Genomic DNA, 452,836 nt, shown 5'->3' with positions numbered 1-452,836 from the left:
CTCGAGAAGGACATCGGCGGCATCCAGGACATGAACGCGCTGCCCGACGCCCTGTTCGTGATCGACGTCGGCTTCCACAAGATCGCGGTGGCCGAGGCGCAGAAGCTCGGCATCCCGGTGATCGGCGTCGTCGACACCAACCATTCACCCGACGGCGTGGACTACGTCATCCCCGGCAACGATGACTCGGCCAAGGCCGTCGCGCTGTACGCCCGTGCCGTGGCGGATGCCGTGCTCGAAGGCCGGGCCAACGCAGCCACCGAGCTCGTCCAGGCCGTGGCGGCCGACGGCGACGAGTTCGTCGAAGTCAGCGACAACGCCTGACCCTGATCTCGGCGCGCCTGCAGCGCCTGCCGAACGAGGGGCTGTCACAGCCCCTTTTTCATACCTTTTGGCACCGGGCGAGACCCGGTGCTGCAGCAACGGAGAGATGAAGATGCCTGCAATTTCCGCCAGCATGGTTGCCGAACTGCGCGCCAAGACCGACGCGCCGATGATGGAGTGCAAGAAGGCGCTGACCGAGGCCGACGGCGACATGAGCCGCGCCGAAGAGATCCTGCGCGTCAAGCTGGGCAGCAAGGCCGGCAAGGCCGCCTCGCGCGTCACCGCCGAAGGCGTCGTTTCCGCGGCCGTCAACGGCAATACCGGCGCCCTGCTGGAGGTCAACTGCGAGACCGACTTCGTGTCCAAGAACGACTCGTTCCTGGCCTTCACCAAGTCTTGCGCCCAGCTGGTGGCCGAGAACAATCCGGCCGACGTCGCCGCGCTGTCTGCGCTGTCGCTGTCGCAGGACGGCTTCGGGCCGACGGTCGAGGACGTGCGCAAGGGCCTGATCGGCAAGATCGGCGAAAACCTGTCGATCCGCCGCTTCAAGCGCTATTCCGGCGGCGGCAAGCTCGCCAGCTACCTGCACGGCACCCGCATCGGCGTGATCGTCGAGTTCGACGGCGACGATGTGGCGGCCAAGGACGTGGCGATGCACGTGGCGGCGATGAAGCCCGCGGCGCTGTCGTCTGCGGAAGTGCCGGCCGAGCTCGTCGAGAAGGAGCGCAGGATCGCCACGGAGAAGGCCGCCGAGTCCGGCAAGCCGGCCGAGATCGTCGCCAAGATGGTCGAAGGCTCGGTCCAGAAGTACCTCAAGGAGGTCTCGCTGCTCGACCAGGTCTTCGTCAAGGCCACCGACGGCAAGCAGACCGTCGCCCAGATGCTGAAGGAGAAGGCCACCACGGTGAAGGCCTTCACTCTGTACGTGGTCGGCGAAGGCATCGAGAAGAAGACGGACGACTTCGCCGCCGAGGTGGCGGCCCAGGTCGCCGCGGCCAAGGGCCAGTAAGTCGCCCCTCGACGCCCCTGGCGGCGGCCCGGCCTCACCGGGTCGCCGCGTACACTTCAAAGCGGATTCACCAGCCCGCGAAACGACACTTGACCTATCTGGCGCCCAAGGAGAGCCCTGCATGCCGGCGTATCGACGCATCCTGCTGAAATTGTCCGGTGAGGCCCTGATGGGCGACGATGCCTACGGCATCAATCGGGCCACCATCGTGCGCATGGTGCGCGAGGTGCAGGAGATCACCCAGCTCGGCTGCGAGGTGGCGGTCGTGATCGGCGGCGGCAACATCTTCCGCGGCGTGGCCGGCGGTTCGGTCGGCATGGATCGGGCCACTGCCGACTACATGGGCATGCTGGCCACGGTGATGAACGCCCTGGCGCTGGCCGACACCATGCGCCAGGAGGGCATGACCGCCCGCGTCATGTCCGCCATCAGCATCGAGCAGGTCGTCGAGCCCTACGTGCGGCCGAAGGCCTTGCAATACCTCGAAGAGGGCAAGGTCGTCGTCTTTGCAGCGGGCACCGGCAATCCCTTCTTCACCACCGACACGGCCGCAGCATTGCGCGGCGCCGAGATCGGCGCCGAGCTGGTGCTCAAGGCCACCAAGGTGGACGGCGTGTACACGGCCGACCCCAAGAAGGACCCCGAGGCAACGCGCTACGCGAACATCAGCTTCGACGAGGCGATCGCCCGAAACCTGCAGGTGATGGACGCCACGGCGTTCGCGTTGTGTCGCGACCAGAAGCTGCCGATCAAGGTGTTCTCGATCTTCAAGCCAGGGGCGCTCAAGCGCGTCGTGCAGGGCGAGGACGAGGGCACGCTGGTGCATGTCTGAATCGGTTCAAGGAGCACCATCCATCATGACAATTGCCGACATCAAGAAGAACGCCGAGACCAAGATGGCCAAGTCGGTCGAGGCATTGAAGAGCGACCTGCACAAGGTGCGTACCGGCCGCGCCCACCCGGGCATCCTCGACCAGGTGCACGTGGACTATTACGGCTCCATGGTGCCCATCAGCCAGGTCGCCAACGTCAGTCTGCTGGACGCTCGCACCATCAGCGTGCAGCCCTGGGAAAAGGGCATGGGCCCGAAGATCGAGAAGGCGATCCGCGAGTCGGATCTCGGCCTGAACCCTTCCGCCCAGGGGGACCTGCTTCGTGTGCCGATGCCGGCGCTGACCGAAGAGCGCCGCAAGGAACTGACCAAGGTCGTGCGCCACGAGGGCGAGAACACCAAGGTCGCCGTGCGTAACCTGCGCCGGGACGCCAACGAGCATCTGAAGAAGCTGCTCAAGGACAAGGAAATCTCGGAAGACGACGAGCGTCGTGCGCAGGACGAGGTGCAGAAACTCACCGATCGCACCGTCGCGGAGATCGACAAGCTGGTGCAGGCCAAGGAAGCCGAAGTCCTCGCGGTCTGATGGCTGCGTCGACCGCTCCGACGACTCCGGCAGCCCGCGGCCCGGGCGTGCCCCGCCACGTGGCCATCGTGATGGACGGCAATGGCCGCTGGGCCAGGCGGCGCTTCATGCCCCGCGTGTTCGGCCACAAGTTCGGCATGGAGACGGTTGTTCGCGTGATCGACGACTGCGCGAGACGTGGCATCGAGTACCTCACCGTCTACGCCTTCTCGAGCGAGAACTGGAAGCGCCCCGATGAAGAAGTCTCGGGGCTGATGAACCTGGTCCTGGTCGGTGTCTCGAAGTACCTCACCCGGCTGGCCAAGGACGGCGTGCGCATCAAGGTGATGGGCGATCGGTCCGCCGTCTCGGAGAAGGTCCGCCAGGCGTGGAACGAAGCCGAGGAGCTGACGAAGAACAATCCCGGCCTGACCCTGACCGTCGCATTCAACTACGGCGGCCGGTGGGACATCGTGCAAGCCTGCAAGCGGGCGCTGGCCGAAGGGGTGCTAGCAGAAGAGCTGAGCGAGGAGGTGCTGAGCCGCCACATGGCGCTGGCGCACGCGCCGGATCCGGATCTCTTCATCCGCACGGGCGGAGAGGTCCGGGTCAGCAACTTCCTGCTCTGGCAACTGGCCTATTCCGAGATGTACTTCACCGAATGCCTCTGGCCGGACTTCGACGCGGCCGAACTCGACAAGGCGATCGCGGCCTATTCGGGTCGCGAGCGGCGCTTCGGTGCCGTCCTGGACAAGGCCGCCGACAAGGCGCCAGCCTGAACGATCGATGCTGCTGCAACGCGTGATCACTGCGTTGGTCCTGGTGGCGCTGCTTCTGCCTGCGCTGCTGGTCGACAACCTGCTGCCCTTTGCCGCCTTGACGCTCGTCATGCTCGGAGCCGCCGGGTGGGAGTGGGGCCGTCTGAACGGGCTGGCGGGTCCTGGCGCCTGGGCCATGGGCGCAGCCGTCGCGCTGACCTGCGCAGCCGCCTGGTGGGCCGGTTGGGCGACCACGGCGCCGTCCGTGGTCTGGTGGCTGGCGGTGACTTGCTGGATCGTCGGTGGCGGGTGGGCACTGCGCAACGGCCCGGCGGCGTGGCCGCAGTTGCCGCGTGCCGTGCGCCTCGTCCTGGGTTGGCTCATCCTGTCCATCGGTTGGCTGGCGCTCGCGGCCGCCAAGCAGCGGGGCCTGGGCTTCATCCTTTCAGCTCTTTGCATCGTCTGGGCTGCAGACATTTCCGCCTACTTCGGCGGGCGCACCTTCGGCCGGCGCAAGCTGGCGCCATCCATCAGCCCCGGCAAGAGCTGGGAGGGCGTCTGGTCGGGTATGGTGGGCGCGGCGTTGCTGGCCTGGGGCTGGACAGCGCTGCAATCGGCCTGGCCCGCGATCGCGCCGAGCGTTTTCTCGGTGGTGGCGGACCGTCATGGTTGGATCGTGTTGCTCATGGGGCTCGCCGCGGTATGCGGGTTGAGCGTCATGGGCGACCTGCTCGAATCGCTCGCCAAGCGTGCGGTCGGCGCCAAGGATTCGAGTGGATTGCTGCCCGGGCACGGCGGCGTCCTGGACCGGATTGATGCGTTGCTGCCTGCGCTGCCCGCCGTCATGGCTCTCGCGGGCAGCTGAAGTGCCCGCATCAAACGAAGTAGTGATCCCGATGCGACAGCGCCTGTGCGTACTCGGCTCCACCGGCTCGGTGGGCAGCAACACGCTGGACGTCGTTTCCCGCCACCCCGACCGATTCGAGGTGGTCGCCCTGACAGGCCACCAGCGGGTCGACGAGCTGGTGAAGCAGTGCCTGCAGTGGAAGCCCCGATTCGCAGCCATGTCGGGCTCCGGCGCGGCGCGGACCTTGCGCGAGACCTTGCGACAAGCGGGTTCGCGCACCGAGGTGATCGACGGGGATGATGCCCTGGTGCAACTGGCTGCACACCCCGAGGTCGACACGGTGATGGCAGCCATCGTCGGTGCTGCGGGCCTGTTGCCCTGCATGGCCGCCGCCAGGGCAGGCAAGCGGCTCCTGCTGGCCAACAAGGAGGCGCTCGTCGTCGGCGGAGCGCAGTTCATGGCAGCCGTGGTGGACGGAGGTGCGACGCTGCTGCCGATCGACAGCGAGCATTCCGCGATCTTCCAGTGCCTGCCCGAGGACCGGCGCCAATGGAAGCAGCGCATCTCGCACATCGTGCTCACCGCCTCGGGGGGGCCTTTCCGGCAGCGGGATCCGGCAACCCTTTCCTCGGTCACGCCGGAACAGGCCTGCGCCCATCCCAACTGGGTGATGGGTCGCAAGATCTCCGTCGACTCCGCGACGATGATGAACAAGGCGCTCGAAGTCATCGAGGCGCGTTGGCTGTTCGACCTCGATCCCGCACAGGTGAGGGTGGTCATCCATCCGCAGAGCATCATTCACTCGATGGTCGTGTGCAGGGATCAATCGGTGATGGCCCAGCTGGGTACGCCGGACATGCGTGTACCCATCGCCTACGGGCTGTCGTTTCCCGAGCGGATCGAGTCGGGTGCCGAGCCGCTCGATTTCCTGAGCCTGGGCGCTCTCACGTTCGAGCCGCCGGAGCGCGAGCGCTTTCCAGGGCTGTTCCTGGCATGGGAGGCCCTGCAGGGGCCTCACGGAAGTACGGCGGTGCTCAACGCGGCGAACGAAGAGGCGGTCGCTGCCTTCCTGGACCGGCGGATCGGGTTCGATTCGATCCATCGCGTCACTGCGGAAACGCTGGAAGCGCTGCCGCCACGCCTGGCCCTGGACGCGCCGGTCGAGGCCTTGCTCGACTTGGACCGCCAGGCGCGATCCCGTGCGCTGGAGCGCGTTCGCGCGCTGCAGCACTGAAGGAGCCCGCATGAGCATGCTCCTCGGCTTCGTGCTTACCCTGGGCGTGCTGATCGTGGTGCATGAGTACGGTCACTATCGCGTGGCCCTGTGGTGCGGCGTGAAGGTGCTGCGCTTCTCGATCGGCTTCGGGCCGGTGGTCTGGCGCCGCCAGGCCACGCCCGAGAGCACCGAGTTCGTCCTGTCGGCGATTCCCTTCGGGGGCTACGTCCGCTGGCTCGATTCGCGCATCGACCATGTGCCTCCCAACCGCTGGCACGAGACCTTCGACCGGAAGCCGCTGTTCCAGCGCGCCGCGACGGTCGCCGCCGGTCCCCTGGTGAACCTGTTGCTGGCCGTGCTGCTGTACGCGGCCGCGCACTGGGTGGGTACCGACGAGGCGGTGGCCATCCTGTCGACCCCGCCGGCTCACACGCTGGCGATGGAGTCCGGCCTGGCCGCCGGAGACTGGGTGCAGGCAGCGGCGCCCGCCGACGGCGAATGGGAAGACATCGCCTCGATGAACGAGCTGCACTGGCAGTTGACCCGCTCGGTCCTGCGGGGGGAGGACCTGCAGCTTCAGGTGAGCGATTCCAACGGCAACCACCGTCGCACGCTCACCTTGCGCCTGTCCGAGCTGGCAGGCCAGGACATGGATTCGGCCGCTGCACAGCGCATCGGCATTGGTGCGCCTTTCCGGGCTGCCGTCATGGGTCGGCCCAGTCCGGGCGGTCCGGCCGAGCGCGCAGGCTTGCGCGCCGGCGACCAGGTGTTGTCGATCGATGGTGTGCCCGTTCCCGACGCGCAGGCGCTGGTCGACCGGATCCGTTCCTACTCCGGCCCTGGCCTGCCGCCGCTGCGATGGTTGATCGAACGGAACGGCGAGCGCGTCGAGCTCGAGGTGTCGCCACGCCAGGTCACCGAAGGCGACAAGGTCCTGGGCCGGGTCGATGCGCCTGTCGGCGGACCCGCGCGCATGGTGACCATCAGGCTCGGCCTGTGGGACGGCGTGGCGCGCGGGGCGCAACGAACCTGGGACATGGCGGGCCTGAGCCTGAAGATGCTGGGTCGAATGGTGCTCGGCCAGGCATCGCTTCGAAACCTGAGCGGGCCCTTGACGATCGCCGACTATGCCGGCCAGTCCCTGCAACTGGGATTGAGCTACTACCTCGCCTTCCTCGCCACGGTCAGCGTGAGCCTGGGGGTGCTGAACCTGTTGCCGCTGCCAATGCTCGATGGAGGGCACCTGATGTATTATCTTTTCGAGGGCGTGACCGGTCGGCCGGTCTCGGATCTGTGGCACAAGTGGCTGCAGCGCAGTGGGGCTTTCGTTCTCCTGCTGATGATGACCATCGCTCTCTCCAACGACGTGGCCCGCCTGCTGGGCCTGCAGTGACACCTCCCCGATGCCATTCCCCTTTGCCTTGACATCGCTGCGTCCGGTCCCCGCGTACGTGGCCCTGGTGGCTGCGGCCACGTTCGGGACATCCGCCCGGGCCGTCGAACCGTTCACGATCAGCGACATCCGCGTGGAGGGCTTGCAGCGCGGCGATCCTGGCAGCGTCTTCGGCGCCTTGCCGTTTCGCATCGGTGACCAGTACAACGACGACAAGGGCGCCGCGGCGCTGCGCGCGCTGTTCGCCACCGGCCTGTTCAAGGACGTGCGCATCGACATCGAGGGCCAGGTCGTGGTCGTCGTCGTCGAGGAGCGCGCGGTCATCGCCTCGGTGAACTTCATCGGCCTGAAGGAGTTCGACAAGGACACCCTGGCCAAGGCGCTGAAGGACAACGGCATCTCCGAAGGCCAGCCCTACGACAAGGCCGTGGTCGACCGTGCCGAGCAGGAGATCAAGCGCCAGTACCTGACCCGCAGCCTGTATGGCGCCGAGGTGGTGACCACCGCCACGCCCATCGAGCGAAACCGGGTCAACGTGACCTTCACGGTGGTCGAGGGAGACGTGGCCAAGATCAAGGAGATCCGCATCGAAGGCGCCAAGGCCTTCAGCGAATCGACCCTGCTGGACCTGATGGACCTGACCACCGGCGGCTGGCTCAGCTGGTACACCAAGTCCGACCGCTATTCGCGCGCCAAGCTCAACGCCGATCTCGAGAAGATCCGGGCCTTCTACCTGAACAAGGGCTACCTCGAGTTCGACGTCAAGTCGACCCAGGTGACGATCTCGCCTGACAAGCAGGAGATCCTCATCACCATCGGCATCGAGGAGGGCCAGCCCTTCACGGTGGCCGGCGTCAAGCTGGAAGGCGAGTACCTGGGCCGCGAGGAAGACTTCAAGCAGCGCGTGCTGATCAAGCCGGGCGAGCCCTACCGCGGCGACGACGTCACGGCCACCACCCGGGCGTTCTCCGACCTGTACGGCACCTATGGCTACGCCTTCGCCCGCATCGAGCCGCGGTCGGACATCGACCGCAAGACGGGCCAGGTGGTGGTGGTGCTGCAGGGCAGCCCGGGCGTACGTGTCAACGTGCGGCGCATCAATGTCGCCGGCAATACGGTCACCCGTGACGAGGTCATCCGGCGCGAGTTCCGCCAGTTCGAGTCCGCCTGGTACGACAGCGCCAAGATCAAGCTTTCCCGTGACCGGATCGAGCGCCTGGGCTACTTCGAGGAGGTCACCGTCGACACGCAGGAGGTTCCGGGATCGCCCGACCAGGTCGACCTGATCCTCAACGTGAAGGAGAGGCAGACCGGCAGCCTGCAGCTGGCGGCCGGCTATTCGACCGCGGGCCTGTCGTTCTCGGGCGCGATCCGCAAGGAGAACGTCTTCGGGACGGGCAACTACCTCGGCCTGGAAGTCAACACCAGCCGCCTGGCCCGCAACCTGGTGGTCAGCACGGTGGATCCGTACTTCACCGACGACGGCGTCTCGCGGGCCATCGACGTCTACTACCGCACCTCCAAGCCTCTGAACAGCCAGGGCGATGCCTACCAGCTGGCCACGCCGGGTGCGTCGATTCGTTTCGGGGTCCCCTTCAGCGAGTACGACACGGTGTTCTTCGGGGTCGGCCTCGAAGAGACCATCATCGGCACGTCCGCCGGCGTGCCGAACAGTTACTTCACCTTCGTCGAGAACTTCGGCAATCACGCATTGAGCGTGCCGCTCACGGTGGGCTGGGCGCGGGAAGAGCGGGACAACCCGCTGATTCCGACCAAGGGCCGCTACCAGCGTATCAATCTCGATTTCAGCCTGGCCGGGGACGTGCACTACGCCCGCCTGAACGCCCAGTACCAGCAGTATTTCTCCCTGACCAACAAGCTCACGCTGGGGGTCAACGGCGAGGTCGGCCTGGGTTACGGCCTCGACGGGAAGCCGTATCCGCTGTTCAAGAACTTCTACGGGGGCGGCCTGGGCTCGGTGCGGGTCTTCGAATCGGGCTCCTTTGGCGGTGTCGACATCACCGGCGCCTACGACGGTGGCTCGAAGAAGCTGAACCTGAACTCCGAGCTGTACCTGCCGGTGCCCGGATCCGGAAACGACAAGTCTCTGCGCATCTTCCTGTTCGCCGACGCCGGCAACGTCTGGCGCGACCACACGGGCGCCATCACCGAAGGCGACCGCGAGCGGGGGCAGTCCGGCACGCTGGACGACCTGCGCGTGTCGGCCGGCCTGGGTCTGAGCTGGATCTCGCCCGTCGGCCCGCTGAAGCTCAGCTACGGCACTCCGTTGCGCTCTTTCAGGGGCGATAAAATCCAACGTTTCCAGTTTCAAGTCGGAACGGCCTTTTGAAGATCATGTCGCTTAGCAAACACCTCGTCGCCGCGGCGGCCCTCTCGGCCCTTTCGCTCGGTCTGTCTCTGGCGGCGCCCAGCGCAAGCGCCGAAGAGCTGAAGATCGGCTACGTCAACAGCGAGCGCGTGATGCGCGAGGCAGCGCCCGCCAAGGCAGCGCAGGCCAAGCTCGAGGCTGAATTCAGCAAGCGCGAGGGCGAAGTCAACGACATGGGCAACAAGCTGCGCACCGCAGCCGCCAAGCTGGAAAAGGAAGGCCCCACGCTTTCCGAGGCCGAGCGCAGCCGGCGCCAGCGTGACCTGGTCGAGCAGGACCGCGATTTCAAGCGCAAGCAGCGCGAGTTGCAGGAAGACCTGAACCAGCGCAAGAACGAAGAGCTGGCGGCCGTGGTGGAACGAGCCAACAAGGTCATCCGGCAGATCTTCGAGCAGGAGAAGTACGACCTGATCCTGCAGGAGGTGATCTTCGCCGGTCCTCGCGTGGATATCACCAAGAAGGTGATCGACGCGATGAACGCTGCCAAGTGAATGACGGGCTGACCATGCCCCCCGGGCCAGGCACGACGGGCTTCGTCCGCCTGGCCGACATTGCCGCCGCTGTGGACGGCGTGCTCCGAGGCGATGGCGAACGCCTCATCCAGCGGATTGGCTCCCTCGAATCGGCGGATCAGTCCACCATCGGCTTCCTGTCGCAGCCTCGGCTGAAGCACCTGCTGGGGAGCACCGGCGCCGGCGCAGTCATCGTCCGCGCCGAGGATGCCGAAGCGCTGGAGGCCCGAGGGACTGCAGCTGTTCTCGTCGCCGACCCCTACCTGGCCTTCGCGCGACTGACGCGCTGGTGGGTTGTCCGTACGCGCGCGGCCCCCCAAGCGGGTGTGCACCCAAGTGCCTACGTCGCCCCTGGCGTTCAACTGGCAGCGACGGCGCACGTCGGGCCGATGGCGGTGATCGAAGGCCATGCGGTGATCGGGGAGGGCGTCGTGATCGGTGCCCATGCCTTCGTGGGCGAGGGCGCCGAGCTGGGCGGTGGAACGCGCCTTCATCCTCGGGCGACCGTAGGGTTCGGCTGCCGGGTCGGACGCAACGGCATCCTCCACAGCGGGTGCGTGATCGGCGCGGATGGCTTCGGCTTCGCGCCGTTCGAGGATCGGTGGGAGAAGATCGAACAGCTCGGCGGTGTGCGACTAGGCGATGACGTGGAGATAGGCGCCAACACTTGCGTCGATCGCGGGGCGCTGGACGACACCGTGGTCGAGGACGGCGTCAAGCTCGACAACCTGATCCAGATCGCCCACAACGTTCACATCGGTGCGCACACGGCGATGGCAGGTTGCGTGGGCGTCGCCGGCAGCGCCAGGATAGGCCGGCATTGCACCTTTGGCGGCGCGGCCATGATCCTCGGCCATCTGGAGATCGGCGATCACGTGCACATCTCGGCGGCCAGCGTGGTGATGAGTTCCATCACCAAGCCGGGCCGGTACAGCGGCGTGTTCCCGATCGATGAGAATGGCAACTGGGAAAAGAACGCGGCCACGCTGCGCCAATTGCACACCCTGCGCGCGCGCCTGCGCGCGCTCGAGAAGAAGAGCCCGACATGACGACCGTGATGGACATCCACCAGATTCTCAAGCGCCTGCCGCATCGCTATCCGTTGCTGCTGGTGGATCGCGTGGTGGAGCTGGAGAAGAACGTCCGCATCCTCGCGTTGAAGAACGTCACCATCAACGAGCCGTTCTTCACCGGACACTTTCCCCATCGGCCGGTGATGCCCGGCGTGCTGATCCTCGAGGCCATGGCCCAGTCTGCCGCGCTGCTGTCCTTCGCCTCGATGGAGGTCGATCCCGGCGACGACATGGTGGTCTATTTCGCCGGCATCGATGCGGCTCGCTTCAAGCGGCCGGTGGAGCCGGGCGACCAGCTCATGATGGAGGCCTCGATCGACCGCGTGCGAGGCGGGATCTACAAGTACAAGGCCAAGGCCACGGTGGCGGGCGAAATGGCCGCTGAAGCCGAGCTGATGTGCACGATGCGCAAGGTCGGCTGACTGGCGGAAGGTACGCGATGGCCAGCATCCATCCCTCCGCGATCGTCGATCCCGCGGCGGATCTCGACGCGTCGGTCAGCATCGGGCCGTATGCCGTGATCGGCCCGCACGTGCGCATAGGTGCAGGCACGACGGTCGGCCCCCACACTGTGATCGAGGGCCGCACGACGATCGGCCGCGACAACCGGATCTTCCAGTTCGCCTCGATCGGCGCGATCTCGCAGGACATGAGCTATGGCGGGGAGCCTACGCGGCTGGAGATCGGCGACCGCAACACCATCCGTGAGTTCTGCACCCTCAACCTCGGGACCATGAAGGAGGAGGGCGTCACCCGCATCGGGTCGGACAACTGGATCATGGCCTACGTGCACGTGGCCCATGACTGCCGCGTCGGCAACCACATCGTGATGGCCAACAACGCCACCCTCGCGGGCCATGTCCATGTCGGCGATTGGGCGGTGATCGGGGGCTTGTCGGGGGTGCACCAGTTCGTGCACATCGGCGCGCACGCCATGATCGGTTTCCAGGCCCATGTGGCGCAGGATGTGCCGCCCTTCATGACCGCGGATGGCAACCCCCTGGCCCTGCGAGCCGTCAATCTCACGGGCATCAAGCGTCGTGGGTTCGGCAACGAGCGCGTCGCCGCTATACGGCAGATGCACAAGCTGCTGTATCGCGATTCGCTGACGCTCGATCAGGCGATCGCCGCGATCGGTGCTCTTGGCGGCGGCGCGCCGGAGGTCGAGGCCGACATCGAGACCATGCTCTCGTTCCTCGCCGGCGCTACCCGCGGCATCGTCCGCTGAGTGCCGGAGGCAGCGATGCAGGCAACGGGCGCGCCGCGCTTCGGATTGGTCGCGGGCGAGGCGTCGGGGGACTTGCTGGCCAGCCTGCTGCTGCAGGGTCTGCGCGAGCGCTGGCCAGGCGTCGAGGCGGCGGGCATAGGGGGGCCGCGCATGACCGCGCAGGGCTTCGAGGCCTGGTGGCCGAGCGAGAAGCTCTCGGTCTTCGGCTATGTCGACGCGCTGCGCCACTATCGCGAGCTGCTGGGCATTCGAAATGCCTTGCGGGACCGCCTGCTTGCCGAGCGTCCCGATGTCTTCATCGGGGTGGATGCGCCCGACTTCAACTTCGGCCTCGAGTCGGCCCTCAAGAGCGCGGGCATCCGCACCGTGCATTTCGTCTGCCCGTCCATCTGGGCGTGGCGCGGCGAACGGGTCAGGAAGCTGGCCGCCGCTGCAGACCACGTGCTGTGCCTGTTTCCGTTCGAACCTGATCTGCTGGCGCGGCACGGGGTGGCGGCGAGTTTTGTCGGCCATCCGCTGGCAGACACAATCCCTCTGCAGCCGCCCCGCGACTCCGCGCGTGCCGCGTTGGGCCTGGCGGCCGACGATACCGTCGTGGCATTGCTGCCCGGGAGCCGTCGCAGCGAGATCCGCTACATCGCGCCGGCGCTGCTGCGTGCCGCCGCGCTGATGGCGGGGCGACGCGCCGGCCTGCGCTTCGTGTTGCCGGTCTCTCCCGGACTGCGGGCCATCGTGGAACCCCTGTTGACCGAGCACGCCGCCGGCACGACGATCGAGTTGCTGGATGGGCGATCCCACGAGGCGCTGGCCGCCTGCGACGTGACGCTCATCGCCAGTGGCACCGCGACGCTGGAGGCGGCCCTGTTCAAGAGACCCATGGTCATCACCTACCGCATGCACTGGCTGAACTGGCAGTACATGAAGCGCCGCGCCTACCAGCCCTGGTTCGGGCTGCCGAACGTCCTGTCCGGCGAATTCATAGTGCCCGAACTGCTGCAGGATGCCGCCACCCCGCAGGCCCTGGCGCGCGAGGCCGAAGCCTGGCTGGACGATGCGCCGCGCCGCGAGGCGCTGGCTCGGCGCCTGAACGATCTTCACCTTAGCTTGCGCCAGGATACGGCGCGTCGAGCCGGCGATGCGATTGCGAAAGTCCTCCAGCAAGCCTGAACAGATTGCCCTCGTGTTCGAAGCCGCGGGCCTGATCGCCGGTGTCGACGAGGCCGGCCGTGGGCCCTTGGCCGGGCCGGTGGTGGCGGCCGCCGTCATCCTGGACGAACTCAAGCCGATCAAGGGCCTGAAGGACTCCAAGGTCCTGACGCAGAAGCGACGCGAGGTGCTTTTCGACGAGATCCGTGCCAAGGCCTTGTGCTGCAGCATCGCCGAAGCCAGCGTGGAGGAGATCGACCAGCTCAACATCCTTCACGCCACGATGCTGGCGATGCGCAGGGCGGTCGAGAACTTGCGCCTGACACCCGGCAAGGTGCTCGTCGACGGCAACCGCTTGCCGGTATTGCGCGTGCCGGCGGAGGCCGTGGTCGGTGGCGATGCCACGGTCCAGTCCATCTCGGCCGCCTCCATCCTGGCGAAGGTTCATCGCGACCGGCTGTGCGTGTCCCTGGACGCCGAACACCCGAAGTACGGGTTCGCCGCGCACAAGGGCTATTCGACGCCGGAGCATCTGCAGGCGCTGCGCGAGCATGGCGCGTCGCCCGTGCACCGCCGCAGCTTCGCGCCCGTGCGCGAGGCCCTCGGCCAGGAGGCCAGCTAGGCGATGGACGAGCCCTTGCTCGTCACGGCCCGAGACAATCCACTGCTGCAGCGCGTGCGCAAGCTCGCGGCGGATCCGGGGGCCTACCGCAAGCTGGGCCAGGTCTGGCTCGAAGGCGACCATCTTGTCGATGCAGCACTGCGGCGAGACTTCAGGCTGGAGGCCATCATCTACGCGGAAAGCGCATGGCACGAGCGGCCGGACTGGCGTGGCTTTTCATTGCGGGCGGCCAGGGCGGCGCGTGTTCCCGATGCGCTTTTCAAGGGCTTCAGTGCCCTGGAATCGCCGGCTCGCGTCGGGGCGCTGATGTCCGTCCCGCCGGCCCCGACCATCGAGCCCGAAGCCGCCAGCGTGGTGCTGGACCGGCTGCAGGATGCCGGCAACGTCGGCAGCATCCTGCGCAGCGCTGCCGCCTTCGGCGTCCGCCAGGTCCTGGCGATCAAGGGCACGGCGGCTCTTTGGTCGGGCAAGGTGCTGCGTGCCGGCATGGGGGCGCACTTCGGCCTGCGGCTGGTGGAAGGTCTCCAGGCGTCTGACCTGGAGGCCTTGCGGGTGCCTCTGCTGGCGACCAGTTCCCATGGCGGCTTGCTATTGGGCCAGGCCCGGCTGCCGCGACCGTGCGCCTGGGTGCTGGGGCACGAGGGCCAGGGCGTGGACGAGGCGCTGATGGCTCGCTGCGCGCAGACCGTGCGCATCCCGCAGCCCGGCGGCGAGGAGTCGCTGAACGTCGCGGCCGCCGCGGCGGTGTGCCTGTTCGCCGGGACCCTGCCGGGTCAGTAGACCAGCCGGTCCGGCCGGATGTCGCGCAGGATGGTGGTCGCGATCTCCTCGATCGACTTGTGGGTCGACGAAAGCCACGAGATGTCGCTGCGCTTCATCATCTGCTCGGCCTCGTGCACTTCGTAGCGGCAGTTCTCCAGGGCAGCGTACTTGCTGCCGGGGCGCCGCTCGTTGCGGATCTGCGCCAGCCGCTCCGGATCGATCGTCAGGCCGAAGCACTTGCGCTTGTGCTGGGCGAGCGAGGAGGGCAGGTGTCCGCGTTCGAAATCCTCGGGGATGAGCGGATAGTTGGCGGCCTTGATGCCGTGCTGCATGGCCAGGTACAGCGATGTCGGCGTCTTGCCGCTGCGGCTGACGCCCACCAGGATCACGTCGGCCTCCGCCAGGTTCTTGGCCGATTGGCCGTCGTCGTGGGCGAGCGAAAAGTTGATCGCCTCGATCCGGTCGTTGTATTCCTCGCTCTTGGCGGCGTCGGAAAAGCGTCCGACACGGTGGTTGGACTTGATGCCGAATTCGATCTCCAGCGGCTCGACGAAGGCCGCGAACATGTCCATCACCATGCCCTTGCACAGCGGCCCGGTCAGGATGGAGCGCACCGATTCGTTGGCCAGGGTGATGAAGACGATGGGCCGCTTGCCCTCGGCCGCTGCCGTCGCATTGATCTCGGTCACCACCTTCGCGGCCTTCTCCTCGGTATCGATGAAGGGCCGCCGGACGTGGCGCGGCTTGGCCGAGAACTGGGCCAGGATGGAGTTGCCGAAGGTTTCGGCCGTGATGCCGGTACCGTCGGAGACGAAGAAGACGCTACGGTTCGGCATGAATGCTCGGCTCTGTTTCAGGGGGGGTTCAGCGATCATAGGCAATCCGTTCGTAGAATTGGTCCATTGACGTGCTCCTTGGTTCGCGCGGCCCGTGCCGCCCGACACACGCCCCGGATGAGCCCCTGCAGCCTCGAACGAAATCCAACACGCGCTGCAGCGTGGGCCGCCGGCGTGGCAGCAGGGGTGGCATGGCGCCAGGTTTTTTGTCATCAAGGAGCTTCCCCATGTCATCCACCCACCTGGCGACCGCCCTGGTCGCGCCTTTCGAACAACTGAGAATGACCGACGTCGAGGCGGTCGGCGGCAAGAACGCCAGCCTCGGCGAAATGATCAGCCAGCTCGCCGCCTCGGGCGTGCGGGTGCCCGGCGGCTTCGCGACCACTGCCCACGCCTTTCGGGAGTTCCTCACCCACGGCGGCCTGACGGAGCGGATCAACAAGCGGCTGGCATCGCTGAACGTCGATGACGTGCGGGCGCTGGCCGAAGCCGGCGCCGAAATCCGGCAATGGGTGGTGGATGCGCCCTTCCCGGGCGCCCTGGAAGACGCCGTGCGCTCCGAGTACGCCCGCGTGGCCGGCGACTCGCCCGACGCGACCTGGGCGGTGCGCTCGTCGGCCACCGCCGAGGACCTGCCCGATGCGTCGTTCGCCGGACAACAGGAGACCTTCCTGAACGTGCATGGCATCGATGACGTGCTGCACAAGATGAAGGAGGTCTTTGCCTCGCTCTACAACGACCGGGCCATCAGCTACCGCGTGCACAAGGGCTTTGCCCACTCGGACGTCGCCCTCTCGGCGGGTGTCCAGCGCATGGTGCGCTCGGACATCGGCTCGGCCGGCGTCGTCTTCACCATAGACACCGAGTCCGGCTTCAAGGACGTGGTGTTCATCACCGCCAGCTATGGCCTGGGCGAGACGGTCGTGCAGGGCGCCGTCAACCCGGATGAGTTCTACGTCCACAAGCCGGCGCTCAACGCCGGCAAGCTGGCGATCATCCGCCGCGGCCTGGGTTCCAAGCTGATCCGCATGGAGTTCGCCTCCCCGGAGGAAAAGGCCAGGACAGGCAAGCTGGTCAAGACCGTCGACACGCCGCCCGAGATGCGCAATCGCTACTCGCTGACCGACGACGAAGTGACCGAGCTGGCCCGGTACGCGCTGATCATCGAGAAGCACTACGGCCGTCCGATGGACATCGAATGGGGCAAGGACGGGGTCGACGGCAAGCTCTACATCCTCCAGGCCAGGCCGGAGACCGTGCGCAGCCAGTCTGAGGGCCAGGTCGAGCACCGATACAAGCTCATGGGCCACTCGACCGTGCTGGCCGAGGGCCGCGCCATCGGGCAGAAGATCGGCACGGGGCCGGTTCGGCTGGTGCACTCCGTGGCCGAGATGGACAAGGTCCAGCCGGGTGACGTCCTGGTGGCCGACATGACCGATCCCAACTGGGAGCCGGTGATGAAGCGTGCCAGCGCCATCGTGACGAACCGGGGTGGCCGCACCTGCCACGCGGCGATCATCGCCCGCGAGCTGGGCATTCCCGCCGTGGTGGGCTGCGGCGACGCGACGGAGACACTGCACGACGGCGCCCTGGTGACGGTGGCCTGCTCGGAGGGGGACACCGGCCATGTCTACGACGGGCTGCTCGAGACCGAGGTCACCGAGGTGGTACGCGGGGAGATGCCGTACTGCCCGATCAAGATCATGATGAACGTGGGCAACCCGACGCTCGCGTTCAACTTCGCCCAGGTGCCGAACTCGGGCGTGGGCCTGGCGCGTCTCGAGTTCATCATCAACAACAACATCGGGGTGCACCCGAAGGCGATCCTCGACTATCCGAACGTCGATCCCGACCTGAAGAAGGCCGTGGAGTCGGTGGCTCGCGGACACGCTTCTCCGCGTGCCTTCTACGTCGACAAGCTGGCCGAGGGCGTGGCCACCATCGCCGCGGCCTTCTGGCCCAAGCCGGTCATCGTGCGCCTGTCGGACTTCAAGTCCAACGAGTACAAGAAGCTGATTGGCGGCTCGCGCTACGAGCCGGACGAAGAGAACCCCATGCTCGGCTTCCGCGGGGCCTCGCGCTACATCAACAGCGAGTTCACCGACGCCTTCGGCATGGAGTGCGAGGCGCTCAAGCGCGTGCGCAACGACATGGGTCTGACCAACGTCGAGATCATGGTGCCCTTCGTCCGCACCGTGCGGCAAGCCGAGCGGGTCACCGGCCTGCTGGCCGAGCGCGGGCTCAAGCGTGGCCAGAACGGCCTTCGCCTGATCATGATGTGCGAGGTGCCCAGCAACGCCATCCTGGCCGAGCAGTTCCTCGAGCACTTCGACGGCATGTCGATCGGCTCGAACGACCTCACGCAGCTCACGCTGGGCCTGGACCGTGATTCCGGGCTGGTGCAGCTGGCCGAGGACTTCGACGAGCGGGACCCGGCGGTCAAGGCCATGATCTCGCGCGCCATCGCCGCCTGTCGCGCCACCGGCAAGTACGTGGGCATCTGTGGCCAGGGCCCGAGCGACCATCCGGATTTCGCCGACTGGCTGGCGGCCGAAGGCATTGCCTCCATGTCGCTGAATCCGGATTCGGTCATCGAGACCTGGACGCGTCTGGCGGGCGCCGCCTGAACTCGCCCTGGCCAGCCGGCTGAACAGGGCCCGGGGATTCCCGGGCCCTTGTGCTATGATCGTCGGCTTTCCTGCCCTTGCTGCACCGGTCATTCAGACGCGCCGGGCGGCTTTCCATCCACGGAAATCCTCAAGGAGTATTCATGCGTCACTATGAGATCATTCTGCTGATCCATCCGGACCAGAGTGAACAGGTTCCAGCCATGCTGGAGCGCTACAAGAACCTCGTCACCAACGGTGGCGGCAAGGTTCATCGGGTCGAAGACTGGGGCCGCCGTCAGCTGGCCTACATGATCCAGAAGCTCGCCAAGGCGCACTACCTGTGCCTGAATATCGAGTGCTCGAAGGAAGTCCTGACCGAGCTGGAGACGGGCTTCCGTTTCAACGACGCCGTCCTGCGCCACCTGACCGTCAAGGTCGAGAAGGCCGAGACGAGCCCGTCGGTGATGATGAAGTCGGTCGAGAAGGAAGAGGCCCGCAAGGCCGCCCAGGAGTCCACCGCCTGAAGCCTGACGGTTCGTCGCCCGGCGTCGAGGTGAGGTCGTGAACCGGCTTATCCTGGCTGCCGAGGTGGTCGAGCGAGGCGCGACGCGTTACACCCCCGCCGGCCTTCCGGCCCTGGACCTGATGCTCAAGCATCAATCCCAGGTGACCGAAGACGGCCAGCCCCGCCAGATAGCGATGCAGCTCAAGGCGGTGGCGATCGGGGAGATCACGCGGCCTGTCGCGGCCCTGGCGCTCGGGACACCGGCTCAATTCGCCGGCTTCCTGACCGCCTCTCGCAACGGCAAGGGCCTCGTGTTCCACGTGACCGAGCTCGACACCTGACCCGACTGACCTGACGCCCCTGTTCAAACACCGGATAGACATTTACAGAGGTCATCATGCCCCCGCCCAAGTCACGTTTTTCCAAGGATCGCCGGCCGAAGCGCAACCAGCAGTCGCTGCTTTTCCGCCGCAAGAAGTTCTGCCGCTTCACGGTCACCGGCGTCGAGTCGATCGACTACAAGGATGTCGACCTGCTGCGCGATTTCATCGGTGAGAACGGCAAGATCACGCCCGCTCGCCTGACCGGCACCCGCGCCTTCTTCCAACGCCAGCTGACCAACGCCATCAAGCGCTCGCGCTACCTGGCGATGCTGCCGTACAGCGATCAACACAAGGTCTGAGGAGTCCACGCATGCAAGTCATTCTGCTGGACAAGGTGGCCAACCTGGGCAACCTCGGCGACATCGTCAAGGTCAAGGACGGCTTCGCCCGCAACTTCCTGATCCCGACCAAGCGCGCCCGCCGCGCCACCGAGGCCGCGATCCAGGAATTCCAGGCGCGCCGCGCCGAACTGGAGAAGGTCGCCGCCGAGAAGCTGGCCGCCGCGCAAGCCGCCGGCGAGAAGCTGGCTGGCCTCACCGTCACCATCAGCCAGAAGGCTGGCGTCGATGGCCGCCTGTTCGGTTCCGTGACCAACCATGACATCGCCGAGGCGCTCGGCAAGTCGGGCTTCCAGGTCGCGAAGGCCCAGGTTCGCCTGCCCAACGGCCCGCTGAAGGCCGTCGGCGAGTTCCCGGTCAACGTCGCCGCCCACACCGATGTCGTGGTCGAGATCACCGTGAAGGTCGTCGGCGAAGCCGACTGATCCACAGCTTCTCCACCAAGAGGCCGGCACCCGCCGGCTTCTTTCATTTGGGCGGCACGTTATCCACTGGTTTGCGCCGCCTGCCCACAGGGATGTGCACAGGTTTGCGCACAGCGTGCCAGGAAGAGCGCGCGGGCCTCGGCAGTTCTCCCCCTTGCGGCCGTTCCACCGCTTCATAGGATCGATTGATGTCCTCGATCTTCGACGCCCACGACCCCCGCGCCGCGCCGCGCGATGACGAAGTCGCCAAGCTGCGCGTGCCTCCGCATTCGATAGAGGCGGAGCAAAGCGTGCTGGGCGGCCTGCTGCTTGACAACGGTGCCTGGGACCGGGCGGCCGATGTCCTCAGCGAGACGGATTTCTACCGTTACGAGCATCGGCTGATCTTCGGCGCCATCGGCGGCTTGATCAGCGCGACCAAGCCGGCCGACGTGATCACCGTCTTCGAGCAATTGCAGTCGCTCGGCAAGGCAGAGGAATGCGGCGGCCTGGCCTACCTGAACGCCCTGGCCCAGAGCGTGCCCAGCGCGGCCAACCTTCGCCGCTATGCCGAGATCGTTCGCGAGCGGGCGATCCTGCGCAAACTGATAGCCGCCAGTGACGAGATCGCCACCGCGGCCTTCAACCCGCAAGGGCGCCAGGTGTCGCAGATCCTCGACGAGGCCGAAGGCAAGATCTTCAAGATCGGCGAGGAGGGCCAGCGTACCAAGCAGGGCTTCCAGAGCATGGACCAGCTGGTGGTGCAACTGATCGACCGCGTCACCGAGCTGGCCGAGAACGGCGCAGAAGAGGTCACCGGCGTACGGACCGGCTTCTTCGACATGGACCGCATGACCGCGGGCCTGCAGGGCGGCGACCTGATCATCCTGGCCGCCCGGCCGTCGATGGGAAAGACCGCCTTCGCGCTGAACATCGCCGAGGCGGTCGCGGTGAACGAAGGCCTGCCGGTGGTGGTGTTCTCCATGGAAATGGGAGCCGCGCAGCTGGCCTTGCGGATGGTCGGCTCGCTGGGCCGGATAGACCAGTCCGGATTGCGCACCGGCCGCCTGCGCGACGACGACTGGGGGCGCTTGACGGAAGCGGTCGACAAGCTGTCCAAGGCGTCCATCTTCATCGACGAGACCCCTGCGCTGAACTCGGCGGAGCTGCGCGCGCGTTCACGTCGCCAGGCACGCCAGTGCGGCAAGCTCGGCCTGATCGTGATCGACTACCTGCAGTTGATGAGCGGCACCAGCACCTCCAGCGGCGAGAACCGCGCCACCGAGATCAGCGAGATCTCGCGGGGCCTGAAGGCCTTGGCCAAGGAGCTGAATTGCCCGGTGATCGCGCTGTCGCAGCTCAATCGCTCGGTCGAGACGCGCACCGACAAGCGACCGATGATGAGCGATCTGCGCGAGTCCGGCGCCATCGAACAAGATGCGGACGTCATCATGTTCATCTATCGGGACGAGTACTACAACAAGGACTCCAAGGAAGTCGGCGTGGCCGAGATCATCATCGGCAAACAGCGAAATGGCCCGGTCGGCACGGTGAAGCTCGCCTTCCTGAAGCAGAACACCAAGTTCGACAACCTCGCGCCGGACGCCTACTCGCAGGAGTACTGAGGCGCGCCGCCGTCCCTGTCCCCAGCAGGGCGCTTGGCGGAGGCTGGCATACTGTATATATTCACAGTATGCCAAGTCATCAGTCGCAACGGCCGTCGCCGCCTGCCTCGGAGCAGGCCATGCTTGTCGTCCCTCCCAAGGGCCGTGGCACGGGCTGGGCCATAGAGCATCGCTTCACCATCGAGCGTCACGAGAGCTTCGACGATGGCTGGGGGACGTTCGAGCAGGCGGTCAGCGAAGAGGCGCTCCCGCCGACCACGCAGATCTTCGAGCAGCGGGTCAAGTCCATCCTGAACGGCAACGATTCGCCGGATGTCAACTTCGATCTCTCGATCAACCCCTACCGGGGCTGCGAGCACGGCTGCATCTACTGCTTCGCGCGCCCGACGCACAGCTACTTCAACCTCTCGCCCGGGCTGGATTTCGAGACGCGCATCTTTGCCAAGGTCAACGCCGCGGAGCGTCTGCGTGCCACGCTGCAAAGTCCGAGCTACACGCCGTTGATGCTCAACATTGGCTCCGCGACGGACGCCTATCAGCCGGCCGAGCGCAAGTTGAACATCACCCGCTCGGTGATCCAGGTGCTGAGCGAATTCAGGCACGCCTTCTCGGTCATCACCAAATCCTCCGGCATAGAGCGCGACATCGACCTCCTGGCGCCGATGGCTGCGCAGCGAATGGCAGCGGCCTATGTGTCCATCACGACACTGGATCCGGAGCTGGCGCGCATCCTCGAGCCACGGGCTGCGCACCCCGAACGGCGCCTGAAGACGATCGAGAGGCTGACCGCCGCTGGCGTGCCGGTGGGCGTCAGCGTGTCGCCGGTCATCCCCTTCATCAACGAGCCGGAGATCGAGCGTGTGCTCGAAGCAGCGGCCCAGGCCGGGGCCAGGCACGCCTTCAGCATCGTGCTGCGCCTGCCCTGGGAGGTGAATCCGTTGTTCCAGCAATGGCTGGAGGTGCATTTCCCGGCCCGCGCCAAGCGCGTGATGGCGCGCCTGCGCGAGATGCGCGGCGGCAAGGACTATGATGCCCGGTTCGGCAAGCGCATGAGCGGCGAGGGCATCTGGGCCCAGCTCATCCGGCAGCGTTTCGACAAGGCCGTCGCGAGGCTGGGCTTGAACGAGGAAAGGATCGCCCTGGACCTGACTCGCTTCGAGAGACCAGCGGGGCCCGACAAGGGCAAACCGGTCGGCGCGCCCGTCCAGCAGAGTCTGTTCTAGTTCACGGCCGCAGCAGCCGGATCGTTCTGCGCAGGCGAAGTCGGAGGCGTAGAGGCCGGTGGGGATCCCGTGGTTTCCGGTGTGGATCGCAAGGCGACGCCACCTGCCTGGCGGCTGCCTCCGGCCAGGCCAGGAAGGGCGGCGTTGGCGAGACGGGCATGCAACTCGTCGGCCATGGAGTGCAGTTCGGTCGCGTCGCTGATCTTGTCGGCATGCCGCTGCAGCACCATGCGGGCCATGTCGACCAGCTTGGTGTTCTGCGTCTGGGCGCCGTGGGCGAGCAGGGCTTTGGCGGCGGCGCGCGGCTCCCCGTTCAGGCTGTGGTTCATCGCGGATTCGGCGAGTGCCGTGACCTTGGCGTGGGCGGCGCGAACCTGCTCCGCATAGGGCGCATGCGCGCCGGCGGCCTTGGCCAGCAGCTCCGAAAGGCTGCGGGAAACGCAAAAGCGCAGCGCGATGCTGTCGATCCAGCGGCTGGCTTCTTCCAGCTGAAGCTCGGCCGCCGCCAGCTCGGACAGCAGGCTCACCATGTTCAGGGCGGCTTCGATGTCGAAATCGGTTTCGCGAAACTCCTGCGCCAGGTCGCGCAGCTCGCCGAGCACGCGGGCGATCTGGCGGCCCATCATCAGGACGAGCACGTCGATCAGCCGGCCGAATCGGCGCACGCGCTTGCTCGAGGCATGACGTTCCAGGACGTGGCGCACGTTGTCCGCGCAGCGTTGCAGGCCCTTGCCGTCCTTGTCGCGGAAGCGGGCGAAGGCCAGCAGCACCATGGATTGCAGGTCGAACAACTTGGAGGTGATGCCGATGCTCGCGGCACGCTCCAGCGCCTTTCGCGCTTCGGCATGCTCGCCGCAGTAGAAGGCCAGCATGCCCTGCCGCTGCAGGCGTTCTATCGAGCCGGGCGTCAGCTGGGTCGCCATGCGATAGGTTTCCAGCGCCTCGGCAAGCGAGCCTTGCTCGACGTGGACCCGACCCATCACGTCATACGCATCGGCGTGGCTCGGATCGTCGGATATGAGCACTTCCAGCGTCCGGCGGGCCTGGTGGACTTTGCCGCCTTCCAGCTGTGAGCGGGCAATGCCGAGCCTCGCCCAAGGCAGCGCCTGCGCGTCAATGACGGCCTGGAAAAGCGTCTGTGCCGCCTCATGCTGACCCAACCGCAGCAGCAGCTCGGCCCCGATACGGGCGGCATACAGCCAGTAGGGAGCCCGGGCCTGGAAGCGCACCAGACACAGCCTGGCGGCCTGGTCGAAGTCGCCCGCTTCCACCGCCGTGAAGATGTCGCTCAGCACCCGCTTTCGCTTGCGGGCCTGCAGCAGGCGCTCGGCCAGCGAGGTGGCCGCAAAGGGCTTGAGCAGATAGCTGTCCAGCGCCGATTCGGCGGCCTCGGCGACGGCGGTATAGCTCGCCTCGCCCGTCACCATCACGAAGACGGTGGAAAACGGCAGCAGTTGGGCCCGGCGCAGGTCGTCCAGCAAGGACTGGCCCGAGGCGTTGCCCTCGTGGAAGTGCTGTTCGCACAGCACGACGTCGAATTCGCGCCCTTCGAGGTGCCGGCGTGCGTCGGCAATCCGGCTGCACTGCACCACGGTGCCCACGCCCAGGTCGCGCAGTTGCGCGGCCAGGATGCTGCGCGAGGTGGGGTGACCGTCGATGATCAGCGCCCTGGACTGGCTGAAATCGTGGTCGGCGCGGCTCACGGCTGCGCCCCCCGGCGTTCCGGCCCGACAGGCTCAACAGGGCGTGACGATTGGCAGTACTGCATGCGCCGACGACAGCCAACAGGCGTGGCCCCGGCGCGAGCCGGGGGACTTCCTCGGCTTTATCGGCAGGCGCGTCGCCCTACTTGAACAAGTCCTTGACCCGGTCCGTCCAGCTCTTGGCGTTGGGCGAGTGGCGGTCTCCGCCCTTCTTGAGCGACTCGTCCAGCTCCTTGAACAGCTTCTTCTGGTGCTCGGTGAGCTTGACGGGTGTTTCCACCGTGACGTGGCAGTACAGGTCGCCGGGGTAGCTGGAGCGGATGCCCTTGATGCCCTTGCCGCGCAGGCGGAAGGTCTTGCCGTGCTGGGTGCCTTCGGGGATCTCTATCTCGACCTTGCTCGACAGCGTGGGCACCTCGACGCTGCCGCCCAGGGCGGCTGTCACCAGGCCCACCGGCACCGTGCAGTGCAGGTCGTCGCCGTCGCGCTCGAAGATCTCGTGCTGCTTGATGCGGATCTCGATGTACAGGTCGCCTGCCGGACCGCCGTTGGTGCCGGGCTCGCCGTTGCCGGCCGAGCGGATGCGCATTCCCTCGTTGATGCCTGCGGGGATCTTGACCTCGAGCGTCTTCTGCTTCTTGATGCGACCCGCGCCGTCGCAAGTGGGGCAGGGCTCCGGAATGATCTTGCCGGTGCCGTGGCAGTGCGGGCAGGTCTGCTGGATCGAGAAGAAGCCCTGGCGCATGTGCACCGTGCCGGCGCCGTTGCAGGTCGTGCAGGTCTTGGCCTTGGTGCCGGGCTTGGCGCCCGAACCGGCGCAGGTCTCGCAGTTCTCCCAGCTGGGGATGCGGATCTGGCTTTCCTTGCCGAGCGCCGCTTCCTCCAGCGTGATCTCCATCGCGTAGGACAGGTCGTTGCCGCGATAAACCTTCTGGCCGCCGCCGCCACCACGCCGGGCACCGGCGCCGCCGCCCGCCCCGCCGAAGATGTCGCCAAAGATGTCGCCGAAGGCCTCGGCGAAGCCGCCGAATCCCTCGGGGCCCGGCCCGCCCCGGAAGCCGCCTGCATTGGGGTCGACACCCGCATGGCCGAACTGGTCGTAGGCCGCGCGCTTCTGCGCGTCCGACAACATCTCATAGGCCTCCTTGGCCTCCTTGAACTTCTCTTCCGCAACCTTCGCACCGTCACCCTGATTGCGGTCAGGGTGGTGCTTCATGGCCAGCTTGCGGTAGGCCTTCTTGATGTCGTCCTCGGAGGCGTTCTTCGCCACGCCGAGCACTTCGTAATAGTCACGCTTTGCCATGAGTAAAAAGCTCGAGGGTCCTCAAACGCAGCCGCCGCGTTGAGCGGCAGGCGCTGGCCTGCCGTTCGAACGCGGCGAGACAGGACGTCAGGCGGTACGCCTGACGTCTGATCACTTCTTGACTTCCTTGAACTCCGCGTCGACCACGTTGTCGTCAGCCGGCTGGGCCTGTTGCGCCTGCTGCGAGGCATGTTCGGCCCCGGCCTCCGCGCCTGCGCCGGCCTGCGCCGCCTGGGCATCGGCGTACATCTTCTCGCCGAGCTTCTGGCTGGCGGTCATCAGCGCCTCGGTCTTGGCGTCGATGGTCGCCTTGTCCTCGCTCTTGAGCGCTTCCTCGGCGTCCTTCAGCGCCGTCTCGATCTTCTCCTTCTCGGCGGCGTCCAGCTTCTCGCCATGCTCGGCGAGGCTCTTCTTGACCGAGTGGATCATCGCGTCGGCCTGGTTGCGGGCCTGCACCAGCTCGAGCTTCTTCTTGTCCTCGGAGGCGTTCAGCTCGGCGTCCTTCACCATCTTCTGGATCTCTTCCTCGGACAGGCCCGAGTTCGCCTTGATGGTGATCTTGTTTTCCTTGCCCGTGCCCTTGTCCTTGGCGTTGACGTGAAGGATGCCGTTGGCATCGATGTCGAAGGTCACCTCGATCTGCGGCATGCCGCGCGGTGCCGGCGGAATGCCCTCGAGGTTGAACTCGCCCAGGCTCTTGTTGCCCGAGGCCAGTTCGCGCTCGCCCTGGTAGACCTTGATGGTCACCGCCGGCTGGTTGTCGTCGGCGGTCGAGAACACCTGGCTGAACTTGGTCGGGATGGTGGTGTTCTTCTGGATCATCTTGGTCATCACGCCGCCCAGCGTCTCGATGCCGAGGCTCAACGGGGTGACGTCCAGCAGCAGCACGTCCTTGCGCTCGCCGCCCAGCACCTGGCCCTGGATGGCGGCGCCCACGGCGACGGCCTCGTCCGGGTTGACGTCCTTGCGCGGCTCCTTGCCGAAGAACTCCTTGACCTTGTCCTGCACCTTGGGCATGCGGGTCATGCCGCCGACCAGGATCACGTCGTCGATGTCGCTGAGCTTGACGCCGGCATCCTTGATCGCGATGCGGCAGGGCTCGATCGTGCGCTCGATGAGTTCGTCGACCAGCGCCTCCAGCTTGGCGCGGGTCAGCTTGATGTTCAGGTGCTTCGGGCCCGACGCGTCGGCGGTGATGTAAGGCAGGTTGACGTCGGTCTGCGTCTGGTTCGACAGCTCGATCTTGGCCTTCTCGGCCGCTTCCTTCAGGCGCTGCAGGGCCAGCACGTCCTTCGTCAGATCGACGCCTTGCTCCTTCTTGAACTCGGTGACGATGTAATCGATGATGCGCTGGTCGAAGTCTTCGCCGCCCAGGAAAGTGTCGCCGTTGGTGGACAGCACTTCGAACTGCTTCTCGCCGTCGACATCGGCGATCTCGATGATCGAGATGTCGAAGGTGCCGCCGCCCAGGTCGAACACGGCGATCTTGCGGTCACCCTTGCCGTGCTTGTCCAGGCCGAAGGCGAGGGCGGCAGCGGTGGGCTCGTTGATGATGCGCTTGACGTCCAGGCCCGCGATGCGGCCGGCGTCCTTGGTGGCCTGGCGCTGGCTGTCGTTGAAGTAGGCCGGCACCGTGATCACGGCCTCGGTCACTTCCTCGCCGAGGTAGTCCTCGGCCGTCTTCTTCATCTTGCGCAGCACTTCGGCGCTGATCTGGGGCGGCGCGAGCTTCTTGCCGCGCTCCTCGACCCAGGCGTCGCCGTTGTCGGCGGCGACGATCTTGTAGGGCATCAGGTTGATGTCCTTCTGCACTTCCTTCTCGGTGAACTTGCGGCCGATCAGTCGCTTGATGGCGTAGAAGGTGTGCCGCGGGTTCGTCACCGCCTGGCGCTTGGCCGAGGCGCCGACGAGGATCTCGCCGTCTTCCTGGTAGGCGATGATGGACGGCGTGGTGCGCGCGCCTTCCGAGTTCTCGATGACGCGGGTGTTGTTGCCTTCCATCACGGCCACGCACGAGTTGGTCGTGCCGAGGTCAATGCCGATGATCTTTCCCATGTCGTTCTCCTGATGATTCGTTGGGGTGTCTGGTGTCGATGTGTGGTTCGCCGCGGGGTCTTCAAGGGCCTTTGAGGCTCACTTGGGCGCCGCGACGGTGACCAGGGCCGGGCGCAGCACCCGGTCGGCGATGAGGTAGCCCTTTTGCAGCACCGCGACGACGGTGTTGGCCTCTTGCTGGGCGGGCACCATGCTGATCGCCTGGTGCTGGTGCGGATCGAATTTGGTGCCGGCGGGCGGATTGATCTCGAGGACCTTGTTGCGCTCCAGCGCCTGGGCGAGCTGGCGCAGCGTGGCGTGCACGCCTTCGAGCACCTTCTCGACCGGCGCATCCGGCATGGCAATGGCGGCCTCCATGCTGTCCTTGACCGGCAGCAGGCTTTCGGCGAAGGATTCGACGGCGTACTTGCGGGCCTTGCTGATCTCCTCCTCGGCCCGGCGGCGCACGTTCTCGGCCTCCGCCTTGGCTCGCAGGAAGGCGTCCTGTGCTTCCTTCAGCTGATCCTGGGCTTGCGCCAGCTGCGCTTCGGGCGTGGCGCCAGCCTCGGTCGGCGCGGCTGAGGCGGCGTCGGGCTGTGGGATGGATTCGGGGGCAGGTGAGGCTTGATTCGCGTCGTTGTTGCTCATCGTCGTGGGTCGTTCGAAGGGCTTCGATGGGGGTTGCCAAGGCAATTGGGGCTGGTTCCCCCCGGTTCAAGAGGGATTTTTCAGCCCCGGCGCAAGAAATCGGCTGATCTGTGCTGCGGGACCGGAATTCAGTCGTCGGTGGAGGCGCTCCAGCGGTTCCAGTCGGCGAGTTGGCGGCGGTCGCGCTTGGTGGGCCGGCCGTGCTCTATGGCCTGGGCAGGCTCGGTGCCCTGGCGGCGCGCCTCGCGGGCAGCCTCCTTCGCCGCCAGACTGGCTGCCGTCTCGGCGTACAGCGCCTGCGCCACCGGGGCGGGGCCCCGGATCTCGCTCAAGCCGAGCACCTCGACAGTGCGCGGCGGCATGCCGGGCTCGCGCAAGGTGAGCTCGTCGCCCACCCTCAGGTCACGCGAGGGCTTGACCGGCTGGCCATTGACTTCGACACGGTTCTTTCCAATGGCCTCGACAGCCAGGGCGCGGGTCTTGAAAAAGCGCGCCGCCCACAGCCACTTGTCCAGGCGGACGGGCTCGGCGCTCAGCTTGGGTTCTTTCACAGGCGAATTTTCGCTCAACGGGCAGGGGCCAACGGCAATCGGACGGTGGCATCCACGCCTTCGACAGTTCCATGCGAGACGCGGTTGTCGAGCTCGATCTGGCCGCCGAGGCTGGCCACGATCTCGTGGCAGATGGCCAGGCCCAGGCCCGAGCCGCTGCGCACGCTGGCCTGGCCGAGTCCGGCGGAAAAGGGCTGGAACAGGCGGCTGCGCTGATCGGCGGTGAGACCCGAGCCGCTGTCGGACACCGTCAGCGCCGCATGCCTCGAATCGGCCAGCAGGCGGATGGCCAGGCGGCCGCCGTCGCGCCCGTGCTTGATGGCGTTGTGGATGAGGTTGCGGGAGAGCTCGCGCAGTGCCCACTCGTGCGCACGCACAGGCGCCGGCTGCGTCTCGATGTCGAAGTCGAGGTGGTGCTCGACGATCAGGGCCGACAGGTCCAGCGCGACGGCGCGCACGATATCCGCCCAGTCGACTGCGGGTGCATCGCTGTGCTGGCGAATCTGCTCGACCTTCGCCAGGGCCAGCATCTGGTTGGCCAGCAGGGTCGCACGCTCGACCGTGTCGCCGATCTCGAGCAGCGCCTGCGCCGGATCCACATCGCCGCGCTGTGCCGATTGCACCTGGACCTTGAGCACGGCCAGCGGGGTTCGCAGCTGATGCGAGGCGTCGCGCACGAACCGCTTCTGGTGATCCAGCAGGTGCTTGAGCCGGCCCATCAGGTGGTTGGTGGCGGCGACCAGCGGCTGCAGCTCGCGTGGCACGGGGCTGCCATCCAGCGGCGCGAGATCACCTTCGGCCCGGGAGCGCAGCGAGCGGCTCAATTCGCCGACCGGCCGGGTGGCGCGCTGCACGACGAAGATGACCAGCCCCGCAATGATCAGCAGCAGCGCCGCCTGGCGCCAGGCCGTGGCCACGAGCAGCTGCCGCGCCAGGGTCTCGCGCAGTTCCAGCGTCTCGGCCACCTGGATCGTCGCCATGCCCTGGCCCGTGGCCCAGGTGACCGGCTGCAGCAGCACGGCCACGCGCACGGGTGTGCCGTGGTACTGATCGTCATAGAAGTCGACCAGCGCCGCGTACGGCCCCTTCAGCGGCAGCTTGCCGCGCCAGGGCGCCAGGCCCTCGAAGCCGGACACCGTCTCGCCGTCGAAGCCGGTGACGCGGTAGTACAGGCGGCTGCGGTTGTCCGCTTCGAACGCCTCGAGCGCCGAGTACAGCACCGTGGACTTCAGGTGCGGCCGATCGCCCTCGGTGGTCACCTCCAGCAGGTCGCCGATCGATTTGGCCGTGGCCAGCAGGGTGCGGTCGTAGGCAGTGTCTGCGGCCTTCAGCGCCTCGCGGTAAAGCACCGACGTGTTGACGAGCGAGAACAGCAGCACCGGCACGAGGATGCCGAACATCAGCCGGTCGCGCAGCGAACGCCTGGCCCACCACGCGCCGATCACGCCGGCGCTTTCAGGAGGTAGCCCAGGCCGCGCAGGGTGACCAGCTGGACGCCGGTGGGCGCCAGCCGCTTGCGCAGCCGGTACGCCACCACTTCGATGGCTTCCAGCTGCACTTCGGACTGCCCCGGGAAGACGGCTTCGAACAGGCGCTCCTTGGCGACCGCGTGGCCTGGGCGCTGCAGCAATGCGCGCAACAGCGTGGCCTCTCGAGGTGGTAGCTCGAGTGGCTCGCCGCGGAAGTACACGGCGCCACTTTCGGCGTCGCAACGAAGCCCGGCGAACTCGGGCGACAGGGTCATGGCGCCGTCGAGCCCGCCGCTGCGGGCGTGCCGCCGAGCCAGTGCGCGGATGCGAGCTTCCAGTTCGTCGAGGTCGAAAGGCTTGGGCAGATAGTCGTCGGCTCCGGTGTTCAGGCCGATGATCCGGTCGCCTATGGTGCCTCGGGCCGTGAGCACGATCACCGGGGTGGCCAGGCCCTCGCTGCGCGCCCGCTCGAGCACCTTCAGGCCGTCCAACCCGGGCAGCGTCAGGTCCAGCAGCACGACGTCCGGAATCGTCGCTTGCCAACGCTCGACCGCCCGCGCACCATCGCTGCAGGTCGATACGCGCATGCCTCTGCGCTCCAGCGTTCGCTGCAGCGTGGCCAGCAGGCCGGGATCGTCCTCGATCAGCAGGAGTTTCACGGGGGGCGACCTTAGCACCGGCGACCTCGGAAGCCGGGCTCGCATACGTGCTTTCCCTAGGCAAAACGACAGCCGGATGACAGCCCCGATCGTCAGCATTCAGGCTCACCCATTTGCCGACAACTCCAAGGAGACAGCGATGCGCCGCGATACCTTCCTGAAGTCCCTGGCCGCTCTGGCCGCGAGTTCCAGCCTCCCGCTGGAGGCACTCGCCGCGGGGGCCAACCTCAAGATGATGATTCCGGCGAACCCGGGCGGCGGCTGGGACACCACCGGCCGCGCCCTGGGCAAGGCGCTGCAGGATGCCGGTGTGGCCGCCACGGTGAGCTACGACAACAAGGGCGGCGCTGCGGGCGCCCTGGGCCTGGCCCAGTTCGTCAATGCCAGCAAGGGCGATCCGAACGCCATCATGGTGATGGGCGCGGTGATGCTGGGCGGCATCATCACCGGCAAGCCGCCGGTGAGCCTTTCGCAGGCCACGCCGCTGGCTCGGCTGACGAGCGAATACAACGTCTTCGTGCTGCCGACGGATTCACCCTTCAAGACCATGAAGGACGTCGTCGAGCAGATGAAGAAGGACCCGGGCAGCGTCAAGTGGGGTGGCGGCTCGCGCGGCTCCACTGAGCATGTCGCGGCGGCCATGATCGCGCGTGAAGTCGGTGTCGACGCCGCGAAGATCAACTACGTGCCCTTCCGAGGGGGCGGCGAGGCAACGGCGGCCATCCTGGGCGGCAATGTCACCATCGGCGGCAGCGGCTACAGCGAATTCCAGAGCTACATCGAGGCGGGCAAGATGCGCGCGATCGGCGTCACGTCCGATGCGCGCCTGAAGGGCATCAACGTGCCCACGCTGAAGGAGCAGGGCATCAACGTGGTGATCGGCAACTGGCGCGGCGTGTACGGCGCGGCCGGCATCACGCCCGAGCAGAAGAAGGCGCTGGTCGACATGATCGTCAAGGCGACCAAGAGCAAGGCCTGGGCGGAGGCGCTGGAGAAGAACGGCTGGACGCCCGCCCTGATGACCAGCCCGGAATTCGACAAGTTCGTCGACGACGAGTTCGCCGGCCTGCGAGCCATCATGGTCAAGGCCGGGATGATCTGACATGGTCGCTCGGCATGGGCTCCTGGGCGCGGCGGTGCTGGCCGCCGGCGCCCTGTACCTGATCGGGGGCTTCCAGCTCAGCGCCGAAGCCGGCTATTCCGGCGTCGGGCCGAACTTCCTGCCGCTGCTGGTGGGCGTGATGCTCGCCTTGTGCGGTGTCTGGCTGGTCTGGGAGGCCGCCAGCGGCGGCTTCCGCAACATGGAGGAGCCCTCCGGTGCCGAAAGCGGCGACTGGGCCGGCTTTGCGTGGGTCAGCGTCGGCATCCTGGCCAATGCGGCCTTGATCACGACGATCGGCTTCATCCTTTCGTGCACGCTTTGCTTCGTCCTGGCCGCGCGCGGCTTCAAGTGGGCGGAAGGTGTGCGCGGCATCGGCGTGCGCGCGGTCGCGATGGACGCCTTGATCGGGTTCGCGATCTCCGCGCCGGTCTACTGGATGTTCACGCAATTGCTGTCGATCGGCCTGCCCGGCCTCACCTCGACCGGATGGTTGTGACGATGGATACCCTCAATCAACTCCTGCAAGGCTTCATGACGGCGGGCACGCCGGTGAACCTGCTCTGGGCCCTGCTGGGCTGCATCATCGGCACGGCCGTGGGCGTGCTGCCGGGCATAGGGCCGGCCACGGCGGTGGCCATGCTGCTGCCCATCACGCTGAAGGTCGAACCCACCGCGTCGATGATCTTCTTCGCCGGCATCTACTACGGTGCGATGTACGGCGGCTCGACCACTTCGATCCTGTTGAACACGCCGGGCGAGTCGGGCTCGATGGTCACCGCGATGGAGGGCAACAAGATGGCCAAGAGCGGCCGGGCCGGCGCCGCGCTGGCCACCGCGGCCATAGGCTCCTTCGTCGCCGGGACCATCGCCACGGTGATCGTCACCTTCTGCTCGCCGATCGTCGCCAACTACGCCGTCAAGCTCGGGCCGCCCGAGTACTTCATGCTGATGCTGCTTGCCTTCACGACGGTCTCCGCGGTGCTTGGGCAGAGCACGCTGCGCGGCCTGACTGCCCTGGCGATCGGCCTGGCGATGGGCGTGGTGGGCATCGACCAGATCTCGGGCATGGCGCGCTTCACCGGCGGTGTGCCCGAGCTGATGGATGGCATAGAGGTGGTGCTGATCGCGGTCGGCCTGTTCGCGGTCGGCGAGGCTCTGTACAACGTGCTGTACGAAGGCAAGACCGTCGGCACGCAGAACAAGTTGAGCCGCGTGCACATGAGCCGCAGCGACTGGAAGCGCTCCTGGCCGGCGTGGATACGCGCCACCTTCATCGGGGTGCCTTTCGGCACCATCCCGGCGGGCGGCAGCGAGATCCCGACCTTCCTGAGCTATGCCGCCGAGAAGAAGCTGTCCAGCCACAAGGAGGAGTTCGGGACGACGGGCGCGATCGAGGGCGTGGCTGGGCCCGAAGCGGCCAACAATGCGGCGATCACCGCCACGCTGATGCCCCTGCTGACGCTCGGCATCCCGACCTCCAACACCACGGCCATCCTGCTGGGTGCGTTCCAGAACTACGGCATCCAGCCCGGTCCGCAGCTGTTCGATACCAACGGCCCGCTGGTCTGGGCGCTGATCGCTTCGCTGTACATCGGCAACGTGATGCTGCTGGTGCTGAATCTGCCATTGGTGGGCCTGTGGGTGAAGCTGCTGAAGGTGCCGAAGGCGCCGCTCTACGCGGGCATCCTCATCTTCGCCACGGTGGGCGTCTACGGCATGCGGCAGTCGGCCTTCGACCTGGTGCTGCTGTACGCGATCGGCCTGTTGGGCGTGGCCATGCGCCGCTTCGACTTCCCGACCGCACCGGTGGTGGTCGGCATGATCCTCGGGCCGCTGGCCGAAGCGCAGATGCGCAACGCCCTGTCGATCGGCGAGGGGCACTGGACGATCTTCCTGCAGCGGCCGGTGTCGCTGTTCCTGCTGATCGTCGTGGTGGCCGTGCTGGTGTTGCCCCGCCTCGTGCGCTGGCTCAAGCCGCAGCACGAGCCCGACGCCGTGGTGCGCGTCTGACGCGCACCGCCTACTGCTCCAGGCCGCCTCCGGGCGGCCTTTTCTTTTTGTCAGTCCGGGGCGCCCATCTCGAGCGCGCGTTGCCGTGTCGCGGCTTGCTGCTGCTCTCCTGGCGGGGCTGAATCGATCCAGCCGGCGAGGTGGCGCCTGGCCAGATCGGCGAGGGCCGCCATGCCGGCAGGGTCGTCGTTCAGGCACGGGACGTAGCTGAACGACTCGCCCCCTGCGTGCAGGAAAGTTTCCCGGCCTTCCTGTGCGATCTCCTCCAGCGTCTCCAGGCAATCCGCCGCAAAGCCGGGGCAGATGACGTCGACCCGCCGGGTGCCGGCCGCCGCCAGCTCCCGCAGCGTCACGTCGGTGGCAGGCCCCAGCCACTTGGCGCGGCCGAAGCGGCTCTGGAAGCTGATCCGCCACTGTGACGGCGCCAGGCCTAGGGCCCCGGCCAGCAGGCGGGCGGTCTTCTGGCACTGGCAGTGGTAGGGGTCGCCCAGCTTCAGGGTGCGCTCCGGCATGCCGTGGAAGCTCATCAGCAGCACTTCGCCCCGCGAACCTTCGGTTTGCCAGTGGCGGCGCACGCTGGCCTCCAGGGCCGCGATGTGGGAGGCATCGTCGTGGTACTGGTGGATGAAGCGAAGCTCCGGCACCCAGCGGGTGCGGCGCGCCCAGGCGGCGACGGCGTCGAAGGTGCTGGCCGTGGTCGCGCCCGAATACTGCGGGTAGGCGGGCAGCACCAGGACGCGATGCACGCCTTCGGCTGCGAAGGCTTCCATGGCAGACGCGATCGAGGGTTGCCCGTAGCGCATGGCTGGCTTGACGCGCACAGAGCAGCCGCGCTGGCCCAGATAGCCCTGCAGCAGCTTGGCCTGGCGCTGCGTCCACACCGCCAGTGGCGAGCCCTCGGGCAGCCAGACGCTGGCGTACTTCTTCGCTGACTTCGCCGGCCGCGTGCGCAGGATGATGCCGTGCAGGATCGGCCACCACACGAGTCGCGGGATCTCGACCACGCGCGGGTCGCTCAGGAACTCGGCCAGGTAGCGGCGCAGCGCGGCGGGTGTCGGGGCGTCCGGCGTGCCGAGATTGGCGAGGAGCACTCCCACCGGGGAGGGCTGGCCGTGACGGTGGGGCGGGCCTGCGCTTGCGGCCATCACGCCCTGCCCGGGGGCGGATTGAGCCGCATGGGCACGGTGTCGTCGAGGCTGGCCATGACGCTGAACTGGAGCACCGGCACGCCGACCTCGTTCGGCGAGCCTCCCAGGCCGATCTCGCCGCTGCCGTGCAAGGTGCAGGCGCCCCGGCGCAGGCTGAGGACCTCGTCGTCGCCGGCGAAGCGCACATAGGTGCCGTTGATGCTGAGGTCGACCACCTGCAGGCCGCCGCCCATCCAGTCGATGCGGGCATGGGTGCGCGAGACGCGGGCTTCGTCGATCTGCAGGCCGCAGGCGGAGCCACGGCCTATCAGGACCGGCAGGTCTGCGCGGGTGAAGCGGTAGACGCTTTCGCGCCAGAGCACCTGCAGGCCTTCGGGTTCCGCCAGGTCGAAGCGCGTCTCCATCAGCGTGGCGGTGGCATCCACGCTGCGGGGCGGCAGCATGTGCACGTCGACCGGCTCTGCGCGGCCGCGAAGGTGCATGCGGTCCAGCGACCGGTAGTTGCCACGGGTGTCCAGCGGCAGCTCGTCGTAGAGCTCGCCGGTGATGAGGGTCTCGTTGTCGCCTGCATGGTCCAACAGGCGGGCGGCGACGTTGACGGCATCGCCGAAGCAATCGCCGTTCATCTCGACCACTTCGCCGAGTGCCAGCGCAATCTGCAGCTTGAGCCGGGCGACCGCGGGGGCCGCATGCGGCGCAGCGATGGTGGACTCCAGCAGATCCTGCATCTGCAGGGCGCTGGCCACGGCCATGGCCGGGACGGAGAAGACGGCCATCAGGCCGTCGCCCAGGGTCTTGATGACCTGGCCGCCCATCACCGGCACACGCTGCGCCAGCGCATTGATCGTCTGGGTGACGACCGCAGTGGCCTGGGCGTTGCCGAGCGACTCATACAGCGCAGTGCTGCCGCGAAGATCCGCGAACAGAACGGTTCGACGCTTGATGGTAGGCATGCGTCAGGCAGTTTAGCCTGCCGGCCTCGCTTGGGCCGGCAGTCCAGGCGCGGCGGTTGGTATCAGATCGTGCCGAGGATCGCCGGCGCCCGGATGCCTTCCATGCAGGCCCGCAGCCCGGCCCGCCCCATCCGAGCGCATGCGATCAAATGTTGTCCAGGTAGGTGCGGAGCTTGTCCGAGCGGCTCGGGTGCTTGAGCTTGCGGATGGCCTTGGCTTCGATCTGCCGGATGCGCTCGCGGGTGACGTCGAACTGCTTGCCGACTTCCTCCAGCGTGTGGTCGGTCGACATCTCGATGCCGAATCGCATGCGCAGGACCTTGGCTTCGCGGGGCGTGAGCGAGTCCAGGATGTCCTTCACCACGTCGCGCAGGCCGGCCTGCATGGCCGCCTCGATCGGCGCGGTGTTGTTGGTGTCCTCGATGAAGTCGCCCAGGTGCGAATCGTCGTCGTCGCCGATCGGCGTTTCCATGGAGATCGGCTCCTTGGCGATCTTCATGATCTTGCGGATCTTGTCCTCGGGCATCTCCATCTTCTCGGCCAGCGTCGGGGCGTCCGGCTCGAAGCCGAACTCCTGCAGGTGCTGACGCGACAGGCGATTCATCTTGTTGATCGTCTCGATCATGTGCACCGGGATGCGGATGGTGCGCGCCTGGTCGGCGATCGAGCGGGTGATGGCCTGCCGGATCCACCACGTGGCGTAGGTCGAGAACTTGTAGCCGCGACGGTATTCGAACTTGTCCACCGCCTTCATCAGGCCGATGTTGCCTTCCTGGATCAGGTCGAGGAATTGCAGGCCGCGGTTGGTGTACTTCTTCGCGATCGAGATCACCAGCCGCAGGTTGGCCTCGATCATCTCCTTCTTCGCGTCGCGCGAGGCCTTCTCGCCCTCGTTCATGCGGCGGTTGATCTCCTTCAGGTCGAGGATGGGCACGACGGCGCGTGCCTGCAGGTCGACCAGCTTCTGCTGCAGCTCCTGGATGGCCGGGAGGTTGCGCAGCATGATCGTGCTGTAGGGCTTGCCGGCAGCGGTTTCCTTCTCGCTCCACTTCAGGTTCAAGGCGTTGGGCGGGAAGGTCTTGATGAAGTGGTCCTGCGGCATGCCGCACTTGTCGACCACGATCTTGCGGATCTCGCGTTCGTAGCGGCGCACGTCGTCGACCTGCGAGCGCAGGATGTCGCACAGCTTCTCGATCGTCTTGACCGTGAAGCGGATGGTCATCAGGTCTTCGCTGATCGAATGCTGGGCCTTGCTGTAGGAGGGCGACTGGTAGCCCTCCTTCTCGAAGGCGCGGCGCATCTTGTCGAAGTGGGTGCGCAGGTCGGTGAACTTGGTCAGCGCCTGGCTCTTGAGCTCCTCGAGCTTCTTGGTCAGGGCCTTGGAGCCGCCGTTGCCGTCGTCGTCGTCTTCCTCGTCGAACTCGTCGAAGTCTTCCTCGGCCACGTAGTCGTCGGCCTCGTCTTCGGCGACGAACCCGTCGACCACCTCGGAGATCTGCATTTCGCCGGCCGCGATCCGGTCGGCCATCGCGAGGATCTCGGCGATGGTCGTCGGCGAGGCGGAGATGGCCAGCATCATGGCCTGCAGCCCGCCTTCGATCCGCTTGGCGATCTCGATCTCGCCCTCACGAGTGAGCAGCTCGACCGAGCCCATCTCGCGCATGTACATGCGGACCGGGTCGGTGGTGCGGCCGAATTCCGAGTCGACGGTCGACAGGGCGGCTTCGGCGGCTTCTTCCGCTTCCTCTTCGGTGGCGGTGGAGGTCGCGCCACCGGCGATGAGCAGCGTGGCGGCGTCGGGCGCCTGCTCGTACACCGCGATGCCCATGTCGTTGAGCATCGAGATGATGGCCTCGAGGATCTCCTCGTTGACCAGCTTCTCGGGCAGGTGGTCGTTGATCTCCTGGTGCGTGAGGTAGCCACGCGTCTTGCCCATCTTGATGAGCGTCTTCAGCTCCTGGCGGCGCTTGGCGACCTCTTCCTCGGTCAGCGCCGTTTCGTCCAGGCCGAATTCGCGCATCAGCGCGCGCTCCTTGGCGCGCGAGACCTTCATCCGCAGCGGCTTGGCCTTGGGCTTGTCCTCGCCGGAATCCTCGACCTCGGCAACTTCCGACTCGACTTCGGCTTCGCCTTCCAGCTCGGACTCGATGTCGGCCAGGTCGTCTTCCGGTTCCTCGGTCTTCTTTTCCGGCTCCTTGCCGGCAGCCTTCTTGCCGCGCTTGGCCTTGTCTTCGTCAGCGGCCTTGACCGGCACAGCCTTGCCCTTGGCAGCGGCGGCTGCCTTCTTCGGGTCCTCGACCGTCACGCTCGCCTTGGTCGCCGCCTTGGCGGCGGGTTTGGCCGGGGTGGCCATGGGCGCGGGCGTGGTGGTGGTCTTGGCAGCGGCTGCAGGCTTCTTCGCGGTCATTAAGATGTCTCGAGGTGAGGTGATCCTTCCAGGGCCCTTCGGTTCCGTATCGATCTCGTGCACACGCCGCCACGCGGGTCAAAGCCCGGCGGCGGACGGCCGAAATCGAAACAAAACACCCACCGGCCGTCGAGGATGAGTGCGACGGCCGGGATTCGGGCAGGCAAGCTGGCGTGAACGTTTGAAAGTGCAGCCGAAGCGAGGAGGTGGCCTGTGGTATTCCCCGTGTCGCGGGGGGCCTGGGTCGCCTGGCGGCTGCTGTCACTCTTGCCGCTGAAACACGGATTATACCCGGAAACCCCCGATAGGGATGTGGGGATCAGGGGCATCCGGCCTATTCCGTCACTGTCGGCGCCCTCAGGCGATTCTTGACCTCGTTCCAGTGGCGGAAGGTTTCGACGAACTGCTTGCGCGCGACCGGGTCGGTTTCGGCGGCCACTTCCAGCCGCTTGCATTGGGCCTTGAGATCCGCTTCGAGCAGTTGGTCGATGGCCCTGAGCAGCGTGTCCAGCGTGGCATCGGGGTCGGCATCGCCATCGGCCAGCCGGCGCAGCTCGGCCCCGAGGCTCTCGTCCTCGCCCACGGCCTCGCGAACCACGGCCCAGGGCCGGGCGCCGTGCTCCGCCAGTTCGCGCTCCAGCCAGGCCACCAGCGTGCCATGGGGCGCGGGCAGGCGGTGAAGAAGATCATGGGCCTCGGCCGAGATCTCGTGCCACCAGGCCGGCTGGCCGAACAGCATCTGGACGACGTGATCCTCCGGCCGCTTGGGCGGGGGGCGGCGGCCCTGGGGCCGGGGCAGGCCGTCGCCGTCGTCCTTGCGGTACCAGCGGCGGCGGCGCTCGCCGCGTGCCTCTTCGCTGGGCCGGTCGGCCTCCGGCTCCGGTCGCTGCCGCGGGCCACCGAGCTGCCACAGCCGCGCGAGCTCCTCGGCCGGCAGGCCGCCGCGGATGGCGAGCTCGCCCAGAAGCTGGGCCCGAAGCGCCCCTTCGGGCAACTCCTGCCACAGCGGCCGGGCCTGGGCCAGCATGCGGGCGCGGCCTTCGGCCGAAGTGAGGTCGCAGTCCGCGGCCGCATGATCCAGCAGCTGGCGCGAGAGAGGGATGGCCTTGCGCACGAAGGCTTCGAAGGCCTCCGCTCCGAACTCGCGCACATAGCTGTCGGGGTCGTGCTCCGGCGGCAGGAACAGGAAGCGGAAGCTGCGCGTGTCGGTGGCGTGCGGCAAGGCGGCCTCCAGCGCCCGGCCTGCCGCGCGGCGGCCGGCAGCGTCGCCGTCGAAGCTGAAGACGACCTGCTCGGTGAAACGCAGCAGCTTGACCACGTGGTCGGCCGTGCAGGCAGTGCCCAGCGTCGCGACGGCGTTCGGGAAGCCCAGCTGTGCCAGGGCCACGACGTCCATGTAGCCCTCGGTCACGAGGGCGTAGCCCTTGGTTCGCAGACCGGCACGGCACTCGTAGAGGCCGTAGAGCTCCCGCCCCTTGACGAAGACCGGCGTCTCGGGCGAATTCAGGTACTTGGGCTCGCCCTGGCCCAGCACGCGACCGCCGAAGGCGATGGTCTCGCCCTTGACATTGCGGATCGGGAACATGATGCGGTCCCGGAAGCGGTCGTAGCGCTTCTGGTCTTCCGGGTCGTCGCCCTGCACGATGACCATCCCGGATTCGGCCAGCACGGGGTCGTCGTAGTGCGGGAAGACGCCGGCCAGGGTCCGCCAGCCTTCGGGGGCGTAGCCCAGGCCGAAACGGGCGGCGATCTCACCCGTCAGGCCGCGACTCTTGAGATAGGCGACGGCGTGCGGGCTGGCCTTGAGTTGCTTGCGATAGTGGTCGCCGGCCCTTTGCAGCACGTCGATCAGGCCCAGTTGCTGCTCGCGTCGCTCGGCGGCGAGGGCCTGCTCGGCCGGGCTGGTCTCGTCCTCCGGGACGGGCAGGCCGACCTCCTGGGCCAGGTCCTTCACCGCCTCGACGAAGCTCATGCCATGGTGCTCGGTGAGGAAGCGAAGGGCGTCGCCGTGCGCGCCACAGCCGAAACAATGGTAGGTCTGGCGGGATGGGCTGACGATGAAGCTCGGCGTCTTCTCGCCATGAAAAGGGCACAGGCCCTTGTAGTTGATGCCAGCCTTCTTGAGCTCGACGTGCCGGCTCACCACGGCCACCACATCGGCGCGGGCGAGCAGGTCCTGGATGAAGCCGGAAGGGATCACGATGCGAAGTTCGGAAATGACATCGGGGCAGCCAAGGCTGCCCCGACACGGGAATCTTCATCTTCGCACAAGGCCAGCGTCTGCCGGCCCCGCCGCAGCGGTCAGATCGCGAAGTCTTCCAGCGACTTGCCGGTGGTCAGGGCCGCCTGCAGCCACTTGGGCTTGAGGCCTCGGCCGGTCCAGGACTGGCCCGTGGCGGGGTCGCGGTACTTGGCGGCCACCTTCTTGGTGCCATCCGCCTTGGGTGCCCCAGGGGCCTTGCCAGCCAGATCCGCGGCGGTCAGGCCATATTCGGCCATCAGGGCCTTGACCTTGGCGATCGCATCGGCCTTCGCCGTCCGTTGCGCTTCGGCAATCTTCTTCTCGAGGGCAGCTTTCTGCGCCAGCAGATCTTGAATGGATTCCATGCAAATACTCCTGAAATACCCGGCGGGCGCGCGGATCATATCGCAGGAACACATGGCATCAAGCCGGCGCAACACACCATTACCGATATCCCCTGATGCCTATCCTGGGCAGCCGCTGGAGGTGATTCATTCTCGCCGCCGGGGGCAGGGATCGAAAGCGCCAGGAAGAGTCAAAGCTGCGGCCGCCGGCCGCCGGCGATTACATGCCGGGAACGGCAGCATTTCGAGGTCGCCGGCGGAGAATCGCCCCGCCAGGCGCCACGTGAGGTATTCACGGATACGCCTGCGGGTTTTCGCGCGATTCCAGGCAGCCGCGCGGGACGACCCAGGTTATGGAAGGCTTGCGTCGGGCGCCCGAGCCTTCATGTGCCGGGTGAAGTTCAGGTAGAGCGCCTGCGCCCGACCGTGGCGGCAGTACGACCAAATACGATTTGGCGTTCCGTGCCAGGCCGGCACGTCCGTATCAGGAAAGTGCTCAGTTGCTGGGCGGCACATAGCCCGTTGGCTGGTCTGCCCCGGACCCGAAAAGGAACTGCTCCATCTGCCGGGCCAGGTACTGGCGCGCGCGGGCATCGGCCAGATTGAGCCGGTTTTCGTTCACCAGCATGGTCTGGTGGCGCTTCCACAGTTCGAAGGCTTCCTTGCTGATGTTGTCGTAGATGCGCTTGCCCAGCTCGCCGGGATAAGGCGGGAAGTCGAGGCCCTCGGCTTCCTTCTTGAGGTACGTGCATTGAACGGTGCGGGCCATGGGGGTCTCCGGGGAAAGGGGATTATTCAGAGCTTCTTGACGAGGACCTGCGAACGGCGGTCCCAGTTGTATTTGCGCTTGCGGGCTTCAGGCAGCCAGTCCGGGTCGACCTGGGCGAAACCGCGCTTGATGAACCAATGCATCGTGCGCGTGGTGAGCACGAAGATCGATTCCAGGCCCATGGTGCGCGCGCGCTGCTCGACCCGCTTGAGCATGCGGTCGCCGTCGCCCTGGCCCTGGACCTGGGGCGAGACGGTGAGGGCGGCCATTTCGCCGGTCCGCGCCTCGGGGTAGGGGTAGAGCGCCGCACAACCGAAGATCACGCCGTCGTGCTCGATCACGGTGTAGTTGGCGAGGTCGCGTTCGATCTCGGTGCGGTCGCGCTTGACCAGCGTGCCGTCGCGCTCGAAGGGTTCGATCAGCTGCAGGATGCCGCCCACGTCGTCGGCGGTGGCCTCGCGCAGGCTCTCGAGTTTCTCGTCGACGACCATGGTGCCGATGCCGTCGTGGGTGAAGACCTCGAGCAGCAGGGCGCCGTCGGTGGCGAAAGGCAGGATGTGCGAGCGTTCGACACCGCCGTGGCAAGCCTTGACGCAGTGCTTGAGATAGAAGCCGACGTCGGTGGGCTGCATGGGCGGCGGCATGCCGGCGAGCAGGCGCTCGGCATCGGCCAGCGCCAGCTCGGTGTCTACGGGCGACTCGAGATCGTTCGGGTCTTCGTGGATGCCGGCCACCTCGGTCAGGAACAGCAGCTTGTCGGCCTGCAGGGCGATGGCCGTCTGCGTGGCGACGTCTTCCATCGACAGGTTGAAGGCCTCGCCGGTGGGCGAGAAGCCGAACGGAGACAGCAACACCAGCGCGCCGATGTCGATCGCCTTGCGGATGGCGGCCGAATCGACCTTGCGCACGAAACCGCTGTGCCCGAAGTCGATGCCGTCGACGATGCCGACCGGCCGGGCCGTGAGGAAGTTGCCGGAGACCACCCGGACGGTGGAATTGGCCATCGGCGTGTTCGGCAGGCCTTGCGAAAAGGCCGCCTCGATCTCGAAGCGCAGCTGGCCGGCGGCCTCCTGGGCGCAGTCGAGCGCCACGCCATCGGTGATGCGCATGCCGTGCGAGAAGCGGGCGCTGTGGCCCTTGGCCGCGAGCTGCTCGTTCACCTGCGGCCTGAAGCCGTGCACGAGGACGAGATGCACGCCCATCGCGTGCAGGATCCCGAGGTCCTGAACGAAGGCGTTCAGTCGGCCGGCCGCGACGAGCTCACCGGTCATGCCGACGACGAAGGTCTTGCCCCGGTAGGCGTGGATGTGAGGCGCCACCGATCGAAACCAGGGCACGAAGGTGTGGGGGAAGACCAGGTCCATGTGGGCGCCCATTTTGCCTGCCCGCGGCGTGCCGGACGCGTGCCGCGCGGATAATCCGCGCCCTGCAGATCCTGACCACCCCCGTAGCGCCTTCGGCGCTCCCCCTTCGGAGGGGGCGCCGCCAGCGGACCGGCGAAACCGGATCCGCGGCGGCTGCTTGGTTCCGCCAAGGTACTGCCGCGCGGATCGTCCAAGGATCCGCCGAGAAGAACGATGAGACCTGCTCGCCCCGCCAACCCCGTCCCGCCCATCCACTATCCCGAATCGCTGCCGGTTTCCGCCCGGCGCGAGGAGATTGCCCGGGCGCTGGCCGAGCATCCGGTGATCATCGTCAGCGGCGAGACGGGCTCGGGCAAGACCACCCAGCTGCCGAAGATCGCGCTGGAGCTGGGCCGCGGCCTGGGTGCCGGCGGCAAAGGCTTGATCGGCCACACGCAGCCGCGGCGGATCGCCGCCAGCTCGGTGGCCAAGCGCATCGCCGAGGAGTTGAACTCGCCGCTGGGCGAGGTGGTGGGCTACAAGGTCCGGTTCCAGGATCGCCTGCAGCCGGGGGCCTCGGTCAAGCTGATGACCGACGGCATCCTGCTGGCCGAGACGCAGACCGACCCTCTGCTCAAGGCCTACGACACGCTGATCATCGACGAGGCGCACGAGCGCTCGCTGAACATCGACTTCCTGCTGGGCTACCTGAAGGAGGTGCTGCCGAGGCGGCCCGACCTGAAGGTGGTGGTGACCTCGGCGACGATCGATGCCGAGCGGTTCGCCAATCACTTCGCCTCGGCTCGGGGGCCTGCGCCGGTGATCCACGTCAGCGGCCGCACCTTCCCGGTGGAGCAGCGTTGGCGGCCATTTGAAGAGAGCAGGGAACACGACCTGAACGATGCCATCGCCGACGGCGTCGACGAACTCTGGCGCGAAGGCTCGGGCGACATCCTCGTCTTCCTGCCCGGCGAGCGCGAGATCCGCGAGGCGGCGGATCACTTGCGCAAGCACCTGTCGCACCAGCCGCTGCACCGCCACGCCGACATCCTGCCGCTGTTCGCGCGGCTGTCGCAGGCCGAGCAGGACCGTGTCTTCGAGTCCGGCGGCGGCAAGCGCATCGTGCTGGCCACCAACGTGGCCGAGACCTCGCTGACGGTGCCCGGCATCCGCTACGTCATCGACAGCGGCCAGGCCCGAGTCAAGCGCTACAGCTACCGCAACAAGGTCGAGCAGTTGCAGGTCGAGCCCATCGCCCAGGCGGCGGCCAACCAGCGCGCCGGCCGCTGCGGCCGGGTGGCCAACGGCATCTGCATCCGGCTGTACGACGAGAAGGATTTCGCCGGGCGGCCGCGCTTCACCGACCCGGAGATCCTGCGCTCGTCGCTCGCCGGCGTGATCCTGCGGATGAAGGCGCTGCACCTGGGCCTGGTCGAGGACTTCCCCTTCCTCGAGCCACCGCCGCGCAAGGCCATCGCCGATGGCTACGCGTTGCTCGCCGAGCTCGGTGCGGTGGACGAGGAGAACGAGCTCACGCCCATCGGCCGCGAGCTCGCGAAGTTGCCGCTGGACCCTCGCGTGGGCCGCATGATCCTCGAGGCGCGGCAGCGCCAGTCGCTGACCGAAGTGCTGGTCATCGCCAGCGCCTTGAGCGTGCAGGACGTGCGCGACCGCCCCCTGGAAGCCCAGCAGGCGGCGGACGAGAAACACAGGAAGTTCGACGACGAGAAGTCGGAGTTCATGGGCTACCTCAAGCTGTGGAAGTGGATCGAGGAGGGCCGCGGCGTGCACGGGCATGCCGGCGAGAAGTCCGACGTCCACAAGCTCAGCAATCGCCAGCAGGAGCAGCGCCTGCGCGAAAGCTTCGTCAGCCCGCGGCGGGTGCGCGAGTGGCGCGACATCCATTCGCAGCTGCAGACCGTGGTGGCCGAGCATGGCTGGCGCCTGAACACCACGCCGGCGACCTATGAGCAGGTCCACTTGGCCATGCTGGCGGGGCTGCTCGGCAACGTCGGCTGCAAGGCCGATGACGAGGACTGGTATCTCGGCGCGCGGGGCATCAAGTTCTGGCGCCATCCCGGCGCGCACCTGAGCAAGAAGCCGGGGCGCTGGTTGATCGCGGCCGAGCTGGTCGACACGACACGCCTGTTCGGGCGTGGGCTGGCGGCCATCGAGCCGCAGTGGATCCCGCCCATCGCCGGCCACCTGCTCAAGACCCAGTTGCTGGAGCCGCACTGGGAAAAGAAGGCCGGCGAGGTGATCGCGCTGGAGCGCGCGACGCTGTACGGGATCGTGGTCTACAACAACCGCCGAGTGAACTTCGGCCAGGTGGATCCGGCCGCGGCGCGGGAGATCTTCATCCGCGAGGCGCTGGTGCAGGGCGAGTGGGAGACGAAGCTGGCGTTCCTGGCCCACAACCGCAAGATGATCGCCCAGGTCGAGGAGCTGGAGCACAAGGCCCGGCGGCAGGACGTGCTGGTCGACGACGAGCTGATCTACGCCTACTACGACCAGCAGCTGCCGGCCCATGTGGTCAGCGGCGCCAGCTTCGAGGCCTGGTATCGGGAAGAGTCCAGGAAGCAGCCCAGGCTGCTGATGCTCAACCGCGAGGAGCTGATGCGCCACGAGGCCGCAGGCATCACCACCTCGGCCTTTCCCAAGACCATCCGGCTGGGGGGTGTCGATTGCACCGCCGCCTATCTGCATGAACCCGGTGACGCCAAGGACGGCGTCACCGTCACCGTCCCCATCTACGCGCTGAACCAGGTCAGCGAAGAGCGTTGCGAGTGGCTGGTGCCCGGCATGCTCGAGGCCAAGGTGCTGGCGCTGGTGAAAAGCCTGCACCAGCGGCCCCGCTCGCGCCTCGTCCCGCTGCCCGAGTTCGCGGCCGAGTTCTGCGCCACGACGCCATTCGCGCAGGGCGCGTTCATGGAGGTGCTGCTGAAGGCCGTGCGCGAACGCACCCAGCTCGCGGTCCAGCGCAACGACTTCAAGCTCGAGCAGTTGCCGCCCCACCTGTTCATGAACTTCCGCGTGGTGGACGAGCACGGGCGCCAGTTGGGCATGGGGCGCCAACTGGCCAGTCTCAAGGCCGAGTGGGGTGGCCAGGCCCGCAGCGCGTTCCAGGCCTTGGCGGCGCTGAAGCGAGAGCCGTCACCGGCGCCGGCCGCCCCCGCGGGGGCACCTGCGCCAGCGCCTTCGCGCGGTGTGGTAGCAATGGTGAAGGCGCCTTCGCCGCCGCCGGCTGACACTCCACCGGCTCGCTACACCGCCTGGACTTTCGGCGAGCTGCCGGAGCTGATGGAGATCCGACAGAAGGGCCAGACGCTGATCGGCTTCCCCGCCCTGATCGACAAGGGCGCGCATGTCGAGGTCGAGGTCTTCGACGAGCCCGACGTCGCCGCCCATTTGCACCGAGCCGGCCTGCGGCGCCTGGTGGCGCTGCAGATCAAGGAGCCGCTGAAGTACCTGGAGAAGAACATCCCCGATTTGCAGAAGATGGCCGTGGCCTACATGCCGCTCGGCACGCAGGAAGAGCTGCGCGACCAGATCGTCGCGGTGGCGCTCGACCGGGCCTTCCTGCAGGATCCGCTGCCGCAGGACGCGGTGGCGTTCGGCAAGCGCATCGAAGAGGGCCGCACCCGGCTCAACCTGATCGCGCAGGAGGTGGCGCGCCTGGCCGGCACGGTCCTCGTCGAGTACGCCGCGGCGGCTCGCAAGCTCAAGGATGCGAAGCCGCCGAAAGAGGTGGCTGACGACGTCGCGGCGCAGCTGCAGCGCCTGGTGCCCAAGCGCTTCCTGGCGCAGACGCCATGGGCGGCGCTGCAGCAGTTTCCGCGCTACCTCAAGGGCGTCGTGATGCGCCTGGACAAGCTGCGCGCCGATCCGGTTCGCGACAGCCAGCGCCTGGCTGAATTGCGACCGCTGGAGCAACGCTGGCAGCGTCGCCTGGCCGAGCTGAAAGGCCAGGCCGATGCGCGCCTGGACGAGTTCCGCTGGATGCTGGAGGAGCTGCGCATCAGCCTGTTCGCCCAGGAGCTGCGCACGCCGCAGCCGGTGTCGGTGAAGAGGCTGGAGAAGGTGTGGTCCCAGCTGACGGGCTGAGCGGATGCCTTCCGGCATGGCTCGGCAGACAGGCCGGTCCCGCCAGTCTCACATCGCCGGTTGCACGTGCTGGTCGAAGTAGTCCGCCATTCCGATCCAGGCATCGGCGTCGCTCACGTTCTCGACCGGCGAGCACTGGGCGGACAGGCCCTGGACACCGTAGCGCTTGCACAGCTGCCATCCGAAGTCCGGGTAGTGCACGTCGACCTCGCTCGCCGGCACCAGGACCTTGTGGAAGGCGCGTTCGTAGCGGGTGACGACTGGCGGCGACGACGGTGACACGGACTGCAGCGACGAGCCGGCACCGTCGACCTGGACGCATTGCGAAAGGAAGGCGTCGCGGTCGCTCTGGATGACGTAGGTCTTGGCCATCTCGTTGCAGTTGAAGCTGGTCTGGGCCTGGTAGGTCCAGATGCCTTGCACCTTGGTGCTGCCGGTGAAGGCGCCGGTCAGCGCGGTGAGCAGGCCCAGGCCGGCGCCGCGCGACTGGCCGGCGATGAACGAGTTGGCCGGATCGGCCACCAGGGTCGAGGCGTAGTTGTTGGTGAAGAAGTTGATGGCCTTCTGGATGTCGTAGCGCGGGACGGGATTGCCGGCGACGTAGTTCACCACCGGGTGGCGGAACTCGTACGACACGACGATGTAGCCGCGATCGGTCAGCGGCTTGACCAGGCGGCTCCACAGCGAGCCCGGGGCCGTGTCCATGGCGATGTAGTTGCCCACGCCGTTCGGATGGCCGTAGTAGACGATGGGGGCTCCCTCGGCCCGCGTGATGTTGGCCGGCATCCAGATGTCCATCACCTGCTTGGCGTACTTGCGGGTGGTGGGTTCGTACCACGTCGTCGTGCCGTAGGCCACGTTGCGATAGCAGTTGCAGTTCGCGTTGTAGCCCGGCGGAGTGGCGTCGGCGGTGACGGCGTGGGCGGGGGTGGCCAGCGGTGCGAGGCTGGCGGCGAACAAGGCAGCGGCGATGGGCTTGAGGCGGGCAGAGCGGAGGGCGTTCATGTCGTTTCCAAAGGCGCCATGGCCGGGCCCGGCGGGCCGCAAAGCGCTGTGGCGCTTCGCCCGGCTCTGTCCGGTGCACCTGGGGAAACGAGGCGGGCGAGTGCTGCCTTGATCGACCCGCTGACGAGTCGCGTAAGACGCTGATCGCCCGAGATGGGCCGCAAACGACGGCCATCTTTCAGGCCGTTGCAGTGTGCTTACATCTGCTTGAACAGATGTGCGTAGCTCTCGGCTACCAGCAATGTTTCGCTGCGTTCCTTGAGCTTGAGCTGCAGGCGGCCGCGGAAGTCGCGGCTGGCGCCGGCGATGGCGCTGGCGTTGACCAGCGTCGAGCGGTGGATCTGCCAGAACTGCTGCGGATCCAGTTCTTCCACCAGTTCCTTCAGCGGCTTGCGGATCAGCGCCTCGCTGTCGAGGGTCGCGACACGCGTGTACTTGTTGTCGGCCGCGAAATACAGCACCTCGTCGACGGTGATGAGACGCAGGCTCTGGCCGACCGAGGCGTTGATCCAGCGCAGGTGTTGCCGTGGGGCGCCCGTGCCTGGGAGGGCGGCGAGGCGATCCAGCACCGAGCTCAGCTCGTTGGGCGCGCTGCCCAGGCGATGCTTGACCCGGCCGATGGCGGTGAACAGGCGCGCCGGCTGCAAGGGCTTGAGCAGGTAGTCGACGGCGCCGTGGTCGAAGGCCGCCACGGCGTGTTCGTCGTAGGCCGTGACAAACACCACATGGCTGCGGCCGCTGGCCTGGCGCGCCACGTCCAGCCCGGTCGCTCCGGGCATCTGGATGTCGAGGAACAGCACGTCCGGGCGCAGTTCGTCCAGCAGGCGCAGGGCTTGCACGCCGTCGCTGGCCTCGCCCAGGATCGTCAGCTCAGGCCACAGCCGGCTGATTTGCTCGATCAGCTCGGCGCGCAGCGTCGATTCGTCTTCGGCGACCAGCGCGGTCGGGTTTCTGGTGTTCATGCAAGCTCCAGGGCGCCAGCGGAGTTCATGAAGGAAGCTCCAGGGTGAAGCGTGTCGAATGTTCGTCGGCCTCGCAACGCAGGCAAGCCTGGTCTCCAGCGAGCACCTGCAGGCGCTCGCGCTGGGCCGCCAGGTCGGCGTCGTCGCCGCACAGGCCGGGCGTGCTGACGGTCAGGCGAATGCCCAGCGCGCTGACGTTTCGCCAGGCGGTCAAGGCGATCCGCTCCGGCAGGGCCCCCGGGCACAGCCGCAGGGCCCGCTGCAGCAGTGGCAGCAACAGCATCGCCGGCAGGATGGCGGACCGCAGGGTGGGCGGCAGCGCATCGTCGAACTGCACCGGCCGCCGCTCCAGGCTGCTGCGCAGGCCGAGGTAGCTGCCCAGCAGGGCCGCCTCGGCATCCAGCGTGGTCACGTTCTGCTCACGCAGGCGCGGCAAGGCCACCCGCAAGTGGTGGATCAGGCGCTCCAGCTGGTCCGCAGCCGCTTCACCCTGGCCCAGGGCGTAGTGCTGTTGCACGTCGACGAGCACGTCGAAGAGGAAGTGAGGCTCGACCTGGGCCTGCATCGCGGCCAGCCGCGCGGCCATGGCTTGCCGGCTCAGCGCGGCCTGTTCGCCCAGAAGGCTCTGCAACATGGCCTCGCTTCGCCACCGCCGGCGCAGCATCTCGATCAGCGCGATCGACAAGGCACTGGGCAGCAGCATCGAGAGGAAGTCGGCCGAGAAGCGCTGCAGCAGCGTCAGCTTGATCTTGCACTTGGGCTCTTGGCACAGGTCCTGCCAGGTCGGCCAGTGGGCCAGTTCGGTCACGCCCCACAGCAACGGGACGGCGATCACGCTGCCGAGCACCGCGGCGATGAGCAGGCGCTGGTTGCGCTGGGGATGGCCGGGGTCGCTGCGGTCGGCGGGCAGCCAGGCCAGCAGCAGCACCAGGGTGCAGATGGGGGGCGACAGCAACAGGCGCCAGAACAGCAGCCAGGGCTGCTCCAGGTGCTTCACGTCCGCCAGTCCGGACAGGTCCACGGCGCCGTACAGCAGCCCCAGTGCCGTGAACCCCGCCAGCTCGTACCAGCGGACCGAGCGCCAGGACGTCAGCACATGCGCGAGCGGTGCCCACCACGGCTGTGCAGACGCCAGCGTAGCGCTGCCGGGCAGGACGCTGCTCATGATGTCAACGCCTCCTCGGTCGACTCGGCCTGTCGCCAGGACGGCGGATCCATGCCGGACACCCTTCGCAAGGGCAGGCATACCCGGGCCAGCACGCCTCGCGGCGCGGCCGCCTCCAGCGCGAGGTAGGCCTGCTGCCCGTACAGCGCCAGCAGCCGGGCGCGGGTATTGGCCAGCCCGACCCCGCTGCCGCCCGCGCCGACGAAGCCCTGGCCATCGTCCCGGACGTCCACCAGCAGCTTGTTGCCGGCCGTTTCCATCGCGGTCACCCAGAGGCGCCCCCCCTCGGGCAGCGGCGACAGGCCGTGCTTGATGGCGTTCTCGACCAGCGTGGCCACCACCATCGGCGGCATCTCGGCGTCGCGCAGCGCGGGCGCGGCCGTGATGTCGAAGCGCAGCCGTTCGCCCATGCGCATCTGCAGGATGGCGAGGTAGTGCTGCACCCGGTCCAACTCGTCGCCGAGGCAGGCGTGCTGCCGCCGCATGCCCGGGAGGGCGGTTTGCAGATAGGCGATGAGGCTGGCCAGCATGTCTCGGCCGCGCCCGGGCGCCACGTCGTACAGCCGCTTGACGTTGGCCAGCGTGTTGAACAGGAAATGCGGCTCGATCTGGGCCTGCAGTGCCGAGAGTTCGGCCTCCATCTGCTGGGCGGCCAGCACCTCGCGGGCCTGGCGCGCGAGGGCCAGGCGCTCGCGGGTGGCCCGCTCGACCTGCGACAGGTGCAGCAGGCCGTAGCCGCTGCAGCCCAGGAGCCACCACAGGCTGGTCGTGTACGCCGCCCAGGACCACTCCAGCGGCTCCTTGAAGTCCGGCGCATAGACGACGGTGTAGCGCAGTGCGGCGCCCACGACCGTGCCCACGGCCACGGCGCCGCCGCGCACGCCCCAGGCGGTACGCGGCCTCAGCGCCCGTCCGGCCAGCCAGGCTTCCGCCAGGCCGGCGCAGGCCAGGATGGACAGGCCGCTGATCATGGATTGGCGCGTGTACCGCGCCAGCTCGAAGGTCCACTGCGAGACGTCGCTCGTGGCGGCCTGCCACGCAATGATGCGGGACAGCGCGAAGACGAACGCGAAATAGAACACGGCCGCGACGTGCGGCAGGTTGACCACGCGCCGAAACACGGCCCAACGCGAAACAGCAGCGGCGGGCGGGTCCTGGTACGTCATGGACAGGATTGTCCGCCTGGGGGCTTGCCGGCGGGCCGGCCGGCGACGAACCGGCCCGAGGCCCTGACGAAGCCGGGCGGGCGGGCCTCGAAGACCCTCAGCGCAGGACTTCCAGCGCCCGTTCCATCCCGCCCCGTTCGATGGACAGCATGGATTTCTCCCGCACGGCCGGCTTGGCGTGGAAGGCGATCGACAGGCCGGCGGCCGCCATCATGGGCAGGTCGTTGGCGCCGTCGCCCACGGCGATGGACTGTGCCGGCTCTATGCCCATCAGCTCGCAGACTTCGAGCAGGACCCGCCGTTTCTCGGCCCCATCGACGATGTCGCCCCAGGGCCGGTCCAGCAGGCGGCCGGTGAGCCGGCCGTCGACCACCTCCAGCACGTTGGCGCGGGCGAAGTCGAGCTGCAGGCGCTGGCGGACGTGTTCGCTGAAGTAGGTGAACCCGCCCGACACCAGGAGCGTCTTCAGGCCGGCCGCTCGGCAGGCGGCGACGAACGGCTCTACCCCCGGGTTCAGGCACAGGCGCTCGCGCACCTGCTGCAGCGCGCTTTCGGGCACGCCCGCCAGCAGGCAGACGCGACGCCGCAGGCTGTCCTTGAAATCCGAGATCTCACCGCGCATGGCTGCTTCGGTGATGGCGGCCACCTCGGCCTTGAGGCCGGCCGCCGCCGCGATCTCGTCCACGCATTCGATGTCGATCAGCGTGGAATCCATGTCGAACGCGACGAGCCGGAAGTCGGCCAGCCGCAGCGGCGGCGTGAAGCCACGGGTGAACAGGCCAGGGGCGAACTCGTGAGCGGACATCGGGGCATCACCCGGGGAAGGGATCCCCGGTCAGGACGGGCAGGCGGGGCGGGTGCAAGCCGGCAAGTATCGCAGGCGTCGCCAGATGCTCGGGTCATCCCGGGCATCCGGGTGCTCTCGGCAGGCGTAGAACCGCCCAAGCTCGTCCCCCCAACTGCCGCAGGAGGTCCCATGTCTGCCGTCCTGGAACGCACCACCGACCGAACCACCGCTGCCGATGCAGCCGCCTCGCCCCTGAGCCGCTTGCGTGGTTTCGACTCGGGCGCCCGCGAATTCGACGACACGGCGTGTGAAGTCCAGGGCGCGTTGCCGCCGTGGCTTCGCGGTTCGCTGCTGCTCAACGGCCCGGCGTTGTGGGAGTTGCCCAAGGGCCGCTACGCCCACTGGTTCGACGGCCTGGCGATGCTGCATCGTCTGCATTTCGACGGCGGGCGCGCGCCCGTCTACCGCAGCCGCTTCGCGCGCAGCCAGTCGTTCGACCTGGCGCAGGCGGCCGGCCGGCCGGTGGTGGGCGAGTTCGCCACGCCGGACACCGAGCCGTGGCTATCGCGGATCACGCACTTCTTCCATCCGCGCAGCAGCGACAACCCGGCGGTGGTGATGTCGCGCATCGGCGAACGGTGGGTCGCCTGCACCGAATCGCCCCATTTCATCGAATTCGATCCCACCACGCTGACCACGCTCGGCGAGCTCAGGCACGACGATGAGCTGGACCTGGCGCTGATGGCCGCTCACGGCATGACCGACCGCCGTGGAGACTACTGGAACGTCGGGGTCGAGTTCGGCCCCAAGTCCTTCTATCGCCTGTTCCGCATCCGTGCCGGCAGTACCCGGCGCGAGCCGGTGGGCGCCATACCGGTCCGCAAGGCAGGCTATCTGCACGCCTTCGCCCGCAGCGCGGGTCACATGCTCGTCTGGGAGACGGCGCTGCGCGCACAACCGCTGGGCTTCCTGTTCACCCACCGGCCGTACCAGCGCAACTTCCGGTGGGAGCCGGCCAGCGGCTCGACGATCCACGCGATCTCGCTGGCCGACGGCTCGTCGCGCCGCTGGGAGATCCCACCCATGATGTGCTTCCACGCGGTCCAGGCGTTCGAGGATGGGGACGACCTGGTGCTGGACCTGTGCGACTACCCCGATGCCACTGTCTTCGAGGACCTGGCCCTGGTGGCCTTGCGCGGCGGCTTGCGCCAGCGCACCGCCGCCCGCCTGACTCGCTACCGCTTGCGCCCGGGCACATCAGAGGCGCGCATCGAGCCGCTGGGAAGCGGCTTCGAGCTGCCCCAGGTCCACCCCGATCGGCCGGAGACGGGCGCGGCGCGCTGGGCCTGGGGTGCCGGCTACGACCCGCAGGACAGGGCGCACTTTCTCGACCGCACGGTCCGCATCGACCTGGCCAGCGGCGAACGCCGGGAATGGCAGCGTGCGAACGCCGTCCAACTCGAGCCGCTGTTCGTGCCGCGGCCCGGCGGCACCGAGGAGGATGACGGCGTGCTGCTGGTGTCCACCCTGGCCGATGGCGACGTGTCGACGCGGCTGGCCGTGCTCGATCCGCGCCGCATGGAATGCCTGGCCATGGTCGAGATGCCGCAGGTGCTGCCCTTCGGATTCCACGGGGCGTTCCGGCCCGCGTGACGTGCGCAACGCCCGCCGCCTGCGGCGGCACTCACCGCCAGGGACTTTCGAACCGGAGCGCAGACATGAGCAAGGCCTTGGCAGCGTTGGCAACGATGGTGTTCGCCTGCGGGCTCGTGGCGCAGGCGGCCCGAGCCGCGGACGGCGACCTGGACCCGAGCTTCGGCCGCGGCGGCCTGAAGATGACCGACTTCCACGGCGGGGCCGACCTGGCCCACGCCGTGGCGGTGCAGCCGGACGGCAAGATCGTCGTCGCGGGGACCACCTACCAGAACAACGACTATTCGCACGAGGATTTCGCCATCGCCCGCTACACCGCCGATGGCCGGCTGGACGACAGCTTCGGCACCAAGGGCCGGGTGACGACAGACTTCCCGGGCCTTGCGGCCACGCCCTCGTCCGTCGTCGTTCAGCCCGACGGCAAGATCCTGGTGGCCGGCGGCGCCTACCCGCTGTTCGTCTTCGCCGGCAACTTCGAGATCGCACGCTACAACGCCGATGGCACCCTGGACGCCGGCTTCGGCAACGGCGGCATCGTGACCACGAACTTCGGCCATGGCAGCTACGCCTTCGGCCTGGCCCTGCAACCAGACGGCAAGATCGTCGCGGCCGGCACGGTGTTCGTCGATTTCTCCACCGACGACTCGTCCAACACCGACTTCGGCTTGGCGCGCTACAACGCCGACGGCTCACCGGACAGCAGCTTCGGCAACGGCGGTCAGGTGCTGACCGACTTCGACGGCTTCAACGACGACGCGTTGGCCGTGCTCATCCAGCCCGACGGAAAGATCGTGGCCGCCGGCTCGGCCAAGAACCCGACCCGCTACTACGACTTCGCCCTGGCGCGCTACCTGCCCGACGGCTCGCTCGACAGCAGCTTCGGCCAGGGCGGCAAGGTGCGGACGGACTTCGGTGTGCAGAACTTCGACCAGGCCCGCGCGGCCGTGCTGCAGCCGGACGGCAGGATCGTCGCCGCCGGCTTCGCCAGCCTGGCGTTCGGCGACACGCGCTACGCCGCAGCGCGCTACAACGCCGACGGCACGCTCGACAAGTCCTTCGGCAGCAAGGGCAAGACCAGGCTGCACTTCGGCAGCTGCTGCGAGCGGGCCAACAGCGTGCTGCTGCAGCCGGACGGCAAGGTCGTCCTGGTTGGCTTCCCCGATTCCGAATCGTCGGATTCCGACTTCGTGTTGGCGAGGCTGGACACCAGTGGCGCGCTAGACGCGAGCTTCGGGAAGAACGGCCGCGTGCGCACCTCCTTCGGCCAACTCAACGGCGGGGCGAACGGCGCCGCGATGCAGCCGGACGGCAAGATCGTCGCAGTGGGCTTCCAGGCGACGAGCAGCGACAAGACGGTCGAGTTCGCCATCGCGCGCTACGTGGCGGCCGGCGCCGACTGAGCGGCGGCGGCGTCCCATGGGATCGAGCCGCCGCGCCTTCACTTCATCTCACTGCGCCGCAGTGAAGGTGATGGTCGTCGTGTGGGTGCTGGTGGTGACCTGGTAGTTGCAGGCCGGCACGCCGCCGGCCACCCAGTGGTTCCAGTCCGCCGGCGTCGTCTCGACCCCGGCGGTGTCGTAGAAGTGGACCTTCTTGAAGCTGATGCTGCCGTTGGCGGGGTACTGGCTGCACTGCGTGACGAAGTAGACCTCCTTGACGCCGCCGAAGTACCAGTCGAAGGCCTGGCCGTAGGACTCGGTGTTGAAGCTGGTCTTCTGGCCGGTGGTCTTGTCGGTGCTCGAGATCATCCAGTTGGCGCAGACCCCACCGGTGCAGTTGCTGCCCTTCATCGTGCCCTTGATCTTGTCGCCGGTGTTCACCGGGATGGTGGCGCCGTGCCAGGTCTTGCCGCTCTTGCAGCAGTTCCAGTTGGTCATGGTCCAGCGGGCGTCGTTGAAACCGTTCCAGGCCAGCACCGGCTGCAGGATGGTCTGCACTGCCCCGCCGTCCTCCAGGCCCGGGAAGTAGTACAGCACCTGGCCGTTCTTGGTGGTTGGAGCGCTCGGCACGTTGAAGATCGCGTCCGAGCTGCCGGCCGGCGGGGTGATGTTGGCGTTCGAGTCGCTTCGCGCGACCCACCCGCTGTAGTCGGGTTGCATTCCGGGTTCGACCCTTTCGACCGCGTCCCCATGCACCACGAAACGCGGATATGCACAGGCACCGGCCGGCTCGGCGATGCTGCCGTCGGCGCGCAGCACCGCGCCGCTGGCCGACAGGCGCTGACCTTCCTCGACCTTCACGACGCACGACGGGTGAAACAGGCCGTTCGGCGTGACGACGTACTCGGGCGGCACGCCAGCAGGGCGGCGAGCCTCCGGCACGCTGCCGACCGTGGTCAACGATGAAGCTCCGGCCGCCGGCGCGGCGAGGGACGTTGCGGCCAGCACAGCGGCGCAGAGGTGACGGCTCCAATTCATGAACCTTCTCCTTGAGGGGGTGGGAAACACGAGTGAGCGACCTGCCGCGCAGGGCGGCCGGCCGGCCGCTGCAGCTTAGGACCCGCCTCGGGGTGCAACCACCCCTCAAGGTGGGTGGGCCTACTGCTTGTCGATCTGCGCGCGGAGCTTTTCTTCCTGTTCGCGCAGCTCGGGCGTGAAGGCTTCGCCGAAGTCCTCGGCCTCGAAGATCTGCCGGATCTCGATCTCGGACTCGGTCGGCATCGGGTTGGGGCAGCGCTTGACCCATTCGATGGCCTCCTGCAGCGAGGCGCACTTCCAGAGCCAGAAGCCGGCGACCAGCTCCTTGGTCTCGGCGAACGGGCCGTCGACGACGGTGCGCGCCTGGCCCGAGAAGCGCACGCGGGCGCCCCTGGAGCTGGGATGCAGGCCTTCACCCGCCTGCATGATGCCGGCCTTGACCAGCTCCTCGTTGAACTGGCCCATGGCGGCCAGGAGCTCCTGGCTGGGCATCACGCCGGCTTCGCTGTCTGCAGTGGCCTTGACCATCACCATGAATCGCATGTCGTATCTCCTTGAGTGGGCGTTCATTCTCACGACGAACGGGACGGGGCCGATTCGACAACATGGCGGCGACTCGTCGGCCACAGGCGGACGAGCAGGGCGGCCAGGGCGCTCGTGGTCGACAGCCCGATGACGGCCGGCCAACCCCATTGCGCGAACAGCAGGCTGCCCCCGGCGGACCCGAGGGCCATGCCCGCGAACATCAGCACGAAGAGCACCGCGTTGAGCCGGCTGCGCGCCGGCGGCTCCAGGCCGTAGACGATGGTCTGGTGCGCGATGAGCGTCGCCTGGAACCCCAGGTCGAAGCCTATGGCTGCCACGGCCAGCAGGCCCAGCTGAGCGCTTGCGGGCAGCACGGTCCCGACTGCCATGAGAGCGAACGACGCCACCACGAGGCCGGTCGCCAGCCGGGTGACCCATTCGGCGCCGCGCTTGTCGGCCAGGCGCCCCGCGAGCGGTGCTGCCAGCGCGCCCGCGGCACCGGCCAGTCCGAAGGCGCCGGCCACCGAGCTGCCCAGGTGGAAGGGGGCGCCATGCAGCATGACGGCCAGCGTCGACCAGAAGGCGCTGAAGCCCACCGCCAGGAGGGCCTGGGCCAGGGCCGCGCGGCGCAGGCCGCCGTGCCGTTGCCACAACGGCACCAGCGAGCCGAGCAGCTCGCCGTAGCGCAGATGCGTCGTCGGCTGGAAACGAGGCAGACCACGCCAGGCCGCCGTCCCGAAAGCGGCGATGCTGACCGCGGCGGCGACGAACATCGTGCGCCAGCCGAAGTGCTCGGCCACGAAGCCGCTGACCACGCGAGACAGCAGGATCCCCAGCAGCAGGCCGGTCATGACGGTGCCGACCACCTTGCCACGATGCTGCTCGGGAGCGAGCGTTGCGGCGGCGGGCACGATGTCCTGGGCCAGGGTGGCCGCCAGTCCGATCGCCAGGCTGGCCGCCAGCAGGACGCCGACGGTAGGGGCGGCGCCGGCAAGCAGGAGCGCGACGCACAGCACGGCCGCCTTGGCCAGGATGATCCTGCGGCGGTCCAGCCTGTCACCGAGGGGTGCCAGCAGGAGGATCCCGAGTGCGTAGCCCAGCTGCGTGGAAGTCGGGACGAGCCCGACCGCGCGCACCGAGGCTGCGGTCTCTTCCGCCAGGACGCCGAGCATCGGCTGCGCGTAATACAGACAGGCGACCGACAGGCCGGCGCCGCTGGCGAGAAGAAGAATCATGGGCCCGGAAAGCAGTGCGGGCGTCGGCTTCTCATGCGTTCGTTGAATGGAGCTCACGCGGATATTCCGGGAAAGGTTGAGGACGCCCGGAGTGTCAGGGGTGCGCACCCCAGGCGGTAGCCCTCTGGAGGGCAGAACTGATATACGCTGGATGCATGGCCAAGACGCCCACAGACGCGCCCATCGACCGCGTTCTGCTGATGCAGACGTTCGTACGCATCGTCGAGGCCGGCAGCCTCTCGGGCGCCGCGGCGCAGCTGGGCGCCACCCAGCCGACGGTCAGCCGCCGGTTGCAGGCGCTGGAGCAGTGGTTCGGTGTTCGCCTGCTGCAGCGTTCGACCCATTCGATGAAGCTCACGGAGGACGGGCAGCGTTGCTATGACCGCGCGAAGGAGCTCCTCATGGGCTGGGAGGCCTTCGAGGCGGACTTGCGAGGCGTGGGCGACGAGCCCGAAGGGACGCTGCGGGTGGTGGCGCCGCACGCCTTCGGACAGCAGCAGTTGATCGAGCCGCTGGTGCGCTACCTGCAGCAGTATCCCGGCGTCACCGTCGAATGGCTGTTGCAGGACGACCCGGAGCATGGTGGCCGAAGGCGTGGACTGCGCCATCCAGGTGGGCGAGGTGAGCGATCCCTCGGCGGTGGCCATCAAGCTCTCCGAGGTGAAGCGGATCGTCGTGGCCGCGCCGGCCCTGCTTGGCCGGCGGCCGCCTCCGGCCGATCCCGCTGCTCTGGAGGGCTTGCCTTGGCTCGCCCTGCGGACCTACTACCGCAACGAAGTGACCCTGCTGCACTCGAGCACCGGCCAGGCATGGCGGGTCGCCATCAAGCCGCGCATGAGCACGGACAGTCTCTATGCCCTGCGCAGCGCCGCCTTGCTCGGTCTGGGGCTCGCGGTGGTCTCCGCCTGGGTGGTTGCCGATGAGGTGGCGAGGGGGCAACTGGTGCAGGTGGTGCCGGAGTGGTCCGCGCCGCCGCTGCCCGTCTTCCTGGCCTATCGGCATGCCACCTTCTATCCGGCCCGCTTGAGGCGTTTTGTCGAGGCCATGAAGCACGCGATGCCCAGAGTGGTCGGGGCCGCGGCACCTCACGGCGACGGCCTTGCCAAGCGTCTGGATTGAGATGGATGGGGTCTCTGTCCGATCGGCAGGAAATCCTTGCAGCCGTTTCGTGCGTTCGACTCCGGCCCACCGAAGAGCTGAAGGCGCGATGCTCAACCGGCCACCGGCTGCCCCAGCGCCCGCAGCGTGTCCCGCACGAACTGCGCCCGCTCGCGCGGCTCGGCGATCTCGCGGTCGATGCGCAGCTTGTCGTTTCCTGCCAGCTTGATGTGGCGGTTCTTCTGCACCAGTTCGATGATGCGCATCGAATCGATGGGCGGGTTGGGACGGAAGGTGATGTTCATCAGCCGCGGGCCGGCGTCTATTTTCTGCACGCCGTAGGGCTTGGCCTGGATGCGCAGGCGATGCGTATCGAACAGCGTCTGGCCCTGGGTCGGCAGCTTGCCGAAGCGGTCGGTGACCTCTTCCAGCAGGGTGTCGAGGTGCTCCATGCGCTCGGCACTGGCCAGGCGCTTGTAGAGAGACAGGCGCATGTGCACGTCGCCGCAGTAGGCGTCCGGCAGCAGGGCAGGGGCGTGGAGATTGATCTCGGTCGTGCTGCCGAAGATGCCGGAGGTGGGCGAGAGCAGGTCGGGCTCCTCGCCGTTCTTCAGGGCGCGCACGGCCTCCGACAGCATGTCGTTGTAGAGCTGGAACCCGACCTCCATCATGTTGCCGCTCTGGCTGTCGCCCAGCACCTCGCCGGCGCCGCGGATCTCCAGGTCGTGCATGGCGAGGTAGAAGCCGGAGCCCAGTTCCTCCATCTCCTGGATGGCCTCCAGCCGCTGCGCCGCCTGCTTGGTCAGGCCCTCGACATCCGGCACCAGCAGGTAGGCATAGGCCTGGTGGTGGCTGCGGCCGACGCGCCCGCGGAGCTGGTGCAGCTGCGCCAGGCCGAACTTGTCGGCCCGGCTGATCACGATGGTGTTGGCGCTCGGCACGTCGATGCCGGTCTCGATGATGGTCGAGCACAGCAGCAGGTTGTGGCGCTGGGCGACGAAGTCGCGCATCACGCGCTCGAGCTCGCGCTCGGGCATCTGGCCGTGGGCCACGCCGATACGGGCTTCGGGCAGCAGCTCCTGCAGTTTCTGGCGCCGGTTCTCGATGGTCTCGACCTCGTTGTGCAGGAAGTAGACCTGGCCGCCCCGCTTCAACTCGCGCAGCACGGCTTCGCGGATGGTGCCGGTGCCCTCGTTGCGGACGAAGGTCTTGATGGCCAGCCGGCGCTGCGGGGCGGTGGCGATGACGGACAGATCCCGCAGGCCCTCGAGCGCCATGCCCAGCGTGCGGGGGATGGGCGTCGCGGTGAGGGTCAGCACGTCCACCTCGGCACGCATGGCCTTGATGGCCTCCTTGTGGCGCACGCCGAAGCGATGCTCCTCGTCGATGATCAGCAGGCCGAGGCGCTTGAACTTGACGTCCTTGCTCAGCAGCTTGTGCGTGCCGACGACGATGTCCACCGTGCCGGCCTCGATGCCTTCCAGCGCGGCCTGCACCTCCTTCGCGGTGCGGAAGCGCGAGAGCTCGGCCACCTTCACCGGCCACTTGCCGAAGCGATCCGCGATGGTCTGGTAATGCTGCTCGGCGAGCAGGGTCGTGGGCGCGAGCAAGGCGACCTGCTTGCCGCCGTGCACGGCCACGAAGGCCGCGCGCAGCGCGACCTCCGTCTTGCCGAAACCCACGTCGCCGCAGACCAGCCGGTCCATGGGCTTCGGGCTGATCATGTCCTGGATCACCGCGTGGATGGCGGCGCGCTGGTCGGGCGTCTCCTCGAAGCCGAAGCTGGCGGCGAAGGCCTCGTAGTCGTGGGGCGAGAAGCGATGCGCCAGGCCCTCGCGTGCGGCTCGCAATGCGTACAGGTTCAGCAGCTCGGCGGCGGTATCGCGTACCTGCTCGGCGGCCTTCCGACGCGCCTTCTCCCACTGGTTGCTGCCCAGCTTGTGCAGCGGCGCCTCCTCGGCGCTGACGCCGGTGTAGCGGCTGATGAGGTGCAGTTGCGCCACCGGCACGTACAGCGTGGCGTTGTCGGCGTAGGTCAGGTGCAGGAACTCCGACGGGCCGTCGCCGAGGTCGATGTGCAGCAGGCCCTGGTAGCGGCCGATGCCGTGGCTCGCGTGGACGACCGGATCGCCGATCTTCAGCTCGGACAGGTCCTTGATCAGGGCGTCGACGCTGCTGGTCTGCTCCTGCTTCCTTCGGCGGCGGGTGCTGGGCGCGCTGGCGAACAGCTCGGTCTCGGTGACGAACTGGATCTCGCGGCCCGACTCCGCGTCATGCCAGTGGAAGCCGGCGGCAAGGGGGGCCGCGGTGATCGCCACCTTCTCGCTGCCCGCCTCGAATTCGGCCAGCGTGCCGACGCTGGGCACCTCGATCTGGTGGTCGCGCAGCAGCTCGAGCAGGCTCTCTCGCCGGCCTTCGCTCTCGGCCACCAGCAGTACCCGATGGGGCGTGGTGTCGAGGTGCTTTTCGAGCGTGGCGAGCGGCTCGGTGGCGCCTCGATCGGCCGAAACGTCTGGCAGCGGGCGGGCCCAATCGACCGGTTCGTGGCCGCGCAGGCTCAAGGCGGCGTGGTGGCCGACGCGGGCGAAGAAGTCCTCCACCCGCAGGAAGATGCTCTCCGGCGGCAGCACCGGCCGGTCGGGGTCGTGCTGAAGGAAGCGGTGACGCTCGCGCGTGTCCGCCCAGAAGCGCTGCAACGCTTCGTCCACCTCGCCGTGCAGGACGAGCATGGTGGAACCAGGCCCCTGGGCGCCGGCCGACCGGCCGCCGTCACCCGACGGGAGCGCGGAGCCTGGGGGCGGCCCGGCGGTTGCGCTGTCGAAGTAGTCGAAGATGGTCGCCGGCTCGTCGAAGAACAGAGGCAGGTAGTACTCGATGCCGGCGGTGGCGATGCCCTGCGCGATGTCCTTGTAGATGCGCGACTTGGTCGGATCGCCCTCGAGGTGCTCGCGCCAGCGCTTGCGAAAGCTCGTGCGCGCCGCGTCGTCCATGGGGAATTCGCGGCCTGGCAGCAGGCGAACTTCGGGCACCGGGTAGAGGCTGCGCTGCGAATCCGGGTCGAAGGTGCGGATCGAGTCGATCTCGTTGTCGAACAGGTCCACGCGATAGGGCACCTGAGAGCCCATGGGAAACAGGTCGATCAACCCGCCTCGCACCGCGTACTCGCCCGGGGAGACGACCTGGCTCACGTGGCTGTAGCCAGCGAGGGTGAGCTGGCTCTTGAACGCCGCCTCGTCGAGCCTGGCCTTCTGCCTGAACTGGAACGTGGTGCCTGCCAGGAAGGAGGGCGGGGCGATGTGCGTCAGCGCCGTGGTGGCCGGCAGCAGCACCACGTCCACGTCCTTCTGGTGGATGCGCCACAGCGTGGCCAGGCGCTCGGAGATCAGGTCCTGGTGCGGGCTGAAGGTGTCGTAGGGCAGGGTTTCCCAGTCGGGGAAGACGGCCACCCGCAGGCCGGGCACGAAGAAGGGCAGCTCGTCGGCCAGGCGCTGGGCGTCGCCCGGCTCGGCGGTGACGATGGCGAGCATTCGGCCTTCCGCGGCACGTGCCTGGGCGACACGGGCCAGGAGCAGGGCGTCAGCAGATCCGATGGGGCGGGGCAGCGTGAAGCGCTTGCCCGGGGCGATGGACGGCAGTTGCATGAAGGGGGAGGGTGCAATGCAATGCGCCCCGCGACGACTCGGTCGGCGTGGGGCGAAAGCCGGATTCTAGAATTCGGCCGATGATCATCGAACCGCCAGGCACCATGCCCCGCTGTTACGCACTGGTACCTTGCGCGGGCGTGGGCCAGCGAGCGGGCACGTCAGGGCCCAAGCAGTACGAGCCGCTCGCGGGGCGCCCGATGGTCGCGCACACGCTGCAGGCGCTGGCCGCGGTGACGCGAATTGCCGCGACGCTGGTCGTGTTGTCGCCCGACGACGACTGCTTTGAGAAGCTGCTGACGTGGCATGCCGGCGAACGGGCGTGGGTGGCGCGCTGCGGCGGATCGACGCGAGCCGAGACCGTGGCCCACGGCCTGGCCGCCCTTCGCGAGCGAGGCGCGCAGCCGCAGGATTGGGTGCTGGTTCACGACGCCGCCCGCTGCCTCATTCGCCCCGAGTGGGTGGACCGGCTGATCGACGAGTGCCTGCAGGACGAGGTGGGCGGGCTGCTGGCACTGCCACTGGCCGACACGCTCAAGGCCGAGGGCCGTGCGCAGCGAGTGGCCTCCACCGTGGACAGGGCCGGCAAGTGGGCAGCGCAGACACCGCAGATGTTCCGCCTCGGCCTGCTGGCGCCAGCCCTGGCTCACGCCGGCGCCGGCGTCACCGATGAATCCAGTGCCGTCGAAGCCCTCGGTCACGAGCCGAAGCTGGTCAGAGGCGAATGGGAGAACTTCAAACTGACGTGGCCGGGCGACTTCGCGCTGGCCGAGCGGCTGATGGCCAGCAGGGAATGAGATGAGCAATGCCCCGATGACACTGCCCCCGCTGCGCGTCGGCGAAGGCTGGGACACCCACGCGCTGGTGGTCGGCCGCCCGCTCGTGCTGGGCGGCGTGACCATCCCGCACAGCCACGGCTTGCTGGGCCACTCCGATGCCGATGCCCTGCTGCATGCCATCACCGATGCGGTGCTCGGCGCCGCGGGGCTGGGCGACATCGGCCGGCACTTTCCCGACACGGCGGCCGAGTTCAAGGGGGCCGACTCGGCCGTGCTGCTGGCCGAGGCCATGCGTCGCGTGCGCGAGGCAGGCTGGCAACTGGTCAACGTCGACACCACCATCGTCGCCCAGGCGCCCAAGATGTCCCCTCACATCCCGTCCATGCGCCAGCGCATCGCCCAGGCGCTGGGCGTGCAGCCCGACCAGGTCAATGTCAAGGCCAAGACGGCCGAGAGGATGGGGCCGGTGGGGGAGGGGCGCGCCATAGAGACCAGGGCGGTGTGCCTGCTGGTGCGGGGCTGAAGCAGATCCTGCAGCGATCAGCCCGGCAGGACTTCGGGCGCCTGGAGGAATGCACGCGGGCGTGTCGCAGCCGCTCCTCGTTTTCCCGCAGTGAGTCCGTTCAGTTTCGATGCCATGTCCTGGCACGGCTTACCATCGCCGCCCAAGACGATTGCAACGAGGGAGCCTAGGAATGAACCACGGACGCCGTAGCGCCTCAGTGGCGGTGATGGCCACACTGCTCACCAGTGCCGGCGTGCGGGCCGCCAGCGTGAACCGATTCGACGGCACGGTGCAGGTCTCCGGCAGTTCCCTGGTGCTCAACGGCAGCGGCACCCGCTACCGCGTGATGTTCAAGGTCTACGACATGGCGTTGTACTTGCCCACCAAGGCGGGCAGCGCCGCCGCGGTCATCGACATGCAGGGCCCCAAGCGCCTGGCCTTCATCGCCCTGCGCGACCTGCCGGGCACCGACCTCGGCCTGGCCTTCATCAAGGGCCTGCAGGCGAACAACAGCGCCGATGCCGTCCAGCGGCACACGCTGTCGTCGACACGGCTGATCGAGATCTTCTCGGGCAAGTCCAAGCTCGCCACCGGCGACACCTTCGCCATGGACTACCTGCCCGGCAAGGGAACGCAGTTCTACATCCAGGGCCAGGCGCAGGGCGCGCCCGTGGGCGATGCCGAGTTCTTCGGCATGGTGCTGCGCATCTGGCTGGGGCCGCAACCGGTGGACGCGGCCTTGCGCGACGGCTTGCTGGGCATCGAGGCGCGTAGCTCCTACTGAACGTCCCAACGGCCGGGCTGGGCCCAGCCCACCGGGGTCAACGCGAGCAGTGGCTGGCGAGGTCGGCGCCGACCTGCTGCTGGAGGTCCGCCAGTGCGCGTTCGAACGCCTCCTGGATCTCGGCCTCGCTGCTGTTCCAGTTCGTGCTGCCATTGACGCCGCGGAACGTGGCCTGGCGCTGTCCGGCCGGGTCGACCGTCGTGACGCGGACCACCAGGTTGGCCGACTTCAGGTAGCCGATGGACTGGATGTAGGCCTTCAGCACCTCGACCTGAAGCGTCGTCGGTGCGGCGCCGCTGGTGTGGCCGGGGATGGCCGCCAGGCCGTCCCCCAACCAGGTCGCGAAGCCTTCACCGTCGACCTTCGTGCGGACGACCTTGCCGAGACTCTTGTCCTCGCGCCTGTCGTCGACCGACCGGATGGCGAAGGCGCACGCCGCCCCGGTGGTGGCCGAAGCGGCGGGCATCGGCCGCGCAGCCGACGCCCTCAGGCCGGCCACGCGGTCTGCTGCACAGGCGCTCAGCGCCAGGGCGAGCGTCGCGAAGCCACCGCGAAGCAGCAGGTGCTTCACTGGGCGGTGGCGCCACCGGTGGCAGCGGCCGCAGTCGTCGCGTTGGCGGGCATCGATGCCGTCACCTGGAAGTGCATCGAACCGTCGGGATAGCGGAACAGCTTGCCGCCGTCGCGCTCGGCGACCACGTCGGCCGTGATGCCGGGCGCCGCTTCCGACTTGCCCAGCGAAGCGGGGGTCGTGCCCGGCAGACGCTGGATGTCCTCGGCCAGCAGGCGAGCCACCTGGGTGGTCCCGTCCGCCAGGCCCGTGCGCAGCAGCTTGGCGTTGTCGGCCTTCCAGGCGGCGATGAAGTCCGCCGGCTCCGTGGCCTTGACGGGCAACGTCAGGTGGAAGAAGACATTTGCGCGGTAGGCCGTGTGTTGCAGGCCCAGGGCACCCTGGCCCTCGGCGGGGACGGCGGCCGGCAGACCGGCCGCGGTGCGGGCGCTTTCGCTGCGGGGGTACAGCAGCCCGCGTGCCGAGATCTCCAGCGTGGAGAAGTCCTTGCTGATGTGGTAGTCGACGTTCACGAACATGACGCCATTCGACTTCGAGGCCTGGAAGGCCGCGTCATACGCCTTCGGATCGACGTTCTTGGTCATCACCACGCTCGCCACGGACATGCCCGGCACGTTCTTCAAGGCGTCGGCCACGGCGTCGTTCATCGCCTTGTCGAATTGCACGTCGACGATCTCGTCCTTGAGGGGGCGGATCGTCTCGTCCGCGGCCTTGGCCCGCGAGGCATTGACCGAGGCGTCGATGGCACCGGCAGCGCCGCCGCACGCGGCCGCCAGCAGGATGCCGATGCCCGGGATCGCCCCGCAGCCGGCCGCTGCTGCCTGTCCGGCATTCGAGATCTCGTAGGCCGCGTAGAGCTCGGGCTGCTTGATGCCGACGTTCACGTCGACCGGCTGGACCGCCGCGGCCACGTTGCGGGGCATGTTCTGAGTGGGTTGCAGGCCGGCGCAGCCGGCAAGCGCGAATGAAACCAGTGCCGCGAGCGCGGCACGAGGATAGGCGTGCATGGGGGACTCCCTCGGATTGGCGATCCGGGCGCGCGCTTCTTGGATCGAACGGCTTCCCGGGCCCATCTGATCGCGATGGGCGGGCGCAATTGTGTCTGGATGTGAATCGAATTCGCGAGCCGGCCGCCGCGATCACCACGATTTCTTCACGCCAGACGCCTCGGCACGCCACGCGGCCCTGGCCTCGGTAGCACGTCAGGCGCGCTTGAGCCGGATGTGGGCGACCAGGCCGCCGTCCTTCGCGTTGGCCAGCTCGAGATTGCCATCCATCCTCTGCAGGGATTTCTTGACGATCGCCAGGCCCAGGCCGGCGCCGGTCGCCGCCGTGCGGGCGGCGTCGCCGCGAAAGAACGGCGTGGTCAGGTGCTCGAGCTTTTCGGGCGCCACGCCCGGGCCGTAGTCGCGCACCGTGATGATCACGGACTCGCTGGTCTGTACATGCGTCACCTTGACCTTGGTGATGCCGGTCTCGATGCCGCGGCCATAGCGCCGGGCGTTCTCGAACAGGTTGGCAAAGACCCGGCCGAGTTCGGTGTCGTCGCCCTTGACCACCAGGCCCGGCGTGAGCTTGAGCGAGATGCGGATCTGCGAGGCGTCGCGAAAGGCCGCGGCCTCGCGCACGATGACCTGCGTCAGGTCGACCGGACCGGTGCGGGTCTCGTCGGGCCGGGCGTAGTCCATGAACTTGTCGATGATGGCGTCGAGCTGGTCGATGTCGGCCGCCATGTTGCGACGCGCTTCGTCATCGGCCACGCTGATCTCGGCCTCCAGGCGCAGGCGCGCCAGCGGAGTGCGCAGGTCATGGCTGATACCGGCCAGCATCACCGCGCGCTGCTCCTCGATCTTCGCAAGCTCGCGCGCCATGCGGTTGAAGCCGATGTTGACGGCGCGGATCTCGCTCGTCAGCGTCGACTCGTCGAGCCTGGAGTCGAACTCGCCTTCGCGGATGCGGCTGGCCGCAAAGCTCAGGTCCTGCAGCGGCCGGTTGATGGCGCGGGCGATGGCCACCGAGCCGATGACCGTGGCGGACAGGGCGATCGCCACCCAGACGAACCAGGTGCCGGGCGTGAGGGGCTGCAGGCGTGTCGCATCGGTCTGGATCCAGTACGGGTCCCGCTCGATGTTGAACCCGACCCAGAGCGCCGGCACGCCGTTGACCGTTCGCGCGACCAGCGTGCCTTCGCCGAGGCGGTTGCGCAGCTCGTTGCCGACCAGCCGAGTGAATCGGTCCGTCTCGAACGGCTCCCAACGGTCACCCGGTTCGCGCGGGGTGAGCTTGAGGGCTTCCTGGTCGCTCATGGTCTTGACCACGGCGATGCGGTTGATGCCGTCCGAGAAGCGCAGTGCCGCTCGGGACAGGTTCACCAGGCTCGCGACCTGCTGGGCGGCGAGCACGGCGCGCGGCTCGAACTCCAGCTGGCGCAAGGTCTGCACCCAGGCGAACACGCCTCCGACCAGCAGGATGCCGAGCAGGAAGAACGTGCGCCAGAAGAGGTTCAGCGCGAAGGGCGGGCGCGAGAAGGCCATCGAGGCGATGGCCTAGCTTATGGAGCGTCGCCAGGCACGAAGACGTAGCCCACACCCCACACGGTCTGGATGTAGCGCGGATTGGAAGGATCGGGCTCCAGCATCTTGCGCAGGCGCGAGATCTGCACGTCCAGGCTGCGGTCGAAGGGCTCGAACTCGCGACCCCGGGCCAGTTGGGCCAGCTTGTCTCGCGACAGCGGCTGGCGCGGGTGACGCACCAGAGCCTTCAGCATCGAGAACTCGCCGGTGGTGAGCGTGATCTGCTCGCCGTCCTTGGTCAGGCGGCGCAGCGACAGGTCGAACTCGAAGGGGCCGAAGGTGACGACCTGGGGATCCTTGGCCGGCGCGCCAGGGGCCTCCTGGGCCGGGCGGCGCCGCAGCACCGCATGGATGCGAGCCAGCAGCTCGCGCGGGTTGAAGGGCTTGGGCAGGTAGTCGTCGGCACCCACCTCCAGGCCGACGATGCGGTCCACGTCCTCCACCTTGGCCGTGAGCATGATGATCGGCGTGGCGTCGTTGGCGGCCCGCAGTCGGCGGCAGATCGACAGGCCGTCTTCGCCCGGCAGCATCAGGTCCAGCACGATCAGGTCGATGGTCTCTCGCGTCTGCAGCCGGTTCAGCGCCTTGGCGTCTTCGGCCAGCAATACCTCGAACCCTTCCTGGGTGAGGTAGCGCCGCAGCAGGTCTCGGATGCGGGCATCGTCGTCGACGACGACGATGCGGTCCGGGCGGGCGTTGGCGTTGGTGCTCATCTGGTTCTCCTTTGAGCCGCCAGGACGCCCTGCGCGTCGGCCCCTTAGAGGGCTTCGTCGACTGGGGACGCCCGGCGGCGGGCTGTTGGCGCTGCGGGCAGCGGCCAAATTTGTAACAGCGGCATTGTGCAGGCCGAAAAAGGTCGATCCCGTAGGACTGACCCTCTGTTACAAATGTTGCGCCACCTCCCATCCAGTCGCCAAAAGGGACCACAGAGGCCCTTCCGCGAAGTCGCCGATGGCCCTGGAGAACCGGGTTCGGCAGGCTACTGCGCGACCCACCCGCCGTCGACGTTGATGGCCGCACCGCGCAGGTTGGAGGCCGCGGGCGAGCACAGGAAGATCGTCAGGCCGGCCAGTTCTTCGGGGGTGGTGAACTGCAGCGAGGGCTGCTTCTCGGCCAGGAGCTGGCGCTTGGCTTCCTCGTTGCTGATGCCGCCCTGGGCTGCCCGGGCATCGACCTGCTTCTGCACCAGCGGCGTCAGCACCCAACCCGGGCAGATGGCATTGACGGTGATCGGCGTGGTGGCCGTCTCGAGTGCCACCGTCTTGGTCAGGCCGATGATGCCGTGCTTGGCGGCGACGTAGGCCGACTTCTGGGCGGAGGCCACCAGCCCGTGCACCGAGGCCACGTTGATGATGCGACCGTAGCCACGCGCCTTCATGCCCGGCAGGGCGACACGGATCGCGTGGAACGCCGAGCTCAGGTTGATCGCGATGATCGCGTCCCAGCGTTCGACTGGGAATTCCTCGACCGGCGCGACATGCTGGATGCCGGCGTTGTTGACCAGGATGTCGAGGGCCCCGAACTGTTCTTCACAGGCCTTCACCATGGCTTCGATCTCGGCCGGCTTGCTCATGTCGGCCCCGTGATAGCCGACCTTGGCGCCGCCGGTGGCCGCCTTGGCGACCTCGGCCTTCGCGGCCTCCACGTCACCGAAGCCGTTGAGCATGACGTTCGCGCCCTGGGCCGCCAGCGCCTGCGCGATGCCTAGGCCGATGCCGCTGGTGGATCCGGTGACGAGCGCGGTCTTTGCGTTGAGCATGTCGATTCTCCGAAGGGGTTGCTACAGTCGATTATCTGGATGGAGACCTTGCTGAAAGATGAATGCCACGCCTTTTCCTCGCTTGGGCAGCGTTCAATGCCTGGACTCGCGTGGCCTGCACCGCATGTCGTATGCCGAATGGGGCGACGAAGCGAACCCGAAGGTCCTCCTGTGTGCCCATGGCCTGGCGCGACAGGGACGTGACTTCGACACGCTGGCGCGCGAGCTGGCCGCAGAGTACCGCGTGGTCTGCCCCGACGTGGTGGGCCGTGGCCGGTCGGATTGGCTGGCCGATCCCATGGGCTACGGCATCCCGCAGTACGTGGGCGACATGGTCACGCTGCTCGCTCGCCTGCAGGCGAACGAGGTGCACTGGGTAGGCACTTCGATGGGAGGCCTGATCGGGCTCACGCTGGCGGGCATGAAGGATTCGCCGATCAGCCGGCTGGTGCTCAACGATGTGGGGCCGAAGATCGAGTATGAATCGCTGGTGCGCATCGGCCAGTACCTCGGCGCGCCAGCGCATTGGGCGACGCTTGAAGAGGCGGCCGACGCGCTGTGGGTTATTTCGCAAAGCTTCGGTCCCCACACGCGGGAGCAATGGCTGGCCTTGTCCGAGCCCCAGCTCAAGCGAGACGGCGACGGCTTCAAGCCCCATTACGACCCGTCCATCGCCGTTCCTTTCCGTGCCGTGACGCCCCAGGTGGCGGCCGCCGGCGAGTCGATAGCCTGGCAGACCTACGACCGGATCCGCTGCCCGACGCTGCTGCTGCGCGGCGCGCAATCGGATCTGCTGAGTCGCGAGACCGCGGATCAAATGGCCGCGCGCGGTCCCAGGGCCCTCGTGCATGAGTTCGCCGGCGTCGGCCACGCGCCCACGCTGGTGCAGCCGGATCAGGTGCAGGTCGTGCGGCAGTTCCTGCTCGGCCCATGAAGAGCCAACAAGCCACCCTTGACGAACCCTCAGCGCCCATCGTCGTCCTGGCGGACGACCTGAGTGCCACGCCGCTGCCGACGGTGGCCAGGCCGGCCACGCCGGCAGAGGGAAGCACCAATGCGCTGGAGCGTGCACGCGCCTTCGCCGAGCCGCTTTTGCGCGGTCGTGTGCTGGATACCGGGGAGGACGCTTTCGACCACGCGGAAGGTGTCGCGCACGTGCTGAAGGCCATCGGTGGAGCGCCGGCGCTGCAGGCGGCGGCCTACCTTGTCTATGCAGGCGACTTCCTCCAGCGGCCCGAGGAGGTGGTGGCCAAGGCCTTCGGCGAGTCCTATGCGAGTCTGGTGTCGCTCACGCGCAAGCTGGTGCAGATCCAGCGGGCAGCTCGCGAGGCCCAGGTGGAGCTGGAGTTCCAGGCGCGCCAGACGGAGCGCGTTCGCAAGATGCTGCTGGCCTTTTCGCGCGACCTGCGGGTCGTGCTCCTGCGGCTGGCTTCGCGGCTGCAGACCCTGCGCTGGTATGCGGCGGCCAAGCGGGCGTGCCCGGCGGCCCTGGCTGCTGAAACCCAGCAGGTGTTCGCGCCGCTGGCCAACCGGCTCGGCATCTGGCAGATCAAGTGGGAGCTGGAGGACCTGGCCTTCCGCTTCCTGCAACCGGAGGAATACCGCCGCATCGCCAACCTGCTGCATGAGAAGCGCGTCGAGCGCGAGGCCAGCATCGAGGCAGTGCGCCAGCAGATGGCCGAGGACTTGAACATGCATGGCGTGGCGGCACTGGTCTATGGAAGGCCCAAGCACCTCTACAGCATCTGGAAGAAGATGCAGGGCAAGCGGCTCGACTTCGACCGCGTGCTCGACGTGCGTGCCCTGCGCGTCATCGTCGCCGACATCCCTGCCTGCTATGCGGCCCTGAGCCGCGTTCACGAGCGCTACTCACCCGTCAGCGGCGAGTTCGACGACTACATCGCCAAACCCAAGCCGAATGGCTACCGATCGCTGCACACGGTGGTGCTGGGGGACGACGGCCGGCCGGTGGAAGTGCAGATCCGCACCCAGGCCATGCACGAGCATGCGGAGTACGGCGTCGCGGCGCACTGGGCCTACAAGGAGGCCGGCACCAAGGGCTATTCGGGTGTCAGTGCAGCTGGCGAGTTCGAGGAACGCATCGCCGAGGCGCGCAAGGCGGTGCTGCGTCAGCTGCTGGCGTGGGAGCGCGATTTCTCTGCCCAGGGCGCCGGCGCGGCCGCCGCCGAGGGCGTGGCCTTCGACGACCGCATCTACGTCTTCACGCCACAAGCCACGGTGATAGAGCTGACGGCCGGTGCCACGCCCATCGATTTCGCCTATGCCGTGCACACCGACCTCGGCCACCGCTGCCGAGGCGCCAAGGTCGATGGCGTGATGGTGCCGCTCCATACCCGCCTGGCCAACGGCCAGACGGTGGAGGTGATCGCGACCAAGGAGGGCGGACCTTCGCTCGATTGGTTGAACGCCGAGCTGGGCTACCTGCACAGCCCGCGCTCACGGGCCAAGGTGCGAGCCTGGTTCAACGCGCTCGCACAGCACGAGACCATCGCCCGCGGGCGGGAGTCGGTGGAAAGACTCCTGCAGCGCGAAGGCAAGACCGCCCTCAAGCTAGACGACCTGGCCGACAAGCTCGGCTTTCGCGACGCGCAGGCCCTGTTCGAGGTGGTGGGCAAGGACGAGTATTCGCTGCGCAACATCGAGACGCTGCTGCGCCCGCCGGAGGCGGCGCCCGAAAGCGACGAGATGCCCGCGCTGCGTCGCTCGAGGGCCGATACCACGGGCGCCAAGGGCGGGGTGCTGGTCGTGGGTGTCGAGTCGCTGCTGACCAATCTCGCGCGTTGCTGCCGCCCGGCGCCGCCCGATCCGATAGGCGGCTTCGTCACCCGAGGCAAGGGGGTGGCCATCCATCGCCGCGACTGCAGCAACTTCCGCCACATGGCCGAGCGGATGCCCGAACGCGTCATCGCGGTGGAGTGGGGCGCGACGCCGCAGGGCCGGGACGCAGCCTATCCGGTGGACGTGCAGATTGAGGCCAGCGATCGCCAGGGCCTGCTGCGCGACATCTCCGAAGTCTTCGCCAAGGAAAAGATGAACGTCACCGGCGTGCACACCCAATCCGTGCGCGACGCCGAAGGCAAGACTGCCTGGATGACCTTCACCGTCGAGGTCGCCGACGCATCGCGCCTGAAGCAGGTGATGACCCAGGTCGCACGCGTGGCGGGCGTCCGGCACGTACGACGGAAGTGACGCTTCAACTGAGGGTGCTCGAAATCCTGCTATAGTTCAAGGCTTCGCAGGCGCGTAGCTCAGTTGGTTAGAGCACCACCTTGACATGGTGGGGGTCGTTGGTTCGAATCCAATCGCGCCTACCAAAATACCCAACGCCGACAAGCACTTGACTTGTCGGCGTTGTCGTTTCAATCGGCCTGCCGGGCTCCGTTCGTGTCCCGCATGCAGTTCACGTCCCGACGGCTTTTCTGGCGATCTCCGTATCCCGGGTTCTGTCGCGAGCGCCTTGATGAGGTGCTCATGGAACGCTCGACCTCATAGCAGCCGCTTTAGATGGGCTGGCTGTGGCCGAACGGAGCCAATCTGGCAGCGAAGGTCAGTGCACGGCGGGCCCCAGCCAGCGCGCACTCAAAGCGCAGCAGGCGGTCGCTGCTAGCCCTGTCGACGAGGTGAGGGAGAAGCCCACCTCCTGAGGTCAAAGCAGTCGATCGATCTTGCACTTCAGGGCGGGGTGGCCTTGCACCCATCTGTCGAGACGCCCGGTGCTGCCGCAACTCCACGGGCCGCGGCACCTGGCGCCGCCCGGCCGACTTCGCGAGCCCGGATCGCGTCCGGGTCGTCACTGGTCAGCCAAACAGCTTGTTGGCAGTCTCCGCAACCAAGCGGCCTTGATGGCGGGCACCTTCCAGTTCAATGGCGCTGGGTTGGCGTTGGCCTTGTCCACCCGAAATCGTCGTCGCGCCGTACGGACTGCCGCCGACTACCTCATCCAGTGTCATCTGGCCTTGGTGGCTGTACGGCAGCCCTACGATGGTCATGCCGAAGTGCATCAGGTTGGTGATGATCGAGAACAGTGTCACCTCTTGGCCGCCGTGTTGGGTGGCGGTCGAGGTGAACGCTGCGCCAACCTTGCCATTGAGCGCCCCGCGGGCCCACAGGCCACCGGCCTGATCCAGGAAGGAGGCCATTTGCGCCGGCATGCGACCGAATCTCGTGGGTGCGCCAACGATGATGGCATCGTAGTTCGGCAGGTCGTCGATCGTGGCGACGGGAGCGGCCTGGTCGAGCTTGAAGTGGGCGGCCTTGGCGACTTCAGACGGCGCGGTCTCCGGCACGCGCTTGATGTCGACGCTGGCGCCCGCGCTTCGAGCGCCCTCGGCAATGGCGGTGGCCATGGTCTCGATGTGACCGTAGGACGAGTAGTAGAGGACGAGGACTTTGGACATGGCTGTGGCCTGGCGTTGGGGGAATTGATCGGATTGCGGTATCAGGACGTGGCGCGGCGTGCGTCCACGCTCCAGGCGCCGGCACCCCAGGCAGCCAGGGTCAGCAGGCCGCCGACCACGGCGATGTTCTTGTAGAAGAGAAGCTGCTGGACAAACTGCTGGTCGGCGGGGGCGCTCCAGTACGCGTGGAAGAAGACGGACGCGACCAAGGTGAAGAAGGCCAGCGCGAGCGCAGCGATGCGCGTGCCAGCCCCGGCAAGCAAGGCAATCCCGCCGGCGATCTCGAGCACGAGGGCCAGCGCCGCAGCGATGGTCGGCAACGGCAGGCCAACCGATGTGATGTAGCCCACGGCGCCTTGGAAGCCGGTGAGCTTGCTGATGCCGGCGGGCAGGAAAAGGGCCGCCAGCAGAAGGCGACCGGCAAGGGCGGCGGTGTTTTGGCCGTTTGACGGCAGAGAGGATGTGTTCACAAGAGGCTCCTACGGGTTGGTTGTCGGGGAGAATCTTCGGACACGTGCGGCCATACCATGTCTCATGGTTCCGCACCTGGCGTTCGATTTCGTCGAACCTCGTGAGATCACTGTTTGGAGTGCCATGCGCCGCCTCACGCTTGAAGGGATCGAACTCCTCGATGCGATCGCCCGTGCGGGCTCGTTCTCCGGCGCGGGTCTGCTGCTCAACAAGGTAACTTCGACCGTTTCCTACTCGGTGGCCAAGCTTGAGAGCGATCTGGAGGTCACTCTCTTCTTCCGACATGGGCCCAAAGTCGAGCTGACCCCTGCAGGCCGGGAACTGCTAGAGGAAGGTCGAGTACTGCTCCAGGCCGCGGATGACCTGGAGTGCCGCGTCAAGCGCGTGGCTGATGGTTGGGAGAACGAGATTCGAATTGCGGTCGATGCCCTGATCCCGCCGCTGATGTTCGGGTCGCTCTTCGAGCGATTCTGCGTGGACGCCCCGGCTACGCGGGTCAAGCTCATGAGCGAGGTCATGACCGGACCTTGGGAGGCTCTGCTCGACGGCAGGGCGGACGTCATCGTGGCGGTGGGGCAAGGGCCGTCAGGCGGAGGTTTTCGCTCGAAGAAGCTCACTGAACTCCAGTTCTGCTTCTGCGTGGCACCCAAGCATCCTCTGGCCGAATGGAAGGGGACATTGCCCAGCGAAGTGGTTCGCAAGCACCGCACGATCGTCGTCTCCGACACGGCCCGTCGCCTGCCGACGCGGACAGTCGGCCTGCTGAGAGGGCAGCAGGTTCTGGCCGTGCCCGACATGCGCACCAAGTACGCGCTGCAGGTTGCCGGCCTGGGGGTGGGCTTTCTGCCACGCTTGTTCGTGCGCTCCGCCTTGAAGAAGGGCCTGCTGGTCGAGAAGCAGGTCGAGGAGCCGAAGCCCGATGATCAGGTGCTGCTCGCCTGGCGAACTTCCGAGCAGGGCAAGGCTTTGAAGTGGTGGCGCGACACGCTTGGCGACACCGATCTTGTGCTTCAGTTCCTCAGCCGTGCTTCGCAGGCGTGGGTGGCAGAGTACTGACGATCAGCTGAGAGCAGGGGCCTGCTGCAGCCCATCTGCGAGGCGCTATGGGATGTTCGAACAATTCGATCATTCCGGGCGAAGACTTGAGAACCGAAGGGGAATCGGCAGGCGAAGAATCACTCCTGTAGCGGGGGTTTCGCGAGTGAGAAACCCGCTCAATACGGGAATCCTCCCGCGTTCGAAAACCTCGCATATCGGAGTGAATGATGACCTCGATCTTTCGCAAGTTCGCAACGGCCCTTTTTGCAGTGGGTGTGCTGTCCGCCGCTCATGCGCAGCAGGCTCCTGGTGACGCCAAGAAGCTGCTGTCGCCGCAGAACTCGGCCGTGATCATGATCGATCACCAGTCGCAGATGGGCTTCGCGGTGCAGAGCATCGACCGTACGCTGCTGACCAACAACTCGGTGGCGCTGGCCAAGACTGCCAAGGCCTTCAACGTGCCCACCATCCTGACCACGGTGGCGGAGAAGAGCTTCTCAGGCCCGCTGTTCGCCGGCGTCAAGGCGGTGTTCCCGGACGCGAAGGTCATCGATCGCACGACGATGAACTCGTGGGAAGACAAGAACTTCCGCGAAGCGGTCATGAAGACCGGCAAGAAGAAGCTGGTGATGGCGGCGCTGTGGACCGAGGTCTGCCTGACGATGCCCGCACTCGCGGCGCTGGAAGAGGGCTACGAGGTCTACATCGTCACGGATGCCTCGGGCGGCGTGACCAAGGAAGCCCACGACATGGCCGTCACCCGCATGGTTCAAGCCGGCGCCGTGCCGATCACCTGGATGCAGTTGCTGCTCGAGTACCAGCGTGACTGGGCCCGCCAGAGCACCTACGACGCCACGGTGAAGATCGCGCTCGAGCACGGTGGTGCCTACGGCGTGGGCCTCGAATACGCCAAGGCCATGCTGGGCGCCGATGCCGGCGAAGGCAAGGGCGCCAAGAAGTAATCCGCTGACCGGAGCGGCGACTCGCCGTGCTCACGCACGATGGGTCGCCGCCCAGATCCGGCGGCTCAATCCATTTCCGATTCACTTGAAGGAACCGACCATGCTGACACTGAGACGATCAGAAGACCGCGGCCACGCCGACCACGGCTGGCTGCAGTCGGCACACAGCTTCTCCTTTGCCGAGTACTTCGATCCGGCCCATCAGGGCTGGGGCAACCTGCTCGTGATCAACGAGGACCGTGTAGCGCCTGGCGGCGGGTTCGGGACCCACGGCCACCGCGACATGGAGATCATCAGCTACGTGCTCGATGGGGAACTGGCCCACCGGGACAGCATGGGCAATGTCAAAGGCATTCCGCCGGGCGATGTGCAGCGGATGTCCGCCGGCACCGGTGTGCGCCACAGCGAGTTCAACCATGCTCCTGATCGCACGACGCACTTCCTCCAGATCTGGATCCATCCCAGCCAGCGCGGCATCGCTCCGAGCTACGAGCAGAAGACCGTTCCGACCGAATCGAAGCGCGGGCGCCTGTCGCTGATTGCGTCACCGGCCGGCGGCGGCCATGCCGTCAAGATCCACGCGGATGCTTCGCTGTATGCCGGCTTGTTCGATGGCGAGGAGGCGGCGAAGATCCCGCTGAACCCTGAACGGAAGGCCTATGTCCACCTGGTGCGGGGCAAGCTGTCCGTGAATGGTCAAGCGCTGGGAGCGGGCGACGCGCTGAAGATCGAGGGCGAATCGCAACTGAACCTGCAGGGCGGCCACGACGCCGAAGTGCTGGTTTTTGACCTCGCCCCTTGACCGGACAGGCATCACCTGAGGAGAGCAACGATGGACGCCGTTCGTACCCCTGATCCCGCCGAACTGCAGCAACTGATCAATGAGTCGGTGAGTCCGATCCTTCTGCAGTTCTCGGCGGCGTGGTGCGGCCCATGCAGGAGCATGGCCCCACACCTGGAGGCCTTCGCGCAAAGCAGGAGTGGCCAACTGCCAGTCGTGAAGATGGACATCGACGACCACCCCGAAGTCGCCGCCAGGTTCATGGTGCGTGCCGTTCCGACCAGCATCCTGCTGAGCAACGGTCGCGTGCTGGGTGTGCACAGCGGTGCCTTGTCGGGGGGGCAGTTGGCTCGATTCATCGACGGCGCGGTCGCGGCGCAGGGGCAATGAACGTGGCGAACGACGACGTGCCGTCGGGCAACACCTGGACCCGACAGATCGACCCGGACGGCGCGTTCGCGCGCCAGCCGACGGGCTTTCATGCGGAGATCGGTCATGAGCCTGACGCAGCGCACCCTGCAGAGCCAGGGCGTTACCACCTCTACGTGTCCCTTGCGTGCCCGTGGGCCCATCGAACCTTGATCGTGCGTGCCCTCAAGGGCCTGGAGCAAGTGGTCAGCGTCGACGTTGTACATCCCCACCTGACGGCTCATGGCTGGTCCTTCGATGCCGACTTCCGAGGCGCCACCGGCGACACAGTGGGCAAGAGGGCGCTGCTGCGAGAGGCTTATGTCGCCGCCGACCCATTGTTCAACGGCGTCGTCACAGTGCCGGTGCTGTGGGACAAGCGGCTCGGGACCATCGTGAACAACGAGTCAGCCGAGATCGTCCGCATGCTCAATGGCCGCTTTCAGCCTTGGGCACGCCACCCCGAGGTGGACCTGTACCCAGCCCGACTGCGCTCGGCCATCGACGAAGTCAATGCGTGGGTCTATGCGGACATCAACAATGGCGTCTACCGCAGCGGGTTCGCGCGCAGTCAAAAGGCGCACGACTCCGCTATCGAGAGACTCTTTGCCGCCCTTGATCGCGTTGAATCAATCCTCGCCCGCCAGGAGTTCCTCTGCGGTGACGTGCTGACCGAGGCAGACGTGCGGCTGTTCGTCACCTTGATCCGCTTCGACACCGTCTATCACACGCACTTCAAGTGCAATCGCAGGACAGTTCTCCAGTCGCCGGTACTGGTGAGGTACATGGCTGGCATCTATCGGCTGCCGGGTGTAGCGGCCACTGTGGATCTCGATCACGTGCGGCATCACTACTACGGCTCGCACAAGCACATCAATCCGTCCGGGTTGATTCCCCAAGGCCCGGACGTCTTGGCCGCCTTGACCGCGGCGCCTGGGCCACAGCCCATCCCGTGACGGAAAGACGATCCATGACCATCGAAGCTCGACTCAATCGCGCACAAGGCGCTCTCACCACGCTCAGCAATGGGCCAGGTGTCGATCAGCACCCAGCTGAGCAGAAGTTGAGACCGCCCTGAACGAACCGCTTCGCCTGCATGGCCGGATCGCCGACCTCGCGGCAGGCCTCCGCGTCCGGCGTGTGCTGCTCGCCCTCGAACTCAGAGCCGTCGGAGCCTTCGTGTTCTTCGACGAATTGGGCCCCGCGACGATCGCGCCTGAGGGGGCGGCGGTTTCCGGCGATTCCCGGCGAAACCGACCGAGTGGAGGGGCCGGCCTGGCGCGACTGAGCGACGGTGCGCGAACTGCCATGCGCAACACCTGTATCAGCCCCATTGGAACGAGCAAAGTGAACCCCAAAGTCCTGAGCCTGGCGTTCAGCGTGTTCTCCCTGTTCGCCGGCCCATCGAGCGCCCAGTCCGTGGATCGCGTGCCGCCTCCGTCTGCGCAGCTTTGCGTGAATTGCCACACCCAGACCTCCGAGCAGCAGGCAACCGCAGACGCGCAAATCATCCCGCTGCTGGGTGCCCAGCAGCCCAGGTATCTGGAGAACGCCATCCTGGCCTACGCGCGCCGCCAACGGGATCACTTCTTCATGCGGGGGGTGGCCGCTGGTCTCAGCGCCGACGAGCGCGCCGAGGTGGTGCGCTACTTCGCGTCGGCGCCTCCGGCCACGCCGCGAACCAATGCCACTGTTTCCATGCCGTCGTCGGCCGCTCAATGTGTCGCGTGTCATGGCGACTCGTCGAGACCGCCTGCGGCGGAGGACATCCCTCGCCTGGCTGGGCAGCACCACCCGTACCTCAAGGCAGCATTCCTCGGCTACGCCAGCGGCACACGCCGGCACGCGGTGATGCAGTCGGTCGCGGCGAAAGCTCAAGGCGAGCCGACGATTGCAGCGGACGATCTGGAGGCCGTTGTGCGCTGGTTCTCCAGCCTGCCTTCCGGCGTGTCCGGTCACTAGTGGCCTGTAACGTTGAAATGGCAGTGGAGGGTTTGCGGTGCTGCCGAGGGCGGCTGGCGACGCCCACATTCCAATGCTCGGTGAAAGCTGTCGGCGAAAGTCCGAAGCGCGATGCGCCTGCCGCAGAATTCGGGTACCTATGGACCGCTTTACCGTCATTGAGGCGTTCGTGCGCGTGGCCGAGACACGCAGTTTCGCCGAGGCTGCCCGGCAGATGCGCATCAGCCGCTCGGCCGTCACCGAGCGGGTGCAGCAACTGGAAGCATTTGTCGGGGCGCCACTCTTCGTTCGCAACACTCGAAGCGTGCGCCTGTCCGAACTCGGTCAGACGTTTCTCCACGAATGTTCCGAACTTGTCGGCCGTACCGATGAAGTTGTGAACCAGATGCGTGAGGTGACCACCTCGCCTGCGGGGCGGCTGCGTGTTCACGCCCTTCCAGGCTTCGTGCTCGGGCATCTCGCCACTCTGCTGCAGGAGTTCCAGGCGCGGTATCCGCAGATCGTGCTCGATATCGTCGTCAACGACGCCGCGGTGGATCCCGTGAAGGAGGGATTCGACTGCGCACTGCAGATCTTCCCGCCGCGATCCGAGGAACTCGTCTCGCGCAAGCTCTTCCCTGTGCGACGGGTGTTCTGCGCGTCCCCCACGTACCTTCGCCGGCACGGAGTTCCTCGCGCACCAGACGACCTGCTGCGACACCGGCTGGGTTGGTACTCGGGCTACCCGACGCGAGAGCGTGTGGTCTTCCATCCGCCTGAGGGCGCTCCGGTCTCACTGGACCTCAAGCCGACACTGCTGACCAACAGCGTGCACCTGCTGCGCGAGTACGCGCTCGAGCACGCGGGCATCGTCTGTCTTCCCACGTTGGTGGCGTCATCAGCGGTCGCCGCCGGCGATCTGGTGCTGGTGTTGCCGAAACATCAGCTGAGCTCGTTCTGGCTCAGCGTGTTCTATCCCCAGGCTGCTCGCAGTTCACTGAAGCTCAAGCTTTTCCTGGAAAGCCTGGTGCGAAGCTTCGCCGGTACACCGCCCTGGGATGCTGCGCTATTGAGCACCGGCCTGCTCCCCGAAAAGGTCGTGGAATAGAGGGGAAACCCTCGCAATTGTTCGGTGATTCCGAACAATCAGGTCCCGGCTGTGGATCTACCGCCTACACGAGTGCGTGCCTAGACTCCTTTCATTCGCCAAGTCCGGCGAACGATGCCCGCCCAAGGAGACACGCATGAGCACGGTTGCCTACGAGACCAAGTTCGGGTCGCTGGACCGCTTCGAGAAAGGCCAGGTCCAGGCCATCGACGACAACGTCCGCCACTACGCTTTCAGCAACTGCTTCGAGATCGCCTCGAAGTCCAAGCCGTACGAGCGCGTCGTGTTCGGGCAGAACCAGATCTATGTCCTGGAGTGCGCGCGAGCCGAGGGCACGTCGCCTTGGTACACCTGTGCCCACGACGAATTCGCCCTCGTGATGGACGGCGAAGTCGAGATCCACCTCGTGCAACTGGCCGGCGAGCAGATCGTTCCGGATGTGGAGCACGACGGTGCGGTGCTGGTGAAGGGTGAGCCCAAGGGCAAGAAGATGGGCTGGATGAACCTGCGCCGTGGGCACCAGGGCATGTTGCCGAAGAACTCGGCCTACCAGTTCCGCAGCGCCAAGCCCGGTGTCGTGGTCATCCAGACCTGCAAGGGCGACGTGTCCGTCGAGCGCTGGGCAGAGATCTGCCAGACCGCCTGAGCCATCCCATCCTCCTGACTTCGAGAGCTTCCACCATGAACGCACCCGCCGACCTCGCCAAGGTGATCGCATCTCAGCCCGATGCGACGCTGGGCTACAAGACCTTCACGCTGGGCAGTTTCAAGTTCCGCCGCGACGAATACTTCGCCCATATCGAGTGGACGACCCGCGACGACCGCCCGCTCAGCCACACGATGGACGCCGGCAACTACCTGCGCGCGCTGATGCGCGACGTGGCCTGGGGCTTCTTCTACGGCTGGGTCAACTTCGACCACGTCATCGGCACCGTGAACCACTACAAGACGGTCGATTTCTTCGCCGGCAGCTACAACGCGACGATGAAGGAAGCCGGTGTCGACCGCCTCGAGAACTTCCCGACCGAGCAGATCGGCGAGACCTTCAAGGCCATGCTCGACGACTGGACCAACGAAGGCTTCGACCCCTTCGCCGCGCCCCAGGAAACCGGGTCGCCCTACGGCCGCAAGCGTGGCAACAACGTCGCCGCGATCACGCGGGCGCGCGAACTGGCGACGCGCTGCGTCGGCCTGAAGGGCGACCTCGACCTGCGCACCGACGCACGCGGCGCGCCGATCAACCGCGCCTTCGCCGACGTGCCGCAGGACCAGCCCGAACTGCATCCCGAGCCCGGCTTCGAGAACGAGGTGCACGCGTTCAACCTGTTCGCCTTCCTCAGCCGCAGCCAGGTCACCTGGAACCCGAGCTTCACCAGTGTCGTCAAGCACAGCTACATGTGCCCGACGACCGAGGAGCACATCCTGCCGATCGTGCACGGCAACGACCGCGTCGAATGGTTCTTCCAGATGTGCGACGAGATCCACTGGGACTGCGCGCACAAGGAAAGCGGCAAGCCGCTCGCCCGCGTGATCATGAAGGCGGGTGACATGGCCGCCATGCCGGCCTACTGCCGCCACCAGGGCTACAGCCCGAAGCGCAGCATGCTGCTGGTCTGGGAGAACGGCAGCCCGAACCTGGTCTACGAGATCCAGAAGGGTGAGGCGCCCGAGGTTCCCGTCCAGTTCTGAATCCCCGCGGCGGCGCTTGCCGCCGCTGTTCCCTTGCGCTGCACGCGTGCACCGGCACCCCGGTCGCATGCCGGGCAGCGCTCACCCTGACGTTTTGGAGCAATCCATGAATCTCGCGGACATTCAGGCAGCGGCGGGGCTGCGTACGCCCATCCGCCACCAGCTCTTCATCGACGGCCAGTTCGTCGACGCCCTTTCCGGCGAGACCCTCCCGACGCTGAACCCGCACGACAACACGCCCATTGCCAACGTCGCGATGGCGGGCCACGCCGATGTCGATCTCGCGGTACAGGCGGCTCAGCGTGCCTTCCCCGCCTGGAGTCGCACGGCAGCGGCGGACCGTGGCCGCATCCTGCTGAAGCTGGCCGATCTGATTGAAGCGAATGCCGAAGAGCTGGCCCGCCTGGAGTCCCTCGATACCGGTCACCCCATCAAGGACAGCCGCGCGCTCGACGTGCCCCGAACGGCCGCGTGCTACCGCTACTTCGGCGGCATGGCCGACAAGTTCCAGGGCGAAACCATTCCCGTCGAAGCCGGCTTCCTGAACTACACGCTGCGGGAACCGCTGGGCGTGGTGGGCCAGGTGGTGCCGTGGAACTTCCCGCTGATGTTCACGAGCTGGAAGATGGCGCCCGCGCTCGCCGCCGGCAACACCATCGTCATGAAGCCGGCCGAGATCACGCCGCTCACCAGCCTGAAGATCGCCGAACTCATGGCCGAGGCCGGCATGCCCAAGGGCGTCGTGAACATCCTGCCGGGTCTCGGCCACGTGGCGGGGCAGTACATCGCCGAGCATCCCGGCATCGCCAAGGTGGCCTTCACCGGCAGTACCGCCACCGGCAAGCGCATCGTGCAGGCCAGCGCCGGCAACTTGAAGAAGGTGCAACTGGAACTCGGCGGCAAGGGCCCGAACATCGTCTTCGACGATGCGAATCTCGTGGCTGCCGTCAACGGCAGCGCGTGGGCGATCTTCCACAACCAGGGTCAGGCCTGCATCGCCGGCAGCCGCCTGATGCTGCATGAACGCATCTCCGACGAGTTCCTCGAGAAGTTCACGACACTGGCGCGCAGCATCCGTCTGGGAAATCCGCTCGACGCGGCGACCGAGATGGGCCCGCTGACGAGCGCACAGCATCGCGACCGAGTGCTGGCCTATGCCGGCGTGGCGCGCGAGGAAGGCGGCGAGATCCTCTCCGGCGGCAAGGCGCCGAGCGATGCCGCTCTGGCCCGCGGCTGCTACGTCGAACCCACGATCGTCCAGGCGAAGACCTGGCGAGATCGGGTGGCGCAGGAGGAGGTCTTCGGCCCCTTCGTGACGGTGCTCACTTTCAAGGACGATGCCCAGGCCCTCGAGATCGCCAACGGTACCGACTACGGACTCGGGTCCGGTCTGTGGACGAGCAACCTGCAGCGAGCCCACAAGCTCGCGCGTGACATGCACGCCGGCATGGTGTGGATCAACTCGTACAAGCGCGTGAACCCCGGCTCGCCGTTCGGCGGCGTGGGCCAAAGCGGCTACGGGCGCGAGATGGGATTCGACGCCATGCGCGAGTACACGCAGGTCAAGAGCGTGTGGGTGAACGTCGATGCGCAGATCCCGCCTTGGTACCCGCGCTGAGGGTGGGACTACGAAGTGGCGACGCCTCGTCACCGAACGAGAACTCTCGCTGGAGTGATGTGATGGCACCGTTCGTCTACCAAGCAACGCCTTCACGAGTGGTGTTCGGTCCGGGCTCCCTGGAGCAACTGGGCGAAGAGATCGAGCGTCTCGGCGCGCGCCGGGCGCTGGTCTTGTCGACACCGGAACAAGCCGAATCCGCGGAGCGGGTGGCGAGCCTTCTCGGAGGGCGTGCCGCCGGCATCTTCGCCAAGGCGGTCATGCATGTGCCGATCGAAACCGCGCGCGCAGCGCGTGAAGAGGCAGCGCGCCTGGGCGCCGATTGCGCGGTGGCCATCGGTGGTGGCTCGACCACCGGTCTTGGCAAGGCCATCGCACTTGAGAGCGCTTTGCCCATTCTTGCCATTCCGACCACCTACGCAGGCAGCGAGATGACGCCCGTCTGGGGCATCACCGAGGCGGGTGTCAAGAAGACGGGGCGTGACGCCCGGGTGCTGCCAAGAACGGTGATCTACGACCCGCAACTCACGCTCACGCTGCCGTACGCGATGACCGTCACGAGTGCGCTGAACGCCATTGCCCACGCCGCGGAGGGCATCTATGCCCACGACGGCAATCCCGTCGTCGCGCTGATGGCCGAGGAGGGCATTCGCGCCAGTGCGGCAGCCCTGCGGCCCCTCAATGCAGATCCGCGCGACCTGTCTGCGCGCAGCGATGCCTTGTATGGCGCCTGGCTGTGCGGGACGGTCCTGGGCAGCGTGGCCATGGGGCTGCACCACAAGCTGTGTCACACGCTGGGTGGCAGCTTCAACCTGCCGCATGCCGAGGTCCACACGGTCATCCTGCCGCATGCGCTCGCCTACAACGCCAGTGCCGCGTCGGAGGCCATGGCCCGGGTGGCCCGGGCGCTTGGCGGCGTCAACGCCGCCCGCGCGGTGTTCGATCTGGCCAAGTCGCACGGTGCACCCACTTCTCTCCAGTCGATCGGAATGCCCGCCGACGGGCTTGATCGCGCAGCGGATCTTGCCGCCAGCACACCGTACCCCAATCCGCGCCCATTGGAGCGGGGCGCGCTCCGCGCGCTGCTTCAGCGTGCCTACGACGGCGTACCCCCCGACGCCTGAACCGCGTTACTGCCCACAACGACCAAGGAGACTTTCATGAGCTTGAGCCGTCGCACGTTCGTACAGAGCACCGCCGCCATTGCAGCGACTGCTGCCATCCCGCGTGCTTTCGCCGCCGACACTCTGAAGATTGGCTACGTGTCGCCTCAGACCGGCCCGCTGGCGCCTTTCGGCGAGGCCGACAAGTGGGTGATCGACCAGATGAAGGCGGCCTTCAAGGACGGCCTCACCGTGGGCGGCAAGAAGTACGACGTGCAGATCCTCTTGAAGGACAGCCAGTCGAACCCCAATCGCGCAGGCGAGGTGGCCAACGACCTGATCCTGAAGGACAAGGTCGCCCTGGTGCTGACGGCAGGCACCCCGGAAACGGCCAACCCCGTGAGCGACGCCTGCGAGCTCAACGAAGTGCCGTGCATCAGCTCCGTCGTCCCCTGGCAGCCGTGGTTCTTCGGCCGCAAGGGCGATCCGGCCAAGGGCTTTGCGTACACCTACCACCTGTTCTGGGGCCTGGAAGACGTCATCGGCAACTTCACGAACGGGTGGAAGAGCGTTTCGACGAACAAGAAGGTGGGCGGCCTGTTCCCCAACGATGGTGACGGTAATGCCTGGGGTGACAAGGAACTCGGCTTCCCGAAGCCGCTGGCCGGCATGGGCTACTCGCTGACGGACCCTGGCCGCTTCCAGAACGGGACGCAGGACTTCAGCGCGCAGATCGCGGCCTTCAAGCGCGACGGCGTCGAGATCGTCACCGGTGTCGTCATCCCGCCAGACGCGAAGACCTTCCTGACCCAGGCGCGCCAGCAGGGCTTCAAGCCCAAGGTGGTCACGCTGGGCAAGGCGCTCCTGTTCCCGGGGGCCATCGAGGCGCTGGGCGACCTCGGCCACGGCCTGACGACCGAAGTGTGGTGGAGCCCGTCCCACCCGTTCACCTCGTCGTTGACCAAGCAGAGTGCCAAGGCCCTGGCGGAGGCCTACGAGACCGGTGCCAAGAAGCAGTGGACGCAGCCGATCGGCTTCGCCCATGCCCTGTTCGAAGTCGCCGCCGACGCGCTCAAGCGCGCGAAATCGCTGAAGGCGGGTGATGTGCGAGATGCCGTGGCCGCCACCACCATCAGCACCGTGGTCGGCCCCGTGAAGTGGGGCGGCGCCGGCCCGATGAAGAACGTCAGCAAGACGCCGCTGGTGCTGGGTCAGTGGGTCAAGGGCACGAAGAACAAGGTGGACCTCGTGATCGTCAACAACGAGGCTGCGCCGAACATCCCCACCGGCGGCACCCTCAAGCTGATCTGAGCAACCGGAAGACCGTCATGCCACTGCTCGTGCTGCACGACGTCAGCAAGTCATACGGCGCCTTGAAGGTGACCGACAAGATCTCGCTGGCGGTCAACGAGGGTGAAACGCTGGGCATTCTGGGACCCAACGGCGCCGGAAAGACAACGCTGTTCAACCTGATTTCCGGGGACGTTCGGGCCGACCAGGGGCGGGTTGAGTATGGGGGCCGCGATGTCACCACGCTCAAACCTCACCAGCGATGTCACTCGGGCATCGGGCGCAGCTACCAGGTGCCGCAGCCGTTCGGCAACATGACGGTGTTCGAGAACCTCGTGACTGCTGCCTGCTTTGGCGCGCAGGAGTCCGAGCGCGAGGCCTGGGCAACCGCCCACGAGGTGCTGCAGCAGACCGGCTTGCTTGCCCAGGCCAATCGTCCGGCCGGAGGCCTGACCCTGCTCAACCGCAAACGGCTCGAACTGGCTCGCGCGCTGGCAACCCGCCCGAAGCTGCTGCTGCTTGACGAGATCGCGGGCGGGCTGACCGAGCACGAGGCCAATGAACTGGTCGATGAACTACGGCGCATCAAGGCCCGAGGGGTGACGATGATCTGGATCGAGCACGTGGTTCACGCGCTCTTTTCGATCGCCGACCGCCTGTTCGTCATCAACTTCGGCCAACAGCTGGCCGAAGGCGAGCCACGCGCAGTGATGAACGACCCGCAGGTGCGTCGCGTCTACATGGGGATGGAGGCATGAGCATCGTCACGACTCACGGCCTCCAGGCCTTCTATGGCGATGCGCAGGCCCTCTTCGGCATCGACTTCCGGCTGGATGAAGGCGAACTGGTCGCGGTGATCGGCGCCAACGGCGCCGGCAAGAGCACCTTCCTGAAAAGCCTGACGGGTCTGGTGAAAGTCCCGGGCGACGCAGTTCGCTTCGACGGCCGTCCGATCGGAGGAATGCCGCCTGGCCAGATCGTCAAGCTGGGGTTGGCCATGGTCCCGGAGGGCAGGCGTCTCTTTCCTTCGCTGAGCGTGGAAGAAAACCTGCTCATGGGCGCATTTGCCGGTCGCAAGGGGCCCTGGACGCTCGAACGCCTCTACAGGATGTTTCCGATCCTGGAGCAGAAGAAGCGCAATCCGGGGACGGCGTTGTCGGGCGGCCAACAGCAGATGGTCGCCATCGGCCGTGCACTGATGGGCAACCCGCGCGTCCTCCTGTGCGACGAACTGAGCCTGGGCCTGGCGCCGATCGTGATCAAGGAGATCTACGACGCGATGCCGACCATCACGGGTGAGGGCATGAGCGTGATCATCGTCGAGCAGGATGTGATGGTGGCGCAGCGTGTGTCCCGGCGCATCTACTGCTTCCAGGAAGGACGGGTGTCGCTCGAAGGGGCGAGCAACGCCCTGTCGCGCGAACAGATCTCGCAGGCCTACTTCGGGCTGGAAGCGCCTGCGGCCGAAGGGGCACACGCATGATCGAGATCATTGTGCAAGGTCTGCTCCTCGGCGGGCTCTACTGTCTCTTTGCACTGGGCTTGTCGCTGATGTTCGGCGTGATGCGCCTGACCAACACGGCGCAGGGCGACTTCATCATCCTGACGGCCTTCGGCGCCATCGCTGCGACGTCGGCACTTGCCTGGTCGCCGTTCAGCGTGACCCTGCTGATGCTGCCGCTGTCCTTCGCGTTTGGCTACGCCGTGCAGCGTTGGGTGCTGAATGGCACGCTGGGCAAGGACCCTCTGCCGTCGCTCGTGGTGACCTTCGGCCTCTCGATCGTCATCCAGAACGCACTGCTGGAGATGTTCTCTGCCGATCCTCGATCGCTGGATTCCGGCGGGCTCAACCTGCAGAGCCTGCAACTCGGCGAGAGCCTGTCCATCGGCACGCTGCCCTTGTTGATCTTTGCCGTGGCCGTTGCGTCCACGCTGGGACTTCAGCAGTTGTTCCAGCGAACCTCTCTGGGTCGCGCTTTCCGGGCTGTGTCCGATGATCGGGAGATCGCCGAGCTGATGGGCCTCGACTCGCGCAAGGTCTACGCGCTGGCGACGGGCATTGCCTTCCTTGTCATCGCGATGGCCGGTCTGTTCCAGGCGCTGAGAACCACGGTGTCGCCGGCCGACGGCCCCTTGCTTCTGCTGTTTGCCTTCGAGGCCGTGATCATCGGTGGGATGGGCTCGTTCTGGGGCACCTTCGTCGGTGCCATGGTGCTGGGCCTGACTCAGCAGATCGGCTTCCGCATCGACCCCGGCTGGGGCATCTGGTTCGGTCACCTGATGTTCCTCGCGGTCCTGCTGGTCCGTCCGCAGGGTTTGTTTCCGAAGACGCGAGGTTGAGATGCAGACCAAGAGCATGAGCCCTGACGTGGTTCGTTCGACCGCGACGAGCCACGCGGCGCTGGTGGTGAGCGGTGCACTGGTGGTGGTCGCTGCCAGCATGCCGTTCTGGGCGGAATCGAGCTGGATGCGTGAGTTCGTCGAGATCGCCTGCTACTTCATCTTCGCGATGATGTGGAACCTGCTGGCCGGTTATGGCGGCATGGTCAGCATCGGACAGCAGGCCTTCTTCGGCTTCGGCGGCTATGTGATGCTCATCCTGGGCAATTTCGTCGGCCTGAACCCGTTCCTTGCCATACCGCTGGCCGCACTCGCCACGGGCTTGGTGGCCGTGCCGGTCTCTCGAGTGGCCTTCCGCTTGCAGGGTGGCTACTTTGCGATCGGGACCTGGGTCATCTCCGAGGTCTTCCGCCTCAGCTTTGCCAATGCCACGTTCGTGGGCGGTGGATCAGGCACCAGCCTCACCGCACTTCGGGGCATCGACAAGGCCACTCGTGAAAGCGTGACCTTCTGGACGGCGCTGGTGTGTGTCGTCGCGTCCGTCGCACTGGTGTACCTGTTCCTTCGCAGCAAGCAGGGGCTTGCGCTCCTCGCCATCCGCGACAACGAGGTGGCGGCCGAAACCCAAGGCATCCCGGTGCAGCGCATGAAGCTCGCGGTCTACGTCGTGGCGGCGCTGGGCGCGGGTCTCGCGGGAGCGCTGTACTTCGTCGGCAACCTGCGCATCAGTCCGGATGCCGCCTTCAGTGTCAACTGGACGGCGTTTGCGATCTTCATGGTCGTGATCGGTGGCATCGGCCGCATCGAGGGCCCGATCGTCGGCGCGCTGATCTTCTGGGCCTTGAACAAGCTGTTCAGCGACTACGGCACCTGGTACCTGCTGGGTCTGGGGCTGCTCGCCATCGTGGTGACGATCTTCTTCAAGCAAGGACTCTGGGGCTGGGCTCAGCAGCGGTGGGGCTGGACGCTGTTTCCCACGTCGCGGCACCTCAAGGTAACCCCGTGATGGAAATTGTCCATGTCGTCAGCTGGCGCCTCAACGGCACGTCGGCCACGGAGCGACGTCGGCAGGCCGACACCATCGTTGCCGCCGTCGAGGTGACCCGAGGGCTGGTGCCCGGCCTGGCGTCCCTCGACGTCGGACGCAATGTCATCGATGCCAGCGATGCCTGGGACGTCGGAGCCGTGATGGTCTTCCAAAGCCGTGCGGCTCTGGATGCCTATCAGACGCATCCTGCGCATCTGGCTCTCAAGGCCGTCGTCGCGCCGCTTCGCAGTGCCCGCAGCCAGTTGGATTTCGAACGCGCCAGTCCGGTGATCGGCACCCAGGCGCCAGGAGGTGAAACATGAGTGCAGCCGGTTCAGACACGCTGGTCCAACAGGTCGTCGAACGCTTCGGAGACACCCCTGACCCGCGCCTGCGCGAGATCCTGGGGTCGCTGGTGCGCCACCTGCATGGCTTCATCCGCGAGACTCGCTTGACCGAGCAGGAGTGGATCAAGGGCATCGCGTTCCTGACGGCCGTGGGCCAGAAGTGCGACGACCGGCGGCAGGAGTTCATTCTGCTCAGCGATGTGCTCGGCGCCTCGATGCAAGTGGTGGCGGTGCAGAGCGAACGGCCGACGGGATGCACCGAGTCCACGGTGTTCGGCCCCTTCCACGTCGAAGGTGCACCGCAGGTGCCGAACGGCGGTGACGTTGCCAGTGGGGCGCACGGCACCCCGTGCCTCGTGCGCGGCACGGTTTGCGCGGCAAACGGTCAGGAAGTGGCTGGCGCCACCGTCGATGTTTGGCAGTCGGACGACGACGGGCTGTATGACGTCCAGCGGCCGGAGTTGCAGCGTGCGCAGGGCCGCGGCGTGCTGACGACCGACGCGCATGGCGCCTTCTGGTTCCGCTCCGTGGTGCCGGTGCCCTATCCGATTCCGACGGACGGGCCGGTCGGTGATTTGCTGCGAACGACCCGCCGTTCACCCTGGCGCCCGGCGCACCTGCACTTCCGCATTCAGGCACCGGGCTACGAGACCCTGATCACGCACGTCTTCCGCACCGGCGATCCGCACCTGGCCTCCGATCCCGTCTTCGGCGTTCGTCCATCGCTGGTGGCGGACTGGCCGGCGACCGGCGAAGGTCAGCACGAACTGCAGTTCGACTTCGTGCTCCATCGCACCTCCTGAAAATCATTCCACCTGCACCACCATGATCGACAAGATTGCTTCTTCCGTGGCCGATGCCCTGGCTGGAACGGCTGACGGGGCCACCATCCTGATCGGGGGGTTCGGCACGGCCGGGATCCCGAACGAGCTGATCGATGGGCTCATCGATCAGGGCGCTCGCGAACTCACCGTCGTGAACAACAACGCCGGAAACGGCGATGCGGGCCTTGCTCGCCTGTTGAAGACGGGCCGGGTGCGCAAGATCGTCTGCAGCTTCCCGCGGCAGGCCGACTCGCATGTGTTCGACGGCCTCTTCCGCGCCGGGAGCATCGAGCTTGAACTCGTGCCGCAGGGCAACCTCGCGGAGCGCCTTCGCGCGGCGGGTGCCGGCATTGGTGCCTTCTTCACGCCCACCGGCTTCGGGACCGAGTTGGCTGCCGGCAAGGAAACGAGACAGATCAATGGCCGATCCTACGTACTCGAAATGCCGATCCACGGCGATCTGGCGTTGATCAAGGCCGAGACGGGTGACCGATGGGGCAATCTCGTCTACCGGAAGGCGGCGCGCAACTTCGGGCCCGTGATGGCCACGGCGGCGCGGCGGACCGTGGCCACAGTGCATGAGATTGTCGAGTTGGGTGCGCTGGATCCGGAGGCGATCGTGACGCCGGGCATCCATGTGACTCATGTGGTCCGCGTTGACCGCGTTGCAACGCAAGCCGGCGGCTTCAAGCAGGCCGCCTGAAAGGAACCGACATGAGCAGCAACTACACACGCCGCAGCAAGGATGCACTTGCACGCCGCGTCGCCCAGGACATCCACGACGGCGCCTACGTCAATCTCGGCATCGGCATGCCCACGCTGGTCGCCAACCACATCCCCGTGGGCATGGAGGTCGTGCTCCACAGCGAGAACGGCATCCTTGGCATGGGGCCGGCTCCGGCGCAAGGCGATGAAGACTATGACCTCATCAATGCCGGCAAGCAACCCGTGACGCTGCTTGCAGGTGGAGCGTACTTCCACCACGCCGACAGCTTCGCCATGATGCGCGGAGGCCACCTCGACATCTGTGTGCTGGGCGCATTTCAGGTTTCTGCCACCGGTGACTTGGCCAACTGGAGCACTGGCGAAGCCGGGGCCATTCCTGCCGTCGGTGGAGCCATGGACCTGGCCATCGGCGCGAAGCAGACCTGGGTGATGATGGATCTGCTGACCAAGCAGGGCCAGAGCAAGATCGTCGAACGCTGCAGCTACCCGCTGACCGGCATCGGCTGCGTCAAGCGCATCTATTCCGATCTGTGCACGCTGGCATGCACCTCGCAAGGCCTGGTTCTCATCGATCTCGTTGAAGGCCTTTCGATGACCGAACTCGAGTCGCTGATCGGCCTGCCCATCGCCAAACCCACCCACGCGTGATCCGATGACTCAAGCCTTCATCTGTGATGCCGTCCGGACGCCGTTCGGGCGGTACGGTGGTGCGTTGTCCTCGGTTCGGGCGGACGATCTGGGGGCGGTGCCGCTCAGGGCGCTCGTGGCGCGGAACGCCAAGGTCGATTGGCATGCTGTGGCCGACGTGATCTTCGGTTGTGCCAATCAGGCCGGTGAAGACAACCGCAATGTGGCCCGCATGTCTGCACTGCTGGCCGGGCTGCCGATCGAGGTACCCGGGTCGACAGTCAATCGTCTCTGCGGCTCCGGGATGGACGCCGTCGGCACGGCTGCACGGGCCATTCGGTCCGGTGAGGCGGATGTGATGATTGCCGGTGGCGTCGAGAGCATGAGCCGGGCGCCCTTCGTGATGCCGAAGGCCGAATCGGCCTTCAGCCGCAGCAATGCGGTCTATGACACGACGATCGGTTGGCGCTTCGTCAACCGGGCGATGAAGGAAATGTATGGCGTCGACTCGATGCCGGAAACGGCAGAGAACGTGGCCGCTGATTTCCGTATCGAACGCGACGCTCAGGATCGGATGGCCTTGGCCAGTCAACTCAAGGCAGTCGCCGCACAGAAGGCGGGCTTCTTCGATGCCGAGATCACGCCCGTTTCGATTGCTCAGAAGAAGGGCGAACCGATTGTTGTCGCCAAGGATGAGCATCCGCGCGAAACCAGCCTGGATGCGCTGGCGAGGCTCAAGGGGGTGGTGCGCCCCGACGGAACCGTGACCGCCGGGAACGCCTCAGGGGTCAACGATGGCGCCTGCGCGCTCTTGCTTGCCAGCGAGTCGGCCGCTGCAAGGCATGGCCTGACGCCACGCGCGCGCGTGGTCGGAATGGCGACGGCGGGTGTTCCGCCCCGAATCATGGGTTTCGGTCCCGCGCCAGCAACCCGCAAGGTCCTGCAACTGACCGGCTTGACGCTCGATCAGATCGACGTCATCGAGCTGAACGAGGCCTTCGCTTCGCAGGGGCTCGCCGTTCTGAGGGATCTTGGATTGCAAGACGACGATCCTCGAGTGAACCCGAACGGTGGTGCCATCGCGCTCGGCCACCCGTTGGGCGCCAGCGGTGCGCGGTTGGTCACGACGGCGGTCAATCAACTGCACCGCTCGGGGGGGCGCTTTGCGCTTTGCACGATGTGCATCGGAGTTGGGCAGGGAATTGCCGTCGTGTTGGAGCGTGCCTAGAGCCAGAGGAGTGCATGGGCAAATGAGCAAGCAGCTTCAGGTCCTGTACGACGAGCATCGCTCCCTGCAGTTGCCGGTAGCGCTGCAGGTCGGCCTGGATCGTGATCAAGCGCCACATCGCCTCGATCTGCGCACGTAAGCTGGCTTCGGCGATGGCCGCGACGACCAGGTTCGAGCTCAAGGTCAGGTGGGTCGCCTCAACGTTCCGGCGTTGGCTGTCTTCCTGTGCCGGCAGCGATTCGACTTGGCCCCGGTTCAGGCCGAACAGAGCCGCCAAGGTCTGCGACGCGGCGAGCCCGCGGGCGCGCCGCAAGTAGAAGGGGCCCGCGCAGCCGGCTCTGCCAAACGACAAGTTTTTCGCAGTTCCGAGGGACCTTACAGACGGTTGCCCTGGCACTGCCCAGGCCACCGCCCGGTTGCGACCTATGCTGTCCAGCAGCCGGCTTCCTCCCTCGAATCTCGCGCGTTAGACGCGAACGCATTGAGAGATGGAGTTGCCGGTTGGCGCGGGATCGGACGGCCACGTCGAACGAGGTGGCAAGTGGCACGCCACGTCCATCCAGAACGCATGTTCAGCCGGGTTCAGACGGCTGGAGCCATGCGCTCCCGAATTTGAACGATTGGCACAACGAACAAGGATCGCCTCATCATGAAGTTCAGCCTGAAGCTTGCCCCACAGGTCCTTCTCCTGGAACCGTCAGACGTGGGTGGCCCGCGACAAGGCCTGACTTCGCGCCGTCACTTCATCCTGGGCTTGGGTTCGATAGGCCTCGCGGGGTGCGGCGGCCCGAGCAGTGGCACGGGCGCCGGCGACGGCGGCCCGGGTTCTCCGGGGGGCTCCACGCCGCCCGAAGGATTCGTCCATCCCGGCTTGCTGCACACCGAGGCCGACTTCGATCGCATGAAGGCGAAGGTGGCGGCCAAGGAGGCGCCGTGGATCGACGGCTGGGAGGTACTGCAGGCGAGCGCCTATGCCAACCCGGACTGGAAGCCCGAGCCCCGGCCGATCATCTACGCCCATCAGCCGGGCTTCAGCGACAACGCCCAATACCTGCAATGGGACGTCACGGCGGCCTACCAGAACGCATTGGTCTGGAAGATCACCGGCGACACCGCCGCGGCCGACTGCGCAGTGCGCATCATGAATGCCTGGTCATCCACGCTCACCGAAATCGCCGTCCAGAACGGCGCCTACGACGGGTACCTCGTCGCGGGCCTTCAAGGCTACCAGTTCGCCAACGTGGGGGAACTGATGCGCGGCTACGCCGGCCTGAGCGCCACGGACTTCACTGCCTTCCAGGCCATGATGCTCAACGTGTTCCAGCCCATGAACGGCGGTGGGGTCGGCGATACGCCCTGGGCGATCAACGACTCGGTGTCCGTTTTCTCCAATTGGGGCCTGTGCGCCATGGCGGCATCGCTGGCAACCGGGGTTCTTTGCGACAACCAGAAGATCGTCGATGCCGTGATCGACTATTTCAAGTCCGGCTTGGGCAATGGCGCCATCAACATGATGACCTACTACCTGCATCCCGGCTTCATGGGCCAGACGCAGGAGTCCGGACGCGACCAGGGCCACAACTCGCTCAGCGTGGCCCTGGCGAGCCTGCTGTGCGAAATGGCCTGGAACCAGGGCATCGACCTCTACGGGTATGACAACAACCGCGTGCTGTCGGCGTGCGAATACGTGGCCAAGGGCAATCTCATCGAGAGCGGATCCAACTTCTACGAGGTACCGTTCGTCACTTATCAAAACACCACCGGGTTCGCCACCGGCGGCCAGGGAGCGGCCCGCGCTGCATGGGCGCAGATCTACAACCACTACGTGAACAGGCGAGGGCTTGCCGCGCCGTTTTCCGAGATGTTCGCGAAGAAGGTCGCTCCCGAACCCGGGCCCGCCTTCCGGGCAGGCGGGGGCGCCCAGGATCAGCCGGGTCTCGGCACGTTGACCTTCAGCCGCGACCCGATCGCCGCCGGCTCGCCACCCAGCGGGCTGGTCGCGCTGACCAGCGGCAGCGACATCGTGCTGTCCTGGTGGGGTACCGCCTATGCCAGCAGCTACACGGTCAAGCGGGCGACCCAAGCGGGCGGCCCGTACACCGTCGTGGCAACCGGCATCTCGGAACTGCGCACCTGGACGGACGCCAGCCCCGCCCCGGGCATTTACTACTACGTGGTGACCGCGCAGACGCCCTCCGGCGAGTCGGCCCGCTCGAACGAGGCCATGGGCATGGCGGGCACGTACCTGCAGGCTCGTTGGCCCTTCGACGAAGGCCAGGGTACGTCGGCACGCGACGGCAACAGCAACGGCAACAGGGTCCAGCTGATCGGCGGCGCCGGATGGGGAACGGGTCGCTCGGGAGGGAGCGCATTGCAGCTGGCTGGAGGTGGCGCCTGTGCCGCGCTGCCGGCCGATATCCTGTCCGACGTGGCCGACTTCAGCATCACGGCCTGGGTCAATTGGACTGGCGGCCAGACGTGGGAGCGCATCTTCGACCTCGGTGCCGACCGCAACCACTACATGTTTCTCACGCCTCGCGGAGGCAATGGTGTCGTCCGCTTCGAGTGCACGCTGACCCAAAACGGCCCGTTCTTTCGCATCGATGGCCGTCAGGAGCTTCCCCGCGGCCAATGGACGCATGTCGCCGTCACGCTGTCCGGGACGACGCTCACGCTCTTCGTCAACGGAGTCGCGGTGGGCAGCAACGGCGATGTGTTCATCAACCCATTCCAGCTGCGCCACACGACGCAGAACTGGATCGGGAAGTCGCAGTGGCCGAACGATCCCACGTTCAACGGGCTCGTCCAGGACTTCAGGATCTATCGCGGCGCGCTGACGGCGTCGCAGGTGGCCGCCATGGCGGCGTCCTGACCGCCGCGAACCGGGACGGAGCACCGCCCCGGGGCATTGCCCCACAGGGTGCGGCATGGCACTGGTGGCCGCACCGGTCTGGTCATCGAGCTGCGCCAGTCGAGGTACGTCGACAACCTGGTCGAGCAGGACCACCGAGCAATCAAGCGGCGAACGCGGCCGATGATGGGGCGCACCGCGCAGTCGCGAGCGTTGGTCGCCGCTGTGGCGAACATTCGAGAAGGCGCTGGACGGCGCTTCGCAGCGCTACGCCCTGACCGTCCTGAAGATCCACCGGCCTGCGCCTGCGCTTGGCGCACGCAGCTGCCGATAAAGGGCATCGATCCGTCGCACCAAGGCACCCACGTGCGCTGCGACAAGCCGAGGCGCTGAGTGACAGCTTGTCAGAGTGATCGTCCTGCAGCGCGGCTAGCGTCCTTCGAAGGCCAAGACTGGCCTCTGCTTGCCGGCCTTCAGCGCCTCCACCGCAGAATGCAGGCCACGCTCGACGTCGCGTGTCTCGAACAGGGGCATCGCGATGTCGAGCATCGCCTGGTCGGCCGAGGCCGCGCCGCCCAGCGCCCAGGCGCGCAGGCGCGCAGCAGCGCCTTGTGGGCAGCGTACGCACGGGTTGGGCCTTGCGCCACTTGCAGAACCGGCAGCGAAGCTCGCGCACGTCGGCGCCCGGCCACGCCATGATGTCTCCCCCCAGGCAGAAGTCTTCCCCTTCGGCGTGCACCAGGACGGCGCGTGTCTGACCGCGCTCGATCGCGGTGACAGCCGCGTCCAGCTCTTCGATCATCTGGTCGTCCAGGCGATTCTGTGGCGGCCGGTCGAGGGTGATGGTGGCGACGTGGCTGTCGATCGAGACGGTGAGGTGGGACATGGGAGATTTCCTTGATCTGGCGGCCGGTCAGGCCAGCTGCTGCTCGAACCACTCGATCGCGGCCGTGCTCGCCGCGTCGAACTTGGACAGGTACGGTGCAAAGTGGCCGCCCTCGATCGTCACCAGCCGCTTCGGCTGCAGCGCTTTCTCGTAGGCGGCGAGTTCGAGGTCGGTCAGGGTGATCGTGTCGTGCGTTGCCACGACCATGAGCAGAGGCGTGGGTGCAGCGGCCTGCCAGGCGGCCGCACCGTCCAGGAAGCCATGAATGAAGACAAGGGCAGGGCCTTGCGGCCGATGGACCGCCGCCATGGAGATCTCCGGGTCAGAGGGAAGAAGCGGTCAGCGCGTCGCGCCCGAGGTGGACCATTCCGTGGAATCGACTTCCGACGGGAACTCGAAGGCGGAGCGGTTCAGCGCATGCGCCTGCGGCAGCGTGGCCATGTTGACGACGAACTCGCCGGTGTCGCGGATGTTGACGAAGGTGTCTTTCAACGTCGTGCCGTCCGAGCGGGGCTGCAGCGACAGCGACACCATCGGCGGCTTGCGTCCGACCGCCGTGAAGAACGAGATCGGCGCGAGGTTGGCGACGCCCCCCGTCGACTGGGTGCTCACCCAGGCGATCGCGCGAGGCAGGATCGAGCCGATGAGCAGCTTGTAGGCGGAAGCGGGGTTCAGCGTGGCGGAGTCGATGATCATGGCGGTGGCCTGGGTCAGCTGGTTCGGCGCGCGACCATGAGCCGGGCGGTGAGGGTCTGCACGACGTCGCCGCGCTGGTTGAAGGTGTTCGATCGCATCACGACCAAGCCCCGATCGGGCCGCGACCGCGAAGGCACCAGCTCCAGCACTTCGCTGTCCACTCGAAGCTGGTCGCCCGGGCGGGTGGGTGCCTTCCATTCGATGTGTCCGCCGGCTCCTATGATCCCGTTGGCCAAGCTCGGCCCGCTGGTGACCAACAGGCGCATCGTGATGGCGGCGGTGTGCCACCCGCTGGCGGCCAGGCCACCGAACGGCGTGCCGCGCGCCGCCGCATCGTCGAGGTGGAAGGGCTGCGGGTCGTACTCCGACGCGAAGCGCTGGATCTCGCAATCCGTCACCGTGTAGGTGCCGGTCGCGAAGGTGTCGCCGACACGCAGGTCGTCGAAGAAGAGAAGCTGCTGACCCATTCGCTTGTCCTTTGCGGTTGAGGGTTGCTGGCACGGTCGAGATCCGTGCGATGAACTCTAGGGACGACGAGTGCGACGAGTAAGCAGCGTCGCCTCAAAGCGCCTTTTCGCCTTCGACAAAAGTCCGCCGCCCCGCCGCGCGGATCGTTTCAGTCCCCGCAATTGCCATTTGGCGTGCAGCTGCTTTTTCCCGGGCGGCGCCGCTCCTAGATTGGCGGCAAAGCAAACCCCCAACCGGAGACGACCATGACGCACCTGAACAGCCCGTCGCAGAACGCCCAGTTCCACATTCGGTTCCGGTCGCTCTTCAACGAAGGACGCGCCCTGGCCTTTCCCTGCAACGCACAGGGCCAGGTCGATATCGACGGCCTGAGCGAACGCGGGCGGCACAACTACCTCTTCGCCCGGGCCATGGTCGGCCGCGAATTCGCGACGCCGAACGTCCGGCTGTCGTGATCCGGCACACGACCCCTCGACATCCCTCCTGCAGCAAAGGAAATTCCATGGACAAGCGTCTCCTCGTATTGGCCAGCGGCATGTTCGCGATTGGCACGGACAGCTTCGTCGTCGCGGGCGTTCTGGGCCAGGTCGCATCCTCGCTCGGCGTCAGCGTGGCCTTGGCCGGACAGATGGTCACGGTCTATGCGCTCGGCTATGCGCTGTTGTCGCCCGTCATCGCCGCGGCGGCCGCCCATTGGCCGCGCAAGCGCCTGCTGCTGGCTGGCCTGGTGATCTTCGTGATCGGCAATGTGATCACCGCCGTGGCCCCCAGCATCGGGCTGGTGCTTGCAAGCAGGTTGCTGGCCGCCCTGGGTGCTGCCATGTTCAGCCCGACCGCCACCGCGGCCGGCGCGTCGTTGGTGCCTCCGGAGCAGCGTGGTCGCGCGTTGGCCATCGTCGTCGCCGGCTTGTCCAGTGCCACCGCGCTTGGCGCGCCGCTGGGCACCTTCATCGGCGGCTGGCTCGACTGGCGCGCGACGATGTGGTTCGTGTCGGCCATCGGTGCGCTGGCCGCGGTGGGCGTGGCCTGGCGCCTGCCGCTGATCCCGACCCCGCCGGCCGTCAGCCTCGCCAAGCGCCTCGCGCCGCTGACCGACGCCCGGGTGCTGCTGACGCTGGCCACGACCTGGCTGGTGTACGCGGGCCTCTTCACTGTCTATACCTACATCGGTTCCAGCTTCGACCGCGCGACCGGCGGAGACGGACGGGTGCTGGCCGGACTGCTGCTGCTGTGGGGTGCGGCTGCCACGGTCGGCAACCTGGCCGCAGGCAAGCTGACCGACCGTTTCGGCAGCCGCTTCATCATCAACGCGTCAATCGCCGTCGCGGCGCTGGACTTTGCGTTGCTGCCCTGGAGCTCCGCGTCGCTCATCACCGCCGTGCCCGCGCTCATCGTCTGGGGCCTGTGCGGCTGGGGCCTGGTCGTGCCGCAGCAGCACCGCCTGATCAGCATCGCGCCGTCCGCGGCCCCGCTGCTGCTGGGGCTGAACTCGGCAGCGCTGTATGTCGGTGTCTCGATGTCGGGCGTCATCGGTGGGGCGGCCATCGCCCTGGTCGATCGCCATTCGCTGGGGCTGATCGGCGCCATCTTCATCGTCGTGGCGCTGTTCGTGGCCGAGCAAGCCCAGCGCCGCATCGTCCGGCCGCAACAGCTTGCGGGCAGCGCAAGCGCAGGCGCGGCTTGATCCGCTCTTCTCTCATCCCTCAACCCACAGGAAGGATCCCGATGACTCAACGATTCGACTACATGCAGGTCGCGCCTGCCGGCCTGAAGGGCTTCGGCAGTGTCCACGGCTACGTGGCGCAAAGCGGGCTGTCTCCGGCGCTGATCGAGCTCGTCTACTTGCGCGTGTCCCAGATCAACAACTGCGCCTACTGCCTCGGCTCGCACACGCGCGAGCTGCTGAAGCACGGGGAAGAGATCGAGAAACTGGCCCTGCTGCAAGCATGGGCGGAGGCAGGTGACCTCTTCGACGAACGCGAGCGCGCAGCGCTGGCCTGGGCCGAGACCGTCACGCGGGTGGCGCAGACCGGCGTGCCCGACGGAGACTACCAGGCGGCTCGCGATGCGTTCAACGAGCGCGAGTTGACGGATCTCACGATCGCGATCAGCCTCATGAATGCCTACAACCGCATGGCGATCAGCTTTCGCAAGACGCCGCAGGCCGGTGCCTGAGTCAACGGATGGAATGGGCCGGGGCCGGTGGATCGCCGGCCCCGGCCCTAGACCAGGTTGATCTCGGCCTCGATGTTGCCGCGCGTGGCTTTGGAATAGGGGCAGGTCTGGTGCGCGGTGTCGACCAGCTGGCGCGCGAGGCCGGCCTCGACTCCGGGCATCGAGACGTTCAGGCGGGCCTGCAGGTGGTAGCCGGTCGCTCTCTGGACGAGGTCGACCTCGGTATCTACTGCCAGGTCCTTCGGCAGCGGCACCTTCAGATCCTGCGCGGCCTTGCCGATCGCGCCGATGAAACAGGCAGACCATCCCGCCGCGAACAGCTGCTCGGGGTTGGTGCCTTGCCCGGGCGCGCCGGGGAACGTCAGTCGCACGTCGAGCCGGCCATCGGTGCTGCGCGGCGAGCCGTTGCGGCCCCCGATGGTGCGGGTCTTGCCCGTGTAGATGACTTGCTGGGACTGAGACATGTGAACTCTCCGAACGGTTGATTGAGTGAACAAAAGGCTCGCCGCGGTGAAGGCAGTGCCGTCGATCAATGTAGGTATCGGTCTCCGCCCGAAAAAGAGCGGTCCGCCGCAAATGCTTGTTGCGGGGAATGGAAAGCCGCCTGGCGGCCGGGAGCAGCCTCGGCCGAAGGTGAAGCCGTAGGCTTGCACGCCGGCGCCGAGGCTCGAGGAACTCGATCTCGAACAGCGCCGCGTCTCGGGGCACTCGACGACGCACGAGCTGAACTGGCGCTACGCATCCATGCCCTTGGCCTTGCGCGCTGTTTGGGGGCGAAGGGCCGGATCCACCTTTGCGGGGCCTTCTTTTTCCGAGCGGGCATGCCCTCCAGAGACACCGGCTGCGCGATCGGCCCCATCTCCGGTGGTTGCTTCACGGCCATCGTCGCGCCGGATGGGCGCCGATCGGCGAGCCGTTGCGCATCGGTGAGGACGAGGTGATCGCGGACCTCGATTTCGCGCTCATCGACCGACGCAAGCAGATGATGGATTCGCGCGGCCACTACAGCCGGCCCGAGCTGCTGAGCCTTCTGATCGACCGCACGCCGGCGATCCACCTCCACGACGTCCCCTCTCGATCCATCTCGCTCATGCGCTCGGCGCACAAAGCCTAGTCATGCACACCTCCATCCCCTCGTTCAGCAAACGCCTCGTGGCGTGGGCCAGCGCCGCGGTGCTCGGCGCCGCACTCGCCGCCACGAACGCCAACGCAGCCGAGAGCAACGCGGCGGCTGCGAGAACCGAACTGACTGCACCTGCAGCGCTCGAGCATGGAGACATCGTCGTCAACGGCGTTCGGCTGCACCACATCGCCGAAGGCCAGGGCGAGCCGGTGCTGTTGCTGCACGGCTGGCCGCAGAGTGCCTTCGCATGGCGCCATGTGCGACCGCTTCTGGTGAAGTCGGGCCGGCGTGTCTATGCCGTCGAGTACCGCGTCCCTGGCCCCGTCGGTCAGGCGTGCTGCCGGTCCGCCAGCAGCACGGCGCGTCGCAGGCGATCGATGCCGCGGTCGCGCACCCCCAGCCGCTCTAGGGCGAGCAGCGTCGCATCGAAATACTCCCTGGAGCTTCCCAACTGACCGCGCCCGGTGCGGATGAGGTCCACGACCGTGGGCATCGGCTGCTGGCCGATGTAGCGGTCGATGCCGCGGTTGGCCACGAAGGTGAGCGCGGCTAAGCTGGCCCCTCCCGCACGCACGCGCACCCAGCGCGCGTTGTAGGAGCCGGCCAGCATCTCCCGGCGCCAGAGCAGGCGGGACTCCACCTCGACCTTGTCCGCAGCGATGCGAAAGAGCACCCCTTGGCAGGCTCCGCCGCGGTCCAGCGCCAGCATCACGCCCGGCGCCTCGGCGCATCCACGGCCGATGAGCAGCCGAAGGCAGAAGCGCCGGTGCCAGCCGTGGAGGCAGCCCCGTCGCACGTCCGCGGCGTCCATCGCCGGATTCCACATCAGCGATCCGTATCCGAAGACGTGAAGGTCATCGCCCGGTGCGTGATGGCGCAGGGCTTCCGCGCGGGTGCTTTCCAGCTCACCGTCGCTGCGCAGGCGCACGCCCGGAGGCGGGTTGGCGCGCCAGGCTTCCAGCAGGCTCCCCTCGGCCAGGCGGCGCCGTGTTCCTTCGTAGTCGCCGGCGGTCATCGGCAGATCCAGGCAAGGCGTGGCCATGGTCAGTGGGCTCCGCCGGCATCCACCGGTGCCGCACTGCGCGAGGGCCGCGTGCACCAGACCACGGCGATCAGCGCCGCGAAGAGCACCGCGGAGCCGAGGAACATGTCCTCGGCCGCGCGGGTGAACGCCTGCTGGTCGATGAACCGGTTCAGCAGCGCCGCCGCGTGCCGGGGGTCGAGGCCGAGCGCCCCCAGCGCGGCGAGGCCCTGCGTTGCATCGGGGCTGGCGCGGGTGAGGAACTCCGCGGCACCCTGGATGAAGGTGGTCATGGCGATGGCTCCGAGGCGGTGGGCTTGAATGGCAGGGTCAGGCGGAGGCATGGCCGCCGCCGAGGGCGTGGCCCAGCAGGGCTTGCGAGTCGAGCGCGCGCCTTCAGGTCGCAGTCGGGAGAGGACGTTCGATTCGGCCATCGCGATGGCGAGGATCAGGGTGACATGGGTGATGAACCGACCGGACCTTTTCATGGGTGCTGCACCTTGAATGCGAGTGCAGCCACTCTAGGAATCGGCCGCAGTGCGAAAAAGAGCCTGCAGGCCAATACGTCTTTGGCGCGCCGACAAAGATCGCCACCATCGTTGGCGGGTGAACTGCAAAAAGTCATTTGCGCTCGGTCCGCTTTCTCGTTCGACACCCGGTCCATAGAGTTCGCTCCATCAGTGGGACGGCGATCCCAAGGCCACCGTCGCGCTCACCGGTGGTCGCCCTGTTGCTGTTTAATTCCCCAACTCGCCCGAAGACGGAGCTCCCACATGGACCGCATTGCCGCGATGAACGCCTTTGTCCGGGTCGTCGAAGCAGGCTCGTTCACCAAGGCGGCCGACACGCTGGACCTGCCGAACGCGACGGTCACGCGCCTGATCCAGGGCCTCGAGCAGGACCTGAAGGTGCGTCTGCTGCACAGGACGACTCGCTCGGTCACCGTCACGCCGGAGGGCGCGACGTACTACGAGCGCGTCGTGCGCTTGCTCGCCGACCTGGCGGACATCGAATCCACCACCACGCTGACCCAGGGCAAACCGTCAGGGCGGGTGCGAGTCGAAGCGCCGGCGGCGATCGGGACGAGTGTCATCGTCCCGGCGCTGGGCGAGTTCTACCGCAACTATCCCGATGTCCAGGTCGACCTGGGCATCGGCAACCGGCGATCGGACCTGGTGGCCGAAGGGGTCGACTGCGCGATACGCGCCGGCGAGATCAACGAGCAGCTCATCGTCGCGCGTCGGATCGGGGCGTTCCGCTTCACGACCTGCGCCGCGCCGGCGTTGCTCGATGCCCAAGGGGCGCCGCAGACGCCTGCGGACCTCGACCGATGGCCGACAATCGGGTTGATTTCGGCTCGCACGGGCCGCCCGCTACCGTTTCGCTATGTCGAAGGGGAAAGCACCTCCACCTCCGACCTGTCGCTCGGCCACAAGCTCATCCTGAGCGATACCAACTCCTACGTTGCCGCCGGCTTGGCGGGCCTTGGAATCATCCAGGCGCCGTCCTACGCCGTGCACGAGGCCATCCAGCAGGGGCGGCTCGTGGCCCTGCTGAAGGACTGGAGGGCGCCGACCATCCCGGTGAATGTGCTGTATGCCCCGAATCGCTATCTGAGCGCCAAGGTCAGGGTCTTCATCGATTGGGCGGTGGAGCTCTTCGCGAGCAACCCGTGCCTGCGCAGCGGTTGAGGGCCATTGGCGTGACCCTCGAGCGTGACCGTGGGCGGCCGGTGGCGGGCTCGGTCGGCGGGCGCGACCATCGCACACGCCATTGGACGCGCCATCGGTCCTCCGGTGCGCCCGATGCCCGGCTGGGCGTTTGCGGCGTGGAGGATCGGGATGGCCACTACGAAGGCGATGGCCGCTGCGGTTCGCAAGGCTTGCATGGTGCGTTCCTTCGTCGGCTCTCAGCGAACCACGGGCTGCGAAGCCGGCTGAGCGACCGACATCGCCTCGCCGCGCTCGTGGTCGATCTGCTGCACGCGTCGGGCGAACTCCGCAGAGGCGCGCATGGCGTCGTAGCGGGCGACGGCGGCGTTGGACCGGGCGCTGAAGGCCCCGGGCTCGTCGCGGTTGTCCAGCTCGGCCAGGGCGGAGCGAGGCCAGACCTCGAGCTTCGCGATCACCTCGGCGCGGCTGCGTGACGTGACGCTGTAGGCGTTGGCGCCATCAAACTGGCCCCGGGAGTCATTGCCGTGGTCCTTGGCGATGGCGAGGGAGGTGCCCGCGAAGAGCAGGGCGGCGATGGCGATCAGCTTGATCTTCATGACTCGTTGCTTTGCGGTGAAGTTGCAGGGGAGAGCGGGATGGGGGCCGCTTCAGGGAGCACCCCGTGCCGCGACGCACCGCTGCGTCACATTGTCAGCACGGCGCGGACCTCTTCGGCTGTCTGCTTGGGCCGCTGCAGGTGGGGGTAGTGGCCCAGGCCCGGCAGGACCCTGAACGCCGCCTGCGACTTCCGGGCGAACTCGGCGCCCATCTCCGGCTTGATGTAGAGGTCCTTCTCTCCCCAGACGACGCGGATGGGCGTCCTGAGCCGGCTGATGTTCGCTTCGAGCTCGTTCTGGTCGCGGGTGAACTGGGAGTAGTAGTGGTAGAAGGCGTCGGCCGAAGTCATGCTGCCCTGGTTCCAGCCCTTGAACATGTCGGCCTCGAGCTCGGCCGGGATGTCGAACTGCTCTTCCTTGGCGAGGCCGCGCCGGTAGGCGTTCTTCAGGATCTCTTCGCTCGTCTTGTTCATGTAGGCGCGCGTGGCTTCCGCCGACGCCTTCACCTTCAGGCTCTGCAGGCTGGGGTACATGTACTGGGGCCGGTCGAGCGGCGCGAAGTCGCCGACGACGATGGACTTGGCGATGCCCGGGTCGTCGAGCGCTGCGAGGAGGGCCGGCAGCGCGCCGATGTCGGTGGCGTAGATGACGAGCTTCGAGCGGTCGATGCCCGCGGCGCGGATGTACTGACTGAGAACCGAGGCGTAGTCCTTCGGCGCGTAGCCGAACTGCTCGGCCGGTGGCCGCGACGACAGACCGTAGCCCGGCCAGTCGAAAGCGTGGACCTCGTAGTCCTTGCCCAGGTCGAGCGAGATCTCCTTCCACGCGTAGGCCGTCTCGGGAAACCCGTGCAGGAACAGGACGACGCCCTTGGGGTGCGCCGGCCTCACCACCAGGTGGCGCAGCTGCATGCCCGAGCCGATGTCCACGAAGCCCGCCTTGGCCCCGGGGGGCACCGGGTCGCTGGGAAGCGAAGCGCAGCCTGGCAGCGCCAGCAGGCCCAGTGACACCGAGGCCGCGAGCAGCGCCCGCTTCGAGGCGTCGTGCAGGCAGGCAGAGACCGGATCGCGAACGAGAGGCGTCTTCATGAGGGCTCCTGGTGGATGGCGCGACATTGCGTTGGCGGCAATTTAGGCGTCGTCCATCGCAGGAGTAAGCGGTCCGGCCTCAAATGGTCTTTGCCGGTCTCGCAAAGATGGGCCTGACCGCCGATTGTGCTGAGCCTGTCCACGAGCGTGCTCGACCTGACTCGCTTGGCCACCGACAGCAACTCGCGAAAAGACAGCTCCTTGTCGACGAGAGCGCCGCTTGCCCTGACATGGATGGCTAAGCGAAGGTGTCGGCCATCAAAGCGCGGAACCAGGTCTGCATCTGGTCGAAGTTGTCGCGGCTCCAGCCGACGGAGGCACCTGTAGCATTTGCCACCGGCACCATCACCCTCGTGGACGGGTCGTACTGGAACACGGCCTCCAGCCAGGAGGCCTCCTTCATCGTGATGGTCGAGAAGCAGGCCGAGTTCGTCACCGGCGCGGGGTCGGCCGCGTAGCCACCGAATGAACGCACGATGGCATCGGCGCACACCTTGGCCTCCTGGTTGGCGATGTGGCCGGCCTTGGGTTGGGTGGTGGCGCTGGAGTCGCCGATGACGTGGATGCCCGCTGCCGCCGTGCTCTCGTAGCTCAGCACGTCCACCGCGGCAAATCTTCCCTCGGTGGCGTTGGCCAGCCCGGTCTCGCTGACGATGGGCGCGCAGCGCTGGCGCGGTATCAGGTTGATCACGTCGCCGTGAACGTTGCCCGTGGTGGTCTGCAGCGTCATCGTGGCGGCATCGGCCGACAGCACCTCCGTCTGGGTCCGGTACTCGATGACATCGGCGTGCAGGCCGAAGAAGGCCTGGCTGAAGTTGTCCTTCTCGGTCACGAAATCCGGGTTCGCGTCCAGCACCAGGAGCTTGGCCTGGGGCTTGTTCACCTTGAGCCAGTCGGCCAGCAGGCAGGCCCGCTCGTAGGGCCCGGGCGGGCATCGGTACGGAACCTTCGGTATGGTCAGCACCGCCACTGCGTTCGACGCCATGGACTGCAGTTGCTGCCTCAGCAACGTGGTCTGCGGGCCGGCCTTCCAGGCGTGCGGCATGGCGTTGGGGTCCGTGAGGCCCGGAACGGGGTCGAAGGCGATGCCGGGAGCCAGGACGATGCGATCGGCGCCCAGGACGGTGCCGCTGGCCAGTCGCACGCTGAGCGTGGCGGGGTCCACCGCGAGCACGTCGTCGATCACCACATTGACGCCATAGACCTGCTTCAACCGGGAATAGCTGTAGCGCAGGTCGGCGATCTGTCGCTGGCCGGTCAGCACCAGGCTGCTCATGATGCAGCTCGTGTAGCGTGGGACGCGCTCGATCAGTGTCACCGCGATACGGTCGCCCCAGAGGCGAAGGTACTTGGCCAGCGTCGCGCCGGCCATGCCGCCACCGATGACGATGACGTGCTTGCGCGGCCTGGCAGCGTTCGCGCCGGGCCAGGCGGCCATGCCGAGGGTGCCGGCTGCTGCCAGCAGCAACTCCCGGCGCTTGATGGACGTGTTGGTCATGGTGGGTCTTCCTCAGCGTGAGGTCTGCGGGCTCGACGGGCCGGCAACAGGGGTCTGTCGAACCTGGCCCTGCAGGGACAGCCACTGCGCCAGAAGCTGCAGTTGCTCGTCGGTGTAGCCGCGCGAGTGCTTGCTCATGATGTCCTCGCCTTCCTGGCCTGCCTGCATCTCCTTCATGTCCTCGTAGATCGAGCGAGCCGACTTCCCGGCCAGGGTGTCGAAGCCCGGCCCTGCACCATTGGTGCCGTGGCACTGGAAGCAGTTGGATGCGAGCAGGCGCCCGGGCGGTGGCGGTGCGGCCGCCGTAGCGATCGCGGTGGCCAGCATGGCGGCGAAGGCCAGGCTGTTCTTGAACGTTGCATGCACGGTGACTCTCCAACGCGGGCAACTTGCCCACGCATCAGCATCGCCGATGCCGATTAGCGGGGCCTTAAGGGCCGCCGACCGCGTCGCCAGAGATCAGCTTCGAACGCTAGCCCCGTTGCCGCCGGCTTCCATCGCCGGCTCTGCATGCGTCTCGAGAGCGACCGATGGCAACAGGCAGGCGCCGTTCAGATCGAACACACGCACATCCACCGTGATGCCGGCACGAACGCTCTGCGTCACGATGCAGAAGTCCTCGAACTGCTCCAGCACCCGCTCCAACGACTTCATCCCGCTGGCCACGCCGGCGAGGTGAAGGTCCACGCCGATGCGACCGATCCGAAGCCGGTTCTGTTCATTGCGCACCACCTAGACCTTGGCGAACGCGCGCAAGGGCTCGACATGGTTCTTGAACTTCCGCAGCGAGAACAGCAGGCTCGCGGCAAGGCAGTTGGCCACGGCCGTGCCCAGCAGCCGTGCCGGGTTGGGGCCGGCGTCGCGACCCAAGGGCGCGGGCTCGTCCGTGACCAGCGCCGGCAGCGCGGGGTTGTCGAAGCGGGCCTCGAAGCGATAGTCCGCCTGCTGCACGAGCTGGATGGTGAACCCGGCCTCGGTCATGGGTTCAGCGCCCGGATGCCGGGCACGTGCTCAGGCCGAGCAGGCTGTATGCAGGACAGAAGTGGAACAGTCCCGTGACCAGTGGAAGCACGCCCATGTAACCCCATGCTCCTACGGCATTCGTGGCCGCCAGGCCAATCAGGACCGCGCCGGCTGCTATGCGCAGCACGCGACCCACCGAACCCACGTTGTCAGCAGCCCGCCCGAACGCCGAGCTTGCGCAGGATGATCTCCAGCGGGCACCAGCGGGTGAGGGCGCTTTGCAGCAGGTTGGCGCCCACGAAGGCGGTGAGTGCCAGCCACCAGGCGTTGACGTACAGCGGGCTGCCCGGCACGCCGAGGGCGAGCGAGACGAGGATGAAGGTGCCTGCGAACAGGCGAACGATTTGCCACGAGGTCATGCGGGGGCTCCTTCAGGGTTTGAAATGGCGGGGGCGACCACTGGCGCGTGCCGGTAGGCCACGAAGTACAGCAGCGGGATCACCACCAGCGTCAGCACGGTGCTGACCAGGATCCCGAAGATCAGTGAGACGGCCAGGCCGTTGAAGATCGGGTCGTCGAGGATGAAGAAGGCGCCCAGCATCGCGGCCAGGCCGGTCAGAAGGATGGGTTGGGCCCGAGTGGCGGCCGAGTGAACCACCGCCTCCTTCAGCGCGACGCCTTGCGCGACCTGCAGCCTGATGAAGTCGACCAGCAGGATGGAGTTGCGCACGATGATGCCGGCCAGCGCGATCATGCCGATCATGCTCGTGGCGGTGAACTGTGCACCGAGCAGCGCGTGACCCGGCATCACGCCGACGATCGTCAGCGGGATCGGCGCCATGATGATCATCGGCGTGAGGTAGGAGCCGAACTGCGCCACCACCAGCAGGTAGATCAGGATCAGCCCCACCGCATAGGCGAGGCCCATGTCGCGGAAGGTCTCGTAGGTGATCTGCCATTCGCCGTCCCACTTGATGGCGTAGCCGCGCCAGGCGTCGTCGGGCTGGCGGATGAAGTATTCGCCGAGCGCGCCGCCATCCGGTGTCTTGAGGCCGCGCAGCTCGCCGCGCATGCCGAACAGGCCGTACAGCGGGCTGTCCAACGCGCCCGCCATGTCGGCGACGACGAAGTTCACCGGCAGCAGGTCCTTGTGATAGAGCGGCTGCTCGCGCAGGGTGTCGCTCACCGTCACCAGCTCGCGGATCGGGACCAGCTGCCCGGCAGCGCCGCGCACGGCCAGCTGCAGCAGCGTGTCAAGGTCGCCCTGGGCCGAGGCCGGCAACTGCAGCGTGGCGGCGGCCGGGTACTTGCTCGCGTCGTGCAGGTAGGCCGCGGCCTCACCCGCCAGGCCGGCGCGCAGCGTGCCCACGATCGCGCTCTGGGGCACGCCGAGCATCGCCGCCTTGCGCCTGTCCACCAGCAGCAGCTTCCTCGGCGCGGCCGAGATGCTGCTGTCGTCAGCATCGACGATGCCCGGCGTCTTCTCGAACACCGCGCGCACCGCCTTGGCGACCTGGCGGCGCCCCTCCGCTTCCGGCCCGTAGACCTCGGCGACGATCGGCGACAGCACCGGCGGGCCCGGCGGCACCTCCACCACCTTGACGTTGGCGCCGTAGCGCAGCCCGATCTTCTGCAAGGCGGGGCGCAGCCGCGTCGCGATCGCGTGGCTTTGCTCGCTGCGATCATGCTTGCCGACCAGGTTCACCTGCAGGTCGCCGACCTCGCCGCCCGAACGCAGGTAGTACTGCCGCACCAGGCCGTTGAAATTGATGGGGGCGGAGGTGCCCGCATAAGCCTGGTAGTCGGTTACTTCAGGTTGTCGCGCGAGGTAGGCGCCCAGCTCGCGCAGCACCGCGGCCGTCTGCTCGACGGGGGTGCCGGCCGGCATGTCGACGACCACCTGGAACTCGGACTTGTTGTCGAAGGGCAGCATCTTCAGCACCACCAGCCCGAAGACCGGAAGTGCCAGCGACAAAGCGATCAGGGCGGCGACGCCGCCGCCGAGCAGGGCACGGTTTCGAGCGCCGCGGCGCTCGTCGAGCAGCGGTCGAAAGGCGCGTTCGAACAACGGGCCGACCTTGGCCGCCAGACCCTTGGGCGTGGTGCCGTGATGGGCGTCCGGTGCGTGCTTCATCCACAGGCGCGCCAGCCAGGGCGTCACGACGAAAGCGATCGCCAGCGACAGCAGCATGCCCATGCTGGCGTTGATCGGGATCGGGCTCATGTAGGGCCCCATCAGCCCGGAGACGAAGGCCATCGGCAGCAGCGCGGCGATGACCGTCAGGGTGGCCAGGATCGTCGGGCCGCCGACCTCGTCGACGGCGCCGGGAATCAGCTGGGCCAGCGTCTTGTCCGGATGCAGGGCCTGGTGCCGGTGGATGTTCTCCACCACCACGATCGCATCGTCGACCAGGATGCCGATCGAGAAGATCAGCGCGAACAGCGATACGCGGTTGAGCGTGAAGCCCCAGGCCCAGGAGGCGAACAGCGTCACGGTCAGCGTGAGGATCACCGCGGCACCGACGATCGCCGCCTCGCGCCGGCCCAGCGCGACGAACACCAACGCCACCACCGAAGCGGTGGCGAACAGCAGCTTCTGGATGAGCTTCTGCGCCTTGTCGTTCGCCGAGGCGCCGTAGTTGCGCGACTCGGCGACCTCCACGCCCTGCGGGATCAAGGTGTTGCGCAGGCCGTCGACCCGGCGCATCACCGCGTTGGCGACGTCGATGGCGTTCTCGCCTGGCTTCTTCGTCACCGCGATCGTGACGGCGGGGAACTCGCCGCCCTGCGCGCCCGCGATGCCGTGCCACACATAGCGCTGCGCCGGTAGCGCGCCGTCACGCACGGTCGCCACGTCCTGCAGGAACACCGGCCGGCCGGCTTGCACACCCACCACCAGCTCACCGACCTCGCGCGCATCGCGCAGGAACGGACCGGCCTCCAGGGCCACCGAGCGGTTGCCGCCGAGCAGCTCGCCCACCGGCATGCCGAGGTTGGCCGATTGCAGTGCATTGCGCAGGTCGGCCACCGTCGTCCCGGCGCCCGCCATCCGGGCCGGGTCGATCTCGATCAGCACGGCGCGGCCCGGGCCCCCGACGGTGACGATCTCGCGCGTGCCCGGCACCCGCTTCAGTTCGGCTTCCACGCTGTGCGCGACGCGCTCAAGGTCGAACGCGCCGCCTGCCTCGTTCTTCGCGAACAAGGTCAGCGTCACGATCGGCACGTCGTCGATGCCCTTGGGCTTGATCAGCGGCTCGCCGACCCCCAGGCCGGGTGGCAGCCAGTCCGCGTTGGCATTGACCGTGTCGTACAGCCGCACCAGGGCTTCGGTGCGCGGCACCCCGACCTTGAACTGGACGGTGATCACCGCCAGCCCCGGGCGGGAGACCGACATCACGTGCTCGATGCCGGCGATCTGCGACAGCACCTGCTCGGCTGGAATGGCCACCATCTGCTCCACATCGCGCACGGACGCGCCGGGAAACGGGATCAGCACATTGGCCATCGTCACGTTGATCTGCGGCTCTTCCTCGCGCGGCGTGACCATCACGGCGAAGGCGCCCAGCAGCAGCGCCACCAGCGCCAGCAGCGGGGTGATCTGGGCCGACTGGAAGAAGGCGGCGATCCGGCCGGAGATACCGAGTCGGGTGCTCATGGGCGTTCCTCAGTTCAGGCGGGATGCCGCCTGCGGGTCGAGGGCCACTCGGTCGCCGGCCGACACGCCGGCCAGGACCTCCACCGTGTCGCCTTCCACGCGGCCGAGCCGCACCTGGCGCAGCAGGGCGCGCCCCTCGCCGCCGATCACGTACACGGCCGTGAGTTCGGCGCGCCGCACCACGGCCCGCGCCGGCACATACAGGCGCGTGTCGGCGCTGCCGCCGACCGGCAGCCAGGCCCGGGCGAACATGCCGGGCGTCGCGCCGGACAGGTTGGCGGGAAGGTCCAGCCTCAGCTCCAGCGTGTGGGTGGCGGGGTCGACCGTGGGCAGCAGCTGGGTCTTCACCGGCGTCACGCGCCCCGCCGCTGCGCCAGGCAATTCCACCTGCAGCGGCTGCCCCGGGGTGAGGCGGGCCGCCACCGTCTGCGGCACCGCGACGCTGACGCGCAGGCTGCGCGGGTCGTACACGGTGAGCAGCAGGCGGCCCGGCATCGCCATGTCGCCCAGCACGACCGCAACGTCCGAAACGATCCCGTCGTACGGCGCCTTCACGACGTAGAAGCCCGACTGCGTGCGCGCCGCGCCCGCGGCGGCCAGCTGCGACTGGGCTTCGGCCTGCGTCGCCTTGTACTGCGCCTCGGCACGGTCGAGTGCCGCCTGGCTGATGTAGTTCTCCCGGAACAGCTGCTTCTGGCGCTCGAAATCCTTGGTGGCGGCGTCCAGGGTCGCACGCGCGGCCTGCACCTGCGCCGCGCCGGCCGCCGCGGTCTGCTCGGCGGCGCGGGCGTCGAGCCGCAACAGGACCTGGCCGGCCTTGACCGCGTCGCCTGCCTTCACTTCCAGCGCGACCACGGCACCGGGGACTTGTGCCGCCACGGCTGTCTGGCGCACCGCCTCCACGACACCGTCGAAGCCGGCGAGGCTGGAGGTGCCGCCCGATGTGACGGCCGCAGTGGTCAGTGCCTGCGGCGCCGTGGCCGCGGCAGGGGACACGTTGCCGGCGAGTGCCCCCAGGGCCGCGCCCAGCAGAGCGCAGCAGGCGACGGTTCGGGTTGCGTTGAGTGCCATGGTGTCTTCTGTCGGGGTTGTCTTCAATCGGGTCAGTGTGTATTATTAACTACATAGCTAAATAGTCAATAGAGGATCTGCTCAGGATCATCGGCGCCCTGGGCGTCAACGAGGCAACATGGCGATCCAGCAATCCCCCGCCTGCACGAGCATGGAAGGCCTGCCCCCGCAGGCCCTCGCCCACGTGGCCGCGTATTTCCAGGCGCTGTCGGAGCCGACGCGCCTGCAGATCCTCAACTTGCTGCGCAGCGGTGAACGCAGCGTCGGCGAGATCGCCCAGCTGTGCGGCTACACCTCGGCGAACGTCTCGCGCCACCTCGCCTTTCTCACCCGGCAGGGGCTGGTGGAGCGCGAGAGCCGAGGCACCAGCGGCTACTGCCGCATCGCGGATGAGTCCGTGTACGCGCTGTGCGACCTGGTGTGCGGCCACGTAGGCCGCCAGGCGTTCGCACGCAGTGCGCGGTCCACGGCCAGGACACCCCCGCGCAAGACGTGAAGGCGACAGGGGTCGTCAGTCGCTGCGATACCTTCAGGCCGTCACCGTGGGTGATCGAGGCCTTCAAGTCCGGATTGAACGGGTTCTTCGAGTCTTGACGCAACGCAAGCAGACCGACCCTCCACTTTCATTTCAGTGGAGATCAGCACCGGTGAAATGTCCCTTCACGAAGGTGACGTGGTAGCAGTTGATGATCTCGCGCGCGGCCTCGAAGGTCTCGGCAGCGCCGCCGAGATAGAACAGCCAGGTCCTGCGGAACTTCTCGCTCAAGCGTTGCGGATCGATCTCTCGAATGCGCTCCCAGTGGGCTTCCAGGTTCTTCAGCCACTGCTCGACGGTGCGGTGGTAGTGGTGAGAGGTCGTGACGTCGGGGTCGCCCAGGCGAGTCGTGTCGTGGGTGGTGTTGTCGCAGAAGACCACCCTGAGGTGATACTTCTGCCCGGCGGCGACGCCGTCGACGATTTTGCGGATCAGCGTTCGAACGCCGACAGGCGTTGCTGCATCGCCGGCTCGCGAATCGATGGCGGTCATTCGTGGGTCCTCCTGCTCGCGATGGCTGGCACGGCCCCTGCAATCACCTCGCCAGGACCACGCCCATGAGATCCTTGCGCCGCCACACCGAACGTCATCGCACCGAACGCATCGGCTGGCTGCGCGCCGCCGTGCTGGGCGCCAACGACGGCCTCGTCTCCACGGCCAGCCTGGTGGTGGGTGTGGCGGCGGCGGGCGCCACCCACGCGAACATCCTGGTGACCGGGGTCGCCGGCCTGGTGGCAGGGGCCATGTCGATGGCCGCCGGCGAGTACGTGTCGGTCCATTCCCAGGCGGACACGGAGAAAGCCGACCTGTCCCGGGAGCGGGCAGAACTCGAAAAGGATCCCCTGTCCGAGCAGCATGAACTGGCGGCCATCTACGTCGGCCGGGGGCTCGAGCCCGACCTGGCGCGGCAAGTGGCCGTGCAGTTGATGGCCCACGATGCCGTGGGTGCCCATGCGCGAGACGAACTGGGCATCTCCGCGGTGCATGCCGCCCGCCCGGTTCAGGCGGCGCTGGCTTCGGCCGCCAGTTTCGCGGTCGGCGCACTGCTGCCGTTGGCCGTGACGGCAGTGACGCCCGGGCCGCGGCTGATTCCCTGGGTGGCGGGCACGTCGCTCGGATTCCTCGCGCTGCTCGGCGGCATCGCGGCCCGGGTCGGCGGCGCCGGCATCCTGGCGGGTGCCTGGCGGGTGGGCTTCTGGGGCGCGCTGGCGATGGGGATCACCGCAGGCGTGGGGGCCATGTTCGGCGCAGTCGTCTGATCGGCCGGTGCAGCCGCAGGCAGCCACAGCTCCGGCATCGGCGCCGTCTCGGGAAGCAGCCGGCCGTACTCGTTCTTGATCACCGCGTAGCACTCGCAGGCCTGTTGCGCCAGACCCTGGCGGTCCAGCGCGAGGATGCGCCCTCGCGCCTGGTGGATCAGGCCGAGCAATTGCAGGCGCAGGGCGCCTTCCGTGACGCCTTCGCGTCGAACGCCGAGCAGGCTCGCGATCTGTTCCTGCGTACGACGCCACCATCACCACCCAGATCAAGAGCAGCTTCGTCGAGAACAAGGAAGTCGATGCCGCCAGCATCCGCGTCGAAACGCTCAACGGCACCGTGATGCTGTCGGGCTTTGCGAAGAGCGCCACCGAGAAGGCCGCGGCCGAGGCCCTCGCGCGCAAGGTCAACGGCGTGAAGTCGGTCAAGAACGAGATTGCCGTCCGGCCTTGAAGCCCAGCGGCTCTCTATGTACGCGCCGACCGATTCCTGGCCGCGAGTGACGGCGCAGCCGGACGCGGCGACCAGGAGCAGGGCGGAGAGGCCGGCGACGAAGGCGTGACGGGTGTTCATGGTGGCTCCAGTGTTTGTGGCTTGTCCTGGGTCGATCAGCGGTGCTGCGGTCTTCGGACGACCCCAATTTGCGTGAACCCTGGTGGGCGCTCTGTGCGCAACCGCACAGAACACCGGCCCTCCTTTGATCCGCATCAATCGACGGAACCAATTCGTTGACGGCCGGGCGCGGGGGCCTCGCCTGACTTCGCGAACCTCTTGTCCAGGACGAGGAGCAGAAGCATTCATGCCCCCTGACCCCTCAGGAGGGCGGCCGCAGGAAGGCGGCGAGCATGTCGTCGTCGGCTTCCTGCAAGGTGCGCTGCGCCAGCGTGCGCAGGGTGTCGATCGCCTGCGGTGTCGCCACGTCGATCCCCAGGCCCTTGCCGGGCGGCCAGTCGGCATCCAGGCGCAGCAGGCGGTCACCGAGCCGGTCTTCGACCATGGCCTGCACGTGCTGCTGCTGGGACGAGATCATGGTGAGCACCAGGCGCCCCTCCGACAGCCAGCTCACCGCGCCCGCATCCTCGCGGATCTCCTCGGCGGGCCGGTAGCCGCGCGTGGCGGTGCCGATCGAGAGCATCCTCACCCTCGAGGCATCGACGCCCATGAAGTGCTCGGTCTCGTGCAGGGCGACTTGGTCCGGCGCCACCGCGAACAGGCCGCCGTCCGCGTACAGGCGTTCGCCGATGCGAACGGCCGGGAAGTACGCCGGCGCGGCACAGGCGGCCATGGCCACGTCCACCGCGCGCAGTTCGCGGTCGCCGGCCGAGGCCGCGGCATGCGGCGTCTTGAACACCTTGGTGCGGCACGTCAGGACATCCACCGCGGGCACGACGCAGGCGTGCGCCGCGGCACCCAGGATGCGGTGGCCCAGCTGCAATTGCAGCGCCTCGCGCAGGGCCCTGCCGGAGTACTTCGGGCCCGCCACCGAGCGCGAAAGGTCGATCAGGCGGCTCACCGTGCCGGAGGGCAGCGCGCGATCGGAGAACACGGCCGGGCCCTGTTCGACGAACAGGTCGACCAGGCGCGACATCGGCAGCTCGAAGGCCAGCGCGAGCGCGAGCAGGCCGCCGATGGAGGTGCCGGCCATCAGGTCGAAGCGGCGCCCCAGCGGGACGCCGGCACGCCGCTCCAGCCCCTGCAGGACGATGGCGCTGTACAGGCCGAGGAAGCCGCCGCCGGACAACGAGAGGATGCGAAAGGGACGCGGTTCCGCGCTCACGGCGAGGTGGCTCGATCGGCGGGCGGCGCCGGCGCCAGGATCTCCTGCCTGAGCTGGCGCCGCAGCACCTTGCCCAGGGGGGTCATCGGCAGCGCGTCCCGCAACGCGATGTGCTTCGGCCGCTTGTAGGCGGTCAGGTGCTGCTCGCAGTGGGCCCGTACCGCGTCCACGGTCAGGCTGGGGTCGGACGGCACGACGAACAGGGCCACGGCCTCGCCCGTGCGCTCGTCCGGGACGCCCACCACGCCCGCATCCTTGACGCCGGGGTGCAGCCGCGCCACGTCTTCGATCTCGGCGGGGAAGGCCTTGAAGCCCGAGACCACGATGATGTCCTTCTTGCGATCGACGAACTCGACGTAGCCGCGTTCGTCGATGCGGCCGAGGTCGCCGGTGCGCAGCCAGCCGTCGGGAGTGATCACCTTCGCGGTCTCCTCCGGCTTGTTCCAGTAGCCCTTCATCAGCTGGGGCCCGCGCCCGCAGATTTCGCCGACCTCGCCTTGCGGCACCTCGTGCCCATCGTCGTCGAGCATGGCGATCTCGGTGGACGGCACCGGCAGTCCCAGCTTGCCGGTGTATTCGGGCAGGTCGACCCGGTTGGCGCACAGGATGGGGGAGGCCTCGGTCAAGCCATAGCCCTCCACCAGCGGCACGCCCATGGCCGCCTGCCAGCGTTCGGCGACCCTGCGCTGCAAGGCCATGCCGCCGGCGACCACCACCTTCAGCGCTGCTCGCCTGGCCGCGGCCACCTCGTCGAAGCCTTCGGCGTCGAGCAGGGCGCTGAACAGCGTGTTCACGCCCGTCATGGCAGTGAAGGGCGTGTGCTGCAGCGTCTTGATGAAGCTGGCCATGTCGCGCGGATCGGTCACCAGCACGTTCTCGGCCCCGAGCCGCGTGAAGACGAGCAGGTTGGCGGTGAGCGCGAACACGTGATAGAGGGGCAGGGCGGTGATCACCACCTCCTCGCCCGGCAGCAGCGTGCGGCCTATCCAGGCGATCGTCTGCTCGACGTTGGCCACCATGCTGCCGTGTGTCAGCTCGGCCCCTTTGGGCCGGCCGGTGGTGCCGCCGGTGTATTGCACGAAGGCGGTGTCGCTGGCATGCAGCGGGGGCTCTTCCAGCGCGTGCAGGCTGCCCCGGTGCAGCGCGTCGTGCAGGGTCACGGCCTGTGGCAGCGTCCACGCCGGCACCGGCTTCTTGAAATGGCGCACGATGAAGTTGACGGCGCTGCGCTTGATGGCGGGAAAGAGGTCGCCGATCTGCGTGACGATCACGTGCTTCACGCCGGTCTCCGGCAGGGCCTGCTCCACCGTGTGGGCGAAGTTCTCCAGCACGAGGATGGCGCTGGCGCCGGCATCGCGCAGCTGGAAGGACAGCTCGCTGGCGGTGTACATGGGGTTGACATTGACCACCGACAGCCCCGCTCGCAGCGCGCCGAACACGGCCACCGGGTACTGCAGGCTGTTGGGCAGCATGACCGCGATGCGCTCGCCGCGGGCCAGGCCCAGGACCTTCTGCAGGTAGGCCCCGAAGTCGCGGCTCAGCGCGGCGGTCTCGCTGAAGCTCAGCGTGTCACCGAGGTGGGTGAAGGCCGGTCGGTCGGCGAAGCGGTCGCAGCTGGCGCGGAACATCGATGCCAGCGAGGAGAACCTCCGGATGTCCGCCTCGGCGGGAACACCGGGTGGATAAGAAGCGAGCCAGGGCTTGTCCACAGTCTTGTCCATAGTCTTCTGCTCTCCAGGGTCAGGAATGGGTGGCCGGCATGAGGGCGGCGAGCAGGGCGTCGTCCACGGTTGCTGCGGTCGGTGAACAGCGAGGCCAGGGACACGACGATCGCCACGCCGGCGCTCGGACCGTCCTTCGGAATGGTGCCGTCCGGCACGGCATCACATAGGAAAGGAGCACGACGTTGCACATCGGCACGATGGGAAGCACGTCGTCTGGCAGGGTCACGGCTGGCGTTTCGCTCATCGCTGGGCCTCCATCGATGGACAGACTCTAGGCAGGCCGCGGGGCGCGGCCTTGCGCCAGCGCAAGCCCGTGGCAGGGGGCCGGCGTCTTGAGCAAGCGCAAGCCGGCGGCGCAGGGCTGTCCTAGAGTGGAAACATCGAGTGCTGCAAGGAGCGGCCTGGTGCCGTACGAGCCATGGACCCTGACAAGAGACTGCACAAGCCGCAGGCCGACCCGGCCGAGGACCCGGCCATGCAGGACGAGCGCCTGTTGCGGATCCACCCGCGGCCCGACGGCTACCACTGGACCGACGCCGGCCAGCGCCAGGAGTTCGGGCCCTACGAATCGATGGAGGACGCCCTGGCTGCGATGGACGACTCCGAGCAGGCGGTCGACCAGGCGATCGAGCAGGCCGAGCTGACCGATGAGGCGGAGCAGGGCCTGGAGATCGAATCCCAGGTCGACCGCGGCCAGGAAGACGAAGCCGAGGGCGCGACTTGACCGCTTCCGGGCTGAAGGCGTGGCGCCGTTTCTGGCCCTCCGGCTGCCTCGGCAACGCCACCGGGCGCGATCCTTCCTCGATCCGCTCGTGCCTTCTGGTGCTGGTGGCGATTTGCCTGGTGCCGCCCACCCTGGCTGCCGCCCTGGTGATCGTCCAGGCCTACCGCGACGGGCGGGCTGCGCTGGTCGGCCGGGCCGAGGGGACCGCCCGATCGCTCATGGCCGAGGTCGACGACCGGATCCGCGGCGCGATGTCGGCCCTCCAGGTGCTGGCGACTTCGCCGTCGCTCGCCTCGGGTGACCTGCAAGCCTTCCGGGAACAGGCCGAGCGGGTGGTGCCTTACCAGGCCGGCAACAACGTCGTGCTCAGCGATCTGCAGGGGCGGCAGCTCGTCAACACGCTGGTGGGCGGCGGCGAGCCCCTGCCGGCCCATGGCAATCCGGCGCTGCAAAGCGCCGTCATCGCGACGGCGCGTCCCGCGGTGTCCGACCTGTTCATCGGAGGGGTGACGCGCCGGCCGCTCGTGGCGGTGGAGGTGCCGGTGTTGATCGATGGACGGGTGGCGTACACGCTCGCCATGGGCTTCTTCCCCGACCGGTTCGGCCAGCTGCTGGCCAACCTGCAGCCCGAGGCGGACTGGATCATCGCGGTGTTCGACCGTACCGGGACGACCGTGGCACGCACCCACCTCGCCGAGCGCTTCATCGGGCAAAAGGGCGTGCCGGGCCTGATGGCCGCCATCGCGCGCAGCGACCACGGCGTGTTGGAGCTCGACACGCTGGAAGGCACGCCGGTGTTCTCGGTTTTCCAGCGCTCGGCCGTCAGCGGCTGGACGGTGGCCATCGGCGTGCCGAAGCAGACGCTGCTGGCCAGGCTGCGGCTGTGGGTCACCGTCCTCGCCATGGCGTCGGCGCTGCTGCTGGCGCTGGCCATCGGGATCGCCGGGCGGGTGAGCCGGCGCATTGCCGGCGCGATCGAGTCGCTGGTGCCGCCCGCCCAGGCCCTGGGGCGCGGCGACGAGGTGGACGTGCCCCGGCTGCCGCTGGAGGAGGCCGATGCGCTGGGCCGCGCCATGGTCAGCGCCTCGCAGCTGCTGCGCGAGCGGACCCACCAGCTCGGCGAGGCGACCCAGGAGACCCAGGCAGCCCGGGTGCAGGCGCGCCGGCTGGAACACGAGGCTTCGCACGACCCCCTGACCGACCTGCCGAACCGCGCCCGCTTCATGCAGCTGGTGGCCGGTCACCTGGAGCGGTATCGCGGCGAGGGTGTCTCCTTTGCGGTCTGCTTCGTCGACCTGGACGACTTCAAGCCGGTGAACGACCGGCATGGCCACCAGGTCGGCGACAAGCTCCTGCACGGCTTTGCCGCCCGGCTCGCGGGCGGGGTCCGCGGCAGCGACCACGTCGGCCGCCTCGGCGGCGACGAGTTCGCGGTGCTGCTGGACGACGTGTCGCCGGAACAGGCGCGGGCGGTCGCCGGCATCCTGACCCAGCGCCTTTCCAGCCCCTACGTCGTCGACGGCCTGGAGCTGCGTGTCTCGGCCTGCATCGGCGTGGCCTGCTGCCCGTGGGACGGCACCACCGCCGAGGCCCTGCTCGCCGCGGCGGACGCCGCCATGTACCGGGCCAAGGCGGCGGGCAAGGGCCGGTACGAGATGTCGGGCTTCGGAGCGCTCTGAGGAGATCCCGGAAACGACCGCGTCCTTTCCGCCCCCGGGAGATCAGGCGATGGGGTGAAGCCCCATCGGCTCGAGGGGCCGGCGCGCGTCAGGGCTCGAAGACGCGCCGCCAGGTGGCGGCCACGTCCGGCGGCACCACCACCGGCGGCTCTCCGGCCTGTCCGGCGTCGCCGGCGCCACGATCAACCTCCTGCTCGAGGCCGCGCTCCAGCGCCTGGCTGAGGTCGTCCAGCTGGTCGGCATAGGAGGCGATCAGGTCGTCCAGCGTGACGATGCCGGCCAGGCGGTCCTCGCTGTCGACGAGCAGGAGGCGGCGCACGCCGGCGTCGCGCATGGCCTGCGCCGCCTCGGCGGTGCTGGCCGACACGGGGATGGACACCGGGTTCGCCCCGAGGGCATCACCGACCTGCGTGTGCACCGAGCGCCCTTTCGCCACGACCAGCAGGGCCAGGTCGCGGTCGGTGATCACGCCGACCAGGCGTGTGGCGACGCCATCTGCCTGCGTGACGACGACGGCGCCGACATGGCGGTCCTCCATCAGGCGTGCCACTTCCCGCAGGCTGGCGTGGACGTCGATGGTGACCACCCGGCGTTGTGCGATCGAGGCGATGCCCATGGCCGGTTCACCCGATGGTGAGTTCGTCGATGACCTTCGCCACGCCCGGAGCCGACCAGGCGGCGCCCCAGGCGGCATCGCGCTCGTGCCAGGAGTGGACCTGGCCTCGCAAGGTGACCGTGTCGCCCGAGACGTCGATGTCCAGGTGCCTGGCCTCTCGCTCGCTCTGGCGCGTCAGCGCTTCGCGGATGCGCCGGCTGATGTCGCCGGGGACGGGCCGATAGTGCAGGCCGATCTCGTCGCTGATGCCGATCACGCCGGTCAGGTGGCGCAGGGATTTCTCGATGCTCTTGCGCTGGTAGTCCCAGTCGAGCTCGCCCCGCAGCGTGATCCATCCCTTGTCGACGGTGAGCCGCACCGAATCGGGCGGGATGGCGCTGTTCCACTTCAGTGCCGACTCGGCCGCCAGCGCGATGTCGGTGTCGCTGCGCTGGTGGTCGGGCGACAGCCGGACATCGAGCTCCAGGGCCAGCGCCTTGACGCCGCGCACGCGGCGCAACGCCCGTTCGGCTGCCCATTTTTCGGGGTAGGTGTCGATGTGGCCGCTCAAGGTCACGACCCCGTCCTTGACCGCGACGCCGATCGCGTTGGCATTGACCGCGGGATCCCAGGCCAGCTCGGCCTCGACCTCGCGCTTGAGATCTGCATCAGTCTTCATGCGGTTGCCCCTTCGCGTGGATCCGGTCACGAGATCGGTCAATTTAGGACCGGCCCGCCACCGGGCCTTGCGCCAGATCAGACGCGGGAGTTGAATCCAGTGCCTGCACCGTTCATTGACCCAACGCAAGGGCCAGGTCTGGTGCAGCCGACATCGTGTCGCCGCGATCCAGAAGGAGACGCCGGTGAACGTACCTTTGCGGCGTCAAGCCCAGCAGTTCTTGTCGCAGCGCGCGGGCCGACTGGCTCCGGCGGTTCGCTCGGTGCTCTTCGGACTGGACCGCTTCCACCAGCATGGCGTGAGCCTGGCGCAGGCCCAGCCCGTGGAGCGCAGGCGGGCCTGGCGGCGGCGCGTGCGCACGCCGCACTTCTTCCCGCGGCTCGAGGCCAACGTCAAGGTGCTCGAGCGGGCGAGGGCCTACCTCGAGGCGCTGGACCGGGAGGGCGAGTCGCTCAGCCCGGCGGCCGAATGGCTGCTGGACAACTTCCACCTGATCGAGGCCCAGCTGCCCGAGGTGCGCAGCGGCATGCCGCGCAGCTACTACGCCGAGCTGCCCAAGTTGCGCCAGGCGCCATTGGTGGGCCTGCCGCGGGTCTACGGGATCGCCTGGGCCTTCGTCGCGCACACCGATTCGAGCTTCGATGCCGGCCTGCTCGCGCGCTTCCTGCAGGGCTACCAGGAAGTCGACGTGCTCACGCTGGGCGAGCTGTGGGCGCTGCCCGCGACGCTGCGCGTGGTGCTGATGGAGAACCTCTCGCGCCTGGCCGAATCGGTGGCCACCACGAAGGCGGCGCTGGAGGCCGCGACCTGGTGCTGCGACCGGGACGCGCGGCTGACGATCCAGCGGCTGGAGCGGCTGTACGCCTGCGCCGAGCAGCGCGGCGTGGGCACGGTCTTCCTGGCCCAGATGGTCCAGCGCCGGCGCCTCGCCTCGCCGGACGAATCTCCGCCCTGGCTCGAATGGCTCGATGCGAAGGTGCCCGATGCCGAGGGCCTGCTGGCCGAGGCCCAGGCGGCCCAGGCGGCCGACAACGTCAGCGTGAGCAATGCCGTCACCGCGTTGCGCAGGATCAGCCATTTCGAATGGATGGACCTGGTGCGCACCGAGAGCCCGGTGCTGCGCTGCCTGGCCGACGTGCCGGCCTTCCTGCTCGACAGCGAGTTCACCCGCGATGCGACGACCCACGAGATCGAGCAGCTCGCCCGGCGGCTGCGCAAGACCGAGCTCGACGTCGCGCGCCAGGTCGCTGCCTTGTGCACCGCCCCCGGCACCCCGCCGGATGCGGGCCCGGCGCACTGGACGATAGGCGAGGGCCGTCCGGCCTTGCTTGCGCGGCTGGGCCCTGGCGCCGCGGCAGAGCGGCGCACGCCGGGGGCGTTCTGGCGGCGCTGGCGCACCAGCCTCTATGCCGGGGCCCTGGGTCTCGGCGCAGCGGGACTGCTCGCCTGGCTGGCGACCGCTCGCGGGGCCTCGGGCTGGATGGCCGGGGTCGCGCTGCTGCTGATGGCCTTCCCGGCACTCGAATGCGTGGTCGCGCTGGTGCACCGCATGCTCGCCGAGGCGGTGCGCATCCAGCGCCTGCCGCGCCTGGCGCTGGAGGAGGGCCTGCAGCCGGAGCTCGCCACGCTGGTGGCCGTGCCATGCCTGTTGACCTCGCGGGCCGGCGTCGCCTCGCTCGTCCGCCGGCTCGAGTTGCACCACCTCGCCAACCCCGAGGCGCACACCTGCTTCGCCCTCGTCAGCGACTGGGGCGATGCCACGTCCGCCACCCGTGACGACGACGACGATCTGCTCGCGGCGGCGCGCGAAGGCATCGAGCGCCTGAACGGCGACCACGCCGGGCCCGGCCGGCCGCCGCGCTTCCTGCTGCTGCACCGGCAGCGCGTGTGGTGCGAGGGCGAGGGTCTCTGGATGGGCTGGGAACGCAAGCGCGGCAAGCTCGAGCAGTTGCTGCAGCTGCTCGCGGAAGGCTCGCCGTCGCCCTTCGTGGACCTGGGCGAGATCAGCCGGCCACCCCAGGGCGTGCGCTACGCGGTGGTGCTGGACAGCGACACCGAGCTGCCGCCCGGCACCCTGCGAGAGATGGTGGCGATCGCCGCGCACCCGCTGAACCAGCCGCGCATCGACGAGACGACGCGCCGCGTGGTGGCCGGCTACGGCATCTTCCAGCCGCGCGTCGCCTCGCCGTACCCGGCCCCGGGCGAGGCGACTGCCTTCGGCTGGATCTTCGGCGGCCCGTGGGGGACCGACGCCTACAACGGCGGCTGCTCGGAGATCTACCAGGACGTCTTCGGCGAGGGCAGCTTCTACGGCAAGGGATTGTTCGACGTGAGCGCCGTGCACGAGGTGCTGCGCGGACGCGTGGCGCCGGGTCGGCTGCTCAGCCACGACCTCTTCGAGGGCCTGTGGGCGCGCTGTGCCTACCTCAGCGACGTGGTGGTGCTCGAGTCGCCGCCCATGCACCCCGACGTCGCGGCCTCCCGCACCCATCGCTGGACGCGCGGCGACTGGCAGCTGCTGGCCTTCATGGGGGCGGTGCTCAGAGGCGGGGTGGGCGGGCTCAACGTCTGGAAGGTGCTCGACAACCTGCGCCGCAGCCTGCTGGCGCCGGCCTGCGTGGCGCTGCTGTGGTGGAGCTTCGTCACCGGGGCGATCGCGCCGGCGGTGGCCGCTTCGCTGGTGCTGGCCGCCTACGCACTGGGGCCGCTTATCGGGGCGATGGCCGGTTTCACGCCCGGCCGCCTCCACGTGGCCTGGCGCCACCTTCTGCGCGAGGCCGGGCGCGACCTGGCCAGGGCGCTTGCCGGCGCCCTGTGGCACATGGCGACGCTGATGCACTCGGCGCTGCTGCACCTGGATGCCATCGCCCGCGCGCTCTGGCGCATGGCGGTGACCCGCCAGGGCCTGCTGGAATGGACCACCGCCGCGCAGGCCCAGGCTGCCGCGCGGCACGACTGGACGGGCTTCTGGCGGCGACATGCCCGCACGAGCGCCTCGGCCGTCGCCTGGGCCCTGGCCGGCTGGGCCGTGCCGGGGGCCTCGGCCGGCGGGCTGCTCGGTTTCGGCCTGCTGTGGCTGCTCAGCCCGGCCTGGCTCTGGGCGAGCGCCCGGCCGCTGCCCCGGCCGCGCGAGCACGTGCCCGACGAGCAGGAGCAACGCTACCTGGCCGGGCTGGCGCGCGACACCTGGCGCTACTTCGAGTTCCACGTCACCGAGGAGGACCACCACCTCCCGCCCGACAACCTGCAGGTGGAACCCCGGCCCATGCTGGCCCGCCGCACCTCGCCCACCAACATCGGCCTGTACCTGCTCGGTGCGCTGTGCGCGCAGCGGCTGGGCTTCATCGACACCGCGGATCTCGGCCGTCGGATGGACGCGACCTTCGGGACGCTGGACCGGCTCGACCGGCACCGCGGCCATTTCTTCAACTGGACCGATACCGCGACGCTCGCCGCCTTGCCGCCGCACTACGTGTCCACGGTCGACAGCGGCAATCTCGCCGCCTGCCTGTGGGCGGTGGCGCAGGCCTGCCGCGAGATCGCGGCCGCCGGCGTCGGTGTCGAGGAGTGGCTGGCGCGTGCGCGCCGGGCCGACGCCTACGTCCACGCCATGGAGTTCGGCTTCCTGTACGACCGGCGCCGGCGCCTGTTCCACATCGGCTACCGGCTGGAGGATGCGGCGCTGGACCCGGCCTACTACGACCTGCTCGCCTCGGAGGCGCGCCTGACCAGCTTCGTGGCCATCGCCAAGGGTGACGTCCCGCGCCGCCACTGGGAGGCGCTGGGCCGACCCTTCCTGGCCTTCGACGGCGTGCCGGCCCTGCGCTCCTGGTCCGGTTCGATGTTCGAGTACCTGATGCCGGCGCTGCTGATGGACGAGCCGCGCGGCGCGCTGCTGCGCAGGGTGGCAGCGGCGGCCGTGCGCGCGCAGCGGCGCTTCGGCCAGGAGCACGACATCCCCTGGGGGGTGTCCGAATGCGCCTACTTCGCGCAGGACCACACCCTGGCCTTCCAGTACTCGCCCTTCGGCGTGCCCAGCCTGGCGCTGCGTCGCACGCCGGTGGAGGACCGGGTCATCGCGCCTTATGCGACGGTGCTGGCGGCGCTGGTGGACGTGCCGGAGGCGGTGCGCAACCTGCGCCGCCTGGAGGCGCTCGGCGGCCGAGGCGAGCTCGGCTTCATCGAGGCGCTGGACTTCACCGGGCCGCGCGGAGGCACCTCGGCCGAGCCGCAACGGGTGGCCGCCTTCATGGCCCACCACCAGGGCATGAGCCTCGCGGCGCTGACCGACGTCCTGTGCGCCGGCGCGCCCAGGGGCTGGTTCGGCCGGGCAGGTCCGGTCGCCGCGCATGCATCCCTGCTGCACGAACGCATGCCGCGGGAGATCGTGCTGCAGGAGCCGACGCTGCCCAGGACCCCGCATGCGAGCGCGGAGGGCGACGCCTTCGTCGCGGTGCGCGACTTCGACCTCGCCGCGTCCCAGGGCTGGATGCCGACGCAGTGGCTCAGCAACGGCCGCTATGGCGTGAGCCTGCGGCCGAACGGCGCCGGCACCAGTGGCTGGCGCGGCCGAGCGATCAGCCGCAGCCGTGACGACGCGCTGCGCGACGCTTACGGCACCTGGTTGATGGTCCGCCTGGCGTCGGACGCGGCCTTCCATTCGCTGACCGACGCCCCGCACCCACGGCCGCGCACCCACTACCGGGCCCGGTTCTTGAACGACCACGTCGAGTTCCTGGCCGAGTGCGACGACTTCGACGCCCACGTGAGCGTGTGGGTCAGCGCGGACGACGACATCGAGTTCCGCCGCGTGACGCTGCACAACCGCCGCGACGAGCCGCTGACCCTGGAGCTGATGAGCTACTTCGAGGTGGTGCTGGCACCGCAGGCGGCCGACGAGGCCCACCCGGCCTTCTCCAACCTCTTCGTCAAGGCTCATGCCGACGATCCCCGTGGCCTGCTGCTGGAGCGAAGGCCGAGGCTGGAGGGCGAGCCGGTGGTCTGGGCGGCGCACTTCCTCGCCGCCTGCGAGATCGAGCCCGAGGAGGTGCGCCTGGGGTGCAACCGGGAACAGCTGCTGCCCCGGGGCGGCGGCTGGCCGCTGCTGCGCCCGGCACGTTCCGCGCCGGTGCCCGGCGGCCTGCTCGACACCGGGCTGGACCCGGCCGCATCGATCGGCCTGACGCTGACGCTGCCCGCTCGCGCGCGCGCGTCGACGACCTTCGCGACCGCGGCGGCGAATGACAGCGACACGCTGATGGCGCTGATGGACGAGTACCGTCAGGAGATCCACCTGCAGAGCGCCCGGACCATGGCGGCCGCGCTCGCCCGCATCCGCCATCGCGAGCTCGGGATGGATGCAGCCGACCTGCATGCGGCGCAGGACCTCGGCAGCCTGATGGTGATGAGCCGCAGCCGCCGGCGTATCGCGCCGGCCCTGGCGCTCGATCGACGCGCGTTGTGGCGCTTCGGCGTGTCCGGCGAGCGGCCGCTCGTGCTGGTCCACGTCGCCGCCCTGCAGGGCGTCGGCGCGATCCGGGCCCTGATGGCGGGGCAGCGGCTGTGGGAGATGGCCGGTCTGGCCACCGACCTGGTGATCCTCGACAGCGAACCGGCCTCCTACCTGATGCCGCTGCACGGGCAGCTGGTGAACTTGTGCAACAGCCTGGCCGTGGGACGGCACGAGCAGCCGGAGCGGGGCGGGGTGCAGCTGTTGCGTGAATCGGAGGTCTCGGCGGCCGAGTTGGCCGCGCTGCAGGCCTGCGCGCGCGTGGAACTCGTGGCGGATGGCCGCTCGCTGTCACGCCTGCTGAAAGCGCTGCCGCAGGCCACTGCGGCGCCCCGTTTGGCGTCGCGCGCAGCGGCCGTCCACCGGGCCGTCATGCCGGACGCCTGGGCGCCGAGCCATTTCGACGGCGACGGCCGGGGCTTCACGATCGACCTGGACGAAACCCATGTGACGCCCCGACCCTGGGCCAACGTGCTCGCCAATCCGCAGTTCGGATGCCTGGTGACCGAATCGGGCGGCGGCTTCACCTGGGCGCTCAACAGCCGGATGAACCAGCTCACGCCCTGGAGCAACGATGCCCTGCTGGACCCGCCCGGCGAGCACTACCTCGTGCGCGACGCCGACGACGGCAGCGTGTTCGACGTGCTGCCCGGCGCCGGCCGCAATGGCATGCGCGGCTGGCGAGTGCGGCACACCCAGGGCACCAGCGAGTTCATGCACGAGCGGGGCGATCTCCAGGTGACCGCCACCGTCGCCGTCGACCCCAACGAGGCGGTGAAGTGCGTCAAGCTGCGGCTGCACCACCGCTCGCCGCGCCCGCGGCGCCTGGAGCTGATCGCCTGCGTCGAATGGGTGATGGGGGCCCACCGGCGCGAGCGGATGACTCTGGCGAGCGAGTACATGGGCGACCTGCAGGCGGTGCTCGCGATCCAGCGCGAACACCAGGGCGGATTCGGCGAAGGCACGGCCTTCCTCGCGCTGACCGGCGCGAAGCTGTCGCACTGGACCTGTGCCCGCAGCGAGTTCTTCGATGCCCTGGGCCACTTTCGTCCGCCCGAGGTTCAGGCCGGCGTGGCCGGCTTCGGCCTCGACCCTTGCGGCGCCCTGCAGGCCTTCATCGAGCTGCCGGCCGGCCAGGCCTTTGAAGCCTGCTGGCTGATCGGCTATGCACCGGGCCGCGAGGCTGCGCTGTCGCTGCTGCGGCGTGTGCAGGCACCCGGCATGGCCGCGTCCATCGCCGAGCGCGCGCTCGCCGCCTGGGACGAAAGACTGGGCAAGGTGGTCGTGCACAGCCCCGATCCGCTCTTCGACGCGATGGTCAACCGGTGGTGGCCCTACCAGGCGGTGGCCTGCCGGCTCTGGGCCCGCGCGGCGTTCTACCAGGCCGGCGGCGCGTTCGGGTACCGCGACCAGCTGCAGGATGCGATGGCCCTCGCCTGGACGGACCCGGCCCAGCTGCGCTCGCAGATCCTGCTGCACGCGACCCGGCAGTTCCCGGAGGGCGACGTCCAGCACTGGTGGCACGCACCGACCGGCGCCGGGGTGCGCACCCGATTCAGCGACGACCTGCTGTGGCTGCCCTATGCGCTGCAGCACTACCTGGACTGCACGGGCGACGAGGCGGCGCTCGACGAGGAGCTGCCGTTCATCGAGGGCCAGGAGGTGCCCGACGGGGCCGAAGACGCCTACTACGTGCCCTCGGTGGGCGGAGCCACCGCGACGCTGTACGAGCACGCCGCCCGTGCGATCGACCGCGGGCTGCGCCTTGGTGCCCATCGCCTGCCGCTGATGGGGACCGGCGACTGGAACGATGGCATGAACCGCGTGGGCCATGAGGGCCGCGGCGAGTCCGTCTGGCTCGGCTGGTTCCTGCTGGCCATCCTGCCGGCCTGGGAAGCCATCGCCGACCGGCGCGGGGACGCCCCGCGCGCCCTGCGCTGGGCCGGGGAACGCGAGGCGCTCGACCAGGCCCTGGGCGAGCACGCCTGGGACGGCCGCTGGTACCGGCGCGCCTTCTTCGACAACGGCCACCCGCTCGGCTCCAAGGTCAATGCCGAATGCAGCATCGATCTCATCGCCCAGGCCTGGAGCGTGCTGGCCGGCAGCGGCGAGCCGGTCCGCGCACGCCTGGCCATGGCGAGCGCCGACGAGCGCCTGGTGGACCGCACCCACCGCCTGATCCGCCTGCTGGATCCGCCGTTGCAGAAATCGCCGGACAACCCCGGTTACGTGCAGGCCTATCCGCCCGGCGTGCGCGAGAACGGCGGCCAGTACGCGCATGCCGGCGCCTGGGCTCTGCTGGCGCAGACGAGGCTGGGCGACGCGGCGCGCTCATGGGAGTACTTCTGCATGCTCAGCCCGGCGCACCGCGCCCGCACCGAGGCGCAGCAGAGGCGCTATCGCCTGGAGCCGTACGTGATGCCCGGCGACGTGTACTCGGCGCCGCCGTACGAGGGCGTGGGCGGCTGGAGCTGGTACACCGGCTCGGCGGCCTGGATGTGGCGCGCCGCGCTCGAAGGGCTCGTCGGCCTCTCGCTTCGCCCGGGCGCCATCCGACTGACACCCTGCCTGCCGCCGCACTGGCCGCAGGTCCGCCTGACGCTGCGCGTGCAGGGCCGCGAGTTGCATCTGCTGCTGCAGCGCGCCGAGTTGTCCGTGCCGTGGAACGCAGTCCCGGCGGCGGTCGGCCAGTGGATCTCGACGGCGGAGGTGCCGGCGGGCAGCGTGCTGTGCGTGGTGCTGGCGCCGACCGCTCCTGACCCGAGGCCGGCCGAGGTCGGTGCGGCGCAGGGGCGGGAATCCTGAAGCCGTCGGCCCCGGCGTCGCCGGGGTCGGGCTCAGAAGCCGAGGGCCACCGCGGCGCTGAGCAGCGCGAGCACCACCACCAGGCTGACCAGGTGCCGGCGCAGCAGGCGCAGCAGGGCATCCATCGTCGAGGCCAGGTGCAAGCGCGAGGGCTCGCCCCGGCTGCATCGCCGCAGCTGGTCTTCCAGCGAGTGCATGTCGGTCTCGACGCTCGAGCGGCGAGACGGGGGTGCCGGCAGAAGCGACGGCGGCGGGGTCATGAACTCAGGCACGGCGGACTCCCTTGGCGGCCACTGGGGCCAGGTGGTCGGTGAACCATTGGGCGGCAAGGTCCGTCACCCGCTGCAAGGCACCTGCTTCCTCGAACAGGTGCGTCGCACGCGGGACCAGGCGCAGGCTGGCCGGGCCGTGCAGCAACTTCAATGCGGCGCGGTTCAGCTCCAGCACCTCGGTGTCGGCGCCGCCGACGATCAGCAGCGTGGGCGCCTTGACCTTCGGCAGGGCGCCGGCGGCCAGGTCGGGCCGTCCGCCGCGCGAGACGATGGCGGCCACCCGGTCCGGGCGCTCGGCCGCGGCGACGAACGCGGCCGCCGCGCCGGTGCTCGCACCGAACAGCCCCAGCGGCAACGAGGCGAGGGCCGGCCGGCGGTCCAGCCATTCGATCGTCTCCAGCAGGCGCCGCCCGAGAAGCTCGATGTCGAACACGAGCGAACGCTCCGTGGCCTCGTCGGGCGTGAGCAGGTCGAAAAGCAAGGTGCCGAGCGACAGCTCCTGCAGTGCATGCGCCACTTCACGGTTGCGCGGGCTGCGCCGTGTGCTGCCGCTGCCATGCGCGAACACCACCAGCCCGCGCGCCTGGGGCGGCAGCGTGAGGTCGCCCTCGAGCGCCTCGAGTCCCACGAGCACCCGCTTGGGTTGTGTCAACAGCTCTTCCATGGTCCTTTCCTCGTGACCTGACGGCGGCCAGCGGTAAGGATGCAGTTATGCGCGGCCGAGCGCCTGTCCACCTTGAGATTGCGCAACCTGTGACCCCGGGGATCTCAGCCGACGCGAACGTTGCTGAATTGCCAGGGATCGCTCGCGTCGATGTCTTCGGGGAAGAGGCGGTTGCGGTCCTGCAGGGGCGTCCAGTCGGTGTAGCAGCCCACCACGTCGCCCAGGTAGGGGCGGCACCACCCGAGGATCTGGTCGTGGGGGAGGTCGTCCGGCTCGACGACCCCGCGCGCCGGGTTCTTCATCGCCCAGATCACGCCGGCCATGACGGCGGCCGTCACCTGCAGGCCGGTCGCGCTGTTCAGGGGCGCGGCCTGGCGGGCCTGTTCGATCGACAGCTGCGAGCCGAGCCAATACGCCCCGCGGGCATGGCCCATGAGCAGCACGCCCAGTTCGTCCACCCCTTCGGTGATCTCGTCCCGCAGCACGGCGGCGCGCAGGGACATCCGCCATTCGCGGCCGGCCAGCTCGTGCAGCGACAGCACCGCGTCGTCGCAGGGGTGGTAGGCGTAGTGGACGGTGGGCCGGTACAGGGGGCGATCGCGCGGTCCCAGGGTCAGGTGGTCGGCGATGGAGATCGACTCGGCATGGGTGACCAGGAAACCGTGGAAGGCCCCCGACCTCGGGGTCCAGGTGCGCACGCGGGTGCTGGCGCCGGGCCGCCGGAGGTAGATCGCCGCCAGGCAGCCCTGCTCGTGGCGGGCGCCGTCGGGCGGGAAGTGCCGCTCGTGCGTGCCCCAGCCCAGCTCGGCCGGCTGGCAGCAGGCTTCGTCGACGAAGCCCTCGACCGACCAGGTGTTGAAGAAGCTGCCGGCCGGCTTGCGCGACCGGCCGACCTGGGTGTCGCGCTCGGCGACGTGGATGCTGCGCACCCCCAGCTGCATGGCCAGCGTGGCCCAGCCCTCGCCGGAGGCGGGTGCCGCGGCGACAGCGGCGCCGGTGTCCCTGGCGACGTCGAACAGCGCCTGCTTCAGGAAGTGCGACACCAGCCCGGGATTGGCCCCGTGGGCCAGGACGGCTGTGGGGCCAGCGCCCTTCGCCCGGCCGCAGGCCAGGGCCTCCTCGCGCAAGGCATAGTTGGTTCGCGCGGCCAGGCTCAGGCGCGGGTCGGTGTAGCCGCCGTCCCAGGGCTCTATGCAGGTGTCGAGGTACAGCGCTCCGAGCTCGCCGCACAGGCGGATGAGTGCGGCACTGCTGACGTTGACCGACAGGTTGAGCAGGAAGTCGCCCGGGCCCAGCAGGGGTTTCAGCACCTCGCGGTGATTGCCCGGGTGCAGGGCGGTCGCCTCCAGCCGCACACCGTAGGCCGCGGCGAGGCTGCGGTCCCGGTCGCTGCGGGTGATCACCAGCACCTGCTCCGGCCGCATGTCGATGTGCCGAAGGAGCAGCGGCAGCACGCCCTGCCCGATGCAGCCGAAGCCGACCATCACCAGTCGGCCCGGGAAGTGGTGGTGCACGGGTTGCAGGGCGTCGCTCACGGGCGGGCCTGGTGCGCGGCCAGGTAGGCGACCAGGCCGTCCAGGGAATCCACCTGGCGGTAGTCGCTCTCCGGCACCTCGACGCCCACGCGTGCCTGCAGGGCGATCAGCAGGTTGAGGAAGTCGAAGGAGTCGAGCTCGAGCTGCTCGCGCAGCGAACGACCGCCGTCGACACGGCCGAAGTCGGCCTCCGGCGCGATCTCGAGCGCGCTTTCGATCACGGCGTGGCGGATGCTTTCGGTGTCCATCAGACCAGTCCCTCCGGTTGGGCGAGCCGGGCCCGCAAGGCGGCCAGGAACCGGGCGCCGACCAGCCCGTCGCTCACCCGGTGGTCGGCCGCCAGCGTCACCTGCACCGTGCGGGCGACCGCGAGCTGGCCATCGCGCACCACCGGGCGCTGCGCAATCCGGCCCAGTCCGACCAGCGCGACCTGCGGCGGGTAGATGACGCCGTAGACCGTGTCCGTGCCCAGGTCGCCGAGGTTGGTGACGGTCGCCGTCGAGTCGGCCAGGTCGGAGCTGCGCAGCTGGCCCTGGCGCGCGCGGCCGAGCGCCTCGCGCAACTGCCGCATCACGGCGCCCAGGTCCTGGCGGTCGGCATCGTGGACCGTGGGAACGACGAGCCCGCCTTCGCGCAGCGAGGTGACCACGCCGAGGTGGACCGCGGGCGAGGGCTCGAAACGGCCGTTGACGAAGCGGCCGTTGAGCTCGGGCGATTCGCGCAGCGCCAGGCCGATGGCGCGCAGCGCGAGGGCGGCCCAGAGCACGCGCTCGGGCAGCGGGCGCCCGGCGTTGAAGCCTTCGAGCCAGGCCAGCGCGGCCTCGACCTCGATCTCGCAGCCGAGGTAGTAGTGCGGGATCTCGCGCTTGGAGCGCGCCATGGCGGCGGCGATCGCGGCGCGCATGCCTTCGGCGACGGTGGTGGCGGCGGCGGAGGCGGCGGCCTCCTCGACGTCGGCGATCGTCACCGGCCGGTTGCCGACCCGGCCGGCCAGCGCCTGCAGGTTCACGCCGAGCTGCTCGGCGCGCCGCCGCGCGGCGGGGGAGATGCGGGGCGGCTCGGGGGCGGGCGGAACAGGTGAGGGCGGCGCGGCGGCCGGGGCCGAGGAGGCGGCGACGGTCTGCCAGTCCTCTGCGGGCTCGGCCAGCACCGCCAGCAGTTGCCCCACCGGCAGCCGTTGACCCGGCTCGGCCGCCAGCCGCGCCACCGTGCCGTCCTGCCACACCTCGACGTCGATCGCGCCCTTCTGGGTCTCGACGACGCAGGCGATGTCGCCCTTTTTCACCGGCTGGCCGGGTTGCACGTTCCACTGGACGAACACGGCCTCGTCCATGTCCGCCCCGAATGAAGGCAGGTTCAGCTCGATCATCTTCCCAGCACCTCCCGGGCCGCGTGGACGATGCGCTGCACGTTGGGCAACGCCGCGTCCTCCAGATGCTTCGCGTAGGGGATGGGCACCTCCTCGCTGCAGACGCGGGAGGGTGGCGCATCCAGCTCGTAGAACGCGGTCTCGATCACCGTGGCCATCACCTCGGCCGCCAGGCTGCCGGTCCGCCAGCCTTCGTCGACGACGAGCAGCCGCCGCGTGCGTCGCACGGTGGAGGCGATGGCCTCGCGGTCCAGCGGGCGCAGGACCCGCAGGTCCAGCACCTCCGCCTCGATGCCGAGCGCCGCCAGCTCCTGCGCGGCGGCGAGACAGCGCGGCAGCGAGCCGCCGTAGGTGACCAGGCTCAGGTCGCGCCCCTCGCGGCGGACCGCGGCATGCGCGATGTCCACCGGCTCGGGCGCGCCCGGCAGCTCGCCTTCGACGTTCAGCAGCAGCGCATGCTCGAACAGGATCACCGGATCCGGCAGGCGCAGCGCGGCGAGCAGCATCCCGCGCGCATCCTCCAGCGTCGCGGGCGCGAGCACGCGCAGCCCCGGCACGTGGGCATACCAGCCCTCCAGGCTGTGCGAGTGCTGGGCGGCGAGCTGCCGGCCGGCGCCGGTGGTCATGCGGATCACCAGCGGCACGCCGACCTGTCCGCCGGACATGTGGCGCAGGGTCGCGGCGTTGTTGACGATCTGGTCGAGCGCGAGGAGGCTGAAGTTCACCGTCATGACCTCGACGATCGGCCTCAGCCCGTTGATCGCGGCGCCTATGCCGCAGCCCACGAAGGCCGACTCCGACAGCGGCGTGTCGCGGATGCGGTCCTCGCCGAACTCCTCCAGCAGGCCCTTGCTGACCGCGTAGCTGCCGCCGTAGCGGCCGACATCCTCGCCCATCAGGAACACCCGTTCGTCGGCCAGCAACGCGGCCCGAAGGCCCTGGCGCAGCGCATCGCGGTAGGTGGTGGTTGCCATGGCGCTCAGTCCTGTGCGACCACGTCGAGGGCCAGGTCCTCGACCGGCTCGAGCGTGCCCGCCTCGGCGAAGGCGGTGGCCGAGGCCACCTCGGCCGCCACCTCGCGCTCGATCGCCTCCACGTCCACCGCCAGCCCGAGCGCGGCGACGTGGCGCTGGAAGGCGGCGATCGGGCAGCGCTCCTTCCAGCGCTCGACCTCGGCCTTGTCGCGGTACAGATCCGGGTCGAACATCGAGTGGGCCCGGAAGCGGTAGGTGCGGAACTCGACGAACATCGGCCCCTCGCCGCTGCGCACGTGGGCGACGGCATGGCGCATGGCATCGCGCACGGCACCCACGTTCATGCCGTCCACCGACGCCGCGCTCATCCGGTAGCTGCGGGCCTTGGCACACAGGTCGGTGTCGGATTCCGATCGGGCCAGGGCGGTGCCCATCGCGTAGCCGTTGTTCTCGCACAGCAACAGCAGCGGCAGGCGCCACAGCACGGCGAGGTTGGCGGTCTCGTGGAACTCGCCTTCGGCCATCGCGCCCTCGCCGAAGAAACAGGCCGCGATGCGGTCGGTGCGCCTGAGCCTTTCGGCCAGCGCGAAGCCGAGCGCCATCGGCAGCGCGCCGGCCACGATGGCGTTGCCGCCGAAGAAGCGCCGACTGGCGTCGAACAGGTGCATGGAGCCGCCGCGGCCGCGGCAGCATCCTTCGCGCTTGCCGAACATCTCGGCCATCACCGTGTCCATCGGCACGCCACGGGCCAGCGCATGGCCGTGCTCCCGGTAGGTGGCCAGCACGCTGTCGTCGTCGCGCAGGCACGGCATGGCGCCGGCGGCGATGGCCTCCTCGCCGATGTACAGGTGCAGGAAGCCGCGGATCCGGCCCGCGCCGTAGTGCTGGGCACACGCTTCCTCGAAGCGCCGGATGCGGATCATCTGGTGCAGCAGCACGCGGGCCTCCTCGGCCGATGCGATTCGGGTCATGTGCCGCCCTCCAGCGTGGAGGTGTCGCCCTCGGGCAGGCCCAGTTCGCGCGCGCGCAGCAGGCGCCGCATGATCTTGCCGCTGCGGGTCTTGGGCAGGGTGTCGGCGAAGGCGATCTCCTTGGGCGCCACCGCCGGGCCGAGCCGGCTGCGGCCGAAGCCCAGCAGCTCGCGCCGCAGCGCCTCGCTGGCCTGGAGGCCGGGCTTGAGCGCGACGAAGGCCTTGACGACCTCGCCGACCACCGGATCCGGCTTGCCTATCACGCCGGCCTCGTGCACGGAGGGATGCTCCATCAGGGCGGACTCCACCTCGAAAGGCCCGATGAGGTGGCCGGAGGACTTGATCATGTCGTCGGCGCGGCCGACGAACCAGAAGTAGCCGTCCTCGTCGCGCCGGGCCAGGTCGCCGCTGAGGTACCACTCGCCGGCGAAGCACTTGCGGTAGCGCTCCTCCTCGTGCAGGTAGGTGCGGAACATCGAGGGCCAGCCGCGGCGCAGCGCCAGCTCCCCCTCGGCGCCGGGCGTGTCGAGCGCAGTCACGCTGCCGTCGGCCTCGCGCCTGACGATCGCCGCCTCGATGCCCGGCAGCGGCCGGCCCATGGAGCCGGGCCGGATGTCCATCGACAGCAGGTTGGCGATCATGATCCCGCCGGTCTCGGTCTGCCACCAGTTGTCGTGGATCGGCAGCCCGAAGGCCTCGACGCCCCAGTGCACCGCCTGCGGGTTGAGCGGCTCGCCCACGCTGGCGATGAAGCGCAGGGCAGGGCAGGGGTGGGCGCGGGCCGTGCCGGCGCCGCTGCGCATCATCATGCGCACGGCCGTCGGGGCCGTGTACCAGACCTGGACCCCTTCGCGCTGGAGGATGCCGTACCAGCGCTCGGCGTCGAAGTCGGCTTCGTCGACCACCAGCGTGACGCCGGTGGCCAGCGGGGCGAGGATGCCGTAGGAGGTGCCGGTGACCCAGCCGGGGTCGGCAGTGCACCAGTAGACGTCGCGCGGCCGCAGGTCCAGCGCGAGGCGGGCGGTGGCCAGGTGGGCGACGATCGCCTCGTGAACGTGCAGCGCGCCCTTGGGCTGGCCGGTGGTGCCGCTGGTGAAGTGCAGCAGGGCCGGGGTCTCGGGGGGCGTCGGGCCGATCACGTAGCGCGCCGGGGCGGCGTCGAGCGCTGCCTGCAGGTCGAGGGTGCCCTCCGGCAGCGGGCCGTCGTCGTCGCGCTGCAGCAGCACGTGGCGCAGCGCGGGCAGGCGGGCCCGCACCGGCTCGACCTTGCGGCGGTACAGGCTGCTCGTCGTCACCAGCAGCGTGGCGGAGCCCAGCGTCATGCGGGTGGCGATGGGCTCCGGGCCGAAGGCCGAGAACAGCGGGGTCACCCGGCAGCGGTGCTTGAGAGCGCCGAGCATGGCGATGTAGAGGGCCGGCACGCGCCCCAGCAGCAGGAAGACCGGATCGCCCATGGCCAGGCCGAGGGCGGCGATGGCGTTGGCGAAGCGATCGCTGGACGCGTCGAGTTCGGCGTAGCTGATGTCGCGGCGCGAGCCGTCCTTGGCGATCCAGCGCAGCGCCGTCATCGTTGCCTTGGGGCCGGCCGCATGGCGGGAGACCGCCAGCTGCGCCATGTTCAGGCTGCCGTCGGGCGCGAGCAGCGAGGCCCTCTCGTCGGACCAGCGGAAGCCGCGGCAGGCGGCCTCGTAGTCCGGCAGGTTGGCGTCGGCATCCTGCGCCGACTTGCGGATCAGGTCGGTCATGGGCGGCTCCTCGCGGCGCGACGGTGGTTCAGTCCTGGTGCCGCACCAGCAGCACCGGCACCGGCGACTCGCGCAGCACCAGCTCGGCATCGCTGCCCATGGCCAGGCGGTTGAAGCCTCGCCGGCCGTGCGTGCCCATCACGATCAGTCCGCATTGGCGCCGGGTGGCTTCCTCGACGATGGCGTCGGCGGCGCGGCGGGAGGTCACCTCGCGCAGGACGGTCTCGCTCGCTGCGCCGCCCTCGGTCGCATGCCGGCTGGCCTGGGCGAGGATCTCGTTGCCCATCTTCAGCAGGCGGCTGCGCGTCTCGTCGAAGCTGGCGGCGGACGCCAGCTCGACCATGAAGGGGAAGTCGTCGACCACGTGCAGCAGGACGAGGGTGGCCTTCAGCCGCGCGGCCAGGGCGATGGCCTCTTGCAGGCCGTGCTCGCAGGTGGCGCTGCCGTCGACGGGAACCAGGATGCGGTCGTACATGGCGGATCCTCGCGGCCGGACCGAGCGGTGAGGGCCCACGACCGCCGGCCGTGATCGTGGGCGTGCCGCCATTCTTCGGCGCCCCACGCGAGCGGGGCTTGAGATTTCGCAGGTCGAGGCGGTGCGCAGCGGGCATCGTGGCGATGCACAGGAGACCGAACGCATGGAACAGTCATTCGAGGATCGGGCCGATGCGGGCCGGCAGCTCGGAGCGCGGCTCGCGGGCATGGAGCTGGAGGATCCGGTGGTGCTGGCGCTGCCTCGCGGCGGGGTGCCGGTCGCCGCCGAGGTGGCGCGCGCGCTGAAGGCGCCCCTGGACCTGGTGCTGGTGCGCAAGATCGGCGCGCCCGGCCAGCCCGAGCTCGCGGTGGCGGCCATCGCCGACGGCGGCGAGCCCGCGCTGGAGGTCGACGAGAGCACGCTGGCGGCGAGCGGGGCCACTCTCGAGTACGTGCACGCGCAGTTGCATGACCAGCTGCAGGAGATCGAGCGCCGCCGCAATCTCTACCTGCGCGGACGCGCACCGCTGGACCTGAAAGGCCGCACGGCCGTGCTCGTCGACGACGGCATCGCCACCGGCACGACCGTGCGCGCGGCCCTGCAGGCCCTGCGCCTGCGCGGGCCCCGGCGCATCGTGCTGGCCGTGCCGGTGGCGCCCCCGCAGGAACTGCCCGCGCTGCGCGCCCTGGTCGACGACCTGGTATGCCTGTCCGCGCCGCCATGGTTCCACGCCGTCGGCGCCCACTACTGCGATTTCCGGCAGACCGAGGACGCCGAGGTCACCGCCCTCATGGCCGGCCTGCGCGCCTCTCCAGGAGCGCCAGACTAGGCGTCGGGAGGCGCCGGTCGCCGTCTATTCCGATCGTGCAACACGCTGGAGAGCAACGGCCGGGGCCGTCGCGCCGCAGCCCTGCTTGCGCAGGGCCACCAGCACCCCCAGGTCGCGATCACGGTGCGTCACACCGTGATTCAAGGCCCGTTCGGGAACGGTCCGGTTTCGCGACCCAAGCACGCGGCGGCGGCGAACGCTGCAGCACGACGGCTGGATTCCGCCTTGAGCCTGCGGCCGGACGTGGTGCTCGTCGATGCGGCGCTTCCGGGCCTGTACCCGGATGGGCTGCTGGCCGCGCTGCGACAGCGGCCCGAACTCGCCGAAGTGCCGGTGATCGCGCTCGTCGCGCCGGGGCAGGCGCGCGCGATTGCATCGCCAAGCCCTGGGACCCCGAGGAGCTTTGCGCGCGTGTCGACAGGCTGGTGGCCGAGCGAAGGGCCATGCGGGCCCTGCTGGAGGTCAGGCAGGTGGTGTCCACGGCCTGCCGCCTGATCGACGACGCCCAGCGGGCCACCCGGTCGCTGGCCGCGCAGCTGTCGCCCCCCGTGCTGGACCGGCTGGGGCTGGTGCCCGCGCTGGAGTGGCTGGCGGAGGAGATCGGTGCGTCCTTCGGCCTGGCGATCACCGTCGACGACGACGGCATGCCCAAGCCGCTGTCGCAGCAGGCGCGGACCATCGTCTACCGTGCCGTGCGCGAGCTGCTGATCAATGTGGCCAGGCACGCCAAGGTGGACCATGCGCACGTGGAGGTGGTCTCTGTCCACGGGACCATGACGGTACGCGTCAGCGACGCAGGCGTCGGCTTCCAGCCGGAAACGCTGCAGACCGCCCATCCGGCGCGCGGGCTGGGGTTGCTCAGCGTGCGGGAGCGCCTGTCCTATATCGGCGGCCGATTCGAGCTGCGGGCCGCGCCGGGCGAGGGGACCGAGGCGGTGCTGACGCTGCCGCTCGCTCCGGCCCCGCCGGACACGGCCTGGTGATGCCCTTCGGGGTGATTCTCGTCGACGTGCCCGGACGGGCCCTCATCGGCCCGAGGGCGCGGACGGCAGCGGGCCGGGGCGCTCCGGCAGGACGTCGGCGTCGACGGTGAAGTAAAAGAAGACCTGGTGATGATCGCCGCGGTGGATGGTGGTGGTGTTGCGCTGCGACTCGCCGTTGCGGCGCGCCTGCACTTCGTAGCGCCCGAGCGGCAGATCGATCATCAGCCAGGGCCCGGCCAGGGCCTTGTCGAAGACCACCTGCTGCCGCTCGTCCTCGATGCGCACCTGCACGTCCGCGAGCCAGGCGCCCGACCCCTTCGCCGCCGTGACGATCCACAGACTGTAGTCGCCGCGCTTCGAGTTCAGCGTGGCCTGCTCTTCGTTGGAGATGCCGCCGATGGCATAGCGGCGGCCCGAGGCCGTGATGCCTTCCTCGGCGGCCAGGGCGCTGCCCGTGGTGGCAGCGGCCAGCCAGAGCGCGATGGCGGGGGCGAAGGCCGGCCGGAGGAGGCCTGCGAACGGGGAGCGCATGGTGGGACTCCTGCTGTCGGTCGCGGTCAGGTCGCGGATCTCCGGTGCGCCGCGCGAACCTCCTTCAGGCCCTCGGCGGTCCCGCGCATCAGCTGGCGCGCGGCCTCGCTGGCCATGTGGCCGAAATCCTGCACCGTGGCCGCACCGTCGCGTGCCGTCGTGCGGCCGGTCTCGGCGGCGCGCAGGCCGGACTGCAGCACGCTCTGCGACACCTCCCGCGTCGCTTCGAAGGCACTGCCCACCACCTGCCGGACGATGGCCCCCACTTCGGCAGCGACGTCGCCGGTGGCCTGCAGCGCTTCGCACAGGGAGCGCTCCAGCAGCGCGCCCACTTCGGTCTCCAGGGTCTGCAGCTTGGTCATGACCTCGTCCAACTCGGCACGGGTGTCGGCGCGGACGGAGCGGGCGTGGGAGGGGGCGTGAGAGGCAGCGTGCTTGGGGGCGGCGCTGGCGGACTTCGTAGGGGACATGTCTTCGGCTCCTGGTCGGTTTGGGACTTCCTGGGCGGGCCGCACGTGGCGGATGCGTCGAAGGATGGACCCCCGATGCAGCAGCGGCATTGACCATGCGCAAGGCGGCGGCCGCGATGGCGCCCGCGCCCACGGGCTGGCCGTGGATTGCGCAAGCGCAATGCGCCTCGCTGCCGCCGACTCCATCGTGTGTGTCCAGCCCTGGGCTGAATCACCGGAGAACCCGATGTCCACTGTCCCTCTCGCCCTGGCGATCGACATGGTCCCGTTGCCCGCCGTGCGGCTGCCCTCGGGCATGTCGCTCGAAGCGGCCCTGCAGCAGCGCCGCAGCATCCGCGCGTTCCTGCCCGACGCGCTGCCGCTGGACCTGGTGTCGTCGCTGCTGTGGTGCGCTTTCGGCGTCAACCGCGCGCCTCGAACGGAGTGGCCATGAGACTACTGGTTCGGCCCCGCACCACTCGAATGACGCAGCGTCCGGCGCGCCTGCCCCTCGAAGGCGTCGACGCAGGCGTCGGAACGATCACCTGGGCGCGCCATCGCGCGCTTGCGCCAGCGCAAGGCCCGCGGCGGCGCGCTTCCTAGCATGGGCACTCCAACGAGCGAGAGAAGGCCATGGCCCAGCATGCGATGAGTCCCGTGGATGCCGCCTGGTACCACATCGACGGTCCGGCGAATCCGGCGGTGGTCAATGCGCTCGTCACGACGCGCAAGCCGCTGGATTTCGAACGGGTGAAGGCAGTGTTCGACCGGCGCCTCGCGCGTTTCGGGCGCTTCCGCCAGCGCGTGGTGGAGCCCGCGCTGGGGATGCCGCGGTGGGAGGACGTGGACGACTTCGAGATCGGGCACCACATGCACCATCTCGCGCTGCCGGCCCCGGGCGACGAGGCCGCGCTGCGCGCGCTGGCGGCCGACCTGGCCAGCGCCCCGCTGCCGGGCGGCCGGCCGCTGTGGCAGGCCTACGTGATCGATGGGGTGGGCGAGGGTGGGGCGCTGGTGATGCGCTACCACCACTGCATAGGTGACGGCCAGGCGATGATGACGGTGGCGGCCAGCCTGTTCGACACGTCGCCCGGGCGCCGCAGCCTGCCGCTGACGGACACCGATCCACCGCCGGCGCCGCCGCCTGGCCTGCTGGCCACGGCGTTCGATCTCGTCACCCATCCGCAGCGTGTGGCCCAGGCCGCCGCCCAGCTCGTCGATGGCGGGCGCGTGCTGGTGCAGGACCTGCTCAAGCCGCGCGATCCCGATTCGCCCTTCAAGGGCGAGTTCGGCACGCCGCAGCGCGTCGCCTGGTCGAAGCCGGTGGCGGTTGACGAGCTGAAGGCCATAGGCTGGCCCTTCGGCGCCAAGGTCAACGACGTGCTGGTGTCGGCCCTGGCCGGCGCGCTGCGCAGCTACCTGGCGCATCGCGGCGTGGCGGTGGCGCACACCACCTTGCGTGCGATGGTGCCGGTGAACCTGCGGCCGCCGGAGCGCGCCCAGGCGCTCGGCAACGAGTTCGGCCTGGTCATCCTCGACCTGCCGCTGGGCGAGCGCGACGCGGTCCGCCGGGTGGCGCTCGCCAAGGCGCGCATGGACGCGCTCAAGCGCTCGACCGAGCCGCTGGCGATGGAGTGGCTGTTCGACCTGTTCGGCCGTGGCCCCAAGGCGGTCGAGGACCTGGCGCAGACGATGTTCGGCAGCAAGGCCAGCCTGGTGCTCACCAATGTGGCGGGGCCGCGCCAGCCCCTGTACCTGGCCGGCGCGGCCATCGAGCGCATGGTGTTCTGGGTGCCGCACCCGGGCGACGAGATGGGCCTGGGCGTGAGCTTCATGAGCTACCGCGGCCAGGTGCAGCTGGGCGTCATCGCCGACGCGCGCCTGGTGCCCGACCCCGAGGCCATCGCCGCGGCCTTCGATGCGGAGGTGGCCACCCTGGCAAGGCGTTACGCGCGGGCGGCGGAGCAGCGCGAAGCGCTCAGGCAACGCAGCCTGCCAAAGCCCGTCGCGGCAGCACGGACCGCAGCAGCGTCTCGGCATCGGCGTGCGACATGACGCGCGGCACCGGGTAGTTCGGCCTCGGCGCAGGCGGCCTCGGCCAGGGCGGGGATGTCCTGCGCACGCAGGGCGACGACGTCGGGGGGCGCTTGTCATCGACCGTTCACACGCTGTTTCGCAGCGTTGGCGCATTGTTCGCGACCGTTTGCCGGGTGTTGCCATGGCGCTCCTAAGGTGACCCCATCGGCATCCATCACGGGAGCGCACGATGGGCACCATCCAACTGCTGAACGGCCGCCACGACACGCACCTGCTGCGGTTCCGCTCGTTGTTCGACGACGGTCGCGGCCTGGCCTTCCCCTGCGACGACCACGGCGAGGTCGACATGAACACGCTGAGCGAGCGGGCACGCGGCAACTACCTCTATGCGAGGACGGTCGTCGGCCGCGAGTTCCACTCGCCGCGCGTCGAGCGATCCGGAGCCTGAGGTCGATCCGAGCGACGTCACGCGCGTCGCGGCGCCTTGACGCCGCGCAAGCCGGTGCCGCGTCGAGCGCCTAGAGTGACCTTCAGCTCGTGCGGCGTGGCAGGACCCTCCATCCCGCGTGCCGAGGCAGGCGCAGCCCGCCTGAACCCCTGCGAGGAGTGCCCCGATGTACACGAAGATCCTGGTGCCCGTGGACGGCAGTGCCACCTCCGGCCGCGGCCTCGATGAGGCGATCAAGCTGGCGCGCCTGACGGGGGCCACGATAGAGCTGCTGCACGTGATCGACCTGATGCCGCTCGCGACGACGTACGAAGCCGGCGCAGCGCTGACCCCCCAGGTGATGCAGTTGCTGACCGAGGGCGGCCAGCAGATCCTGGCCGAGGCCGAGGCGCGCGCGAAGGCCGCAGGCGTGGTGGTCGAAACCCAGCTCATCGAGAGCCCGGCCACTCGGGTGTGCGACCAGGTGGTCGACGAGGCCAGGCGCTGGGGCGCCGAGCTGATCGTCATCGGCACCCACGGCCGGCGTGGGGCGGGCCGCCTGGTGATGGGCAGCGACGCCGAGCAGATCGCCCGGCGCGCACCGGTGCCCGTGCTGCTGGTGCGTGCGCCTGAGAGCGCCTCGGAATGAGTGCAGGCCGCTTCCGGGTCCTTCGCTTGCGCCAGCGCAAGTCCATCGCTCGAGCCTGATCCAGACTGTCCCGCAGGGCTGCAGGTGCGCCGGAAACCGCGGCGCCTAATACCCAGGAGACCACGATGAGCACTCCCTTTGTCACCCTCCTCGCCGCCGGGCTGATCCTGGCGTGCACCGGCGCGAGCGCCCAGCCCGGGCCTGCTTCCGGCGCTTCGGCCGGCGTCAACTGCGGCCCCAGAGGCGGTGCCAGTGCCGCAGCCGGCGATTGCCCCGGCGGCATGCGCCACGGCATGGGTGCCCGCTGGGGCCGGGACTACACGCCGGGGTGGTCGATGATGACCCCGGCCGAGCGTCAGCAACACCAGGAGAAGCTGGGCGCGCTCAACACCTACGAAGAGTGCCGCAGCTACATGGACCAGCACCACGAGCAGATGGCTGCACGCGCCAAGGACAAGGGCCTGACCCTGCCGGCCAAGCCTCGCCACGATGCCTGTGCCACGCTGCCCAGGTCGAAGAAGTAGAGCCACGTGTGGGATCCGCCATGCGTAGCGCTATCGACACGCCGCCTCGCTTCATCCGCCGGTTCGCCGAGATCGGCGCAGCCGACGTGGGCCTGGTGGGCGGCAAGAACGCGTCGCTGGGCGAGATGGTGCGTGAACTGGCGCCTCGGGGCGTGCGCGTGCCCAACGGCTTCGCGATCACCGCCGAGGCCTATCGGCATGTGCTCGACCGGGCCGGTGCCTGGCCGCGCCTGCGCGAAGCGCTGCAAGGGATGGACTCGCGTGACGTGGACGACCTGGCGCTGCGCGCCGAGCGCGCACGCGAGATCGTCTACGGGGCACCGCTGCCGGCCGACCTGACGGCCGAGATCCTGTCGGCCTACGCACTGCTGCTGGCCGAGTACGGCGAGCAGGCCACCGTCGCCGTGCGCAGCTCGGCAACGGCGGAGGACCTGCCCACCGCTAGCTTCGCCGGCCAGCACGAGACCTTCCTGAACGTCGCCGGCCAGGCCCGGCTGCTCGACAGCGTTCGCCGCTGCTTCGCCAGCCTGTTCAAGGACCGCGCGATCAGCTACCGCGTCGACAACGGCTTTGACCATTTCAAGGTCTTCCAATCCGTCGGCGTGATGAAGATGGTGCGATCCGACCGCGCCTCGAGCGGGGTGATCTTCACGCTCGACACCGAATCCGGCTTTCGCGATGCGGTGTTCATCACCGGCGCCTACGGCCTGGGCGAGAACGTGGTCCAGGGCACGGTGGACCCGGACGAGTTCTACGTCTTCAAGCCGACCTTCCGTGCCGGCCGCCGCGCGGTGCTGCGGCGCAAGCTGGGCGGCAAGGAGATCCGCATGGTCTACGCCAAAGGCGCCGGCCGCGAGACCACCCGCAACATGCCGACCTCGCGCGAGGACCAGCAGCGCTTCTGCATCAGCGACGACGAGGTGCTGGCACTGGCCGACGCCGCGATCACGATCGAGGATCACTACAGCCGGCGCGCCGGCCGACCGACGCCGATGGACATCGAGTGGGCGCGCGACGGCCTCGACGGCCAGCTCTACATCGTCCAGGCTCGCCCCGAGACGGTGGCCTCGCAGCGTGCGGTCGGACTGGTGGACGAGTACCGCTTCACCGCCAAGGCACCGGTGCTCGTCAGCGGCCGCGCCGTCGGCAGCCGCGTGGCGGCCGGCAAGGTGCGCGTGGTCCGTGATGCCTCGGAGCTGGGCGAGTTCCAGCCCGGCGACGTGCTGGTGGCCGATACCACGATGCCCGACTGGGGCACGGTGATGAAGACCGCCGGCGCGGTGGTCACCAACCGCGGCGGGCGCACCTGCCACGCCGCCATCGTCGCGCGCGAGCTGGGCATCCCGGCGGTCGTGGGCTGCGGCAACGCGACCACCACGCTGCGCACCGGCGACGAGGTCACCGTCTCCTGCGCCGAAGGGGCGGTGGGTCGCGTCTATGCCGGCACGCTGCCGTTCACGCTGACCCGCACCGAGCTCGGAACGATGCCGCGGCCGCAGACCCACGTGATGGTCAACATGGCCAATCCCGATACCGCGTTCCAGACCGCGATGCTGCCCACCGACGGGGTGGGCCTGGTGCGCCTGGAGTTCATCGTCGCCGAGCACATCAGGGCCCACCCGATGGCGCTGGTGCACCCCGAGCGCATCGACGACCCCGCCGTGCGGGAGGAGATCGCCAGCCTGACCCGCGGGCATCGCCAGCCGTCCGAGTTCTTCGTGCGCGAGCTGGCCGAAGGCGTGGGCACGATCGCCGCGGCCTTCTACCCCAAGCCGGTCATCGTGCGGCTGTCCGATTTCAAGACCAACGAGTACGCCAGCCTGCTCGGCGGCCGCTGGTTCGAGCCGAAGGAAGAGAACCCGATGATCGGCTTCCGGGGCGCGTCGCGCTACGCCCATCCGGCCTACGCCGAAGGCTTCGCCCTCGAATGCGCCGCGATGAGGCGGGTGCGAGAGGCCATGGGCCTGAGCAACGTCAAGCTGATGATCCCGTTCTGCCGTCGCGTGGACGAGGCCGAGCGCGTGTTGGCGGCGATGGCCACGCATGGCCTGCGCCGCGGCGAGAACGGCCTGGAGATCTACGTCATGTGCGAGATCCCGAACAACGTGATCCAGGTGGATGCGTTCGCCCGGCTGTTCGACGGCTTCTCGATAGGCTCGAACGACCTGACGCAGCTGGTGCTGGGCGTGGACCGCGATTCGGAGATGGTGGCCTTCGACTTCGACGAACGCGACGAGGGCGTCAAGACCATGATCCGGCAGGCCGTAGAAGGGGCGCACCGCAACGGGCGCCACATCGGCCTGTGCGGCCAGGCGCCGTCGGACGACCCCGAGATGGCCGCCTTCCTGGTCGAGCTGGGCATCGACTCGATCAGCGTCACGCCTGACACGCTGCTCGCGGTCACGCGCGGCGTGCTGGCGGTCGAGGAGCGGCTGGATCGCCAACCACGAGGCGCGTTGGCCCGGTGAGCACGGGCCGCATCCGCCAGCCTTCGCCCGACGAGATCCGCGCGACCGTGCTCGCCACGATCGGCTCGCTCGCGCCGGACCAGGACCTGGCGGCCATCCGGGCCGGCCGGCCGCTGCGCGACGAGCTGGCCCTGGACTCGATGGACTGGCTCAACTTTCTCGCTGCGCTGCAGGAGCGGCTGGGCGTGGAGGTTCCTGCGGAGCTCGCGCCCCGGCAGACGCTGGATGCCCTGGTCGATCAACTCTCGGTCCGGGCACGGCGCAAGGAAGCGGCCGGGCCCACCACCGCGGGCGCACTGCCCCACACCCAGTACTTCGTGAAGGGCACGTGGGTGACGCTGAGGCCGATGGGGCCCGGCGACGTCGAGCTGGAAGCCGCGTTCGTGAAGCGTCTTTCCGTCCAGACGCGCTACATGCGCTTCATGGTGACGATGAACGAGCTGCCGCCCCGCAAGCTGCATGACCTGACGCATGTCGACCAGGACCACCATGTCGCGCTGGCGGCGCTGGCCGAGCGCGAGGGCCGGCCCGAGCTGCTGGGCGTGGCCCGCTACATCGCCGATGCGGGTGGCACCAGCTGCGAGTTCGCGGTGGCCGTCGACGATGCCTGGCACGGCTGCGGGCTGGCGGGCATCCTGATGCAGGCGCTGATCGACGTTGCCCGCTCGCGCGGGCTGCGGACGATGGAGGGCATGGTGTTGCGCACCAACACGCCCATGCTGAAGCTGGCCCGGCAGCTCGGATTCCAGACACGACGTGAACCGGACGACCCCTGCACGCTGCGGGTGGTGCTCCCGTTGCAGAGGTAGACGGACTTGCCCCGCCTCGACACCTTCGATGCCTACTCGCCGCGCGAGATCGCCGGCCGGGTCAGGGAGTTCTGCGTCCTCAAGGCGCAGCTGCCGCTGCTGCCGCTGGCGATGCTGGGCGTCCTGGCGGGCGCGTTCATCGGCCTGGGCGCGCTGATGTTCAACCTCGTCACCAGCGACGCGAGCCTGTCCTTCGCGGCATCGCGGCTGCTGGGCGGCGTCGCGTTCTCGCTCGGCCTCATCCTCGTGACCGTCGCCGGCGCGGAGCTGTTCACCGGCAACAATCTGCTGGCCATGGCCTGGGCGGACGGCTGCGTCAGCACGCGCCAGGTCCTGCGCAACTGGGGCGTGGTGTGCGTGGCCAATTTCGTGGGAGCCGCCGGCCTCGCCGGGCTGGTCTGGCTTTCGGGGCACACGGAGATGAACGGCGGCGACGTGGGCCGCGCGGTCGTGCGCCTGGCCATGGCCAAGGCCAGGCTGCCCATCTCGGAGGCCTTCTTTCGGGGCGTACTCTGCAACGTGCTGGTGTGCATGGCGGTGTGGATGGCCTTCAGCGGGCGCAGCGTGAGCGACAAGGTCGTGGCCATCGTGTTCCCCATCACCGGATTCGTTGCGGCCGGCTTCGAACACTCCATCGCCAACATGTACCTCCTGCCGCTGGCCATGCTGCTGGGGGCGCCCATAGGGGTCGCCGACCTCCTGCGCAACCTGGTGCCGGTGATGGCCGGCAACCTCGTGGGCGGGAGCGTGCTGGTCGCCCTGGTGTACTACGTCATCTACATCCGCGCCGGGCGCAGCGAACCTGGGCAACTGAAGCCCCCACCGGCCCGTGCCGTGAGGGCCACCGACTCCGAATAGCGGCGGACGGGTCTCTCGGCCCCCACGCCCAACCACACCTGCCACACCTCAGGCGGCCGAGGGACTGCGCCCTGGCCGCCGGGGCCGGCCGGGCGTCAGACGCTGTGGCCCCGAAGGGCGGCCGTGACCCGTTGTTCGAGCTCGCGCCCGCTCGTCTCGGTCAGGTCCACGGCCTGGCTGGTGAGCATGCAGTGGCGGCTGGCCTCGCCAAGCTGCGCCCGCAGGTCGCCGAGGAAGGGATCGGAGGCGATCAATGCAAGGCGATCGTAGCGATGCGCCAAGGCGGACTCCTCGAGGTAGGCGGCCAGCTCGCGGGCGAACTGGACGCGGTGCTTCTCGCGGCTGTCGGTGTGCGGTTCGAACCGCGTGCTGGCGCCACCCTTCAGGACGTGCCCGGGACGGTCGTCGCCGAGCTGGCTGGGCCTGATGCGGCTTTGCTCGTGAACGAAGTCCGCCAGTTCGCGTAGATGGCTGGTCTGCGGGTCGCGTTCGAAGCAACGGGCGCGGGCGGCATTGGCCACCAGCACCCATTCCGGGGCGGCGGGGTGCCGGTTGGCGTGGCTGGGAGTCGTCATGGAATCTCCTTGCATCCGGACCTTCGCGGTCCTGAACGGTGATGCTGCCGCTGGCGGCGCGCCGGGCCTTGCGCGATCTCAACGCAGTGGCCGGCGGCGGGAAGAATCCCGGGTGAGCCGCGCCGGCGCCTGGCCCAACGCCTTGATGCCAGTCAATCCCTGCAGGGTCGCGGGCCGCTACCTTTGAGCCGAGCCGTCGCGCCCATGGGGCGCGCCGGACGCGACAGATGCCATTGCCCGCCTCATGGACCGCTGCCTGGAAAGAGCACCGCGCGCTGGTGCTCATCGGCCTGGCCGCGGTGCTCGCCGGGACGGCCTTGCTGATCACGTCGTGGCGCGGGCCGGCGGTGCCCGCCTACACCGTCGCGCGGGGCGACGTGCTGCAGACGGTGGTCGCCAGCGGCCGGGTCGTCAACCCACGGCGGGTGGATCTGGGCAGCCAGATCACCGCTTCGGTGGCTCGCGTCCCGGTGCAGGAAGGCCAGCACGTGCGGGCCGGCGACATCCTGATCGAGCTCGAAGGAGACGAGCTGCGCGCCCAGGTGGCGCAATCGCGTGCGGCGCTTACGCAAGCGCAAGGCCGCCTGCGGCAGTTGGGCGCGACCACGCTGCCGACGGCCGAGCAGTCGCTGCGCCAGGCTGAGGCGAACCTCGTGAACGTGCAGCACCAGTACGACCGCACGCGCGAACTGCACGGCACCGGATTCGTCGGGCCGGCCCAGCTGGACGATGCCCGGCGCAACCTCGAGGTGGCGCGCAGCCAGCTGCGCGCGGCGCAGCTCCAGGTCGAGGACAACCGCCCCCAGGGCAACGCTGAACGACTGGCGCACCTGGCCGTCGACCAGGCGAGCGCGGCACTCCAGATGGCCTAGGCCAACCTCGATCACACCGTGATCCGCGCGCCGCAGGACGGCTTGCTCATTGCGCGCGACGTCGAGCGCGGCGATGTCGTTTCGCCGTCCAAGGTGCTGATGGTCCTCTCACCCGCCGGGCAGACGGAGCTTGTCGTGCAGCTGGACGAGAAGAGCCTCGCTCTGATCGCGCTGGGGCAGTCCGCCCTCGCGTCGGCCGACGCCTACCCCGACCGCACGTTCGGCGCCGAGGTGGCCTACATCAACCCGGGGGTGGACCCGCAGCGGGGCTCGGTCGAGGTCCGGCTGAAGGTGCCTTCGCCGCCGGACTACCTGCGCCAGGACATGACGGTGTCGGTGGATGTCGCCGTGGCCCGCCACGCCGATGCGGTGGCGGTGCCCAGCGATGCAGTGCACGACGTGGGCAGGCCGCATCCCTGGGTATGGCGCGTGGCGGGGGGGCGGGCGCATCGGCAGCCGGTGCGCACCGGCATGCGCGGTGACACCAACCTGGAGGTCGTCGAAGGGCTCCAGCCGGGTGACGTCGTGCTGGCAGGCTCCGCGGCGACGGTGCGCGAAGGCAGCCGGGTCAGTCCGCAGTCGCGGTCCTCGTCGGGACTGGCTCTGGCCACCAACCCATGAACAGGCTCCTGCCGATCGAGTGGCTGGCGGCGCTGCGCTTTCTCAACGAGGGCCGCCTGCAGACGCTGTTCATCGTCGGAGGGGTGGCCGTCGGCGTGGGGGTGATCGTGTTCATGTCGGCCCTGCTCGATGGCATGCAGGCCAACATCTTCCGCCGCGTTCTGAGCTCGCAGCCCCACATCGTCATCAGCCGCCCGAAGGACGTGGCGCGGCCGCTGCGCGTCTCGCACGACGGCCAGATCATCGTGGCGAACGTGCAGAAACGCTCGCAGATCGTCGCCTCGCTCGACCAGTGGCGCAAGGTGCGCGAGCAGATGCGGCGGCGGGGCGACATCGTCGCGGTCAGCCCGACGGCTGGTGGCTCCGGCTTCGCCATCCGGGGCGATGCCAGCCAGTCCATCAGCCTGGTCGGCATCGACCCGCAGGAGTACGCGAAGATCGTTCCCTTGCCCGACAAGCTGGTGGCCGGCACCTTCCGGCTGACGACCACCGACATGATCGTGGGCACCCAGCTCGCCGATGATCTCGGCGTGCGCGTCGGCGACAAGCTGCGCGTCGCCACCGCCAGCGGCGCGAGCGCGACGCTGTCCATCGCCGCCATCTTCGACCTCGGTTCCAAGGGCGTGAACCAGCGCAACGTCTACGTGGAGCTCGCCACCGCGCAGAACCTGCTGAACCTGGTGGGCGGCGTCTCGAACATCGACCTGACCGTGGCCGACCCGTTCCGCGCCGAGGAGATTGCCCAGCAGATCGGCGGCCAGACCGGCTTGCTCGCCGAGAGCTGGATCAAGACCAACAACCAGTTCTTCCTGGGCCTGAATGCGCAGAAGTTCTCGAGCTATCTGATCCGGGTGTTCGTCGGCCTGTCGGTGGCCGCGGGCATCGCCAGCGTGCTGGTGGTCTCGGTGGTGCAGCGCTCCAAGGAGATCGGCATCCTGCGCGCCATGGGCGGCTCGCGCGGCCAGGTGCTCCGCGTGTTCCTGATCCAGGGCGCGGTGGTGGGCCTGGCCGGGTCGCTGGTCGGCTCGGCGCTGGGGACCTTGCTGCTCGAGGTCTGGCGCCTGGCCGCGCGCAACCCGGACGGCACGCCGATGTTTGCCGTCAGCGTGGACTACGGGCTGTACTTGTGGGCCGCGGTGCTGGCCACCCTGACCGGCCTGGTGGCCGCCGTCACGCCGGCGGTGCGCGCGGCCAGGCTGGATCCGGTGGCGGCCATCCGGGGGTGAGATGGCGGCTGGCCACGTCCTGGAGCTGGAAGGGGTGCGGAAGTCGTATGCGGTCGGAACGCCCGCGCAGACGGAGGTGCTGCACGGCGTCGACCTCGCGCTGCGGCGCGGCGAGTTCTGCGCGCTGATGGGCCCGAGCGGTTCGGGCAAGAGCACCTTGCTCAACATCATCGGCCTGCTGGACCGGCCGGATGCCGGGCGCATCCGGATCGACGGCCAGGACACGGCCGGCCTGAGCGAGGCGCAGCTGACCCATCTGCGCGGCCACGCCATCGGCTTCGTCTTCCAGTACCACTACCTGATCTCGGCCTTCACCGCGCTGGAGAACGTGATGATGCCCATGCTGCTCGAGCGGGGCCGTGCGGACGCCGCCATCGTCGAGCGGGCCCGCGGCCTGCTCGACCGGGTGGGCCTGCTGCCGTGGCAGGACCACCGGGCGGGGAACATGTCCGGTGGGCAGCAGCAGCGCGTGGCCATCGCGCGTGCGCTGGCGCTGCAGCCCCCACTGATCCTGGCCGACGAGCCGACCGGCAACCTCGACACGAAGTCGGCCGACGGCGTGTTCGCGCTGATGCGGGACGTCAATGCCAGCCAGGGCACCGCCGTCCTGATGGTGACCCACAACCACGCGCTCGCCGAGCGCTGCGACCGGATCATCCAACTCGTCGATGGGCGCATCGTCGCGCCGGCGACGTCTCCGGGTTGAGATCCCGAGAGTCTTTTGCCGTGCGCCAGGGCGAATCGCGCCGCGCGTCAGCCCGCGTGTCAGACGTCCGGCACGAAATCGATGAAGCCGCGCTCCACGTCGGTGGCCACCAGCTTGACGCGCAGAAGCTGGCCCACTTCCAGGCCGGCCACGCCGGCCACGAGCTTGCCTTCGACGGGCGGCGTGAGCACGCGCACCCAGGTTTCGCGCTCCGTGCAGCCGGTCACGATCGCCTCGTAACGCTGTCCGACGTGCGACTCGAGAAGCAGCGCCGCCTCGGACTTGCGCATGCGTCGCTCGACCTTCTGCGCGGCGTCTTCCTGTCGCGTGCAGTGCTCGGCGAGCTCCCGCAACTCGGTCTGCGTGTAGGGCGCGGGCCGCTCGCTGAGCACCGCCTTGAGCATGCGCGAGGTGATGAGGTCCGGGAAGCGCCGGTTCGGGGCGGTGGAGTGCGTGTAGTCGCGCACCGCGAGCCCGAAGTGTCCGAGCGGTGACCCACCGGGCTGCTCCACCACGTACTCGCCCCTTCCCATCAGCTTGATCACGATCAGCGAGAGATCCGGGAATCGCAACGGATCCGCCCGGTGGCGTCGGGCGAGGAACGCCTCCAGTGCGTGGGCATCGGGCTCGTTGGGCAGCGCCTCGCCGAAGGTCCTCGCCAGCGCGACGATCCTCGCCCATCGCTCGGGCGAGCGGACCACGCGGCGCAAGGAGGCGCCGCTTTGCTCGGCGAGGAATCGGGCCGTGCAGCCGTTGGTCGCGATCATCAGCTCCTCGATGAGCTGGCGCGCGCGATTCTGGACCTGCTGTTTCACGGCGACCACGCGCTCGCCCTCGAACACCGCGCGCGGCTGGAAGGTCTCCAGCTCCAGCGAACCCTGCTCGTGCCGCCTCGCGCGCAGGCTTTGGGCGACCGCGTCCTGGGTCCTCAGTTGAAGCTCCATCCCCGGTGCGGCAGCCGCGGCCTCGGGCAATGCGCCCTGGCCGTCGATCCATGCGGCGACAGCGTCATAGGCCAGCTTCGCCTTGTTGCGCACGCGCGCGCGATGCACGACGGCCTGCGTGACGGTGCCGTCCGCGGTGATGGTCATCTCGGTCACGAGGGCGAGCCTGTCCTGGCCCGCGTTGAGCGAGGTCAGGTCGTTCGACAGGCGCTCGGGCAGCATCGGAAAGATCCTCGCCGAGGTGTAGACCGACGTGGTGTTGATGCGGGCATGCGCGTCGATGGCCGATCCCTTGGCCACCAGGGCATCGACGTCGGCCACGGCCACGCGCACCTTGACGGCGCCGTCGGCGAGGGGCTCGCACGACGACAGCTGGTCGAGATCGAGCGAGTCGTCGTTGTCGATGGAACACCAGGGCAGGGCGGTGAGGTCCCGGATGCGCGGGTCGTCGTCGGTGCCGGGGCCGGCGATGGACGCCAACTGCCGTTGCACGGCGCCTGGAAACTCCGGTTCCAGTCCACGCTCGGTCATCGCCTCGGTGGCGATGCGGGCGAGGTCGGACCGGTTGGGGCGATGTCTCGTGTTCACGTGCCAGCCCTCCGAAGATGCAGGTCGGTAGCGTACACACATCGCTGTTGCCGTGGCAGGACTTGCGCCAGCGCATGGCCTCTGCGCGGGGCGGCTCGGATACTGCGGCCATGAGCTACGTATTCAAGTCGAAAGCCACCGCCGATCTGCTGATGTTGCAGGCCCACGGCGATCAACTGTTGCGCCTCATCGGCAAGGAGCCGGCCGCCCGGGGCATCATCGAGCCGGCCGCGATGCCGGCGGCGATCCGCGCCCTCGAAGAGGCGGTGGTGCAGGACGAGGCGTCTCGTGCGCAAGCCGTGGCGCCGACCCCTGACGAAGACGGCTCCGCGACGGGAGGCGATGCCGTGACCTTGCGGCAGCGCGCCTGGCCGTTGCTGGAGATGCTGAAGGGCGCTCATGCCGCGGCGCGCGAGATCGTCTGGGGCGTGTGAAGCGCTTCGAGCGGCCCCGGAAAGTGTTCGGTAGCGAACAGAGCGGAGTCTGCGCAGTGGCGAGAATTCCTGTCCGTGCCCTTGAAGGAACCATGAAGCGCCAGGAGTCGGCTCCTGCCTGCAAGAGCCAGTGAAGTGCGCCCGTTCGCTCCTGGCGTCCACCGGAGAAGAGAAATGCGTCTGGCCATCGCCCTGCTGGGGATCCTCCTGTCCGTGACGCCGGCCATGGCTCAGGTGAGCGTGGGAATCTCGCTGCCCGCCGTGAGCATCGGCATCAGCGTGCCGGCCTATCCTCAACTCGTCCGAGTACCGGGTTACCCGGTCTACTACGCGCCCCGACTGAGGTCGAACTTCTTCTTCTACGAGGGGTTGTACTGGGTCTATCAGGACGACGACTGGTACGCGAGCTCCTGGTACAACGGACCGTGGGGGCGGGTCTCGCGGGAAGCCGTGCCCGTGTTCATCCTGCGCGTTCCAATTCGCTACTACCGCAACCCCCCTTCGTACTTCCGCGTCTGGCGGCGGAATGCGCCTCCGCGCTGGGGCGAGCACTGGGGGCATGAATGGGAGCAGCATCGGAGCGGGTGGGACCGGTGGGACCGCAGGTCGGTGCCGGCGCCCGCGCCCCTGCCCCTCTACCAGCGGAGCTACCCCGGCCACCGCTATCCCTCCGCCGAGCAGCAGGCGGAGCTTCATGCGCGCCACTATCGCTACCAGCCTCACGACCCCGTCGTGAAGCAACACTATCAGGAGCAGGCCGGCCACCCTGGGGCGGCGCCGGCCCAACAGCCGCAGCAGGAAGCTCCGCCCGAGCGGGGCCAGGGGCGAAAGGATGGGGACAAGGGCGAGGAGCGGGGGCAGGAGCGCAAGTAGAGCCGCGGGATCCCGCCGAACGGGCGGCTCCCGCTAGCGCACGCCCAGGATCACCTGGTCACCCCACGCCTGTATCGGCCCGAGCGGATTCTTCACGACCTCGTACTCGCTGATGGTCGGCTGGCCTCCCACCAGCTGATATACCAGCTGGTCGTCGACGAAGACCAGCAGCGCGTCGACGCTCCAGCCGGTGGTGACGGTCTCGCGCTTGAAGTTCAGCGAGTCGAGCCAGAAGCTGCCGACGCGGTCCCGATCGATCTTCTTCACCGCAATCGCATAGCCGCTGCATCTCTTGCCGGCCTGCAGGCAATCACGGATCCCGCGGTCCACGTCGTCGGGCCGGATGAGCGCGGCCGCCGCGAAGCGCTGCAGCACGTCGCCGAAGTGCATCACCGTGACGGCCGGGTTGGCCCGCGGATCCAGCCCCTGCTGGTGCACGTCCGCACGCGTGGCCTTGTACGGCTCGATGAGCGAGAGCGAGGCGGTCGCATCGTCGTAGCTGGTCCAGACGGAAACGACCTCCTTCTTGGCCGTCGGCAGCAGGGTCGAGCATCCGCCCAGCGCGAAGCACGCGAGCGCGAGGCCGATCCACTGGCAGCCGCGGCGGCGGCAAGTCTTCACGCCCATCGGCCGGTCAACCCTTGCGCCCGCCGAGGACCAGCATCAAGCCGCCGATCACGATGGCGCCCACGCTGGCCCATACCGGCACGTTGACGGTCTCGCGCTCCTTCACCGACAGCTCGATCGGTCCGATCTTCGTCGTGTGGGTGTCCTTGACGTAGCTGAAGCCGCCATAGACGAGCGCCAGGGCGCCGGCGACGATCGGCGCGATGGCTGTATACCTGGTTCGATTCATGTGTGCGTCCCCGTGGGAGAGCGTCCCGAGCTCTCGCATCGCTCGCAGATTGCAGACAGCCGCAACCCGTGCCGTTGATGCGCATCAATCGCGCGGTGTCGGTGGCGACCAAGCCTTCCCGCTGCCGGGCCCCTCGGATCGCGTCGGAGGGCAGGCTGTTCAACGCCCAGCATCCGCCATGAGGTCCGCAGCGTTCGGGTTGTAGGCATGCGGCATGGCCCAGCCGGCCACGGCGTTTGCGCCACCAGCTGCCACGGGCACCACGCCGGACCAGTACCCCGTGCCCAGGGTGCTGGCGCGCCAGGTGCCGCCCGTGGTGGTGCTCACGCGCACGGAGTTGGTGGCATTGTCTGTCCAGCTCACCACGGACAAGCCACCGGCGCGCGCGGACGCTGCGGTAGGCCATGCCGTGTCTTCCGCCGCCGTGGACAAGCGCGTGGCCGCGGTCCAGCTGCCCCCGGCCATCGCACGGCGGGACCAGATCGAGCCGACGTTGCCCGCATCCAGCGCTTGCCAAGCGGCCACCAGGTTCCCGGCGGCATCCATCGCGAGTGCGGGGTAGTACGCCGACTGGCTGCCCGAGAGCGCCTCGGGGGCTTGCCAACCGCCCTGGGCTGGCTTGCGCGCCACCACCATGGTGTTGCCGTCGAGCCATCCCACGGCCGCATCCCCCGCGGCGCTCAGGCCGGACTTGGCATTCCAGGTGCTGTGGCCGTTGGCAGGCGACACGCGCGCTGCCACGGCCCAGTGGCCGCCCGCCGGCCGTTGCGCCACATAGATGGCCACCGGCCGGTATCCCGCGCCCTCCTGCCACGCGACCATGACGTCGCCCGCTTCGTTGCTCCCCAGGTCGGGCAACGAAGCCGGGACACCGGGCGTGGACAGCACCGCGATGTCCCAGATGCCGAGGCCTGCCTCCAGATGGGCCGCCTTGACCGCGCCCCCTTCGCTCCAGGCGAGCGTGACACTGCCGTCCGGTGCCGCCACGGCGTGCAGGTCCCAGGCCAGGTGGGCGGTGGTCACGGCCACCGGCGGGGAGAATGCCCCGCCCGCCAGGCGCGTGCACACCATCAGTTTCGATGGCGTGTAGCGTGTGGCGACCGTGAAGTAGGCGATGACGGCGAAGTCGTTGTCGGCCAGGGCGGCCGCGATGGGGCCGGAACTTTTCTTGCCCCCGGGCACGGTCTTGGCGCTGCCCCAGTTCCTGCCCGCCGCCTTGTCGGCGTATCGCGCGCCCGAGGCGGCGCTCCAGGCGGCCAGCGCATGCCCCAGGCCGTTCTCAACGACCAGCGGCGCGTCGGGCGGCGATGACACCGCGTACGGGCCTTCGAGTAGCCGCGGCGTGCGCCAGGATCCCGCGCTCGCGGCCGACGCGAAACCAAGCACCAGCACCCATGCCGTCAGGGTTACGGCTGCCGTTCGGCGGGTCAATGCGAAAACCATGGCCAGGCTCCCGGGCACGAAGGTGATGCGTCCCATGCTAGGAGCCGCAAAGTCGGAGCCATTGACATGGCGCAACACCCGGGTCGAGGCGAGACCCGTCTGAGCAGTCACTTTCGCGCTCGTCGCCAAGCCAATGAGCCCGCGTCGCCGAACCTGAACAGCGGCAGCCCGTCCCCTCCTGCCTTCAAAAGTCAGCGGCATGTGTGCGGCGGCTCCGGCCGGTGATCGTCGGCCGCCTGACGACGATGACCTTCACCTTGCAATTGGTCCCGGCCAGGCGCCGTTCGTGAACTGGTTCACGAGCCGCGAAACCCTAGGGATACCGGCCATGGGGCGACGAGGCCGATCCTTTCGCGCCGAACCTGCCGACGTCGAAGCAGGTGCCCGGCATCAACATCCATTCACGGAGGAATGAAAATGCGAATCCGAACTGCTCTGGCCCATCTGGCCTTCAAGGTGGCGTTCTCGACGCTGCTGCCCGCCGCGGCGATGGCCGCGGCGCCGGTCTACACCATTCAGGGGTTTGCGCCAGGCACGGCCCTGAAGACCTTCGAGGGGGTCAATGCCTCGGGCGTGGTCGTGGGGGATTCCGACCATGGCGGAAAAGGCACTCTCGCCGATGGCGTGGTGACCGACCTGCGTCACAGCGGCGGCGGGTCCAGCGGCATGACCTTCATCAACGACCTGGGGGACGTGGCCATGACGCAGCGCGATCTCAGCGCGCCGCACGGCAGCATCGCGTCGCTGTTCATCGATGGCCAGCGAACCCGCTTGACGAAGATGGGCACCGCCGCCGGCATCAACTCGAAGCGTCAGGTCGTGGGTCTCGACAGCGGCTTCTCCCGCCCCGTCATCTACGACAACGGCGCTTATCGGCGCCTGCGCCTGCTGAAGAAGGACCAGGGCTCGATACCCAGCGGCATCAACGACGACGGGGTGGTGGTAGGGGTGGCTCTGGAAGGCAACAAGTCGCGGCCGGCGCTGTGGGATGCGTCCGGCGAGCCGCACTACCTCGGCTCGGTCTCCAAGGTCGGCTATGGCACCGCCCGCGCCATCAACAACCTGGGACAGGTGGTGGGGTGTACCGACGTGATCGGTTGCTACGTTTTCGAGGCCGGTCACTTCGAGCACCTGCCGCCAGCCGGCGCGCTCGGCTGGATCGATGTACGCGGCATCAGCAGCAGCGGAATCGTGCTGGGCGTCGCGTCCGCGTCAGACGATGTCGTCTACTGCCAGGGCGAGTCTCATGTGCTGGAAGACCTCATCGCCGGCGACGAGCACGGCCACTGGGAGCTCTGGGCCTGGGCCATCGGGCCCGCCGGCCACATCGTGGGCTCGGGCCGGCGCGACGGCGTGCCGATGTGGTTCCTTGCCACGCTGGCGAGCGATTGCGGAGCCCATTGAGAGCCCGCGCGCCCGCAGGACGTTTGAATCGGCCTGCCGGCGGGGCCGACTTTCGTTCGGCCCTCCACTGGTGACCCGGGGCCGGCGACGATGGGGCGACGGCCTCAGGGCGCCAGCAGCACGTTGTCGAACTCGGCGGCGATGCCGGCTTTGGTGCGCGGGCCGCTGGCGCAGTTGGCGGCCTCCACCCGAAGGCCCAGGGCCTGCAGGGGCTGCGAAGGCGGCACGGTGTCGATCTCGGTGTACGGAGTCTCTATCGCGAGGGTCTTGTCGCGAGTGAAGCGGAACAGCTTCGCGGCCGGCTCCCAATCGATGCGGCCCATGACCTTGGTGCCCGCGGACACCGTGCCGAGGTCGGCCAGGTACAGGGTGGAGGCGCTCATGCAGTCGGCCGTCAGGCACTGGGCCACGATGCCGTTCACGCGCAGGATTCCCGGCGCATCGGCGGTGTTCGAGGTGCGGGCCAGCTGGATCAGGCCCAGCACGTCGCCAGTCCGGTCACCCGGCACCGGGCCGCCCGGTCGCACGTTGAAATAGGCCACCGCCAGACGCGCCCGGGGCCGGCTCGGCATCGGGTTGAATGCGCAGCCTTCATTGGTCGCGATGTCGGTGACGGTGATGCTGGCGGCGATGGAGCGAGGTGCGGAGCCGGTGGTCGTGCTCAGGATGAACGACTCCATGGTCGTTCCCGTGTCGGTGGCGGAGCTGCCGTAGATCCAGCGGCCGAGGCGCGCCTTGCCCTTGTCGACGCTTCGCCAGGCTTCGGTCTCCTGCCACTTGGTGCGGTCGAGTTCATGGCCGGAGAAGTCGTCGAACAGGGGCAACCTGGCTTGTGCGCTGACCATGGCGCAAGCGGCCAGACAAGCGGCGGACGCGAGATGAACGATGTGCATGGGCACCTCCAAGGGGTTGTTGTGGGATCGCCCGGGCGGACTCCGCCCGGCTCGCCGAGAAGGCACTCTAGGGAGCGCACGCCGTCCCGCATTGAGGTCGCTCAACTCACTCGATCGACTCGATCAGGTAGTTCGGGCCGCGGTACGCATAGCCGCCGTTCATCAGCAGGATCTTGCTGCCGTCCACCGTATCGGCCAGGTGGCCGCAGCCCCCGTAGTCCTGGGCCAGGGTCAGCTTGGTCCAGCTGGGGCCGGGGTGGCCCTTGAAGACCACGTCAGGGGCGGCGTCGTGGTAGGAGTCCTTGCAGTCGCGCTTCTGCAGCACGACGTAGACGTCCTTGAAACCGTCGCGGTTGAAATCGCCGACGGTGATCTTCACCGCCTGCACGACCAGCTTGGTGGAGAAGTTGGCCGTCTCGTAGAACGGCGAGTGGTGCGTGTTCAGCCAGACCTGCACGGTGTTCTGGTTGTTGAGCACCACGAGATCGTCCCAGCCGTCGCCGTCCATGTCGACCAGCTTGGCGTCGCGCCACGTGACATCCAGCGAGGGGGTGGCCGTCAGGCGCTTGAAGTCGCCGCCACGGTTGTTGATGTACAGGTGGCTGCGGCCCTCGGTGTTGCAGACCACCAGGTCGTCCCAGCCGTCGTGGTTGATGTCGCCCTTGACGGCACACGCGAAGCCGCGCGCACCGGTGGCCAGACTGGGCGCTTCGGCGAAGCCGGCGCCCGCCTGGTTGATGAAGAGGTGATTGATGTTCGGCTGCCCGTCGGTGCGGTCGGTGGCCTCGTTGGTCACGTAGACGTCGGGATAGCCGTCGTGGTTGACGTCGAGGAACACGGGCAGGCGCCCGCGGCCGTAGGGGTCTTCCGCGCCGTGGTCGAGCATCTTGTAGAACGTGCCGCCCTCGGCCTGGATCCACAGCTCGTTGTAGCCCTTGCCCGTGCCCTGGTTGGCGCCGACGGCGCAGTAGATGTCGAGCAGGCCGTCGCGGTCGAAATCCGCGGCATCGCAGTCGTGGCGGTCCGACGGCGGGAAGACGAAGGCCGAAGGGACATAACCGGTCGGTGTCCAGTACCAGATGCGATCGTTTTCGTCGTGGCCGGTGATGTAGAGGTCGTCATGGCCGTCGCCGTCGAAGTCGGCGACGACGCTGCCCCAGTCCTGGGTCGTCTCCAGGTACTGGGCCTGGTATTGCGCCTGGGCGCCCGCGGCCGTCGTCATCAGCAAGGCCGCCATCCAGTTCTTGAGCATGTTCGATCCTCCAGTGGGTTGAGCCGGCCATCGCTTGGCGGCGCCGCCGATTCAACCGAGGCCCGCGCAGGCCGACCTTGTGTGAGCGCAAGGCAGGCATGTGGTCATGAGGTCGGCCACGCTCTTCTCCACGTCGTTTGCGCGCGATCAAGCCGTCCTGGCGGGCTGACGGCGGCCGGTCATCGACCGTTCACACGCCGTTTCGCAGGGTTGACGCTTTGTTCGCCGCCGTTTGCGGGACGTTGCCAAGGCGCTCCTAAGGTGACCTCCATCGGCATCCATCACGGGAGCGCACGATGGGCACCATCCAACTGCTGAACGGCCGCCACGACACGCACCTGCTGCGGTTCCGCTCGTTGTTCGACGACGGTCGCGGCCTGGCCTTCCCCTGCGACGGCCACGGCGAGGTCGACATGAACACGCTGAGCGAGCGGGCACGCGGCAACTACCTCTACGCCAGGACGGTCGTCGGCCGCGAGTTCCACTCGCCGCGCGTCGAGCGAGCCGGAGCCTGAGGCCGGCTTGCGCCGCGTCAAGCGGCCGGGCCGCTTGCGATGCCGTAATGCCGGCATCGCACACCACCCAGGACGGACGACCATGAGCTTCAACCTCAAGGGCCGCAGCCTGCTGACGCTGCAGGACCTGCGGGCGCGCGGCGTGAACCACCTGCTCGAGATGGCGCACGAGCTGAAGCGGGCCAAGATGGCCGGCACCGAGCAGCAGCACCTGCGCGGCCGCAACATCGCGCTGCTGTTCGAGAAGACCTCGACGCGCACCCGCTGTGCCTTCGAGGTCGCGGCCTTCGACCAGGGCGCCAACGTCTCGTTCATCGGCCCGCACGACTCGCAGCTGGGCGAGAAGGAGAGCGTGAAGGACACGGCCCGCGTGCTGGGCCGGCTGTACGACGCGATCGAGTACCGCGGCTTCGAGCAGCAGGTGGTGCAGGACCTGGCCACGTGGTCGGGCGTGCCGGTCTACAACGGCCTGACGAACCAGTACCACCCGACGCAGGTGCTGGCCGACTTCATGACCATGCAGGAGTCGAGCCGCAAGCCGCTGTCCGAGATCAGCCTGGCCTACGTCGGCGACGCGCGGTTCAACACGGCGGATTCCCTGCTCGAAGGCGCGGCGATGATGGGGCTGGACTTCCGCGTCGGGGCGCCGCGTTCGCTGTGGCCGGCGCAGGCGCTGATCGACCAGGCCAATGCCGTCGCGGGTCCGAGCGGCGCGCGGCTGCGCTTCTGCGAATCCGCACGCCATGCGGTGGAGGGTGCCGACTTCGTCTACACCGACGTCTGGGTGTCGATGGGCGAGCCGCCCGAGGTGTGGGCGGATCGCATCCGCCAGCTCAGGCCCTTCCAGGTCAATGCGGACCTGATGGCGGCCACCTGCCGCCTCGACTCGAAGTTCATGCACTGCCTGCCGGCACTGCACAACCGCGACACCCGGCTGGGCGAGCAGGTCTGGCGCGACCACGGGATGGACGCGCTGGAGGTGACGGAGGAGGTCTTCGAGTCGCCCGCCTCCATCGTCTGGGACCAGGCCGAGAATCGCTTGCACACCATCAAGGCGCTCCTCGTGGCGACGCTGGCATGAAGGGGGCATCGATGAACGCTGCACCGATGCAGGGCGTCCACTCCGAGGCGGGCCGGCTGCGCAGCGTGCTGGTCTGCCGCCCGGGCCTGGCGCAACAGCGGCTCACCCCGGCCAACTGTCGGGAGCTGCTGTTCGACGACGTGATGTGGGTCGCACAGGCCCGCACGGATCATTACGCCTTCACCAGCCTGATGCAGGAGCGCGGCATCGAGGTGCTGGAGCTGCACCAGCTGCTGGCCGAGGCTATGGAGCTGCCCGAGGCGCGCGCCTGGCTGCTGGAGCGCAAGCTCGCGCCCGTTCAGGTGGGCGTGGCGCTCGCCCGCGAGCTGCACGCGTGGCTGCTGGGGCTGCCCTCGCGAGAGCTGGCCGAGCGCCTGGTGGGCGGCATCGTGCGCGCCGAGTTGCCCTTCGAGCTGGCGGCAGGCCTGGCGAACTTCCTCGACCCGGCCGACTTCGTCGTGCCGCCGTTGCCCAACGCCATGTTCACCCGCGACACCAGTTGCTGGGTCTACGGCGGCGTGACCCTGAACGCCATGCACTGGCCGGCGCGCCGCGCCGAGACGCTGCTGATGAAGGCCCTGTACCGCTTCCACCCGCGCTTCGCCGGTGCTCGCGTGTGGTGGGGCGACCCGGAGGCGGACCACGGCGCGGCCACGCTGGAAGGCGGCGACGTGATGCCCGTCGGCCGCGGCATCGTGCTCGTCGGCATGGGTGAACGCACGACGCCGCAGGCGGTGTCGCTGCTCGCCCGGGCGCTCTTCGCCGCTGGCGTGGCCGAGCGCGTCGTGGCGGCCAAGCTGCCGCGCAGCCGCGGTGCCATGCACCTGGACACGGTGATGACCTTCTGCGACGCGGACCTGGTGACGGTGTTCCCGGAGATCGTCGACGGCATCCGCTGCACGACCATCGCACCTGGCCCTCGCGAAGGCGAGCTGGAATACACCGCCGAGTCGCAAGCGCTGCTTCCGCTGCTCGCCTCGCTGCTCGGTGTGCCCCGGCTGCGGACCGTGGCCACCGGAGGCGACAGCTACGAGGCCGAGCGGGAGCAGTGGGACGACGGCAACAACGTGCTGGCCCTCGCGCCCGGCGTGGTGGTGGCCTACAACCGCAACACCTACACCAACACCTTGCTGCGCAAGGCCGGCGTCGAGGTCATCACCATCCCCAGCGCCGAGCTGGGACGCGGGCGCGGCGGCGGGCACTGCATGTCGTGCCCGATCGAGCGCGACCCGGTCTAAGGCGACGCTGAATAAGTCCCCGCGAGTGCGCGCGCCCCGCCTCGGGATGGGCTGCAAGGCGCAAACCACAGCCATAGCGCGGGCTATGGCGAGGATTTGCAACGCGGCAGACCGCCCGAGGCGGGGATGCGCGCGCCGCGTGGGACTTGTTCAGCGTTGCCCTAATGCCCCTCAGGCGAATTCCAGGCCGCTGCACCCGGTGCTGACCCAGGTGCCGGCCTGGCCGCAGAGCAGGCGCTCGATGTCGTCGAGCGAGCCGATCACCGCCGGGTTTCCCGTGGCGCGGGCGAAGTCGCAGGCCGCTTCCACCTTGGGCGCGATGGAGCCGGCGGCGAGCGGCAGCGCCTGCAATGCCTCCGGCGAGGCACGGCGGATGGCGCGTGCGTGCGCCGTGCCCCAGTCCATGAAGACGGCCGTCACGTCGGTCGCGATCACCAGCATCGCGGCGTCGAGCTGGCGCGCCAGCAGGGCCGCGGCGAGGTCCTTGTCGATCACCGCCTCGACGCCCTCGTAGTCGCCTGCCGGCCCGGTCCGCGCGACGGGGACGCCGCCTCCGCCGGCACAGATGACCACCATCCCCCGGTCCAGCAGCGCCTTCGTCGCATGCAGGGCCAACACCTCCTGCGGCCTCGGCGAAGGCACGGCCCGGCGCAGGCCCGTGCCATCGGGGACGAGCGTCCAGCCCCGGTCGCGGGCCAGGGACTCGGCACGCTCCCGGTCGAACATCGGCCCGATGGGCTTGGTGGGATGCTGAAAGGCCGGATCCTGCCGGTCCACCGCGACACGGGTCAGCAGCGTTGCGACGTGCCGGCCGGCGGGCAGCCGGTTCGCGATCTCCTGCTCCAGCAGGTAGCCCACCATGCCTTCGGTCTCGGCGCCCAGCACGTCCAGCGGGTAGGGCGGCACCTCGGGGTAGGCCTCGCCCTGCAGCGCCAGCAGGCCGACCTGGGGCCCGTTGCCATGGGTGACGACCAGGCGGTGGCTGTGCGCCAGCCGCGCGATCTGCGCCGCGGCATGGCGCACGTTGACCAGTTGCGTGGGCGCATCCTGGGGCTCGCCGCGGCGCAGCAAGGCATTGCCGCCCAGCGCCACCGCGACCAGTGTGTCGTCGGCGAGCGGGCTCACAGCGCCAGGCTCCCGTTGGCCAGCATCCAGCCCGCTACGGCCGCCGCGCCGATCAGCACGGCGGCCACCACGAACTCGACGCCCTGCAGGGCGGCCTGGCCGCGCTCGCGGCGGGCCCAGGCGAAGACGGCCAGGCCAGGCGCATACAGCAGCGCGCTCAGCAGCAGGTACTTCGGGCCGGCGGCGTAGAGCAGCCAGACACAGTAGACGGTGGCGAAGCCGGCCAGCAGGATGTCGCGCGTGCGGCTTTCGGCCGCGGCATAGCCGGTGCCCTTCATCGCCGAGCGCAGCGCATGGACGCCCGTGAAGAGGTAGGGCACCAGGATCATCGAGGTCGCCAGCATGATCAGCGCCTGGTAGGTGGCGCTGGCCCACAGCGTCAGCAGTAGCATGCCCTGCGTGAGTCCGTTGGTGACCCACAGCGCCGTGGACGGCGAGGCCTTGGCGTTCTCGCGCGCCAGCACGTCCGGCATCAGGCCTTCACGGGCCGGCGTGAACAGCGTCTCCGCGGCGAGCAGGATCCAGGCGAGCAGGGCGCCGCCCACCGAGACGACCAGGCCGATGCTGACCAGCTTCGCGCCCCAGGGGCCCGTGACCCGCTCCAGCACGCCGGCCATGGACGGGTTCTTCAACGCGGCCAGCTCTTCCTGGCGGAGGATGCCCAGCGACAGCAGCGACACCGCCATCAGCAGTGCCAGCACGACGAAAAAGCCCAGCAGCGTCGCCCGGCCGACGTCGGCGCGCCGCTCGGCGCGGGCCGAGTAGACGCTGGCGCCCTCGATGCCGATGAAGACCCAGACCGTGATGAGCATCGTGCTCTTCACCTGGTCGAGCACGCTGCCGAGCGCCGGCGCGCCCCAGAAGCCGGTGGCGAAGGTGTCGGTGTTGAAGGCGACGGCCACGAGCGCCACGAACAGCAGCAGCGGCACCAGCTTGGCCACCGTGGTCAGCAGGTTCGCGAAGGCGGCGCTGCGCACGCCGGCCAGGGTCAGGCCATGCATGGCCCACAGCAGCACCGAGGCGGCCGCGATGGCGGCGGCGTTGTTTCCCTCCCCGAACTGCGGGAAGAAGGTCGCCAGCGCGGCGAAGAAGATCACCAGGTAGCTCGCGTTGCCTATCCACGCGCTCATCCAGTAGCCCCAGGCAGAAGAGAAGCCGACCAGGTCGCCGCCGCTCGCCCGGGCATAGGCGTAGACGCCGTTGTCGAGCGCGGGTTGTCGCGTGGCCAGCGACTGGTAAACGAAGGCCAGCGCCAGCATGCCGGCGCCGGTGATCAGCCAACCGAGCAGGACCGCGCCGGCGCCGGCTCCGCTGGCCATGTTCTGCGGCAGGCTGAAAATGCCGCTGCCGATCATCGAGCCGATGACCAGGGCGCCGAGGGCAGGCAGGCGCAGCGCCCGCGTGGCGGGTGCCGCGGCCGTGGCAGGCGGTGCCGAGGGGGTGCTCGCCTGAAGGCCGAGCTGGGACTGGGATGCGGGTCGCGCCAGGCTCATGCTTGTCTCCTGTTGGATTGCGCAAGCCGGCGGGTGCCACCGGCGGCGCGTCCCAATCTAGACACCCGTGTTTTTGGCGCTTTGCGCTGGATCAGCGCAGGCTATCGAGCCGGGTCGGAGGAGGCGGCCGCTTGCGCCGGCGCAGTGGCGTCGTACAGAAGGACAGCCTGGCGGCGCCTCGTGAAGTCGCGCCAGGCGGCCTCCCAGCGTGCGCGGGCCTCGCCGGGCGACAGGCCTTCGCGCAGGCGCTGCAACGTGTCCGGCGAACCCACCATGCCAAGCGTGCGCTCCGCATGGAAGTGGTTGGGGTTCTGGCGGTCCAGCGCCTGCAGCAGGGCGGCGCCGAGCAGCGTGGCATCGAAGGTGGCGGGGGCCGTGATGCGGATCGCCACGCCGCGGCAGCCGGGGCCCGCAAACTCACTGAATGGCGATCTGGTGGCTGGACGCGTCGCTGCGCTTGGGCAGCGTGAGCTTGAGCACGCCATCCTCGAGCTTGGCGACGACCTGCTTCTCATCGATCTCGTGGGCCAGCGAAAAGCCGCGCGACGATCTGCCGACGTAGGTTTCCTTGACCAGCACCCGGCCGCCGTCGGACTTCTCTTCCTTCTCCTTCTTCACCTCGGCGCTGATGGAGACGTAGTTGCCTTCCAAGCTGACGCGGATGTCGTCCTTCTTCGCGCCGGGGATCTCGGCGCGAACCCGGTAGTCCTTGTCGGTCTCGGTGACATCGATCTTGATGTCGCCGGGCACCTGCTCGGTGAAGGCGCTGGGTTGGCCGAACCGGCGGAAGAAATCCGGCAGCAGGTCTTCGAAGCGCTCGCGGCGGGTCAGTGCAGTCATGGTCTTGCTCCTTCTGGCGATGGAGTGAACGCGGGGCCGGCACCCGTACCCGACGCCGCCATCCTGGGAAGCCCGCGCCGGTGCGTTGCGCTCGATCAATCGACGAGGCTGGTCCGCCATGCCCGCGCACGGCGTGTTCGCGCCTTGAGCGACCTCAAGGCCGGGCGGCCGCGGCCGCACCACCATCGCCGCCGTCAACGGACTTTTCGGGGGTTTCGAGATGGTGGCAAAGCAACTGGTGTTCGACGACGATGCCCGCCAACGCATCCTGGCCGGCGTGCAGAAGCTGGCGCGGGCCGTCAGGGTGACGCTGGGCCCGCGAGGGCGCACCGTGATCCTGCAACGTGACTACGGCCCGCCGCAGATCGTCAACTCGGGCGTGCTGGTGGCCAAGGCGCTGGAGCTGGAGGACCCCTTCGAGAACATGGGGGCGAGCCTGCTGCGCGAAGTGGCGGCGCGCACCAGCGAGATGGCGGGCGACGGCACCACGACCGCCACCGTGCTGGCCAGCACCATGGTGCAAGAGGGCATGCGCTACCTCGCCGCCGGCCTGAATCCGATGGACCTCAAGCGCGGCATCGAGCAGGCCGTGCAGGCGGTGGTGGAAGAGCTGGGCCGCATGGCACGCCCTTGCGCCGGCTCGGCCGAGATCGCCCACGTGGCCGCCATCTCGGCCAACAACGACCAGTCGATCGGCGAGCTGCTGGCGCGGGCCATCGACAAGGTGGGGCGCGACGGCGCGATCACCATCCAGGACGGCTCGGGCCTGGCCAGCGAGCTGGAGGTGGTGGAGGGCCTGCAGTTCGACCGCGGCTACCTGTCGCCCTACTTCATCAACAACGCCGAGCGCCAGTCGGTGGTGTTCGAGGACGCGGCCATCCTGCTGTGCGACAAGCGCCTGTCGTCCCTGACCGACGTGCTGCCCTTGCTGGAGGAGGTGGTCAAGGAGGGGCGCCCGCTGCTGATGATCGCCGAAGAGGTCGAGAGCGAAGCGCTCGCGACGCTGGTGGTCAACAGCGTGCGCGGCACGCTCAAGACCTGTGCGGTCAAGGCGCCCGGCTTCGGCGACCGGCGCCGTGCGATGCTGCAGGACATCGCGGTGCTGACCGGCGGGCGCGTCGTCGGCGACGAGCTCGGGCTGGCCTTGTCCAAGACGACGCTGGCCGACCTCGGCCGGGCGCGGCGCGTCGAGGTCGGCAAGGACGAGACCACGCTGATCGGCGGCCACGGCGAAGAGCAGGCGATCCGGGACCGCATCGCCAGCCTCAAGCGCGAGCGTGACGAGACCACGAGCGACTACGACCGCGAGAAGCTGGACGAGCGCATCGCCAAGCTCTCGGGCGGCGTCGCGCTCATCAAGGTCGGCGCGGCCACCGAGACGGAGCTGAAGGAACGCAAGATCCGCGTCGAGGATGCCCTGCACGCGACGCGGGCGGCGGTGGCCGAGGGCGTGGTGCCCGGCGGCGGCATCGCCTTGCTCAGGGCGCGGCGCGTGCTGGCCGCGATGAAGGGGCCGACCCTGGACCACGACGCGGGTCTGCGGCTGGTGCAGCGCACTCTGGAGGAGCCGCTGCGGCGCATCGTGGAGAACGCCGGCGACGAGCCCTCGGTGGTGGTCAACCGGGTCGACGAGGGGCAGGACACGCCCTTCGGCTACAACGCCGCCGCGCGGGAGTACGGCGATCTGCTGGCGATGGGCGTGATGGACCCGGCCAAGGTGACGCGGCTGGCCTTGCAAAACGCCAGCTCGATCGCCGGCCTGATCCTCACGACGGCCTGCGTCATCGCCAACGTGCCGCAGCCCAAGGGTGCGGCGGCGGGGATGGCGGGCTTGCCCGACGCTTCCCCCGAGTTCTGAGGACGAAGCCGTGCCGATGGACAAGAAGCAGACCTTCTCGCTGTGGTACCTGCCGCTCGCGCTGGTCGCGCTGATGTTCGTGCAGGACCTGCTGTCCGCCCGGCACATGCAGACGCTGGCCTACAGCGAGTTCAAGCAGGCGCTGGTGGCCGGCAAGCTGAGCGACGTGGTGATCGCCGATGGCCTGGCCACCGGCCGCCTGGACGTTCGAGGCCTCGAGCAGATCCTGCCGAAGGACCAGGCCGAAGCGCTGACGCGCGAGAGCGGGGAACACACCTTCGCGACCGTGTTGATCGACGACCCCGGCCTGGTCGCGGCCCTGGACGCCGCCGGGGTCCGCTACGGCAGCGTGCGAGAGAGCAAGTGGCTGGGCACGCTGATCTCCTGGGTGGCCCCGGCGCTCATCTTCTTCGGCATCTGGTGGCTGCTGATGAAGCGCCTGGGCGGCGCCGGGCAGGGCGGCCTGCTCGCGATCGGCAAGAGCAAGGCGCGGGTCTACATGCAGCAGCAGACGGGGGTCAGCTTCAAGGACGTGGCGGGCATCGACGAGGCCCGCGACGAGCTGATGGAGATCGTGGAGTTCCTGAAGAACCCCGAGAAGTACCGCCGCCTGGGCGGGCGCATCCCCAAGGGCGTGCTCATCGTGGGCGCCCCGGGCACCGGCAAGACGCTGCTGGCCAAGGCGGTGGCGGGCGAGGCGGGGGTGCCGTTCCTGTCTCTGTCGGGCTCGGAGTTCGTGGAGATGTTCGTCGGCGTGGGCGCCGCGCGCGTGCGCGACCTGTTCGAGCAGGCCGCCGCCATGGCGCCGTGCATCGTCTTCATCGACGAGATCGACGCGCTCGGCCGGGCGCGCGGCCTGGGCCTGGCCGGTGGCCACGAGGAGCATGAGCAGACGCTGGACCAGCTGCTGGCCGAGATGGACGGCTTCGACACCAACCGCGGCGTGATCATCATGGCGGCGACCAACCGCCCCGAGATCCTCGATCCGGCACTGCTGCGGCCCGGCCGTTTCGACCGCCACGTGGCCATCGACCGGCCCGACCTGAACGGCCGCCGCCAGATCCTCGAAGTGCACGCGAAGCAGGTCAAGCTCGCCCCGGACGTGGACCTTGCCGCGCTCGCGGCCCGCACGCCCGGCTTTGCCGGCGCCGACCTGGCCAACCTGGTGAACGAGGCGACGCTGCATGCCGCCAAGCGCGACAAGCCGGCGGTCGGCATGCACGACTTCGACGAGGCGCTGGACCGCATCGTCGCGGGCCTGGAGAAGAAGAACCGGGTGATGAACGCGACCGAGCGGCGCTTCGTCGCCTACCACGAGGCGGGTCACGCGCTGGTGGCCGAATCGCGGCCAGCCGCCGACCGCGTGACCAAGGTGTCCATCATCCCGCGCGGCATCGCGGCCCTGGGCTACACCCAGCAATCACCGACCGAGGACCGCTACCTGCTGCGCAGGAGCGAGTTGCTGGACCGCATCGACGTGCTGCTGGGCGGCCGCGTCGCCGAGGAGCTCGTCTTCGGCGACTCCTCGAGCGGTGCCGAGAACGACCTGCAGCGCGCGACCGACATGGCCCGCCACATGGTCACGCACTACGGGATGAGCGAGGCGCTGGGCCTGGCCACTTACGACCAGCGGCCATCACCCCTGTATCCGGGGGGCCCCACGCTGCCCGAGCAGCGCAACTGCAGCGACCGCACCGCCGAGACCATAGACGCCGAGGTGCGAAGGCTGCTGGAGGAATCCCGCCAGCGCGTCCTGGCGACCCTGGTCGATCGTCGCGCTGCGCTGGAGTCGCTGGCCGGTCTGCTGCTGGAGCGCGAGACGGTCGACCGGGCCCAGCTCGACCAGATCCTCGGCGTGGCGACAGGGGCGCCCGCCGCCGGCCCGCCGGCTCGCGCCCCGGTGGCACAGCTCCCGCCATCACGCGGCCTGATCGACGAAACCGGGTCGGTGACCGGATCCCGTCGGGTGACCTGAGCGCGTTGGCGCTCCCAGGCCCAACATCCTGCGCCACTCGCGTGATGCTTTGATGATGGGAACGAAGTCAACGCGTTGCGCTGCGATCGATCCAATGCGCTACGCGGCGCCACACGAGATCGTCTGCGCGGCGAGCATCGAGCAAGTCGGCGTGCGCGAAGTCCAGCCTCGCACGCCCTTCGGGCTGACGCCGGACGCGGTGTATGTCCACCTTCGTGCTGCCAAGCAAGCTCAGCGTGAAGATGACGTAGGTTCCGAAGCCTCCTGCCCCTCCGACGTAGAGCACCGGTACCGTGATGTCACCCAGGCGGTCATCGAATCCGTCAGGCGCTACCTTGACCGCAAGCCCCGGCGTTATGGGGCTGCGCGCATGAACGCAGCCTGAACGGGACTGCCGCCGCTTCTGTGTTGATGACAATCAACGGAGCATGGCTGCCTGCTGACCAGAATCGCTGGCGTGACCGGTGCCGCGCACGGGTCGTCCGTGCCACACCGATCGATGACTGCGCCTCTTCTGCTCGGCTGGATCTCGGCAGCGCTGCTACTGCAATTGGCAGCCGGCGTTGCGTGGACGTTGTGGCGGCGCTCGACCGCGCCGACGGTTGTGCAGAGCATGTCGGCGCCGACGATGCGCGCCGATGCCGCGTGGAGCGGATGGCGCGAGTTTCGCGTGGTCCGACGCGAGTATGAAGATCCGGCGAAGGCCCAATGCTCCTTCTACCTTCAGCCAGCGGATGGACGGCCGCTGCCGGATTTCAAGCCCGGCCAGTTCCTGACCTTCTCGTTGGATCTGCCTGAGGCCGAACCAGATGCCGCCGGCAGACTCGCGATCACTCGCTGCTACTCCCTCTCCGACGCCCCCGATCCGGCGCACTACCGGGTGACGATCAAGCGCGTTCCGCCGCCGGCGGATCACCCCAACTGCGCGCCGGGCCGGTCGTCGACCTACTTCCACGACCGAGTGCAGGTCGGGGACCTGCTGCGGGTGAAGGCGCCTTCGGGGCACTTCTTCATCGAACCGGACGCATCGCTGCCCGCCGTGCTGATCGGCGGTGGCATCGGCATCACGCCGATGATGAGCATGCTTCGGTGGTGCCTGGCGCGGCAGCCCCAGCGCACCTTCCACTTCTACTATGGCGTGAGCAACAGCCGCCAGCACGCGTTCAAGGCTGAGCTCGAGGCGCTTGCGGCAGCCCATGCCGCACTGAGGTTGAACGTGGTCTACAGCCGCCCCGAAGCTGCAGATGCGATCGGCCGCGACTTCCAGCATCAAGGGCATGTGGATGTCGAACTCCTTCGGCGCACGCTGCCGCATGGCCGGCATCAGTTCTACGTCTGCGGGCCGCCAGCCATGATGCAGGCGCTCGTGCCCGCGCTCGCGGAGTGGGGCGTGCCGGCGGCCCACATCCACTGCGAGGCGTTCGGGCCTGCCTCCGTCAGGTTGCGAGGCGCCTCGCCCTCCGCGAGACAGGACGTGGCCGACGTCGAGGTGCGGTTCCAGCGATCCGGCCGCACCCTGACCTGGGATGGACAGGACGCCTCGTTGCTCGATTTCGCGGAGCGCCACGGCATCTCGGTCGAGTCCGGCTGCCGCTCTGGCGGTTGCGGCAGTTGCGAGACGCGGCTGCTCGAAGGCACGGTGCAGTACGAGCACGCGCCGGACCACGACGTCGCCGCAGGCCACTGCCTGCCCTGCGTCGGCCGGCCCGCCACGCCGCTGGTGCTGGAGGCCTGATGCCGCTCAAGGCCAGACTCTTCCGGCGCGAGGTGCTGCCGTTCGTGGGGGCTTTTGCACTGCTGGCCCTCGTCGCGCTGGCGCTGGACGGCGTGCTGCACTTGCTGAACCTGCTGTGGATCGGCCGCTGGCTGGGCATCCCGGGCACGCTGCTCATCATCGGCTCCAGCGCCTACTCGCTGCGCAAGCGCAAGCTGATCCAGAGCGGCCATCCGGCCACGCTGCTGCGGTGGCACGAATTGCTGGCCTGGTTGGGCTCGCTACTGGTGCTGGTGCACGCCGGCGTGCACTTCAACGCCATCCTGGGATGGCTGGCGGTAGGCGCCATGCTGATCAACGTGGGCAGCGGGCTGACCGGCAAGTTCCTGCTGGACCGCTCGCGCCGCCGACTGGAGCAAGCGCGGCAGCGCATGCGCGGCCGGGGTCTGCCTGAATCCGAACTGGAGGATCAGCTGTACTGGGACAGCCTGACCTTCGACGCCGTCAAGAAGTGGCGCGCGGTGCACCTGCCGATCACGCTGGCGTTCGCCGTGCTGGCCACGGCGCACATCGCGGCGATCTTCCTGTTCTGGGGCTGGAAGTGAAGAAGCGTCCGGTCCTGCTGATCGTGATCGCGCTCAATCTGGCGGTGCTGGTCGCGCTGGCGTTCGTCTACCCGCATCTGATGGTGAGCCCCGGGCCGCTGGTGAGGGGGCACGAGGAACTGGCGACCGACTGCTTCGCCTGCCACGTGGCCTGGCGCGGCGCATCGTCCCAGCGCTGCTCCGAATGCCACGCCGTGGCCGACGTGGGATTGAAGACGACCAAGGGCGTGCCGATTCCGGCGCGCAACATCAAGGTCTCGTTCCACCAGGAACTGATTGAGCAGGACTGCATGGCCTGCCACAGCGATCACCAGGGCCCCAGGCTCACCAAGCGAAGCCGCAAGCCGTTCTCGCACGAGCTGCTGAAGGCAGGGGTTCGCGATCAGTGCTCGTCGTGCCATGCGGCTCCCAAGGACACGGTGCACCGCGATCTCAAGGTCGAGTGCAGCCAATGCCACGAAAGCACCGCCTGGAAGCCCGCGCACTTCGACCACCAGCTCTTGGCGCCGGCGATGCTCGACCGGTGCGAGAGCTGTCACAACGCGCCGGCAGACCGCCTTCACCGCCAGATGCGGGGCAGCTGCAAGGCCTGCCACAAGACCGAGGCGTGGAAGCCGGCGACCTTCGACCACGACAAGAGTTTCGTGCTGGATCGAGATCACCAGGCGTCCTGCGAGACCTGCCACAAGAACAACGACTACAGCCGGTACACCTGCTACGGTTGCCATGAGCACTCGGAGGCAAGAGTCCGTGCGGAACACCTCGAGGAAGGTATCCGCAACTTCCAGAACTGCGTGGAGTGCCACCGCGATCCGGGCGTAGAGCCAGACGAAGGACGCGGCCGCGGCGGACGCGATGATGACTAGGGCCTGTTACTAACAGGCCTTAGCGCGTCATGGTGCGGAGTGAATGCCCAATCGAAAGATGCACCGCTTCGGTGGCGGTCGGCCCGCGCTGTGCGTCAAGTTTCGAGGCAGAGCGGCAAAGGCAGTTCCGGTCTCCAGTAGGCCGGCGCGGCAGAGGTTGCCATCGCCACGTCCACCGCGCGCAGATCGCGGTCGCCGGCCGAGGCCGCGGCATGCGGCGCATGGGCCGGACGGAGTGGCTCCGGACCGACAGGCGCAAAGACACCGGTTTCAAGGCGTGCCGCAGCAGCCCCGTCATGTCCCATGCCTGCGTCGCCCAACACTCAGCCTTCAGCCAACGCCTTGGCGATCTGGCCAATGGTCTTCAGCGCCACCTCGACACGTTCGTTGTCAGGGTGGCCGAAGTTGACCCGGATGTGGTGCGTGTAGCGATGGTCCGCGGAGAACAGGTGCCCCGGCGCCAAGCTGATGTCGTGCGAGAGCGCGAGCCGGTGCAACTCGAGGGCGTCGACCGTCGCCGGCAACTCGACCCAGAGAAAGTAGCCGCCCTCCGGCTGGGTCACCCTGGTGCCCATGGGGAAGTGCTTGGCGATGAGCCGGGACACCGCATGCCGCTGGCGGGACAGCAGCTCGCGCAGCTGGCGCAGGTGCCGGTCGTAGCCGCCATGGCCGAGGTACTCGCTCAGGCCTTCCTGCGAGGGCACGGGGGCCGCCAGCGAGCTCATCAACTTGCGTCGGCTCAGCTCCTCGGTGAAGCGGCCGGCTGCGGCCCAGCCGATCCGATAGCCCGGCGCCAAGGTCTTCGAAAACGAGCTGCAGTGCATCACCAGACCCGACTTGTCCCAGGCCTTGGCCGGCCTCGGCTTCTGGGCGCCGAAGTACAGCTCGCCATAGACATCGTCCTCGATGAGAGGGACCTGGTGCCGCGCCAGCAACTCGACAAGCGCCAGCTTCGCGCCATCGGGCATGAGGCTGCCGAGCGGGTTCTGGAAATTGGGCATCAGCCAGCAGGCTCTGACGGGATGCTTGTCGAGGATCGCTGCCAGCGCGCCAACATCCACACCGGTGCGTGGATGCGTGGCCACCTCGACGGCGCGCAGGCCGCGCCGCTCCAAGGCTTGCAGAGCCGCATAGAAGGTGGGCGACTCCACCGCCACCAGATCGCCAGGACGCGTGACGGCTTCCAGGCACAGGTTGAGTGCCTCCATGGCGCCGTTGGTGATGACGAGCTCATCGGTGTCAACGCGGCAGCCCATGGCCAGGTAGCGAAGCCCGATCTGCCTGCGCAGGGCCGGGCTGCCAGGCGAAAGATCCTCGACGGTGCGCCATGGATCCAGCCGCCGAACCGCCTTGCCGAGCGCAAGCGCCAGCTTGGGCAGCGGAAACAAGGCCGGGCTGGGGAACGCGGAGCCCAGCGGCACCAGGGAACGGTCTTTCGCGTGACCCAACACCTGGAACACCAGGCTCGAGACCTCGACCTGCCGCCCTTCCTCCGCGGGATGAGAGCTCGCCGGCTCTGCTTGCTTGCCGAGGGTGTGGCTGACGAAATATCCCGAGCGCGCCCTGGCTTCGATGAGCCCTCGGGCCTCCAGGAGGTAATAGGCCTCGAACACGGTGGACGGGCTGACGCCGCGGCTCCTGCTCGTTTCCCTCACGGAACCCAGTCGATCGCCCGGGCGCAATTGACCGGATGCGATGGACTGAGCCACGTCGTGCGCCAGGACTTCGTATCGCTTCATGGCTTGTCGGGTGATCTGTTCCGGAGGATCTGATATGCAGGATGCTCCAAGGATCGATCACTGTACCGAATCGAGGCATTCCCTTGGGAGCACCCCTGAACCCAAGCATCTGATCCGGTCAAATTTTGACCATCTGAAGCTTGGATCATGGGCGCTGATCCGGCACAGTTTCGAGCACGAAAGCGAGGTGTGACATGGGTGCTGCGAACTACCTGCGCATGGTGCTGTGGAGCTTCTTCGGCATTCGCCGACGCGCCGCGGCCGGCGACGAACTGGCCCAGGCGAAACCGGTGGCCTTGGTCGCGGTGGCCGTCAGCCTGACGGCGCTGTTCGGCGTGACCTTGTGGGGCCTGGCCCATCTCGCCGTCGGCATGCTGGGGCGGTAGGCACATGAGGCCAGTCGTTGCCGCCGCGTTCATCCTGGCCGGCCTGCATCTGGCGACGAACGCTTGCGCGCAGGCCGAAGGCGCCAGGCCGAACCCGACCGCGAAAGTGACGGACAGCATGGCGCAACGCATGCAGGCCTGTGTCGTCTGCCATGGCAAGGAAGGGCGCGCGACGAGCGCGGGCTACTACCCCCGCATCGCCGGCAAGCCGCAGGGCTACCTCTTCAACCAACTGAAGAACTTTCAGGAAGGCCGGCGTCACAACGAGGCCATGAGCCACCTTCTGCAGCACATGTCCGACGACTACCTGCGCGCCATCGCCAGCTACTTCTCGGAGCTGGATCTTCCGTACCCGCCCGCGCGGGCGCCCGGCCTGAGCGCTGAGCAGCAACAGCTCGCCAAGACGCTGGTGCTCAAGGGGGCGCCGGATCGCCAGGTACCGGCTTGCGTCGCATGCCATGGCGACGGCATGGCGGGGCGCCTGCCGGCCATGCCGGGGCTGCTGACCCTGCCTTCGGACTACCTCACCGCCCAACTCGGCGCGTGGCGCACAGGCCAGCGCAAGGCCCGCGAGCCCGACTGCATGGGCGAGATCGCACGGCGACTGTCGCCCGAGGAGGTGGGCGCCGTGGCGCGCTGGCTGTCGGCGCAGACGCTTCCCCTCGGCACCAAGCCGGCTGCCGCCGCGTTGGAGCCGCTGCCCATGCGTTGCGGGAGCAGCGAACCATGAGGGCGACGCGATATCGCCAATGGTGGCTGAAGGGAGCGCTGGCGACGATCATGGTCGCCGCCGCGCTCGCGGCGGCAGTCGTCTGGCTCAACGTGGCTGGCGAGGCCGTCGCTGAGACTGGCGTTGGCGCTGCTCCGGCTTCTGCCGAGGCGATCGCTCGCGGTGCCTACCTGGCGCGGGCCGGCAATTGCATGGGCTGCCACACCGGCGCCGCCGGACAGGCGTTCGCAGGCGGCCGTGGCATCGAGACGCCTTTCGGCGTCGTGTATGCGCCGAACATCACCTCCGATGCCCGGACAGGCATCGGCGCGTGGTCGTCAGGAGAGTTCTGGCGCGCCATGCACCATGGGCGCTCGAAGAGCGGCCGCCTGCTGTACCCAGCGTTCCCGTACCCGAGCTTCACCAACGTCACCCGCGAAGATTCCGACGCCCTTTACGCCTACCTGCGATCGACCAAGCCGATCGAGCGGCCCAACCGCGAGCATGAGCTGCGCCTTCCCTACAACACGCAAGCGGCCCTGGCCGTCTGGCGGGCCCTGTACTTCCGGCCGGGTCAGACGGCCGCCGTGCCGGAGCGAAGCGCTGGCTGGAACCGCGGCAGGTATCTGGTGGAGGGGCTCGGCCACTGCGTGGCATGCCACTCCGGGCGCAACTTCCTGGGCGGCACCAGCCTGAAGAGCGAGTTCGCGGGCGGCCTCATGCCCGATGCCACGTGGTATGCGCCGTCGCTGGCCACGCCGCATGAAGCGGGTGTGCAGGGCTGGCCGAGGGCCGAAGTGGTCAGGCTGCTCAAGACGGGCGTGTCCGAGCACGCTTCGGTCACAGGGCCCATGGCCGAAGTCGTCTTCAGCAGCACCCAGTACCTCACCGACCAGGATCTCGACGCGATGGCGCAGTTCCTCGCCTCGCTGCCTGTCAAGCCGCCCGAACCAGCCACCAGAAGGCGCACGGATGCCGATGCGATGGCTCGCGGCAAGAAGGTCTATGTAGCGGACTGCGCCGCCTGCCACGGCGACCACGGCGAAGGCGTCGCGAACATCTATCCCGCCCTGGCGGGAAACCGGGCGGTCACCCTGGGCTCCCATGTCAACCTGCTGCAGGTCATTCGACACGGTGGCTTTGCGCCCACCACCGCCGGCAACCCAGAGCCCTTTGGCATGCCACCGTTCGGCCAGGACCTCAGCAACGAAGAGCTGGCGGACGTCCTGACCTACATCCGCGGTTCGTGGGGCAATGCCGCGCCGCCGGTGTCGCGCGTACAAGTCTCCAGTGGCGAATAGCCGTGCACTGCCGGCCCGAGTCGAATCACGTCTCGTCAACCTGCCTGCGGTCCTCGTCGGTCGCGCTCGCCCGAATCGTTCTTCGTCGAACCAGGCGCCGAGATCAGCGTCGCGTCAACCGCGCTCGAAACGCCTTCGTTCCCTGCAGCTGCGCTCGCACGTCATCTACACCAGTTCGCTATTCAAGCCAGCGGTGGCCGCCGATCATCCATATCTTTGGGGATTCCAGAGGTAAGCGTCAGACGTACCGTTCTCCGGAAGCTGCCGCCAGGTGAACGGCGCCGGACAACCAGTCAACGGGTTGCGCAAGCATCGGCGGCAATTGGCACGCTTCAACATTTGACTGGACCTGCAAGTTGCTGCCGCTTGACAGGGCCTACTGATCCCATGGCAGTCATCCGTGGAATCAAGGAGGACTCCTATGTGCCCGCATGCTCATCGGCATTCGATATTCTGTCTCGTTCCCCCCTACGTGCTCGACAAGATCGCGCAGAACGGTACGCCGAAGCAGCGGGCGGCAGCGCTGCGCACGAAGTCCCTCGACAACACCTTCCGCGCGCTACGTTTGGCGACTCAAGCCGCTCGCTTTGCGCCCGCACGCAGCGCCGTAGCTACCGCGGTAGGGATGCTCGGGAAGCGTCGCACCATCTACAACGCCAGCAACACGCAAAATCTGCCCGGTACTCCCGTTCGGGCTGAAGGCCAGGGAGCAACCGGCGACGTAGCGGTTGACGAAGCATATGAAGGACTCGGCGCTACTTTCGACTTCTTTGCCGAGGTCTTCGATCGCAACTCCATCGATGACTCCGGTATGGCACTCGACGCCACCGTGCACTTTGGAGACGGCTACAACAACGCATTCTGGAACTCGGTCCAGATGGTTTTCGGAGATGGTGACGGCGAGATCTTCAAGCGCTTCACCATCGCGCTTGATGTCATCGGCCATGAGCTCTCACACGGCGTCACTGAAGACGAGTCGCAGCTCCAGTACTTCAATCAGTCGGGTGCGCTCAACGAGTCGCTGTCCGACGTGTTCGGATCGCTGATCAAGCAGTTCGTCCGCAAGGAGACCGCGGAACAGGCCGACTGGCTGATCGGTGCCGGCCTGCTTGCTGATGGCATCAGGGGCGTCGCACTCCGCTCCATGAAGGCGCCAGGCACCGCATTTGACGACGAACTTCTTGGCAAGGATCCGCAGCCGAGCCACATGAAGAACTTTGTCCATACGTTCGAGGACAACGGCGGCGTGCACATCAACTCGGGCATTCCTAACCACGCCTTCTATCAGGTCGCGACTCGGATCGGCGGCCATGCATGGGAGAAGGCCGGCCGTATCTGGTACGACGCCTTGCGCGACCCGCGCGTTCGGCCAAACACGGGATTCCGACGGTATGCGCGGATCACCGATGATGTGGCAGGACGGCTGTATGGCGTCAACAGCACCGAAAGGCAAGCTGTACGGGATGGCTGGAAAGCGGTTGGAATTGACCTCTGAAGAGGCCGGTGAGTGTGCAGTGAAGATCGAGTTCTCTCAAAGCGGCGGCTTCGGCTATATCCCCGGCTTGCAGAAGCCGGTGGTGGTCGATGTCGACCGCTTGGGTCCCGCAGACCAGGATGAACTCAAGAAGCTCATCAGCGCTGCGGACTTCTTCGCGCAGCCAAAGACAGTGGGAACACCAGCAAAGGGTGCGGCGGACTACCAGCACAACATCGTGACCGTCGAAGACAGCGGACGCCGTCACACCGTCAAGATTCTTGTCCCCAGCGAGGACGCTGCGCTTCGGGCTTTGGTGCACGCCATCCAGCGACATGCCACTGCCGTGCGAGCAGCGCTCCGAGGTGGTGGCGGTCCTTCGGCAGGAGAGTCCGGGCAGTAGCGACGGCCGAGGTCAGACGGATGCCCAACCGCTTTCGGCGCAAATCGCGCTCAGGTGAAATCTGCGACGGCCCGACGCAGGCCAGGGAGAGGTCAATGAGGCGCTACCCAATGCCGACGCTGCGGAAAACCGCGTTACTTCTGCTGGTGGGACTTGTGCCTGCGACCGGGCCTGTGATCGCTGCTACCGCTGTGGATTGCACGTGCGTCGGAACCGCTGAGTACGCGATCCGGTGGAATCCGAAGAAGGGCGGCCCGAAGTCCGCCGAGGAGGTGCTTGCCCAGTTCCAGCTCGGCCACCCCGAGGAGGACAAGTACGAGATTCAATACTTCGATGTTGCGAGTCCGGTCGACGCGCCGCCTGGATTCGCTCCCATCGCGCGCAAACGCTCGAAGGGAGAGAAGACAGAGCTCACCTACAAACTGAGGGGCCCGACAGTGCTTCCCATGTCTCCCTCGCTTGCCGAGTGGCCGTGCCCGCTTCCCTCTGCCGCTGAGCGGAAAGAGGAGGCGGACATTTCGTTCATCTCTCGCCACCAGTCGAAGGCGGTGTATTCGCGCAGTTGCACCGCGAAGTCCAGCATCGACGGGAGCACCTTCCCAGTGCCGATGAGCGCCACACCAAAGGGGTGCTCCAGCACGATGCGACGGCTCAAGGCGGAAGGCGTGAAGATTGAAGAGTGGCACCTATCGAACGGCGCGAAGCTCATCGAGATCTCGCAAAGCGGAAGGGACACGCATGCTGATCGGGAGGCCTTCCGTGACCGATTCGTTGACCCTCTGCTGGCCAAGGGAATCACGCCACTCGATCAAAGCAAGTCGGAGATGGGAAGCACTTGCGATTGAGGTCGCCGCGCCCGATACGGACGGCCTTGGGTCCAGCAGAGGACGACGGAGTCGCCGCGTTCGTTCACGCTGGAGGCAAAGCAGAATGAAGAGGATCCAGAAATTCTTGGCGTCGGTAACCGTGGCAGTCTTGGTTTGCGGCTGCGCGGCATTGCCGTCGCAGGTCAGAGCTCCGACTGCGGCAGACAAGAATTAACCAGCGCCGGTACTCGCAAAAGCAAGGAACGATGTGTCGATTCCAACCGTCACTGATGGCCTTAAAGCTGCGCAGCTGGCGGGTGTCTTCGCGCAGACCTGGCGGGAGGCGAACCGTGAGCTTCTTCTCGAACGCGACCTGCTCAACAACGGCCAGTTCGGCTTTGCTCTGGGCGCCGCATACAACACGGTGAAGCAGAACCTCACCGCTGCAAAGTGGGCCTTCGCAGGAGCGGGCGGACCTGGGCTCGTGCTCGACCGCTATCAGATTTAAGCCCAAGCCGAGTCGTACAAGCAAGGGGCAGTGGCGATGGAGTGTATGCAAGGAGCCATCGAGACGGTGCCCAGCACGGTCTGGAATCACTACGGTAAGGAAGACGGGCTCTTTGACATGGCGATCGCCGAGGTGCCCGCAGCGGGTGAGGAAAGTGCATTGGTTGCCTATGAGAAGCTATCCGGCCTTCTCAAAGCAGTCCAGGCCAATCTCAGGGACTTGGCCAACAAGATCTTCGACAACGTCAGCTCAAAGACTCTGAAGGTACCAAAGCCTTCCGAAATTGCCCAGGCCGTGAAGGATCAGCAAGCGGCATCTGAAGACGCCGACAAAGAATCTAGAGCGTTCGCGAAGGCCACCATACCTGCCAAGGTTTCGGATGCGGGCGCGGCGAAGATACAGGAGCTGGACGGCAAGGCGGCCGCTGCTAACGCTCGGCTGGCGGTCGTTGCGTCGGAGATCGCATCGGCTCCGCCGAAAGCCGCCGCGGCTGCGGCAGAACAGGTCAAACTGGAAGGGAGTGGAAAGAGTACTCCCGCACTCCGCACCAACCTCGCCGGCAAGGTTCAGGATTTCTTGCGCTGCAGGCAGAGCAGCAAGAAATTCAGCAGAAACTCAGAGAAATTTCTGCTGAAAGAAGCTCAATCGTTCAGCGTGGCCCGCTTTTATCGCGGACAGCAAGAAATCGAGCTCCAGTTCCGTCTACGAACGCTGTGAAGCTCGCGCTACAGCTTCCTGCGGACCTCACGAAATGCTCCGCTCAGGTGCCCTGAAGAACATTGGCTCACAGCGCAGAGACGACCGCTTGGTGCGAGTCAACGTGAGTACGCCGACGGCCGCCACTGACGGGAATTGCTGCGTTGCTTGCCTTGGTGGCGCGTCGGGTGCCGCGGGCGGAGATCATCCTCGCGATCAACCCCGCTCGAAGATCGCAGCAATGCCTTGGCCACCGCCGATGCACATCGTCACGAGCGCGTAGCGACCGCCGATGCGATGGAGCTCATGGATTGCCTTTGTCGTGATGATGGCGCCGGTAGCGCCCACCGGGTGGCCGAGAGAAATGCCGGATCCGTTCGGGTTCACCTTGGCCGGGTCGAGCTCCAGCGCGCGCGTGACGGCACAGGCCTGCGCCGCGAACGCTTCGTTCGACTCAATCACGTCGAGGTCTTTCATGGCCAGGCCGGCGCGCTTGAGTGCCAGGCGCGTGGCCGGCACCGGCCCGAGCCCCATCAGCTTCGGATCCACGCCCGCATGGGCATAGGTGACCAGTCGTGCCAGTGGCTTCAGGCCGAAGTCCTTCACCGCGCTCGCGGTCGCGAGCAGGACGGCGCTTGCGCCGTCGTTCAGGCCTGAGGCGTTGCCCGCGGTCACCGTGCCGCCCTCCTTGAAAGCGGGCTTCATGCGGGCCAACTGCTCGATCGTGGTTTCGCCTCGCACGTGTTCGTCGGTGTCAAAGACCACCGTGCCCTTGCGAGTGGCTATCTCGACCGGAACGATCTGCGACTTGAAGCGACCTTCGGCGATCGCACGGGCCGCCCGCTGCTGGCTTTCGACGGCCAGTGCATCCTGCATCTCCCGCGTGATGCCGTCGCGATGGGCAACGTTCTCCGCGGTGATGCCCATGTGGATCTTGTGGAACGGGTCGTGCAGGATGCCGAGCATGTAGTCGGTCGCCTGGACGTCACCCATGCGGGCTCCCCAGCGCGCAGCCGGCATGACGTAGGGGCCTCGGCTCATCGACTCGGCGCCACCGCCGATCGCCAGCTCGGCCTCGCCAAGCAGAAGCGTCTGTGCGGCCGAGATGATGGCCTGAAGGCCGGATCCGCACAGGCGGTTGACGTTGAATGCCGGCGCTTCCTGGGGGATGCCCGCGTCGATGGCGGCGACTCGGGCCAGGTAGGCGTCGCGAGCGTCCGTGGGGATCACGTTGCCCATGACCACGTGGCCGATGTGCGCAGCATCCACGCCGCTTCGCCTGACCACCTCGCGCACCGCGGTGGTGGCCAGCTGCGACAGCGGCACGTCCTTCATCGCGCCGCCGAAGGTTCCGATGGCGGTACGCGCCGCGCTGACGATGTAGATCTCACGGGTGGTCATGCAGTCTCCTTGGTGAAGAGAGGAACCGGCTGCATGATAATTTAAACCGACCGGGCGGTCGAGCTTGACAACCGACCGGGCGGTCGAATACATTGTGCTCACGTTGATGTCGGGTGCGACATCAAGTCCCTGCCACTCGGCACAAGGCCGCCAAGGATCCTGAGCATGAGCTTCGAGCAGTCGCAGAAGTCGAAAGAGTGGATGGGGCGGGTTCGCGCCTTCATGGATGAGCACATCCATCCGGCCATTCCCACCTTCCACCGTCAACGCGCCGAGATCGACCGCTGGAAGCAGACCCCGCCCGTGTTCGAGCAGCTCAAGGCCAAGGCGCGGGCTGCCGGGCTCTGGAACATCTTCATGCCGCCTTCCGAGCACGACGACGAGTTCTTCACCAGCGTGGGGCTGAGCAACGTCGAGTACGCACCGATCGCCGAGCTGATGGGCCGGGTGTCGTTCGCTTCCGAGGTGTTCAACTGCATGGCGCCCGACACCGGAAACTTCGAGGTGCTGCACCGGTACGGCACGCCCGAGCAGAAGCGCCGCTTCATGCTGCCCCTGGCCAACGGCGAGACCCGCTCCGCCTTCCTGATGACCGAGCCGGCCGTGGCGTCCTCGGATGCGCGAAACATCCGCACGGAGATCCGGCGTGATGGCCAGGACTATGTCATCAATGGCCACAAGTGGTGGAGCTCGGGTGCAGGTCACCCGCACTGCGCCTTCTTCATCGTGATGGGCAAGACGGACCCGAAGGCAGACCCCTACCGTCAGCAGTCGATGATCCTGGTCCCGGCCGGGACGCCGGGGGTGAAGCTCATGCGGCACCTCGACGTGTTCGGCTTCGACCATGCCCCGCACGGCCACTTCGAAGTGATCCTGGAAGATGTGCGCGTCCCCGCGGAGAACCTGATCCTCGGCGAGGGGAGGGGCTTCGAGATCGCCCAGGGCCGGCTTGGACCGGGGCGCATCCATCACGCCATGCGCACCATCGCCTCGGCCGAAGTGGCCCTGGAGAAGATGGTCGTGCGCCTGATGTCGCGGGAGGCCTTCGGCAAGCGCATCCACGAGCACTCCGTCTGGGAGGAGCGCATCGCCGAAGCACGCATCGATATCGAGATGGTCCGGCTGCTGTGCATGAAGGCCGCCCACATGATGGACACGGTGGGCAACAAGGCGGCCCGCGGCGAGATCGCCATGATCAAGGTCGCCGCCCCGCGGGTGGCCCAGCGGGTGATCGATCTCGCCATCCAGGCGCACGGTGGTGGCGGCGTTGCCCAGGACTTCGGCCTGGCCGAGCTCTATGCCAACACCCGGATCGTGCGTCTGACCGATGGCCCCGACGAGGTGCATTGCCGAACCATCGCGCACCTCGAGTGCCGCAAGCACGAGGGACGCGAGTACGCAAGCATCAAGGCTTACTCGAAGTAGGAAGTTTTCGCAGAACAGACCAAGGAGACAGTGCGATGAATCGGGCAATGATCGAAGACAGGCTGAGGCAGGAAACGCTGGTCCATCGGGGAACCGGCGGGACCAGCGCCGAGAACCGATCCCTGGGATTCAAGCCGGCGTTCATGGACCAGGAGACGAGTGCCGTCTATGCATCCTGTTTCGCTGATGGCCGGCCGGCGCCGTTTCACCTGATCGACGGATTGCCCGACGACCTGGTGGTGGCCAGGGACGCCGTTGGAAGAGTGGCCGCGCTCAAGGATTCCGTCATTGCCGGATTCGTGCGCGGCGGCCGCTTCTACTCCCGCGAAGACGCCGGTCGCGTGGCCAGCCGCGAGTCGGCGCAAGCCTGCGCCTGAAGCGGCCTGTCGGCCCCGTCGAGCCCACGCTCGCCGGCTCGATTACGACCCCAGCGATGCAAGCAATGCACGCCAGCCGTGGGGTATTTCCTTGGAGGAGACGATGATGACGCATGGTGAGAGCCGGGCCATCCGGCATTGCTTGCGGCCCGTGGTGGCTGCCCTGGCGGCAGCGGGCTGCTGGAGCGGCGACGCAGCTGCATTCCAGATCGAGACATCTGACCCGGACATGGAGATCCGTTGGGACAACCAGGTCCGCTACAACGTCGGCTGGCGAGTGGACGAACGCAACCGAACGCTGGGCGACACATGGTCGCTGCAGGCCGGTGACTACAAGTTCGACCAGGGCGACATGGTGACGAACCGGTTCGACTTGTTGTCCGAGTTCGACTTCGTCTACAAGAAGAACTATGGGTTTCGAGTGTCCGGCTCGGCCTGGAACGACTTCGCGTACGGCGATGACGTGGCAGGCAATCCGGCCTACCAGGCCGCAGGGATGGGAACGGCCTACCCGGACAACCGGTTCACGAGCAAGGTTCGCCGCTACTACGCCCACTCCGCGGAGTTCCTCGACGCGTTCGTCTTCGGCCGCATCGACCTCGGCAGTTCGCCGCTGGACGTGAGGGTCGGCCGGCACAACATCTATTGGGGCGAATCCTTGTTCACGCCGATCCACGGCGTGTCGTATTCGCAAGGTGCGGTCAATTTCGTCAAGTCGCTGGCCACCCCGGGCTCGGAGGCGAAGGAACTCTTCCTGCCCCGCAACCAGATCTCGGCCCTGCTGCGACTGAACGAAACCTATTCGATCGCGGCGCAGTACGCGCTGGAGTGGAAGCCCTTCCGCCTGCCCGAGGGAGGCACGTACCTCGCCGCCACCGACTTCCTGTTCGCTGGCGGAACGAGGGTCAGCCCCATCACCAATGCCCCGTTCCAGGGCGACCTCAAGGAAGGACCCTTCGCGAGGCCGAAGAACCGCGGTGACTGGGGCATCAACGCCAGGGCAGTGACAGGGTTCGGAACCATAGGCCTGTACTACCGCGAGTTCGACGACAAGGTCCCGCAGTTCCTGCTCGGCACCAACCCCACGCAATTCTTCAGTGCCTATGCCAAGGACGTGAAGCTCTGGGGCGTGAGCCTGTCGGCACTGGTCCCCGGGGGCGTGTCGATCGGCTCCGAGATCGTGCACCGGGAGAACAGCGTGCTGAACACGGTCTTCGGGTCCACCGATCTTGCGCGCGGCGACACCTGGCACGGGCTCGTCAATGCGATCGCCGTCATCGGCAAGACGCCGCTGTTCGACCTCGCGAGCCTGTCGGGTGAGTTGACCTACAGCAGAGTGGACAAGGTCAAGTCCAATCCCACCGGCTTCAGGAATGTCGACTACACCTGTCCCGGCGTCGGCGGTGACCCGAAGGGCAGCTGGCGCGACGGCTGCTCGACGAAAGACGCCTGGGGCCTGCAGATCTCGTTCTCGCCGACCTGGTATCAGGTCCTTCCGGCCGTGGACCTCTCGATGCCCATCGCATACTCGCGGGGTCTCAAGGGCAACTCACCGGTGCCTTTCGGCGGCAACCAGGACGCCGGCAGCTGGAGCATGGGCCTGACCGCCGACTACCAGGCCAAATACACCCTGGCCATCGCTTACACCGACTATTACGGCCTGACGAGGGCCGTGCCGACACCTGCTGCGTTCGCAGTCCCCGGCATCGGCCCGACCGTCCTGGGTTCATCCAACGGCAACGGCAACCTGCGTGATCGCGGCTGGCTGTCGGTGACGTTCAAGACGACCTTCTAGCGCAGCACAGGAGACATCCAAAATGGCACGGAACATCGAAGTCATCGCCGCCGCTATCAGTGCAGCGCTCGCCGGCGCAGCGGTTGCCGCCGCGACGCCCGAAGAGGTCAAGACGCTGGGCTCGACGCGCATGCCCTGGGGCGCCGAAAAGGCCGGCAACAAGGAGGGCACCATCCCCGAGTGGACCGGCGCCATCGCGCCTCCGGCGACCTTCGACCCCAAGACGCCGACGCGCCGCCCGGATCCCTTCGCGAGCGAGAAGCCGCAGTTCTCGATCGATGCGAAGAACATGGACAAGTACGCGGACAAGCTGAGCGAGGGAACGAAGGCGATGCTGACGAAGTATCCGACCTACCGCCTCGACGTCTACCCCAGTCACCGCACCGCGAACTACCCCAAGTACTACCTCGACAACACGGTGAAGAACGCTTCGCAGTGCAAGACCGTCAGTGACGGGCTGAAGCTCGAAGGCTGCTGGCCGGGCCTGCCGTTCCCGTTCCCCAAGACGGGCAACGAGGTCATCTGGAACCGTCTGCTCAAGTTCGATGCGCCGGCCTTCACGAGCGCCAACATGTCTTCTCGCGTGGTGGATGCGACTGGCAAGAGCACGCTGGTGGCGGCTTCGACTGTGTGGATCCAGTACCCGATCTTCGACCCGAAGCGCACCACGCCGATTTCCGGCAACGAGCCCTACGAGGTCTTGCGTCTGGACTACTCGGCGCCCGCCCGCAAGGCCGGGGAGAAGGTGTTGGTGCGCGACTCGGTCGACATGGTCGACACCGGCCGCCGCGCCTGGTCCTACCTGCCTGGCCAGCGGCGGGTCAAGCTTTCGCCCGATCTGGCCTACGACACGCCGAGCTCGACAGGTGGTGGCACGGGTGTCCTGGACGACACGGCCGTCTTCTTCGGCGCGATGGACAGGTACGACTTCAAGCTGATCGGCAAGAAGGAGATGTACATCCCGTACCACGCCTACAAGGTTCGCGACCCGGCCGTGTGCCCGGATCCCGTGCGGCACGTCAAGAATCACCTGAATCCCGATTGCATGCGCTGGGAGCTTCACCGGGTCTGGGTAGTGGAGGCCACCCTCAAGCCGGGCAAGCGGCACGTCTACCCGAAGCGGGTGTTCCACTTCGACGAGGACTTTCCCGGCGTCGGGATCGCCGACAACTACGATTCGACCGGGCAGATCTACCGCGTGGTGCACAACTTGCCGATCTCCCTGTACGAGACGCCTGGGTACCACACGACGGACGAGTACGTCACGTACGACCTGGCGACCGGCTTGTACGCGCACCAGACGGACCCGACCGACAAGGGGGGATGGACGGTCACGGAGATGAAGCCGGACTCGTTCTTCAGTGCCGAGGCACTCGCGGCCGAAGGGGTGCGCTAGGCCGGATTCGAGGAGCAGGTCTTGGCATCCTTGACGAAGAAATCTTCCGGCCGGTGGCTCCGCGGCTTCGGCGCTCGGGTCCTGGCGAGCTCGGTGTTCGCGCTGGGCTTGGCAACGTCGCTCACAGCGGCTGCCGATCCATTCAAGGGGCCTCTCGATCAGCCGGCACGATCGAGCAGCCTCGCGGCCCGCGGCCCGCTGCTGGCCGTCGCGGCCGCCGGAAGCCGCTTCGTCGCGGTGGGCCAGCGGGGCCACATCGTCTACTCCGATGACGCCGGCCAGACGTGGAAGCAGGCGAGCGTCCCGGTCAGCACCGATCTGGTGGCCGTCGCGTTCGCGGGCGCTGCCAAGGGATGGGCCGTGGGCCACGGCGGGGTCGTCCTGCACACCGACGACGCCGGCGCGCACTGGACCAGGCAGCTCGACGGGAGGCAAAGCGCCGACATCGCGATTCGCTACCTGGAGGCGAGGGCGGGCAACGATCCCGGCATCCGCAAGCTGATCGAGCGCGAGAAGCGGCTCGCCGGCGACGGGGGCACCCAGCCACTGATGGCCGTGCACTTCGACAGCGAGACCACCGGATGCGTGGCCGGGGCCTTCAACCGCCTCTTCTGTACCGAAGACGGCGGCCAGACCTGGACCCCTTGGATGGATCGCATCGACAATCCCGACGAACTGCACTTCTACGCCATCGCGGGATGCACCAAAGGCATCTGCCTCGCCGGCGAGCAAGGCATGGTGTGGCGCTTCGACGCACAGAAGGGCCGCTTCGTCACCCGGGCGCTGCCATACCAGGGCAGCGTGTTCGGGCTGCTGGCTGCCGACGGGGCGGACTGGCTGCTCGCGTTCGGCTTGCGCGGGAGCCTGTTTCGCAGCGTCGACGAGGGAAAGTCCTGGGAGAAGGTGCCGATCGGCAGCCAGGCGGGGATCACCAGCGGGGCCGTGCTGCCCGGCGGCGCCATTCTTCTCGCGACGCAGGCCGGTGAACTCGTCCGCAGCCTGGACGCCGGAAAGACATTCGCCAGGCTGAAGTCCGCAAGGCCGATGGCTTACTACGGGGTCACTGGTGCACCGGGCGGCAAAGCCGTGGTGGTCGGCTCGGAAGGTGCGCGGGTCGAGGCCGCGAGTGACTAGGAACATCCACATGAGCACAGCCATCGACAGCAACCCGTCCATGGTGATCGTTGCCGATCCCCGCAACTTCGACAATGCCTCCGGCAACTGGCTCGAGCGGCTGATCTTCAACAACCGGCCGCTCATCATCGCCGTCTGTGCCCTCCTGACAGCGTTCTTCGCCTTCCAGCTGCGGGGGCTGCAGGTCGGCGCGAGCTTCGACAAGATGCTTCCGCAGGGCCACCCGTACATCAAGAACTACATGGACAACCGCCATGAGTTGCGGGGGCTGGGCGACTCGGTGCGCGTGGTGATCGAGAACCCGCGAGGCGACATCTTCGATCGCGAGTACCTGGCGACCTTGGCCAAGATCAACGACGAGATCTTCACCTTGCCGGGGGTCGACCGGGCGTGGATGAGAGGCATCTTCACACCGGTGGTGCGATGGGTCGAGGTGACCGAGGAAGGCTTCCGGGGCGGGCCGGTCCTGCCCAACGACTACAACGGCAGCCCGAAGTCGATCGAGGACCTGAAGATCAACATCGCCCGGGCCAAGTTGGTAGGAGGCCTCGTGGCGAACGACTACCGGTCGACCATGATCGTGATCCCGCTGCTGGCCCAGGACGGGAAGGGCAACGCACTCGATTACCAGAAGCTGTCGGCGTCGCTGGAGAAGATTCGCCAGCGCTACGCGAGCGCCGACGCAGGCTCGCCGCCACAGGTCCGCATGTACGTCATCGGCTTCGCCAAGCTGGCGGGCGACCTGATCGAGGGTCTGCAGAAGGTGATGACCTTCTTCCTGATCGCAGCGGCCGTGGCGGCGCTGGTCATCTTCCTGTACATGCGCTGCCTGCGCAGCACGGCCATGGTGCTGACCTGCTCGCTGATCGCCGTGATCTGGCAGCTCGGCCTGGTCGTCAGCCTCGGGTTCGGGCTAGATCCCTTCTCGATCCTCGTGCCCTTCCTGGTGTTCGCGATCGGTGTCTCCCACGGCGCGCAAAAGCTGAACGGCATCATGCAGGACGTGGGGCGCGGCACGCACAAGTGGGTCGCTGCCCGCTACACCTTCCGCAGGCTGTTCCTCGCCGGTCTCACGGCCCTGCTGGCCGACGCGGTCGGCTTCGGCGTGCTGATGGTGATCGACATCCCGGTGATCCGCGAACTCGCGTTGACGGCGAGCCTGGGGGTGGCCGTGCTGATCATGACCAACCTGATCCTCTTGCCGGTGTTCCTCTCCTACGTGGGCGTCAGCCCCGCCGCCGCAAAGCGCAGCCTGGCCGAGGAGGACGAGGAAACGCGCGGTCGTGGCTTCGGCAGGCTCTGGAGCTTCCTCGACCGCTTCACCGAGCGGCGTTGGGCCACCGGCGCGCTCGCGGTCGCGGCGGTGCTCGGTGCCGTGGGCTATGTCGGCGCCATGAACCTGAAGATCGGCGATCTCGACGCTGGCGCGCCCGAGCTGCGGCCCGACTCGCGCTACAACCGCGACAACGCCTTCATCACCGCGAACTACGGCATATCGAGCGACGTCTTCGCCATCATGGTCAAGACGGCCGATGACGGCTGCCGCTCCTACGAGACACTGACCGAGATCGACCGCCTGGCCTGGGAACTGCAGCAGCAACCCGGCGTGCAGCGCACCACGTCGTTGGCCGACACGGTTCGCTCCTACACCTCCGGTGCGTTCGAGGGCAACCCGAAGTGGCTGACGATTGCCGATTCGCAGTCGATCATCGATGCACAGATCAACAACGCCGTGTCGTGGAACGCGGAGCTCCTCAATGCGCGCTGCTCGATGACCCCGCTGCTCGCCTTCCTGTCGGACCACAAGGCCGAAACCCTGGACAGGATGGTGAAGGCCGCGAGCGAGTTCGCCGCGAAGCACGACGCGCCCGACCGCAGCTTCCTGTTGGCGGCTGGCAGCGCGGGCATCGATGCCACCACCAACATCGTCGTGCGGGACGCCAACCGGATGATGCTGGCCTACGTCTACGGCTCGGTGATCCTGCTCTGTGCCATCACGTTCCGGAGCTGGCGCGCCGTGGTCGTCGCCGTGCTTCCGCTGGTGCTGACGTCCCTGCTGGCCGAGGCCTTGATGGTCCAGCTCGGCATCGGCGTGAAAGTGGCGACGCTACCGGTCGTCGCTCTGGGGGTCGGCATTGGCGTCGACTACGCGCTGTACCTGCTCTCGGTGCAACTCGCCCAACAACGGCTCGGGCTCTCGCTCGCTCAGTCCTACCAGCGGGCGGTGGCCTTCACCGGCAAGGTGGTTGCGCTGGTCGGCGTCACCCTGGCGGCCGGGGTCGTCACGTGGGCCTGGTCGCCCATCAAGTTCCAGGCCGACATGGGCATCCTGCTGACCTTCATGTTCGTCTGGAACATGCTCGGTGCACTGATCCTGATCCCGGCGCTTTCGCACTTCCTGCTGCAAGGTGAGACTCGCAGGCACGAGCAGGCCGAACCGGACCCCGTCGCGCGTGGAGCCTCGCAACGCGCGGCGTTGTCATGACGTTGAACAAGAGGACATGACCATGGATTTCGTCGTCAGCGAAGCGAATGCGCTGCTGGACTCGCCTCTGCTGAGGCGGATCGCCCCCTTGACACTCAGCGGCTACGCCAGGTTCAGGGCGATCATCGACCAGGATGGTGCCCTTCCTGCGCGGGTGAAGGCGCTGTTCGTCGCGACAGCCGCCACGACCAAGGGCTACCGCGCCATGGCGTTGCGTGAGCTGGAGCGGGCGCGGCAGCTGGGTCTCGGGCTAGAGGAAGCAACGGCGGCGGCCATCGTGCTGAGCAGCGTGCGCGGGGAGGGGGCCGCGCTGTCCTTCATCGAGGCCTTGGAGGCGGTGTATCCGGGGAGCAGCGGCGGGGAGGCACCGCTGCGCATCAAGGAGGTGGAGCCCGGGGAGGCAGAGAAAAACTTCCTCGCCTACTTCGGCAGCATGCCGCCGTCCCTCGGCAAGCTCGCCAGCCTGCTGCCGCTCGGCGCCGACGCCTACTACCTGATGCGCGAGGGCACCATCAATGGCACGCCGCTCGGTCCGAAGTACTCCGAGCTGCTGCTGGTGGCGGTGCTGGCGGCGGACTACAGCCCGCTGACGTCGGTGCACATCAAGGGCGCTCGCACGGCAGGCGCCAGCGAACAAGAGATCGCCGAGGCCATCGTCTGCACCGTCGCGACGAGCGGGCTCTCAGCCTGGGTCAGCGGCGCAGCGGCGATGGACGCTGCCTGAAAGCGTGCGAGTCAAGCCTGTTTGAGAAGACCACCGAGGAAGATGTCGCAAAGGCTTTTCGCCATCTTCTCGGGCGGGTTCTGCGCCGCCATGCGCGGATACCACTTGTAGGCCCACGTGCACATGCCCAGGAAGGCGAGGGTGGCGAGGTCCGCGTCCACGTCGCGAAACCTGCCCGCTTCGATGCCGCTCTTGACGATGTTCGTGATGCAGGCGAGGTACTCGCTCCGGCGCTTGCGCATCTCGGTCCGCTGCTTGCCCTCCAGCTCCCTGTAGTGGTCCATGAAGGCGGCCACGTAGCCAGGGTGCTCGGCGATCTGCCGCAGCGTCAGGAAAGCCGCCCTCTCCAGGGACTGGGCCGGGTCCGCGCTGGCCACGTCGTCCGCCGCCAGTCCTTCGATGAGGGCATCGATGTGCATCTGATGCATCTCGTAGAGGATGTCGGTCTTGCTGCGAAAGTAGTGGTACAGGCTCGGCTTGCCGAGCCCCACGTCGTCCGCCAGCATCTGCATCGAGGTCCCGTGGTAGCCCACCTTGTCGAACAGCGCGGCGCAGTGCTCGATGATGTCGATCCGTCTGTCGTCGTGCGCCGCGGTCGTTGCGCGGGGCTTCTTTCGTTTCGCGGGCGCGGCTGCCTTGGCTGTTGCACTGTTCATCAGGGCTCTCTCTTCGGATCGTTTCGATGGATGGCGTTGCCGGTTGCCACGGCCGACGGTTCATTCGACCGTCCCGCCGGTCGAGAGTCTAATGCACGCGTCCCAAGGGGCCTTTCGCCTCTCGCGGTTCGGGATGCACTTGCGACACGGCGATCCCGCGCAGGCGCTTCTTGTCGATCTTGCCCGTGGCGGTGACAGGCAACTCGGCCATCACCAGCAGGTGCTCCGGCCACTTCTTCTTCGACAGCCCGATCTCGGACAAGTGGCTCTTGATGTCCTCGAGGGTGGGGGTCGCCTGGCCATCACGTACACAACACACTGCGCAGGCTTGCTCCCCCAGCCGCTTCTCCGGCACCGACACGACCGCCACCTGCGCGATGGCGGGATGGCGCATCAGCGCCGCTTCGACCTCCGCGGGGTCGATGTTGAAGCCGCCCCGGATGATCTGGTCCTTGAGGCGGCCCACCACCTTCACGTAGCCGGCGTCGTCGCAGATGATCTCGTCGCCGGTGAGATAGAAGCCGCCCTCGGTCAGCCGATGGCCCTGGTCGCCCAGGCCAAGGCAATAGCCGAGGAAGAGCGAGGGGCCGCGCACGCCCGCCTGCCCGCGCTGGCCCCTGGGCAGCATGCGCAGCTGTGGGTCGAAGGCCTCGTCCTGGGTCCCCGGGAAGGAGCGGCCGTCGGAGTGCCCGAGCCGCTGCGGGGGATCGTCCAGCAGCGTGGACGCGTGCCCCATGCATTCCGACATTCCGAACATCCGCAGCGCCCGGATGCCGAGCAGCGCGTGTGCGTCGGCCACCAGCTCCGGCGTCATCGAGCTGCCGCCCACGCCCAAGGCCTTCAACGGACTCGTTCGCGACCAGTGCTCGCCTCGCGCCACCTCGATCAGCGAAGCCAGGTGGGTGGGCACGCAGATGCCCCAGCGAACCTGGTGTGCCTCGATGAGCCTGAGCGTTTCCCGCGCATCCCAGGGATCGATCACGACCAGCGGATGGCCGAGTGCCAGGCTGAAGTGGGCCGTGAAAGTGAAGCCCGGGGCACTGCCCAGCGGAACCACGCCGAGGATGGCGTCCCCCGGGGCGAGCCCTGCGATCCGCTGGCACGCCCGCACCGTGTAGTTCATCGCCGCGGCTGAATGCATGACCCCCTTCGGCACACCGGTCGTGCCGGACGTGAAGCCGATCATCGCGGCCAGCGCGTCGCGCGCGTCGGGCTCGCCGAGGGCAGCGCGGTGGCGCAGCGACAGGCGCAGCCCGGGGACGCCCGGAATCGGCGCACCTTCCGAGTCACTGACGACAGCGATATGTCCCAGTCGTTGGTCGAGGACTTCTCGCTCGGCGGCTCCGAGGTCCGGCGTGTAAGGGCAGACGATGGCGCGGGCGGCGGAAACCCCCAGCGCGCAGGCCAGCGTCTGCGGTGTCTTGCGCCCCTGCAGCATCACGCGGTCATGCGGCTGGACGCCGGCGGCGAGCAGCGCGTGATAGGCGGCCACGGCCATGCTGCGCATCTCGCCACGCGTCCAGGAGCGGCCGTCGGCGGCGACGATGGCCAGCGCCTGCGGATCGGCGTCAGCCAGTGCGTGGAACTGTTCCCACAGCGGTGCGTCGGTCCACGTCAGGCCTTCAATGGAATGGGTGGCCGGGTTCGGTTCAGGCAAGGCATTGCCCTCCATCGACGATGTAAGTCTGGCCGGTGATGAAACTCCCGGCGGCCGAGGCCAGCAGCGCCACGGTGGCGACGATCTCGGACGGTCTGCCGAATCGGTGGAGGAGGATCCCGTCCAGCAGCTTCTGCTGGGTGTTCGCGTCGAGCGTCTGCGTCATCCCGGTTTCCACCGAGCCCGGCGCCACGGCATTCACGCGGATGCCATGCCGCGCCCACTGGGCGGCGAGGTCGCTCGTGAGGTGGACCATCGCCGCCTTGGTGGTCGTGTATGGAACGACCTGACCCGCATCCGGCGTGTAGGACAGGAAGGCGCCGACCGATGCGATGTTGACGATCGAGCCGCCGGCCCCGCTGGCGATCATGTGCCTAGCGGCATGGCGGCATGCCAGGAACGTGCCGGTGAGATTGGTGTCGACCACCTTGCGCCAGCCGGACAGCGGAATCTCCTCCGGCAAGCCCCACCAGGATGCGCCGGCGTTGTTGACCAGGATGTCGAGCTTGCCGAACCGCTCCACCGTCGCCCCCACGGCCGCCTCGACCTCTTCCTCGTCGGAGATATCGCAGCGCAGGCCGATCGCTTGGCGTCCGAAGCGGGCGGCGATGCCCGCCGCTGTTTCCGCGCAGTCGTTCTCGTGCCGGCTGGCCAGGGCGATGTCGCAGCCGAGATCGGCCAGCGCCGCCGCAATGGCCTCGGCCAGGGCCCCGCGCCCGCCTGTGATGAGCGCGGCCTGGCCGTCGAGGCGGAACTGCCGGGCGACGAAGCCGGGGTCGAATGGCGTGGTCATGTCGCCGCTTCCCCTGCCGGCTGACCCGCCGTGCGCAGGAGCAGGTCGGCTTCCTCGGTGACGAGCACGATCCGCTTGCCCTTCATCCTGCCGACATGGGCCACCGCCGCCGCCCACTGCGGCGACTTCAGTGCCGCGTCGAGGTGATCCCTGGAAGGGAAGGTCAGGACCGCATGACCGTCCCACTCGGGAGCCTCCGGATGGTCGTAGTCGAACACGACTTCGCCATGGCGGTAGGCCTGCAATCCGGGCAGCTTCTTGGCCTGCTCGGCGTGTTCGCCGCGCCACCAGAGCGTGAATTGCTCGCGCGTCCACTCAGGGGGACGGGTCGCGAGAACGACCATGCTGGTTGACATATCGACGCGCCTTCGCAGTTCAGTTGCCGGTCCACTCGGGCTTGCGCTTCTCGAGGAATGCACGCACGCCTTCCTTTGCATCAGCCGAATGGTGCACGACGTTGCAGGTCATGGTTTCCAGGGTGATCAGCGAGTTGGTGTCGGCGTCCAGCCCGCGGTTCACGGCCATCTTCGTCATCCACATGCAGAACGGACTCTTGTCGATCAGCGGTGCGCAGAAGTCCTGGATCAGCTGGTCGAACTCGGCCTGGGGCGCGCACGCGTTGATCAGGCCCCAGTCGGCGCACTGCTCGCCGGTCAGCAGCTTGCCGGTGAGCATCAGCTCCTTGGAGCGACGCATTCCGATCATGCGCGGCAGGCGGTAGATCGGGCCGGCGCCGCCGAACAGCGCCCGGCGAATGTGGAAGTCGCCGATCTTGGCCTCGGAGGCGGCGAGGGCGAAGTCGCAGGAGATCATGAGCTCGAAGCCACCGGCGACGGCATAGCCCTCGACCGCCGCGATGGTGGGCTTCTTCATGTTGAAGATCTTGTCGTAGGTGCGGGCGGAATCGATCGCGAGCTGCAGCGAAGTGGTGGTCTCGTGCAGCACCGGGCTGACCAGCAGATCCAGGTCGGCACCCGAGCAGAAGGTGTTGGCGCGGCCACGGAACACGACCGCCAGTGCCTCCTTGTCCTCGGCCGCGTGATCCACCGCCGCCTCCAGCTCCTTCAGCAGCTGCGGGCTGACGCAGTTGCGCTTGTGGGGCCGGTTGAGCCAGATCGTCGCGACGCCATTCGACGCGACTTCGTATTGAATGACGTCCTTTTCCTTCTCCATGCTCTCGCTCCTGCAAATGCTGATGATCAGCGTTTCAGTACACACCCGACCGGTCGGTCGAACGCAAAAGATAGCACAAGCACCCTGCTTGTCAATATCGGGTCTCAAGCAAATGTGGCTTTGCCACTTTGCTTGAACTCCCACGGGGGGCGGGCCGGGCGAGCCCGGCCCTGGGGGGAGTTCTCAAGCAAATGTGGCTTTGCCACTTTGCTTGAACCCCACGGGGGGCGGGCCGGGCAAGCCCGGCCCTGGGGGCACTCAGAAGATCTCGAACAGGCCGGCCGCGCCCATGCCGCCGCCGACGCACATGGTGACCACGCCGTACCTGGCCTTGCGCCGGCGACCCTCGATCAGCACGTGGCCGGTCATGCGGGCGCCGGACATGCCGTAGGGATGGCCGATGGCAATCGCACCGCCCGAGACGTTGATCCGTTCGTCGGGGATGCCGAGTCGATCGGCGCAGTACAGCACTTGCGAGGCGAACGCCTCGTTGAGTTCCCAGAGTCCGATGTCATCGACGCGCAACCCGGCCTGCGCCAGCAGCTTGGGCACGGCCAGCACCGGCCCGATGCCCATTTCCTCCGGCCCGCACCCTGCCACCGCCATGCCGACATAACGCCCCAGCGGCTCCAGGCTCCGGCGTGAAGCCTCCGCCGCTTCCATCAGCACCAGCGCGGCGGCGCCATCCGACAGTTGCGAGGCATTGCCCGCGGTGACGTACCGCCCTTGCGCGAGTCGCTGGCCTTGCTTGAGCACCGGCTTCAGCGCGGCCAGCTCGGCGAGCGTGGTCTGTGGCCGGTTGCCTTCGTCGCGGGAGATGGTGATGGTCTCGAAGCTGGTCGCACCGGTGGCCTTGTCGATTCGCGCCATCACCGCATCCATCGGCACGATCTCTTCGTCGAACCGGCCCCGAGCCTGCGCCTCGGCGGTCCTGAGCTGGGAGCGAAGGGCGAACTCGTCCTGGCGCTCGCGGGAGATCCCGTAGCGGTCGGCAACGATCTCGGCGGTCTCGAGCATCGCCATGTAGAGCTGCGGGATCCGCTCGTCGAGGACGGGGTCCTGCACGCGGAACGAGTTGGCCTTGTCGTTCTGAACCAGCGAGACCGACTCGACACCGCCCGCCACCGCAACCTTCATTCCGTCGACCAAGATCTGTTTCGCGGCGGTCGCCACGGCCATCAGGCCCGAGGCGCACTGGCGGTCGACAGTCATGCCGGGCACGCTGACCGGCAGGCCGGCCCGCAAGGCGGCCTGCCGTGCCACGTTGAAACCCGTGCATCCCTGCTGCAATGCGCAGCCCAGGACGACGTCGTCGACGGCGTCGGGCTCCACGCCGGTGCGTTCCAGCGCAGCCTTGATGGCATGCGCCGCCAGGGCTTGCCCCTGGGTGTTGTTGAAGGCACCGCGATAGGCCTTGCCGATGGGCGTACGGGCGACGGAAACGATGACCGCATCACGCATGAGTGAGCTCCGTGGATGGAAGAAGCGACAGGCCGACTTCCCGCGCCCACCACATGGGCCCGCCGCGGTAGCGCGGAAAGCCGTAGCCGTTGGCATAGACGACGTCGATGTCGCCGGCCCGCTGCGCAACGCCTTCCTCCAGAAGGCGCGCGCCCTCCCTGGCCATGGCGCGCAGCAGCCGGTGAAGGATGTCCTCGTCGGCGATCGGCTCGCGCTCGAATCCGAGCTCCGCCGACACGCCCGCGATGAGGGACTCGACTTCCGGATCTGGAGTGGCCTCGCGGCCGCGGTAGACGTAGTACCCGCTCCCGGTCTTCTGCCCAAGGCGGCCCCTCTCGTAGAGGCGGTCGGCAATGGGGGAGTAGCGCGCGGGCCTGGGGCGGGTCGCGTTCTGCTGCTGGCGGATGCGCCAGAACACATCCAGCCCCGCCATGTCGCGCATGGCGAACAGGCCCATCGGAAAGCCGAACTCGACCAGCACGCGGTCGATCTGCCAGGGCGTGGCGCCTTCCTCGAGAAGGAAGTCCGCTTCCGTCCCGTAGGCGTCGAGGATGCGATTGCCGATGAATCCCTCGGCATTGCCCGCGACCACCGCGGTCTTGCGCAGGGTCCGGGCCAGGCCGAGGGCGGCACCGAGGGTGGCAGGGCTGGAGCGCGCGCCGCGCACGATCTCCAGCAGGCGCATGACGTTGGCGGGGCTGAAGAAGTGCAGGCCGACGACGCTCTCCGGGCGAGAGGTGGCTGCGGCGATCGCATCGACGTCCAGGGTCGACGTGTTCGTGGCCAGGATCGCGCCGGGCTTGGCCACGGCGTCCAGGCGCCGGAAGACTTCCTTCTTCAACGCCAGGTCCTCGAACACCGCCTCGACGACGACGTCGGCATGGGCCAGATCGGCATCGCTCTCGGTCGTGTGGATGCAGCCCAGGGCACGGTCGGCGTTCAGCCGCGTCATGCTGCCCCGTGCCACCGAGGTGGCGTAGTTGGCGCGGATGGTCGCGAGCCCCCGGCTCAAGGCGTCCGGCGACGTGTCGAGCAGCGTGACCGGGATGCCCGCATTGGCGAAGCACATGGCGATGCCGCCGCCCATGGTCCCGGCGCCGACGACCGCGGCGGACCGGATCGGCGCAGCCGGCGAGGAGTTCACGTCCTTCACCTTGCCCGCGGCGCGCTCCGCAAAGAAGAGGTGGATCAGCGCGCGGCTCTGGAAACTGCGCTCGCACTCCTGGAAGGCCTGCCGCTCCAGCTTCGATCCTTCCTCGAAGTCGAGCCTGCAGGCGGCTTCGATGCAGTCGACGATCTTCCACGGCGCCACCAGGCCGTTCCACTTGCGCTGGTGCTTGCTGCGGAAGTCCGCGAACAGCGCTGGATCGGCGCCGCGGATCTTGTCGGAGGATTCGCGAAGCCTGCGGGGCAACGCACCACTGGCAACCTCTGCGGCGAAGCGCAAGGCGCCGTCCAGCTGATCGCCCTCGACGATGCGGTCGATGACGCTCCACTCGAAGGCCTGTTCGGCGCTTACCGGATCACCGCTGGTGCAGACCTGCAGCGCCACCTCCGGGCCCGCCAGCCGGGTCCACCACTGCGTGCCGCCGCCACCAGGGATCAGGCCCAGTTTCACCTCCGGCTGGCCGACCTGGGCGCCGCGGGCAGCGACCCGCCAGTGGCAGGAGAGCGCGAGTTCGAAGCCGCCGCCGAAGGCCGTGCCGTGGATGGCCGCGATGACCGGCTTGGGGCAGGACAGCAACGCGTCCATGATGTCGTAGAGCGTCGGCTCGTCGTAGGGCTTGCCGAAGTCGTTGATGTCCGCGCCCGCGATGAACGTGTCACCGCCGCCAATGATGACCAGCGCCTCGGCCTGCGGATCGGCCACACAGCGCGCGATGGCGTCCATCAGGCCGCTTCGCACGTCATGGCTCAGCGCGTTGACAGGGGGATTCTCGACGGTGGCGACGGCGACGCGGCCGTGAAGGGCATAGCTGACTCGACTCATCAAAGGGACGCTCCTATTGCGCGATGTCCACCACCAGCCGCCCCGCATGGGCGCCGGTGAACAGGCAGTTGAATGCTTCGGGAACCTGCTCGAAGCCGTGGCGGATGTCGATGTCGTAGCGCAGGCTGCCGCCGCGGATCCAGGCATCGATCTCGCGCAGCATCTCGTCCATGCGCGCGGGCTGGCTGAAGAGGTCGCTGACCAGGAAACCCTGCATCCGGGCGGACTTCACGACCAGGTTCCACAGGTTCGCGGGGCCCGGCGCCTTCTCGGTGGCGCTGTAGCGGGAGACCATGCCGCAGAGCGCGACGCGGCCATGCTTGTTGACCCGGTCGATGGCTGCTTCGAGCACAGCGCCACCCACGCCCTCGAACACCACGTCGACGCCGTCCGGCAGCGCATCGCCGATGGCATCGCGCCAGCGCGCCGAGTCCTGGTGGTCGATGCAGACGTCGTAGCCGTAGCGTTCGGTGGCACGCCGGCACTTCTCGGCGCCGCCGGCAATCCCGACGACCCTCGATGCGCCGCCGATCCGGGCCATCTGGCCGACCAACGAGCCGACCGCTCCCGCAGCGGCACTGACCAGCACCGTCTCGCCGGGGCGCAGGCCGGCCACGTCGAACAGCCCGCGATGGGCTGTCAGTCCGATGGTCCCGAGGGCGTGCGCATAGACGGCCGGGGCATGGCCCAGATGAACGGGAACCGGATGGAACCGGGCGCCGGCGCCGACGACGTACTCGCTCCAGGATCCGAAGCCCCACACCAGTTGGCCTTCTGCACGCGCGGGATCACGGGACTCGACGATCCTGCCCAGCACCATTCCTCTGACGGGCTCGCCGAGGCCGATGGGAATGCCGTAGCCGGGATCGGCATTCATGAAGTTGCGAATGGTCGGATCCATGCACAGCAGCAAGACCCGGATCAGGACCTGCCCGTCTTCGATCGTGGGGACGCCAGCACTGTGCAGCGCGAGGTCTGCGGCCGTGACGAGGCCCTGGGGTCGCCGGCGCAGCAGCCACTGCCGGTTCGGGGCGGGACTCATTCGACCCCCTTGGCGCTGTGCGCCGTCCCCCCAAGGGGGAATTCGCCCTTGGGGCGGCCCTGCGGGCTCATTCCGCTTCGATGAGCACGCCGGCCGCCATCCAGGCGGCGATGCCGGCAGAAGGAACGGCGCAGAGCACCGCCTCGGCCATCTCCTCGTTGCTTGCCCCCACCGCCCGTGCCGCCTTGATGTGCGTGGCCGCCTGCGGGCTGTAGTCGGAGGCCAGGACGGCGATCAGCATCAACTCCGCCGACTTCCGATCGAGCTGATTGCACTCGATCGTTCCCTTGCGCATGAGGAAGTAGCCGTCGGCCCCTTTCGGCACCAGGCGCAGCAGGCTCGCCAGGGCAGGCGGCACCGTTCCCCAGTAGCTCCTGAAGTTCGCCTCGGCCTCCCCGGGTTCGGCGCGCACCAGGGAGGTCGGTCGTGGCTCCGAGGCCGGAGGGCCATAGACGGTGGCCAGCAGGGCGTCGAACGCGAGCGCTGCGCCTTCGCCCCTCAGGCTGCTCAGCAGGATGAGACCGCTCGCCGCTTCGTTCAGCGTCATTCCCAGGCCTGCTGCGCGCTCGAGCTCGCCTCGCGCCAGCTCGAGGTACCGCTTGTTCGCGGCGGCGACCGCGGCGAACAGGCATTTGAGCTTGGCGGGCAACGCACCGTCGGTGTCGATGACCTCCCGGAACAGGGCGTAGCCGGAGAGCGTGAAGGGAGCGAGCTGCTTCAGCAGGGCCGACTGCAGCAAAGCGTTCGAATCCGTCACCTCGATGCTCCTCAAAGGCTGATGATCCATATCGTACCGACCGGTCGGTCGAGCGTCAACATCCATCGAAGATGCCTCCGGCACGTTGACAGCCGACCGGTCGGTCGATAGCATTCGTCCGACTGGTCGATTGGTGGGTGGGTGGGAAAAGGAGGAGCGGATGCGCTGCGAAATGTTGCTTCATCGGAACGAACGTGCGCCGTGGTCGATGTCGCCGTCAGGGCAAGCGAGCAAGTCGCGATGAACGCCGAGGCGGGGGTGGGCATGTCGCCCAAGTCCTACATCGGCGATGTCGGTGAAGTGCGGCAGTTCGCGCGCATCGATGCGCGGCGGCTGGAAGACTTCCTGCATGCCCACGTGCCTCGATACGACGGTCCCCTTAGCGTCAAGCAGTTCCAGGGCGGCCAGTCGAACCTGACCTACCTGCTCGAAACGCCCAAGGCGAAGTACGTGCTGCGAAAGCAGCCACCGGGGCCCTTGCTGAAGTCGGCGCACGCCGTCGATCGCGAATTCAAGGTCATGCGCGTCCTGGCCGAGCTGCCGGGCGGGTTCCCCGTGCCGCAGCCGCTGGCCTTGTGCGAGGACCCGAGCCTGCTGGGCGGCATGTTCTACGTGATGAGCCACGTGCCGGGCCGGATCTTCTGGAATTGCCTGATGCCCGACCTCGCTCCCGCGGAGCGCGCAGCGGTGTTCGACTCGGCCAACGAAACCCTGGCGCGCCTTCACACCGTCGACTACGCGGCACTCGGGCTGGCCGACTTCGGCAAGCCGGGCAACTATTTCGAGAGGCAGATCGCCCGCTGGTCGCGCCAGTACGAGCTGTCCAAGACACAAGACATTCCGGACATGGAGCGCCTCATGAATTGGCTGCCCGCGGCAGTGCCCGCTGACGACGGGCGCTCCTCGATCATCCACGGGGACTATTCCTTCCACAACATCCTGATCCACCCGACGCAGCCGAGGGTGGTGGGCGTCGTGGACTGGGAGCTGTCGACCCTGGGCCATCCGCTCGGCGACCTGATGTACCACGCGATGGAGTGGTACAGGCCGCAGGGCGTGGATGCGCGCGGCACCTTGCGCGGGCAGGACCTGGCGGCACTCGGCATCCCCACGCTGGACGACTACATCCAGCGGTATGGCGAGCGCACCGGCATCGCCTTTCGCGCGAACCTGCCGTTCTACCGCGCGTTCAACCTGTTCCGCACGGCGGCCATCCTGCAGGGCATTGCGCACCGGCTGATAGAAGGCAACGCCGCCTCGGCGAACGCCGCGGAGATCACGGCCAACATCAGGCCGCTCGCGGCCGCGGCCTGGCAGTTTGCCAACGGCGACTGAAGGGGCATCACTCATGAAGAGATTCGAAGGCAAGACGGTGCTGGTCACCGGCGGCGCCCAAGGCATCGGTGCGGCAATGGCCAAGGCTTTCGCCGCCGCCGGGGCCGGCGTGGTGATCGGCGACATCGGCGATGCGGCGGGGCAGGCCGTGCAGGCGGAGATCGCTGCGCTCGGGGGCGAATCGCTCTACCTGCATCTCGACGTGTCGAGCGAGGCCGATTGGCAAGCCGCCATCGGGCTGACGCTCGAGCACCGCGGCCGGCTCGACGTGCTGGTGAACAACGCAGGGCTGGGGCCGGCCCCGGCACCGATCGAGCAGTGCACCGTGCAGGCGTGGGACCGCATCATGGCGGTGAATGCCCGCGGCGTTTTCCTGGGGACCAGGCACGCCATCGCGCCCATGCGCGCAGGCGGGGGCGGCTCGATCGTCAACGTCTCGTCGATCGCGGCCCTCGGCCTCGGCGCGCTGATGGAGGTGGCCTATGCCGCGAGCAAGGGGGCGGTGCGAACCCTCACCAAGGTCATCGCGGCGCAGTACGCGCGCGAGGGCATACGCTGCAACTCCGTGCACCCCGGCCCCATCGACGGCGGGATGCTGCATGGCGTGTGGTCGGACCCGACGAAGTTGGAGCGCCGGCTCTCGCGCATTCCCATGGGCCGCCTCGGGCGCATGGACGAGGTCGTTGCGGCGGTGATGTTCCTGGCTTCCGACGAGTCGTCCTACACGACCGGCACCGAACTGACCATCGACGGGGGCGCGGCGGTGCAATAGCACCCGCGGAACAGTCATGACCGACGCAATGCACGAAGCCCGGGACGCGGCCGAGCGGCTGCGGCAAGAGATCCGCAACTTCTACGGCCGCGTCATGCCGGACGACCTGCGGGCCAAGTCACGGCGCCACCAGGTGCTGGACAAGTCCGACTACGTCCACTGGATGCGCCTGCTGCATGAGCAGGGCTGGGCGATCGGCCATTGGCCGAAGGAGTGGGGCGGCCAGGCGTGGACGCTCCTGGAACGCTTCGCCTTCGAGGACCAGCTGGCCCGCCTCGGCTGCCCCTGGATCATCCCTTTCGGCGTCAAGTATGTGGGGCCTGTCATCTACACCTTCGGCTCGCCAGCACAGAAAGCGCGCTTCCTGCCTCCCATCGCCACCACCGCCGAGTTCTGGGCCCAGGGCTACTCGGAGCCCGGCGCCGGATCCGACCTGGCGGCGCTGCGCACCGAGGCCATCCGCCACGGCGACCACTACGTCGTCAACGGCCAGAAGGTGTGGACCACCTATGCCCAGTGGGCCGACTGGCTGTTCTGCCTGGTCAAGACCACGCGGGACGAACCTGCGCAGAGATCGATCTCCTTCCTCCTCATCGACATGCGCAGCCCCGGCGTGACCGTGAAGCCGATCGCCACGATGGACGGCTTCCACCATCTCAACGAGGTGTGGCTCGAGGACGTCAGGGTGCCTGCGGAGAACCTGGTCGGCGAGGAAGGCGCGGGCTGGGGCTATGCCAAGTTCCTCTTGAAGAACGAGCGCACCGCCGGCGCCATCGTCGGCATGGCCTGGCATGCACTGGAGCGGCTGAAGGACCTGGCGAGGGAATCGGGCAGGGCATCGGTGCGCCTCGACGCTCGCCTGGGCGAGCTCGAGCTGTGCCTCATGGCCCTGGAGGAAGCCGCCTACCAGGCGGTGGAGTCCATGATGCTCGGCACCGACCACGGCGCGGAGGCGTCGCTGATCAAGCTGCGCGGAACCGAGCTCTACCAGCACATCGCCGAGGCGACGATCGATACGCTGGGGGTCGCCGGCGTCGCCTACGACACGGCGGCCCTGCACGCAGGCGGGCTGCCGCCGCTGGGGCCCGACGATGCCGGCGGCATCCTCAAGGACCACCTCTACAACCGGGCGTCGACCATCTTCGGCGGCGCTTCGGAGGTTCAACGCAACATCGTCGCCAAGACGGTCCTGGGGCTGTGAGCATGGACATGGAAGCGGCCGTCATGCTGCGCGAAAGCGCGCACCGATATGCGACGGACAACTACGGTTTCGTGCAGCGTCGCACGCTGGTCTGCGACTCGGCAGGCTGGAGCGGGAAGGCCTGGCGGGCCTACAGCGAACTCGGCTGGCTGGCCTTGCGCCTGCCGGAAGAGCAGGGCGGCCTGAATGCCGATGCCCTGGCCATCGGGGCCCTGATGGAAGTGGTCGGTGCCCGCCTGATCATGGAGCCGATACTGGCCAGCGCCATCGTCGGCACCGGGCTGGTGCTGAGCCAGGGCAGCGGCGCGCAGCAGGAGCGCCTCCTGCCCGGCTTGGCCGATGGCTCGCTCAAGCTCGCGTTCGCGCACGTAGAGGCAGGCGCTGCGGCCGATGGCACCGGCGCTTGCCTGGTCCGTGATGGCAAGCTCTTCGGAGCCAAGGTCGCGGTCCTGCATGGCGACATCGCCGACCTCCTCATCGTTTCCGCGTCCGAAGCGAAAACGGGCGGCGGCATGATGCTCTACCAAGTGGACCCGCGCGCCGCCGGCGTCGAGCTGACACGCTACCGGCTGGTGGACGGCCGCGGCGCGGCCAACCTGAGCTTCGCCGGGGCCGCCGCCGAACGGCTCGCTCCGGACCACGGCCGATCCGCACAAGCCGCGATCGAAGAGACCCTCGACCACGCGTCCGCGGCTCAGTGCGCAGAGGCCCTGGGCATCGTGCGCGCGCTGGTCGCCAGCACTTGCGAGCACCTGAAGACGCGCAAGCAGTTCGGCCGGGCGCTCGGCACCAACCAGGCCTTGCAGCACCGGGCCGTGGACATGTTCCTGCTGCAGGAAGAGATCGCCGCACTGACGCTGGCGTGCCAGCGAGCGTTGGCGAAGCCGGCCGCCGAGCGTGCCCGCATCGTCAGCGCTGCCAGGGCCTACGTCTGCAGCGCCGCGCGCCATGTCGCCAACGAGGCCGTGCAGATGCACGGCGCCGTCGGTGTCACCGAGGAGCTGGACGTCAGCCACTACTTCCGCCGGCTGATGGTGAATGCCACGCTGTTCGGGAGTCGCGACGAGCACTTCACCCGCTTTCTTGCGTCCACCCGGGTTGTCGAATGACTCGAAAGCTGAACCTGGACAGGGACGGCGCCGTGGCGCGCATCGTCCTCAACCAGCCGGAGGCCATGAACGCCATCGGCCCCGAGATGGCGAGGGAACTCGCCACTGCCCTCGCCGAGCTCGCTCGCGACGACGCCGTGCGCTGCGTCATCGTGACGGGTGCCGGGCGGCACTTCATGGCGGGCGGGGACGTCCGCTACTTTGCGGAGTTGCTGCGACTGCCGGCGGCGGAACGCGATGCCAGGCTCGGCCAGCTGATCGCCGACGTGGGCGACGCGGTGGCGACCTTGCGGGCCATGCGCAAGCCGGTGATCGCAGCGGTCCGCGGGGCGGTGGCCGGGTTCGGCCTGTCCTTGATGTGCGCTTGCGACCTGGCCGTCGCGGGCGAGGGCTGTAGCTTCAAGATGGCCTATTGCCAGCTCGGCGCTTCACCCGATGGCGGCGGCAGCCACAGCCTGCCACGGCTGCTGGGTGTGCGTCGGGCGCTGGAGCTGGCCTTGCTCGACGAGCGCATCGATGCTCGCCGCGCCCTGGAGTTCGGACTGGTCACGCGCGTCGTTCCCGACGAGTCGCTGGACAGCGCCGCGATGGAGTTGGCGCAGGGGCTGGCGCGCCAGGCGACGGCGGCGCTCGGCCGCACCAAGCAACTCATCCATGCCGCGTTCGACAACGACCTGGCCGGCCAACTGGATGCCGAGCGACGGGCCTTCGTGGCCTGCGCCGCCTCGGAGGATTTCGCGGAAGCGGTCGCAGCTTTCGCCGCGAAGCGCAGGCCGAACTTTGGCGGGCGATGACCGTCCGGTGGGCGGCTCGCAGCGTTTGGCTCAGCTCCGATCGGACGTCGTCTTGAAGAAGCGTGCGGCATGGATGAACATCACCGCGCCGATGAGGCCGGGCACCAGCGACAGCGACAGGGCATAGCGCAGCGCGTCGGCGCCGATCGACGGGTCACGTGCCAGCAGGTCGCTGCACAGGCCGGTGAACCACGGCCCCAGGCCGAGGCCGAAGAGGTTGAAGCACAGCGACAGGACCGAGTTGCTGAAAGCACGCATGTTCGGCGGCACCACCGACTGCGTGACCGCCAGGATCGGCCCGAAGTACGCCACCATGAGGACGGCGGCCATCGCGGCCGCCGCGACCGACAGACCCGTCGAAGGCGCCAGGTACTGGATCAAGGCGAACGGGCCCGTGGCGCCCACGGCGATCGCCATCACCCACAGCCGCCAGCGCGCGTCGCGGATCGCCAGCCGGTCGGCGAGGAAGCCGCCCAGGTACATCCCGATCGCCCCGCCCGCACCGGCCAGCAGCGCCATCAGCAGCGACACCTCGGAGAGCGTGAAGCCGTGCAGCCGCACGAAGAACGGCGCATTCCACGTCATCATCGAATACTGCGAGAAGCCGTGCAGCATGGTGGCCAGCACGGCATACCGGAAGGGCTTGATGCGCCAAAGCAGGCGCATCGAAGGCAGCATCCCCAGCCGGACCTCGCCCGCCGGAGCCGGCGGGTCGTAGCGTCCGCGCGGCGCGTCGCGCAGCATCATGAGCGCCAGAGGCGCCAGCGCCACGCCAACGCCGCCGATGATGGCAAAGGTGTAGCGCCAGCCCACCGTCTGCGCCAGCCAGCCGGTCGCGCTGTAGCCCAGCATCAGCCCCAGCGGCAGCCCCAGCCCGTAGGTCGACATGGCGGTGGCGCGCTGCTTCGGCGCAAAGTAGTCGGCGAGCAGGGAGACGCTGGCGGGGCCGCTCCCGGCCTCGCCGATCGCCACGCCGATGCGGAAGAAGACCAACGATGCGAACCCGATCGCGAGCCCGCTCAGTGCCGTCATCAGGCTCCACAGCGCCAGTGAAGCGACCACGATCCAGCGCCGGCTGAAACGGTCCGCCAGGCGCGCGATGGGCAGCGCCAGCGTGGTGTAGAAAAGAGCGAAGGACAGGCCGGTCAACGCGCCGATCTGCCCGTCGGACAAACCGAGCTCCGCCTTGATCGGGATCTGCAGGATCGAAAGAATGGTGCGGTCGATGTAGTTGAACATCGCGATGAGGAACAGCGAGAGCAGGGCCAGACGGCGCGTCCGGGCCTCGCCGGCCAGCGCATGCGCCGCCGCCGTGCCGCCCGCAGCCGAGGACGGGGGCCGCGGCTCGTCCAGGGTCTCGCTCATCGTCACGCCCATGGCTTTGTTCGTCATCTCGTTCACTGTCTCCTGCCCGCGGGTTCTCGAACCGTCTTGCTCATCGCCAGCCCGCGCTGCGCGCGGCGGTGATCCCGAAGGTCATCGCCATCGCGAGCCCGCCCGCATAGCCGATGCCGTAGGCGCCGCCTGCATCGGCGCCGGCGGCCAGCAGCCCCGGCACGACGCTGCCATCAGCGCGCAGCACGCGAGCGCCGGTGTCGATGCTCAGGCCGCCGAAGGTGAAGGTGATCGCCGGATGCACGATCAGCGCGTAGAAGGGCGGCTTGTCCAGCGGCTCGCAAGCCTCGGCGCGGGGCGGATCGAGCCGCTCCCAGCCATGGCGCGCGGCCTCGTTGAATTCGCGGATGGAGCGCAGCGCCTGCGCGCCGTCGAAGCCGTGCTCTGTGGCGAAGGCTGCCACCGCTTCGAGCGTCTCGGCGACGACCCCCTTGCCGTCGTGGTCCAGCGCGACAGCCATCCTGTCTTCGGGCACGGCGCTGGCCACGATGGGCTGCGTGGCGTACAGCCCATGCACTCGCGCGTCCCAGAAGCAGAGCGCGCGGGCGCCCGGCTGAGGCACGGTGAAGCAGGTGTTGGTGTGGTCTCCGAGCGTCTCATCGCAGAACCGCCGGCCTTGTTCGTTGAGCAGGAGCGTCCGGTCGCTGTGGTACTGGCTGAGCATCGTGTAGAGCCGCTCCTGCCCCCAGTCCGGCGACTCGCTCACGAGGTGGCCGTAGAAGCCGCGGTTGCTGCCCGCGACTTCGCCGCCAGCCGCCGCACCCAGGCGCAGCCCGTGGCCGTCGCTCACCGGCTGCGACCGCAAGAGGATGCCCTCGGCGTGGGGATGGATGTAGCGCGCGCGCATCTCGGCAGAGCCCTGGAAGCCGCCGGTGGCGAGGATCGTCGATCGCGCGCGCACCGACACCTTGCCATCGGGATGCGAGGTGCGCGCGCCGATCACCGAGCCTTCCTCGTCGCGCACCAGCTCCAAGGTATCGGTCCCCAGCACCACGTGGCCGCCCGCCTGTTCAACCAGCGCCTCGCAGCCCCGCAGGTGCTCGACGATGTCGATCTGGTAGCCGTAGCCGTGCAGCACGTTCATCTTCGGCGACACGGCGATCTCGCGTTGGCGCAGCCACGCCATCGCATCCGGGAACGTGGCGCAGATGACTGCCCCCAGTTCCGGATCTCCGCCGCCATACAGGGCCATCCTCTGCCGCGATGACGCGGTCCACAGCACCCCGCCGGACAGCGCGGCCGAGCCGCCCGTCGCTGCCGCCTTCTCGACCACGATCACCCTGGCCCCGTGCTCGGCCGCCCAGCCGGCGGCCGACAGGCCCGCCATGCCCGCGCCTATGACCAGCAGGTCGCATTCGATGATCTGCTCGTTGATCATGTCCGAGGGGCCTAACGCTGAAGGATGGTGACGCCGCTCACCCCCGGCGCGCCGTACACATGCGTGTAGCCCAGCCTCGCACGGCCTGGGACCTGGCGCGACGCCGCTTCGCCGCGCAACTGCGTGCAGACCTCGATCACCTGGCGCAAGCCGGAGGCGCCGATCGGCTCGCCGTTGGCCAGGCATCCACCGTCGGTGTTGACGGGCAGACGGCCGCCGATCTCGGTCTCGCCGTCGCGCAGCAGCCGCGCCTGCTCGCCGTGTTCGCAGAAGCCGTTCTCCGCCAGGTGGATGATTTCGCTGCCGGAGTCGGTGTCCTGGATCTGGATGACGTCGATGTCCCGGGGCCCCACACCGGCCTGCTCGAATGCCGCACGGGACGCGGTCACCGTGGGCGCGGGCGCCTGCTGTGCCGCCAGCGCAGGACTGAACACCTCGAACGACCCATGGTGGCGAGTTCGCACCACGGCTGCCTTCACCGTCACCGGCTTCTCGCACAAGCGCTTCGCCGCCGATGCACGGCACAGCACCAGCGCCGCGCCGCCTTCGGCCGGGCTGCAGAACATGTACTGCCGCAGGGGCAGGTTGACCGGCGCCGAATCGGCAATCTCCTCGTGCGACATCGCGCGCCGCCGCCAGGCCTTCGGGTTGAGCGCGCCATTGCGGTAGGCCCGCTCGGCCACATGCACCAGCGCGTCCTCGCCGATGCCGTGCTCGTGCAGGTAGCGACGGGTCTTGAGCGCGAAGAACTGGGTGGTCAGCATGAGGCCCGTCTCGCCGTACCAGTCGGGCAGGCCCCAATCGCGCGGGAGGGGATTGAAGGCGCCTCGCGGATGCTTGTCGAAGCCGACGGCAACGGCGATCTCCGCCATCCCCGCGCGGATGGCCGCGACCGCGCTCGCAATCGCGCTGCCGCCCGTGGCGCAGCCGTTCGCGACATTGATGAAGGGCAGCCCCGTGAGGCCCAGGTCATTGCACAGCGCGTCGGCGTTGCCGGCGTCGTGGCTGCCGCCGTACGCGACGTCGACCTGGTTCCACGAGACGCCGGCATCCTGCAAGGCGGCGCGCAAGGCACGAGCGCCCTGGGCGCGGCCCGACAGTTCGTCGTGGCGCCCGAAGGGGTGCAGGCCGATGCCGATGATGGCGACATCCTCAGACATGCTCGCGCTCCTTCACATGCTCACCCGAGGGCTCGAAGGCGAACGTGCTCACCCGTTCTCCGTTCTCGCAGAGCTTGTAGGGGACGATGGTCAGCGCCATGGGCATCCCGATGCGCAGCAAGGCCGGATCGGCCGACGTGAGCCGCGATTCCACCTTGATGCCGCTCGCCATCTCGACGTAGCCGACGCCGTAGGGCTGGAAGTTGTCGACGGTCTCGCCGCTGTCGTAGGGTGGCTTGGGGCAAAAGCCCTGGATGGTCCACGACCACAGCACCCCGCTGCTGCCGAGATCATGCGGCTGCAGCCGAGTGCCCAGGCAGCGGGTGCAGCTCGCGGCCGAGGGGAAATAGACCTCGCCGCAGTCGGCGCAGCGGCTGCCGATCAGGCTGGGGCGACCACCCTCCAGGCGGAGCAGGCTGGCACAGGCGAGAACGGGTCGATGCATGATCGTGTGGGCTCGTGGCTTGTGGCTCGTTACTGCGCGGTGACGCCGCCGTCGACGACGACCTCGCTGCCGGTCATGTAGCTCGCCTCGTCGCTGGCGAGGAAGAGGACAACGTCGGCGATCTCGCGCGGCTGGCCGAAGCGCGCCAGCGGGGTGTGCGACAGGAACTCCTTGGCGACTTCCGGCTTGGCATAGGCCGCTGCGGTGAGCGGCGTCTCCACGTGCCCCGGATGCACGGAATTGGCCCGCACGCCGTTGCGGGCGGCGGCGCATTCCAGCGCCGTCACCTTGGTGAAGTAACGCACGCCGGCCTTGGCGGCGGTGTACGCCCCGGAGGTGGGCCCGGCGACCATGCCCCGCATCGACGACATGTTGACGATGGCGCCACGCCCGCTCTCGGCGAGCAGGGGCAGCGCGTGCTTGGTGCCCAGGAACACGCTGTCGAGGTTGACGGCGAGGGTCGCGCGCCATTCGTCGAGCGTGGTCTCGGCGATCGATCGGAAGCGGCCGAAGCCTGCGTTGTTGACGAGGATGTCCAGGCGGCCGTACCGGCTGCGGACTTGCTCGATCGCGGCGACCCATTCGGATTCGCCGGTGACGTCGAAGGCCATCGCCAGATGCCGATCGCCGCTGGCCTGCAACTCGGACAGTGCCGCCGTGAGTCCCGCCGCGTTGCGGTCGGCGAGGATGACCGTCGCACCCTCTTGCGCGAAGCGCCGGGCGGTCTCCAGCCCGATGCCGGAGGCTGCACCGGTGATCAACGCCACCTTGTCGGACAGGCGGCCGCTCATTGGTGCACCCTCCCGCTGCGCGGGGTCCCTCCGAGAGGGACGTCGCGCCACCCTCGGAGCGGCCGTGCGGTGGCGCTCATCACAGTGGCCTTCCGGTGCGCAGGTCGGACTTCGACAGCTCGACCAGGTTGCGGAAATGCGGATTGCGGCGCGCGAGGATGGCCTCCGTCCGCTCTCGGATCGGCTCGTCGAACTTGTCGGTGGTCAGGAGGTAGAACTGCTGGTCCAGGACGGCGCGGCGGACCATCTCGGCCACCTCGTCGGGCGAGATGGCGTTGCCGTACAGCTGGTCGGCGATGGCCTGCAGCTCGGGTGTCTCCTCGGCCGCGCCGGCGGCAGGGCGCAGGTCGCTAGGGCGGTTGCGTTCCGATCGGTAGATGCCGGTGTTCACCAGCCCAGGGCAAAGCAGCGTCACGCCGATGGGCGCGCCGCGTTCCTGCAACGCTGCGTAGAGTGATTCCGTCGCACGAATGGCTGCCTGCTTCGCGAGACCGTAGGGCACCGAGCCGGAGCTGCCCACGAGACCGGCCACCGAGGCCGTGGTCACCACGTGTCCCTCGTCGCCCTGCGCCAGCATGCGGGGCACGAAGCTGCGGATGCCGTGGACCACGCCCATCAGGTTCACGCCCAGGGACCACGCCCAATCTTCGAGCGGATACTCCCAGATCGTTCGCTGGCGGCCCGACGGAACGATGCCCGCGTTGTTGCACAACAGGTGCACCGCACCGAACTGCTCGTAGGCGGTCTCGGCCAAGGCGTCGACCTCGGGCTGGTTGGCTACATCGGTGCGCACGGCGATCGCGGCATGGCCGGCCTCGCAGAGGTGTGCGCGGGTCGCTTCCGCGGCCGCCGCGTCGATGTCCGAGACGACGATCTTCATGCCCGAGCGGGCGAAACACCGCGCCATGGCGGCTCCGATGCCGCTGCCGGCACCGGTGATGACGGCCACGCGGCCGGCGAGGTTCTGCATGGAAAGGTCCTCGGTTCTGCCTGGTCACGGTGATGACGGGCCCCTGGAGCGCTTGCCCGATCGCCGGGCCCATGCAGAGCATCGTACCGACCGGTCGGTCGGGCGTCAAGCGGATGCGTTGCCTGCGGTAGCGCTGAGCGCAGACCAGCCGATCTCGACCAGCGGGCTGGCTGAGCACCACGGGCAGCTTCTGGGGCAAGCGAACCGAGCGCATCCCGAGCGCCAGATCGGGACGGCGGACCGTGACCTCGAAGAAGAACTTCGGGCTGGTGACGGTCGAGTTCAGCGTGGTCGCCGACGCAGGGGCGGAGCCCTACCGCGAGAGCGGTTCAGTCCTCAGCCTGCACTGAGTCACTCGCATTCGACGACCTGAACGACAGCGCAGGCCATCGCCGGCGTCGGAGGGGAAAAGCCTTCGAGATGGTCGAGACGGCGAGGTGGACAGGGGCGGTTGGACTGGCGCATGAACCAAGGCTGTAGCTCGAGCCGGTTCTGATGCGTGGCGGAGCACCAAGCGACGAGTCGCGCCGCGCCAGAAATCCACATGTCGTCTCTTAGTCGCCGAGAACGGCGAACGCTGGCAGCACGTCGTAGAGCGGCTCCCATTTGCTTGAATCGAGCTTGCGCAGGAAGTCTCCGTAGAGGTTCAGGGAGTTCCAGAACCAGGCAGATTGCGCGACACCCAGCGCCCGAGTGGAAATCCAGTATTTCTTGCCGGCAATCAGGGGGATGCCCTTCTCCAAAGTCACGGTCTGGATAAGAAGGCGGCCGCTACCGTCCCACCACGGGGACGGTACGCTGAATCGCTTCATCACCGCGCCCGGCATTCCGTCTTCATCCTTTCGAAGACTGACCTCCACTTCATGCTTGACCCACATGCTGAACAGAGGCAGCCGGATTTTCCTGAGCGTCGCGTTCTCTAACGGAGTGAACGGCGCGGCCACCGAATAGCGTTGGTGAAAGTCGGATTCAGGTGACGATATGAGATAACCCGCGAGGGCGTAGCGGTCGTGCGAGTCATCTTTGAAGTTGCTGTAGATAACCCTTAAAGCGAGGGACTCTTCCGGCCGAGCGGCCCAGACATCCACCCTGTCGGCCGGCAAAGGCGAGGAATCCAGGCTGGCGGCGGGTGTCGCGGCTTCCGCGGTCTGTGAACCTGCAATGCCCAGTGCGAGCAATGCAGCCAATGCGCTCACGGCCTTCATCCTGATCTCCTCCTCGTCATTGTTGGCGAAGGGCAGTGTAAACCTCGGAGTTCTCGTGAGCTGCGCGGCGAGCCCCAAGGGCATAGGCGCCGCCAACGGGTGCAGCGACCGCGGATGCTTGGCGAGACCAGCGCGAGACGACCCAAAGGCGCCTTCCTCGTTTCAGGGTCGTCGGGGCATGCGGGTAGGGAGAGAATCACTGTCTGACTGCCCCTGGTCGGCTGGACAGCCCGACCCCATCTACGGCTCGTGCCGTCAGACCGCTCATGACCGACGCTCAATACACCACCTTGCCGCAGTGGCCCAACGCCTATCCAGCCAGCGGCGCCAGCGCCACCCTGAAACTCTTCAATGAGGATTTCATCGTGACGGAGCTGCCGCTGCAGTTGCCCTCCGGTGAGGGCGAACACGTCTGGCTGGACATCGAAAAGAACGGCGCCAACACCGCCTTCGTCGCCCAGCAGCTGGCCGAGGCCGCTGGCGTGCAGGAAAAGGACGTGGGTTATGCCGGCCTCAAGGATCGCTACGCCATCACCCGTCAGTGGTTCAGCATCTATCTGCCGAAGGGCGAAACGCCCGACCTGACCCAGCTTCAGCACCCGGAGTTCAAGGTACTGAGTCAGAGCCGCCACGTGAAGAAGCTGCGCCCCGGTGATCTGCAGGGCAACAGATTCCGCATCGTGCTGCGTGACGTGACCGGCGACCGCAACGCCATTGAGGCCAATCTCAAGGCCGTTGCGTCGCATGGCGTGCCCAACTACTTCGGCGCTCAGCGGTTCGGCCACGACGGCGGCAACGTGGAGCAGGGCCGGTCCATGCTGGCGCGAGAAATCCGCGTGCGCAACCCGAAGAAGAAGGGCATCTACCTGTCGGCGGTGCGCTCCTTCGTCTTCAATGAAGTGCTGGCGCTGCGAATTCAGCAGGGACTTTGGGGCAAGACCCTGCCCGGTGACGTGATGGACGAGGCTGGCCGGCCCACCGGACCGCTCTGGGGACGGGGCCGCGTGATCGCCACCGATCAAGCGCAGGCCCTGGAGAACGGAGTGGCTGAACGTCACGCCACCTTGTGCGACGGCATGGAGCACGCCGGTCTGGATCAGGAGCGTCGCGCCCTGGTGGCGAGCCCGTTGGAAATGTCATGGGAATGGCCGCAAGCCCATCAACTGGTGCTCATGTTTTCTTTGCGCGCCGGGAACTACGCCACTTCCGTTCTGACCGAAATCCTCCGCACCACGGAGCCTGACCGGTACGCAGAGAACGAGTCTGCGGCTGTCGAATGACGGTATCCGCACCTCGGGTTGAAGGGGGCGGACCTTGTTCCTTGCGTGGCGTTTACTGTCTGCCCGCCTGCCAGGGGCCACCCCCCAGACCGGTGACGCATGCCGCCCCGCCCAGCCGCTTCGCTCAGCGGGCGCTCGTGATTTGCATCTCGATGCGGTCGACCCTGCCGTCGAAGTCGCGCAACAGCCTGATGCTGCGCCGGCCGTCCGGGCTCACCAGAAGATTGGAGTCTCGGGCCGTCCAGTACTCTGGAGCCGAGCTTTCCACCAGCACGCGCTGACCAACAACGTCGATGAGGACGGTACTGCCATCCTGCATGTCGTAGGCCCCCGACACTTCGCGTGCCAGCAATCGCGGACTCGACGCATGAGCTGCACTGGCGCCGAGCACCGAGGCGAGGAGAGACAACGTGAGAGCGGCGAAGCTCAGGGTCGAGCGAGAGATCGAGGAAGACATGTCGAGTTCCTTTCGGGTTGAGGGGTCCGCTCGTGGCGGGCAGTCAACCTAAGTGCAAACCCTATGCCAGGGAAAACCCTTGGTTACTCCCGGTTTCGGGACGTCCCCCGCACCATGTGTGTGATTCAGCGGCGCCGGTCGCACCAGTTCGCCGGCACCGCCCTGGAACTCGCACTGGCGAACAAGCGGCCGTGCGGCTGGATCCACTGCCCGTTGAGCGCCAACGTTTCACTGCGACGAAGTCGCGGGTGCGGTGGCCGTCCGTGAAGCAGACGACAGACTGCAAGATCGACTGCGCGCGAGGACGGTCCGGCGAGACCGTCTCGCGCTGCTCCGGTTCAGCCGAAGCTGAGAGACGGCTTCCGGACTAGAACTGCGGGACGGCCCGACCGGCCCGCATCGCGTCCCAGTTCGGGACGCGCGCCCGCATGCTGCGCTCGAAGGCGCGCCAGGTCGCAGCACGCCAGGCTGGCGAAACCTGGGTCACTGCGCGACCTTGCGCCGTGTACGAAGGCAGCCGGGCTTCGGCCGCCGCCACCTCAGCGGCTGCCGGCGCCGAAAGCGCACCGCCCGGCATCAGGCCCCTCCATGACCACTGCGCGTAGATGTCGTTGCGGTTGTCCTCGTCGGCCTTGGACTTGGCGAAGAACGGGATGAACAGCGGCCCGATGCTCGTCAAGCCCTGGTAGTCGCCCAGGAAGTAGCCGCCGGCGAATGGCGCCTCCGACAGGTCGAAGGGCCGCGCGACGCGGGCTTCGTGCCAGGTGTTGCCGAAGCGCGTGCGGGTCAGCCAGGCGTCGGTCCACAGCGTGTCCGGGTCGGGGGTGTTGCTGCGCAGATCGTAGTAACTCACACCCACCGTGCCGTCGTCGCGCACGTGCGGTGTGGGCGTGAAGGCCTGCACGGCGTGATTCCTGTTGATCTGCACCGGCTCGCTCCAGCTGAGGCCACCGTCGGTCGACCGGCTGAGCGCGATGCCGTCCATCGCCCCGTCCGAGAAGCGCGCGTCCTGCCAGGTCACGTAGATCGCGCCCTGGCGCGAGATGGTGAGCTGGGCGAGGATTGCGCCGTCGCGTATCGGCGTGCCCGTCTCCGGATCAAAGGCGCCGATGGCCAGCAGATCCGCGACCATGATCGGCGCAGACCAGGAGTCGCCCTTGTCCATCGAGCGGATCACCTGCAGCGTCGCCGCGCCCGTGACGAAGTCGATCTGGGTGAACAGATTGACCAGCACGCCGTTCGGAAGCACCTCGATGCGATTGCCGATCGTCTGCGCTTGCGTGCCAGGGTCGTAGATGATGCGGGCCGGTTCCCAGGTCTTGCCGTTGTCCACGCTGCGCGCGAGCAGCGTCGGACCAGCGCCCTCGTTCGGGATGCTGCTCAGCCGATCCCACACCGCGTAGACATAGCGCGAGTCCGTCGGATCGGCCGTGAGCGAATTCTTGTCGTTGAAGCGCTCCGCGGTGTCGGCCTGGAGCGTCGCGGGCAGGCTCCAGGTCAGACCGCCATCGAGCGAACGGCTGGCGAGCAAGGCCGTCACCGGCTCGTCGGCGGCCGCGTTGAAGCTCAGGCCGAGCACGCCCTGGTGCACCACGCCGTTGGGCGAGATGCTCACCCAGGGGTCTGAGCCGCGCTCGTAGTCGCCGCCGTTGGATGCATTGCCGCCGGCGCAGCGCGTGTAGGGCTGGAACACGCGGTGCCAGTGCACGCCGCCGTCCACAGAGAAGGCGGTGCCCAGCCCCTGCGCTCCGCCGTTGGACCAGCGATCCTGCTGCCACACACCGACCAGGTTCAATCGGTTGCGCGGGTTCACGGCCACGAAGGGCTCGACTTCGGCGTTGGTGTACAGGGTGCCGGTTTGGACCACTCCATTGCAATCCGGCAGGTAGGGAGAAGGGCCGGACGCGCGAAAAGTACCGGTGTCAGCATTGGCGGGACCGGTGCTGAATCCGATCATGGCCAGGGTCGCAGCCATGAGAGTTCGCTCAAGCATGAGAGGCTCCTTGACGTTGCATGGCGGGTTCGCCGGCGAGAGACGCTAGGCCTGTTACAGGCCCTATTGAAGACGCCGATTCTCAAAATTGTGTCCGTCAGTATCACCAGGGCCGCACTGGGTTTCGCTAAAGCTGAGCCCCGAAGAGAGACGCTGCGTGCTCCAGCGCCTTCTCCTGCCAGGGCCTGCCTCGCCAGGCCTCGAGCGTCATCAACCTGGACCGTCGGAAATCCTCTTCGAAGATCTCGACCTGCTGCCGCGCGAATGCTTCGCTCACGATGTTCAAGTTCGCTTCGTCGTTCAGCCGGAAGGAGCGATTGTCGAAATTGGTGGAGCCAACCGACACCAGCAGCCCATCGATGACCATCACCTTGCAGTGAAACATCGTGGGCTGGTATTCGGCGATCTGCACTCCGGCTTCGAGAAGTTCGCCCCAGCGAGCACGCGAAGCGCGGCGAACAACTTCGGTATCGATGTCCGGCCCGGGTGTGACGACCCTCACCTTCACGCCGCGCCTGGCTGCCGCCGCGAGTGCCTGCACCACGAGCTCATCCGGCACGAAGTACGAGTTGGCCAGGTGGATGCTGCGACTGGCGGCGGTGATCGCCAAGAGGTACATGAGATGCATGCTCTCGCTGCCGCCTGTCGGCGAACTGCTGAACATTTGCGCGGCTTGATCGCCGCGGCTCGCCAGCGCCGGAAAGTATTCCTCGCCATGCAGGACGCGCCCCGTGGCCTTGATCCAGTTGTCCATGAAGACGGACTGCATCTGCGCCACCACGGGACCTTCCACCCTGAAGTGGGTGTCGCGCCAATGGTCCTTGTCCTGGGCGTTCCCGCGCCACTTGTCCGCAATGCCGACGCCACCGGTGAACCCGATCTCGCCGTCGACCACCAGCACTTTGCGGTGCGTGCGATTGTTCATGCGCTGCAGGTTCGACCAGTGAGGTTCGTGGTATCTCTCGACCTCGATGCCGGCAGCTTTCATCTCCTCCAGATAACGCGCCTCCATCTTGGCGCTGCCCACCCAGTCGAGCAGCACATGGACCTTCACGCCTGAGCGAGCGCGATCAATGAGCGCGTCGGCGAATTCCCGCCCGATGGTCTCGGACCAATAGATGTAGGTCTCGAATGTGACGGAGCGTCGCGCCTGCTTGATCGCCCCCAGCATGGCGGCAAAGATCATGTCGCCATTGACAAGCACTTCGGTCTTGTTGCCTTGGAGGATCGGCGGACCCAGCAAGTTGCCCATGGCGCGCAGAAACTGCGGCTCATCCGTCGCGTACAGCCGCTCCAGGCGCTGCTCGACCTTCTTCTCGCCGGTAGCGAGATTGAGAACGACGAACACCGCGCACAAGGTCAGCAGGCTGCTTGCGACGGCGATCCACACCGGGCGCATCTTCATCGCCGCGGCGCCTGGCGGCCGTGTTCGGTCGAGGCGCGGCCCGCGGCGTTGCAGGGCAAGACGAACGCGCGGCCCGCATTGAACAGAGAGCCGAAGCGCAGTTCAGGGCGCAGACTGTCGAAATGTGTCTGGATGGCGTCCATGGCGGCTTTCCGTTCGGCTGCAACTCTTCGGCGCGCGCGGCGAGGCCGTAACGCCGCGGTCTGAGGCAAGGCAGGTTGCCCAGCAGGGAAGATGAGCAATCGGCAGGCCCGCCACTTTCGGCCGCGAAGCATGATGGCCCATCGGCCCTCGCCCCATCCCCCGCGTCTCTCGCAAGGTCCAGAACTGCCGGCGGTGTCCTCCGATCCGAATGGTCAGAATGAGACTTCCGCGATTCGTGCCATTCCAGTTGCTTGGAATGGCCCTCAACCCCCGGTTGCCAATCATGACCACTGTCGAATCCACAAAGGCCTCGTCCCAACACGTCTGGCTCGTCGGTCTGCTGCTGGTCGTCTCGATCGCGTTCTTCGTCGTCATCGCACCGTTCTACGGCGCCATGATGTGGGGCGCGATCCTTGCGTTGCTGTTTGCCCCGCTGCAGCGCCGGCTGTTGCGCATGCTGCGCGGGCGGTCCGGGTGGGCCGCGCTCGGGACGCTCACCGTGGTGACCCTGATCGTCATCCTGCCGCTGACCGCGATCAGCGTGTCGCTTGCACGGGAGGCGGCCCACTTCGCCGGGGGCGTTCAGTCGGGGCGTATCGATGTCACCGCGTATCTGAAGCACATGCTGGACGTGCTGCCGGCTCCCGCGATGCAGGTGCTCGACCACTTTGGCGTCGCCGACGCCGAGTCCATCCAGCGTCGCGTCTCGGAAGGCGTGGGCCGCGCGGGTCAGTTCGTCGGCAGCCAGGTTCTCAACATCGGGCAGAACACCCTGGACGTGGTGGTGGGCGTGTTCGTGGCCCTGTACATAGCCTTCTTCATGCTGCGCGACGGCCGCACGCTTTGGCGCCAGGTGTGGGCCGTGATCCCGCTGCAGGAGCACGACAAGCGCCAGCTTGCCGACACCTTCAGGACTGTCGTGCGAGCGACCGTCAAAGGCAACTTGCTCGTGGCCCTGGTGCAGGGCGTCCTGGGGGGGCTTGCCTTGTGGGTGATCGGCATTCCGGGTGCGCTTCTGTGGGGCGCCGTGATGTCCGCGCTGTCGCTGCTGCCCGCGGTGGGCGCGGCGCTCGTGTGGCTGCCGATTGCGCTGTACCTGCTCGCCACCGGATCGGTCTGGCAGGGAGCAGGTCTGACGCTGTTCGGCGTTTTCGTGATCGGACTTGTCGACAACCTGCTGCGCCCTGTGCTCGTGGGCCGAGACACCAAGTTGCCCGATTGGCTGGTACTGGTGTCGACGATCGGTGGCATCGCGCTGATGGGCCTCAACGGCTTCGTCGTGGGCCCGGTCGTCGCGGCGATGTTTGTCGCCGCGTGGAGCATCTTCGGCCGCCAGCACGAGGATTCGCAAGGGCCTTCCACGACGTCCCCTGCGCCGCGTCGCTCATACAGTGACGAGAAGGTTCCGCAACGCGACAGCTGATCGAGCTTGCCGCGGCGCAACCATGACCGAACACCGTTCAGGCCTTCACCTCGACCAGCTGTTCGAAGCCGCCAAAGATCATGCGCTTGCCGTCAAAGGGCATGGGGGGATTGCCGGGTGTGGAGGGGTCCATGCGTGGGTCTTGCACCATCTTCTTCATGGCGGCGTCGCGCGTGGCCTTGTCGGGCCATTCGACCCACGCGAAAGCCACCGTTTCTTCGGCCGTGGCCTGGACCGCGCGACGGAAATCGGTGACTTTGCCGTCGGGGACATCGTCGCCCCAACCCTCGATCACACGGATGGCGCCCAGCTCGATGAACAGTGGGTCGAAATGACGCGCGTGCTCGATGAACTTCTGCTTGTTGGCGGTGGGAACCGCGATCACGAAACCGTCGATGTAGGACATGCCTTGACTCCTGCGGGGTGGAACGGACGACGCACCCGCCTGAGGGCACGTCGTAGTCAACGACGAACGGAAGCAAGCCGATTCGACATTGTCTGCCCGAAGCGGGGGCGCGCGTTCTGCAGCGGCGCTGGCGCGGGCGGTCGCCTTGGCCCACCGATTCGCCAGGTCGCTGGCGTTGCCTATCCACGCGCTCATCCAGCAGCCCCGGGCCGAAGAGAAGCCGACCAGGTCGCCGCCGCTCGCCCGCGCATAGGCGTAGACGCCGTTGTCGAGCGCGGGTTGCCGCGTGGCCAGCGACTGGTACACGAAGACCGGCGCCAGCATGCCGGCGCTGGCGATCAGCCAGCTGACCAAGACGGCGCCGGAGCCGACGCCGCTGGGCCATGTTCTGCTTGCGCCGGCGCAGTCGCGCCGTACAGCAAGGCGGCCTGGCGACGCTGCAGGAAGTCGCCCCAGGCCGCCTGCCAGCGGGCGCGCGCCTGACGCGGCGGCAGGCCTTCGCGCAGCTGCTGCAGCGTGTCCGCCGAGCCCACCATGCCGAGCGTGCGCTCCGCATGGAAGATGTCCGGGCGCTGGCGATCCAGGGCCTGCAGCAGGGCGGCGCCGAGCAGCGTGGCATCGAAGGTGGCGGGGTCCGTGATGCGGATCGCCACGCCGTGGCAGCGGTCGCTGCCGTACGGCGTTCCGGGCAGGGGGACGAAGTCGATCGCGCTGAAGGCCACGCCCGGCAGGGCCTCGGCCTGCAGCGCTTGCGCCAGGCGCGGCCCATCCAACCAGGGCGCGCCCACCCACTCGAACGGGTGCTCCGTGCCGCGCCCCACGCTCACGGCGGCGCCCTCCACCCACGCGACGCCGGGGTACAGCAGCGCCGTGAGGGGCCGGCGCAGGTTGGGCGAAGGCGGTACCCAGTCCAACCCGGTCTGCGCGAAAGTCATCGAGCGTCGATAGCCCCGCATCGCTACGACTTCGAGGTCGACGCCGAGGCCTTCCTCGGCCTGCAGCTCGGCCGCCAGGTAGCGGGCCAGCTCACCGAGCGTCATGCCATGCTGGACGGGCAGGGTGGTGTAGGCGGTGAAGCTGCGTCGGGCGGGATCCAGCATCGGCCCGGCCACGCGGTCGGCTCCCGCGGGGTCGGGGCGGTCCAGCACCAGGACCTTCAGGTGTGCCTTGGCGGCGGCGCGCAGGCTTTCGCCCAGCGTGGCGAGGTAGGTGTAGAAGCGTGCGCCGGCGTCCTGCAGGTCGATCACCAGCACGTCCAGGCCGGCCAGCGCCTCGGGCGCCGGCCGCGTGGAGGCGCCGTAAAGGCTCACCACCGGCAGGCCGCTGAAGCCCTCCTGCCCGGAGGCCACCCGGCCCTCGGTGTCGGCGTTCAGCCCATGCTCGGGCGTGAAGACGCGCACCAGCTGCACGCCCGGCGCGTGGCGCAGGCGGTCCAGTGTGCGCCAGCCGTGGCGGTCGATGGCGGCGGCGTGCGTCACCAGCCCGACCTTCTTGCCGCGAAGCGCGGCGTAGCCTTGCTGGCGCAGCACGTCGATGCCCGTCCAGACCGTCGCCGTCCCGTCATCGGGGCCCGGTACGGGCCGGCCGGGCGGGGCGGCAGGGGCGTCGTCCACGGGATGCAGGCTCGCCACCAGGGCCAGCACCTGGCGCCGCAGGGGCCGCGCGTCGCCCCGGCCGTCGGGGTGCAGGCGGCTCGTCAGCAGCACGACGAAGCGGCGGTGCGTGAAGTCGATCCACAGCCCGGTGCCGGTGTAGCCGGTGTGGCCCACCGCGCCCAGCGGCACGAGCGACTCGCGCTCGGCCTGCAGCGGCGGCTGCAGCTGCCAGCCCAGGCCGTGCCAGGTGGTGGCGGAGCTCGCCCCTTGGGGCCGCTGGAGCTCGGCCAACGTGCCGCGGAACAACGGCGTCATGCCTCCATGCTGCAGGAGCGCCTGGGCGAAGCGGGCAAGGTCGTCCGCCGTGCCGAAGAGGCCGGCGTTCCCGGCCACGCCGCCGGCGGCGCGGGCGGTCGGATCGTGCACCGTGCCGCGCAGCCAGCCGCTGCCCGACGGCTCGGTCGGGGCGATGCGTGGCCGCAGCGATGCCGGCGGGCGGAATCCCGTGTCCCGCATGCCGAGCGGCCGGAACACCCGCGCCTCGCATTGCCGGTCGAGCGGCCGCCCGGCGATTCGTTGCACCAGCAGGCCGAGCGCCAGGAAGTTGAGATCGCTGTAGATCAGCCGGCTGCCCGGAGCCGCGGTCGGCCGCTCGGCGAGCAGCCGGGCCTGGACCTGGCCGGGGCCGTCTGCGGCTTGCAGCGACAGGCCGGGCCGCAGGCCCGAGCTGTGCGAGAGGAGTTGGCGCGCCGTGATCGCCGCCTTGCCGTCGGCGGCGAACGCGGGCCAGTAGCGGGCGACGGGCGCATCCAGGTCGAGCTGGTCTCGCTCGGCCAGTTGCAGCACGGCGGTGGTGGTGCAGACGACCTTGGTCAGCGAAGCGAGGTCGAACACCGTGTCGACGGTCATCGGTTCGGGCGACGGACCGGCACTGCGCAGGCCCCAGGCCTGTCGGAGCCAGACGTGGTCGGCGTCGCCGATGACGGCCACGGCGCCCGGCACCATGCCGGCAGCGATCTGGCCCCGGACGGCGGCATCCAGCGGCGCCCAGTCGAGCGGCTGCGCACAGGCCGCGCTCGACAGCGCAAGGCACAGGACAGCGCGAGTGCACTTCATGCCGCAGCAGGCGACCGGTGCATCAGAGGCCGGCTTCGCGCAGGCGCCGCAGCCAGCGCTCGGGCGCGTCCTCCGGTGGCGGTCCCCGGCGCGACTTACCGCGGCCGAGCAAGGCCCGGCGCGTCCATCGAATCCACAGCCTGCCCATGGGGTGTCTCCTCTTCTCTGCGTTCGACTGCGACATGCTCCCGCCGCCTGGTGAACCGGCGTGCAACGCTCTGCATCGCCGTGACGACGACATGTGAACCGCCTGTATCAGCGATGGCCGCGCCCCGGTCGTTGATCGTGGTCAACGCCTTCGCGTGGAGACGGCCTAAGGTGGCCGAGTCGTCTGACGAGCAGACCGCGATGAAGCCTTCGAGCGCAGCGATGACCTCGTCCCGCCACCGACCCACCCAGCTACCCAGGAGCCTGCCATGCACATCGCCGACATCTGCCAGCGCCACATCGTCACGGTCTCCGCCGTGGCCACGCTGCGCGAGGCGGCCAACCGGATGCGCGAGCACCACGTGGGCTCGCTCGTCGTCACCGTCGAGTCCGAAGGCCAGAGCCAGGTGGTGGGTGTGCTGACCGACCGCGACCTGGCCATCGAGGCCCTGGCGCGCGGCCTCGACGGGGGCGACCTGCGGGTAGGCCAGATCGCCAGCCGCCAACTCGTGGCGGTGCCTGAAACGGCGGGCATAGAGGAGGCCGTCGGCACCATGAAGCAAGCCGGCGTGCGACGCCTTCTCGTCACGGCCGCCAATGGCGAGCTTTCCGGCATCGTGGCGGCGGACGACCTGCTGGCCGCCCTGGCCGACCAGATGAGCGGACTCGCCGAGGCCCTGCGCAGCGGAGCGTCGCGAGAAGCCGCCGAGCGCCCGGCCATCTCGCCGGCTCGCCCGCGGCCGACCTTCCTGCCGCACGGCACGCCGGGCATGCAGCAACCGGTGGGCCTGGCCTGACCGCGCACGGCGGGCGTCTCACGGATCGGTGAGAGCCAGGCCGGAGCCGTTCAGGCCGCCGCCTGCGAAATCCCCGTCACGGGGCGAGCACGTAGGCGCCGGGCGCCGGGCCGAGGGCCGGATAGCCCCGCGCCGCAGCGCCCAGCGCTGGAGGCGCCACCGGCTTGCCGGAGCGTCGGGCCAGCCAGTCCGCCCAGGCGGGCCACCAGGAGCCCGGATGCTGCTCGGCCTGTGCGAGGTAGAGCTCCGGATCTAGATACTTGCCCTGGGATGGCCGGGTGAGTTGCCGATAGTGGCGCCCGGGGTGGCCCGGAGGGCTCACGACGCCGACGTTGTGGCCACCGCTGGTCAGGACGAAGGTGAGTTCGCATTCGGTCAGCAGCTGCAGCTTGTAGACCGAGCGCCATGGCGCGACGTGGTCGGTCTCGGTGCCGAGGCAGAAGATGGGCAGGTCCAGGTCGGCCAGGGCCACCGGCCGCCCGCCGACGCGAAAGCGCGCCCGGGCCAGGTCGTTGCGCAGGAACAGGCCGCGCAGGTACTCGGAATGCATGCGGTAGGGCATGCGGGTCGCGTCGGCGTTCCAGGCCATCAGGTCGGTGAAGGGCATGCGCTCGCCCATCAGGTAGTCGCGCACCGCCCTCGACCACACCAGGTCGTTGGAGCGCAGCAGCTGGAAGGCGCCGGCCATCTGGCCGCGGCTGAGGTAGCCACGGTCCAGCATCACGTCCTCCAGGAAGCTGACTTCGCTGTCGTCGACGAACAGGCCGATCTCGCCCGGCTCGCTGAAATCCGTCTGCGCCGCCAGCAACGACAGCGTGGCCAGCCGCGGGTCGTTGTCGCGTGCCATGGCGGCCGCGCCAATGGCCAGCAGGGTGCCGCCCAGGCAGTAGCCCACGGCATGCACCGGGCGCTTGGGGCAGATGGCACCGATCGCGTCCAGCGCGTCGAACACGCCCAGGCGAAGGTAGTCCTCGATGCCGTGGTCGCGGTCGGATTCGACCGGGTTCTTCCACGACAGGCAGAACACCGTGTGGCCCTGGTCCACCAGATACTTGACGAGCGAATCCTGCGCCTGCAGGTCCAGCACGTAGTACTTCATGATCCAGGCCGGCACGATGAGGATGGGCTCGGGCGCGACCTTGGGCGTGGCGGGCGCGTACTGGATCAGCTCGGCCAGCGAGTTGCGCATCACCACCTGGCCCGGCGTCATCGCGAGGTTCTCGCCGACCCGGAAGGCCTCGCTGCCGGCGGGAGGGCGGCCCGCCTGCTGGCGCTCGAAGTCATGCCACCAGTGCAATGCGCCCTGCACCAGGTTCGCGCCCAGCGTGGCGGTCGTGCGCCGGGCCACGACGGGGTTGGTGGCCACGAAGTTGGCGGGCGAGATCATGTCCAGCAGCTGGCGCGCGATGAACGTGACCACCTCTTCGTGGTGGCGCGACACCCCGCGCACGCCAGTGGTCGCGTTGTGCCACCACTGCTGCTGCAGCAGGAAGGTCTGCGAGATCACGTTGTAGGGCCAGGTGCGCCAGGCGGGGTCCGCGAAACGCCTGTCCTGCGGCAGGGGCTCGATGCAGCGGGGCGCGTCCGGCTCGTGGGCGTGCGCCAGGTACAGCGCGAGCCGTTGCGCCTTGCGCCAGGCCTTGTGGACCAGCTCCGCCTGCTTGGCCGGCGAAAGGGCCAGGTGCGAGAGCCAGTCCACGGCGGCCAGTTGCAGCGCGGCGGGCGAGACCCCGGCGGTCAGGTGGCCCAGCTGCGCATGCAGCCAGCGGTCGAAGCCTTCGCTGGCTTCGCCGGCCGGGCTGTCGGGGGGCAGGGCGGCGAGGTCCGACGGCAACGCGGCGACGGTGAGTTCTTGGGTCATGGCGATGGGGCGGGGCTTTTCAGGCCTGCCGCGGTGTAGCGGTTGTGGGCGTTCCACAGCATCCAGCCGTTGGTGCCGAGCGATTCGGATGCGTTGATCTGGGCGCGGATCTCGTCCGCATCGAACTCGCGATGGTCGAAGGCGTAGTCCCTGAAAGCCTGCAGCCAGGGGCGCAGCCGGGACGCCGGCACCCCCGTGCGCTGCAGGGCGCGCTGCAGCGAGCGGTGCACGATCTCGTAAGGGGCCGCGACCGGGTTGGCGAAGCCGGGGATGCCGAAGCTGAAGCCCGAGGGGTACAGCATCGGCGAGAGCACGTCCACATGGCCGATGATGGATTCGAGGTCCTGGCCGATGTGGGTGTCGTTCTCGTTCCAGCAGATGTAGCCGAAGACGTCGGCCGCAACCAGGACGTTGTAGGGCGCCAGCCGCCGGCCGGCCACGTCGAGGAAGGCAGCGATGGTGGCGACACGGGCGGCTTGCGTGTCCGGCTGCGAGAAGCGCAGGCCGGTGGCGTCGGGAAAGCGCAGGTAATCGAACTGCACCTCGTCGAAACCCAGGGCCGCGGCCTCCTGCGCCACGCCCAGCGCGAACTCCCAGGACTCGGCGCGGAAGGGGTCGATCCAGGCCAGCTCCTCGCGATCGTGCCAGACGGCGCCGGCCGCGTTGCGCACGGCCCATTCGGGATGAGCATCGGCCAGGCGATCGTCCTTGAATACCACGACTCGGGCGATGAGGTAGAGGCCGCGCTCGTGCAGGCGCTCGACCAGGGCGGCCATGTCCCGCACGGTGATGGGCGATTGGTCGCCGATCCCGGCGGCCGCGTAAGCCTCGCTCGGAAAGGGAACGATGCTGCGGTCGCCCTTCACGTCGATCACCAGGGCGTTGATCTCGGTGGACTCCGCCAGGGCCAGCGCACCGTTGCGCAGGCCGGCGTCGCCGATGCCGTAGGGCGACAGGTAGACGGCCTTGGGTTGGAAGGGCACGAGCGCCATCCTCAGCGGGCCGCCCTCCGCCGGCGCGGGCGCACTTTGCCGCCGGTAGCCTGCCGCGTTGGCAGACACCACGGCGTCGGCGCCGGGCAAGTGGAAGACGCCCTGGGCATCGGTGCGTGCCTGCGACAGGCCGGACACCACCTTGGCCTGCGCTATGGGCCGCCCGGTCGTTGCGTCCACCACGACGCCATCGAGGGCCCACGCGCCGCAGCAGGCGAAGACGCAGGCCAGGCTGGCACACGCCCGTTTGGCATGACGGAAGAGGCGGACGAGGAACTGGATCATCGGAGGGTTCAGGAAGCGAAGGCGTCGTCGAGCAGTCTGGCCAGGCGTGGCCCATCCATGGCATCGGTGACGAGGTGCCGCGGCAGCGCCTGCAGCGGGTCTTGCCGGCGGACAGGCCTGTTGCCCAGGCTGAACGAGGCGGCGTAGCCGACGCGCCCGGCCAGCGCCATCAGGCCTTCGTCGGTCATGCCGAAGGGCCAGGCGAGCAGGGTGGGATGGGCGCCCAGCCGCTCCTGCAGCCGCTGCCGGCTGCGCACCAGCTGATCGGTCGCGAAGGCCTCGAAGGCCTCCGGCGACAGGTGCCTGCGCTCGCGTGGCAGATGGGGATGCCAGTAGGTGTGCGATTCGATGCGGTACAGGCCCGTGGCCTGCATCTCGGCCAACTGCTCCCAGCGCATCGCGTAGTCGGCGTTGGAGACGGCCGAAGGGTAGACGAACAGCGTGACCGGCCAGCCCGTGCCGCGCAGCATCGGACCCATGTGCTCGGCCTGGCTGCGGTGGGCGTCGTCGGCGCTCAGCGCGACGGCGCGGGGTGGCAGTGCCTTCGACTCTCCACGCCGCCACGCCACCACGTCAGCCAATGGCACGACCTGGCAGCGTGCGTCCTGCAGCACCTGCAGGTGCCGCTCGAAGGTGGCCAGGCGCACCGTCATGCCGTCTTCGGCCGTCCGCGCGAACCGGTGGTAGACGAGCACCGGCACGCCCGTCGTGGCAGCTTCTGCGTGGACGGCCCCGCAACAGCCGGCAGCGCCGAGGGCTGCGCAAAAGGCTCTACGCGAGAGGCGGGTCGCGCCGGGCTCGGTATGGGTGGGGCGACATGGCATCGACTCCATTCTTCGACCGCGGCTTGCCCGACACCTTGACGAATCGCACGCAGCCGCCCGCGAAAGCTTCCTTCAGTCGGGTTGCCTGACCAGCAGGACCGGCACGGGCGACTCACGCACGACCATCTCGGCATCGCTGCCGAGCGTCAGCCGGTTGAAACCGCGGCGCCCGTGGGTGCCCATGACGACCAGCCGGCAGTCCTTTTCGCGGGCCTGCTCCAGGATCCCCTCGCAGATGCGCGGCGAGGTGATCTCCCGTAGCACGGTCTCGGCGACCACGCCGGCCTTCTCGCAGTCGAGCTTGGCGCGGGCGAGGAGGTCCTCGCCGTAGCCGCGCAGCTGCAGCCGCATCTCGTCGTAGGCGACGGCCGCCGCCATCTCGACCATCAGCGGATAGGTCGACACGACGTACAGCAGGCGAAGGCGGGATTTCAGCCGCTGGGCCAGCCGGATGGCCTCGCGCAAGCCGGCCTCGGAGGTCGGGCTGCCGTCGATGGGGACCAGGATCGTCTCGTACATCACGTTCTCCAGCGGCCGGGGCCCGCAAACTCACTGAATGGCAATCTGGTGGCTGGACGCGTCGCTGCGCTTGGGCAGCGTGAGCTTGAGCACGCCGTCCTCGAGCTTGGCGACGACCTGCTTCTCGTCGATCTCGTGGGCCAGCGAAAAGCCGCGCGACGAGCTGCCGACGTAGGTTTCCTTGACCAGCACCCGGCCGCCGTCGGACTTCTCTTCCTTCTCCTTCTTCACCTCGGCGCTGATGGAGACGTAGTTGCCTTCCACGCTGACGCGGATGTCGTCCTTCTTCGCGCCGGGGATCTCGGCGCGAACCCGGTAGTCCTTGTCGGTCTCGGTGACGTCGATCTTGATGTCGCCGGGCACCTGCTCGTTGAAGACGCTGGGCTGGCCGAACCGGCGGAAGAAATCCGGCAGCAGGTCTTCGAAGCGCTCGCGGCGGGTCAGTGCAGTCATGGTCTTGCTCCTTCTGGCGCGGTTAAACGGGTGGCCGGGCTCAGCTCCCGAACCCGACCCGACCATCCTAGGAAGCCGTCGCGGCGACGCATTGCGCTCGATCAATCGACGCGGCGCGGTGGACACCCGCAGGGACGGCAGGTTCGCGCCTTGAGCGACCTCAAGGCCAGGCGGCCGCGGCCGCACCAACATCGCCGCCGTGATGAACTTTCTCGGGGGATTCGAAATGGTGGCGGCCGGATCGCGTCAGGCGACATGAGTTCGTTGGCGCTCTCCGAAGGGCTCAGCGAAGAGGAAGCGGGGCGGCGCCTGTCGGCCCACGGCCCCAACGAGATCGAGGACCGCGAACGGCATGGCCTGCTCGCCACGCTGCGCGGCGTGGCCACCGAGCCGATGTTCCTGCTGCTGCTGGTGGCCGCGGCGATCTATCTGGTGCTGGGCGACCTCGGGGAAGGGCTGCTGCTGGCCTTCTTCGCAGCGGTCACCGTCGGTCTCGTGATCTTCCAGGAGCGCCGCAGCGAACATGCGCTCGATGCCTTGCGGGTGCTGGCCTCGCCGGAGGTGCGGGTCCTGCGTGGCGGCCGGGTGCGCCGCATCGCCGCGCGCGAGCTGGTGCCCGGCGACCTGTTCCTGGTGGGCGAGGGCGAGCGTGTCGCGGCGGACGGCCTCGTTCGCGAGGCGCACAGCCTGTACGTGGACGAATCGCTGCTCACGGGCGAATCCGTGCCGGTGCTCAAGGCGGCGGGCGAAGGCCGCTCGTTCCCGACGAGCGAACCCATCCTGGGCGAGGACGGCCGGCACGTCTACGCGAGCACCCTCGTCGTCTCCGGCCACGCGGTGATCGAGGTGCTCGCCACCGGGCGCGACACTCGTGTCGGCCGCATCGGGGCATCGCTGGCGGAGATCGATACCGCGCCGACACCGCTGCAGCGCCACCTGCGCCGCCTGGTGCAGGTGTTCGGCACCGCGGCCATCGCCACCAGCGGAGCGCTCGTGGTCTGGTACGGACTGCAGCGCGGGGACTGGACGCAGGGCGTGCTGTCGGCCATCGCGCTGGGAATGGCGATGCTGCCGGAAGAGTTCCCTATGGCGATGACCGTGTTCCTCGCCCTGGGCGCCTGGCGGCTGGCACGCATCAAGGTCCTGTCGCGGCGGCCCGCCGTGATCGAAGCCCTCGGCTCGGCCACCGTGTTGTGCGTCGACAAGACCGGCACCCTGACCGAGAACCGGATGCAGCTGCGCCGGCTGGTGACCGATGGCGTGGATATCACCGTCCAACCCGGCGAGCCCCTTCCCGAGCCGGTGCACCGGCTGCTCGAGTTCGGCATGCTGGCCTCCCGGCGCGACGGCATCGACCCGATGGACCAGGCGCTGCTGCGCCACGGCGACGCGGTCCTCGTCCATACGGAGCACCTGCACCCCGAATGGCGACTGACGCACGAGTACCCGCTGAGCGCGGAGCTGCTCGCGATGTCGCACGAGTGGACCGATGGGCAAGGTCTGCATCGCGTGGCCGCCAAGGGCGCGCCCGAAGCGGTGTTCGACCTTTGCCACCTGGAGCCGCCTCGCGTCGAGGCGCTGCTGGCGAGGGTCCGGCGGCTGGCCGAGCAAGGCCTTCGCGTGCTGGCCGTGGCCGAGAGTGCGGCTGCCGATGGCGAGACGGCGAAGGAGCAGCACGACCACGACTTCACGCTGCTGGGGCTGGTGGCGTTCGAGGACCCGCTGCGCGCGAGCGTGCCCGAGGCCGTGGCTCAGGCTCGCCAGGCCGGCATCGCGGTGGCGATGATCACCGGCGACCACGTCGCGACGGCGCTCGCGATGGCGCGCCAGGCGGGGATCGACGTCGATGCGGGGGCGTTGACTGGTGCGCAGATCGAGCGCATGGACGAAGGCGCGCTCAGCGAGGCGGTCCGCCGCATCCGCGTGTTCGCGCGGGTGATGCCGGAGCAGAAGCTGAGCCTCGTCGAGGCCTTCCGGCGCAATGGCGAGACCGTGGCCATGACGGGCGACGGGGTGAACGACGCGCCGGCGCTCAAGGCCGCGCACATCGGCATCGCCATGGGCGTGCGCGGCACCGACGTGGCCCGCGAGGCGGCCGGCCTGGTGCTGCTGGACGAGGACTTCGGCCGCATCGTCGGCGGCGTGCGCATGGGCCGGCGCATCTTCGACAACCTGCGCAAGGTGATGATCTACATCACCGCGATCCACGTGCCCATCGCCGGCCTGGCGCTGCTGCCGCTGCTGTTCGGCCTGCCGCCGCTGCTGCTGCCGGCCCACGTCGTGCTGACCGAGATGGTGATAGACCCGGTGTGCTCGCTGGCCTTCGAGGGCGCGCCCGAAGACCCGCGCCTCATGCAGCGTCCGCCGCGCCGTTCCGACGAGGGCATCGTCGGCTGGCCCATGCTGTGGCAGGGGTTGGTGCAGGGCGGGTGCCTTCTGGCGGGGACGATGGCGATCTACATGCTGGCGCTGCAGGCCGGGCGGGACGGCGACGCCGCGCGGACGCTGGCGGTGATCGGCCTCACCGTGGGCAACCTGCTGCTTGTCGCCGTCAATGTCACGGCAGGGGTCGGGTGGCGGGCGCTGTCGGCGGCGAGCGCGCGCTCGTTCTGGGCCATCAGCGCCGGGGCGTCCGCCGCGCTGGCCCTGGCCGTGGCCGTGCCCGGTGTCCGGGGCCTCTTGCATTTCGGGGTGCCGGCCGTCGGCGATCTGGCGCTGGCCCTCGGCATGGTGGTCGCGTCGATCTCGCTGGGCGCGGTGCTGGGCCTGCGCAGGCGCGCACCGCGGTAGCGGGTCAGGTCCCTTCGCCGGCCCGGTTCAGCCGGGCCCGCAGCGTCGTGATCTCGTCCAGCAGGTCGAGCACCACGGCCGTCGCGTGGGCCGAAAGTTCCAGGTCGCGGGACAGCCTCGACGCGACCCGCGCCCGCTGCAGGGACGGCCCGGAGAACTGCCAATCGTCGGGGCCGCTCCCGGTGGGTTGCAGCACGCCTTCGTCGACCAGCTGGATCAACCAGGCGCGGTCTGCTCGGCAGGCGTGGCCGAGGTCGGCGAGCGTGAACCGGACTTCTTCCTCGACGATGACGGCGTCGATGGCCAGGAGCTGAGCGTGAGCCATGATGTTCAAGCCTTCTGGGCGCTGCGGGGGTCGTAGCCGGGGAATGCGCGGGCCAGCGCGGCATAGGCCTCCCTGGCCTGCGCCGAATCCGCGGGCGGCACGTGGATGTCGAGGACGGCGTACAGGTCGCCAGGCGTGGCACCCGGCAGGCCCTTGCCCTTGAGCCTGAGCTTGCGGCCCGACGAGGACCCGGGCGGGATCGTGAGCTGCACGCTGCCCTCCGGCGTCGGGGCCTGCACGGTGGCGCCGAGGGCCGCTTCCCACGGCGCGATCGGCAGCTGCATGTAGACGTCGCGACCGTCGACGCGGAAGCGGTCGTGCGGCTTGAAGACGATCTCCAGGTAGAGGTCGCCGGCCGGGCCGCCGCCGTGGCCGGCCCCGCCCTGGCCCGCCAGGCGCAGGTGCTGCCCTTCGCGCACGCCTTTGGGGATGTTCACGTCGAGCTGGCGCTCCTGCAGCGTGAGGCGCCCTTGCGGGTCCGCCACCGGCGTGCGCAGCGAGATGGTCCGGCGGCCGCCGCGGTACGCGTCCTCGAGGTCGATCACGATCCTGGCATGGTGGTCGCCACCCGCGGCATGCATGGGCTGCGCCGGGCCGCCGCCTCGCGCGTGGCGGCCGAACAGCGATTCGAAGAAGTCGCTGAAGTCCTCGTCGTCACCGGCACCGGCGTCGCGGCCGCTGAACTCGAAGCCGCTGTTCCAGCCGGGCGGCGGCTGGAATTCCTGCCCGCGCCGGTAGCGGCTGCCGACGTCATCGTAGGCGGCGCGCTTCTCGGGGTCGCCGAGCGCCTCGTAGGCTTCGGCCACCTCCTTGAACCGGGCTTCGGCCTCCGGCTCCTTGCTGACGTCGGGGTGGTACTTGCGCGCCAGCTTGCGGAAGGAACGCTTGATCTCGTCCTGCGAGGCGCCGCGCTCGACGCCGAGCGTGGCGTAGTAGTCCTTGAACTCCATGAGGCTCCCCCGCCGATGGCATGGCGATGGGGCACGGTAGGCGGTTGCATCCGACCATCGCTTGCGCAGGGTCAAGCGTGGCAGTGCATTGACGAGGCGCAAGCCGCTGCCACGGCGATTGCCTAGAGTGACCGCCAGTCCTTGCAGCATCGCGGCCGATCCATCCGGTGGCCGGGTGCGCATTGAGAGGTTGCGCCGTGAACATCCTCGCATCTCCTGCCGCCCTGGCCAGGCCCTGGCTGGCCTCGTATCCCCCGGGCGTGCCGTCCGAGGTCGATTGGCAGGACCGCCCGACGCTCAAGGCCCTGCTCGAGCACAGTTGCCAGGCGTTCGCGGACCAGCCGGCGTTCACCAGCATGGGCGTGACGGTGTCCTACGCACGGCTGGACGAGCTCAGCCGGAACTTCGCCGCCTGGTTGCAGCACTGTGGCGAGTTGCGCAAGGGCGACCGGGTCGCGGTGATGCTGCCCAATGCGCTGCAGCATCCGGTCACCGTCTTGGGCAGCCTGCGGGCCGGCCTGGCCGTGGTGAACCTCAACCCGATGTACACCGCGGCGGAGCTGCGCCATCAACTCATCGATTCCGGCGCGCGGGTGCTGGTCGTGCTCGAGAACTTCGCCCATACCGCCGAGCAGGCGCTGTACGGGACGACCGTGGAGCACGTGGTGGTCACCCGCTTCGGCGACCTGTTCCCCACTGCCAAGGGCTGGTGGGTGAATTTCGCGCTCAGGCACCTGAAGCACGCCGTGCCGGACTGGCGCATCCCCACCGCCGTCACCCTGCCGCATGCGCTGGGCGTCGGGGCGGCGCTGACCTTGCAGGATGCCCGCCTCGACTCCGGCGACTTGGCCTTCCTGCAGTACACCGGTGGCACCACCGGCCGGCCCAAGGGTGCGATGCTGACGCACGGCAACCTGGTGGCCAACGTGGAACAGGTGATCGCCTGGACGTCCGGCCTGCTGAAGGAGGGCGAGGAGACGGTCATCTCCGCGCTGCCGCTCTACCACGTGTTCGCGCTCACGGGCAACCTGCTCGTCTTCCTGCGCCTGGGCGGACACAACGTGCTGGTGCCGGATCCGCGCGACATGCCGCGCTTCATGGCGGTGCTGGAGCACACGCCCTTCACCGTGATCACCGGCGTGAACACCCTGTACGCGGCGCTGCTGAAGGCGCCCGGATTCGCCCGCATGGCCGCGACCCGCCGCGACCGGGTGAAACTGGCCGTGGCCGGCGGCATGGCGCTGCAACCCGCTGTCTCCGATCGCTGGCAGGCCTGCTTCGGCCGGCCGATCATCCAGGGCTACGGATTGACCGAGACCTCGCCCATGGTCTGCGCCAACCCGGTGGATGGGGCCGCCTGCAACGGCAAGCTGGGACTGCCGGTGCCCTCGACCGAGGTGGCGATCCTCGACGACGCAGGCCAGCCGGTGGGCACGGGGACGGTCGGCGAGATCGCCGTACGCGGTCCGCAGGTGATGCAGGGGTACTGGAACATGCCGGCCGAAACCGCCCAGGTGATCAATGCCGAAGGCTGGCTGCTCACCGGCGACATCGGTCGCATGGCCGCCGACGGCTACGTCGAGTTCGTCGACCGCAAGAAGGACATCATCGTCGTCTCCGGCATGAAGGCCTTCCCGGCCGAGATCGAGGACGCGGTCCGGCTGCACCCGGGCGTCGAGGACGTGGCCGCGGTCGGCGTGCCCGATGCCCACAGCGGCGAAGCCGTGATGCTGTTCGTGATCCGCAAGGATCCGGCACTCGACGCGGATGCGCTGCACGCCCATTGCGAGACGCTGCTGGCGGCGTACAAGCGGCCGCGGCGCGTCGAGTTCCGAACCGAGTTGCCGCGCACGCAGATCGGCAAGGTCCTGCGCCGGCAGTTGAAGGAAGAGGCCCGTCGCGCGGCGCAGGCCGAGGCGCAGGCCGCCTAGACCTTCGATCCGGTGATCGGTGCGCTGGCGGAAGGTGCGGCGATGCCGCCGCAGGGCCTCTGCCCTCGCGCATGCGGTCACGCCCGCCGGTGTTCGCCCGCCTGGATCCTTGAGAAGGGCTTGGACGATCTCAATCGGCCCGGACGCGCCGCGGCGTGCGCCGGTGCCCGGCACGTCGACGACGTGCTGGCCTGAAGCGCCGTTTGACGAGTTCGGTGGCTGCCACGTAGGCGGCCACCACCAGCAGCACGCTGGCAAGCATCGCCGGGGGCAGGGGGACCAGGCCGAAGACGGCGGCCAGGGGCGGGATGAACGGCCATGCCAGGGCCACGCCAGCGACGAGCGCCGTCGACACCCACAGCAGCGTGCCGGGCCGGCTCTGCCACGCCGGGCGCCGGGTGCGCAGCACGAGCACGATCGCGAGCTCGGTCAGCAGCGAGACGACGAACCAGGCGGTCTGGAACAGGGCCTCGGGTGCGCGGAAGACCTTCAGCAGCAACCAGAAGGTGAGCAGGTCGAACAACGAGCTGGTCAGGCCGAACACCAGCATGTAGCGCCGCAGGTCATGCACGTCCCAGTGCTGCGCCGCCGCCAACTGGTCTGCGTCGACCCGGTCGGACGAGATCGCCAGTGAGGGAATGTCGGACAGGAAGTTGTTGAGCAGGATCTGCTTGGCCGCCAGCGGCAGAAAGGGCAGCACGGGCGCGACCACCGCCATGCTGATCATGTTGCCGAAGTTCGCGCTGGTCGTGATGCCGATGTATTTCAGCGTGTTGGCGAAGGTGCGACGGCCCTCCTCGACGCCCTGGCCGAGCACGGCGAGATCGGGCCGCAGCAGCACCACGTCGGCGCTGTCTCGCGCGACATCCACCGCGTCGTCGACCGAGATGCCGACGTCGGCGGCATGCAGCGCGGGCGCGTCGTTGATGCCGTCGCCCAGGTAGCCAACGGCGCGGCCGCCGTGCTGCAGCGCGCGAACGATGCGTTCCTTCTGCTGGGGATCCACCTCGACGAACAGCGTCGTCCGTTCGGCGTGATGCCACAGGGCTTCCTGGTTCATGGCGGCGATCTGTTCGCCGGTGAGCATCGTGGCGCCGTCGAGGCCGACGCTCTCGGCCACGTGGGCCGCGACGTGCCGGTTGTCGCCTGTGACGATCTTGATGGCGATCCCTCGCGCGGCCAGCTTGCCCAGCGTCTGCCTGACGCCGGCCTTGGGCGGATCGAGGAAGAGCAGGAATCCGGCGAGGCACATGCCGGTCTCGTCGTCGCGGTCGTAGCGGGCGCGCGGTCCGACCTCGCGGGTGGCCAAGGCCAGCACTCTCCAGCCGCGATCGCCTTGCTCACGGAACCACGCCTGCAGCCGGGCGCGTTGCCCATCGTCAAGAGGCCGTGGCGCGCCGGCGCCCGCCACGTGCGTACAGCAGTCCAGCACGCTGGCGAAGGCACCCTTGGTGACGATGCGATGCGACGTCTCGTCACCGTCGTTCGCCATCACGATCGTCAGGCGCTTGCGCATGAAGTCGTAGGGAATCTCCTGGATCTTGCGCAGGCCGGCGGTCGACAACCCGGCCGCGGTGCCGGCCGTCACCAGCGCGGCGTCGAGCGGGTTGTCGATGCCGGTCTCGAAGGCAGCGTTCAGGTACCCGAGTCGCAGCACGTCCGGCGCGGGCGAGCCGTCGGGGCCGGTGGCGGCTTCCAGCGTCATGACGCCCCGCGTGAGCGTGCCGGTCTTGTCGGTGCACAGCACGTCCATGCTGCCCAGGTTCTCGATCGCCTCGAGGTGCCGCACGATGACGCCTTGCGCGGCCATTCGGCGAGCGCCGGCCGAAAGCGTCACGCTGACGATCGCGGGCAGCAACTCGGGCGACAAGCCCACCGCCAGGGCGACGGCGAACAACATCGACTCTATCCACGGACGGCCGAGTGCCTGGTTGACGATCAGGACGAACAGCACCATCACCACCATCACGCGCAGCAGCAGGGCGCCGAACTGCTGGATGCCGCGTGCGAACTCGGTCTCTGGCGGTGCAACGCGCAAGCGTTGCGCCACGGCACCGAAAGCAGTGCGCTCGCCGGTGTGCACGACGAGCACGGTGGCCGTGCCGCTGCGCACGGAGGTGCCGAGGTACACGACGTTCGTCCGCCGTGCCAGTGGCGTGTCGGCGGCCAGCACCCCGGGCGCCTTTTCCACCGGGAACGACTCTCCCGTCAGGCTGGCTTCGCTGACCAGGAAGTCGCGGCTGTCGAGCACCAGGCCATCGGCTGGCACCAGGTTGCCGGCGGACAGCAGCACGATGTCGCCCGGCACCAGCGCCGATGTCGGAACGGTCTGAACCGCCCCGTCGCGCAGCGCCTTGATCGTCAAGGCCAGTCGCTTTCGCAGCTGGCTCACCGCCTGGGAGGCCCTGTATTCCTGCTGCAAGCCGAGACCGCAACTGCCCAGCACCACCACCAGGATGATCGCGGCATTGAGCCAGTCGCGAAGCCCTGCCGACACTGCGCAGCCGAACACGAGGATCAGCACCAGCGGACTCTTGAATTGCCGCAGCGCGAGTCGGGCCACGCCGCCGTCGGCGGCTTCGTCCAGCGTGTTGGGCCCCTCGGCCTGCAGGCGGCGCGCGGCATCGACTGAAGACAGGCCTTTGTGGTCGCTGCGGAGCGTCGACAACAAGGCTGCGGCATCGCAGCTCCAGTACGAGTCTTGGGGCGCCATCATCGTGGTGGGGAACCTCCTGCCGGTGACGCCAGTTTCCCGCAACGGTTCCGGGCGGCCTTGAGCAACGTCAGCGCAGGCCGCGCATCGAACAAGAGAGCTCCTACGGACCAGGGGCGCGCACGGGCGCGGCCTCAGCCGGCAAAGTATCTCCAGCGTCCTTCCGAGACGACGTTGACACGGCCGTCCACCACCTGGATTGCGGTCTGGTCGTCGATCGCATACGACGGGTTGCCGAGTCCCGCGGCCCAACGCTCGGCGTGGCGCATTGAGTTTTCCGGGAAGTCAGGATAGTCAAGGTGAGGGAAGATCGAGAAACCGACGAGGCCCAGGCCCTTGTCATCGCCGGTGATGGAAGGCTTCATCTCCACGAACGCTTCGCCCACCCGGGGCGTCATGGCCATGCTTCCCGCGCTCAGCCCCATCCACGTCTTGCCGGCCAACGAGGGCAGCAGGTCTGCCAAGCCTGACTGGCGCAGCCAGTGAGCGAGGAACACGGCGTCACCGCCGTCGGCCAGCAGGATGTCGGCGTTCTGCACCCACGCTGTCCATCGCTCGCGGGCCATGTGCGGAAGCACCGTCAGTTCCAGAAGGCCCACCGATTTCCACCCCAGATCGACCATCGGGCAGGGCGTGCGCCGGCCGCTGACAAATCGGTATGCGCCGGTCGCCGTGCCACTCGGATGGCCGTAGTGTGCGGTGGGAATGCAAAGCGCGTGACAGTCGGCGATCGGCTTGCCCAGCAGTTCGACCAGTGCTTGATGAATCTTGGCGTTCTTCACACCCGCGGACGTCAGCAGGAACTTCATGGCTCGCCCTTTCGAAGCGTCGGGCGGCGCCGAATGACCCCACCACATCCCACGACGAACGGCGGGATGGGTTTTCGACAAGCCTGCCGCAGCAGGGGAACTCTTGTCGGCAGATGCTGCGGGTGGCGTCACAAGCGCCGCCACCCTGGTTCAACAACCCGATGCGTGCGCTGCGGGAGGGCGGCGCCGGATCGAGACGGCGAGTGCGGCGCAGGCGGCGAGAAAGACGCCGTCCATGACGAACAACGTGCTCAATTGCTCTGCCCGCGTAACGGGCGTGGCGAGAGCGGGGCGAGCAGGGCGTTCAGGGTGGGCGGGTCGCTGAGCAGCAGGTCGCGAACCCAGTTCGCCGCCGCGTGCACACCCACCGCCGCGGGCACGCTGCGCCAGCGCACGAACACGAGGCCGAACAACAGCGAGCCCACCGTGGTGCCCAGGAGCGCCAACTGCCAGGGCCAGCCGTTCACGACGTGGAACACTGCAAAAAGCAGCGCGGTGGCGAGCTGCGCCGGCCCGAGGCCCAGGCCCTTGATGAGCCGCTCGAAGCCGTAGCCGCGGAACACGAGCTCCTCCACGGCGTTGCCGCACAGCAGCCAAAGCAGCGACCACAGCGCCATGCCCGCGCTGAAGCGCGGGTTCCACGCCCATGGAAAGGGCAGGACCAGTCCTAGGATGAGTGCCATCACCGCGACGAGGGCGGCCCCGCCCGTCAGCCCGGCGGCGAGCTCGCCCAGCCGGCGCCAAGACGCGTCGAGGCCCAGCGCCACGAGCGAGCGTTGCTCACTGCGCAGGAAGGCGTAGGTCAACGCGAAGAGGGCCGCAGCCAGCGCGGCCGGATGCCAGGCGCCGATGGCGTTGGGCACAAGCCAGGTCGGCGCGCAGATCAGCGTGAACAGGGCCCCCCGGCGGGTGGCCGCAGCACGCCCCGTGAGCTGGGGGCTTGCGGGCGGAGGCTGGGTCATGGGGGAACGGCGCGCAGGTCGAACGGAGGGCAGTATCACGCGGCACGCCCCGCATCGCGCAATCAACTGACGGCGGCGCGGAGCGCTTGGGTCTGCCCAGAATATCCGTGTCACAGAGAGCGGGCGCACCCTCGCGGTCTGTCGACATGGTGTCAATGCCGCACTGACTGCAACCTAGCCTGTCTCATGCCCGAGGTCGAACCTGGCAATGACGCGCTGGACGCTCGCCTACGAGGGCGCCGACGCGTCTGGTGCCGTTCGGTTCATGCACAAGTGCGTTCCGCCGTACGGGCCGCAGGTGCGGGCGCGAGGTTCGTCGCCCAACCCCCTGGCCGAGAGGGCGATCAGCGAACCTTTCTTTTCCTCGACGGTTTCGGCGCCGCCTTGCCGCTCCAGAAATCGATCACTTGCCTTGCCGCTTCGGACTGCATGGTCGCCACTTGGCGTTTTGCCGCGGCCGTGGCCTGGCCTCGAGCCGAGCCCATCACCTTGTTGGCGGAGCTGAGCCAGACGCTCATGAATGGATTCTTCGTGGTCCAGGGATTGCGCATGAGATCCTCAACTGGGCCGATATGGCCCGCTCGATGCAGGATGACCGGCCGGGTGCCGGTTGTCACCTGTTCGCGCGCCGCGATCTGGCGTGGTCCATGTCCTACGCCATCACGTGCGCAAGGCGAAGGTCTTCTCGTCACAGTGCGGATGTATTGCCGCGGTAGCGTTGAGCGCAGGCCCAGCCTATTTCGGCCAGCGGGCCGGCGCGGGCACCGGTCGACGTCGCGTCGGCTGCCGCGGCCGTGCCCTCGGCGGCCCGCTGCGCGATGCCGTGCAGGATGGCGGCCATGCGGAACAGGTTGTAGGCGAGGTAGAACTCCCAGTGCGCGCTGCCGTCGCGGCCGGTCGCCGCGCGGTACCGCGCGACGTACTCTGACTCGCCGGGGATGCCCAGCGCATCCAGCTCGAGCCCTTCGATGCCACGCCAGACGGCCGGGCTCACGCGCCAGCTCATGCAGTGGTACGCGAAGTCGGCCATCGGATGCCCCAGGGTGGACAACTCCCAATCCAGCACACCGATGACCCGCGGCTCGGTGGGATGAAACATCAGGTTGTCGAGGCGGTAGTCGCCATGCACCAGCGTCGTTTCATCTCCCGGTGGAATGTTCTCGGGCAGCCATTCGATCAGACGCAGGAGGGCTGGCGGAAGCGGCAGCGTCGATTCGAGGCACTGGCGCGACCAGCGCGCGATCTGCCGCGCGAAATAGTTGCCGGGCCGGCCGAAGTCCGTCAGCCCCGCCGATCCGATGTCGACGCGATGCAGTTCGGCGATCACGCGGTTCATCTCGCCGTAGATCGCCCTTCGCTCGGCAGGCGTCATCCCCGGCAGCGACTGGTCGGTCAGCGTGCGACCCTCCAGGTAGTCCATGAGATAGAAGTGCGTGCCGATGACGGACTCGTCATCGCAGTACAGGCGCATCGCGGGAACAGGGACCGCACTGTCGCGCAGGGCATTCATCACCCGGTACTCGCGATCGATGGCATGAGCCGACGGCAGCAGCTTGCCCGCGGGCCGCTTGCGAAGCACGAGGCGGCGGCTGCCGGCGATGAGGCGGTAGGTCGGGTTGGATTGCCCGCCCGAGATCGGATCGATCTGGATGGACGCCGTGTCGGTCAGGCCTTTGTCCTGCAACCATCTACCCAGAGCCTGACGGAAAACGGGCGACCCGATCGCCGGTGCGGTGTTCTGCGGGAGGGCCGTCACTGTGCGACCTCCGCCGCCTGGACGATCTTGCGCGCCATGCTCCAGCGGTGCACTTCGCTGGGGCCGTCGTAGATGCGGAAGGCGCGCATGTCCATGAAGATGCGCATCACCGGCGTCTCGTCGGTGACGCCCTGGCCGCCGAGCACCTGCATGCTGCGGTCGACGACTCGCCACAGGGCCTCCGAGCAGGCCACCTTGGCGCGGCTCGATTCGAAGTTGCAGGCCTGGCCCTGGTCGAGCAGCCATGCGGTGTGCCAGATGTGCAGGCGCGCGGAGTGAAGGTCGATGTCGTTGTCGGCCAGCATGTAGCCGACGCCTTCGTGCTCGGCCAGCGGCTTGCCGAAGGCGTGGCGCAAGCGTGCATGCCGGATTGCTGAATCGTGCGCGCGCTGCGCCTGCCCGAGCCAGCGCATGCAATGGGTGAGCCTTGCCGGGGCGAGCCGCACCTGCGCATACCGGAATCCCTTTCCGGCCTCCCCGAGGATGTCGGTGGCCGGGACGAGCAGATCGCGGAACTCGAGCACGCCATGGCCGCCGGTGAAGCACCGGTCCATCGCATCCATGCTGCGGCGCAGCCGGATGCCGGGGCGATCCATGTCGGTCAGGAACATCGTGGCCCGGCCGTCTTCGGTGCGCGCCATGACGATGGCGTAGGCGGCGCCATCCGCGCCGGTGATGAACCACTTGTCGCCGTTGATCCGGTAGTGCTCGCCTTCGCGCACGGCCGTCGTCGCGAGCATGCCGGGGTCGGATCCCGCGCCGGGCGGCGGCTCGGTCATCGCGAAGCAAGAGCGCGTGCGGCCTTGCACCTGGGGCCGCAGCCAGCGCTCCTTCTGCTCCGGCGTGGCCACGGCCTCCATCAGGTGGATATTGCCTTCGTCGGGCGCGTGGATGTTCAAGGCGGTGGGCCCGAGCCAGGAGTAGCCCGCCTCCTCGAAGACAGCGGCCTTGGCCACGTGCGACAGACCCAGGCCTCCCATCTCCACGCAGGCATGCGGCGTGAGGAGGCCGGCCTCGCGTGCCAGGCTCACCAGGTCGAGGCGCAGGGACTCGTCGGGGCCATGGACGCCGCAGCGCGGATCGCGTTCGAACGGCAGCACCTGCTCGCGGATGAAGGCGCGCACGCGGTCGCGCAAGGCGGTCAATTCGGGCGGCAGGGAAAAGTCCATCGGTTCCTCCGGTGTGGGCCTGTGCGGTCCATGAACAGCAGATCGTGTGCCAGAAGGCTGCTCGCCGGTGAGCGGACTCGGGAGCGTCGCAACATTGAGACTGCGGCGTGCAACAATGAAACATATGATGCAATCCCGAGCGTCCATGCCGCCCCGGTCGAGCTCGATGAAAACGCGAGCAACCTCTGCGCGGCCCCGCCTGGTCGTGTTGATCAGCCATCTGCGGCTGAAGAAGTCCCCCAGCCGCCTTGCAGAGGCGGTCGCTGCTGCCGCCAATTCCTATGCCGCTCGCGCAGAGATCCGGATCGTCGATTGCGATTTCGACGAGTCGCTGGAGCTGGCCACGGCGCTGCAACGCGAGGGCCGGACCGATGTCCTGATCTCTGCCGGTGCCACGGGCGACTATCTGCGCCAGCAACTCGACATGGCAGTCGTGCTGATGCGCAACAACGGCATGGACCTGCTGCGTGCCGTGGCGGATGCGCGGGCGCGGGCGCGGGCGGCGCAGGTCGCTGTTCTCACCTACCGCGAGATCGACGCGGATCTCGAAGATCTGCTGGGCGTGCTCAAGCTCGACGTCCAACCCGCCACCTACAGCACGCTGCGCCAGGCCGAGCGGCGCGTGGCCGAGGCGAAGCGCGCGGGTTGCGGCGCTGTCGTCGGCTCCTCCATGGTGACCGAGATCGCCGAGGCGGCGGGCCTGCCCGGATTCCTCGCCATAGGCGCACAAGCCACGCGGGAGGCGCTGGACGATGCCATTGCACTTCATCAGAGTGCGCGCAGTCAAGGCGATCGGCGCCGATGGCTCGATGCGGTGTTGCACAGCCTGCACGACGGCATGATGGCGCTCGACCACGCGGGCAGGGTGCAGTCCATCAATGGCGTGATGGCGTCGCTGCTCGGCATCGATGCCGATGCCGTCCTAGAGCGAGAGATCTCGAGCCTCGGGGTGCCGCAGGACTTGCGCCAGCTCCTGGCCGCCGGCCGGGAAGTTCGCAACCAGGTGCTCCCGCTGCACCGCAAGCAGGTCGTGGCCAATGTCATGCCGCTGCCGGACTTCGGCGAAGGGCATGGCGTGGTGCTGACCCTGCAGGAGACGGCGTCGGTGCGGCAAGCAGAGCGCCGCATCCGTTCCAGCGAACGTCGAACTCACGCTGGCGCGCGCCATCGCCTCGACGACATCGCGGGTCGATCCGCCGCGATCGCGCGAGCGCTGTCCACGGCCACGGCGTATGCGCGGGCCAGCGCCACGGTCCTCATCGTTGGCGAAAGCGGCACCGGCAAGGAACTGTTCGCCCAGGGCATCCACAACGCGAGCTCGCGCCGGCTCGAGCCGTTCGTGGGCGTGAACTGCGGCGCCTTTCCCGAGGCCTTGCTCGAAAGCGAGCTGTTCGGCCACGAGGAGGGCGCCTTCACCGGTTCACGCCGGGGCGGCAAGGCGGGGCTGTTCGAAGCGGCGCACCGGGGCACGCTGTTCCTCGACGAGATCGGCGACATGCCGCTGACCTTGCAGACACGGCTGCTGCGCGTGCTTCAGGAGCGGGAGGTCACGCGGCTGGGAAGCACCGAGCCCACACGGATCGACGTGCGCGTGATTGCCGCCACGCACCGGGACCTGGCGGACCTCGTCCGCTCGGGTCGCTTCCGCCAGGACCTGTTCTACCGCATCGCCATCCTGCATCTGCACGTGCCGCCCCTGCGCGACCGGATCGAGGATCTCGTGCCCATCGCGTTGCGCATCCTCGGCCGCATGCCGAATCTCGCAGCCGAGGACGCTCAGGCCCTCCTCGACCGCCTGGGGCCGAGCTTGGGGCGCCATGACTGGCCGGGCAATGTGCGCGAACTGGAGAACGTGCTGGAGCGGGCAGCGCTCCTGTGGGACGCCGGGGCTGCTGCGCCGATCGACATGGATGCACTCGGGCTCACGACGAGCGGCGCCGCCGAGGTGCGGGCGAGACCGTCGGTCGTTGCAGAGAACCCGCCGCGCCGCGCCGGTCGGGAGGAGGGCACCACGCTGCGCAAGCTGGGTCGCTCAGCCGAAGCGCGACATGTGCATCGGGTCCTGGAAGCGTGTGGCGGCAACATGAAGCAGGCTGCCGCCGCACTGGGCATCAGCCGTTCGACACTCTGGCGTCGCCTCAAGGAAGCCGACCTTGCGTCGGGGCACGGCGCGTGAGCGCGTCCTTGTGCCAGACACGCAAAGGCGCATGAATGCCCGCGCCATCCTCCGTGCTGCGACGCCGGCGGGCGCAGGCGACGGGCGTTTCGCCACGCTGCGGGAGCGGTGGCGCGGCGTTGCCACCGCGCCCGGCCGCCGTGCCGGTCAACGTACCGCGATCTGGAAGACGGTCGGTCCCAGGTCGAGCGAATCCCAGCCCCAGGCCTGGCGGTCGTCTATCCAGGCGCGGTGCCCGAAGCCCCAGCTCTTGTGATCGTTGTTGCAGGGCGGGCCCGACAGCACGTAGCCCTCGGGGGGAGGATAGATGTTCCGCCTCGTCGAGATGCCGAGGTTGTAGGCGTTCCAGGTGAAGTACTTGGTGCCGTTCCACACGAACTTCTCGTCGACGTGGGAGCAGTCGTACAGCGCGGCCGTGGAGATCGGGATGATTCTTCGCTCGCGCGTGTCCCGGCGCATGAGGCGCAGCTGGCTGATCTCGTCGGGAACGCCGCCGGCGTCCGTGCCCCACTCGCCCCGGCCCGGCGTGCCGAAGGTCGTTCCCCACTTCCGCGGGTCGCGGCTGTGGAACAGGACCTGCCATCCGCCACCATCCGTGGTCATGTCGCAATAGACCTGCCGGGGTGCTGTCCCCGGCTTGGCCACCCAGTAGCTTGCGTTGCGCAGGTCAGGGAAGTCGTGGTGGATGGCGAGGCAGGAGGCGCCCGCGTTGTCGGGCCGGCGGCCTTCGCGTGCGGCATCGGCCCACGCGGGCGCCGACAGCGCTGCCAACACCAAGCATGCCAGGGCTGCCGGGGCCGGGGCCGTCGTACCGCTGCGCCTGTTCGAAGAACGGGCGGCCTGAGGCAAGTTCAAGGTGAACATGAAGTGCTCCATTCAGCGTGACTCGACGCGGCATGGACCAGGGGGTCCGCTCACCAGCACTGCCTCCGTGCCCGGCCGCGTCGGCGGGCCCGGACTGCCGGCATGCCGGTCACTCTGGCAGGCGAGGGGCCGACGGGGATTGCGTTTGCGCAAGCGCCGCCAGCCTTGACCACGCGGCCGTGGTGGGCGCGGAACGGACCTCCGGCTCACGCCGCTCCAACCGCCGAGCAGGTACTGGTGAGGGCCGGGCTGGATCCTCGAGAAGGGCTCGCGCGAGCTCAATCGGTGCGGCCGCGTGGCCGAGGCGCGCCAGCGCCGCGGAGGCCGACGACACGCAGCGGCCCTGCCAGACGCCCTGGCCATTCGCGACCGACGGGTATGGCGATTGCCTGCCGTGTTGACCGCGGCAGCCCAGCCGTCGAGCACTGCCGAGGAACCATGCCCAAGTCGACCAAGACACCCCCCAAGCCCGCGAAGCGCGCGGCTGCCAAATCGGCCGCCCGCAACAGCGACAGCGGCCCGAGCCAGATCAGTTCCGCACCGGGCGATCTCGCCAGCCAGAAGATGGCACAGGTCCAGGACGTGGTCGCGGCCATGCCGGACAACGCCAACAAGGCGGCCGAACACGGCTTCAGCCAGGGCACCGCGCCCCCGCAGGGCATGGGGGTCAAACCCGCGTCCCGCCTCGCGACCGGCAGCACGCTGTCGGAAGACAACCATTCGCCCAAGACGGGCAGCGTGGCACCGGAAGGCCGGAACTCCACCATCGACACGCTGGACCGCGTTCGCGTGGACTCCGGCGGGCGGATGCTGACCACCAACCAGGGCGTCGCGGTCGCCGACAACCAGAATTCGTTGAAGGACGGTCTGCGGGGGCCGGTGCTGCTGGAAGACTTCATCCTCCGGGAGAAGATCACCCACTTCGACCACGAGCGCATCCCCGAGCGCATCGTGCATGCCCGCGGATCCGGCGCCCACGGCTTCTTCGAATGCTATGAGCCGCTGACGGACATCACCCGGGCCGCACCGTTCCAGGAAGCGGGCAAGCGGACACCGGTGTTCGTGCGCTTCTCCACCGTGCAGGGCGAACGGGGCTCCAAGGACACCGCGCGCGACGTGCGCGGTTTCGCGGTCAAGTTCTACACCGACGAAGGCAACTGGGACCTGGTGGGCAACAACATGCCGGTGTTCTTCATCCAGGATGCGATGAAATTCCCGGACCTGGTCCATGCCGTCAAGCCCGAGCCGCACCACCAGATGCCGCAGGCGGCCAGCGCGCACGACACCTTCTGGGACTTCGTGTCGCTGATGCCCGAGTCGACTCACATGCTGATGTGGGTGATGAGCGATCGTGCGATCCCGCGCAGCTTCGCCACGATGCAGGGCTTCGGCGTGCACACGTTCCGGATGGTCAACGCCGAGGGCGATTCGGTCTTCGTGAAGTTCCACTGGTCGCCCAAGGCCGGTACGCATTCGCTGGTCTGGGACGAAGCGGTGAAGATCTCCGGCGCCGACCCGGACTATCACCGTCGCGACCTGTGGGAGCGCATCGAAGCGGGCCACTACCCCGAGTACGAACTGGCCCTGCAGGTGTTCACCGAAGAGCAGGCCGAGCAGTTCAGCTTCGACATCCTCGACGCGACCAAGATCGTGCCCGAGGAACTGGTGCCCCTGCGGCCGGTCGGCCGCATGGTCCTCGACCGCAACCCCGACAACTTCTTTGCCGAGACCGAGCAGGTGGCCTTCTGCACGGCGCACATCGTGCCGGGCCTGGACTTCTCGAACGATCCGCTGCTGGCCGGGCGCATCCACTCCTACGTCGACACGCAGATCTCGCGCCTGGGCGGCCCCAACTTCCACGAGATCCCGATCAACGCGCCGCTCGCACAGGTGCACAACAACCAGCGCGACGGGATGCACCGCCAGGCCATCCCCCGGGGCCGCGTCGCCTACGAACCGAACTCGCTTTCCGGCGGCTGCCCGTTCCAGGCGGGCGCGGTGCAGGGCTTCGTCTCGGTGCCGGCGCGGCTGCAGGCCCGGGACGAACAGGGCAAGGTGCGAGCCAAGCCGGAGAAGTTCGCTGACCACTACACGCAGGCGCGGCTGTTCTTCGAGAGCCAGTCGCCGGTCGAGCAGGACCACATCGCGAACGCGTTCCGCTTCGAGCTGTCGAAGGTGACGGTGCCCGCGATCCGCGAACGCACCGTCGCGATGCTGCGCAACGCCTCCGAGGCGTTGGCGCGCAAGGTCGCCGCAGGCCTGGGCATGGACCCGCTGCCCGATCCGCTGCCGCTGGCGCTGTCCGATCCCGCCCCGCCTGAAGTGACCCGCTCGCCGGCGCTTTCGCTGCTGGCCCGGCCCGGGGACGGATCGTTGAAGGGCCGCAAGATCGCGCTGCTGGTGGCGCCCGGCGTCCATGGCGCGTCGCTGACGGCGGTGCAGGAGGCCCTGGTCGAGCAGGGCGCCGTTGCACGGCTGGTCGGCACGCGGATCGGCCGGATGCCGACGAGCGACGGCGACACCCTGGACGCGGACGCCTCGCTGGAGAACGAACCCGGCTTCCTGTTCGATGCGCTGGTGCTGCCCGACGGCGCCGAAGGCGTGGCCGCCCTGGCGCAGGACGGCCACACGATGGAGTTCATCCGCGACCAGTACCGCCACTGCAAGGCGATTCTCGTGCTGGGGACCTCACGCGAGCTGATGCTCCAGGCGGGGCTGCCGGCCAGCCTGCGCAAGAGCCACTCGCAGGGCACGACCGGGATCATCTTCGCCGAAGCGGACACGGCCTCCACGGCGGTCCGGTACTTCGCCGAGGCGGTCTCCCGCCACAGGCATTTCGGCCGCGAGATGGACCCGCCCCAACTGTGACCTCACCTCCACGAGAGACCTCCATGCCCGACCGCTGCGAAGACGAAGCCTGCGACCTGCTCGATGCCGACCACCTGGCGGTCAAGCATCTGTTCGTCGAGTATGCGCGGCTGGCCTATGCCGCCGCCGCCCCTGCGGGCACCTACTACGCCGCCGCGCCCGACGAGGACGTCGACGACGCGAAGGACAACCGGGCCACCATCGCCACGACCATCTGCGACGAGCTGAGCGTTCACGCGCAGATCGAGGAAGAGATCTTCTACCCGGCCTTGCGGCAAGCGGTACCGAGCGCGGCCGACGTGCTCGACGAGGCCGAGCAGGAGCATGCCCAGGCCAAGGCGCTCATCGCGCAGATCCGCCAGCTGAGCACGGCGGACTCCACCATGGACGGCCTCATGGCCGATCTCGCCCGCGCGATCGAAGACCACGTGAAGGAAGAGCGCGACGAGCTGTTTCCCAAGGCTCGAGCTGCGGCCGGCCTGGATCTGGCCGAGCTGGGGACACGTCTGAAGCAGCGGCAACAGGCGCTGGAGCAGCAGGCCACGAAGCCTTGAAGCGTGTCCGGGGCCGCTTGAGCCGCGTGCCCGTCATCGGCGCATGGCTGATCCGGGATCGGTACCTGACCGAGACGGGTTCACGCCGGACCGGCGCGTCATCATCAAGGCAGCGTCGTACCGCCCATAGGCCATGAGCTCGCCGTCGGCGGAGATGGCGACGGATTGCACGCCCCCTCCGGCACCGGCGTAGCCCAGTTCCTCGTCGTAGCTCTTGGCGGGGGTCCAGTCCGACGTGCGCCAATAGCGCAGCGCATCGAACTGGGCCGCGAGCAGTTGCTTTCCATCAGGGGTGAAGGCCACGTCGTTGGCGCCGCCGGGCAAGGTGCGCCACAGGCTCCAGTCGCCGGTGCGGAAGATGCGCACCTCATCGAGATACACCCCGCCCGAGATGACGAAGAGCCGACCATCCGGAGAGAACGTGGCGGTGCGGGAAAGGCCCGGCGGGTGCGCCACCACCGAGCCGTCGGCGACGCGCAGGACGAGCGGCGCGGCTTCAGCGACGCTGCCGAGCAGCGAGTCGTCGGGCGAGAAGCTCAGGGACGCAAAGGGCCCGAAGGCGCCGATTTCGATACCTCCCTTGATCTCGCGGACGAGCGTCCAGTCCGACGTCCTCCACAACCGGATGGATCCCGGGAAGTAGGAGCCGGAAGCGAGCCACTGGCCATCGTGCGAGAAGGCCAGGCCGATGACACGCTCTTCGTGTCCCACGAGGGTGCGCACCGTCTCGCCGTCGGAAAGTCTTCGGACGATCACCGTGTTGTCGGGCCCAGGCAGGGCCACGAGCGGCTGCGTGGGCGAGAAGGCGACGTCTTCGGCCTCCTGAGTCAACGGGGCCGCGCCGCTCGAATCGACGCTCTCGCGGGGCGGGCGACTTGTCACGTCATCCTGCGGGCGCGTTGCTTGTGTCTTCCAGGAGTAGGCGCGGCGGCCGTTGCCGGCATGGAAGACGTCGACCTTCGCGTCGAAGCTTGCGGCGATGGCCACCCATTTCGAGTCCTGCGAGATCACGACCTTGCTCACCGCGGAAGCCAGCCGGGTGAGGGTACGAAGCCGGCTGCCATCCGCCGGATCCCAAAGGGACAGGCGGGAAGGCAGAAAGCCGCCGGCCATCAGCGCGCTACCGTCGGATGCATAACGCAATGATTCGATGGAGCCGCCGCTGCGGGCGAACCGCCGGATCAGGGTGCCTTCGGCGACGCTCCACAGGCGGATCCTGCCGTCCCAGCCGCCGGTGGCCAGGTCGGCGCCGTCCGGAGAAAACACCGCGGCGAACAGGCCGGTGTCCGTGGTCATCGTGTGCTTCAGCGTGCCGTTCGCGGCATCGAACGAGCGGGCCGTGAAGTCGTAGCTCGTGGTCGCGACTCGCGTGCCGTCGGGGGACAGCACGGCGCGCGTGACCTCGTCGTCATGGGCCTTGACGTCCCACTGCAGCGACCAGTCCGTCGTCCGCCATGACACCAGGTGCCCGTCGGCGAATCCGGCGCACAGCCGTTTGCCCACTGGCGCGAAAGCCACGTCGTTGGCCCGGCCCGGATGCTGGGTCAGTGCCTTGACGAGCTTGCCGTCGGCCAGCCGCCAGACCATGGTGCCGTTAGGCCCGGCCGACGCGAGCCAGGCGCCGTCCCGGGAGACATCGATCGCGGCAATCCCCTGGGCCTGGCGCGCGAGCGTTCGCACGGGTGCGCCGCTGCCGACTCGGAACACGACCACGTCCCCGTAAGGACTGTTCCGGGTGGTATCGACGCGATTGACCGCCGCGAAGAGCTCGCCGCCGTCGGGCGAGAAGCGGACGCTTTCGATGCCGGCGACGAAGGCGGCGGCCTCATAGGGCACGACGAGCGTCCTGAGCAGCCCGCCGTGCGGATACCGCCAGAGCTTGACCGTCTTGTCCCGACTCGATGTCGCCAGCACCGTGCCGTCCGGCGAAAGCGCAAGCTCCGTCACCGCGTCGCCGTGACCGGCCTCGCTCCACGCGATATCGGGTCGCCCCGACGCCTGCGCGACAGGCGCCGCCAAGGCGGCCCACACCAGGACGAGAAGGGCCAGCACCTTTTTTGCACCCGAGGTCATGGCAGCCATGGCGTGACTCCAGCTTGCAGTCGTTCAGAGGGCCCCCAGGGCGGGGCTTCGCCCGGCCCGCCCCCAAGGGGGTCAAGCCAAGTGGCGATGCCACATTTGCTTGTGGGCGCAGGCGATTGTTGGCCAGGATCTTCTGTGGCTCAACCGCCAGAAGGGTGACGCCGGCGGCGGCAGGAACGCTGTGCTGCGGACTCGGGGCCTCTTATCGGGTCGCGGCCGGCTCCCTCGCGGCGAGGAAGCGCTCGGCCAGCAGCACCCAGTAGGCACTGCCAGTGGCCACGTTGTCGTCGTTGAAGTCGTAGCCGGGGTTGTGCACCATGCAGCCGCCTTCGCCCGCCCCATCGCCCGTGCCGTTGCCGATCAGGAGGTAGCTGCCCGGCACGCGCTCCAGCATGAAGGCGAAATCCTCGCTGCCGGTCAGGGGCGCGCCTTGCAGCGTCACGCGTTCGGCGCCGACCAGTTCGAGCGCCACCTCACGCGCCAAGGCGGTTTCGGCCGGCGTGTTGACCAGCACGGCATAACCCGGCCTCCAGTCGATCCGCGCCTGAACGCCGAAGCTTTCGGCCTGCGCCGCCACCAGGGACTTGATGCGCCGTTCGATCGTGGTGCGCACCTCGCGGTCGAGCGCACGCACGCTGAGTTCCAGCGTGGCGGTGGCCGGGATCACGTTGTTGGCCTTGCCGCTGTGCAACGCGCCGACGGTCACCACCGCCGCCTGCAGCGGATCGATGTTGCGCGAGACGACGGTCTGCAGCGCCATCACGATGCTGGCCGCGGCGACGATCGGATCGGCGGCGCGGTGCGGCATGGCGCCATGGCCGCCGGTACCCGTGAGCGTGATGGTGACGTAGTCCGACGAGGCCATGGCCGCCCCTTCGCGCAGCACGAAGCGACCCTGCTCGATGCCGGGCATGTTGTGCATGGCGAAGACGGCGTCGCACGGAAAGCGTTCGAACAGGCCGTCGTCCATCATGCGCAGCGCGCCGCCACCGCCTTCTTCGGCCGGCTGGAAGATCAGGTGCAGCGTGCCGTCGAACACGCCGTGCTCGGCCAGGTGGCGCGCTGCCGCCAGCAGCATGGCGGTATGGCCATCGTGGCCGCAGGCGTGCATGACCCCCGCATGCACGCTGGACCAGCCGGCGCCGCTGGCTTCATCGATCGGCAGCGCGTCCATGTCGGCTCGCAGACCCAGCCGCCGAGTCCCTCGTCCGCGCACCAAGGTGCCGACGACGCCGGTGCCGCCCAGGCCGCGTTCGACCGCGTAGCCCCAGCCTTCGAGTTTGTCGGCCACCAGGGCGGCGGTGCGATGCTCCTCGAAGGCCAGCTCGGGATGCCGATGGATGTCGCGCCGCAGGCTGATGAACTCGCCGGCCCGCGCCTGGAGCGCTTGCAGCAGGTAGGTCACGGGCGCCTCACTGCGGTTGCAGGTTGATCTGCCTCGCGATGGCGCGATAGCGTGCCGTCTCGGCTTCGAAGAACTTCGCCGACTCGGCCAGCGTCATCGGCGCGGCGGGGACCTGCGTCTGCGCTGCCAGCTGCGCGCGCACCGACGGGTCCTGCAGCGTCCGGCCGATCGCGTCATGCAGGCGCACGACGACGTCCTCGGGCGTGTTCCTCGGCACCATGAACCCGGTCCAGATCTTGTACGAGAAGTTCTTCAGGGCCTGGCCCTCGCTGGCCGCCGGCACGTTCTTCAACAGCTCGGAGCGCTGAGCGCCCAGCTGCCCGATCACCTTCAGGCGCCCCTGCTCGGCGAGGGCGCCCATCGCGGCGCTGTACACGAGCACGGCGAAGTCGACCTGGCCGCCGCCGATGTCCTGCAGGAGCGGCGCGTTGCCCTTGTAGGGCACGTGCGCCAGCTTGACGCCCGTCTGCGCCTGCACGTTCTCGAGGATGAGGTGGTAGAGCGAACCGATGCCCACGCTGCCATAGGTCAACGGCTTGTCGGCCGACGCGCGGGCCAGCGCGATGAGCTCGTCGACGCTGGAGACGGGCAGGTCCTTGCGGGTGACGAAGACCATCACCGCGTCGGCCACGGGATGCACCAGGCGGAAGTCCTCCGTCTTCAGCTTCACCGCCGCGTTCGCCAGCGGCGACAGGATCACTTCATTGGGCGAGCCCTGGAAGATGAAGTAGCCATCGGCCGGGGCGGCGAGCACCTTCTGCGCCGCCAGCGCACCGCTGACGCCGCCGAGGTTCTCGACCAGCACCTGCTGCCCCAGCTCCTTGCCCAGTGGGTTGAAGAAGATGCGCGCGATGGCGTCGGATGGGCCGCCGGCAGGGTAGGGAACCATCAGGTTGACGGGTTTCCCCGGCCAGGCCTGTGCCACGGCGGCTCCTGCGCTCAGCAGCAGGCCGGCCAGCAAGATCAACGATCGTTGGATATTCCGCATGGCAACTCCTTCAGGACCAGGGCGGCAGGGCTTTCGAAGCGGCCAATGTAGGCATCGTGGATCGCAACGTCCAATGCATTGTTGAGCTCTATATGATGAGTTGAATGTATGCATCGCCTTGGTTTACCCCATGACCCTGGTCCAGCTTCGACACCTGATCTCCCTCGCACAGAGCGGCTCGTTCACGCGGTCCGCCGAGGAGCTGTACCTGACGCAGCCCGCCCTCAGCCGCAGCATCCGGGCGCTCGAGGACGAGCTCGGGCAGCCCCTGTTCGACCGGGTGGGGCGCCGCAGCGTCCTGACGCCCTTTGGTGTGGAATCGCTGCAGCGTGCACGGCAATTGATCTCGGACGCGGACGAACTGGCTGCCAGCGGCCGACAGATGCAGGAGGGCCGGTCGGGCACGGTGCGCATCGGGCTGGGCTCGGGGCCGGGGGCGATGCTGATGACCCCGCTACTGAAGACCATGGCCAAATCCCATCCGGCCCTTCGCGTCGAGGTGGCGCGTGGCCCCACCGAGGTCCTCACCCGCCGTTTGCGCGAGCGCGAACTGGATGCACTGGTGGTCGACGTCCGCTCGCTGTCACCGGCACCCGACCTGCGCGTCGCCAACCTGAGCGAGATGCGGGGCGCCTTCATGGTGCGCGAGGACCATCCCTTGACGCGCTTCAAAGGCGCCCTGCGGTTCGACGCGGTGCGCCAGTTCCCGATCGCCTCGACGCCGCTGAGCGACGAGGTCGCGCGCACGCTGATCGAACGCTATGGACCCGCCGCCCATCCGGACGAGTGCGTCACCCTGCGCTGCGAGGAGATCCCCAGCCTGGTCGAGGTGGTTCGACACAGCGACGCCGTGCTGCTGGCCATTCGCGCTGCCGCGCCTGACCTGGTGGAGTTGGTGCTCAAGCCAAGCTTGAACGCGACCGCGCGCTTCGGCATCGTCAGGCTGGCCCGACGAGCCGAGCCGCCGACCTTGCCGATCGTCCGAAAGCTGGTCGGCGAACTGCTGAGCGACTAGGCCCGCGGCCCGCCTCGCGAAGGTCCGGCCGCCGAAAGCTGCTTCGACGTCGAGCAACCGGGCATCGCCGCCGGAACGACGGGAGCACGCCATCCCCGGATAATGTCGGCCGCTCCGGCATTCGTGTCCGGACTGGCTTTCGCCAATCCACAGCACCGGCCCGATACCCCGGCTGGTCCGGGGTGCACGCCCTGGCCCCCTTCTGAAGACGACGTTGCCGCCCACCTTGATCCCGTTGACCCGATCGACCCTTTGCAATCCGTGGCGGCTGTCGGTGGCCCCGATGATGGACTGGACCGACCGCCACTGCCGTTACTTCCACCGCCTCATCACCCGGCGCACACGTCTCTACACCGAGATGGTCACGACGGGGGCGCTGCGGCATGGCGATCAGCCGCGCCACCTGGATTACCACCCCGAGGAGCATCCGCTGGCCCTTCAACTGGGCGGCAGCGAACCGGAGGAACTCGCTTTCGCGACGAAGCTGGCGCTGCGTTGGGGCTACGACGAGGTCAACCTCAACTGCGGCTGCCCGAGCGAGCGGGTGCAGCGCGGTGCCTTCGGGGCCTGCCTGATGAACGAGCCTCGGCTGGTCGCCGACTGCGTGAAGGCCATGGTGGACGTGGCCGAAGGCGTGCCGGTGACCGTCAAGCACCGGATCGGCATCGACCAGGACGACAGCTACGGGTTCGTGCGCGACTTCGTCGGCACGGTGGCGGATGCAGGCTGCACCGTCTTCATCGCGCACGCGAGAAACGCCTGGCTCAAGGGCTTGTCGCCCAAGGAGAATCGCGAGATCCCGCCCTTGCGATACGAGGTGGTGTACCAGCTCAAGCGCGACTTCCCGGACTTCACCATCGTGCTCAACGGCGGCGTCCAGGGCAATGACCAGGTCGCCGAGCACCTGCTTCATGTCGACGGCGTGATGCTGGGTCGCGAGGCCTATCACAACCCCTGGCTGATGGCCGAATGGGATGCCCGCTTCTTCGACGAGCCTGCGCCGGCTGCGGACCGCGACGCGGTGGAGGCGGCCATGGTGGCTCACATGGAGCAGCTTTCGGGCCGCCACGGCACCCCGTGGTCGCATGCCGCCCGGCACATGCTGGGCCTGCGCCATGGCCAGGCCGGGTCGCGCCGGTGGCGCCAGGTGTGGTCAGACCATCGCTTGAAGGCCGACCACCCCGCCGCGGTCAGCCGGCTGGCGCGCGCTGCGCTGAGCTAGGCCAGAGGCTGCGCGCGGTCTTGCAGGCGCCACCTTCCCAGTCGGCACTGCACTTGGCCTTGACCATGCCGCACATGGCTTCCCCGGCCGTGCGGATGTCGTTGTAGGCGCCGGCGTCGATCGCGCCGACGCCGGCCACGAAGACCTGGCTGGCGGCCGGCGCGGCGCCCCGCTGCTGGAGGAGGCCGCTGCGATCCTTCTGCGCCACGCAGGCTTCGCGCAGCATCGCGTCCTGGCAGCGGGCGGCGAGCTGCTCGACCTGCCGGGTGGAAACCTGGCGGCTCATCGGCTCGCAACCGGACATCGCCATCGCGGCGACCGCCCCGATGGCCACGCATGGCAACCTGGAGAAGAAGCGGCCGCGGCTCACTGCAGGCCCAGGTCCTTGATCCGGGCCAGGCAGGTCTCGAGGTTGCCGGCGCCGTTGCAGGTGTCCTTCGGGTAGACCACGGTGGAGTACATGCGGTAGAGGTCCTCGTCGCTGTTCTTCTTCATCTGGTCGAGGCCGGGGTAGGGGATGTTGCCGACGTGCTTGAACCAGACCAGGTTGTTGGCCTTGTCCTGCCAGAACTTGTCGCCATTGCTGGACTGCACGGCGGCCAGGCCGGTGGCGGGGGTCATGGAACGCACGTTGCTCCTGGCCCGGTAGTTCGCGTCCCACGTGCCTTGCTCACGGTCCCACTGGCCGCCCGCGACGGTGTAGGCGGCAGCGGTCAGCCGACCATCGAATTTCACGGCCATCAGGAAATGGTCGGATGAGTCGGCGGCGTTGGAGATGTTGAACGCCAGCCACTTGGCGGCAGGCCAGCCCGGGAAGCTCAAGGCATAGCGTCCATCCGGGCGGACCGCGAAGTGCCTCATCCAGCCCAGCTCCCAGGAACAGAAGTTGCCGGGAGGAGGGGTGATGTTTTGATCACAGGCATACCGACGGTTGACGTCGTTGTTCACATAGTGGTTGTAGCCGTTTTCCACCCGCCAGGAAGCGATTTCATTGCCGTTGCTGTCTTGCCGCGAGGCATTGATCGCCGCCGAGAACTCGAAACGCGACGAGTCGAAGTCCGTCTGGATGGATTCGATGCCGTAAAACTCTCCTTCGCAAGTTTTACCGTTGCGGCCCGCAGGTTGCGCGTCGATACAGTTGGCACCCAAGGTGAGGAATGGCGTGTCGGGGACGGTGTACCAACCCTTCGGGCCCCAGAAGCCTTCGGTGTCCCACACCGCGCCCGACAGGGCCCAGTTTTCCGCCGGCAGGTGGTGCTGGCGCAGGCCCGGTTGCAGGTTGCGATAGCCGGCCGCGCTGGAGATCAGCCGGTTGTTGGTGTTGCGCGCCTTGCCACGCTCCACGGCAGACGTGTAGTAGTCCTCGTTGCTGAAGGTGCCGCTGGTGGCGCCGTCGACGAACGGGAAGCTCAGGAACGTGTTGTTCATCAGGCCGACCAGCGAGTGGTAGGTCGCAATGCCCGCCGGCAGCGCGGCGCCGCCCGGATACTTGTTGGCGTTGTGGTTCAGGCTCGTGCCGACCATGAGCCCGCGCTGGATGGTGCCGTCCAAGGCTGCGCCACCGAAGGCCAGGCCCACGTTGTCCGCCACCGTCCATTCCAGGTAGTCCGGATTGGTCACGCGGTTGCGGTACGCCCCGTCGTTGTTCTTGAACGAGGCGGTGCGCTTGATGGTCATCCGGAGCATGCCGTCGGGGCAGTAGTCGTAGGGCTGACCGTTGCCGTCGAGGCAGGCCTTGCCGTCCCTCATCGGCACGTAGCGCTGCGAGGCCAGGCTGCCCAGCGTCTGCTCGGGATGCTCGACGTCGTCGTCGACCGGCACCCACTCCAGCAGCATGCCGGGGCCGCGCGAGCTGTGGACGGTGTTGTTCTCCACCTGCTTCAGCGGTGTGTAGCGCGGCCAGAGATTGACTTTTCGCGACAGTCCCAGCGGCTTGAGCGGGAAGGACAGCCAGACGCCGTTGCCTTGCGAGTCGGCGGCGAGGTTGTTGGTGACGGTGTTGTCCGGGTTGGTGATCCAGAAGCCCGAGGGGCCGGCCTGGAAGACGTCCGGCCCTTCGTGGATCTTCATCAGGTCCTGCGGCTTCGGCGCACGAGTCTTCAGCGCCAGGTTGCCGTCGATCACGTTCCGGCGCTCGACCGCATCCTCCAGGAAGAAGGCGTGGCCCTTGATGTCGTAGCAGACGTTGTTCTGCACGGTGACGCCATTGGTGGCATGCACCACGACGCAACGGTTGGCCGAGCTCCAGATCGCGCTGTTGCGCAGGAAGTGGCCCTGGGCATCGCCCAGGAAGGCTCCCGTGTCCACGTTGTAGCTGAGCATGTGCCAGTGGAACGGGTAGCGGGCCAACGCGCCGGCCTGGCCGACGCGGCGGAACTCCACCCCGTCGATCTGCACCTGGGACTTCAGGCCCATCACCATCACGTGAGCACCGAAGCCCTGGTTGCGCCAGGCGGCGTCGTCGGCGCCTTCGATCACGATGCGGCGGCTCAGGTTGCCGACGGCCGCCCGCTCGTCGAGCACCGTCGGCGCCGGCGTGGCCTGGGGCTTGTAGTTCGGGTCCTGGGTCAGCGACAGGCCGTTGCTGGTGGGGTACTGCAGGCGGCCCCAGCGGGACTTGAGCAGGCCGGCCGTGGTGCTCAGCGTCGCGCCGCTGGCCGATGCGAGGGTCAGGCTCTGCGATTCGGAGATGCCGTAGTGGTCGGTCGGCGCGACGACGATCTGGTCGCCGGCCTTCCAGTTGGTGGTTTCCTTCAGCGTGAGCTGTTTGGCGCCGGCGTCGGCGTTCTGGTTCAGCTTGGTCCAGACGGGCTGCGGCGTGGCGCCGTAGATCAGCAGCTTGCCGCCTATGACCCGAAGCCCGCGCGAGACGCCGTCGTTGGTCCCTGCCGGCTGGCCGGTGAGGGTGATGGTGGCGTGATGCGTGTACGGGGCGGCGGCCGATCCGGCCTGGAAGGTGCCGGTGACCGTCACCGAGGTGGCCGACAGCGCCACGTCCTTGGCATCGCTCAACTTCAGCGTGCCTTCGACGCGCACGTCGCCCAGTTCCTTCGCCATGGTGTCCAGCACCACGGTCTTGCCGGCGGGAATGACGATCGCGGCACCTGCCGGCGGGAGCGTGCCCCCCCAGGTCTTCGGATCCGACCAGTTCTGGGCCTCTCCGTCGGCTTGTGATTCTTCGCTGTCGGGCGGCGGCGTCTGGGTACCACCACCGGTATCGGTGCCGCCACCCGTGTCGGTCCCGCCGCCCGTGTCGGTGGAGCCACCGGAATCGGTGCTGCCACCGGACCCCGTGTCGCCACCAGAACCGCCGTCGGCTCCAGGCGGGTTGCCGGCATCAGTGCCTGTGCCACCTCCACCTCCCCCGCAGGAAACCAGCAGGGCGGAAAAAACGGCCGCCAGGAGCTGGCGGTGCGGCAGGTGGGAGAGGAAGGCTTGGGTCGGCATAGGCGTGGTTGGTCGGCAAAAGCGGGCGGATGCTAAGGGCCCCCCTTGTGACAAAAACGCTCAATGCCCGAGTCGGCTGTCGCGTTACTTGGCAGTTGTGTGGTATGGCGCCGTCGCCAGGAGCAATCCTGCGAGTGAAAGGATCAAAGCCCCTAGTTGCGCTGCACTGAGGCTCTCTCCGAGAAAGATCACCCCCACGAACGTGGCTGCCACCGGCAGCAGCACGCTGAAAACGCCCGCCCTTGGTGCAGGCACGTGCCGCAGCCCGCGCATCCACAGCCACACCGTCACCATGCTGGCCGCCAGTGCGTAGAACACGAGCAGGCCCCAGGTGGCGATGCTCACGCCTGCGAAATCGAATCCCAGTGCTTGCCACAGGCCCAAGGGCGTGACGAGGGCCAGGCCCCACAGGTTGATCAGGGCACTGATGCGTCGGGGCGATACCTGCGCCGTCAGCCGCTTGCCGATCACGACATAGGCCGCCTCGCACAGCACGGCGCCGAGCAGCAGGGCGTAGCCCCACAAGGGCTCGTGTCCGGCGGCACTGTCGGCGCCGGAGCGCGCGAAGGCCAGCCAGGCGATGCCCAGGACCGCACAGGCTATGCCGGCGGCGACCCTGCGGCCTATTCGTTCGCCCAGGAAGAGCCGGGACTGGATGGCCACGGCCGCCGGGATGCCGGCCATCACCACGCCGGCCGCCACGGCAGAGGTGGCGGCGACCCCGAAAAGCATGCAGATCGAGAACAGGAAGTTCCCCAGGAAGCTTTCCCAGAACAGCAGCCACCGGTCGCGACGCGAGAGCGCCGGATCGTCACCGCGCCGGCGCACCCAGCCGAGCATCGCCACGGCCGCGATGCCGAAGCGCAACCAGGCCAGCAGGAAGACCGGAAAGACGGCCACCAGCGAGCGCGACAGGCCCACGTAGCTGCCCACCAGCGTCATGCTGAGGGCCAGGCATCCGTAGGAGAGCCAAGGCAGGTGCGAACTGCCGGCGCCGGCCGCCGTTGCGCGATTGGTCACCGCGTCAGAACGCCGCCGCGTAGCGCCGCAGTTCCCAGTCGCTCACATGGCGCGCGAACTCGATCCACTCCAGCCGCTTCAGGCGAATGAACTCGCCGGCCAGCGTGCCGCCCAGCGCCGAGCAGATCACTTCGTCCGCTTCCAGCGCGTGGATGGCCTGCTCCAGCGATTGCGGAAGCAGCCCGTGCCCCCGTTCCTGCACCTCGCGCGGCGAGAGCCTGAACAGGTCTTCGGTGCAGTCCGGGCCAGGGTCGAGGGCGCGGTCGACACCGTCCAGTCCGGCGGCAATCAGCGCCGCCGTCGCCAGGTAGGGGTTGGCGCTGGCATCAGGCAGCCGCCATTCGAAGCGGCCGGGCAGGGTGCGAAGCGTGGCCGTGCGGTTGTTGGGCCCGTGAGCGATGTAGGCCGGGGCCCAGCTCGTCCCGGAGAGCGACTCGCCCACCACCAGGCGCTTGTAGCTGTTCACGGTCGGCGCTGCCAACGCGCACAGGGCCGGGGAATGCGCCAGCACGCCGGCAAGGAACTGACGGCCCGTGGCGGAAAGCAGGCTTGCGCCGCTTCGGTCCTCCGGGGCGAACACGCAACGGCCCGCTTCGTCCCAGAGCGAGACGTGGAAGTGCAGGCCGCTGCCGGGCTGGTTGGCGAAGGGCTTGGGCATCATCGAGAAGACCATGCCGCGCTCTTCCGCCAGGGCCTGGGCGGCGAGCTTGAACAGCATCAGGTGGTCCGCGCTCGCCAGCGCCTCGTCGAAGGCGAAGTTGACCTCGTACTGGCCGTGCGCATCCTCGTGGTCCAGCTGCAGCACGTGGAGCCCGCATTTCTCCAGCGCGTCGTGCAGCGCGTGCAGGAAACCGGCCTGCCGAGGCAGGGACTTCAGGTCGTAGGACGGCTTGTCGAGGCGATCGGCGTCGTCCGCCGGCAGCCACCGGTCGCCCTCCTTCTTCAGCAGGAAGAACTCGGGTTCGATGCCGGTCTTGAGCGTCCAGCCGCGCTCTGCCAGGCGCCGTGTGGCCCGCTGCAGCACCTGGCGCGGGCAGGCCTCGAAGGGCTGGCCGTCGACGAAGCCGCTGCAGACGGCGCGCGCATAGCCCGGCATCCACGGCAGGGGCTGTACCCTCGCCGCGTCGGCGCGGGCGTAGTACTCGGCCCGCGGTCCGGTGCGCGGCAGGGCCGTGCCCCAGATGGACGGGCCGGCAAAGCCCGCGCCGGTCTCGATCAGCTCCGGCAGCTTGGCCAGGGGCACGTACTTGCCCTTGGCCACGCCATGCATGTCGGTGAACTGGGCGAGCACCGTGTGCACGCCCTGGTCGGCCAGGCGCTGCTGCAGGTCGACCATCAGTCGATCCGGATCCAGGTGGTCTTGAGCTCGGTGTACTTGTCGAAGGCGTGCAGCGACTTGTCGCGACCGTTGCCGCTCTGTTTGTAGCCCCCGAAGGGCACGGTGATGTCGTCCTCGTCGTACTGGTTCACGTGGACGGTGCCGGCCCGCAGCGCACGGGCCACGCGGTGGGCGCGGTTGATGTTGTCGCTCCAGACGCTGGCCTGCAGGCCGTAGCTGGAGTTGTTGGCCAGCGCGATGCCCTCGGCCTCGGTGTTGAACGGGATGATGCCGACGACCGGCCCGAAGATCTCCTCCTGGGCGATCTTCATGCCGTTGCTGACCCCGGTGAAGACCGTGGGCTCGACGTAGTAGCCGCCGGTCTCGGCGCGTGCCTGGCGGCCGCCGGCGAGCACCTTGGCACCCTCGTGGTGGCCCGCCTCTATGTAGCTCAGCACGGTCCGCAGCTGGGTCTCGTCGACCAGCGCGCCCAGCTCGGTCGTGGCGTCCAGCGGGTCGCCCGGCGCGTACTTGGGCGCTTCGGCCGCGACCAGCTTGGCGAACTCGTCGGCAATGCCCGCCTGCACCAGCACACGGGACGGCGCGTTGCAGCTCTCGCCCTGGTTGAAGAACATGCTGCCGGCCACCGTGCGCGCAGCTCGCTCGATGTCGCCGAAGTCGTCGAACACCACGAAGGCCGACTTGCCGCCCAGCTCGTTGTAGACGCGCTTGAGGTTGCTTCGGCCGGCGTACTCGTACATGCGGCGGCCGACGCGGGTGGAGCCGGTGAAGCCGATGGCATCGACCTCCATGTGGAGCGCGAGCGCCTCGCCCGCCTCGTGGCCGAAGCCGGGCACCACGTTGAACACGCCCGGCGGGATCCCGGCCTCGACGGCGAGCTCGGCCAGCCGCAGCGCCGTGTACGGGCTCTTCTCGCTGGGCTTCAGGACCACCGAATTGCCCGCCGCCAGCGCCGGCCCCAGCTTCCAGGAGGCCATGATCATGGGGTAGTTCCAGGGCACGATGGCGCCGATCACGCCCATGGGCTCGCGGGTGATGAGCGCCAAGGCCGAGCTGGCCGTCGGGGCGATCTCGTCGTAGATCTTGTCGACGGCCTCGGCATACCAGGCGATGCAGCGGGCAGTGGAGGGCACGTCGACGCTGAGCGAGTACTGGATGGGCTTGCCCATGTCCAGGGTCTCCAGCAGGGCCAGCTCTTCCTTGGCGGCCAGGATCTTCTCGGCAAAGCGTTGCAGGATCTTCTTGCGTGCCGCCGGCGACTTGCCGGCCCAGCGGCGATCCTCGAAGGCCGCGCGGGCACTCCTGACGGCGGCGTCGACATCGGAGGCCTGGCCGCGCACGACGGCGCCGAGCAGGCGGTTGTCGATCGGCGAGCGCTTGTCGAAGGTCTGGCCGTCGGTGGCATCGACGCGCTTGCCGTCGATCACGCTGCGGCCGTCCAGGCGCAGCGAGGTGGCGCGTTCGGCCCAGTGGATGGTGGACATGGTGGGGATCCTCTGAAAGTGGAAGTGGCCGCCCGCCGGGACGGGCGACCACCGGTGCCGCGGATCGGCCTGGAAGCGCTAGAACGCGACGACCATGGACGCACCGAGCAGCGAGTTCGTCTTCTTGTAGGTGCCGTCCTTGACGTCCAGGAAGACCGCGCGATCGGCGCCATCCAGGCGGTACTCGAGCTTCAGCGTCGTCGCCTTGTCGAAGGCGTACTTCAGGCCGAGGCTGACAGCGTAACGGTTCGCTCCCTTGTTCACGTCGCCGTTCAGATCGGGCCCGATGCCGTTGCGGTCATCGTTGCCGACGATGACGGCACCCGTCTGCTCGTCGAAGGTGGTGTAGCCGTTGTAGGTGAACAGGCCGCCGCCGTTCTTGTCGTTCTTGATGTAGTCGGCCCGCACCAGGCCCTGCAGGCGCGGCGTGAACATGTAGCCGGCCAGCCCGGACAGGCCCGCCCATTGGGCATCGCGCCAGCTGCCATCCAGGGCAGGGGTGATCGCGCCTTCCTTCTGCTTGCCGACGCTGACCTGGCCCTGCAGCGTGAGGTCGCCGCGGATGAAGTAACCATCCAGCTCGGCCAGGTAGGCCATGGTGTTGTTGCCGGTGTTGAAGTTCGGCGACTTGCCCACCAGGCTGGCGAAGCCCCAGCCGTTGAACTCCCCCTTGGAGTAGTCGACGCGGAAGGCCCAGACCGGCGACTTCTCGCCCGCCTGGCGCATGGTGGCGTTGACATTGGCGAGCATGGTGCGCACCCACCACTTGCCTTCCTTCAGGTCCAGGCCGACGCCGGTGTAGCCGAACGGCAGGGTGAAGTCGTACAGCAGGTTGTGGGTGGTGAAGGGGTTCAGCGTCGGCTGCTGGTACTCGTAGCCGGACCAGTCCGGGATCTGGCCGGCGATCAGGCGCGTCTGCAGGCTGCCCAGGGGCACCGAGACGCTGGCCTCCTGCACGATGGACAGGCCGTCTATGCCCGCCCCCACGCCGCGGTTGGGCGTCAGCGTCAGGTGCCACAGCGTGCCGCCCTCGGTCTCCTTCAGGAAGTCGATCGTGGCCGAGCCCATGAAGGAGGTGTCGTAGAAATAGCCGTCGGACTGCTGGTTCAGGAACTGGAATCCGGCCCGGTCCTGCCGCTGGTTGTAGATGAAGACCGGCTCGATGAAGCCCGTGACCTTCAGGCCCTTGAAGCCCTGGCTTTCGATCACGTCCTCCAGCGCCTCGGTCTTCACCGCCACGCGGTTGAACTCCTGCACCTGCTCGGGCGTCATGCCCCATTTAGGCTCGGCAGCGGACTGCGGCTGGGGCTGGGCGGCCACCTTCTTCTCGAGCTCCTCCACCCGGGCCCGCAGCGCCTTCAGTTCCTTGAGCAATTCCTCGTTGCTCTGGGCCATGACGCTCGGGGCGGCGAAGGCGGCCAGCAGGGCCGCGGACAGGGCAGTCAGTCTGATCTTCTTCATGGGGTCTCCGGGGGTTGACTCTTCACGGATGTGTCAGGACTCTCTTTGGGCGGCGCTGATCTCGGCAGCGCGCCGGCGTTCGGCTCGGGCGACCAGGATGCTGGCCACGGTGACGCACACCGCGACCACGACGATGATCACGGTGGCCACCGCGTTCACGCTCGGGTTCAGGCCCAGGCGTGCGCGCGAGAAGATGACCAACGGCATGGTGGTGGCCCCGGGCCCGGACAAGAAGGCCGAGACCACCACGTCGTCCAGCGACAGGCTGAAGGTCAGCAGCCAGGCCGACACCAGCGACTGCGAGATCATCGGCAGCGTGACGAGGTAGAACACCTGCCAAGGCTTGGCGCCCAGGTCCATCGCTGCTTCTTCCAGCTGCGGATTCAGGTCCTGCAGCCGCGCCGCGATCACCACCGACGCATACGACAGGCCCATCATCAGGTGGCCCAGCAGGATGGTCATGAGGCCCCGCTCGGGGAAGCCGATCGCCTTCTGGATGGCGACCAGCATCAGCAGCAGCGACAGGCCCTGGATGACCTCCGGCATGACCAGCGGCGCGTTGACCATGCCCGAGAAGAGCGTGCGGCCGAAGAAGCGCTTGTACTTGACCAGGGCAAAGGCCGCGAGCGTCCCCAGCACGACCGAGAAGCACGCCGAGAGGAAGGCGATCTTGAAAGACAGCCACAACCCGGAGAGGATCTCGCTGTCATGGACCAGCTTTTCGTACCACTCCAGCGTGAAGCCGCCCCAGTTGGTAGGCAGAGGTGACTTGTTAAAGGAGTAGATGACCAGCGAGATCATCGGCAGGTACAGGAACAGGTAACCGCCGAACAGCCATGACTTGCCGAAGCCCGCAGCGAAGCGCGTACCGAAGAAGGCTCGTCTGCTCACTTGCGCTGCTCCTGGGCTTCCGCCTGGTACTTGTTGAACACGGCCAGCGGTACCACGATCAGCAGCACCAGGACCACGGCGACCGAAGAGGCCATCGGCCAGTCGTTGTTGCTGAAGAATTCGTCCCACAGGACGCGGCCGATCATCAGCGTCTGCGGGCCGCCCAGCAGCTCCGGCGTGACGAACTCCCCGACGCAAGGGATGAAGACCAGCATGGAGCCGGCGATGATCCCGGCCTTCGAGAGCGGCACCGTCACCGTCCAGAAGGCGACCCAGGGCGTGGCGCCCAGGTCGGTGGCGGCCTCCAGCAGCCGCAGGTCCATCTTGGCCAGGTTCGCGTACAGCGGCAGGATCATGAAGGGCAGGTAGGTGTAGGTCATGCCCACCACCAGCGAGAACGGCGTGTGCATGTACATGCCCGGCGCCTCGATCATCCCGCCCCACTGCAGGAAGGCATCGATGTGCAGCCACGTCAGCAGGTTCGAGACCCAGCCGCCTTCGTCGAGCAGGCCCTTCCACGCGTACACGCGCAGCAGGAACGACGTCCAGAAAGGCAGCATCACCAGCATCAGCAGCGAGGGCTGCAGCGAGGTGCGGGCCCTGGCCATGAAGTAGGCGAAGGGATAGCCGATGAAAAGGCAGCACAGCGTGGTGACGGCGGCGTACTTCAGGCTCGACAGGTAGGCCTTGAAGTACAGGTCGTCGCTGGTGATGAAGACATAGTTGGAGTACTTGACCGCCAGCTTGACCGCGCCGTCGGCCACCGTCATCACGTCCTGCACCGTCACCGCGCCCATCTCGGAGACCGAGTACTTCAGGACGATGAGGAAAGGGGCGAAAAAGAAGGCCAGCAGCCACAGGTACGGGATGCCGATCACGGCCGTGCGGCCGCGCCACCAGGTCGACTTGCGCGCCATGGGGGTCATTGGGTGAGCACGACCTGGGTCGCGTCCGTCCAGTGCGCCCAGACGGCGTCGCCCCGGGTGAAGTCGTGCTGCCGGTGGCGTTCGGTGTTGGCCTGGCTCACGGCCATCACCAACCCGCTGCCCAGCTTGACGCGGTAGACGGTGAAGCTGCCGAAGTAGGACAGCTCCTCGATGGTGCCGCGCGCCGCGTTGAACTCGCCAGCCGGCCGCTCCGGGCTGAGCTGGATCTTCTCGGGCCGCAGGGCGACTGACACCGGCATGCCCAAGGTGCCCGTGATGCCATGGCCGACGTAATGGCGGCAATCGGCACAGTCGATCACGACGTGGTCGGGTTCGTCGACCGCGACCGCGCCGTCCATCAGGTTGACGTTGCCGATGAAATCGGCCACGAAGCGGGTGGCGGGCGTCTCGTAGATCTCGGTGGGCGCGCCCACCTGCAGGAAGCGGCCCTCGCTCATCACCGCGATGCGCGAGGCCATCGTCATGGCCTCTTCCTGGTCGTGGGTCACCATCACGCAAGTCACGCCCACCTGCTGGATGATGTTGACCAGCTCGATCTGCGTCTGCTCGCGCAGCTTCTTGTCCAGCGCCCCCAGCGGCTCGTCCAGCAGCAGCAACTGCGGCTGCTTGGCCAGGCTGCGGGCCAGGGCCACGCGCTGCTGCTGCCCGCCGGAAAGCTGGTGCGGCTTGCGCTTGGCGTATTTGCCCAATTGCACCAGCTTGAGCATCGCATCCACGCGGGCGGCGACCTGGTCCGATGGCAGTCCGTCGCGGCGCAATCCGAACGCGATGTTGTCCCACACCGTGAGGTGCGGGAACAGCGCGTACGACTGGAACATCATGTTCAGCGGCCGCTCGTAAGGCGGCATGCCGGCAAGGTCGACGCCGTTCAGGATGATCTGGCCGGAGGTGGGCGTCTCGAAGCCCGCGAGCATGCGCAGCAGGGTGGTCTTGCCGCAGCCGGACGAGCCGAGCAACGCGAAGATCTCGCCCTTGGCGATGTCGAGGTTCACGTGGTTGACGGCCTTGTAGCCGGCGAAGTCCTTCACCACGTCCTTGATCTGGAGGAACTTCGAGTTGTCGTTGCTTGTCATCCGCCCACCTTGGGTGTTGCTTCCTGCCGCGGCGTCAGCCGATCAGAGTCCTGTCTTGAACGCGGTGTAGACGCGGTTCTGCTGTCTGCGGATCTCGTTGTTCAGCAGGTCGGACGAGCCCTTCATCTTGGCCACGTTCTCCTCCGAGAGGAACACCGTCGGGTTGCTCGCGACCTCGGGCTTGATGAACTTCTTCGATTCCTTGTTGGCGTTGGCGTAGAAGACCTTGTTCGTCAGCGCCGCGGTCACCTCGGGCTTGTAGATGTAGTTGATCCACTTGTGCGCATTGCCCGGGTGGGGCGCATCGGCGGGGATGGCCATGGTGTCGAAGAACAGCAGGCCGCCGTTCTTGGGCAGCAGGGCCTCGATCTTCTGGCCGGTGTTGCCGTCGATGGCGCGCTGGCGGGCGATGTTGATGTCGCCCGACCAGCCGAGCGCCACGCAGACCGAGCCGCTGGCCATGTCGTTGATGTAGCCGGAGGAGCTGAACAGCGTCACGTGGGGCCGTACCGACTTCAGCAGGTTGAGCGCCGCGGTGTAGTCGGCCGGGTTCTTCGAGACGCGCTCCTTGCCCAGGTAGTGCAGCGCGGCCGGCACCACCTCGTCGGCCGAGTCGAGGAAGGACACCCCGCAGGACTTGAGCTTGCTGATGTATTCGGGCTTGAAGACCAGGTCCCAGACGTTGTCCGGCAGCGGGCCGCCCAGGGCGGCCTTGACCTTGTCGACGTTGATGCCGACCGTGGTGTAGCCCCACAGCCAATCCACAAGGTACTGGTTGCCCGGGTCGATCTTGGACAGCTGCGCCGCGATGGACGGGTCCATGTTCTTCAGGTTCGGGATCTGCGACTTGTCCAGCTTCATCAGCAGGCCGCCGAGGATCTGCAGACCTGCCCAGTTGGATGAGGGGACGACGATGTCGTAACCCGTCTTGCCGGCCACCAGCTTGGCGTGGAGGATCTCGTTGGTGTCGAAGTTGTCGTACCGGACCTTGATGCCGGTTTCCTTCTCGAAGTTCTTGATCGTGTCTTCGGCGATGTAGTCGGACCAGTTGTAGATGTTCAGGACTTTTTCTTCTTCCTGGGCCTGGGCTGCCCCGCTGGCGGCGACGAGCAGGGCAGCGGCAAGCGTCAGGGCCGATCGAACCGATGTGAGCTTCATGAAGCAGTCTCCGAGTGGCGAAGGGAGGGGGTCAGGTGGTGGACGAAAGCGTTAGGGTACCCGCGGTCACAGCCAGCCCTTGGCGTGCACGTCGGCCAGGGTGAGGTCGAGGCAGCGGCGGATCAGCGCCATCATCTCGTCGACCTGGGCCCGCGTGATCACCAGTGGCGGCGCGATGATCATCCGGTCGCCCACGGCCCGCATGATCAGGCCGTTGCCGAAGCAGTGGCCGCGGCAGACCATCCCGACCTCCAGTTCGCCCGCGAAGGTCTCGCCCTTCGCCTTGTCCTTCACGAGCAGGATGGCGCCCATCAGGCCGCAGGTCTCCGTGCTGCCGACGAGGGGGTGGTCCCTCAGGGTCGCGAACTGCTGCGCAAGATACGGGCCAACGTCCTCGCGCACGTGCTCGACCAGCTTGAGCTGCTGGATCAGCTTGATGTTGGCGATGGCCACAGCACATGCCACCGGGTGGCCGGAGTACGTGTAGCCGTGGTTGAAGTCGCCGCCTTGCTCGATCAGCACCTTGGCCACGCGGTCGCCGACCATCACCCCGCCGAGCGGCACGTAGCCGGAGGTGACGCCCTTGGCGAAGGTCATCAGGTCCGGCTTCGTGCCCATGGTCTCGCAACCGAACCAGCGGCCGGTGCGGCCGAAGCCGCAGATGACCTCGTCGCTCACGAGCAGGATGCCGTACTGGTCGCAGATACGCTGGATCTCGGGCCAGTAGGTCGAAGGCGGCACGATCACGCCCCCCGCCCCCTGGACCGGCTCGCCGATGAAGGCGGCCACCTTCTCCGGGCCGACCTCGAGGATCTTGGCCTCGAGCCAACCGGCGGCGACCTTGCCGAACTCGGCCGGATCCATCCCCTTGCCGTTCTCGAACCAGTAGGGCTGGTCGATGTGCACGATGTTGGGGATCGGCAGGCCGCCTTGTGCATGCATGCCGCTCATGCCGCCCAGCGATGCACCGGCCATGGTCGAGCCGTGGTAGCCGTTCTGGCGGCCGATGATGACCTGGCGCTCGGGCTGGCCGAGGATGTCCCAGTAGCGGCGCACCATGCGGACGATGGTGTCGTTGCTCTCGGAGCCGGAGCTCGAATAGAACACGTGCTGGAACTGCGGCGGCGAGACCTGCGCCAGCAGCTCGGCCAGCTCGATGGCCGGCGGAGTGGCGGTCTGGAAGAAGGCGTTGTAGAAGGGCAGCTCCTTCATCTGCCGGGTCGCCGCGTCGATCAGCGCCTGCTGGCCGTAGCCTACGTTGACGCACCACAGCCCGCTCATCGCGTCGAGGATCTTCTTGCCCTCGCTGTCCCAGAGGTAGATGCCTTCGGCGCGGGTGATGATGCGCGAGCCCTTCTTCGCCAGCGAGGCGAAGTCGGTGAAGGGATGCAGGAAGTGGGCGCTGTCGGCCTGCTGCCACTCGCGCGTCGAGCGCTTGCTGGCGACGGCGGCGGGGGCCTGGATGGTGATGTTGCTCATGATGAAGTCCTTCAGACGTGCAGGAGGAGGTGCTCGCGCTCCCAAGGCGAAATCACCTTCATGAACTCGGCGTGCTCGATCTCCTTGACCTCGGTGTAGACCGTCACGAAGGAAGCGCCCAGCACCTCCGCCAGATCCTTCTCCTCGCGCAGGAGGTGCAGGGCTTCGCCCAGGCTGCGGGGCAGCTGGTAGTCACCCAGGTAGGCGTCGCCCTTGCACTCGGGCGAGGGCGCGATCCGGTTCTTGATGCCCAGGTAGCCGCAGGCGAGCGTCGCGGCCAGGGCGACGTACGGATTCGCGTCGGCGCCGATCACGCGGTTCTCGATGCGGCGCGCATTCGGCGAAGCCACTGGCGAGCGGATCCCGACGGTGCGGTTGTCCGTGCCCCATTGGATGTTGATCGGCGCGGCGGTGAAGCGGGCCAGCCTGCGATAGCTGTTCACGTAGGGCGCGAACAGCGCCATGGCGGCGGGGATGTACTTCTGCAGGCCGCCGATGTACCAGTAGAACTCGTCGCTGGCCGTGCCGTCCTCCTTGCTGAACAGGTTGCGGCCGGTGCGCTTGTTGATCAGGCTCTGGTGGATGTGCATGGCGCTGCCCGGCTCGCCGGCGATGGGCTTGGCCATGAAGGTGGCGAACATGTTGTGGCGCAGCGCCGCCTCGCGCACCGTGCGCTTGAAGAAGAAGACCTCGTCAGCCAGGCCCAGCGGATGGGCGTGGAAGAAGTTGATCTCCATCTGGCCGGCACCGATCTCGTGGATAAGGGTGTCGACATTCAGCTCCATCTTTTCGCAGTAGTCGTAGACGTCCTCGAACAGCGGGTCGAACTCGTTGACCGCATCGATCGAGTAGGCCTGGCGCGAGGTCTCGGACCGGCCGCTGCGGCCGACCGGCGGCTTCAGCGGCATGTCCGGGTCGGTGTTTCGCGCCACGAGGTAGAACTCCAGCTCCGGCGCGACCACCGGCTCCCAACCCTCGGCCGCGTAGAGGTCGCACACCCTGCGCAGGACCGAGCGAGGCGCAAACGGCACCAGCTGCCCGTCGCGGTCGTAGCAGTCGTGGATGACCTGCGCCGTGGGGTCGGTGGCCCAGGGCACGATGCGCACGGTGGCCGGATCCGGCCGCAGGTGCATGTCGCGGTCGGTCGGGTTGATGACGTCGTAGTACGGGCCCTCGTCGGGGAACTCGCCCGTCACGCCCATGGCGACGACCGCCTCGGGCAGCCGCATGCCGCGGTCCTCGGTGAACTTCTCGCGCGGCAGGATCTTGCCGCGGGCCACGCCGGTGAGGTCGGGCACGAGGCACTCGATCTCGGTGACGCGGTTCTGGTTGAGCCATTGTTCGAGCTCGCTGAAACTGAAGTGTTCTCTGCTGGCCATGGTGGCACCTGCTGTGGTTATGGATTCCTCCGGCGCGTGCCGGAGCGTGGGGCCTCGTTCGGCCCCGCATGCGATGCGGGTCGAGCGGCCCTAAGGGTGCGGGCCGCGGCGGCCTTCGCGGTAGCGGCGGCAGGCCTCGCCGAAGGCGGTGAGCAGCTTCATCGAGACCGGGTTCTGCGCGGCCAGCCACTCCGGGTGCCACTGCACGCACATCGTGAATCCGCTCGACTCGGCGACCGAGAAGGCCTCGACCACCCCGTCGGGAGCGCGCGCCTCCACGCGCAGGCCGTCGGCCAGGCGGTTCACCGCCTGCCCGTGGACCGAATTCACCTCGAAACGCGGCTGCCCGACGATGGAGCCCAACAGGCCACCTTCGGTGACGAGGACGTCGTGCGCCGGCCCGTAGACCTCTTCCGCAGGCGCGCCATCGGCACCGCGGTGGTCGTCGTGGCCCTCGATCCGGTGCACCGCCTGGTGCAGCGATCCTCCCAGCGCCACGTTGGCCTCCTGGGTGCCGCGACAGATGGTGAACAGCGGAATGCCGCGGTCTATGACCCGGCGGATCAGCGGCAGCGTCCAGCTGTCGCGCAGCGGGTCCAGCGGCAAGGAAGGGTCCATCACCTCTTCGCCGAAATGGCTGGGGTGCACATTCGAGGGCGAGCCCGTCAGCAGCACGCCGTCGGCCATGTCGAGCAGGACTTCGATCTCGGCCTCCTCGGCCGAGGGCACGATCAGCGGCAGGCCGCCGGCCAGGCGCACGGCATCGAGGTACTTCTTGCCGGCGATGTGGAAAGGATGCTCGCCGAGCAGGCGATTGCAGGCGGGCACCAGCACCACCGGTTTGGCGGCAGCCGCCGCGGCGGCTTCGGGCTGGATGCCGGTCAGGGCTTGGGGCGTGGTCATGTCGTTCATCCCAGCAGGTCCCGCAGTCGATACCAGGCCATGCCGAGCACCAGTGCCGGGGTGCGCAGCCAGCGGCCTCCCGGGAAGGCATGGTGCTTCAGGCGGGCGAAAACGTCAAAGCGCGAGGCGTCGCCGCTCATCGCCTCGGCCACCAGCTTGCCGGCCAGGCCGGTCAGCGCCAGGCCATGGCCCGAGAAGCCCTGGAGGTAGTAAAGCTGGGGCGAGAGACGGCCGAAATCGGGCGCACGGTTCATGGTGATGTCAACGAATCCTCCCCACGCGTGGTCGACGCCGATGCCGGCGAGCTGGGGGAAGGTGCCCACCATCCGATCGCGCATGCCTTGCGCCAGGTTGCGGGGCGTGAGGGTGCTGTAGCTGACCCGGCCGCCGTAGAGCAGCCGGTTGTCGTTGGTCGGGCGGAAGTAGTCGAGCACGAAGTTGGTGTCGCACACCGCCGAGCGCGTCGGCACCAGGGAGTCGCACAGCGCGCCGGCTATCGGCGCGGAGCAGACGATGTAGGTGCCGACCGGCATGATGCGGTCTTCCAGCTTCGGCGAGACGCCTTGCAGGTAGACGTTGCCGGCCAGCAGCGCCTGCTTGGCGTTCACCCGGCCTTGCGCCGTGCGGACGCGAACGCCGCCGGCGTGCGGCTCGACGGCCGTGACGTGCGTGTTCTCGTGCAGCCGCGCGCCGGCGCGCGTTGCCGCCGCGGCCACGCCGAGCGAGTACTTCAGCGGATGCAGGTGGCCCGAACGCGGATCGTGGATGCCGCCCTTGTAGCGCGGGCTGTCTATCCAGCGCCGGACGTCGGCTTCGGGAATGCGCGTGAACCCCGCGCCGTAGACCTCGTCCATCCGGTCGGCCCAGCGGCTGAGGTCCTCCGCCTTGCCGCGGGTGGTCGCCAGGCCGAGATAGCCGTCGCGCCAGTCACAGTCGATGTCATGGTCGACGATGCGCTGGCGGATGAGATCCAGCGCCTCGATCGACATGTCCCACACCCGGCGGGCCTCTTCCAGCCCGACCTGCGCCTCTATGGTTTCCTGGTCGCAGGCCAGGCCGTGGATGGCCTGCCCGCCGTTGCGCCCGCTGGCGCCCCAGCCGACCTCCCTGGCCTCCAGCAGCACCGTGTCGAATCCCTTGCCGGCCAGTTCCAGCGCGGCACTGAGACCGGCCAGGCCGCCCCCGACGACAGCCACGTCGCAATCGACGTCTGCCGACAACGCGGGATACCCGGGCCCCCGCCGCACCGTGGCGGCGTAATACGAGTCGCGGGCGAGATCGCGGTCGATGCTGAGGAAACTCATACGGTATGCGCTAGGCAAGCCCTTTGGTTGGTTGGCGTCCGGTCGGATGCAGGTTTCAGGCCACCCGCTTGATGGCGGTGGCCAGCGTGCCGACGATCTGGTCGATCTGTGGCCGCTCGATGATCAGCGGCGGCGACAGGGCGATGGTGTCGCCGGTGGTGCGGATGAGCACGCCGGCCTGGAAGCAATCGAGGAAGACGTCGAAGGCCCGCTGGGCTGGCGCGTCCGCGCGCGGCGCCAGCTCTATGCCGCCGACCAGGCCGATGTTGCGGATGTCGATGACGTTCGGCAATCCCCTGAGCGAGTGCAGGGCTTCGGCAAAGTAACCCTGCAGTTCGGCAGCACGGGTGAGCAGACCCTCTTCGCGGTAGGTGTCCAGCGAAGCGAGCCCGGCTGCGCAAGCCAGCGGATGCGCGGAGTAGGTGTAGCCGTGGAAGAACTCGATCAGGTGTTCCGGACCCTGCATGAAGGTCTGGTGGATGGCCTCCTTGACGATCACGGCGCCTGCCGGCACGCAACCGTTGGTCAAGCCCTTGGCGCAGGTGATGAGGTCGGGCGTGACGCCGAAGGTCTGGGCCGCGAAGGGGGCGCCGGTGCGGCCGAAGCCGGTGATGACCTCGTCGAAGATCAGCAGGATGCCGTGCTTGTCGCAGATCTCGCGCAGGCGCTGCAGGTAGCCCACCGGAGGCAGCAGCACCCCGGTGGAACCGGCCACCGGCTCGACGATGACCGCGGCGATGGTCGAGGCATCGTGCAGGGCGACCAGGCGCTCCAGGTCGTCGGCCAACTCGGCACCATGCGCGGGCTGGCCCACGCTGAAGGCATTGCGGGCCGGATCGTGGGTGTGGCGGATGTGATCAACGCCGGCCAGCATCGCGCCGAACATCTTGCGGTTGGCCACCATGCCGCCCACCGAGATGCCGCCGAAGTTGACCCCGTGATAGCCCCGCTCGCGGCCGATCAGGCGGGTGCGTTGCCCCTCGCCGCGCACGCGGTGGTAGGCGAGCGCGATCTTGAGCGCCGTGTCGACCGACTCGGAGCCCGAGTTGGTGAAGAACACCTTGTTCATGCCCGCCGGCGCCAGCTCGGCCACCCGGGCCGCGAGTTCGAAGGCCTTGGGGTGGCCCATCTGGAAGGGCGGGGCGTAGTCGAGCTCGGCCGCCTGGCTGGCGATGGCCTGCACGATCTTCGGGCGTGCGTGCCCGGCATTCACGCACCACAGGCCGGCGACGCCATCGAGCACCTGCCGACCGTCGTCGGTCCAGTAATGCATGCCCGAGGCCCGGGTGAACAGGCGAGGCGCCTTCTTGAACTGGCGGTTGGCCGTGAAGGGCATCCAGTAGGCGTCGAGCGAAGCGTCTTGCGTCATGGTCATAGGGCTGTGAGTCTATGTAAACGGGCGCGCAATGTGCTTGCGCGATCCACGGGGGTGAACCCTCGGCGGCGCAATAAAATGCGAATCGACCCGGGGCAAATTGAAACGTTATGCGAGAGACAGCCAAAACACCGCAATTGGATGCGATCGACCGCCTCATCCTGCAAGAGCTCCAGGCCGACGGGAAGCTGTCGAACGTGGAACTCGCCCAAAGAGTGCACCTGTCGCCGTCGGCCTGCCTGAGGCGGGTCAAGCAACTCGAAGACGAAGGGGTCATCGCGCAATACGTCGCGCTGCTCAACCCGAAGGCGATCGGGCAGCACGGCACCAGCTTCACGATCATCAACCTCGAGAACATGAGCAATGGCCTGCTGCATGCCTTCGAGCAGGCGGTGCGCGACGAGCCGCAGGTGCTGGATTGCTACTACGTCGCCGGCTCCAATGACTACCTCATCCGGTTCTCGTACCGGGACGCCGAAGACCTGGAGCGCTTCCACACCGAGGTGCTGATGCGCCTGCCGGGGGTGGAGCGATCGAACTCGATGTTGGTGTTGCGAACGGTGAAGAAGACGACCGCCTTGCCGGTGGGCGGCGACAACTGATTCAGATCGCCGCAGTCGACTCGCGCACCACCAGCCGAGGCGGCGGCAGGAGTACGGTGGGCGAGCGGCCGGCCAGCAGTTCCAGCATGGCGGCGGCCGCGAGCCTGCCGAGGTCATAGATGGGCTGGCGCACGCTCGTCAACGGCGGCACGGTGTAGGCCGAGCTGGGCAGGTCATCGAATCCGATCAGCGACACGTCCTGCGGAATGCGCAGCCCCCGCCGGTACAGGGCGAGTGCGGCGCCCACGCCCATCTGGTCGTTGGAGGCGAAGATGGCCGTGAAGCCCGGGCCGGTCTCGAGCAGCCGCTCGACACTGTGCAGGCCCGACTCCTCCAGGTAGTTTCCGTCCAGCACGAGGGCCTCATCGACCGGAACCCCGGCGGCCGAAAGGGCAGCCCGGAAGCCGCGCTCGCGAGCCTGGGCGTCGGGGTGCAACGGATCGCCCCGAATGAAGACGATGCGCCTGTGGCCCAGCTGCAGCAGGTGTTCGGCCGCCATGCGCGCACCGGCTTCGTCGTCGAAGTCGAGCGAGAACAAATCCGGAGCGACGAGGCGGCGCCCGGTGATCACCACGGGCAGACTGGCGGCGACCGCTTCCAGGGCGCTGTCGCTCATCCGGCCGGTCAGGACGATGAGTCCGTCGACCCGGCGCGAGCGCAGCACGTCGACGCATTGCTTCTCGGCCATCGCGTCCCACTGCCCGCTGGCGAACAGGGGCATATAGCCGGCGGGCTGGAGCGTGTCCTCGATCCCCCGCAGGGCACCTCCGTAGAAGGGCGAGTCGATCGCCTGGGTGACCACCCCCACGCTCAACGTGCGTCCGCCCGCGAGGCCGCGTGCGACGGGGTTGGGCACGAAGCCGAGCTGGGCGATCGCATCGGACACGGCTTTGTGCTTGTCGGGGCTGACGACGGCGGTGCCGTTCAGGATGCGCGATACGGTGCTGGGCGACACGCCCGCCCGCTCGGCCACCTGCTGCAGGGTGACGACGCCAGTCTGGCTGGCGGCGGCGGCACGCGGACTACGCCGCGTGGCGGGTGGGGAACTCATCGCGGCAGTTTATGTTCGCGGGGGTGATGCGGGATGAGGGAAAGCGGCAGGCCGGGTGGATGTCACGCCCGTCGGTGGCCGCCCTCCGACAGGAAACCCAGCCGGCGCGCTTCGGGATACACCACGCTCTCTTCCAGCGCGATGTGCTCGCGGTAGAGCGTGCAGTAGACCTCCGCGGCAGCGGCCAGGGCCGGGATGTCGACACCGCCTATGCCATAGGCTACGGCATCGAGTTGCGGACCCAGTTCCAGCCAGTCCTGCTCGAGCCAGCCATGGTCCTGTTGCAGGCGGCGCACGTGTTGGACCAGATCGGCATCTGAGCTGGCCAGCAGGGCCGGGAAGACGGCGCGCTCTTCCTCTGCGTGATGGGCCCGGCCGGTTTCGTCAAGGAAGCGGGTGAGCGAATGCGCGATCGCTCGCAACTCGGGCGTTGCACCCTGTTCAGCGATGTCACGCAACAGGCGGGTCAGCTGGTCCAGAGCCAGCAGCAGATCGCGGTGCGTCGCTGACAGCACCTCGGGCAACGGCAGGGGCGGAGTTGGCGCCCTGGCGGGGCGAGCGGCGACGGGAACGAGTTGCATGACGAACCTCCTTGGATGGCTTCGGCGCATTCTTCGGGGTGCCCGGCACGGCCGGATTGAGGCCCGTCAACCTGGGACCTTCGGGTCGATGCTTTTTGCATCCCGGAATTTTCAATTCGCATTGTGAAATCGGTGCATGCTGCATTGCAGCACTGTTTTTCATCATGAAACCCAGGAATCCGCATTGCGAAACTTATGACGCAAGTCATTGATTTTGCTGGTGCAAAATTTGTGTCTTATATAAGACATAAGTCTTCCATCGGCGCTGCCGTCGTCGTACGCTTGAGCCCAGCAAGTTCCAACTTTTCCTGCCTCTGAAGGAGATCGACATGACCCGACTGACCCGCGAACAACAAATCGCCGCCCTCGAAAAGGACTGGGCCGAGAACCCGCGCTGGAAAGGCATCAAGCGTGGCTACACCGCCGCCGACGTCGTCCGCCTTCGCGGTTCGCTGCAGATCGAGCACACCATCGCCAAGCGCGGCGCCGAGAAGCTGTGGAACTCGATCAACACCGAGCCGTTCGTCAATGCGCTGGGTGCCCTGACCGGCAATCAGGCGATGCAGCAGGTCAAGGCCGGCCTGAAGGCGATCTACCTCTCGGGCTGGCAGGTGGCCGGTGACGCCAACTCCAACGGCGAGATGTACCCCGACCAATCGCTGTACTCGGTGGACTCGGTGCCCAAGGTCGTCAAGAAGATCAACAACACCTTCCAGCGCGCCGACCAGATCCAGTGGAGCGAAGGCAAGGACGACATCGATTTCTTCGCGCCCATCGTGGCCGATGCGGAAGCCGGTTTCGGTGGCGTTCTGAACGCCTTCGAGCTGATGAAGGCCATGATCGAGGCGGGTGCCGCAGGCGTGCACTTCGAGGATCAATTGGCGGCGGTCAAGAAGTGCGGCCACATGGGCGGCAAGGTGCTGGTGCCCACGCGGGAAGCGGTGAGCAAGCTGGTGGCCGCTCGCCTGGCGGCCGACGTGATGGGCGTGCCGACCATCCTCGTGGCCCGTACCGACGCTGAAGCCGCCGACCTGGTGACCAGCGACGTGGACGAGACCGACCAGCCCTTCTGCACCGGCGAGCGCACCGTCGAGGGCTTCTATCGCACCAAGCCGGGCCTGGAGCAGGCGGTGTCGCGCGGCCTGGCTTATGCGCCTTACGTCGACCTGGTGTGGTGCGAGACCGGCAAGCCGGACCTGGCCTACGCCAAGGCCTTCGCCGAAGCCATCCACGCCAAGTTCCCGGGCAAGCTGCTGGCCTACAACTGCTCGCCCAGCTTCAACTGGAAGAAGAACCTCGACGACGCGACCATCGCCAAGTTCCAGCGCGAGCTCGGCGCCATGGGCTACAAGTTCCAGTTCATCACGCTGGCCGGCTTCCATGCCCTGAACTACTCGATGTTCGACCTGGCCTACGGCTACGCCCGCAACAACATGAGCGCCTTCGTGGAACTGCAGGAGCGCGAGTTCGCTGCCGCCGAGCGTGGCTTCACCGCGGTGAAGCACCAGCGTGAAGTGGGCACGGGTTACTTCGACGCGGTCACGACCACGATCGAGAAGGAATCTTCCACGGCGGCGCTGAAGGGCTCCACGGAAGACGAGCAATTCTTCGACCAGAAGCACGGCTGACAGGACAGCAGCCATGCTCCGCGAGGGAGCGTGTGAGGGACAAGCCCGGCATCCGCCGGGCTTTTTTTGTTTGTCCGGGCCTCTCGCCGGGGCTATTCGACTGCGACCCCGCCGGGTGCCGGGCTCAGCGCAAGCGGCCGATGTATTTCGCCGCCGGCGGCGGCTTGGGCGCTGCGCTGGGCACGGTGCTGCCGGGCAGGGCCACGCTGGATGGAGGGGCGCCGAACAGCGCGCGTTGCAAGCGATTCGCCCAATCGTGCAATTCGGGCCGATCCTGCTCGGCCAACGCCACGCGAATGATCTCGCGCGCGTACTCGGGGCTGCGGATCAACCACTCGACATCCGTTACGCGGCCCATCGCTCGGCGCATGACCACATGAAGGTGCGCTGCGATGGCCAACTTCTCGCTATCCAGCATGGTTCACTCCTTGGACTTGAACGCGGAAAACCTGGCCTGCTCACTCGACCCGCTCGCCGTGCTGGCTCAGGTCCAGCCCGGTCTGCTCTTGCTTGTCATCGATGCGCAGGCCGACCAGGCGGCCGATCAGCCAGAGCAGCAGCGCGGTTGCCGCGGCGCTGTAGAGCAAGGTCGCGCCGGCGGCCATGAGCTGTGCCTCGAGAGAGCCGCGCACGCCGCCGATGAGCGGGTCGGCGAGCCAGCCGGTCATCAGCGCACCGATCAGGCCGCCGACGCCGTGCACGCCGAACACGTCGAGGGAGTCGTCGGCGCCGATCAGGCGCTTCAGTCCGGTGGCACCCCAGTAGCAGCCCAGCCCGCTGGCCACGCCGATGCCCACCGCCGCCATCGGGCCGACGAAACCCGAGGCCGGCGTGATCGCCACCAACCCGCCGACGGCGCCGCTGCACAGCCCCAGCAAGGTGGGCGTGCGGCGCACCAGCCATTCAGCGGCCATCCAAGACAGGGCGGCTGCCGCGGCAGCGAGCTGGGTCACCAGCATCGCCATGCCGGCCCGGCCATCCGCCGCTGCCGCCGAGCCGCCGTTGAAACCCATCCAGCCGACCCACAGCAAGGCGCTGCCCATCATCGTGTAACCCAGGTTCGCCGGCATCAACGCCACCTTGCCGTAACCCTGGCGCGGGCCCAGCATGAAGGCGGCCACCAAGCCGGCTGCGCCCGCGTTGATGTGCACGACGGTGCCGCCGGCGAAGTCCAGCACGCCCCGGGTCGCCAGCCAGCCATCGGCGGCCCACACCCAGTGCGCCACCGGCGCATACACGAGCAACGACCAGCCGCCGATGAACAAGAGCAGGGCGGCAAAGCGCATGCGCTCGGCAAAGGAGCCCACGATCAGCGCCGGCGTGATGACGGCGAAGCTGAGCTGGAACATCGCAAACACAGATTCGGGCACCGTTGGCGCGAGCGGGTGCACCGATACCAGACCCTGCGCCTTGAACAGCCGCACTGTGGCCAGCCCCAGGCTGTCGGTACCACCGAGCCAGGGGCTGCCCGGCATGAAGGCCAGGCTGTAGCCAGCGGCGAACCACAGCAGGCTGACCAGCGCGGTGACGGCCATCACCTGGGCCAGGGTGCCGAGGATGTTCTTCTTGCGCACCATGCCGGCGTAGAACAGCGCCAGCCCGGGGATGGTCATCAGCAGCACCAGCGTGGTTGCACTGATCATCCAGGCCGTGTCGCCAGCACTGAGCTGCGCCATGGGCACCACAGCGGAGCCCGAGGGCAGCTGAGCCCAGGAAGAACTACCCGGCAGCAGGCACGCCACCGCCCCGCATGCGCGCATGCGCATCCCCACGACCCCTCTTTTCATTGCTTGAGCCCAACTTGCTTTGTGCCATGGCTTAGCAAGTTCCAGGCCGGTCCCGCCGGTGCGCTGATCAGCGCGCGGGCGAGCTCCTGGTTACCAACGCGGCGCGCTCACATCGACTGCCGCAGCATCCCGAGGTAGTCGTCCGCGCTGGCCAGGCGGGGGTTGGTCTTGTGGCAGTGGTCGAGCAGGGCGTGCTCGATGATGTGATCGAACATCGACTCGTCGACGCCCATTGCACGCAGGCCGGCTGGCAGGCCCAGCCGGGCGTTCATCGCCCGGATGGCCTCACCAATCGCGCGGCCTTCGGCATCGCACGCGCCCAGGCCCATCGCGTGCGCCATGCGTTGCAGTCGGCTCTCGCGTTGGATGGTTTCGGCACCGGCATTGAAGGCCACGACCGCCGGCAGGAAGACGGCGTTGAGCGTGCCGTGGTGCAGGCGCGGATTGAGGCCGCCGAGGCTGTGGCTGAGTGAATGCACGCAGCCGAGGCCTTTCTGGAAGGCCAGGGCGCCTTGCATGCTCGCGCTCATCATGTTCCAGCGCGCTTCGCGATCCGCGCCGTCGCGCGTGGCGCGCTCGATGTGTGCCCAGCCGCGCGCCAGGCCGTCCAGGGCGATGCCGTCGGCCGGTGGGTTCACGGCATGCGCCATGAAGGTCTCCATGCAGTGGGCGATGGCGTCCATGCCGGTGGCTGCCGTCAGCAGCGGCGGAAGGCCCAGCGTCAGCTCGGGGTCGAGCAGGGCCGCCTTGGGCAGCAGGTTCCAGCTGTGGAAGCCGAGCTTGCGGCCGTCGTCGACGATGAGGATGGCGCCGCGCGCCACTTCGCTGCCGGTGCCGGCGGTGGTGGGCACGGCGAGCAGCGGCGCGACGGCCTCGCTGATCTTCGGGCTGCCGCCCAGGATGGTGGCGTAGTCGATCAAGGGACCGGAGTGGGTCGCGGCGATCGCGACGCCCTTGGCCAGGTCGATGCTCGATCCACCGCCCACCGCGATGAGGCCGTCGCAACGGTGCTGCGCATACACGGCAGTGGCCGCGCGCACGGCAGCCTCCGTCGGGTTGGGGGGCGTGGCATCAAACACGGCGTGCGTCAGGCCTTGCAGCGCGTCCTCGGCCTTGGCCAGCACGCCGGCGGCGCGCACGCCCGGGTCGGTGACGATCAATGGGCGCCGGATGCCCGCACGTTCGCACTCCTGAGGCAGCAGGCGTACGGCGCCGAAGTCGATCTCGATCTGCGTGAGGTACTGGATGCGGGCCATGTCTGGGCAATCCGGTTCGCTTCGATGGAGCCAGTATGCTCAAGCGCTGGTTCCCGCGCCAATGAGGCCCACCCTGAGTCACCGCCCCCCCACCTGCCTGCTCACGCCCGCCATGTCGGGCACGCTGGAGCGCATCCAGCGACTCAAACGGACGCCTTTCCACCAGATGAGCCCGGCCGACGCGCGGGCGGCCTATCAAGGAGGGGCCGAAGTGCTGGAGCCGCCGCGCGCGCCGCTGGCGCGGGTCGAGAATCTTTCGATCCCTGCGGCCGACGGGTCGCCACTGCCGGCCCGCCTGTATGCCCCCAGCCAGGAGCGGATGCCGGTGCTGCTGTACCTGCATGGCGGCGGCTTCGTCATCGGCAACCTGGAGACGCACGACAGCCTGTGCCGCCAGTTGGCCAGGCGCAGCGGAGCGGCCGTGCTGGCGCTGGATTACCGCCTCGCTCCCGAGCACCGTTTCCCGACCGCGGTGGACGACGCCTTTGCCGCGCTGCGCTGGCTGGCCGGCGAAGGCGCCTCGTCGCTGAAGCTGGACGGCTCGCGCCTGGCGGTCGGCGGCGACAGCGCCGGCGGCACACTGGCCGCGGTGTGCGCCATCCTGGCGCGGGACGCCGGGCTGCCGCTCGCGATGCAGCTGCTCATCACGCCCGGGACCACGGCCCACGCCGATACCGGCTCGCACAAGCTCTTCGCCCACGGCTTCCTGCTCGAGAGCGATGCGATCAGCTGGTTCTTCGACCACTACATCGACCGCCGCGACCGCGAGGATTGGCGCTTTGCGCCGCTGAACGCGCCCGACCTGGAGGACGTCGCGCCGGCCTGCGTGCTGCTGGCCGAGTGCGACCCGCTCGTCGACGAAGGGCTCGCCTATGCCGACAAGCTGCGCGCCGCCGGCGTGGCGGTCGAGCTGGACCTGGTGCGCGGCGTGACGCACGACTTCATCAAGCTCGGCCGCGTCCTGAAAGAGGCCGGCCAGGCCCAGGACTTCGCCGCGCGGGCCCTGCGATCCGCATGGAACCACCTGACGCAGGAGACCACGTGATGACGCGCAGCGACTTCCGCTTCCTCGAGCGCCTGAGGGTGCGCTGGGCCGAGGTGGACATGCAGAAGATCGTCTTCAACGGTCACTACCTGATGTACATCGACACCGCGGTCGCCGGCTACTGGCGCGCTCTCGCGCTGCCGTACGAAGAGGTGATGCATCGCCTGGGCGGCGACCTGTTCGTGCGCAAGTCGACGCTCGAATATTTCGCCGCTGCGGCCTACGACGACGTGCTGGACATCGGCGTGCGCTGCGAGCGAATCGGAACGTCGTCCATGCTCTTCGCCACTGGCGTCTTCCGCGGGGAGGAGCTGCTGGTCAGCGGCGAACTGGTCTACGTCTATGCCGACCCCGTGGCGCGCGCCCCGCAGCCGGTGCCGCCGGACCTGCGCAGCACCTTGCTGGGCTTCGAAGCCGGCGAGGCCATGGTGGAGGTGCGCGTCGGCAGCTGGGAAGAACTGGGGCACGACGCCGGCGCCATCCGCGCCGAGGTCTTCATCGAAGAGCAGAAGATCCCGGCCGAAATGGAGTGGGACACGGCCGACTCCGGCTGCGTGCATGCGGTGGCCTACAACCGGCTCGGCATGCCGCTCGCCACGGGCCGGATGCTCGAGCACGTGCCCGGTGTGGCCAAGATCGGCCGCATGGCCGTGAGGCGCCAGCTGCGAGGCAGCCATGTCGGCCGGGCCGTGCTGGATGCCTTGATGCAGGCCGCGCGAGACCGCGGCGAGCAGGAGGTCATCCTCCACGCCCAGATGAGCGCCGAGCCGTTCTACCGGCGTGCCGGCTTCCACCAGCGCGGGCCGGAGTTCGAGGAGGCGGGCATCGCCCACGTGGAGATGGTGCGCAACCTCTGAGCGGGCTTCAGCGAAGGGGGCGGATGAGGCTGCGCACGCGGCGCTTCTTCGCCGGCGGCATGGCCACTTCATCCAGCTCGCTCTCGTCGACCTTGCCCCAGGGCGCGGGTTCGGCGGGCATCGACGGCTCGGTGGACTCCTCGGCCTGGTACTTCGGCGGCCAGTCCTTCAGGGTGGCACGGCGCAGCAAGGGCCGGTCGGCGTTGCCGTTGTAGGTGCGCTCGAGCACGTGGGTCGTCAGATGCTTGCCGGCGCGCTCGGAGATGACGAGTGTCGAGCACCGCGTGCCGTAGGCCCCGTCCGGGGTCCGGATGAAGGCGGGCGAGAGCAGGCGCTCCCGCTCCTTGTCCAGGCCGGTGTAGGGCAGGCGCCCAGGCTCCGCGGGCTCGCCGTCGGCCAGCATCGCGAACAGCTGACTGGCCATCGCGTCGACCGTGGTCTCCTCGCCCGCGGCGCGCAGGGACTCGGCCATGCGTGCCTTCAGCAACTGCACCTTGGGCCAGGGCGCGTCGATGTCCGCGGCGTTGCTGACGACCGTCACGCCCCGCTCGACACGTTGTCCGCAGGCCCGCAGGTTGGTCCCCCAGAAGCACTCGCCTCGCCGGAAGTCGGCCGCGATCAGGTTGAACGGTGCATAGCCCGAAAGCGACACGTGGACCCAGAAGCGGTCCGGCGGCTGGCGGCCCTGCAGCCAGATCGGCACGATCAGGCCGCGCGAGGGGCCGTCCACGACGGCGGGGCCGGGCCGCCGGACGTTGGTGACGAGGGCGAAGCGGCCCGTGGCCGTCAGGCCCATCCAGGTGCCGCCGGCGGAAAGGTCGCGCCCGCCCAGGATCGGATGGGTCTGCCCCTCGGGCGTCCACCAGGCCAGGCGGGCCGCCGGCCGGTGAAAGTATTCATCGCGATTGGCGGCGACGACCAGCGGGAAGCGGCGGCTGACGTCCAGCGCGAGGCCGGCTAGGCACACGACTCGAAGGCTTCGAGATGCCGGGGTCCTTGGAGCCATGGCGCCACGGCGGCGCCGACGACGTGCTCGATGGCCGCGGGCAATGCCGACTCACGACCGGGCGGCCAGTCGTTCGCGACGCTGTAGATTTCGAGCAGGGTCATGGGCTCGTGGGCTCCTGCCGCCGGCGCTCGCTGCATCAAGGCAGCCCGCAGGCCTGGTTGCTCTTCGCACAGCCGGATCTGGGCTCCTCGCACCGCCTCCACGGCACGCGGCAGATCACCGGGCAAGACACGATAGTAGAGGAACCAGCTGCGTTCGCGTGTCCCCGAAACCGGGCTGACGGCGGTCATCTCGCGAGGCTCATGGCAGGCGGCTCGCCCGGGCGGGCGGCGCTCTCAATCGTCGTTCGAAGGCAGGGGATAGGGCAGGGCTCGCGGCTGCAGAAGCGGGCCGTCGGCAGCCCCCAGGCGGAAGGCGCCGGGAGCGCGGGCCAGCGCCAGCTTGACTTCGACGAGCGCGAGCTGCTCGCCAGTCGGCGACCGCGCCGCCAGCGCGACCAGGCCGGCCGGCTGGCCCGGATCCGCGTCGTGGAAGATCTCCTGGCCCTCTTTCAGCTCGGCCTGCGCGCCCGCGGGCAGCGCCAGCAACAGGGCGCGACGCTTCAGCGTGCCGCGGTACTGGCTTCGCGCGACCACCTCCTGGCCGGGGTAGCAGCCCTTCTTGAAGTTCACGCCCCCGACCAGCTCGAGATTCACCATCTGCGGCACGAAGCGGTCCACCGTGGCGGCGACGATCCGCACGACGCCGCTGGCGACCTCCAGCCAGCGCCAGGCCGCCAGGTCCAGCGGCGCCGTGACGGGCGCGGCATCCTCCGCCGGCTGAACCACCAGCCACCGCGGCAGCCCAAGGGCATCCGGCAGGCGGACGGCCTGGCCGGCACCGGCCGGCCGCACGGTCCACGCGGGACCTTCCGGGAGGCCGGCATCGCGCCCGGCCACGCCCCACAAGGCCAGTTCGCCGCTGGCATCGGTGAGCCGGCACTTGGCCCGCAGGACGAACATCGACAGCCGCTTGAGCGTGGCCGGCAGCAGGTCGGCCGAGCAGGCGAGCAGGTAGACCTCGGGCGCCGGCGACCAGACGACGAAACTGGCCAGCAGGCGGCCCTTGGCCGAACAGTAGCCCGCCAGGGCGGCTGCGCCGGACGCCAGGCCGAGGATGTCGCTGGTCAGTTGCCCCTGGAGGAAACTCGCTGCGTCGGCGCCTTCGGCCCGGATGACGCCCCACTCGGACAAGCGCGCGCCGCCTTGGCTGTGTTCGGGGGAAAGGGTGGGCGTGGCGAGGCTGTCGAAGGCGAGTTCAGTCATGCCGACGATTATCATCGCCGACCGATTTCGCAAGCCTCCAAGGGATACGCCACCTCATGTCGTCGTCGAGGAAATGGTTGCGCCGCCTGGTGGTGGCGGCCTTGCTGGCCTTGCTCGCCGGGGCGGCCGCGGGCTGGTGGTGGCTGAACCGCCCATTGCCGCTGCGCAACGAGCGCGCCGAGGTGTCGATCGAGCCCGGCACCACTCCGCGCGAGGTGGTCAACCTCTGGGTCGAGGCGGGTGTGGACGTGCCGGCCGAGGCGTTGTACCAATGGTTCCGCTGGTCCGGCCAGGCGCGCCGCATCCGGGCCGGCAGCTACGAGATCGGCGCCGGCACCACCCCGCGCGAGCTGCTGGACAAGATGGTGCGCGGCGAAGAGACGCTGGAGATGCTGCGCCTCATCGACGGCTGGACCTTCCGCCAGGTCCGCCAGGCCATCGCGGCCGCCCCCAACCTCAAGCAGACCATCGCGCCGCTCAGCGACCAGCAGGTGGCCCAGCTGCTGAACCTGCCCAACGGCGTGGTCGAGGGCCACGTCTTTCCGGACACCTACGCCTACAGCCGCGGCGTCAGCGACATCACCGTGCTGCGCCGTGCGGCGGCGGCTATGGAGCGCCACCTGGCCGCGGCCTGGCCGGCACGCGCCGAGGGCCTGCCGCTGCCCAATCCCGAGGCGGCGTTGGTGCTGGCCTCGATCATCGAGAAAGAGACGGGCGTGGCCACCGACCGCAGCCGCATCGCCGCCGTCTTCGTCAACCGGCTGAAGATCGGCATGCCATTGCAGAGCGACCCGACGGTGATCTACGGCCTGGGAGAGCGCTTCGACGGCAACCTGCGCCGCGTCGACCTGGTAACCGACACGCCCTGGAACACCTACACCCGCGCCGGCCTGCCGCCCACGCCCATCGCCATGCCGAGCCTGGCCTCGCTGCAGGCAGCGCTGCGACCGGAGCCGATCAAGGCCCTTTACTTCGTGGCGCGAGGCGACGGCTCCAGCGTCTTCTCGGAGTCGCTCGACGACCATAATCGGGCGGTGAACCAGTTCCAGAAAGGGCCGAGGAAGTGACGGCTCCCCTGATGGCCCGCGGCCGCTTCATCACCTTCGAAGGCATAGACGGCGCCGGCAAGTCCACCCACATCGAAGCGGTGGCGCAGCATCTGCGCGAGCGGGGCGAGACGGTGCTGCTGACCCGTGAGCCCGGGGGCACGCCGCTGGCCGAGAAGCTGCGCGAGCTCTTCCTGCACGAGCCGATGGATGCCCTGACCGAGGCGCTGCTGGTCTTCGCGGCCCGGCGAGACCACCTGCACACGCGCATCGGGCCCGCGCTGGCCTTGGGCACCACCGTGCTGTGCGACCGATTCACCGACGCCACCTTCGCCTACCAGGGCGCCGGCCGCGGGTTCGACCTGGACGTGCTGGCGGGCCTGGAGCAGTGGGTGCAGCAGGGCCTGCAGCCCGACCTGACGCTGTGGTTCGACGTGCCGCCCGCCGTGGCCGCACAACGCCGCGCGGCGGCGCGCGAACCCGACCGCCTCGAAAAAGAGGCCGAGGCCTTCTTCGAGCGGGTCCGCAGCGGCTACGCGGCGCGATGCGCGTCGGCGCGCGGGCGCATGGTCCGCATCGAAGCAGACGCCGAGCGCGAGCTCGTCCAGGCCCAGGTGCTGCAGGCGGTCGCCAGGGCAGGGGAGCCGAACGGTGCTCGATGAGCGCGACCTGCCCTGGCTCGCGCAGCCGCTGGCGGAATTGCGGGACCACGCGCGCAGCCACGCCTTGATCCTTCACGGCGGCGCCGGGTCGGGCCAATGGGAGCTGGCCCGACGAGCCGCCCAGGCCTGGCTGTGCGAGAAGCCCCCCGGCCCCTGCGGAGACTGCCCCAGTTGCCACCTCGCACTGGCCCGCAGCCACCCGGACCTGAAGGTGCTGATGCCCGAGACTGCCCAGCTGGCGCTCGGCTGGAACGAAGGCGCGGACGAGGGCGATGCCGACGCCGGCGACGGCAGCCGCGGCAAGCGCAAGCCCAGCCGCGAAATCAAGATCGACACCGTGCGCGCCGCCATCGACTGGGCGCACACCAGCTCCAGCCGCGGCCGCGGCAAGGTCCTGCTCTTCTACCCGGCCGACGCGATGAACACGACCTCGGCCAACGCGCTGCTGAAGACGCTCGAGGAGCCGGCGCCGGGCATGCGGCTGCTGCTGTGTGTCCAGGACCCCGAACACCTGCTGCCGACCGTGCGCAGCCGCTGCCAGCGCGTGCGCCTGGGGCCGCCGGATGCCGCCACGGCCGAGGCCTGGCTGGCTGCGCAGGGCGTGGCCGGGGCTCGCGCGCTGCTGAAGGCCAGTGGCGGCGAGCCGCTGGCCGCCAAGGCGCTGGTCGAAGAAGGACTGGACGCTGCGACCTGGGGCGAGCTCCCCGGCCAGGTGGTCCGCGGCGACTCCCGTTTGCTGGCCGCGCTGCCGCTGCCGCGGGCCGTGCGCGTCCTGCAACAGGTCTGCCACGACGCGATGGCCACCGCCGCCGGCGGCCCGCCCCGCTTCTTCGAGGCCGGACAGGTGCCTGGCGGCGCCAGCCTGGCGACCCTGGCAGAGTGGTCGCGCGAGCTGGCCCGGGTTGCCCGGCACGACGAGCATCCCTGGAATGCACCACTTCGTGTCGAAGCTCTCATGACGCAGGGTCAACGTGCCTGGGCGCGGGGCTGATCCGGCCCTCCGCTGGTTACACTCGCCGGCATGACCGACGTCGATGGCCGCCCCAATCCCGTTGCAGCGCCCGGCGCGGCCCGCCCGAGCGTCATCCAGCTGGTGTTCCGTGAGAAGGGCGCGCTGTATGCCGCCTACGTGTCCGTCTTCTCCGAAGGCGGCCTGTTCGTTCCCTCGACTCGCGAGTACCAGCTCGGCGACGACATCTACCTCCTGCTGTCCTTGCCCGGCGATCCGCAGCGCTACCCCGTGGCCGGCAAGGTCGGCTGGATCACTCCTGCCAACACGTCCGGCGGCCGCACCCAGGGGATAGGCGTGCGCTTTCCCAGCGACGACAAGACGCGCCAGCTGAAGATCAAGATCGAAGAGATCCTGGGCACCTCGCTGCAGTCCGCCAAGCCCACCCAGACCCTGTAAGTGTTCGTCGATTCGCACTGCCACCTGAGCTTCCCGGAGCTTCAGGGCCGTCTCCCGCAGATCCTGGCCGACATGCGAGCCGCCCGAGTCGCGGCGGCGCTTTGCATCTGCACCACGCTGGAGGAGTTCTCCACCGTCCAGGCGCTGGCCGCCGGGCAGGCCAACCTCTGGGCCAGCGTCGGCGTCCACCCCGACACCGAAGGCCTGGCAGAGCCCAGCGTCGAAGAGCTGTGCCGCCTGGCCGCCCAGCCCAAGGTCATCGCCATCGGCGAAACCGGCCTCGACTACTACCGCCTGAACGGTCGAAGCGTGGCCGAGATGGAATGGCAGCGCGAGCGCTTCCGGGTGCACATTCGCGCCGCCCGTCAACTGGGCCTGCCGCTGGTCATCCACACCCGCAGTGCCAGCGACGACACCATCGCCCTGCTCAAGGAGGAGGGCGCCGGCACCGAGAGTTCGGGCATCGGCGGCGTCTTCCACTGCTTCACCGAGACGATGGAAGTGGCCCGCGCCGCGCTGGACCTGGGCTTTCACATCTCGTTTTCCGGCATCGTGAGCTTCCGCAATGCCGCGGACCTGCGCGAGGTGGCGCGCTTCGTGCCGATGGAGCGCTGCCTCATCGAGACCGACAGCCCCTACCTGGCCCCCGTGCCGTACCGGGGCAAGACGAACAGCCCGGCCTACGTGCCCCACGTCGCCACCGTGCTCGCAGCAGAGAAAGGCGTTGACGCCGAGGAGATCGGCCGCGTCACCACCGCGAACTTCGAGCGCCTGTTCGGCGTCAAGGTGCCCGCGCTGGCTGAAGGCGGCTCGTCTTGACGGGCCCGCGTCTCAAGGCGGCTCGCAGAGCTCTGCTTGCCGGCACCGGCGGCCTGCTGATGCTGGGCGCGACGGGCCTGGCGCGCGCCGGCTCCTACGAGGACTACTTCCTCGGCATCGAGCTGGACCGGGTCGGCATCGTGCGGCCGCTGCTGGTCAAGGGCTTCGACGTCAACGCCCGCGATCCTCAGGGCCAGCACGGCCTGTACCTGGCCCTGCGCGAGAACTCCAACGAAGTCGCCGACCTGCTGCTGACGCATCCCGGGCTGGAGGCCGATGCCACCAACAAGGCCGGCGAGACGCTGTTGATGATGGCCGCGTTGCGTGGGCGGCTCGACACCATGCGCGCCTTGATCGCCCGAGGCGCCGCCATCAACCGCGAGGGCTGGACGCCGCTTCACTATGCCGCCTCGGGCAACGACGCCGCCGCGACCCGCGTGCTGCTCGACCTGGGCGCCCACGTGAACGCGAGGGCGCCGAACGGCAACACGCCGCTGATGATGGCTGCAGGCTTCGGCAGCATCGATGCCGCTGAAGTGCTGGTCCGCCACGGCGCGGACGTGACGCTCCAGAACAAGGCCGGCACCACCGCGAGCGAGTTCGCCCGCCGCGCCGGGCGCGATGCGCTGGCCGATCAGCTCGACAAGATCGCGGCCCGCGCCCGCCCCTAGGCAAGAGCCCGCCGCATCCCCCGTTCGCGGCCGCCGGATCCCTCAACAAAGGGATGCGATGTCGCCGGCGAAGGCGCATCATCCGCGTCGCGCCCGCCCAGCGCCGGAGGGATGTTGTGAGTTACCTGCCCGGCTTTCGGTTCGATCTTTTCCTGAGCTATCGACACGATGCGGATCAAGGGCCCGTCAAGTGGGTGAGCACCTTCCGCGAGCGCGTCCACACGAGCCTGAAGAGCCGGATCGGCGACGTCGAGATCTACAAGGACGACCTGAACCTCGTCGGTAGCGACCACTGGCGTGAGCGCATCGTCGAAGCGCTCGACCATTCCGCGATCTTCGTCGCGATCCTCAGCGGCACGTACTACCAGTCGTCCGAATGCCTCTTCGAACTGGAGAGCTTCCTGATGCGGCTGAAGGAATCCAACGACAGCCCTTCGCGCCGCCGCGCCCTGTTGCCGGTTCTCAAGCATCCACCCGCCGCGGACGAGCCCGTTCCGCCGGAGATCCAGGCCGCCCAGCACGTGCAGTTCTTCGACTACGACCCGCCCGGCTCGCGGCTGGTGCGCGAGTTCGACCTGGGCGCCTCTCGCGAGGCCGCGCTGCAGTTCGAAACCGCGCTGCAGCGCTTCGTGGCCGAACTGGAGGTCAAGCTCAACGACATGCGCGGCGTGGCCTCCCAGTCCATGGGCACGGTCTTCCTGGCCGACGTGGGCATCGACCAGAGCGTCTCGCGGGACAAGATCAAGGCCGACCTGCGCCAGCGCGGCTACACGGTGCTTCCCGCGGCGGCGAAGTACCTGTGGACCGGCGACCACGTGCTCGACCAGGTGAAGGCGGACATCGCGAAGGCGGACCTGTGCGTCCACCCGATCTCGGCCGCCTGCAGCGGAAACCTCGACATCCCGCAGCGCAGCCGCGTCCAGCTCGACATGGCCGTCGAGGCGATGAGGGCCGCCGGCAAGCCGATGCCGGTCGTGTGGATCGAGCGCGACGCCAGTCCCGACGAAGGCGCGCGTGAGCTGGTGCAGCACGTGAAGACCACCCTGGCCGACCAGGGTGTCGACCACTGGTCGGGCAGCATGGAGGATTTCAAGACCGACCTGGTGGCTCGGCTGGAGGCGCTGCTCGACATGCGCAAGGCCGCGGCCCTGGAAGTGGCGATGGTCTTCGAGGCCAAGGACGTCGAGGCGACGCCCGAGCTGAGCGACCTCCTGGTCGGGCTGTCGATCGAGCCGGAGCGGGTCAAGCTCGACGGCACGAGTCCGCGCAATCCCGCCCTGGCCGCCAAGCTGGCCACGCGCAAGGGCTTGCGCTGCGTGGTGCTGTGGGCCGGCGAATCGGAAGAGTGGTTGAGCGAGCTGATGGACAGCGAGGTGCTGCGGCCCTTCCTGGGCAAGGACAGCCTGTGCATCTACTGCGTCCAGCCCTACACCGCGGACAAGCGCGCGTTCCGGACCGGCCGCGCGCAGATCATCCTGGGCACGGCCGATGACCACCTCGGACAGCTCCGTCGGTTCCTCGGCAACGATTCAGTGCAGTGAAGATCGACCCTGCAGAGCTCGCCAACCTGAGCCCGTTCCCGGGCTTGCGGCCGTTCTCGCAGAAGGAGGCGGACCGCTTCTTCGGCCGCCGGCAGCATGTGGCCGAGCTGGCGGCGATGCTGCACCAGGTGCGCTTCATCGCCGTCTCCGGCACCTCCGGCTGCGGCAAGTCCTCGCTGGTACGCGCGGGGCTGCTCGATGCGCTGCAGAAGTCTTCGGCCGAACCCGGCGCCGCGGTGAAGTGGCGCACCGCCTTGCTGCGCCCCGGAGGCCGGCCGAGCTACCGCCTGGCGCAGGCGCTGGTGGACGTCCTCTGGCCCCGTCGCAGCGAGGACGAGGCGCTCACGCTCTACGGCGAGCTCAACCTCGGCGGGCTGGGGCTGGTGGACATGGTCCGCCGCGCCCGCCTGGCAGACAACGAGCGCCTGCTCGTCGTCGTCGACCAGTTCGAGGAGGTGTTTCGCTTTCGCCAGTTGCCCGAGGCGAAGACGCTGCGCGACACGACCACGCCCCTGAGCCTCGACGAGGCCACGGCCTTCGTCAAGCTGCTGCTCAACGCGGCCGAAGAGCGCGACGGAAAGATCAGCGTGGTGATCACCCTGCGCTCGGACACGCTCGGCGGCACCGAGGAGTTCCGCGGCCTGCCGGAGGCGATCAACCGCGGCCTCTACATGGTGCCCCGCCTGACGCGCGACCAGCGCAAGGAAGCCATCGTGGCGCCGGTGCAGGCCCTGGGCTTCCAGGTGGCGCCCTCGCTGGTGCAACGCCTGCTGAACGACGTCTCGGACAGCTTCGACGACCTGCCGGTGATGCAGCATGCCCTGTCGCGCACCTGGCGCCAGTGGTGCCTGGCCAGCGGAGGCTCCCGGCCCATCGACCTGGGCGACTACGAGGCCGAGAACGTGGGCACCGCCCGCAACGCGCTTTCGATCCACGCGGACGAGGCCTACCACGAGCTGGAGGACAAGGGCCTGGGTCGGGTGGTGGAAAAGGTGTTCCGCGCGTTGACCGAGCGCTCGGGCCAGGCGCGCGGGCTGCGCCGGCCCTTGCCCTTCGACACCCTGTGCCAGGTCGTGGGTGGCGCGGCCGAGGACGTCGCCGAGGTGGTCAACCGTTATCGCTGCAGCGATACCGCCTTCCTCACGCCGTCCAGCAAGGTCGACCTGAAGACCAACCCGGTCATCGACATTTCCCATGAGAGCCTGATGCGCCAGTGGCGGCGTCTGATCGACTGGGCCAATGCCGAGCATGGCGCCCGGACGCTGCTGCTGCGGCTGTGCGACGCCGCCGATCGCGGCGCCGAGCTGTGGCGCGGCCGTGAGCTGGAGGAGGCCCTTGAATGGGAGCAACGGACCAAGCCCTCGGCCGCGTGGGTCGGACTGTGCCTGCGGCTGTCCGATGGCACTGCCGTGTGGCAATCCGCCCGCGAGTTCCTGGACAACAGCAAGGCGGCCGCGCAACGCAGCCGTCGCGAGCGCCAGGTGCTCAAGGGCACCCTGATCGGCCTGACCGGCCTGACCATCCTGGTGCTGCTGGTCGCCTTGCTGACCGAAATGCGCTCCGCCGTCCGCGTGCAGGCGGACGGCCTCATCAGCCGAGCCGAGTTGGCGGTGGGCACCGAGCCCGCACGTGCCGCCCGGCTGGCGCGGCGGGCGTGGGAACTCGATCGCGACAGCCCCAAGGTCGAGCAGATCCTCAGGCGCTCGGTCGTCGCCCTGGAGACCGCCCACCTCAAGAAGGAGATCGACCTGCAGTCGCCGGTGGTCGACATCGAGCGCAACGCCGACCGGTCCATCCTGGCGATATCCACCGCCCACGAAGTGACCCTTTTCGATGCGGCCACCTTCGACCGGCTCGGCCCGCCGGTCAAGCTGGACATGGCGATCGACCACGCCTGGCCGGCCGGCGATGGGCACATGCTCGTGACGTGGACCCGCAAGCCGGGCGCCCTGCGAAGCGGCGTGATGCTGCACCGCCCGGGCCAGGCCGCGGGCCACGAGATTGCCTGCGTGCGACCGACGGCGGGCCCGGCCACCGCGGTGGCGCTGAGCCCGGATTCCACCCGCGTCGCGATCGCCTGTGCCGATGGCGGCATCGACCTGTGGGATCTCACCCAGCCGGCCTTGCTGCGTGAGACCCTGCGGCCGGCCTCCGAGACGCCGGCGATCCACGTGCTGGCCTGGTCTTCGGACGGCGTCTACCTTGCCAGCGGAGACACCAAGGGCGGCCTGGCGATCTGGAAGGCGGGTGTCAAGGGCTCCTGGATCGACATCCCTGCGTCCGCGCTCGGCAAGGGCGAAGGCTCGGATGCGGCCATCCGTGACCTCGCCCTGCACCGCGCGGCGGGTCAAGATTGGCTGGGCGTGGCTTCCGACAGCAACTACGCCACCAAGCTGTCGCTGAACCTGGACGCCCGGCGGGTGGACGAAGGCCCGCAAAGCCGCCGCGCCTACGACCACGACAGGCCGGTCACCGTGGCGCGGTTCTTCGTCCGCGAGGACCGCAGCACCAGCCTCATGACCGTGAGCGACAAGCGCATCTGGTTCTGGGAGGACGAGAGCAAGCAGCGGCAGGTCCGCCGCCACGAGGACTGGATCAACGACGCCGAGCCTTCGCCCAACGGCGAATATGTCGTCTCCGCCAGCGACGACGGCACGGCCCGCGTCTGGTCCACGCGCGCCCGGGCGCTGGTGGCTGAACTTCGCGGGCACCACGACGTGGTGACCAACGCCCGCTTCGGCCGGGACGAGACCGAGATCATCACCGCCGGTCGCGACGGCACCGTGCTGGTGTGGACCGTGAAGCCGCCCCAGGTGCTGTGGTCCAAGCGCAACCGCTGGGTGATGAGCGCTGCGGTCAGCCCCGATGGCCAGACCGTGGCCATCTGCGGAGAGCGGCAGGGCGCGGTGGAGGATTCGCACAGCTGCGACCTGGTGCCGTGGCAGGCGCCGACGCCCTCCGGCACGGTGTCCATGGGCGAGGTGCAGCGCGATGGTGCCGACACCGTCAACCAGCTGTCGTGGAGCCCGGATGCGCGCCGCGTCCTGGGCCGCGCCTTTGCCTCCGACATCGACCAGAGCGAGCGCGTCGTGGTGTGGACGGACGCCGGCCGCGACGTGACGCCCCGCTGGCTCAATGACTGGGCCAAGGCGGCCTTCGCTGCACAGTCCGGCCAGGTGCTGACCCTCGATTCCGGCGGCAAGATCGCCGTGTGGGCGCCGGGCGCCCTGGAGTCCGACGAAGCGCCGCAGAAGGCCCTTTGGCGGCGTGATGCCAAGCCCGGGCGGCGCCTGGCCGCCATCAGCCCGGACGGTCGCTGGGTGGCCGTGGCCAGCGAGGCCAGCAACGAAGTGACGCTGATCGACAGCCGCGGCGGCGCGGACACCATCCTCGGCAGCCACGGCGGCGAGATCAAGTCGATGCAGTTCAGTGCCGACGGGGAACGCTTGCTGACGACCAGCAACGACCGGACGGCCCGCGTGTGGTCGACCCTGCACCCGACGAAGTACGTCTCGCTCGAAGGCGGCCACCGCGCCAGCCTGTCGTTCGGCAGCTTCAGCCCGGACGGCAGCCGCGTCGTGACCGCCAGCGCGGACAACACCGTTCGTGTCTGGGATCCCTTGTCCGGCCGCGAGCTGGTGTCGCTGGAGTGGCACCGCGAGGGGGTCAACGAGGCGCATTTCACGTCGGACGGCCGCTCGCTGCTGACGGCCAGCGACGATGGCAGCGTCAAGCGTGGTGCCTGCAGCGCGTGCGTGGACGAGCTCGGCGAAATCGTCAAGCGGGTCGACGAGCTGGCCCGGCTGCCAAGGAAGGACGCCGACGCCCTGGGCAACGAACTCGTCAAGGACACGCCGTGGTATCTCGCCTGGTTCAAGCCCTGACAAGGGGCGGTGCCGCCGCCGTCAGTCTTGTCAGGTTTCTTCCGACAAGCCCTTTGTCTTTCTCCCGACTGTGACGGCGGCGAGGGCGGTCCTACAGTTCGTCACATCGCGGCACGCCGGTTTACAGCACCGCCGCAGACCGGGAGACCCCCATGCGCCAGACCCAGATCCAACCGAATCCGTTCACGATGATGACCGACCCCGAGGCGATCCTGCAGGCGGTGGAGGCGTCCGAGCGGTTGAGCGGGTTGCAGCGCCGCGTCTGCCGTCCGCTGGATCGCCCGCTGATCCCGAAGAAGGGCCGCGCCGCCGATCTCGCCGCCTACGACCAGGAGATCGACCTGGCCGAAGAAGACGGCGCCGCGCTCGGCGACTGAACCGCCCGCGCCCTACGGGGTGGGCGACGAGCCCGCGCCAGCCGGGCGCAACAGGGCCAGCGCCGAACGCGCTGCCCGACCGGCTTCACGGCCTGCCTCGGCCGTCACCTTGAGGCGCCAGCCCACCCACGCCGCCATGTCCTCGGCCGGCGAGACGGGCGGCATCTGTTGCCAGGCCTCCGCCTGCACAGCCGGTCCCGCGGCACCGGCCTCGGACGCCGGCCGCACGACGAGCGCCGAACGCAGGGCCTGCAGGGCCCGCTCCATCGCCGCTGCGAGCGCCGCCTTCTTCTCCGGCGTGGCGCTTGTCAATTCCTCCCTCATCCGCATCAGCCTGAGCATGGACAGGTGCGCCATCAGGCGCTGTCCCTGGTCCAGGAACCTCGCCAACTCGGCACGTGGCGGCTGTACGCGCGCAGGCTCGGCGCTGCTGCGCCTCAGCGCGTTGGCCACGGCTGTCAAGGCGTCGTAGGCGCTGCGGCGCGCCAGGCGCTGCGGCAGCGCCTGTGCCGCGTCCGGGCCGAGGGCGTGATCCGCATAGTCCTTCAAGCCCTGCAGGGCGCGTGAAACGGCCAGGGGCAGCAGACGCCGCTCCCAGGCCGGCAGCACATAGCTGAAGCCCCAGGCGAGCAGGGCGCCCAGCACTGTGTCGGCCAGGCGCTCGGCGAAGGGGATGGGCACGGACGGGTCCGTCAGGTGCACCTGCAACAGCGACATGACGGTCGCCGCCATGGCGGTGACCAGGTAGAAGCGAATCGCGAAGCCGTGCGCAAGCCCCACCGCCGCGAGGAACACCACGGTCTGCACCTGCAGGGGAGCCACCCGCTGGATCAGCAGCAACAGCAGGCAGCCGAGCACCGTGCCCATCACCCGGGCGTTGCGCCTGGACAGCGTCTGCTCCAGGTTGCCGCGCAGCACGACCGCCACGCTCAGCACCAGCCACTGCGGGTGCGAGGCCCAGGGCAGGGCCAGGGCCAGGTAGTAGGCGGTCGACAGCGCGGCCGCCGAACGCAGGGCGTGTCGCATCACCGGCGAAGCCAGGGTGAACTGGCGGCGCAGGGCCTCCATGGGCCAGCCCTCGGGCGAGACGAAGTGCAGCAGCTGCTCGCGGGCCAGGGGCAGATCCTCGTCGGCGCCGGCGCACAGCGCCTGGATGCGCTCGACGTCGCGGTGCAGGTGCCGCGCGCGGTTGGCCAGCGCCGGCAGCAGGCGGCGCCGCGGGTCGTCGGCGGTCAGGGCGGCAGAAAGGGCACGCAGTGCGTCTTCTCCCGGTGGCGAAGGCGGCGGCAACCCGGAGGCGGATCGCTCCACGCCTCGCAGGATGCGCTGGACGCGCTCCAGGGCGGTTGCCGCCGCCTCCAGGTGCTCACCGAGCCAGGCCTTGAGCTGCCGGGCCGGCTCGTCATCGCCCAGGCGCTCGTGGTCCAGCAGGCTGGCGAGCAGCACATCGCGCAGGTCTATCGCCCGCAGGAGCATGGCCGACTCGCGATGCCCAGGCCCGGACTCGGCGGCGGCGAAGAGCAGATCCCTCGCGGCCTGCAGGCGATCGGCCAGCTGGGTCTCCTCATCCACCCACGCCTGCAGGCCGCTGCCGGCAGGATCCGGCGCGGCGAGCATGCGGGCGCGCAGGCGGAGCAGGGCGGCCGAGTCGGCCAGGGCTTCGGCCAGGGCCAGCCGGCCGTAGCGGCGCTGGAGCAGGGCCGTGGTGAGCAGCGACCACACGAGATAGGCGGCCGAGCCGGCCACGTGCCAGGCCACCAGGACGGCGTGGTCCTGCGCCGGTGGAAGCGCCATCGTGAAGACCATGGCCAGCACCGGCGTGAACGCGACCGCGCCGGCCCGCGGACCCCACGACAGCATCATCGCGCCGACGAAGGCCAGGGCGGCGACGACGATCCCCAGCATCAGCGGGTGCGTCGACAAGGTGCTGACGCCCAGCACCGCCAGGCCTCCCAGCAGGCCCGCGGTGGTCACCTTGCGCCAGCTGCGCCCGACTGTGTCCGGTCCATCGGCAAGGCTCGCGTAGATGGCGCCGCTCGTGGCCCACGCGCCGGACTGGACGCCGAAAAGGGCGGTTGCGACGAGGTGGATCAACGCGATGCCGAGAGCGACCGTGCCGCCGTTGATCACGTGCGCCGGCAAGCGGTGCAGAGGTCGCGTGTAGTGGTACGAGGAAGTCACGGTGCGTGAGGGTAGCGCGGGTGGCGTTGGATGCGCCGTTCGCCTTGTTCGCCGGCGCGCAGCGTCGGTCTGCTCGCCGACAGCATGGACCCGCTCCGATCGATTCGTGGCCTAGCGTCCAGCGGGCGGGTCGAACAGGGCCCGGAAGGCCGAGGCAGCGGCCGCCCGGCGATCGTCCTCGTCGGGACGTACGGCCTGCAGCCCTGCCATCTCCTTCGCCCGCAGGCCCTGGGTGCGGCGCTGAAGCAGCCGGCCGATGAAACGCTGCTGCACTTCACGCTGGGCGAAAGCCGCCGGATCACGCGCATAGGCGATGGCCTGGCCCGCGAAGAGCGTGCGCACGTCGCTGCTGAGCGGCGGGTGCAGGGCCAGGGCTTCGGTGGCGTCCTTTTCCGCGTCGTCCTGCATCTGCCGCGTGAAGCGAAGCACCTGGCGAACCGGCAGAGGATCCCCTTCACGGGTTCGCTTGAAAGCAGCCAACGGCTGGCCCATCAAGGCCTTCACCACCGCCTTCGCGTCGTCATCGAACGCCGGCATCGCGTGCGGGCCGGGATGGGCCTGCTGCCAGCGCGCGGCCAGGCGATCCGCAGCCAACGCGAACCCGCCGGGAACCTCCGGCTCGTCGAGCGCCCGCACGGCCGCCACGAGCGCGCCCACGCGCAGGGCGTGGGTCGGATAAGAACCCCATCGCCCGAACGCGTCGGGCTGCACCTGCGTGCCGACATCCGCGCTGCCGATCAGGAGATCGACCAGGGTCTCGGCGAAGGCCGGGCCACAGCAGAGAACGCCCCAGACATCGGCAAAGACCTCGCTGCGCCAATGCACGGACCAGGCCTGCCGGCGCGCTTCGTCCGCCTCGGGCAGCGCGGCGTCGACCAGCGAGCTCAAGGTCCCCTCCAGGCCGAGGTCGTCCTCGATGAGATGGCCCACCTCATGGCCTACGAAGACCGCATCCGGCAGGTGGCCGGCCTGGGTCCAGGGGATGCCGATCAGCGGCACGGGCATGGTGCGCAGGTAGGGCTCGAAATCGTCGATCTCCTGCAGCAGGCCGCTGCCCTCGTCGAGCTCGTAGCCGCGCTCTCGCGAGCGGGCAAACGGGCTCCAGCGCGGGTTGGTGAAGACCAGGGGCGGCAGCCGTGCTCGTTGCGCAGGCAGCCAGCCGCTGGCCAGGGCAAGGTCGTGTGCCGGTCGATAGGCCTGCCAGGCCAGGTCATCGATGAGATCCAGTGTCTGGCGCAGCGTGGCCTGCACGCGCAGCGACCACTTGGCGCGGTAGGTGTCCCAGATCTGCACGGCCGCCAGGATGCGGCGCTCGAGCGACTCCACCACGGCGAGCGGCGCATCGGGTTGGAGATCGTCCACCTCCTTCGACAGCAGCTTGTGCAGCTCGTCGATGCCTTCGCACACCTCGGCGATCTGCGAATGGTGCAAGGCGAATCGCGCGGCGGCATTCTGGCTGTCCTGACGCCACGCGGTGGTTTCCAGCTGCAGCACCGACAGCTTGGACCGCAAGGCCAACAGGCGGCGTTCGGACACGGTGGCGGCCATGGAAATCGCCTGCTACCTCGCTTCGCGCCGCAGCAGCGGGGAGGCCCAGGGCTCGACGGCGAACAGGGCCATCCCGGCGCTCGGGATGGCGTCGATCATGTCGACCGGCTCCCTTTCGCGCTGCAACGTACCGCGCAGATCGCCGACCAGTTCAGCAGGGGCGCATGAGCCTGTCACGGCGCGTATCAGCTTGTCGGCATAGGGGAACCAGCGCTCGTCCTGCACCAGCCCGGCGGCCACCACCGGCAGGTCCTGCGCCTGTTCGAACAGGCGTGCGGCGAAGGCGTTGCGGCACAGAAGCTGCCGGACGGTCTCGTCGCGGCTGGCCGGGCGGGGGATGTCGAGCAGGACGAGGCCGGGGCGATCCTCCGGCCGCTGCCCGAGCAGCATCCTGGCCACCAGCTCGGGGCTGAGCGGCGTGGTGTGGCCGGCGTCGTGGCGGCCGGCGAACTGCAGGCTCAGTTCCCGGCTGCCGCGCGACTGTGCAATGGGGGCGGCGATGTGCAGGACGGACGGGTGCATGGTGTTCAACACCTCGTCGAGCATGCTCACATCGGGCTCCTCGAGCATCTGGACCTCGACACCCGTGGCCGCGTACATCTGCATGAGCCCCGGCCCGGAGACGCCGCGAAGCGAGGCATCCTCGGCGCTTTGAGAGGGCTTCAGCAGCAGCACGCTCGGCCGGCGCGAGCCCCTGTCGAGAACCTTCGCGGCCTGGCGATGAACCTCCCGCAGCGCGAGGGGGTGCATGGCCTGACCCCGGCCACTCCATGACGCCAGTGCCTTCAACGTGGCCGGCCCGAGGCGCCCGTCGACGGGCATGGGTTGCGCCCCCAGCACCCGCAGCGCTTGCTGGAGCCAGACCACGCGCGCGTGCGCCGCGTCGCCCGGGTGGGTGCGCCAGATCTCGCGCAGGCCGGGGTGCAGGCCGAGGGGCCAGGGCCCGGAGCCCGGCACCAGCAATTCCCACGGCATGGCCCCCGAGCCCGACACGCGATGCTGGATGATCAGTTCGATCCCGTCTTCCCGGGCGGCGTCATCGATCGCTACCGCCAGGGTGCGCGGCAGGCCGCACTGACACAGTTGGCGCGCATAGGCGACGCCGCCGCTGCCGAGGCCGGAGGAGAGATCGAAAGAGGCCTCATCGCTGAAGCGGCCCGCGGCGAACTGGACCAGCATGGGAAGCAGGGGCCGGGCCACCTTCATCCGCTCCACCACCTCGACGGCCGGTCCGCGGTAGTTCTGCGCCGTGTGCCCGACCTGTTCGGGAGAGTCGATGAAAAGGCCCTGCAGCGCGACGGTGGTTTCGGCATGGCCTGGCGAGGCGGCGGGCGAGGGGAGGGGCGAGGCTTGCGGTGGCACTGGGGGCGGGGGCGCGGGCAGCGCCACGTTCACGCCGAGCCCCTCGGCCAGTCCACGAATCCGGCCCGACAACCCGGGGAGGTCGATGCCGGGGAAGGCCTGCGGCAGTTCGGCCGCGATCCGAGCTTGCAAGTGCAGCGCGTCGAGCTGCCAGCGAGCGGGGACGGCGGCCTCCCGATCGATCTCGCGCAGCGCGCTGCGCAGCAGGCGCACCGCTGTGCTGCGCTCTCCACTGGCCGAGGCACGCGCGGCTGCCTCGGTCTGAAGCACCGCACAGAAACGCCGCTCGCGGCGCATGCGGCGCAAGACCGCCGCCAGCCAGTCCGGTGGCAATACTTCGGTCGGAGCGATGGCCAGCCGGTCGCAGGCCAGTGCCACCTGGCGCAACCAGGCGGCCGGCTCGGCGGCGGCGATCGAGCGCGACAGCTCGCGCAGGGCATCGGTGGCCTGTTCGCCGCGGCCGGATACGCGAAGCCACTCGACGCGGGTCAGGCTCATCCGGATCCTGTCGTGGGGCTGCAAACGCCGGTGACCGGGCAGGCCGAGCGGGTCGACGCGCAGCAGCCGGTTCACCCGCGTGACGAGCTCGGGCGGCATCCCTTCTATCGGCTTCAGGTACCGCAGACCTGCCGCCGAAGCCAGCCGCAGCGCAGCGTAGTCCATGCGCGCCAGCTCCTCGGCCCAGGCACGAATCGACTGGCTGCGATCCCATTGGGGGGTGCAGCAGGCCATCGACGCGAGAAAGACCTGGCAGCGGATCCTCGACGGCAGCGCCGGCAAGCCCGCCGCGAGGCCCAGCGCTCGGGCGACGAGGGCCGCCTGCTGCTGCTGATCGCCCTGCGCCTTCCGCAGGGCAGCCCTCAGCAGCATGTGCTCGATGCGCAGGTCGAGCGACTCGTCCGCCATCGCTTCGTCATGGTCCTGAAGCTGGCTGGTCGCCTGACGCAGGTTGCCGATGTCGAATAGGTTGATGCGAGCCATTTGCAGGCGCGTCCTCAACTCGGCCGCGTGGTCGCCGGTTTCGGCGTGCAGGGACATCTCCTGCGACAAGGCATCGAGTGCCGGTCCGAAATCCATCAACGTGCGGCAAGCCCGCGAACGAGCTGCCCAGGCTTTCACTCGCAGGCCCTGGAGCCAGCGCTGCACCAGGCCCTCGGAGCGCGTGCTCTTCAGGGCATCGAGCATCGCCTTGGCTCGGTCTCGCGCGGCTGCCGGTTGACCGGCCAGGAGCTGGATCTCCACCATCAATGCATCAGTATCCGCATCAAGAACCGCATGGCCTCGGACGATGGTGAAGCGCAGGCCGGGTTGCCGCCCCTGGGGATGCAGGGCGAGGAATCGGCGCAGGGCTGCTGCGGGCAGCGCTGCGCCCAGCAGCAACCGCGGCTCGTCCTCGGCGAGCTCGTGACGCGCCTGCACTCGATCCTCGGCCGAGGCCCAGCGGCCGGACACAGCGGCCAGCCGCTGCAGGCCTTGCTGCCAGAGGCGAAGCGCCGCCCGTGGAGCCTGTTCGGCCAAGAGCAGGCCGGCCTCGTCGCGCACCCATTCGGCGTAGCTCTCCGCCTCGCCCTGGCGCAAGGCATGCTGACCCCAGAGCCGGCTGTACCGGCGCGCCGATGGATCACCCGGCTGGGCGGCAGGCAGCCGGCTCAGCGTGAGCAGCACCTGGCCTCGCTGTTCGCTGCTCAAGCGCGTTCCCAGCGATGCTTCGAGCTGGGCGCGCCCGGCATCGACCTCGACGGCATCGCGTGCGAGGTCGCAGCGCAGTTGCCCTTCGTCGACCAGGGGCACCAGCCGCCCGGCGGCCGTGCCCAGCGTGGAGACGAGCGCGTCGTAACGGGCCAATCCGGCCCTCGCACGCGACATCTCCCGCTCCTTGGCCGACGCGATCTCGGTTTCGCGCGACAGCGCCAGATACTGCCGGGCCAGCGTGAAATGCGCGCGCGCCTCGGTCTCCGTCGACACCAGCCGCAGGGCGCCGGCGCCGCTTCGGAGTTCGCTCTCGCGCAAGTCCTCCGACAGCACCACCTGCGCCAGCGGGATCACCTGCGCCGGCTCCCCGTCGTGGCGCTGCACCCGTGCCCACCAGGTCGAGGCGGCCGCCGGGCCCCGGAGCAGGAACTCGTGGAAAGCCTCGTCGGCCAGGGCCTCGCCCCGATCCGGGCCGTCTCTGCTCTCAGCCCAGGCGCGGCGCGCGCGGGCGATGGCCATGCGATGGATCCGCTCGACCACCGGGCGGTCCTGGTGCATCAGCGCGCGCCTCATCGGGTGCTTCACGACCGGCTGGATGACGACGGCATCGTCGGAGCTGGGCTCCACGCTGATCCACGACGTGGCGCTGGCGTACTCGCGCAGGCGCCGCCACAGCGAGGCCAGCGAAGCGGTGTCGAGCGCGCCTCCGCGCTGCCACAGCCTGGGCCAGTCGCGATGTGCCACGCCATCCTGAGCGGGGTCGTCGGCGCTCAGGTCACCCCGCAGGGCGCGCCGCAGCGAGGCCGCGAGCACCTGCTCCACGAAGCCGCGCGTGAGACGGCGCGCGAGCACGCCGTAGCGCAGCAGCCAGCGCAGCGCCGGGTCGGGGATGCGCTTGAGCACCCGCTCGATGAGGTAGAGCGTGTCCACGTCCACGCCCTGGCCCAGATCGGCGACGCTCATGCCGGGCGTGGCCAGCAGCACATCGGCATACAGCGACAGCTTGAAGGGGCTGCCGTGGGCGCGCTCTATCACCGCCTGCAGCACGTCGGGCCGAGGCGACTGCGCGATGCTGGCGAGCCGCCGATCAAGGTAGATGCGGGATTCCCCCACGCTGAACGGAGTGACCTCGCAGCGGGCCAGCTGGGCAATGAAGGCCTCGTGGACCGGTCCGTACTGCTCCGCCAGGGTGTAGCGGCCGGAGAGGATCAAGGCCAGGCGCGGCGCCAGCGCGGGCGCGCCTGCCAGGGCATGCAGGCGCTCGCGAAGGCGCGCCACCGCCTGCACCAGCGCGTGCAGGTCGACCTGGTGCTTCAGCGAAGCCTCCTCGAGCGTGTCCAACACGAGTACCACGGGCTCTCTGGCCCGCGTCTCGAGCAGCACCCGTGCCATGCGTTCGCAGACTTCGGTCTCCAGGTCGGCCAGGCGCTTGGCGGCGACCACTGGATCGCCGGCCGAATCGGAACCGCCGGTGGGCACGCGGCGCCGCTCTTCGGCCAGGTCGGCCAGCAACTCGTAGAAGGGCCGCCCCGGCAACTGCGGATCCAGCCGTTCGACGAACTTGCCGAGCAGGAAGGCGCTGGCCAGCGAGCGCTCGGAGTCCTGCAGGAAATCGAAGTCCAGACGCGAGATGGGAACGTCTCGCGGCAGGCACCAGCGCGCCGCCAGCCAGCGCAGGAACATCGTCTTGCCGCTGCCGCCGGGCGCGTGCAACTGCAGGATGAAGCGGGCGGGGTCCTCCAGCAGCCTCTGCAAGCCATCGAGCAGGCTCAGCTCGACCTCGTCCTCGCCGAAGGCAAAGGGCAGCTTCTCGCGCTCTATGTAGCGGCTGGTGCGGAAGTAGTCTTCGGCGAATCCGGCGCGGGCCGCCAGCAGCGCGCGCTCGCGCGGCAGCGTCGAGGCAAGGGCCGGCGGAAGATAGGCGCGGCGCTGCTCGATCAGGTCGAGCAGCGATTCGCAACGCGCGATGTCGAAGCGATCTCGCGCGTCCCCGTAAAGCGACTGCCAGTGCTCCAGCGCGGCCGGCTCCCCGAGCGTGAGGCGGTGATAGAGCGCCTCCAGTTCGCCGTCGGCGCCCTGGGCTTCGAACCACGCGGCGAGATCGCGGTGCAGGGCAGTCCAGTCGGAGGCATCGCCTTCGTCGGCCGCCATGAGCCGAGCCCGACGGGACGCCTCGATGGCGAACCAACCGTTGCGGCCGGACAAGGGAACGAGGACGCCCAGGTCGGCGAGCCGCTCGAAAGCGCCGGGGACGGGGGCAGGTCCATGGGCAGAGTCGGAGAACGCGGCCGAGGTGACCGGGCCGTCGAACATGGCACGCTCGAAGCGGCGGGCCTGGGCGGCGGCCCGCAACAGCCGCTGGTCGGCAGGAGCGAGCAGCGCCTCGAGGGGGTCGCCTCCGTCGAGCAGGATCCGCCGCAAGGCCTCGAAGCGGGCGCTGGCGGCCGCGTTCGCCGAAGCGGTGCTCCGAGAGTCCGAGGGCGGCCGGTCGATCATGGCGTCGCGAGGTCGGGCCTCATCTCGAGCATGGATTCGCAGAGCTTGTCCACCGTCTTGAAGGCCTGCACATCCCAGGGCGGCGAGGTGGGCTTGCCGAAGGCGGCCTTGTCGATCGCACTGACGACGTTCTCCTCGGTGTAGAGCAGGGGCGACCACTGGTGGCAGAGTTGGCGGGCGAGGCGTCGGAAGTCGCCGGGGCTGAACAACGGCACCTCCACGAGCCGCGGCGGCCGCTCCATCAGCGTGAACGGCACGCGCAGGTCCTTGTAGAGCTTTTCGTCCAGGACCAGGATCAGCCGCAACTTGTCCACGGCGCCGCCGGCCACCGGCTTGAAAAGATGCTCCATCAGCACCTCGCCCATGGCGCGGGTGTCCAGGCCCTGAAGCTGGTCAAGCACCAGCAGCAGGCCGTCGGGCTCGGCACACAGCCCCAGGGCATCGCGGAACGAGGCAAGGGTGTCTCGCGTCAGGTCTTCGGTCTGGCCGGATTGTTCGGTCAGTGCCAGCCCGTCGTCAGGCACGGGGCCGTGCGCGGGGGTGGGCTCGAAGGCGGTGATGCCGCGCTGGCGCCGGTTCAGGCCCCAGTTGAAGTCGCGGAAGTGCTCCGACGGCAGCGGTGCGCCCGGGGCCGTGCTGGGCGGCGCGCCCACGGGGCGGCGGCGGTCGTCGCGGATCCAGCGCAAGGCCTCCAGCCAATCGACCTTGTCCTCCGGGTTGAACTCGATCCGCGCGACGCGGCTGCCGGCCCGCTCGCTGGCCTGCGCGGTCCAGCGCGCCAGGTGCGACTTGCCGCTGAGCTTGGCGCCGACGATCAGCAGCAGGTGTCGTGAAAGCTTGTCCGAGGCCGGGGGGCAGCAGCGCACGGCCTCGTGGGCCTCGCGCCGCTCGGGCAGCCGGGCGACGAAGCGCTGGGCCAGCGTCGTCAGGGGCTGGCGGGGAGGGCGCGGCAGCACTTCGGCTGGAGCGGCCGCAAGCGTCAGCCGGGGCAGCGACCAGTCCGGCTCCTGGTCGATGGCGCCGGGCCGCGCCACCGTCATCTGCCAGCGTGCCTGCTGCACCGCCAGGTCGAGCGCCAGCCCGCCGCCGCTGAGCAGGCCGCGATAGCAGGCCTTGGAGAATTCGAGGGCGATGTCGCCCGCGATGTCGCCCTGCATCGCCACCGTGGCGGCACTGCCGGCGCGCAGGAAGGCCTCGTCCAGGCTGGCCACCGGAGCGGGCTCGCTCCAGCCTGCGCCGGTCCTGCAGGCATTGAGGAACGCCACCCGCGGTGCGATCCCCTTCAGTTGCACGGCGATGTTGACGAGAGGCCAGTCCTCGTAGGCGCCGGGCTGGCCCGCCGTCCCAGGCCGCCAGAGGCTCAGGGCATGCTGGCCCGGGGGCCCGTCGCCCCGACCATGTCCTATGAAATGCAGCACGTGCGGCCGCACCTTGCGGCACCACTCGATGATCTGCGCGACGCTCGGGTGCTCCAGCACGTCGTACTCGACGTCGTAGCGCAGCGCCGCGGAGGCGAACAGGCGCTCGATCTCCAGCCGCTCCGCATCGGCCCCGATCTGCTGGGCGGCGAGCACATCCGGCTCGGCGCAGCTGGCGACCAGCACGCGGATCGGCCAATCCATGGGCGTCGCCGCCGAGGGCAGGGCCTGGGCCCGGAAGACCGAGCTGCCCGGGTCCAGCGCCGGGAAGCCGCCGCCATCGTCCGCCAGGCGTTCCCAGGGCAGGGCTTGCAGCTCGGGCAGCCGGGGATCGATGGCGAACCAGGTGCGCAGCGGGCCGGCCTGGCGCAGCTTGTCCCATTCGGCCAGCAGCTTGCCCTGGCCCAGCAGGCCGCGCATGAACCGGCCGACCGCATCGAGATGACGTCGCTGAGCCTGCAGCTCCAGGACGCGCAATGCGGTCAAGGCCAGTCCGGGCTGCTGCGGATCGTCGATCGGCCGGTGAGGGAGCGGCCCGGCGGCGATGCCCGACGTCGCGCCCTTGACCACGGCGAACGGGCCGCCGATGTCCGGGGCGATCGACAAGGCCGCGCTGAAGCCCTTTGCCGCGCCCCGCGCGGCCGTGATGGCGATGCGCGCGGCCTGCATCAGCGGCCCCTGGCGTTCACTCGACCGTCAGCACGACGGCGGGTTGCGGGACAAAGGGCTGCTTCGTCTCCGTCAGGCCGCCGCGCATCACCTGCTCGGGATACATCGCCCAGCCCCGGCCTTCGCGCACCAGCCGCCCGGCCTTATAGGCGAAGGCCGCCTCCGCCCCCGCAGCGCCCTTGAATTTCAAGGTGCTGCTGCTGGCCACCGACACCGAGCCCTTGCCGCCGAGGTCGATGAACTCACCGACCTTGCCTTCCACGCCGGCCTCGAAATCCGCCTTGTCGCCTCGGCTCATCAGGAGCTCGCTGGCATAGGCGTATTCGTAGGCGACATGCAGGCGGCCTTCCTCCAGGTGCTCCGCCGGGATGCCGGTCGTATTCAGGTCGGCGAGCAGCTGGTTCAGCCTCAAGGGATCGACGCTGAGGTAGTGCAGCCCGGTCAAGGCAAAGGAGAACTCATTCGCCCCGGCGAAGCGCAGGTCCAGCTTGGGCACGGCACCGATGCCTATGCATTGCAGCGCCGCCTGCAGGAAGTTGACCGCCCCCGACAGCTTCTTCGACGAGGTGTAGTGCAGCTCGATGTTGCCCAGCTCGCCCTTGGTGGGCTTCAACGTCTTCACGGCGGGCAGCGCCTCGGCCAACTCGCCGAGCCGCACCAGGCGCTGCGACTCGCGCACGTAGCTGTAAAGCTCCGGCGGCTTCACGCCGCTGCGCGGCAGGAACACGGGTTGGTATCCGAGCTTGTTCAGCTCTCGAACGAGTGCATCGGCCACGATGATCCCCTTCGCGGCGCACGAGGGCGCCGAAGGTGGGAATCATGCGCCCGCCGGCGGCGAGGGGCAATCATCCGGGCTGGGGACATCCGCGGCGCCGCAACCGGCACGGCACCGCGGCTCAGGCGATGCTGGCCGGCCGCACCTGCCTCGCTGCCCACAGGGCCGCGGCGATCACCAAGCACATCGTGGCGAAGGCTACCCACGCATAGGGCCACAGCATCGGCAGGCCCAGCAGGATCAGGCCGTCGTTGCCGCCGGGGATCAGCAGACTGCCCCAGCCCATCAGCAGGCCGCCGCTGAAGCATCGCAGCAGCTCCACCGCGCGAGGTGTGCGCGCCTTCCACAGCCCGGCGCGCCAGCCACCCCACATCGCGCCAGCGAGCAGGCAGCCGAACAAGCCGAGCCGCGTGCCATGACCCATCGCCATGCCACGGGCCAGCTCGGCCAGCGCGTCCGTGTAGGCCCAGGACCCCTCCAGCAGCAGCAGCGCGAGAAAGGCCAGGCCGATGGAGAGGGTCGCCGCATGGGGTGTCCACGCCAGGCGGGGGTGCCCGCCACGGCGCCGCCACGGGCCACTGACTCGCCAGAGCACGAAGGCAGCCCAAGCCCATCCCAGCGCGAGCGGTGCAGCAAAGAGGGCGGAGCCGCCTGGCAGCGGATCCGGCCGTACCCGGAAGAGGGCGTCGACGCTGAGGCATCCGAAGAAGAAGCCCGGCGGCGTTGCCAGGTAGGCCCATTCGCCGTTTCCCAGCCGCGCCACGGCACCGAAGACGCAGGCCCGGTTCACGAAGGCGCCCAGGCCCAGCAGCGCCGATCCCAGGAGCGTCCAGCGACTCACGGCGTAGGGCGCTGGCAACGTCGGCGCCGGCAGTGGCAAGGCCCGCAGCAAAAGCAAACCACCGGCGACCCACAACGAGGCTTCGAGGAGGCTGCGCAGGCGTGTGCCGCGGCCCTGGTCCATCAGTTCATGGACGGCGGCCACCGTGCAGGTGGCGCCGCGCTGGATCGCCGCGCCCATGAGTGCCGCGCAGGCACCGGCGGCAAGCGCCAGCAGCCACTGCCCCGGGCTCACCGGTTCACCCTCGGGCCAGTGGCCCGTGCCTTCGAGAGCGAAGGAGCGGCGGCACTCATGCCGGCTGCGGGCTGTCGAGGCTGTGCTCGATCACGCCTTCGATGGGGTCGACCGGCGCGCGCCACGGCGCCCGCTCGATCATGCGGCGGGCGTCGACCAGGCCAGCCGAGCGGCGCGCGTGCACGCCGGCAGAAGTGAAGTCGATGTCCTTGGTGTGGTCCTCGCCCTCGATGCGAGGCGCGACCAGGTGGGCCACGTGCATCGTCGTGCCGCAGCCCCACGCGGCCAGGTCGGTGGCCTCCTGCTGCCTGCCGGCAGGCATCAGCCTGTGCATCTCGCGGATCACATGGCGCAGGCGGTGGATCTGCTTCTGGCGTGCGATGTGGCTGTCCGCCCGGCTGGCGTACTGGATGTCCTTCTGCCGCCCCATCACCTGCCAGATCGACTCGGGTTGCGGCGCGGTCTGGTGCCAGACATTGACGGCGAAGATCAGCGCATCGCGCCGCGGGTTGTCGTCGAGCACGGCCTCGATGGGCGTGTTCGAGTACAGGCCTCCGTCCCAATACGCCTCGCCGTCGATGCGTACTGCCGGGAACGCCGGCGGCAACGCGCCCGAGGCCATGATGTGCTCCAGCCCGACCGTCTCCTGGCGGGTGTCGAAGTAGCGCATGTGGCCGCTGCAGACGTTGACCGCTCCGACCGTCAAGCGCATCCCGCCTTGCTGCAGCTGCCCGAAATCGACCAGCTCGCGCAGCGTGCGGCGCAGCGGCTCGGTGCTGTAGTAGGCCGCCTGGTCGACGCCCAGCGGGGCCTGCGTGCCTCGCAGCGCGCCCAGGTTGGGCTCGAAGAAGGCCGGGATGCCGCGCATCACGGTCGTCATGTTCGCCAGCAGGTTGCCCATGCCGAGCCAGTCCAGGGGACCGGCCAGGCGGGACTGCTGCTCCACGTGGCCCCAGAACGCGTTCAGCCGCTGCAGCCGCTGCTCGCACGGGTTGCCGGCGATCAGTGCGGCGTTGATGGCGCCTATGGACGTGCCGATGACCCAGTCGGGCTCTATGCCGGCTTCGTGCAGCGCCTCGTACACGCCGACCTGGTAGGCGCCCAGGGCGCCGCCGCCTTGCAGCACCAGCACCACCTGGCCGGGCAGGTCATGGCCATTGGCAGGCGACGAGGCCGCTGTCTTCTTGGAAGGTCGATTGGAAGGCATGGTGTTTCCCGGCAGGCGGCGTTCTGTTGCGTCGGTCGAAGCGCGGCCCGGCTTACATGTGCTCCATCATCGTGGCGGGCTGGCCGTCGTTGACGATGTCGGCGATGGTCAGCTCGACGGCCTGGCTGCCGCTGTTCTTCCACCAGTGCCTGGTGCCCAGGAACTCGCGCGAGATGTCGCCCGCCTTGTGCAGGATGGGGACCGCGCACTTGCTCGAGTGCTCGTAGATCTCGCCGCTGTCGATCATGATCAGCGCCGGCCGGTCTTCGTGGCTGTGGAAGGGCACGACACCGCCGGGGGCGATGGTCATGTGGCGCAGGCGAAGCCGGCGGTTGTCGAGATGCACGTTCTCTTTCGCCAGATCGATCGCCGACAGCTCGGTGTCGACGACGCCCATCGGCATCGTGGCGGCGCCGGCCAGGGCATTGGGCATCGCCTGGTTGGGAGGGCATTCGCCGGCCTGGGCGTTGGCAGCAGCGAGCGAGGCTGCCATCGCCGCCAGCGCGGCGACGACACGGGCCCAGCGGGACGAGCGGGTGCGGATGATCGAGCGGTTCTTCATGGGTTTCTCCTGAGAGGTGAGGTGGGAATCGATGGGCACCGGGGGCGGGCCGGGAGTCACTGCGCCGTCCAGCCGCCTTCGATGGGCAGCACGGCGCCGGTGATGGACGCGGCATCGTCGGAACACAGGAACGCAGTCAGCGCGGCCACCTGTTCGACGGTGACGAACTGCCTGGTCGGCTGAGCGGCGAGCAGCACGTCGCGGATCACTTCCTGCTCGGTGATGCCGCGGGCCCGCGCGGTGTCGGGGATCTGTTGCTCGACCAGCGGGGTCAGCACATAGCCGGGGCAGACCGCGTTGACGGTGATGCCGGCTTCTGCCAGCTCGAGCGCGACGGCCTTGGTGAAGCCTGCCACGCCGTGCTTGGCGGCCACGTAGGCCGACTTGTACTTGCTGGCCACCAGGGCATGCGCCGACGCGACGTTCACGATCCGGCCCCAACCCTTGCGCTTCATCGCCGGCACGGCCAGCCGCACGGTATGGAAGCTGGCGCTCAGGTTGATCGCCAGGATGGCGTACCACTTGTCGACCGGGAACTCGTCGACCGGCGCCACGTGCTGGATGCCTGCGTTGTTGACCAGGAGGTCGACCGCGCCGAATTCGGCGATGGCGGTGCCCATCATGCGTTCGATCTGCTCGGGTTGGCTCATGTCGGCGCCGTCGTGGCGCACCTGCACGTCGTGCATCTCGCTCAGCTCGTGGCGCAGGCGCTCGATCTCGCGGCCATCTCCGAAACCGTTGAGGACGACGTTGGCGCCTCGCGCGGCCAGCGTTCGTGCGATGCCGAGGCCAATGCCGGAGGTGGAGCCGGTGACCAGCGCGGTCTTGCCGATGAACATGAGGTTCTCCTAGGGACGGGGTGAGGAGGGGGAGGGGACTGGGCTGCGATCGGCCTCGACGGTGCGGGTGAAGCGCAGGTGCGTGATGTCGAGCGGGAAGAACAAGCCCCAGGTCCACTCGACCCAGATGCGCAGCTTCCGGCCCGGCGTGGGCATGCGCAGCAGGTAGTAGCCGCGCCACAGCAGCCAGGCGGGCAGGCCGGTCAGGGCCAGGCCGAAGACTTGGGCCACGCCCTTGAGATGGCCGGTGGTGGCCATCATTCCGCGAGCGGCGTAGGCAAACGGCCGGGTGGGGCGCCCCTGCAGCACGCGCAGAAGGTTGTCGGCCAGACGGCGGGCCTGGGCGACGGCGAATTGCGCCGTTGGTGGGCAGATGCGACCATCGATCGCGTTAGGCAGCGCTGCGCAGTCGCCCAGCGCCCATAGATCCGGGACGCCATCGACGCGGCCGTCGGCCTGCGTGGCAATGCGGCCGCGCACCGTGGGCAGCGCCAGCCGCGCTACCAGCGGATTCGGCTGCGTTCCCACCGTGCAGACCACGGTGGCGCTGGCCAGGCACTCGCCGGTGGCCAGCTCGACGCCCTCGACCTTGACCCTCGCCACCCCGGCACCACAGCGAACCTGAACCCCCCGCTTCAGCAGCGAGCGCGCGGCGGCGTGGCCCAGCGCGGCGGGCAGCTCCGGCAGCAGGCGCTCGCCGTCGTGCAGCAGGCTGACCACCAGGCCGGCTTCACGGGCCTTCGGATAGTGTCGGCTGGCGCTGCGCAGGAAGTCCGCGATCGCGCCGGCCACCTCGACGCCGGAGAAGCCGCCGCCGACCACCACGACATGCCCCAACGCCCGGCGCTCTGCAGGGTCGCAGGCGAGTTCGATGCGCGCCAGCGCCTGCAGAACGCGGTTGCGGATGTGCATGGCGTCGCCTACCAGCTTCAAGGGCAGTGCGTGCTCGGCCATGCCGGGCATCAGGTCGAGCCGGGCGCGTTGGCCGACCGCCAGCACCAACTGGTCGCAGGCGAACTCGATCGGGCCGGCCAGGGTGTCGCAGACCAGGAGGCGCGCTTCGGTGTCGACCGAGCGCACAGTCCCCATCACGAAACGGACGCCGGGAAGCATCTCGCGGATCGGCGCCACCACGTGCTCGGGGAAGACACCTGCGCCCACCACCTCGGGCAGCATGGGGTTGAAGGTGGTGTAGCTCTCTTCGCTGATCAGCAGCAGCTGCCAGCCGGACGGCAGGCGCCCGGACAGGGCCTGGGCCAGCGTGGTGCCGGCAAAGCCGCCGCCTACGATGGCGATGGTGCGAAGCGGGGTGGGCAGGGTGGTCATGGCGGTTTGGTCTGCAATGGCCGCCAGTGTCTGGAGCGTCGCCCGGTCCGTGAAATCGCATGATTTCATCGGGCCATGTGCGGTGGTTATCGCTTCGGGTGTAAGGCCGCGGGACCGATGCGCGACTGCCGCGGATGGAGCTCTACCAGATCCGCTACTTCCTGGCCGTGGCCGAGACGCTGAGCTTCACCCGGGCCTCGGAGCGCTCGTTCGTGTCGCAGCCGGCCTTGACCAAGGCAATCCAGCGGCTCGAAGAGGCCATCGGCGGCCGCCTGTTCGACCGCACCAAGAGTTCGGTCCAGTTGACAGAACTGGGCCACGCCATGCTGCCGAACTTCCGCCAGATCTTCGACACGGCGCAGGCCGCACGGGAGCAGGCGCGACGCCTGACTCGACAGCAGCAGGAAGTGGTTCGCGTGGGCGTGATGTGCACGATCGACTTCCACCAGGTGCTGCCCGGCTTCATCGAAAGCCAGGACCGGCACGCGATCGAGCTGGTGTTTCGCGAGGGCAACCTGGAGGCCCTGACCGACGAGCTGGACCGCGGCGAGGTCGACCTGGGCATCATGTGCTCGCCCCACGACACGCCGCGCCGCTTCAAGGCCACGCCGCTGTTCCGAGAGGACTACGTCGTCGCCATAGGCGACGACCACCGCTTCGGCGGACGCCCGACGATCGAGATGGCCGAACTGGACCGGGAGCGCTACTGCGAACGCACGTACTGCGAGTTCTCGAGCTACATCGAACGCCTGCTCGAGGAGCGCAACGTGCGGCTGGAGGTGGTGCAGCAGTCGCACCGCGAAGACTGGATCCAGGCCTTCGTGCGCTCCAACTTCGGCGTGGCATTCATGCCCCAATCGATCGCCGACGCGGCCGGCCTGGCCCATGTGCGCACGGCAGACTGTCCCATCGTCCGCGAGGTCAAGCTGCTGGTGCAGGCCGAGCGACCGGTGGGCGCGGCCCAGCAGGCGGTGATCGACTCGTTGTGCGGCTATGCGTGGCCGCGGTGAGACGGTGTCACGATCGAGGCGTAGCTTGCGAGCTCAGCTGTCGGGGACACGGAGCGAACCCCTAGCCGACCAGCCGGTCGATCTACAGAGCCAAACCGGCGAAACAAAGAAGCTCGCGTTGCCCACCTGTCGATCGCCTAATTGGCTGCCAAGCCTGCCGCGTTCGGCGAAAGGCCCGCGGTGAGCGGGCGTTGCGCCAGCGTCCCATCGTCGCGCACCTTGAAGGACGAGATCGTGCCCGTCGTGCCATTGCGCACGTAGAGGTGGTGACCGTCGGCCGAGACCACGAGGTCAGCTGGTGCCGAACCCTCGCCCGTTGTTCCAGCGACGGCTTCCTGCAGGCTGAGCGATCCATCGGGCGCAACGTGATAGCTGCTGACGTTGCTGCTGCCTGTGTTGGCGATATAGGCGAAATGGCCCCCGGGCGTTACCGCGACCCAGCAGGCCGCCGTCTGCGCGCTCGGCACCGCCGCGCTGACCACTTGTGGCAACTGTGGATCCACGTTGCTGAAACGGTAGGACGACACACTGCTGGCACCTGGAGCGCCGCCGGCCGCCTCCGACACGATCAAACGGTTTCGCGCGTTGAATGCGAACCCGAAGGGCGTCATGCCGGGAGAGGCGGTCACCAATGGTTGGCGCAAGCTGAAGTCATCGCGCACGCGGTAACTGGTCAGCCGATTGGTGGCCTTCTCCGTGACGACGAGCGCGTCGCCGTCGGTGCTGAAGCTGACCTGCGCCGGCATCGTGCCACCCGCTTGCGAAAGGCCACGGATGCCATCCGCCAAGGGCTGCAGCATGCCGTGGTCGTTGCGGAAGCCCGCCACGTTGCCGTCGCCACCATCGTTGAGCACATAGACGCGGCCGTGGTGCTCGGTGACGCTGATCGGGTGCATGCCGTGGGAGGGAACCTTCGACTTCCAGACCAGATCGGCTCCCTCGAGCGCGAAGGTCGAGACGCTGTCGTCCCCGGCATTGACGACGAAGACGTGCGCGCCGTCGCGGCTGAGTGTCACGGCTCCTTGTGAGCCGAGGCCCGCACCCGTGCCCAGGCCCCCAGTCGCCATGCGAGTGGCCAGCACGAGGCCACCGTCGTCGCCGCGCGCATAGACCAGCAGTTCATTGCCGGCGGGGTCGTTGCTGCTGGTGAAGACCATGCCGGAACGCAGGCCGGCCAGGGCGGCGGATGCAAACCCCAGTCCGATGCTCGCGGCCACGATGCCGCCAATGAGAGTGCGTCTTGAGAAAGTCATGTGGACTCCTTGGGTGAGAAAAGAAAGAAGACCTCCCTTGTGATGCCCAGCAATCGAGCAGGTGACCTCCGGTACCTTGCCCTCGCGTTCGCGAGGCCGGGCGCGCAGCCTCTGCCTTCCGGCCACGCATTCGGTGCCGTTCCAACGAAAGGCCACCGTCCTGGCGGCCAGGGAGCAGATGTCGTCCACGTGGCCTGGGTCCCACGCGTCCGAAACTCGATGACGACGTGGTTGCACCGACATCTCGCCCAACGTGGCCGCGGGCGCGCTTGGTGTCTTTCTCCATGCCGATTCGGCCTTGGCCTTCGGTCCGAGAGTCCACGCCAGGGCGCACGATTTCACCGCGAGCCAACCCCGCAGAGCCATCATTGATCCTTCCAGACGAATCGCCGTTGGAAGGCATTTCGCGGCTGGACCCGCTGGCGTTACCTCGGCGGAGGAATCTCCCCGACGTCAGGAAGGAGACGCCCGAGGCTGGCGCCGACCGTCACGGCGGCGAATACAGCCCCCAGATGCCCCGCCAGGTCCAGCATCGTGCCTGCGTGCGGGTGCGCCACGCCGAGCATCGCGCAGGCTGCGGCCGCACTGGCAAGGCCTCCCAGTGCAGCCGTGGCGAAGGGACGCAGCGCCCAGCCACGGCGTAGCATCCAGATCGCGAGTGCCATGAGCACGGCAGACATGCCCACCAGGTAGCCGAGGCACTGGACCACCTCGGAGGCTGCCGCCCCCCATGCAGGGATTTGAGCGGCCGCCGGCGCCGCCCATGTGCCCACGCCGGCGACCATCCAACACACCATTGGCAGGACGGGCACGAACCACCAGGCGGGCGTGTGGCCCGGTACGCTGACCGCGAACAGCGCCAGGGCCGCGGCGATGGCGGTGGTCGCGGCCGACAAGACGGCCGCCCAATGCCACAGGTTTCCCTTGCCTGGAACACCCAGCGACTCGTTATGGCCCAGCGCGCACGACATGAGGCCCATGAGGCCGGCCGTGGCCAGCCAGACGAGGGCACGCTGCCAGGGCGGTCGCAGCGGCACCACGGGCCGCAATGACTGCACCAGCCGCGCCAGCGTCGCTTCAGGATCTTGGCTCAAGCACACCTTTCGAAGATGGGGAGACCAGCAGAACGCGAAGGGCGCGCAGGGCGCGTGACAGGTTGACCCGGACGGCCCCGGCGCTGCGGCCGGAAGCCTTTCCCGCGTCGAAGGCCGGTTCCTCGGCCATGAAGATACGCCAGGCGGCGTCGCGCTGCGCGGGAGGCAGTTGGCTCAATGCAAGCTCCAACCGCCGCCGATCGACGCGGCGCGTATGCAGGTGGGCCGGATCTGCCTCGTCGTCCGAGAAACTCTCATAGGCCACTGGGGCATGAACCTCGCAGCGACCCAGACGCATCAAACTGCGCAACGCGTCGGCCGACCGCCGACGGCAGATGGCCGCCAACCAGGCGTCGTAGGAGCGGTTGGCATCGAAGGTGTGCAACGCGGCGTGCACGCTGATCAATGTTTCCTGGACGATGTCATCCAGGACTTCCGGCGGCGCGCCGAAGCGACGGGCAGTTCGGCGTGACAGCACCATCGACTGCCGCAATAGGGTTTCGTACGCCCGCTTGTCGCCGGCCTGGGCACGCTGCGCTAGTCGGCGTCGTAGCGCATCAGCCATCGCTTGCGACATGGAACACTCCTGGCCCCAGACTGGGGCCGCCATTCAGCAATTGACGTGCCCAATGCGTCACGCGGCGAACAGGGAGAGATCCAGCGATGGTCATCGATACGCGACAATGTATATTATGTCAAATGACGACCGGCGACACGATGTTCTTGTGGATCCGACGAGCTGCTTAGTTGTCCGACACGAAATCCCTACGTTTCGGCCCTTTGGATGCGACACCAAGGCTCTTTTGTGGCCTTCGTTCTCAGCGCAGTGCGCCTGGTGTCGCGATTTGCTCAAGTTTTAAGCGTTTTCGCCCTCCGCGAACCCATCCGCCGACAACTTTGCCGGGACATCGCGTCGCGCAGCGTCTTCGCGCTGAGACGTTTAGTTACGGCACGCGAAGCCAAGTACCGTCAGCGGGAGACGGATTCCCCTTTTGAACGGCCTTGGATGCCCCTTTCGCGGCCGAAATTCGACCAAGTTCTTCGGCGCCGGTACTTAATGTCGCATCCGTATGCCGATGACGGCACTTTGCGTCGCTGCGGTGTCCCGTGACGGGACTTGCCGTCGTTCCGTTATCCGCGAACGGCACGTGGTGTCGCACCGTCCGCCGTTGAAGGCTCATCGTGTCGGGCCAAAACGACATCCGACCTCGACGGCACGGCGTCATGTGGCCAATGACGCCGTGGTCGCCTCGGCTGTCCAAGCCGCACAGGTTGCGGCATGCGACCACGTTGAACTGCAGGTGGTGCGGACGCCGGGAGTCGAACCCGGGTCAAACCCCTTATAAGGAGGCCGCTCTGACCGTTGAGCTACGCCCGCGAGTCGCGGACGCGCCGACGCCGGCGGCACGCGCTTCAAGCGGCGCGTATGAGGAGGTAGTGGGCGGCGGTTAACATGCGCGAACATCGTAAGGGATGCAGGAGCATGCAGTTGGTCAGCGGCGTGCTTCGAGGCGAAGGCTCCGGCAATGCCGCACGAACTGCTTTGCGATGTGAGCTGTCAGCGTTAGCAGCAGACGATCAACTATCGTCGCCAAGCCCTTGGATCCAGCGGCAAGACCGCCACGAATTCCACCGTGGGCTTGATTTCGCCGGAGGCTACCAGCACCTCGAGCTTGGCCTGTACATCGTCCAGCAGCAAACCCTCGACTTCCACGTGCGGGAAGCCCACCACGGAGCCCACGTACATACCCCGCGCGGGATCGCGCACGATCAAGCCGTGCAGTGACGGCGTCCGCGGCGAGTTGACATACATGGGCAATGGCGCGCCTTCCGGGAACTCGTCGAGAAACGCCGGCAGCTCGGGCTCCTGGCCGGCGAACAGGCACGCGACTTCTGCGCCGTGCTCGACGATGCAGTCCGGCACTTGCAGCTTGCCTTCGGCGACTGCCAAGCGTGAGTCGCCAGGCTCGGGATCAGGCGCAGGGTTGTGGGCCATGGCGCCATTCTCTGCGTAGAAGCGTTCTGCGTGGAAAACCTTCCTGGCGGTCGCGTATTTCAGGTGCTCGGCTTCGGGCTTGGCGGCGTGCCCGAGGAGCATGTCGGCGGAGCTCAAACGCCCGGCTACGAAGCTCGGACGTCGCCGACGACGTCGGGATATGACAGGGAAGGCTCATATGAGCCGCTTCGGTCGCGGCCAAAGTCAAACTCGTAAAGCGTCACGGGCTTGAGCACCTGAACATGCCGTCCCAGGAAGAAGGTGAACGCATTCGGTGCGGACACGAAAAGGTGGATGCGCTCCATCAGCAGCGTCGGGTCCACCTCGCGATCTCGCTTCAGTCGTTCGGCCAGGCCCTCGGCAAGCTGGTTCGCATGCGCCCCGGAGGCGACAACGTTTTGACCGCTTTGAACGTTCAACTTCGCGATCAGAAGTCGTCGAACGCCAGGCAGGTTCTGCTTGACGTAGAGGCGCACCATCGGCTCGGTATCGCGCGTGATGCTCACCGCGCAGGCGGTCCCCTGCCCGTCCGGCGACAACACGACCTCTTCGAACTCCCATGAGGGCCAGGACGGCAAGGCAGCCCCGTCATCGGGCGCCCAGACGACGGGCTTCGGCGAACGCTGCACGATCTCGACGACGCGTGCCGACTTGGTGTCCAGCACCGCACCGGCGGCGAAGGCCAAGGTGGCGTGTGCGTCGATGGCCAACCGCAATCTGCCGTCGATCGTCGGCAGCTGCAGCAAGAAAGCTCTCAGCTGAGGTTGCAGGGATGCCTTCCAAGCATCGGTGTCGCGAACGAAACGCTCGTCGAACTCCGGGACCATGTTCAGCACGTCGTGGCAGCGGTCTTCGAGTCGATCCAACGCATGCTCGAACGTCTTGATCCCGTACATGCGGTTGGATGTCGTGGTTTCGGCGATAAGCCCTTCATCGCCGCACTTCTCCCGGAACGTCTTGCGGTCGAAGGCCATCCGCCGCTGGCCCACCCACTCAAAGATGTTGCCGTCGTAGATCGTGGCGCTGGAACGTGGATCCGGCCGAACCAGGCCGGCCAAGCGGCAAGCGTCGTCCAGGCGATCTCGCAGCATGTCCAGCGATTCACTGGTGTGCATCAGGCCAAGACTCACGCACAGGGCACGCAGTTCCGATTCATCGACACCAAGGTGGTTCATCCAGTCGCGGCGGATCCGGAATGTGGCACTGCGCGCGGTCGACCCTTTGAACAGCTCGTCGATGTTCAACGTGAACGACTTCATCCGCACCAGACCATGCAGCGGATCTTCGGCATCGGTGCGATGGTTCGTGACCAGCGCGAGGCGGGATCCCCTGCCTTCCTGGCGGTCGTGCTTGAGCGCTTCATACGCGCGCTGCAGCATCGAGGTCTTCTCGGCGTTGATGAACGCGGGCCGCGTCAGGTCCTGGTACGTGTAGTTGCCTCCGGTGGCGTGCCACTTGCACTGCAGACGCTCGACGAGCATCGCGTCGCCGAACTGGTTCTTCGGCGCGCGCGGCGGGTCGTACTCCACCCAGACATCGTCGAATCCTCGCGGTCCGGACTCGAACCCCACTCGCGTGACGTTTCCTTCCGCGTCGAGAAGGCGCGCCGCTTTCAGCCAGAACACGCGCGCCTGGAAGACGTCGCCATCGCGCCGAGTGACAACCGCCTGCGTCATCCTGATGCCTCGTCCCCGCGGCTCAGCTCAGCGGGAACATCGGGCCGAAGAGTTCCCGCCATGCGCGCAGCGCCTCGCCGTTGCGACCTTGCCGCGCATGGTTTATCGCGATCCCGGCCTGCCGGGCTGCCTCGTCCAAGGCCCGCTTGGCGGTGGCAATGCGATTTGCGTCCATCGACGCGCTGATCGGCGGGCCGAGGCCCGCAGGATCCGCCCACGTTTCGCCGACACGATCCGCGAGCGTGGCGAACAGCGACTGGATCTCGCGATCGAACTGTCCACTCCAGCCACCGTACAGGCACTGGAGTGCCATCACCTCGATCAAGAAGGACGGCTTGATGGGCTTTTCCCCGTGCTTCTTGTTGTTGTTCCAGTATTTGACCATCCGCACCAGCCCCTTCCACTCGTTGCCGTAGGCCTGGTGCGCCTTGATGGCCTTTTCGGCGTGGGTTTCGGGATTGGTCTTGATCCACTTGCCGGTGTCGCCGTCGGGGATTTCGTAGTCGTCGCCGCTCGCAAAAGCGGGCACGACGTCCACGCTCAGGATCTTGTAATCGGTCTTGTCTTCCTCTTTGACATCGACGCCGAAGTCGACGTTGATCGATCGGCTTTGCCGACGGACTGCCTTCTCGCCGTACTTGTCGACCAGCGCCTTCTTGTAGTCGTCGAGAACAACGCCGGCGGCCTTGTCGCGGTAGTGCCGCTCGACCTGCTTCATCTCGAAGAAGATGTCGATGTCCTTCAGCGGCTTGGTCTTCGTGTGCCGCTTGTACGAGCCGGTGAGGAAGTCACGCTCGATCGCAAACTTGGTGCGGATGTACTCCCGCACCTCGGTATGCCGCTCGACCGCATTCTTCTGCTCGCGCTCGTTGAGCTCGAGCCGCGATTTGAACTTGCGAAAGGCCTCGTCGATGGTCAGCATCAGGCTTTCCTCCAGTACGCCGTGTTTGCGCTCAAGCCGTTGTGCTCGACCGTTGTTCCGAGGCTCTGCCGCACCATGCCGTCGGTCGACCGCAGGTTGCAGCTGCTCCAGCCGTCGACGTTGGGGCGCCCGTCCTTGTTGCGCACGACCACGCGGTAGTCGGCCTGTGCCGGCACGAGCCCCGCCTTCTTGATCGCGAACTTCAACTGCTCGGTGTCGGTCCAGAACGTGCCGGCGGAGATGTCCCACGTGTAGACGACGGCGACGTCCCAGCGGGTGATGAGCTTGTCTGTTTTCGGATCGAAGATCTCGAGGGTGACGGTCTCCAGGTGCCGGGACTCGATCCACGCGCTGATGCCGCGCAGGAGCACCGCCCAGTCGCCGACGAGCTTGGTGGGGTCCAGGCCACTGAGCCGGATGATGTCCTTCAGGCTCTTGAGCACGTTGTCGGCGACGTAGACGACCGACTGGGTGTAGGAGTAGACGGCTACGGCGCTCATGATTTCAGAAAGCTTTCGACGTCGATGGACAGGCCGCTCTCGGCCTTCTTGCCGGTGTCGGCGTTGTCGCCCAGCTTGGATGACTGGTCTCGCGCGGTGATCCTCGTGCTCTTGGCCTTCAGCGCACGCTGCACCCAGACCAGGTCGTCCGCCGCGCAGGGCAGCGAGACCGCCCAGTCGCCTTTCAGCGCTTCGTAGCCCAGCGGATCCTCCTTCGCATCCGACCCCTCGATCGCGTCATCGTCATAGAGGCAGTAGATGCGCGTGCGGGGCCCGTCGCACGTCGCGACGATGGCGGCACCAGCCGGTGCGCGCTCGGCGATGACCGCGCTGGCCACGCCGGCGACCGCCATCAACTCGTCTCGCGCCGCGCCCTGCTTGCCCTGCGTGAGCAAGTCGACGATGACATCCCACGTCGCGGTGGTATCGCGATGCGGCGAGCTTCGGACAATCCGGCTGACAACGGTGCTCATGCCGACATCCCCTTGATGGCCCGGGCCGCTTTCGCCGCGGCCGCAGCGGCCAGCAGGTCCGCTTCCTTCAGCTTGCCCGGATCCAGTGCAACCTCCTTGCGCACCGTCAGCGCGCTGGCCACCGCCTTGCGGATGGCGCGGCCGTCCAGCCCGACCAGCTCGTCAACGATGGCAGCGAACCCCGGTCCGCCGGTCAAGTCGCCAATCGGCCGGTACGTCTGCGCCAAGCCCTCCAGGCAGGCGGTGAGAATCTCGGCGCAGGCGTCGCGCGCTGGCAGCGGGACCTCCAGCACGAGGTCGCAGCGGGATGTGAACGCCGAGTCGACCGCTTGCGGGAAGTTGCTCGTCGCGATGAACAGCAGGTTGTGATGGGTTTCCGCCAGCGCGTCCAACTGCACCAACACCGCGTCGGTTGCCCGATGAACGTCGACCGGGTTCGCCTGCAGACTCAGCTTGCTGCGGTCAGCGGCGAGCGTCTCCACCTCGTCGAGCAGCACGATGGTCGGGCCGGCCAGGGCGGCTTCGGCGATGGTCTGTGAGAACAGGTCGGACACCGCCTTCTGGGTCTTGCCCATCATGGCACTGCCGAGCGCGTGGGGATCGATCTCCAGCAGGGCGAACCCGCTCTTGTTGAACACCTTGGCGGTCTCGCTGGCCAGCCCCTTCGCAAGCGATGTCTTACCCGTCCCGGGCAGGCCCACGAGCAAGATCGTCCCGTGCAGCGGCAGGACGCTGCGCGAGACCTTCGGGCGGACGGTGAAGTTCACCACCGCCTGGGCCAGCAGCTGGTCCTTCATCTTCTTGTCGACGACGATGGAACCCCACAGGTCGCTCAGCGCCGCGTCGGGCAGCTTGATGTGGCGGTGAACCCCTTTGGGAAGCTCGGCGCGGCTGGATGACATCGGTGACACTAGTGCTGATACGAGTCGCCATCGTACATGATCATTTTGGTCACCACAACAGATCGATACGGCTCACAGTGGTCCGCGACTGGTACCATACGAAGATGGCTGTAACGCACCCCCGGCAGGAATTGCTGGACCGGCTTCCGCAGGCCCAGCGCGAGCGCCTCTCGCACATCGACTTCAAGCTGTACTTTCTCGGGGAGCTTCGGCGTTCCGACGTGGCTGAACGCTTCGGCACTGGCCCGGCCGCAGCAACGCGCGACATTGCCCAGTACCGGCAGATTGCGCCCGAAAACCTGCTGCTCGACCCGGCGGCGAAGGTCTATCGCTCGACTGCGGACTTTGCCCCTCTGTTCGAGCACGCGCCTCTGCGTGTGCTGACGGCGCTGTCCCAAGGTTTCGGAGAAGGCCTGGGCGACGACCTGAAGCCCATGGTCAGGTGTGAATTCCCGACCGCGCTCAGCTTGCCACCTGTGTCGGTGCTGGCACCCATCTCGCGAGCCATTCATCGCGGGAAGGCCGTGCGCCTCACGTACACCTCCGTCGAGAGCGGGCGTACCGAGCGGGAGATCGTTCCCCTCGCCTTGGTCGACATCGGCCTGCGCTGGCACGTTCGGGCCTACGACCGCCGACGCAAGGGGTTCCGGGACTTCGTCTTCACCCGCATGGAGACCCCGACGGTTCTCGAGGACAGCCCGATCGCGGACGAAGAAGGACCGAATCAGGACGACCAGTGGAATCGCGTCATTGAACTTGAACTGGTGCCCCACCCTGAGCACCCGCGGCCGGAGGTGGTGCTGATGGACTACGCCATGCCGGACGGCGTGCTGCGGGTGAAGGTTCGGGCGGCGAATGCCGGCTACATGCTGCGGCGATGGAACATCGACTGTTCGCCGGATCACAGTCAGAGAGGCCTGGAGTACGCCTTGTGGCTGCGGGATCCTCTGGCGCTATACGGTGCCAACAACGCCCAGTTAGCGCCCGGCTACCGGGACCCTCGGGCCGAATCGGTCGACAAACCGATCCGGGCCATGTGACCTACCGCGCGGCGCGCGGCCGTGACGAGCGCGCGTCTTCGTTTCGGAAGTGCGCGCCGCCTCGTCTACGGCGCGTCTAGCCTTGACCTGGACGTGGCGAATGCCTTGCGTGCCCCCAAGTCAAACGAGAACGAGCGGAAGGTCTGCACCGAGAGCGCGGGTGTTGGCGGCAAGCTCCGCCAGGGTGATGTCTGCACCAACGGCCGCCGCCGGCTTCTCAGCAGGTGTTGGTGGGCGGAGAGAAATCAATAAAATCAAACACTTAAGCGATTTACTTAATTTTAGACTTTAACTATAATTCACTGCCATTGCCCCCCCGGAGCAGCGGATCTGGAGCGCCTCAAGCTTGAGATGCCGTGATCGATTGGCCGCTCGCCCGCGGTCGGCGCGGCTCACCGCTTGTCGTTGACTGGCGCCACTGGCGGCGGACGTTGGGCGTCGAAGACACCGTCGCGAGTTAGGGACCGCCGGTGGGAGACGACGGCTTGGCGGTTCGCCTTCGCGCCGTTTTGGGCTCGCGCCGCGCGTCGGCCTCGACGAGCGCCGCGAGACGTTCCAGCGAGCCCTGCAGGCCAGCCACCTGAGCGCGGGCGATCGCGGCGTCCGCCGCGCTGGCTTCGCTGGCGGTGCGCAGCGCTGCGAGGCGCTCGCGCTCCAGCGTCAATTCGGCTGCCGTGGCCAACAGCTGGGCCTTGAGCTCCTCTTCACGATCGCGGGCTGCGTCGAGTTGCCGCCGCGATCGCTCGCCGGCAGCAGAGGCGGCGTCACGCGCGCCATCCAGGCCTTTCTGCAAGGACTCCGCCTGGCGCTCGGCCTTGGTGCGCGCTGTCCGCTCGCGGTCGAGCTCCAACGCGACGCGGCGATCCGCGGCGTCCGCGCGTTCAAGGGCTGCCGCAAGCTGCTGCCTGACGTCTGCCAGCGCTGCGGCAGACTGCTCGTGCTGTCGGCGCATGCGCTCGTTCGCGGCGACCAGTGCGGCCCGAGTCTCTTCGAGCCGTGCCCGCTCCGAGGCGAGATCCTGCTGCACCTGGTTGAGCTGGTCGCCCTGTTGGGCGAACTCGGCCTGCAGTTTCGTCGCCCTGGCGGCCGCCTCGAAGGCAGCGGCGTTCGCCTGCGCGGCCTTCTCCTTCTCGGCCTCGACGTTGGCCACTGCCGAGGCCAGTCCGTCCTGCAGCCGCTCGTCGAAGTCGGCTCGAGTCTGGGCCAGCGCCGTCTCCCAGAAGTGCTGGGCCGCCTGCAGCACGGGATCCGGCACGCCCGACGGCGCCGAAAACGCGCCCGGGTCCTTGATGCGACGCCCCAGGTGCTTGAACCACGTCTCCAGGTGCGGGCTGACGGTGTTGGGCGAGCCGCGGCCGATCTTCTGGCGCACGCGCTCGATCGTCGGCCGCGCGCCCTCGAGCAACAGCGCGTCGGCCGCCTGCCAGACGTCCTGTTCCTGGATTCCGCGAGGCATCTCTGTACTCCTTGATATGCGCCCTACCCCGGCTCTACATTACTAACGATAAGTGATGCTTATCGCGACTATTTGAATTTGTGCGTTAGACATCTTACAGTGGATGTATGCTTTCATCAGACAACGCCCTCCCGACCTCGACCGCCCAGCCCGCGTTGGCTGAGCTGCCGCCGCTGGATCCGGCGCACCTCGGGGATATGGCGCAGGCCGCCGAAGCCGCCCTGCTACGTCAAGGCGAGAGCGAAAACACGCTGCGCAGCTACCGCTCGGCGCTGCGCTACTGGGCGGCCTGGTTTGCGCTGCGCTACCGCCAGCCCATCGCCCTGCCCGTCCCCGAAGCCGCCGTCGTCCAGTTCATCGTCGACCACGCGCAGCGCGTCGAGCCCGACGGTCGGCTGGCGAGCGAACTGCCGCCGGCCGTCGACCAGGCGCTGGTGGCCGGGGGCTACAAGGGCAAGCCGGGCAGTCTGGCGCTGACCACGCTCGTTCACCGCGTGGCGGTGCTGTCCAAGGCGCACCAGGTGGCGGGTCTGGCCAGCCCCTGCGCGCAGGTGCGCGTGCGCGAGCTGCTGTCCAAGACGCGGCGCGGCCACGCCAAGCGCGGTGCCCTGCCCCGCAAGAAGCCGGCGTTGACGCGCGAACCGCTGGAGGCTCTGCTCGACACCTGCGACGCGTCGTTGGCCGGCCTGCGCGACCGCGCACTGCTGCTGTTCGCCTTTGCCAGCGGCGGCCGGAGGCGCTCCGAAGTGACGGCGGCCACCGTCGAGAACACGCCGCGCGACGGTGACGGCTTCGTGTTCACGCTGAGCCACTCGAAGTCCAACCAGGCCGGCACGGAGCGGGCGGAGAACGCCAAGCCGATCGTCGGACGGGCGGCGCATGCGCTGGCGGCCTGGCTGGCGGCCGCCCGGATCAAGTCGGGATCGATCTTCCGGCGCGTGCGGCGCGGCGGCGTCGTTGGCGAACCCCTGTCGGCGGCGGCGGTGCGCGACATCGTGCAGAAGCGCTGCCTGCTCGCAGGCCTGGAGCCCCCGTACTCGGCGCACTCGCTGCGGTCCGGGTTCGTGACGGAGGCGGCGCGCCAGCGGATCCCTCTGGGCGAGACGATGGCGCTGACCGGGCACCGTTCGACGGCATCGCTGGTGGGCTACTTCCGGGAAGACATCGCCCAATCGCGTGCCGCACGGCTGCTCGACGAGTAAGGCGCCTCGTTCACACAGGGCATCGCGGAGGTCACGCCGCCTTTGAGAATCTCCTGACCAGCCAGGCAGAGACTCCACGCCCATGGGCTGACGGGCTGCCTTTGCCGCTGGTCGCGGCCTGGAGAAAGAGCCCCGGCGCGCAGCCGGGGCCTCAAAGCTTCCCTGCTGTCATCACGAGGGAAGCTCCTGCTCAGGGAGGAAAAGCAGGGAAGCACGACCATGGGCCGCGCTTCGGGGCGCGAGTCTATCAGCGCGCTGACGCTCGAGGCCCGGCTCCCCGGCCCTTCATACAAACTCGTCGAGGCCGTGAAACTTGGTCGGGTCTACCAGGCCCCGTAGAGGAACCGCCCTGCCTTGGTCAGGATGTCCGCGTTGTCCATGCTGATGTTGATCGTGCCCCGTTCAACCCGGCTCGCGTAAGCACGCGGCATGTCCGCCTCGAGAGCGAGCTGTTCTTGCGTTAGATCCTGCGCGGCCATCGGCGCCGTCGTCATGGCCCTCGTTGGCATGAGCGACGGCTTCTTCAAGGGCATCATGCAAGGCGGCTTCATCGGGGCCATTCTGGGCGCCATCGCCTGGGTCTTCGCCCTGCTGTTCCAGATCTTTTCCGCACGACGTCGTGAGATTTGGCTACCGAGAGATCGGGGCGATGGTCGAGAGACTTGCATCTGCCTAGACCAGGCAACGCGGGGACCACAGAAACCGCTGGTGATCTCGACGTCGACTGCCGTTCGTCGAAATGGACCTATTCGGCCGCGTCTGAGACTTTCGATCCAATGGTGTTGAGGAAGCTCACCAGCCTGCCGATCGGCTCGGCAAGTCGCTTCGGAAGCAGACGGAAGATCTCGTGCATTCCGTGCTCGCGACGCCACCTGTAGCGTAGCCACACGTCTTCCTCTTTGTCGTTGTTGGAAACCGACGGGGCGTACTGGTAGCCGACCAGACAGTCCTGCGTCAACAGCAGCCTGGCCAGTGTTGCGTGCAGCTTGTGAGCACGCTCGTCGTGACGGCCAGTAGGACGCGGCACGGATACGCGCAGACAGCGCTGGTTGTTGAACGCTTCCCAGCCCGCGCCGACGATACCGCCGGCCGTTTCCAGCGCGGCGCGGGCGCTCGGGCTCTTGGCGTTCAGCTTCTGCAGCGCCACCTGACCCGGGGGGTACTCAAGAGCAGCACCGAGCCGATTGAACCAGCTCACCAGGCGATCGATGGTGCCATCGTCTGCGAACACCAGGTATTGGTGCTTGGGATCGTCTTCGACGTCTTTGGGAATCAGGACGTACTGCGGATAGAGCAAATCGTGCAGGTAGACGTAGCTCAAGCGACGACCCAGTGGGTCGTCGCGTGTCGTCTCCGAAAGCGCTCGGGCCGCCCACTCTTCCGTCAGGTCACTGAGCTCCATGTCGGTGATGTCGACGGTGATGAGTGGAAAGCCCATCGACCGGCCGATCAGCGCCTTGCGCCCGTCGAAGTGATGCCAACGCTCGACCTCGATCCCACCAACCAGCATGGGAAGCTTGCTGATCGGCGCTCCGAGCACCGCGATGTCGAGCCGGTAGCTGCTGCCGAACGGCGTCCGCAGGGGATGCTCAGTCGCGACGGTCGCAGCCCCAAGCAGCAGGTTGCCTACGAGGGGAAAGTCGGACACGCTGTCGTCCTTGAACGACCACGGCAACCCTCGGCCGGCGTCCAGCCTGCGCGCAAGCTCGGCGACGATCAGCTGCTTCGCGAGCGCATGCTCTGCGCTCTCCGACACTTGCCGCTGACGTTGCGTTTCCTCGTCATCAAACCGGCGCTTCAGGTCGATCCCCGTCGAATCCGGAAGGCGCCTGAAGTGAGATCGCCTCTTCAAGCGTCCAGCTTCGAATGTCGGGCTGACCCACGTCACCAGTTCGTCTTTGGCCTGCGGATCAACGAAGGGCCAGAGCTTGCGCGCATGCTCGCGGCTTCGCACATGGCGCGCCTCGATCGACTCCCGCAGCAGGCCCTTGCGCGAGAAGACGACTGTGGCCTTGTCCATCAGGCGCGATCGAACGGGGTGGTTTCGAACATGGGCAAAGGTGCGCATGGGCGAGCCGCACCTCCTGCAGAGTGCCGCCCGCCTCGCGCAAAGTGATGAAGGACTGGGCACTCTACCGCGGGACGCGACGAGCCTGCCACCCGGCAGAGCCGCGTGGCCAGACCTGTGCCGTGAAACTTTGCCGCGGCCTCGGCCGACGCAGATCGGCAGCGATACTCGCTGCCTGACGCCCCATAGGTAGTGCATGACCAAGCGCCCGATCTTCGTCCTGCCGGTTCATCCGGATCCATGTCCACATCTTGTGATCGAACGAGGCCCGTCGAATGAGGGCGTCGGGTGGTGGGTGCCGCAGGTCAAGCATACGCATCTGGCGAAGTACATCGGCGGCACGCGCAAAGCCCAGGTGAAGTTCCCCAAGCGCGTGCTGATTGATCCCTTCTGCGGCCCGGGGCGAATTCAGGTGCGAGGGGAAACGTTCACCCGCGACGGCGGCGCCATGGTCGCGTGGCACCAGTCTGTGGCATCGCAGTGCCCGTTCACCAGCGTGATGGTGGGGGACCTGGACCTCGAACGATCAGCGGCTTGTGAAGCGCGGCTGCTTGCCGCAGGCGCACCCGTGCAGCGCTTCCACGGACCGGCGGCCGAGACGGCGTTGAGGATGGCCGATGCCGTGCCGCGTGGTGCCCTGTGTCTGGCCTACATCGACCCGTACAACCTGGAGTACCTGTCGTTCTCCATCATCGAACGACTCGCGCAGCTGCCGCACGTCGACTTCGCCGTGCACTTCAGCCTGATGGATTTGACGCGCAACGTGGACATGGAGCTCGACCCTGAAAGGGATCGATTCAGCGGCGCCAATCCAGGGTGGCGCGATCGCGTGCCCGCAAAAGCAGCCAAGGGGAGTCTGCCCGCGTGGTTCTTCGACGACTGGCGCGCCCAGATCTCCAAGCTCGGCTTCAGCGTGAGCCACGAGATGCCGCTGGTGCAGGACGGTCAGGGTCGCGCGCTGTACCGCTTGGTGTTCTTCAGCCGGCACGCCTTTCCCGACCGAATCTGGGTCGACATCGCGCGCAACCCGACGCGTTCGCTTTTCGACTGAAGCTGGCGAATCCGCGCGCCGCTCGTTGTCCCTCGCGCTGGCGCCGCTCGGTGTACGTTCGTACACTAACGCCATAGGCCGGCCGAACAACGATCTTGACCACCTGGGGCGACTGCGCGACTACTACGCGCACAACCGGGCGCTGCCGTCCTATGCGGGCCTCAGCCAGGCTCTCGGCTTCCGAACCAAGAACGCAGCCGTCAAGCTTGCCGGCCGCCTGAGGGACTCCGGTCACCTGGAAGCCGGGCCTGGCGGTCGCCTGGTACCGGGCAAGCGGTTCTTTGAGCGGCCGCACGTCGCGGACAAGCTCTCGGCGGGCTTCGGCAATGCCGCTGGTCCTTCCGGCGGCATCGATCGCCATGAGATCGACCGTCTGGTGGTCGATGAGCCATCGCAGACAATCTTGGTGCCCATCCGGGGAGATTCGATGTGTGCGGCTGGCGTGCTGGATGGCGACATCGCCGTTGTCCGGCGTACCGACAGCGCCTCTACGGGCGACTTCGTGGCGGCTCTGGTGGACGGCGAACTGCTGGTGAAGGAACTCCGCTTCGAGCGAAGCCAACCTGTGCTGATGCCGCACAACAAGCGCTACCGGCCGATCTATCCGACGAGAGAATTCAGCATCCTGGGCGTCGTGACGGGCATCGTTCGTCGATACGGTCGCGCTGCAGGGGCACGAGGAGAGAAGAGATGACAACGATCAGCCGCATCGAGTGGACGGAGCAAACGTGGAACCCGACTGTTGGTTGCACCAAGATCTCGCCCGGCTGCAAGCACTGCTATGCCGAGGCGATGTCCCGGCGTCTGCAGGCCATGGGCACGCCTGGCTACGAGAACGGGTTCGCGTTGACGCTGCTGCCGGAGCGCCTCGAGGATCCGATCAAGCGTAAGAAGCCCACGGTCTACTTCGTGAACTCCATGTCGGACCTCTTCCATGAGAAGGTGCCCGACGAGTACATCGAGCGTGTCTTCGACGTCGTCCGCAAGACGCCGCAGCACACCTACCAGATCCTGACGAAGCGCGCCGCACGCATGGCGCGGTTCTTCCGCAACCGCCAGGTGCCGCGCAACGCGTGGATGGGTGTGTCGGTCGAGGATCGCAAGTACGGCGTGCCGCGGATCGATCACCTGCGCAAGCTGCGAGCGTCGATCCGCTTCCTCTCGGTCGAACCTCTGCTGGAAGACGTCGGTCCGCTCGATCTGACGGACATCCACTGGGTGATCGTCGGTGGCGAATCGGGGCCCAAAGCCCGTCCGATGCAAAAGGCCTGGGCCTTGTCCGTTCAACACCAGTGTGAGGAGCAAGAGGTCGCGTTCTTCTTCAAGCAATGGGGCGGCTGGGGCGCCGATGGAAAGCGGCGCGCGAAGAGCGCCAACGGTCGGCTGCTGGAGGGGCGTACCTGGGATGAGATGCCTTCCGGCGTCTCGGAACGGATTCCTGCGCCTTGAAGCCTGCAATGTGCGAGTTGCGCTACTCGACGCGGCTGAGGCACAGTTGAGCCAAGCAAGACAACCTGCGATCGGGGAGGTCGCGATGCCGGCAGATGGCGATCAACCACTACGACTGGTCCTGGGGAGGGACCCTTCCTGAGCTGCTCCGCCACAGTGAGGTGAAGCATGCGCTGTTGCGTGACTACCTGGTGGAATACTTCCTGACGCTGGTGTCGTCACCGCGCCAGGATCGCATCCAGCTCACCGTGGTCGATGGGTTCTGCGGTGGCGGTCGGTATCGCAACGGCGCCGGCGCCGCCGTTCCGGGGTCGCCCATCGTGATCCTCGAAGCGCTCAAAGAAGCGAAGGCGCGCGTGCTGCACGAGCAGCAGCGGCGTAAGCCGATCGAGTTCGACATCAAGCTCGTGTGCATCGACGCCGACCCGTCGGCCGTCGAGCATCTGCGCCATGTCCTCGAGGACCAAGGCTACGGCGATCAACTCCGCTCCGGCGCGATCGTGACGCTGGTCGGCGAGTTTGCCGGCAAAGCCGAAGCGGTCATCGCGGAGGCGCATCGCCGGTCACCCATAGCGGGCCGTGCCATCTTCGTGTTGGACCAGTATGGGTACGACAAGGTCCCAATGCCGGTGATGAAGCAGATCTTCGGTGTCCTGAAACACGCCGAAGTGATCCTGACCTTCAACGTCGACTCGTTGATCAACTTCCTGAGCGACAAGAACGTCCGGGACTTCGAGCGCAAGACCGGCGTTTTGGGCGCGATCACAGCTGCCGATATGGACAAGGCATTGCGTGGGCCTGCCTGGCGACTACGCGTGCAGGCCGGGCTGTACCAGAAGATCACGCAGGGATCGGGGGCCGGCTACTTCACGCCCTTCTTTGTGCGCCCCGAGCGCGGACACGGCGACTTTTGGCTACTGCATCTCTCACAGCACTGGAAGGCGCGCGACGTGATGGCCGGCGCGCACTGGAAGCACCACAACCACTTTGTGCACTACGGGCGTGCTGGTTTCGACATGCTGAGCACCGGCTACGCTGCTCGCATCGATGACGACGAGAAGCCGCAGGCCGCCTTCGAGTTCGATGATGTCGCGTCAACCGCGAGCCAAGACGAGATGCTGATCCAGATTCCTCAGGTGTTGTCTCAGCATCGCGCGGGCATCCCGTTCAAGCAGTTCTTTGTCGAGCGGGTAAACACGACACCGGCGACGGAGGCCATGGTGGAGCACGCTGTTTTGCAGTTGGTGCGTGACCGTCAAGTGCAGGTTGTCGGTCCAGACGGCAGTCCGCGAAACGTGAGGACGGCATTGAAGCCTGACCACGTGATCAAGCTGCCGGACCAGCAGGTGCTTTCGTTCCAATGACTCGGTGATCTCGATCACTCGCTGAGAAGTATGACGGCACAGAATCTCGACGCGAAACGTCTTCAAATCTCGTTCGTTCACCCGGCCTATCCCACCTCATGCATTTCGCCCAACCTGATGACTGCCGAAGGCGTCGACGAATATCCTGGCTTCAGCGGGACAGGGTTCTTTGCAAGGCGCGGTGACACGGTGTTCTACATCACGGCGCGTCACTGTCTTACTATGGATCAGGACGCAGATGTCGCGGCTTTGGCGGCACGGCTCCACATTCCCTACTCGCTCGCGGCGAGGACGGAATCGACCGACGACTACGTTCAATTCGAGGATGTACTCTCCCTGAAGCATGAGTCCGACGACGTCCCGGGCCGCTTCATCGATGTACTCGTGCTGACCGTCCGCAGACCAACCGGCGCAGCGTTGTACAACGAACTGCTCGAGCGCGCGGTCAAGCTGCCATACAACGGACAATGGCTGGATCAGTTCGTGAACCATCCATCTGCCAAGGAAGACCTTGAGTCGGGCAAGGGCATTCGCTTCACGGTGATGGGCTATCCGCGCGAAGGCACAGCGTCGCAGATTGAATACCCGGAGGACGAGCCCGTCGAGATCGTCACACAGGCAGCCCGGTTCTCGGGTTACTTGGCGAGGGGAACGGGGCCCGATCGCTACATGTTGACCGAAGTCGACTGGCCTGGCGACTTGAGCGGTTTCAGCGGCTCGCCCGTCATCGTTGGATTTCGCAACGACGAAGGCAGCAACTACGCGCTTGCCGGGATGCTGGTGTCGGGTGGTGGGCGTTTGGCGCAGTTCATCAAAATCAGCCTGATAACCGAAGCGCTGAAGGCCCCGCCGGGATAGGCTCTGTGCGATTCTGGCGACGGCGAATTTCGTTGAAGCCGGGACTCAACTGCGCGATCGTCTCGACTGAGCAAGCTCTAAGGCGGCTCGTGGCGCGCCGGGGCTTCCGCCGCGCTGGGGTCTGGCGAGAGCGCCTGAGAGTGCTCCGCATCGTCTGCGTCCGTCCATTTGCCGCACCGGCAGATGTACATCGGCAGCTCGAAGTCACTGGTGTCGAAGTCGTCGGGCACGAAACACGGCAGTTCCTCTTGCGGTTCCGGTGAAGGCATCATCGAGGCACCCTCGCTGCCGAATGGGTAGTGAATGGTAGTTGAAGTCTAAAATCAAGAACCGCGCGCAACCTCTTGATGGAAAAAGATACCCATCTCCGATGAGGACCGGATCTGCACGAAGCGCGCGATCGATCAGGCGCGCGCCAACGCATCAGCTAGATGGTGCCGCCGTCAGACGACGTGCCCCGCCGCTTGTCTGACTTGCGGTGCACCTGGCCCACGTGAGAACCGCGTCGCCGCGCCGCTGAGCGCGACGGGCTGGACAACTCGTTCAGGATTCCGCAGTGGCCTGCGTCGCGCGCAACCACGCACAGCTCCCGCAGAGCACGCAGTTCCTTGTCCAAGCTGCGCAGCTCGCGCATTCGTTGGGTCACATGGCCGATGTGCTCATCGAGCAGGTCATTGACCTCGCCGCAGTTCTCGCCGGGTGCATCCCTGAAGCGCAACAGCACGCGGATTTCGGCCAAGTTCATGTCGAGGGCGCGGCAGTGGCGGATGAACGCCAGCCGGTCAGCATGCGCTGGATCGTAGATCCGGTAGTTGCCGCTGCTGCGCGCGGGCTCGGGCACCAGTCCCTCGCGTTCGTAGTAGCGGATGGTCTCGATTGGCGTTCCCGTGACTTCGGCGAGTTCTCCGATCTTCATGTTGCCTTCCAGCGGACGTGCCGGACCCTGTAGCGATCGTGCGCAGTGTAGGGCCTTGACTCTGGAGTGGGTACAGGGTTTCAAATTCTGCGCATGGACAAGATTGGACAAGCCACGGCCAGCGGCGGCAGTTGCGGCGGCTCCGCATGCTGCGGCCATGACGAACCGGTCGCCAAGACCGCTTCGCCCAAGGGCGGCACGGTCTTTCGCATCGCCACGATGGACTGCGCGTCAGAAGAGGGGGAGATTCGCCGTGCGCTGGAGCCCCTGTCCGGCATCCGCGGCCTGAGTTTCCAGCTCGGTGCGCGAACGCTGGCCATCGATGCGGATGAAGAGCACCTGGCGCCGGCTCTGGCCGCGATTCGCAAAGCCGGCTTTGATCCGCAGCCTCTGGCCGCTGCGCGCAAGAGCGACCCTCGTGGTCACGACGAGCACGGCGAAGACCACGGCCACGCTGACGATCACGACCATGGCGTCGCCGTCGGATTCGGCCGGCTGGGCGCGGCGCTGGGACTGGCGATCCTCGCCGAGGCAGTCTCCTACTTTGCTCCGCCTGGGCTCGCCTGGAAGATCGCCGGGATGGCCGTCGCAGCGGTGGCGATCGGACTGGCGGGGCTGGACGTTTATCAGAAGGGCTTCGCTTCGCTCCTGCGCGGTCGTCTGAACATCACCGCACTGATGAGTGTGGCGGTCACCGGCGCCTTTGTGATCGGCCAGTGGCCGGAAGCCGCGATGGTGATGGCGCTGTATGCGATCGCCGAGATGATCGAGGCGCGCGCGGTCGATCGGGCGCGCAATGCTGTGAAGGGCCTGATGGCGCTGGCCCCAGCGACCGCCGAAACCCGGCAGCCCGACGGGAACTGGCTCAGCATGCCGACCGCGCAGATCGCCGTCGGCGCCACGGTTCGGATCAAGCCCGGTGAGCGCGTGCCGCTCGACGGCACAGTCGTCTCGGGCCAGAGCGCGGTCGACCAGGCCCCCGTCACCGGCGAAAGCATTCCGGTCGACAAGAGCGAAGGCGATGCACTGTTTGCCGGCACGATCAACCAGACCGGCGCATTGGAGATGCGCGTCACGGCGCCAGCGGACGACTCGACGCTGGCCCGCATCATCCACGCCGTCGAGCAGGCGCAGGGAACACGCGCGCCGACGCAGCGCTTCGTCGACCGCTTCGCGATGATCTACACGCCTGCGGTGTTCGTCATCGCGCTCGCCGTTGCGGGGCTGATGCCGCTGCTCACCGGCCTGCCCTGGCTGGACGCTGTCTACAAGGCCCTGGTACTCCTCGTCATCGCCTGCCCCTGCGCGCTCGTGATCTCCACGCCGGTCACCGTGGTGAGCGGGCTGGCGGCCGCGGCGCGCAATGGCATCCTGATCAAGGGTGGCGTGCACCTGGAGCAGGCCCGGCGCCTGCGGGCGGTCGCGCTCGACAAGACCGGCACGGTGACCGAAGGCAAGCCGCGGCTCGTGCACTGGGAGGCGCTGTCCAACTCCGATCCGGTGGCCGTGGGAGCCAGCTTGGCGGCCCGCTCCGACCACCCGGTGTCGGTCGCCATCGCGCAGGGACTGCCCGGCGAGCGCCTGGAGGTCCGCGACTTCCAGGCCATGTCGGGCCGCGGCGTCCAGGGGCGCATCGACGGCGCGACCTATGTGCTGGCGAACCACCGCATGATCCACGAGCAGGGGATGTGCGGCCCGGAACTCGAGGCCAAGCTGGCCGAGCACGAGAAGGAAGGACGCACGGTCACGCTGCTTGCCTCGGAACGCCATGTCGTGGCCCTCTTTGCGGTGGCTGACACGTTGAAGGCGTCGTCGGCCGATGCGATCGCCGACCTGAAGAGCCTGGGCGTCACGCCGGTCATGCTCACCGGCGACAACAGCAGCACGGCCAGGGCCATTGCCGCGCAAGCCGGCATCGACGACGTCCGCGGCGAGTTGCTTCCGCAAGACAAGCAGCAGGTCGTCGGCGACCTCCAGCGCAAGCATGGCGCCACTGCAATGGTCGGCGATGGCATCAACGACGCGCCGTCGCTGGCGCAGGCCGACATCGGCTTCGCGATGGGCGGAGCCGGCACCGACGTCGCGATGGAGGCGGCCGACGTGGTCATCATGACGGACGATCTGCGCCGCGTTGCCTCGACCATCCGCTTGTCGCGCCAGACGCACGCCGTGCTGTGGCAGAACATCGCGCTGGCGCTGGGCATCAAGGCGGTGTTCCTGGTGCTTGCCGTGTTCGGCAGCGCCACGATGTGGATGGCCGTGTTTGCCGACATGGGCGCGAGCCTGCTGGTGGTGGGCAACGGACTTCGTCTGCTGCGTCGATAGCGCCACTGCCTGTCTCGTCGGGCTCCTCCACCGGGAGGCCGGTCCAGAACTTCCCGGCCTCAGAAACGCAAACTAGAATTATTCTCAATTGAGATCCATATACGGCAGCACCATGAACTCCCGGCCGCGCTTCATTCGCGCATGGATGACGGCTCTCTTCATCGCATGGATGGCCGTCGCACTCAGCAGCCGTGCCGCGCAGCTGCCCGCGGAGGAAAAGGCCAAGCAGGTATGGCAGTTGCTCGACTACGTGGCCGTCGACTACGGCGGCGCGGTGGCCGGCGGCGCTGTGCTGGACGCCTCCGAGTACGCCGAAATGCAGGAGTTCACGGGCGCGGCCGAGCAGCAACTCGGCGAGCTGCCGCCTCATCCCGGCCGCGATGCGCTGCTCAAGCAGGCCACGGCCCTTCGAACCGCAGTCGCGAACAAAGCCGATGCCACTCAGGTCGCGCAGCTGGCGCACGCTCTGGCCACCGACCTGCAGAAGGCCTATCCCTTCCCGGTCGCACCCACCGTCACCCCCGACCTACGGCGTGGGGCACAGCTGTTCCAGGCTCAGTGCTCGGCGTGCCACGGCGCGCAGGGGCACGGTGATGGCCCCCTGGCGTCCGCGCTTGACCCCAAGCCTACGGCGCTGTCAGAGCCGGAGCGCGCGCGCGAACGCAGCCTGTTCGCGCTGCACCAGGTCATCAGCAACGGAGTCAAGGGTACGGCCATGGCCAGCTTCGCGGCGCTGCCGGACGAGGACCGCTGGGCGCTCGCCTTCTTCGTCGGCACCCTGCCCTACTCGGACGCCGACAAGGCGGCCGGGGCCAAACAGTGGCAAGGCAATGCGGCCGCGCCGCAGTCCATAACAGGCTTGGAGGCGTTGACGCAGACCTCCGAGCACGCGCTGGCTGACCGCCTGGATCCCGGGTCGGCGAAGAGCCTGACGGCATATCTGCGCAGCAACCCCCAAGTCCTGGGCGCGGCCAAGGCCGGCGGCGCAGCACTCGCCAAGAGCAAGCTCGCACAGAGCGTGGCGGCGCTGCGTGCAGGCGACCGACCAGGCGCCTCCAAGCTTGCGCTGTCGGCCTACCTCGACGGCTTCGAGCCGATCGAGCCCGCGCTCGCGACGCGCGACCGCGCGCTGTTCGAGAAGATCGAGTCAAGCATGGCTGCCTACCGTGCGACGATGACCAAAGGAAGTCTCGATGAGGTGCAGGTGGCGGAGCAGGGGCTGCAGCACTTGCTCGACCAAGCCGACAAGGCCCTGGCGCCCTCCGCGAACGACGCGGCGGCGGCATTCGTCGGCTCGTTGACGATCTTGCTGCGCGAAGGCCTCGAAGCACTGCTCGTCGTCGTGGCGATGATCGCCTTCCTCAAGAAGGCCGAACGCAAGGATGTTCTCGTCTACGTGCATGCCGGCTGGATCGCCGCGCTGGCCGCCGGCGGTGCAACCTGGGCAATCGCCACCTACCTGGTCGATGTGAGCGGCGCGAGTCGCGAACTGACTGAGGGCTTCTCCTCACTCTTCGCGGCGGTCGTGCTGCTGGGCGTGGGCATGTGGATGCACCAGAAGAGCGTGGCCGGTCGCTGGCAGGTATACCTGAAGGAGAAGCTGTCGGCCGCGCTCAACAAGCGAGCCGCCTGGTTCCTCTTCTCGCTGGCCTTCATCGCGGTATACCGCGAGGTGTTCGAGACCGTGTTGTTCTACGCCGCGCTCTGGACCGAGGGCAACGGCTGGCCGCTGTTGGCGGGCTTGGCCAGCGGGGCCGCGCTGCTCGGTGTGCTGGCCGTCCTGCTGGTGCGCACCAGCACCCGGCTGCCAATCGGCCAGTTCTTCGCCGCCAGCTCCTTGCTCGTGGCCGTGCTCGCCGTGGTCCTTGCCGGCAAGGGCATCGCCGGACTCCAGGAGGCCGGCTTGCTCTCCACCAGCCCGATCCCGATCCCGCGCATCGACGTGCTGGGCATCTACCCGTCGTGGCAGCCCCTGCTTGCGCAGGCCCTCACCTTGGCGGTGGTCGTGGTCGCGTTCCTGGTCAATGTGCGCGCACGGCCCCCGTCAGCCCAGACCAGTTCCGCAAGTTCGGCCCATTAGAATCTCTGCCAATGCGCCGTTGGTTGCTCGTCTTCCTGCTGCTGGTCCTGCCGACCCAGTTCGTCTGGGCAGCGGCTGCGCCGTACTGCGCCCACGAGTCGAGCCCGACCGCCAAGAAGCACTACGGTCACCACGAGCACCATCACCAAGCGGACCAGCAGGCGAATGCCGGCGACGGCCCGGATCAGACGCTTGGCGGGGATCCGGACTGCGGCACCTGCCACCTCGGTGTGTCGGTTCCCGTGCCGATGGTTGCGGTCCTGGCGGCAATGACGCCGTCTTCACCTGTCCTCGGACCGCCATCGGCCGGTTTCCGCTCGTACGTACCCGCCGGACCGGAACGCCCGGATCGAACCCGCGACGCTGCTGCCGCGCGATTCGACGGCGGCGTCGTGTTCGGTCAACCTCCCGCCTGACGACCTCCACGTCGCCCTCGAGTCGCTTCTGTCGTGAGACAAGAAGGATGATTCGATGCGATTTCCCCTCCTGGCGCTGGCTTGCGTGCTGGCGACCGCGGTCAATTCGGCGACCGCCCAGAACAATCAAGGCACCTCGCCCCTGACGTTGGCCAAGGCCATGCGCCTCGCCGAGACCGCGCACCCGGCCGTACGGGCTCGCGAAGCCCAACTCGACGCTGCTGAAGGCGCGCGTCGTGAGGCGGCCTCGGTGCTCTTCAACAATCCCGAGCTCAGTGCCGAGCGCACGCAGCGGCGTGCCGACACACCCGACGGCCGCGCCAAGGAATGGACCATCGGGGTCGCCCAGCCGATCGAGACCGGCGGCCAGCAGACTCGCCGGCGGGAAGCAGCGGCGGCCGGCCTTGATGCGCTGCGGGCCGAGATCGACGATGCGCGTCGGCAAGCGCGCACCGAAGCGGCACTGCGCTTTCACGCCGTGCTCGCCGCGCAGCGCCGGGTGCAGCTCGAGCAGCGATCACTCGAGCTGTTCGAAGGATCGGCGCAAGCGGTCGCCAAGCGCCGTGCCGCCGGTGAAGACACTCGATTGGACGCCAACGTCGCGCTGATCGAAGCCGAACGTGCGCGCAATGCATTGGCCTCCGCGCGGGAGCGTCTGCTCGACGCGCGCAGCGAACTGGGTACCGTTCTGCAATTGCCGCCCTCCGCACTGCCTGAGGTCGCCGGGGAACTTGCCATGCCTCCGGCCGATGCGCTGCCCTACCAGGTGGACCAACTCGTCGCCGCTTCGCAGAGCCTGCCCAAGCAGCGTGCTCTCGCCGCGCGCGAGACCGCCGCGCGGGCGCGGCTGGGGCTCGAGCATGCGAACCGCTACCCGGACGTGACGGTTGGTGTCAACGTCGGCCGCGAGGGTCCTGGCGATGCGCGCGAGCGAGTCACCACCCTGACCGTGTCCGTGCCACTGCCGCTGTTCAAACGCAACGATGCGGCCGTCGGTCAGGCGATGAGTGAGGCCCGCCAAGCGGAACTCGAGCGCACGACCTCGGCTCGCGACGTGCCGGCCCAGGTGCGGCGGCTGTGGAGCCGCGTGGACAGCCAGCGGGAGCGGGTTCTGCGTCTGCAGCGCGCGATGGTCTCCGCCTCTGCTGACAACCAGCAGCTCGCCGCCAAGTCAAGGCAGGCCGGACAGATCGGCGTGCTCGACCAATTGCTCGTGAATCGCCAGGCGCTGGACGCCGAGCGCGAACTCACCGAAGCACTGGCCGAGTACCACGCCACCCGAATCGAACTCGAACAAGCGGCCGGCTGGCCGCAGGAAGGACTTGCCCCATGATCACGGCCCACGACGACACCCGTCGCCCCCTGGCGGCACTGGCCCTCGCGTTGGCTGCGGCGTTCTCGCTGGCCGCCTGCGGCAAGGCCGGCGAGAAGGATGCACACGCTGCCGAGGGCGACAAGCACGCCGAGCACGCAGGGGGCGAAAAGAAGGAAGGCGGGCACAGCGAGGAATCGGAGCTGACGCTCTCCAGCGAAGAGGCCGAACGCGCCGGCGTGAAGGTTGAGGAGCTCAGGGCCCAGGCCTTGCGCGACGACGTCGTCGTCACCGCGACGATTCGACCCGACGCGGACAAGCTGGCTCGGGTCGCGCCGCGCATCGAGGGGCGCATCACATCCGCGCCCGCCAAGCTGGGCGACCGCGTGCGCGCGGGTCAGACCCTGGCGACGCTGGACAGCGTGGACGTCGGCGAAGCCCATGCGGCCTGGGTGCACGCCCAGTCCGAGCTGCGCATCGCCGAGGCCGACTTCAAGCGCGCCGAGCAGCTCAACGCCGACGAGATCATTCCGCGCAAGGATTTTCTGCGCGCACAGTCGGACCGTGACAAGGCCGTCGCCGCGCTGCGCGCCGCGGCCGACAAGTTGCGGCTGCTCGGCGGCAATCCGACCGCGGCCGGCGGCAACGTGTCCGGTTTCGCGGTCACCGCACCCTTTGCCGGTACCGTGATGGAGAAGAAGGCGACGCTCGGCGAGCTGGGCAGCCCCGGAGAGCCGATGTTCACAGTCGCCGATCTGAGCCGCGTGTGGATCCAGGCCGACCTCCCCGAGGCCGCGCTGGCCAAGGTCCGCATCGGCGCCGCGGCCAAGGTCACCGTACCGGCCTATCCCGGCGAGACCTTTGCCGGACGCGTCGACCACATCGGCGCCGCGCTCGACAAGGAGTCGCGCACGGTGGCGGCTCGCATCGTCGTGCCCAACGCCGACGGACGGTTGAAGCCGGAGATGTTCGCAACGGCCTCGATCGAATCGGCCGGACCGGCCGGCGGCGAACGGCGCGAAGTCCTGTCGCTGCCGGATGCCGCGATCGTCCTGATGCAGGGGCAGCCCACGGTGTTCGTGTACGAGCAAGGCGCCTATGAGATGCGCGCCATCGAACCGGGCGAGCGCAGCGGCGGCCGCACCGTCGTCAAGGCAGGCCTCAAGGCCGGAGAGCAGGTGGTGACGGCGGGCACCTATGCGCTGAAGGCCCGCAAGCTCAAGTCGCAGCTCGGCCACGGGCATTGAGAAGGACACCACACCATGCTCAATGCAATCGTTGATGCCGCACTGCGCTACAAGGTGCTGGTGCTGGTGGCCTTCGCCGTGCTCGTCGGGTTCGGCGCCATGGCCTTCCGCCAAGTGCCGGTCGACGCCTTCCCCGACGTCACGCCGGCCCAGGTCAACATCTACACCGAGTCGCCCGGCGTCGCGGCAGAGGACATCGAGCGGCTGCTGACGGTGCCGATCGAAGGCGCGATGGCGGGCTTGGCCAACGTCGAGGTCGTGCGCTCGGTCTCGCTGTTCGGGCTGTCCTACGTCGGCGTCTACTTCAAGGACGACGTCGACATCTACTTCGCGCGCCGCCTCGTCGGCGAGAAGCTCCAGGAGGTCAAGGAGCGTCTGCCGCAGGGCTACGGCGAGCCGGTGCTCGGTCCGAACAGCTCCGGCCTCGGCCAGGTGTTCTGGTACACGATCGAGGACGCCGACAAGAAGCTCAGCGCGATGGACCTGCGCACGCTGCACGACTGGACCGTGCGGCTCATCCTGCGCACCGCCCCTGGTGTCGATGACGTGACGACCTGGGGCGGCCACGAGAAGCAGTACCAGGTTCAGATCGACCCGCGCCGGCTGGTCAAGTACGGCCTGTCGTTCAAGGAAGTGATGGAGCGCCTGGCCGCCAACAACAAGCAGGTGGGCGGCCAGTACCTGAACATCGGCGCCGAGCAGTACCTCGTCCGCGGCCTGGGGCTCGTGAGCAATGCAGCCGACATCGCCTCGATCGTTGTCGCCGAGCGCAACGGCGCACCGGTCTACGTGCGCGACGTGGCCGACGTCAAGGAAGCACCGGCGGTGCGCTTCGGCGCGGTGACCCGGGACGGACGTGAGACGGTGCTCGGCATCGCCTTGGCGCGCATCAACGAGAACGCCGCCAACGTGGTCACTGCGGTCAAGGCCAAGCTCGCCACCGCGCAGGCAGCGCTGCCCAAGGGCGTCGAGCTGAAGGCGGTCTACGACCGCACCGAGATCGTCCAGAAGGCGCTCAAGACCGCGGAGAGTGCGCTGCTCGAAGGCTCGATCCTCGTGGCGATCGTCCTCTTCCTGTTCCTCGGCGAGTTGCGTTCGGCGATCGTGGTCATCGTCACGCTGCCGCTGGCGATGCTGTTCGCGTTCATCCTGATGAACCACTTCGGGCTGTCTGCGAACCTGATGTCGCTGGCGGGACTGGCGATCGGCATCGGAATGATGGTCGACGGCGCGGTCGTGATGGTCGAGAACGCCTTTCGGTTGCTGTCGCACGCGCGCACGTCGGGTCGCCCGATCAACCGAACGCACATCGTCCTCGAGGCGGCGCGCGAGGTCGCCAATCCGATTGCCTTCGCCATCCTGATCATCATCGTCGTCTTCCTGCCGCTGTTCTCCTTGAGCGGCCTGGAGGGCAAACTGTTCAAGCCGATGGCGCTGACGATCACGTTCGCGATGGCCGGCTCGCTCCTGCTGTCGCTGACACTCGTGCCAGTGCTGGCCGCGCTGATCCTCAAGCCCAAGGAGGAGAAGGACACCTGGCTGGTGCGCGGCGCGAAGAAGGTTTATCTGCCGCTGCTCGACTGGGCTCTCGAGCGCAAGACGGTGGTGATCGGCACGGCGGTGGCGCTGCTGGTTGCCGCACTCGCGCTCTTCCCGCTGCTCGGCAAGGAGTTCATGCCGCAACTGCAGGAAGGCTCGATCATGTTCCGCGTCGTCGGGATCCCATCCACCTCGCTGGATGAGTCGATCCGCGTGGCCAACGCGATGGATGCGAGTCTGCGCAAGAAGTACCCGCAGGTGCGTTCCGTGCTCGCCACGATCGGCCGCGCCGAAAAGGGCGAGACGGCCGACGTGAACTACATGGAGGTGCTGCTCGACCTGAAGCCGCAGGACGAATGGCCCGAGAAGCAGTCGTTCTCCACGCTCGGCAAGGAGATGCAGGAGTACCTCGAGGGCGAGGTGCAGACCGCGGTGTTCGGCGCGACGCAGCCGATCCAGATGCGAGTCGAGGAACTGATCTCCGGCGTGCGAGCGACGCTGGCGCTCAAGGTCTACGGCGAGGACCTGGACAAGCTGGAGGATCTGTCCGCACAGCTCAAGGGCGTGGTCGGCGCCGTGCCCGGCGTCGCCGACCTGTCCGCCGAGGCCAACAAGGGCAAGCCGCAGATGGTCATCAAGGTCGACCGGCAGGCGGCGGCGCGGTACGGGCTCAACGCCGATGACATCCTGAGCGTCGTCCAGGCCGGCATCGGCGGGGAGACGGTGTCCACGCTGATCGAAGGCACGCGCCGCTTCGACATCGCGGTGCGCCTCGCGGAGGAGTACCGCAACAGCCCATCGGCGATCGCCGCCATACCGATCCGCACGGCCGAAGGAGCACTGGTGCCGTTCTCAGCGGTGGCCAAGATCGAGCTCGACGAGGGCTACACCTTCGTGCGCCGCGAATCGCTGCAGCGCTATGCGGTCCTGCAGATGGACGTGCAGGGGCGCGACGTGGACAGCTTCGTGAACGATGCCAATGCCGCCATCGCCTCGAAGGTGAAGTTGCCCGCGGGCTACTGGGTCGAGTGGGGTGGCGCCTTCGAGAACCAGCAGCGCGCGATGGCCCGTCTCGCGGTCATCGTCCCGCTGACGATTGGGCTGATCTTCATCCTGCTCTACACCGCTTTCAACTCGGTGCGGCATGCGACCCTGATCATCGCCAACGTGCCCTTTGCCATCATCGGGGGCATCGTCGGGCTGTTCATCACCGGGCAGTACCTCTCGGTGCCCTCGGCGATCGGCTTCATTGCTGTCTTCGGGGTCGCGATGCTCAACGGCATCGTGCTCGTCAGCTTCCTGAACGACCAGCGACGACACGGTCTCCCGATACGGGACGCCGTCCGCCAGGGTGCCGCGCTGCGCCTGCGGCCCGTGCTGATGACCGCCTCGGTGGCCATCCTCGGCCTGGTGCCGATGCTGATCTCCACCGGCGTGGGCGCCGAGACGCAGCGACCGCTGGCGACCGTGGTGGTCGGCGGGCTGATTACCTCGACGCTGCTCACCCTGTTGTTGCTGCCGCTGATCTACGAGTGGTCGGAGTCGCGCGCCGAAGCGAAGCGCGTGGCTGCCGAGAACGCCAACGACTCCCCTGCCCCATTGCAACCGCGAGAGGAAACGCCATGAAGGAAATCAAGGCCTACGTGCACAGGAGTCGCATCGCCGACGTGATTGCCGCATTGAAGGACAGCCCGGCCTGGGGTGGCGAGCGCGGCAACCGCCGCCACAACCTGGCCGCCTACGTCGTCAAGGGATCGCTGGTGGCGCTCGACAGCGACGAGCGGCATTACTCGATGGACCTCGGCGAAGAGGTGGTCAATGAATACAAGCTCGAGCTGCTGTGCGAGGACGACGAGGTCGACGCCCTGGTCGAAGCATTGCTGGCCGCTGCACACACGGGTCAGGCGGTTGCCGGCTGGGTCACGGTCTCCGACTTGGTACGCGCCGTGCCGATCCACTGAAGTCGTCGGTTTCCCATCACACCAAAGGAAGCACCATGAAACACGTCCTGTCCGCTCTTCTTCTGGCTGTCGCCGTCTCTTCGCCGGCCTTGGCCGCGGATGACCACGCGCCCAAGCACGGTGGCATCGTCATCGAAACCAAGGCGGGTGACATGGAACTGGTCGCCAGGCCTGACTCGATCGTCATTCACGTCAGCGACCACGGCAAGCCGATGAAGCTGACCAGCGCCACCGGCAAGGTGACCGTGTTCAACGGCAACGAAAAGACCGAGGCGCCGCTGGCGCTGGTTGGCGACAAGCTCGAGGCCAAGGGCAGCTTCAAGGTGGCCGCCGGAACGAAGGTGCTCGCCGAGGTGGCGCTCAATGGCAAGCCCGCCGTGGCGTCGCGATTCACGCTGAAGTAGCCGTCCACGCACCATGAGCGCCGCTCACAACCACGCACTGCCTTCGACGGGCAACGAACGCGCCTTGTGGGCGGCGCTCCTTCTGACGTCAACCTTCCTGGTCGCCGAACTGGCTGCCGGACTCTGGTTTGGCAGCCTGGCGCTCGTCGCCGATGCCGCGCACATGTTCACGGACGCCGCGGCGCTGGCCATCGCCGTGGCAGCGGTACGTGTCGGCCGACACCCCGCGGATTCGAAGCGGACCTTCGGCTACCACCGCTTCGAAATCCTCGCGGCAGCGTTCAATGCACTGATGCTGTTCGGGGTGGCGGGCTACATCCTGATCGAGGCGTGGCAGCGTTTTCGCGCGCCGTCGGAAGTTCAGTCGACCGCGATGCTGGCGGTCGCGGTGTTCGGGCTTGCTGTGAACCTGATCAGCATGCGGCTGCTGCGCGGCAGCAGCGCCGATAGCCTCAACGTGAAGGGGGCGTACCTCGAGGTGTGGTCCGACATGCTCGGCTCGCTCGGCGTCATCGTCGGGGCGATCGTCATCCGGATCACCGGCTGGAACTGGGTCGACGCGCTGGTCGCCGTAGCGATCGGGCTGTGGGTTCTGCCCCGCACCTGGATCCTCCTGAAGGAGAGCCTGAACATCCTTCTGGAGGGCACGCCGCAAGGGATCGACGTGGATGAAGTCAAGCGGGCGATGCGCTCGATCGATGGCGTCGAAGACGTGCACGACCTTCACGTCTGGGCGTTGACGAGCGGCAAGAACAGCTTGACCGCCCATGTCGTGCATGCCGAAGGCGCTGGCCCTTCGGAACTGATCGACCGGCTGAAGGAACTCCTGGCCGATCGCTTCCGCGTTTACCACTCCACGTTGCAGGTCGAGCGGCCGGCGTGCAGGCACGCGGCGGATGGCTGCAACTTCGTTGATCCGCGCATGAGTGCGAGCGAGGTCGAAGGACATGTTCCCGAACACGTCAATCGGCACTGAAGCGCAATGAGCATGACGTCGACCTGTGCCAAACACGCCGTGCCACTGCGGCATGGCCGGAGATGTTCATGAGCTCACCAAGGCGCCGTACCCTGCTGCTGGGCCTGTTCGGCTCGGCATTGCTGACAGCGGGCTGCGCCACTGAGCCGGTGCCGCGCACGAACGCCGATGGAACCTACTGCTTCCGCATCGGCAAGACGAATCGCCGCACGGTCACATGCACGCCATCGCCGATCCCCTCTGAGCAGATCGAGGCGGAGGCCAAACGCTTCGCCGCAAGCCAGGGTGCCGTGACCGTCTACGTAGTCCGCAAGCGTTGGGCCGACGCCAAGAATCTTGTTCGCGTCAGCACCAGCGATGGGCCTGCAGTGGACACGGTCCCCAACTCGTTCGCTCGCCTGAGACTCGCCCCTGGCGCGCACCGTCTCACGGCAACCTGGGCAGACGGCTCGGTAAGCCTGGACGTGTCCGGGTCGGCTGGCGATGTCGTCTTCGTGGAGCTGATTGGCAGCACCTGGGCATGGGGAAGCCGGTACCGGATGGGGCCCGGCGGGCCGGTCGGGTCGCACGAACGAGCGGCCAAGCTGCGGCTCGTGGCCGACGCCCAATGACACTCCTGGCCCTCGAACCGGTGACGCTCGAGGAAGTTCGGGCAGTAGCCGGCCGAAGGGCGCCAAACAGCGCCACTGAAGTCGTCGTCAGTTCCCGAACACGAGCCTCCGGATGCAGGCAGCAGAGGGCTCGCCAACCACGGCTACTTCACCGCCGTGACGACGTACTTGCTACCGTCCTGCACGAACTCGAAGTCGACGGTCTTGCCCACCGCAAGCTTGTCCAGCAGCATCTTGTCCTTGACGTCAAAGCCCATGGTCATCGCCGGCCACTTCAAGCTCTGTACCGGTCCGTGCGCGATCGTCACGGTGCCCGCCTTGGCATCCAGCTTCTTGACCTCGCCTTTGGCCATGTGCGTCGCGCCGGCCTGAGGGGCGGGCTTCTTGGGCATGTCCATGCCCTTCATGTCGTTCACCTTCTGCTGTGCGACCGCGACAGTGAACGGTGCGCTGGCGGCCACGATGACGAGGGTGGAGAGAACGATCTTCTTCATGTGAATCCTCTTGGATTGAGTTGAGGGTCGGGAAAGACGCTGGGTATTCAACGGTAGGACTGGTACACGCGGTGACTGCCGTCGCGCTGCACGAGCAACACGTCGTAAGGATCACGCTGGCCGCCGTACTGCGGACCGTCCATGCCCGGCGCGCCACGCGGCATCGCGGGCACCGACAGCCCGACCGCCGCCGGTCGCTCCTTGAGCAGCCGATGGATCTCGCGAGCGGGTACATGGCCTTCGATCGCATAGCCGCCGACCTGCGCAGTGTGGCAGCCACCGTATTGCAGCGGCATACCCAAGCGTCCTCGCGCGTCGCTGTTGCCGCCGTCGTGGACTGCCGTGATCTGGAAGCCGTTGACCTGTAGATGCCTGATCCAGTCGCGGCAACAGTCGCAGGACGGGCCGGTCCAAACCTCGACCGCAGGCTTGCCCGCCGCGGCCCGCGCCATTGGCGCGACCGCGGCGAGCACCAGCGACAGCATCAGTCGTCGCCGGTGCGTCTTCATTGCGCCTTCTCCTTGCAGGCCTTCAGTTGCGACTCGTAGCGCTCCCGACGCAGCCGGTTTTCATAGGGCGTTGTCTGGGCTCGTGGGCCGCGATCCAGCAGGAGGGTCGGCGCTTCGGCCGGGCACTTCAGCCCGGCAGCGGTCGGCCCCGCCGCTTCATACAGGTCGCCACGGCGTTCGCTGGTCTGAACGCTTGACCCGGTACAGCCCAGCAGTGCGGCGCCCAGCGTCGGGACGCCGATCAGTGAAACGAGCAGCTTGTTCATGAGCATCTCCTCAGCGGAATTGAACAGGGTTGCAATGAATGCGTGCCGCTGATCAATCCCGCCACCGGCAGTACACGATGCATACAGGCAATCGTGGATGGCCTCTCCCGCTGTCGAACGCTTCTGCCACCTCGGGCGCGGGCTGCGCGAGAAGTTGCCATCCCGGAGCCTCGGTCTCCCTGCACTCGCCGCTGAACCCTTGCGTCGTCGGGGTCGGCGCCAGGCAGCAGATCGCGCATGGCATGCAGTCCGACGCCATCGGCATGGAGGGCATCGGCGCTTCAATGACGGCCGGTGCCGCACGCGCTTCGTGCACGACTGCCTGCGAGGCGGCGGCCGGTTCCGTCAGCAGCGCCAGGCACAGCCATGCCGCGGCGGTAGCCAGCGCGGGCCACATGCGGAGATGCTCACGCAGTCGCACGGCGCTTCCTCCAGAACGCGAGCCCGGCCGTCGCTCGCTCGCGCGGCCGCCGCATCAGCAGATACGCCGCCGGAATCACGAACATGGACAGCAGCGGCGCGGTGATCATGCCGCCGACCATCGGCGCGGCGATGCGCTGCATCACCTCCGAGCCGGTGCCGCTGCCCCACATGATCGGGAACAGGCCGGCCAGAATCACGGCGACCGTCATCGCCTTCGGGCGCACGCGCAGCACCGCGCCCTCGCGGATCGCATCGAGAAGGTCGGCTTCGCTGGTCTTGCCCTGGTCGATGCGCTCGGACCACGCGTTCTTGAGATACAGCAGCATGATCACGCCGAACTCGGCCGATACACCCGCGAGCGCAATGAAGCCGACCGCCCCCGCGACCGACAGGTTGTAGCCCAGCAGGTACAGCAGCCAGATGCCACCGACCAGCGCGAACGGCAGCGCAGCCATGATCAGCAGGGCCTCGCTGAATCGTGCGAACGTCAGGTACAGCAGCACAAAGATGATCAGCAGCGTGAAGGGCACGACCACCTTCAGCTTGGCAGTCGCACGCTCGAGGAACTCGAACTGACCAGACCACGAGATCGAGTAGCCCGGCGGCAGCTTCACCTTCTCGCTCACCACGCGCTGCATGTCCTGCACCGCGCCGCGCAGGTCGCGTCCGCGGATGTCGACGTAGACCCAGCCGGACAGCCGCGCGTTCTCGCTGCGGAGCATCGGCGGGCCATCCGTGATGCGCACGTCGGCGACGTCCGACAGCACGAGGCGCTGGCCTCGCTCGGTGATGATGGGCAGCGTCCGCAGCTTCTCCAGCGAGTCGCGAATCTCCCGCGGGTAGCGCACGTTGATTGGGAAGCGTTGCAGCCCCTCGACCGTCTCGCCGATGTTCTCGCCACCCACGGCCGACGAAATCACCGACTGCACGTCGGCGATGTTCATCCCGTAGCGCGCCGCGGCCTCGCGCCTGATATTGACGTCGACGTAGCGTCCACCGGTGAGGCGCTCGGCGAGCGCGCTGCTGACACCAGGCACGTCCTTCAACGCGCGCTCGATCTCGCCGGTCAGGCGGTCGATCGTCGCAAGGTCGGTGCCGGCAACCTTGACGCCGACCGGGCTCTTGATGCCGGTGGCCAGCATGTCGATGCGGTTGCGGATCGGCGGGACCCAGATGTTGGCCAACCCGGGGACCTTGACAATGCGGTCGAGCTCTTCGACGAGCTTGTCCTGCGTCATGCCGGCTCGCCACTGCTCGCGAGGCTTGAACTGGATCGTCGTCTCGAACATCTCGAGTGGCGCCGGGTCGGTGGCGGTCTCGGCGCGCCCCGCCTTGCCGTAGACACTCGCCACTTCAGGCACGGTCCGGATCAGCCGATCGGTCTGCTGCAGCAGTTCGCCCGCCTTGCCTGCGGACAGTCCGGGCAACGCCGATGGCATGTAGAGCAAATCGCCTTCGTCGAGCCGGGGCATGAACTCGCCGCCGATGTGCTGCAGCGGCCACAGGCTGACGGCGAGCACGATGCCGGCGACGAGAAGCGTCAGCTTCGGCACACGCAACACTGCGTCCAACAGCGGTCGGTAGATAGCGATCAGAAGGCGGTTCAGCGGGTTGGTCTTCTCGTCTGGGATGCGGCCGCGAATCAGATAGCCCATGAGCACCGGGATCAGCGTCACCGAAAGCCCGGCGGCCGCGGCCATCGCATAGGTCTTCGTGAAGGCGAGCGGCGAGAACAGACGCCCCTCCTGCGCCTCCAGCGTGAACACCGGGATGAAGCTCAGCGTGATGATCAGCAGCGAGAAGAACAGCGCCGGCCCGACTTCGGCGGCTGAATCGCCGATCACGCGCCAGCGCGCTGTACCTTGCAGATCCTCGCCCGGATGCTCGTGGTTCCACTGCTCCAGATGCTTGTGCGCGTTCTCGATCATCACCACGGCGGCATCGACCATCGCGCCGATCGCGATCGCGATGCCGCCGAGCGACATGATGTTGGCGTTGACGCCCTGATACCGCATCACGATGAAAGCCGCAAGGATGCCCAGCGGCAGCGACACGATCGCGACGAACGCCGAGCGCAGGTGGAACAGGAAGATGAAGCACACCACCGCAACGACGATGAACTCCTCGATCAGCTTGTGCGTCAGGTTCTCGACAGCCCGCTCGATCAAGCCCGAACGGTCGTAGACCGGCACGATCTCGACGCCGCGCGGCAGGCTGGCCTGAAGGCTCTTGAGCTTCTCCTTGATGGCGGAGATCGTCTCCAGGGCGTTCTTGCCAGAGCGCATCACGACGATACCGCCGACGGCTTCGCCCTCGCCGTCGAGCTCGCCTATGCCGCGGCGCATCTCAGGCCCGAGCTGGATGCGCGCAACGTCGCCCAGCTTCACCGAGACACCGGCGTTGGTCGTCGTCAGTGGGATCGCTCGGAAGTCATCCAGCGACTGCAGGTAGCCCGACGCGCGCACCATGTACTCGGCCTCGCCGAGCTCGAGCACGGAGCCGCCGGTCTCCTGATTGGCCTTGCCGATCGCCTCGATGACCCTCGTGTGCGCAATGCCGTAGGCGGCGAGTTTGTCGGGGTCGAGCACAACCTGGTACTGGCGCACCATGCCGCCGATGCTTGCGACCTCGGCGACGTTGGGTACCGTCTTCAGCTCGAATTTCAGGAACCAGTCCTGCAACGCGCGCAGTTGCGACGTATCCTGCGTGTTGCTGCGATCGACGAGCGAGTATTGGTAGATCCAGCCGACGCCGGTCGCGTCTGGCCCCAGCGACGCCTTGGCGGTCGGTGGCAGCCGCGACTGCACCTGGTTCAGATACTCGAGCACCCGCGAGCGGGCCCAGTAGAGATCGGTGCCGTCCTCGAACAGGACATATACGAACGAGTCGCCAAAAAACGAGTAGCCGCGCACCGTTTTCGCGCCCGGCACCGAGAGCATCGTCGTCGTCAGCGGATAGGTGATCTGGTTCTCGACGATGCGAGGCGCCTGGCCGGGGTAGGTCGTGCGGATGATCACCTGCACGTCCGAGAGGTCGGGCAGCGCATCGAGTGGCGTCTTCGTCACCGAGTACACGCCCCAGGCGCTGACCATCAGCGTGACCAGCAACACCAGGAACCGGTTTGCGATCGACCAGTGGATCAGCCGGGCGATCATCGCCTGCTCCCTGCGCCTGCGCCGGAGGCCGCTTCTGGCTCCGGTGACGCCAGATGCACGCTGGTCAGTTGCGGCGTGCCGTCGCTGGCCATGTAGAACTCGAAGTTCACGCGGTCGCCGGCCTCCAGGCCACGCGGCAGCCCGCCCGGCGGCAGCTTGAAGTCCATCGTCATCGGTCCCCACTGCAGCGATGCGATGGGCCCGTGCGACAGGGTGAGCGCGTCGCGGCCGACTGCCTCAACCTTGCCCTCTCCTTCGTGGCGCGGCGCCGTGTTGGCCGCCGAGAGCTTCGGCACATCGTTAAGCCGCGCCTCGACGCCGCGCAGAGTGGCTTCCGAGTCGATCAGGAACTGCGAAGACACGACCACCCGTTGGCCCGGCTGCAGCCCCCGCTTGATCTCTGTCTGCCCGCCGCTCTCGATGCCGGGCTCGACGTCGACCGGACGGAAGCGCCCGTTGTCCTCGGCCAGCATCACCACCGTGCGCTTGCCGGTCTGAATCACCGCCTCGGTGGGCACGAGCAGCGCCTTCTCGGGACGCATGTCCATGAAGTTCATGGAGACGAACATGCCCGGCACGAGGCGACTGCCGGGGTTAGCGAGCTCCATGCGAGCTTTCAACGTGCGGGTTCCAGGGTTCACTTCGGGCAGCAGCGCCTGCACTTTGCCGTCGAAGTTGGCGCCCGGCACTGCGGGGCTCCTGGCCTGCACCTTGGCGCCCGGCCGCAGCAGCGCGGCCTGGCTCTCCGGGACCTCGGCGTTGGCCCACACGGTGGACAGCCCGTTGATGCGGAACAGCGTCGCGCCCGACATCACGGTCATCCCTTCGCGCGCCATCAGCTCGGTGATGACGCCGTTGATCGGCGCAGCCAGCGTGATGCGTGACTGCGTCTTGCCGCTGGACTCCACGAGACGGATCTGCGCGTCGCTCATGCCCACCTGGCGCATGCGCTGGCGCGCGCCGTCGACGAGCACCGCGAGATCGGTGCCCTGCATGCGCCGCACCGAGAGGAACTCCTCCTGCGCCGCGATCCAATCCGGCACGTACAGCTCGGCGAGCGGCTGTCCCTTAGCCACACGATCCAGGGTCGCGCGCACGTGCAAGCGCTCGACGTAGACCGTGGCGCGTGCCTGCACGACGACCTGGTCACGCTCGTTGAACGCGATGCTGCCGACGGCGCGCACCTGCGGCGACAGTGTCCCCTCCTCGACCTGCGCGGTGCGCACGCCCAGGTTCTGCTGGACGCGAGGGCTGACGGTGACCTTCCCCTCGTCGCCGTCGGCACCGGCATAGACTGGCACCAGCATCATGTCCATGAACGGGGACTTGGCCGGCTTGTCGAACTTGTTCCCCGGCACCATCGGGTCGTGGTAGTAGAGGATCTTCTTGCCGGTAGCCGGATCGATGTCACCGGCCTTGAGGCCGGCTTGGATATGGCGACGCGTCGCCTCCTCGCCTTCTGCGGCGCCTTGCGGTGCGGCACCAGCCGCAGCCGGCGAACTGGCGGACGCCGAGGCATGGCCTGCCTGCGCCGTCGTCATGCCCCGCTTCATGCCGAGCGAGTACAGGCTGTAGCCGCCGGCGGCCAGGGCGGCCGCCGCCAGCACGCCAATCACGACAACGGTGCGCTTCATTGCGGGTTCTCCTTGGAGTTCTGGGGGCGGCCGTGACCGGCGGGGACGAGGTAGTTCAGCTGCGCCCACAGCCGGGCTGTCTCCATCTCGAGGCGCAGTCGCTCCATGCGGGTGTCGATCTCGGCGCGGCGCGCCTCGAGCACGACGTTCAGCGGACCCGTGCCGCCGCGATAAGCGGCAACGGCGGCATGCGTGCGCTCGCCGGCCAGCGGCAGCAGCGAGGCGTCATAGCGTTGCAGCCGCTCGCGGTTGCTTTGCCACTCCAGCAGCATCGCCAGCGCGTCGGCGACATGCATGCGGGTTTCTTCTTCGCGCTGGGCGCGCACTTGCTCGACCATCGCCAGCTTGGCCGCGACCTCGCGGTCCTGGCGGTTTGTCTGGTCCCACTGCAGTGGCACCGAGACGCCGACCGAGACCATGTTCGAATACGCCGGGCCGCGTTGGCTGAGCATCACTTCGACGCTCCAGTCCGAGTGCTTGTTGGCTCTCGCGACCTCGACGTCCGCCTGTGCCGCGGCCTCCTGTTTCAGCAGCACGGCGATCTGCGGGTGGTGAGCGATCTGCGCCTCGAGGTCTTCCGCGCGCAGGCGGACCACGTCGAGCGCTGGCGCAGACCCGAGGGGCTCGGCGGCCGGCGCACCAACCCAGCGGCCCAGCTGGGTTCGCGCGGTCGTGACCTGCCGGTCCACCTGGGCGATGCGGTCGTCGATCTGCGCGACGGCGGATCGCGCGGCGAAGACATCGGCCTGGGATCCGCGCCCGCCGCGATAGCCCGCATCAGCCGCCTCGATCTGCAGGCGTGCCTCATCGCGCTGACGGACCAGCACGTCGCGCATGCGCTCCTGATAGAAGCGATCGAGCCAGGCCACCGCGGTGTCGCGCTGCAGGTTCGCCAGCGCTAGCGTATGGCCGGCCTCGGCGACCTCGGCGTCGCGCTCGTAGCGAGCGCTTCGGGCCTTGAGCTTGCTGCTGCGCGTCAGCTCCTGCATCACGCCGACCGAGCGCATGGTCATGAAGTCCCGCGACAGGCTGAAGCGTTCCTCGCCGTTGATCGGCAGGTTGTTGATGCCGGCCTTGAGGGTGGGATCGGGCCGCTGGCCGGCGGCGATGGCCATTTCACGCGCAGCGGCGGCCGACGCATCCTGCGCGCTCAGTTGGCGCGATCGCTCCTGCGCTAGGCGCAGGGCGTCATCCAGCGACAACGGAGCAGCCCATGTTGCAGACGGCGCGTGCAGCGCGATGAGCCCGAGCAGTATGGCCGCGGCGATGCGCAGGCCCCAGGGGTGAATCACGATGGGATCTCCAGACGAACGATGGGACGAAGTTCGGCGCGCTGCCTCGGCATAAGGCCGAGGCGGTCGAGCTCGAGTACACGAGCCGAAGCGCCATCAGGCGCTCAGCGCGCGCGTCGTCGGGAGATCAAATGCGATAGACGCAGTGCAGGATCGCGTGCGATGGAGGTCGCACTACAAGCACCGGATCGGACGCGGGGAGCGCCCGTGCGGAACCCAGAATCGGTTCCGTCTCGACGGGAAGCAAGTACAGGAGCGCCGGCGCAGGTGCGGCGACAGCGGGTACAGGTGCCGTATCGGCGCTCTGCTGCCCGTAGCGGCAATGCTCGGCGCAGAGGTTGGCTGCGTCCTGATCGATCTGGTCGCAGCCCGGGGGCATTGCCGCCGACTCCGGCGCATCGTCAACCGCCGTGGCGTTTCCGAGTGCGATGGCCGACATCGGGACGCCCGAACCCATCGCCTGCATCCCCAGCAGACTCGGACATGCATAGCTGGCCACTGCGAACTGCGCGAACAGCAGCACGCCGATCAGCATGCGGCAGATCTGCTTGCTCAGAGCGCGGGTGAAGGTCATTGGCCAGATTCGGGCTGGACGCCGGGAGGGGCGTCCGAACGAGCCGTACAAAGCGGAGTTTAGCCCCTGTGTCAAACTGCGTGCTCTCACGGGCGACAGGATCGATCGTCCGATCCAGGCGGTCGCGCTCGATCTCTCGGCGGCCGAAACACCCTCGGGCCATTGAACCCGTCCAGCACTTGGCGCGCGGCCCGTGCAGCGACCGCGGCACGTGCAGTGTCGCCGGCCTCCCTCAGCCGCCGGAACAGATTGCACTTGTCTTCGTTTTCGACATCCAGGTGGGTCGCGTCGGCGAGATCAAGCACATACCGACACGCGATTGGACTTTCATCAAGCAAGAGCGCCAGCCGCCGTCAACGCGGTGAGCCAAGAAGTATGCTGCCCCAGGCAGCACGGGTCCGCAGCATGGCAGATCGGTGTTTCGCAGCGCCAAGCGCAACGGCCTCATGCATGCGGTGCCGCCGCATCAGCAATCGGTCGCTTCGATCCCCAGAACATCACCATAGGCTCGAACGTACAAGCCACAGCGACACTACTACACAGCGTTCTCACGCCAGGCTGTCAAGCGCGCAACGTTTCCTGCCAGTCGCCCAAAGTGACGACCTCCCGCACGTTTTCGCCACCCTCCGCCATGTCAGTTTCGTAGATCTATGCGCGGGACGATCCAACCAATCTTCCGCGCACCTAGAACGGAACCCGATGCCCCGCATGGTCCGTACGCCGCCGACACGCGCGCAGTCCGCAGGTCCACGGAGCTACACCGGCGGGCCGTGCAGCAGCGACAGAACGGGCTCAAGCATTCGGACTTGGCGTGCGTAGGTGTCCGCGGCGAGCGGCACCCTGGCCGGCAGGTCGGGTGCTCGAAGACCCCCAGGCAGCGATTGCCTTCGCGCACCGATCAGTTGCCACGCTTGCAGCGCGACGCCGTGCAATGACGCGTGCTCGGCGAACGCGTACTGCACGGTCCTGCCTTTTAGGGCATTCAGGCGCTGCCTCGCAAGCGCAGCATCTTCCTGCGACCCGTCGCACAAGTCGGCGGCCAGGTCAAAGAAGCGTCGGTTTGCCTTCTCCACGTCCGAGTCGGTCATGTTAAGCAGGGGTCTCCACTTCCGGACTGAACGATCGCGCAGGTACTCCTTGAGGGTCGACATCACGGTCGGCAGGAGCGCAATGGCGCGCAGGTCTGGTGGCCGGTGGGGCACAAGAAGCATCCACGGTCCTTCGTCCGGCATGCGCAGGTCGCCCATGGAAATGCGCGGAACCTCGGCGGATTTCAAGCCGCAGTGATACTGGAGCAGGAACTGCAGCTGCGTCCTCGTGCGGACCGACTCCTTGGCCAAGTCCAGCGCCGACCAAACCAGGTGCACGTCGCGCTGGTCGAGCACCACTTGCGCGGTCTGCCTCGGCGCCAGGCGCGGCATGCTCCCGGTGCGCACGGTCGTTTCGCGAACCAGGCGTGTCCCGGCAACGAACGGCAGACGCGCATAACCGACATCGGCCATCCACGTGATCAACGACTTGAGCACCGTCAAGTTGAAGACGACTGCTTCGCGCTTCAGCCCTGCAACGAATGGCGCCCACGCCTCACAGTCACGGACGACCTTCCGACCGGTCTGCCAGATGTCGGCCGGCTGCGGGTCACCAAGGAACGTGGCGTAGGCCTCGAAGTCGCTCGCGTCCAATGACGAGACCGCCTTCCCCCGCACGAGCCAGGTCCAATTGAGGAATTTCTCCATGACGCCACGGTAGATTCGCCGACTTGTCTGTTGGCTCGTCGAGGTTTCGAGCCAGACTTTGATCGCTTTCAGATCGTCCCCCAGAGGCAACAGCAGTACCGCACGCGGAAGGCGGTACTTGCCGTTGCTGCCGCTCAGAGAAGCCGGAGCACTGAGTCGATCCCAAACCTTGGGGCGAACCGGGGCAACGACGTCGGCTGACGACTTTTCTATCGCGACCGACATCATCCCAGGCCTCGTTCAGCTTCTGCGGGAGACGAAACGTCAAGGCACTCCCTTGCCAGCCACACGTCCAGCCCCGATCCGGTCGACCTCATTCTGAACAGCATGGCAACTCCCAATGGAGTCGGAACGGTCAACGCACTCGTTTGCGCCCGCAGTTCGTTGCTGAGCTGCATCCATTGACACGTCGTAGGGGGTTTCGTTTGATGCGCACGCAGACCGTTATGCCATCTGATCGCCGCCGCTTCATCTGCCAACAGGCAGGACCACGCGAATGCACCCCACGAAGCGTCGGTGACTTGCATCTGTCCCGGCCACATCAACAAGTCGTTCGGAAGCTCAATCCGCGCGTACCTTTGCCATCTGAAGTGCTCGTCGAACGGCCAAGCGCCGAATCGCAGCATCCAGATGAGCGACGCATGAAGCCGCGGTGAACAGGGTGCCATGGCGATGACCTGTCTGGCGATGCCGTCGACCTGGAATGCCGACGACAGCAGAGCCGTTCGGTTGGTGGTTCTGCGCGGCAGCGCGCGCAGCAGATGACGCCGAATCGCCTTCGTGATGGCCAAACGGCCCTTCTCGCTGACGCCGCCGATCGGCGCGCGCTCGATGGCCTTCACCTGCACGCATGTCACCGTCCGGGGTGCGAGCAAGTCCTGCGGGATCCTCAGGCCCAAGACAGCGCGCAAGACATTGAAGACTGCACACTTGTGCTTTGCAGTGCCTCGCGCGGCCGAAGGCCACCATCGCCCAACGTCCTCCCACACCAAGTTGCTCGTCAGCAAAGGACTCAGGTGCTGAGCAAGCGCCGCGTGGCCTTGATCGAATGCGGCGCCTGCCTCCCAATCGCCTGCGAAGTCGATCGAATGACCGCCGCCCGCAATCGGATCGCCGCAGTGGCTGCAGACGAGCGGGGCATCGAAGGATCCGTCAACGGCGTAACGAGGCGCAGGGGCGCCGCATCCGGAGCAAGTGTCTCGCAGCAGCTCGCCGTGTACCGGGCATCGCTGAATGGCGGAGATCTGCGCAAGGGCAGATTGATGCCCGTGGGACAAGCAACTGCGGCAGTAGCGAAGGCGATCGTCGCAGGCCAGCCACCTCCACCACGGGCCGACGATCCGATCGAGCGCTCGCTGTCGAAGCGAGGGCGCGAAGGCGTGAGCTTCCGAGCGACAGTGTCCAATCCAATTGCCGAACAAGAGCGTTCTCGGATGAAACTCTCCGGTCACCTGCGACGTGTTCGGCGAAACCGCCAAGACGAAGCGACATGCGAAGCGATGGTCCTCGGCATTGGCGATGACGATCTTCGCGAGGCGGGTGTACGGCCCCTCCTCCGCTGTGGTCCATTCCGACTGCCAGATGACCCCATCCCGAACGACAGAATCGCTGTTGACAGAAAGGCCGAGCATCAGCACAGCTCCTCATCGAAGTTGGACATCTCGACGGCCTGCAGCCATTGACTCCTCGTCCCCTTGAAACGTGATCCGTCGTCGGAACGACAAAGGTCCAGGAACTCCTTCAGTGCCAACATGACCGAGCCCATGCCGACGCTCACGGCGGGTCTCTTCGCAACGCGTCGAGACATGACGTTGAACGCAGCCCAGAAGTTGGCCGCCTCACCCTCGAGACGCCAGCCGCCCGCATAGGCCGCCGGCATGAAGAACTCCGCACAGCAGATGCCGGATTGAGGCGGATACTCGAACTTCGGGTCATCCAACTGCTGTAGGACAATCCGAAGTTCGTCGACGTCCATGACGCCCTGGATTGCGTGAATCCTGTTGAGGAATCGTCGAATCAGGTCGAGGCGACCTGCTGCCCTCAGCATCTCCTTGACCGTGTGGAGACTCTGCTGAGCGAATCCAATATGGACAAGTCGAATCCCGTTCTTCAACAACAGGTTGCCCAGATCCTTCAAGAGTGACCACTCTGTCTCGTCCCAGAGCTGGACCTCGTCTCCGAGCAAGACGAAGACGTTTGACCGTGTGGCGCCACATTGGGTCCTTATGGCGTTGGTGATCTTGTGTCTGGCCTTCTTCGGCTCGCGTGCCGACAGGACTGGGAGTTTGAAGCTCTCGCAAAAGTCTGACCAGTAGTGTGCTTCTGAACCACGCGTGTTGCTGGTCGCCAGCACACTCCCGACCGGGATGTCGGCGTATCTAGACCTCAACAACTTCTTGACGATCTCCAGCGCGGTCGTCTTTCCGATACGGGGCTCGCCCGCGAAGTTGGTCCCCGGCAATCGGTGCGAGATCACCTTGTGAACGATGGTGGACACAGTACGCACCGCTGGCGTGGCGATCTGAATGGTGTCGGCACTCAGGGGGTGCAGTATTCGAACTGCTTCTCGCGCGGGGCCTTCTTTGAGCACCGCCTCGTCGAACGCGGGGCCGCGATGGCTTGTTTCGGTTCCTTGGGACGAAGGGTTCGACATACGCTGTCTCCATACTCGTGGTTTGCGAAGTTCAGCCCAGCAACGCTGGCCCCTCGATCGGGTTGCACATCGATGTCACGTTGGGCGGCGAACCAGTTGGATCCGTCAACGAATGTCTCTCCGGTTCACCGCCTCGTGGCTCGTGATCCGCTCTCTAGTCCCCCCACCTGTCAACCGACATGGTTGGTCCTCTTGGGTCGACTTCTCGGCCTGTTCGCCAGCATGCCGAAGCAACTGGTTCCGGCACACATCGACGACGTCGCTGCCGAAGTCGCGGATGACGCCGGGCTCGGGAAGGCGATTGAGTGTCCCGAGCATCGCGCGATAGCGCTTGGCATGCCGGGAGTGGCCGTGTGCGACCAGTTCTCCCAGGGGAAGTCCGTTGGAATCAAAGGCTTGCACGGCGCGCGCGTCTTCTGGGTCGATGTGAACGACGACCCGAGTTCCGATTAGGTCGAAACGCGGGCTGAACTCTTGGGATGAGTACCGCTTCTTGTCTATCTGAATGCAGGCGCCAGAACCGTTGTGGGAGGGGCCTTGGACGATTTTGAGTTCCTTCATGGTTGCCCGCTTTGGTTCAGTTCCTAGAGGGATCGTTTCCACAGGCTCTATCTCCGACCGTATGGTTCGAGACTCGCAGATCGACAACGCTGCCCGATCAGATCGGATCGCATCATCGACAACCCGTTCGATGGCGAACGACTGGCGTGCATCAGAGAACGCCACTCCAGTTCACCTCCACCTCTCGGGGTTTGTCTGCCGCCTTAGCGGGGGCTGCAGCCACCCGTTGAACGGCTTGTGTCCCAGTCGTCGGCAATCCGGTCTTCTGTGCCGAATGAGCTAATTTCGTCGCAGGACGGTTGATCTTGTTGGGAGCCTTCTCTGCCTGCTCGACAGAGCGCTGAATCAAGTGGTTGTGATACGCATCGACGAGGTCACCGCCGAAGTCGCAGTGGACGACACCAGCCTTGTAGAGGCCGTTGATGATCTTGCGCATCGCTCGCGAATGCTTGGTATGCCGGTACTGACCGAGCGCGACCAGTTGCCCGAGTGGCAGGCCTTGAGGATCGAAGGCCTCTACGGCGCGCATGTCCTCCTCGTCGATGTGAACGACGATCCGAACGCCGACGAGGTCAAAACGACTGCTGAACTCGGGAGAGGAGTACCGCTCCTTGTCGATCTGAACGTAGGGACGGCGCCCCTTGTCAAGATTGCCGCGTACGGGCTTGGACTCCCTGGCAATTCCCAGCGCCGGCGTCAGTGCGGTCGGAGGCAGTGCGACCCTGGGCACTACGTCGCCGCACGCGATCGAGTCTTTCAAGGCTTGGAGCGGGGAGCGGTGGCCCAGCGCAGCCGTCGGAGTGGCGTTGTAGTTGGCAAATAGGACGTCGGCAATTTCGAGGAGATGATCGACCGTCACGCGATGGCGAATCGCGTTTCCGACGCTGTCCTTGGGCTTAAGTGGATCCTTCGGCTGGTTGCCCACGCTGCTGGTCAGCAATTGGAACCCGAAGTTCTCCACCGTTTTGAAGAACCGTTCTATGACGGCGTTGAACCACCACTCGCCGATCGCACCGAACGTGACGGCCGCACCCGTGGCGCGACGCACGCCTTCGATGATTCGCTCGGCATAGTGCGCCGCTGCGTTGTCGAGCATGTAGGCGGCCGGCCGCCGCTCGGTCAACCCTTCGATCACGCTGCACGGGAAGCCAGCTTGCTCGTCGTAGGCCAGTCCGGGGATGGTCAATGTCCTGGGCGTCCAGGGCTTGGTGGAAAAGCGGATCGCCTCCTCGATCTCGCTCGCGCTCACCTCGGAGCGGATGCCGACCGAATAGCCAAACACCGCGCGCGAGTTCGCGTCAAAATCAGGGACCAGCCACAGGCGCTCGATCGCCACCGGCTGCAAGCCTGCGGGCCCGGGTATATCAATCGTCCCTATGCAATCCTGCTTGTGAGCATCGATCATTGCAAAGGCAAGCGGCGTCAGGGCAAAGTCAAACGACTTGAGCCCTGTCTGTAGACCCATGCGCTTCGCTGCAGCGTGGCCGAACCAGTGGCGAACGGCCTGGTTGGCGTTCTCGGCCAAGTGGTCGTCAACGTAGCGCTCGATGGAGCGCCGACCACAACTCTTCGAGGTAAACGGGTACTGGCCATTCTTGATGCCTTCGGCCGTGCAGAGCTCCTTGAACTTCGCGAAAACACGACTCTTTTGCCGCCGGGTGGCGCGAGGGGCGCCGTCCTGATTGCGAGGAAGGATGAACTCGTTGAGATCCTCTTGGATCTGGGGATGCTCCGCGAAGAACGTGCCCAACTGGCCACGACGACGTTTCAGCTGCAGGTTCTTGACCAGGCCAAGCCACCCGACGATTCCGCCCTGGTCGTCGAGTCGCAAGCAGCGCTTGACGACGTCCAGAAAGGTGTTCCGATGAACGCCTGCCTCCTTGGCCGCCTTCCCCGCATTGCGATGAGCGAAGAAACCGCGTATCGCTTTCTCGAATCTCTCGAAGCGCTCTTTGACCGTGTCTGACAGAACTGAAGTCTCAAAGGGTGGCCAGTTGTCAATGGAGACCATCTCCTCCGGAAGGGAGTTCATGTCGTATGACGCGTCGACGGGCAGAGTGGCATGAGTGCGATGGGTCATGGATACCTCCTGTTGGAGCCAATGAATTGGTCTCTCGGCGACGACGCGCGACCGTCTCTCAGGCAATGCCGCGAGGCTTGAGGGAGGCAAGCTCTGCGCGTCGATCTCGGCGAGATCAACGTTGTCTGCGCCTGTCCAAAAAGACGGTGCGGCGCGTGAACGGAACGGTGTCGAGGTCGCTGGCAAACCGGCCGTGGGCGACGAAGCGCAAGACCGCCGCCACATACAGCGGTCCGCCCGAGTCCAAGAGCTGACCGAGCGAAACACGCTCTTCAGCGTGTATGAGGGCCGCAACTTCGTTGCCCGGCTGAAGCAAGCTGTGATTGCGTGCCTGGGCAAGCCATGGCAGTGCCACAAACCAGTTTCGTATGCGAACGGGATTGGCGAAGATCTCGTTCTCTGTCAGGAGAACGTGGCGAACTTCCTTTCCGCGAGAACGCTCGAACGCCTCGATTTCCCGCTGTATTGCCAATTGCCGCGCGGCGTGCGCGTCTGGGCTCTGGCCCAGGGAAGACGATGGCTTCGCCTCGTGGAGTTCAATGGAACCATCGGAGCAAGTCGCTTCGGCATCGAAGATGGTTCCGGCGAGATTCTCTGTTGTCGGAGCCAGGCGCAGCGGGGGGCGAAAGCTCACGCTCTGTATGCGCGGTTCGCTTTCGAGCAAGAGCACGTGGCCAAACTGCACATCGCTCGGCACAACAAAATCCGTGCGGCCCTTGTCACTGTAGAAATACCAGAGGTGCGACTTGCCCTTGCCGCGCTGACCATATTGCTCCGCCAGTGCCCCGCGCATCTGGACGCCGAGGGTTGAGCGGCTGGGTCGCTTCTTTGCCATCACAACTCCTTCAGAGGGGAGGTGTCGGCAAACCACGGCCGGGTCGCCTGTCGCGACCGGCAAGAATCGAAGGTGCGAGCCCGCCCGCGCGGGGCTTGACAGGCAGCCCGAGCGGGCGTACTGTCCGAACCCAGCGTTAGACCACGCTACATTTGGTGCGCACTGTTGGTAGCGGCGCGCACCGCAGCGGATGCCCGGCTCTGGCCGGGCTTTCGCACTTTGTCTGCTTGCTTGGTGTGGTGAGCCTCGATCCTCTTGCAGTTGTCGAGGTCGTGATTCTTAGTTTTCTTTGAGCGATTCGGCAAGAGCTGCGGAATAGGACACGCATTCGCGTGCGCGTATATTGCTCCTGTGAATCGCGTATTATCGATATTCAAAGCGATCTGAATATCGATTGCCGCGTCCGCTGCGAACCTGAGTTTCGCCTCGTAAATCGCTTCTCGATTTTGCATTCGCGACCGTCGCCTGGGCTTCGCAGCAAGGGACTGGCGTCACAGTGCAATGACCACTCTGCAGGAGTGGGCTATAGGTCGATTCTGAGGCCCACTCAACCGCGGCGAGATCCCGCCCAGCGATTCATTTTGATTAGCCCGACATGGCCCGACAGGTGACTCGCGCAGACGTACAGGTGAGTCTGTGGCATCAATCGGATCGTTACGTCGGTAGCGCATCCGGAGTCGCTCGGCTCGCGCAGAAGTCAGATGCAGCGTCGGGGCTCCGTCCGCACGGGAGAGTCTTCGTTCCGAACCGCTTTCCCACTTTCGACGGGGTTTGGTGTCGCTCTCACTACTCTGACGGAATGTGACGTCGCAGAGGAGCGACAGCAGATCCCTCTGTCAGCATCGCAAGTTGTTGATTCTTAAGATCCAATACCGCTGCTTGCGCGTGGGGATCTCGTGTCGGGAGAATTGCTTCGAACAGACTATCTGAGCGTTCGGTGAAGTCTTGTTTAGACCGCTCTTGCGAAGCGCGCGGGTGGCTGTCCCACATGCCGGCTGAAGGCGGTGCTGAATGCGCTGACTGAGCCATAGCCAACCCGCTCTGCAATTTCCGCTATCGCACACTTGCTTCGACGTAGCAGATGCTTGGCAATGGCCATGCGCCACGCGAGCAGATACTCCATGGGAGGAATGCCGACAGCCCTGCTGAAACGCTCGAAGAATGCCGAGCGGGACAACGCGGCCACCTTCGCCAGTTGCTCAACCGTCCAAGAACTTTCGGGGCTTTCATGCATTTGCCTGATGGCCAACGACACCCGAGCATCGGCAAGGCCTCGCACAAGTCCAGGCGACGCGGCTGCTCCTGTCGTGGAGCGCAGTGCCTCGACGAGGAGGACCTCGACGAGACGCATCAGGACGAGGTCGCGGCCTGCCCTGTGCTCACGTGACTCGCCATTCACCAGCTTGACGAGCGTCGCCAGCCGCTCCTCGCCGCGCACATGCACCAACTGCGGCAGCAAGGCGACAAGCAATGCCGAGTCGGGGGAGTCGAATACGAAGTAGCCGCCGAGCAGGCGGACGTCCGGAGGCCCGCTTTGCCTGCCGTGGCGGAGCTCTTCTGTCGTCGACGCTGCAGCGTGCGGGTCCATCGCCTTCGGCGTCACGGGCTCGAAACCCGACATCGTGAAGCCGGGCGTGGCTGGCATCAGAACGAAGTCATCTGCCTCCAGGGTCAGTGGGTCGTGTCCATCGACCTCGAGCCGGCAGGAGCCTTCTAGAACTGCGCAGAAGCTCGGTTGACCGAACTCCGAATAGCGAACGCCCCAGCGGCCCGCACCGCTAATGCCCTTGGAGAACACGGCCCCCGGCCGCAGCAGCGAGATGACCTGAGTGAGTGGGTCGACCATGACAGGACTCTTGATAAAAGAGTTCGGACTCTGAATTGTAGTCAGTCCAGTTTTGGCAGTCTATCGTTCCGGCCATCCCTCCGCACCAAGGACCCGCCAATGAAAACCGTCTTGATTACTGGCTGCACCTCCGGCTACGGGCAAGAAACCGCCCGCTACTTCCTCGACCAGGGCTGGAACGTGATTGCAACGATGCGGGCGCCGCGCAGCGAAGTACTGCCGCGTTGCGAACGCCTGCGCGTGCTCGCGCTGGACGTCACCGACCCGAAGAGCATCGCGGCCGCGGTCGATGCCGCCGGCCCGGTCGACGTACTGGTCAACAACGCGGGCATCGGTGCGCTCGGCGCTTTCGAGGCCACTCCGATGCAGACGGTGCGCGAGCTCTTCGAGACCAACACCTTCGGCCTCATGGCAGTGACTCAGGAGTTGCTGCCGCACTTCCGTCAACGTCGGTCCGGCGTCATCGTCAACGTCACGTCCAGCTCCACCATGGCGCCCTTTCCGCTTGTCGCCGCCTACACGGCGAGCAAGACTGCAGTCGAGGGCTTCACGGCGTCACTCGGCCTGGAACTCCAGCAGTTCGATGTGCGCGTGAAGTTGGTCCAGCCGGGGTACGGTCCGAATACGGCCTTCGCAGCCAACGGCCACGAACGCATGCAAGGCCTCATCACGGCACCCTACGCGGCCTACGCTCAACGCGTGTTTGCCGAGTTTGCCGGAGCCTCCATAACGACCAAGCCCTCCGACGTCGCGCGGGTGGTGTGGCAAGCCGCAAACGACACCTCTGACAGACTCTGCTTTCCCGCCGGTCCGGACGCAGTTGCCTTGGCCCAAGGCCGCTAAGCGAAAGACGCCACGACCCATCGCGAGGACGACCATGAAGATGCGAAGTGCCCTCTACCTGGCATCCGTAGCAGGAGCCCTGTTCTGCACGACGTTCGCTGGCTGCACGACCACGGCCGCCGAGGTCAAGACGCAGTTGGTCCCACGGTCGCTGTCGGAAGTCGAGGATGACTCCGAAGCCCGCACCAGCAAAGAACGGCCTCGAGTCGCCTTGGTGCTAGGTGGTGGAGGTTTGAGGGGCTTCGCGCACGTGGGCGTCCTGCGCGCGCTGGAGGATGTTGGCATCAAGCCGGATTTGGTCGTCGGTACGTCTGCCGGAGCAGTGGTCGGCGCGGCCTATGCGAGCGGGCTATCGGCTGACGAGGTCGAGCGCGTGGCGCAGACCATAGAGCCAGCTTCCCTGATTGATTTCACGTTGAGCAAGAGCGGCCTGATGCGCGGGGCAAACATCGCCGCCTGGGTGGATACGGTCACGCGTCACATACCCATTGAGCAGTTCCCCATCCGATTTGCCGCGATTGCCACAGACCTTGAGAACGAGCGGCCAGTAGCGCTGATGGTCGGCTCATCCGGGCAAGCAGTGCAGGCCTCGGCCGCAGTGCCGGGAATCAATGTTCCAGTGAGCTTTGAAGGGGGGCACCTTGTTGATGGTGGAAGCACCAGCCTCGTACCGGTTCGGTTTGCCAAGGCCATGGGCGCGGAGTTCATCATCGCAGTCGACATCTACTGTGATGAGGCCGCTGTTCAGGGTCTCAGCGCCGTTACCGTGGTCTACCGAGTCATGCGCACCCAAAGCTGTCAAATTGCGCGGTCCGAAATGGCGGAAGCCGACGTGGTGATTCGGCCAAGAGTGGCATCTCCGGGGCTCGCAAAGAAGGGTGAATACGCAAACGCCGCTGAAGCCGGATATGCCGCAGCCCGGTCTGCTTTAGCACAAATATCCTTGGGTAGGCAGAAGCTTTGAGATGCTCACGGAGCCGGCAACGGAGATGCGTCCCGGGCCTCTGCTTCGCATGCGCTGACGTCTCGTCGCACCGCCTGACGCGCCGGCCGCGGCGGACGGACAGAGTCTTGCCTGTCATGCGGTCGTGGTGGCCGTCCATGCACCCACTCTCCCTTGAAGCCTGACCCATGCATTCCACACTCTGCCTGCCGGCCTTTGAACCCGATGGCTCGACCCCCAGTGAGGCGGCGATCGACAGTGCAGTCGCGAAATTCCGCACCTCCGGCTATCTCGAGATCCCGGACGTGTTCGACCCGTCGTTCGTGCTTGACATGCAGCGCGCGTTCCTGGCCGATCAGGGCGGCCGTACCAACGAAGAGATGGTGCAGGACGCTCGCTTGAAGGAAGTGGGTCCGAGTCGCTTCCTGTCCTGCCTTGAGATGAAGCCGCCCTTCAGCACGCCGACGCTGTATGCCAACCCATTCCTGCTGCGCTTCATGGCGCGGGTGCTGGGGCCGGAGTTCAAGCTCGACAGCTTCAACTGCGTGTGCGCCTACGCTGGCGCGCCAGACCAACGCCGCCACCGCGACCATCCGGCCCTGTTCTCCAAGGAACATGCGGACCGCGATTGCTTTGCGGTGCAGGTGTCGATCCCTCTGATCGACCTCAGCCCTGCCACCGGTACCACCGCCATGCTGCCAGGCTCGCACCTCGTGCCTGTGGCCACCGACCTCACTGGGCACGACATCGAACTGCCGTACCCGCGCATGGGCGGCTGCTGCGTGATGGACTACCGGCTGTCGCACCACGGGACTGGCAATTCGTCGGACCGCCATCGGCCCATCCTGTACCTGCTCTATACCCGGCAATGGTTCGTGGACATGATGAACTTCCGCCCTCAGCCGGCGATCCGCATCCGGCCACAGACCCTCGCTCAGGTGCCGACCGAGCATCTGCCGCTGTTCGACCGCGTGGCACAGAGCCTGTGTGACAGCACCTGGTGGCTATAGCCGCCACATACCCCACGCAAAGCAACGGCAGTCGGCAGTGAAGGACGGTTCGTCGAAGTGAGGCTCGTACCCATCCCGGCCTCCCCTTGCCTTGGCGCTGAGCTCGTCGGCGCTTCAGGACCTCTAGAGCCTCGGCTGCCCGGCTCTCCGAGGGGCTAGTCGCCCCTGGCGCGTTTCGAGCGCGCCTGCAGCGGCCGCCTTCAGCAGCCGCTGGAATGATGGGCACGCCGCATGGCTCGGCGCGGGACACGCCACCGCGTGACGCAAACCCTCGACCATGGCTTTCAGCCGCTTGACCATGCGCTCGAGCTCGTCGGCCTTGGACGCCAGCATGGCTCGGTCGATGTTGGGCTGGCCACCGGGCGTGAACATCACCCGAATCTCGTCCAGCGAGAACCCGGCCGCCTGCCCCAGCGCGATGAGCGCGAGCTGGTCCAGCACGGCCGGCGAAAACTGGCGTCGCGCGCCACCGCTCTCCAGCGATTGGATGAGGCCCTTGCGTTCGTAATACCGAAGCGCCGAGGCGGCGACGCCGGACTTCCTGGCGACTTCCGAGATGTCCATCAAAATCCGCTTGACTTGAAGTTGACTTCAACTTCTATCATGGCTTCAACACGGGGACAAGTCAACGGATTGAAGGAGTCGTCAGATGCTTTCCACCCACGTCATCGGCCACACTGCCCTCGTCGGAATCGGCGCCACGGCGTTGATGGACATCTGGCTGTTGCTTCTATCGCGCCTTGGCGTACCTACCACCAGCTTCGCCATGGTGGGTCGCTGGGTGGGGCACTTTCCGCGTGGTCAGTTCGCCCACACGGTCATTTCGAAAGCGGCGCCAGTCCCGTTCGAGCTCAGCCTGGGCTGGCTGACCCACTACCTCATTGGCATCGTTTACGCAGCGCTCCTGGTCGCCGTCCAAGGCGCCGCCTGGCTCGAGCACCCGACATTCCTGCCTGCCCTGGCCGTCGGGGTGGTGACGGTGGTCGCTCCCTGGTTCGTGATGCAACCTGCCATGGGTTCGGGCTTCCTGGCATCGAAGACGCCGACGCCTCTGAAGAACTGCCTGCGCAACCTGGCCAATCACGGGGTGTTCGGCGCAGGCATGTACCTGGCTGCCGCAGCGCTCGCGTGGGCCACCGCGTGAGCAGCCAACCCGTCGGCAAGCCGCGACTGACGTGCGACCTGGCAACGCCAAGCCAAGGCTCGGGCCCACGCCGTTGGCCGACGAGGCGTTCAGCTGCACCTGCCCCTCCTGGAGACGCCACCGCGAAGCGGCCTCGACCGAATCGCAGCCTCATCGCTCGGATTTCGCGATGAAGGCGAACAACCTCAAGAAGTCCTGCCATCCCTCTGGAGTTCATCCCATGAGCAAACTAGCCATCGTCTATCACAGCGCCCACGGGCACACCGAGTTCATCGCGCGCCAGGTGCTGGTCGGCGCCCGGGCCGTCGAAGACATCGAGGCCGAGCTGGTCAAGGCGGAAGACATCGCCCGCACACCGGACGATCTCATCGAGTACGACGGCTTCATCTTCGGCTCGCCGACCTACCTCGGCGGAGTCTCTGGCCAGTTCAAATCCTTCATGGACTCCACCGGCCGCCTGTGGCGCACGCAGCAGCTCAAGGGCAAGCTCGCCGCGGGATTCACGGTGTCGTCGCTTCCGGCCGGCGACAAGCAATCAACGCTGTTGTCGATGTTCGTCTTCTCCATGCAGCACGGGATGCTGTGGGTGGGCAACCCCATCCTGCCCGAGCAGCACAGCGGCGTGCCGTATGACGAGGCCGCGAATCGACTCGGTTCGTGGTCGGGCCTCATGGCGCAGGCGGGGCACTCTGCACCGGCAGACTCTTTCGTGCCGGGCGATGTCAAGACCGCCAAGATGTTCGGCCGTCACGTCGCCGAGAGCCTGAACCGCGTGATGGTCACCGCGTGAGCGAACGCCTCTGAGGAGAACTCTCATGCTTCCCAAGAAATTGGCGCCTGCTCTCTTCGGCCTGATTCTGTCGGGGCTGATGTCCCTGCTGGTTTCCGGCATCTCCACGTACCGGGCGGTCGGCTTCGGTGACAGCTATGCAGGCCTGTGGACGAGCGCCTGGCTGACCGCCTGGCTCGTGGCCTTCCCGGTGGTGCTGGTCGTCGCACCGCTCGCGCGCCGAACGGTTGCCCTGCTCGTCGACACCCGGCAATGAAGCTTCCGGTCGCCTGCTGGCGGGGCGTGCTGGGCGTGGCCCTCACGACCTGGCGGCCCGCGTGAGCGGCGATGACTGCCTGGACGGGGATGCCTGGAGTATACTGTATGGACATACAGTTCCACATCACGCGTAGTGCGTGCAAACCGATTCCCGAAGCACCAAAGGAGTCAGCCGTGAGTCACGTCCGCCAAGGCTACCGACCGAGCCGCCGTCTCGCCCCTTCCTGGCTGCTCAGGATTTGGGGCTGGCTCTAGCACCGCCATCACGCCACGCCACGCTGCCGTGGCAAAACGCGGCCCGGGCGGCGTGAGAGTCCGGGGCACTCGCGAAGGCGTTCGGACATTCCAGGGGTTCGGCTCGCCGCCCTCACCCGCCCGTCGCCATCGAATGTCCGCTCAGGCTCGAAGTGATCCGCTCGCGCAGGCGCTGGGTCACGGATTCGTCCAGGTCGTTGGCCTCGGCCGCCTGAAGGAGCACGTTGAGGCCATGAGCCTTCGCCAGCTTGTAGTCCTGCTCCGGCAGGACGCTGGCGAGCCAGGCGAACTCCACCTCGACGCCGCAATCCTCACTCTTCTGCGGAGTCATGCGATGAGGGGCCAGCTGCAACGTCGCGGGACCAGCGGCGCGCAACCAGGCGGACAGCGGTGACCCGCCACCGACGTTGTGCCACTGCTCGCGCGCTCGTGACGAGCGGACGGCCGCCGGGAAGTCGATCACCCCGCCGTTCAAATCTGACAAAGCCTCAGCGGCTTCCTCGATGGACAGCGACTTCCCGATGGCCGGAATCCTGTCGAAGCCGTTCCGGCCCGCCAGGGCGCCCCATCCATTCGGGTTGAACAAGTTCACCTGGACCTGCCGGTCGGATATGCGGGTCGCGCAGATGGCCAGCCAGTGGACTGCGTCGTCGCATGCTTGCGCCACGTGCAACAGCAGGTGCCCGCCCACCTCCAGCCCCTGCAACATCGAGCGCAGGTCGGGGCTGATCGGGATGCCGTCGGCATCGAGGGTGTCGCAACGGTAGACACGCGGCCCGGCAGAGCCTGGTTCCGCCTCCAGGGTCACGTGGACGAAAGGTCTTTCGAGGGCTTCCCTGGCGCGACGCACGGCGCCCGGATCGGTGGCGTCATCCTCGATGTGGTGCAAGACGACCTGCATGACGCGCGACAGCGTGGCGAGGTCGTCATGGCGCAGGCCGCCAGGCTCTCCGCCGGCCGTTTCGGCAAGGTCCTCCAGCATGTTCGGGTAGAGGCCCGGCACGGCCTCGAGCAGCCGCGGAGCGACGTGTGTCAAGGGTTCGGCATCGCTTCCAGGCACCAACGCGACTTCAATGGGCCCTGGCTCAGCCTCGCTTCGCGCCATGCGCGCCGGTTTCAGGCATCGCCGCGCGAGTGGGCCATCGGTCTCGTCTGCGAAGAATACTGCGCCTCGCGAAGACGCTCCCAGCAGCAATCCCATCGATTTCGCGCCGTCGGGCCAATGCAGCACCGCGGCCCTCGGGGGCGAGGAACTGCCGGACTCGGACGTCGCTGGCGACCTGCTGCGCGCGGACAGGAAGTCTGCCGAGTGCGATGGACTGGACGCGGGGGACTGTGCAGGCGCGGACGAAGCCGCTGCCACTTCCGCCCGCGCAGAGGTGGAGGGACCCACAGGCCCGTTCTTCGAGATGGTGCAGCCCATGGCAGCGGGTGTTGGCAGGAGCAGGAGCGAGGCGCCAAGCCTGGATGAGCTGGCCCCTGTCGGACGGGATGCGGGCGAAGCACTGTGCGGTGAGCCGCATGCAGCCAAGGCGACCGGCCCAGGTTTGTGATCGCCAGGAAGAAGTGAGGAGGGTGACGAGGCGTGAGCTCCGGAGTCTGTCCGGACGGCGGCAGGAGCTTGCTCGATGTAAAGAACTTTCACCCCAGGCAATCGGGCTCGCGGCGGGTTCGAAATCCATGCAAGCTGTCGGGCGTGCAGCGGGATGTCGTGCCTCTCGGGGAGGGTCCTGGCCGCGAAAACAATCAAGGAACGCCATGGACAAAGACCCGGGGCCCGCGGTGGGCGAACCGGCCGCCCAGCCCCCTGCCCGCCGTCCCCCTCGCCACCGCTGGCTCGCCATCACCCTGGCGCTGGCCTGCATGGCCGGACTCGGCGGGCTGGCGTGGTATCTCACGCATCCGGCCAAGACGGCGGCCGCCGCGTCCGGGCCGCCAGGGCCGGGCGGGCCGGGCGGGCCGGGCGGGCCGGGCGGCCGTGGCGGTCGTGGAGCACCGCCGACGACGGTCGGTGTCGCCGCCGCGGTGAAGGCCGATATTCCGCTGTGGCTGGATGCGCTGGGCACCGTCACGCCCTCGGCCACCGTGACCGTGCGCGCCCAGGTCAGCGGCGTGCTCAAGGAGGTCCTGTTCAAGGAAGGCCAGATGGTCCGCCAGGGCCAGTTGCTGGCGGTGGTCGATCCGCGCCCCTTCGAGATGGCGCTGATGCAAGCGAACGGCCAGCGCGTGCGCGACGAGGCTCAGCTCGAAGCCGCCAAGGTCACCCTGCAGCGCTACCAGACGCTGCTCGGCCAGGATTCGATCGCCCGGCAGGACGTCGACACCCAGGCCGCACTGGTCAAGCAGCTCGAAGGCACGGTCATCACCGACAAGGCCGCCGAGGGGACGGCACGCCTGAACCTCGCCTACACGCGCATCACGGCGCCGGTGGCCGGGAGACTGGGCCTGCGCGTGGTTGACGCCGGCAATCTCGTGTCGTCGAGCGACACCGGCGGCATCGCCGTGATCACGACGCTCGCGCCGGCCGACGTCGAGTTCTCGGTGCCGCAGGATCGCCTGCCCGACCTGCAGCGCCGCGCGGCCGAGGGCGCCACCCTGCCCGTCACCGCGCTGGACCGTACGCGCGTCACCGAGCTGGACAAGGGCCGCTTCTGGTCGCTCAACAACCAGGTCGACACGCAGACAGGCACGGTGCGCGCCAAGGCGCGCTTCGACAACAAGGCCGGCACGCTGTTCCCCAGCCAGTTCGTCAACGTGCGGGTGCTGCTGGACACCGTCCAGGGCGCGATCGTGGTGCCGCTGACAGCCTTGCGCCACGGGCCCGAGGGTGACTTTGTCTACGTGCTGCAGGATGACCGGACGGTGTCGTTGCGCCGGGTGACGGCGGGGCCTTCGACGGCCGAGAAGGTCTCGATCACCAAGGGCCTCCAACCGGGCGAACGCGTGATCACCGAAGGCGGCGACCGGCTGAAGGATGGCGCCCGCGTCACGCTGCCGGGCGATGCGGCTTCGGCCCCGGGCGGCCGGGCGTCCGGTGGGCGCGGGGGATGGGAGCGTGGCGCTTCGGGCGCCGCAGACGGCGCCAGCCGCCCGCGCCGCCATCGGGCCAGCGAAGCCGCAGGCTCATGAGCCCCTCCCAGCCGCTCGCAGGGGCCCATTCCCGCCTGGCGGGACAGGCCTCATGCGCCAGGGTCGACGAATGAGCCCGTCACGTCCCTTCATCCTGCGCCCGGTCGCCACGGCGCTGCTGATGGTGGCCATCGTGCTGGCGGGCCTCGTCGCCTTCAGGTTCCTGCCGCTGTCGGCCCTGCCCCAGGTGGACTACCCCACGATCCAGGTGCAGACGCTGTACCCCGGCGCCAGCCCCGAGGTCATGGGCCGGACGGTGACGGCCCCGCTCGAGAAGCAGTTCGGCCAGATGTCCGGCCTGCAGCGCATCGCCTCCACCAGCGCGGCCGGGGTCTCGATGGTCACGCTGCAGTTCAGCCTCGGGGTGGCACTGGACGTGGCCGAGCAGGAGGTGCAGGCAGCCATCAACGCGGCCAACTCGACGCTGCCGCAGGACCTCCCTGCCCCGCCGGTCTATGCCAAGGTGAACCCGGCCGATGCGCCAGTGCTCACGCTGGCCGCCAGCTCCGAGACGCTCACGCTGCCCGAGGTGCAGAACCTGGTCAACACGCGCCTGGCGCAGAAGATCAGCCAGGTCAACGGCGTGGGCTTGGTGACCCTGGCCGGCGGCCAGCGTCCTGCCGTGCGCATCCAGGCCGACACCCAGTCGCTGGCCTCGCAGGGCATCGACATGACGGCCATCCGAACGGCCATCACCAATGCCAATGCCAACAGCGCGAAAGGCAGTTTCGACGGGCCGACGCGCTCGTACACCATCAATGCCAACGACCAGCTGCTGACCGTCGAAGATTACAAGGGCCTGATCGTCGCCTGGCGCAACGGCGCGCCAGTGCGCCTGTCCGATGTGGCCACGGTCGTGTACAGCGCCGAGAACGTCAAGCTCGGCGCCTGGGCCGACGGGACCGCCGCGGTCATCGTCAACGTGCAGCGCCAGCCGGGCGCCAACGTGATCCAGACGGTGGATGCGATCAAGGCGCGGCTGCCCGAGCTCACCGCCTCGCTGCCCGCCAACATCCACGTCGAGGTGCTGTCGGACCGCACCAATGGCATCCGCGCCTCGGTGGAGCACGTCGAGATCGAGCTGCTGCTGGCCGTGGCGATGGTCGTGCTGGTGATCTTCTTCTTCCTCCACAGCGTTCGCGCCACGGTCATCGCCAGCTTGGCGGTGCCCATCTCGCTCATCGGCACCTGCGGCCTGATGTACCTGCTGGGCTACAGCCTCAACAACCTCAGCTTGATGGCGCTGACCATCGCGACCGGCTTCGTCGTCGACGATGCGATCGTGATGATCGAAAACATCACTCGCCATCTCGAGATGGCGAGTGATGTTTCGGCAGAGGCTAATGCCGGTGAAACCGGCGTTAAGGGCGCTCAGGCGCCCGGCCGGAGCCAAAATGCGCTGACGCCGATGCAGGCGGCGCTGAAGGGCGCGACGCAGATCGGCTTCACCATCATCAGCCTCACCGTCTCGCTGATCGCGGTGCTGATCCCGCTGCTGTTCATGGGCGACGTGGTGGGGCGCCTGTTCCGCGAGTTCGCAGTCACGCTGGCGATCACCATCCTGATCTCCGCCGTCGTGTCGCTGACCCTGGTGCCGATGATGTCGGGCCGGATGCTGCGCGGCGGCGAGCAGCCGCACGGCATCGGCGCGCGTATCCAGCGCGGCTTCGATGCGATCGTGGTGCGCTACGACCGGGCCCTGCAATGGGTGCTGGACCGCCAGGCGGCCACGCTGTGGGTGGCACTGGCCACGCTGGCGCTCACGGTGTTCCTCTACGTGGCCGTCCCCAAGGGCCTGTTCCCGACGCAGGACACGGGGCAACTGCAAGCGCGCCTGCAGGCTTCGCAGACGGTGAGCTACGCCCGCATGGCCGAGCTCCAGCAGCAGGCCGTGAAAACCATCCTGGCCGACCCGGACGTGCTGCACGTCGCCTCGCTCGTCGGCGTGGACGCGGTGAACAACACCATGCTGCACACCGGCAGCATGCTCATCGAGCTGAAGCCGGGCCGCAGCGGAACGCAGGAGCAACTGATGGAGCGGCTGCGCTCGCGCGTGGCCGCCATCCCCGGCGTCACCCTCTACCTGCAGCCCACCCAAGACCTGACCATAGACGCCGAGACCGGCCCGACGCAGTACCGCGTCTCGATAGAGGGTGCCGACGAGGCGACGGTTCAGCGCTGGGCCACCGCGCTCACGCAGAAGCTGCAGGACGTGAAGGAGGTACGCAACGCAGTCTCGGACGTGGGCGCCACCGGGCTGGCGGTGCAAGTCGACATCGACCGCGACACCGCCTCGCGCCTCGGCATCAGCGCGTCGGCCGTCGACGATGCGCTGTACAGCGCCTTCGGCCAGCGCATCGTCTCGACCATCTTCACCCAGACCAACCAGTACCGCGTGATCCTGGAGGCGCGGCCGGACCTCGCGACCAGCCCGCAGTCGCTCGCCGCGCTGCACGTGGCCACGGGCAGCGGCCAGGCGACCCCGCTTTCGGCCTTCGCGGCGATCCGTGAAGTGCCGGCGCCGCTGCAGATCACGCGGGTGGCGCAGTACCCCGCGGCGACGATAGGCTTCGACACGGCCGACGGGGTTTCGCTCGGCACCGCGGTGGATGCGATTCGTGCTGCGGCCAAGGAGATCGCCCTGCCCGACAGCGTGACCCTGACCCTGCTCGGTGCGGCAGGCGCCTACGAGAAGTCGCTGGCCAACGAGCTCTGGCTCATTCTCGCGGCCATCGTCTGCGTCTACATCGTGCTCGGCGTGCTGTACGAGAGCTACGTGCACCCGCTCACCATCCTGTCGACGCTGCCCTCGGCCGGCGTGGGCGCCCTGCTCGCGCTGATGCTGGGCGGCCATGACCTGGGCGTCATCGGCATCATCGGCATCATCCTGCTGATAGGCATCGTGAAGAAGAACGCGATCATGATGATCGACTTCGCCATCGACGCCGAGCGGGTGCAGGGCAAGCCGCCGCGCGAGGCGATCCACCAGGCGGCGCTGCTGCGCTTCAGGCCCATCCTGATGACGACCATGGCGGCGCTCGGCGCGGCGCTGCCGCTGATGTTCGGCTGGGGCGAAGGCGCCGAGCTGCGCCGGCCGCTGGGCCTGGCGATCTTCGGCGGATTGATCGTCAGCCAGGTGCTCACCCTCTTCACCACGCCGGTGATCTACCTCGCGTTCGACCGGATGGGGCGGCGGCTGCGCGGCGAGCGCGAGCGGGCCACAGGAGGGGCGCCGACGTGAACCTGAGCTCGCCCTTCGTCAGGCGGCCCATCGCCACCGTGCTCCTCACGATAGGCGTGGCACTGGCCGGCATCGCGGCCTTCTTCGTGCTGCCGGTGTCCCCGCTGCCGCAGGTGGACTTTCCGGTCATCTCGGTGTCGGCCAGCATCCCCGGCGCGAGCCCGGAGACCATGGCCAGCAGCGTGGCCACGCCGCTGGAGCGGCGGCTGGGGGTCATCGCCGGCGTGAACGAGATGACCTCGTCCAGCGGCAACGGCTCGGCCCGCGTCACGCTGCAGTTCGACCTGAACCGCGACATCGACGGCGCCGCGCGCGAGGTGCAGGCGGCCATCAACGCCTCGCGCGCCGACCTGCCGGCCACGCTGCGCAGCAACCCGACGTACCGCAAGATGAACCCGTCGGACGCGCCGGTCATCATCCTCGCCCTCACCTCGCCCACCCGCACGCCGGGGCAGATCTACGAAGCGGTGTCCAACATCGTCCAGCAGAAGGTGGCGCAGGTCGAAGGCGTGGGCGACGTCGAGATCGGCGGCGGCTCGCTGCCGGCGGTTCGCGTCGACATCAACATGCTCGCACTGGGCAACTACGGCGTGCCGCTGGAGGACGTGCGCGCCGCGATCCAGGCGTCCAACGCGAACCGGCCCAAGGGCGCAATCGAGGGCAACGACCGCCGCCTGCAGATCTACACCAACACGCCGGGCCGCCGGGCATCGGACTACCGGGACCTCGTCGTCGCCTGGCGCAACAACGCACCGGTTCGCCTGAGCGATGTCGCCGAGGTCAGCGACGGCCCGGAGGATGTGCGCACCCTCGGCCTGTTCAACGGCAAACCTGCCGTGATCGTGCTGATCACGCGCGAGCCGGGCGCCAACATCATCGAGACGGTGGACGGCGTGCGCGCCCTGCTGTCGCAACTGCGTTCGCAGCTGCCGGGCGACATCGAGGTGCAGGTCGCCTCCGACAGCACGCGTTCCATCCGCTCCTCCCTGCACGAGGTCGAGCTGACGCTGATCATCTCCATCGTGCTCGTGGTGCTGGTGGTGAGCGCCTTCCTGCGCAGCCTGCGCGCCACCATCGTGCCGGCGGTGGCCACGGTCGTCTCGCTGCTCGGCACCTTCGGCGTGATGGCACTGCTGGGCTACAGCCTGGACAACCTGAGCCTGATGGCCCTCACCGTGGCCACCGGCTTCGTGGTCGACGATGCCATCGTCGTGCTCGAGAACACCAGCCGCCACATCGAGCAGGGGATGGACCGCTTCGAAGCCGCGCTGCAGGGCGCCCGCGAGGTGGGCTTCACCGTGCTGTCGATCAGCCTGTCGCTGGTGGCGGTGTTCATTCCGCTGCTGTTCATGGGCGGCCAGCCGGGCCGGCTGTTCCGCGAGTTCGCGGTCACGCTGTCGGCGGCGGTGATGATCTCGCTGGTGGTTTCGCTCACCACCACGCCGATGATGTGCGCGTGGCTGTTGCCGCGCCACGATCCCCATCGGCCGCGCAAGCCGCCGAACCGCTTCGCACGCTGGGCCGAGAAAGGCTACGAGCGCGTGCTGAAGGTCTACGAGCACGCTCTCGACTGGGCCTTGCACGACCGCTGGCTGGTGCTGCTGATCCTGGTCGCGGTGGTCGGGCTCAATGTCTACCTCTACATCGCTGCGCCCAAGGGCTTCTTCCCGCAGCAGGATTCGGGGCAGCTCAACGGGGGGCTGCGCGCGGACCAGAGCATCTCCTTCCAGGCCATGCAGGGCAAGCTGCGGGAGCTGGTGGACGTCCTGCGCAGCGACCCGGCGGTCGACACGGTGGTGGGCTTCACCGGCGGCGCGCGCGCCGGGGGCGGCTTCGTGTTCGTCAACCTCAAGCCGCGCGACCAGCGCGACGCGAGCGGCCAAGCCGTGATTGCCCGGCTGCGGCCGCAGCTCGCCAAGGTCACCGGCGTGAGCCTGTTCCTCAATCCGGTGCAGGACCTGCGGATGGGCGGCCGGCAGAGCAACTCCACCTATCAGTACACGCTCAAGAGCGACAACGCCGCCGACCTGCGCCGCTGGGCGACGCGCCTGGCCGATGCGATGAAGCAGCAACCGGACCTGACCGACGTCGACACCGACCAGCAGGAGAACGGCGTCGAGAGCTACGTCACCATAGACCGCGACAGCGCGGCGCGGCTGGGCCTGTCGAACAAGGACGTCGACAACGCGCTCTACGACGCCTTCGGCCAGCGCCAGGTGGCGACGATCTACGACGAGCTGAACCAGTACCACGTGGTGATGCAGGCGATGCCCCGCTTCACCCGCAGCCCCTTGGCGCTGAACGACGTGCAGGTGCCCGCCGGTGCGGCGGCCGTGGCGAGTGCGCCGGCCTCGGCGGCGGTGAGCGCGAACCCCGGGCTCAAGGACTCCTCGACCGGCTCGCCCGTGAACACGTCGGCCAGGACGATGGTGCCGCTGCCGTCCATCGCCCGCTTCTCCGAGCAATCGACCCGCGGCAACGTCAACCACCAGGACGGCGAACTGGCGACGACCGTGTCCTTCAACCTGGCCGAAGGGGCCACGCTGAGCGAGGCGCGCGATGCGATCGCCCAGGCGAGCGCATCGATAGGCATGCCGGTCAACGTGCGCGGCAGCCTGCAGGGCACGGCCGCGGCCTTCCAGCAGACGCAGAGCCAGCAGCCCCTGCTCATCGCGGCGGCGCTGGTGGTGATCTACATCGTGCTGGGGATCCTGTACGAGAGCCTGGTTCACCCGGTCACGGTGCTGTCCACCCTGCCCTCGGCCGGCGTGGGCGCGGTGCTCGCGCTGCTCATGTTCAAGATGGAGTTCTCGTTGATCGCGCTCATCGGCGTGTTCCTGCTCATCGGCATCGTGAAGAAGAACGCCATCCTCATCATCGACTTCGCGCTCGACGCCGAGCGCTCCCGCGGGCTGTCGGCCCTGGAAGCGGTGCGCGAAGCCTGCCTGCTGCGCTTCCGGCCCATCCTCATGACCACGCTGGCCGCGGCGCTCGGGGCGCTGCCGCTGGCCATCGGTTTCGGAGAAGGGGCCGAGCTGAGGCGGCCGCTCGGCATCGCGATCGTCGGCGGGCTCATCGCGAGCCAGCTGCTCACCCTGCTCACCACGCCGGTGGTGTACCTGCTGATGGACAAGCTGCGGCGGCGCGGCGCAAACGAACGGCTGCTGGCGCGCCAGGCCGCGGATCCGGAGATCTCATGAGACTGCGCCGCACGCCCCTGCTGCCTTCGCTTTTCGTGGCGGTGTTGCTTGCCGCCTGCGCCCACACGCCACCTCCCGAGCCGCCGGCGGCGCCGGTGCCGGCGCAGTTCAAGGAGATCCCGCCGGGCTGGGTCACGGCGACGCCGTCCGACCAACTGGCGCGCGGGCCCTGGTGGACGCTGTTCGGCGACCCTGCGCTGGACTCGCTGGTGCCGCGGGTGCAGGTGTCGAACCAGAACGTCGCTGCGGCTGCCGCAGCCTACGCGCAGGCCAGGGCGCTGGTGCGCGAGCAGCGCGCGGCGCTCTTTCCGTCACTTTCGCTCAGCGCGGCCGCCACCCGCAGCCATGCGGGCAGCGCCACGCCCTCGCCGGGCAGCAGCACCGGCTACCAGCTGGGCCTGAACGCCGGCTGGGAGGCGGACCTGTGGGGCCGCATAGGCAACACGGTCTCGGCCGCCGGCGCACGTGCGCAGGCGAGCGCGGCCGATCTCGCCGCCGCGACGCTGTCCGCCCAGGCCGAGTTCGTCACCGACTACCTCTCGCTGCGCGAGACCGATGCCGAGATCGCGCTGGTGAGCTCGACGATCGATGGCTACGCCCGCTCGCTGCAGATTGCGCAGAACCGCTACGACGCCGGGGTCGCGCCCAAGAGCGACGTGCTGCAGGCGCAGACCCAGCTGGCCAGCGCTCAGGCCGACCGGTCTGCACTCGTTCGCCAGCGTGCGCAACTGGAGCACGCCATGGCCGTGCTCGTCGGCGAGGCGCCGGCCCAGTTCAGCCTGCCGACGGGGGATTGGCATTCCACGGTCGTGCCACGAGTCCCCGTCAGCGTGCCGTCGACCCTGCTGCAGCGCCGGCCGGACATCGCCTCGGCCGAGCGAGCGGTCGCGGCGGCCAACGACCAGGTCGGCGTCGAACGCGCAGCCTACTTCCCTGCCCTCACGCTCAGCGCAGGCGCCTCGCAGGCGGGCACACGCGTGTCCGATCTCTTCAGCCTGCCGGCGACGACGTGGTCGATCGGGTTGGCGCTGGCGCAGACCCTGTTCGATGCCGGCGCGCGCACGGCCCGCGTCGACGAGGCCCGGGCGGCCTGGGAGCAGAGCGTCGCGAGCTACCGGCAGGCCGTGCTCACGGCCTTCCAGGATGTCGAGGACCAGCTGGTGGCCGCGCGCGAACTGGAGGTTCAGCAGGGCCTTCGCCGCACCGCCTCGGAAGCGGCCGACCAGACCGAGCAGCAGGTGATGAACCGCTACCGCGCGGCCCAGGTGAGCTACACCGAGGTGGTGACCGCCCAGGCGACGGCCCTGTCCGCGCGTCGCACGCTGCTGCAGGTGGCGAGCAGCCGGCAGCTCGCCTCGGTGGCCCTGATCCAGGCCCTGGGCGGCGGATGGGACACGTCGCTGATCGAGGAGCCGGCGGCCGCGAAGTGACGGCGCCCAGCCGTGGTCGGGTCGCCTCAGCGCACGGGAATGGGTGTGCCGCGATCCACCGGCACGGCCGTGACGCTGTTCTGCGGCGAGCCTTCGATCACCCGGTCCGAGTAGGTGAGGTAGACGAGCGTGTTGCGTGCCGCGTCCACCATCCGCACGACGCGCAGGCGCTTGAAGACCAGCGAGATCCGCTCGTTGAACATCTCGTCCTGCTGCCTGAGCGGTTTGGCAAAGGAGATCGGCCCGGTCTGCCGGCAGGCGATGGATGCCTCGGCCTTGTCTTCCGCCAGCCCGAGTCCGCCCTTGATGCCGCCGGTCTTGGCACGCGAGACGTAGCAGGTGACGCCCTTGACTTCAGGGTCGTCATAGGCATCGACGACGATCTTGTGGTCGGGGCCGATGAGCTTGAAGACGGTGTCGACTTCGCCCACGCGCTCGGCGTGGACGGCAGGGGCGCAGGCCATCAGGGCCAGGAGAAGAAGACGTTTCATGCCGCCGATTGTGAGGCCCGCAGACGGGCTTGCGAGCCCTTCATGCCGAGAGCGGTTCGCCTCGCGCCGTGTCATCCCGGGTTCGATGCCGGTCCAGGCGATGCGCCTGCCGGAACGCCTCCGGCGTCGTCCCCACGCGGCGGCGGAAGAACTTGACGAAGTTCGTCGGCTCGCTGAAGCCCAGCAGCTCGCCGATGGCCACCGACGTCGAGCTGCTGTGCACGAGCAGGCGCTGCGCTTCCAGGGCGACGCGCCTGTCGACCTCGTCCTTGGCCGAATGCCCGAGCACCTCCTTGCAGGCGCGCGTCAAGGTGCTCGTCGAGACGCGCAGCTTGCGGGCGAGCTGGGCCACGGAAGGACGGGTGTGGACACGGCCTTCCAGCTCGCTGCGGAAGCGCCGCACCAAGGCGGCTTGCACCGTCGAGGCGGCCGAGTGGTCGGTCGCCGATCGGCTGAGGCCGAGCAACAGGCACACGAGCAGTTCGCGCGCCATGGCGGCGGACAGTTGATCCAGCACCGGCCTGTCCAGTTCCTGGCGGAGCATGGCCGCCAGCGCGTGCCAGGCGGCCAGTCCATCGGCGTCCATGCTGAAGCGGACCGCCCAGTCCTCGGGGTGCAGCAGCGCCATCGGGCCAGGCCCGGATGACGATGCCGCCGGCCGCATGACGGCCGGATCGATCAGCAGCAGATCGGCTTGCAGGCCATTCGCCGGCTGCCATTGCTGCACCTGCCCGGGCCTGACGAAGACGACGTGGCCGGCCTGCAACGCGAAGCGCTCGAAGTCGACCACATGCTCGCCATGCCCCGCGGTGGCCACCAGCACCATGTAGAACCCGACGCGCTCCGTCTGCAGCAGCAGCCTCGCGGACACCCTGGCGTGGAGCTCCGCCAGGGTCATCAGCTCCACACCGATGGAATTCAGTCGCGCGTTGGCGAAGCGTGTCTGGCGCAAGACCTTGCCGGGTGCGGGCACGAGCAATCCTTTTCACCCGCCGACGGCGGGGTGCGCGATTTCTACCATCCATCGCCCGAGCAAGACCTCGGACGCCGGGCCCGATGCCGGCAAAGTGCGCGCTGAGAAACCTACCGAACCGATCTCTCCCCGAAAGGAAGCCCATGTCCTCCGATCCCAAGGCGCAGGTCGTCGCGCTGCTGAAGTCCATAGAGACCGGCGAGGCGGCCCCCGTCGCCGTCGTGAACCCCGCCAAGTACATCCAGCACAACCTGGCCGTCGGTGACGGCCTGGCGGGCTTCGGGGCGGCGTTGCAAGCCCTGCCGAAGGGCTCGGCCAAGGTCAATACGGTGCGCGTCTTCCAGGACGGCGACTTCGTCTTCGCCCACACCGACTACGACTTCTTCGGCCCGAAGATCGGCTTCGATATCTTCCGTTTCGAGGACGGCCGGATCGTCGAGCACTGGGACAACCTGCAGCCGACGCCGGCCCAGCCCAACCCGAGCGGCCGCACCATGATCGACGGGCCCACCGAGCCGACCGATCTGGACCGGACCGCGGCCAACAAGCAGCTGGTGGCGGCGTTCGTCGACGACATCCTCGTGAACGGCCGCATGGACCGGCTGGCGGGCTACTACGACGGCGACCGCTACCACCAGCACAACCCGCAGATCGCCGATGGCCTGTCCGGTCTGGGCGCTGCGCTCCAGGCCATGGCCCAGGCGGGCGTGACGATGAAGTACGACCGGGTCCACCACGTCCTTGGCGAGGGCAGCTTCGTGCTGGTCGCCAGCGAGGGCGAATTCGCCGGCCAGCCGAGCGCGTTCTTTGATCTTTTCAGGGTCGAGGACGGCAAGATCGCCGAGCACTGGGACACGATAGAGCCCATCCCGCCCCGCGCGGAGTGGAAGAACTCCAACGGCAAGTTCTGACGGGAGCCGCGAGTGAATCCCTGGAAGTTCTGGCTGGGCAGCGCCCTGTGGGCGACCTTCGCCGTCCAACCGGCGCTCGCCGCGCCGCAGGGCGGGGTCATCGAGATCGTCACCTTCAAGCTCAAGCCTGGCGTCACCGACGCTGAGTTCGCTCAGGTCGACAAGGCGGTCGAGCGCGAGCACGTGGCGAGGCAGCCCGGCTTCGTCTCGCGCGAAAGCGCGCATGCCGCTGACGGCCAGTGGCTGGTCATCGTCCACTGGCGGTCGGCCGGCGATGCCGCGGCCTCCATGGCCAGCTTCGAGAAGGCTCCTGCGGCCGCGTCTTTCATGTCGAGGATCGAGGCCTCGACGATGAGCATGAGGCGATACGAGAAGTAGCGCCCGAAATGACCAGGGCGGGCCGAAGCCCGCCCTGCATTCCGTCCATCAGCGTTGGCTCAGCGCTGGTACGGGTTGTACGGCGCCCTGTCGTAGCGGTTGCGGACGCCGTCGTTGTCGCGGTCACGGTCATACCGGTTCGGCACGCCGTCAGCGTCTCGGTCGTGGGTGTAGCCCGGTTGATGGGCGGGGGCGACCACGCAGGCGCTGAGAGTCGAAAGCGCGGCGCCCGTGAGGGCGATGAGGCAAAGTCGTTTGAACATCATTGATGTCTCCTTCATGACGAGACCACTGTGCCTCGCCACGCCAGGGCGCGGAATCGGCGATCCGACCGACGTGGTGTAGGAAAACGCCCTCAGGCCCGATCCCCGCTGTCCAGCCCGATGCCGATCGCCCGGGTCGCGCGCTCGCCGAGCTCCTCGAAGGTGCGCTCCTTGTTCAGGATCTCGGTGCGTCCCAGTTCGGCGGCCGCCTCGCGAAGATCCTCCGAGACATAGCCGGTGGCGATGATGATCGGGATCGCCGGGCACAGCGCGCGCACCTGCCGGGCCACCTGCAGCCCGTTCATGCCCGGCATGCTGAAATCGGTGACCAGCAGGTCGAAGCAGTTCGCGTCGTTGCGTACCGCGGCCAGCAACTCGTCCGGTGCGTGGAACGAGGTGACCTGGAAGCCCGCGCGCTCCAGGACGCGGTGGACCATCATCTGCACCACTTCGTCATCGTCGACGTAGGCCACGCGCTCTCCGCCGGCCTGGGTCGGCGTGACCTGGGGCGCAGGCGCCGCCTCGACGTCCGCAGTCGGGGTGGCCGGCAGGTAGACCTCGAACCGGCTGCCCTGCCCCGGTTGGCTCTGCACGATGACCGCGCCGCCATGCGCGGTGACGATGCCGCTGAGCACGTGCAGGCCCAGGCCGGTGCCCTGGCCTCGAGGCTTGGTGGTGAAGAAGGGCTCGAAAAGCCTGCGACGGGTGTCGGGCGTCATGCCGGCGCCGTTGTCCGACACCACCAGGCGCGCATACAGGCCGGGGTCCAGTTGGCCGATGTCGGCCGTCATCCTCGACTCGACCTGGTGCGGCTGCAGCGCGACGTGGATCGTGCCGCCCTCCGGCGGAAGGGCCTGCCAGGCGTTGGTGCACAGGTTCATGACGACCTGATGCACCTCGGAGGGATCGAAGGTGGCTGCCAGCGGCTCGTCGCTGAGCGTGTGCAGCAGCTGCACGGCAGCCGGCAGCGTCGAGCGCAACAGCTGCAGGCTGTCCTCTACGAGGGGCCGAAGCGGCTGCCGCATGAATTCGCGCGTCGTCGCCCGGCTGTGGGTCAGGATCTGCTGCACCAGCTCGCGCGCACGCTGCCCGGCGATCTGCACCTGTTCCAGGTATTCCAGCCCCTGCAGGCTCACCTCGTGGCGCAGCAGGCCGACATTGCCCAGGATGGCCCCGAGGATGTTGTTGAAGTCATGCGCGATGCCGCTGGCCAGGGTCCCGAGGCTTTCCATGCGCTGGGCCTGCAGCAGCTTCTGCTCGATGTCGGCGCGTGCCAGGCCTTCGCTCTTGCGCTCGGTGATGTCGATGGCCAGGATCGCCAGCCCTTCCTTGCACGGGTAGGCCCGGCATTCGAACCACCGGGCCAGCGGCTCGCTGAATGCCTCGAACAGGCGGGCCACCGTGCCTCCGATGGCGGCGCGCGCTTCGGTCTCGAACCGGGTGCCCGCGAGCTGCGGAAAGACCTCCCACAGGCTGCGGCCGAGGATGTCGGCCCGGCGCCGGCGCACCGTGCGTTCGAACTGCGTGTTGACGTGTTCGACCGTCCAGTCCTTGAGGACCAGGACGAAGGCGTCGGTCACGTAGTCCAGGGCGGCGCTGATGTGGTCCTTGACCTGGTCCGCGCCGGTGTGGGGCCGGACGATGGCGGGTTCGGATTCGAGCGCCCGGCGCAACGCCCCGGTCATCGCCTGGAACACGCCGCACTCGCGCTCGGTCAGCGGCCTCGCGTGCTCGCCGTAGAGGTTCAGCTCGTAGGTCTCCGCGCCGGCGAGGAAGGGCTGGGTGGCGATAACCTCGCGCGGACACGTTCCCTCGGACCACCGGGCGATCACCTGGGTGCCGCAGCTCAGAACGGCTTCGCATGAATGCGTCAGGCGCGCGACGTCTTCAGTCAGCCTGGCCAAGGCTGGCGTGGGCTCAGAAGCGATGTCGCGATGCACTCGTGCCCCCGGGGCGGGACGCCCCTCACGCGGCGCAGCAAACAGCGCTCCCGCCGGGTCGGCCAGCGGCCTGGCGTGCTGTATGCTTGTCCAGTATCCGAAGTCTGAAACCGTGAGCTACGCCGTTGCCGTTCGCGAGCTGTGCTCCTTCACCGCCAAGGCGGGCGACCTGGACCACCGCTTCACGCCCTCGCCCACCTCCGAAGAGGGCCTTGCCGGCCACAGGCTCGTGGCCTCCCGCCGCGGCCCCGGCCATCGGGCCGAAGTGTCCGTCCAGGGCGCGTTCGAGGAGCTGCTGGTACGCGGCCGCGCGGATGGCTTCGATGAGCAGCAGGCGCTCGTCGAGGAAGTGAAGACTTTTCGCGGCCAGCTGTCCAACATGCCCGGCAACCAGCGCGCCCTGCATTGGGCCCAGGCGAAGATGTACGGGGCGATGCTGAGCCGGGAGTTGGGACTGGCGACCCTGACCGTCCGGCTCGTCTATCTCGACATCGACAGCGGCGAAGAAACCCACCTTGACGAGACCTGCAGCGCCGCTGAGCTGGGGGCGTTCTTCGAGCTCCAATGCCGCCGCTTCCTGGCCTGGGCGCGCCGCGAGATCGCCCACCGAAGCTCGCGTGACGAGGCGCTGCTGGCCCTGAAGTTCGCCCATCCCGAGTTCCGCTGCGGGCAGCGCCGGCTGGCGGAGCAGGCCTTCCTCGCCGTCCGGCGCGAAAGGGTGCTGATGGCGCAAGCGGGCACGGGCATCGGCAAGACGCTCGCGACGCTGTACTCCACGCTGAAGGCCGCGCCCGGGCAGCGCATCGACAAGGTCTTCTTCCTCACGGCCAAGGGCAGCGGACACGCCCCGCCGTTGCAGGCCATGGCGAAGCTCGCCGAGGCGCACGGCGAACTGCCCTTGCGTGTGCTGCAGCTCACGGCCCGGGCCAAGGCCTGCGAGCACCCGGACAAGGCCTGCCACGGCGAATCGTGCCCGCTGGCACTGGGCTTCTACGACAGGCTGCCCGAGGCGCGAAAGCAAGCCGCCGAGGCGAAGCAGCTCGAGGCGGCCGACCTGCGGCGCATCGCCCGGGAGCATTCGATCTGCCCCTACTACCTCGCCCAGGAGATGTCGAGATGGGCGGACGTCATCGTGGCGGACTACAACTATCTCTTCGATGTCACCGCCCTGCTCCACGGCCTGACGCTGGCCAACAGCTGGCGCGTGGCCCTGCTGGTCGACGAGGCGCACAACCTCGTCGACCGCGGCCGCGCGATGTACTCGGCGAGCCTGTCTCGCGACGACTTGCGCACGGCGGCCCGCGCGGCGCCTGCCTCGCTGCGCAAGCCGCTCCAGCGCCTCGGCCGCGCCTGGCCCGTGATCGCCGCGGAGGCCGAAGCCGGCTACCAGGCCGCCGATGAACTGCCGTCTCGTTTGCTGTCGGCGGCCGGTGACGTGTGCACGGCAGTGGGCGACCTGCTCGCGGAAGACGCCGCCGGCGTCTCGCCGGAGCTGCTCGACCTGCATTTCGAGCTGCTGCACTTCAGGCGCCTGGCGGAGTCGTTCGGGGCTCACTCGTTCTTCGACATCACCCGGCTGCCCGGCCGCGGCCGCTCGGTCGTGGGCATCCGCAATGCGGTTCCCGCGCCTTTCCTCAAGCCGCGGCTGGCCGCGATGTCGTCAGCCGTCCTGTTCTCCGCCACGCTGCAGCCGCAGGCTTTCTATGCCGACATGCTGGGGCTGCCCGAGGACGCGGCCTGGCTGGAGGTGGACCCGCCCTTCGTGCCCGAGCAGCTCAGCGTCCATGTGGTGACGGATGTCCCTACGCGCTTCACCCACCGAAGTGCTTCCGCCCTTCCGATCGCCGAGCTCATCGCCTCGCAGTTCCGCCGCAAGCCGGGCAACTACATCGCCTTCTTCAGCAGCTTCGACTACCTCGAAATGGTGGCGCAACGGCTCGAGGAATTTGCCGACGTCCCGACCTGGAGGCAGCACCGCAGCATGGCCGAGGCAGACCGGGAAGCCTTCCTCGCGCGCTTCACGCCCGCAAGCGCCGGCGTGGCACTGGCCGTGCTGGGCGGGTCTTTCGCTGAAGGGGTCGACCTGCCCGGCACGCGGCTGATAGGCGCGTTCATCGCCACGCTGGGCCTGCCACAGTTGAACCCGGTCAACGAGCAGATGCGCCGCCAGCTCGACCGGCAGGTGGGGGCCGGTTTCGAATACACCTACCTCTATCCCGGCCTGCGCAAGGTGGTCCAGGCCGCCGGGCGAGTCATCCGCAGCCCCGAGGACACGGGCACGCTCTACCTCATCGACGAGCGCTTTCGGCGGCCGCAGGTCCGTGAACTGCTGCCGCGCTGGTGGAGCTTGCCCGCGAGCGGAGCCTGCGCCGCTGCAGCACGAGCCACGCTGCCGGCACCACCAGCATCGAAAGCAACGGCGCCGTGACCATCCCGCCCACCATGGGCGCCGCGATGCGCGCCATGATCTCGGCGCCGGTGCCGTGGCCCCACATCATCGGGATCAGGCCGGCCAGCACGATGGCTACCGTCATCGCCTTGGGCCGCACGCGCAGCACCGCGCCTTCGCGGATGGCGGCGAGCAGGGTCGCCTCGTCGTCCGGCGCACCGCCTCCAAGCCGCTGCTTCAGCGCGTTCTCCAGGTAGACCAGCATCACCACGCCGAACTCGGCCGCCACGCCGGCCAGGGCGATGAAGCCGACGGCCGTCGCGACGGAAACCGAGTGGCCCAGGGCCCAGACGAGCCAGAAGCCGCCGACCAGCGAGAACGGCACCGCCGCCATCACCAGCAATGCATCGGTGGCGTTGCGGAACAGCAGGAACAGCAGCATGAAGATCAGCGCCAGCGTGGCGGGCACCACCACCTTCATGCGCTCGGTGGCGCGCTCCAGGTACTCGAACTGGCCCGACCAGGACACTGAGTAGCCAGCCGGCAGCGCCACCTCGCGGGTCACCACGGCCTGCATCTCGCCCACCACCGAGCTCAGGTCGCGGCCGCGGACGTCCACATACACCCAGCCGGACAGGCGGGCGTTCTCGCTGCGCAGCATGGGCGGTCCTTCCGCGATGCCGATGCGCGCCACGTCCTGCAGCAACAGCTGCGCGCCTTGGTCGGTGACGAAGGGCAGCGTGCGCAGCCTCTCCAGCGAGTCGCGGATCTCGCGCGGGTAGCGGACGTTGATCGGGAAGCGCTCGCGGCCACTGACCACCTCGCCCACGTTCTCGCCGCCAATGGCCGTGGAGACGATGGCCTGCACGTCGGCCACCGAAAGGCCGTAGCGCGCCGCCGCGGCGCGGTCGACGTCCACGTCGATGTAGCGCCCGCCGGTGAGCCGCTCGGCGAGCGCGGAGGACACGCCGGGCACCTTCTTCACCGCGAGTTCGATCTGCGTTGCCAGGCGGTCTATCGTCGGCAGGTCGGCCCCGGCCACCTTGATGCCCACGGGGCTCTTGATGCCCGTGGCCAGCATGTCGATGCGGTTGCGGATGGGCGGCACCCAGATGTTGGACAGGCCGGGCACCTTCACTGCGCGGTCGAGCTCGTCGACGAGCTGCTCCGGCGTCATGCCGGGCCGCCACTGGTCGCGTGGCTTGAACTGGATGGTGGTCTCGAACATCTCCAGCGGCGCGGGATCGGTCGCCGTGTCGGCGCGACCGGCCTTGCCGAAGACGCGCGCGACCTCCGGCACGGTCTTGATCAGCCGGTCGGTCTGCTGCAGCAGCTCCGTCGCCTTGGAGACCGACAGGCCCGGCAGCGCCGAGGGCATGTAAAGCAGGTCGCCTTCGTCCAGCGGGGGCATGAACTCGCCACCCAGGCGAAGCACGGGGACTGCGGTCAAGGCGAGCACGGCGCCCGCGACGAGCAGCGTCGCTTTCGGGAATCGCAGCACGGCCTCCAGTGCCGGCCGGTACGCCCGCATCAGCCAGCGGTTCAAGGGGTTCGAGGCCTCGTGCGGGATCCGGCCTCGCACCAGCCAGCCCATCAGCACCGGCACCAGCGTCACCGAAAGCGCCGCGGCGGCCGCCATCACGTAGGTCTTGGTGAAGGCCAGGGGCGAGAACAGCCGCCCCTCCTGCGCCTGCAGCGTGAAGACCGGCAGGAACGACAGCGTGATGACCAGCAGCGAAAAGAACAGTGCCGGCCCCACCTCCACCGACGCCGCGGTCACCAGCGCCCAGCGCTCCTCGGGTGTCGGCTGGCGTTCGTTGGCATGCTCGAAACCCTCGATCTGCTTGTGCGCCGCCTCCAGCAGGACCACCACGCCATCCAGTGCCGCGCCGCAGGCCAGGGCGATGCCGGCCAGGCTCAGGATGTTGGCGTTCAATCCCTGCCAGCGCATCACCACGAAGGCGATGCCGACCGCGACCGGCAGCGAGATCACCGCCACCAACGCCGAGCGCAGGTGGAACAGGAAGATGGCGCAGACCACCGCGACGGCGATGAACTCCTCGGCGAGCTTGAGCTGCAGGTTGGCGATGGCCCGGTCGATGAGGAGCGAGCGGTCGTAGGTCTCGATCACCTCCACGCCCTGGGGCAGGCTGGGCTGCAGCTGCGCGAGCCTGGCCTTGACGGCCTCGATGGTGCTGCGGGCGTTCTTGCCCGAGCGCATCACCACCACGCCGCCGGCCACCTCGCCCTGCCCGTCCAGCTCGGCGATGCCGCGTCGCATCTCCGGGCCGATCTGCACCACGGCGACGTCGCGCAGCAGCACCGGTGTCGCGCCCACGGCGGCCAGCGGGATGGTGCGGAAGTCTTCGAGCGACTTGAGCAAGCCGATGGACCGCACCATGTACTCGGCCTCGGCCATCTCCACCACCGATCCGCCGGAGGACTGGTTGGCCTCCTGCAGCGCCTGCACCACCACGGCCTGCGTGATGCCGAGCTGCCGCATTCGATCGGGGTCCAGCACGACCTGGTACTGGCGCACCATGCCGCCGATGCTCGCGACCTCGGCCACGTCGGGCACCGTCTTGAGCTCGAACTTCAGGAACCAGTCGTTGAGCGCACGCAGCTGGCCGATGTCCGTGCGGCCCGTCCGGTCGACGAGGGCGTACTCGTAGATCCAGCCGACCCCCGTGGCATCCGGCCCGAGCGCGGCCGTGGCACCGGCGGGCAGCCGGGCCTGCACCTGGTTGAGGACCTCGACCACCCGCGAACGCGCCCAGTACGGGTCGGTCCGATCGTCGAACAGGATGTAGACGAAGGAGTCGCCGAAGAAGGAATAGCCCCGCACCGTCTTCGCGCCCGGCACGCTCAGCATCGTCGTCGTCAGTGGATAGGTCACCAGGTCCTCGACCACTTGCGGCGGCTTGCCGGGGTAGCTGGTGCGCACGATGACCTGGGTGTCGCTGAGGTCGGGCAGCGCGTCGACCGGCGTGGTGGCCGTGGAGAAGACAGCCGCGGCCACGAGGAAGATCGTCGCGGCGAGGACGAGGACTCGGTTGGCCACCGACCAGCGAATCAGCGCCGCGATCATGGCCGCGCCTCCAGGCTGCCCAGCACCGAGCGCAGCCGCGCTTCCGAGTCGACCAGGAACTGGCCGCTCGCGACGACCTGCTCGCCTTCCGACAAGCCCTGGCTCACCTCCAGCGTGTCGCCGAGATCAGCCCCCAGCTTGATCTCGCGGGGCTCGAAGCGGCCCTCAGGCCCGCGCACGACGGCCACGGCCCGGGTGCCGGTGCGGATGACGGCCTCGGCAGGCACGACCAGGCGCAGGGACGAAGGGCCCGAAACCTGCAGGCGCAGCAGCATCCCGGGCACCAGCCTGCCGCCGCGGTTGTCCACCTCGAAGCGGGCCTGAAGCGTGCGGGTCGAAGCGCTCACCTGCGGCAGGATCTCCTGCAAGGTCCCGGTGAAGGTCTGCCCCGGATCGGCCTGCAGCACCGCACTCACCTTCTGGCCTCGCACCAGTCGCACGGCCTGTGCCTCGGGCACGTCTGCCACGGCCCAGACCTTCTCCAGGCCGGCGATGCGGAACAGCGTCATGCCAGGAGACACGGCCATGCCTTCGCGAACGCCGAGCTCGGCGACCACGCCGCTCACGGGTGCCGGGAGCGTGTACCGCGCCTGGGCGACGCCGCTGTCCTCGGCCTGCCGCACCAGCTCGGCCGGGATGGACAGGGTTCGTGTGCGATCCCGCGCAGCAGCGATCAGCTCGGGCGACGCCCCTGAGCGCTTGAGCGCCACGAGTTCGTTCAACGGCCCCAGCCACTCGGGCGCGTAGACCGTGGCCAGGGCCTGGCCCTTGACGACCCGCTCCATCGTCGCGCGGACGGCCAGCCGCTCCACATAGGCGGCCACGCGCGTCTGGACGGCGACATTCAGCCGCTCGTCGAACTGCACCGCGCCCACCGCGTCGAAAGAGCTGCTCATCTCGGCGCGGCGGACGGCGACCGTCCGGATGCCGAGGTTCTGCTGAACCTGCGGGCTGATCTTCACGCCCGTGTCGCCGCCCTGTTCGTCGGCATAGACAGGCTCCAGCTCCATGTCCATGAAGGGCGACTTGCCGGGCTTGTCGAACCTCTGGCCCGGCACCATCGGGTCGTGCCAGTAGAGGATCCTTCGTTCGCCGGCGGAGGCTGCTGCTGACGGGGCCACCGCGGCGGCCTGGCCGGCGGGCGCGGTGTGGCGGCCGAGGTAGAACGAACCGCCACCGATCACCGCTGCCACGGCGAGCAGCAGCCCGAAGGACGTGATGCGGTTCATGGCGCGACTCCCGTGGCAATGGGCTTGTAGACGAGCTGCACGCGGGTCCTGGCCAGCTCGCGCTGCAGCGACACCAGCTTTCGCTCGGATTCGAGCTCGGCATGGCGCGCCTCGAACAGCATGGCGAGGCTCGCCTGGTTGGAGCGGTAGGCGGCCAGCATGGCGGCCGAGCGCTGCTGCAGCGGCGTCAGCACCGCGCCGCGGAATCGCTCGATGCGCTGCGCGAGGCGGCGCTCGTCGCTGGTCAGCGCGGCGTATTCGCCCAGGGCGGTCCGGCGCGCCTCCTCCAGCTCGGCTTCGGCCTTGTCGACCATCGCCAGCTTCGCCGCGGTCTCCCGGTCCTGCCGAGCCGCTGGGGCGACCGTCAGCGGGATGGTGACGCCGAAGGAGACCAGGTCCGGCCGCCCCTGCCGCTGGCCATACGAAAGCTCGTACGTCCAGCTGGGACGGCGGGCCAGGCGTGCCAGCTCGGCCTCCTGGCGGGTGAGCGCGACGTCCCGCTCCTTCGAAAGCACGGCGGGATGGGCAGCGACGTACGACGGCTCGGCCGGCGTGGTGGGCAGTCGAGGCGGCAGCAGCTCATCGGCCATCACGCCCACCCAGCGCTGCAGCGTCGACAGCGCGGCGGCTTGCTGCTGTTGCTGCTCCGCCGATTCGTCCTCCGCGGCGCCCTGCTCGCTCGCCGCCATCAGCACCTCGGCACTGCTGCCGGAGGGGGTGGCCAGGCGGCTCGTCGTGGCCTCTTGCGCCTCGTGGGCATGGTGTTCGCCGCGCGTCGCCAGCCGCAGGGCCTCGCCTGCATACCAGGCCTCGACGTAGGCCATGGCCGCCTGCAGGCGCGCTTCGCCGGCGGCGATCTGCTCCATCGTCGATTCCCGGTCGGCGAGCGCCATCGCGGCAGCCTGGCGAGCGGAGCGCCTCTCGGCCGGCACCCACTCCTGCGACAGGCCGATGCGCTTCATCGTCATGTCCTCTGTCGCCGGGTTGAATCGGTCGCGGCCGGTGGCCGGCAGGTTGTCGATGCCGAAGGCGAGCATTGGATCGGGCAGCTGCCCCGCAGCGCGCGCCATCTCGGCAGCGCCCTGCGCGCCCGCACGAGCCGACCGGGCGGACTCGGAACGTTGCACGGCGAGCTCCATGGCCTGGTCGAGCGACAACGGCGCCGCCTCGGCCAACAGGGCCGGCGCCAGGGCGGCGACCAGGAGGGTCGCGCGCAGGAATCGTGGTGACATGAAAGGCTCCGAAGACGCACGGGAGGCTGCTGGCGTGCGCGGGCGCGGCACCAGCACCGGTCGGTCAGCGGAGCGGGGTCAGACTCTCAGCCTGAGGGTGGCGAGGAACAGCGGATCGGGTGGCGGCCGCTCCTCGGCGGTCGCGATCGGCACCAAGGCGCTCGCCGCTTCGGTGGCCAGCACCAGCGGCAGCTCGAGCACCTGCACGATGGCCGGCAGCGAGGCCACCGGCAGCTTCAGCGCCTCGAAGGTCTTGCCCGGTTCGGCGGCATGCTGGTGGCACAACACCGGCTGCTGCGGGTCCATGCCTTCGCAGGGCAGCCCTTCGGCCATCATGCGGGCCATCGCCTCGGCGTCGCCCTGGCGCGGGCAGACGTACTGCGCCAGCGCCATCTGCGCGAACAGCAGCGACCACACCAGGAACAGTGCGGTGCCGAGGCGGAGCGGGCGATGGCGCGACATGACGGACGCCAGAGTGTAGGCGCCGCGCTACGGCGCTGGCTTGATCGCCGTCACGGTCAACGCGCCGTTGCGGTTCTCGGCGGCGAACTTCACCTTGTCGCCCACCTTGAGCGAGTCGAGCATCGTGGGATCGGCAACCTTGAAGACCATGGTCATGCCGGGCATGTCCAGGTTCTGGATCGGCCCGTGCCTGAGCGTGAGCTTGCCCTGCTGCTTGTCGATCTTGCGCACTTCGCCGTCGACGTCCGGCGTGGCAGCGGACGCGGCCGGTAGCGGTGGCGCCGGCTGGGCGAAGGCCGGCGCGAGCAGGGCCAGGGCGGCGGCGGTGATGATGCCTTGGAGGTATTTCATGACGGCTTTCCTTGCTTCACTTGACGACGAGGCGTCCCACCATCCCGGCCTCGAAGTGGCCGGGGATGAGGCAGGCGAACTGGTAATCGCCGGGCTGGGTGAACTGCCAGACGATCTCGCCCCGGGCGCCGGGCTGGACGTGGGCCATGTTCGCGTCCGCATGCTCCATGGTCGGGAACTTGCGCATCAGATCGGCGTGTTGCTTCAGCGCCTCGGCCGTGCCCAGCACCATCTCGTGCAACTGCTTGCCGCTGTTGCTGACGACGAACTTCACCGTCTCGCCGGTCCGGACCCTGAGGTCGGACGGCGTGAAGCGGAAGGCATCGCTCATGTCGACCTGGATCACGCGGCTCACTTTCCGCGGATCGCCCTCGCGGCCGAAGGCGTGTTCCTCGACCTGGGAGGGGTCGTACGCATGCGGCTTGGGCGGATGGCTCTCGTCGCCATGGGCGTGAGAGACGAAGGGCGCCAGCACGGCTGCGGCCAGCGCCAGGGTGGGGAGAGTCTTCATCGCAGGGGTTCCTTCAATGGCCGGTGTGGCCCGCAGGCTTGCGGACCTGCAGCGTCTGGTCGTCCGGCCCCGGGGCGCTGGCCCGCGCGGGCTCGGGCAGGTCGCCGGTGTACTCGCGGGCCTGCGTCCCGGCGGGATGCCGGTAGGGGCCCGGGTCCCTGAAATCGCCGCGGGCGACTTGGTCGCGGACCTTGACCACGCTGAACATCCCGCCCATGCCCACCGGCCCGAACGGCCCGGTGCCGGTCATCATCGGCAGCGTGTTGTCGGGCAGCGGCATCTCCATCTCGGCCATGTCGTGCATGCCGCGGTCGCCCATCACCATGTAGTCGGGCACCAGGCCGGTGATCTTCTTGACGAGGTCCTTCTGGTCGACGCCGATCATGGTGGGCACGCCGTGGCCCATGGCGTTCATCGTGTGGTGGCTCTTGTGGCAGTGGATGGCCCAGTCGCCGGCCAGAGCGTCGAACTCGATGGCCCGCATCTGCCCCACGCCGATGTCGGTGGTGACCTCCGGCCACCGCGCCGACTTCGGCACCCAGCCGCCATCGGTGCCGGTGACCTCGAAGTGCGGCCCGTGCATGTGGATCGGGTGGTTCGTCATCGTCAGGTTGCCGATGCGGATGCGCACCCGGTCCCCCGTGCGCGCCACCAGCGGGTCTATCCCCGGGAAGGCGCGGCTGTTCCAGGTCCACAGGTTGAAGTCGAGCATGGTGTTCACCCTGGGCGTGGCACTGCCGGGCTCGATGTCGTAGGCGTTCAGGATGAAGCCGAAGTCCCGGTCGACCTTGAGTGCAAGCGGGTCCTTCGGATGGACGATGAACAGGCCCATCATCCCCATCGCCATCTGCACCATCTCGTCGGCATGCGGGTGGTACATGAAGGTGCCCGGCCGCTGCAGCACGAATTCGTAGACGAAGGTCTTGCCCACGCCGATGGGCGGCTGGGTCAGGCCGGTCACGCCGTCCATGCCGGAGGGCACGAACAGCCCGTGCCAGTGCACGCTCGTGACCTCGGGCAGCTTGTTGGTCACGAAGATGCGCACCTTGTCGCCCTCGACCGCCTCGATGGTCGGGCCGGGACTGGAGCCGTTGTAGCCCCACAGCCGGGCCGTCATGCCGGGTGCGATCTCACGCACCACCGGCTCCGCGACGAGGTGGAACTCCTTGACGCCGCCCTTCGTGCGCCAGGGCAGCGACCAGCCGTTGAGCGTGACCATGGGCTGGAATGGGCGGCCGTCCGGAGGCGGGGGTGGCGGCAGCGTGGCGGGTGACGAAGTGACCGGCGCCTCGGGCAAGGAGGCGGCGCCGACGCGGCTGACGGCCGCTGCGCCCAGCGCCACGGCACCGGCGGTTCGAAAGAAGCTTCTGCGGTTCGACATGGTGTGCTCGGCCTTCAGTGGTCGGTGCTTCGGGACTCGGGGGTGGCGGTCACGGCGGCCTCGCCCGCGGCACCTGGGGAGCGCCCGGTCAGTGCGGTTTGCAGGTTGGTCTGCGCGATCCAGAAGTCGCGGGTCGCCTGCACGGAGCCGGCCACGGCGCGCACCTGCTCACGCGCGTCGGCGAGCAGGTCGAACACGCTGACCAGCATGCCGTTGTAGCGAAGCAGGTTCTCGTCCGAGATGCTCTTGCGCAGGGGCACGACCTCGTCGCGGTAGTGCCGCGCCAGGTCGTACGTGGTGCGGTAGGCGGCGTAGGACTCGCGCACCTCCGACTGGGCGATGAGCGCCACGTCGGCCGCGTGGTGGACGGCCTGCAGGTAGGTCGCCTCGGCCCTCGCTGTCCGCACCGAGCCGAAGTCGAACAGAGGCAGCTCGAGCGAGATCTCGTAGCCCCGGGCGGTCGGGCTGCCGGTCTCGCTCCTGTTCTGGTAGCCGAGTTCCAGCGCGTTGACGAAGCGCGTCGCCTTCGTGAGGCCGAGCGACTTCGCGGTGGCTTCGGCGGCCCGCCTGGCCATCAGGACGTCCAGCCGCTTGTCCAGCGCAGCCTGCTCGGCGGCACGGGGCTCGACGGGTTGCGATGGCAACTCCGGCAGCCGCTCCGGCAGCTTGAAGTCCAGCTGTTCGCCCGACAGGCCCAGCAGCCGCGTCAGGCGCTCTCGCTCGGCCACGGCCTGCTGGCGTGCCCGCGCGAGATCGGCGACGGCATCGGCGCGAAAGGCCTGCTCGCGCATTCGGGCGAGCTGGCTGAAGTTGCCCGCCTCGGCCATTCGCCTGGCCAGTTCGCTCGAGGCATCGGCCGCCTCCTGGACCTGTTGGAAGTAGCCCACCAGCTCCTGGGCTGCGACGGCACCGAACCAGGCGCGCCGGGTCTCGGACGCGATGCGCACCGCATCGTCCGCCGCCTTCAGCTGCGCCTGCTCGAACCTGCGGGCCTCGACCTCACGGGCCGCCGGCAGGGTCAGCAGCCCCAGCACGTCGAACACGATGGCGCGATCGATCTCGACCACGCCGCCGCCGGCCAGGCGGCCGAAGCTCAGCAGCGGGTTGCGCAGGCGCCCCGCCTGCACGAGGTCGGCCTCGGCGATGCCGAGCTGGCTGAAGCTGGCCTGCAGGCCGCGGTTGTTCAGCAGCGCCAGCTCGACCGCCGTGTCTGGCGTCAGCGGCTGACCCAGGATCTCGCGGACACGCGTGCGGACGGTGTCGGCGTCTTGGGGCGAGCGTTGCGCGGCCACCGTGTGACCGATGCGATCCTTCGTCAGCCCGGCGACCGCCTCCATCCCGCCGTCGGGCGAGAAGGAGGCGCAGCCGGCCAACAGGAGCGCCACGGCCGAGCAAGCGGCCGTGCGATGTGAAAGCTTGTTCATCGTTCGAAGTCATCCAGAAGGCCGGGCCTTGGCGCCCGGCCGACGCTCGCGCGACACGCGCACGAGCCCCTCAGGCCTCGCTCGGAGGCCTCGATGGGTCAGATGCTTCGGGGAGGTCGCTCCTGGCCATCCGAGAGAAAGCTCGCGGCGGGAGCGGAGAAGTCAGGGAATGACGCCGCCGGCGCGTCGAGCGGTGGCGGCACGCCGGGCATGTCGCTCGGCAGCGGGGTGATGGAGCAGAAGGCCGAGCAAAGATTGCACTTGTCGTGGTCCGATGACGGCAGCTCGTCGTGGCTCGCAGCGGCGTCATGGTGGTGCGCTGAATGCCCTTGCATGTCGGCCGCCTGGTGGTCGTGCGTCGCATGCATCTCGCCCTGGCCGCCGATCACTGAAGGCGGGCACAGCATGGCAGCCGCCATCGCCCCCCGGACCGGGAGCAACGTGGCGAGCACCACCAGGAGCCAGAGACGAAGGATTTTCACGGGGGCCAAGACTAGCAGACGAAGCGCACTGTGGGCCTTGCCACAGTGGCAAGGTCAAGCGGGCATGTCCCGGGCGTTGCGCCGCGTGGGTCGGCCTAGAGTTCGCCCCATGAAATCGACCCTTGCAACTGCCCTTCTGTGCGCCCTCGCCTGCGGCCTGCCCACGGCGCAGGCGGCAGGACTCGTCTCCATCGAGTGGTCGGCGGACGGCCGGTTCGCGCACGAACTGACCGTGCCCGGCCACAAGTTCGCCGAGGCGTGCGGCAAGCTGCCCGCCGGCACCAGGGTCGACTGGACCTTCGAAGCCGGCGCGCCCATGGACTTCAACATCCACTTCCACGAGGGCAAGGAGGTGCGCTTTGCAGCCCGGCAGGACGGCATCGCCGGTTCCGCCGGAACCTTGCAGGCCCCTGTCGAGCAGGACTACTGCTGGATGTGGAGCAACAAGTCGGCCCACGGCGCCAGCTTGAAGGTGCAACTCCAGCGTCGCAAGGCTCAAGACGCCGGGGCGGGCTGAGGCGTCGGCCCTTGCCCCACGGGGCCGGTCATGCGGCTCGGCGCCGGTTCGCCCCCGGTTTCAGGCCGGCCAGGCCGGCCAGCGTGCGATCGGCGGCCTCGGCCACCACCGGCTGGCGCGACTCCAGCGACTCGATGATCGGGCAGTCCGGCCGGTCGTCGCCATGGCAGCAGTGCACCAGGTGCTCCAGCGTGGCCTTCATGGCCTGGAGTTCCTTGAGCTTGGCGTCCAGCTCCTCGATGTGGGCCTGGGCCAGGGCCCTCACCTGCCGGCTGGAGCGCCGGCGGTTCTGCCAAAGGCCCAGCAGCTCGCGGATCTGCTCGATCGAGAAGCCGAGGTCGCGCGACTGGCGGATGAAGCGCAGCGTGTTCACCTCGCTGTCGGTGTATTGGCGATAGCCCGATTCGGTGCGGGTGGCTTCGGGGAACAGACCGACGCTTTCGTAGTGCCGGATCATCTTGGCCGACACGCCGGAGGCCTTGGCCGCCTGGCCGATGTTCATGCTCATGCTCATCTTTGACTTTCAGGACCCGCGCCAGCGGCGCAGCGTCAAGGCATTGGTGACGACGCTCACGCTGCTGAAGGCCATGGCCGCGCCGGCGATCACCGGGCTCAGCATGCCGAGCGCCGCCAGCGGGATGCCCAGCACGTTGTAGCCGAAGGCCCAGAACAGCCCCTGCTTGATCTTCGAGTAGGTGCGGCGGGAGATGTCCAGCGAGTCGGCCACCAGGCGCGGGTCGCCGCGCATCAAGGTGACACCGGCGGTCTCGGTGGCCACATCGGCACCGCCCGCCATGGCGAAGCCTACCGACGCCGCCGCCAGCGCCGGCCCGTCGTTCAGGCCGTCGCCGACGAAGGCGACCACCTGGCCGCCGGCCTTGAGCTCTTCCACGATCCTCGCCTTGTCGCCCGGCAGCACTTCGGCGCGGAAATCCTGGATGCCCAGTTGCCGCGCCACCGCCTGCGCGCTGCCCCGGTTGTCGCCGGTGAGCATGACCGTGCGGATGCCGAGTTCGTGCAGCCGGGACACCGCTGCCAGGGATGAAGGCTTGATCGTGTCGCCGAAGGCCAGAAGGCCCAGCAGTTCATGGCGTTGGCCTTCGCGGCGCAGCAGCCAGGAGACCGTCCTGCCCTGCGCTGCCAGGCGATCGGCCTCGGGCGCGAGCGGCCCTGCCTCCACTTCCAGTTCGTCCAGCAGGCGCGAACTGCCCAACACCAGCAAGCGGCCTTCGACGCTGCCTTCCACACCGCGGCCGGGCAGTGCCTTGGCCTCCTGCGCAGGCGGCACCTGCAGGTCTTCCGCGTTCGCCTTCTCCAGCACGGCCACGGCCAGCGGGTGGCTGCTGGTCTTCTGCAGCGCTGCCGCGAGCCTCAGCACCTCGTCACGCTCCACGCCCGGCACGGCCTCGACGGCGACGAGCGAAGGCTTGCCCTCGGTGAGCGTGCCGGTCTTGTCGAAGGCGACGATGTTCACCGCATGTGCCAGCTCCAGCGCCTCGGCGTCCTTGATCAGGATGCCGTGGCGCGCCGCCACGCCGGTGCCGGCCATGATGGCCGTCGGCGTGGCAAGGCCCAGCGCACACGGGCAGGCGATGACCAGCACCGCCACCGCGTTGATGAGGGCCTGCTCCCAGTCGCCCGCCACGCCCACCCAGCCGAGGAAGGTGAGCAACGCGATGCCGAGCACCACGGGCACGAAGACGGCGCTGACCTGGTCCACGATGCGCTGGATGGGCGCCTTCGCCGCCTGGGCGGACTCGACCATGCGGATGATGCGAGCCAGCGTGGTCTCGGTGCCTATGGCGGTGGTGCGCACCAGAAGCGCCCCTTCGGCGTTGATGGAGCCGCCCGTCACCTTGTCGCCCGCGCCCTTGGCCACCGGCAGGCTCTCGCCCGTGATGAGGGATTCGTCGATGTGGCTGCGGCCCTCGGTCACTTCCCCGTCCACGGCCACACGGTCACCGGGCCGGACCACCACCACGTCGCCGAGGCGCACCTGCTCCACCGGCACCTCGAGCTCGGCCCCTTCGCGACGCACTCTCGCGGTCGTCGGGCGCAGGGCATTCAGGGCGCGGATCGCGTCAGCCGTCTGGCGCTTGGCGCGGCCCTCCAGCCACTTGCCCAGCAGCACCAGCGTGATGACGGCGGCGGAGGCCTCGAAGTACAGGTGCGGCATGCCATGCCCGGCGTGTCGCCACAGCAGGTACACCGACAGCCCGTAGGCCGCCGTGGTGCCTAGCGCGACGAGCAGGTCCATGTTGCCGCTCTTCGCGAGCACGGCCTTCCAGCCGGAGCGATAGAAGCGAGCGCCCAGCCAGAACTGCACGGGTGTCGCCAGGGCCAGCTGCAGCCAGCCATCGAGCATCCAGTGGATGCCCAGCAGCTCGAGCAGCATCGGCAGCATCAGCGGGACGGCCAGCGCCGCGCTCGCGGCCACCGGCCACCACTCGGGCAGCCGCCTCGGGGCGGCCGGGCGAACCTGGTCAATCTCGGTGGCCTTGTAGCCCGCCTTCTCGATGGCCGCCTTGAGCGCCGAGGCCGGCACATTCGGCAGGGCCTGCACGGTGGCCTTCTCGGTCGCGAGGTTGACCGACGCCGCGGCCACGCCGGGCACTTTCTTCAGAGCCTTCTCGACCCGCATCACGCAAGAGGCGCAGGTCATCCCCTCGACGAGCAGCGTGGTGTCGGTCGTGGCGGCCTGGTTCGACAATGTGGTGGCGGCGTTCATGGGGGTCCGGCGGATGATGGACTGGCTGGCATCTTCAAGGTTCCCACCGTGGAAAGGTCAAGCCGATGCGACATGATGGCCTGCTACAGGCAGGGTCTTGACGTCGAGGGCCTTGACCTTCCCACGGTGGAAATCCCCACAGTACGCCCATCGACAACCCGTCGACCGATTGGAGAACCCATGATTGCATTCGAAGTCAATGACATGAGCTGTGGCCACTGCGTGGGCGCCATCACCCGGGCGGTGAAGGAGGCCGACCAGGACGCGACGGTCAGGATCGACCTGGCTGCGCATCGCGTGGAAGTCGAATCCGCTGCCGCCAGCCCGGACCAGTTGGCCAGGGTCATCGAGGACGCCGGCTACACGCCGGTGCCCCTGCCGGCCTGAGCAGACTGGCGATCTGCCTGCGCGGCCGGCCCCTGGGCCCCGGCATTTCTGGCCTTAAATCGCTTCCGGGTGATCAGAACTTGCCAAAAGGACGCTGATCTCACTCAAGTCTTCGCAGATCTCGCCGAAGCTTGCAAGCACATCCGGGGCGCGGATGGGTCCCGGGCGGTCCGGGACCGAACGCGACGTCGCCGGGCCCCAGCGAGGTTGAGTTGATAGCCATCGAAAACCTGAAGATCGGCACGCGCCTGACGGCCGGCTTTGCCCTCGTGATCGCCCTGCTGATCGCCACGGCGTTCACCGGCTTTCACCAGATCGATGCCGTCGATGACGACACCGAGGTGATCCTCCACGATCGATACGTCAAGGTGGGCCTGGCCCAGACGATCGAGAACGAGGTGAACAAGCAGCTGCGCGCCATGCGTACCGCGATGATCACCTCGGATCCGGCGATCGCCGCGCAGGAGCTCGGAAAGCTCGAAGCCTCGGGCCCGGTGGTGGCGGACGCGATCCAGCGCCTGCAGGCCACGGTGCACAGCGAGGCCGGCAAGGCGGCGCTGCAGCAGCTGGTCGAATCGCGCGCCCGCTTCAAGGATCGCGAGGCCAGCACGGTCTCGCTGATCCAGGCCGGCAAGGTCGAGGAGGCGCGGGGGCAGCTGGTGAGCGTCATCCTGCCGCTGCAGACCGACTACCTGCATGCCATCGAGGCGTTCAGCAAGACCCAGGTCGACGGCATGGAGGCCTTCGGCAAGCAGGCCGCGCAGGAGGCCGCCCAGGGCAAGGTGCTGCTGCTCGCCCTGTCGGCCGTGGCGGTGCTGCTGGCGGTCGGCATCGCCTTCGTGCTGACGCGCTCCATCACCGTGCCCATCGCCGAGGCGGTGCGCGTGGCGCAGACCGTGGCCTCCGGCGATCTGGGCTCCCGGATCGAAGTCACCCGCCGCGACGAGACCGGGCAGCTGCTGTCGGCGCTGAAGACGATGAACGAAAGCCTGGTGCGGATCGTGGATCAGGTTCGCCTGAGCAGCGACTCGATCGCGACCGGCTCCAGCCAGATCGCCACCGGCAATGCCGACCTGTCGCAGCGCACCGAGGAGCAGGCCTCCAACCTGCAGCAGACGGCGGCGTCGATGGAAGAAATCACGGCCACCGTCAAGCAGAGTGCCGACTCGGCGCGCGCCGCGTCGCAGCTGGCCGCCTCGGCCACCAGCGTGGCGACCAAGGGGAAGTCGGTGGTCGCCGAGGTGGTCTCGACGATGGGCGACATCAGCGCCAGCTCGCGCAAGATCGCCGACATCACCGGCGTGATCGACGGCATCGCCTTCCAGACCAACATCCTCGCGCTGAACGCGGCCGTCGAGGCGGCGCGGGCCGGCGAGCAGGGCCGCGGCTTTGCCGTGGTGGCCGGTGAAGTGCGCACGCTGGCGCAACGTGCCGCCACGGCGGCCAAGGAGATCAAGGTGCTGATCGGCGAGAGCGTCGGCCGCGTCGAGGCGGGCACCCGGTTGGTCGGCGGCGCCGGCACGACCATGGAAGAGATCGTCCAGCAGGTGCAGCGTGTCGCCCAGTTGATCAGCGAGATCGGCAACGCCTCCAGCCAGCAAAGCGTCGGCATCGGCCAGATCGGCGATGCGGTGAACCAGCTGGATCAGGTGACGCAGCAGAACGCCGCACTGGTCGAGGAAGCGGCCGCCGCCGCCGACAGCCTCAGCCGCCAGGCCAGGCGCCTGACGGAAGTGGTCGGCGTGTTCAAGCTGGCCGCCAGGCGCGAAGGCGCAGTCGCCTGACGAGGCGGCGTCAGCGCGCGGCGGGCAGCCACTGCCCGCCCCATCCCCGCGCGATGCGGCACAGGCCCGGAAAGGCGCGCCAGGCGAAGCGCCCGGCCTGGGCCAGCAGCTCGCGCCGACCGACGAAGCCTTGGCGGAGCTCGTGCCGGCACAGCGTCCAGGTCAGGCTGAAGGCATCACCGGCCAGGTAAACGCTCGCCAGCACCAGCGCCAGGATGCGCTGGCCCGGCAACGGCCCCATGCTTCGCAGGAGGTCACCCGCCACGTGCTGGTGCGCCAGCTCCTCGGCGCAGTGCCAGCGCCACATCCGGCATTCGCGGCGCGGCGTGTCGTCGACCCAGGCCTCGCCCCGAAGGACCTCGGCCGACAGCAGGGCCGTGAGGTGCTCGAAGGCCGCCGCCAGGGCCAGCCGCATGCGCAGGCCGAGGCGATCCAGTTCGCCCACGGCGGCCGTGACGCCCTGCTCGGCTTCGCGGGCCACCGGGATGGCGTCGTGCAGTTCGGCGTTGTAGCGGCGATGCGCCCGCTGGTGGGAACGCTCCTCTCGGATGAAGCGCCCGGCCTCGGCGCGCAGGCGCGGATCGGCGTCGGGATGAGTGTCCAGCCAGTCCTGTGCGGCCCGAATCACGAACTCCTCGCCGGCCGGCAGCAGCAGCGACAGCCCATCGAAAAGGCGCGTCCTGAGTGCATTGCCGTTCCAGTAGCGCCGGGGCTGCATCACGCGGCCCTGCGGCTGGCCAACAGCTGAGCGATCAGGCCCGACATGGCCTGCAGCGTCGACATCGGCATGCGCCGCCACAGCGGCCACAGGTTGGACAGCGGGATCACTCCCCGCAGCACCGCGCCATGGTCGAGCGACGCGGGATGAGGAAAGTAGTCTGGCCGCACGGCCACCAGGTCCTTGAACCCTCGGCGGTGGTAGTAGCGCAGCTGCGGGTCCAGCGGCAGGCCGCCGTGGCTCATGCGCGCATAGCTCTCGGCCGACAGTGCCGGCTGGGCCCGCAGGGCCTTCGCCAGGCCGGGCAAGGGCGAGCCGAGATAGATCTCGCGCCAGCCGTTCTTCAGCGCATGGGGCCAGAAGAAGCGGATCAGCTCCCACACGGCCGTGCCGTCGGTGCTGGTCAGGCTGATGCCGAAGAGGCTGCGGGTGGCGGCCGGCCGCCGGCCCGGCAGATCGGCCGCACAGTCGTACCAGCATTCGGCCCGCAGCACCTGCTCGGGGTGGATGGGCTTCATGAACAGCGAGGCCAGGGCCTCGCCGGTGCGCGCGCAAAAGGCGCCGAGGCAGAGCTCGGGGTAGGCCTTGATGCGCCGGCACAGGGCGCTGGCGTCGGCGGCCTGCTCGCCGTTCCATTGGCGGGCCTCGAGGCGCAGCAGGGCGGGAATGTCGTCGGTGGTGAGAAGGCGTGCCGTCGGCGTTGCCGTGGCGGCGCGAGAGCGCAAGGTGGAATGCGTGCTGGGCATGGGACCGGAAGTTCCGTCGAGGCCCGCATGCTCGTCAGCCCATGTTGCAACGCCGTGAAAGATCCATGACGTCGGAAGGACGTCGCGCACTGCTCGATCGTTCAGCTCACGCTGGATGGCAGGTGCAATCGCCGCGCCCCAGGCGTCCCCAGCGATGCCTTGCATTGCGGGCGGCGACCCAGGCCCAGCGTGCGAGCACCGCAGGCGCCGGCCCGTGGAAGCCGCCGAACAGCAGGCTGGGCGACAGGTTCTGCACCTCATGCCACCAGCCGGCCGGCACATGCAGCACGTCGCCCGGCCCGGTCTCGACCTCGAACAGATCCTCGGCCCGTGCCCCCTGCCCCGCCAGCTGCTCAACGCTGCAGGCCGAGAGCACCGCCCAGGCGTCGTACTTGGTCGACACCAGGCGCAGGCGCTCGACGGTGCCCGGGCGCGCCAGGCGCCAGCGCTTTCGGCCCAGCACCTGCACGGCGATGTTGTCGAGGTAGTCGTGGTGCAGGCCGGTCTTGCCGCCGGCCGGGCCTATCCAGCTGCGCAGCGAAGCCAGGCTGCCGCGCGGCAGCAGTTCCCGGTGGTGCAGGTCGGCCTGCAAGGCCGGTGCGGTGCGCAACAGGTCGAACTCCTTCAGATAGGGCACCTGCGCCACGGCCCCACTGGACTCATCGAGGCCGGCGATGTAGTGGCGCAGCGTGCTGGTGGCGAACCGGGTCGCTCCTTCTTCGCGGTTGCCTTCGACCACCCGCACGGGCGCGTCGGGAACACGGGGCGCCAGGCGGGCAAAGGTCCAGTCGCGAACCGCCGGCCAGTGGGCGGCACGGCCGCGGAAGACGCTCGGCGATGCGCGTCCGGCCAGGGCCGCGCGGCCGGGGAATGCCGTCTCGGCGACGGGCTGCAGGTTCAAGGTCATGGTGCTTGGTCAGTCGAACGCGCGGGCCCGGCGGGCCGCATGCGAGGCGCGCGAATGTACCGCCCTGAATGCGAAGGCCTTGTGTCACCTCGTGCTGGCGCGTCGTCGCCCGCCACTTCGCATCGCTGCGCGTCACGTCGCACCCCTGCATCGGCGCGCGCATGGGCCGGCGGACAGTCGACCGTACCGCAACGCGCGCCTCGATAAGAAGGTGATGGCGCGGTCGGTCGCGTCATCAACTTTCCATCAACGTTGCAAGAGGAGTCATCTCTAATGGGTGCAATCAAGAATGCCTTTAAGTCCATAGCCAAGGGCATAGAAAAGGCCGTCCACGGGGCGGCCCAGTTCGCCAAGGGCATGGCCACGCTGAACCTCAAGGCCGCGGCCCAGGGGCTCAAGGAGATCGCGCATGCGGGCACGGACATCGCCCGCGGCGTCATCAATCTCACCCCGGCGGCGCTAGCGGCCAATACCTTGCTCGACGGAGCGCTCGACAAGGTGCTGAAAAAGGCCTCCAGCGTGGTCGACAAGGTCGCCGACACGATGGTGGACAACGTCGAAGGCGGCCTGTCGAACATCAAGAACGGCCTGGAGAACACCGTCAAGGGCCTGGCCACGGGCGACTTCAGCAAGGTCGCGAGCGGCCTGAAGGACCTGGCGCTCGGGGCGGTGGAGACCGCCTCCAACTTCGGCCCCGGCGGCATCGCGAAGAACGTCGCCCGCATGGCCGTGGACGCGGCCATCGACGTGGCCTCGCAGCAGGCGATGAACGCCGCCGCGAAGGTGCTGGATCCGAACGGCACCTCCAAGCTCGGCGGCATGGCCGTCGACCTGATTGGCGCCGGCATCGCCGGCGGTGCCGGTGCCAGCCGCGCCGGCAAGTTCGCCAACGGCGAAGTCGACACGCTGCGCAAGCGCCCCGGCATGGACGACGGACTCGATGCCTGCGGGCCGAACGGCTTCAAGGCCGGCGCCCGCGACGCCGTCGAGCACGCCGCGCTGGACATGGCCGAGACCATGATCCACCAGGCGGTCGGCGAGCTGATGACGAAGCTGCAGAGCACGCTGGACCCGAACGGCAACTCCAGCGCGGTGGACCACGGCGTCAACTCCCTGTCCAACCTGCTGGACACCGCCGCGTCCGACGCGATCGACCGCCGCCGCCAGCGCGTCAACGATCGCTCGCAGGCGCCTCAAGGTCCAGGACCCGCGAACCAGCCGCAAGGGCCGAACGGCGTCGACCAGACGCACGCTTCGCACCAGAGCCTGCGCGCCGACGTGCGCGATGCCGTGGAGATGGCCGTGATGCAGGCCGTCGAAGCCGCGATCCAGACCGCCGTCATGGCAGCCATCGACAAGGCCATGCAGTCGCTGCCGAATGACCAGAAGGGGGCCTTCGCCGCCCTGGCGCTGATGGCCACCGAGGACGCGCTGCTGAACGCGACCAACCGCGCGACCACCGGCCGGGTCGAGAACCGCATGGACAGCCGCGGCATGGGCGGCGCCGGTGGCGCCCACGGGGCGAACGGCGCGGGTGGCGCGGGTGGGCCCAACGGCGCCAACGGCTCCGGCGGCACGATGCGCGACATCGCGCAGGGCCTGAAGCAGGACATGCGCAATGCCATCGAGTCGGCCGTGCAGATGGCCGTCGAGCTGGCCGTGCAGGCGGTGATGCAGGAAGTGACCGAGCAGGTCATGAAGCAGATCGGCCAGCCCGGCAGCCAGCAGTGCATCGGCCAGCAGGGCAACCCCCTGCACGACGGCCTGCGCGGCGCGCTGGAAAAGACGATCGAGAGCGCCGCGAAGCAGGCCATCGGCGCCACCGTCCAGGCGGTCGCCGACACGGCCGGCCGCGCGCTGGCTGCCGGCCTCGAGCAGGAGCTGGGCAAGCTGCTGCACGCCGGCGGCGGCGTCCAGGGCCACCTCGGCCAGGGCGGCGGCAACGACGTGAACCTGCACATCCACATCCGTGCCTGAGGCCGCCATGACCTACGCCATTCCCCCGATGCCGATGCCGGCGGACAGCTCGGCCGCCGAGACCGAGGACCCGATCGCCGCCCTGGCGACCGCCCTGGTCGATGCGATCCGCGACGACCGGCTGGACGAGGCCGAGACCCTGCTGGAAGAGCTCAACGCCCGCAGCCCCGAGACGCAGGAGTACCTGATCTTCCCGGTGCTGATCGCGATCCAGCGCGGCTACATCAAGGAGGCCCTGCAGTACCTCAACGAGAACCTCGAAGAGGATGCCGCGCCCGAGCTCAAGGCCCTGTGCCTGAACATCCTCGGCGACCCGACCTGGCACATGCATGCCCGGCAAGGGCTCGAGAGCGAGGACGAGCACGTGCGCCTGGCCATGCGCCAGCTGCTGCAGATCGAGCCCGAGGCGGGCTCCGTCCACTGACCGCAGCGAAGGGCCAACCCATGCTCAGGCTCACCGAAGCGGCCGACCTCGGCGTCATGTACGACGCCGACGCCGCCCGCTACGACGAGGCCGGAAGCCCCTGCCTCGAGGTCGTGACCCGGGCCGCCTTCGTCGATTTCTACGAAGGCTGCCCGAGCATCGGCTTCGAGGCGGATGGCCAGGCCATCGGCGGGATCCTGTTCGACGGCGAACAGGCCCACATCGCCGTCCTGCCCAGCCATCACGGGCGCTGGGCCCTGCTGCTCAAGCCGGCACTCGAATGGCTGTTCTCGCTGCAGACGGACATCCTGGTGGAGGTGGAGCGAGACAACACGCGTTGCCTGCGCTTCCTCGACCGCCATGGCTGGCCTCGCGTCGGGCAGACGGAGGACGACATCGTCTACCGGCTCTCGCCGCAAGGCGGGCAGCGCAAGACCGCCTATCCGTTCCTCGGCAAGCGCCGGTTCGCACATCCTTTCCCCGGCCTGCGCCACAGGCCTTCCTAGCCTCCCACTCTCCATCACGCCATGTACGCCCCCACACCGACCCACTTCCCGCCCCGGTTCCCCGGGGTGATGCCTCCCCTTCCGACCACGCCGCGGCGTCCCGGCCGCGGCATCACGCCGCCCTCGCGCGGCAGCCGCACCGGCCTGCAGCTGCGACTGCTGTCGCTGGTCGATCCGCCGGTCCTGGCGGATGAAGGCGACCCGCGCGCTGCGGGCGTCTGGGTGTCGGAGGACATGTCGGTCGCGGGCGGCGCCCACGGCCTGACCACGCGCCATCTCGCGTTGCAGGGCGTGCTGCTGCGCCTGAGCATGCTGGGCGGCCACGAAGGCCTCGCCACCAACCGGGCGCTGCGTACCCTGACCAGCAGCGACCTCACCCACGTTCACGTCAGCAGTTCCGACTTCCAGCACCTGGCGGCTGATTTCACGCCGCTGGGCAGCGACGAGGTCGCGCCCATCAGCGTGGCCTTCATCGACGAGACGCGCGACTGGCTCGTGCTCGACGCCGAGCGCAGCTTCAGCAGCAAGCACCCCGAGCCGACGCCTGCATTGCTGGCCGCCCTGGCCCGCCTGGCCGAGCTGCCCTATCCGGCGCGGCGCTGCCTGACCCAGCCGGGCGAGTCGCCCGAGAGCCTGGAGGCCCTGCGCCCGCTGCTGCTCGACACCGCGCGCAAGCTGATGCGCCGCAGCCTGGGCGAGCCCGGCGTCGGCCTGACCGAGCATGCCGCGGATCTCGCCCGCCAGCTGGGCCCGGTGCCTCTGATCCATTGGCTGCTGTCCGACCTGCCGATGCCGGTGCCCGCCCTGGCCTTCGAGCGCGCCCGCTGAAAACTCTTTCTTGATCCTTCGCTGCCTGCAGGAGTCACGCGTGCCTAACAACCGGATACACCCTCTCGGTTCCTCGTCGGTCGGCTCCGGTCGCATCCATGCGCCCGGAACCGGCCAGACCCAAGGGCCTCGCGGCCCCCAGGGCCCGAATCCCACCCATCCGAAGACCCTGGAGCGCATTGGCCCGCTGGCCGGCCTGATGGGCCGTGGCATGCGGCCGGCGAAGGAGGCCGACACCCGCCGCGCCGAGCTGCCCCGCAGCAGCCGCGAGGCCGGAGGCAGCCGCTCGTGGATGTCGTCGATGAAGCACGCCGCCAACAAGACCGGCCAGGCCATCAGCTACGGCTTCAACCGGGCTGGCGAGGTGGTGCACAAGTTCGGCCAGGCCATGAACGAGCCCCACAGCGAGCCCGCGTGGATGCGCCACATGAGCAGCGAAGAACGGGCGCACTACGACTACTACGGCGAGCTGCCGGCGGAGTCGTCGCATGCCGCGCACTCGTCCTACGTGGCGCCGCCGTGGGAGCAGCCGGCCACGCCGACAAAGCCGTCGTACATAGCGGCGCCATGGGAGCAGCCGGCTTCCCCCTCGCCATCGCGGCCGCAAGAGAAAGTGGAAGTGCGGCACCGCCCCATGACCCCGCAGGAGCAGGTGGCCGAGAACGAGCGGGCCGACTACTACAACGAGAGGCCGCAATCGACGGTCACTGAGTACGTCAGCCGGCCGTCCTCGACCTCGGTGTCGCCCAGCACCTCGCCAGGCCGCACGAACGTCGAGCCGAGTCGCACGAACGTCGCGCAGCCCGAGCCGCAGCGCCCGGCGTCTCGCCCGACCGGCACCGGCCGCGAGGCGCTGCTGGCCAACATCCGCGACACCATTCCCCGCATGGACCTGAACCGGCTCAACCACGCCGAGCCGCGGGAGTTCGTCCGGTTCGCGCTTCACCTTTCCCGTGGCACGCGCTACGAGGAGGGCATGAAGCAACGTGCGGCCGGCGACCCCGCCCTCGGCGGCGAGATGAGGACCCGCTGGATCGCCCTGCAGAACCACCTCAACGGCCTGCGGGCGCAAGGCCACCAGAACGTCCCGAGCGCCGAGTGGCTCTTCCACAACCGGTCGCTGCGCATGATGACCTTCCTGGTGGACGGCAGCGGAGGCGGCAAGCTGGTGGAGCCTACGGCGCCGCGCACTTCGGCCGAGAACCCTCCGTCCGCGGCGCGTCCTTCGCAGGCGCGCCCGAGCCAGCCACAGCACGTCGCCCAGAGCCAGCCTCCGGTCACCAGCACCCCAGCGGCCGCCGCCGGCTCGCCGGCCCATACGCCTGCGAACCGCGCGCTGCGAGGCGAAGTGCTCAGCCAGGTCGAGGCCTTCGTCACCGACAGAAGGCGCAGCGCGCAAACGCGCGAGCGCCCGCTCGCCGCCCTGCAGGCCCTGGACAAGCTGTCCGACCACCTGAGTTCACCCGCCCAATACGGCGAGTTGCTCACGGAGCTGAAGACGCTGTTGCGGACATCGAACAGCGCCCGGCGCAACGACGGCCTGAAGGCCTTCACCGACAAGGTGACGCGCTTCACCGCGAACATCGAAAGGGCCAGGACCGAGCCCCAGCCGCAGATGCAGGCCCCTGCCAGCCCGCCGCCGCGACACACCGCCCGGCCGCAGGCTTCTGAAAGCCCCACCCTGGATTTCGATCACTTCAGGCGGCAGGAGGAGGAAAGGGCCGACTACCACCACCAGCGGCCTGACTACGCGGCTGCGAGAAGCGACTACGAGAACTACCTGCGGGCCCAGACGCAGCCCGCTTCGCCCGAGCCTTCGACCCAGCAGGCCGAAAGACTCTCCAGGTCCGAGAGTCGCTTGGAAACCTCAGCCTCCGTACAAACGCATGACCGGCCGCTCGAGGCCTTCTATCGGGACGAGGAGCAAAGGGCTGCCGACCACAACGAGCGTCCGAACTACGCCGACGCGCGCAGGGCCTATCAGACCCAAGGCCCGAGTTCCCCGCAGCGGACCGAGCCTGCGCCACTGCCCGGCCAGGTCGGCCAGGCGGTCCAGGAGTACCGGAACTGGATGTCGTCCGCGGGATTCGCGCAACGGTTCGGATCGGCCGGCCGGAACCTGATGTCGGACGCCTTGGGCACGCTGGAGCAGCACGGGGCGAAACTGCCGCCCGGCAAGCTTGAATCCTTCGTGCGGGATCTCGGCCGCATCGTGGGCGAGAGCGTGAACAACCCGGTCAGGCTCGGGCAACTGAGAACCTTTGTCGCCGACATCCGCGAAGCCTCTCGCCCGCCTGAAAAGCCGCTGGACCTCAGCCGAGATGACTTCCGGCAACAGGAGCAGGATGCCGCCAGGTACTACTCCGAAGTCGCCTCCGAATCCCGGGCCGAAAGCGCCTACCAGGCCTATCGGCGCAGCCAGTCGAACTGATCGCTTGGCGTGGTATTGGCGTGAAGGCCTTCCTTCGGGGGGCCGAGACGCCAACTTCCCGTTCGGGCTGAGCCTGTCGAAGCCTCGTGCCAGTGGCCCTTCGACAGGCTCAGGGTGAACGGTGAGGAGATGTCGGGTGCGCTTCATTGGCAAGTTAGCCTGAGTCAGTCCGTTCGGGCTGAGCTGCGGTTTCCGCCGGCGGTGAATCCGCCTGCTCCCCGTTCGGGCTGAGCCTGTCGAAGCCTCGTGCCAGTGGGCCCTTCGACAGGCTCAGGGCGAACGGTGGTGGCGTTTGTTCGGGCAGAGCTGCGGTTTCCGCCGGCGCTGAATCCGCCTGCTCCCCGTTCGGGCTGAGCCTGTCGAAGCCTCGTGCCAGTGGGCCCTTCGACAGGCTCAGGGCGAACGGGTGGGGGGGTCGTTGGGACTGAGCTGCGGTTTCCGCCGGCGGTGAATCCGCCTGCTCCCCGTTCGGGCTGAGCTTGTCGAAGCCTCGTGCCAGTGGGCCCTTCGACAGGCTCAGGGCGAACGGTGGTGGCGTTTGTTCGGGCTGAGCTGCGGTTTCCGCCGGCGGTGAATCCGCCTGCTCCCCGTTCGGGCTGAGCCTGTCGAAGCCTCGTGCCAGCGGGCCCTTCGACAGGCTCAGGGCGAACGGTGGTGGGGTTCGTTCGGGCTGAGCTGCGGTTTCCGCCGGCGCTGAATCCGCCTCCTCCCCGTTCGGGCTGAGCCTGTCGAAGCCTCGTGCCAGTGGCCCTTCGACAGGCTCAGGGCGAACGGTGGTGGGGTTTGTTCGGGCTGAGCTGCGGTTTCCGCCGGCGGTGAATCCGCCTGCTCCCCGTTCGGGCTGCGAAGCGATGCATTCGCCTCGTCACTCGTGGCCCTTGTACAAGCGATGGACCTTGCGCACGTACTCTTGCGTCTCGCGGTACGGCGGCACCTGGTAGCCGTGGCGGACCACGGCGCCTTCGCCGGCGTTGTAGGCGGCGAGTGCGAGGTCGGTGCGGCCGAACTGGTCCAGCAGGTCGCGAAGGTAGCGTACCCCCACCTCGACGTTGACGCGCGGGTCGAGCAGCGATTCGGCCGACGGCGCGCCGTAGCGGGCGGCGGTCGCGGGCATGAGTTGCATCAGGCCGATCGCGCCCTTGGACGAGCGTGCGTTGGAGGCGTAGTTCGACTCCACCTGGATCACGGCCTGGACCAGGCGGGCATCCACGCCATGGCGGTCCGCCGAGCTGGCCACCACGTCCCACCAATGGGCCGGTGGTTGCCACGCGGGACTCGCGAGCGGCGCATAGCGCGAAGTGACGACGCGGACGATGGCGTTCGGGGAGGTCAAGGGCACGATCGATCGGCCCGGCCGGTCGTCATCGGCCGGGTCCCGCGGCGGCGCGGACACGGGGCGATCGACCGGGCGGCATTCGCCGACCGCGGCCGGGAATCTCGCCGCCAGGTCCTGCGGCACGGTGCGCCACTGGTCGGTGTTGCCGATGCGGCATTCGAAGGTCGCCGCGGAGGCGGCGCACGGGTTCAACGCCACCCAGGCCAAGGCCAGGGCGAAGCGCGAAGGGCGGCGAGCGGTCACCACAGCCGGAGCAGCGCGAACAAGGGCGCGCGCCGTGTGAGGAATCGTTCGGCGCTGGCGCGCCGGTCTTCGTCGCTGCCTCCGAGCTCGGGCTTCATGGCGCGCGCAAGCGCTTCCGGGCACGCGTCGACGAGGCTGCGGTAGGCCCCGAGTTGCAGGAGCGCCGGTGCGTTGAAGCCCAGTGCCTGTCCGGTCGTGGCGCAGGCCAGGTGCAGCAGCCCGTCACCCCCCTTGCGGGCGATCGCCGCGGCGTTGAAGCGGTGCACGCCGGGCAGCGCCGCCTGCGCGAGCTCCTCGGGCAGTGCCGGCTGGACCAGGCCGACGCCGGACAACAGCATCAGCACGTCCAGCAACTGCCGCGCGCTGCGGCCTTCGAACGGAGCCCGACCCAGCAGGCTGCGAACGCTCACGGGTCCGGCGCACAACGCGTCGAGCAGCGAGGCGACCAGTGCGTCGTCGGCCACCTCCGCCGCGCGGCCGCTCAGTGTTTCGGGCGGGATCTCGGCCCGCGCCTTGGCCAGCGCCCAGCGGCGGTCCAGCAGCCGGCGGTCGCGCTCGGCAGCGGACAGGGGTGCGGCGCCACGGGTGTACAGGTCGCGCCGGAAGGCCTGGTTCAAGTGGACGTCGCGCCAGGTCTCGCGCCAGATCGGATCCGTCTCGGCTTGCAACTGCGCGCGAGCGCCCTCGCTGAGCCAGGCGGCGTCGACGTGATCCTCCAGCATCGCCGCTGCACTGCGGGCGAGGCCGGCGCAACCCATCTCGTCGGCCACCTCGTACACGTACTGCGGCTGCCAGTAGGGATTGAAGTACTCGTGGGCCACGTAGTGCGGGTCGGCCTCGGTCAGCTCGACCACGCGAGCCGCCGCCGAGGGCGAGGATTCGAAGTAGCGCGCGCCGAGATCGCACAGGGTCTGCATGACCGACAGCGCGTCGCGCAGCTGGTCGGCCGGGCTGCGATGCACGCCGGCACGGATCACATGGCGGTGGATCATCTGGCGCAGCGGCATCTTCGCGGCCCAGCCCGGCAGGGTGTTGTGGCTGACATAGACGACGCCGCCCGGCTTGAGCCGGCGCTCGATGAAGTCGAGGATGACCTGGCGCTGGGTCGGGCTGACCCACGAGTACACGCCGTGCATGGCGATGATGTCCATCTGCGGCAGATCGCGCTGCAGCAGTTCGTCGAAGCCGTCCTCGAACACTTCGACATTGGCCAGGCCCGCATCGTCGGCCAGCTGGCGGGCGTAGGCGACGTGCTCGGGATTGAAGTCGTTGCCGTAGAAGCGCATGTGAGGGAAGCACGCGGCATTGGCCAGCAGCGAGACCCCGAAGCCGAAGCCGAGCTCGCAGTAGTTCAGCGGCGCGGCCAGGTCGGGTGGCGTCACCCCCTGGCTCTCCAGGCAGGCCGCGATCATGTTGGGCGAGAGCTCGCGGTAGTAGCCGTGGGTGTAGGCCACGTTTCGGATGGACGGTTCGGTCGGGGTCATGACGATCCTGTGAAAGGGTTGCGGGCGCATTGCATCGCGCGCACGGCGCGGCCGCGGGCGGCTGGTCGAAGTGATGGCGTGAAAGGCGAAGGCGGCGCAGGCAAGGCCCGTCGGGCTTCGTGTTCTGTGCGGCGCTTGCGAGGAGCCTGTGCGGCCGTCGCACGTCGACTTCGCACAGCACCGTGCGGCTTCGCATCCGGCCCTTGCCGGGCGGGTCGCGGCGCCTACGCTGCGTTCCAGATCGAAACACAAACCTGGACCACCGCTTGAACCCCAACGCCACGCCCCATACGCCTCGCCGCGCCGAACTGCGCGTCGCACGGCTCACGCTGGCGATGGCGCTGGCGGGCCTCGCCAGCGCCGACGTCCTCGCCGCCGACGCTGCCGCACCCCTGCGCCTGAGCCAGGACCTCGCCGGCAGCGCGCCGGTGCGCCAGAAGACCGCCATCACCAGCCCTGGCGCGGTGGCCAAGGCCACTGCACCCGTGGCCCAGGCCGCCCGCTCCTCCAGCGCGCTGGACCACGGCCGCTTCGTCTACCGCGCCGAAGGCAAGCGCCTTTCCGACGTGCTGCAGGATTTCGCTGCCAGCCAGGGCGTTCCGGCGGTCGTCGCCGATGGCGTCGAAGGCATGGTCAACGCGAACTTCGACGCCCGGCCGCGCGACTTCCTCGAGGGCATTGCGCGGGCCTACAACCTGCTTTGGTACCACGACGGCACGGCCCTGTACTTCTATCCCGGTCGCGCGGTGCAGAGCCGCCTGTTCCGCCTCAAGGGTTTCCGCCGCGACCAGGTCAACGGCCTGCTGACGTCGCTGCGCCTGGGCGACAAGCGCTATCCCATCCGTTTCGACGAGGCCAACAGCACGCTCTACATCTCCGGCCCGCCGCGACACGTGGAACTGATCAACGCTGCCCTCGATGCACTCGACGCCGGCGTGAGCGAAAGCGCCGAGCGGACCGTCCGCGTGTTCGAGCTGCAGTTCGCCTCTGCCGCGGATCGACAGATGGGCGACGTGCTCATCCCCGGCGTGGCCTCGACCCTGCGCAAGCTCTACACCGAAGAGGACGCGGGCGCCGGCCGGGCCAGCGCGGATGCGATCGACCAGATCAAGGCCAACGTGCGCAAGAAGCAGAGTGCCGCGGTCCCCATGCCGCGCTCGTCGCAGTTCCTGCCGCCCTTGCCTCGCGCCAATGCGAAGGACGGATCCCCGACTTCCGAGCCGAACCAGTCGTACTCCAAGGGCGGAGGCGGTGATGCCGACGACAACCCGCCGCGCTTCGAGGCCGACGAAGGCAACAACGCCGTCATCGTGCAGGGCCGCGCCGACCGCATGGCCGAGTACGAGGCCCTGATCCGCCGGCTGGACCAGAAGCCCCGACTCGTCGAGCTGGAGGCGACCATCATCGAGGTCAACTCCGACAGCGTCGACGCGCTGGGCGTGAACTGGTCGATGCGTGGCTCGGGCGGCTCCGTCTCGCTGACCAGTCCTGCACCAGCCACGCCAGGTGCGGCCAATGCCTTCACCCTCAGCACCCTCGTCTCCGACGCGGGGCGCGAGTTGCTGGCCCGCGTCAATGCCCTGCAAAGCGAGGGCAAGGCGCGAGTACTTTCGAAGCCTTCGGTGCTCGGGGTCGCCAACCGCGCGGCGGTGATGCGTGAGAAGCGCGTCGCCTCCGTCCGAGTGGCGGGCGAGCGCGAGGCCAACCTGTTCCAGGTCGAGGCCGGCACGCTGCTCGAGATGACGCCCCAGGTCATCGATGGCGACTATGGCGAGATCAAGCTGTCGCTCTACATCGAGGACGGTGCGTTCGAGACGCGCCAGATCGATGCGGTGCCGGTCGTCAAGAAAACCGAGATCCGCACCGAAGCCCATGTGCGCGAAGGCGAGAGCCTGCTCATCGGCGGCATCACCGTCGAGACGGAGCAGGTCCAGGACAACAGCGTGCCGGGCCTGTCGAAGATCCCCCTGCTGGGCGGCATCTTCCGCAGCACCGAACGCCAGGTCACGCGCACCGAGCGCCTGTTCCTGATCACGCCGCGCCTCGTGGGTGCGAACTTCCGCCCCGCCACGGGCACCACGACCAGCACCACGCCGGTGGTGGCCAGCTCCGTGCCGGCCCGCAACAGCACGCAATCGCAAGTCCAGGCGCAGGAGCTTCGCAGGCCATGAAGCAGCTTCGCATCCTCACCGGCAAGCACGCCGGAGCCCACGTAAATTTGATTTCAACGCGCTGGGTCATCAGCGCAGACGACGAAGCGGATATCCAGCTCCTCGACTGGACTTCCGAGCCGATGGTGATCGAGGTGGACGACGACGAGATGCTCCGATTCGCGATGCTGCCCCAGGGCGCTGCCGAAGCCGCGGCCGAGGCGTTCGCCCCCCTGGGCGACTTTTCGCCCCGCCGCTTCGGCAACGTGGTGCTCTGTGCCGGCCCGGTCGATGCCGCGTGGCCCGCCGAAGTCGACCTCATCGCCTCGCTGACGGCCCCCGTGGCCGTGGCTGCCAACCAGGTTGTCGCCGCGCCGGAGCCGGCCCGCAAACGCCACTCGCCTTACCTGCTTCCTGCCTTCGTCGGCACCGCGCTCATGACGGCCGCCCTGGGCGCCGCCATGGCCCGCCTCGGCCAAGGCAGCGAGCGCTCCGCCGGCCACCAGGCCGCCGTGATCCTGCCTCTGGAGACGCGCATAGGCCGCGCCCTGGCCGACATGACGATTGACGGCCTGGAAGTGCGCAACGAAGGCGGCAGCGTCATCGTGCGCGGCCTGGTGAAGCAGCCTTCGGATGCCGATGCCCTGCGCCAGCGACTGTCTGCCTTCAAGGGCGAACGCGTGGTGCACGCCTACGCCGCCGTCACCGATGTGGCGCAAAGCATCACCGAGGCCCTGGGCCGTCCCGGCCTGACCGTCACGCACCGCGGCAGCGGCCACTTCGTGGTCAGCGGCTCGGTGGACGATCTGGCCAAGCTGCGCGAAAGCGCCGAGCGCGTCGCGACCGACCTCGCACCCCTGGTGCGCTCGGTGGAAGTCGCCGCCACGCAGTTGCCGCCTTCGGGCCACGCGCCGCTGTCGGCAGCGCTCAGCTCGGACGGACTGCAATACGTGCAGACGCGGGACGGCGTCAAGCACATCTCCGTGACCTCCACCGACCCCGAAGAGGCGGTCGACTCCCTTCCACGCTAACCCGATACGACCATGAACGACTCTCTCGAGCAAACGATCTTCGGCGACCTGGCCAACCTCGAGCAGGCGCTGACCGAGGACCTCAGCGGCGAACGCGCGCGGGCCATGATCGGCTACTTCGGCGAAGTGGCCAAGGAAAGCAGCTCGATGCTGCAGACCTCCCAGGTCGGTGCCGAACGCCAACTCGTCTCGCAGCTGATCGAGGCCTTCTACGCCTCGCAACGCGTGATCCAAAAGGTCTGGGAGTCGCTGCACGGCAGCGCCCTGCCCGCCTGAGCCTCACCCGAGAACGAAGAAAGGTTTTCAGCCATGACAGGCCAACCCTCCTCCAGCCGGCCGTACCCGGTGATCTACCGCAACCTGATGAGCGTCGGCTTGCTGGGCACGGTGTACCGCATGGGTGAAGACGCCCAGATCATCAGCGACGCCGTCGCCCTCACGCTCGACGAGAGCGGCAGCTTCGAGGTCTACCGTGCGGTGGCCCTGGCGATGGCCGGTCAGCTGGACTATGCCCGCGAGACCCTCGGCGCGAAGGTCGAGGACAACCCCGAAGACGACGCCAGCAAGGTGGCACTCGCGATCGCGATGCTCTTCGGCGGCGACCCGGGCTGGAAGCAATGGATAGACAACGTGCTGGCGACCAGCATCGACACCGATGTCCGCCAGGCCGCCCACGGCGTGCTCGGCTACCTCGGCAGGCTGACGCACGCGCACTGACACAAGACATGGCATGCGCGGCCCTGCGCCGGGCATGCCGAACGGATGAAGGTCACGCGGTTGTGGCCTTCGCAACTGAGCGGTGAATCCGCGACTCACTCACTTTGGAGAACTCACCATGGCAGGTCCCGACATCGACACCAAGAAGGCCATCCAGCTGCAAGAGCAGCAAATGGCGAACAACACCGCGCTGACCGCGGCCAACGCCAAGGCGATGGACCAGCAAGCGCAGAACGAATTCCGCAAGTCGATGGCCGAACTCGGCGCGAAGTGCGTGAAGTCCGCTGGCGAAAAGCTCGCCGGCCTGGCTTGATTCCCGCTCTTTTTCCTTCCCTCACCCCCACCCACTAGTCACAGGAGAAATTCATCATGGCAGGTCCCGACATCGACACCAAGAAGGCCATCCAGCTGCAAGAGCAGCAAATGGCCAACAACACCGCGCTGACCGCGGCCAACGCCAAGGCGATGGACCAGCAAGCGCAGAACGAATTCCGCAAGTCGATGGCCGAACTCGGCGCGAAGTGCGTGAAGTCCGCTGGCGAAAAGCTCGCCGGCCTGGCTTGATTCCCGCTCTCTTTCCTTCCCTCACCCCTACCCACTAGTCACAGGAGAAATTCATCATGGCAGGTCCCGATATCGACACCAAGAAGGCCATCCAGCTGCAAGAACAGCAAATGGCCAACAACACCGCGCTGACCGCGGCCAACGCCAAGGCGATGGACCAGCAAGCGCAGAACGAATTCCGCAAGTCGATGGCCGAACTCGGCGCGAAGTGCGTGAAGTCCGCTGGCGAAAAGCTCGCCGGCCTGGCTTGATTCCCGCTCTCTTTCCTTCCCTCACCCCACCCCACTAGTCACAGGAGAAATTCATCATGGCAGGTCCCGATATCGACACCAAGAAGGCCATCCAGCTGCAAGAGCAGCAAATGGCCAACAACACCGCGCTGACCGCGGCCAACGCCAAGGCGATGGACCAGCAAGCGCAGAACGAATTCCGCAAGTCGATGGCCGAACTCGGCGCGAAGTGCGTGAAGTCCGCCGGCGAAAAGCTCGCCGGCCTGGCTTGATTCCCGTCTCTTCTTTTTCTTCTTCCTCACCCACCTACTGACCACAGGAGATATTCATCATGGCAGGTCCCGACATCGACACCAAGAAGGCCATCCAGCTGCAAGAGCAGCAAATGGCGAACAACACCGCGCTGACCGCGGCCAACGCCAAGGCGATGGACCAGCAAGCGCAGAACGAGTTCCGCAAGTCGATGGCCGAACTCGGCGCGAAGTGCGTGAAGTCCGCCGGCGAAAAGCTCGCCGGCCTGGCCTGAGCAAGACGATCGTCAGGTTCTCGCGGCGGGCCTGCCCGCGCGAGAGCCGGCGGTTGCCGACCTCGACTCCACCAGGACCCCCCCATGCGCCAATTCAGCGTTGTCGCCGTGGCGGTCTTGGCGTGCGTGGCCTACGCCATGCAGGCCAAGGCCGGGACTGAGCCCGCCTGCCTCACCGGCGAATTCGCGTCGGCCGGCACGTCGGCCGGCCCGACGTTTATTCAGACCAAGGATACGGAAGCCCCATGAACCCGAAACTCGACCGCAAGGAGTTCGTCGCACGACTGATCGGCCTGGTCAGCAAGGCGATCGACCATGACCTGCCCGACGATGCCGCGTCCATCCTGGCCGGCGTGCGCGTGCTGCGGCCTCGCCTGCTCGAACTCGACATCCTCGAAGGCTGGATCCTGATCAAGAGGGGCGAGTACAAGGAGTGCATCCACCTGATGCGCAACCTCGAGAACAGCCCGACCCAGTGGAGCCTGGCCAAGGCCATGATGGCCAGCTGCCAGCACCACCTCAAGGATTCCGAGTGGGAGGTCAGTGCGAACGACGTCCTGAACGGGGACGATCCCAGCGACGAGGCGCTCGAGATGATCGACAGCCTCAAGAAGAAGAAGGCCCCGACCGGCGACACCCCTGCCGAAGTCGAGACGGCGAGCGAGAAGCCTTTCGCGGGCCAGCCCATTCCTTTCGACATGTCCTTCATGTTCCACATGCGAGCCTGAGCATCATGACCATGCCCATCAGCCCCATCTCAGCGATCGACGTGATGCAAAGCGCGTCGGCCCAGAACGGTCCCGCCCAAGGGATGGCGCAGAAGTTCGCCGCCCTGATGGAGCGTGTGCCTGAAGCCAGCAGCGTCGAAGCCAGCTCGTCCTCGGGCCTCGGCCAGGCGCTGCTGCAGCAGGACGAAGCCATGCGCAAGTCCCTGCAGGACATGCACGCTCTGGCCAAGGCCAACAACATCAACGCCAACGACAACGAGATCACGGCGCGCCAGATCGAGCTCACCTACGAGATCGCCACGGTGCAGTTCCAGTTCAATTCCGGCGTGTACCTGGCGCAGAGCAGCAAGAACGGGTTGCAGACGTTGATGCGCGGTCAATAAGCCCCCACGGCCCCTGCCGGGGCCTGCCCCCCGAGGGGGCTCGCGCAGCGGACCGGCAGAGCCGGATCCGCGCACGCCCTGGAATGGGTGCGGATCGGTGTGTTGAGTGCCCGGACGATCTTTGGAGTGACCGAAATGTTTTTCGAGAAAAGTACATCGTGGTGCCGTTGGATCGTCCTGCTGGCCATGTTCGCGCTGGCGGGGTGCAAGACGGATCTGTTCACCAAGCAGACGGAGAACGACGCCAACGACATGGTGGCGGCGTTGCTGGAGAACGGGTTGCCGGCGGGCAAGTCGACGGGCGATGCGGGCAAGACGTGGAACGTGCAGGTCGACGAGCAGAACGTCGTGCGCGCCATGGCGGTGCTCAAGGGCTACGGCCTGCCGCGCGAGCGGCACGTCACGCTGGGCGAGATGTTCAAGAAGGAGGGCATGATCTCCACGCCCACCGAGGAGCGCGTGCGCTTCATCTACGGTGTGGCGCAGCAGCTGGAGGCCACGCTGTCGCAGATCGACGGCGTCGTCACGGCCCGCGTGCAGATCGTGCTGCCGAACAACGACCCGCTGGCCACCACCATCAAGCCGGCCAGCGCCTCGGTGTTCCTGAAGTACCGCGAGAACGCCAACCTGGCCGGCCTGACCGCGGCGATCAAGAACATGGTCGCGCGCAGCGTCGAGGGCTTGCCCTACGAGAACGTCACCATCACCACGGTCGCCGCGGCACCGGTGGCCCCCGCGCCGCCGCCTGTGGCTTCCTATCTCGCGCTGTGGATCACCCTGCTCGTCCTGCTGCTCGGCCTGGCCGGTGGCGGCGGCTGGATCGCCTGGAAGCGCCCGGCCTGGCTGCCCGCCGGCATCCGCCGCAAGCTGCCCGGCGGCGCCGCCGAGCCCGCACCCGCCCTGCCGGCGGCTGAACCTGCCGGAGCGCCCGTGTGATGCACGCCCCCGGCACGGCAGCCAGGCTCGCGGCACTCGCCGGTGAATTGCAGGCCCGGCTGGAACACCTTCACGGCGATGTCGATCCGAGCTGGCGCACCCCGTTGGGGCTGGCCGGCGAGCCCGCGCCCTGGATGGTCGGCGAAGGCAACGAGCCCGTGCGCAGGCGCATGGCTGCCGGCTTGCTGGACCGTTGCTGCGGCGCGCGCCCTCCCCTGACCGCCCTGGACGACACAGCCGGCCAGCTGGCGCTGATGGACCGGCGCCAACTGCTGGCCCGCCTCGTGGCCCTTGCCCTGCTCGGCCGCCCCGGCGTGCTGCGCTGCTGCATCCACAGGCCGGCCCGGACGGCGCTGCAGGAGCTGCTGGGGCCGGCCTTCGACGTGCTGCGCTCGCGCGGCGGCGGCATGGCCGTGCCGGCCGATGTGGCGGCCTGGGCGCCGCTGGCCTGGGCCTGGGTCGGCTACCGCGAGCTGCTGTCCGCGCACGCCTGGCCGCACCGGGGTGTTCGTCGCCTGGCCCGACTCGGCTTGCCCGCCTCGCGCGGCGACGCGCCGCCGGCCTCCCGTGTGCCCCGTGCCATCTCGCCGGCGGCCCAGCGGCTGGCCGAACTCGACACCCTTTTCAATTCCTCGCAAGGGAGATCCTCATGCTGATCTGGTCCAGCCCCGGCGGAGGCCAGCTGCTGGCCGAGCGCGGCATCGTGCGCGCGCATGAATTCGCCACCGTGACCCAGCTCGACGAGATCCTCGGCGAGGCTCGAGAAGAAGCACAGGCCATCCGCCTGCGCGCCGAGGAGGACGCCGAGCGCCTCTTGGACAACGCGTTGCAGCAGGCCGGCAAGCTGGTCCTCGAAGCCCGCCGGGAGGCTGATGCACTGCGAGAGCAGGCTGAACTCGAGGCGCAGGCGGAGCGAACGCGCGGCTACCAAGAAGGAGGCGTCGAAGCCGCCGCGGAGTGGCACGAGCGCTTCGCCGAACTGCAGGCCCGTCACGACACCTTGCTCGACGGCAATGAGGACCGCCTGGCCGGCATCGTCGCCCTGGCGGTCGAACGCATCGTGCGCTCCGAATCCCGCGATGCGGCCTTCGCGCGTGCCCTGCAGGGCGTGCGCGAGGCTTTGCGTGAAGCCGGCAGTGCCCAGATGTTCGTGCACCCGGACGAAGCCGCGGCCGCCGAGGCGGCACTGGCGGCCGACCGTGGCGCGAACTCTGACGGCCCACGGATACAGGTGCAGGCCGATGCTGCGCTGCGGCCGGGTGCCTGCATTTTCGAATCGCCCCTGGGCCGGCTCGACGCCAGCCTGGACGTCCAGCTTGCCGGCATGCGTGCCGCGCTTCAGCGTGCCACCCGCATGGCGCTGGCGGAGGCCGCCGAGGACTCCGAGGCCGAGGCCGAGGCGGCCGGGCCGGAGGAGGACGCCCAGCACGCCGGCGAGGACGACGAGGAAGCGACCGATGTCTGACCTCGCGCAAGTCACCCGCTGGATGGAGCGCGAGCTCGCCGCGGCGAGCATGGTGCGCCGCACCGGCAAGGTGGTCGAGGTGATCGGCACGCTGATCCGCGTCACCGGCCTGGACGCGCAGCTGGGCGAGCTCTGCCACGTGCTGGACGAGCGCGGTGACCTGCTGCAGGCCGCCGAGGTGGTGGGCTTCTCCAACGGCCAGAGCATCCTCTCGCCCTTCGGCTCCATCCTGGGCGTGCGCGGCGGCTCGGCCGTCGTGGGCCTGGGCGAGGTGCTTTCGGTGCCCGTGGGCAAGAAGCTGCTCGGGCGAGTGATCGACAGCCTCGGCCAGCCCATCGACGGCAAGGGCCCCATCGATTGCGTGGAGCGCCGCCCCGTCTTCGCGCTGCCGCCCACGCCGATGGAGCGCGAGATGATCGAGCACCCGCTGCCGACCGGCGTGAAGGCCATCGACGGCATGATCACGCTCGGTGAAGGCCAGCGCATGGGCATCTTCGCGCCGGCCGGCGTCGGCAAGTCCACCCTGATGGGCATGCTGGCGCGAGGCACCCAGTGCGACATCAGCGTCATCGCGCTGATCGGTGAACGCGGCCGAGAGGTGCGCGAGTTCGTCGAGTTCATCCTCGGCCCCGAGGGCATGGCGCGCTCGGTGGTCATCTGCGCCACCTCCGACCGCTCTTCCAGCGAGCGCGCCAAGGCCGCGCACGTGGCCACGGCGGTGGCCGAGTACTACCGCGACCAGGGCCTGAAGGTGTTGCTGATGATGGACTCGCTGACCCGCTTCGCGCGGGCCCAGCGCGAGATCGGACTGGCGGCCGGCGAGCCGCCGGCGCGTCGCGGCTTCCCGCCCTCGGTCTTCGCCGAGATCCCGCGCCTGCTCGAGCGCGCCGGCATGGGCGCCACGGGTTCGATCACCGCGCTCTACACCGTGCTGTACGAGGACGAGAGCGGCGGCGACCCGATCTCGGAAGAAGTGCGAGGCATCCTGGACGGCCACCTGATCCTGTCGCGCAAGATCGCCGCGCGCAACCAGTACCCCGCCATCGACGTGCTCGGCAGCCTTTCGCGAGTGATGTCTCAGATCGTGCCCAAGGAGCACAGCAAGGCCAACGGCAAGATGCGGCAGCTCATGGCCAAGTACGACGAGATCGAGCCGCTGATGCAGATGGGCGAATACAAGCCCGGCAACGATCCGCTGGCCGACGAGGCGGTGCAGAAGGCCAAGTACATCCGCGAGTACCTCTGCCAGGCCACTTCCGACCTGTGGGATTACGACAGGTCGGTGGAGGCACTGACGCTGGTCGCCGGGGCGTGACATGACGCATGACATGCGCTTCACTCGAAGTGCTGCGCATCGGCCTTCTGGAACAGGGCGTGGCCGACGAGGCCGGCGACCCGGTGGCCCAATGGCTGGAAGAGAACACCGAGATCGAGATCGGCGTGGCGCATTGAGGGTGCTTTCGGTGACTCCCCCTGAGACCATCACCGATCACGACGGGATGTCCCCCTCCTGACCCAGGTGGCGAGGGCCTGAAGCCATGGTCGACGGTGTAGGCGGCAAGCGACCAGCGCCATCGGCGCCGGACGCCGCTGCTCGTGAAGCGCAGCGGCCTCGCACGGGAATGTCGGCAGGCTCGGCGAGCCGCGTGCCGTCGCGGCCCGTCCGGCCCGATGGACTGCCCCCACCAAGGGCCTCCACCGCGAACTCGCTCGCACCACGCCAGGCGTTCGCGCCGCCGCCCTCGCGCGTGCCGCCGCCTGCGCTCGCTCAGGCTTCAAGCCTGGGCGCAAGTTCCTCGCGCGCCACCCCGTCGAAAGCGCAGGAGCTGAAGAAGGCCAGCGGCCGGAACTACCAAAAGTTCGACGCCTCGGCTTTGAAGCTCACGCTGCAGGCCGTCCTGCAATGGAAGACTCGCCCCCCGGCGCCGGGAGGGCGGGACGCCATGGACCACGTCGCACGCACGCTGAACCAGTCGCGGGAGTACATCGCCAGCTGGGTGAATCCCGACGGCAGCCTGTGCAGGAAGATGTACTACGTCGCCCGGCTGGAGGGATTCGAAACCCATCGCGACGAAGTGAAGGGGTTGCTGCAGAAGCTGGGCCATCACGAGGCTGCCGAGGCGCTGCCGGCCGAGGCCCCGCGGGGGCCCGCGCCCAAGCCGGATACCGGTTCGGCCAGTGGCAGCGGCACTCGCCGCAACCACGCCGCCGAGGACGTCCTGAACATCCTCACCGCGGCGCGCGCCGGCAAGGCGGTGCCCGAGATCATGGCCGAGTTCGGCTACACGAAATCGACGGTGAACCGCTGGATCAGCAAGACCAAGTGGGCCGGCGAGAACCTCGCGCAGACGCTGGCGAGGATGGAAGGCTACGAAGCCCACCGTCCGGCGCTGCAGCGCCTGGCCGGTGCCTTCGATCTGCACCAGGGCGATCTGCCCGATCCTGCGGCACAACGCAAACAGCACGTGAGCGCCAAGATCCTGTGCCGTGCGCTGACGGCCCTCGTGGAGCGCCTCGAGCATCCGCGCGCAGACCAGATCAAGGACACCCTCGAGGCGCTCGGGCAAGCTGTCGGCCTCGCGAAGAACACGATCGCCAAGTGGCTGAAGGCCGACGGCTCGCCGCGCATCGCCCTGGCCAGCCTGGCTCGCCTGGCCGACTACGGCGAGCGGCGTGTCGAGCTGCAACGCCTCCTGAAGCGGCTGGGGCATGCCGAGGTCGCCAAGACCCTGCCGGCAGGGGCCGGCTCGTCACGCGCCTACATGACCACTCGCCTGCTCGTGCAGGCCCTGGAGCAGGCCGGCCGCGGCCTGAAGTCGACCCATGCCGTCGCGGCCGCCTTGAACATCAGCGGCAATCTGCTCGGCGGCTTCCTCACGATCAGCGGCGGCAGCGTTCGCCTCGTCGATCCGGGCTGCCTGTCCAGCCTGCCGGACTACCGCTCGGAGCGCGAGGGGCTGTTGCAGGCACTGCGGACGCTGGGGCTGGAGGACGATGCGCGGTCGCTGCCCGCCATCAAGGTGAGCGCCACGGAGTTTCTGCAGGGCTTGCGCGGCAAGGGGCGCGAAGCGGCGGCGGCGATCGCCGAGCTGCAACGCGACCCCCGGCTGTCGCCCGCGGACGCCGCCCGCCGGCACGGCCTGCCGCCCGACGAGTTTGCCGTGGCCGTGCGGCCCGGCGGCCTGGTGCGCGACCGGGCTCGCGTCGAGGAGCGGCTCGAGCGACTGGAGCCACATCTTTCGCAAGGGCTGGACGAGTTGCTGGCGGCGCTTCGCCGCGCGTCCAAGGGTGAAGCGTCCGGCTCGGGCGGCACCTCGTCCTTGATGAAACGGGTGCAGCTGGCGCCCGCCGGCAACGAACCGGCGAAGGTCTTCATCGTCCCTCAAGGCGATACGACCGGAAGCAAGCGTTCGCAGCTGGAGAACCTCTATGTCTCCAACGCCGGACTCGTACGCGGCCCGCGCAGCTACGAGGGCGAGCGGGACCGCCAGGCGCTGCGCTGGCTGTCGACCACACTCAGGCTGCTGGTCCCGGACTCGAGCGAAATCCAATGCTATTTCGACGAGCGCACCGGCTCGATCGCGGTGGCTGCCGGGCGCACGAGCGACCTGCGCAAGATCCAGTCTCTCCTGGCCGGCGGAGACTTCCGCGCGACGGCTCGCGGCGAGCTCAACAAGCTGGTCGATTCCATGTCCGAGCGGGAGTATCGCCACGTGCAGAAGCTCTTCGGTCACCTCAAGGCACGCCGCAAGGGTGAGGACTACGACCCCGCCGCCGACCTGGTCCTCGACGCGATCCTGAAGAACGCCTTCGTCGTGCCCATCGAATCGTTCAGCGCGAATGGCCGCACGTTCGCCCTGCATGCCGAGCGCCGGCTCAACCACTGGTCGAAGCAGACCCACGGCGAGCCGCTGGATCCGGCCCACGTGGCCGGCACCATGCGGCCCTGCGGCACGTGCGCGGAGGACCTGGCGCTGCCCGACGAGGCCCACCGCGGCCCCTTCTGGCTCAGTGCCGCCGCCCAGGCCAACATCGACACCGACGGCGCCGTGCAGAGGCAGATCGATCGCTCCATCGGCACCTCGGTGACCCGCACCCGCGAAAACCGCCTGACGGTGGACGTGGACACCGACAGCGAGTCCGACGCCTGAGCTTTCAATGCGTAGTCGAGCGTGAGCGAGTCGATAGCCCGCCCCTTGGCGGATAGGCGAACGTGCGCCGCTTTGCTCGGCGCTCCGGGGGGCGCTCCGTTCGCGTGACGCCATGAATCCCGCCGACATCTTCCCCACCGGCGGCCTCACGCGCTTCTGCCACACGGTGCCCGGGTTGCGGACAACCGTCGTCGAGATCAATCCTGCCGTCATCGATGCGAATCGCCGCTGGTTCCACCTGCCGGACGACGCGCGGCTGAACGTTGTCCTCGACGACGCCGCTCACTGGGTATCGGATCCGGCCCACGCCGGCACGGCGCAGGTGATCAGCATCGACGTCTACGACCATGAGGCCGCGAAGCCGGTGCTCGACACCGAGCCCTTCTACGCCGCCTGCGAGCGCCGCCAGCGGGGTCCAGACCGGCCACGAGCCGACGTTCATCAGGCGAAGAAACATCTGAAGCTGCTTGCGGTGGTAGGCCTTCGAGGGCTCGGGCAAGTCCTTCGAGGCGTCGATGTGGGCCAGCTGTTGACCTGCAGTGTCCAAAGCGATTTCGCGGCTCGCGGTGACCACTATCTGGGTCGGCGCCGACACCGGGTCATCCACGAAGCAGCCACGCATCGGCCCGAGCTTTTCGAGAGGCCCGACTTCGTCGACGAAGTCGTCGCGCTGCTGGAAGGCTTCTTCCAACGTCCGCCGGCTGGAAGGGTCGCTGCCGCCAAGGCAAAGCCGGCCGCGAGAAGGTCGACGCGCCCGTAACGGATGCCGCATCGCCCGTTCCGCGGCATGCCGCGTTGCGTGCGACGTGCTGTGGGCCCGCAGCGCAATCGGCAGCACCGTGCAGATGAGCCGGGTCGCGGCCTGCAGGCTTTGAAGTGATGCCTCAGGGTGGCTTGGCTTCGCGCTGCAGTCGCCCTCTTCGCGCACCGGCCAGGGCTGGCGCCGCCAGATCGGAATACTCGGGTCACCCCACCACCTCCTCCACCACCCGGAGTTTCGACATGTCCAATGAAATTGGCGGCTTCAACCCTCACACCAGCGGTGTCCATGGCACCGGTGGCACCAACCCCTTCGAGGAAGGCTGGCAACCGCCACAGCCGGAGTACGGCAACAAGATGCATCACACGCCGGAAGGCCTGCAGGGCCGTCCGCCGTCGATGGGCGACATGCCGCCTCGCCAGCAGTTGACGCCCCCGGGCGGCGGCCACCCGTCGATGCCGCCGAGTCCGCCGGTGGACAACGAGACGATGAACGCCATCGCCATGCAGCGGCAGCAGACGGTGAACAACACGGCACTGGCCATGGCCACCGCCGAAGCCCAGACGGCGCAGGGCCTGAACGAGTTCCTGAAGTCGATGGCCGAAATGAAGGCCAAGGCCATCAAGAGCGCTGGCGAGAAGCTGGCGGGCCTGGCTTAACGCTCCGGCAAACCCACGTCGAGACTCCCGGCCGCCTTGCGCGGCCGCTCGGCGTTGGGAGCGTCCATCCCCACCCGCAGCAGGACAGCCACCATGCAGGATCGCAAGCTCGGCTTCAACCCGTTCGTCTCGACACCGACCCGGTCGCCCTCCGCCAGCCGCGCGACGGTGCCGCCAGAGGTGCCGCCACGCCACGGTCAGCAGAGTTTCGCCACGCCCCACGGCCTGCACGGCCGTGCGCCTTCCGCGGGACACGCACCGCCGCGCCAGCCGCCGCCCCTCGGCGGTCACGTGGGCGGACCCAACGCCGCCCAGCTGGCGAACATGAGACGGTTCATGGGCATGGAGCAACAGAGCACGGCGGGCGTGATCGGCATGATGCAGATGCAGACGTCGCACAACACCGCGTTGGCGAACTCCGTCGTCCACGCTGCCCAGGGCACGAGTTACCAGCAGCAGCTGGACGAGGCCATGGCCATTCTCGACATGAGTGTCCAGCACGCGCACGAGATGGACGCCGCCATGGCGCAGTTGCACCACGGTGTCTCCCAGGCCGAGTCCGGCCCCGGCTTCAACCATGAGCACTCGCTGGCGGATGCCTACAACGAGATGGGGCACACCCTGAGCCCCGAGCATGCGATGGCGGCCGCCAGTTTCTCGATGAGCGACTTGAGCTACGAGTCCGCCATGGCCGATGCCCACGCCACCATGAACGACCTGAGCTACGAGTCCGCCATGGGCGAGGCCAGTGCCGCGACGCACAGGATGAGCTACGAATCCGTGATGGCGGAAGTCGGGACTTCGATGAACGACCTGAGCTACGAGTCGGCAACGGCAGAGGCGCAGGCCTCGATGAACGATCTGAGCCACGAGTCGGCGATGGAGGAAGCCACGACTTCCATGATGGACCTGAGCTACGAGTCCGCCATGGCCGAGGCGCAGGCCATGCTTGGAAACCGCCTCAGCTTCGACCCTATCGCGCAAGCCACCCAGGCCATGCTGCCGGATCCGAGCTACGAGAACGTCATGAGCATGGCGACCCACCTGAGCTGGACCTTCACGCGGCACGACTGAGCAGGCCACGGCTCGCGCAAAGGCGAGCCGGGCGCAGGGCACTCAGCCGACCTGATCGCGCAGCTTCTTCCAGAGCTGCTCCCCTACCCGCCCGCGGTGGATCCGCGGTGCGTCCGCGTTGCCTCCGCTGCCGGGCGCCTGATCGCGCCGCCCGCCAGCGTTCTCGCGGCTGCTTTGCATCTGCTCCCACCGCGGGCCGAGGTTCTTCTGCCACGCGTTCTTCACGTGGGCCGCGCTGAAGGCGTCGAAATCCAGCGCCAGGCATTGCTCCTCGGTCACCGGCGTGCGGGTGTGGACGTGAAGGAAGATGGGGCGGGGCACTTCCCCGCCCGGTGTCCGGCGCGGCTGGATCACCATCTCGAACAGCGTGCCCAGCGCGCCCACGTCGCCATCGGACGGCAGCTTGACCGGCGCGGTCACGGCCTGGATCTCGCCGAGTTCCAGCAGGCGATGGACGTGCTTGTCCTTCGGCCGCTCCAGTGTCTTCAGTCCCGAGACTTCGTCGGCCCGGATGCGCTCGTGCACCGTCTCGAGCGAGGCGATGCGCTCGTCCAGCCGCGCCAACGGCGCCGAAGGCGCCCAGCACCTGGGCGTATTCGAGAGAGTGCAGCCAGCGCTGCGGCCCGTCGCCCTCGTCCGACCAGGTCTCGGCGGCCACTTCGGCAAAACGGTCGCCGGCCCTGTCGACCTGCTCCAGCAGCGACTCGATGATGCGGGCATGCCCTGCCCTGACCTCGTCGAAACCGGGCCCGTCTTCCACCTCGCCCAGGGCGGTGTCCTGAAGCTCGATCTCGTCGGTGAGCGTGCGGACCTCGTTGAAGGCCTGGCGCGCGGCCGGCGGCATCTCGTGCATCAGCATGCGCACCTTGTGGAGCGAGGCCTCCTTCAGGGCCAGGGAGCGCTGCAGGTCGCAGGCGAGTGTCACCAGGCGATCCGCGGACTGCCGGTGCGCCGACATGGGCGACGACGGTTCCTCGGCTCCGGCCTCCTGGGCCTGCGCCAGCACCGCGAGGGCGAAGGCCTTGCACTGGCCGATTTCCAGCGCCTGCTGCTTCAAGCGCGCCAGGCCTTGCGTCAGCACGGGCCGTGCATCGGAGGATGGGCCGGCCCCGAGACCGGAGCTCACTTCCTCCCAGGTCTGCGCCATTCCGGTCGCGACCTCCAGCCCCATCGAGCGCAGCGTGAAGTCGGCCGCCAGCAGGCCGCAATCGGCTGCCGCGGCCTTGAGGTCGAGCTTGCACTCCATCGCCAGGAACGCCTGCGCATCCCTGATGGTCGACTTGTGGAAGCGAGTGTCCTGGGTCCGCAGGGCCAGCTCGTTCGACGTCTGCAGACGCCGCAGCAGGCGGATCGACTCCTCGAGCCGCGCGTTCTGCCGTTCGAGCGAGGCCAGGTTCTCGACCGTCTGCCGCACCGGCGCCGGCAGCAATGCGTTGCGAACACGGGCGGAACCGGAGGTGCTTGCGCCTGAGCGCCTGGGTTCCAGGCCCGGCTTGGAGGCGAGCGTGCCGGAGCGAGCCGGCGGCGGCGTTCCAGCGCCCGACGACGCGGCTCTCGGCGGGTTCGTCTGCCGGCCGGCGGGCGACGAGCCGCCGACCCGGCTCTTGCCACTTCCGCCTGCCATGTCGAGGTGCTTTCCAGAGACTGCGGGCTCGCGGACTTGCTTGCGCCGACCCGCGGGAACTTAATCGGCCACCGAGGCCGCACCGTTGCCCCAGGCGAAGCGTTCGCGCGCTCGACGAAGCCGCGCGCCTTCAAAGGCCAGTCGCTGATTCGAGCCCGGGAGCGTGAAGATTCCGCGCCTGTGTCTCGGTGCCATGACCTGCCTTCGTGTTTCGCCGCAAGCTCTACGCCCCCGCGCCCATGAAGGGCGTCCGGCGGTCTAACTTGGAGGGGCACGCACTTCAGCCGGGGTGCGTGACCAGTCTCTCAACCCTCAGCCATGGAAAAGGACCGTCGACATGTCTCTCGGAATCATCAACTCCGGCATTCATGAGTCGCACGCTGCCAAAGTCGGCAAATCGGAGATGGGCGTGAGCGAAGTGCAGCGGCGCGATGACGCCGCTGCCGATGCGCGCCGCTTCGCCCAGTGCCTCCAGAACGCGGAGCCCCTGCTCGGGGATTCGACCGAGCTGGCGAACGAGGCCGTGAACGCAACGCCCTCGTCCTCCTGGCCGGTCGAACTCGGCTACGGCGTCTTCATGCGCGCGTGACGGCCGGCCCGCGCACAGTCACTGAACCACGACGTAGAAACTCGTCGCGTCGCGGCCCGGGGTCACGGCCGCGCCGTGGGCGACGATGCTGTCGAACGAGCCGCTCACGCCGCCGGCTGCCTCGATCAGCACGTACTTCTGCCCGGCCACCGGCGTGCCGCTGAAGTCGAGCACCAGCTTGCCAGCCAGGGTCGCGCCGCCCGCGACCGAGAGGTGGCCCGTGCTACCGGTCGTCACGTTGATCGGCAGGCTCAGCGTGCCGCCGGACGACTGCTGGAACTTGCCCCCGATGGCGGTGGCGAAGTTGCCGCTGGCCAGGCCCAGGCCCGCGTTGTTGGCGACGTCGCCCAGGCCGAAGGCGGTCGCATTGCCCGCCAGCACCTGGCCGGCGCTGATGGTGGTGCCGCCTGTGTAGCTGTTGTTCAGCAGCGTGGTCGCCGCCGCGCCGGCGTGGGTGAACGAGCCGCTGCCGCTGATCCTGGACAAGGTGATGGCGGTCGCGCGGTTCTGCACGATCAGCCGCCCGTTGTTGACGATCGCGTCGGTGGTGGCCCCGTTGCCCGACTCGGCCGTGAGCAGGCTGCCGTCGCCGTCGTAGGTGGCGATCAGTGCGGTCGACTTCACGCCGTTGTTGATCGTCGCGTAGTTCAGCGGGATGTCGCTGCCGGAACCGAGGCGCAGCACCGCGCCCGACTCGATCGTCGTCGTGCCGTTGTAGTTCTGCGGCTGGGCGAAGGTCACGTCGTTGCCGGCCGTGCCCATGATGGTGACGTTGCCGGCGCCGGCGCTGCCATCGCGGTACGGGCCGCCGCCGCCGCCGGTGATCCCGATGTCCAGCCGCACCGGCCCGTTGTAGTTGAAGGCCAGCGTGCCGCCCCGGTGCAGGTTGATGTAGGCGTTCTTCTTGCCGAGAGCGGGCGCGAAAGGGGCTGGCGAAGGGGCGGAGGGCATGAAGAACCTGGCGTTCGTGCCGTCACCCCACTGCACGACGCCCCCGGCCTCGATGTTCACGCCGCGGTAGCTTGCGTCGTTGCCATTCACGCTGTTGGTGCCTCGGTAGATGACCTTCGCCAGGTTCAGGCTTGAGTCGCTCAGGCCGGGGTCCACGAGGTTGGGTGTGTCATGCGGGCTGTTGTCGGTGTGGCTGTAGACGCCGGTCATCACGATCCGGCCGGTGCCGATCGGATGGAAGTTGATGTCGTTGCCGTACGCCGCTTCGTACACGTTCTGCGAAACGGTCAGAACCCGCGCCGGCGGGCACCACACCAGCCACGAACCTTCGTTTAGCACGGCCTTCGCGCCGGGGATCGTCGCCATCACGTGGTTGCTGCCGAAGTCGTGGCCCGTCGTCAGCGAGAGCACGCCGGTCATCGTGTTGAGGCCGCGCATGGAGTTGCCGCCCCACACGCCGGCGAGCTGCTTGACCGACCCGCTGCCGCTGACCTGCCCGAGCAGCACGAAGTTGGCGCTGTTGATCTCGATCGCGCCGTTGTTCAGGATGTTGTTCAGGTTGATCTCGCCATTGACCAGACTGGCCGGGTTCCGGCTGTCGGAGGTGGCGAGGAAGTTCGGCGTCTGGTCGGCGCTCGAGTTGGTGCCGAAACGCAGCGTCGCGCCGGGGTCGATGGTCACCGCCGGCGGGTTGCTGCCCGTGATGTCCAGCACGTAACCCATGCCGGCATAGGTCGTCTTCGAGACGGTCTCGACCTGCCTGGCCGCCGGCAGCGTGAAGGTGCTGGTGCGGGTGACGACCAGGACGCCGGGCTTGCCGGTGCCGCCCGCGGGCCGGATGCGCAGGGTGCCTTCGCCCGAGATGACCCCGGTGTAGGTGCTGACGCCTTCGGGAAGGGAGACGACGGCATTGCCCGACAGGGTCACGTCCTGGTTGGCCAGGATGGACGCGGTGATGTCGATGGCGTCGGGCGTCTGCGCACCGCCCTGGCTGCTGTCGTCCGTCGAGCCGCCACCACCGCACGCGGCCAGAAAGCCCGTGGCCATGGCCACGACGAGCGTTCGCGCCCGGAGGTGCTGGAGGGAACGGAATGGCAGAAGGTCGAAGCGGCGCATCGGGACGGTCGGAGTTGGATGCTCATCATCCAACGCGAGTCCAGGTGTCGCCAGGGACGGGTGTTCAGTGCCCCGTCAGTCCATGTCAGTTCATCAGCGCAAGCCCGCGTGCCGGAGCGTGGCTGCCGAGGCCTATCCAGGTTTCGCACACCGGCAACCAGAAATGCAGGTCGGCCAGCAGCCGCTGCGCGTGGTCCGGACGTTGCTCCCCGGCCAGCAGGCTCTGGGCGGCATCCAGGTCGCGCCACATGTCGGTCACGTCCTGCGCCACCTGCGGCGGCAGCTCATGGGCGGCCAATCTTTCCAGGCGACGCTCCAGCGCTTCGCAGACCTCGAGGGCCAGAGGCGTGGCCGCGGGGGACTCGCGCCCGTCCTCGGCCAGGCTCAGGCGAGGCCAGCACAGCGGCGGGTCGTGCCGTTCGATCGTGCTGCCATCGGTCGTGTGGGGGTTCATGGTCTGCTCCAGGGCTGATGGGCGCCAGCTTGCCGGCGGCGCCTGGCCGCGGCCGCCGCAGCAGCGAAGGTCTGCGCGCCGGCACGAAGGCGGTTCGCGCTTCGCAGGCCGGGCCAGCCGTTCGCCCGGCCGCCGCGGCGTCTGACGTGCGCCCGGCACAGTGGTACGGCGCCAGCTGCGCACCAGCCGCTCGAGCAGTTCCCATGGATTCGCCCCTCTCGCCGCACTCCTCTGCCCTTTCCTCGCCTCGACCGGCGTCTCCGGCGGCGCCTGGTCGGCAGAGCCCGCGCGCCGACAGCCCGCCGCCGGTCTCGCTCGTGCGTCCGGACGGCCTGGCACCGCGGGGCGCCGCCTCTTCATCCGCCCCTGCTCCGCGCCGCCTGCCGGGCGACACCCCCTTGCTCGATGCGCTGCACCGCCTGGACCTGCCCATGGCCCAGGCGCTGTACGAGCGCGAAGCCGCCGGCCGCACTCCCGTTCAGGTCTGGCGATCGGCCGCCGAGGGCCGGCGCCACGACCTGCTGCTGGCGGTGCTGGTGCTGCATCGGCGCCAGGGTATGGAGCGCCAGCTCTGGGAGACGCCGCGCCCGGGCAGCGCCAACGGCGAGCTGTACCGCGTGCTCGATCCGCGCCTGGGCGTGGCACTGGCGCAAGAGGTCAAGCAGTTGCCCTACTACTCGGAAAAGCCCCATCGCAGCACCGACTTGAACCTGAACGACGAGTGGCCGCTGCCGGACGATGCCAGCGAGAAGATCTGCTGCCGCCACCTGGCCCTGACCTGGGTGCTGCAGGTCATGGCCACCGGCAAGCCCGACTACACCATGCTGGGCGATGCCGAGGTCCTGCAGCGCGAGCTGCCGCACGGTCTGGAGGCGATGTACGACCGGCTTCTGAACGCAGCGCCGGAGGTCCAGCTCGTAGGCCTGGCGGATTGGGGCCCTTTTGCGGCCGCCCAATTGCAAGGCCTGGCCGCGGCGCCGGGCCCTTCGTCGAAGTCCATGCTGGTCCTTTCGGGCGACCACGTCATGGCGTTGCACCTGAAGGTCAAGCCCGGACCGGATGGCGAGCCGCGCTTCGTCGCCAACTTCTACGAGCCCAACCGGACGGCCACCCACAAACGCACGGCCAGCAGCAGCCTGCAGCGCTTCGAGGCGCTGCGAGCGCAGGACCTGTTCATCGACGCGCCGGCCCTGGAGGAGTTCTTCGGCGAAGAGACGGACGCCATGTTCATCACACTGCCTGCAGGCGGCCCCGACAGCCTCCAGGCCCCCCCGCCAGGGGGCGACCCGCAGCGCAGGCTGGCCGGCCCGCTCCCGCCGCTGCGGCCCAGCGTGATGCACCACATCGGCCTGGGGGGCTTCGCCGGGACGCTGCGCGATCTGGCGCCCGCCTTCACCGACCTGGCGCGTCGCGACCCCGCGGGTGCCTTCGAGTTCCTGGACGGACGCTCGAACGAAGGCGTGCCGGCGCTGCACCTCGCCCTGCAGGACAACCATGCGCACGTGATCAGCGAGTTCGCGCGTCTGCTCGAGGTGGCGGACCTGGACGAGGACGACCACTTCGACCTGCTCGCTGCCTGCGACGACGCAGACACGTCGGGCCTGTTCATGGCCATGCAGGGCGGCCAGGCCGAGGCGGTGCGCGCCTTCATCGACTCCGTGGCCGCGAGCGGCCTGCCACCGTCCAGGCAGTTCACCCTGCTCACCGGACTGGCCCCGCCAAGCGACCTCGGCCTCGTCATCGCCTTGCGGCCCCAGGGCCTGCCGGCACTGCAGCCGTTCCTCGACGGCCTGGCGGCGCACCGCGGGCTGACCCTGGAGGACAGGATGAGACTGATCGACCTGCCGGGCCGCGAAGGTCGCCCGGCGCTGGGCCATGCCGTGCTGCGCAGCCAGCCTCAGGCGGTGACCACGCTGGTCGCGTGGATCACGAGCCAGGGTTTCGCGGCCGACGACCAGTGCGAACTGCTGATGGCCTACGACGATGAAGACACGCCGGCGCTGACGCGGGCGATGGAGAGGAATGCGTCGGAGAACATCGCCGCCTTCGTCGACGCGGTCCTCGCGTCTTCGCTCGAAGAGACCGACAAGGTCCACGTGCTGACAGCCGGCGGCACGCCGGGCTCGCTGCTGAATCACGCGCGGTCGCACGGTTCCGAGGACGCGATCGCGGCCTTCCGGGCCAGCATCCTGAGGTCGAGCCTGCCGCCGTCCGTGCAGGAGCTGCTGCTGAAGGAGTCTTCGAGCCGGCGGCGCCTGCGCTGAGCGACGGGCCGGGTCTTTCGCTGCACGGGTCGCCAGTTCGCGCGGCGCCGCGACTCGGGCGGTGTGCTGGCTAAGTTCGGCGCCATCTCCATCGCGCGGTTCGCCTGCGACAGCGCCAACTCGAAGCACCGACATGACCGGACCGATCCGCCCCAACTCGCCCCAGCAGCCTGCGCGCGTGCCCCCTGCGCAGGGCGGGCCCGTACGCGGTGCGGCACCCGGCACGCCGGCGGCGCCCACCCATGCGCCGCCCTTGGGCCGGGCACCGGCGCATCCCGGCGCCGGGCCTTCGCACGTCGGCTCGTCCAGCGCCCCGCGCGGGCCTGCCCCGATGCGCTCAGGCGCAGTGGCGGCCGGTTCTTCGCGCCTGGCTGGCCCATCCCTTCGCGGTGCCACCCCGACACCCCCGATGGCCCTCACCACGCTGGCCCGCGAACTCGCCACGCTCGAGCAAGAGCGCAAGACCTTGTCGGCCGAGCTCGAGGCGGCGAAGGAGAAGCGCCTGGCCGATGCCAACCGCGCCGGCAGCAGCGACAGCCGCGCCGAGCTCGGCAAGCTGCAGGACCGCGTCCGCCATGCCGCCACCGCCTTGCACGAGAAGACGGCCAGGCGTGACGCCCTGCTGGACAAGCTGGAGCGCGCCGAGCAGCAGCTGGCCTCGTGCGAGCGCTCCTTGCAGGCCCTGAGCATCGACGACGCCCCGCGCGAAGAGGCTGCCGTCGCACCCGAAGCCGCCACCAGCCGCCCGCAGCCACTGGCGCAGCCGCAGGTGCAGCCGCAGGCTGTCGCTGCACCGACCCGCGTCCACGACCCGGCCGAGACCGCTGCCCGCGAGCGCGTGCGCGACCTGACGAAGGAGCTCGAGCTCGCCAAGGCCGGCCAGGCCCGCGCCCGGCAAGCCCTTGTCGAGGCGCGCAACGAGGTCCAGCGGCAGCAGGAGAACGCGGAGACGATGCTGTTGCCCGAGCGCTATGCGCACCACGTCTACGGCGCCGGCGAGCGCGAGGTCAACGAGTACCTCGTGGCCGCCGGCCTGCCCGCCATGGACGATGTGGGCGCCCGGGGCAACGATGAACGCTTCGCGAGCTACCTGGCGCACTTCACCGAAGAAGCCGACGGCGGCGGCGTCCGCCTGAAGGACGCCTTCCAGGATCCCGATGAGAGCGCGACGGCGTTCTCCGCGCTCTTCGGGGCCATGTTGCCCAACGCCCAGAGCTCGGGCCTGGTCCAGCACTTTACGCAAGGCGACATGTCGCCATTCACCGCGGCGCTGCGCATCGGCCACGAGGCCTTGCTTCCCCAGGCACGGATCGCTGTCGTCAACCACATCACCGAGATCGCGGTCAATGCCGAACGGTTAGCCGTCCTGGCCCAGCACGGGCGCGCGGGTCGGCGTCGCACCGGCATAGGTAGGAATGGCCCCGTCATCAACCGTGAGCAAGGATTGGAGACCGGAAGGCGCAACGCGGTGCTGGCGCGGATCCTGGCCAACCCCGCCCAGCGCATCAACATCATCTCCGGCCTGGCCGAGCAGTTCAGCAGCCTGCTGGATGGCGTGACCAAGGCTTACCGAGGCGCCCTCGGGCGCGTCGATGCGGCCAAGGAGCAGCTCGAGCAGGTCAAGGGCGAGCAGCGGCCCGCCTTCCAGCGCGCCATCGACGCCGAACGCCAGCTCAACGAAGCGCGCGACGAGCTCAAGCAACTGTCGGCCGATCGCCGCCAGCGCGAGGCGGCCGAGGCCAGGCAGGCGGCCCAGGCCAGGCAGGCCGCGGCTGCGTCGACCTCCGGCACTCCCGTGCCCGAGATGGCGGTGGCCTCGTCGACCTCCACAGGCACCGACACCGAGGCGCGACAGCTCAAGTTGCGCGGCGACGTGCTCAAGCACACCGACACCGCCGAGGGCCTGCGCACGGCCATCGCCGAAGCCGGCGATGGCATCCGCAAGGCGGCCACCGATCTGCGTGCCGCCGAAGACCAGCTGGACACCGCCGCCGCACGCCATGCCCGCGACACCGAGAACGCCCGGCGCGAACGCGGCGATCAAGGCGAAGAGCTCACCAGCCTGCGCACCCGGCTCGCTGATCTGGACGCCCGCATCGGGCAGGCCCGCGATGCACTGCGCGCCGACCCGGCGCGCAAGTCCACCATCAGCGATCGCGCCTGGGACCGGGCAGTGGAGCGCCATGTCGAGCCCGACGATGCCTCGCTGCGCGCACGTGCCCGCATCACCGGCTACTCGGGTGCCTACCCTTCGCAAGCCGAGCTGGCCCGGTCGGCCGCCGACGTTTACACCCACGTCTCGCAGCAGCCCCGGTTCCAGGCCGTGATGGCCGCCACCTCGCGCGCCGAGTTCGAGCGTGCCGCGGCGGCGGTGCCGGGCGGCGTGACCGACCTCGTCCACGAGCACGGGCGCGAAGTCGGCCGCGGCTTCAGCAACGACCCCGACCAGACCGCGCGCCCCACCCCGCTGACGCAGAGCAACTTCTCGCTGCAGTTCGTCCAGGGCCGCGTCGTCGTCACGCACATCTACCCCTATGTGCCGCACCGCCAGCTGACGACGGCTTGAGCTGGCGTCGGCTTCAACCCGACGTGCCGGGCCCCGGCGCTTCGCTCGCCGCGGCGTCCGTTCGTGCCGGCGGCGGCCCGATCTCTGCCCCTGGCTAAGGTCGGCAGCAACCCCTCATTCCGTCTTTCACGCCGCCTTTCACGGCGGCATGTCCAGGAGTTGCCCTGCATGACCGGTCCCATCCGCTCCAACCCGTCGTCACAGACGCCGCGCGCCGGCTCGTCGGCCCCTCAGCAGCCGCCAGTGGCGCGCGGCACGGGGCAGAGCTCGCCCGGCGGGCCGGCGTTGGGCCGGCCACCGGCGCGACCGTCCGGCCCGGCGGCGGGCGCCTCATCGATGCGGCGCGCGACGCTGCCGCCCACCACCCGCGCCCTGAGCGCGGGGGCCTCCTCCTCGTCCGGCAGTGCGGCGGCATCGCACAGGACACAGCTGGGCCAGGCCGCCCAGCGCCTGGGGGAGCTGGAGCAGCGGCGCGCGGCCCTCGCCGCCCGGCTGGACGAGGCCAAGGAAGTGCGACAGACGCACACCAGCAAGGGCAACAATGCCGAGCTCAGGAAGCTGCAGGACCGCGTCCAGCATGCCGCGGGCCAGCTGCAGCGCCTGCGCGAGGACCGGGCAGTCCAGCTCGGAAAGCTCGAGAAGGCGGAGCGCCTGCTCGAATCCTGCGAACGTTCGCTCCAGGCGCTGTCGCTGGACGACACGCCGGCACCGAGGCGCGAGGCGCCCGAGACCGCCGTCCCCTCACGGCCGACCAGCGTGGAAGCCTCGCCGGAGACACAGGCTCCCCGGATCTCGCCCGAGGAGGCTGCGGCCCAGAAGCGGGTCGGGCAACTCACCGACGGGCTCAAGCGGGCGCGCGCCGACATGGAGAGTGCCAAGCAGGTGCTCGCCGAGGCGCGCAAGGACGTGGAGAAGGCGAAGGCCCTGGCCGAGGCCGTGGTCGATCCCGACATCTATACGGAACGCGCCGACCGGCTCGCCACGGCCGGGCTGGGCAACTACCTGCGCAGCCTGGGACTGCCAGCCGTGGACCAGCCGCCGCCGCGCGGACAGCCGGATACGCGTTTCGATGCGTACGTCGAGCATTTCACGGAGCTCGGCGCCGACGGATCCCGCACGCTGAAGGCGGCCTTCCAGGAGCCCCGGGAGGCCTTCGCGGCGTTCTCCGCCATGCACGGCGCGATGCAGGCGAACACCTACACGCAGAGCCTGCTGAACCGGCTGCTGCCGGCGGACGTCACCGCCATCAGCGTCAGCCTGCGCCATGGCGGCCAGGACCTGGAAGCCATCGTGCGTCCGATGCTGGTCGACACCTTCCACGAGGACATGCGCATGTCGCAGGGTCTCGTGGAGTCGGCGGACCGCACGGCCAATGCCATGCTGCCGAGGCGCAGCCAGCTCAGCACCGGCTCTTCGATCACGCGCACCGAGATACGGGCCGTGGCCGAACGCAACCGGGTGATGCTGCAGGTGCAGCAGATGCCGATGCATCGCGCCACCATCATCTCCGGCGCCGTCCACCAGACCTGCGACCTGCTGCGCGGAATCGTGCTGCCGGACCGCGCCCGCGCGCTGGAGGAAGTCGCGGCAGCCACGGCACGGCTGGACGAGGCCAAGGCCAGCCAGCGCCCGGCCTTCCAGCGGTCCATCGACGCGGAACGTGAGCTGGGTGCGGCGCGCGAGGAGCTGCGGGCCTTGGTCGATCAGCGCCGCGAGCAGGAAGCCACCGCGCCCAAGGCCGCAGCACCGACGCGCACCGGCCGGTCCGAAGCCGCCATCCCGCAGGTCGAGATCGCGTCGTCATCCTCCGGCGATGCCGAGGCCCGCCAGCTGAAGCTGCGAGGTGACATCACCAAGCACACCGAGTCCGCCGAAGAAGCACGCAAGGGCCTGGAGCAGCTCGACGCGGACATCGCCCGCGCCGTGCTGGACCTGCGCCGCGCGGAGGACCAGTTCGAGACCGCCGACAACGCCCAGGCGCGCGGCCGCGCGGGGGCGCGCCGCCAGCACGCCGAGCAGCGCCAGGAAGTCGGCCGCCTGCGTCGCGAGCTCGACGAGGTGGATGCCGAGCTCGCGCAAGCCCGCACCGCGTTCGACAGGAACCCCGCCAGGCAGGCGCTGATGAGCGACCGCGCCTGGGACCGAGCCGTCGAGCGCCACGTCGAACCCGACGACGCGTCCCTGCGTGCCCGCGCCCGCCACACCGGCTATGCCGGGGCCTACGCCTCGCGCAGCGACATGGCCCGCGCGGTCACCGAGATCCACGAGGAGATCTCGCAGCGGCCCGAGTTCCAGGCCGTGCTGGCCGCTCGCACGCGGGTGGACTTCGAGCGCGCCGCGGCGGCCGTGCCGGGCGGCGTGACCGACCTGGTGCACGACCACGGGCGCGAGGTCGGCCGCGGCTTCAGCAACGACCTCGACCAGACCGAGCGTCCCACGTCCCTCACGCAAAGCAACTTCTCGCTGCAGTTCGTCCAGGGCCGCGTGGTCGTCTCCCACCTCTACCCCTACGTGCCGCACCGGCAACTGACCACCGCGACATGACGGCGAAGTGACAGCAGCCTTCGGCCGCAGACGCATCGTTTCGTCCATGGGCGCCGCGCCCGTCGCCAGATCCCTATCTTCAACCTACCTTCCCGCGGCCACGAAGCCGCCGCCACTGGAGACCGAATGACCATCCCTTCTTCCTCACCGGCCCGCTCGACCGAAGACGGCTTGAACGCGGTGCAGGCCTGGCGCCGTGACGCCGCCCTGACCTTGGGCGCCGACCGTGCTGTGGCGCGCGAGTTCGGCCAGACCGGCCTGCTCGTCATGGACGACAAGCCGGTGTCGCTGCAGCCGCTGAGCGAGCAGCCCACCGGCGCCTGGATCGCCAGCGCCCGGGCCGGGCGGCCTGCCGGCGTCGGCGAGGCGCAGTGGTGCGACGCCCTGCTGCTGGCCAGCAGCCAGAGCCTCATCGTCACGCACGCGGCCTTCGGCCTGGCCGAGGACGGGGACGCGGTGCTGATCGTGCGCACGCCCGCCGGCCTCGACCACCCGGCACTGCTCGGCGCCGAAGTGGCCGGCCTGCTGGCCTTGCGCCGCGCGGTGGTCGAAGGCGTGTCGGCCAGGCCTGCGCAGGAGGTGGTGGACCAGCTCCGGGCGAGCATCGAAGCCGGCGACGAATCCCCGGCCGCCCACGAGCCGGCCGATCCGCTGGCCCAGCAGTTCGAGGCGCCCGAGGAAGTGCTGGTCATGGTCCACGGCGCCATGCTGCACCTGGGCCGCAGCGCCGCGCAGGCGCTGGCGACGGCCCGCAGCGGCGGCCTGGAGATCGACGGACGCCCCATCGGCCTGGCCTGCGACGTCGACGGCGAGAACCTCATCGTCGTCGCGGACCTGGGTCGCGGAGTGCTCGACACCGCGCCGCGGCGCCGCGCGGCGGTCCTGGCCAACACCGAGCTGATGGCCTTCCTCGGGATGGCCGTGGTGCTCGAGCGCGGCCAGGCCCGCCTGATGACGCGCTGGCACCTCACGGGCCAGAGCGCCGAGAGCTTCGCGGGCTGGCTGCGCGATATCGCGCGCCTGGCCAATGCCATCGTCCAGCGGCACACCGCGGACGCGAACCACTGAGGCCGAGGCCTGCATCATGACCAGTCCCGTCCATTCCCAGCGGATCTCGACCCCGGTGAAGCCCGACGCCGAGAAGGCCGTCGAGATCACCGCATCCCCGCCTCGTGCCGAACAGAGCCTGGCCAGGCCGCCGGGGCTGAGCGGTCGTGGACATGCCGGCGCCTCCACTTCCGGCAGCCAGAGCCAGCGGGTCCGCCAGCCCGTGCCTGAGACCAGCGGCCCATCGCCCGAGCATGCCGGCAGCAGCCTGCTGCGCACCGGGGAGCGCTCGGACCGATTCAGCACGCTCGAACGTGGTCGCTACCTGAGCAGCGGCCGGCTCGGGCTGGACAGCACACCCCAGAGCTCGCACGGCAGCAGCCGCTTCGACGGCATCGTCAGCGAGTCCAGCTCCATCAACCGTTGGGTCCCCCACACCCTGGAACAGCCGCGGGCGCAACGCTCGACGACCGAGCCGAATCCGTCGACCGAACTGCAGGCGCCCGAACCCAAGCGCAGCTGGCTGTCGGTGGCCAAGGCCCTGACCAATAGCCTCAAGCAGATGGGCAACGCCGTCTTGAACGAGGCCTCGGTCACCCTGAGCATCGTCAAGCTGCCCAAGATTCCGAAGCGCCTGATGGGCGCCCTGGCCGGCCATGCCATCCACCAGACAGTCGCCGTGGGCATCCCCACCTTCGTGCGCGAGATGGTCGGCATCGGCGTCATGCATGCCATGCGGGCCCAGCCGGCCTCGGTGGCCGTGGGCGTGCAGGTGACCGTGGGGGTGGCCAACCTCGCCCTCCAGGGCCTGCGCGAATTCCGCGAACTGCGCAACCCCGCCGAGGCCGCACGCGCGTACTTCTCGCTCAGCGCCAGTGAGTGGGCCGCCAAGTCGCCCGAAGAACAGGCGGCGATGAAGCTGCACCACCGCCGCATGTCGCGCGCGATGACCGTCGTCCAGGTCAGCGCCTCCGTGACGAACGTGGCACTCATGGTCCACAACTTCGCCCTGCTCGACCCGGTCCGCAACCGCGGCTTCGCCGGGCACGACCACACCAACGCGCTGCGCCCGCTGGCCAACGAGGTGAAGGTGGGCGTCTACGCCGCCATGCGCGACGGCATCCAGGCCACCTTCACCATGGTCGGGTTCACCGCCAGCCCCACGGCCGAGCCGGGGAATGAATTCGCCGCCGGCCTGCGCGGCGCCGCCCATGGCGCGGCCGCCGCCACCTACGCCGCGGCCAACTCGGCGTCGTCGTTCCTGAGCGATGCCCTGATGGGCGCGTGGGTGCCTCACCGCGGCGACGCGATCTCCACGCTGATGGGCAACACCGCGACCAAGATGAGCCATGCCCAGGCCTGGAAGGACGTCGCCCTCGGTGCCGGCGTGAGCGCCATGGCGAACACCCTGGCCGAGACGATCGACTGGTTCCAGCGCATGGAGCACTTCGTCAACCAGACGGGAGCGACGCAGCACTTCGAGTTCGGGGTGACCGGCACCGACTACGGCCGGCTGCTCGACCAAGCCCCTGCCCGCGCCGCCGCGTTCAACGGCATCTTCTCGGCGCTCACCCTGGCGGGCGGCGAGATGGCCAAGAGCGACCTTCCGCCGGCCGTGCAGCAGTTCATCGGCAACGTCGGCCTGGGCGTGATGATCTCCATGCTGGATTCGCCGGTTTCGGGCCTGTGGCAGGCGGAAGACGCGGTGCGAACGGCCACGCGAACCACGAGCAGCGTCCAGATCGAAGAGATACCGGACCCGGAAGCCGGCGTTGGCGACGGCGCTGGCGCCGACCGCAGTGGCCGGACCAGCGGCGAGATTTCCGGCGGCTCGGGCAGCGACGGCAGCGGTGCCACCCGGCTGTCGGCCGGCAACCCGCCGGAGCGACGCCGCAGCCCGTCCCCGACTGCGGACTGAACTGGTCTGCGGCGCCGGGCGGCATGACGCGTTCCGACGCCCGCTGACCGGCCAGCGGGCGCCTCGGCCACGGCTCAGTTGACCGCCAGCTTGCCCGCACCGGCATTGGCGCTCACGATGCTGCGCACGCTGGCGGTCGCGTCCGGCGCGTAGACGTACGGGATGGTCCAGCTTGCGATGGCGAAGCTGCAGGCCGTCGACAGGTTCAGCGGGTTGCCGTTGAGCAGCGAGCCGGTGTCCTTGATCGCGCCTGTCTTGCTCGACGAGCCGGGGTTCTTGACGACCAGGGAGCAGTTCGAGGCGCCGGTGATGTCAAAGGCGTTGTTGTTGGACAGGATCTGCGCCTTGTAGCCCACGCCCAGGCTGTAGTTGTGCCTGTACGGCGAGTCGGCCTTGCCGCCCACGTACGAGTTGTTGTAGACGTGAACCTTGCCGTAGCGAACGCGCGGCGCCCGCTCCATCACCTTGTTGAACAGGTTGTGGTGGAAGGTGACGCTCAGGTGCCCGTCTTCATCCGTGCTGCTGTCCGACGAGCCGATCAGGTTGTTCTTGTCGTGCTGGTCGAACACGTTGTACGAGACGGTGATGTAGTCGCTCGAATGGATGATGTCGACCGCGCCATCGTGGCATTCCTTGACCTGCCCGTTCTCGACCGGCAGCTTGTCGTCCGTCAGCGGCGCGTCGGTGAACTTGTTGTGGTCGATCCAGATGCTGGTGGAGCTGTAGACGTAGATCGCGTCGAACTCGGAGTTCCATCGGCTTTCGCTGCTGTCCCACACCGGCGTCACGTCGCAGGGCGCGACGATGGTGAGGTTGCGGATGATGACGTTCGAGACCCGCTTGAGGAACAGGCCCGCGTTCAACAGCTTGGCGGTCGAGCCGACACCGATCAGCGTCGTGTTGCTGGGGATGGTGATCAGCCCGCGCGCGGCCTGGTCGGCGTGGCTGGTGAAGGCGCCGCCGATGTCGGCGGCCGTCATGTCGATGGTGCCCGAGACCTTGACGATCTTCGGATTCGTGCCGGCGGCCGCCAGGGCCTGCTTCAGCGCCGACGCCGAGCTGACCTTGTAGATGTAGGTCGAGGAGGCGGAGGCGCCGCCGCTGGTGCCGCCACCCTGGCTGGCCCAGCCGTTGGCCGGCGCGGTGTCGGTGCTGTTGTCGGCCCAGGCTGGGGCCACCAGCGTCATCGCGGCAAGGCCCGCTGCGGCCAGGCGAAGTTGATTCAAGTTCACTCCATCGGTGTTGTGTTCGAGGGGGGCAGGTCAGGTGGGTAACCCGCTTGAAACGAAGCACTGATACTTCTGGATGGCGACTTGACTCTGCGCGCAACGCGCCGCGCAGCGTTCACCGCTGAACGCGCGACAGGTCGGCGTCCATAGGATGGTCGTCACAGCCATGCAGCAGCACGACGCCGCACGGCGGAGTCCGCTCCAGCGCCGCCAGCCTCTCCTCGTCCCGCGATCGAGGGCCCGCCGCGACCATTGCGGCACGCCAAAAAAAAGGGGGAGCCGCAAGGCTCCCCCGAACTGGTCTGCAGCCACCACGGGTATCGGGTTGAAGCAGCCTAGGAGTGGATTCGTTCGCTCGATCGCGTGCTCAGAGCTCCGCGATCGAGATGACCTTGCGCTGCGGCGCCACCGGGGCGGCGACGGGGGCCTCGCCGGCCGCGAAGCGGGCGAGCAGGTCCTTCTGCTGCGCCTTGGCCGTGGCCATGTTGGCCAGCTTCACATGGCCAAAGCCGCGGATGCGCTCGGGCAGGCGGACCAGCGCCAGTGCGGCGGCATGGTTGGCCTTGTTGAGGTTGGGCAGCAGGGTGTCGCGCACCAGTTGCTCGTAGTCCCTGGCGAGTTCCCGCTCCAGCTTGCGCTCCTCGGTGTGGCCGAAGGGATCGAACCAGCTGCCGCGGATGCGCCGCACCTTGGCCATCAGGCGCATCGCGCTCATCATCCAGGGGCCGAAGTTCATCTTGCGCGGTTTGCCGTCGGGCCCGCGGCGCGCCAGCAGCGGCGGAGCCATGTGGAAGCGCAGGTTGCCGGTGTTCTCGAACTGGTCGGCCAGCGCGGCCTGGAAGCGGCCGTCGGTGTACAGGCGCGCCACCTCGTACTCGTCCTTGATTGCCAGCAGGCGCGAGAACTGCCGCGCCACGGCCTCGGTCATCGGCGTGCCTTCGATGCCGCCGAGCGCCACTTCACGCATGTGCGTGGCCTGCACCAGCTCGACATAGCGCTGCGCGAGGTTGGCGTCCTGGTAGTCGGTCAAGAACTGGCTGCGGCGCTCCACCAGGCCGCCCGGTCCGAACAGCCGCCCCGGAGGGAGTTGCTCGACCTCCGCGCGGCCGGCAAGTCGCCTGAGCGCTGCCGGGTCGGCTGCCGCAATTCGGCCCAGTGCAAACGCCACCTTGTTCGATTCGATGGCCACGCCGTTGAGTTCGATCGCACGCATCAATGCAGCCTCTGTGACAGGAACCAGCCCGCGCTGAAAGGCAGCGCCGAGCATCACGATGTTGCTGGGCATGGTGTCGCCCATCAAGGTCTGGGCGATGTTCTGCGCATCCAGCGTGGACACGCGCTCCTCGCCCGCCGCATGCAGGAGCTTGGCCAGCAAGCCCTTGGCTTGCAGCGTGGCATCCGGGTTGCGCACGAAGGCGGCCGTGGGGATTTCATGCGTGTTGGCCAGCACCACGGTGCGCCCGTGCTTGACCGTGCCCAGCGCATCGCCCGAGGCGCCCACCACCATGTCGCAGGCCAGCAGCACGTCGGCCTGCTGGGTGTCGATGCGCACCTGGTTCAGCAGGTCCGGCGTCGGCGCCACGCGCACGAAGCTCAGCACCGCGCCG

General features: G+C 68.2%; 404 protein-coding genes, 2 tRNA genes and 7 pseudogenes (1 of these 413 cut by a window edge). 206 read left to right on the top strand and 207 right to left on the bottom strand.

Features of this window, described 5'->3' with window-relative positions:
* From rpsB to ACS5PM_RS13555, 16 genes are all read left to right on the top strand, one after another.
* Positions 1-324, top strand: the final stretch of a protein-coding gene (rpsB, locus tag ACS5PM_RS13630) for a 30S ribosomal protein S2 (protein ID WP_439388166.1). It extends 423 nt beyond the left edge of the window; 324 of the gene's 747 nt are visible here — the last part of the coding sequence; its start codon lies off the left edge, out of view; its stop codon occupies positions 322-324.
* Between the two features lie 112 nt (positions 325-436).
* Positions 437-1,333 (top strand): translation elongation factor Ts, encoded by an 897-nt coding sequence (gene tsf / locus ACS5PM_RS13625; RefSeq protein ID WP_439388165.1) that lies wholly within the window; start codon positions 437-439, stop codon positions 1,331-1,333.
* 121 nt (positions 1,334-1,454) lie between these two features.
* Positions 1,455-2,165 carry a UMP kinase gene (pyrH, locus tag ACS5PM_RS13620; RefSeq protein WP_439388164.1) on the top strand — a complete coding sequence of 237 codons (711 nt, stop codon included), beginning with the start codon at positions 1,455-1,457 and terminating at the stop codon, positions 2,163-2,165.
* Positions 2,166-2,190: 25 nt separating this feature from the next.
* Positions 2,191-2,751 (top strand): ribosome recycling factor, encoded by a 561-nt coding sequence (frr, locus tag ACS5PM_RS13615; RefSeq protein ID WP_439388163.1) that lies wholly within the window; start codon positions 2,191-2,193, stop codon positions 2,749-2,751.
* Complete coding sequence (uppS, locus tag ACS5PM_RS13610; protein ID WP_439388162.1) at positions 2,751-3,509, top strand: polyprenyl diphosphate synthase; 759 nt, start codon at positions 2,751-2,753, stop codon at positions 3,507-3,509. The genes frr and uppS overlap by 1 nt, the downstream gene beginning before the upstream one ends.
* A 7-nt stretch (positions 3,510-3,516) precedes the next feature.
* The gene (locus ACS5PM_RS13605) at positions 3,517-4,353 is read left to right on the top strand and encodes a phosphatidate cytidylyltransferase (RefSeq protein ID WP_439388161.1); all 837 of its coding nucleotides are present in this window, start codon (positions 3,517-3,519) and stop codon (positions 4,351-4,353) included.
* Between the two features lie 31 nt (positions 4,354-4,384).
* Positions 4,385-5,569: a 1-deoxy-D-xylulose-5-phosphate reductoisomerase gene (gene ispC, locus ACS5PM_RS13600; RefSeq protein ID WP_439388160.1), complete on the top strand. Its 1,185-nt coding sequence runs from the start codon at positions 4,385-4,387 to the stop codon at positions 5,567-5,569.
* 10 nt (positions 5,570-5,579) lie between these two features.
* Positions 5,580-6,944, top strand: coding sequence for an RIP metalloprotease RseP (rseP, locus tag ACS5PM_RS13595; RefSeq protein WP_439388159.1), 1,365 nt, complete (start codon positions 5,580-5,582; stop codon positions 6,942-6,944).
* Positions 6,945-6,954: 10 nt separating this feature from the next.
* Positions 6,955-9,294 (top strand): outer membrane protein assembly factor BamA, encoded by a 2,340-nt coding sequence (gene bamA, locus ACS5PM_RS13590; RefSeq protein WP_439388158.1) that lies wholly within the window; start codon positions 6,955-6,957, stop codon positions 9,292-9,294.
* Positions 9,295-9,299: 5 nt separating this feature from the next.
* Entirely contained in the window at positions 9,300-9,824 is a 525-nt protein-coding gene (locus tag ACS5PM_RS13585; RefSeq protein WP_439388157.1) for an OmpH/Skp family outer membrane protein, read from the top strand.
* A 14-nt stretch (positions 9,825-9,838) separates the two neighbouring features.
* Entirely contained in the window at positions 9,839-10,894 is a 1,056-nt protein-coding gene (lpxD, locus tag ACS5PM_RS13580; protein ID WP_439388156.1) for a UDP-3-O-(3-hydroxymyristoyl)glucosamine N-acyltransferase, read from the top strand.
* Positions 10,895-10,899: 5 nt separating this feature from the next.
* Positions 10,900-11,340, top strand: a complete 441-nt coding sequence (gene fabZ / locus ACS5PM_RS13575) for a 3-hydroxyacyl-ACP dehydratase FabZ (protein WP_439388221.1) — start codon at positions 10,900-10,902, stop codon at positions 11,338-11,340.
* A 17-nt stretch (positions 11,341-11,357) separates the two neighbouring features.
* Positions 11,358-12,146, top strand: a complete 789-nt coding sequence (gene lpxA, locus ACS5PM_RS13570; protein ID WP_439388155.1) for an acyl-ACP--UDP-N-acetylglucosamine O-acyltransferase — start codon at positions 11,358-11,360, stop codon at positions 12,144-12,146.
* Positions 12,147-12,161: 15 nt separating this feature from the next.
* A complete protein-coding gene (lpxB, locus tag ACS5PM_RS13565) occupies positions 12,162-13,313 on the top strand; it encodes a lipid-A-disaccharide synthase (RefSeq protein ID WP_439388154.1) in 1,152 nt (383 codons plus the stop codon).
* Positions 13,282-13,914 carry a ribonuclease HII gene (gene rnhB, locus ACS5PM_RS13560; RefSeq protein ID WP_439388153.1) on the top strand — a complete coding sequence of 211 codons (633 nt, stop codon included), beginning with the start codon at positions 13,282-13,284 and terminating at the stop codon, positions 13,912-13,914. Before lpxB ends, rnhB begins: the two co-directional genes overlap by 32 nt.
* Positions 13,915-13,917: 3 nt before the next feature.
* Positions 13,918-14,694, top strand: coding sequence for a TrmH family RNA methyltransferase (locus ACS5PM_RS13555; protein ID WP_439388152.1), 777 nt, complete (start codon positions 13,918-13,920; stop codon positions 14,692-14,694).
* Here ACS5PM_RS13555 and ppsR read toward each other — a convergent pair.
* Positions 14,688-15,512, bottom strand: coding sequence for a posphoenolpyruvate synthetase regulatory kinase/phosphorylase PpsR (ppsR, locus tag ACS5PM_RS13550; protein WP_439388151.1), 825 nt, complete (start codon positions 15,510-15,512; stop codon positions 14,688-14,690). The two genes, ACS5PM_RS13555 and ppsR, sit on opposite strands and share 7 nt — an antisense overlap.
* 227 nt (positions 15,513-15,739) lie before the next feature.
* Between ppsR and ppsA (ACS5PM_RS13545) the strand changes: the two genes are divergently transcribed.
* The 7 genes from ppsA (ACS5PM_RS13545) to ACS5PM_RS13515 all read left to right on the top strand — a co-directional run bounded on the left by ppsA (ACS5PM_RS13545) (position 15,740) and on the right by ACS5PM_RS13515 (position 22,599).
* Positions 15,740-18,139 (top strand): phosphoenolpyruvate synthase, encoded by a 2,400-nt coding sequence (gene ppsA, locus ACS5PM_RS13545; protein WP_439388150.1) that lies wholly within the window; start codon positions 15,740-15,742, stop codon positions 18,137-18,139.
* 143 nt (positions 18,140-18,282) lie between these two features.
* Entirely contained in the window at positions 18,283-18,645 is a 363-nt protein-coding gene (gene rpsF / locus ACS5PM_RS13540) for a 30S ribosomal protein S6 (protein ID WP_439388149.1), read from the top strand.
* A gap of 37 nt (positions 18,646-18,682) precedes the next feature.
* Complete coding sequence (gene priB / locus ACS5PM_RS13535; RefSeq protein WP_439388148.1) at positions 18,683-18,967, top strand: primosomal replication protein N; 285 nt, start codon at positions 18,683-18,685, stop codon at positions 18,965-18,967.
* Positions 18,968-19,023: 56 nt separating this feature from the next.
* Positions 19,024-19,308, top strand: coding sequence for a 30S ribosomal protein S18 (gene rpsR, locus ACS5PM_RS13530; RefSeq protein WP_439388147.1), 285 nt, complete (start codon positions 19,024-19,026; stop codon positions 19,306-19,308).
* Between the two features lie 11 nt (positions 19,309-19,319).
* Positions 19,320-19,772 (top strand): 50S ribosomal protein L9, encoded by a 453-nt coding sequence (rplI, locus tag ACS5PM_RS13525; RefSeq protein ID WP_439388146.1) that lies wholly within the window; start codon positions 19,320-19,322, stop codon positions 19,770-19,772.
* Positions 19,773-19,960: 188 nt separating this feature from the next.
* Positions 19,961-21,376: a replicative DNA helicase gene (dnaB, locus tag ACS5PM_RS13520; RefSeq protein WP_439388145.1), complete on the top strand. Its 1,416-nt coding sequence runs from the start codon at positions 19,961-19,963 to the stop codon at positions 21,374-21,376.
* 119 nt (positions 21,377-21,495) lie between these two features.
* The gene (locus ACS5PM_RS13515; RefSeq protein WP_439388144.1) at positions 21,496-22,599 is read left to right on the top strand and encodes a PA0069 family radical SAM protein; all 1,104 of its coding nucleotides are present in this window, start codon (positions 21,496-21,498) and stop codon (positions 22,597-22,599) included.
* Here the strand turns inward: ACS5PM_RS13515 and ACS5PM_RS13510 are convergent.
* The 7 genes from ACS5PM_RS13510 to ACS5PM_RS13480 all read right to left on the bottom strand — a co-directional run bounded on the left by ACS5PM_RS13510 (position 22,596) and on the right by ACS5PM_RS13480 (position 30,966).
* Positions 22,596-24,302, bottom strand: a complete 1,707-nt coding sequence (locus tag ACS5PM_RS13510; protein WP_439388143.1) for a response regulator — start codon at positions 24,300-24,302, stop codon at positions 22,596-22,598. The genes ACS5PM_RS13515 and ACS5PM_RS13510 overlap by 4 nt on opposite strands.
* 142 nt (positions 24,303-24,444) lie before the next feature.
* The gene (gene dnaJ, locus ACS5PM_RS13505) at positions 24,445-25,605 is read right to left on the bottom strand and encodes a molecular chaperone DnaJ (RefSeq protein ID WP_439388142.1); all 1,161 of its coding nucleotides are present in this window, start codon (positions 25,603-25,605) and stop codon (positions 24,445-24,447) included.
* A gap of 111 nt (positions 25,606-25,716) precedes the next feature.
* Complete coding sequence (gene dnaK, locus ACS5PM_RS13500; protein WP_439388141.1) at positions 25,717-27,660, bottom strand: molecular chaperone DnaK; 1,944 nt, start codon at positions 27,658-27,660, stop codon at positions 25,717-25,719.
* Between the two features lie 78 nt (positions 27,661-27,738).
* Positions 27,739-28,287 (bottom strand): nucleotide exchange factor GrpE, encoded by a 549-nt coding sequence (gene grpE, locus ACS5PM_RS13495; protein WP_439388140.1) that lies wholly within the window; start codon positions 28,285-28,287, stop codon positions 27,739-27,741.
* A gap of 128 nt (positions 28,288-28,415) precedes the next feature.
* Positions 28,416-28,838 (bottom strand): RNA-binding S4 domain-containing protein, encoded by a 423-nt coding sequence (locus ACS5PM_RS13490; RefSeq protein WP_439388139.1) that lies wholly within the window; start codon positions 28,836-28,838, stop codon positions 28,416-28,418.
* Positions 28,839-28,852: 14 nt separating this feature from the next.
* Positions 28,853-30,238: a sensor histidine kinase gene (locus ACS5PM_RS13485; RefSeq protein ID WP_439388220.1), complete on the bottom strand. Its 1,386-nt coding sequence runs from the start codon at positions 30,236-30,238 to the stop codon at positions 28,853-28,855.
* 41 nt (positions 30,239-30,279) lie between these two features.
* Positions 30,280-30,966 (bottom strand): response regulator transcription factor, encoded by a 687-nt coding sequence (locus ACS5PM_RS13480; protein ID WP_439388138.1) that lies wholly within the window; start codon positions 30,964-30,966, stop codon positions 30,280-30,282.
* A gap of 139 nt (positions 30,967-31,105) precedes the next feature.
* Between ACS5PM_RS13480 and ACS5PM_RS13475 the strand changes: the two genes are divergently transcribed.
* From ACS5PM_RS13475 to ACS5PM_RS13465, 3 genes are read left to right on the top strand one after another with little or no spacing between them, the layout of a single operon-like run.
* Positions 31,106-32,068 carry a Bug family tripartite tricarboxylate transporter substrate binding protein gene (locus ACS5PM_RS13475; RefSeq protein ID WP_439388137.1) on the top strand — a complete coding sequence of 321 codons (963 nt, stop codon included), beginning with the start codon at positions 31,106-31,108 and terminating at the stop codon, positions 32,066-32,068.
* Between the two features lies 1 nt (position 32,069).
* Entirely contained in the window at positions 32,070-32,564 is a 495-nt protein-coding gene (locus ACS5PM_RS13470; protein ID WP_439388136.1) for a tripartite tricarboxylate transporter TctB family protein, read from the top strand.
* A 2-nt stretch (positions 32,565-32,566) separates the two neighbouring features.
* Positions 32,567-34,078, top strand: a complete 1,512-nt coding sequence (locus ACS5PM_RS13465) for a tripartite tricarboxylate transporter permease (RefSeq protein WP_439388135.1) — start codon at positions 32,567-32,569, stop codon at positions 34,076-34,078.
* Between the two features lie 50 nt (positions 34,079-34,128).
* Here ACS5PM_RS13465 and hemH read toward each other — a convergent pair whose 3' ends face one another.
* From hemH to argA, 7 genes are all read right to left on the bottom strand, one after another.
* Positions 34,129-35,223 (bottom strand): ferrochelatase, encoded by a 1,095-nt coding sequence (gene hemH / locus ACS5PM_RS13460; RefSeq protein ID WP_439388134.1) that lies wholly within the window; start codon positions 35,221-35,223, stop codon positions 34,129-34,131.
* The gene (locus ACS5PM_RS13455; protein ID WP_439388133.1) at positions 35,223-36,179 is read right to left on the bottom strand and encodes an adenylate/guanylate cyclase domain-containing protein; all 957 of its coding nucleotides are present in this window, start codon (positions 36,177-36,179) and stop codon (positions 35,223-35,225) included. Before ACS5PM_RS13455 ends, hemH begins: the two co-directional genes overlap by 1 nt.
* A 145-nt stretch (positions 36,180-36,324) precedes the next feature.
* The gene (gene rpoD / locus ACS5PM_RS13450) at positions 36,325-38,586 is read right to left on the bottom strand and encodes an RNA polymerase sigma factor RpoD (RefSeq protein WP_439388219.1); all 2,262 of its coding nucleotides are present in this window, start codon (positions 38,584-38,586) and stop codon (positions 36,325-36,327) included.
* Positions 38,587-38,920: 334 nt separating this feature from the next.
* A complete protein-coding gene (dnaG, locus tag ACS5PM_RS13445; RefSeq protein ID WP_439388218.1) occupies positions 38,921-40,789 on the bottom strand; it encodes a DNA primase in 1,869 nt (622 codons plus the stop codon).
* 98 nt (positions 40,790-40,887) lie between these two features.
* The gene (locus ACS5PM_RS13440) at positions 40,888-41,193 is read right to left on the bottom strand and encodes an H-NS histone family protein (protein WP_439388132.1); all 306 of its coding nucleotides are present in this window, start codon (positions 41,191-41,193) and stop codon (positions 40,888-40,890) included.
* 475 nt (positions 41,194-41,668) lie between these two features.
* The gene (locus ACS5PM_RS13435; RefSeq protein ID WP_439388131.1) at positions 41,669-41,941 is read right to left on the bottom strand and encodes an oxidative damage protection protein; all 273 of its coding nucleotides are present in this window, start codon (positions 41,939-41,941) and stop codon (positions 41,669-41,671) included.
* Between the two features lie 26 nt (positions 41,942-41,967).
* Positions 41,968-43,305, bottom strand: coding sequence for an amino-acid N-acetyltransferase (argA, locus tag ACS5PM_RS13430; RefSeq protein WP_439388130.1), 1,338 nt, complete (start codon positions 43,303-43,305; stop codon positions 41,968-41,970).
* Positions 43,306-43,518: 213 nt separating this feature from the next.
* On the opposite strand from argA, the gene hrpA reads away from it, so the two are divergent.
* Positions 43,519-47,388 (top strand): ATP-dependent RNA helicase HrpA, encoded by a 3,870-nt coding sequence (hrpA, locus tag ACS5PM_RS13425; protein WP_439388129.1) that lies wholly within the window; start codon positions 43,519-43,521, stop codon positions 47,386-47,388.
* Positions 47,389-47,436: 48 nt separating this feature from the next.
* Here the strand turns inward: hrpA and ACS5PM_RS13420 are convergent, their stop codons facing one another.
* The 5 genes from ACS5PM_RS13420 to serB all read right to left on the bottom strand — a co-directional run bounded on the left by ACS5PM_RS13420 (position 47,437) and on the right by serB (position 52,491).
* Positions 47,437-48,393: a hypothetical protein gene (locus ACS5PM_RS13420; protein WP_439388128.1), complete on the bottom strand. Its 957-nt coding sequence runs from the start codon at positions 48,391-48,393 to the stop codon at positions 47,437-47,439.
* 197 nt (positions 48,394-48,590) lie between these two features.
* Complete coding sequence (locus tag ACS5PM_RS13415) at positions 48,591-49,355, bottom strand: LytR/AlgR family response regulator transcription factor (protein ID WP_439388127.1); 765 nt, start codon at positions 49,353-49,355, stop codon at positions 48,591-48,593.
* A 25-nt stretch (positions 49,356-49,380) separates the two neighbouring features.
* Positions 49,381-50,520 (bottom strand): histidine kinase, encoded by a 1,140-nt coding sequence (locus tag ACS5PM_RS13410; RefSeq protein WP_439388126.1) that lies wholly within the window; start codon positions 50,518-50,520, stop codon positions 49,381-49,383.
* The gene (locus ACS5PM_RS13405) at positions 50,517-51,686 is read right to left on the bottom strand and encodes a sensor histidine kinase (protein ID WP_439388125.1); all 1,170 of its coding nucleotides are present in this window, start codon (positions 51,684-51,686) and stop codon (positions 50,517-50,519) included. The genes ACS5PM_RS13410 and ACS5PM_RS13405 overlap by 4 nt, the downstream gene beginning before the upstream one ends.
* A gap of 97 nt (positions 51,687-51,783) precedes the next feature.
* Positions 51,784-52,491, bottom strand: coding sequence for a phosphoserine phosphatase SerB (gene serB / locus ACS5PM_RS13400; RefSeq protein WP_439388124.1), 708 nt, complete (start codon positions 52,489-52,491; stop codon positions 51,784-51,786).
* 171 nt (positions 52,492-52,662) lie between these two features.
* Here serB and ACS5PM_RS13395 point away from each other — a divergent pair, with 171 nt between their 5' ends.
* Both ACS5PM_RS13395 and ACS5PM_RS13390 read left to right on the top strand, forming a co-directional pair.
* Entirely contained in the window at positions 52,663-54,126 is a 1,464-nt protein-coding gene (locus ACS5PM_RS13395; RefSeq protein ID WP_439388123.1) for a carotenoid oxygenase family protein, read from the top strand.
* A gap of 65 nt (positions 54,127-54,191) precedes the next feature.
* Positions 54,192-55,526: a hypothetical protein gene (locus ACS5PM_RS13390; RefSeq protein ID WP_439388122.1), complete on the top strand. Its 1,335-nt coding sequence runs from the start codon at positions 54,192-54,194 to the stop codon at positions 55,524-55,526.
* Positions 55,527-55,574: 48 nt separating this feature from the next.
* Here ACS5PM_RS13390 and ACS5PM_RS13385 read toward each other — a convergent pair whose 3' ends face one another.
* The 3 genes from ACS5PM_RS13385 to ACS5PM_RS13375 form a co-directional block, all read right to left on the bottom strand.
* Positions 55,575-56,543, bottom strand: coding sequence for a hypothetical protein (locus ACS5PM_RS13385; protein ID WP_439388121.1), 969 nt, complete (start codon positions 56,541-56,543; stop codon positions 55,575-55,577).
* A 120-nt stretch (positions 56,544-56,663) separates the two neighbouring features.
* On the bottom strand, positions 56,664-57,086 hold the full coding sequence (locus ACS5PM_RS13380; protein ID WP_439388120.1) for a YciI family protein: 423 nt from the start codon (positions 57,084-57,086) through the stop codon (positions 56,664-56,666).
* 29 nt (positions 57,087-57,115) lie between these two features.
* The gene (locus ACS5PM_RS13375; RefSeq protein WP_439388119.1) at positions 57,116-58,360 is read right to left on the bottom strand and encodes an MFS transporter; all 1,245 of its coding nucleotides are present in this window, start codon (positions 58,358-58,360) and stop codon (positions 57,116-57,118) included.
* Between the two features lie 98 nt (positions 58,361-58,458).
* On the opposite strand from ACS5PM_RS13375, the pseudogene ACS5PM_RS13370 reads away from it, so the two are divergent.
* Positions 58,459-59,422, top strand: a pseudogene (locus ACS5PM_RS13370) (LysR family transcriptional regulator).
* A 92-nt stretch (positions 59,423-59,514) separates the two neighbouring features.
* On the opposite strand, the gene mfd reads toward ACS5PM_RS13370, so the two are convergent.
* Complete coding sequence (gene mfd / locus ACS5PM_RS13365; RefSeq protein WP_439388118.1) at positions 59,515-63,042, bottom strand: transcription-repair coupling factor; 3,528 nt, start codon at positions 63,040-63,042, stop codon at positions 59,515-59,517.
* Positions 63,043-63,122: 80 nt separating this feature from the next.
* On the opposite strand from mfd, the gene ispD reads away from it, so the two are divergent.
* The 3 genes from ispD to ACS5PM_RS13350 all read left to right on the top strand — a co-directional run bounded on the left by ispD (position 63,123) and on the right by ACS5PM_RS13350 (position 65,110).
* On the top strand, positions 63,123-63,839 hold the full coding sequence (gene ispD, locus ACS5PM_RS13360) for a 2-C-methyl-D-erythritol 4-phosphate cytidylyltransferase (protein ID WP_439388117.1): 717 nt from the start codon (positions 63,123-63,125) through the stop codon (positions 63,837-63,839).
* 16 nt (positions 63,840-63,855) lie between these two features.
* Complete coding sequence (ispF, locus tag ACS5PM_RS13355; RefSeq protein ID WP_439388217.1) at positions 63,856-64,344, top strand: 2-C-methyl-D-erythritol 2,4-cyclodiphosphate synthase; 489 nt, start codon at positions 63,856-63,858, stop codon at positions 64,342-64,344.
* A 172-nt stretch (positions 64,345-64,516) separates the two neighbouring features.
* Positions 64,517-65,110 (top strand): chalcone isomerase family protein, encoded by a 594-nt coding sequence (locus ACS5PM_RS13350; RefSeq protein ID WP_439388116.1) that lies wholly within the window; start codon positions 64,517-64,519, stop codon positions 65,108-65,110.
* Between the two features lie 37 nt (positions 65,111-65,147).
* Here the strand turns inward: ACS5PM_RS13350 and ACS5PM_RS13345 are convergent, their stop codons facing one another.
* From ACS5PM_RS13345 to ACS5PM_RS13325, 5 genes are all read right to left on the bottom strand, one after another.
* Positions 65,148-65,681, bottom strand: a complete 534-nt coding sequence (locus tag ACS5PM_RS13345; RefSeq protein WP_439388115.1) for a hypothetical protein — start codon at positions 65,679-65,681, stop codon at positions 65,148-65,150.
* Entirely contained in the window at positions 65,678-66,688 is a 1,011-nt protein-coding gene (locus ACS5PM_RS13340) for a hypothetical protein (RefSeq protein WP_439388114.1), read from the bottom strand. The genes ACS5PM_RS13345 and ACS5PM_RS13340 overlap by 4 nt, the downstream gene beginning before the upstream one ends.
* Before the next feature lie 195 nt (positions 66,689-66,883).
* Positions 66,884-68,215, bottom strand: coding sequence for a sensor histidine kinase family protein (locus tag ACS5PM_RS13335; protein WP_439388113.1), 1,332 nt, complete (start codon positions 68,213-68,215; stop codon positions 66,884-66,886).
* A gap of 17 nt (positions 68,216-68,232) precedes the next feature.
* Positions 68,233-68,967 carry an osmolarity response regulator transcription factor OmpR gene (gene ompR, locus ACS5PM_RS13330; protein ID WP_439388112.1) on the bottom strand — a complete coding sequence of 245 codons (735 nt, stop codon included), beginning with the start codon at positions 68,965-68,967 and terminating at the stop codon, positions 68,233-68,235.
* A 266-nt stretch (positions 68,968-69,233) separates the two neighbouring features.
* Positions 69,234-70,013 carry a 3-hydroxybutyrate dehydrogenase gene (locus ACS5PM_RS13325; RefSeq protein ID WP_439388111.1) on the bottom strand — a complete coding sequence of 260 codons (780 nt, stop codon included), beginning with the start codon at positions 70,011-70,013 and terminating at the stop codon, positions 69,234-69,236.
* A 58-nt stretch (positions 70,014-70,071) separates the two neighbouring features.
* Between ACS5PM_RS13325 and ACS5PM_RS13320 the strand changes: the two genes are divergently transcribed.
* The 3 genes from ACS5PM_RS13320 to ACS5PM_RS13310 all read left to right on the top strand — a co-directional run bounded on the left by ACS5PM_RS13320 (position 70,072) and on the right by ACS5PM_RS13310 (position 73,348).
* Positions 70,072-70,947: an alpha/beta fold hydrolase gene (locus tag ACS5PM_RS13320; RefSeq protein WP_439388110.1), complete on the top strand. Its 876-nt coding sequence runs from the start codon at positions 70,072-70,074 to the stop codon at positions 70,945-70,947.
* Positions 70,944-73,223 (top strand): RelA/SpoT family protein, encoded by a 2,280-nt coding sequence (locus ACS5PM_RS13315; RefSeq protein ID WP_439388109.1) that lies wholly within the window; start codon positions 70,944-70,946, stop codon positions 73,221-73,223. The genes ACS5PM_RS13320 and ACS5PM_RS13315 overlap by 4 nt, the downstream gene beginning before the upstream one ends.
* A 48-nt stretch (positions 73,224-73,271) precedes the next feature.
* Positions 73,272-73,348 (top strand) — tRNA-Val (locus ACS5PM_RS13310).
* 483 nt (positions 73,349-73,831) lie between these two features.
* Here the strand turns inward: ACS5PM_RS13310 and wrbA are convergent.
* Together wrbA and ACS5PM_RS13300 are read right to left on the bottom strand one after the other, a co-directional pair.
* Positions 73,832-74,431, bottom strand: a complete 600-nt coding sequence (gene wrbA / locus ACS5PM_RS13305) for an NAD(P)H:quinone oxidoreductase (protein WP_439388108.1) — start codon at positions 74,429-74,431, stop codon at positions 73,832-73,834.
* A 41-nt stretch (positions 74,432-74,472) separates the two neighbouring features.
* Complete coding sequence (locus ACS5PM_RS13300; RefSeq protein ID WP_439388107.1) at positions 74,473-74,901, bottom strand: DoxX family protein; 429 nt, start codon at positions 74,899-74,901, stop codon at positions 74,473-74,475.
* A 64-nt stretch (positions 74,902-74,965) separates the two neighbouring features.
* Between ACS5PM_RS13300 and ACS5PM_RS13295 the strand changes: the two genes are divergently transcribed.
* The 23 genes and pseudogenes from ACS5PM_RS13295 to ACS5PM_RS13185 all read left to right on the top strand — a co-directional run.
* Positions 74,966-75,958: a LysR substrate-binding domain-containing protein gene (locus ACS5PM_RS13295; protein ID WP_439388106.1), complete on the top strand. Its 993-nt coding sequence runs from the start codon at positions 74,966-74,968 to the stop codon at positions 75,956-75,958.
* A gap of 335 nt (positions 75,959-76,293) precedes the next feature.
* Positions 76,294-76,902, top strand: coding sequence for a hydrolase (locus ACS5PM_RS13290; protein ID WP_439388216.1), 609 nt, complete (start codon positions 76,294-76,296; stop codon positions 76,900-76,902).
* A gap of 100 nt (positions 76,903-77,002) precedes the next feature.
* A complete protein-coding gene (locus tag ACS5PM_RS13285; protein WP_439388215.1) occupies positions 77,003-77,704 on the top strand; it encodes a pirin family protein in 702 nt (233 codons plus the stop codon).
* 30 nt (positions 77,705-77,734) lie between these two features.
* A complete protein-coding gene (locus tag ACS5PM_RS13280) occupies positions 77,735-78,073 on the top strand; it encodes a thioredoxin family protein (RefSeq protein WP_439388105.1) in 339 nt (112 codons plus the stop codon).
* Positions 78,070-79,047 (top strand): glutathione S-transferase family protein, encoded by a 978-nt coding sequence (locus ACS5PM_RS13275; RefSeq protein WP_439388104.1) that lies wholly within the window; start codon positions 78,070-78,072, stop codon positions 79,045-79,047. The genes ACS5PM_RS13280 and ACS5PM_RS13275 overlap by 4 nt, the downstream gene beginning before the upstream one ends.
* 223 nt (positions 79,048-79,270) lie before the next feature.
* Complete coding sequence (locus ACS5PM_RS13270; RefSeq protein WP_439388103.1) at positions 79,271-80,053, top strand: c-type cytochrome; 783 nt, start codon at positions 79,271-79,273, stop codon at positions 80,051-80,053.
* Positions 80,054-80,192: 139 nt separating this feature from the next.
* Complete coding sequence (locus ACS5PM_RS13265) at positions 80,193-81,140, top strand: LysR family transcriptional regulator (RefSeq protein WP_439388102.1); 948 nt, start codon at positions 80,193-80,195, stop codon at positions 81,138-81,140.
* 136 nt (positions 81,141-81,276) lie between these two features.
* Positions 81,277-81,786 carry a cupin domain-containing protein gene (locus tag ACS5PM_RS13260; protein WP_439388101.1) on the top strand — a complete coding sequence of 170 codons (510 nt, stop codon included), beginning with the start codon at positions 81,277-81,279 and terminating at the stop codon, positions 81,784-81,786.
* Between the two features lie 35 nt (positions 81,787-81,821).
* Positions 81,822-82,829, top strand: coding sequence for a hydroxyquinol 1,2-dioxygenase (locus ACS5PM_RS13255; RefSeq protein WP_439388100.1), 1,008 nt, complete (start codon positions 81,822-81,824; stop codon positions 82,827-82,829).
* 151 nt (positions 82,830-82,980) lie between these two features.
* Positions 82,981-84,447: an aldehyde dehydrogenase family protein gene (locus ACS5PM_RS13250; protein ID WP_439388214.1), complete on the top strand. Its 1,467-nt coding sequence runs from the start codon at positions 82,981-82,983 to the stop codon at positions 84,445-84,447.
* 62 nt (positions 84,448-84,509) lie between these two features.
* On the top strand, positions 84,510-85,571 hold the full coding sequence (locus ACS5PM_RS13245; protein ID WP_439388099.1) for a maleylacetate reductase: 1,062 nt from the start codon (positions 84,510-84,512) through the stop codon (positions 85,569-85,571).
* Positions 85,572-85,607: 36 nt separating this feature from the next.
* The gene (locus ACS5PM_RS13240; RefSeq protein ID WP_439388098.1) at positions 85,608-86,861 is read left to right on the top strand and encodes an ABC transporter substrate-binding protein; all 1,254 of its coding nucleotides are present in this window, start codon (positions 85,608-85,610) and stop codon (positions 86,859-86,861) included.
* Between the two features lie 17 nt (positions 86,862-86,878).
* Positions 86,879-87,598: an ABC transporter ATP-binding protein gene (locus ACS5PM_RS13235; RefSeq protein ID WP_439388097.1), complete on the top strand. Its 720-nt coding sequence runs from the start codon at positions 86,879-86,881 to the stop codon at positions 87,596-87,598.
* Positions 87,595-88,323 (top strand): ABC transporter ATP-binding protein, encoded by a 729-nt coding sequence (locus ACS5PM_RS13230; RefSeq protein ID WP_439388096.1) that lies wholly within the window; start codon positions 87,595-87,597, stop codon positions 88,321-88,323. The genes ACS5PM_RS13235 and ACS5PM_RS13230 overlap by 4 nt, the downstream gene beginning before the upstream one ends.
* Positions 88,320-89,180 carry a branched-chain amino acid ABC transporter permease gene (locus ACS5PM_RS13225; RefSeq protein WP_439388095.1) on the top strand — a complete coding sequence of 287 codons (861 nt, stop codon included), beginning with the start codon at positions 88,320-88,322 and terminating at the stop codon, positions 89,178-89,180. The genes ACS5PM_RS13230 and ACS5PM_RS13225 overlap by 4 nt, the downstream gene beginning before the upstream one ends.
* A 1-nt stretch (position 89,181) precedes the next feature.
* Positions 89,182-90,186, top strand: coding sequence for a branched-chain amino acid ABC transporter permease (locus ACS5PM_RS13220; protein WP_439388094.1), 1,005 nt, complete (start codon positions 89,182-89,184; stop codon positions 90,184-90,186).
* Entirely contained in the window at positions 90,186-90,530 is a 345-nt protein-coding gene (locus ACS5PM_RS13215; RefSeq protein WP_439388213.1) for a Dabb family protein, read from the top strand. The genes ACS5PM_RS13220 and ACS5PM_RS13215 overlap by 1 nt, the downstream gene beginning before the upstream one ends.
* A complete protein-coding gene (locus ACS5PM_RS13210) occupies positions 90,527-91,357 on the top strand; it encodes an intradiol ring-cleavage dioxygenase (RefSeq protein ID WP_439388093.1) in 831 nt (276 codons plus the stop codon). Before ACS5PM_RS13215 ends, ACS5PM_RS13210 begins: the two co-directional genes overlap by 4 nt.
* A 22-nt stretch (positions 91,358-91,379) precedes the next feature.
* On the top strand, positions 91,380-92,081 hold the full coding sequence (locus ACS5PM_RS13205; RefSeq protein ID WP_439388092.1) for a 3-oxoacid CoA-transferase subunit A: 702 nt from the start codon (positions 91,380-91,382) through the stop codon (positions 92,079-92,081).
* An 11-nt stretch (positions 92,082-92,092) separates the two neighbouring features.
* Positions 92,093-92,752, top strand: a complete 660-nt coding sequence (locus tag ACS5PM_RS13200; protein WP_439388091.1) for a 3-oxoacid CoA-transferase subunit B — start codon at positions 92,093-92,095, stop codon at positions 92,750-92,752.
* A 4-nt stretch (positions 92,753-92,756) separates the two neighbouring features.
* Entirely contained in the window at positions 92,757-93,959 is a 1,203-nt protein-coding gene (gene pcaF, locus ACS5PM_RS13195; protein WP_439388090.1) for a 3-oxoadipyl-CoA thiolase, read from the top strand.
* 871 nt (positions 93,960-94,830) lie between these two features.
* On the top strand, positions 94,831-96,831 hold the full coding sequence (locus tag ACS5PM_RS13190; RefSeq protein WP_439388089.1) for a LamG-like jellyroll fold domain-containing protein: 2,001 nt from the start codon (positions 94,831-94,833) through the stop codon (positions 96,829-96,831).
* Between the two features lie 84 nt (positions 96,832-96,915).
* Positions 96,916-97,002, top strand: a pseudogene (locus tag ACS5PM_RS13185) (IS6 family transposase); the annotation flags it as partial.
* Here the strand turns inward: ACS5PM_RS13185 and ACS5PM_RS13180 are convergent.
* The 4 genes from ACS5PM_RS13180 to ACS5PM_RS13165 form a co-directional block, all read right to left on the bottom strand.
* The gene (locus ACS5PM_RS13180) at positions 96,974-97,612 is read right to left on the bottom strand and encodes a hypothetical protein (protein WP_439388212.1); all 639 of its coding nucleotides are present in this window, start codon (positions 97,610-97,612) and stop codon (positions 96,974-96,976) included. The pseudogene ACS5PM_RS13185 and the gene ACS5PM_RS13180 sit on opposite strands and share 29 nt — an antisense overlap.
* A gap of 111 nt (positions 97,613-97,723) precedes the next feature.
* Positions 97,724-98,005, bottom strand: a complete 282-nt coding sequence (locus ACS5PM_RS13175) for an alpha/beta hydrolase family protein (RefSeq protein WP_439388088.1) — start codon at positions 98,003-98,005, stop codon at positions 97,724-97,726.
* 30 nt (positions 98,006-98,035) lie between these two features.
* Positions 98,036-98,392, bottom strand: a complete 357-nt coding sequence (locus ACS5PM_RS13170) for a flavin reductase family protein (protein WP_439388087.1) — start codon at positions 98,390-98,392, stop codon at positions 98,036-98,038.
* Between the two features lie 14 nt (positions 98,393-98,406).
* Positions 98,407-98,859: a MaoC family dehydratase gene (locus ACS5PM_RS13165; protein WP_439388086.1), complete on the bottom strand. Its 453-nt coding sequence runs from the start codon at positions 98,857-98,859 to the stop codon at positions 98,407-98,409.
* A 246-nt stretch (positions 98,860-99,105) separates the two neighbouring features.
* On the opposite strand from ACS5PM_RS13165, the gene ACS5PM_RS13160 reads away from it, so the two are divergent.
* The 3 genes from ACS5PM_RS13160 to ACS5PM_RS13150 are packed head-to-tail and all read left to right on the top strand — an operon-like array spanning position 99,106 to position 101,035.
* The gene (locus ACS5PM_RS13160; RefSeq protein ID WP_439388085.1) at positions 99,106-99,315 is read left to right on the top strand and encodes a hypothetical protein; all 210 of its coding nucleotides are present in this window, start codon (positions 99,106-99,108) and stop codon (positions 99,313-99,315) included.
* Positions 99,316-99,362: 47 nt separating this feature from the next.
* A complete protein-coding gene (locus tag ACS5PM_RS13155) occupies positions 99,363-100,544 on the top strand; it encodes an MFS transporter (RefSeq protein WP_439388084.1) in 1,182 nt (393 codons plus the stop codon).
* A 41-nt stretch (positions 100,545-100,585) separates the two neighbouring features.
* Positions 100,586-101,035 carry a carboxymuconolactone decarboxylase family protein gene (locus ACS5PM_RS13150; RefSeq protein ID WP_439388083.1) on the top strand — a complete coding sequence of 150 codons (450 nt, stop codon included), beginning with the start codon at positions 100,586-100,588 and terminating at the stop codon, positions 101,033-101,035.
* Between the two features lie 47 nt (positions 101,036-101,082).
* On the opposite strand, the gene ACS5PM_RS13145 is transcribed toward ACS5PM_RS13150, so the two are convergent.
* Complete coding sequence (locus ACS5PM_RS13145) at positions 101,083-101,499, bottom strand: organic hydroperoxide resistance protein (protein ID WP_439388082.1); 417 nt, start codon at positions 101,497-101,499, stop codon at positions 101,083-101,085.
* Positions 101,500-101,883: 384 nt separating this feature from the next.
* On the opposite strand from ACS5PM_RS13145, the pseudogene ACS5PM_RS13140 reads away from it, so the two are divergent.
* Positions 101,884-102,149: pseudogene (locus ACS5PM_RS13140) on the top strand (aliphatic nitrilase); the annotation flags it as partial.
* A gap of 337 nt (positions 102,150-102,486) precedes the next feature.
* Here the strand turns inward: ACS5PM_RS13140 and ACS5PM_RS13135 are convergent.
* Both ACS5PM_RS13135 and ACS5PM_RS13130 read right to left on the bottom strand, forming a co-directional pair.
* Positions 102,487-103,200, bottom strand: coding sequence for a gamma-glutamylcyclotransferase (locus ACS5PM_RS13135; RefSeq protein ID WP_439388081.1), 714 nt, complete (start codon positions 103,198-103,200; stop codon positions 102,487-102,489).
* A gap of 2 nt (positions 103,201-103,202) precedes the next feature.
* Complete coding sequence (locus ACS5PM_RS13130) at positions 103,203-103,667, bottom strand: hypothetical protein (protein ID WP_439388080.1); 465 nt, start codon at positions 103,665-103,667, stop codon at positions 103,203-103,205.
* A 285-nt stretch (positions 103,668-103,952) separates the two neighbouring features.
* On the opposite strand from ACS5PM_RS13130, the gene ACS5PM_RS13125 reads away from it, so the two are divergent.
* On the top strand, positions 103,953-104,870 hold the full coding sequence (locus ACS5PM_RS13125) for a LysR family transcriptional regulator (RefSeq protein ID WP_439388079.1): 918 nt from the start codon (positions 103,953-103,955) through the stop codon (positions 104,868-104,870).
* A 218-nt stretch (positions 104,871-105,088) separates the two neighbouring features.
* On the opposite strand, the gene ACS5PM_RS13120 is transcribed toward ACS5PM_RS13125, so the two are convergent.
* The 10 genes from ACS5PM_RS13120 to ACS5PM_RS13075 all read right to left on the bottom strand — a co-directional run bounded on the left by ACS5PM_RS13120 (position 105,089) and on the right by ACS5PM_RS13075 (position 113,723).
* Entirely contained in the window at positions 105,089-105,448 is a 360-nt protein-coding gene (locus ACS5PM_RS13120) for a hypothetical protein (protein WP_439388078.1), read from the bottom strand.
* 86 nt (positions 105,449-105,534) lie between these two features.
* Positions 105,535-106,536, bottom strand: a complete 1,002-nt coding sequence (locus ACS5PM_RS13115; protein ID WP_439388077.1) for an alpha/beta fold hydrolase — start codon at positions 106,534-106,536, stop codon at positions 105,535-105,537.
* A gap of 238 nt (positions 106,537-106,774) precedes the next feature.
* Positions 106,775-108,034 carry an FAD-dependent oxidoreductase gene (locus tag ACS5PM_RS13110; protein ID WP_439388076.1) on the bottom strand — a complete coding sequence of 420 codons (1,260 nt, stop codon included), beginning with the start codon at positions 108,032-108,034 and terminating at the stop codon, positions 106,775-106,777.
* Positions 108,035-108,046: 12 nt separating this feature from the next.
* Positions 108,047-108,400, bottom strand: coding sequence for a c-type cytochrome (locus tag ACS5PM_RS13105; protein ID WP_439388075.1), 354 nt, complete (start codon positions 108,398-108,400; stop codon positions 108,047-108,049).
* Between the two features lie 93 nt (positions 108,401-108,493).
* On the bottom strand, positions 108,494-108,763 hold the full coding sequence (locus ACS5PM_RS13100) for a hypothetical protein (RefSeq protein ID WP_439388074.1): 270 nt from the start codon (positions 108,761-108,763) through the stop codon (positions 108,494-108,496).
* A gap of 3 nt (positions 108,764-108,766) precedes the next feature.
* Positions 108,767-109,015: an OsmC family protein gene (locus ACS5PM_RS13095; protein WP_439388073.1), complete on the bottom strand. Its 249-nt coding sequence runs from the start codon at positions 109,013-109,015 to the stop codon at positions 108,767-108,769.
* A gap of 4 nt (positions 109,016-109,019) precedes the next feature.
* The gene (locus tag ACS5PM_RS13090; protein ID WP_439388072.1) at positions 109,020-109,202 is read right to left on the bottom strand and encodes a YgaP family membrane protein; all 183 of its coding nucleotides are present in this window, start codon (positions 109,200-109,202) and stop codon (positions 109,020-109,022) included.
* A gap of 4 nt (positions 109,203-109,206) precedes the next feature.
* Positions 109,207-109,416: a YgaP family membrane protein gene (locus ACS5PM_RS13085; RefSeq protein ID WP_439388071.1), complete on the bottom strand. Its 210-nt coding sequence runs from the start codon at positions 109,414-109,416 to the stop codon at positions 109,207-109,209.
* Complete coding sequence (locus ACS5PM_RS13080) at positions 109,413-112,652, bottom strand: efflux RND transporter permease subunit (protein WP_439388070.1); 3,240 nt, start codon at positions 112,650-112,652, stop codon at positions 109,413-109,415. Before ACS5PM_RS13080 ends, ACS5PM_RS13085 begins: the two co-directional genes overlap by 4 nt.
* Before the next feature lie 9 nt (positions 112,653-112,661).
* Complete coding sequence (locus tag ACS5PM_RS13075) at positions 112,662-113,723, bottom strand: efflux RND transporter periplasmic adaptor subunit (protein WP_439388069.1); 1,062 nt, start codon at positions 113,721-113,723, stop codon at positions 112,662-112,664.
* Between the two features lie 151 nt (positions 113,724-113,874).
* On the opposite strand from ACS5PM_RS13075, the gene ACS5PM_RS13070 reads away from it, so the two are divergent.
* Positions 113,875-114,219 carry an ArsR/SmtB family transcription factor gene (locus ACS5PM_RS13070; RefSeq protein WP_439388211.1) on the top strand — a complete coding sequence of 115 codons (345 nt, stop codon included), beginning with the start codon at positions 113,875-113,877 and terminating at the stop codon, positions 114,217-114,219.
* 132 nt (positions 114,220-114,351) lie between these two features.
* On the opposite strand, the gene ACS5PM_RS13065 is transcribed toward ACS5PM_RS13070, so the two are convergent.
* Positions 114,352-114,750, bottom strand: coding sequence for a class I SAM-dependent methyltransferase (locus ACS5PM_RS13065; RefSeq protein WP_439388068.1), 399 nt, complete (start codon positions 114,748-114,750; stop codon positions 114,352-114,354).
* Positions 114,751-114,815: 65 nt separating this feature from the next.
* Here ACS5PM_RS13065 and ACS5PM_RS13060 point away from each other — a divergent pair, with 65 nt between their 5' ends.
* A complete protein-coding gene (locus tag ACS5PM_RS13060; protein WP_439388067.1) occupies positions 114,816-115,517 on the top strand; it encodes a VIT1/CCC1 transporter family protein in 702 nt (233 codons plus the stop codon).
* 47 nt (positions 115,518-115,564) lie between these two features.
* Here ACS5PM_RS13060 and ACS5PM_RS13055 read toward each other — a convergent pair.
* Positions 115,565-115,759 (bottom strand): annotated as a pseudogene (locus tag ACS5PM_RS13055) (helix-turn-helix domain-containing protein); the annotation flags it as partial.
* A 2-nt stretch (positions 115,760-115,761) separates the two neighbouring features.
* Here ACS5PM_RS13055 and ACS5PM_RS13050 point away from each other — a divergent pair.
* Positions 115,762-115,968 (top strand): annotated as a pseudogene (locus ACS5PM_RS13050) (BON domain-containing protein); the annotation flags it as partial.
* 361 nt (positions 115,969-116,329) lie between these two features.
* Here ACS5PM_RS13050 and ACS5PM_RS13045 read toward each other — a convergent pair.
* The 3 genes from ACS5PM_RS13045 to ACS5PM_RS13035 are packed head-to-tail and all read right to left on the bottom strand — an operon-like array spanning position 116,330 to position 119,171.
* Positions 116,330-117,292 (bottom strand): CBASS cGAMP-activated phospholipase, encoded by a 963-nt coding sequence (locus tag ACS5PM_RS13045; RefSeq protein ID WP_439388066.1) that lies wholly within the window; start codon positions 117,290-117,292, stop codon positions 116,330-116,332.
* Positions 117,289-118,947 (bottom strand): AMP-binding protein, encoded by a 1,659-nt coding sequence (locus ACS5PM_RS13040; RefSeq protein WP_439388210.1) that lies wholly within the window; start codon positions 118,945-118,947, stop codon positions 117,289-117,291. The genes ACS5PM_RS13045 and ACS5PM_RS13040 overlap by 4 nt, the downstream gene beginning before the upstream one ends.
* Positions 118,854-119,171 (bottom strand): S16 family serine protease, encoded by a 318-nt coding sequence (locus ACS5PM_RS13035; RefSeq protein ID WP_439388065.1) that lies wholly within the window; start codon positions 119,169-119,171, stop codon positions 118,854-118,856. Before ACS5PM_RS13035 ends, ACS5PM_RS13040 begins: the two co-directional genes overlap by 94 nt.
* A gap of 263 nt (positions 119,172-119,434) precedes the next feature.
* On the opposite strand from ACS5PM_RS13035, the gene ACS5PM_RS13030 reads away from it, so the two are divergent.
* Both ACS5PM_RS13030 and ACS5PM_RS13025 read left to right on the top strand, forming a co-directional pair.
* A complete protein-coding gene (locus ACS5PM_RS13030) occupies positions 119,435-119,740 on the top strand; it encodes a hypothetical protein (RefSeq protein WP_439388064.1) in 306 nt (101 codons plus the stop codon).
* A complete protein-coding gene (locus ACS5PM_RS13025) occupies positions 119,737-121,419 on the top strand; it encodes a diguanylate cyclase (RefSeq protein WP_439388063.1) in 1,683 nt (560 codons plus the stop codon). Before ACS5PM_RS13030 ends, ACS5PM_RS13025 begins: the two co-directional genes overlap by 4 nt.
* 88 nt (positions 121,420-121,507) lie before the next feature.
* On the opposite strand, the gene ACS5PM_RS13020 is transcribed toward ACS5PM_RS13025, so the two are convergent.
* The gene (locus ACS5PM_RS13020) at positions 121,508-122,035 is read right to left on the bottom strand and encodes a CBS domain-containing protein (RefSeq protein ID WP_439388062.1); all 528 of its coding nucleotides are present in this window, start codon (positions 122,033-122,035) and stop codon (positions 121,508-121,510) included.
* Between the two features lie 7 nt (positions 122,036-122,042).
* Complete coding sequence (locus ACS5PM_RS13015; RefSeq protein WP_439388061.1) at positions 122,043-122,693, bottom strand: BON domain-containing protein; 651 nt, start codon at positions 122,691-122,693, stop codon at positions 122,043-122,045.
* A gap of 184 nt (positions 122,694-122,877) precedes the next feature.
* Here ACS5PM_RS13015 and ACS5PM_RS13010 point away from each other — a divergent pair, with 184 nt between their 5' ends.
* Entirely contained in the window at positions 122,878-131,007 is an 8,130-nt protein-coding gene (locus ACS5PM_RS13010) for a GH36-type glycosyl hydrolase domain-containing protein (RefSeq protein ID WP_439388060.1), read from the top strand.
* A 32-nt stretch (positions 131,008-131,039) separates the two neighbouring features.
* Here ACS5PM_RS13010 and ACS5PM_RS13005 read toward each other — a convergent pair whose 3' ends face one another.
* The 9 genes from ACS5PM_RS13005 to ACS5PM_RS12965 form a co-directional block, all read right to left on the bottom strand.
* Complete coding sequence (locus tag ACS5PM_RS13005) at positions 131,040-131,204, bottom strand: hypothetical protein (protein WP_439388059.1); 165 nt, start codon at positions 131,202-131,204, stop codon at positions 131,040-131,042.
* Between the two features lie 67 nt (positions 131,205-131,271).
* Positions 131,272-131,943 carry a dienelactone hydrolase family protein gene (locus ACS5PM_RS13000; protein ID WP_439388058.1) on the bottom strand — a complete coding sequence of 224 codons (672 nt, stop codon included), beginning with the start codon at positions 131,941-131,943 and terminating at the stop codon, positions 131,272-131,274.
* Positions 131,944-132,047: 104 nt separating this feature from the next.
* Positions 132,048-133,478 carry a homospermidine synthase gene (locus ACS5PM_RS12995; RefSeq protein ID WP_439388056.1) on the bottom strand — a complete coding sequence of 477 codons (1,431 nt, stop codon included), beginning with the start codon at positions 133,476-133,478 and terminating at the stop codon, positions 132,048-132,050.
* Positions 133,475-133,726: an acyl carrier protein gene (locus ACS5PM_RS12990; protein WP_439388055.1), complete on the bottom strand. Its 252-nt coding sequence runs from the start codon at positions 133,724-133,726 to the stop codon at positions 133,475-133,477. Before ACS5PM_RS12990 ends, ACS5PM_RS12995 begins: the two co-directional genes overlap by 4 nt.
* Positions 133,726-134,847 carry a dihydrolipoamide acetyltransferase family protein gene (locus tag ACS5PM_RS12985; protein WP_439388054.1) on the bottom strand — a complete coding sequence of 374 codons (1,122 nt, stop codon included), beginning with the start codon at positions 134,845-134,847 and terminating at the stop codon, positions 133,726-133,728. The genes ACS5PM_RS12990 and ACS5PM_RS12985 overlap by 1 nt, the downstream gene beginning before the upstream one ends.
* Complete coding sequence (locus ACS5PM_RS12980; protein WP_439388053.1) at positions 134,844-135,821, bottom strand: alpha-ketoacid dehydrogenase subunit beta; 978 nt, start codon at positions 135,819-135,821, stop codon at positions 134,844-134,846. Before ACS5PM_RS12980 ends, ACS5PM_RS12985 begins: the two co-directional genes overlap by 4 nt.
* Positions 135,822-135,826: 5 nt before the next feature.
* The gene (gene pdhA, locus ACS5PM_RS12975) at positions 135,827-136,792 is read right to left on the bottom strand and encodes a pyruvate dehydrogenase (acetyl-transferring) E1 component subunit alpha (protein ID WP_439388052.1); all 966 of its coding nucleotides are present in this window, start codon (positions 136,790-136,792) and stop codon (positions 135,827-135,829) included.
* Positions 136,789-138,537 (bottom strand): acetate--CoA ligase, encoded by a 1,749-nt coding sequence (gene acsA / locus ACS5PM_RS12970; RefSeq protein WP_439388051.1) that lies wholly within the window; start codon positions 138,535-138,537, stop codon positions 136,789-136,791. The genes pdhA and acsA overlap by 4 nt, the downstream gene beginning before the upstream one ends.
* 28 nt (positions 138,538-138,565) lie before the next feature.
* Entirely contained in the window at positions 138,566-139,012 is a 447-nt protein-coding gene (locus tag ACS5PM_RS12965) for a universal stress protein (RefSeq protein WP_439388050.1), read from the bottom strand.
* Between the two features lie 163 nt (positions 139,013-139,175).
* Between ACS5PM_RS12965 and ACS5PM_RS12960 the strand changes: the two genes are divergently transcribed.
* A complete protein-coding gene (locus ACS5PM_RS12960; RefSeq protein WP_439388049.1) occupies positions 139,176-139,841 on the top strand; it encodes a phosphoribosyltransferase in 666 nt (221 codons plus the stop codon).
* 443 nt (positions 139,842-140,284) lie between these two features.
* Positions 140,285-140,824 (top strand): sensor histidine kinase, encoded by a 540-nt coding sequence (locus tag ACS5PM_RS12955; protein ID WP_439388048.1) that lies wholly within the window; start codon positions 140,285-140,287, stop codon positions 140,822-140,824.
* A 42-nt stretch (positions 140,825-140,866) separates the two neighbouring features.
* Here ACS5PM_RS12955 and ACS5PM_RS12950 read toward each other — a convergent pair whose 3' ends face one another.
* Both ACS5PM_RS12950 and ACS5PM_RS12945 read right to left on the bottom strand, forming a co-directional pair.
* A complete protein-coding gene (locus tag ACS5PM_RS12950) occupies positions 140,867-141,355 on the bottom strand; it encodes a hypothetical protein (RefSeq protein ID WP_439388047.1) in 489 nt (162 codons plus the stop codon).
* Between the two features lie 26 nt (positions 141,356-141,381).
* The gene (locus tag ACS5PM_RS12945; protein WP_439388046.1) at positions 141,382-141,825 is read right to left on the bottom strand and encodes a hypothetical protein; all 444 of its coding nucleotides are present in this window, start codon (positions 141,823-141,825) and stop codon (positions 141,382-141,384) included.
* 226 nt (positions 141,826-142,051) lie between these two features.
* On the opposite strand from ACS5PM_RS12945, the gene ACS5PM_RS12940 reads away from it, so the two are divergent.
* The 8 genes from ACS5PM_RS12940 (at position 142,052) to ACS5PM_RS12905 (ending at position 149,576) form a co-directional block, all read left to right on the top strand.
* A complete protein-coding gene (locus ACS5PM_RS12940; protein ID WP_439388045.1) occupies positions 142,052-142,258 on the top strand; it encodes a nitroreductase family protein in 207 nt (68 codons plus the stop codon).
* Positions 142,259-142,437: 179 nt separating this feature from the next.
* Positions 142,438-143,859 (top strand): wax ester/triacylglycerol synthase family O-acyltransferase, encoded by a 1,422-nt coding sequence (locus ACS5PM_RS12935; RefSeq protein WP_439388044.1) that lies wholly within the window; start codon positions 142,438-142,440, stop codon positions 143,857-143,859.
* Between the two features lie 211 nt (positions 143,860-144,070).
* Complete coding sequence (locus tag ACS5PM_RS12930) at positions 144,071-144,289, top strand: hypothetical protein (protein WP_439388043.1); 219 nt, start codon at positions 144,071-144,073, stop codon at positions 144,287-144,289.
* 166 nt (positions 144,290-144,455) lie between these two features.
* Positions 144,456-144,917, top strand: a complete 462-nt coding sequence (locus tag ACS5PM_RS12925) for a universal stress protein (protein WP_439388042.1) — start codon at positions 144,456-144,458, stop codon at positions 144,915-144,917.
* A gap of 125 nt (positions 144,918-145,042) precedes the next feature.
* Positions 145,043-145,441 (top strand): hypothetical protein, encoded by a 399-nt coding sequence (locus tag ACS5PM_RS12920; protein WP_439388041.1) that lies wholly within the window; start codon positions 145,043-145,045, stop codon positions 145,439-145,441.
* Positions 145,442-145,461: 20 nt separating this feature from the next.
* Positions 145,462-147,909, top strand: coding sequence for a phosphoenolpyruvate synthase (gene ppsA, locus ACS5PM_RS12915; RefSeq protein WP_439388040.1), 2,448 nt, complete (start codon positions 145,462-145,464; stop codon positions 147,907-147,909).
* The gene (locus ACS5PM_RS12910; protein WP_439388039.1) at positions 147,906-148,718 is read left to right on the top strand and encodes a GNAT family N-acetyltransferase; all 813 of its coding nucleotides are present in this window, start codon (positions 147,906-147,908) and stop codon (positions 148,716-148,718) included. The genes ppsA (ACS5PM_RS12915) and ACS5PM_RS12910 overlap by 4 nt, the downstream gene beginning before the upstream one ends.
* A gap of 6 nt (positions 148,719-148,724) precedes the next feature.
* Positions 148,725-149,576, top strand: a complete 852-nt coding sequence (locus ACS5PM_RS12905; protein ID WP_439388038.1) for a formate/nitrite transporter family protein — start codon at positions 148,725-148,727, stop codon at positions 149,574-149,576.
* Positions 149,577-149,671: 95 nt separating this feature from the next.
* Here the strand turns inward: ACS5PM_RS12905 and ACS5PM_RS12900 are convergent, their stop codons facing one another.
* On the bottom strand, positions 149,672-150,151 hold the full coding sequence (locus tag ACS5PM_RS12900; protein WP_439388037.1) for a host attachment protein: 480 nt from the start codon (positions 150,149-150,151) through the stop codon (positions 149,672-149,674).
* 227 nt (positions 150,152-150,378) lie between these two features.
* Here ACS5PM_RS12900 and ACS5PM_RS12895 point away from each other — a divergent pair, with 227 nt between their 5' ends.
* The 4 genes and pseudogenes from ACS5PM_RS12895 to ACS5PM_RS12880 all read left to right on the top strand — a co-directional run bounded on the left by ACS5PM_RS12895 (position 150,379) and on the right by ACS5PM_RS12880 (position 153,576).
* Positions 150,379-151,023, top strand: a complete 645-nt coding sequence (locus ACS5PM_RS12895) for an HlyD family secretion protein (protein WP_439388036.1) — start codon at positions 150,379-150,381, stop codon at positions 151,021-151,023.
* A gap of 12 nt (positions 151,024-151,035) precedes the next feature.
* Positions 151,036-151,644, top strand: a pseudogene (locus ACS5PM_RS12890) (efflux RND transporter periplasmic adaptor subunit); the annotation flags it as partial.
* A complete protein-coding gene (locus tag ACS5PM_RS12885; RefSeq protein WP_439388035.1) occupies positions 151,641-152,870 on the top strand; it encodes an ABC transporter permease in 1,230 nt (409 codons plus the stop codon). The pseudogene ACS5PM_RS12890 and the gene ACS5PM_RS12885, both read left to right, overlap by 4 nt.
* Position 152,871: 1 nt before the next feature.
* Positions 152,872-153,576, top strand: coding sequence for an ABC transporter ATP-binding protein (locus ACS5PM_RS12880; RefSeq protein ID WP_439388034.1), 705 nt, complete (start codon positions 152,872-152,874; stop codon positions 153,574-153,576).
* A gap of 59 nt (positions 153,577-153,635) precedes the next feature.
* Here ACS5PM_RS12880 and ACS5PM_RS12875 read toward each other — a convergent pair whose 3' ends face one another.
* A complete protein-coding gene (locus ACS5PM_RS12875) occupies positions 153,636-155,108 on the bottom strand; it encodes an RNB domain-containing ribonuclease (protein ID WP_439388033.1) in 1,473 nt (490 codons plus the stop codon).
* 110 nt (positions 155,109-155,218) lie between these two features.
* On the opposite strand from ACS5PM_RS12875, the gene ACS5PM_RS12870 reads away from it, so the two are divergent.
* Both ACS5PM_RS12870 and ACS5PM_RS12865 read left to right on the top strand, forming a co-directional pair.
* Positions 155,219-155,542 (top strand): DUF1840 domain-containing protein, encoded by a 324-nt coding sequence (locus ACS5PM_RS12870; protein WP_439388032.1) that lies wholly within the window; start codon positions 155,219-155,221, stop codon positions 155,540-155,542.
* 174 nt (positions 155,543-155,716) lie between these two features.
* Positions 155,717-156,415: a hypothetical protein gene (locus tag ACS5PM_RS12865; RefSeq protein WP_439388031.1), complete on the top strand. Its 699-nt coding sequence runs from the start codon at positions 155,717-155,719 to the stop codon at positions 156,413-156,415.
* A gap of 33 nt (positions 156,416-156,448) precedes the next feature.
* On the opposite strand, the gene ACS5PM_RS12860 is transcribed toward ACS5PM_RS12865, so the two are convergent.
* The 3 genes from ACS5PM_RS12860 to ACS5PM_RS12850 all read right to left on the bottom strand — a co-directional run bounded on the left by ACS5PM_RS12860 (position 156,449) and on the right by ACS5PM_RS12850 (position 158,750).
* The gene (locus ACS5PM_RS12860; protein ID WP_439388030.1) at positions 156,449-157,042 is read right to left on the bottom strand and encodes a hypothetical protein; all 594 of its coding nucleotides are present in this window, start codon (positions 157,040-157,042) and stop codon (positions 156,449-156,451) included.
* 7 nt (positions 157,043-157,049) lie between these two features.
* Complete coding sequence (locus ACS5PM_RS12855; protein WP_439388029.1) at positions 157,050-157,271, bottom strand: hypothetical protein; 222 nt, start codon at positions 157,269-157,271, stop codon at positions 157,050-157,052.
* Between the two features lie 159 nt (positions 157,272-157,430).
* On the bottom strand, positions 157,431-158,750 hold the full coding sequence (locus ACS5PM_RS12850) for a hypothetical protein (RefSeq protein WP_439388028.1): 1,320 nt from the start codon (positions 158,748-158,750) through the stop codon (positions 157,431-157,433).
* Between the two features lie 381 nt (positions 158,751-159,131).
* On the opposite strand from ACS5PM_RS12850, the gene ACS5PM_RS12845 reads away from it, so the two are divergent.
* Positions 159,132-160,118 carry a hypothetical protein gene (locus ACS5PM_RS12845; RefSeq protein ID WP_439388027.1) on the top strand — a complete coding sequence of 329 codons (987 nt, stop codon included), beginning with the start codon at positions 159,132-159,134 and terminating at the stop codon, positions 160,116-160,118.
* A 104-nt stretch (positions 160,119-160,222) separates the two neighbouring features.
* Here ACS5PM_RS12845 and ACS5PM_RS12840 read toward each other — a convergent pair whose 3' ends face one another.
* Together ACS5PM_RS12840 and ACS5PM_RS12835 are read right to left on the bottom strand one after the other, a co-directional pair.
* A complete protein-coding gene (locus ACS5PM_RS12840) occupies positions 160,223-161,011 on the bottom strand; it encodes a hypothetical protein (protein ID WP_439388026.1) in 789 nt (262 codons plus the stop codon).
* 106 nt (positions 161,012-161,117) lie between these two features.
* A complete protein-coding gene (locus tag ACS5PM_RS12835) occupies positions 161,118-162,263 on the bottom strand; it encodes an FG-GAP repeat domain-containing protein (protein WP_439388025.1) in 1,146 nt (381 codons plus the stop codon).
* 296 nt (positions 162,264-162,559) lie between these two features.
* On the opposite strand from ACS5PM_RS12835, the gene ACS5PM_RS12830 reads away from it, so the two are divergent.
* From ACS5PM_RS12830 to ACS5PM_RS12820, 3 genes are all read left to right on the top strand, one after another.
* Positions 162,560-162,778 (top strand): hypothetical protein, encoded by a 219-nt coding sequence (locus ACS5PM_RS12830; RefSeq protein ID WP_439388024.1) that lies wholly within the window; start codon positions 162,560-162,562, stop codon positions 162,776-162,778.
* Between the two features lie 82 nt (positions 162,779-162,860).
* Entirely contained in the window at positions 162,861-163,859 is a 999-nt protein-coding gene (gene argF, locus ACS5PM_RS12825) for an ornithine carbamoyltransferase (RefSeq protein ID WP_439388023.1), read from the top strand.
* An 11-nt stretch (positions 163,860-163,870) separates the two neighbouring features.
* Positions 163,871-165,097, top strand: a complete 1,227-nt coding sequence (locus ACS5PM_RS12820; protein WP_439388022.1) for an arginine deiminase — start codon at positions 163,871-163,873, stop codon at positions 165,095-165,097.
* A gap of 171 nt (positions 165,098-165,268) precedes the next feature.
* Here ACS5PM_RS12820 and arcC read toward each other — a convergent pair whose 3' ends face one another.
* The 4 genes from arcC to ACS5PM_RS12800 form a co-directional block, all read right to left on the bottom strand.
* Positions 165,269-166,222, bottom strand: coding sequence for a carbamate kinase (gene arcC / locus ACS5PM_RS12815; RefSeq protein ID WP_439388021.1), 954 nt, complete (start codon positions 166,220-166,222; stop codon positions 165,269-165,271).
* Positions 166,219-167,715 carry an arginine-ornithine antiporter gene (gene arcD / locus ACS5PM_RS12810; RefSeq protein ID WP_439388020.1) on the bottom strand — a complete coding sequence of 499 codons (1,497 nt, stop codon included), beginning with the start codon at positions 167,713-167,715 and terminating at the stop codon, positions 166,219-166,221. The genes arcC and arcD overlap by 4 nt, the downstream gene beginning before the upstream one ends.
* Positions 167,716-167,816: 101 nt before the next feature.
* The gene (locus ACS5PM_RS12805) at positions 167,817-168,200 is read right to left on the bottom strand and encodes a hypothetical protein (RefSeq protein WP_439388019.1); all 384 of its coding nucleotides are present in this window, start codon (positions 168,198-168,200) and stop codon (positions 167,817-167,819) included.
* A complete protein-coding gene (locus ACS5PM_RS12800; RefSeq protein WP_439388018.1) occupies positions 168,133-168,555 on the bottom strand; it encodes an Hsp20/alpha crystallin family protein in 423 nt (140 codons plus the stop codon). The genes ACS5PM_RS12805 and ACS5PM_RS12800 overlap by 68 nt, the downstream gene beginning before the upstream one ends.
* A 220-nt stretch (positions 168,556-168,775) precedes the next feature.
* Here ACS5PM_RS12800 and groL point away from each other — a divergent pair, with 220 nt between their 5' ends.
* The 6 genes from groL (at position 168,776) to ACS5PM_RS12770 (ending at position 175,573) form a co-directional block, all read left to right on the top strand.
* A complete protein-coding gene (gene groL / locus ACS5PM_RS12795; protein WP_439388017.1) occupies positions 168,776-170,413 on the top strand; it encodes a chaperonin GroEL in 1,638 nt (545 codons plus the stop codon).
* 16 nt (positions 170,414-170,429) lie between these two features.
* Entirely contained in the window at positions 170,430-172,388 is a 1,959-nt protein-coding gene (gene ftsH / locus ACS5PM_RS12790; protein ID WP_439388016.1) for an ATP-dependent zinc metalloprotease FtsH, read from the top strand.
* Positions 172,389-172,482: 94 nt separating this feature from the next.
* The gene (locus ACS5PM_RS12785) at positions 172,483-172,773 is read left to right on the top strand and encodes a hypothetical protein (protein WP_439388015.1); all 291 of its coding nucleotides are present in this window, start codon (positions 172,483-172,485) and stop codon (positions 172,771-172,773) included.
* A gap of 114 nt (positions 172,774-172,887) precedes the next feature.
* The gene (locus ACS5PM_RS12780) at positions 172,888-174,123 is read left to right on the top strand and encodes a 2Fe-2S iron-sulfur cluster-binding protein (protein WP_439388014.1); all 1,236 of its coding nucleotides are present in this window, start codon (positions 172,888-172,890) and stop codon (positions 174,121-174,123) included.
* Positions 174,123-174,707 (top strand): hypothetical protein, encoded by a 585-nt coding sequence (locus ACS5PM_RS12775; protein WP_439388013.1) that lies wholly within the window; start codon positions 174,123-174,125, stop codon positions 174,705-174,707. Before ACS5PM_RS12780 ends, ACS5PM_RS12775 begins: the two co-directional genes overlap by 1 nt.
* Positions 174,614-175,573 (top strand): cytochrome c3 family protein, encoded by a 960-nt coding sequence (locus ACS5PM_RS12770; protein WP_439388012.1) that lies wholly within the window; start codon positions 174,614-174,616, stop codon positions 175,571-175,573. The genes ACS5PM_RS12775 and ACS5PM_RS12770 overlap by 94 nt, the downstream gene beginning before the upstream one ends.
* A 323-nt stretch (positions 175,574-175,896) precedes the next feature.
* Here the strand turns inward: ACS5PM_RS12770 and ACS5PM_RS12765 are convergent, their stop codons facing one another.
* Positions 175,897-177,312: an aminotransferase-like domain-containing protein gene (locus ACS5PM_RS12765; RefSeq protein ID WP_439388011.1), complete on the bottom strand. Its 1,416-nt coding sequence runs from the start codon at positions 177,310-177,312 to the stop codon at positions 175,897-175,899.
* 194 nt (positions 177,313-177,506) lie between these two features.
* Between ACS5PM_RS12765 and ACS5PM_RS12760 the strand changes: the two genes are divergently transcribed.
* The 8 genes from ACS5PM_RS12760 (at position 177,507) to ACS5PM_RS12725 (ending at position 183,616) form a co-directional block, all read left to right on the top strand.
* Positions 177,507-177,698 carry a DUF2970 domain-containing protein gene (locus ACS5PM_RS12760; protein WP_439388010.1) on the top strand — a complete coding sequence of 64 codons (192 nt, stop codon included), beginning with the start codon at positions 177,507-177,509 and terminating at the stop codon, positions 177,696-177,698.
* Between the two features lie 4 nt (positions 177,699-177,702).
* On the top strand, positions 177,703-178,428 hold the full coding sequence (locus ACS5PM_RS12755; RefSeq protein WP_439388009.1) for a c-type cytochrome: 726 nt from the start codon (positions 177,703-177,705) through the stop codon (positions 178,426-178,428).
* Positions 178,425-179,708 carry a c-type cytochrome gene (locus tag ACS5PM_RS12750; RefSeq protein WP_439388008.1) on the top strand — a complete coding sequence of 428 codons (1,284 nt, stop codon included), beginning with the start codon at positions 178,425-178,427 and terminating at the stop codon, positions 179,706-179,708. Before ACS5PM_RS12755 ends, ACS5PM_RS12750 begins: the two co-directional genes overlap by 4 nt.
* A gap of 421 nt (positions 179,709-180,129) precedes the next feature.
* Complete coding sequence (locus ACS5PM_RS12745) at positions 180,130-181,203, top strand: M4 family metallopeptidase (RefSeq protein WP_439388007.1); 1,074 nt, start codon at positions 180,130-180,132, stop codon at positions 181,201-181,203.
* Positions 181,204-181,222: 19 nt separating this feature from the next.
* Positions 181,223-181,585, top strand: a complete 363-nt coding sequence (locus ACS5PM_RS12740; RefSeq protein ID WP_439388006.1) for a protealysin inhibitor emfourin — start codon at positions 181,223-181,225, stop codon at positions 181,583-181,585.
* 95 nt (positions 181,586-181,680) lie between these two features.
* A complete protein-coding gene (locus tag ACS5PM_RS12735; protein ID WP_439388005.1) occupies positions 181,681-182,430 on the top strand; it encodes a hypothetical protein in 750 nt (249 codons plus the stop codon).
* A gap of 229 nt (positions 182,431-182,659) precedes the next feature.
* On the top strand, positions 182,660-182,899 hold the full coding sequence (locus tag ACS5PM_RS12730) for a hypothetical protein (protein WP_439388004.1): 240 nt from the start codon (positions 182,660-182,662) through the stop codon (positions 182,897-182,899).
* A 45-nt stretch (positions 182,900-182,944) separates the two neighbouring features.
* Positions 182,945-183,616 (top strand): hypothetical protein, encoded by a 672-nt coding sequence (locus ACS5PM_RS12725; RefSeq protein WP_439388003.1) that lies wholly within the window; start codon positions 182,945-182,947, stop codon positions 183,614-183,616.
* A gap of 195 nt (positions 183,617-183,811) precedes the next feature.
* Here ACS5PM_RS12725 and ACS5PM_RS12720 read toward each other — a convergent pair whose 3' ends face one another.
* The gene (locus ACS5PM_RS12720; RefSeq protein WP_439388209.1) at positions 183,812-184,996 is read right to left on the bottom strand and encodes an acetyl-CoA C-acyltransferase family protein; all 1,185 of its coding nucleotides are present in this window, start codon (positions 184,994-184,996) and stop codon (positions 183,812-183,814) included.
* A 165-nt stretch (positions 184,997-185,161) separates the two neighbouring features.
* On the opposite strand from ACS5PM_RS12720, the gene ACS5PM_RS12715 reads away from it, so the two are divergent.
* The 7 genes from ACS5PM_RS12715 (at position 185,162) to ACS5PM_RS12685 (ending at position 194,332) form a co-directional block, all read left to right on the top strand.
* Entirely contained in the window at positions 185,162-186,421 is a 1,260-nt protein-coding gene (locus ACS5PM_RS12715) for an acyl-CoA dehydrogenase family protein (RefSeq protein ID WP_439388002.1), read from the top strand.
* Positions 186,422-186,468: 47 nt separating this feature from the next.
* Positions 186,469-186,798: a hypothetical protein gene (locus ACS5PM_RS12710; RefSeq protein WP_439388001.1), complete on the top strand. Its 330-nt coding sequence runs from the start codon at positions 186,469-186,471 to the stop codon at positions 186,796-186,798.
* 103 nt (positions 186,799-186,901) lie between these two features.
* A complete protein-coding gene (locus ACS5PM_RS12705; protein ID WP_439388000.1) occupies positions 186,902-188,593 on the top strand; it encodes a DUF1302 domain-containing protein in 1,692 nt (563 codons plus the stop codon).
* A gap of 22 nt (positions 188,594-188,615) precedes the next feature.
* On the top strand, positions 188,616-189,989 hold the full coding sequence (locus ACS5PM_RS12700) for a DUF1329 domain-containing protein (RefSeq protein ID WP_439387999.1): 1,374 nt from the start codon (positions 188,616-188,618) through the stop codon (positions 189,987-189,989).
* Between the two features lie 21 nt (positions 189,990-190,010).
* Complete coding sequence (locus tag ACS5PM_RS12695) at positions 190,011-191,123, top strand: WD40/YVTN/BNR-like repeat-containing protein (RefSeq protein WP_439387998.1); 1,113 nt, start codon at positions 190,011-190,013, stop codon at positions 191,121-191,123.
* A gap of 10 nt (positions 191,124-191,133) precedes the next feature.
* Positions 191,134-193,608: an efflux RND transporter permease subunit gene (locus ACS5PM_RS12690; protein ID WP_439387997.1), complete on the top strand. Its 2,475-nt coding sequence runs from the start codon at positions 191,134-191,136 to the stop codon at positions 193,606-193,608.
* 16 nt (positions 193,609-193,624) lie between these two features.
* Positions 193,625-194,332, top strand: coding sequence for a carboxymuconolactone decarboxylase family protein (locus tag ACS5PM_RS12685; RefSeq protein WP_439387996.1), 708 nt, complete (start codon positions 193,625-193,627; stop codon positions 194,330-194,332).
* A gap of 11 nt (positions 194,333-194,343) precedes the next feature.
* Here the strand turns inward: ACS5PM_RS12685 and ACS5PM_RS12680 are convergent, their stop codons facing one another.
* The 9 genes from ACS5PM_RS12680 to ACS5PM_RS12640 all read right to left on the bottom strand — a co-directional run bounded on the left by ACS5PM_RS12680 (position 194,344) and on the right by ACS5PM_RS12640 (position 203,975).
* Positions 194,344-194,988 (bottom strand): TetR/AcrR family transcriptional regulator, encoded by a 645-nt coding sequence (locus ACS5PM_RS12680; RefSeq protein WP_439387995.1) that lies wholly within the window; start codon positions 194,986-194,988, stop codon positions 194,344-194,346.
* A gap of 88 nt (positions 194,989-195,076) precedes the next feature.
* The gene (locus tag ACS5PM_RS12675; RefSeq protein ID WP_439387994.1) at positions 195,077-196,645 is read right to left on the bottom strand and encodes a class I adenylate-forming enzyme family protein; all 1,569 of its coding nucleotides are present in this window, start codon (positions 196,643-196,645) and stop codon (positions 195,077-195,079) included.
* Entirely contained in the window at positions 196,638-197,438 is an 801-nt protein-coding gene (locus ACS5PM_RS12670; RefSeq protein ID WP_439387993.1) for an SDR family NAD(P)-dependent oxidoreductase, read from the bottom strand. The genes ACS5PM_RS12675 and ACS5PM_RS12670 overlap by 8 nt, the downstream gene beginning before the upstream one ends.
* Positions 197,435-197,782, bottom strand: coding sequence for an EthD domain-containing protein (locus ACS5PM_RS12665; RefSeq protein ID WP_439387992.1), 348 nt, complete (start codon positions 197,780-197,782; stop codon positions 197,435-197,437). Before ACS5PM_RS12665 ends, ACS5PM_RS12670 begins: the two co-directional genes overlap by 4 nt.
* Before the next feature lie 31 nt (positions 197,783-197,813).
* Positions 197,814-198,611, bottom strand: coding sequence for an enoyl-CoA hydratase/isomerase family protein (locus ACS5PM_RS12660; RefSeq protein WP_439387991.1), 798 nt, complete (start codon positions 198,609-198,611; stop codon positions 197,814-197,816).
* Between the two features lie 258 nt (positions 198,612-198,869).
* Positions 198,870-200,072 (bottom strand): acetyl-CoA C-acyltransferase, encoded by a 1,203-nt coding sequence (locus ACS5PM_RS12655; RefSeq protein WP_439387990.1) that lies wholly within the window; start codon positions 200,070-200,072, stop codon positions 198,870-198,872.
* Positions 200,065-202,110: a 3-hydroxyacyl-CoA dehydrogenase NAD-binding domain-containing protein gene (locus ACS5PM_RS12650; protein WP_439387989.1), complete on the bottom strand. Its 2,046-nt coding sequence runs from the start codon at positions 202,108-202,110 to the stop codon at positions 200,065-200,067. Before ACS5PM_RS12650 ends, ACS5PM_RS12655 begins: the two co-directional genes overlap by 8 nt.
* On the bottom strand, positions 202,076-203,104 hold the full coding sequence (locus ACS5PM_RS12645; RefSeq protein WP_439387988.1) for an NADP-dependent oxidoreductase: 1,029 nt from the start codon (positions 203,102-203,104) through the stop codon (positions 202,076-202,078). The genes ACS5PM_RS12650 and ACS5PM_RS12645 overlap by 35 nt, the downstream gene beginning before the upstream one ends.
* Before the next feature lie 67 nt (positions 203,105-203,171).
* On the bottom strand, positions 203,172-203,975 hold the full coding sequence (locus tag ACS5PM_RS12640) for a carboxymuconolactone decarboxylase family protein (protein WP_439387987.1): 804 nt from the start codon (positions 203,973-203,975) through the stop codon (positions 203,172-203,174).
* A 150-nt stretch (positions 203,976-204,125) separates the two neighbouring features.
* Between ACS5PM_RS12640 and ACS5PM_RS12635 the strand changes: the two genes are divergently transcribed.
* Genes ACS5PM_RS12635 through ACS5PM_RS12615 form a run of 5 tightly spaced genes read left to right on the top strand, consistent with a single transcriptional unit; the run spans position 204,126 to position 209,072 of the window.
* A complete protein-coding gene (locus ACS5PM_RS12635) occupies positions 204,126-205,196 on the top strand; it encodes a phosphotransferase family protein (protein ID WP_439388208.1) in 1,071 nt (356 codons plus the stop codon).
* A 13-nt stretch (positions 205,197-205,209) separates the two neighbouring features.
* Positions 205,210-205,968, top strand: a complete 759-nt coding sequence (locus ACS5PM_RS12630) for an SDR family NAD(P)-dependent oxidoreductase (protein ID WP_439387986.1) — start codon at positions 205,210-205,212, stop codon at positions 205,966-205,968.
* Positions 205,969-205,984: 16 nt separating this feature from the next.
* Entirely contained in the window at positions 205,985-207,169 is a 1,185-nt protein-coding gene (locus ACS5PM_RS12625) for an acyl-CoA dehydrogenase family protein (protein WP_439387985.1), read from the top strand.
* A 2-nt stretch (positions 207,170-207,171) separates the two neighbouring features.
* A complete protein-coding gene (locus tag ACS5PM_RS12620; protein WP_439387984.1) occupies positions 207,172-208,278 on the top strand; it encodes an acyl-CoA dehydrogenase family protein in 1,107 nt (368 codons plus the stop codon).
* Complete coding sequence (locus ACS5PM_RS12615; RefSeq protein ID WP_439387983.1) at positions 208,275-209,072, top strand: enoyl-CoA hydratase/isomerase family protein; 798 nt, start codon at positions 208,275-208,277, stop codon at positions 209,070-209,072. Before ACS5PM_RS12620 ends, ACS5PM_RS12615 begins: the two co-directional genes overlap by 4 nt.
* A gap of 30 nt (positions 209,073-209,102) precedes the next feature.
* Here the strand turns inward: ACS5PM_RS12615 and ACS5PM_RS12610 are convergent, their stop codons facing one another.
* The 7 genes from ACS5PM_RS12610 to ACS5PM_RS12580 form a co-directional block, all read right to left on the bottom strand.
* Entirely contained in the window at positions 209,103-210,464 is a 1,362-nt protein-coding gene (locus tag ACS5PM_RS12610) for a spinster family MFS transporter (RefSeq protein ID WP_439387982.1), read from the bottom strand.
* A gap of 43 nt (positions 210,465-210,507) precedes the next feature.
* A complete protein-coding gene (locus tag ACS5PM_RS12605; RefSeq protein ID WP_439387981.1) occupies positions 210,508-211,845 on the bottom strand; it encodes an FAD-dependent oxidoreductase in 1,338 nt (445 codons plus the stop codon).
* 11 nt (positions 211,846-211,856) lie between these two features.
* On the bottom strand, positions 211,857-213,005 hold the full coding sequence (locus ACS5PM_RS12600; RefSeq protein ID WP_439387980.1) for a thiolase family protein: 1,149 nt from the start codon (positions 213,003-213,005) through the stop codon (positions 211,857-211,859).
* Positions 212,998-213,450: a Zn-ribbon domain-containing OB-fold protein gene (locus ACS5PM_RS12595; RefSeq protein WP_439387979.1), complete on the bottom strand. Its 453-nt coding sequence runs from the start codon at positions 213,448-213,450 to the stop codon at positions 212,998-213,000. The genes ACS5PM_RS12600 and ACS5PM_RS12595 overlap by 8 nt, the downstream gene beginning before the upstream one ends.
* Positions 213,451-213,479: 29 nt before the next feature.
* Positions 213,480-214,241, bottom strand: a complete 762-nt coding sequence (locus tag ACS5PM_RS12590; protein ID WP_439387978.1) for an SDR family NAD(P)-dependent oxidoreductase — start codon at positions 214,239-214,241, stop codon at positions 213,480-213,482.
* Between the two features lie 79 nt (positions 214,242-214,320).
* Positions 214,321-215,211, bottom strand: a complete 891-nt coding sequence (locus ACS5PM_RS12585; RefSeq protein ID WP_439387977.1) for an SDR family NAD(P)-dependent oxidoreductase — start codon at positions 215,209-215,211, stop codon at positions 214,321-214,323.
* Positions 215,212-215,765: 554 nt separating this feature from the next.
* A complete protein-coding gene (locus ACS5PM_RS12580; RefSeq protein ID WP_439387976.1) occupies positions 215,766-216,416 on the bottom strand; it encodes a hypothetical protein in 651 nt (216 codons plus the stop codon).
* 266 nt (positions 216,417-216,682) lie between these two features.
* On the opposite strand from ACS5PM_RS12580, the gene truD reads away from it, so the two are divergent.
* On the top strand, positions 216,683-217,696 hold the full coding sequence (truD, locus tag ACS5PM_RS12575; protein ID WP_439387975.1) for a tRNA pseudouridine(13) synthase TruD: 1,014 nt from the start codon (positions 216,683-216,685) through the stop codon (positions 217,694-217,696).
* Positions 217,697-217,820: 124 nt separating this feature from the next.
* Here the strand turns inward: truD and ACS5PM_RS12570 are convergent, their stop codons facing one another.
* The 4 genes from ACS5PM_RS12570 to ACS5PM_RS12555 form a co-directional block, all read right to left on the bottom strand.
* The gene (locus ACS5PM_RS12570) at positions 217,821-218,153 is read right to left on the bottom strand and encodes a hypothetical protein (protein WP_439387974.1); all 333 of its coding nucleotides are present in this window, start codon (positions 218,151-218,153) and stop codon (positions 217,821-217,823) included.
* A gap of 367 nt (positions 218,154-218,520) precedes the next feature.
* Positions 218,521-220,146 carry a sialidase family protein gene (locus tag ACS5PM_RS12565; protein WP_439387973.1) on the bottom strand — a complete coding sequence of 542 codons (1,626 nt, stop codon included), beginning with the start codon at positions 220,144-220,146 and terminating at the stop codon, positions 218,521-218,523.
* A 127-nt stretch (positions 220,147-220,273) separates the two neighbouring features.
* Positions 220,274-221,545, bottom strand: a complete 1,272-nt coding sequence (gene cls / locus ACS5PM_RS12560) for a cardiolipin synthase (protein WP_439388207.1) — start codon at positions 221,543-221,545, stop codon at positions 220,274-220,276.
* Positions 221,546-221,547: 2 nt separating this feature from the next.
* Positions 221,548-221,694 (bottom strand): hypothetical protein, encoded by a 147-nt coding sequence (locus ACS5PM_RS12555; RefSeq protein WP_439387972.1) that lies wholly within the window; start codon positions 221,692-221,694, stop codon positions 221,548-221,550.
* Between the two features lie 284 nt (positions 221,695-221,978).
* On the opposite strand from ACS5PM_RS12555, the gene ACS5PM_RS12550 reads away from it, so the two are divergent.
* Positions 221,979-223,118 carry an AI-2E family transporter gene (locus ACS5PM_RS12550; RefSeq protein ID WP_439387971.1) on the top strand — a complete coding sequence of 380 codons (1,140 nt, stop codon included), beginning with the start codon at positions 221,979-221,981 and terminating at the stop codon, positions 223,116-223,118.
* Positions 223,119-223,155: 37 nt separating this feature from the next.
* On the opposite strand, the gene ACS5PM_RS12545 is transcribed toward ACS5PM_RS12550, so the two are convergent.
* Positions 223,156-223,524: a DUF1428 domain-containing protein gene (locus tag ACS5PM_RS12545; protein ID WP_439388206.1), complete on the bottom strand. Its 369-nt coding sequence runs from the start codon at positions 223,522-223,524 to the stop codon at positions 223,156-223,158.
* A gap of 338 nt (positions 223,525-223,862) precedes the next feature.
* Positions 223,863-226,235: a serine hydrolase gene (locus ACS5PM_RS12540; protein ID WP_439387970.1), complete on the bottom strand. Its 2,373-nt coding sequence runs from the start codon at positions 226,233-226,235 to the stop codon at positions 223,863-223,865.
* Between the two features lie 416 nt (positions 226,236-226,651).
* Here ACS5PM_RS12540 and ACS5PM_RS12535 point away from each other — a divergent pair, with 416 nt between their 5' ends.
* Positions 226,652-227,179 carry a CBS domain-containing protein gene (locus ACS5PM_RS12535; RefSeq protein ID WP_439387969.1) on the top strand — a complete coding sequence of 176 codons (528 nt, stop codon included), beginning with the start codon at positions 226,652-226,654 and terminating at the stop codon, positions 227,177-227,179.
* 76 nt (positions 227,180-227,255) lie between these two features.
* Here the strand turns inward: ACS5PM_RS12535 and ACS5PM_RS12530 are convergent, their stop codons facing one another.
* The 5 genes from ACS5PM_RS12530 to ACS5PM_RS12510 all read right to left on the bottom strand — a co-directional run bounded on the left by ACS5PM_RS12530 (position 227,256) and on the right by ACS5PM_RS12510 (position 232,113).
* Positions 227,256-229,040: a PHA/PHB synthase family protein gene (locus tag ACS5PM_RS12530; protein WP_439387968.1), complete on the bottom strand. Its 1,785-nt coding sequence runs from the start codon at positions 229,038-229,040 to the stop codon at positions 227,256-227,258.
* On the bottom strand, positions 229,037-230,317 hold the full coding sequence (locus ACS5PM_RS12525) for a putative glycoside hydrolase (protein WP_439387967.1): 1,281 nt from the start codon (positions 230,315-230,317) through the stop codon (positions 229,037-229,039). The genes ACS5PM_RS12530 and ACS5PM_RS12525 overlap by 4 nt, the downstream gene beginning before the upstream one ends.
* A gap of 8 nt (positions 230,318-230,325) precedes the next feature.
* The gene (locus ACS5PM_RS12520) at positions 230,326-231,141 is read right to left on the bottom strand and encodes a polysaccharide deacetylase family protein (protein WP_439387966.1); all 816 of its coding nucleotides are present in this window, start codon (positions 231,139-231,141) and stop codon (positions 230,326-230,328) included.
* A gap of 72 nt (positions 231,142-231,213) precedes the next feature.
* Positions 231,214-231,660 carry a universal stress protein gene (locus ACS5PM_RS12515; RefSeq protein ID WP_439387965.1) on the bottom strand — a complete coding sequence of 149 codons (447 nt, stop codon included), beginning with the start codon at positions 231,658-231,660 and terminating at the stop codon, positions 231,214-231,216.
* A 30-nt stretch (positions 231,661-231,690) separates the two neighbouring features.
* The gene (locus tag ACS5PM_RS12510; RefSeq protein WP_439387964.1) at positions 231,691-232,113 is read right to left on the bottom strand and encodes an Hsp20/alpha crystallin family protein; all 423 of its coding nucleotides are present in this window, start codon (positions 232,111-232,113) and stop codon (positions 231,691-231,693) included.
* A gap of 255 nt (positions 232,114-232,368) precedes the next feature.
* Between ACS5PM_RS12510 and ACS5PM_RS12505 the strand changes: the two genes are divergently transcribed.
* Positions 232,369-234,903 (top strand): cation-translocating P-type ATPase, encoded by a 2,535-nt coding sequence (locus tag ACS5PM_RS12505; RefSeq protein ID WP_439387963.1) that lies wholly within the window; start codon positions 232,369-232,371, stop codon positions 234,901-234,903.
* Positions 234,904-234,907: 4 nt separating this feature from the next.
* Here the strand turns inward: ACS5PM_RS12505 and ACS5PM_RS12500 are convergent, their stop codons facing one another.
* Positions 234,908-235,228 (bottom strand): chaperone modulator CbpM, encoded by a 321-nt coding sequence (locus ACS5PM_RS12500; protein ID WP_439387962.1) that lies wholly within the window; start codon positions 235,226-235,228, stop codon positions 234,908-234,910.
* 5 nt (positions 235,229-235,233) lie between these two features.
* Entirely contained in the window at positions 235,234-236,178 is a 945-nt protein-coding gene (locus tag ACS5PM_RS12495) for a DnaJ C-terminal domain-containing protein (protein ID WP_439387961.1), read from the bottom strand.
* Between the two features lie 224 nt (positions 236,179-236,402).
* Between ACS5PM_RS12495 and ACS5PM_RS12490 the strand changes: the two genes are divergently transcribed.
* Positions 236,403-238,109, top strand: a complete 1,707-nt coding sequence (locus ACS5PM_RS12490) for an AMP-binding protein (RefSeq protein ID WP_439388205.1) — start codon at positions 236,403-236,405, stop codon at positions 238,107-238,109.
* Positions 238,110-238,239: 130 nt separating this feature from the next.
* Here ACS5PM_RS12490 and mgtA read toward each other — a convergent pair whose 3' ends face one another.
* From mgtA to ACS5PM_RS12460, 6 genes are all read right to left on the bottom strand, one after another.
* Positions 238,240-240,825 (bottom strand): magnesium-translocating P-type ATPase, encoded by a 2,586-nt coding sequence (mgtA, locus tag ACS5PM_RS12485; protein ID WP_439387960.1) that lies wholly within the window; start codon positions 240,823-240,825, stop codon positions 238,240-238,242.
* Positions 240,826-240,956: 131 nt separating this feature from the next.
* Positions 240,957-241,631: a Type 1 glutamine amidotransferase-like domain-containing protein gene (locus ACS5PM_RS12480; protein WP_439387959.1), complete on the bottom strand. Its 675-nt coding sequence runs from the start codon at positions 241,629-241,631 to the stop codon at positions 240,957-240,959.
* 251 nt (positions 241,632-241,882) lie between these two features.
* Positions 241,883-242,593, bottom strand: a complete 711-nt coding sequence (locus ACS5PM_RS12475; protein WP_439387958.1) for a CPBP family intramembrane glutamic endopeptidase — start codon at positions 242,591-242,593, stop codon at positions 241,883-241,885.
* A 344-nt stretch (positions 242,594-242,937) separates the two neighbouring features.
* Positions 242,938-243,111 carry a hypothetical protein gene (locus tag ACS5PM_RS12470; RefSeq protein ID WP_439387957.1) on the bottom strand — a complete coding sequence of 58 codons (174 nt, stop codon included), beginning with the start codon at positions 243,109-243,111 and terminating at the stop codon, positions 242,938-242,940.
* Between the two features lie 170 nt (positions 243,112-243,281).
* Positions 243,282-244,349 (bottom strand): phosphotransferase family protein, encoded by a 1,068-nt coding sequence (locus ACS5PM_RS12465; RefSeq protein ID WP_439387956.1) that lies wholly within the window; start codon positions 244,347-244,349, stop codon positions 243,282-243,284.
* A complete protein-coding gene (locus ACS5PM_RS12460) occupies positions 244,346-245,518 on the bottom strand; it encodes an acyl-CoA dehydrogenase family protein (protein ID WP_439387954.1) in 1,173 nt (390 codons plus the stop codon). Before ACS5PM_RS12460 ends, ACS5PM_RS12465 begins: the two co-directional genes overlap by 4 nt.
* Before the next feature lie 166 nt (positions 245,519-245,684).
* On the opposite strand from ACS5PM_RS12460, the gene prpR reads away from it, so the two are divergent.
* Positions 245,685-247,694 carry a propionate catabolism operon regulatory protein PrpR gene (prpR, locus tag ACS5PM_RS12455; protein WP_439387952.1) on the top strand — a complete coding sequence of 670 codons (2,010 nt, stop codon included), beginning with the start codon at positions 245,685-245,687 and terminating at the stop codon, positions 247,692-247,694.
* 147 nt (positions 247,695-247,841) lie between these two features.
* Here prpR and ACS5PM_RS12450 read toward each other — a convergent pair whose 3' ends face one another.
* Positions 247,842-248,465: a fibrinogen-like YCDxxxxGGGW domain-containing protein gene (locus tag ACS5PM_RS12450; RefSeq protein ID WP_439387951.1), complete on the bottom strand. Its 624-nt coding sequence runs from the start codon at positions 248,463-248,465 to the stop codon at positions 247,842-247,844.
* Between the two features lie 531 nt (positions 248,466-248,996).
* On the opposite strand from ACS5PM_RS12450, the gene ACS5PM_RS12445 reads away from it, so the two are divergent.
* Positions 248,997-251,426 carry a catalase gene (locus ACS5PM_RS12445; protein WP_439387950.1) on the top strand — a complete coding sequence of 810 codons (2,430 nt, stop codon included), beginning with the start codon at positions 248,997-248,999 and terminating at the stop codon, positions 251,424-251,426.
* A 23-nt stretch (positions 251,427-251,449) separates the two neighbouring features.
* Positions 251,450-251,980 (top strand): hemerythrin domain-containing protein, encoded by a 531-nt coding sequence (locus ACS5PM_RS12440; RefSeq protein WP_439387949.1) that lies wholly within the window; start codon positions 251,450-251,452, stop codon positions 251,978-251,980.
* A gap of 33 nt (positions 251,981-252,013) precedes the next feature.
* Here ACS5PM_RS12440 and ACS5PM_RS12435 read toward each other — a convergent pair whose 3' ends face one another.
* From ACS5PM_RS12435 to ACS5PM_RS12425, 3 genes are all read right to left on the bottom strand, one after another.
* Positions 252,014-254,062, bottom strand: coding sequence for a WD40 repeat domain-containing protein (locus ACS5PM_RS12435; protein ID WP_439387948.1), 2,049 nt, complete (start codon positions 254,060-254,062; stop codon positions 252,014-252,016).
* Between the two features lie 202 nt (positions 254,063-254,264).
* The gene (locus ACS5PM_RS12430; protein ID WP_439387947.1) at positions 254,265-255,467 is read right to left on the bottom strand and encodes a M20 aminoacylase family protein; all 1,203 of its coding nucleotides are present in this window, start codon (positions 255,465-255,467) and stop codon (positions 254,265-254,267) included.
* A 7-nt stretch (positions 255,468-255,474) separates the two neighbouring features.
* Positions 255,475-256,455 carry a tripartite tricarboxylate transporter substrate binding protein gene (locus ACS5PM_RS12425; protein WP_439387946.1) on the bottom strand — a complete coding sequence of 327 codons (981 nt, stop codon included), beginning with the start codon at positions 256,453-256,455 and terminating at the stop codon, positions 255,475-255,477.
* A 130-nt stretch (positions 256,456-256,585) separates the two neighbouring features.
* Between ACS5PM_RS12425 and ACS5PM_RS12420 the strand changes: the two genes are divergently transcribed.
* Positions 256,586-257,470 carry a LysR family transcriptional regulator gene (locus tag ACS5PM_RS12420; protein ID WP_439387945.1) on the top strand — a complete coding sequence of 295 codons (885 nt, stop codon included), beginning with the start codon at positions 256,586-256,588 and terminating at the stop codon, positions 257,468-257,470.
* Positions 257,471-257,684: 214 nt separating this feature from the next.
* The gene (gene dusA, locus ACS5PM_RS12415; protein ID WP_439387944.1) at positions 257,685-258,692 is read left to right on the top strand and encodes a tRNA dihydrouridine(20/20a) synthase DusA; all 1,008 of its coding nucleotides are present in this window, start codon (positions 257,685-257,687) and stop codon (positions 258,690-258,692) included.
* Here dusA and ACS5PM_RS12410 read toward each other — a convergent pair.
* From ACS5PM_RS12410 to aptA, 15 genes are all read right to left on the bottom strand, one after another.
* On the bottom strand, positions 258,661-259,026 hold the full coding sequence (locus tag ACS5PM_RS12410; RefSeq protein ID WP_439387943.1) for a hypothetical protein: 366 nt from the start codon (positions 259,024-259,026) through the stop codon (positions 258,661-258,663). The genes dusA and ACS5PM_RS12410 overlap by 32 nt on opposite strands.
* Before the next feature lie 32 nt (positions 259,027-259,058).
* Positions 259,059-262,139 (bottom strand): G8 domain-containing protein, encoded by a 3,081-nt coding sequence (locus ACS5PM_RS12405; RefSeq protein ID WP_439387942.1) that lies wholly within the window; start codon positions 262,137-262,139, stop codon positions 259,059-259,061.
* An 84-nt stretch (positions 262,140-262,223) separates the two neighbouring features.
* Entirely contained in the window at positions 262,224-263,159 is a 936-nt protein-coding gene (locus ACS5PM_RS12400) for a DMT family transporter (RefSeq protein ID WP_439387941.1), read from the bottom strand.
* Positions 263,160-263,163: 4 nt separating this feature from the next.
* Complete coding sequence (glnT, locus tag ACS5PM_RS12395; RefSeq protein WP_439387940.1) at positions 263,164-264,495, bottom strand: type III glutamate--ammonia ligase; 1,332 nt, start codon at positions 264,493-264,495, stop codon at positions 263,164-263,166.
* The gene (locus ACS5PM_RS12390) at positions 264,495-265,982 is read right to left on the bottom strand and encodes an aldehyde dehydrogenase (RefSeq protein WP_439387939.1); all 1,488 of its coding nucleotides are present in this window, start codon (positions 265,980-265,982) and stop codon (positions 264,495-264,497) included. The genes glnT and ACS5PM_RS12390 overlap by 1 nt, the downstream gene beginning before the upstream one ends.
* A gap of 78 nt (positions 265,983-266,060) precedes the next feature.
* The gene (locus ACS5PM_RS12385) at positions 266,061-267,443 is read right to left on the bottom strand and encodes a DUF3138 family protein (protein ID WP_439387938.1); all 1,383 of its coding nucleotides are present in this window, start codon (positions 267,441-267,443) and stop codon (positions 266,061-266,063) included.
* Positions 267,444-267,476: 33 nt separating this feature from the next.
* Positions 267,477-268,334: an ABC transporter permease subunit gene (locus ACS5PM_RS12380; RefSeq protein ID WP_439387937.1), complete on the bottom strand. Its 858-nt coding sequence runs from the start codon at positions 268,332-268,334 to the stop codon at positions 267,477-267,479.
* Positions 268,331-269,251: an ABC transporter permease subunit gene (locus ACS5PM_RS12375; protein WP_439387936.1), complete on the bottom strand. Its 921-nt coding sequence runs from the start codon at positions 269,249-269,251 to the stop codon at positions 268,331-268,333. The genes ACS5PM_RS12380 and ACS5PM_RS12375 overlap by 4 nt, the downstream gene beginning before the upstream one ends.
* A gap of 5 nt (positions 269,252-269,256) precedes the next feature.
* Entirely contained in the window at positions 269,257-270,354 is a 1,098-nt protein-coding gene (locus ACS5PM_RS12370) for an ABC transporter ATP-binding protein (protein WP_439387935.1), read from the bottom strand.
* A gap of 42 nt (positions 270,355-270,396) precedes the next feature.
* On the bottom strand, positions 270,397-271,512 hold the full coding sequence (locus tag ACS5PM_RS12365; protein WP_439387934.1) for a polyamine ABC transporter substrate-binding protein: 1,116 nt from the start codon (positions 271,510-271,512) through the stop codon (positions 270,397-270,399).
* 66 nt (positions 271,513-271,578) lie between these two features.
* Positions 271,579-272,991, bottom strand: coding sequence for an aspartate aminotransferase family protein (locus tag ACS5PM_RS12360; RefSeq protein WP_439387933.1), 1,413 nt, complete (start codon positions 272,989-272,991; stop codon positions 271,579-271,581).
* An 11-nt stretch (positions 272,992-273,002) separates the two neighbouring features.
* Positions 273,003-274,370, bottom strand: a complete 1,368-nt coding sequence (locus tag ACS5PM_RS12355) for a glutamine synthetase family protein (RefSeq protein WP_439387932.1) — start codon at positions 274,368-274,370, stop codon at positions 273,003-273,005.
* A 90-nt stretch (positions 274,371-274,460) separates the two neighbouring features.
* Positions 274,461-275,273, bottom strand: coding sequence for a gamma-glutamyl-gamma-aminobutyrate hydrolase family protein (locus ACS5PM_RS12350; RefSeq protein ID WP_439387931.1), 813 nt, complete (start codon positions 275,271-275,273; stop codon positions 274,461-274,463).
* A gap of 5 nt (positions 275,274-275,278) precedes the next feature.
* Entirely contained in the window at positions 275,279-276,577 is a 1,299-nt protein-coding gene (locus ACS5PM_RS12345; RefSeq protein ID WP_439387930.1) for an NAD(P)/FAD-dependent oxidoreductase, read from the bottom strand.
* Positions 276,578-276,632: 55 nt separating this feature from the next.
* A complete protein-coding gene (gene aptA, locus ACS5PM_RS12340; RefSeq protein ID WP_439388204.1) occupies positions 276,633-277,946 on the bottom strand; it encodes an omega-aminotransferase AptA in 1,314 nt (437 codons plus the stop codon).
* Positions 277,947-278,062: 116 nt separating this feature from the next.
* On the opposite strand from aptA, the gene ACS5PM_RS12335 reads away from it, so the two are divergent.
* On the top strand, positions 278,063-278,554 hold the full coding sequence (locus tag ACS5PM_RS12335) for an Lrp/AsnC family transcriptional regulator (RefSeq protein WP_439387929.1): 492 nt from the start codon (positions 278,063-278,065) through the stop codon (positions 278,552-278,554).
* 1 nt (position 278,555) lies between these two features.
* Here ACS5PM_RS12335 and ACS5PM_RS12330 read toward each other — a convergent pair whose 3' ends face one another.
* Positions 278,556-279,605 carry a LacI family DNA-binding transcriptional regulator gene (locus ACS5PM_RS12330; protein ID WP_439387928.1) on the bottom strand — a complete coding sequence of 350 codons (1,050 nt, stop codon included), beginning with the start codon at positions 279,603-279,605 and terminating at the stop codon, positions 278,556-278,558.
* 62 nt (positions 279,606-279,667) lie between these two features.
* A complete protein-coding gene (locus tag ACS5PM_RS12325; RefSeq protein WP_439387927.1) occupies positions 279,668-280,186 on the bottom strand; it encodes a hemerythrin domain-containing protein in 519 nt (172 codons plus the stop codon).
* Between the two features lie 329 nt (positions 280,187-280,515).
* Between ACS5PM_RS12325 and aceA the strand changes: the two genes are divergently transcribed.
* The gene (aceA, locus tag ACS5PM_RS12320; RefSeq protein WP_439387926.1) at positions 280,516-281,814 is read left to right on the top strand and encodes an isocitrate lyase; all 1,299 of its coding nucleotides are present in this window, start codon (positions 280,516-280,518) and stop codon (positions 281,812-281,814) included.
* 124 nt (positions 281,815-281,938) lie between these two features.
* Here the strand turns inward: aceA and ACS5PM_RS12315 are convergent, their stop codons facing one another.
* The 3 genes from ACS5PM_RS12315 to gbd form a co-directional block, all read right to left on the bottom strand.
* Positions 281,939-282,232 (bottom strand): hypothetical protein, encoded by a 294-nt coding sequence (locus ACS5PM_RS12315; RefSeq protein ID WP_439387925.1) that lies wholly within the window; start codon positions 282,230-282,232, stop codon positions 281,939-281,941.
* Positions 282,233-282,272: 40 nt separating this feature from the next.
* Positions 282,273-283,580: an ammonium transporter gene (locus ACS5PM_RS12310; RefSeq protein WP_439387924.1), complete on the bottom strand. Its 1,308-nt coding sequence runs from the start codon at positions 283,578-283,580 to the stop codon at positions 282,273-282,275.
* A 128-nt stretch (positions 283,581-283,708) separates the two neighbouring features.
* Positions 283,709-284,857, bottom strand: coding sequence for a 4-hydroxybutyrate dehydrogenase (gene gbd / locus ACS5PM_RS12305; protein WP_439387923.1), 1,149 nt, complete (start codon positions 284,855-284,857; stop codon positions 283,709-283,711).
* Positions 284,858-284,918: 61 nt separating this feature from the next.
* On the opposite strand from gbd, the gene ACS5PM_RS12300 reads away from it, so the two are divergent.
* Positions 284,919-285,902: an alpha/beta hydrolase gene (locus tag ACS5PM_RS12300; RefSeq protein WP_439387922.1), complete on the top strand. Its 984-nt coding sequence runs from the start codon at positions 284,919-284,921 to the stop codon at positions 285,900-285,902.
* The gene (locus ACS5PM_RS12295; RefSeq protein WP_439387921.1) at positions 285,902-286,759 is read left to right on the top strand and encodes a YbgC/FadM family acyl-CoA thioesterase; all 858 of its coding nucleotides are present in this window, start codon (positions 285,902-285,904) and stop codon (positions 286,757-286,759) included. The genes ACS5PM_RS12300 and ACS5PM_RS12295 overlap by 1 nt, the downstream gene beginning before the upstream one ends.
* A gap of 7 nt (positions 286,760-286,766) precedes the next feature.
* On the opposite strand, the gene ACS5PM_RS12290 is transcribed toward ACS5PM_RS12295, so the two are convergent.
* The 3 genes from ACS5PM_RS12290 to ygfZ are packed head-to-tail and all read right to left on the bottom strand — an operon-like array spanning position 286,767 to position 289,072.
* Positions 286,767-287,726 carry an NRDE family protein gene (locus ACS5PM_RS12290; protein ID WP_439387920.1) on the bottom strand — a complete coding sequence of 320 codons (960 nt, stop codon included), beginning with the start codon at positions 287,724-287,726 and terminating at the stop codon, positions 286,767-286,769.
* Positions 287,717-288,058, bottom strand: coding sequence for a DUF4936 family protein (locus ACS5PM_RS12285; protein WP_439387919.1), 342 nt, complete (start codon positions 288,056-288,058; stop codon positions 287,717-287,719). The genes ACS5PM_RS12290 and ACS5PM_RS12285 overlap by 10 nt, the downstream gene beginning before the upstream one ends.
* Positions 288,059-288,103: 45 nt before the next feature.
* Positions 288,104-289,072 carry a CAF17-like 4Fe-4S cluster assembly/insertion protein YgfZ gene (gene ygfZ / locus ACS5PM_RS12280; protein WP_439387918.1) on the bottom strand — a complete coding sequence of 323 codons (969 nt, stop codon included), beginning with the start codon at positions 289,070-289,072 and terminating at the stop codon, positions 288,104-288,106.
* Positions 289,073-289,128: 56 nt separating this feature from the next.
* Between ygfZ and mltG the strand changes: the two genes are divergently transcribed.
* The 9 genes from mltG (at position 289,129) to ACS5PM_RS12235 (ending at position 299,480) form a co-directional block, all read left to right on the top strand.
* Positions 289,129-290,139, top strand: a complete 1,011-nt coding sequence (gene mltG, locus ACS5PM_RS12275; RefSeq protein WP_439387917.1) for an endolytic transglycosylase MltG — start codon at positions 289,129-289,131, stop codon at positions 290,137-290,139.
* An 11-nt stretch (positions 290,140-290,150) separates the two neighbouring features.
* Entirely contained in the window at positions 290,151-290,780 is a 630-nt protein-coding gene (gene tmk / locus ACS5PM_RS12270) for a dTMP kinase (protein ID WP_439388203.1), read from the top strand.
* Complete coding sequence (locus ACS5PM_RS12265) at positions 290,770-291,771, top strand: DNA polymerase III delta subunit-related protein (RefSeq protein WP_439387916.1); 1,002 nt, start codon at positions 290,770-290,772, stop codon at positions 291,769-291,771. The genes tmk and ACS5PM_RS12265 overlap by 11 nt, the downstream gene beginning before the upstream one ends.
* A gap of 30 nt (positions 291,772-291,801) precedes the next feature.
* Entirely contained in the window at positions 291,802-292,188 is a 387-nt protein-coding gene (locus ACS5PM_RS12260) for a PilZ domain-containing protein (RefSeq protein WP_439387915.1), read from the top strand.
* Positions 292,189-293,007: a TatD family hydrolase gene (locus tag ACS5PM_RS12255; protein WP_439387914.1), complete on the top strand. Its 819-nt coding sequence runs from the start codon at positions 292,189-292,191 to the stop codon at positions 293,005-293,007.
* A complete protein-coding gene (locus ACS5PM_RS12250; protein WP_439387912.1) occupies positions 293,004-293,678 on the top strand; it encodes an ankyrin repeat domain-containing protein in 675 nt (224 codons plus the stop codon). The genes ACS5PM_RS12255 and ACS5PM_RS12250 overlap by 4 nt, the downstream gene beginning before the upstream one ends.
* Positions 293,679-293,794: 116 nt before the next feature.
* Positions 293,795-295,219 carry a toll/interleukin-1 receptor domain-containing protein gene (locus ACS5PM_RS12245; RefSeq protein WP_439387911.1) on the top strand — a complete coding sequence of 475 codons (1,425 nt, stop codon included), beginning with the start codon at positions 293,795-293,797 and terminating at the stop codon, positions 295,217-295,219.
* Positions 295,216-299,103, top strand: coding sequence for an NACHT and WD repeat domain-containing protein (locus ACS5PM_RS12240; protein ID WP_439387910.1), 3,888 nt, complete (start codon positions 295,216-295,218; stop codon positions 299,101-299,103). Before ACS5PM_RS12245 ends, ACS5PM_RS12240 begins: the two co-directional genes overlap by 4 nt.
* 152 nt (positions 299,104-299,255) lie before the next feature.
* The gene (locus tag ACS5PM_RS12235; protein ID WP_439387909.1) at positions 299,256-299,480 is read left to right on the top strand and encodes a hypothetical protein; all 225 of its coding nucleotides are present in this window, start codon (positions 299,256-299,258) and stop codon (positions 299,478-299,480) included.
* Positions 299,481-299,492: 12 nt separating this feature from the next.
* Here ACS5PM_RS12235 and ACS5PM_RS12230 read toward each other — a convergent pair whose 3' ends face one another.
* From ACS5PM_RS12230 to ACS5PM_RS12185, 10 genes are all read right to left on the bottom strand, one after another.
* On the bottom strand, positions 299,493-301,661 hold the full coding sequence (locus ACS5PM_RS12230; protein WP_439387908.1) for an FUSC family protein: 2,169 nt from the start codon (positions 301,659-301,661) through the stop codon (positions 299,493-299,495).
* A gap of 111 nt (positions 301,662-301,772) precedes the next feature.
* A complete protein-coding gene (locus ACS5PM_RS12225; protein ID WP_439387907.1) occupies positions 301,773-303,209 on the bottom strand; it encodes a hypothetical protein in 1,437 nt (478 codons plus the stop codon).
* Positions 303,210-303,221: 12 nt separating this feature from the next.
* Positions 303,222-308,759: a hypothetical protein gene (locus ACS5PM_RS12220; RefSeq protein ID WP_439387906.1), complete on the bottom strand. Its 5,538-nt coding sequence runs from the start codon at positions 308,757-308,759 to the stop codon at positions 303,222-303,224.
* Positions 308,756-310,846, bottom strand: a complete 2,091-nt coding sequence (locus tag ACS5PM_RS12215) for a CHAT domain-containing protein (RefSeq protein WP_439387905.1) — start codon at positions 310,844-310,846, stop codon at positions 308,756-308,758. Before ACS5PM_RS12215 ends, ACS5PM_RS12220 begins: the two co-directional genes overlap by 4 nt.
* A gap of 16 nt (positions 310,847-310,862) precedes the next feature.
* Positions 310,863-311,621 (bottom strand): hypothetical protein, encoded by a 759-nt coding sequence (locus ACS5PM_RS12210; protein WP_439387904.1) that lies wholly within the window; start codon positions 311,619-311,621, stop codon positions 310,863-310,865.
* A 121-nt stretch (positions 311,622-311,742) separates the two neighbouring features.
* A complete protein-coding gene (locus ACS5PM_RS12205) occupies positions 311,743-312,696 on the bottom strand; it encodes a YeeE/YedE thiosulfate transporter family protein (protein ID WP_439387903.1) in 954 nt (317 codons plus the stop codon).
* 55 nt (positions 312,697-312,751) lie between these two features.
* Positions 312,752-313,903 carry a patatin-like phospholipase family protein gene (locus ACS5PM_RS12200; protein WP_439387902.1) on the bottom strand — a complete coding sequence of 384 codons (1,152 nt, stop codon included), beginning with the start codon at positions 313,901-313,903 and terminating at the stop codon, positions 312,752-312,754.
* 52 nt (positions 313,904-313,955) lie between these two features.
* A complete protein-coding gene (locus ACS5PM_RS12195; protein WP_439387901.1) occupies positions 313,956-314,465 on the bottom strand; it encodes a cupin domain-containing protein in 510 nt (169 codons plus the stop codon).
* Between the two features lie 56 nt (positions 314,466-314,521).
* Positions 314,522-315,304, bottom strand: coding sequence for a 3-hydroxybutyrate dehydrogenase (locus ACS5PM_RS12190; protein ID WP_439387900.1), 783 nt, complete (start codon positions 315,302-315,304; stop codon positions 314,522-314,524).
* Positions 315,305-315,313: 9 nt separating this feature from the next.
* The gene (locus ACS5PM_RS12185; protein ID WP_439387899.1) at positions 315,314-316,630 is read right to left on the bottom strand and encodes an NAD(P)/FAD-dependent oxidoreductase; all 1,317 of its coding nucleotides are present in this window, start codon (positions 316,628-316,630) and stop codon (positions 315,314-315,316) included.
* Between the two features lie 134 nt (positions 316,631-316,764).
* Here ACS5PM_RS12185 and ACS5PM_RS12180 point away from each other — a divergent pair, with 134 nt between their 5' ends.
* Positions 316,765-317,640 carry a LysR family transcriptional regulator gene (locus ACS5PM_RS12180; RefSeq protein WP_439387898.1) on the top strand — a complete coding sequence of 292 codons (876 nt, stop codon included), beginning with the start codon at positions 316,765-316,767 and terminating at the stop codon, positions 317,638-317,640.
* 137 nt (positions 317,641-317,777) lie between these two features.
* Here ACS5PM_RS12180 and ACS5PM_RS12175 read toward each other — a convergent pair whose 3' ends face one another.
* The 10 genes from ACS5PM_RS12175 to ACS5PM_RS12130 form a co-directional block, all read right to left on the bottom strand.
* Entirely contained in the window at positions 317,778-319,082 is a 1,305-nt protein-coding gene (locus tag ACS5PM_RS12175) for a lactonase family protein (protein WP_439387897.1), read from the bottom strand.
* A gap of 236 nt (positions 319,083-319,318) precedes the next feature.
* Positions 319,319-319,987: an NrsF family protein gene (locus ACS5PM_RS12170; RefSeq protein WP_439387896.1), complete on the bottom strand. Its 669-nt coding sequence runs from the start codon at positions 319,985-319,987 to the stop codon at positions 319,319-319,321.
* The gene (locus ACS5PM_RS12165; protein ID WP_439387895.1) at positions 319,971-320,564 is read right to left on the bottom strand and encodes an RNA polymerase sigma factor; all 594 of its coding nucleotides are present in this window, start codon (positions 320,562-320,564) and stop codon (positions 319,971-319,973) included. Before ACS5PM_RS12165 ends, ACS5PM_RS12170 begins: the two co-directional genes overlap by 17 nt.
* A 725-nt stretch (positions 320,565-321,289) precedes the next feature.
* Positions 321,290-321,365: transfer RNA gene (locus tag ACS5PM_RS12160), tRNA-Ile, on the bottom strand.
* A gap of 204 nt (positions 321,366-321,569) precedes the next feature.
* Positions 321,570-322,100: a hypothetical protein gene (locus ACS5PM_RS12155; protein ID WP_439387894.1), complete on the bottom strand. Its 531-nt coding sequence runs from the start codon at positions 322,098-322,100 to the stop codon at positions 321,570-321,572.
* Between the two features lie 8 nt (positions 322,101-322,108).
* Entirely contained in the window at positions 322,109-323,659 is a 1,551-nt protein-coding gene (locus ACS5PM_RS12150; RefSeq protein ID WP_439387893.1) for an SAVED domain-containing protein, read from the bottom strand.
* Positions 323,660-323,681: 22 nt separating this feature from the next.
* On the bottom strand, positions 323,682-324,581 hold the full coding sequence (locus ACS5PM_RS12145; protein ID WP_439387892.1) for a CBASS oligonucleotide cyclase: 900 nt from the start codon (positions 324,579-324,581) through the stop codon (positions 323,682-323,684).
* The gene (locus tag ACS5PM_RS12140; protein WP_439387891.1) at positions 324,581-325,081 is read right to left on the bottom strand and encodes an HORMA domain containing protein; all 501 of its coding nucleotides are present in this window, start codon (positions 325,079-325,081) and stop codon (positions 324,581-324,583) included. The genes ACS5PM_RS12145 and ACS5PM_RS12140 overlap by 1 nt, the downstream gene beginning before the upstream one ends.
* Complete coding sequence (locus ACS5PM_RS12135) at positions 325,078-325,554, bottom strand: CBASS system Cap8 protein (protein WP_439387890.1); 477 nt, start codon at positions 325,552-325,554, stop codon at positions 325,078-325,080. The genes ACS5PM_RS12140 and ACS5PM_RS12135 overlap by 4 nt, the downstream gene beginning before the upstream one ends.
* On the bottom strand, positions 325,551-326,456 hold the full coding sequence (locus ACS5PM_RS12130) for an AAA family ATPase (protein ID WP_439387889.1): 906 nt from the start codon (positions 326,454-326,456) through the stop codon (positions 325,551-325,553). Before ACS5PM_RS12130 ends, ACS5PM_RS12135 begins: the two co-directional genes overlap by 4 nt.
* Positions 326,457-326,560: 104 nt before the next feature.
* On the opposite strand from ACS5PM_RS12130, the gene ACS5PM_RS12125 reads away from it, so the two are divergent.
* Complete coding sequence (locus ACS5PM_RS12125; RefSeq protein ID WP_439387888.1) at positions 326,561-327,496, top strand: WYL domain-containing protein; 936 nt, start codon at positions 326,561-326,563, stop codon at positions 327,494-327,496.
* A gap of 457 nt (positions 327,497-327,953) precedes the next feature.
* On the opposite strand, the gene ACS5PM_RS12120 is transcribed toward ACS5PM_RS12125, so the two are convergent.
* Positions 327,954-328,952 carry a DNA-binding protein gene (locus tag ACS5PM_RS12120; RefSeq protein WP_439387887.1) on the bottom strand — a complete coding sequence of 333 codons (999 nt, stop codon included), beginning with the start codon at positions 328,950-328,952 and terminating at the stop codon, positions 327,954-327,956.
* Between the two features lie 107 nt (positions 328,953-329,059).
* Between ACS5PM_RS12120 and ACS5PM_RS12115 the strand changes: the two genes are divergently transcribed.
* A complete protein-coding gene (locus ACS5PM_RS12115) occupies positions 329,060-330,154 on the top strand; it encodes a tyrosine-type recombinase/integrase (protein ID WP_439387886.1) in 1,095 nt (364 codons plus the stop codon).
* Positions 330,155-330,477: 323 nt separating this feature from the next.
* On the opposite strand, the gene ACS5PM_RS12110 is transcribed toward ACS5PM_RS12115, so the two are convergent.
* Positions 330,478-330,690: a helix-turn-helix domain-containing protein gene (locus ACS5PM_RS12110; protein WP_439387885.1), complete on the bottom strand. Its 213-nt coding sequence runs from the start codon at positions 330,688-330,690 to the stop codon at positions 330,478-330,480.
* Between the two features lie 209 nt (positions 330,691-330,899).
* Positions 330,900-332,222 (bottom strand): hypothetical protein, encoded by a 1,323-nt coding sequence (locus tag ACS5PM_RS12105; protein WP_439387884.1) that lies wholly within the window; start codon positions 332,220-332,222, stop codon positions 330,900-330,902.
* A 196-nt stretch (positions 332,223-332,418) separates the two neighbouring features.
* Here ACS5PM_RS12105 and tcmP point away from each other — a divergent pair, with 196 nt between their 5' ends.
* From tcmP to ACS5PM_RS12080, 5 genes are all read left to right on the top strand, one after another.
* Positions 332,419-333,273 (top strand): three-Cys-motif partner protein TcmP, encoded by an 855-nt coding sequence (tcmP, locus tag ACS5PM_RS12100; protein WP_439387883.1) that lies wholly within the window; start codon positions 332,419-332,421, stop codon positions 333,271-333,273.
* 25 nt (positions 333,274-333,298) lie between these two features.
* Positions 333,299-333,967, top strand: coding sequence for a LexA family protein (locus tag ACS5PM_RS12095; RefSeq protein WP_439387882.1), 669 nt, complete (start codon positions 333,299-333,301; stop codon positions 333,965-333,967).
* Positions 333,964-334,722, top strand: coding sequence for a phage Gp37/Gp68 family protein (locus tag ACS5PM_RS12090; RefSeq protein WP_439387881.1), 759 nt, complete (start codon positions 333,964-333,966; stop codon positions 334,720-334,722). The genes ACS5PM_RS12095 and ACS5PM_RS12090 overlap by 4 nt, the downstream gene beginning before the upstream one ends.
* Before the next feature lie 95 nt (positions 334,723-334,817).
* On the top strand, positions 334,818-336,086 hold the full coding sequence (locus ACS5PM_RS12085) for a three-Cys-motif partner protein TcmP (RefSeq protein ID WP_439387880.1): 1,269 nt from the start codon (positions 334,818-334,820) through the stop codon (positions 336,084-336,086).
* A gap of 30 nt (positions 336,087-336,116) precedes the next feature.
* Positions 336,117-336,944 carry a hypothetical protein gene (locus ACS5PM_RS12080; protein ID WP_439387879.1) on the top strand — a complete coding sequence of 276 codons (828 nt, stop codon included), beginning with the start codon at positions 336,117-336,119 and terminating at the stop codon, positions 336,942-336,944.
* 427 nt (positions 336,945-337,371) lie between these two features.
* On the opposite strand, the gene cadR is transcribed toward ACS5PM_RS12080, so the two are convergent.
* Positions 337,372-337,860 carry a Cd(II)/Pb(II)-responsive transcriptional regulator gene (gene cadR / locus ACS5PM_RS12075; protein WP_439387878.1) on the bottom strand — a complete coding sequence of 163 codons (489 nt, stop codon included), beginning with the start codon at positions 337,858-337,860 and terminating at the stop codon, positions 337,372-337,374.
* Positions 337,861-337,953: 93 nt separating this feature from the next.
* Between cadR and ACS5PM_RS12070 the strand changes: the two genes are divergently transcribed.
* The 10 genes from ACS5PM_RS12070 to ACS5PM_RS12025 all read left to right on the top strand — a co-directional run bounded on the left by ACS5PM_RS12070 (position 337,954) and on the right by ACS5PM_RS12025 (position 350,731).
* A complete protein-coding gene (locus ACS5PM_RS12070) occupies positions 337,954-340,185 on the top strand; it encodes a heavy metal translocating P-type ATPase (RefSeq protein ID WP_439387877.1) in 2,232 nt (743 codons plus the stop codon).
* 112 nt (positions 340,186-340,297) lie between these two features.
* A complete protein-coding gene (locus ACS5PM_RS12065; RefSeq protein ID WP_439387876.1) occupies positions 340,298-342,265 on the top strand; it encodes an FTR1 family protein in 1,968 nt (655 codons plus the stop codon).
* A gap of 11 nt (positions 342,266-342,276) precedes the next feature.
* Positions 342,277-342,681 carry a cation efflux protein, CzcI family gene (gene czcI, locus ACS5PM_RS12060; protein WP_439387875.1) on the top strand — a complete coding sequence of 135 codons (405 nt, stop codon included), beginning with the start codon at positions 342,277-342,279 and terminating at the stop codon, positions 342,679-342,681.
* A gap of 55 nt (positions 342,682-342,736) precedes the next feature.
* Entirely contained in the window at positions 342,737-344,014 is a 1,278-nt protein-coding gene (locus tag ACS5PM_RS12055) for a TolC family protein (RefSeq protein ID WP_439387874.1), read from the top strand.
* Entirely contained in the window at positions 344,011-345,240 is a 1,230-nt protein-coding gene (locus tag ACS5PM_RS12050; RefSeq protein WP_439387872.1) for an efflux RND transporter periplasmic adaptor subunit, read from the top strand. The genes ACS5PM_RS12055 and ACS5PM_RS12050 overlap by 4 nt, the downstream gene beginning before the upstream one ends.
* Positions 345,241-345,255: 15 nt before the next feature.
* A complete protein-coding gene (locus ACS5PM_RS12045; RefSeq protein WP_439387871.1) occupies positions 345,256-348,405 on the top strand; it encodes an efflux RND transporter permease subunit in 3,150 nt (1,049 codons plus the stop codon).
* Positions 348,402-348,740, top strand: coding sequence for a P-II family nitrogen regulator (locus ACS5PM_RS12040; protein ID WP_439387869.1), 339 nt, complete (start codon positions 348,402-348,404; stop codon positions 348,738-348,740). The genes ACS5PM_RS12045 and ACS5PM_RS12040 overlap by 4 nt, the downstream gene beginning before the upstream one ends.
* Positions 348,741-348,775: 35 nt before the next feature.
* A complete protein-coding gene (locus ACS5PM_RS12035) occupies positions 348,776-349,144 on the top strand; it encodes a hypothetical protein (protein ID WP_439387868.1) in 369 nt (122 codons plus the stop codon).
* A 13-nt stretch (positions 349,145-349,157) separates the two neighbouring features.
* A complete protein-coding gene (locus ACS5PM_RS12030; protein ID WP_439387867.1) occupies positions 349,158-350,120 on the top strand; it encodes a cation diffusion facilitator family transporter in 963 nt (320 codons plus the stop codon).
* Positions 350,121-350,188: 68 nt separating this feature from the next.
* Positions 350,189-350,731 (top strand): hypothetical protein, encoded by a 543-nt coding sequence (locus ACS5PM_RS12025; RefSeq protein ID WP_439387866.1) that lies wholly within the window; start codon positions 350,189-350,191, stop codon positions 350,729-350,731.
* 143 nt (positions 350,732-350,874) lie between these two features.
* On the opposite strand, the gene ACS5PM_RS12020 is transcribed toward ACS5PM_RS12025, so the two are convergent.
* The 15 genes from ACS5PM_RS12020 to ACS5PM_RS11950 all read right to left on the bottom strand — a co-directional run bounded on the left by ACS5PM_RS12020 (position 350,875) and on the right by ACS5PM_RS11950 (position 368,789).
* Complete coding sequence (locus ACS5PM_RS12020; RefSeq protein WP_439387865.1) at positions 350,875-351,225, bottom strand: copper-binding protein; 351 nt, start codon at positions 351,223-351,225, stop codon at positions 350,875-350,877.
* A 47-nt stretch (positions 351,226-351,272) separates the two neighbouring features.
* Positions 351,273-351,734, bottom strand: coding sequence for a DUF411 domain-containing protein (locus tag ACS5PM_RS12015; protein ID WP_439387864.1), 462 nt, complete (start codon positions 351,732-351,734; stop codon positions 351,273-351,275).
* The gene (locus ACS5PM_RS12010; protein ID WP_439387863.1) at positions 351,731-352,000 is read right to left on the bottom strand and encodes a hypothetical protein; all 270 of its coding nucleotides are present in this window, start codon (positions 351,998-352,000) and stop codon (positions 351,731-351,733) included. Before ACS5PM_RS12010 ends, ACS5PM_RS12015 begins: the two co-directional genes overlap by 4 nt.
* Before the next feature lie 52 nt (positions 352,001-352,052).
* Positions 352,053-352,397, bottom strand: coding sequence for a hypothetical protein (locus tag ACS5PM_RS12005; protein ID WP_439387862.1), 345 nt, complete (start codon positions 352,395-352,397; stop codon positions 352,053-352,055).
* A gap of 10 nt (positions 352,398-352,407) precedes the next feature.
* The gene (locus ACS5PM_RS12000; RefSeq protein ID WP_439387861.1) at positions 352,408-355,578 is read right to left on the bottom strand and encodes an efflux RND transporter permease subunit; all 3,171 of its coding nucleotides are present in this window, start codon (positions 355,576-355,578) and stop codon (positions 352,408-352,410) included.
* Positions 355,575-357,212, bottom strand: a complete 1,638-nt coding sequence (locus ACS5PM_RS11995) for an efflux RND transporter periplasmic adaptor subunit (protein ID WP_439387860.1) — start codon at positions 357,210-357,212, stop codon at positions 355,575-355,577. Before ACS5PM_RS11995 ends, ACS5PM_RS12000 begins: the two co-directional genes overlap by 4 nt.
* Entirely contained in the window at positions 357,209-358,504 is a 1,296-nt protein-coding gene (locus ACS5PM_RS11990) for a TolC family protein (RefSeq protein WP_439387859.1), read from the bottom strand. Before ACS5PM_RS11990 ends, ACS5PM_RS11995 begins: the two co-directional genes overlap by 4 nt.
* 127 nt (positions 358,505-358,631) lie before the next feature.
* Positions 358,632-359,078 (bottom strand): hypothetical protein, encoded by a 447-nt coding sequence (locus tag ACS5PM_RS11985; protein ID WP_439387858.1) that lies wholly within the window; start codon positions 359,076-359,078, stop codon positions 358,632-358,634.
* Positions 359,079-359,833: 755 nt separating this feature from the next.
* Entirely contained in the window at positions 359,834-361,042 is a 1,209-nt protein-coding gene (locus ACS5PM_RS11980) for a site-specific integrase (protein ID WP_439387857.1), read from the bottom strand.
* Entirely contained in the window at positions 361,039-362,445 is a 1,407-nt protein-coding gene (locus tag ACS5PM_RS11975; RefSeq protein WP_439387856.1) for a hypothetical protein, read from the bottom strand. The genes ACS5PM_RS11980 and ACS5PM_RS11975 overlap by 4 nt, the downstream gene beginning before the upstream one ends.
* Entirely contained in the window at positions 362,445-363,467 is a 1,023-nt protein-coding gene (locus ACS5PM_RS11970) for a hypothetical protein (RefSeq protein ID WP_439387855.1), read from the bottom strand. The genes ACS5PM_RS11975 and ACS5PM_RS11970 overlap by 1 nt, the downstream gene beginning before the upstream one ends.
* A 105-nt stretch (positions 363,468-363,572) precedes the next feature.
* A complete protein-coding gene (locus ACS5PM_RS11965; protein ID WP_439387854.1) occupies positions 363,573-364,028 on the bottom strand; it encodes a hypothetical protein in 456 nt (151 codons plus the stop codon).
* 151 nt (positions 364,029-364,179) lie between these two features.
* Positions 364,180-366,108, bottom strand: coding sequence for a hypothetical protein (locus ACS5PM_RS11960; RefSeq protein WP_439387853.1), 1,929 nt, complete (start codon positions 366,106-366,108; stop codon positions 364,180-364,182).
* A 115-nt stretch (positions 366,109-366,223) separates the two neighbouring features.
* Positions 366,224-366,943, bottom strand: coding sequence for a hypothetical protein (locus ACS5PM_RS11955; RefSeq protein WP_439387852.1), 720 nt, complete (start codon positions 366,941-366,943; stop codon positions 366,224-366,226).
* Between the two features lie 949 nt (positions 366,944-367,892).
* Positions 367,893-368,789, bottom strand: a complete 897-nt coding sequence (locus tag ACS5PM_RS11950) for an AraC family transcriptional regulator (protein ID WP_439387851.1) — start codon at positions 368,787-368,789, stop codon at positions 367,893-367,895.
* A gap of 99 nt (positions 368,790-368,888) precedes the next feature.
* On the opposite strand from ACS5PM_RS11950, the gene ACS5PM_RS11945 reads away from it, so the two are divergent.
* The 3 genes from ACS5PM_RS11945 (at position 368,889) to ACS5PM_RS11935 (ending at position 371,585) form a co-directional block, all read left to right on the top strand.
* Positions 368,889-369,632: an SDR family oxidoreductase gene (locus tag ACS5PM_RS11945; RefSeq protein WP_439387850.1), complete on the top strand. Its 744-nt coding sequence runs from the start codon at positions 368,889-368,891 to the stop codon at positions 369,630-369,632.
* Positions 369,633-369,666: 34 nt separating this feature from the next.
* Positions 369,667-370,596 (top strand): patatin-like phospholipase family protein, encoded by a 930-nt coding sequence (locus tag ACS5PM_RS11940; protein WP_439387849.1) that lies wholly within the window; start codon positions 369,667-369,669, stop codon positions 370,594-370,596.
* Between the two features lie 167 nt (positions 370,597-370,763).
* Entirely contained in the window at positions 370,764-371,585 is an 822-nt protein-coding gene (locus tag ACS5PM_RS11935) for a phytanoyl-CoA dioxygenase family protein (RefSeq protein ID WP_439387848.1), read from the top strand.
* A 123-nt stretch (positions 371,586-371,708) separates the two neighbouring features.
* Here ACS5PM_RS11935 and ACS5PM_RS11930 read toward each other — a convergent pair whose 3' ends face one another.
* Positions 371,709-372,149: a helix-turn-helix domain-containing protein gene (locus ACS5PM_RS11930; protein ID WP_439387847.1), complete on the bottom strand. Its 441-nt coding sequence runs from the start codon at positions 372,147-372,149 to the stop codon at positions 371,709-371,711.
* Positions 372,150-372,234: 85 nt separating this feature from the next.
* Here ACS5PM_RS11930 and ACS5PM_RS11925 point away from each other — a divergent pair, with 85 nt between their 5' ends.
* The 3 genes from ACS5PM_RS11925 to ACS5PM_RS11915 all read left to right on the top strand — a co-directional run bounded on the left by ACS5PM_RS11925 (position 372,235) and on the right by ACS5PM_RS11915 (position 373,775).
* The gene (locus ACS5PM_RS11925) at positions 372,235-372,729 is read left to right on the top strand and encodes a DUF2938 domain-containing protein (protein WP_439387846.1); all 495 of its coding nucleotides are present in this window, start codon (positions 372,235-372,237) and stop codon (positions 372,727-372,729) included.
* A gap of 220 nt (positions 372,730-372,949) precedes the next feature.
* Entirely contained in the window at positions 372,950-373,519 is a 570-nt protein-coding gene (locus tag ACS5PM_RS11920; RefSeq protein ID WP_439387845.1) for a flavodoxin family protein, read from the top strand.
* A gap of 25 nt (positions 373,520-373,544) precedes the next feature.
* The gene (locus tag ACS5PM_RS11915; protein WP_439387844.1) at positions 373,545-373,775 is read left to right on the top strand and encodes a DUF2798 domain-containing protein; all 231 of its coding nucleotides are present in this window, start codon (positions 373,545-373,547) and stop codon (positions 373,773-373,775) included.
* A gap of 369 nt (positions 373,776-374,144) precedes the next feature.
* Here the strand turns inward: ACS5PM_RS11915 and ACS5PM_RS11910 are convergent, their stop codons facing one another.
* Positions 374,145-375,233 carry a hypothetical protein gene (locus ACS5PM_RS11910; RefSeq protein WP_439387843.1) on the bottom strand — a complete coding sequence of 363 codons (1,089 nt, stop codon included), beginning with the start codon at positions 375,231-375,233 and terminating at the stop codon, positions 374,145-374,147.
* A 557-nt stretch (positions 375,234-375,790) separates the two neighbouring features.
* On the opposite strand from ACS5PM_RS11910, the gene ACS5PM_RS11905 reads away from it, so the two are divergent.
* The 4 genes from ACS5PM_RS11905 to ACS5PM_RS11890 all read left to right on the top strand — a co-directional run bounded on the left by ACS5PM_RS11905 (position 375,791) and on the right by ACS5PM_RS11890 (position 385,032).
* Positions 375,791-377,161 (top strand): efflux RND transporter periplasmic adaptor subunit, encoded by a 1,371-nt coding sequence (locus ACS5PM_RS11905; protein ID WP_439387842.1) that lies wholly within the window; start codon positions 375,791-375,793, stop codon positions 377,159-377,161.
* Positions 377,162-377,231: 70 nt separating this feature from the next.
* On the top strand, positions 377,232-380,402 hold the full coding sequence (locus ACS5PM_RS11900; RefSeq protein WP_439387841.1) for an efflux RND transporter permease subunit: 3,171 nt from the start codon (positions 377,232-377,234) through the stop codon (positions 380,400-380,402).
* Positions 380,399-383,602 (top strand): efflux RND transporter permease subunit, encoded by a 3,204-nt coding sequence (locus tag ACS5PM_RS11895; RefSeq protein ID WP_439387840.1) that lies wholly within the window; start codon positions 380,399-380,401, stop codon positions 383,600-383,602. The genes ACS5PM_RS11900 and ACS5PM_RS11895 overlap by 4 nt, the downstream gene beginning before the upstream one ends.
* A complete protein-coding gene (locus tag ACS5PM_RS11890) occupies positions 383,599-385,032 on the top strand; it encodes an efflux transporter outer membrane subunit (RefSeq protein WP_439387839.1) in 1,434 nt (477 codons plus the stop codon). The genes ACS5PM_RS11895 and ACS5PM_RS11890 overlap by 4 nt, the downstream gene beginning before the upstream one ends.
* A gap of 26 nt (positions 385,033-385,058) precedes the next feature.
* On the opposite strand, the gene ACS5PM_RS11885 is transcribed toward ACS5PM_RS11890, so the two are convergent.
* Both ACS5PM_RS11885 and ACS5PM_RS11880 read right to left on the bottom strand, forming a co-directional pair.
* Complete coding sequence (locus ACS5PM_RS11885; RefSeq protein WP_439387838.1) at positions 385,059-385,523, bottom strand: CreA family protein; 465 nt, start codon at positions 385,521-385,523, stop codon at positions 385,059-385,061.
* Positions 385,524-385,563: 40 nt separating this feature from the next.
* Positions 385,564-386,496, bottom strand: a complete 933-nt coding sequence (locus ACS5PM_RS11880; protein WP_439387837.1) for an AraC family transcriptional regulator — start codon at positions 386,494-386,496, stop codon at positions 385,564-385,566.
* Between the two features lie 143 nt (positions 386,497-386,639).
* On the opposite strand from ACS5PM_RS11880, the gene ACS5PM_RS11875 reads away from it, so the two are divergent.
* Together ACS5PM_RS11875 and ACS5PM_RS11870 are read left to right on the top strand one after the other, a co-directional pair.
* Positions 386,640-387,407: a nuclear transport factor 2 family protein gene (locus ACS5PM_RS11875; RefSeq protein ID WP_439387836.1), complete on the top strand. Its 768-nt coding sequence runs from the start codon at positions 386,640-386,642 to the stop codon at positions 387,405-387,407.
* A 12-nt stretch (positions 387,408-387,419) separates the two neighbouring features.
* Positions 387,420-387,785 (top strand): antibiotic biosynthesis monooxygenase family protein, encoded by a 366-nt coding sequence (locus ACS5PM_RS11870; protein WP_439387835.1) that lies wholly within the window; start codon positions 387,420-387,422, stop codon positions 387,783-387,785.
* Between the two features lie 59 nt (positions 387,786-387,844).
* Here the strand turns inward: ACS5PM_RS11870 and ACS5PM_RS11865 are convergent, their stop codons facing one another.
* Complete coding sequence (locus ACS5PM_RS11865; protein WP_439387834.1) at positions 387,845-388,051, bottom strand: thrombospondin type 3 repeat-containing protein; 207 nt, start codon at positions 388,049-388,051, stop codon at positions 387,845-387,847.
* An 89-nt stretch (positions 388,052-388,140) separates the two neighbouring features.
* Positions 388,141-389,952 (bottom strand): hybrid sensor histidine kinase/response regulator, encoded by a 1,812-nt coding sequence (locus ACS5PM_RS11860; RefSeq protein WP_439387833.1) that lies wholly within the window; start codon positions 389,950-389,952, stop codon positions 388,141-388,143.
* A gap of 22 nt (positions 389,953-389,974) precedes the next feature.
* Between ACS5PM_RS11860 and ACS5PM_RS11855 the strand changes: the two are divergent.
* Positions 389,975-392,275 (top strand): annotated as a pseudogene (locus ACS5PM_RS11855) (ATP-dependent DNA helicase); the annotation flags it as partial.
* Position 392,276: 1 nt separating this feature from the next.
* Here ACS5PM_RS11855 and ACS5PM_RS11850 read toward each other — a convergent pair.
* From ACS5PM_RS11850 to ACS5PM_RS11810, 9 genes are all read right to left on the bottom strand, one after another.
* Positions 392,277-395,465: an efflux RND transporter permease subunit gene (locus ACS5PM_RS11850; RefSeq protein ID WP_439387832.1), complete on the bottom strand. Its 3,189-nt coding sequence runs from the start codon at positions 395,463-395,465 to the stop codon at positions 392,277-392,279.
* Entirely contained in the window at positions 395,462-396,694 is a 1,233-nt protein-coding gene (locus ACS5PM_RS11845; protein WP_439387831.1) for an efflux RND transporter periplasmic adaptor subunit, read from the bottom strand. Before ACS5PM_RS11845 ends, ACS5PM_RS11850 begins: the two co-directional genes overlap by 4 nt.
* The gene (locus tag ACS5PM_RS11840; protein ID WP_439387830.1) at positions 396,691-397,926 is read right to left on the bottom strand and encodes a TolC family protein; all 1,236 of its coding nucleotides are present in this window, start codon (positions 397,924-397,926) and stop codon (positions 396,691-396,693) included. Before ACS5PM_RS11840 ends, ACS5PM_RS11845 begins: the two co-directional genes overlap by 4 nt.
* A 78-nt stretch (positions 397,927-398,004) precedes the next feature.
* Positions 398,005-398,388, bottom strand: a complete 384-nt coding sequence (locus ACS5PM_RS11835; RefSeq protein ID WP_439387829.1) for a hypothetical protein — start codon at positions 398,386-398,388, stop codon at positions 398,005-398,007.
* Between the two features lie 27 nt (positions 398,389-398,415).
* Positions 398,416-398,739 (bottom strand): copper-binding protein, encoded by a 324-nt coding sequence (locus ACS5PM_RS11830; RefSeq protein WP_439387828.1) that lies wholly within the window; start codon positions 398,737-398,739, stop codon positions 398,416-398,418.
* A gap of 16 nt (positions 398,740-398,755) precedes the next feature.
* Positions 398,756-399,250: a cupredoxin domain-containing protein gene (locus tag ACS5PM_RS11825; RefSeq protein WP_439387827.1), complete on the bottom strand. Its 495-nt coding sequence runs from the start codon at positions 399,248-399,250 to the stop codon at positions 398,756-398,758.
* Positions 399,251-399,263: 13 nt separating this feature from the next.
* On the bottom strand, positions 399,264-400,631 hold the full coding sequence (locus tag ACS5PM_RS11820; RefSeq protein WP_439387826.1) for a multicopper oxidase family protein: 1,368 nt from the start codon (positions 400,629-400,631) through the stop codon (positions 399,264-399,266).
* A gap of 14 nt (positions 400,632-400,645) precedes the next feature.
* Entirely contained in the window at positions 400,646-402,055 is a 1,410-nt protein-coding gene (locus tag ACS5PM_RS11815; protein ID WP_439387825.1) for a TolC family protein, read from the bottom strand.
* Between the two features lie 98 nt (positions 402,056-402,153).
* On the bottom strand, positions 402,154-402,537 hold the full coding sequence (locus tag ACS5PM_RS11810; RefSeq protein ID WP_439387824.1) for a hypothetical protein: 384 nt from the start codon (positions 402,535-402,537) through the stop codon (positions 402,154-402,156).
* Positions 402,538-402,646: 109 nt separating this feature from the next.
* On the opposite strand from ACS5PM_RS11810, the gene ACS5PM_RS11805 reads away from it, so the two are divergent.
* The gene (locus ACS5PM_RS11805; protein ID WP_439387823.1) at positions 402,647-403,054 is read left to right on the top strand and encodes a hypothetical protein; all 408 of its coding nucleotides are present in this window, start codon (positions 402,647-402,649) and stop codon (positions 403,052-403,054) included.
* A 28-nt stretch (positions 403,055-403,082) separates the two neighbouring features.
* Here the strand turns inward: ACS5PM_RS11805 and cueR are convergent, their stop codons facing one another.
* Positions 403,083-403,562, bottom strand: a complete 480-nt coding sequence (gene cueR / locus ACS5PM_RS11800; RefSeq protein ID WP_439387822.1) for a Cu(I)-responsive transcriptional regulator — start codon at positions 403,560-403,562, stop codon at positions 403,083-403,085.
* Positions 403,563-403,577: 15 nt separating this feature from the next.
* Entirely contained in the window at positions 403,578-405,782 is a 2,205-nt protein-coding gene (locus ACS5PM_RS11795; RefSeq protein ID WP_439387821.1) for a heavy metal translocating P-type ATPase, read from the bottom strand.
* 180 nt (positions 405,783-405,962) lie between these two features.
* On the opposite strand from ACS5PM_RS11795, the gene ACS5PM_RS11790 reads away from it, so the two are divergent.
* Complete coding sequence (locus ACS5PM_RS11790) at positions 405,963-406,169, top strand: heavy-metal-associated domain-containing protein (protein ID WP_439387820.1); 207 nt, start codon at positions 405,963-405,965, stop codon at positions 406,167-406,169.
* A gap of 212 nt (positions 406,170-406,381) precedes the next feature.
* Complete coding sequence (locus ACS5PM_RS11785) at positions 406,382-407,953, top strand: methyl-accepting chemotaxis protein (protein ID WP_439387819.1); 1,572 nt, start codon at positions 406,382-406,384, stop codon at positions 407,951-407,953.
* Positions 407,954-407,963: 10 nt separating this feature from the next.
* On the opposite strand, the gene ACS5PM_RS11780 is transcribed toward ACS5PM_RS11785, so the two are convergent.
* The 3 genes from ACS5PM_RS11780 to ACS5PM_RS11770 form a co-directional block, all read right to left on the bottom strand.
* Positions 407,964-408,671 carry a metal-dependent hydrolase gene (locus tag ACS5PM_RS11780; RefSeq protein ID WP_439388202.1) on the bottom strand — a complete coding sequence of 236 codons (708 nt, stop codon included), beginning with the start codon at positions 408,669-408,671 and terminating at the stop codon, positions 407,964-407,966.
* The gene (locus ACS5PM_RS11775; protein WP_439387818.1) at positions 408,671-409,417 is read right to left on the bottom strand and encodes a hypothetical protein; all 747 of its coding nucleotides are present in this window, start codon (positions 409,415-409,417) and stop codon (positions 408,671-408,673) included. The genes ACS5PM_RS11780 and ACS5PM_RS11775 overlap by 1 nt, the downstream gene beginning before the upstream one ends.
* A 106-nt stretch (positions 409,418-409,523) precedes the next feature.
* Positions 409,524-410,324: a cupin-like domain-containing protein gene (locus ACS5PM_RS11770; RefSeq protein WP_439387817.1), complete on the bottom strand. Its 801-nt coding sequence runs from the start codon at positions 410,322-410,324 to the stop codon at positions 409,524-409,526.
* Positions 410,325-410,597: 273 nt separating this feature from the next.
* On the opposite strand from ACS5PM_RS11770, the gene ACS5PM_RS11765 reads away from it, so the two are divergent.
* From ACS5PM_RS11765 to ACS5PM_RS11745, 5 genes are read left to right on the top strand one after another with little or no spacing between them, the layout of a single operon-like run.
* Entirely contained in the window at positions 410,598-412,301 is a 1,704-nt protein-coding gene (locus ACS5PM_RS11765) for a hypothetical protein (RefSeq protein ID WP_439387816.1), read from the top strand.
* Positions 412,302-412,308: 7 nt separating this feature from the next.
* The gene (locus ACS5PM_RS11760; RefSeq protein WP_439387815.1) at positions 412,309-412,725 is read left to right on the top strand and encodes an HrpB1 family type III secretion system apparatus protein; all 417 of its coding nucleotides are present in this window, start codon (positions 412,309-412,311) and stop codon (positions 412,723-412,725) included.
* Positions 412,726-412,745: 20 nt separating this feature from the next.
* Entirely contained in the window at positions 412,746-413,231 is a 486-nt protein-coding gene (locus ACS5PM_RS11755) for a GNAT family N-acetyltransferase (protein ID WP_439387814.1), read from the top strand.
* Positions 413,232-413,252: 21 nt separating this feature from the next.
* Positions 413,253-414,059, top strand: a complete 807-nt coding sequence (locus tag ACS5PM_RS11750; protein WP_439387813.1) for a hypothetical protein — start codon at positions 413,253-413,255, stop codon at positions 414,057-414,059.
* Between the two features lie 40 nt (positions 414,060-414,099).
* Positions 414,100-416,490, top strand: a complete 2,391-nt coding sequence (locus ACS5PM_RS11745; RefSeq protein WP_439387812.1) for a hypothetical protein — start codon at positions 414,100-414,102, stop codon at positions 416,488-416,490.
* 865 nt (positions 416,491-417,355) lie between these two features.
* Here the strand turns inward: ACS5PM_RS11745 and ACS5PM_RS11740 are convergent.
* Entirely contained in the window at positions 417,356-418,069 is a 714-nt protein-coding gene (locus tag ACS5PM_RS11740) for a lytic transglycosylase domain-containing protein (protein ID WP_439387811.1), read from the bottom strand.
* Positions 418,066-419,553, bottom strand: coding sequence for a class I SAM-dependent methyltransferase (locus ACS5PM_RS11735; protein WP_439387810.1), 1,488 nt, complete (start codon positions 419,551-419,553; stop codon positions 418,066-418,068). The genes ACS5PM_RS11740 and ACS5PM_RS11735 overlap by 4 nt, the downstream gene beginning before the upstream one ends.
* Before the next feature lie 266 nt (positions 419,554-419,819).
* Between ACS5PM_RS11735 and sctC the strand changes: the two genes are divergently transcribed.
* The 21 genes from sctC (at position 419,820) to ACS5PM_RS11630 (ending at position 434,927) form a co-directional block, all read left to right on the top strand.
* Positions 419,820-421,724: a type III secretion system outer membrane ring subunit SctC gene (sctC, locus tag ACS5PM_RS11730; RefSeq protein WP_439387809.1), complete on the top strand. Its 1,905-nt coding sequence runs from the start codon at positions 419,820-419,822 to the stop codon at positions 421,722-421,724.
* Positions 421,721-422,734 carry an HrpD5 family protein gene (gene hrpD5 / locus ACS5PM_RS11725; RefSeq protein WP_439387808.1) on the top strand — a complete coding sequence of 338 codons (1,014 nt, stop codon included), beginning with the start codon at positions 421,721-421,723 and terminating at the stop codon, positions 422,732-422,734. Before sctC ends, hrpD5 begins: the two co-directional genes overlap by 4 nt.
* Positions 422,735-422,746: 12 nt before the next feature.
* Positions 422,747-423,010 (top strand): hypothetical protein, encoded by a 264-nt coding sequence (locus tag ACS5PM_RS11720; RefSeq protein ID WP_439387807.1) that lies wholly within the window; start codon positions 422,747-422,749, stop codon positions 423,008-423,010.
* Positions 423,011-423,043: 33 nt separating this feature from the next.
* Positions 423,044-423,451, top strand: a complete 408-nt coding sequence (locus tag ACS5PM_RS11715) for a hypothetical protein (RefSeq protein ID WP_439387806.1) — start codon at positions 423,044-423,046, stop codon at positions 423,449-423,451.
* 118 nt (positions 423,452-423,569) lie between these two features.
* Positions 423,570-423,764 (top strand): hypothetical protein, encoded by a 195-nt coding sequence (locus tag ACS5PM_RS11710; protein WP_439387805.1) that lies wholly within the window; start codon positions 423,570-423,572, stop codon positions 423,762-423,764.
* Positions 423,765-423,820: 56 nt separating this feature from the next.
* Positions 423,821-424,015: a hypothetical protein gene (locus ACS5PM_RS11705; RefSeq protein WP_439387805.1), complete on the top strand. Its 195-nt coding sequence runs from the start codon at positions 423,821-423,823 to the stop codon at positions 424,013-424,015.
* Positions 424,016-424,071: 56 nt separating this feature from the next.
* Entirely contained in the window at positions 424,072-424,266 is a 195-nt protein-coding gene (locus ACS5PM_RS11700) for a hypothetical protein (RefSeq protein ID WP_439387805.1), read from the top strand.
* A gap of 56 nt (positions 424,267-424,322) precedes the next feature.
* Positions 424,323-424,517 (top strand): hypothetical protein, encoded by a 195-nt coding sequence (locus ACS5PM_RS11695; protein ID WP_439387805.1) that lies wholly within the window; start codon positions 424,323-424,325, stop codon positions 424,515-424,517.
* Between the two features lie 59 nt (positions 424,518-424,576).
* Complete coding sequence (locus ACS5PM_RS11690) at positions 424,577-424,771, top strand: hypothetical protein (protein WP_439387805.1); 195 nt, start codon at positions 424,577-424,579, stop codon at positions 424,769-424,771.
* Positions 424,772-424,855: 84 nt separating this feature from the next.
* Positions 424,856-425,020: a hypothetical protein gene (locus ACS5PM_RS11685; protein ID WP_439387804.1), complete on the top strand. Its 165-nt coding sequence runs from the start codon at positions 424,856-424,858 to the stop codon at positions 425,018-425,020.
* On the top strand, positions 425,017-425,499 hold the full coding sequence (locus ACS5PM_RS11680; RefSeq protein WP_439387803.1) for an HrpB1 family type III secretion system apparatus protein: 483 nt from the start codon (positions 425,017-425,019) through the stop codon (positions 425,497-425,499). The genes ACS5PM_RS11685 and ACS5PM_RS11680 overlap by 4 nt, the downstream gene beginning before the upstream one ends.
* Positions 425,500-425,510: 11 nt before the next feature.
* Positions 425,511-425,882, top strand: coding sequence for a type III secretion protein (locus ACS5PM_RS11675; protein WP_439387802.1), 372 nt, complete (start codon positions 425,511-425,513; stop codon positions 425,880-425,882).
* Positions 425,883-426,017: 135 nt separating this feature from the next.
* A complete protein-coding gene (gene sctJ / locus ACS5PM_RS11670) occupies positions 426,018-426,818 on the top strand; it encodes a type III secretion system inner membrane ring lipoprotein SctJ (RefSeq protein ID WP_439388201.1) in 801 nt (266 codons plus the stop codon).
* Entirely contained in the window at positions 426,818-427,474 is a 657-nt protein-coding gene (locus tag ACS5PM_RS11665; RefSeq protein ID WP_439387801.1) for a type III secretion protein HrpB4, read from the top strand. The genes sctJ and ACS5PM_RS11665 overlap by 1 nt, the downstream gene beginning before the upstream one ends.
* Positions 427,468-428,283, top strand: a complete 816-nt coding sequence (gene sctL / locus ACS5PM_RS11660) for a type III secretion system stator protein SctL (RefSeq protein WP_439387800.1) — start codon at positions 427,468-427,470, stop codon at positions 428,281-428,283. Before ACS5PM_RS11665 ends, sctL begins: the two co-directional genes overlap by 7 nt.
* Complete coding sequence (sctN, locus tag ACS5PM_RS11655; protein WP_439387799.1) at positions 428,276-429,598, top strand: type III secretion system ATPase SctN; 1,323 nt, start codon at positions 428,276-428,278, stop codon at positions 429,596-429,598. Before sctL ends, sctN begins: the two co-directional genes overlap by 8 nt.
* 8 nt (positions 429,599-429,606) lie before the next feature.
* Positions 429,607-429,735: a hypothetical protein gene (locus ACS5PM_RS11650; RefSeq protein ID WP_439387798.1), complete on the top strand. Its 129-nt coding sequence runs from the start codon at positions 429,607-429,609 to the stop codon at positions 429,733-429,735.
* A gap of 491 nt (positions 429,736-430,226) precedes the next feature.
* Positions 430,227-432,434 (top strand): hypothetical protein, encoded by a 2,208-nt coding sequence (locus tag ACS5PM_RS11645; protein ID WP_439387797.1) that lies wholly within the window; start codon positions 430,227-430,229, stop codon positions 432,432-432,434.
* Between the two features lie 112 nt (positions 432,435-432,546).
* Positions 432,547-433,194, top strand: coding sequence for a spermidine synthase (locus tag ACS5PM_RS11640; protein ID WP_439387796.1), 648 nt, complete (start codon positions 432,547-432,549; stop codon positions 433,192-433,194).
* Between the two features lie 242 nt (positions 433,195-433,436).
* Positions 433,437-433,853 (top strand): hypothetical protein, encoded by a 417-nt coding sequence (locus ACS5PM_RS11635; RefSeq protein WP_439387795.1) that lies wholly within the window; start codon positions 433,437-433,439, stop codon positions 433,851-433,853.
* Positions 433,854-433,946: 93 nt separating this feature from the next.
* Positions 433,947-434,927 (top strand): hypothetical protein, encoded by a 981-nt coding sequence (locus ACS5PM_RS11630; protein WP_439387794.1) that lies wholly within the window; start codon positions 433,947-433,949, stop codon positions 434,925-434,927.
* 42 nt (positions 434,928-434,969) lie between these two features.
* Here the strand turns inward: ACS5PM_RS11630 and ACS5PM_RS11625 are convergent, their stop codons facing one another.
* A complete protein-coding gene (locus ACS5PM_RS11625) occupies positions 434,970-435,491 on the bottom strand; it encodes a T3SS effector XopP-like protein (protein ID WP_439387793.1) in 522 nt (173 codons plus the stop codon).
* Here ACS5PM_RS11625 and ACS5PM_RS11620 point away from each other — a divergent pair.
* Together ACS5PM_RS11620 and ACS5PM_RS11615 are read left to right on the top strand one after the other, a co-directional pair.
* Positions 435,469-436,398 (top strand): hypothetical protein, encoded by a 930-nt coding sequence (locus tag ACS5PM_RS11620; protein WP_439387792.1) that lies wholly within the window; start codon positions 435,469-435,471, stop codon positions 436,396-436,398. The genes ACS5PM_RS11625 and ACS5PM_RS11620 overlap by 23 nt on opposite strands.
* A gap of 490 nt (positions 436,399-436,888) precedes the next feature.
* Complete coding sequence (locus ACS5PM_RS11615) at positions 436,889-437,140, top strand: hypothetical protein (RefSeq protein WP_439387791.1); 252 nt, start codon at positions 436,889-436,891, stop codon at positions 437,138-437,140.
* Between the two features lie 18 nt (positions 437,141-437,158).
* Here ACS5PM_RS11615 and ACS5PM_RS11610 read toward each other — a convergent pair whose 3' ends face one another.
* Together ACS5PM_RS11610 and ACS5PM_RS11605 are read right to left on the bottom strand one after the other, a co-directional pair.
* Positions 437,159-439,138, bottom strand: coding sequence for an autotransporter (locus tag ACS5PM_RS11610; protein WP_439387790.1), 1,980 nt, complete (start codon positions 439,136-439,138; stop codon positions 437,159-437,161).
* A gap of 154 nt (positions 439,139-439,292) precedes the next feature.
* Complete coding sequence (locus tag ACS5PM_RS11605; RefSeq protein WP_439387789.1) at positions 439,293-439,661, bottom strand: hypothetical protein; 369 nt, start codon at positions 439,659-439,661, stop codon at positions 439,293-439,295.
* A gap of 203 nt (positions 439,662-439,864) precedes the next feature.
* Here ACS5PM_RS11605 and ACS5PM_RS11600 point away from each other — a divergent pair, with 203 nt between their 5' ends.
* The 5 genes from ACS5PM_RS11600 to ACS5PM_RS11580 all read left to right on the top strand — a co-directional run bounded on the left by ACS5PM_RS11600 (position 439,865) and on the right by ACS5PM_RS11580 (position 450,000).
* Positions 439,865-441,925, top strand: a complete 2,061-nt coding sequence (locus tag ACS5PM_RS11600) for a ShET2/EspL2 family type III secretion system effector toxin (protein WP_439387788.1) — start codon at positions 439,865-439,867, stop codon at positions 441,923-441,925.
* Positions 441,926-442,334: 409 nt separating this feature from the next.
* Positions 442,335-444,491, top strand: a complete 2,157-nt coding sequence (locus ACS5PM_RS11595; protein WP_439387787.1) for a coiled-coil domain-containing protein — start codon at positions 442,335-442,337, stop codon at positions 444,489-444,491.
* Positions 444,492-444,659: 168 nt separating this feature from the next.
* Positions 444,660-447,035, top strand: coding sequence for a hypothetical protein (locus ACS5PM_RS11590; RefSeq protein ID WP_439387786.1), 2,376 nt, complete (start codon positions 444,660-444,662; stop codon positions 447,033-447,035).
* Positions 447,036-447,161: 126 nt separating this feature from the next.
* Complete coding sequence (locus ACS5PM_RS11585) at positions 447,162-448,103, top strand: hypothetical protein (protein WP_439387785.1); 942 nt, start codon at positions 447,162-447,164, stop codon at positions 448,101-448,103.
* A 16-nt stretch (positions 448,104-448,119) separates the two neighbouring features.
* A complete protein-coding gene (locus ACS5PM_RS11580; protein WP_439387784.1) occupies positions 448,120-450,000 on the top strand; it encodes a hypothetical protein in 1,881 nt (626 codons plus the stop codon).
* A gap of 74 nt (positions 450,001-450,074) precedes the next feature.
* On the opposite strand, the gene ACS5PM_RS11575 is transcribed toward ACS5PM_RS11580, so the two are convergent.
* Both ACS5PM_RS11575 and ACS5PM_RS11570 read right to left on the bottom strand, forming a co-directional pair.
* Positions 450,075-451,226 carry a pectate lyase family protein gene (locus ACS5PM_RS11575; RefSeq protein WP_439387783.1) on the bottom strand — a complete coding sequence of 384 codons (1,152 nt, stop codon included), beginning with the start codon at positions 451,224-451,226 and terminating at the stop codon, positions 450,075-450,077.
* A 370-nt stretch (positions 451,227-451,596) separates the two neighbouring features.
* On the bottom strand, positions 451,597-452,836 hold a 1,240-nt coding region (locus tag ACS5PM_RS11570), incomplete at its 5' end, for a DUF6537 domain-containing protein (RefSeq protein ID WP_439387782.1).

It is taken from the genome of Ideonella flava (assembly GCF_051857595.1).
GTDB lineage: Bacteria > Pseudomonadota > Gammaproteobacteria > Burkholderiales > Burkholderiaceae_C > Ideonella.
Note: the sequence above shows the minus strand (reverse complement) of the source record. Positions and strands in the feature narration are given on the sequence as shown.

What these genes read in the sequence shown, in the direction of transcription:
- ACS5PM_RS12830 (WP_439388024.1), top strand. Translation starts at nt 162,560, where the DNA reads ATGGGCACCATCCAACTGCTGAACGGCCGCCACGACACGCACCTGCTG.
- ACS5PM_RS12115 (WP_439387886.1), top strand. Translation starts at nt 329,060, where the DNA reads ATGCTTTCATCAGACAACGCCCTCCCGACCTCGACCGCCCAGCCCGCG.
- ACS5PM_RS12605 (WP_439387981.1), bottom strand. Translation starts at nt 211,845, where the DNA reads ATGATCAACGAGCAGATCATCGAATGCGACCTGCTGGTCATAGGCGCG.
- ACS5PM_RS12645 (WP_439387988.1), bottom strand. Translation starts at nt 203,104, where the DNA reads ATGAGTCCCGCCCCGAACCGGCAGTGGCTGCTGCGCCGGCGACCCCAG.
- ACS5PM_RS13070 (WP_439388211.1), top strand. Translation starts at nt 113,875, where the DNA reads ATGGAAGGCCTGCCCCCGCAGGCCCTCGCCCACGTGGCCGCGTATTTC.
- ACS5PM_RS11890 (WP_439387839.1), top strand. Translation starts at nt 383,599, where the DNA reads ATGAGACTGCGCCGCACGCCCCTGCTGCCTTCGCTTTTCGTGGCGGTG.
- ftsH (WP_439388016.1), top strand. Translation starts at nt 170,430, where the DNA reads ATGGACAAGAAGCAGACCTTCTCGCTGTGGTACCTGCCGCTCGCGCTG.
- rpsF (WP_439388149.1), top strand. Translation starts at nt 18,283, where the DNA reads ATGCGTCACTATGAGATCATTCTGCTGATCCATCCGGACCAGAGTGAA.
- ACS5PM_RS12200 (WP_439387902.1), bottom strand. Translation starts at nt 313,903, where the DNA reads ATGCCTTCCAATCGACCTTCCAAGAAGACAGCGGCCTCGTCGCCTGCC.
- ACS5PM_RS12925 (WP_439388042.1), top strand. Translation starts at nt 144,456, where the DNA reads ATGTACACGAAGATCCTGGTGCCCGTGGACGGCAGTGCCACCTCCGGC.
- ACS5PM_RS11615 (WP_439387791.1), top strand. Translation starts at nt 436,889, where the DNA reads ATGTCTCTCGGAATCATCAACTCCGGCATTCATGAGTCGCACGCTGCC.
- groL (WP_439388017.1), top strand. Translation starts at nt 168,776, where the DNA reads ATGGTGGCAAAGCAACTGGTGTTCGACGACGATGCCCGCCAACGCATC.
- ACS5PM_RS11765 (WP_439387816.1), top strand. Translation starts at nt 410,598, where the DNA reads ATGGGTGCAATCAAGAATGCCTTTAAGTCCATAGCCAAGGGCATAGAA.
- ACS5PM_RS11635 (WP_439387795.1), top strand. Translation starts at nt 433,437, where the DNA reads ATGTCCAATGAAATTGGCGGCTTCAACCCTCACACCAGCGGTGTCCAT.
- ACS5PM_RS11685 (WP_439387804.1), top strand. Translation starts at nt 424,856, where the DNA reads ATGCGCCAATTCAGCGTTGTCGCCGTGGCGGTCTTGGCGTGCGTGGCC.
- hemH (WP_439388134.1), bottom strand. Translation starts at nt 35,223, where the DNA reads ATGGCCGCAAGCGCAGGCCCGCCCCACCGTCACGGCCAGCCCTCCCCG.
- ACS5PM_RS12590 (WP_439387978.1), bottom strand. Translation starts at nt 214,241, where the DNA reads ATGAGCGGCCGCCTGTCCGACAAGGTGGCGTTGATCACCGGTGCAGCC.
- ACS5PM_RS12565 (WP_439387973.1), bottom strand. Translation starts at nt 220,146, where the DNA reads ATGCTTGAGCGAACTCTCATGGCTGCGACCCTGGCCATGATCGGATTC.
- ACS5PM_RS12685 (WP_439387996.1), top strand. Translation starts at nt 193,625, where the DNA reads ATGACCATGGATTTCGTCGTCAGCGAAGCGAATGCGCTGCTGGACTCG.
- ACS5PM_RS12460 (WP_439387954.1), bottom strand. Translation starts at nt 245,518, where the DNA reads ATGGACTTTTCCCTGCCGCCCGAATTGACCGCCTTGCGCGACCGCGTG.
- ACS5PM_RS13155 (WP_439388084.1), top strand. Translation starts at nt 99,363, where the DNA reads ATGGACAAGCGTCTCCTCGTATTGGCCAGCGGCATGTTCGCGATTGGC.
- ACS5PM_RS12225 (WP_439387907.1), bottom strand. Translation starts at nt 303,209, where the DNA reads ATGGCCGCCACCGTGTCCGAACGCCGCCTGTTGGCCTTGCGGTCCAAG.
- ACS5PM_RS11985 (WP_439387858.1), bottom strand. Translation starts at nt 359,078, where the DNA reads ATGACCTTCACCCGCGCTCTGAGCAAGCAGATCTGCCGCATGCTGATC.
- ACS5PM_RS13260 (WP_439388101.1), top strand. Translation starts at nt 81,277, where the DNA reads ATGAGCACGGTTGCCTACGAGACCAAGTTCGGGTCGCTGGACCGCTTC.
- ACS5PM_RS13390 (WP_439388122.1), top strand. Translation starts at nt 54,192, where the DNA reads ATGAGCAAGGCCTTGGCAGCGTTGGCAACGATGGTGTTCGCCTGCGGG.
- ACS5PM_RS13215 (WP_439388213.1), top strand. Translation starts at nt 90,186, where the DNA reads ATGGAAATTGTCCATGTCGTCAGCTGGCGCCTCAACGGCACGTCGGCC.
- argA (WP_439388130.1), bottom strand. Translation starts at nt 43,305, where the DNA reads ATGGACCTGGTCTTCCCCCACACCTTCGTGCCCTGGTTTCGATCGGTG.
- ACS5PM_RS12375 (WP_439387936.1), bottom strand. Translation starts at nt 269,251, where the DNA reads ATGGCGCGCAAGTCGACCTGGTGGCGCGGCCGCACGGCCGTGATCGGC.
- ACS5PM_RS12635 (WP_439388208.1), top strand. Translation starts at nt 204,126, where the DNA reads ATGTCGCCCAAGTCCTACATCGGCGATGTCGGTGAAGTGCGGCAGTTC.
- ACS5PM_RS12920 (WP_439388041.1), top strand. Translation starts at nt 145,043, where the DNA reads ATGAGCACTCCCTTTGTCACCCTCCTCGCCGCCGGGCTGATCCTGGCG.
- truD (WP_439387975.1), top strand. Translation starts at nt 216,683, where the DNA reads ATGACCGACGCTCAATACACCACCTTGCCGCAGTGGCCCAACGCCTAT.
- ACS5PM_RS12180 (WP_439387898.1), top strand. Translation starts at nt 316,765, where the DNA reads ATGGAGCTCTACCAGATCCGCTACTTCCTGGCCGTGGCCGAGACGCTG.
- ACS5PM_RS12185 (WP_439387899.1), bottom strand. Translation starts at nt 316,630, where the DNA reads ATGACCACCCTGCCCACCCCGCTTCGCACCATCGCCATCGTAGGCGGC.
- ACS5PM_RS12755 (WP_439388009.1), top strand. Translation starts at nt 177,703, where the DNA reads ATGAGGCCAGTCGTTGCCGCCGCGTTCATCCTGGCCGGCCTGCATCTG.
- ACS5PM_RS12780 (WP_439388014.1), top strand. Translation starts at nt 172,888, where the DNA reads ATGACTGCGCCTCTTCTGCTCGGCTGGATCTCGGCAGCGCTGCTACTG.
- ACS5PM_RS13435 (WP_439388131.1), bottom strand. Translation starts at nt 41,941, where the DNA reads ATGGCCCGCACCGTTCAATGCACGTACCTCAAGAAGGAAGCCGAGGGC.
- ACS5PM_RS13085 (WP_439388071.1), bottom strand. Translation starts at nt 109,416, where the DNA reads ATGACCTCGTGGCAAATCGTTCGCCTGTTCGCAGGCACCTTCATCCTC.
- ACS5PM_RS11825 (WP_439387827.1), bottom strand. Translation starts at nt 399,250, where the DNA reads ATGAAGACTCTCCCCACCCTGGCGCTGGCCGCAGCCGTGCTGGCGCCC.
- ACS5PM_RS12965 (WP_439388050.1), bottom strand. Translation starts at nt 139,012, where the DNA reads ATGTACGACCGCATCCTGGTTCCCGTCGACGGCAGCGCCACCTGCGAG.
- ACS5PM_RS12030 (WP_439387867.1), top strand. Translation starts at nt 349,158, where the DNA reads ATGAGCGCCGCTCACAACCACGCACTGCCTTCGACGGGCAACGAACGC.
- bamA (WP_439388158.1), top strand. Translation starts at nt 6,955, where the DNA reads ATGCCATTCCCCTTTGCCTTGACATCGCTGCGTCCGGTCCCCGCGTAC.
- ACS5PM_RS12585 (WP_439387977.1), bottom strand. Translation starts at nt 215,211, where the DNA reads ATGCAGAACCTCGCCGGCCGCGTGGCCGTCATCACCGGTGCCGGCAGC.
- ACS5PM_RS11760 (WP_439387815.1), top strand. Translation starts at nt 412,309, where the DNA reads ATGACCTACGCCATTCCCCCGATGCCGATGCCGGCGGACAGCTCGGCC.
- ACS5PM_RS13075 (WP_439388069.1), bottom strand. Translation starts at nt 113,723, where the DNA reads ATGGCACTCAACGCAACCCGAACCGTCGCCTGCTGCGCTCTGCTGGGC.
- mltG (WP_439387917.1), top strand. Translation starts at nt 289,129, where the DNA reads ATGTCGTCGTCGAGGAAATGGTTGCGCCGCCTGGTGGTGGCGGCCTTG.
- grpE (WP_439388140.1), bottom strand. Translation starts at nt 28,287, where the DNA reads ATGAGCAACAACGACGCGAATCAAGCCTCACCTGCCCCCGAATCCATC.
- ACS5PM_RS11915 (WP_439387844.1), top strand. Translation starts at nt 373,545, where the DNA reads ATGCTTCCCAAGAAATTGGCGCCTGCTCTCTTCGGCCTGATTCTGTCG.
- mfd (WP_439388118.1), bottom strand. Translation starts at nt 63,042, where the DNA reads ATGCAACTGCCGTCCATCGCCCCGGGCAAGCGCTTCACGCTGCCCCGC.
- ACS5PM_RS12775 (WP_439388013.1), top strand. Translation starts at nt 174,123, where the DNA reads ATGCCGCTCAAGGCCAGACTCTTCCGGCGCGAGGTGCTGCCGTTCGTG.
- glnT (WP_439387940.1), bottom strand. Translation starts at nt 264,495, where the DNA reads ATGGTCGACCTGCAGCAGCGCCTGGCCGACCAGGGCGTGCACACGGTG.
- ACS5PM_RS11935 (WP_439387848.1), top strand. Translation starts at nt 370,764, where the DNA reads ATGCATTCCACACTCTGCCTGCCGGCCTTTGAACCCGATGGCTCGACC.
- ACS5PM_RS12845 (WP_439388027.1), top strand. Translation starts at nt 159,132, where the DNA reads ATGCGAATCCGAACTGCTCTGGCCCATCTGGCCTTCAAGGTGGCGTTC.
- ACS5PM_RS13315 (WP_439388109.1), top strand. Translation starts at nt 70,944, where the DNA reads ATGAAGAGCCAACAAGCCACCCTTGACGAACCCTCAGCGCCCATCGTC.
- ACS5PM_RS12625 (WP_439387985.1), top strand. Translation starts at nt 205,985, where the DNA reads ATGACCGACGCAATGCACGAAGCCCGGGACGCGGCCGAGCGGCTGCGG.
- ACS5PM_RS11595 (WP_439387787.1), top strand. Translation starts at nt 442,335, where the DNA reads ATGGCCCTCACCACGCTGGCCCGCGAACTCGCCACGCTCGAGCAAGAG.
- ACS5PM_RS12385 (WP_439387938.1), bottom strand. Translation starts at nt 267,443, where the DNA reads ATGAAGAAGATCAGACTGACTGCCCTGTCCGCGGCCCTGCTGGCCGCC.
- ACS5PM_RS13170 (WP_439388087.1), bottom strand. Translation starts at nt 98,392, where the DNA reads ATGATCATCGACTCCGCCACGCTGAACCCCGCTTCCGCCTACAAGCTG.
- ACS5PM_RS13280 (WP_439388105.1), top strand. Translation starts at nt 77,735, where the DNA reads ATGGACGCCGTTCGTACCCCTGATCCCGCCGAACTGCAGCAACTGATC.
- ACS5PM_RS11710 (WP_439387805.1), top strand. Translation starts at nt 423,570, where the DNA reads ATGGCAGGTCCCGACATCGACACCAAGAAGGCCATCCAGCTGCAAGAG.
- ACS5PM_RS11975 (WP_439387856.1), bottom strand. Translation starts at nt 362,445, where the DNA reads ATGCTCGGCCTTTCTGTCAACAGCGATTCTGTCGTTCGGGATGGGGTC.
- ACS5PM_RS13060 (WP_439388067.1), top strand. Translation starts at nt 114,816, where the DNA reads ATGAGATCCTTGCGCCGCCACACCGAACGTCATCGCACCGAACGCATC.
- ACS5PM_RS12215 (WP_439387905.1), bottom strand. Translation starts at nt 310,846, where the DNA reads ATGCAGGCCGCGCGCATCGCCATCACGGCCGCGCGGGGCGCGGCAAAG.
- ACS5PM_RS11920 (WP_439387845.1), top strand. Translation starts at nt 372,950, where the DNA reads ATGAGCAAACTAGCCATCGTCTATCACAGCGCCCACGGGCACACCGAG.
- ACS5PM_RS12025 (WP_439387866.1), top strand. Translation starts at nt 350,189, where the DNA reads ATGAGCTCACCAAGGCGCCGTACCCTGCTGCTGGGCCTGTTCGGCTCG.
- ACS5PM_RS12870 (WP_439388032.1), top strand. Translation starts at nt 155,219, where the DNA reads ATGAGCTACGTATTCAAGTCGAAAGCCACCGCCGATCTGCTGATGTTG.
- dnaK (WP_439388141.1), bottom strand. Translation starts at nt 27,660, where the DNA reads ATGGGAAAGATCATCGGCATTGACCTCGGCACGACCAACTCGTGCGTG.
- ACS5PM_RS13350 (WP_439388116.1), top strand. Translation starts at nt 64,517, where the DNA reads ATGAACCACGGACGCCGTAGCGCCTCAGTGGCGGTGATGGCCACACTG.
- cadR (WP_439387878.1), bottom strand. Translation starts at nt 337,860, where the DNA reads ATGAAGATCGGAGAACTCGCCGAAGTCACGGGAACGCCAATCGAGACC.
- ACS5PM_RS11695 (WP_439387805.1), top strand. Translation starts at nt 424,323, where the DNA reads ATGGCAGGTCCCGATATCGACACCAAGAAGGCCATCCAGCTGCAAGAG.
- ACS5PM_RS11865 (WP_439387834.1), bottom strand. Translation starts at nt 388,051, where the DNA reads ATGATGTTCAAACGACTTTGCCTCATCGCCCTCACGGGCGCCGCGCTT.
- ACS5PM_RS12725 (WP_439388003.1), top strand. Translation starts at nt 182,945, where the DNA reads ATGCAAGGAGCCATCGAGACGGTGCCCAGCACGGTCTGGAATCACTAC.
- czcI (WP_439387875.1), top strand. Translation starts at nt 342,277, where the DNA reads ATGCGCCGTTGGTTGCTCGTCTTCCTGCTGCTGGTCCTGCCGACCCAG.
- tmk (WP_439388203.1), top strand. Translation starts at nt 290,151, where the DNA reads ATGGCCCGCGGCCGCTTCATCACCTTCGAAGGCATAGACGGCGCCGGC.
- ACS5PM_RS12745 (WP_439388007.1), top strand. Translation starts at nt 180,130, where the DNA reads ATGTGCCCGCATGCTCATCGGCATTCGATATTCTGTCTCGTTCCCCCC.
- ACS5PM_RS13410 (WP_439388126.1), bottom strand. Translation starts at nt 50,520, where the DNA reads ATGAGCAGCGTCCTGCCCGGCAGCGCTACGCTGGCGTCTGCACAGCCG.
- ACS5PM_RS12950 (WP_439388047.1), bottom strand. Translation starts at nt 141,355, where the DNA reads ATGCGCTCCCCGTTCGCAGGCCTCCTCCGGCCGGCCTTCGCCCCCGCC.
- ACS5PM_RS12930 (WP_439388043.1), top strand. Translation starts at nt 144,071, where the DNA reads ATGGGCACCATCCAACTGCTGAACGGCCGCCACGACACGCACCTGCTG.
- rplI (WP_439388146.1), top strand. Translation starts at nt 19,320, where the DNA reads ATGCAAGTCATTCTGCTGGACAAGGTGGCCAACCTGGGCAACCTCGGC.
- ACS5PM_RS13485 (WP_439388220.1), bottom strand. Translation starts at nt 30,238, where the DNA reads ATGTTCGGCATCCTCGTGCCGGTGCTGCTGTTCTCGCTCGTCAACACG.
- ACS5PM_RS13020 (WP_439388062.1), bottom strand. Translation starts at nt 122,035, where the DNA reads ATGGGCATCGCCTCGATCGCACAACGCCGGGTGGTCACCATCGACGTC.
- ACS5PM_RS12805 (WP_439388019.1), bottom strand. Translation starts at nt 168,200, where the DNA reads ATGGCGTGCTCAAGCTCACGCTGCCCAAGCGCAGCGACGCGTCCAGCC.
- ACS5PM_RS11675 (WP_439387802.1), top strand. Translation starts at nt 425,511, where the DNA reads ATGCCCATCAGCCCCATCTCAGCGATCGACGTGATGCAAAGCGCGTCG.
- ACS5PM_RS12510 (WP_439387964.1), bottom strand. Translation starts at nt 232,113, where the DNA reads ATGACTGCACTGACCCGCCGCGAGCGCTTCGAAGACCTGCTGCCGGAT.
- dnaJ (WP_439388142.1), bottom strand. Translation starts at nt 25,605, where the DNA reads ATGGCAAAGCGTGACTATTACGAAGTGCTCGGCGTGGCGAAGAACGCC.
- ACS5PM_RS12940 (WP_439388045.1), top strand. Translation starts at nt 142,052, where the DNA reads ATGTCCACTGTCCCTCTCGCCCTGGCGATCGACATGGTCCCGTTGCCC.
- ACS5PM_RS12525 (WP_439387967.1), bottom strand. Translation starts at nt 230,317, where the DNA reads ATGATCCAGTTCCTCGTCCGCCTCTTCCGTCATGCCAAACGGGCGTGT.
- ACS5PM_RS12470 (WP_439387957.1), bottom strand. Translation starts at nt 243,111, where the DNA reads ATGAGCGTCTGGCTCAGCTCCGCCAACAAGGTGATGGGCTCGGCTCGA.
- ACS5PM_RS12435 (WP_439387948.1), bottom strand. Translation starts at nt 254,062, where the DNA reads ATGGCTGCCATGACCTCGGGTGCAAAAAAGGTGCTGGCCCTTCTCGTC.
- ACS5PM_RS11850 (WP_439387832.1), bottom strand. Translation starts at nt 395,465, where the DNA reads ATGATCGCGGCGCTGATTCGCTGGTCGGTGGCCAACCGAGTCCTCGTC.
- ACS5PM_RS12335 (WP_439387929.1), top strand. Translation starts at nt 278,063, where the DNA reads ATGCGAGAGACAGCCAAAACACCGCAATTGGATGCGATCGACCGCCTC.
- ACS5PM_RS12310 (WP_439387924.1), bottom strand. Translation starts at nt 283,580, where the DNA reads ATGCGCATGCGCGCATGCGGGGCGGTGGCGTGCCTGCTGCCGGGTAGT.
- ACS5PM_RS12535 (WP_439387969.1), top strand. Translation starts at nt 226,652, where the DNA reads ATGCACATCGCCGACATCTGCCAGCGCCACATCGTCACGGTCTCCGCC.
- ACS5PM_RS13125 (WP_439388079.1), top strand. Translation starts at nt 103,953, where the DNA reads ATGGACCGCATTGCCGCGATGAACGCCTTTGTCCGGGTCGTCGAAGCA.
- ACS5PM_RS11875 (WP_439387836.1), top strand. Translation starts at nt 386,640, where the DNA reads ATGTCCTCCGATCCCAAGGCGCAGGTCGTCGCGCTGCTGAAGTCCATA.
- ACS5PM_RS12120 (WP_439387887.1), bottom strand. Translation starts at nt 328,952, where the DNA reads ATGCCTCGCGGAATCCAGGAACAGGACGTCTGGCAGGCGGCCGACGCG.
- ACS5PM_RS11815 (WP_439387825.1), bottom strand. Translation starts at nt 402,055, where the DNA reads ATGAACAAGCTTTCACATCGCACGGCCGCTTGCTCGGCCGTGGCGCTC.
- ACS5PM_RS12835 (WP_439388025.1), bottom strand. Translation starts at nt 162,263, where the DNA reads ATGCTCAAGAACTGGATGGCGGCCTTGCTGATGACGACGGCCGCGGGC.
- ACS5PM_RS12545 (WP_439388206.1), bottom strand. Translation starts at nt 223,524, where the DNA reads ATGTCCTACATCGACGGTTTCGTGATCGCGGTTCCCACCGCCAACAAG.
- ACS5PM_RS11910 (WP_439387843.1), bottom strand. Translation starts at nt 375,233, where the DNA reads ATGGGATTGCTGCTGGGAGCGTCTTCGCGAGGCGCAGTATTCTTCGCA.
- ACS5PM_RS11605 (WP_439387789.1), bottom strand. Translation starts at nt 439,661, where the DNA reads ATGAACCCCCACACGACCGATGGCAGCACGATCGAACGGCACGACCCG.
- ACS5PM_RS12010 (WP_439387863.1), bottom strand. Translation starts at nt 352,000, where the DNA reads ATGAACAAGCTGCTCGTTTCACTGATCGGCGTCCCGACGCTGGGCGCC.
- ACS5PM_RS12440 (WP_439387949.1), top strand. Translation starts at nt 251,450, where the DNA reads ATGCCCGACCGCTGCGAAGACGAAGCCTGCGACCTGCTCGATGCCGAC.
- prpR (WP_439387952.1), top strand. Translation starts at nt 245,685, where the DNA reads ATGAAAACGCGAGCAACCTCTGCGCGGCCCCGCCTGGTCGTGTTGATC.
- ACS5PM_RS12150 (WP_439387893.1), bottom strand. Translation starts at nt 323,659, where the DNA reads ATGACGCAGGCGGTTGTCACTCGGCGCGATGGCGACGTCTTCCAGGCG.
- ACS5PM_RS12945 (WP_439388046.1), bottom strand. Translation starts at nt 141,825, where the DNA reads ATGTCCCCTACGAAGTCCGCCAGCGCCGCCCCCAAGCACGCTGCCTCT.
- ACS5PM_RS12570 (WP_439387974.1), bottom strand. Translation starts at nt 218,153, where the DNA reads ATGTCTTCCTCGATCTCTCGCTCGACCCTGAGCTTCGCCGCTCTCACG.
- ACS5PM_RS12885 (WP_439388035.1), top strand. Translation starts at nt 151,641, where the DNA reads ATGAACAGGCTCCTGCCGATCGAGTGGCTGGCGGCGCTGCGCTTTCTC.
- ACS5PM_RS12880 (WP_439388034.1), top strand. Translation starts at nt 152,872, where the DNA reads ATGGCGGCTGGCCACGTCCTGGAGCTGGAAGGGGTGCGGAAGTCGTAT.
- ACS5PM_RS12855 (WP_439388029.1), bottom strand. Translation starts at nt 157,271, where the DNA reads ATGAATCGAACCAGGTATACAGCCATCGCGCCGATCGTCGCCGGCGCC.
- ACS5PM_RS12530 (WP_439387968.1), bottom strand. Translation starts at nt 229,040, where the DNA reads ATGACCCAAGAACTCACCGTCGCCGCGTTGCCGTCGGACCTCGCCGCC.
- ACS5PM_RS13385 (WP_439388121.1), bottom strand. Translation starts at nt 56,543, where the DNA reads ATGAATTGGAGCCGTCACCTCTGCGCCGCTGTGCTGGCCGCAACGTCC.
- ACS5PM_RS13135 (WP_439388081.1), bottom strand. Translation starts at nt 103,200, where the DNA reads ATGGCCACGCCTTGCCTGGATCTGCCGATGACCGCCGGCGACTACGAA.
- ACS5PM_RS12850 (WP_439388028.1), bottom strand. Translation starts at nt 158,750, where the DNA reads ATGGGACGCATCACCTTCGTGCCCGGGAGCCTGGCCATGGTTTTCGCA.
- ACS5PM_RS13115 (WP_439388077.1), bottom strand. Translation starts at nt 106,536, where the DNA reads ATGAAGACGCCTCTCGTTCGCGATCCGGTCTCTGCCTGCCTGCACGAC.
- ACS5PM_RS12985 (WP_439388054.1), bottom strand. Translation starts at nt 134,847, where the DNA reads ATGATCGAGCTGAACCTGCCTTCATTCGGGGCGGACATGGACGAGGCC.
- ACS5PM_RS12080 (WP_439387879.1), top strand. Translation starts at nt 336,117, where the DNA reads ATGACGGCACAGAATCTCGACGCGAAACGTCTTCAAATCTCGTTCGTT.
- ACS5PM_RS11735 (WP_439387810.1), bottom strand. Translation starts at nt 419,553, where the DNA reads ATGACCCCGACCGAACCGTCCATCCGAAACGTGGCCTACACCCACGGC.
- ACS5PM_RS13475 (WP_439388137.1), top strand. Translation starts at nt 31,106, where the DNA reads ATGCGCCGCGATACCTTCCTGAAGTCCCTGGCCGCTCTGGCCGCGAGT.
- ACS5PM_RS11770 (WP_439387817.1), bottom strand. Translation starts at nt 410,324, where the DNA reads ATGACCTTGAACCTGCAGCCCGTCGCCGAGACGGCATTCCCCGGCCGC.
- ACS5PM_RS12715 (WP_439388002.1), top strand. Translation starts at nt 185,162, where the DNA reads ATGAGCTTCGAGCAGTCGCAGAAGTCGAAAGAGTGGATGGGGCGGGTT.
- ACS5PM_RS13290 (WP_439388216.1), top strand. Translation starts at nt 76,294, where the DNA reads ATGATCGATCACCAGTCGCAGATGGGCTTCGCGGTGCAGAGCATCGAC.
- ACS5PM_RS12295 (WP_439387921.1), top strand. Translation starts at nt 285,902, where the DNA reads ATGACGCGCAGCGACTTCCGCTTCCTCGAGCGCCTGAGGGTGCGCTGG.
- ACS5PM_RS12035 (WP_439387868.1), top strand. Translation starts at nt 348,776, where the DNA reads ATGAAACACGTCCTGTCCGCTCTTCTTCTGGCTGTCGCCGTCTCTTCG.
- ACS5PM_RS12420 (WP_439387945.1), top strand. Translation starts at nt 256,586, where the DNA reads ATGACCCTGGTCCAGCTTCGACACCTGATCTCCCTCGCACAGAGCGGC.
- ACS5PM_RS11690 (WP_439387805.1), top strand. Translation starts at nt 424,577, where the DNA reads ATGGCAGGTCCCGACATCGACACCAAGAAGGCCATCCAGCTGCAAGAG.
- ACS5PM_RS12520 (WP_439387966.1), bottom strand. Translation starts at nt 231,141, where the DNA reads ATGCCATGTCGCCCCACCCATACCGAGCCCGGCGCGACCCGCCTCTCG.
- ACS5PM_RS12040 (WP_439387869.1), top strand. Translation starts at nt 348,402, where the DNA reads ATGAAGGAAATCAAGGCCTACGTGCACAGGAGTCGCATCGCCGACGTG.
- ACS5PM_RS12555 (WP_439387972.1), bottom strand. Translation starts at nt 221,694, where the DNA reads ATGGACGCCATCCAGACACATTTCGACAGTCTGCGCCCTGAACTGCGC.
- ACS5PM_RS12325 (WP_439387927.1), bottom strand. Translation starts at nt 280,186, where the DNA reads ATGCAACTCGTTCCCGTCGCCGCTCGCCCCGCCAGGGCGCCAACTCCG.
- ACS5PM_RS12495 (WP_439387961.1), bottom strand. Translation starts at nt 236,178, where the DNA reads ATGGAGTTCAAGGACTACTACGCCACGCTCGGCGTCGAGCGCGGCGCC.
- ACS5PM_RS11925 (WP_439387846.1), top strand. Translation starts at nt 372,235, where the DNA reads ATGCTTTCCACCCACGTCATCGGCCACACTGCCCTCGTCGGAATCGGC.
- ACS5PM_RS12475 (WP_439387958.1), bottom strand. Translation starts at nt 242,593, where the DNA reads ATGACCCAGCCTCCGCCCGCAAGCCCCCAGCTCACGGGGCGTGCTGCG.
- ACS5PM_RS12190 (WP_439387900.1), bottom strand. Translation starts at nt 315,304, where the DNA reads ATGTTCATCGGCAAGACCGCGCTGGTCACCGGCTCCACCTCCGGCATT.
- ACS5PM_RS11755 (WP_439387814.1), top strand. Translation starts at nt 412,746, where the DNA reads ATGCTCAGGCTCACCGAAGCGGCCGACCTCGGCGTCATGTACGACGCC.
- ACS5PM_RS12895 (WP_439388036.1), top strand. Translation starts at nt 150,379, where the DNA reads ATGCCATTGCCCGCCTCATGGACCGCTGCCTGGAAAGAGCACCGCGCG.
- ACS5PM_RS12130 (WP_439387889.1), bottom strand. Translation starts at nt 326,456, where the DNA reads ATGTCATCCAGCCGCGCCGAGCTTCCCAAAGGGGTTCACCGCCACATC.
- ACS5PM_RS12140 (WP_439387891.1), bottom strand. Translation starts at nt 325,081, where the DNA reads ATGAGCGCCGTAGCCGTCTACTCCTACACCCAGTCGGTCGTCTACGTC.
- ACS5PM_RS12390 (WP_439387939.1), bottom strand. Translation starts at nt 265,982, where the DNA reads ATGTCCACCATCCACTGGGCCGAACGCGCCACCTCGCTGCGCCTGGAC.
- ACS5PM_RS12480 (WP_439387959.1), bottom strand. Translation starts at nt 241,631, where the DNA reads ATGAAGTTCCTGCTGACGTCCGCGGGTGTGAAGAACGCCAAGATTCAT.
- ACS5PM_RS11995 (WP_439387860.1), bottom strand. Translation starts at nt 357,212, where the DNA reads ATGAAGCGCACCGTTGTCGTGATTGGCGTGCTGGCGGCGGCCGCCCTG.
- sctN (WP_439387799.1), top strand. Translation starts at nt 428,276, where the DNA reads ATGTCTGACCTCGCGCAAGTCACCCGCTGGATGGAGCGCGAGCTCGCC.
- ACS5PM_RS12785 (WP_439388015.1), top strand. Translation starts at nt 172,483, where the DNA reads ATGCGCTACGCGGCGCCACACGAGATCGTCTGCGCGGCGAGCATCGAG.
- ACS5PM_RS13325 (WP_439388111.1), bottom strand. Translation starts at nt 70,013, where the DNA reads ATGCTCAACGCAAAGACCGCGCTCGTCACCGGATCCACCAGCGGCATC.
- ACS5PM_RS12600 (WP_439387980.1), bottom strand. Translation starts at nt 213,005, where the DNA reads ATGTCTGAGGATGTCGCCATCATCGGCATCGGCCTGCACCCCTTCGGG.
- pcaF (WP_439388090.1), top strand. Translation starts at nt 92,757, where the DNA reads ATGACTCAAGCCTTCATCTGTGATGCCGTCCGGACGCCGTTCGGGCGG.
- ACS5PM_RS11970 (WP_439387855.1), bottom strand. Translation starts at nt 363,467, where the DNA reads ATGTCGAACCCTTCGTCCCAAGGAACCGAAACAAGCCATCGCGGCCCC.
- ACS5PM_RS12315 (WP_439387925.1), bottom strand. Translation starts at nt 282,232, where the DNA reads ATGCTGGATAGCGAGAAGTTGGCCATCGCAGCGCACCTTCATGTGGTC.
- ACS5PM_RS13395 (WP_439388123.1), top strand. Translation starts at nt 52,663, where the DNA reads ATGTCTGCCGTCCTGGAACGCACCACCGACCGAACCACCGCTGCCGAT.
- ACS5PM_RS13320 (WP_439388110.1), top strand. Translation starts at nt 70,072, where the DNA reads ATGAATGCCACGCCTTTTCCTCGCTTGGGCAGCGTTCAATGCCTGGAC.
- ppsR (WP_439388151.1), bottom strand. Translation starts at nt 15,512, where the DNA reads ATGCCGAACCGTAGCGTCTTCTTCGTCTCCGACGGTACCGGCATCACG.
- arcD (WP_439388020.1), bottom strand. Translation starts at nt 167,715, where the DNA reads ATGAGCCTGGCGCGACCCGCATCCCAGTCCCAGCTCGGCCTTCAGGCG.
- ACS5PM_RS11645 (WP_439387797.1), top strand. Translation starts at nt 430,227, where the DNA reads ATGGACCACGTCGCACGCACGCTGAACCAGTCGCGGGAGTACATCGCC.
- ispD (WP_439388117.1), top strand. Translation starts at nt 63,123, where the DNA reads ATGATCATCGAACCGCCAGGCACCATGCCCCGCTGTTACGCACTGGTA.
- ACS5PM_RS12640 (WP_439387987.1), bottom strand. Translation starts at nt 203,975, where the DNA reads ATGCTATCGACCGACCGGTCGGCTGTCAACGTGCCGGAGGCATCTTCG.
- ompR (WP_439388112.1), bottom strand. Translation starts at nt 68,967, where the DNA reads ATGAGCACCAACGCCAACGCCCGCCCGGACCGCATCGTCGTCGTCGAC.
- ACS5PM_RS13605 (WP_439388161.1), top strand. Translation starts at nt 3,517, where the DNA reads ATGCTGCTGCAACGCGTGATCACTGCGTTGGTCCTGGTGGCGCTGCTT.
- ACS5PM_RS12720 (WP_439388209.1), bottom strand. Translation starts at nt 184,996, where the DNA reads ATGACCACCCGTGAGATCTACATCGTCAGCGCGGCGCGTACCGCCATC.
- ACS5PM_RS12220 (WP_439387906.1), bottom strand. Translation starts at nt 308,759, where the DNA reads ATGATCGACCGGCCGCCCTCGGACTCTCGGAGCACCGCTTCGGCGAAC.
- ACS5PM_RS12665 (WP_439387992.1), bottom strand. Translation starts at nt 197,782, where the DNA reads ATGGTCGTTCTCGCGACCCGTCCCCCTGAGTGGACGCGCGAGCAATTC.
- ACS5PM_RS11630 (WP_439387794.1), top strand. Translation starts at nt 433,947, where the DNA reads ATGCAGGATCGCAAGCTCGGCTTCAACCCGTTCGTCTCGACACCGACC.
- pyrH (WP_439388164.1), top strand. Translation starts at nt 1,455, where the DNA reads ATGCCGGCGTATCGACGCATCCTGCTGAAATTGTCCGGTGAGGCCCTG.
- ACS5PM_RS12690 (WP_439387997.1), top strand. Translation starts at nt 191,134, where the DNA reads ATGAGCACAGCCATCGACAGCAACCCGTCCATGGTGATCGTTGCCGAT.
- ACS5PM_RS11805 (WP_439387823.1), top strand. Translation starts at nt 402,647, where the DNA reads ATGAAATCGACCCTTGCAACTGCCCTTCTGTGCGCCCTCGCCTGCGGC.
- ACS5PM_RS13095 (WP_439388073.1), bottom strand. Translation starts at nt 109,015, where the DNA reads ATGACCGAGGCCGGGTTCACCATCCAGCTCGTGCAGCAGGCGGACTAT.
- ACS5PM_RS13465 (WP_439388135.1), top strand. Translation starts at nt 32,567, where the DNA reads ATGGATACCCTCAATCAACTCCTGCAAGGCTTCATGACGGCGGGCACG.
- ACS5PM_RS13265 (WP_439388102.1), top strand. Translation starts at nt 80,193, where the DNA reads ATGGACCGCTTTACCGTCATTGAGGCGTTCGTGCGCGTGGCCGAGACA.
- ACS5PM_RS11650 (WP_439387798.1), top strand. Translation starts at nt 429,607, where the DNA reads ATGACATGCGCTTCACTCGAAGTGCTGCGCATCGGCCTTCTGGAACAG.
- ACS5PM_RS13555 (WP_439388152.1), top strand. Translation starts at nt 13,918, where the DNA reads ATGGACGAGCCCTTGCTCGTCACGGCCCGAGACAATCCACTGCTGCAG.
- ACS5PM_RS12990 (WP_439388055.1), bottom strand. Translation starts at nt 133,726, where the DNA reads ATGGACACCGAAAGCATCCGCCACGCCGTGATCGAAAGCGCGCTCGAG.
- ACS5PM_RS12655 (WP_439387990.1), bottom strand. Translation starts at nt 200,072, where the DNA reads ATGCGTGATGCGGTCATCGTTTCCGTCGCCCGTACGCCCATCGGCAAG.
- ACS5PM_RS11665 (WP_439387801.1), top strand. Translation starts at nt 426,818, where the DNA reads ATGCACGCCCCCGGCACGGCAGCCAGGCTCGCGGCACTCGCCGGTGAA.
- ppsA (WP_439388150.1), top strand. Translation starts at nt 15,740, where the DNA reads ATGTCATCCACCCACCTGGCGACCGCCCTGGTCGCGCCTTTCGAACAA.
- ACS5PM_RS13420 (WP_439388128.1), bottom strand. Translation starts at nt 48,393, where the DNA reads ATGAACGCCCTCCGCTCTGCCCGCCTCAAGCCCATCGCCGCTGCCTTG.
- ACS5PM_RS12610 (WP_439387982.1), bottom strand. Translation starts at nt 210,464, where the DNA reads ATGACGAACAAAGCCATGGGCGTGACGATGAGCGAGACCCTGGACGAG.
- ACS5PM_RS12285 (WP_439387919.1), bottom strand. Translation starts at nt 288,058, where the DNA reads ATGACCGCCGTCAGCCCGGTTTCGGGGACACGCGAACGCAGCTGGTTC.
- ACS5PM_RS11945 (WP_439387850.1), top strand. Translation starts at nt 368,889, where the DNA reads ATGAAAACCGTCTTGATTACTGGCTGCACCTCCGGCTACGGGCAAGAA.
- ispC (WP_439388160.1), top strand. Translation starts at nt 4,385, where the DNA reads ATGCGACAGCGCCTGTGCGTACTCGGCTCCACCGGCTCGGTGGGCAGC.
- ACS5PM_RS13165 (WP_439388086.1), bottom strand. Translation starts at nt 98,859, where the DNA reads ATGGGTCAGCAGCTTCTCTTCTTCGACGACCTGCGTGTCGGCGACACC.
- lpxB (WP_439388154.1), top strand. Translation starts at nt 12,162, where the DNA reads ATGCAGGCAACGGGCGCGCCGCGCTTCGGATTGGTCGCGGGCGAGGCG.
- ACS5PM_RS13015 (WP_439388061.1), bottom strand. Translation starts at nt 122,693, where the DNA reads ATGAAGACTGATGCAGATCTCAAGCGCGAGGTCGAGGCCGAGCTGGCC.
- ACS5PM_RS12365 (WP_439387934.1), bottom strand. Translation starts at nt 271,512, where the DNA reads ATGAAGCTCACATCGGTTCGATCGGCCCTGACGCTTGCCGCTGCCCTG.
- ACS5PM_RS12105 (WP_439387884.1), bottom strand. Translation starts at nt 332,222, where the DNA reads ATGCGCACCTTTGCCCATGTTCGAAACCACCCCGTTCGATCGCGCCTG.
- ACS5PM_RS11680 (WP_439387803.1), top strand. Translation starts at nt 425,017, where the DNA reads ATGAACCCGAAACTCGACCGCAAGGAGTTCGTCGCACGACTGATCGGC.
- ACS5PM_RS13200 (WP_439388091.1), top strand. Translation starts at nt 92,093, where the DNA reads ATGAGCAGCAACTACACACGCCGCAGCAAGGATGCACTTGCACGCCGC.
- ACS5PM_RS12165 (WP_439387895.1), bottom strand. Translation starts at nt 320,564, where the DNA reads ATGTCGCAAGCGATGGCTGATGCGCTACGACGCCGACTAGCGCAGCGT.
- ACS5PM_RS12820 (WP_439388022.1), top strand. Translation starts at nt 163,871, where the DNA reads ATGAACGCTGCACCGATGCAGGGCGTCCACTCCGAGGCGGGCCGGCTG.
- ACS5PM_RS13130 (WP_439388080.1), bottom strand. Translation starts at nt 103,667, where the DNA reads ATGAAAAGGTCCGGTCGGTTCATCACCCATGTCACCCTGATCCTCGCC.
- ACS5PM_RS11795 (WP_439387821.1), bottom strand. Translation starts at nt 405,782, where the DNA reads ATGAACGCCGCCACCACATTGTCGAACCAGGCCGCCACGACCGACACC.
- ACS5PM_RS11585 (WP_439387785.1), top strand. Translation starts at nt 447,162, where the DNA reads ATGACCATCCCTTCTTCCTCACCGGCCCGCTCGACCGAAGACGGCTTG.
- ACS5PM_RS12980 (WP_439388053.1), bottom strand. Translation starts at nt 135,821, where the DNA reads ATGGCAACCACCACCTACCGCGATGCGCTGCGCCAGGGCCTTCGGGCC.
- ACS5PM_RS12765 (WP_439388011.1), bottom strand. Translation starts at nt 177,312, where the DNA reads ATGAAGCGATACGAAGTCCTGGCGCACGACGTGGCTCAGTCCATCGCA.
- gbd (WP_439387923.1), bottom strand. Translation starts at nt 284,857, where the DNA reads ATGGCCCGCATCCAGTACCTCACGCAGATCGAGATCGACTTCGGCGCC.
- ACS5PM_RS12620 (WP_439387984.1), top strand. Translation starts at nt 207,172, where the DNA reads ATGGACATGGAAGCGGCCGTCATGCTGCGCGAAAGCGCGCACCGATAT.
- ACS5PM_RS11580 (WP_439387784.1), top strand. Translation starts at nt 448,120, where the DNA reads ATGACCAGTCCCGTCCATTCCCAGCGGATCTCGACCCCGGTGAAGCCC.
- lpxA (WP_439388155.1), top strand. Translation starts at nt 11,358, where the DNA reads ATGGCCAGCATCCATCCCTCCGCGATCGTCGATCCCGCGGCGGATCTC.
- ACS5PM_RS11610 (WP_439387790.1), bottom strand. Translation starts at nt 439,138, where the DNA reads ATGGCCACGGGCTTTCTGGCCGCGTGCGGTGGTGGCGGCTCGACGGAC.
- ACS5PM_RS12195 (WP_439387901.1), bottom strand. Translation starts at nt 314,465, where the DNA reads ATGAAGAACCGCTCGATCATCCGCACCCGCTCGTCCCGCTGGGCCCGT.
- ACS5PM_RS12900 (WP_439388037.1), bottom strand. Translation starts at nt 150,151, where the DNA reads ATGACGACTCCCAGCCACGCCAACCGGCACCCCGCCGCCCCGGAATGG.
- ACS5PM_RS12960 (WP_439388049.1), top strand. Translation starts at nt 139,176, where the DNA reads ATGGAACAGTCATTCGAGGATCGGGCCGATGCGGGCCGGCAGCTCGGA.
- ACS5PM_RS13180 (WP_439388212.1), bottom strand. Translation starts at nt 97,612, where the DNA reads ATGATCGAAGAGCTGGACGCGGCTGTCACCGCGATCGAGCGCGGTCAG.
- ACS5PM_RS11620 (WP_439387792.1), top strand. Translation starts at nt 435,469, where the DNA reads ATGCGCTCGTCCAGCCGCGCCAACGGCGCCGAAGGCGCCCAGCACCTG.
- ACS5PM_RS11940 (WP_439387849.1), top strand. Translation starts at nt 369,667, where the DNA reads ATGAAGATGCGAAGTGCCCTCTACCTGGCATCCGTAGCAGGAGCCCTG.
- ACS5PM_RS12680 (WP_439387995.1), bottom strand. Translation starts at nt 194,988, where the DNA reads ATGAACAGTGCAACAGCCAAGGCAGCCGCGCCCGCGAAACGAAAGAAG.
- ACS5PM_RS12670 (WP_439387993.1), bottom strand. Translation starts at nt 197,438, where the DNA reads ATGACCACGCCATTCGACCCCGGCTTCGTCGCCCGGCAGTTCCGCCTC.
- ACS5PM_RS13455 (WP_439388133.1), bottom strand. Translation starts at nt 36,179, where the DNA reads ATGCCTACCATCAAGCGTCGAACCGTTCTGTTCGCGGATCTTCGCGGC.
- ACS5PM_RS11955 (WP_439387852.1), bottom strand. Translation starts at nt 366,943, where the DNA reads ATGGCAAAGAAGCGACCCAGCCGCTCAACCCTCGGCGTCCAGATGCGC.
- ACS5PM_RS12145 (WP_439387892.1), bottom strand. Translation starts at nt 324,581, where the DNA reads ATGCTGACCATCGACGAGGCCTTTCGCAAGTTCAAATCGCGGCTCGAG.
- ACS5PM_RS13120 (WP_439388078.1), bottom strand. Translation starts at nt 105,448, where the DNA reads ATGAAGATCAAGCTGATCGCCATCGCCGCCCTGCTCTTCGCGGGCACC.
- ACS5PM_RS11905 (WP_439387842.1), top strand. Translation starts at nt 375,791, where the DNA reads ATGGACAAAGACCCGGGGCCCGCGGTGGGCGAACCGGCCGCCCAGCCC.
- ACS5PM_RS13210 (WP_439388093.1), top strand. Translation starts at nt 90,527, where the DNA reads ATGAGTGCAGCCGGTTCAGACACGCTGGTCCAACAGGTCGTCGAACGC.
- ACS5PM_RS13150 (WP_439388083.1), top strand. Translation starts at nt 100,586, where the DNA reads ATGACTCAACGATTCGACTACATGCAGGTCGCGCCTGCCGGCCTGAAG.
- ACS5PM_RS12660 (WP_439387991.1), bottom strand. Translation starts at nt 198,611, where the DNA reads ATGGAGAAGGAAAAGGACGTCATTCAATACGAAGTCGCGTCGAATGGC.
- ACS5PM_RS13225 (WP_439388095.1), top strand. Translation starts at nt 88,320, where the DNA reads ATGATCGAGATCATTGTGCAAGGTCTGCTCCTCGGCGGGCTCTACTGT.
- dnaB (WP_439388145.1), top strand. Translation starts at nt 19,961, where the DNA reads ATGTCCTCGATCTTCGACGCCCACGACCCCCGCGCCGCGCCGCGCGAT.
- ACS5PM_RS12015 (WP_439387864.1), bottom strand. Translation starts at nt 351,734, where the DNA reads ATGAAGACGCACCGGCGACGACTGATGCTGTCGCTGGTGCTCGCCGCG.
- ACS5PM_RS11715 (WP_439387806.1), top strand. Translation starts at nt 423,044, where the DNA reads ATGACAGGCCAACCCTCCTCCAGCCGGCCGTACCCGGTGATCTACCGC.
- ACS5PM_RS11980 (WP_439387857.1), bottom strand. Translation starts at nt 361,042, where the DNA reads ATGATGTCGGTCGCGATAGAAAAGTCGTCAGCCGACGTCGTTGCCCCG.
- ACS5PM_RS11840 (WP_439387830.1), bottom strand. Translation starts at nt 397,926, where the DNA reads ATGTCACCACGATTCCTGCGCGCGACCCTCCTGGTCGCCGCCCTGGCG.
- ACS5PM_RS11780 (WP_439388202.1), bottom strand. Translation starts at nt 408,671, where the DNA reads ATGCAGCCCCGGCGCTACTGGAACGGCAATGCACTCAGGACGCGCCTT.
- ACS5PM_RS13160 (WP_439388085.1), top strand. Translation starts at nt 99,106, where the DNA reads ATGACGCACCTGAACAGCCCGTCGCAGAACGCCCAGTTCCACATTCGG.
- ygfZ (WP_439387918.1), bottom strand. Translation starts at nt 289,072, where the DNA reads ATGACTGAACTCGCCTTCGACAGCCTCGCCACGCCCACCCTTTCCCCC.
- ACS5PM_RS13145 (WP_439388082.1), bottom strand. Translation starts at nt 101,499, where the DNA reads ATGTCTCAGTCCCAGCAAGTCATCTACACGGGCAAGACCCGCACCATC.
- ACS5PM_RS11600 (WP_439387788.1), top strand. Translation starts at nt 439,865, where the DNA reads ATGGATTCGCCCCTCTCGCCGCACTCCTCTGCCCTTTCCTCGCCTCGA.
- ACS5PM_RS13405 (WP_439388125.1), bottom strand. Translation starts at nt 51,686, where the DNA reads ATGACGTACCAGGACCCGCCCGCCGCTGCTGTTTCGCGTTGGGCCGTG.
- pdhA (WP_439388052.1), bottom strand. Translation starts at nt 136,792, where the DNA reads ATGACCCGAATCGCATCGGCCGAGGAGGCCCGCGTGCTGCTGCACCAG.
- ACS5PM_RS12350 (WP_439387931.1), bottom strand. Translation starts at nt 275,273, where the DNA reads ATGACCACGCCCCAAGCCCTGACCGGCATCCAGCCCGAAGCCGCCGCG.
- ACS5PM_RS12595 (WP_439387979.1), bottom strand. Translation starts at nt 213,450, where the DNA reads ATGCATCGACCCGTTCTCGCCTGTGCCAGCCTGCTCCGCCTGGAGGGT.
- ACS5PM_RS13440 (WP_439388132.1), bottom strand. Translation starts at nt 41,193, where the DNA reads ATGGAATCCATTCAAGATCTGCTGGCGCAGAAAGCTGCCCTCGAGAAG.
- ACS5PM_RS11830 (WP_439387828.1), bottom strand. Translation starts at nt 398,739, where the DNA reads ATGAAATACCTCCAAGGCATCATCACCGCCGCCGCCCTGGCCCTGCTC.
- lpxD (WP_439388156.1), top strand. Translation starts at nt 9,839, where the DNA reads ATGCCCCCCGGGCCAGGCACGACGGGCTTCGTCCGCCTGGCCGACATT.
- ACS5PM_RS12840 (WP_439388026.1), bottom strand. Translation starts at nt 161,011, where the DNA reads ATGCACATCGTTCATCTCGCGTCCGCCGCTTGTCTGGCCGCTTGCGCC.
- cueR (WP_439387822.1), bottom strand. Translation starts at nt 403,562, where the DNA reads ATGAGCATGAACATCGGCCAGGCGGCCAAGGCCTCCGGCGTGTCGGCC.
- serB (WP_439388124.1), bottom strand. Translation starts at nt 52,491, where the DNA reads ATGTCCGCTCACGAGTTCGCCCCTGGCCTGTTCACCCGTGGCTTCACG.
- ACS5PM_RS12580 (WP_439387976.1), bottom strand. Translation starts at nt 216,416, where the DNA reads ATGAAGGCCGTGAGCGCATTGGCTGCATTGCTCGCACTGGGCATTGCA.
- ACS5PM_RS12935 (WP_439388044.1), top strand. Translation starts at nt 142,438, where the DNA reads ATGGCCCAGCATGCGATGAGTCCCGTGGATGCCGCCTGGTACCACATC.
- ACS5PM_RS12300 (WP_439387922.1), top strand. Translation starts at nt 284,919, where the DNA reads ATGAGGCCCACCCTGAGTCACCGCCCCCCCACCTGCCTGCTCACGCCC.
- ACS5PM_RS13585 (WP_439388157.1), top strand. Translation starts at nt 9,300, where the DNA reads ATGTCGCTTAGCAAACACCTCGTCGCCGCGGCGGCCCTCTCGGCCCTT.
- ACS5PM_RS12085 (WP_439387880.1), top strand. Translation starts at nt 334,818, where the DNA reads ATGGCGATCAACCACTACGACTGGTCCTGGGGAGGGACCCTTCCTGAG.
- uppS (WP_439388162.1), top strand. Translation starts at nt 2,751, where the DNA reads ATGGCTGCGTCGACCGCTCCGACGACTCCGGCAGCCCGCGGCCCGGGC.
- rpoD (WP_439388219.1), bottom strand. Translation starts at nt 38,586, where the DNA reads ATGACCGCGAAGAAGCCTGCAGCCGCTGCCAAGACCACCACCACGCCC.
- ACS5PM_RS12705 (WP_439388000.1), top strand. Translation starts at nt 186,902, where the DNA reads ATGATGACGCATGGTGAGAGCCGGGCCATCCGGCATTGCTTGCGGCCC.
- ACS5PM_RS12330 (WP_439387928.1), bottom strand. Translation starts at nt 279,605, where the DNA reads ATGAGTTCCCCACCCGCCACGCGGCGTAGTCCGCGTGCCGCCGCCGCC.
- ACS5PM_RS11775 (WP_439387818.1), bottom strand. Translation starts at nt 409,417, where the DNA reads ATGCCCAGCACGCATTCCACCTTGCGCTCTCGCGCCGCCACGGCAACG.
- ACS5PM_RS12135 (WP_439387890.1), bottom strand. Translation starts at nt 325,554, where the DNA reads ATGAGCACCGTTGTCAGCCGGATTGTCCGAAGCTCGCCGCATCGCGAT.
- ACS5PM_RS12540 (WP_439387970.1), bottom strand. Translation starts at nt 226,235, where the DNA reads ATGAAGTGCACTCGCGCTGTCCTGTGCCTTGCGCTGTCGAGCGCGGCC.
- ACS5PM_RS12235 (WP_439387909.1), top strand. Translation starts at nt 299,256, where the DNA reads ATGCGCCAGACCCAGATCCAACCGAATCCGTTCACGATGATGACCGAC.
- ACS5PM_RS11950 (WP_439387851.1), bottom strand. Translation starts at nt 368,789, where the DNA reads ATGGTCGACCCACTCACTCAGGTCATCTCGCTGCTGCGGCCGGGGGCC.
- ACS5PM_RS11640 (WP_439387796.1), top strand. Translation starts at nt 432,547, where the DNA reads ATGAATCCCGCCGACATCTTCCCCACCGGCGGCCTCACGCGCTTCTGC.
- ACS5PM_RS13175 (WP_439388088.1), bottom strand. Translation starts at nt 98,005, where the DNA reads ATGGCGGCGGTCCATCGGCCGCAAGGCCCTGCCCTTGTCTTCATTCAT.
- ACS5PM_RS11720 (WP_439387807.1), top strand. Translation starts at nt 422,747, where the DNA reads ATGAACGACTCTCTCGAGCAAACGATCTTCGGCGACCTGGCCAACCTC.
- ACS5PM_RS11700 (WP_439387805.1), top strand. Translation starts at nt 424,072, where the DNA reads ATGGCAGGTCCCGATATCGACACCAAGAAGGCCATCCAGCTGCAAGAA.
- ACS5PM_RS13080 (WP_439388070.1), bottom strand. Translation starts at nt 112,652, where the DNA reads ATGAGCACCCGACTCGGTATCTCCGGCCGGATCGCCGCCTTCTTCCAG.
- ACS5PM_RS12005 (WP_439387862.1), bottom strand. Translation starts at nt 352,397, where the DNA reads ATGTGGCCCGCGCTGGCTACCGCCGCGGCATGGCTGTGCCTGGCGCTG.
- ACS5PM_RS12700 (WP_439387999.1), top strand. Translation starts at nt 188,616, where the DNA reads ATGGCACGGAACATCGAAGTCATCGCCGCCGCTATCAGTGCAGCGCTC.
- ACS5PM_RS12505 (WP_439387963.1), top strand. Translation starts at nt 232,369, where the DNA reads ATGAGTTCGTTGGCGCTCTCCGAAGGGCTCAGCGAAGAGGAAGCGGGG.
- ACS5PM_RS12760 (WP_439388010.1), top strand. Translation starts at nt 177,507, where the DNA reads ATGGGTGCTGCGAACTACCTGCGCATGGTGCTGTGGAGCTTCTTCGGC.
- ACS5PM_RS12070 (WP_439387877.1), top strand. Translation starts at nt 337,954, where the DNA reads ATGGACAAGATTGGACAAGCCACGGCCAGCGGCGGCAGTTGCGGCGGC.
- ACS5PM_RS13110 (WP_439388076.1), bottom strand. Translation starts at nt 108,034, where the DNA reads ATGACCAACACGTCCATCAAGCGCCGGGAGTTGCTGCTGGCAGCAGCC.
- hrpA (WP_439388129.1), top strand. Translation starts at nt 43,519, where the DNA reads ATGAGACCTGCTCGCCCCGCCAACCCCGTCCCGCCCATCCACTATCCC.
- ACS5PM_RS12550 (WP_439387971.1), top strand. Translation starts at nt 221,979, where the DNA reads ATGACCACTGTCGAATCCACAAAGGCCTCGTCCCAACACGTCTGGCTC.
- ACS5PM_RS12050 (WP_439387872.1), top strand. Translation starts at nt 344,011, where the DNA reads ATGATCACGGCCCACGACGACACCCGTCGCCCCCTGGCGGCACTGGCC.
- ACS5PM_RS11845 (WP_439387831.1), bottom strand. Translation starts at nt 396,694, where the DNA reads ATGAACCGCATCACGTCCTTCGGGCTGCTGCTCGCCGTGGCAGCGGTG.
- ACS5PM_RS12860 (WP_439388030.1), bottom strand. Translation starts at nt 157,042, where the DNA reads ATGGGCGTGAAGACTTGCCGCCGCCGCGGCTGCCAGTGGATCGGCCTC.
- ACS5PM_RS11590 (WP_439387786.1), top strand. Translation starts at nt 444,660, where the DNA reads ATGACCGGTCCCATCCGCTCCAACCCGTCGTCACAGACGCCGCGCGCC.
- rseP (WP_439388159.1), top strand. Translation starts at nt 5,580, where the DNA reads ATGAGCATGCTCCTCGGCTTCGTGCTTACCCTGGGCGTGCTGATCGTG.
- ACS5PM_RS12055 (WP_439387874.1), top strand. Translation starts at nt 342,737, where the DNA reads ATGCGATTTCCCCTCCTGGCGCTGGCTTGCGTGCTGGCGACCGCGGTC.
- ACS5PM_RS11820 (WP_439387826.1), bottom strand. Translation starts at nt 400,631, where the DNA reads ATGTCGAACCGCAGAAGCTTCTTTCGAACCGCCGGTGCCGTGGCGCTG.
- ACS5PM_RS12955 (WP_439388048.1), top strand. Translation starts at nt 140,285, where the DNA reads ATGCGGGCCCTGCTGGAGGTCAGGCAGGTGGTGTCCACGGCCTGCCGC.
- sctL (WP_439387800.1), top strand. Translation starts at nt 427,468, where the DNA reads ATGCTGATCTGGTCCAGCCCCGGCGGAGGCCAGCTGCTGGCCGAGCGC.
- ACS5PM_RS11835 (WP_439387829.1), bottom strand. Translation starts at nt 398,388, where the DNA reads ATGTCGCGCCATCGCCCGCTCCGCCTCGGCACCGCACTGTTCCTGGTG.
- ACS5PM_RS12500 (WP_439387962.1), bottom strand. Translation starts at nt 235,228, where the DNA reads ATGGCTCACGCTCAGCTCCTGGCCATCGACGCCGTCATCGTCGAGGAA.
- ACS5PM_RS13240 (WP_439388098.1), top strand. Translation starts at nt 85,608, where the DNA reads ATGAGCTTGAGCCGTCGCACGTTCGTACAGAGCACCGCCGCCATTGCA.
- acsA (WP_439388051.1), bottom strand. Translation starts at nt 138,537, where the DNA reads ATGACCGACCTGATCCGCAAGTCGGCGCAGGATGCCGACGCCAACCTG.
- ACS5PM_RS12735 (WP_439388005.1), top strand. Translation starts at nt 181,681, where the DNA reads ATGAGGCGCTACCCAATGCCGACGCTGCGGAAAACCGCGTTACTTCTG.
- ACS5PM_RS12750 (WP_439388008.1), top strand. Translation starts at nt 178,425, where the DNA reads ATGAGGGCGACGCGATATCGCCAATGGTGGCTGAAGGGAGCGCTGGCG.
- ACS5PM_RS12370 (WP_439387935.1), bottom strand. Translation starts at nt 270,354, where the DNA reads ATGACAAGCAACGACAACTCGAAGTTCCTCCAGATCAAGGACGTGGTG.
- ACS5PM_RS13255 (WP_439388100.1), top strand. Translation starts at nt 81,822, where the DNA reads ATGAACGCACCCGCCGACCTCGCCAAGGTGATCGCATCTCAGCCCGAT.
- ACS5PM_RS12515 (WP_439387965.1), bottom strand. Translation starts at nt 231,660, where the DNA reads ATGTACGAGACGATCCTGGTCCCCATCGACGGCAGCCCGACCTCCGAG.
- ACS5PM_RS12615 (WP_439387983.1), top strand. Translation starts at nt 208,275, where the DNA reads ATGACTCGAAAGCTGAACCTGGACAGGGACGGCGCCGTGGCGCGCATC.
- ACS5PM_RS13235 (WP_439388097.1), top strand. Translation starts at nt 86,879, where the DNA reads ATGCCACTGCTCGTGCTGCACGACGTCAGCAAGTCATACGGCGCCTTG.
- ACS5PM_RS13000 (WP_439388058.1), bottom strand. Translation starts at nt 131,943, where the DNA reads ATGGAAGAGCTGTTGACACAACCCAAGCGGGTGCTCGTGGGACTCGAG.
- ACS5PM_RS12125 (WP_439387888.1), top strand. Translation starts at nt 326,561, where the DNA reads ATGGCTGTAACGCACCCCCGGCAGGAATTGCTGGACCGGCTTCCGCAG.
- rnhB (WP_439388153.1), top strand. Translation starts at nt 13,282, where the DNA reads ATGCGATTGCGAAAGTCCTCCAGCAAGCCTGAACAGATTGCCCTCGTG.
- ACS5PM_RS12445 (WP_439387950.1), top strand. Translation starts at nt 248,997, where the DNA reads ATGCCCAAGTCGACCAAGACACCCCCCAAGCCCGCGAAGCGCGCGGCT.
- ACS5PM_RS13295 (WP_439388106.1), top strand. Translation starts at nt 74,966, where the DNA reads ATGGTTCCGCACCTGGCGTTCGATTTCGTCGAACCTCGTGAGATCACT.
- ACS5PM_RS13030 (WP_439388064.1), top strand. Translation starts at nt 119,435, where the DNA reads ATGGACCCTGACAAGAGACTGCACAAGCCGCAGGCCGACCCGGCCGAG.
- ACS5PM_RS12630 (WP_439387986.1), top strand. Translation starts at nt 205,210, where the DNA reads ATGAAGAGATTCGAAGGCAAGACGGTGCTGGTCACCGGCGGCGCCCAA.
- ACS5PM_RS11750 (WP_439387813.1), top strand. Translation starts at nt 413,253, where the DNA reads ATGTACGCCCCCACACCGACCCACTTCCCGCCCCGGTTCCCCGGGGTG.
- ACS5PM_RS12020 (WP_439387865.1), bottom strand. Translation starts at nt 351,225, where the DNA reads ATGAAGAAGATCGTTCTCTCCACCCTCGTCATCGTGGCCGCCAGCGCA.
- ACS5PM_RS11705 (WP_439387805.1), top strand. Translation starts at nt 423,821, where the DNA reads ATGGCAGGTCCCGACATCGACACCAAGAAGGCCATCCAGCTGCAAGAG.
- ACS5PM_RS11790 (WP_439387820.1), top strand. Translation starts at nt 405,963, where the DNA reads ATGATTGCATTCGAAGTCAATGACATGAGCTGTGGCCACTGCGTGGGC.
- ACS5PM_RS12865 (WP_439388031.1), top strand. Translation starts at nt 155,717, where the DNA reads ATGCGTCTGGCCATCGCCCTGCTGGGGATCCTCCTGTCCGTGACGCCG.
- ACS5PM_RS13275 (WP_439388104.1), top strand. Translation starts at nt 78,070, where the DNA reads ATGAACGTGGCGAACGACGACGTGCCGTCGGGCAACACCTGGACCCGA.
- ACS5PM_RS13005 (WP_439388059.1), bottom strand. Translation starts at nt 131,204, where the DNA reads ATGCACTCGCTGGAAGACCAGCTGCGGCGATGCAGCCGGGGCGAGCCC.
- ppsA (WP_439388040.1), top strand. Translation starts at nt 145,462, where the DNA reads ATGCGTAGCGCTATCGACACGCCGCCTCGCTTCATCCGCCGGTTCGCC.
- argF (WP_439388023.1), top strand. Translation starts at nt 162,861, where the DNA reads ATGAGCTTCAACCTCAAGGGCCGCAGCCTGCTGACGCTGCAGGACCTG.
- ACS5PM_RS13515 (WP_439388144.1), top strand. Translation starts at nt 21,496, where the DNA reads ATGCTTGTCGTCCCTCCCAAGGGCCGTGGCACGGGCTGGGCCATAGAG.
- ACS5PM_RS11965 (WP_439387854.1), bottom strand. Translation starts at nt 364,028, where the DNA reads ATGAAGGAACTCAAAATCGTCCAAGGCCCCTCCCACAACGGTTCTGGC.
- mgtA (WP_439387960.1), bottom strand. Translation starts at nt 240,825, where the DNA reads ATGATGGCGCCCCAAGACTCGTACTGGAGCTGCGATGCCGCAGCCTTG.
- tcmP (WP_439387883.1), top strand. Translation starts at nt 332,419, where the DNA reads ATGACCAAGCGCCCGATCTTCGTCCTGCCGGTTCATCCGGATCCATGT.
- ACS5PM_RS12110 (WP_439387885.1), bottom strand. Translation starts at nt 330,690, where the DNA reads ATGATGCCCTTGAAGAAGCCGTCGCTCATGCCAACGAGGGCCATGACG.
- ACS5PM_RS12345 (WP_439387930.1), bottom strand. Translation starts at nt 276,577, where the DNA reads ATGAGTTTCCTCAGCATCGACCGCGATCTCGCCCGCGACTCGTATTAC.
- ACS5PM_RS12000 (WP_439387861.1), bottom strand. Translation starts at nt 355,578, where the DNA reads ATGATCGCCCGGCTGATCCACTGGTCGATCGCAAACCGGTTCCTGGTG.
- cls (WP_439388207.1), bottom strand. Translation starts at nt 221,545, where the DNA reads ATGCGCCCGGTGTGGATCGCCGTCGCAAGCAGCCTGCTGACCTTGTGC.
- ACS5PM_RS12405 (WP_439387942.1), bottom strand. Translation starts at nt 262,139, where the DNA reads ATGCCGACCCAAGCCTTCCTCTCCCACCTGCCGCACCGCCAGCTCCTG.
- aptA (WP_439388204.1), bottom strand. Translation starts at nt 277,946, where the DNA reads ATGACGCAAGACGCTTCGCTCGACGCCTACTGGATGCCCTTCACGGCC.
- ACS5PM_RS12360 (WP_439387933.1), bottom strand. Translation starts at nt 272,991, where the DNA reads ATGAGCAACATCACCATCCAGGCCCCCGCCGCCGTCGCCAGCAAGCGC.
- ACS5PM_RS12065 (WP_439387876.1), top strand. Translation starts at nt 340,298, where the DNA reads ATGAACTCCCGGCCGCGCTTCATTCGCGCATGGATGACGGCTCTCTTC.
- ACS5PM_RS12355 (WP_439387932.1), bottom strand. Translation starts at nt 274,370, where the DNA reads ATGGCCAGCAGAGAACACTTCAGTTTCAGCGAGCTCGAACAATGGCTC.
- ispF (WP_439388217.1), top strand. Translation starts at nt 63,856, where the DNA reads ATGACACTGCCCCCGCTGCGCGTCGGCGAAGGCTGGGACACCCACGCG.
- ACS5PM_RS13380 (WP_439388120.1), bottom strand. Translation starts at nt 57,086, where the DNA reads ATGCGATTCATGGTGATGGTCAAGGCCACTGCAGACAGCGAAGCCGGC.
- ACS5PM_RS12090 (WP_439387881.1), top strand. Translation starts at nt 333,964, where the DNA reads ATGACAACGATCAGCCGCATCGAGTGGACGGAGCAAACGTGGAACCCG.
- ACS5PM_RS13285 (WP_439388215.1), top strand. Translation starts at nt 77,003, where the DNA reads ATGCTGACACTGAGACGATCAGAAGACCGCGGCCACGCCGACCACGGC.
- wrbA (WP_439388108.1), bottom strand. Translation starts at nt 74,431, where the DNA reads ATGTCCAAAGTCCTCGTCCTCTACTACTCGTCCTACGGTCACATCGAG.
- ACS5PM_RS12710 (WP_439388001.1), top strand. Translation starts at nt 186,469, where the DNA reads ATGATCGAAGACAGGCTGAGGCAGGAAACGCTGGTCCATCGGGGAACC.
- ACS5PM_RS13245 (WP_439388099.1), top strand. Translation starts at nt 84,510, where the DNA reads ATGGCACCGTTCGTCTACCAAGCAACGCCTTCACGAGTGGTGTTCGGT.
- ACS5PM_RS12425 (WP_439387946.1), bottom strand. Translation starts at nt 256,455, where the DNA reads ATGCGGAATATCCAACGATCGTTGATCTTGCTGGCCGGCCTGCTGCTG.
- ACS5PM_RS12045 (WP_439387871.1), top strand. Translation starts at nt 345,256, where the DNA reads ATGCTCAATGCAATCGTTGATGCCGCACTGCGCTACAAGGTGCTGGTG.
- ACS5PM_RS13220 (WP_439388094.1), top strand. Translation starts at nt 89,182, where the DNA reads ATGCAGACCAAGAGCATGAGCCCTGACGTGGTTCGTTCGACCGCGACG.
- tsf (WP_439388165.1), top strand. Translation starts at nt 437, where the DNA reads ATGCCTGCAATTTCCGCCAGCATGGTTGCCGAACTGCGCGCCAAGACC.
- ACS5PM_RS12800 (WP_439388018.1), bottom strand. Translation starts at nt 168,555, where the DNA reads ATGACTGCACTGACCCGCCGCGAGCGCTTCGAAGACCTGCTGCCGGAT.
- ACS5PM_RS11885 (WP_439387838.1), bottom strand. Translation starts at nt 385,523, where the DNA reads ATGAAACGTCTTCTTCTCCTGGCCCTGATGGCCTGCGCCCCTGCCGTC.
- rpsR (WP_439388147.1), top strand. Translation starts at nt 19,024, where the DNA reads ATGCCCCCGCCCAAGTCACGTTTTTCCAAGGATCGCCGGCCGAAGCGC.
- ACS5PM_RS13340 (WP_439388114.1), bottom strand. Translation starts at nt 66,688, where the DNA reads ATGCACGCCTATCCTCGTGCCGCGCTCGCGGCACTGGTTTCATTCGCG.
- ACS5PM_RS13335 (WP_439388113.1), bottom strand. Translation starts at nt 68,215, where the DNA reads ATGGCCTTCTCGCGCCCGCCCTTCGCGCTGAACCTCTTCTGGCGCACG.
- ACS5PM_RS12260 (WP_439387915.1), top strand. Translation starts at nt 291,802, where the DNA reads ATGACCGACGTCGATGGCCGCCCCAATCCCGTTGCAGCGCCCGGCGCG.
- ACS5PM_RS13230 (WP_439388096.1), top strand. Translation starts at nt 87,595, where the DNA reads ATGAGCATCGTCACGACTCACGGCCTCCAGGCCTTCTATGGCGATGCG.
- frr (WP_439388163.1), top strand. Translation starts at nt 2,191, where the DNA reads ATGACAATTGCCGACATCAAGAAGAACGCCGAGACCAAGATGGCCAAG.
- ACS5PM_RS12650 (WP_439387989.1), bottom strand. Translation starts at nt 202,110, where the DNA reads ATGCGGGGCGGCTGGTGGTGGACATCGCGCAATAGGAGCGTCCCTTTG.
- ACS5PM_RS11930 (WP_439387847.1), bottom strand. Translation starts at nt 372,149, where the DNA reads ATGGACATCTCGGAAGTCGCCAGGAAGTCCGGCGTCGCCGCCTCGGCG.
- ACS5PM_RS13205 (WP_439388092.1), top strand. Translation starts at nt 91,380, where the DNA reads ATGATCGACAAGATTGCTTCTTCCGTGGCCGATGCCCTGGCTGGAACG.
- ACS5PM_RS11960 (WP_439387853.1), bottom strand. Translation starts at nt 366,108, where the DNA reads ATGACCCATCGCACTCATGCCACTCTGCCCGTCGACGCGTCATACGAC.
- ACS5PM_RS11900 (WP_439387841.1), top strand. Translation starts at nt 377,232, where the DNA reads ATGAGCCCGTCACGTCCCTTCATCCTGCGCCCGGTCGCCACGGCGCTG.
- hrpD5 (WP_439387808.1), top strand. Translation starts at nt 421,721, where the DNA reads ATGAAGCAGCTTCGCATCCTCACCGGCAAGCACGCCGGAGCCCACGTA.
- ACS5PM_RS13065 (WP_439388068.1), bottom strand. Translation starts at nt 114,750, where the DNA reads ATGACCGCCATCGATTCGCGAGCCGGCGATGCAGCAACGCCTGTCGGC.
- aceA (WP_439387926.1), top strand. Translation starts at nt 280,516, where the DNA reads ATGACCCGACTGACCCGCGAACAACAAATCGCCGCCCTCGAAAAGGAC.
- sctJ (WP_439388201.1), top strand. Translation starts at nt 426,018, where the DNA reads ATGTTTTTCGAGAAAAGTACATCGTGGTGCCGTTGGATCGTCCTGCTG.
- ACS5PM_RS13470 (WP_439388136.1), top strand. Translation starts at nt 32,070, where the DNA reads ATGGTCGCTCGGCATGGGCTCCTGGGCGCGGCGGTGCTGGCCGCCGGC.
- ACS5PM_RS13415 (WP_439388127.1), bottom strand. Translation starts at nt 49,355, where the DNA reads ATGAACACCAGAAACCCGACCGCGCTGGTCGCCGAAGACGAATCGACG.